The sequence below is a fragment of the Salinibacterium sp. GXW1014 genome (assembly GCF_044769865.1).
Classification (GTDB): Bacteria; Actinomycetota; Actinomycetes; order Actinomycetales; family Microbacteriaceae; genus Homoserinimonas.
The window spans coordinates 109173-567158 of sequence record NZ_JBIZWA010000002.1 but is presented as its reverse complement, the minus strand read 5'-3'; the positions used below and the strand labels follow the sequence as shown (position 1 = coordinate 567158).

Genomic DNA, 457986 nt, shown 5'->3' with positions numbered 1-457986 from the left:
CGACGTCTTTGTGGTCGAGGCGGATGAATCCGACGGTTCCTTCCTCCTCTACGACACCGCCGTCGCGCTCATCACGAACGTTGATCCCGACCACCTCGACCACTTCGGTTCGCGGGAGGCCTTCGAGCAGGCGTTCGTACGGTTCGCCGAGACCGCGAGCGAACTCGTCGTCATCTCGGCCGATGACCCCGGTGCGCGCGCGATCACCTCGCGTCTCTCAGCCCGCCGGGTGCTCACCTTCGGTATGTCGGAGAACGCGGACGTGCGCATCCATGCCGTCGACACGGGCCCGCAGGTGGCATTCACGCTGTCCTGGGCAGGGGAGGAGCACCGCGTCACGCTGGCGGTCGCCGGACTCCACAACGCGCTCAATGCGGCCGGCGCATTCGCCGTTCTGGTCGGCCTCGGTTTCGACGCTGCAGCGTCGGTCGAGGCGCTGTCTCACTTCGCGGGTGCCGAGCGCCGATTCGAGTTCCGAGGCGAGGTCGGGGGAGTGCGAGTCTTCGACGACTTCGCCCACCACCCGACCGAGGTGGAGGCGGCACTGTCGGGTGCCCGCGGTGTCGTCGGCACAGGTCGACTCATCCCTGTCTTCCAGCCCCACCTCTTCACGCGCACGCAAGACATGGCGCAGGAGTTCGCCGACACGCTCGAACGGCTCGCCGACGTCACGATCGTCGTGCCGATCTACCCTGCGCGGCAGGAACCGATCCCCGGTGTCACGGGTAGGCTTATCACGGAGCGATTCTCGGATGCCTCGGCCGCGCAGTACATCGAGGACTGGACCGAGGCGGCTGAGTACGCCGCGAGCATTGCACGGCCCGGCGACATCCTCATCCCCATGGGCGGGGGAGACATCCACCTGATCATCCCGCAGCTCCTTGCTGCCCTCGAACGGAACCAGCCGGTGGATGAAACGGCCTGACGGTTTCGATCCGCGCCCGTCCGCTCCTCCCGTGGAGGAGGACACGGAACCCCGGCACGCAGTGAGGGCGCGGGTCGGAAAGCTGCCGAGTCTCCCGAAGCGCCAAGAGCGAGCCCCGCGCGAGCCGCGTCCTACCAAGCAGAAGCGACAGCGCCGTGAGCCGAGTGAGGCAGAAATCGCCGCGAAGGAGGCGAAGGCCAGCGCGCGTGCGGCTCGCCGCGACGCACGGAAGGCCGCGGCCGAACGGCGGCGATTCGAGCGTTCGGAAGTGCGGCGTTTCACGCGCCGCGCTCGAAACCGGCGCATGGCATGGATCACGGCAAGCGGTGTCGTCACGGTGTTCGCCACGCTCATCGCCGTCGCCGTGTATTCGCCGCTGCTCGCGCTGCAGGAGATCAGGGTGACCGGCACGGCCCGCCTTGATGCCGAGCAGCTGACTGAAGCGGTCGATTCCCAACTCGGCACGCCCCTCGCGCTCCTCGACTTCGACAAGCTCACGGACGACCTGTCCGAGTTTCCGCTCATCCGCAGTTACGTGACCGAGGCGGTCCCGCCACACACCCTCGTGATCCATGTCGTCGAACGTCAGCCCGTGGCATCCGTCATGACATCGGATGGCTACGTGCTGGTCGACCCTGCAGGCGTGGAGATCGAGCGCACCGAGGCTCGACCGGCCGGTGTGCCGCTCGTGGAGGTGGAGGAGGGGGAGATCGGTGATGACGTCTTCGACGCCATCATCGAGGTGCTCCTCGCCTTGCCCGACCCACTGCTGCCGCAGGTCGACCAGGTATCGGCGACGACGATGGACGATGTGACCCTCAAGCTTTCGGGCGTGGGCCAGCGCATTGTTTGGGGGAGTGCCGACCGTTCGGAGCTGAAGGCGCGCGTCCTGGAGCGACTCATGGCGGCGCACGACCCCGGCGCCTCGGTCGAGTTCGATGTGACGGCACCCCTCAGCGCCGTCGTGCGCCCGCTCTGACGACCCGGTTCCTGCAAGTTTCACCCTTCTTTTCGCGACACGCCCCGCGAGTGAGGGAAAGCGGCACGCGACGCGCATAGCGTCACAGTCAGGAAATACATACTGAGCATAACTTTAAGCTTCTAGTAGAGGTTGAAAGTTCCCAGCGGAGGCCGGACGTGTCAACAAACCAGAACTACCTCGCCGTGATCAAGGTCGTCGGCATCGGCGGCGGCGGCGTGAATGCGGTGAACCGCATGATCGAGCTTGGGCTCCGCGGAGTCGAATTCATCGCCATCAACACCGACGCGCAGGCTCTCCTCATGAGCGACGCCGACGTCAAGCTCGACGTCGGCCGCGAACTGACTCGCGGCCTCGGCGCGGGTGCCGACCCTGAGGTGGGTCGCCGCGCAGCGGAGGACCACGCCGACGAGATCGAGGAGGCCCTCGCGGGCGCCGACATGGTCTTCGTCACGGCGGGTGAGGGTGGCGGCACTGGCACGGGTGGCGCGCCCGTCGTCGCACGCATCGCCAAGTCGATCGGTGCGCTGACCATCGGTGTCGTGACCCGCCCCTTCGGCTTCGAGGGCAAGCGCCGCGCGGCCCAGGCCGAGCTCGGCATCGCCGCGCTCAAGAGCGAGGTCGACACGCTCATCGTCGTGCCCAACGACCGCCTGCTCGAGATCAGCGACCGCGGCATCAGCTTCCTCGAGGCATTCGCGACGGCAGACCAGGTGCTCCTCGCGGGTGTCCAGGGCATCACCGACCTCATCACGACCCCCGGCCTCATCAACCTCGACTTCGCCGACGTCAAGTCGGTCATGCAGGGTGCCGGGTCGGCGCTCATGGGCATCGGCTCCTCTCGGGGTGCCGATCGGGCCATCAAGGCCGCCGAGCTCGCAGTCGCGTCCCCGCTGCTCGAGGCGAGCATCGATGGTGCCCACGGTGTGCTGCTCTCTGTGCAGGGTGGTTCCAACCTCGGCATCTTCGAGATCAACGACGCCGCGAAGCTCGTGCAGGAGGCCGTGCACCCCGAGGCCAACATCATCTTCGGTGCCGTCATCGACGACACGCTCGGTGACGAGGTTCGCGTCACGGTCATCGCGGCCGGCTTCGACGGGGGAGAGCCCGTCATCAAGCGGCAGGGCCACCGCTCGAACTTCGTCGACCCGTCCTCCGATGATTCGGCCCCTGCTGCCGATTCGTCTTCGTCCTCGTCTTCATCCGAGCGGGAGGGCTCCTCGTCTTCGAACTGGTCCGCTGAGCCGGAACTCCCCAAGGCGCCCAGCGACCCGGTGTTCGACGACAACAACGACAGTCTCGACATTCCCGACTTCCTGAAGTGACGGCTTCCGACCCACTGTCATCGACTCCAGACCCTCGGCTCGCCGAGCGTCTCGAGGCGGTGCGGTCTGGAATCGCGGATGCCGCGGCATCCGCCGGTCGCAGCGCCGATGACATCACGCTCATCGTCGTCACGAAGTTCCACCCCGTCTCGCTCATGCGGCAGCTCTCGCAGCTCGGTGTGCGCGACGTGGGGGAGAACCGGCACCAGGAGGCGCAGGAGAAGTTCGCCGAACTCGGCGACGCGGGCCTTCGCTGGCATTTCGTCGGGCAGCTGCAGGGCAAGAAGGCAAAAGCAGTGCGCCAGTACGCGGATGTCATTCACTCCGTCGATCGCGAGTCGCTGGTCGATGCGCTCTCGCGCGACGATGGCCGTGTCGTGGAGTGTTTCGTGCAGCTCAACCTGACCGACGACCCCGGCCGCGGTGGCGTCGCGGAACCCGAGCTCGAGGCCCTGGTCGAGAGGGTCCTCGAGAGCAAGGCCTTGCGCCTGCGCGGTGTCATGGCAGTGGCTCCCCTCGATGAGGATCCCGCCTCGGCATTCGCGCGGGTGCGTGAGGCCTCGGAGCGGGTGCGGCGGCTCGCGCCCCACGCCGATGCGATCTCTGCGGGCATGTCGCACGACCATGCCGCCGCCATTCGCGAGGGCGCGACACACCTCAGGATCGGCACGGCAATCACGGGAAACCGGCCGACGCCGGGTTAATGTCAAGACGAGACACGCAACGACCAGGAGGCTCAGAACCAATGGCTAATCCACTTCGCAAGACGATGGTGTACCTCGGCCTTGCCGATGAGGAATTCGACTACGAAGAGCAGCCGGCCAACGCTGCGCCTGCCCCGGTCCAGCAGCACGCCGCCCCGGCGCCCGCTCCTGTTCCTGCCCAGAATTCAGCCCAGCGTGCGCCCGTGACGCCTCTTCGTCGCGCAGCGCCCGCTCGAGTGGTGGGACCCACTGAAATGAACGAGATCCTCACTGTCCACCCCCGCCAGTACAAGGACGCCCAGGTCATCGCAGAGAGCTTCCGCGAGGGCATCCCGGTCATCATCAACCTGTCTCAGATGAGCGAGCCGGATGCCCGTCGTCTCGTCGACTTCGCCAGCGGCCTCTCGCAGGGCCTCTACGGCAAGATCGAGCGCGTGACCTCGAAGGTCTTCCTGCTGTCGCCCGCCCACGTCGCCGTCAGTGGTGACCAGGGGCACAGTGACGACGCAGAGGCGCTGTACGGCCAGCAGTAGGCGCTCGCTACGGCAATAGAATTGCCGCGCGACGTTCCGCCCGTCGGGCTTCGCGCCCCGTCGCATCCTGACTCCCGGGCCGCCCTTGCGCGGTGATGGAGCGGGGCGGGCCCTTCCTTTGCATCCCCAGGTGGTCCATGATCCTCGTCGTTCTGCTCACAATCGCCTATGTGGCGCTCTTCGTCTATTTCCTCGTGATGTGGGCGCGGTTCGTGCTCGAGCTCGTGACCGTGTTCTCCCCTCGGTGGCGGCCATCCGGCGCGCTACTCGTGGTCGCCGAGGGCGTCTACACGCTGACGGATCCACCGGTGCTCTTCACTCGGCGGCTCGTGCCTCCCGTGCGCTTCGGCGGCATCTCGCTTGATTTCGCCTGGAGCATCGTGATGCTCGTGGTGTTGGTGTTGCTCTATGTCGTCTCATGGGGTCGCCAATTGGCGGCTTACCTGTAATCTAGTGAGCGTCCGCTGCGCCCTTCGGTCAGCCCAGTGGGTGGACAGCAGGCACTGATAGCGTTCACGCTCGACGGCACTGTCGATCGACAAGAGAATTTTCAGAGGTGACGAGAATGGCCCTTACGCCTGAAGACGTAGTCAACAAGCGGTTCCAGCCGACCAAGTTCCGCGAGGGCTACGACCAGGACGAGGTGGATGACTTCCTCGACGAGGTCGTCGTCGAGCTTCGTCGCCTCAATCAGGAGAACGAGGAGCTGCGCCAGCGCCTCGTCGCAAGCGAGTCGCGCATCTCTGAGCTTCAGCGCAGCGGTGGTGGCGAGCAGCAGGCTGCTGCGGCTGCGCCGAGCTACACGGAGCCGGTCGCTGCGCCTGCTCCCGAGCCCGTCGCACCCGTCGCGGCTGCACCTGCGGCCCCCGCGGCCGAGGCTGCCCCCGCGTTCGATGAGACCGGCAGCACCAACAACCTCCTCCAGCTGGCTCGCCGCCTGCACGAGGAGCACGTCCGAGAGGGCATCGAGAAGCGGGATGCGCTCATCGCCGAGGGCCAGTCGACCGCAGCGCGCCTCATCTCCGAGGCCGAAGCTGAGCACGGCCGCAAGGTCACCGAGCTCGAGCAGCAGCGCACGGCGCTCGAGTCGCAGATCGAGGAGCTCCGTTCCTTCGAGCGTGACTACCGCAGCAACCTCAAGGGCTACATCGAGGGCCAGCTGCGTGAGCTCGAGTCCGTCGACGCCGTGAACACGGGAGCAAACGCTTCGCAGGCATCGGGCGACTTCGGCGGCGACTATGGCGTGCCGGCCAACCAGCCGCCCGCCAGCTACCAGGGCTTTGTCGGCAACTGAGTCGGCCGCTCCCTCTCGTCAGTCCCGCCTGAGCCTCAAGGCCATCGCCGCGCTGGTCTGCACCGCTCTTCTCGTCTACGGTGCAGACCAGCTCAGCAAGGCATGGGTCGTTTCGACCCTGACCGAGCGTGCGAGCGTGCCCGTGCTCGGCGACCTGTTGCATTTCACCTTCGTTCGCAATCCCGGCGCTGCCTTCTCGCTGGCGAGCGGGTCGACCTGGATCTTCTCGATCGCCGCCGCGGTCGTCACGGTCGTGATCGTGGTCTTCGCCCGGCGCATCCGGGCCCTCAGCTGGGCCCTCGTGTTCGGGATGCTTCTCGGGGGAGTGCTCGGCAACCTCACTGACCGGCTCTTCAGGGAGCCATCCTTCGGCATGGGCCACGTGATCGACTTCATCGAGGTCTGGGGCTTCCCCGCCATCTTCAACATCGCCGACATCTTCATCGTGTCGAGCATGGGGCTCTTCGTGATCCTGACGCTGCGTGGCATCCGGCTCGATGGCACGCGCGAGATTGCCGAATCGAAGCCGGGCAATGACATTGACGCCGCCGCGGAAGGCGAGCGCGACTGATCATGGAGAGTCGTAGCCTTCCGGTACCTGACGGGCTCGCGGGGGAGCGTGTCGACGCTGCCCTGTCGAAGCTCATGGGCTTCTCGCGCACCTTTGCGGTCGAGGTGGTCGAGGCCGGAGGAGTGCGGGTCGACGGCGTGCCCGTCGCAAAATCCGATCGGCTTCGTGCGGATGCCTGGCTCGAGGTCGAATGGACGCCCCGCTCCGCCCCGACGATCGAACCGACCCTCGTGCCGGATTTCGGCATCGTGCATGATGACGACGACGTCGTCGTGATCGACAAGCCCGTCGGTGTTGCCGCACATCCCTCCGTTGGGTGGACGGGACCGACCGTGCTCGGTGCCCTCGCGGGTGCTGGCTACCGCATCTCCACCTCGGGGGCGGCCGAGCGCGCGGGCATCGTCCACCGGCTGGATGCCGGCACGAGCGGCCTCATGGTCGTCGCCAAATCGGAGCGGGCGTATTCGGAGCTCAAGCGCGCGTTCCACGACCGCGAGGTCGACAAGGTCTATCACGCGGTCGTGCAGGGGCATCCTGACCCTTTGAGGGGAACGATCGATGCGCCCATCGGGCGGCACCCCTCCTCCGCGTGGAAGTTCGCGGTCGTAGCAGGTGGCAAGGATTCCGTCACGCACTATGAGACGCTTGAGGCCTTCCCGTCGGCGTCGCTGCTCGAGGTGCACCTTGAGACCGGGCGCACACACCAGATCCGAGTGCACATGGCGGCGCAGCGGCATCCTTGTGTCGGTGATGCCATGTATGGCGCTGACCCCACGCTGTCGGCGCGACTCGAGCTCTCCCGCCAGTGGCTCCACGCCATGCGCCTTGGCTTCCGTCACCCGGCGACCGGCGAGCCGGTGGAGTTCGAATCCACGTATCCGGCCGACCTGCAACACGCTCTCGACGTGCTGCGTTCCGCGTGATCGGAGCGGCTGGGCCGCGGCGTCAGTGCTCGGCCGTAGACTGGGAGACCACCCGAGCAGACGCCTGAACCAGACGGAGAAGCAGTGCCCGCGAGCAGCGATTCCTTCGTGCACCTGCACGTGCACAGCGAGTATTCGATGCTGGATGGAGCGGCCCGTGTGAAGCCCCTCGTCGAGGCGGCGGTCGAACAGGGGATGCCCGCTGTCGCGGTGACCGACCATGGCAACGTCTTCGGCGCCTACGACTTCTGGAAGACTGCGACCGCGGCGGGAATCAAGCCCATCATCGGCACCGAGGCCTACCTCACGCCCGGCACCCACCGCAGCGACAAGACCCGAATCAAGTGGGGCGACGGCGGTGGCGACGACGTCTCTGGTGCGGGCGCCTACACGCACATGACACTCCTCAGCGAGACGAATGAGGGGCTGCACAACCTCTTCCGCCTCTCGTCGAAGGCCTCGCTCGAGGGGTACTACTTCAAGCCCCGGATGGACCGCGAACTGCTCTCGCAGTACGGCAAGGGGCTCATCGCCACGACGGGATGCCCGAGTGGCGAGGTGCAGACACGGCTTCGACTTGGGCAGTACGACGAGGCGGTGAAGGCCGCTGCAGATTTCCGGGACATCTTTGGCCGCGAGAACTACTTCGCCGAGATCATGGACCACGGCCTCGGCATCGAGCGGCGCATCATGAGTGACCTCCTTCGCCTCGCCAAAGACCTGGGTCTGCCGCTCCTCGCGACGAATGACCTCCACTACACCCACGCGCACGACGCGACGAGCCACGCGGCGCTCCTGTGCGTGCAGTCGGGCACGACGCTCGACGACCCGAAGCGCTTCAAGTTCGACGCCGACGAGTTTTACCTCAAGTCGGCGAGTCAGATGCGTACGCTCTTCCGTGACCACCCCGAGGCCTGCGACAACACGCTCCTGATCGCGGAGCGCTGCGACGTCGCGTTCGACGAGTCGGCGAACTACATGCCGCGCTTCCCTGTGCCCGAGGGTGAGACGGAAGACACGTGGTTCGCCAAGGAGGTCGAGAAGGGGCTCCATTACCGCTATCCGGGTGGGATTCCCGACGATGTCCGGCGCCAGGCGGAGTACGAGAAGCAGGTCATCATCCAGATGGGCTTCCCCGGCTACTTCCTCGTCGTTGCAGACTTCATCAACTGGTCAAAGGAGAACGGCATCCGTGTCGGTCCCGGGCGTGGCTCCGGTGCGGGCTCGATGGTCGCCTACGCAATGCGCATCACAGACCTCGACCCCCTCAAGCACGGCCTCATCTTCGAGCGCTTCCTGAACCCCGACCGTGTGTCGATGCCCGACTTCGACGTCGACTTCGACGACCGTCGCCGCGGCGAGGTCATCAAGTATGTGACTGAGAAGTATGGCGACGAGCGCGTCGCGCAGATCGTCACCTACGGCACCATCAAGGCCAAGCAGGCGCTCAAGGACTCCTCGCGCGTGCTGGGCTTCCCCTTCGGCATGGGGGAGAAGCTGACGAAGGCGATGCCGCCGCCCATCATGGGCAAGGACATCCCCCTCACCGGCATCTTCGACAAGGCGCACCCTCGCTACAAGGAGGCCGCAGACATCCGTGCGGTCGTCGAGACCGACCCCGAGGCCAAGACCGTCTTCGACACGGCGCTCGGCCTAGAGAACCTCAAGCGCCAGTGGGGCGTGCACGCCGCCGGCGTCATCATGTCGAGCGATCCGCTGATCGACATCATCCCGCTCATGAAGCGGGAGCAGGACGGCCAGATCGTCACGCAGTTCGACTATCCCGCCTGCGAGTCCCTCGGCCTCATCAAGATGGACTTCCTCGGGCTGCGGAACCTCACGATCATCTCCGACGCGCTTGAGAACATCGAGACCAACCGCGGCGAGACGCTCGACCTCGAGACACTCACGCTCGACGACCCGGCCTCCTACGAGCTGCTCGCGAGGGGTGACACGCTCGGTGTCTTCCAGCTCGACGGCGGCCCCATGCGTGGGCTGCTGCGGCTCATGAAGCCCGACAATTTCGAAGACGTCTCGGCCGTCATCGCGCTCTACCGCCCCGGCCCCATGGGCGCCGACTCGCACACGAACTACGCGCTTCGCAAGAACGGGCTGCAAGACATCACTCCGATCCATCCGGAGCTCGAGGAGCCGCTGCGCGAGATCCTCGATGGCACCTACGGGCTCATCATCTACCAGGAGCAGGTGATGGCGATCGCCCAGAAGGTCGCCGGCTTCTCGCTCGGCCAGGCCGACATCCTGCGGCGAGCGATGGGCAAGAAGAAGAAGTCCGAGCTCGACAAGCAGTACGAGGGCTTCAGCAACGGCATGAAGGAGCGCGGCTTCTCCGAGCCCGCGATCAAGGCGCTCTGGGACATCCTGCTGCCCTTCTCCGACTACGCCTTCAACAAGGCGCACTCGGCTGCCTACGGTGTGATCTCCTACTGGACCGCCTACCTCAAGGCGCACTATCCAGCCGAGTACATGGCGGCGCTCCTCACGAGTGTCGGCGACTCCAAGGACAAGCTGGCGATCTACCTCAACGAGTGCCGCCGCATGGGCATCAAGGTGCTTCCGCCCGACGTGAACGAATCGATCGGCTTCTTCGCCGCCGTCGGTGACGACATCCGCTTCGGCCTTGGCGCTGTTCGCAACGTGGGCTTCTCCGTCGTGGAACTCATCCGGGGCGCGCGTGAGGAGAAGGGCCGCTTCACCTCCTTCGACGACTTCCTCAAGAAGGTTCCCATCGGCGTTGCCAACAAGCGCACGATCGAGTCGCTCATCAAGGCGGGCGCCTTCGATTCGCTCGGCCACACGCGCAGGGCACTCTTCGAGATCCATGAGGATGCCACGGAGGCCGCTGTGCGCGAGAAGCGTGCAGAGGCCAACGGCCAGGTGGGCTTCGACTTCGACAACCTCTGGGATGAGCCGCAGGCGGCCAACACGGTGCCGGATCGACCCGAGTGGTCGAAGGGCGACAAGCTCGCCTTCGAGCGCGAGATGTTGGGGCTCTACGTCTCCGACCACCCGCTGGCGGGCTTGGAACTACAACTCGCAAAGCACGCAAGCGTGACGATTGCGGAGATCCTCGCGGGTGAGACCGTGCACGACGGCGAGACCGTGACGATCGCCGGGCTCATGACGAGCGTGCAGCATCGCACCGCCCGCAATTCGGGAAACCAATATGGTCTCGTGACGGTCGAGGACTTCGGCGGCGAGATCACCGTCATGTTCCTCGGCAAGACCTACCAGGAGTTCTCGCCGGGGCTCACCCCTGACTCGATCGTCGTCATCCGCGCCAGGGTGAGCCAGCGCGACGACGGAGTGAACCTCCACGCGAACAGCATGTTTGTGCCCGACACGGGGGCGAGTCTCGGTTCCGGCCCTCTCATGATCTCGGTCCCCGAGATGCGGGCGACGACGGAGGTGGTCTCGGCGCTGGGCGACGTGCTCATCCGGCACGCGGGTGAGACGGAGGTGCGCCTCAAGCTCATCAAGGGCAGCACGGCGCGGATGTTCGAGGTTCCCTATCCCGTCTCGGTTACAGCAGATCTCTATGGCGAGCTGAAGTCGCTGCTGGGGCCGGCCTGTCTCAGCTGAACCTGCGGCAACGGGGGAGAGTCACCGACGGCGACTAGAATGGTGTGGCCATGATCCAGACCATCGACCTGCGGAATCAGCGACCAGATACCGCGACGCTCCTCGCTCTCATTCCCCGCGCCGTCACCGATGTCTCGGCCGCCTCATCGATCGCGCAGGAACTGATCGAAGACGTACGCGGCCGGGGGAGTGCGGCCCTCCTCGACCAGGCTGAGCGGCTCGACAGGGTGCGGCCACAGCAGGTGCGGGTTCCGGCATCCGAGATCGCGGCGGCCGTCGACTCACTGTCAGCGGATGTGCACGACGCTCTCGAGTCGGCGATCGAGCGCGTGCGGGCAGCAAGCGAGGCGCAGGTGCCCGCTCCCGTCACGACGACGCTCGGTGAAGGCGCATCCGTCGTCCAGCGCTGGGCGCCCGTGCGCCGCGTCGGTCTCTACGTTCCCGGGGGCAAGGCGGTCTACCCGTCGAGCGTCGTCATGAACGTGGTGCCCGCGCAGGTTGCGGGTGTCTCCTCCGTGGCCCTCGCGTCCCCGCCGCAGCAGCAGTTCGGCGGTTCCGTGCACCCCACGATCCTTGGCGCAGCCGGGCTCCTCGGGGTCGACGAGGTCTATGCCATGGGCGGGGCTGGCGCGATCGGTGCGTTCGCCTACGGTGTTGCGGATGCGGGCCTCGAGCCCGTCCAGCTCATCACCGGGCCCGGCAACGTGTTTGTCGCGGCGGCCAAGCGGCTCGTCCGCGGGCAGGCCGGCATCGATTCCGAGGCAGGCCCCACAGAGATCCTGATCATCGCGGATGACTCGGCGGATGCGTCGATCGTCGCGGTTGACCTCATCAGCCAGGCCGAGCACGATGAGCTTGCGGCAGCCGTGCTTGTCACGGACTCGCCGGCCCTCGCGTCGAAGGTCGAAGAGGAACTGGCGCGTCTCGTGCCCCAGACGGCTCACCGGGAGCGTGTCGCTGAGGCGCTCCGTGGCCGTCAGTCCTCCATCGTCCTCGTGGATGACCTTGCGGTCGCCGCCGACTTCAGCAATGCCTACGGTCCCGAGCACCTCGAGCTGCAGGTGGCCGACGTTGACACCCTGCTCGAGTCGATCGAAAGTGCGGGAGCGATCTTTGTCGGCCGCTATTCGCCCGTCAGCCTCGGTGACTATCTCGCGGGTTCGAACCACGTGCTGCCCACGGGCGGCCAGGCTCGTTTCGCCGCGGGCCTCGGCGCCTACACCTTCCTGCGCCCGCAGCAGGTCGTGCGCTACGACGAAGCGGGTCTGCGCGATGTCGAGCGGCGAATCGTGGCCCTTGCGACGGCCGAGGACCTGCCCGCCCACGCCGCGGCCGTCACGGCCCGCTTCGCCGGGGGCGAGCCTCCGCAGGGCTGACGCTTTCCCCATTCCAGCGGCTCGTTGCGACGCATCCGAGTCGCCGGGGCCTATCCTTGGGGCACCATGTTCTGCCCTTTCTGTCGCCACCCCGATTCCCGAGTCATCGATTCCCGCACGAGCGACGACGGCCTCTCGATCCGTCGCCGTCGGCAGTGCCCCGAGTGCGGGCGCCGCTTCAGCACGACTGAGACGGCGAGCCTGAGCGTGGTCAAGCGCAACGGGGTGCTCGAGCCCTTCAGCCGCGAGAAGGTCGTCGCGGGTGTTCGCAAGGCATGCCAGGGCCGCCCCGTGACCGACACCGATCTCGCGCTCCTGGCGCAGCGCGTCGAAGAGGCGATCCGAGCGACGGGCGCGTCCCAGATCGAGGCCAACGACATCGGGCTCGCGATCCTTCCTCCGCTCCGGGAGCTCGACGAGGTTGCGTACCTGCGTTTCGCCAGCGTCTACCAGGCGTTCGAGTCGCTCGACGACTTCGAGTCCGCGATCGGCCAGCTCCGCTCCGAACACGAGTCCGAGTAGGGCCGAGCGAGACGGCGGTGGTTCCTGCCGCTAGTGTTGCCGTGGCATGTATCGCTTCCTCTTCACCGTATTCCTGAGACGCCTCGATCCCGAGACCGCACACGGTCTCGCCTTCCGCGTCATCCGCCTGCTTCCCTACGTGGGGCTCGGTGCGCTCGCCCGTGCCTACTCGCGCCCGGATCCCGTGCTCTCAGTCGAGGCTCTCGGCCTCCAGTTCGCCTCACCCTTCGGGCTCGCCGCCGGCTTCGACAAGGAGGCTCTCGCCATCCGTGGACTGGGTCAACTCGGTTTCGGCCACGTCGAGGTGGGCACCCTCACGGCGCAGCCGCAACCGGGAAATGAGAAGCCCCGCATGTTCCGCCTCGTTGGCGACCGAGCACTCGTCAACCGCATGGGCTTCAACAACCATGGGGCCGCGGATGCCGCTCCTCGCCTCGCCCGCGAACGCCGCCGTCGCGGCCGCCCCGTGATCGGCGTGAACATCGGCAAGAGCCGCGTGGTCGACGTCGACGATGCGATCGATGACTACCTGACGAGCACGCGCCTGCTTGCCCCCGTGAGCGACTACCTCGTGGTGAACGTCAGTTCCCCCAACACTCCAGGGCTCCGCGGCCTGCAGGAGCTCGATCGGCTCGAGCCGCTCCTGGCGGCCGTGCGGGACGAGGCATCCGGCACTCCCGTCCTGGTGAAGATCGCCCCGGATCTCTCCGACGACGAGATCGATCGCATCGCGTCCCTCGTGACGAGGCTCGGCCTGCCGGGCGTCATCGCGACCAACACGACGATCGCCCGCACAGGCCTCAAGGCGAGTGCTTCGGAGATCGAGAGCATCGGGGCAGGCGGCCTGTCGGGTGCACCACTCAAGGCGCGCTCGCTCGAGGTGCTCGCGCGGCTGCGTGCAGTGTTGCCCGCTGATGCCTGCATCATCTCGGTCGGGGGCGTCGAGTCGGCGAGGGATGTCGCGGCACGCCTGCGCGCCGGAGCAACCCTCGTGCAGGGCTATACGGCGTTCATCTATGAGGGCCCGCTGTGGGCCGCCCACATCAACCGCGTGCTCGCTCGCATGGCGAACGACGGCACGCTCAGGCGGGGTACTGCCCCCGCTTGACCTGCGGCTTCGGCAGACGCATGGGGCGCATCTGCAGGCAGCGCATGGCGGTGTACCAGCGCACCTTCTCGACCTTGTCCTCGCCGAACTTCGCCTTCAGGCGTTTGGTGACGACGAGTCCCGCGATGACGCAGTCGAGGACGGCGAGGATGAAGAATCCCCACAGCACGGCCATGCTGACGATTGCGATCATGGGGTCGGGGATGATCGTGAGCACGATCACGAGGAGCATGACGGGGATCATGAGCTCGCCGACGCTGAAGCGCGCGTCCACGTAGTCACGCACGTAGCGGCGCTGCGGGCCCTTGTCGCGCTGCGGAAGGTATCGCTCCTCGCCGTTGGCCATGCCGATGCGCGCACGTTCCCGCGCTTCGTTGTACTTCGCCCGCGCCTCGCGGTTCGCCGCCTTGCGGTCGTTCGAGACGAGGGGCCGCAGGTTCGCTGCCTCTCGCTCCTTGCGCGTGGGGGTGGGGCGCCCCTTGCCCGTGGTCGTGCCCTGCTCGTCTGCTTCGACGGCGGGCTGTGATTCTGGTGCGGGCTTGGCCATGGGAGTTCCTTGCGTTGGGGACTGCTTAAGATTACCTGCATGACCTCGGACTCCAATCAGAACGTCCCGACGCGGCAGCAGTTGAGGGAGGCGCTCGGCACTGCAGTGCAGTCGGGCTTCCCGGCGGCGGTCGCTGACCTGTCGCGCCTTGTGCGCATCCCCTCCGTGTCGTGGTCGGCCTTCGACCCGCAGCACGTCGAGGAGAGCGCGAGCGCGGTGGCGGCACTACTGGAGGGGCTCGGCGTCTTCGACTCGGTCGTCGTCTCCCGCGCTCCGGTCGGCGAGGGTGGTGCCGACGGGATGCCCGCGGTGCTCGCCACCCGTGCGGCACGCAACGGGCGTCCGACCGTCCTTCTTTACGCTCACCATGACGTGCAGCCTCCAGGGGATGAGGGGGAGTGGGACTCACCTCCCTTCGAGCCGACCCTTCGCGGTGAACGTCTCTACGGCCGGGGTTCCGCGGATGACAAGGCTGGCGTCATGGCCCACGTCGCCGCGATCCGTGCACTGCAGGAGACGCTGGGCGACGACTTCGATCTTGGCATCAGCGTCTTCATCGAGGGGGAGGAGGAGGCGGGCTCGCCGTCCTTCGCCTCATTCCTGCGCCAGCACCGTGAGGAGCTTGCCTCGGACGTCATCGTCGTCGCCGACTCCGACAACTGGGACACGGAGACCCCGTCGCTCACCGTCTCGCTTCGCGGCAATGTCGCGTTCGCGCTCGAGGTGCGAACGCTCGCCCACGCATCCCACTCTGGCTTGTTCGGCGGCGCCGTGCCCGACGCGATGATGGCGCTCGTGCGCATCCTTGCCTCCTTCCATGACGAAGACGGCTCGGTCGCGATCGACGGCCTGCGGTCGGCCTCCTTCGAGACCCCCGCGGATGACGAACAGCGACTCCGAGACGAGGCTGGGCTCCTCGACGGAGTGACGCCGGTGGGTCGCGGCAGCATCTACTCGCGGGTCTGGGCGCAGCCGGCCATCACGGTCACGGGCATCGACGCGCCTTCCGTCGGGCGCGCATCGAACACGCTCCTGCCCACCGCGAGGGCGAAGGTCAGCGTCAGGGTGGCCCCGGGGCAAGACGCGGAGGAGGCATACGCCCTCATCCGCCGACACATCGAGGCGCACACCCCCTTCGGTGCCCACGTCTCGTTTGCCAATCCCGAGCTCGGCGACCCCTTCCTCGTCGACACGGAGGGCTGGGCCGTGCAGGAGGCGCGGGATGCGATGGCGTCCGCCTGGGGCAAGGATGCCGTCCTTGCCGGCATCGGTGGCTCGATCCCCTTCATCGCAGACCTCGTGGGCGAGTTCCCGCAGGCGCAGATCCTCGTGACGGGCGTCGAGGACCCGCACACGCGCGCGCACAGCCCCAATGAGTCGCTCCACCTCGGCGTGTTCCGCAAGGCGATCCTGACGGAAGCCGTGCTCCTCACGCAGCTCAACGAACGTGAGGGCTTCGATGCGTCGTGACGTCGCCCGCTGGGAATGATTTCCCATCACGCACGCTTACACTGGAAATGCCCCTCATGGGGCCATGAATGTGAGGAGACGGCATGACTGACACCGCGATGAGCGTGGGAACGCTCAATGACCAGCAGGCCGCTGACGCCCCGGAGCACGGTGTGCTCCTGACCGACGCGGCGGCCGCGAAGGTTCGTTCGCTCTATGAGCAGGAGGGGCGCGACGACCTTCGTCTTCGCGTCGCCGTACAGCCGGGCGGATGCTCTGGGCTCATCTACCAGCTCTACTTCGACGAGCGCCTCCTCGATGGCGACGCCACGGTCGACTTCGACGGCGTCGAGGTCGTGGTCGACAAGATGAGCGTGCCCTATCTCGAGGGCGCAACGATCGATTTTGAGGACACGATCCAGAAGCAGGGCTTCACGATCGACAACCCCAACGCTGGCAGCAGCTGCGCGTGCGGGGATTCCTTCAGCTGAGTTTTTGTGGCGGTTGCCAAAGAAGGGGAAGTCGCGACGCGACTTCCCCTTCTTTCGTCTCGCGGACGGCCATTCGGGTTCGGCAGCGCGTCTCAGGAGCGATAGGCTGGTTGCTGTCAATAGACTGAGTTCCATCCAGTCCCGTGTCATCCGAGAGGTCACAGGTGCGCTCTAACCGCCGTCTTCGATGGGCTGCCGTCCCCCTGGCAGCATCACTTGTCGTCGTCCTAGCCGGATGTACGCAGGCCCAGCTCCGTGGCTACCTGCCGGGTGATCCCGGCATCACCAACCACACCGACCGCATCGCGGGACTGTGGACCACCTCGTGGATGGTGCTGCTTGTCGTCGGCGTCATCACGTGGGGTCTCGTGCTCTGGGTCGCGACGGTCTACCGCCGCCGCAAGGGCCAGACCGGCCTGCCCGTGCAGCTTCGATACAACATGCCGATCGAGATCCTCTACACGGTCGTGCCGCTCATCCTCGTCATGGGCTTCTTCGCCTTCACCGCGCGCGACCAAGCAGCGATCGAAGAGCCGATCGAAGACCCCGACGTGCAGATCGAGGTCTATGCCAAGCGCTGGGCCTGGGACTTCAACTACCTCAACGAGGGCCCCGGCGGCGAGGGCGTGCACTACCAGGGCATCCAGGCGCAGGAGACCGAAGAGTCGCCCTACATCGACTACGACCAGCTTCCCGTGCTCTACCTCCCCGTCGACAAGACGGTTGAGATCGCGCTTGAGAGCCGCGACGTCATCCACTCTTTCTGGGTCGTCGACTTCCTCTACAAGAAGGACACGGTCCCCGGCAAGAGCAACTACATGTACTTCACCCCGCAGGAAGAGGGCGAATACATCGGCAAGTGCGCCGAGCTCTGTGGCGAGTACCACGCACTCATGCTCTTCAAGGTGAAGGTCGTCTCCGAGGCGGAGTACGACGCATACATCCAGAGCCTCGTCGACGCTGGCAACACCGGCACCCGCGGCCCCGAGTACAACACGAACAGCAACCTGCCGGGCACCGAGCCCGTGCGCTCAAAGTAAGGCGAGATCATGAGCACCACTACTGAGAGTCGTCCGGAGGCCGCCCCCACGGCCGGCACCGCGACCATCGGTCACACGATGTCGCCGAGTGCCCGTCGCAAGGGCAACGTTCTCGTCAACTGGATCACCTCGACGGACCACAAGACGATCGGGTACATGTACCTCATCAGCTCGTTCGTCTACTTCTGCATCGGCGGCGTGATGGCACTCATCATCCGCGCGCAGCTGTTCGCCCCCGGTCTGGACCTGCTCCAGACCAAGGAGCAGTACAACCAGCTGTTCACGATGCACGGCACGATCATGCTGCTCATGTTTGCGACGCCGCTCTTCGCAGGCTTCGCGAACGTGCTGATGCCCCTCCAGATCGGTGCACCGGATGTCGCGTTCCCGCGTCTCAACGCCTTCGCCTACTGGGCCTACAGCTTCGGTAGCCTCATGGCGGTCGCCGGTTTCCTCACGCCGCAGGGCGCCGCGTCCTTCGGATGGTTCGCCTACACGCCGCTGTCGACCACGACATTCACCCCGGGCGTCGGCGGTCACCTCTGGGTTGTCGGCCTCGCAATCTCCGGTTTCGGAACCATCCTCGGTGCCGTCAACTTCATCACGACCATCATCACGATGCGTGCCCCCGGCATGACGATGTGGCGCATGCCCATCTTCACGTGGAACACGCTCGTCACCTCGATCCTCGTGCTGATGGCCTTCCCCGTGCTCGCGGCGGCCATGTTCGGCCTCGCGATCGACCGCATCTTCGGCGGCCACGTCTACAACGTCGACGCCGGGGGAGCGATCCTGTGGCAGCACCTCTTCTGGTTCTTCGGCCACCCCGAGGTCTACATCATCGCGCTGCCGTTCTTCGGCATCGTGTCCGAGGTCTTCCCGGTGTTCAGCCGCAAGCCGATCTTCGGCTACAAGACCCTTGTATACGCGACGATCGCGATCGCGGCCCTTTCTGTCACGGTGTGGGCGCACCACATGTATGTGACAGGATCCGTGCTGCTCCCATTCTTCGCCCTCATGACGATGTTGATCGCGGTGCCCACCGGTGTGAAGATCTTCAACTGGATCGGCACGATGTGGCGGGGTTCCGTCACCTTCGAGACGCCCATGCTCTGGGCCATCGGCTTCATCGTCACGTTCACCTTCGGTGGCCTGACGGGCGTCATCCTGGCGTCGCCGCCGCTCGACTTCCACGTCTCCGACACGTACTTCGTGGTCGCCCACTTCCACTACGTGGTCTTCGGCACGGTCGTGTTCGCGATGTTCAGTGGCTTCTACTTCTGGTGGCCCAAGTGGACCGGCAAGATGCTCAACGAGAAGCTCGGCAAGATCCACTTCTGGCTCCTCTTCATCGGCTTCCACATGACCTTCCTCATCCAGCACTGGCTGGGCGTCGTCGGCATGCCGCGTCGATACGCGGTCTATCAGCCTGAAGACGGCTACACCTGGATGAACCAGTTGTCCACGGTGGGTGCCATGGTCCTCGGCATCTCGATGATCCCCTTCCTGTTCAACGTGTACATCACGGCGCGCAAGGCACCGAAGGTGACGGTGGACGACCCGTGGGGCTACGGACGTTCGCTCGAGTGGGCCACCTCGTGCCCGCCGCCGCGCCACAACTTCACCTCGATCCCTCGGATTCGTTCCGAGTCTCCGGCGTTCGACCTCCACCACCCGGAGGCCGGCATCCCAGTGGGCATCGGCCCTGCCAAGGACGCTCCGGATGCTCCCGTGTATGACAGCGCTGACGAGAAGGTGAAGTAGACAGAACATGAAGGTCAACGCAGTAATCTTCTGGGTCCTCGCGGTCTTCTTCGCGCTTGTCGCGGCGCTCTACACCGGTTGGTCGTGGATGGTCTCGAACCAGCAGCTCGAGCAGTACGCGCAGCGTGTGGGGCCGGGTGGCATCACCGCTGGGCACCCTGAGTGGGCCGGCACGGTGGCGCTCTGGCTCTGCGCCGTGCTCGCGGGCTTCCTCGCCTTCTATGTCGGCAAGTCGTACAAGTCGCAGGGCGGTGAGCTGCCCGAGGATCGCCTCGACGCAAACATCGACGACGGTGACCCTGAACTCGGACACTTCAGCCCCTGGAGCTGGTGGCCCATCGTTCTTGCCGGTTCGGCCTCGCTGCTGCTGCTCGGCTTCGCCGTGGGTATCTGGATCACCTTCATCGGTGCGGCGCTTACGGTCATCGCAGTTGTCGGTTGGACGTATGAGTACTACCGCGGCAACTTCAAGCACTGACATGGAGATACGCAAAGCGTCGTCGGCGGATGTCGACGGCGTTTTTGCGTTGGTTGAGCAGCTCTCCGATACCTATGAAGTCGATCGGGCATCGTTCGACGCAGCATACGCCGACGCCTTGAAGGACCCGGACCACAGCGTGCTTCTTGTCGCTGAGGTCGACGGGCGCGTGGCGGGATATGCGCTCATGATCGTTTCAAGGTTGCTCTATACGCGGGTGGACTCGGCACAAATCCAGGAACTCATCGTGGACGAGGCGCTCCGCGGCCAGGGGATCGGTAGCCGACTTGTGGCAGCCGTGGAGGACATCTGCATCCAGCGCGGTCTGAACCAGCTGACGGTCGCCAGCAGTCGTACGCCCGCGTTCTACGATCGGCTCGACTACCGGTCCACCGCAGACTTCCTGAAGAAGGTCTTCTTCTCACACAGGGACTGATCGCGCGGTGCTCGCTGCGCCTCGCATCCTGAGTGTCGCTACGCCACGCGCAGGGGCCTCGTGAGGGCCGGGTCGCACGCAGGCGAGCTGCTGGGTGAGCGACCCCGACCCATGCAGGGCTGCTGTCCCGCGCACGTGCGCTGGTCGCTCAAAGGCAGCTGTGCGTCGTCGCGACGCACGTAACGCCTCGTCTCGACCCCCACTGCGCGTGCGATGGCGGCGCGATCCGCCGGCGAGGCCGAGGGGACAGGGCCGCTGACGTTCCCGCCTCCCTTTGCGATCTGTTCCAGTGTCCACGGGGGAGCGCAGCGGTCGGCGGCTCATGGCCTGGCCCGACGTGCGCCCTGCAGATCCGATGTTCAGAAGGCGTCATAGGCGCCCGCTGTAGCCACACTGCCGGCCGCTCTCTGCCGGCACGACTACGAAAGTCAATGCAATGCGGAAGGGCCCCGCAGCCGAAGCTGCGGGGCCCTTCCGATCAAGCGCCTTGTGGAGGACTAGTGGTGCCCACCCTGCTCGAGTTCACCCTTGGTCGCGGGCGAGACGCGGTCCTCGAAGAACCAGCGCGACATGCTCGCGCGGAGGCGCATGCCGGCCGTGATCCTACCCTTGTCGTTGGGGCGCAGCATGAGGGGCTTGTAGTCCTCGTAGCTGACCAGACGCCACCGCTCGTACTCGGAGAGGGGCTGGTGAACCTCGACGTACTCGCCACCAGGGAGGCGGACGATGCGGCCCGACTCGTAACCGTGCAGCGCGATCTCGCGGTCCTTCTTCTGCAGCGCGAGGCAGACGCGCTTGGTGACGAAGTAGGCGATGATCGGCCCCAGGATGAGGAGCGCCTGCAGCGCATGGATCACGCCCTCGATCGTGAGGCGGAAGTGCGTCGCCATGAGGTCGGAGCTCGCGGCAGCCCACATCACGGCGTAGAACGTGACTCCGGCGGCACCGATGGCCGTGCGGGTGGGCGCGTTGCGCGGACGCTCAGCGATGTGGTGCTCGCGCTTGTCACCCGTGACCCACGCTTCGATGAAGGGGTAGATCGCGACGATCACGATGAAGAGACCGAGCACCGCGACGGGCACGAGGATGTTCAGCGAGAACGTCCAACCCCACAGTACGAACTCCCAGCCCGGCGGCACGAGACGGAGCGCGCCATCCGCGAAACCGATGTACCAGTCAGGCTGCGTACCAGCCGAGACGGGGGAGGGGTCGTACGGTCCGTAGTTCCAGATCGGGTTGATCTGGAAGAGCGAGGCGATCAGCACCAGGATGCCGAAGACGACGAAGAAGAAGCCGCCGGCCTTGGCAGCGAACACCGGCATGACCGGGACACCGACGACGTTGTCGTTGGTGCGGCCAGGGCCAGCGAACTGCGTGTGCTTGTTGATGATCATGAGCAAGAGGTGCACGCCGAGCGCCGCGATCAGGATGGCGGGCAGCAGCATGATGTGCAGCACGAAGAGCCTCGGCACGATCTCGACGCCGGGGAACTCGCCTCCGAAGAGGAGGTACGAGATCCACGTGCCGACGATCGGGAAGCCCTTGAGCATTCCGTCGATGATGCGGAGTCCGTTGCCCGAGAGCAGGTCGTCGGGGAGCGAGTAGCCCGTGAAGCCCTCGGCCATCGCGAGGATGAACAGCGCGAAGCCGATCACCCAGTTGATCTCGCGCGGCTTGCGGAATGCACCCGTGAAGAACACGCGCAGCATGTGTAGGCCGATCGATGCGACGAAGAGGAGCGCGGCCCAGTGGTGGACCTGGCGCATGAGCAGGCCACCGCGGATGTCGAAGGAGATGTCGAGCGTCGAGGCCATCGCCGCCGACATCTCGATGCCCTTGAGCGGCGCATACGAGCCGTTGTAGGTGACGTGCGACATCGACGGGTCGAAGAAGAACGTCAGGAAGGTACCCGAGAGGAGGATGACGACGAAGCTGTACATCGCCACTTCGCCGAGCATGAACGACCAGTGGTCGGGGAAGATCTTGCGACCCAGCTCCTTGACGAGACCAGAGATACTGGTGCGCTCATCGATGTAGTTGGCTGCCGCGTTCGTGAAGCGCATGCCCTTGCCGACGGGCTTCTCGGTCACCGTCGTCGAGGCGGCTGCGGGTGTGGTGGTGGTTGTCATGCGGAACGCTCCCAGAAGCTAGGACCAACGGGCTCATGGAAGTCGCTCTGGGCCACCAGGTAGCCCTCTGCGTCCACGGCGATCGGAAGCTGGGGGAGCGGCCTCTTCGCCGGTCCGAAGATGACCTCACAGTGGTTGGCCACGTCGAACTCCGACTGGTGGCAGGGGCACAGAAGGTGGTGTGTGTGCTGCTCGTAGAGGGCCACGGGGCATCCGACGTGCGTGCAGATCTTGGAATACGCGACGATGCCGTCGTACGACCAGCCCTTGCGGTCATCCGCCTCGTTGAGTGCTGACGGGTCGAGGCGCATCAGCAGGACTGCGGCCTTGGCCTTCTCGTCGAGCGGGTGGTCTGCCTCTTCAAGCCCCTCAGGGATGACGTGGAAGACGGAGCCGATCGTGACATCCGAGGCCTTGATGGGGGCGCCGGAGGGGTCGAGGGCGAGACGAGTGCCCTTGTCCCACATCGTCTGCTTGAACAGCGCGACCGGGTCTTTGGCGGGAGCGAGGTCGCGGAACATGACGATCGCGGGCAGCGGGAACACTGCGAGGGCCCCGATGAGGCTGTTGCGGATCAGCTTGCGACGCGTGAAGCCGGACTCTTCGTTGCCGAGCGTGAAGATTCGTGCCGCAGCGGCGCGGGTCTGCTCAGTGCCGCGCGTGGGGTGGCGCATCTCCACGTGCTCGTGGCTGCTCATGAGGTGCTTGGCCCAGTAGATCGCACCGATGCCGAGGGGGATCAGTGCGAGCGTGATGCCGAGGCCCAGGAAGAGCGTGTTGAGTCGGACGGACAGCATGTCGCCCGGGACGATCGGGAACACGATGTACGCGACGATCGCGAAGATGCTGCCGATGATCGAGAGGATGAAGAGCATGCCGACCGTGCGTGACGCGCGGCGCTCCTTCGCGGGGTCGAGGTCAGTGACGCGCGGCTCGTGCGGAGGAAGCCCCGGGTTGCTGAACGCGTCTGAGGCGACGACGGCCGTGCCTGACGAAACCGGAACGGCTCCGTGATTCTCGACAGCCGAGCCGGCAGCGGCGGATGACTCGCCGTTGTCCTGCTTTGCCATTCTCTTCCCTTCGATTGGCACGCTGTGTGGTGCGGTGTGACTGTGACGGTGGGTTCGGTGCTTAGTGGGCGCGTGCGGCGATCCACACGGTCACGCCGACTACGGCTCCGAGACCGAAGATCCAGATGAAGAGGCCCTCAGAAACAGGGCCGAGGTTCCCGAGGCCGATTCCGCCGACGCTCGGGCTCTCCTCCATGAACTTGAGGTAGGCGACGATGTCTGACTTGTCTTCGGGGGAGAGGTTCAGGTCGTTGAACACGGGCATGTTCTGCGGACCCGTGACCATCGCCTCGTAGATGTGCTTCGCCTCGACGCCCATGAGGCTTGGAGCCCACTTGCCCTCGGTCAGGGCTCCACCCGAGCCAGCGACGTTGTGGCACATGGCGCAGTTGATGCGGAACAGTTCGCCACCGTTGGCGAGGTCGGCCTCGCCCTCGAAGAGCGACTCGTCGGGCACCTCCGGCCCAGGCGCGAGCGATGCGACGTACGCCGCAAGCGCTTCAATCTGCTCGTCGGTGAACTGCACGGGCTTCTGCTCCGCCTGCGGTCCCTGGGCTGCCATGGGCATGCGGCCCGTGCCGACCTGGAAGTCGACGGCGGCTGCGCCGACACCGTGGAGGCTCACACCTTCAGCGGTTCCCTCAGCGTTGAAGCCGTGGCAGCTCGCGCAGTTGGCGTCGAAGAGGGCCTTGCCCTCGTCGACCAGCTGCTGGTGCACGATCGCGGTGTTGGCCGTCTCGGCGGTCGCAGTCGACGTGAAGAGCGCGTAGGCGCCACCGGTCGTGACGAGGCCCGCGAGGATCAGTGCGACGCTCGCGAGAGGGTGGCGACGTCCTGCTCGCTTGCCACGACGATCCGTTGTGGTCGAGTCAATTCCCATGGTGCTGTGGTCTTCCCGTTCTTCGAGTTGCGGTTGCGATGACGAGGCGGCCGTGACGTGGCGCCGTCGCGACTATTGGAGGACGTAGATGACCAGGAAGAGCCCGATCCACACCACGTCGACGAAGTGCCAGTAGTACGAGACGACGATGGCGCTCGTCGCCTCCTTGTGGCCGAACCGAGTGACGCTGTAGGCGCGGCCGATGATGAGGAGGAATGCGATGAGGCCACCCAAGACGTGAAGGCCGTGGAAGCCGGTCGTGATGTAGAAGGCGGAGCCGTAGGCGTGGGATCCGATGCCGATGAACTCGCTGACGAGCATGGCGTACTCGAAGACCTGGCCCGTCACGAACATCGCACCCATGATGAAGGTGGCCCAGAACCACTCGATCATGCCCCATTTGCCGATCTGCAGGAGGCTGCCGGTGCGTCTCGGCTGCAGTCGCTCGGCTGCGAAGACGCCGAACTGCGCCGTGAACGAGGATGCCACGAGGATGATCGTGATCGTCAGCGCGAAGGGAACGTTCAGGATGGCGGTCTCTGACGCCCACAGTTCGGGCGACGTGCCGCGAAGCGTGAAGTAGATGGCGAAGAGCCCAGCGAAGAACATCACCTCGCTGCCGAGCCACACGATCGTGCCGACCGCGACGACGTTGGGCCTGTTGACGACAGGCGCTCCAGGGCTGGGGGAGATTGAGGTGCTGGTCACGCCTCCCATTATGGCCGAAATTCTGGAGGAGGGTTGTCATCGGCCCGAGTGTGCCGCATACCCGTCGTTAGGATTTGACCATGTTCTCGACAACGACTTGGCCAGATCTGCTCACAACGCTGCTGGAAGGCGAGGATCTCAGCATCAGTCAGGCGTCGTGGGCCATGCGTCAGGTCATGGACGGCGAAGCGAGTCCAGCTCAACTCGCCGCATTTCTCGTGGCGCTTCGGGCCAAGGGGGAGTCCGTCGCCGAGATCGTCGGCTTCCGCGACGCCGTGCTCGAGAACGCGCTCGAACTTTCCGTCGATCCGATGGTGCTCGACATCGTCGGCACCGGGGGAGACCGCTACGGAACCGTCAACGTGTCGACGATGGCGAGCGTCGTGTGTGCGGCATCCGGAGCTCGCGTTCTGAAGCACGGAAACCGGGCGGTGAGCTCCAAGTCGGGGGCGTCGGATGTGCTCACCGAGTTGGGGATCGATCTCGACTTGTCGCCCGAGCGCGTTGCCGGGGTGCTGGAGGAGACGGGGATCGCGTTCGCGTTCGCGTCGAAGTTCCATCCCGGGTTCGGGCACGCGTCGCTCGTGCGCAAGGAACTCGGTGTGCCGACCGTCTTCAATTTCTTGGGGCCGCTGTGCAATCCCGCCCGGCCTGAGGCATCCGCTGTCGGCGTCGCGAACCTGGATGTCGTGCCGCTCTTCGTGGGCGTGTTCCGCACGAGGGGAGCGACCGCACTCGTGTTCCGCGGCGACGACGGTCTCGATGAGCTGACGACGACCGGTCACAGCCACATCTGGGAGGTCTCCCGCGGTGACGTGCACGAGCATGACCTCGATCCGCGTGACCTTGGCATTCCCACCGCGAACATCGCGGATCTCATCGGCGGTGATGGGGCGCAGAATGCGGCCATCGCGCGTGCGATGCTCGCGGGGGAGGAGGGGCCCGTCCGCGACATCGTGCTGCTCAATGCAGCGGCGGGGCTCGTCGCCTGGGACCTCGCGCAGGATGCCTCGCAGTCACAGGTGCCGATCCTTGAGCGCTTCCGCAGCCGGATGGTGAGTGCCGCCGAGGCAGTCGATTCCGGCGCGGCCATCGCGAAGCTCGACCAGTGGGTCGGGGCTACGCGGGCCTGAGCTTCGGCGCCAAGGGAACCGCTCGGACTTGGATGTCTAGCGAAACACCGTGCCCGGGCGTACCGTGGCGCCATGGACCAGAACAGGGCTGGTGCAGGCCAGCAACACGGACGGACGACGCTTGCCGACTGGTTGGGGCGGCACGAGCCCGGCCCGGGGGATGACCGGCCGGTCGAGGAGCGCGATCTCACGGACCGACGCTTCGGAGCGTGGCGCTGCTCGGTGTGTGGGCGCCAGCTTGCGGAGCACATCGTGGATCACACTGGTGAACACACTGTGTTCGAATGTCCCGTCTCAATGGATGACGGCGAGCCTTTGGTCGGGGAGGACCGGCTCAACGAGACGGGACAGACACGACGCTAGGTTCTGCGGGCGAGATTCTCTCTTCTTGACATAATGTGCATTATCGGCGCTCAACCTCGCCGACGTACTTGGCCAGGTGCTCCGCCGTCAGCGTTGAGCCGTCTGCGATGAGCTGCTCTGGCGTTCCCTGGAAGATGACCGCGCCGCCGTCGTGGCCGGCACCCGGTCCGATGTCGATGATCCAATCCGCGTGCGCCATGACCGCCTGGTGATGCTCGATGACGATGACGGACTTTCCTGAGTCGACCAGACGGTCCAGAAGGCGCAGCAGGTTTTCGACGTCGGCTAGGTGCAGGCCGGAGGTCGGCTCGTCCAGGATGTAGACGTCGGCTTTCTCGCCCATCTGGATCGCGAGCTTGATGCGCTGGCGTTCGCCGCCTGACAGCGTCGACAGTGGCTGGCCGAGCTTCAGATAGCCGAGCCCGACGTCATCCAGGCGGCTCAGGATTGTCGCAGCGGCTGGAATCTTCGCCTCGCCCGATGAGAAGAACTCACGTGCTGCTGCGACGGACAGGTCGTAGACCTCAGTGATGTCGAGTCCACCGAGCTTGTATTCGAGCACGGCGGCCTGGAACCGACGCCCGCCACAGTCCTCACAGGGAGTCTCGACAGTGTCCATGAAGCCGAGCTCGGTGATGATGACGCCGGCGCCCTTGCAGGTGGGGCACGCTCCCTCGGAGTTCGCGCTGAAGAGCGCAGGCTTGACCCCGTTTGCCTTCGCGAAGGCCTTGCGGATCGGCTCGAGCATGCCCGTGTAGGTCGCGGGATTGCTGCGGCGCGAGCCCTTGATCGCGCCCTGATCCATCGCCGCGACGCCGTCGCGTGGCGCGACGTAGCCGTGGATGAGCGAGCTCTTGCCCGACCCGGCGACACCGGTGACGACCGTGAGCACGCCCGTGGGGATGTCGACATCGACATCCTGCAGGTTGTTGCGCGTCGCGCCCCTGACCTGGATCGCTCCCGAGGATGCGCGCACCTCAGGCTTGAGCTGGGCCCGGTATCCGAGGTGGCGACCGGTCAGGGTGTCACTTTGCTTGAGCTCGTCGACGGTGCCCTCGAAGCAGATCGCGCCACCCTCTCCCCCGGCGCGCGGCCCCAGGTCGACGACGTGGTCGGCGATCGTGATCGTCTCGGGCTTGTGCTCGACGACGAGCACCGTGTTGCCCTTGTCGCGCAGTCGCAGCAGGAGCGAGTTCATTCGCTCGATGTCGTGTGGGTGCAGGCCGATTGTCGGCTCATCGAAGACATAGGTGATGTCGGTCAGCGATGAGCCCAGGTGCCGGAGCATCTTGATGCGCTGCGCCTCTCCCCCGCTCAGCGTGCCGGAGGGCCGGTCGAGGCTGAGGTATCCGAGACCCAGGGTGACGAACGCCTCGAGGTTCGCTCGCAGCGCGTCGAGGAGCGGCCCGGCACCCGGCTTGTCGAGACTTTGGACCCACGTGTTGAGGTCCGTCACCTGCATGCGGCAGGCATCCGCGATGCTGATCCCGTCGATCTTGGATGACCGCGCACCCTCCGTGAGGCGCGATCCCTCACACTCGGGGCACGTCGTGAAGGTCGCAACCCGCTCGACGAACGCGCGGATGTGCGGCTGGAGCGCATCGAGGTCTTTCGACAGCATCGACTTCGTGATCTTGGGGATGAGTCCCTCGTAGGTCATGTTGATGCCGGAGATCTTGACCTTGGTCACCTCGCCATAGAGGAAGGTGTGGCGCTGCTTCTCGGTGAAGTCCGCGATCGGCTTGTCTGCGGGATAGAGGCCGGACTCCGAGAAGCCCTTGACCATCCACCCGTCGGCCGTGTACCCCGGCACCATGATGGCACCCTCGTTGAGGGACTTCGATTCGTCGACGACCTGCGCCAAGTCGATGTCGGATACCGCGCCTCGCCCCTCGCAGCGCGGGCACATGCCGCCGAGGTAGATCGCATCCTTCACGATCTTCTTCTCGCCCTTGGGGCCGGTCATGACGCCGCTGGCCTTCTGGGTGGGGATGTTGAAGGAGAACGCCGTCGGCCCGCCGATGTACGGCTCCCCCAGCCGACTGAACAGGATGCGCAGCATCGCGTTCGCGTCGGTCACGGTGCCGACCGTCGAACGAGGGTTGGCTCCAAGCCGCTCCTGGTCGACGATGATGGCGGTCGTCAAGCCTTCGAGGACGTCGACATCCGGCCTCGGCACGGAGGGCATGAAGCCCTGCACGAATGCGCTGTAGGTCTCGTCGATCATCCGACGCGACTCTGCCGCGATCGTGTCGAAGACGAGAGAGCTCTTGCCGGAGCCGGAGACGCCCGTGAACACCGTGAGACGGCGCTTGGGGATCTCGACGCTGACGTCTTTGAGATTGTTCTCGCGTGCGCCGCGAACTCGAATCACATCATGGGTGTCGGCGACGTGCTCGGCGGCTGAGACCTCTGTGTCTTGGTTTTCCACGAATGCGATGCTGTCACGAACGACAGACATCGCACCAGAGCGAAGTCAGCCCGTGAAGTCGCTCAGGTCGCCGACATAGCGCGTGTTGTCGTCGGGCACGGGGTCGATCGCCGCCGACGCGACCTCAGCCGCGAACTCGTTGACGTTGTAGAGCTTGCCGGCCGCTTCCTTGCGAGCACTGATCGCGCCCGGGTTGGCACGCTCGAGCAGGGTCGCCGTGATGGTGCCCTCGATCATGTCGCCCGAGACGACGACGAAGCCGATGTTCCGCTCCTCCAGCTGCGGGATCATCGCGCGAAGGGCATCCTCACCCGCACGCTTGCTCAGTGCCACCTGCTCGTACTCCGGCATGGTGGGCACGGTCTTGATGAAGTGGGCCTGGTGGCTCGTGACGAAGACGACGCGTGCGCCCTCATCGAGCACCTCGAGGGCCGCCTCGAGCAGCTGCACCTGCGCGTCGCGGTTGAGGCGCATGGCGTAGTCCTCCGCCATGCCGGACTCCATGCCGCCGGAGGCGTTCATGACCAAGATGTCGAGGCCACCGAACTCCTCGCGGATGCGGTCGAACATGCCCGCGACGGAGGCAGGGTCGGTGAGGTCAGCGCCGATCGCGATGGCCTCTCCCCCGGCCGCCTGGATCTTGTCGACCAGCTGGAGGGCCCGCTTCTCTTTGTTGCGGAAGTTGACCACGACGCGCGCGCCGGCTTCGGCGAGCATCGTCACGGTGTCAGCTCCGATGCCACGGGACGAGCCCGTGACGAGGGCACGCTTGCCCGTGAGGGATCCGGCTGCAAGGGGGTTGGTCACGAGTGGCTCCTCGGTCGGCGGGGGTGGCGCGATCGCCCCCACGACAATAGCAACTGTCACGCTGGCAGCTCTCGGCGAGACCCCCGCTGTGGCATCCCGCGGGCGGCCATGCCGGGTGGTAGTTTCGGTACACCGACCCGACCCCGCGAGGAGCCGAAGCCCATGGACGTACTGTTCGTCGACCTGACCCAGTACATCTGGATTGTCTGGCTCGTGTTCATCCTGATCGCGGTCATCATCGAGCTCATCACGCTCGAGTTCACCTTCCTGATGATTGCCGCAGGCAGCCTCGGTGGCCTCGGCGCAAACCTCCTGGGCGCCCCCTGGTGGGTGCAGATTGCAGTCGCCGCCATCCTGTCGGTGCTCCTGATCCTGTTGATTCGCCCCGTGCTGCTTCGTCGACTCCGGCGTGGTGAGGACACGACCCCGAGCAACATCGATGCACTCATGGGCATGGACGGTCGTGTCGTGATCGCGATCGGCGATTCCCCCGGGCAGGTCAAGCTCGCCAACGGTGAGGTGTGGACCAGCCGCCTCTCCCCCCTGACCGAACACCGTGTCGTCGCGGAAGGCGAGCGGGTTGTCGTCACCGCTATCGAGGGGTCGACGGCCGTCGTCGTTCCCGTTGAGAGGAACCAAGGATGAACACCTTCACTGACTCCGTCGGGCAGCTCTTCGTCGCCGCCCTCCTCGTCGTACTGGGCGTCTTTGTCGTCGTCGTGTTGTTCCGGTCGATCCGGATCGTGCCGCAGGCGACGGCGGGCATCGTGGAGCGTCTCGGGCGCTACCACAAGACGCTGCAGCCGGGCCTGAACATCCTCGTGCCGTTCATCGACCGCATGCGGCCCTTGATCGACATGCGCGAGCAGGTCGTGTCGTTCCCGCCCCAGCCGGTCATCACGGAGGACAACCTCGTCGTCTCGATCGACACGGTCGTCTACTTCCAAGTGACGGATGCCCGTGCCGCGACCTACGAGATCGCGAACTACCTCGGCGCAGTCGAGCAGCTGACGACCACGACGCTCCGCAACGTGGTCGGTGGCCTCAACCTCGAGGAGGCGCTGACGAGCCGCGACAACATCAACGGCCAGCTTCGGATCGTGCTCGACGAGGCCACCGGCAAGTGGGGCATCCGCGTCGGACGTGTCGAGCTCAAGGCGATCGACCCGCCCCTCTCGATCCAGGACTCGATGGAGAAGCAGATGCGCGCCGAGCGCGACCGCCGCGCGCAGATCCTGACGGCTGAGGGAACCAAGCAGGCGGCGATCCTCGAGGCCGAGGGTGCGCGCCAGGCGGCGATCCTGACGGCTGAGGGTGAGGCCAAGGCGGCGGTGCTGCGCGCCCAGGGTGAATCGGAGGCGATCACGACGGTCTTCAAGGCGATCCATGAGGGGAACCCTGACGGGCCCCTCCTCGCCTACCAGTACCTGCAGACGCTGCCGAAGATCGCGGAGGGTGAGGCCAGCAAGCTGTGGATCATCCCGTCTGAGCTGACCGAGTCGCTCAAGGGCATCGCGGCCGGCTTCACGGGTGGTCGGGCCGCGAGTGGGTCGGGTGCCTGACGGCGCTCCGTCGTTCTTCGAGTCGCCCCTTCCACGGGTCATCGCCCACCGGGGCCTCGCGATCGACGCGCCGGAGAACACGCTCCTTGCATTCCTGAAGGCCCTCAGCGCGGGCGCAACGCACATCGAGACCGACGTGCACGCCTCCGCTGACGGCGTCGCGGTCATCAGCCACGACGCAGACCTCAAGCGCCTTGTTCAGCGTGACGTGCGCGTCGAGCAACTGACGATGGCCGAGCTGCGGCGCGTCGACCTGGGCGAGGGGCAGGCATTCTGCAGCCTCGCCGAGGCCCTCGATGCCTTCCCGACGGCATGCTTCAACGTCGACATCAAGGCTGCCGCCGCCGTCGATCCCGTCGTCGCGGCGGTGCGGGACGCCAGGGCCGAGCGCCGCGTGCTGGTGGCATCTTTCGACGAGGGGCGCCGTCTGGCGGCGACATCGCAACTGGAGGGGGTCGCGACATCCGCGTCATCGAAGTCGGTGGCAGCCGCACTCCTGGCGGTGCGCATGAGGAGCGGCCGGATGCTCGCCCGCGCGCTCTCGGGAGTGCATGCCGTGCAGGTGCCGGAGCGCTATGGAACCGTGCGGGTCGTCACGCGCCGCTTCGTGGAGATGGTGCACGCCGTCGGCGTCGAGGTGCACGTGTGGACCGTCAACGAGCCGGACGACATGGAGCGCCTCGTCGAGATGGGCGTCGACGGGATCGTGACCGACCGTGCAGACCTGGCAGTTGAGCGACTGAAGCCCGGAGATAAGGGAAGAGCCACCCGTAAGTAGCCTGTGAAGCCTGCCGACCTCGCCGCTCAGGGAATGAATCTCCCAGCTTGACGGTTTATAACTTGAGCAACGCGACGGTTTATAACTTGAGCAACGCGAGGAGGGACCACACAATGGCGGATCGCAGTTTGCGCGGCATGAGGCTCGGATCCCAGAGTCTTCAGAGTGAAGAGGGCGTTACGTTCTCCGCGCGCAAGAAGAGTACATATCGTTCGGCGGACGGCTCGACCTTTGAGGTCACGTTCGCGGCAGACGCCGAGGTTCCCGCAGTGTGGGAATCGCCGAAGACGGGCGTCGAGGGCCGATTGGTGGCCGAGGACGGCGAACTCGTCGAACAGGAGCGGGGCGATGAGAAGGTCGCTCGCACCCACTGGGACATGCTTCTGGAGCGGCGCACCCGTGCAGAGCTCGAAGAGCTGCTGCAGGAGCGCCTCAACTATCTGCGCGCCCGCAAGGGTCAGCAGAAGATCGGCGCTTAGACGCCGTCACACACGTCGAAGGCCCGCGGGGTTCCGCGGGCCTTCTGCATGTGCGCCCTCACCGTCGGCGTGCTCCCCGGCCGAGACGGTGCTGGAGCCCCCAGCCGGTGACCCGGATGAGCGCCTCGGCGACGATTCCGATGTGCATCTTGGAGCGTCCGACCGTGCGCTCCCGGAACAGGATCGGATGCTCGGTGACCGTGCATCCGGCGTGCTCGAGCCGCCACGCCATCTCGACCTGGAAGCAGTAGCCCTGCGACGAGACGCGTTCGAGGTCGAGCATCCGTAGCGCGTTCGCTCGGTAGACCCTGAAGCCGGCGGTCAGGTCGAAGATGGCGGAGCCGAGCGCGGCGCGCGCGTAACGATTGCCGAGCCTCGAGACCGCGAGTCGGTGGCGTGGCCAGTCGTGCACGCCTCCCCCGGCGACCCAGCGCGAGCCGATCACGAGGTCTGCCGTCTCAGCTGCGCGCAGCATGGCGGGAAGTTCGGCCGGGTCATGCGAGCCGTCGGCATCGATCTCGACAACCCGCTCATAGCCGTGATCGAGCGCATACTCGAAGCCTGCACGATAGGCCGCGCCGAGCCCCTGCTTCTCGGGACGGTGCAGCACTGCCACCCGCGCGTCCTCGGCAGCGATTGAGTCGACGATCGCGCCCGTGCCGTCGGGCGAGGCGTCATCGAGCACGAGCACGTGGGCATCCGGAACCGCCGCGTGGATGCGCTGGATGATGGCACGGATGCTCGCCGCCTCGTTGTAGGTCGGCACGAGTACGACGGTCTCAGGCATCGCGACCATCGTGGTCGCCGCCGCTCCCCGAGGTGCCGCCGCGCGCCCGTCGCAGCGCGACGAATCCCAGCATCGCGACGCCCAGTAGGCCGATACCTGAGACGGTCCACTCGATCACGCGCCCGATGCTCGCGGCCGGGGTCACGGTCGTGCTCAGCGGCACCTGTTCGACCATCGCACCGGGCTCGAAGGTGGGCAGGTCCGAGATCGTGCTGCCGTCGGGCGCGATGATTGCGCTCATGCCGACGGTGGAGATGTTGACGACCGACCGGCCGTACTCGATGGCCCGGAGCCTCGCGATTGCGAGCTGCTGCTCGCTCTCCGCGCTCTGGCCGAAGTCGGCGTTGTTCGTGGGGGCGAGGATGATCTCCGCTCCCCCGTCGATCATCTCGTGGAGCAGCTCGTCGTCAACGATGTCGAAACAGATGGCGACTCCCGCCGCGAGGGACTCGCCGTCGGAAAGCGCGATGTCGAGCACGTTGGGGCGCTCCCCGAAGGAGTAGTCGCGCGGGATCAGGTCGAAGAGATCGGGGGCGAGCGGGTACCAGAAGTCCCGGTCAGGCAGGTATTCCGCGAAGGGCACGGGGTGGATCTTGTCGTACTGGTCGACGAAGCCCTCCCCCGCCTGCCAGAGCAGCATGCTGTTGAAGGTCTCGTCTTCCGGGCCGTCGGTGATCGTGCCCGCGAGGAGGGGCGCATCCATCTCCTCGCTCACGAAGTCGAGGACGCCCGCCGCCTGGGGGTAGCGCAGCGGGTTGAGGTCGGCGGCGTTCTCGGGCCACACGACGAGGTCGACCTCTTCACCGAGGATCGGCACGGTCGCCTGCAGGTGATCGTCGAGGATCGCGCCGCGCTCGCGCTGCGACCAGAGGCCGGCATCCGCGTTTCCCTGCACCGCCGCGACCCGCACCTCGCCCGTGGTCTCGACCGGCCAGGCGGGCACCATGAGCGCGATGAGCGTGAGCGATATGGTCGGCGCGATGCGGATGACGCGAAGCAGGAGCCTTCCCCGCCCGAGCATGATGATCACCGCTTGGAGGAGCATCGCCGCGATCAGGGCGAGCACGAAGCTCAATCCCGCGGCGCCAACCCACGCGACGAGGTCACGGAACGGGCCCTCTGATTGCGAGAACGAGAGTCGACCCCACGAGAAACCGCCATAGGGCCACACGCTGACGATGCCCTCCCGCGCGGTCCACAGTCCTGCCAGGACGACGGGGAGGCCGAGGAGTTGCCACGCTGGCGTATTGGAGAAGCGGGCACCCCAGCGCCACGCAAGCGAGATGACGACGGCGGCGACGGCGAAGAACAGCGTCTCGACTCCCGCGAGGGCGAGCCACGGCACCGGGCCGAGGTAGGTCGTGAGCCAGATGATGTGCGTTCCGTAGAAGGAAAAGCCCCCAGCGAGCCCCACGACGAAGGCAGACCAGACACGGGCACCGCGAACCGACCAGAAGAGCAGTGCGGTTGCCGGGATCGCGAGGGGCCACCAGCCGAGCGGCGGGAAGGCGCCCGCGAGCATGAGGCCGCCCGCGATGGCCCCCAGGAGGTGCCACAGTGGCCGCAGGCGGAGTCGCGCGTTGGCACGGCCCACGGATGGTTCGGGGCCCGCCGGAACGGGCCGCTCTGTCACTGCCACCACGCGTCAGCCCACACTCGAGTAGGCGACGATGCCGCGCCGGATGGCATCGAGTGCCTTGCGGGCGGTTGGACCGACGGGTGCATCTGCGACGAGGGAGAGCTGGTCAAGCAGGTCGATCGTCTGCTTCGTCATGCGCACGAAGTCGCCCGCCGCGAGCTCGGCATCGCGCAGCACGCTGTCGAGCGATGCGCCCTGCGCCCAGCGGTACATGGGCGCGGAAAGCCCCGTCGCGACGGGGTTGGAGCCGGGCAAGCGGTGGGCGGTCTCGAGATCATCGAGCTGCGCCCACAGCGTCGTCGTGTTGTCGAGCGCCGCGCGGAACGGGCCCTTCGGAAGGTTCCAGTCGGCACCCTGCTCGTCACGCCGGGGTTCGTACACGAGCGCAGCCGCCATCGCAGCCATCCCGGGGGCGTCGAGCGAATCCCAGAGCCCGCGGCGGATGCACTCGGCGACGAGCAGGTCACGTTCACCGTAGATGCGACGCAGGATGCGACCGCCCTCCCCCACGACGACGGCACCGTGGTCGTTCCGCGTGAGGTACCCGAGTTCGAGCAGCACCTCGGTCACGCGGTCGAAGACCTTCGCGACGGCTCCCGTGCGGGTTGTGACCTGCCGGCGCAGGTCATCCGTCTGCTTCTTGAGCTTCGACCAACGCTCGGCCCAGCGCGCGTGCGCCTCGCGGTCGCTGCAGCTGTGGCACGGATGCTGCTTCATGCGTCGACGGAGCGCGTTCAGCTGCTTCTGCCGGCGTTCCTTCTCGCCACGGATGCCGTGGTCGCTTCGAATGACGCGCCGCTCGAGATCCGTGAGCTCGCGACGGATGTTCCAGTACTCGCCGAAGTCGCCGAGGTGGCACTCCATCGCCTTGGCATAGCCCTCGAGCGATTCCTCCTGCGTGCGAACCTTGCGTGCCATCGAGACGACGGAGCGGTCGGCCTGGAACTGCGCGAATGACGACTCAAGGATGTCGCGGGTGCGTTCGCGCCCGAACTGCTCGATGAGGTTGACGGCCATGTTGTAGGTCGGCGAGAAGCTCGAGTTCAGCGGGTACGTGCGGCGCGAGGCGAGGGATGCGACCGATTGCGGGTCGAGGCCGCCCTGCCACTGGATGACCGAGTGGCCTTCGACGTCGATGCCGCGTCGACCGGCACGGCCGGTCAGCTGCGTGTACTCGCCCGGCGTGATGGGCACGCGAGCCTCGCCATTGAACTTCTCGAGCTTCTCCAGCACGACGGTGCGGGCGGGCATATTGATGCCGAGTGCGAGCGTCTCGGTCGCGAAGACGGCCTTCACGAGTTTCTTCTGGAAGAGCTCCTCCACGACCTCCTTGAAGGCGGGCAGCATTCCGGCGTGGTGGGCGGCGACGCCCCGCTGGAGTCCGTCGAGCCACTGCCAGTAGCCGAGCACGGCGAGGTCGGCATCCGGGATCGCGCGGCAGCGCTCCTCTACAATCTCGCGGATCTCGTCGCGCTCCGTGGCATCCGTGAGTCGCACGCCCGCCCGCAGCACCTGCGTGACGGCCTGGTCGCATCCGTTGCGGCTGAAGATGAAGAAGATCGCGGGGAGGAGGTGCTTCGACCCCAGGAGGTCGACCACCTGTGCGCGGTCGAGCCTGCCCTCCTCGAAGTGGCGGGCGTGATAGCGGTTGCGGTCGCGGCCGCGCGCACGACCCCGCTCGGGCGGGCGGCTGCTGCCGCGGCCCCCGACCGAGGTGAGCTGGAGGAGCTCGGGGTTCACGCGGTTGGTGGCCGCCTGGCCCGAGGAGTCGAAGAGATCGAGCAGCTTGCCGCGCACGAGCACGTGCTGGTCGAGGGGCACGGGGCGCTCCTCCGAGACGATGACGGCGGTGTCGCCGCGCACGGTCTGCAGCCAGTCGCCGAACTCCTCGGCGTTGGAGACCGTCGCGCTCAGGGAGACCAGTCGCACCGCCTGCGGGAGGTGGATGATGACCTCCTCCCAGACGGCGCCGCGGAAGCGGTCGGCGAGGTAGTGGACCTCATCCATGACGACGAAGGACAGGTTGCGCAGGAGGTCGGAATCCGCGTAGAGCATGTTGCGGAGCACCTCGGTCGTCATGACGACGATGCGGGCACTCGAATTGATGTTGGTGTCACCCGTGAGGAGTCCCACCTCTGAGGCACCGTATTCGGCGACGAACTCCTGGAACTTCTGGTTGCTCAGCGCCTTCATGGGCGCCGTGTAGAAGACCTTGTCGTTGGCGCGCTTCATCGCGAGGTAGACGGCGAATTCAGCGACGATCGTCTTGCCCGCGCCCGTCGGCGCCGCGACGAGCACGCTGTCGTCAGACTCGAGGGCGGCGCAGGCCTCCATCTGGAAGGGATCGAGATCGAACGACAGTCCCGCCCGAAACTCCTCCAGGATGGGGGAACCCTGCCGGAGCCGGGACGCGGCATAGCGTTCAGCGGGAGACATGTTCTCGTCGATCACGTCATGGCCTCCTGGCCTGTCATGGCGTCGAGACGCCGGGCAGCGCGACGGTCGTGCAACCATGCGATCGCCGCAGCCGCGAAGTACAGCACGATCATGGCGCCCATCAGGATGAACATCGACACGACATCCGCTGCGGGCGTCGCGAGGGCGGCGAAGGTGGCGATCAGCACGATGGCGACGCGCCATCCGCCCAGGATCTGCTTTGCCGTGATGACACCCGCGACGTTGAGCAGCACGAGGAAGACGGGAAGCACGAACGCGATCCCGACGGCGATCAGGAGCTTGGCCGTGAAGTCGAGGTAGGTCTTGGCCTGCAGGAGGGATGGGGCATCCTCCGAGGCGAAACCGACGAGCAGCGTCACCATGTTGGGCAGCACCACCCAGCCGACGTAGCAACCGGCGAGGAACAACGGCACGGCCGTGAGGATGAAGCCCAGCGCGAGGCGCTTCTCATGTCGGTGCAGGGCCGGCATGAAGAAGGCCCAGATCTGGTAGAGCCAGACGGGACTCGCGATGATCAGCGCGACGATGAACGCGATCTGGAGCCGCGTGTCGAAGGCTTCCGTGACGTAGGTGTACGAGACATCCGCTGTGCGCCCCTGCTCCGCGGCGACGCGCTTGAGCGGTTCACGAAGCTGGCCCCAGACCCAGTCTGCGGTGAAGAAACCGCCCACCGCGCCGACCAGCACGGCCCCCGCGGAGATGAAGAGACGGCGTCGGAATTCGAGAAGGTGTTGGCCGAGGGACATGCGCCCCTCACGGTTCCGCGGCGCGCGCGAAGCCACGCGGCTCAGTTCTTCGGTTGCTTCTCGTCGGTCGACGCCTCGGCGTCGGCCGCGGAGGACTCGTTCTTGCTGGACTTGATCTCGCTCTTGAAGATGTTCATCGACTGGGCGACGCTCTTGGCCATCTGGGGCAGCTTCGGCGCGGCGAAGATCACGAGCACGATCAGGACGAGGATCAGTCCGGTCCAACCACCGAGGTTTGGCATGGGGCTCTTCTTTCGAGAGGGGTAACTGCAGTGCTTCGAGTCTACGTCACCGGGTCTGGGTTGCCCGTGTAGCGCGAGACGGCCGCGGAGGCCCATTCCGCGACGGCGGCGCGCGCATCCGAAGGGGCGACGACCCGTACCGTCGCAGACATCGCCGCTGCGAGCCGCTTGAGGCGATGGAAGTGGGGAACGCGGATGGTCGTGCGCACCCACTCGGGGTCGTCCGTCGGCTCGGCTGCGGCCGGGGAGAAGTCGGCGAGGAGCGGCAGGGCGGCTTTCGCGACCTCGAGCGTCACCTCGATGTCGTCGCGCGAACCCTCGAAGAGCGACTCCCCGAGCGTGATGTCCCGCGTGCGAAACGCGACCGGTTCGCCCGTCGAAGCGGGGTCGATCATGCGGTCGATGCGGAAGGTGCGCACCGACTCGCGCATGTGGCACCAGGCGCGCAGGTACCAGTCGTTGTCGAGCGACTCGACCCGGAGCGGGTCGACGATGCGGTGGCCCGCCTCGCCCTTCCAATCGATGTAGTCGAAGCCGAGCTGCGTGCCGTTGTCGACGGCGTCACGGATGACCGCCAGCACGGCGTTCGACTCGGTGCCCTCCACCGCGACGGGGCTCGGAGTCGCGGATGCCCCGCGCGAGAGCTTGGCCATGAGCGTCGAGATCGCGGTGCGGTCGGCATTCTCGGGAAGCCCCGAGAGGTACTGGAGGCCTGCGATGAGCGCGGCTGCCTCGCGCGCCGAGAATCTCGGTGAATCGTCGATCGCGACGAGGTTCGTGAGGAGGATCTCGTCGTTCTCCTCGAAGTCATCCCACGCGAGATCGAAGAGGTCCCCGTGCTGGTAGGTGCCGGTGTCGCCCGGGATTCCGGAGATCGCGATCAGTCGCACTGCATCGCGCACCTGCTCCTCGGGCACGCTGAAGTGGGTCGCGACATCCGTGACACTGACGCGACCGCGCTCCATGAGGTACGGCACGAGCACCAACAGGAAGGCGAGCTTGTCGCCGGCCTGCGGCGCCTTGGCGCGGGGCTTCTCTGCCATCAGGCTTCTCCCCCGCTCTTGGCGTGAGCTGCGACGACCCGCTCGAGTCGCTCCCGCACGGCCGTGGCCAAGGACTCGGGCTGCACGACGACCACCTCGGGGCCGAACTCGGCGAGTTCGTCGGCGAGGATCGACGCGTCGGCGAAGTGCAGCGTGATCTCATCGGCGGATGCGACGCTGCCGCGACGGCGAAGCAGCCGGGTCGCGGCATCCGAACCGGGCACGGCGCGCACGACCGCGGTGTTGGCGTTCCAGACCTTCGCGAGTTCGGCAAGGCCGATCGCCGCCTGGTCGCCGGCGGGTGGTGTGAAGCGGCGCGAGGTCACCGTGACGGGGCCGACGATGCGGCGGAGCAGGTAAGTGCGCACGTCATCCGTGCCTGGGATGCGCGAGTACAGGTGCCAGCGGCCTTCGTGCTGGAAGAGCGCGAGCGGCTCGACCGTGCGCGACGTGGGGGCGGTCATGCCCGGTCGCAGGTACGAGAAGGTCACCGCGGCACTCTTCTGGAGGGCACCCGAGAGCGGCTCGAAAGCGTCATCGCGGGCGCGCAGCCGCGGCGTGTACCCGAGCACGGGTTCCGCGGGCGTGAGGCCAAGCGAGCGCAACTTGAGCACGGCACGATCGGACTCCGCCGAGAGGCTGCCCTCGCGCCAGACCATCGACGCGAGGTGCAGGAGGGTCTCCTCCTCCGGCGTGAAGCGCACATCCGCCGGCAGTTCATAGCTGCCCTTGGGGATGCGGTAGCGAAGGTTCTGATTGTTGCCCGCCTCGCCGAGCGGTTCGACCGTCTCGAGCGGCACGCCGAGTTCGCGGATGTCGTCTTTGTCGCGCTCGAACTGGCGCTCGAGGTTCGCGTTGTCGCCGCCGGGGATGTATCGCTGGCGATACCCCTGCACGGTGGAGAGGATCTCCTGCTTGGTCAGCCCTGCCTCGGTCGCGAGCAGCGCGAGCACAAGGCTGAACAGCCTCTCCTCGACGGGAACACGACCTGACGCCATGGTGACTATTCGGCGATCCCGAGCACGTCGACGACGAAGATGAGTGTCGAATTTGCGGGGATCGAGGGGCTGGCCTGCTCGCCATAGCCGAGCTCCGGCGGGATCACAAGCAGCACCTGCGAGCCAACGTTCTGCCCGACAAGCCCGTCGAGGAAGCCCTCGATCAGCGCGCCCTCGCGAAGTTCGAAGATCGCGGGCTGCTTCTTCTCCCACGAGCTGTCGAAGACCTCTTCGTCGGCCCAGGTGACGCCCGTGTAGTGCACGACCGCCTTGTCGCCCTCCTCAAGGGCGGGGCCGTCGCCCTCCTTGAGCACCGAGATGACCGCACCTTCGGGCGCCTCGGCGTTGGGCACCGTGATGCCGGGTCGCCCGTTGGGCGCAAGGACCACGGCGGGGTCGCCGTTGTTGCCGGCACGCGTCGCGCCGTCGGCCTTGGGCAGGAAGGTGTCGAGCACGTCGACGATGAAGACGAGCGAATCCTCGGCCGCGACGCCGAGCTGCGGGATGGGCTGGCCCTGGTGCGTGTCTTCGGCAGTGCCGACGACCACGAGGCGTGAACCCTCACGGGCGCACTCGAGCGCCTCGGTCACGGGAGGCAGGGACTCGGATGCCGCGGCGAGCAGCACTCCCCCGTCGTAGCCGGTGTCCTGCAACACTTCACCCGTCGCACCGTTGACGATTGACACGTCGACGAGTGCGGGCTGCCCGGAGTCGAGTCGCTTGCCGTCGCCCTCGATGACCGTGCTGACCTCGGTCGCCTTCGCGATGACCGGGGTGGGCATGTCGACGCTCGGCGCCGTGCCGAGCGCGCCCTCGACCGTCACGACGGAGGAGGCGTCACCCGAGGGGAACTCGCAGTCGGCCGGCTGGGCGGAGCAGGCGGCCAGCGCCGGAATGGCGATGATGACGGTGAGCAGCGCGGGCAGTGTGCGCACGGATCCTCTTTTCATTGCGACGGGATTCTGGCAATTCTAGTTGGACGGGGCATGCGGGTCGGCATCCGAGGCGTCGCTCTCCGCAGCCGCCGCGGCGGCGAGCGCGTGCTCGGCGGCGGACTGTGCCTCCCGTGCCGTCTTGCGCAGCTTCTTGTCGCTGCCCCGGCGGTCACCGAGCGCGCCTGGCGTCCACAACTCGACGTCCTCGTCACTGAACTCGGTCTTCGAGACGCGGCGCTTGAGCTGCGGGAGCACCGTGCCGTCGGCGAGCTTGCGGGCGGTGAGCAGGAAACCCGTGTGGGCGACCATGCGGTGGTCGGGACGCACTGCGAGGCCCTCCACGTGCCATCCGCGCACCATCGTCTCCGAAGACTGGGGGTCGGTGAAGCGACCCGTCGCCCGAATCGCCTCGGCGACGCGCGAGAGCTGGGTGACGGTCGCGATGTAGCAGACGAGCACGCCGCCGGATTTGAGTGCGTCGGCGCAGGCGTCGAGGCACTCCCAGGGGGCGAGCATGTCGAGGATGATGCGGTCGACGGATGCCGACTCGGTGGTCTGCGGCAGCGCCTCAACGAGGTCGCCGACCGTGACGCTCCAGTTCTCGGGACGCCGCCCGAGGAAACTCGTGACGTTGCCCTGCGCGATCTCGGCGAACTCCTCGCGGCGCTCGTAGGACTTGAGGGTGCCGCTCTCGCCGATCCCCCGGAGGAGCCAGAGACTCAGGGCGCCCGAGCCGACGCCGGCCTCGACGACGGTCGCGCCGGGGAAGATGTCGCCGACCGCGAGGATCTGCGCGGCATCCTTCGGGTAGATGATGGCCGCACCGCGCGGCATCGACATGACGAAGTCGTTCAGCAGCGGGCGAAGCGCGAGGTATTCGTCACCGGAGGAGTTCGTGACGACGGAGCCGTCAGGCAGCCCGACGAGGGCATCGTGGTCGATCGTGCCGCGATGGGAGTGGAACACCTTGCCGCTCTCGAGGATGACCGTGTGCAGGCGAGCCTTGGGGCCCGTCAGCTGCACCTTGTCGCCGAGTCGGAAGGGGCCGCTGAAGCTCATCGGGGTGTCTCTTTCGTTCGTGTCGCCGCGAGTACCGCGGCCAGGTCGTCGGCACTGCGCCCGTCAAGCGTGGTCCAGAGGGTGTAGTCGTCGCTCTCCGAGAGGTGCACGTGGGCGGGTACCGCGATCGTCGCCATGCCGGAGGCGACCGCGGATGCCACACCCGTGGGCGAATCCTCGATGGCGATGCACTCGGCGGGGTCGAGCCCCAGCGTGCGCGCGGCGTGCAGGTAGGGCTCGGGATGCGGCTTGCCCTGGCTCACGAGGTCGCCCGTGATGACAGCGTCGAACGCCTGGAACCCGATCGACTCCGCCACGAGGTGTGCCATCTCGCCGTAGGACATCGTGACGAGGGCGGTCGGCACGTTGCGCTCCCGCAGCTCGAGCAGAAGCTCGCGTGCGCCGGGTCGCCAGGGCACAGCCACGCGGATCTGCTCGACGACACGGGCGTTGAGCCGGGAGACGATCTCCTCCGCGGGGAGGTCGACGCCGTGTCGCTGGAAGACCCGGGCTGCGTCGAGGAGGGCTGCGCCCACGATCTCGAGCGAGTCCTCGTGCGTCCACGGGATGCCGAACTCGGTGACGAGTTGCTCCTCGGCGGCCATCCAGTAGGGCTCCGTGTCGACGATCGTGCCGTCCATGTCCCAGAACACGCCGGAGGGAAGAGGTGAAGTCACCGATCGAGTCTATGCGGCGCGCGCTCGACTTCGGCCACTGCGCGTGAGTGTGGGCATCCGCCGTATCCTTGAACATTGACCACGACGGAATGGAGACGCATGCGAGACGACATCCTCGGCACGCGCGTGCTCATCGTCGCCTTCTCGGGGTGGAACGACGCGGGTGATGCGGCAAGCAACGCCGTCGCCGCCCTGAGGGACCTGCTCGAGGTCGATCCCGTCGCGGCGGTGGACCCCGAGGACTACTTCGACTACCAGTTCAATCGCCCCACCGTGCGCACGGATGAGGACGGCGCGCGCCGCATCGAGTGGCCGGGTGTGACGATCTTCGGCCCACGCGATCCGCTGGGCGATGTCTACCTCATGCTCGGCACGGAGCCCTCCCGCAACTGGAAGACCTTCGCCGCCGAGATCCTCGAGACGATTGAGGACCGCGAGATCGACACCGTGATCTTCCTCGGCGCCATGCTCGCCGACGTGCCGCACACGCGGCCCATCTCGGTGTTCGTCACGAGTGAGAACGCCGAGCTTCGCCAGGCGCTCGACCTGGAACGCAGCGCCTACGAGGGGCCGGTCGGCATCCTTGCGATCCTGGCGGATGCCTGCGAGCGGGCCGAGGTGCGCACCCTGTCGGTGTGGGCATCCGTGCCCCACTATGTGCACAGCGTGCCCTCCCCCAAGGCGACGCTCGCGCTGCTCGACAAGCTGCAGGAGCTCGCCGACATCATCGTGCCGCGCGAGGACCTCGAGGCCGAGGCCGCCGCGTGGGAGGACAACATCGACACACTCGCGGGCGAAGACGACGAGATGGCGTCGTACATCGCCCAGCTCGAGCAGGCGCGTGACACGGTCGACTCCCCCGAGGCAAGCGGCGAGGCGATCGCGGAGGAGTTCGAGAAGTACCTGCGCCACCGAGGTGATGGCGGCCGGGCCGATGGCCGCGGAGGCAACGGGCCCTGAGGTCGCTCCGCCGCTAGACCAGGCGGATGCCCAGCAGGGCGTCGATCGCGTCGACGAGCGCGCGCGTGGCAGGCTGTCCCGCCGCGACATGCGCATCGATCTGCTCGAGGGCGCGTGGCGTGTCGAGGTCGTGGCTGAGGGTCTCGCGCAACGTGGCGACCTTCGGGTCGGCGTCGACGGCGTCGCAGTCGGCTGCCCAGTCGCTCCAGCTGCTGAGGCGCACGTTGGCCCGGCGCACGTGCGCGTCGGTCCACTCCCAGTCGCTGCGATAGTGCTCCGAGAGGAGGGCGAGGCGGATGGCGCGCGGGTCGACTCCCGCCGCGACGAGCCGCGAGACGAGCACGAGGTTGCCGAGCGACTTGCTCATCTTCTCGCCCTGGTAGGCGACCATGCCCGTGTGGGAGTAGATCTCAGCGAGCGGCTCACCGGTGAGGGCGGCGACGTGGCCGGCGCTGAACTCGTGGTGCGGGAAGATCAGGTCGGAACCGCCGCCGTTGACCGTGATGGTCTCGTCGTGGCGGTCGAGCGCGATGACAGCGCATTCGATGTGCCAGCCGGGTCGGCCCCGGCCGAGCACCGAGTCCCACGCGGGCTCGCCTGCGCGTTCGGCACGCCACAGGAGCGGGTCGAGGGGGTCGCGCTTGCCGGCGCGTTCGGGGTCTCCCCCGCGCTCCGCTGAGAGCCGCATCATGGTCTCGCGGTCGAGTCCGCTCTCGCTGCCGAGCGACCAGGCGACGCTCGCCGCCGCAGCGCTGTCGAAGTAGAGGTCGTCGTCGGCATCCTCGCTCGGCACCCGGTAGGCGACGCCTGCCTGGAGAAGGCGCGCGACGGCATCCGCGACGTCATCGATGACTTCGGTCACACCGACGTAGTGCTGCGGCGGGATGACGCGAAGGTGCTGCATGTCGGAGCGGAAGAGGTCGACCTGGGAGGCGGCGAGCTCACGCCAGTCGACGCCCGTCGCGGCGGCGCGCTCGAGCAGCGGGTCGTCGACGTCGGTGATGTTCTGCACGTAGCGCACGTCTTTGCCGGCGTCGAGCCAGACGCGAACCAGGGTGTCGTAGGCGAGATAGGTGGCCGCGTGCCCCAGGTGCGTCGCGTCGTAGGGCGTGATGCCGCACACGTACAGCGAGGCGTGGGCGGTCGAGCATGCCCGCTTGAGGGTGCCCGTCGCCGTGTCGAAGAGTTCGGGGATCGGCCCTGTGCCGGCGAGGGACGGTACTGCGGGGTGGCTCCAGGACTTCACCCCTCCAGCCTAGATCGCTTCGATGACGCCCATTGACAGCAGCACGAGCAGCACGCCGCCGAGTGCGAGGCGGTAGATCACGAAGGGCAGGAAGGAGCGCTTGGAGATGTAGGCCATGAGGAACGCGATGACGGCCCAGCCGACACCGAAGGCGACGACGGTGGCGATGAGGGTCTCGAGCGGCCCGTAGACCTCGACGCAGGTCTCGACCGCGGGGTCGCAGGTGACGCCGTGGTAGAGCTCGTAGAAGCCGCTGCCGAAGACCGCGGGGATCGCGAGGAGGAAGGCGAAGCGGGCCGCGGCGGGTCGCGTGTAGCCGAGGGCGAGGCCGGCGCTCGTGGTGGCGCCCGAGCGTGAGACGCCGGGGATGAGCGCGAGCATCTGTGCGAGGCCGACGAGGATGCCGTCGCGGTAGGTCATCTCGCGCATCTCGCGCGTGCGGCGGCCCCACCAGTCGGCCGCCCACAGGAGGAGGCCGAAGACGATCAGCACGATCGCGACGAGCCAGAGCGAGCGGAAGACGGAGCGGATGTACTCCTGCGCGAAGAAGCCGAGGAGCACGATGGGGATGGTGCCGATGATGACGAGCCAGCCGAGGCGCACATCCGGGTCGTTCTTGGGGATGTTCTCGCTCGCGCGCCAGTGCCGGAACCAGCGCCCGATGATGCGGGTGATGTCTTTCCAGAAGTAGATGATGACGGCGGCTTCGGTGCCGATCTGCGTGATGGCGGTGAAGGTCGCGCCGGGGTCGGTCGCCGAGGGCAGGATCTCGCCGACGATGCGCAGGTGTGCGCTGGAGGAGATGGGGAGGAACTCCGTGAGGCCCTGGACCAGGCCGAGGATGATCGCCTCGATGAAACTCATGGAACTCCCTGTGATCCGGCGGCTGCGGGCGCAGCGACCGATCTAGTATTCCAGCAACAGATCCCTGAGTACGCGCCGCCCGAACACCAGCGAGTCGAGTGGCACTCGCTCGTCGACCCCGTGGAACATCCCCGGGAAATCCAGGTCGGCCGGCAGCTTGAGGGGCGCGAAGCCGAAGCCACGGATGCCGAGCTTGCTGAGTGCCTTGTTGTCGGTGCCGGCGGCCAGCAGGTAGGGCAGCACGGGCGCGCCGGGGTCGTGGCGTTCCAGCGTGGCCTTGACGGCGTCGACCAGGGAGCCGTCGAAGGTCGTTTCGGTGCCGACGTCGCGGAAGGACGTGACGACCTCGATGTCGGGGCCAACAGCATCCTGAATCGCGGCCAGCACCGCGTCTTCTTCTCCAGGGAAGGCTCGGATGTCGAGGGCCGCCTCGGCCGTGTCGGGGATGACGTTGTGCTTGTACCCGGCCGACAGCATGGTCGGGTTGGCGGTGTTGCGCAGGGAGGCCTGGATCCAGTTGGAGGCGGTGCCGGTCGCGAGGGCGAGCTCGTCGGGGCCGACGCGCTGCGGGTCGACGCCGAGGATGCGGGCGATCTCGCCCAGCAGCTGCTCGGTCGTGTCGGTGAGGCGAACGGGCCACTCGAGCTTGCCGACCTTGGCGACGGCTTCGGCGAGGCGGGTGATGGCGTTGTCGCGATGGATGCGCGAGCCGTGTCCGGCCGTGCCGCGGGCGACGAGCTTGGCCCAGATGAGCGCCTTCTCCCCCGTCTGCAGCAGGTAGGCACGCTTGTCGCCGACCGTGATGGAGTAGCCGCCGACCTCGCTGATCGCCTCGGTCGCACCCTCGAAGAGTTCCGGATGCTCGCGCACCAGGTAGCCCGAACCGAACACGCCACCCGCCTCCTCGTCGGCGAAGAAGGCGATGATGAGGTCACGGGCGGGTCGCTCCCCCGATTTCAGAATGTCGCCGAGCGCCGTGAGGATCATGGCGTCCATGTTCTTCATATCGACGGCCCCGCGGCCCCATAGCATCCCGTCTTTGATGACGCCCTCGAAGGGGTCGACACTCCAGTTGTCGGCTACCGCCGGCACAACGTCGAGGTGCCCGTGGACGACGAGCTTGCCCTTGCTCGCGTCGCGACCCTTCACATGGGCGATGACGCTCGTACGACCGGGTGCTCCTTCGAACATGAGCGGCTCGAGGTCGAGTTCGATGAGTTTCTGGCCGACGTACTCCGCGGCATCCGTCTCCCCATTGGAGCGACCTTCGCCGTAGTTGGTGGTGTCGAAACGGATCAGGTCGCGCGCGATGATGGCCGTCTCGTCGAGTTGCACCTCAGTCGTCATAGCTCCACGCTATCGCCCGCCGACGGTGGCGCGGCCGATGTGCAAAACGGGGTCTCGGATCGTGCTAAAGTCGTACCTCGTTGCGCAAGCAACAGACATCCGGTCCGGATGGCGGAATTGGTAGACGCGCTAGCTTGAGGTGCTAGTGCCCGTATAGGGCGTGGGGGTTCAAGTCCCCCTTCGGACACGAAACGAAATCCCCGAGTTTAGGCTCGGGGATTTTGTGTTTTCGGGGTCGTTTCGTGCCTGAGTTTCCGGTGCGGTGTGTGCGCTCTGTCACCGGTTACCGGCAGACTCGTGGTGTCGCGGTGTTCGGATCCGCGGCAATGGGGAGAGTCACGTCTTGAGTAACAACCACGCCACCTTCATCTGGTCGATCGCCGATCTGCTGCGAGGCAGCTTCAAAGCCCACCAGTACGGCGACATCATCCTGCCGTTCACCGTGCTTCGCCGTCTCGACGCCGTGCTCGCGCCGACGCAGAAGGCCGTGTTTGAAGCGGTCGAGCAAGCAAAGGCCGACGGCCTCCCGGTGCGGGCATCACTGCTGCGAAACAAGGCCGGTCACCAGTACTCGTTCTGGAACGAGTCGAGATTCGACCTGAAAACAGCGCTCGGTGACTCGGAGAACCTCGCAGCGAACCTGCTCGACTACGTCAACGGGTTCTCGGAGAATGTGAAGGACATCTTCGACAAGTACAAGATCTCCGACCGCATCGCCGAACTCGACGAGCACAACCTCCTCTTCCTCGTCACCCAGCGCTTCGCCGAGGTGGACCTGTCGCCGACGAAGGTGCCGAACGAGGAGATGGGTCACATCTTCGAGGAGCTGATCCGCAAGTTCGCGGAAGCCTCAAACGAGACCGCCGGAGAGCATTTCACCCCCAGGGATGTCATCGAGCTGATGGTCGACATCCTCCTCGCCCCCGAGTCGGACACCCTCGCGAAGGCGAATGTGGTGCGCTCCGTCTACGACCCGACGGCGGGCACCGGCGGGATGCTGTCGGTGGCGGAGGATCACATCCGCAGTGCCAACCCCTCGGCGACGTTGACGTTGGCTGGGCAGGAGATCAACCCGCAGTCCTACGCCATCTGTAAGGCGGACATGACGGTGAAGGGCCAGTCAGTGGACGCGATCGTCTTCGGCGACACCCTCCTCAACGACGGGCACGCCGGCCAGACGTTCTCCTACTGCCTCTCGAACCCGCCGTTCGGCGTCGACTGGAAGAAGCAACAGAAGGCCGTCACCGAGGAACACACCCTCCGCGGTTACGCGGGTCGTTTCGGCCCGGGTCTCCCCCGCGTCTCCGATGGCTCGATGCTGTTCCTTCTGCACCTGATCTCAAAGATGCGCCCCACCGCAGAGGGTGGCGGCCGCGCTGCGATCGTGTTAAACGGCAGCCCACTGTTCACGGGTGGCGCGGGGTCGGGCGAGTCGAACATCCGCAAGTGGGTGCTGGAGCGGGACCTGCTGGAGGCGATCATCGCCCTGCCGACGGACATGTTCTACAACACCGGCATCGCCACCTACATCTGGGTGCTCTCGACGAAGAAGAGCCCGGAACGTAAGGGCAAAGTGCAGCTCATCGACGGGTCCAAATTTTCCCGCAAGATGCGCAAAGGCCTCGGATCGAAGCGCAACGAACTGAGCGACGAAAACATCGCCGACATCGTGAAGCTCTACGAGCACTTCGGTGAGGCGGAGCAGTCGAAGACCTTTGCCGTCGAGGACTTCTTCTACCGCACGATCACGGTGGAGCGCCCGCTGCGCCTGAACTGGGCACTCACGCCGGAGCGGCTGGCGGTGGCGTGCGAGTCGAAGGCGCTCGCGAAGGTCGCCGCCGAGTGGACCCCGCTGGTCGAGCGTGTCGAGACCACTCCGATAGACCCAACAACGGATGCTGCAGCCTTTCGCCAGGCGGTCACTCAGGTGCTCACGGAGGCGGGTATAACGCTCAACACTCCCCAGCTCAAGGCCTTCATCGCAGCACTGTCGGAGCGCGACGAGAACGCCCCGATCGTCACTGGTGGGAAGGGCAAGCCGGACCCGGACCCGAGCCTGCGCGACACCGAGAACGTGCCATGGAACGAAGACATTCACGAATATTTCGAGCGCGAGGTAAAGCCCTTCGCGCCGGATGCCTGGATCGATGAGTCCAAGACAAAGGAAGGGTGCGAGATTCCCTTCACCCGCCACTTCTACAAATACGTACCCCCGCGTTCCCTCGAAGAGATCGACGCCGACCTCGACGCCGTCCTCGGACGCATCCGTGCACGACTCGAAGCGGTGAAGGCGTGAGCCTGCTTCTCTCGCCCGACCAGCTTCCAGGAGGGTGGGCGCTCGGCCGAATCAAGAATTCCATCGTCGACTCGCGCAACGGAATTTGGGGAGGCGACCCTGATGGTGAGAACGACATCCGATGTGTTCGGGTGGCCGATTTCGACCGTGCGATTCAACGGATACAAGACAGAGACGTCACCGTTCGCGCTGTGAGCGCTTCGGAGAGACGAGGGCGAGTCCTTCAGGCCGGGGACCTCTTGTTGGAGAAGTCCGGCGGCGGCGAGAAGTCACCGGTTGGGTTTGTCGTTCTATACGACAGGGCCGAACCGGCCGTCTGCTCGAACTTTGTGGCGCGTGTGGTTCTCAAAGAAGGCATGGACCCGCGTTACTGGACGTACGTGCATGGCGCGAACTATGCCTTGAGGGTAACCTCGCGTTCGGTGCGCCAGTCGACTGGCATCCAGAACTTGGACGAGACAAGTTACTTCAACGAAGTAGTCCCGTTCCCGCCTGCAGAAGCACAAATCGAGATCGCCAACTACCTGGACCGGGAGACGGCGGAGATCGACGCGTTCATTGCCGACCAGGAAGAACTCATCAGGCTGCTCACCGAGCGGCGTGCCGCGACGATCAGCCACGCCGTCACCAAGGGCCTCGACCCGACCGCCCCGATGAAAGACAGCGGAGTCGAATGGCTCGGCCAGGTTCCCCGCCATTGGAGTGTCACGCGGGTCTCGCGCTACTTCTCCGTAGTGCTCGGCAAGATGCTGGACGCGGGAAAGGTGGCCAGCGTGGACGCGACTGTTCTCCCCTATGTGCGAGCGGCGAATATTCAGGAGAGCGGCCTTGACCTGAAATCTGTAAACGAAATGCCCTTTACGCGAGCCGAGGTTCGGTCTCTAGACATTCGGCAGGAGGACCTCCTGGTGGTCGAGGGTGGTGCGGTTGGCGTGAACGTGCACCTCGCTGCGGGCATGCCCGGTTGGGGCTTCCAAAAGACGGTTAACCGAGTTCGGTCCAGCTCGCGCGCGGGGTCTACGAGGTTCCTTGGCTTCGCTTTGGATTCTCTTCGCTGGAACGGCGTCATCGACATGCTGTCGAACAAGTCCACTATCGCGCACCTGACGGCTGAGAAGCTGGAACGGATACTCTTGGCGTTCCCTCCCGCAGATGAACAAGCTCGCATCGTGCGTCATATTGAGAAGGCCATAGCCGAGGTGGATAGTGCCGCCGGCGACGCGCGGGAGGCCATCGCGTTGTCGCGGGAGCGGCGGGCCGCGCTGATCTCGGCGGCGGTGACCGGGAAGATTGACGTGCGCGAGTCCGCAGCGTTCCAGAATCGTCACAACCGTTCCAAAACTGACACATTCGAATCGGCGAGCTGAGGGGAAACCAGTGGCGATTCATCATGAGGACGCGTTCGAGACCGAGCTTTGTGAGCATTTGGCGGCGCACGGGTGGGAGTACTCCCCCGATGACCTCGGCTACGACCGCGAGCGAGGCCTGTTCGAGGACGACATCATCGGCTGGTTGCAGGATACGCAGCCGGAGCAGCTGGCGAAGATCGTCAAGCCCGAAGCATCCGAAGTCTCCCAAGCGCAGGGGCGCAAGCAGATCCTCGACCGGATCGTGCAGGTGCTCGCCACCGACACCATGAACGGCGGCGGCACCCTCGCCGCGCTCAAAACTCCAATCGGCGTGCTGAATGCGAAGTTCTCGCTGTTCCAGGCGCGGCCGGCGACGACGTTGAATGCGGTGACGGTGGAGCGGTTCCGGATGAACCGGGTGCGGGTGATGCGGCAGGTCGAGTACTCGACCAAGAACGGCAACCGGCTCGACCTGGCTCTGTTTGTCAACGGCATCCCTGTCGCCACGATCGAGCTGAAGACCGACCTCACCCAGAACCTGCAGGCCGGGCTCAAGCAGTACGCGACCGACCGTCGCCCCGACGGTGAACCTCTGCTCTCGTTTGGGCGTGGGGCGCTCGTGCACTTCGTGGTCACCAACGAAGAAGTGCACATGACCACGAAGCTCGACGGAGCGAACACGCGGTTCTTGCCGTTCAACCGGGGCAAGGGCAACGGTGCCGGCAACGCCCCGATCCCCGGCACGAGCCCGACGGCGTACTTCTGGCAGGAGATCCTGGAGCGGGAGACCTGGCTGGACATCATCGGCCGGTTCCTGCACTACCGGTTCGAGGAGAAGACCGACCCGATCGACGGGAAGAAGACCTACACGCGGTCGCTTCGGTTCCCCCGGTACCACCAGTGGCGGGCCGTTACCAAGCTGGAGAAGGCCGTCCTCGACGAGGGGCCCGGACACAATTACCTGATCCAGCACTCTGCCGGATCAGGCAAGACCGACTCAATTGCGTGGACCGCGCACCGGATGGCGCAGCTCCACAAACCCGACGGCACCAAGATGTTCGACGGCGTCATTGTCGTCTCCGACCGGCAAGTCCTCGATGGGCAACTGCAGCGCGCGGTCGAGCAGCTGGAGACCACCTCCGGTGTGTTCGAGCCGATCACGCGGGGTGGGGATGCGTCGAAGTCGAAGCAGCTCGCCGCCGCCCTGCTGGCAGGGCGGCAGATCATCGGTGTGACTCTGCAGACCTTCCCGCACGCGCTCATCGAGATCGAGAACAACGCTGGGCTGGCGGGGCGCAAGTATGCCGTCATCGCCGACGAGGCCCACTCATCCCAGACAGGTGAGGCTGCGGCATCCCTCAAGCAAGTTCTCACCGCCGGCACCTCAGACGGCGACGAGACGGTGGATGCCGAGGATGTGCTGGCCGACATGATGGCCCGCAAGGTCGGTGTCGGCACGGTGTCGTTCTTCGCCTTCACCGCCACTCCGAAGGGTAAGACGGTCGAGCTGTTCGGGCGCGAGAACGAGCAGGGGGTGAAGAAGGAGTTCGACCTGTACTCGATGAAGCAGGCCATCGAGGAGGGCTTCATCCTGGACGTGCTGAAGAACTACATCACCTACGACCTCGCCTTCAGCATCGCCCACACCGCCGGGGGCACCGACGTGGAAGTTGACACCACGAAGGCGAACACTGAGCTGATGCGGTGGGTGCGGCTGCACCCGACGAACATCGCGCAGAAGGTTGCGGTGATCGTGGAGCACTTCCGCGCGAACGTGCGCACCGAGCTCGGCGGCCGCGCCAAAGCCATGGTGGTCACCGGGTCTCGTAAGGAGGCTGTGCGGTACAAGGTCGCTATCGACAAGTACCTGAAAGACAACAAGCTCGACGGGCAGCTGGGCGCTCTCGTCGCGTTCTCTGGCACCGTCACTGACCCGGAATCCGGTGCGGAGGAGCACACCGAGACGAGCATGAACCCGGGACTGAAGGGACGCTCGCTGGAGGCGGCGTTCGGCGGGGATGAGTTCCAGGTGCTGATCGTCGCCAGCAAATTTCAGACGGGCTTCGACCAGCCGCTGCTGGTGGGCATGTATGTGGACAAGAAGCTCTCCGGCATCACCGCCGTGCAGACCCTCTCCCGCCTGAACCGGGTCATCCCCGGCAAGGAGAACACCTACATCCTCGACTTCGTCAACGACCCCGACGAGATCCTCACTGCCTTCCAGACCTACTACGAGGATGCGGACCTGACGAAGCCGTCCGACCCGAACATCATCCACACCATGCTGTCGAAGCTGCGCAGCATGAACATCATCGACAACCACGACGTCGACGGGGTCGTGGACGCGTGGCTGAATAAGACCAGCCACAACGCCCTCTACTCCCACATCAAGGCCTCCCGCGACGTGTTCTGGACGCGCTGGAACGACGCCGTCGAAGCATCCGACGACCTGGAGGTCGGGCGGCTGGAGGAGTTCCGCGGCACCGTCAACTCGTTCGTGAGGGCGTATGACTTCCTGTCGCAGATCCTCGACTACGGCGACACCGACATCGAGAAGTGGGCAATCTTCCTGCGCGTCTACCGCCGCGTCATCGAACGGCAGGATGCTGACTCGCGGGTGATCAACACGGACGAGGTGGTGCTCACCCACTACCGGCTGCGCAAGCTCGACGCCCGCAACCTCGGCCTCACCCCGGGCAAGTCCGGTGAGCTGACCGGCATCACCGAAGCCGGCTCGGGTCAGCCGCGCGAGGTGAAGTACGGGCTGCTGCAGGACGTGATCGACAAGATCAACGACCTCTTCTCCGGCACTGGCGTGAGCGAGACCGACGGCATCGCCGTCACGGAGACGATCATGCGGCACGTGGTGGAGAACGAGAAGATTCAGGCCGAGGCGATGGCCAACACCCCTGTGGACTTCGAAACCTCCCCCACCATCGAGAGCGAGCTCGAAGACGTCATCTACGCATCCGCTACCGGTCACAATGACGGCATCAAGGCGCTGCTGCAGATGGAGAATCTCGGGCCGCTGGTGAAGGTGCTCGTCGCGATGGGGCTGTACGAGAAGTCACGGGATGAGGCGGAGCGGAACGCGAGTTCCTAGGTACCCGGGCGATGCGTTCCACGTCACTAGCGTCCTGCCGGTGGTCTGCCGTGGGATCGTGTCGGCGGGTGTCCGTCCATGACAGTGGTAGTCCTACCCGGCAGAGAAGAAGTTCAAGGAGTTGAGGCGCTGGGTTGCCGTCGTTGGCCTCGGGTGTTTGCTCAATGGTGCGAGCGTCTAGATCGAGCATGTGGGTGCCCTCTGCCGTGGTCACGTGCCACCGGCCAGATTCGCGCCCCGTTAGGGACGTGACGGGGCGCTCTCGTCTTGTGAGGTATTCGAGGCTGAGGCCCTCGACGTCCATGATGGCGAACGAGACCGCATCTCCCCCGCGGTTCATGTCGAGAATCACCGTGCGGCACCGGGACCGGTCCTCGCCTGCGAGGAAGTCGACCGTTTGGTCGACGTGGAGATGGTAGTGACCGCCGAGGTATAGGTGGGGGCGCACCTGAGTGAACCCGCGGTGAAACACACGTCGTCCGGCGTCGGCGTAGACAAGACCACTCTCGGACCAGAGATGCTCGGTCGCGGCGAGGTGACGGTCAAGCGCAGGCAAGTCCAGCGGTGCATCATGACCGATCATCACGTCCGCAGGATCCGCCCCCAGGCTGGCGAGATCGTCGTCCGTGATCGATTCCTGGGGCCACCACGAACGGCCAGCGATGCGGCTGTCAGCGTCGATGGAATTCGCGCCTCCGAGGGCGGCCAGGGTGCGCCCGGAGGACAGCGTCATTCGGGTTCCTCTCGGGATGTGAATGACCTTCTGGCGGAGGGTCCTCAGGCCGTCGTCGCCGAGAGGGAACTTGTAAAGGGCATCGAAGTCTTCGTGGTTGCCGTCTATGAAGTACAGGGTCTGGCCTCGCACTGACAGTCTGCGGTTGATCTTGTCCAGCTCGGCTGACCAGTTCCGCCCGGGCCAAACCATGCCGAAGTCGCCGAGTACGACAAGCACCTGTACGCCGTGGTTCCACATGATGTTCATGGCGGCCAAGAGATGCTGCATGTCCCCGTGGACGTCGCCGATGAACCCGATCAGGCGCGCTCCACGGATCGCGGAATCGCTCATGCCCTCTCCGGTTGAAGTCACGACGAGTTCGCCTGTCGACGATGCTGCCGCGGAGCCGCGATTCGTAGATGAGCACATAGCCTGAGGTCCTTCGGAGCGCGATTCGGGTCGAGCGACCATATCCGCCGACGACGTCTCGAAGTTCTCGCTGTAGACGACAGTTTGCGGATGAGCGTCGCCGTTCGGGCCTCATCTGCTCGATAGGCTCCGGAGCATGCGCGACACGAAACAGTCCAAGACCATCGGAGAACATGCCAACCTAGTGCGAGGCCCGGCGCGCTCCGAGCGAATCGCTGCCAGACTGACTGCGGACAGGCGCATCGGGGGCTGCAAGCTCCTCGCCTGTTGACCCCTTGGACTGGAACGGAGACTACGCAATGGCGGTAGAGATGGGGCTGTGGCGGGCAGAGGGCGACAAGCTGGTCAGGATCGTGCCCACTGCGATTGGTTTGGAGTCGCAGCTGGAGAGCTACATCGAATCCGACTCTGCGATGCTCGGCACGACTCTTCTTATTGTCGGCAGGCAGGTGCCCACGGCCCACGGCGGCTACATTGATCTGCTCGCTCTTGACGAGACCGCAGCAGTACACGTTATAGAACTCAAGCGTGACAAGACGCCGCGGGAAGTGACGGCTCAGACGCTCGACTACGGATCGTGGGTCGCAACACTGGGCCGCGCCGAAATCCACGCGATCTACGATCTCTACAGTCCGGGTACTGCTCTTGAAGAGGCCTTCGCTGAACGGTTCAACGAAACCTTGCCGGAAGAAGTCAACGCTGCTCAGGTCTTCACGATCGTCGCCGCGAGCGTCGATCCCGCCACCGAGCGAATCGTTCGATTCCTGAACGAAGACTTCGGGGTGCCCATCAACGTCGTCTTCTTCCGTCATTTCATCGACAACGGAGCTTCTTATCTCGCTCGTACTTGGCTGGTCGAGAATGACGGCCAGACAGCGACAACGAACGCGATCTCATCCCGCAAGACAAAGACGCGCGAGCCATGGAACGGCTCTGATTGGTATGTGTCCTTTGGTGACAATCCCGGCGGCCGCCAGTGGGTCGATGCGATGAAGCACGGATTCGTTTCTGCCGGCGGTGGAGAGTGGTTCTCACGGACGCTGAAGAACCTCCAACCCGGTGCCCGAATCTTCGCGTGCATACCGAAGATCGGATACGTTGGGGTTGGAACGGTCACCGGAGGAGCCCAACGCTTCGATGAGACTGCCGTCACGATCGACGGCGCCGCAGCCCTTCTCAAGGATCTGAACCTTGTCGGCAACTATCGCCACGATGGCGATGAGGATGACAACTTGGCGGAATGGGCGGTCCCTGTCGAATGGACATACACCGTGCCGAAGGAGCAAGGGTTCTGGAAGACCGGAATGTTTGCCAACCAGAACACCGTGGCAAAGCTCCGTCAGCAGTTCACCATCGAGCAAGTCTCGGCAGCGTTCGGGCTCGACGACTAGGCGGTGCAACCGGGTGCCATTGGTGGTCCACAAGGACGCCGTGTGACAGGCTCGCGGAACAGAGGCCAACTATCCGGATATTCCGGGCAGTTGCTCGCGAAGACTCCGGTCTGCGGTGGGAACCCGCATGCGGGGCCGACAACCAACAAGTGATCCTTGTGGATTGCTGACGTGGCAGCGCAGGTGGGCAACGAGACGAACACGGTAGGAATCCTTCCGGGTTGGTGGTCGGTCTCGGCTCCCCCGCACTCAACAACCCGTCATTCCTGCGGGCTCGTCGTCATCCCAGGTCTCGCCGCAAGCGGCGAAACGTCGATATCGTCCTCCCATGCCTTTCATCGATTCCAGTAGTGCTGCCGAGGAGCATGTCTTCGCTGCGTATGGCAGGGCGATGCATGGTGCGCAGGCGCTCGAACACTGGCTCCGGATCCTGGTACAAGTGCATCGGGTGGCAACGAAGCACTTCGCCTCTCACGAGGAACTGGAGCCAGCCTTCGACGCACTGTCAACTTCGACGATGGGGACGGTGTTCGCTGCTCTTCGGTCGATTGAACGCAACCCGCCTCTTGAGGAGAAGCTCACGTTTGCAGTTGCGGAGCGCAATCGCCTCGCGCATCAGTTCTTCGGGCAGTGGGCGGATGTGTGGGTGGGTCTAGAGACTGAGATTCGCATGATCGAGGACGCCGATCGTGTCAGGAACCTATTCGAGGACACGGTGCAGGACCTTGTATCGATGATGAGCGACCACCTCAACACGATCGGGTCGAACCCGGACGAATACATCCCCGGCCTGGCCCAGCGGATCAGCGATGTGGCCGGCGACGGTCAGCTGCTGGTGTGAGCTCCGGAAGGCGCGTGACTGAGTCCACGCTGATAACAGCACATATGCCAGCAGCACCGAGAGGCCTGGTTCAACGGTGAGGGGACTTACTTCATCCAATTGGCGCTCGAACGGGCATTCGGTTAATTCACTGCTTACACCTCGGCCATCGACCTGCGACCTGCGACCTGCCGTCATGAAGCGGAGCCTGGTTTGCGCCCCGTGCCCCTATGCTTCGTATGCTTCGTATGCTTCGTATGCTTCGTATGCTTCGTATGCTCTAAAAGCCTAAAGAAATGGGGCCGTATCGTGGGCACGTCGTTCTACTCCGACCGTGTGAATGGCAGCGTTGCACGTGAGCATGAGACGCTCCCGAGTGCAACCGCTGAGGGGCTGAAGTCGCTTGTACAGCGACGCATCGACTCGAACTGGCTGGCGAAAGAGTTCCCCTCATTCTGCCCTGACGGCGCAGGCATCACGGGTACCAATCATCACGACATAGGGCCGGACCTCTCGGCGCTCGTGCCTGGTGTGGAATGGCCGCTGTGGGATGGTGTAGTCACAGACGAAACCTTGTTTGACGTGGTCGAGTATGTTGCTCAGCGAGTCGCCAAACCCACAGATGGTCCATATCACTCGTTCTTCAAGCATTACGAGCTCAACTTTGATGAGACGGCGGGACGAGCAGAGTTTCGCGAGGATGTCAACGTCCGTCTGAAGCGCGGGGGCACAGTTTTTGAGATGTCTGAGCAGATGCAGATTCAGCGTGTTGGAACACCTGAAGTGCAGGCCGCTCTTCGCCAACTGCGGCCGGCATCTGGCGATTCCACGCTCGACTCCCTAATCGAAACTGCGCGCGAACTTTACGTCTCCCGTAGCGTCGCGGACAGAGCGACAGCCATAGAGAAGCTCTGGGACGGCTTTGAGCGATTGAAGACCATTGACGATCCAACCGACAAGAAGCGCAGCGTCACCAGGTTGCTCGGCCACATTGCCGACGCGGCGTTCCGCGACGTGCTCGCAGAAGAAATGACTTTCCTGACCAAGGTGGGCAACAGCTTTCAGATTCGTCACCACGAAGTCGGAAAGCACCCCATTCCTTCAGGCTCGCAGGACTACTTCGCAGCGCGAATGTCGAACTTGATCGTTACTTTGCTCGCTCAGAGCGGCCGACTCGGCGTCGCTTGACCTTTTGGGTCGAACACCTCCCTCGAATCTGCCGCTTCGTCGCCTACGTGAGTGGAGACCTTGAAATCTGCATCTCGTCTGCGTCGTCCCAACGCCAGTGGACGACGAGAGTGGAAGTTGCCGGGTCAGCTGCCGACCGGGCGTAGTAAACATGCACTGAATCCCCCGGCTCAAATCTCGCAGGTACCGGATTGGGTTCAAAGTGCACCAGATACGGTTGTCGCTCGACCTCAATGGACACGTCCGCAACGGCACCCTCTCCGCCGTGCACCAACACGACCGCCGTCCCGGTTCGACGGGAGCCACCAGATCGAAGCTGCCAGGGATCCGGCCGCACCTTGGCCGCGGCCAGGTGGGCTGCTGCCTGCGCCTCCATCACCTCGGCAATGCGGCCGCTGTTTGTAGCGGAGGCCTTCTGCGCTTGCACCGCTGCGTCCCTGGCAGCGACAGCGGAGCTTTCAGCTGCCACCGCATCCCGTCGTGCGTCCGTTGCTGTCTTCGCCTGAACAAACGCGAAGGCCGCGGCCGCGATGGCGGAGGCAGTCGCCAAGAACGAGATCCATAGTTCTGCAGCTTCCATGTCTCAAACGTATCTACAGGCGGATGTTCGTACTTGCACGAGGACGCTTGGTGTGCCGGAGAAAGGAAACCTTGCGGGCCATCGAACCGTTGTCTGCGACCGACCGCTCGCAGTTCGCGACTTCGTGGAGTTCGCGGCTAAGTGGGATATGGCCACCTCCCGGGGCCTCGACCGCGCTCGTCAAGAAATGCGAGCGCGGCTGTTGACTCGATTGCCGTCCTCGAACGCGGCTGCCGCAGCAGAGGCGAGTGGCGTGGCGCGGTTGCGCTGCCGCGCGGACACTCAAAGCGTTGTTGGCATCGCACCGGCGTTCTGGAGACCGAAGCACCGATCGCCCGATTACTTCAAGTTTCAGTTGTGCGCACTTAGTGCCCCATCGAGCGTCCAGAGTTCTGCTGAGATTTGTGCCCGCGCTCTGTACTGTTCACGCTCGGTGAGGATGCAAAGGTCCCCAGCGCCGACCTTGTTTTGTGCGTGTTGTACATAGTCAGTGCCGGTACTGGCCCCGTCGAGAAGTTGTTCCAGGAACTCACGATTCCACGCGACATCATGGAGAACCCAAGGCGCCTGCCCGGCACAGATTAGTCGCAGGAGAGCGTCAAACTTGCTGGCGGTAGTTCGTCGTTCCGCACCGCTTGACAGCTGCCCGATGAAGTTACCAGTCTCGATCACTGCGGTTATGGGCAAGATAAACATCTCCCCCTCGGCCAGACGATGCTTCATCTGTTCTCGAACTTCATCTTCGTCCTGATTCCTGCCCGGAACTGGAACGAGGTTGCAAAGGATCGACGTGTCGATGAAGACGACGGAGGCCACTAGCGGAGCCCCAACAGGCGCTCGAACTCGGCGAAGTCCGTACCCTGCTCCGTAGCGTCCACGAGTTTGCCAGACGTGATTGCAGACCCGAGCGTGCCCTCTGCTAGCGCCGTTGCGTAGCCGGGGAGCTCGGTTAGAGGTGAAAGCCTGCTGCGACCGGTGTCGCTGTCGCGATGACAAACCATGACGTTCTCATTGAGTACCCCCTCGGCCGCGTCGAGCAGTGCAGGGCTGTGCGTGGTGAGCAGAACGCTCGTGCCACTCCTGTCGCTACTTGAGCGAACGAGATCGAGAACTCGCTTCGCTTGAGATGGATGCAACCCATTCTCCAGCTCCTCAAGCACTATGAGGACCGCACCCTCAGGGTCCCTAGCTGCGCTGGATGAAGAAACTAGGGCCTTGTCGATGTCCAATCCATGCTGCGACGACAACAGCGCCGTTGCGATTCCTAGGAAGCGGAGTAAACCGTCGCTCATCTGCCGTGCGGGCGTTCTCTCCAGGGCGTCTGTCGGAAGTCCGCGAGATTCATTCAGCGCCAGCATCACATCGCCCAAGTCCGACGACACGAAGCTGATCCCCTCTACGCGATCGTCCGCTATCTGTCGGACAAGAGTTGTGAGATGAGCGAAAGCTTCTTCATCAGTTCGCTGAAGATTCCGGAGGGCTGACGAGAGGTTCTCTCCGGTGCGCCGTAGCTCGACGTCGCGGCCGGGTACAAAATCCCGCATCAGGTGCGGGACGGGGTCGAAGTGGAATACGCCACGCAGTGCCAGTAGGACTGAGTCTGTGCCCTCCAGCACTGACAGTTCAGCGGCGTCTGCGCCGGCGAGAGCGAGCGGAACCTGACTGATGAGCAGACGACTGTCGCGGAACCTATGAACAGGGTTCACACCGCGTTTTCCGTTATGCACCTCCGCTTCGATTCCGGTGCCCGGGGCTCCTGGCGGGCGGCTCTCCAGAAGGGGTCCGTTCGTTACGTTTCCGCTGCTAACGGCGACGCCAGGCCCATATAAGGTCTCGGACACGATTCTGAGGTCCGGCCTCACTTCAACGACGACGTCATACCTGAAGACGTTGTCACCGTGCGCAACTGTGCAACCAAGGGAAAACTCGTTCGTCCCGTGCGGTGCGCACCCGTCCGATCCACCCCTGACCGCGCCGCCTTCTCTCCGACGCCCATCCAGTGCATCCGCCAGGTCTTCGCCTTCCGCCAGTCGAGCAAGTACTTCCAGGCCATCGAGCGCGTTGGATTTTCCGGAGCTGTTCCTTCCAGTCAAAATAGTCACGCCGCCGAGTGGCAGGACAGCTTTGTGGAATGACTTGAACGCGTTCAGGCGCAGTTCTACTATCCGCGAAGGCAACATAACTGGATGCTAGCTGATGCGGAGTGCGCGGCGGCAGACACGTTGTGGGCCGGAATCTCTAGCAAGGAAAACCAACCGAGTGCAATGACGTCGCTCCTCTGAGGCGCTGGTGTGCACACGTCATTCCCCCGAGGCCAGCCGACCCGTCCGCGATGCCGATGTGCTTCGGAAGCATCGGATCACGCGCGGGAACAGTCTGTGATTCTTTGTCCCTTCAGGCGAAGACGGTACTGCCTCGCGTTGCTTCAGTTGCTCCGCGCATTGCGTAGCGGCAGCCTTGCCCTGGAACTGCTTTCATTAGCGTATGGCCAACAAACAATCTGCTTCCGCGGAAAGGTTCCTCATTGAGCCGCTCAGCTACAGGCAGACCGCAGAAGCTGCCATCGCGCCCGCCGCTGCGCTCATCTTGGTAGGGATCGGTCTGCCTATCTTGGTCAAGTTGAATCTTGACCAGCAGAGTGCATTGGAAACGCTGGTTCAGGGTGGAGAAACCCTCGCGAACCAACTGGGCTGGATATTTCCGGTCATCATCGCTGCGTTGCTGGGCTTCCTCGCTGCCGCAGTGACTGGCAACAGCCACCACTCCGACCCTGCTGAAGCTGATCGACTCCGACGCGTTCTCGGGGGTACCGGTTTAATACTAGGTACTGCTGGCCTTTTGATCGCCGCATACGTGGCGATCTACGCAGCCACGTCAGAGGACTGGGCGCTGCTCATACCTCTGATTCCGGCAGTGGTCCTGATTGGCTTTCTCGCACTTTTCATAGGCCGGTACGTCGCCTTCAGTCATGATGAGCAGCTCCGCGCGCTGACTGCAGCAGTGACCCTCCGAGATGAGCGGATAAGAACTTTAGGAAAGCGTTCTAGACGGCCGTGGTGGTTCGCCATACTGACTAGTTCGGGAACGATCGCACTGGTAGCAGCGGGTGTCGCAGTGTTGCTGAGGGGCGAGAGTTCGCCAGCGCACTTCCTGATCACGTCCGTATTGGGCTTCATCGCCAATCTGTTCGTTCTCTCTTTCGGCTGGATGGTTCTTGTCGCCACCTACGTCGATGCGACAAAAACACGCGTGATGGCGTGGGCTCCTGCACTCGGGTTCTACTTGATCGTCGCGGGGTCCGCTGCCAGCGCATTGTTCTTGAGCCAAGGAATGTGGGCTGGACTTTGGGGCATCGGTTTGGTCGCCGGGTGCCTTCTGACGCTACTTCTTCCGCGCTCACTTCAGGGCCACTGGCTGCTCAATACGACCGTCAATGGCTCGGCTGCGGCAACAGCCCACAGAAGGCTTGCAGAGCAGCAGGTCATCGATCTTGATCGCCTCAGGAAGTTGCGTTTGAGCATGGAACAAGCGGACCCTGAAGACTGGCTCAGACGAAGCATGGTTGCGCTGGTCCATTGGTCTAAAAGGAAGGGATCTTCCAGTAGTCCAGTCTCCCCCACTCCTGGCCGCTCCACGGTTGCCAAAGTCACGGTGCGACCACGCCGACTTCGCGGGTCAAAGCTCACAAACCCTTAGCGTCGTTGACCGTTTCCGCCAGCGGCCGGGACAGTCTTTTACAAGCGAGGGCGGACCTCGGCGCTCACGCATGATGTCCGTTTTGAGCCCCATTCCCGCCCAGCGGCAAATCGGAATGGAAGCTCGCGAATGAACTACATCTTTGGCATCGGCGCTGCTCATGGAATTTGAACCGTTATTGCATGGAATGCTGCTCGACTCTCGCTTTGCACTCCCCTGCAGGCACAGGGCCGGATGAATTGTCCGAACCTCCCACGAAACGAAATCCCCGAGCTGAGGCTCGGGGATTTCGTGGTTATAGCGCCGTTCTGGCGCTTCTGTTAGTCGCAGAGCAGACGCTTCAGCTGGCGAGTCTTATGCGGCTTCGGCCTATGCTTCGCGGAGCCAGTTGAGAACTTCGTCATCGATATGTTCCACGGTGCGCAGTTCAAGGTGATGAGTGAACCTCCCCGGTCGGGGTTCGACCACCTCTTTCCAGCGGGGTGACTCGTCTCGACGATCCAAACTGATCGTGAGGACAAGCGGGGCAATCTCTCCGCGCAGGTATTGGGCGGGCATCCATACCGCGGCGAAGCCGCGACGGCGCCGGAACGCTACCTGGCTCTTCGACACTCGCACGTCGGCGGGGCCAGTCGACGCGATCGCCGACCGCACCGCTTCGAAGATCTGGCGCGAGCGCGGGTCACAGCCTGCGAAATACTGCTCGATCGGGCTCTGATCGCCACGCGCGTTCATTCCTGAACCCTAGGCGCAGGCACGCGGGAACAAAAGAACAGGCGCACCGCACTCATGGACCGGCCTATGGTGAAGCGATGGCTTCCTCTTCTCCGTCCGCAGCATCCGCTCGTTCCACTGCGTCACGGCTGCAGCACAACCGTGCGTTCCGGTTCGCTGCGCGCAGCGGGTTCGCGGTCAACGGGCTGCTCCACCTGCTCATCGGGGGAATCGCGATAAGTGTCGCCTTTGGCTCAGGCGGGGACGCCGACCAGGGTGGTGCGTTGAGCGGGCTCGCCTCGACCCCCGGTGGCGGCATCCTGCTCTGGGTCGTCGGGGTGGGGCTGTTCGCGCTGGGGCTGTTCCAAGTGCTCGAGGCGTTTCTCATTCGCGGCACCAACAAGGATGGCTGGGCCGACCGAGCCAAGGAAGGTGGCAAGGCAATCGCGTACCTCGCCATCGGGTTCTCCGCGGCCAGTGTTGCGATGGGCGGTGGAGGCGACAGCTCGAGCGACACGCGGAGCATCACGGCAACGCTGCTCTCGGCGCCCGGTGGTGTCTTCATCGTCGTGCTTCTCGGGCTCGGAGTGCTCGCCGTTGGCGTGTATTTCATCGTGAAGGGTGCGAAGACGAAGTTCCTGCAGGACATCTCCGCCCCCGACGGCAAGACCGGAAATACGCTCACAATGCTCGGTCGCATCGGTTACATCGCCAAGGGCGTCGCGATCTCCGTCGTCGGCATCCTCTTCGGCGTCGCAGCGACCACCTCCGACCCGAGCGAAGCCACCGGGCTCGACGGAGCGCTCAAGGCCCTCGTCGAACTCCCGCTGGGCCCGGCGATCCTGACGGTCGTCGCCCTCGGCCTCATGGCATATGGCGTGTACTGCTTCGCCCGTGCGAAGTACGCGCGGCTCTAGGCAGCGGAGAACCGGACGCGTGCATCCGACAAACGCCACCTGCCATTAGCCGTGTGGGGCCAGCTGCCTCATGAATGCCTCTGCCCCGTCGCCCCCGATCTCGTCTCTGCTGATAGGGCGTCCTGAGACGGCGAGCAGCAGGGTCAGTGTCGACGCCCTGACCTCGGGGCCCGTGCCCGCAATGACGTGCGAATCGGATGCCGCGAGTCGCCAACCGGCAGCTCGTTCCCTGCCGCCGCCGAAGGCTACCGGCGTCTTGAGCTGGTGTTCCAGCGCCGTGACGACGTGCTCGACCGGGTACTGGCGGTGCAGCCCGAGGGGGCGCCGGATGTCCTCACCATGCACTATTGCCTCGACGAGTCGGGTCGCCGGTGCTGCTGGGGGCGTCTTCGTCTCACGCGCCACCCGTCGAAACTCATCCAGCGTCTCGGCTGGCGTCGCGGCACGCTCGCGAGAAATTCCTCTCGCGTTGTCGCGGTCGAAGTCTCCCCGGGCCGCCAGCATGCCGAGAACGAAGCCCCACCGGCTCGTCTTTGCGGTGCTCACCAGGTGGGCCAGAACGTCATGGACATCCCAACCCGGGCACAGCGAGGGCGTGGACCAGTGCTCTGGCCGGCCGCCGGTCAGGTCGTCGATCAGCGCCAGGCGCTCGGCATGCACGGCAGGCCACACTTCGGTCCAGTCTTTGGAAGGCACGAAGCCACTAGACCATGAGCGCTGGCGGCGTCGCTAGACCGTGCGTCAGTCGCCCTGTTTCGTCGGCCGGTAGCCAGCGATGGCGGCGCGAACGTCGCCCTCCTCGTGGCCGCCCTTCTTCTTTCCGAACGGCAGCGCCTTCAGGAGCGGGTGCACGACCGCAAACACGGCAAGTCCCCACACGAGCCCGAGGATCGCTGAGCACAGGGTGTCCACGAGCCAGACCAGGAAGCCGCCGACCACTGGGATGCCGACGAAGGGTGTCTCGAGAAGATGCACCACGTCATAGGGCAGGTGCCAACCGAGGTCGTAGACGCCCTGGAGCATGATGTGACCGCCAACCCAGAGCATTGCTACCGTCCCGACGAGGGTGATTGCGCCCAGCACGGCGGGCATGCCCTTGACGAGCATCCGCCCGAAGCGCTGGGTGCCCTCCGACTCCTTCGTGGTGAGGTGCAGGCCGATGTCGTCCATCTTGACGATGAGCGCGACGGCGCCGTAGACGAGGACCGTGATCGCGATCGCGACGACAACCAGGATCGCCGCCCGAACCCATATGGACTCGTCGGCAACCTCGTTCATCGAGATCACCATGATCTCGCACGACAGGATGAAGTCGGTCGTGATAGCGCCCTTCGTCACCTTCGCTTCCGCCTCGGGACCCCGCTCGACCGCTGGCGCCTCCTTCGCCGCAGAGTGGCCTCGAAGCTTGTGCCACACCTTCTCGGCCCCCTCGTAACAGAGGTAGGTGCCGCCCAGCATGAGGATGAACGGGATTGCCCAAGGGAGGAAGGCGCTGACAAGGAGCAGCGCCGGCAGGATGATCAGCAGCTTGTTGCGGAGCGAGCCCCAGAAGATCTTCTTGATCATCGGCAGTTCACGGGACGGATGCGACCCAGACACGTACTGCGGCGTGACGGCGGCATCATCGATCACTACGCCTGCCGCTTTCGCCCCAGCCTTGGCCGCTCCGGCGGCGACATCGTCGAGAGAAGCGGCCGCAATGCGGGCCAGCGCCGCAATGTCGTCAAGGAGGGCGACGAGACCGCCGCTCACAGTGCAACTCTGCGAAGATCGGGGGCGGACGGCCGGGCGGGGGTGCCCCGAGTGATTGCCATATTCGCAGTATATGCAGACCGGCGACAGATCAGGATCGGCCCTAGTGTATGAACGTTGTCTGAATTGTCGGTGTTGTTCGACAGCAGATCGTTGTCCGAGTTGTCGGTGTTGTTCGACAGGAAATCGTTGTCCGAGTTGTCGTTGTGCGAATCGACGTCGGAGTAGTCGGCGTTGCTCGTATTGGTCTGAACCCCGAGAACGTTGAGGTTGTCGTCTGCGGCCATGATGATGTTTCCCTTGCTCGTCGGTGTGTGCCGTAAGTGGCGTTGCAACGAGTGTGGAACCTGGCCGGAGCGGAGACATCGGGGCACATCCCGACAAAACCCGATTTCTTGGCGGGGATGGGGACGGCACCGCCCCGGGGTGGTAGGGGGTCGCTCCTAGCGGCACGGCCGGGAAATCCTCGAACCGCGGGCGACGCGGAGAACTAGGTTGCAGGTGTCGGGCCGGCCCGCTCCACACGGTCGCGCCCCAGCGACTTTGCCGCGTAGAGCGCAGCATCGGCAGCCGCAATGGCGTGCTCGAAGTCGAAGCTTTGCTGGTTCAGCACGGCTACACCGCAGCTCACCGTGGGCCAGAGCTGCAGTTCGGCCGGTTTCGCGTCGCGGAGACGGCGGCTGATCTCGCTCGCCACGCGTTCGGCCTGGTCGAATGACGCGCCTGGAAGCAGGATGACGAACTCATCACCCCCGTACCGACCCACGAGGTCCGAGTCTCGAACGCTGGCGACGCAGGCCGCGGCGAAGGCTTGGAGCGCCCGGTCGCCCACCTGGTGACCATAGGTGTCGTTGATGGCCTTGTATCCGTCCAGGTCCGCGAGGATGAGCGCCGCGCCGCTTCCCCGAGATCGCCGGGTCTCTGCCTGTTCGAGGAAGCCGGCACGATTCAAGACGCCCGTGAGGCCATCACGGGACGCCTTCGTGCGCAGTCGGCTCGCTACCTGCTCATGGCTGAGCGTGGTGATAGAGAACGCACCGAAAATGAAGAACGCGGTGACGACGACCGTCGTGACCTCGCTTCCGAAGACGAACTGGAACACTGTGCCATCCGGTCCATCGATCATGAATGCGATACAGCGTGCCAGATAGAACAGGGAGAAGAGTCCGGCAGCGCCGGCGAGGGGACGCACGCCTTGCCAGCTCTGTCGCTCAAGGCGGAGGAACTCGACGGCCGCGAGTCCGCTGTAGAGGGCCACGAGGGCGAGGAACACTGCACCCCCTGGCCATACGTGCCTCCCAGGCGAGTCGAGCGCGGCAGCAGTGAGTGCCAACAAGGGACCTGGGATTGCGTGCCACGGCCCTACAGCGCGTTCGCCGAGTGAACGCGCACCGGCCCAGACGGCAACCGCGCCAGCGACGAGGAGGAAATTGCCCAGGGGATTCGCCCACAGCTGATGGTCCGTGCCGTTGAACAGGTACGCGGAAGAGCCGCTGAGGATGAAAAGCAGGGCAAGGCTCCACCGCAAGCTGTAGGGAGACCGAGTGGTCCTGTAGGTGACGAAGTAGATGTGTGTCAGCAGGACGAGTGCCACGACACCAAGGGCGATGCGCAGGGTCAGGATGTCCAACACTTCGGCGCCCCCAGCCTCCATTTACGACACGTAGGGCAAGAGTATTGGAGAGTCAGGTCCGATCCGCGCCCGTTCCGCTTGCTGTAGGCGGTTCGCTCACCCCGAGTTCTGGGGTAGACGGGTGGCGACGCCCTAGTCGACGGACGTCACCGCCGCCCGGTTGGTGCCCAGGGCCTGAGCCCGGTACACAGCCTCCCCCGCGCTGTCGAACAACGACTGCGCCGACGGGCGCGCCCCGACGCCGCGGTAGAGCGCGGCACCGATCGTGCTCGCAATCGCCGTGCTGCCATCTCCCGCACCGAGAGGCTGCTCGAGCGCTGCTCCGAGCGTGTCGACCAGCGACTCTATGCTTGCCGCGTCCGTACCCTTGCAGACCACCACGAACTCGTTCGTGTTCGTGCGCCCCACCAGGTCGGCATCAGGCACAGCGATGCTGATCCGTCCGCCAACCTCCGACAGCGCATCTTCCGCTGCGACGCGTCCGAAGGTGTTGCTGATCTCCTTGAACCCATCAACGACGACCGCCACGATGGCCATCGGCTTCGAGTTCGATTGCGCCTCGTCTATCGCCTCGTTCGTGCGAGCCACGACGACACGTCGGGTGGGAAGTCCCGTCACGTCGTCATACAGCGCGAGCCGCTCCAGCACTGCCTCGGCGCGGAGTCGCGCAAGCACCTCGGCCGCCTGCCGGGCCAGGGTGAGCCCCAGGTCTTCATCCTGTGACTCGAAGCGCCGGGCCCGGCGGAACGACAGCACGAGTGCGCCGAACCGCTTCTGGGGTTCCGCGATGGGAACGACGACGACCGTTTCGACTCTCGCGCTGCGCATCGACTCACGGAGGCTCGCCGGGTGGTTCGCGTCGGCATCCGTTTCGCTCACCGAGACGACGCACTCGCCCGCCATGGACGTCTCGATCGGCCCGCCTGCCTCAAGCAGCGTGGCCGCGAGCGGTGAATTGCCAGCGGCAAGCGCCAGCGTGCCCGACTCATCCGCCAAGTAGACACTGGCATCCGGTGCCGTGAACGCGTCACGGGCGCACTCGGCGAGCTCGCTCGCGAGCTGCTCCTCAGTGTCAGCGGAACTGAAGCGCTCGGATGCGCCGTACAGCACCTGCAGTCGCGACTCGGATGCCTCGGCCGCCCGTCGAGCCTCGAGGAGCTCCCGCTCGTACTCCTTGCGGCCGCTGTAAGGGAAAACGGCGGCGCGGATCGCCGTGGGACGCCCCTGCACACCATCGATCACGACACCGTTGACGAGCACAGGACGCTCCTCGCCCGACGCGGTCTGGAGTGTGAGGGCGACCTCCTGGGCCTCGCCCTGGAGATGCAGCACGGGGATGTAGCGCGACTCGTAGAAGAGCTGTCCTCCGGGTGTCAAGATCGACAGCACCTGCGCGCCGAGAAGCTGCTCGCGGCTGCGCCCACTCATCGAGACGAAGGTCTCATTGACCCGCACAATCACGCCATCGATGGTCGTGGAGAAGAACCCACACGGCGCATGCTCATAGAGGTCTTCGAGTGATGCTTCGATGTCGTTGCTCCTCGAGGCGGCCGGGGCGTCGCTCATCGCAGGAACCCCAGGATCGCTTCACTCAGCTCGGCAGGGTTTGACAGGTTGGGGATGTGGCCGGTGGCGCTCAGGTTCACGAAGGTGCTGTCACGGATGTGTTCGTGCACGTAGCGTCCCGCCGAGGCAGGGGCAATGAGGTCGTCGCTGCACTGCAGCACGAGGGTGGGTACGCTCACCTCGGCGAGGTCGCGCCGGTTGTCTGACAGGAACGTGACCCGCGCGAAGTGCCGCGCGATCTCCGGGTCCGTGCTGCAGAAGTTGCCGGTCAGTTCCTCCCCAAGCTCGGGTCGGTCAGGGTTGCCCATGATCGCGGGGGCCATCGCCGACGACCATCCCAGATAGTTCGCATCCAGGTCGTCGAGCAGCGCCATGATGTCGGCCTCCTCGAAGCCACCGACATAGCCGCCGTCGTTGATGTAGCGGGCCGACGGCCCCACCAGCACGAGGGTGCCGACACGGGACGGATCGCGGTTGGCCGCCAGCACGCCGATCATCGAGCTGACCGAGTGGCCGACGAAGATGGCGTCCTTCGCGTCCAGATCTTCGAGGATCTCGATCACGTCATCGGCATAGCCGTCAAGCGAGTCATACTTCGCTCGGTCGTATGCCGAGAGATCGGATGCGCCCGCCCCGGTCAGATCGAAGAGCACGACCCGGTAGTCCTCAAGGAATGCTGGCGCCACATGACGCCACACATCTTGATTGCAGCCGAAGCCGTGGGAGAAAAGGATGGTTCGCCCGTTCGGATTGCCGCTGATATTCACGTTGTTGCGCCGGGCCACCGTGGAAATCTGCGCTGATTGAGACGACACAATCCCCACGCTACGGTACAAGTGAGCAGAACGCTCCCACAGCTCGTCAGCTCGTTGCGGGCAGCCCCGAACTGTAGACGCTGAGCCCTCTTGGAACGATCGAGACAACCGCCCTCGCATCGTCATCCGCGTGAGGCCCCGCACTCGTCGACACCTCGCCGTCGTGCCCGAATTCGACATCCCCGTCCCCGCGCCGGTGGACGGCGATGGCCACGCGCTCGGCCGTGAAGGATTCGATCGTCGCGAGCTTGGCACGCAGCGGCACCGTGTCGAGAAGAGCGGATGCGCGCTGGCCAAACGCAAGCGCGACGAGGCCGCGAACCCGTGGCATGCGTCCGATGGCGTGCAGCACGCGCACGTCGAGGGTCGCATCGTCGAGGCTGCGCCGTTGCAGGGGCACCATCGACGCCGAGGAGTTCTCTCCCGCCGCGACCGCGACCGACCAGACGCGGGCCCGCCGGCCGTCGATGGTCACGTCGATCGTCTCGGCGCGAGCCAGCACCCTGAACGCCGCAATGACCGCCGCAACCGGTTTGTCGAGGCGTGACTGCATCGTCTCCCGCTCCGCGACGAAGGCCGGGTAGATACCGACGGATGCCACGTTGAGCACGGTGAAGGGAGGGTCGTCGTCGAGCACCAGCTCCGCGACATCCACTCGCCGTCCCGATCCCACGCGCAATGCATCGATGCCCGACTGGACGTCGGGGACACCCGCCGTGCGCGCGAAGTGGTTGAAGGTGCCGCCCGGAAACACGGCCAAGGGAAGCCCCGCGTGGCGCGCAACCTCGGCCGCGGCCGAGACGGAACCGTCGCCGCCACACACCCCGAGCACGCGCGGCGGCGCCGGTGACGAGAGGGCCTTTCGCACCAGTGCGGCGAGGTCATCGCCTTCTTCGAGGGCATGGATGACAGCTCCCGGCAGCGCCTCGCCGATCACCTCGAGCGGGTCGGGCCGGAGCGGGTCGATGCCCGACGAAGGATTCACAAGGATGAAGGCTCCCGTGCCGTCAGGGAGTGCCGGCAGGGGCACGGAGGGCGCGGACGGCTGCGGCTCCTCACGGGGGTGAGCTGGCACGAGCATCTGCCCGATGACAGCGACCGCCGCCCCCAGGGATGCACCGCCGATCACATCGGAGAACCAGTGGGCGCCCACATGGAGTCTCGAATAGGCGACCGCCGCCGCGAGGGGTGCGACGGCGGCCCCCGAGCGGCGCGATTCCAGCGCGACCCCGGTCGCGAATGCCGCCGCCGACGCCGAGTGTCCGGAAGGGAAGGACCCCGATGTCGGTGTCTTCTTGAGTCGACGCGGCAACGGCACATCCTTCAGCAGAGGGCGGTCGCCACCGAAGATGCGCTTGCCGACCAGGTTTGCAAGCGCGCTGCCCACGACGATGGATGCCCCGCCCCGCACTGCCGCTCGGCGCCGAGCGCCGCCCGAGACGTAGAGGACCAGGGCGATCACGAACCAGAGCCGGCTGCGGTGAGCGCTGCGTGACAGTCGCGCGAGGCCACGGTCGAGTTCGGGAAGGTGTCGGTGCCCGTTGATGGCACGCGAGACCCGGGCATCCATTCGCCGCACCCAGCGCGGCATGACCCGGAAGCGGCGAAGCGAGGCGAGCGGATGCAGGGGGCGGCTCATGCGCACAGGGTAGGCCTGAGCAGGCCAGCGCCACAGGTGCTGGCCTGCCAAGGTCCGAACCCGTCAGGGATGCAGGAGCACCTTCGTCCAGCCGTCCTCGCGACTGTCGAAGTTCTTATAGGCGCCAGGGGCTTCCTCAAGCGAGAGTTCGAGGGAGACGATCTGGGAGGGGGTGGCCCTGCCCTGGATGATGAGGTCGCGAAGATAGCGGTTGTACTTCTTCACGGGGCACTGGCCGCCGGCGATCGAGAGGCCCTTCGTGAACGCCTCTCCGTAGTTGAAGGCGATGCGACCCTCCTTGGCGTTCTCCGTCGCCGCCCCCGGGTCCTCTGGTACGTACACGCCGACCACGCCGAGGCTGCCGGTCGCCCGCACGACCTTCACGAGGTTGTCGAGCACCATCTCGGGGTGCTCCTCCCCCGTCGCGTCGTGCGCCTGGTAGCCGACCGCCTCGACACCGCAGTCGGCTCCCATGCCGTCCGTGGCATCCATGACCACTTCTTCGACATCGGTCTTCGAGAAGTCGATCGCGGTCGCACCGAACTGCTCGGCAAGAGCCAGTCGGTCGGGTTCCTTGTCGACGACGAAGATCTGGGAGGCGCCACGGATGGCGGCACTGTGGGCCGCCATCAGGCCGACGGGTCCGGCGCCGAAGACCACGACGGACTTGCCGGGTGTGACCTGCGCCAGCTCCGTCGCGTGATAGCCCGTCGGAAAGATGTCGGAGAGCATCGTGAAGTCCCGCTCCCACTCGTCGCCGGAGGGAAGCGTGAGCAGGTTGAAGTCCGCCCACGGCACGCGGAGGAGCTCCGCCTGTCCGCCCCAGTACGGACCCATCATGGGGTAGCCGTAACCGGCGCCGGGCATCCCCGACGGGTTTGCGCGAAGGCACGCGGAGGTGTAGCCGTCGTTGCAGTTTCGACATGTTCCGCAGGCGAGGTTGAAGGGCACCGACACACGATCGCCGACCTTGACGCGGTCTACGCCGGGGCCGACCTCCTCGACGATTCCCATGTTCTCGTGCCCGATGACCATGCCCGCATCCATCTCGGCCCTGCCCTCGTAGGGGTGCAGGTCGGAGCCGCAGATGTTCGCCGTCGTGATGCGGATGATCGCGTCGCTCGGCGCCTCGATCCTCGGATCATCGACCGTCTCGACGCTCACGTCATACGGTCCGTTGAAGACGACAGCCCTCATGGTTCGTGCCCTTTCGCGGTAGTCGATCGTGCGGTGCTCCACACGGTAGGTCTGGCGCGAGGGACGGGTCAGTGCTGTTCGGGGGGTTCACGGGCAACTCTCCGGAGTAGCCGAGGCGCGCGACGACCGCGCCGCGACGAGCCCGAGTGTCAGTCGATGGAGGAAGCGCCAGGGAACGTAGCCCGGAGGGGCTACTCCGCCGTCGCCAGTGCTGCCGCCCGAACCTCGTCGGCTTCAGCCCAATTCCTCGGGCCGTTAGCGAAGGCCCCGCGGAATGCCGCCGCAGGGTGCCGCTCATTGAGGTGGGGCGTGCCGAAGAGTTTCTCGCGCAGCGTGCCCGGCGCGTAGTCGGTCTGGGCGAGGCCCCGCTCGCGGAGCACGGGGAGCACCTTCTCGGCGAACTCGACGAACGACCCGGGCAGCACCCAGTTGATGACATTGATGCCGTCGGCGCCCGCATCCTGCCACTCCTGCAGGTGGTCGGCGATCTGCTCGGGGGTGCCCACAATGCGATTCACGTTCGCTCGCTGGCGCACCAGGTCGCCGAGGGTGGGCTCCCGGTCGGGGAATGCGATGCGGGCCCAATCGATGAAACCTTTGGCCGTGTTGGTGTCCATCTCGCTCAGCAGCGTGTTCTCGTCGTAGACGCGACCGGTCTTGTCGACGAACGCCGAGTGGGCGAGGAACCCCTCGATGCTCACGTACTCGTCGTACTCGGCCCTCTTGGCCTCGGCCTCCTCCTCGGTGTCGCCGATGATGAAGCTGAGCCCGGGGAAGAACTTGATGTCCTCGGGCCTGCGGCCGTACTTGGTCGCCAGCTCGCGAGTGGCCGCGATCTGCTGCCTCGCGACCTCCGGACTCGGCGCGATGATGAACACCGCTTCCGCGTTCCGGGCAGCGAAATCGGCCCCCGCCTTCGACGACCCGGCCTGGAACAGCAGCGGGGTGCGCTGGCGCGACGGGGACGGCAGGTGCGGACCCTCCACCCGGTAGCGCGCACCCTCGTGGTAGATCTTGTGCACCTTCGACGGGTCGGCGTAGATGCCGGAGTCCTTGTCTTTGAGCAGCGCCCCTTCATCCCAGGAGCCCTCCCAGAGCTTGTACACGACATCGACATACTCGTCGGCCCAGCGGTACCGCTCCGCATGATCGGTCAGCTGCGGCAGACCGTAGTTTCGTGCGCCGTTGTCTTGTGTGCCGGTGACGATGTTCCAGGCGATGCGGCCATTCGAGATGTGGTCGAGGGTCGAGATCTGGCGCGCGAAGTTGAACGGATGATTCTGCACCACGTTCGAGGTGAGGGCGAGTCCGATGTGCTCGGTGACGACCGCGAGGGCTCCGAGCAGCACGGTGGGGTCATTGCTGGGAATCTGGAGGCCGTGCCGCACGTAGGTGTCGATGTCAGCATCCGCGTCGCCGTAGTGTCCTGAGACGTCGGCGAAGAACATTGCGTCGAACTTGGCGGCCTCGAGGGTGCGCGCCAGGTTGATCCACGTGTTGACGTCGTTGAACTCCGTCTGCCCGGCATCCGGCCTGCGCCACTGCCCGTGCTGGATGTGCGAGTTGGTGTTCATGACGAAGGCATTGAAGTGGAGGGGGCGGCGTGCCGCCGTCGAGCGTGTGTCAGTCATGATGGCCTCGTCTCTGCTTCGGATGCGTCCGCTATCGGACACCCGGGAGCCTAGGAGCGAGGCAGCCCCACTGTCGTGGGGCGCCGACCCATTTCGTAACCGCCCGACATGCGGCGAAACATTCTGGAAGTCACGCCCTCACCGCGGCACCATGGGCGGCAGTAGCGTTGAAAAGTATGGGAACTGCGCGCACGGAGGACGAAGCGACGGGCAGCGACATCGAATGGCACACGCAGGCTGAGGCTGCTGTCTTCGACGCGACACGGTCGGCGCCCGCGGGCCTGACGAATGCCGAAGCCCGGGCACGCCTCGACGAGCACGGCTTCAACGAACTCGCCTTCACGGCGGCGACCCCCTGGTGGCGCGTGTTGGCGCGACAGTTCGCCAGTCCCATCATCGGCATCCTTGCCGTCGCGGCCCTCATCACTCTCCTGCAGCGGCACTGGGTCGACGCGATCGCCATCCTGCTGGTGCTCGCCATCAACGCGGCCCTCGGCTTCACGCAGGAACGCAAGGCAGAAAAGGATGTGCGTGCCCTCCAGTCGATGACGACATCCAACTGCCGCGTGCTGCGAGATGGGCACGAGACCGTGATCGACACGAAGGAGGTCGTGCCCGGCGACGTGGTGCTGCTCGAGAGCGGGGAACGGGTGCCCGCAGACCTGCGAATCGTCGTCGCCAACGCTCTGCAGATCGATGAGTCGATGCTGACAGGAGAGTCATACACGGTCGCCAAGAACAGTGGTGTGGCGCCCGCGGACACACCGCGTCAGGACGCCGCCAACCTCGCCTATGCGGGCACCTTCGTCTCCAGCGGGCGCGGCCGTGGCATCGCCATCGAGACCGGCACTCGCACGACCCTCGGCCGAATCAACGAACTTGTTCAGCGGCCCTCCACCGTCACTCCCCTACAGGAGCTCACCCACACGCTGGAGCGGCGCATCGGACTCATTGTGCTGGCGGGCGTGGTCTTTGTGTTCATCGCCGGCCTTGTGCTCGGCAACGACCTCTCCACAATGTTCCGGACCGCGGTGGGGCTCGCCGTCGCAACCATCCCCGAATCCCTCCCCATAGTGCTGACGGTGGCGATGAGCTTCGGGGTTTCGCGCATGGCTCGCCGAAACGCCATCATCCGCACCCTGCCCTCCGTCGAGACGCTCGGGTCGACCAATGTGATCGGCTCCGACAAGACGGGCACGCTCACCCAGAACCGCCTCACAGTCGAACGTGTGTGGACCGTCGCCGGCGAGGTCGACCTGACCGCTCCTGGCGCACATACCGGCAATCCCGGGGCACTCGCGACCGAAGTGCTCCGGGTGGGGGCGCTCACGAATGAGGCGACACCATCCTCGGATACAGACGGCGAATACACGGGAGACGCGGTTGATGCCGCCATGGCGCGCATCGCCGTGCTGTGCGCCGCCGTGACCGAGCAGGAACGATCGAACCCGCCAGTTGCTCATCAGCCCTATGAACCCGAACTGCGATGTTCGCAGACAGTGCACCTCGACGCCGAGGGGCGACGCATCCTCTATGTCAAGGGATCGCCAGAGACGGTGCTCGACGCATCCATCGCCATGGCGACCCCTGGCGGCAGCGCGCCCATCGACCGCGAGCTCGTGCATGCGGCCAATGAACAGCTCGGACGCGAGGGCCTGCGCGTGATCGCGACGGGCTCCCGCGTGCTGGGTGCCGACGAGCAGGTGGCGACGCTGGATGCTCCCTCTGGCCTGACCTTTGTGGGGCTCGAAGGGCTCACCGACCCGCCCCGCGAGGGAGTCGCCGATTCGATCGAGGCGTGCCGACGCGCGGGCCTCAAGGTCATGATGATCACGGGAGACCACCCGGTGACCGCGATGGCGATCGCCCAAAGACTCGGCATGGATACGCGCAAGGCTGCCCTGACCGGCGTAGAGATGGGCACGCTCGACGACGATCTCCTCACGGCGCGACTGCGGCAGACCAGCGTCGCCGCACGCGTCTCGCCGCAAGACAAGCTCCGCATCGTCGAATGCCTGATGCGCGACGGCAATGTTGTCGCCGTCACAGGGGACGGCGTCAACGACGCACCGGCGCTGAAGGCCGCCTCGATCGGCGTCGCGATGGGCCGCTCCGGCACTGATGTCGCGAGGGAGGCTTCGGATGTGGTGCTCACCGACGACAACTTCGTCACCATCGTGAGCGCAGTCAAGGAGGGCCGAGTGACCTTCTCGGCCATCCGCAAGGCCACCTACTTCCTCCTTTCGACGGGGGCTGCAGCGCTTGTGGCGGTCGCTCTCAGCGTCTTCGCGGGCACACCACTGCTGTTCCTTCCCGTGCAGTTGCTCTGGGTCAACGTCGTCACCAACGGAGTGCAGGACATCGCGCTCGCCTACGAGCCCGGTGAGGGTGATGAACTCAACCGTCCCCCTCGCGACCCTCGCGAGGGTCTCCTCTCGCGCACGCTCTGGTTCCGGGCCGGCATCACCGGCCTCTGGATGGCGTTGTGGGTGCTGCTGGCCTTCATCGTGGCCCTCCGGCTCGACTACGACCTCGATCGCGCCCGAAGCCTCGCCCTCACGATGTTCGTCATGTTCAACTTCTTTCAGGTCTTCAGCTCGCGGGCCGAATACAAGTCCGTCTTCCAACTCAAGCTCCTTAACAACAAGCCGCTGTTCTTCACCTCCCTCGGTGCGCTCGCGGTGCACTGGGGCGCGATGACGTGGCCCGTCAGTGCCGGCATCCTTGGCGTCACCGCCCTCGGTCCGCTCGAATGGCTCGTCTGCATCGCAGCGGGGTCGACCGTGCTCGTGATCGTCGAGGCAGAGAAGGCGGTGCGGCGCTTCGCGCACCGCCGCGATACCGCCCCTCCCCCGCTTACGGGGCAGCCGAGCGTGCACTGAGGGTCGCGGGAATCGCTACAGTGATCCCGTGACTTCGACGACAGCACCCTCAGGCAGCCGCATCGACAAGTTCTTCAAGATCACGGAGCGAGGGTCGAATGTCGGCCGCGAAATCCGTGGTGGGCTTGTCACCTTCATGACGATGGCCTACATCGTTATCCTCAACCCCCTCATCCTTGGGGGCACGGAGGATGTCGCGGGCAACATGCTCGACGGCCAGCAGCTCGCCGCCGTCACGGGGCTCACCGCGGGCGTCATGACGATCCTCTTCGGCCTCGTCGCGAATCTCCCCTTCGGCCTCGCGGCGGGCCTCGGCATCAACTCCTTCCTCGCCGTGAGCGTCGTCGGCCAGGTCACCTGGGCCGAGGCGATGGGCCTCGTCGTCATCAACGGCCTGATCATCGTGCTGCTCTCGGTGACCAAGTTGCGCGAGCTCATCTTCAACGCCGTGCCTGCGCCGCTCAAGACGGCGATCACGGTCGGCATCGGCCTCTTCATCGCCTTCATCGGTCTCGTCGACGCCGGCTTCGTGCGCTCGAGCGGCGCGGCATCCCCGCCCGTGCAGCTCGGGGAGGGCGGCTCGGTCACGAGCATCCCGACCGTCATCTTCGTGCTGGGACTCCTGATCATGGGCGTGCTCATGGCCCGTAAGGTCAAGGGCGCCCTCCTCATCGGAATCGTCGCAACCACGGTCATCGCCATCATCGTGGAGGCCATCTTCAAGATCGGCCCCTCGTTCACCGAGGACGGCCCGAACCCTGCCGGGTGGAACCTCAACGTGCCGACCCTCCCGGAGTCGATTGTCTCCGTCCCCGATCTCGGCCTCATCGGTGCCTTCAGCTTCGGCTCCTTCGAGCGCATCGGCTGGCTCGCCGCCATCATGCTCATCTTCACGCTCGTCTTCACCAACTTCTTCGACGCGGTCGGCACCCTGACGGGGCTCACGAAGGAGGCCGGGCTCCAGGACGAGACCGGCAACTTCCCCCGCCGCCGCAGCGCGCTCCTTGTCGAGGGCATCGGTGCCGTCGCCGGCGGTGCCACCTCCTCGTCGTCGAACACGATCTTCATCGACTCAGCAGCAGGCGTGGGAGAGGGTGCCCGCACGGGTCTCGCCAACGTCGTCACGGGCGTGCTCTTCCTCGCCGCGATGTTCTTCACTCCGCTGACGCAGGTCGTCCCACTCGAGGTCGCCGGTGCTGCCCTTGTCGTCGTCGGCGTGCTCATGGTCTCGCAGATCCGCTTCATCGACTGGACCGAGTTCTCGGTCGGCCTGCCCGTCTTCCTCACGGTCGTCGTCATGCCCCTGACCTACTCGATCGCCAACGGCATCGGTGTCGGCTTCATCAGCTGGGTCATTGTCCGTGCGCTCTCGGGCAAGGTGCGGGAGATCTCGCCATTGCTGTGGATCGTCGCCGCCGGCTTCCTCGTCTACTTCGCGCGAGGACCCATCGAAGCACTCATCGGCGCCTAGTCCCAAGACCCGGGCGCACTCTCAGCCCAGGTAGCGCCCGGGGCGGTGGTTCATCGCCAGGATGACGTTGAGCACAACGACGCCCGCCACCGAGGCGAGAACCGTCGCGACATCCGCCACCAGCAGCGCCAGGAGCACGATGCTCGCATCGAACGCGAGCTGCACGAGCCCCGCGCTCCAGCCGAAGCGATCCTGCAGGTACAGCACGAGGATGCCGAGCCCGCCCGCGCTCGCGCGATGGCGGAAGAGCACGAGCATGCCCATGCCCATGAGCACTCCCCCGAGCAGGCAGGCGTAGAGCGGCTCCATGCTGCCGATCTCGATGAAGAGCGGATGCACCTCGGCGAAGACAGAGATCAGCACGACGACCGCGGCCGTCTTGACGGTGAACGCGATGCCCATGCGCAACACCGAGAGCACGTAGAACGGCAAATTGACGAGGAAGAAGGCGACGCCGAAGGGCCAGCCGCTCGAATAGCTGATGAGGAAGGCCACCCCGGCGAGTCCGCCAGACACGGCGCCGACCTCCTGCAGGAGCAGCACGCCGAACGACATCAGCAGTGACCCGACGACGAGCGCCACTGCATCCTCGGTCGGTCGATGGGGCTTGATCGAGAGCGCGGTGCCGCCGACGAGGCCAGGGGAGGTGTCATCCGTCACCTGCGAAACCTAGCGCAGCCGGGCGCCTCCCGTCGGATGAGAAGGTTCTCACATACCCCCAAAGTGGGGGTGCGGCCGTTAGCGTCATCTTCACGATTCCGGACTGCCGGATGTCTCCTCACTGAAGGGATTCACATGAGAACCAGTCGAACGCTGCGCCGTGTTGCGATTATCGCCAGCGCAGGTCTTCTCGCGAGCGGAGGTCTCGTCGCAGGCACACTGCCCGCCTACGCGGGGCAGGGCCCCGGCTATGGACATGGCCAGGGCAAGGGGCCAGGCCACGGTCACTCCAAGGGCAATACGCTGCCCGAGGCCGTCAAAGTCAACAAGGTCGTCGACCACCTCGAAGCCCTCCAGGCGATCGCGGATGCCAATGGCGGCAACCGCCAGTCGGGCACACCCGGCTATGAGGCCGCGGCCGACTATGTCGAGTACAAGCTCCGCAAAGCCGGGTACGACCCGGTGCGCCAGCCCTTCACCTACGAGCAGTTCGTCGCGGGCAGCACCGCGTTCGAACAGGTGACCCCCACGGCGCTCCCCTACGTCGTCGGCACCGAGTTCGAAGTCGTCGAGTACTCCGGGGCGGGTGACGTGACGGCACCCATCGAGGCCGTCGACGTGAACCTTGAAGGAGACAGGGCATCGACGAGCGGATGCGAGGCGGAAGATTTCGCAGGCTTCACAGCCGGCTCGATCGCACTTGTGCAACGCGGCACATGTGACTTCAGGGTCAAGGTCGAGAACGCAGCTGCTGCGGGTGCTGTCGCCGCGGTCATCTTCAACCAGGGCAACGGCGAGGACCGCAGCGGCCTGCTGCTCGCAACCCTCGCCACGCCGCAGGTCTCGATTCCCACGGTGGGAACGACGTATGCGCTCGGTGAGACCCTCGCACTTGCGTCGGCGCAGGAGGAGGTCACCGTGCGGGTCGCGGTCGAGGCATCCACCCGCACGGTGGACACCTTCAACATCATCGCCGACACGCGCAAGGGCAACCCCGACAAGACCGTCGTCGTCGGCGGCCACCTCGACGGTGTCGCGGAAGGTCCCGGCATCAATGACAACGCGAGTGGCAGCGCGGCCATCCTTGAGACCGCCATCCAGCTGGCCAAGACGAAGGGAACGCCACAGAATCGGGTGCGATTTGCCTTCTGGGGCGGCGAGGAGGACGGGCTCATCGGCTCGACCCACTACGTGGAGCAGCTGACCGAGGCCGAGATCCAGCAACACAGCGCGAACCTCAACTTCGACATGGTCGGGTCGCCGAACTTCGTGCGCTTCGTCTACGACGGAGACGGAGACGCCTTCGGCACCGCAGGACCTGACGGCTCGGCGGAGATCGAAGCGCTCTTCACTGAGTGGTTCGCCTCGCAGGGCCTCGCATCGGCGCCAACCGAGTTCAGCGGACGCTCGGACTACAAGGCGTTCATTGACGCTGGCATCCCCGCCGGCGGGCTCTTCTCGGGCGCCGAAGGAATCAAGACGGAGGAGGAGGCCGCCTTGTTCGGCGGCACCGCCGGGGAGGCCTACGACCCCTGCTACCACTCCGAGTGCGACACGATCGAGAACGTCAGTGTGGAAGCACTCGACCAGTTCTCCGATGCGATCGCCCACGCGACGGCGACCTATGCCGACGTGAAGAAGCACCCCGGCAAGGGCAAGGGCTGGGGTCACGGCAAGGGCCACGGAAAGGGCAAGGGGCACCCGCACCCCTGGCACCACTCCTACGGCAAGCACGACGGGCGCTGAGTCGAGCTACTGGATACCCGCCGCGGGCCCCGGAGCGATCCGGGGCCCGTGGCGTCTCTCGGCTAGGAGTGTTCGGCGTCGCCCATGCGCTCGAAGCGAGACACTCGGCGACCGTCAACCTCGACCATCTCGAAGAACATTGACCTGGGGCGCACCCACAGCTCGCCCGACGCAGAGCGGTACACGACACACTCCTCGCTCGTCTCGCTGTGGCGGGCGATGTCGACGAGGTCATAGACGCCGCCCTTGAAGTGCCGGTAGCGCCCGCGCAGGTGCGCCGCGGCATCCGGGGCGAGTCCCGAGGGGTCGATGCCGCTCATGCCGTCACATCCGCAATGCCGACGAATCGGCTGCCGATGCCGTCGACCTCCTGGCGGTAGAGGGCTCCGGGGCTCGGCAATTCGTCGCGGGAGTGCTCCTCGCACGTGACGTAGGTGAACTCCGGCCACCACTTCTTGGGTCGCACCGACTCCGTGCGTCCGCACACATCGCAACGGAGCTCGACCCAGACGGGGCGTGCCCCCACCTTGCGGTTCGCGAGTGACTGGGCGAGCCACTGCGGCGGATTTGCGCGCATCCGTTCGACCTCGGCCTCCTCCATGCGCGCGGGAAGCCCGTGGCGCTTCGCCATCTCGAGGGGGATGTCGAGCCGCTGGGCGGCCTCACGTAGCGAGATCATCGGGCCAACGATACCGGGGCCGCTCGCACGGCGAAGCGTGCTAGTGAGCACCCGTGTCCCTCGGCATGTTCAGCTCATCGGGGTCGACGGCGACGTCGCCCTGGTCGTCCTGTCCGCCCGTGCCCGGCAGCACCGAGACATCCGAGTCGTCGATGTCGGGATCGTCGAGGGCCGGGCTCTCGCCGATCTGAGAGCGCTGGAGCTCCTGCACGTCGCGCTCGCTTCGGGGGCTGTCGACCGCGGCGCCCTCAAGCTCCGTCGACTCGTTGTCGTTCTTGATGTCGTCGTGCTTGGCGTTCTCGTGGCTGTCGCTCGTGCTCATGATGCCTCCTCCTGGCGAAACGGTTCGCTCCCCAGCGAAGCACCGCACCGCGGTCGGGACATGCGGCGGGCTCACAGGCTCGCGGGCACACCCCTGTGCTCGCGCCGACGTTCCCTACGGCCGCGAAGCAGGCCTCCCCGGATGAGTCCCTCCAGGAGCGTGTTGCAGCCCCACGCCATCCGCTTGACGATGGCCGCGGGTGAGGCGAAGGGCCGCGCGGAGATCGTGACCCGCATGGCGTCGTCATAGACGACGCGCACCTGCGCGGGCAGGCGGATGCTCAGGTACAGGTCGTCATGCACGGCGGGAGTCGAGACATCCACGCGTGGGCGCGCCGCGATCCACGCGCTGCGATGCATGGCCATGTTCGAGCCGAAGAGTGGAGGCTGCCCCAAGATCAGCCGCATGGCGCGGAAGTACCCGCCGAGGTAGACGCGGCGACCGAACCAGCGGATGACCCGGGTCGCTCCGACGAATTCCCCATCGGAGACGACGGCGGCGGGCGCGGGGGTCCGCTCAAGGCGAGACGCGACCCGCTCGACCCAGTCGGCCGCGGGAACCGAGTCGGCATCGAGGCGGGCGACGATGTCGCCCGTCGCGGCATCGAACCCCGCGCAGGTCGCGCGCAGGATGCCCCGCACCGGCTCCTCGACCACGCGGGCGCCGAAGCTGCGAGCGACACTCGCTGTCGCATCCGTGCTCGCGTTGTCGACGACGATGACCTCATCGGGCTGGAGCGTCTGTGCCGCCAGCGCCGTCAGGCATTCACGAAGGAGTTCGGCGTCGTTCCATGACGGAACGATGACGGAGACCGTGGGCATGGTGTGGATTCTAGGCGCGGCCACGACGCGGTGCGCCCAGGATGCCCGCGCACCGCGTATGGTCAGGAAGGAGCATCCCGCTCCCAAGGAGAGGCCAGGCCATGGCAGACAAATCCGTTCGGAAGTCCAGCGACAAGACTGCAGCGAGCAAGACGCTGAAGGAGAAGCGCCTCGACAAGAAAGACAAGGCCGCAAGCAAGCGCAAGGCGGAGTGACACCACGAGCCGACCCCGCGGGGTCGGCTCGCTTCGTCTTACTTGACCTTCTTCTCGCGGAGTCGCGCCTTCTCGTCGCGCACGGCGGCCTGCGTGGCCCGCTCGCGCACCAGCCACTCGGGTCGGTCCTGCAGCAGGGCGTCGATCTCCGCCGTCGTGAGCGCCTCGGTGACGCCGCCGCGGGCGAGCCCTGCGTTCGAGACGCCCAGCTTGGCTGCGACGACCGAGCGCGGGTGCGGGCCCGTGCGACGCAGCTCGACGAGCCACTCGGGCGGCGACTCCAGCAGCTCGTTCAGCTGGCTGCGGGTCACAGGTGCCGCCTGGAACTCGGCCGGGGTCGCGGGGAGGTATACGCCGAGCTTCTGGGCCGCGGTTGCTGGTTTCATGGTCTGCTCGGTCATCAACCCAGCGTAACCTGAGGGCATGCCTTCGCCCGCCGAGCCGTTCCGCGTCGGAATCGTCCCCGGCGTCACCGTGGCCAGGTGGACGCGAGCCTGGAAGGAACGCCGCCCTGGGGCCCCCATCGAGGTCATCCCGCTCGCCGAGGCGCAGCAACGTGCGGCGCTCGACGCCCGCGAGGTCGACGTCTGCTTCGTGCGCCTGCCGATCGAGCGCGACGACCTGAACGTCATCCGCCTCTACAGCGAGGTGCCCGTCGTGGTCGTGGCAAAGGAGCATCCGATCAGTCTCTTCGAGGCGGTCACGCAGCCCGACCTCGAGGGCGAGGCCGAGCGACACGAGTCAGCCGCGGATGCCGTCGAGATCGTCGCCGCTGGCGCCGGCTATGTGCGCCTGCCCCACTCCATCGCCCGGCTGCACGCCCGCAAGGATGTCGTGGCGGTGCCCCTCTCAGACGCTCCCGAGACGGAGGTCGCCATCGCGTGGCCCATCGACGCGACGAGCGACGACGTCGAGTACTTCGTCGGGATCGTTCGGGGTCGCAGCGCTGCGAGCTCGCGCGGCGCAGCGCCCGCGAAGGCCGAGTCCTCCGCGCCTGCCAAGCGCCGTGGCGCCACGCCGAAGTCCGGCACGCCTTCCAAGGCATCCGGCAAGTCCCGTGCCCCCCGCGGCGGCACCCGACGCGGACGGCGATGACCGTGCCGGCGCCACACGCGGAGAACGACGCAGCCGTCATCGGCCCCGTCGCGCCGCCCGCCGTGCACATCATGAGCTGGAACATCCGTCGCACGATCGCGGGAACGCGCAGGAACAGCCCCGACTTCTGGCCCGCCCGGCGTGCGCTCGTCGAGCGCCTGCTGCGGGCGGAGGCGCCGGCGATCATCGGCGTGCAAGAAGCCATGGTGCCGCAGGCGGACGAGCTTGCCGAGATGCTCGGCGCCGACTTCCGGCGCGTGGGTCGCGGACGCCGGGCCGACGGCGGCGGGGAGGGATGTCCCATCTTCTACGACACCACCCGTGTCGAGCTCACGGTCTGGTCACAGTTCGCCCTCTCCCCCACGCCGATGGTTGCGGGTTCGCGCGGCTGGGGCAACATGGTGCCCCGCATCGCCGTGCAGGCCGAGTTCCGCACCCCCACGGGCGCCCGCTTCAGCGTGCTCAACGTGCACCTCGACCACCTGTCACGACGCTCCCGCAGGCGTTCCGCCGACCTTCTGGTGAGCCTCGCGCAACGATCGCCGCGCCCGGCGATCGTCATGGGCGACTTCAACGACGTGCCGGGAACAGCGACCTACCGGGCGCTGCAGGGCGCGGGCCTCCTCGACACCTGGGAGCACGCCCGCGAGCGGCGCGGTCGTGACGTGGGCACCTACTCCGGCTACAGGGCGCCCAAGGCGAATGGCCGAAGGATCGACTGGATGTTCGCGACGCCCGAACTGCAGGTGCAGCTCGCCGCCATCAACACGAGCCGCTTCGAGGGGCGCGCACCCTCCGACCACGAGCCCATCCAGTCGGTCGTCGAGATCCCCTAGGGCGCGACCGCCTCGGCCGCCGCCTTCGCGGCCCCGGGCAGTGCCTCGACGATGCGCGACACGGCGGCATCGTCGTGAGCCGCCGTCACGAACCACGCCTCGAAGACCGAGGGCGGCAGGGAGACGCCCGCGTCGAGCATGGCGTGGAAGAACGGCGCATAGCGGAAGGCGTCTTGCTCCTTGACCTCCGCATAGTTTCGCGGAGCCGAGTCGCGGAAGGCGAAGGAGAAGAGGTTGCCGGCCCGCTGCACCACGTGCGTGACGCCCTCGGCCGCGAGGGCCCGGGAGACCGCGTCGGCGAGCACGTCGGCGGTGCGGTCGAGGTGCTCGTAGACCGCGGCATCCGCTGCCCGCATGGTGGCGATGCCGGCCGCGACCGCGAGCGGGTTGCCGCTCAGCGTTCCCGCCTGGTAGACGGGGCCGACGGGCGCGAGGTGATCCATGATCGCCGCAGACCCGCCAATCGCAGCGATGGGCATGCCGCCACCGATCACCTTGCCGAAGGTGAAGATGTCGGGCGTGTAGGGATGCGTGCCTCGGCCATCGATGCCCCACCAGCCGGCCTGCGAGACGCGGAAGCCCGTGAGTACCTCGTCGAGGATGACGAGCGCGCCGTGTTCGTGGGCGATGCGCACGAGCTCGGCATTGAACCCTTCGTCGGGCGCGACGACGCCCATGTTGGCGGCGGCGGCCTCCGTGATGACGGCCGCGATGTTCGGGCCATGCGTCGCGAAGACCTCGCGCAGCGCCTCGAGATCGTTGTAGGGAACGACGAGGGTCTGAGCGGCGATCGCCGCGGGCACGCCTGCCGAACCCGGCAGCGCGAGCGTCGCGATGCCGGAGCCGCCCTCGGCGAGCAGCCCGTCGGAATGCCCGTGGTAGTGCCCGGCGAACTTGATGAGCAGGTCGCGGCCAGTGACCCCGCGCGCGAGGCGGATCGCGGTCATGGTGGCCTCAGTGCCCGTCGACACGAGGCGAAGCTTCTCGACGGCGGGGCTGAGGCGCTTGATCACGAGCTCCGCAAGCTCGGTCTCGCCGGGCGTCGAGGCGCCGAAGGAGAGCCCGCGTGCGGCCGCCGCCTGCACGGCCTCGACGGTCGCCGGATGCGCGTGGCCCAGCAGCGCTGGACCCCAGGATGCGACGAGGTCGACGTACTCCCGACCCTCGACATCCGTCACCATCGCGCCCTTCGCGGAGACGAGGAAGCGGGGGGTGCCGCCGACGGAGCCGAAGGCCCGCACCGGGGAGTTGACGCCGCCGGGGATGAGCGCGCGGGCGCGATCGAAGGAGGAGGTGTTGGAGGTCATGGAGGATCCTTGGGTCTCGGCGGGGGTTGTCAGCGCAGGCTGCGGGCGAGTTCGACCGCCCAGTAGGTGAGCACGGTGTCGGCGCCGGCGCGCAGGATGCCCACGATCGACTCCTCGATGGCGCGTTCGCGGTCGATCCAACCGTTCGCGGCGGCTGCCTCGATCATGGAGTACTCCCCCGAGACCTGGTAGGCCCACACGGGAACGTCGCTCGCGTCGGCGACATCGGAGAGCACGTCGAGGTAACTCATGGCCGGCTTGACCATGACGATGTCGGCGCCCTCCGCGAGGTCGAGCAGCGCTTCGCGCAGCCCCTCGCGACGATTGGCGGGGTCCTGCTGGTAGGTCTTGCGATCCCCCTGCAGGCTCGAGTCGACGGCCTCACGGAAGGGGCCGTAGAAGGCGGAGGCATACTTGGCGCTGTAGGCGAGGATCGCGGTGTCGGAGTAGCCCTCGGCATCGAGGGCATCACGCACGGCGGCGACCTGGCCGTCCATCATTCCGCTGAGCCCCAGCAGCTGCGAGCCGCTCGCGGCCTGCGCGAGTGCCATCTCCCGGTAACGCTCGAGCGTCGTGTCGTTGTCGACCCTGCCGGCGCTGTCGAGCACGCCGCAGTGGCCGTGGTCGGTGAACTCGTCGAGGCAGAGGTCCGTCTGCACGACGAGTGCGTCGCCGGCCTCCTCGACCGCGACGCGTGTCGCCACGTTGAGGATGCCGTGCTCATCGCTCGCGCCGCATCCGATCGCATCCTTCGTCTCGGGCACGCCGAAGAGCATGACGCCGCCGAGCCCTGCCTCTGCCGCCTCGCCGATGACCCTGCGCAGGCCGTCGAGGTCGTGCTGCATGACCCCCGGCATCGACGCGATGGGCGCAGGCTCTGCGATGCCCTCGCGCACGAAGACGGGGAGCACGAGTTGGGCGGGGTGGATGCGCGTCTCCGCCACCAGACGGCGCATCGCGGGGGTGCTGCGAAGGCGGCGTGGACGGATTCCTGGGCCGGAAGTCATGCCCTCAATCCTACGAGGGCGCCGATGAGAGACTCCCCCTCGCTGCGCTCCGCGATGGCGTCGACCCGAAGCCCGGATGCCGTCGCCGCACGCGCTGTCGACTCACCGATGCAGACCACCCGGATGCCTCCGGGCAGCGGTGCGCATTGGGCAGCGAGGTGGCGTGCGGTGCTGCCGGAGGTGAGCAGGACCGCGCCGACCTCCCCCGAGCGCACGCCTTCGCGAACCGCCGGGTCGAGTTCGACGGCGACGGTGCGGTAGGCCGTCACGACATCCAGGGCCATGCCCCGCTCACGCAGCCCCGACTCGAGGGTCTCGGCGGCGATCTCGGACTGCGGCAGCAGCACCCGGCCGGAATCGTCGGGCCACGCGGCAAGCAGCCCGAGGGCAGAGTGGTCGTGGGCCGGCGTGAGATGCACCTCGGCGCCGCGCCCCTCGAGCGCGGCGGCGGTTGCGGGACCGACGGCCGCGACGCGGGTCGTTGGCGGCAGGGCCGCGAGTACGTCGCCGAGCGCCTCAACGGTCGTCGCGCTCGTCACCACGAGCCAGTCGTATGCTCCCGCGGCCAGCCGGGCGATCGCGTCCTCCAGCGGGCGACGGTCATCAGGCTCGACGAAGTCGATGAGCGGCGCGACGAGGGGCGAGCCCCCGAGGGCACGCACCCCCGCGGCCAGCCGGGCGCCGAACTCCCCGCCGCGGGGAATCAGCACCCGGCATCCGTCGAGGGGCGTGCGCGCCGCAGTCATGGCTCAGGAAAGCGGGGCGAGCTCGGCCGCACCGCGCTCGAGTAGTTCGTCCGCCGCACGCTCGCCGAGTTCGCGCGCCTGCTGCTCGCGCTCAGCGGCGGAACCCTCCAGCACTGCGCCGTGCGATGCCGTCAGGGACTGCGTGCCGTCGATGCTGTAGACGGTCGCCGTCAGCAGCAGGAGCTGGCTGTCGACGATCGCCGTCGCGCCGACGGGCGCCGCGCATCCGGCCTCGAGGCGTGCGAGCACGGAGCGTTCCGCGGTCGAGGTCTGGCGTGCCGTGCCGTGGTCGATCGCCTGCACCACGCGGTCGAGCGCCGAGTCGGGCGCGGCACGCATCTCGATCGCGAGCGCACCCTGCCCGGGAGCGGACGGGTGCTCGTCGAGGGCGAAGAAGTCGGTCACGACATCGAGCCGGTCGACACGGCCAAGCCCCGCCGCCGCGAGCACGACGGCGTCGAGCTCCCCGGAGGTCACGAAGCCGATGCGAGTGTCGATGTTGCCCCGGATGTCGCGCACGTCGAGGTCGGGTCGGCGGGCGTGCAACTGTGCCACGCGCCGCGGAGAGCCCGTGCCGACGGATGCGCCCTCGGGTAGCGTCTCGAGCGTCAGGCCATCGCGCGCGACGAGGGCATCGCGAGCATCCGCCCTCTTGGGCACGGCCCCGATGCGCAGTCCCGGCGCGAGGGCCGTCGGGAGGTCCTTGAGGGAGTGCACGACGAGGTCGCACTCACCCGCGAGGAGTGCCTCGCGGAGCGCGCTGGCAAAGACACCCGTGCCGCCGAGGCTCGAGAGCGATGCTCGGCTGGTGTCGCCCTCCGTCGTCACGCGCACGATCTCGACTTCGCGGCCGGAGACGGCACGAATCTTGTCGGCCATGTGACCCGTCTGGGCGAGTGCGAGCGCACTGCCCCTCGTGCCGATGCGGATCGGCTCGCGGGCGCTCACGGCGCGATCCCCGCGAGGGCGGGCTTGAAGCCCAGCCGCACGTTCTCGCAGCATCCGGGTCGGCACACGTCATACCAGGGGCCGAGGGATGTCACGGCGGGGCGCTCCTCGACGGGAACGCCGTCGCGCCGCTCAAGCACGAGGTCGACGAGCCCGGAGACGAAGGCGCGGTGCACGCCGGGCGTGGGCACGCGGATCGCCGCGACGCCGTGCTCCTCGGAGGTCTGCATGGCCTCGGTGTCGAGGTCCCACTTGACCTCCATGTGGTCGCTCACGAAGCCGAGCGGCACGATCACGACGGCCTTGATGCCCTTCGCGGCGAGCTGCTCGATCTCGTCATTGATGTCGGGTTCGAGCCAGGGCTGGCTGGGCGGGCCGCTGCGCGACTGGTAGACGAGTGTCCAGTCGACCTCGCGCCCAGCCATGACGGCCTCGGCGACCGCGAGGTGCTGGGCCGCGTAGGCGCCGCCCTCACCGAAGCCGCGCTCGGCTGGCCCGCTGCGCTCGGCATCCGTCGTCGGGATGGAGTGCGTCGAGAAGAGCACGTGCGTCTCTGCGGGCGCGAAGCCACGCCCTGCGAGCTCTTCGAGGGCCGAGGTGACACCCTCGACGAAGGGCTCGACGAAACCGGGGTGGTCGAAGAACTGCCGCACCTTGTCGATCGTGACGACGCCCTCGAGCCCGGTCTCGGCGAGAGCCCCGGCGAAGTCCTCGCGGTACTGGCGGCAGCTCGAGTAGGAGCTGTAGGCGCTCGTGCCGATCGCGATGAGGGTGCGGTGGCCGTCGTCGTGCGCCTGCTGCAGCGCCTCGGCTACATACGGTGCCCAGTTGCGGTTGCCCCAGTAGACGGGAAGGTCGATGCCGCGCCGCTCCAGTTCGGCCTCGATCGCGGCCTTGAGCTCGCGGTTCTGGTCGTTGATGGGGCTCACGCCACCGAAGGCGCGGTAGTGATGGGCCACCTCCTCGAGGCGTTCGTCGGGGATGCCGCGGCCGCGGGTGACGTTGCGCAGGAACGGGATCACGTCGTCCTGGCCCTCTGGCCCGCCGAAGGAGGCGAGCAGGATGGCGTCGTAGGCGACGGGCTCCGTCACATGTTCAGGGCCGGATGCCGCGGCGGCACTTGCTCCAGGGACGACACTCACGAGAGCACATCCACGAGCTCGCTCAGTTCGATGCGACGGCCCGTGTAGAACGGCACCTCCTCGCGCACGTGCATGCGAGCATCCGTCGCCCGCAGGTGCCGCATGAGGTCGACCAGTTCGAGCAGGTCGTCGGCCTCGAGCGCGAGGATCCACTCGTAGTCGCCGAGCGCGAAGGACGCCACGGTGTTCGCGAGCACGTTGGGGAACGCCCCACCCAGGCGCCCGTGCTTGCCCAGCATCGAGCGGCGCTCGGCCGGGTCCATGAGGTACCACTCGTAGCTGCGCACGAAGGGGTAGACGGTGAGCCAGTCGGCGGGCTCCTTGCCGCGCATGAAGGACGGGATGTGATCCGCCGAGAACTCAGCGTCGCGGTGCACGCCCATCGCGTTCCAGGTCGGGAGGAGCGGTCGCAGGATGCTCGTGCGCCGCAGGTCGCGCAGGGCCGCCTGGATCGCCTCGGGTGAGGTGCCGTGCAGCCAGAACATCACGTCGGCGTCGGCGCGGATCGACGAGACGTCGTAGATGCCCCGGAGCGTCGTGCCGTTCGCCTCGACCTGCTCGATCGTCGCGCTCAGCTCCGCCTGAGCGACCGGGTCGATCGCCGGAGTGCCCGCTGCGTGCGCCTGCGGGTCCTTGCGCAGCACCGCCCAGAGCGTGTACTCGGTCTCGCCAGAAACCGGGGTGACGATGGGGGCGACAGGCGGTGAGGGAGGGGTCGAGGTCATGCCTCAATCATCCTCTCGCGCCGCTGAGAATCGAAATCCTGCCGCACGCCGGTACTCAGGAAACGGCATCCTCACCGAGACGGGCCGCAAGCGCCCGTGTCTCGCGTTGCGCGTGGCCGACCACCGCCGCAAGGCCCGTGCCGGCGACCGTCTCGCCGAGCCTTGTGACGCCGTCATCCGTCGGCCTGCGATCCGGCGTGCCCGCGACCCAGTCCGTGCGCGCGAATCCGAGCACGTCGCCGCGGGAGAGTCGCGTGCCGAGCAGTTTCGTCGCGTCACTGATGGCCTGGTCGAGGAACGCGGTCTCGTCGTGCTTCTCCACACGGCGAGCATCGTAGGAGAGCCTCAGCACGTGCCGATGCTCCCCCGCCTTCTCGCCCAACCACGCCCACTTCGCGCTCGAATGCGTCAGGGCCTTCGCCGTGATCGTGGAACAGCCCTCGGCGACGAGCACGCCCGTGCCGCGGGGAGCGCGGTCGAGCTCCTGCGATCGCACAACGAGGGTCGCGAGCGCGATTCGCGACTCCTCCGCGTCTGGCCACGTGCCCTCACGCTGGGTCAGGCCCCGGTCGGGAGCGGCGACCACGACGGCGCGGGCCGTGAGACGGCTCCCATCAGCGAGCGTCACGCCCGCGGCATCCGCCCCCTGGACGGCAGTGCCGTACCTCACCTCGACGCCGAAGCGCTCAAGCGCAGACACGAGTGCAGTGACGAGCCGCGACACTCCCCCTCGGATGCCTGAGACGGCCGACCCGGCGGGGGCTGCCGCGCGCATGACCCGGACGGCAGACGCGAGCGACTCCTCGTTCTTGAGGCCCGCGCGAAGTCCCGGTGCCACGGCATCCACATCGAGCGAGTCGGGATGTCGCGAGTGCACGCCCATCGTCACGGGTGCCACCAGGCGCTCAACGACCCGCGCGCCCATCCTGCGGCGCACAAGCCCCCCGAGCGTTGTCTCCCGGGAACCGATCACGCCCGGCAGGAGAAGATCGAGTTGGGCGCGCAGGGCCGCGCCGAGGCCGATCACCCTGATGACATCGGCTGCGAGGGGCACCGAGGGGATGCCGAGCATTCCCGCCTTCGGCAGGGGCATGGCATCGGTGTCGCTCGCCTGCAGCCAGGCACCCGCGGCATCCGGTACCTCGATGTCGTCGCCGAGACCGAGCCGTTCCACCAGGTCGGCAACCGTGCCGCGTCGCGTGGCGAAGCTCTCGGCTCCCGCGTCGAGGGTGAGACCATCGACCACGTGCGAGCGCACCTTGCCGCCAGCGCGATCAGCTGCCTCGAGCACGATGACCGAGAGCCCGGCGAGCACCAACTCGCGCGCGGCCACAAGCCCAGCGACGCCGGCTCCGACGACGATGCAGTCGGCGACATGATCGAGCGACTCGGGCTCCCCCATCGGCGCCCCAGGCGTCACGTCGTCGTGGCCCTCGCCGGGCACCTCGTTCTCGGCAGACCCGGTCATCGTCTGACGGTCACTCCCCCGCTTCACCGATCGAATGCACGAGCTCGACGACGCGCGTCAGCACGGTCGGGTCGGTCTCCGGCGGCACGCCGTGTCCGAGGTTCACTACATGGGCGGGAGCCTCGCCGCCGCGCGTGATCACATCGCGCACGTGACTCTCGAGCACGGGCCACGGCGCGGCAAGCAGTGCTGGGTCAATGTTGCCCTGCAGGGGCACGGTCCCGCCGAGGCGACGGTTTGCCTCATCGAGCGGGATGCGGTGGTCGACGCCGACGACATCCGCACCGACATCGCGCATGGCCGCCAGAAGTTCCCCGGTGCCGACACCGAAGTGCACCTTGGGGACCGCGAGGTCATCGATGTGCGAGAAGGCACGACGGGAATGGGGCGCGACCCGAAGCTCGTAGTCGGTGAGCGAGAGCGAGCCCGCCCAGGAGTCGAAGAGCTGCGCCGCGCTCGCGCCCGCCATGAGCTGTGCGCGCAGGAAGGCACCCGTGACGTCGGCGGTCCAGTCAAGCAGCCGGGCCCAGACCTCGGGCTCGGAATGCATGAGGGCGCGAGTGCGCAACTGCTCGCGAGACGGCCCGCCCTCGACGAGATACGAGGCGAGCGTGAACGGCGCGCCCGCGAAGCCGATGAGGGGCGTATCGCCGAGTTGCTCGACGGTCATGCCGACCGCCTCAGTGATGGGCGCAAGGGAGTCGGGGTCGAGTTCTGGGAGCGCCGCGACATCCGCCGCCGACCTCACCGGCGTGTCGAGCACCGGGCCGCGACCCGCGACGATCTCAACCCCGACCCCCGCCAACCGCAGCGGAATGACGATGTCGCTGAAGAAGATCGCGGCGTCGACGCCGTGGCGACGCACTGGCTGCAGCGTGATCTCGCTCGCCATCGACGGAGTCAGGCACGAGTCGAGCATCGCGGTGCCCTCGCGCAGCTCGCGGTACTCGGGAAGCGAGCGGCCCGCCTGGCGCATGAACCAGACGGGAAGGGGCGACACGCGCTCGCCCCGGTAGCTGCGGACAAGGGCGGAGCCGGCCGTGCGGCCGGTCACGAGGGGATGCTGGTCAGGAAGGCTCACACGTCAAGTCTGTCATCGATGGGCGAGTACCATGGATGGGTGCTCGTCTGCCTTTCCGCCAACCACAGCAGTGCGAGTTTCGACGTACTCGAACGCCTGTCTGCTGGCGGCGCCGATATCGGCCCGCGCTTCGTGCGTGACAACGAATTCGTGCAGGGTGCCGTCGTGCTCGCCACATGCAACCGATTCGAGGCGTACCTCGATGTCGATGAGACCCGTGTGCACGACCGTGCGGAAGCGGCCGAGAAGATCCTCGGCGCGCTGGCTGAGTCGAGCGGCATCGACTGCCAGCAGCTCGTATCCTCGGTCGAGGCGATCGGCGGCGACGAGGTCGTGCACCACCTCTTCGCGGTGTCGTCGGGCCTCAAGTCCGTCGTCGTCGGCGAAGACGAGATCGCCGGCCAGGTGCGCCGATCGCTGGATGCCGCGCGCACGCTCGGCACCGCGACATCCAATCTCGAACGCCTCTTCCAGAAGGCGTCGACGGCGTCTCGGGGTGTGAAGACCCGCACCGCCATCGGTCACGCTGGGCGTTCCGTCGTGCGACTGGCCCTCCAGCTCGCCTCCAGCCGCATCTCCGACTGGTCGAAGACCCACGTGCTCCTGATCGGCACGGGTGCATACGCCGCCACCACGGTCGCTGCGCTCCGCGACCGCGGCGTCCAGCAGATCACCGTCTTCTCCCCCTCCGGCAGGGCCGCGAAGTTCGCCGCTCGACTGGGACTCGTCGCGACGGAAGACCTGTCGGCCTCCCTCGCCGCCGCGGGTGTCGTCATCACCTGCACGAGCCGGCCCGAGCCGGTCGTCACGCCCGAGGTCCTGCACGAGGGCGAACGTCGCCTCGTCGTCGACCTCGGCCTGCCACGCAACGTCGATCCCGCGGTCGCCCACATCTCGGGCATCGAACTGCTCGACCTTGAGACCATCCGCCTCCACGCACCCCTCGAGGAGCTGACGGCCACAAGTGACGCGCACGAACTCGTGCTCGACGCCGCTGCCGAGTTCCACGCGAGGGAGGCCGAACGTCGTGCCGGCCCCGCCATCACCGCCATGCGTGGACGGGCGTTCGAGATCCTCGACGCCGAAATCGAGCGCGCGAAGCGCCGCGGTACCTGGTCGGAGGAATCCGAGGCCGACATGCGCCACCTGCTGGGGGTGCTGTTGCATACTCCATCGGAACGTGCACGGCAGGCAGCTCGCGAGGGTGACGTCGAGTCGGTGTTCGCTGCAGTGGAGACCCTGATCGGCCCGGTCGACAACGTCAGCCTGGCGAGCCAGGGCGAAGACCGCGAGGACCAGCTCCCAGCCTGAGGCTCGTCGCCGTGACGGTGACGCCGGCCCCGCTTCAGGGGTTGTACCGCATCGCTCCCCGACGCAGCAGGTCGATCCTCGCCTGCAACTGCGCGACGCTCGCCTGCGGCACGGCCGGCCCACCGGCCATTCGACGGAGTTCGGCGTGGATGTGGGCGTGCTGTTCGCCTGTGCGCTTGGCCCGCATGCCCACGAGACTGTTGAGGAGCTTGCGCTGCTCCTTCAGCGTGCGGTGAAGAGCCGGTTCCTCATGCACGGCACCCTCGAAGGCCTCCGCGATGCGCTGGCGGCCCTCGGAGCGCCGCGATTGCTTCGCCTGGCGAGCCTGCAGCAGCTCCCTCACCTGTTCCGGTTCCAGGAGTCCGGGGAGACCGAGGAAGTCGAGTTCCTCCAGACTGCCGACCTCAGCCTGGAACCCGAACTCTCCCCCGTCGTAGAGCACCCGATCGAACTGGGCCTCTGAACCCAACGCCTTGAAGTCGAAGAGGTCGGCATCCGCTGACGCAGACTCCGTGCGGTTGGCGGCATCGAGCGCGTCGTCATCAAGCACGATCTCCTCGAGACCGTCCTCATTGACCTCCCTGTCGAGCGCGTGGTCGCGTTCGAGTTCCATCGTCTGCGCGAGCGCCATGAGCGCGGGAACGTTCGGCAGGAAGATGGATGCCGTCTCGCCGCGCCTGCGCGTGCGCACGAAACGGCCGATGGCCTGCGCGAAGAAGAGCGGCGTGGAGGCGGATGTCGCGTAGACGCCGACGCCCAGGCGCGGCACGTCGACCCCCTCCGACACCATGCGCACGGCGACCATCCACCGTGATGTTCCCGCCGAGAACTCGGCGATCCGATCGCTCGCGGCCTTTTCGTCCGAGAGCACGACGGTCGGTTCCTCGCCCGTGATCTGCTTGAGGATGTCGGCGTAGGCGCGCGCCGCGAAGTGGTCCGTCGCGATCACGAGGCCGCCAGCATCTGGCACGCCGTTTCGCACTTCAGTGAGGCGCCGATTCGCCGCCTTCAGCACGGAGGGGATCCAGTCTCCCTCTGGGTCGAGCGCCGTGCGCCAGGCCTGCGCCGTGACATCCTTCGTGTCGCCCTGCCCGAGGTGGGCTTCCATCTCGTCGCCCGTGCGCGTGCGCCAGCGCATTCTGCCCGCGTAGGAGAGGAAGATGACGGGGCGCACGACGCCGTCGGCGAGGGCGCGGCCATAGCCGTAGGTGTAGTCCGACTGGGAGGTGCGGATGCCGTTCTCGTCCGGGTGGTAGGTGACGAACGGGATGGGGGCGGTGTCGGAGCGGAACGGTGTACCCGTGAGGGAGAGGCGTCGCACGGCAGGTTCGAAGGCCTCACGGATCGCATCGCCCCAACTGAGCGCGTCGCCCCCGTGGTGCACCTCGTCGAGGATCACGAGCGATCTGCCCTGCTCAGTCATGTGGCGGTGGAGCGAGGCTCGCGTGGCGACCTGCGCATAGGTCACGGCGACGCCGTGGAAGTGTCGCCCGTGCGTGCCGTCGGCATTGCGGAACGAGGGGTCGAGCCGGATGCCCACGCGGTGGGCCGCTTCGGCCCACTGGGTCTTGAGGTGCTCGGTCGGGGCCACGACCGTGACACGGTTGATGACGCCGCTGGCCAGGAGTTCGGTCGCGATGCGAAGCGCGAAGGTCGTCTTGCCTGCGCCTGGTGTCGCGGCAGCGAGGAAGTCGCGCGGCTGGCGCTCGAGATAGAGGTCGAGCGCTTCCTGCTGCCACGCGCGCAGCTTGTTTGCTGTGCCCCTCGCAGCCCGCTCAGGGAAGGATGGAGAAAGGTGCTCGGCCGCGAATGTGCCGACTGGCCGACCGAAGTTCGCGGAGGTGTTCACTGGAGACAATGGTACCCGCCCCCGCTGACATGGACCCCCGGAACGCACGAGAGGCACCGCCCTCCCGAAGCGAGGAGCGGTGCCCCTTGTCAGACGCTGTACGTCAGGCGCGGCGGTTGCTGCCGCGCGTGATGAAGCCCCAGATCACGAGCACGAGGAGGGCACCCAGGATGGCGACGAGCCACGTCTGGATCGACCAGAACTCCTCGAGTCCGATGCCGAAAATTGCGCTGCCGATCCAACCGCCGAGCAGGGCGCCAACGACGCCGATGACGAGGGTTGCGATCCAGCCACCGCCCTGCCGACCGGGAAGGATGGCCTTCGCGATCGCGCCGGCGATGAGGCCAAGAACAATCCACGCGATGATTCCCATGGTCTTTCACACTCCAGAATGTCGGTGTACATGCCCCACAGCGGAGCACAACTCAATGATGGCTCCACCCCCGGATGAGGGACACCCTGCAATTTTCTGAGGATCGATAGTAAAGGGCCGTTTGCCGCGGCCCCCGGTCGTGCAGCAGCATTGAGGCATGGCATCCCAGCATCCGTGGTCGCGCTACGTCGCGCTCGGCGACTCGTTCACAGAGGGCATCGGTGATCCGGAACCACAGAGCCCGGGCGGCCACCGCGGCTGGGCCGACCGTGTGGCCGAGGTGCTCAGCATCGACCACCAGCCGTTCTCCTATGCCAACCTCGCGATCCGCGGCCGACTGCTGCAGCAGATCATCGACGAACAGGTGGAGCCCGCCCTCGCCCTGAAGCCGGACCTCGTCTCGATCTCGGCGGGCGGCAACGACATCATCCGACCGAACACGGATCCCGATGAGGTCGCCCATCGCCTCGAGGGCGCCGTCACTCGACTTCGTTCCGATGGGGCGACCCTCGTGCTCTTCAACGGTCCCGACATCGGCATGACCCCAGTCATGCGTCGACTGCGCGGCAAGGTCGCCATCTACAACGAGAACCTCCGTGGCATCGCCCACCGTCACGACGCGATCGTTGTCGACATGTGGTCGATGCGTGAGCTGCAGGATCCGCGGATGTGGGCGCCCGACCGCCTGCACTTCTCCCCCGTCGGCCACCACACGATCGCCCGCGCCGTGCTCGACGCCCTGAATGTGGAGCACGAACTCGAGCCCTACGCGCCGGAACCCCTGCCCGAGCGGCCCTGGCGGCAGGCGCGGGCCGACGATATGGTGTGGGCGCGGGAGCACTTCGTTCCCTGGGTCGTGCGGCGAATTCGAGGACGATCGTCGGGTGACTCCATAACGCCGAAACGGCCCGGCTTCTAGGCCGGACCGTTCCTTGACTCGCTGTCGTTGTCTATCGACCGAACTGGGCCGCAGCGGGGCAGTCGAAGGGGTCGCCGCCCGCGGCCAGGCCGACGCGATTGAGGTATTGCACGACGATGCCGTAGGAGGTCAGGAGACCCACCTCGGTGAACGGGATGTTGTGCGTGGCGCAGTACTCCTTGGCGATCTCGTTCGCCTTCCTGAGGTGCGGCCGCGGCATGTTGGGGAACAGGTGGTGCTCGATCTGGTAGTTGAGCCCGCCCATGAACGTGTCCATGAACCAGCCACCGCGGATGTTGCGCGAGGTGAGCACCTGTCGACGCAGGAAGTCGACCTTGCTGTCGTGCGGCAAGATCGGCATCCCCTTGTGGTTGGGCGCGAAGGACGCACCCATGTAGACGCCGAAGACTGCCATCTGCACGCCGATGAAGGCGAACGCCATGCCGATGGGCAGGGTGAGGAAGATCACTGCGAGGTATGCGCCCATGCGGGTCGTGAGCATCGTGATCTCGATCCAGCGTTCCTGCACCTTGCCCTTGCCGAAGGCCGTGCGGAAGCCGTGCATGTGCAGATTGAGGCCCTCGAGCATGAGGGCGGGGAAGAATAGGTAGCCCTGGCGCTTCAGGAGCCAGGCGTAGAGGCCCTTCGTCTTGGCGGCATCCTCTTCGCGGAATACGACGAAGTCGGGCTCGATGTCGGGGTCCTTGCCCACAATGTTGGGGTTGGCGTGGTGGCGGGAGTGCTTCGTCATCCACCACTGGTAGCTGATGCCCACGAAGAGGTTGGCGAGCGTGCGCCCGACCGCGTCGTTGAGCTTGCCTGAGGTGAAGATCTGGCGATGCGAGGCCTCATGCGCAAGGAATGCGTACTGCGTGAGGATCACGCCGAGTGCCGCTGCCATGAGCAGTTGGAACCAGCTGTCGCCCAACAGGATGAAGCCCGTGATGACGCCACCGAGCGCGAGGGTGATTCCGGCGAACATCGCGATATAGAAGCCGCGCGCCCTCCGGAGGAGTCCCGCATCCCTCACCGTGTTGAGCAGGGACGAGTACTCACTCGTCGGGCTCTTGCGGTCGCCACCCGGGCGTGTGCGCGTGAAGGTGACAGTCGGTTGAGGGTGTGCTGAGGCGGACATCCATCTCCTCTGGTCTGGCGACTTCCCAGCCGGGGTTGTAGATGAAGCGCGTGCGTTCAACGGATAGTTACTGACCCTACGCGGTTGGCGGAGCTCCACCAAGGACAGCGCGCCGAATAGTGCATATTCTCAGCCTTGTCTATGCCTCTGGCGGAATATGTCCTAGCCGAAGACGAGGCTGGGGTTACCCAGCCGCCACGCTGGGCCCGGATCATCAATGGCTTCGGCCAGCACGAGCGGCACCTCTAGGACGTCCTGGCCGACGGTGTAGGTGGCAGTGCCCACCTGCGTTCCCGCCGCCGCCGTGACCACGGGCTCCGTGTGCACGGCGACCGAAATCGGCGTATCAGCCCACACGAGCGCCTTCTTCGCTTCGCCCGCGACGACGGGTGCATTGTCGCCCCAGACAGTTGAGTAGCCGCCGAAGGACTGCCCCTCCTCCGTGAGCGCGATCTCCTGGAACCCGGCCTCGACCGTCTGGATGAGCGATTGGATCTGCGGATACTGGATCGCGTGGAGTTCTCCGCCCAGGGCGACGCCCACGAGGGTGACCGTCGAGGATCCGATCTCGAGGTCGGCGGAGAACAGCAGGCAGGCACCGGCCTCGGGCAGGGTGCCGGTCTTGATGCCGTCGACACCGTAGGTGCCGAGGATCTTGTTGGAGTTCTCCAGCACGCCCGCTCCGTCGAAGTACACCTGCGGCGTCGCGACGATCTCGGCGATGACCGGGTCCTCGAGCGCGATCTTGCCGAGCCGGATGAGATCGCTGACCGTGCTGCGATTCTGCGGCGAGAGTCCCGTCGGCTCGACGAGCGTCGTGTTGTCGAGGCCGTGGCTCGCGATCCAATCCTGCGCGGCTGCGACGAAGGTTGCCTCGTCGCCGAATGCCCATTCGACGAGTGAGAGCGTGTAGTTCGCGGCCGACGGCAGGAGCATGGCCTGCATTGCCTCATACTGCGTGAGCTGCATGCCCGCCTGCACCGGCTTGACGGTGGCACCGCGCGCCTGGTAGCTGCCGAAGTGAGCGAGGTCCTTCGAGGTGAACGTGATGACGGGCCCGTGGTCGTCGACCGTGATCGGATGCCGCTCCAGCACCGTGAGCGCGGTGATGACCTTCGTGATGCTCGCCATCGGGAGCGCTTCGGTGCTGCCCGTCGCCGCGAGTACGCCGTCGAACCCGACGGCGCCGATGCCCACCGCCGTGCTGCTCGGCCACGCGAGTTCCGCGGCAGCCGCCGTTGGCGCGGGAGCATCGACGAGGGTCGCGGCCGTCGGGTCGAGGGGCGCGAAGAGCGTCATGGGCAGGTAGGTCGCTGCGGCCAGGAAGACCGCCGCACCTCCGAACACGACGAGACGGCGACGTCGATAGACCTGGGCGCGCGATGCTGACACCGCGCAATCCTATTAGCTGCGGGGCCGCGCCCTCAGCGCACGCGCAGCTCCCACATGGCGACGGCACTCGCGGCGGCCACGTTGAGCGAATCGATGCCGCGCGACATGGGGATCGTCACGACCGTGTCGGCCGCGGCGATCGCAGCGCGGCTGAGCCCATCACCCTCCGTGCCCAGCACGAGGGCGATCCGCTCGGGAGCAGCCGCGGCGAATGTGTCGAGCGTCACCGCGCCGTCCTCCAGCGCGAGGGCTGCGATGTGGAACCCGGCGTCAGAGAGGATCTCCCGCGCCTCGGGCCATTCAGGGAGCCTCGTCCAGGGAACCTGCAACACGCTCCCCATGCTGACGCGCACGCTGCGTCGGTAGAAGGGGTCTGCGCAGCGCGGCGTGATGAGCACGGCATCCGCCCCGAGTCCTGCCGCCGCGCGGAAGATGGCGCCGACATTCGTGTGGTCGGCGAGATCCTCGAGGATCACGACCCGCCGAGCATCCGAGATGGTCTCGGCGACGGATGCCAACGGGGGCCGGTGCATCGACGCGAGCGCGCCCCGGTGCAGGCTGAACCCCGTGAGCGCCGTGAGCACGGCGTCGTCGCCGACGTAGACCGGCACGTCGAACCGTTCAGCGTGTTCAGCGACGTCGGGCAGCCACTTCTCGAGTACGAGGAATGACCGCGGGCGGTGGCCGGCATCGATTGCGCGGCCGATGACCTTGGAGGACTCGGCGATGTAGAGGCCGCCCGCCGGCTCCTGCAGTCTGCGCAGCACGACGTCGGTGAGACGTGCATAGTCGTCCAGTCCGGGCGCGGAGAGGTCCTCCACCCTGATCGTGCGCATGTGTGACTCTTCCAGCTCCGGGGACCCGATTCGGTGCCCCGAGGAAACATATCGGATGCCGCGAACGCTTAAGGTGTGAGAGGGCGTTTCCACTTCGCCCGCGACGAGGAACCGATGCCAGAAGACACCCCCGCGACGCTCCGCCACGCGACGTCGCCCTCCCCCGAGTCGCTCGATGCCGCCGCCGCGCTCATTCGGGGCAGGACGCTCGCCGTGCTGACGGGTGCCGGTCTCAGCACCGACTCGGGAATCCCCGACTACCGCGGCGAGGGTGCGCCCGCGCGTTCACCCATGACGTTCTCCCAGTTCCTCGAGAGCGAGCAGTACCGCAAGCGCTACTGGGCCGGCAGCCACCTCGGATGGCGGGCCTTCTCTCGCGCGCAGCCCAACGCGGGACACCTGGCCCTTGCCGCGCTTGAGACGGGCGGCGTTGCCAATGGCGTCGTGACGCAGAACGTCGATGGCCTCCACGTCGAGGCCGGGTCCGCCAAGGTCGTGGACCTGCACGGGTCGATGGCGCGGGTCAAGTGCCTCGACTGCGGGCAGTTCTTCGCCCGCTCGGCCGTGGCCGAGACGATCGTCGCTGCGAACCCCTGGCTCGAGGAACCCGGGGCGGTCGAACTGGGCCCGGATGGGGACGTGGCGCCTGGCAGGCTCGGCGACTTCACGATCCCGTCCTGTACGGTCTGCGGCGGGATGCTCAAGCCAGACGTCGTCTTCTTCGGCGAGTTCGTGCCGACCGAACGATTCGCCGAGGCACGGGCCCTCGTGCACAGCGCCGACGTCTTCCTGGTGGCTGGCTCCTCCCTCGTCGTGAACTCGGGCATCCGCCTGCTCGAGGTGGCCCTGCGCAGGCGCGCGCCCGTCATCATCGTCAACCGGGGCATGACCAAGGGCGACGGCCGCGCGGCGCTCAAGATCGATGCCGGGGCCAGCCCCACGCTCGAAGGTCTCGTGGAACGGCTGCTGCCGTGACCCGGCTCGTGTTGGTACGCCACGGCGAGACCGACTGGAACCGCGCGCGACGCGTGCAGGGTCGCACCGACATCCCGCTCAACGAGACGGGGCGGACCCAGGCGCGACGCACGGCCGCGGCACTCGCGGGCCAGCGCTGGGACGCCATCTACGCGAGCCCCCTCTCGCGTGCCTACGAGACGGCTCGCATCATGGCGGAGTCGCTGGGTCTCGCCGCGCCCGAGGTGCGCGACGCACTCATGGAACGCAACTACGGCGAGGCAGAGGGTTTGACTGGGCAGGAGGTCGAAGCACGCTTTCCTGGCTCCATCGACGTACCCGGCCGTGAGCGGCGCTCGCATGCCGTGGCCCGTGCCATCCCCGCGCTTGAGGACATCGCGGAGGAACACCCCGGTGGCCGTGTGCTCGTGGTGACGCATGGCGGCCTCATCCGCTCCCTCCTCATGCGCCTGGAGCCCGGGGAAGGCGACCACCACACGGAGGCCATCCCCAACGGCTCGGTGCACTCACTCGACTACGCGGAGGGCGCGCTCGCGCTCGTCGGCTTCAACGAGGAGCTCGTCGTGCCCGGCGAGGGCGATGAAGACATCACCGAGCAGAACCCCGTCGAGGGCCGCGAATCCGACCGCGAGTGAGCGGATGCTTCATGAGCTCCTGTGCGAGTTCATAGAGCGTGCGAGCCGAGCGTTCCCAGGTGAACTCCTGCACCTGCTGGCTAGCGAGCTCCGATCGCCGCTCCCACTCCCCCGGTGTTTCGAGTTCGCACACCCGCGCCGCGAGTTCGGCAGGGTCATCCGGATCGAAGTAACCGGCCGCGTCACCGCCGATCTCGTGGAAGACGGGGATGTCGCTCACGACGATCGGCGTGCCCTGCGCCATCGCCTCAACGAGCGGGATGCCGAAGCCCTCGTCGCGTGATGCGGAGACGAGGGCCGTCGCGCCCTTGAGCAGCTCGCGGTATTCCTCGTCGCTGACACCGTCCTTGAAGACGAGGGCGCCGACGGGGGCAAGCGCCTCGAGTCGTCGTCGCTCGTCCTCGCTCGCCCTGCTGAGGAGGAGCGCCGTGTATCCCGGGAGGTGGTGGAGTGCCCTGGCGATCAACTCGACGTTTTTGTAGGGCATGAAGGACCCCATGTAGACGAGTTCGCGACGCTGCGGGGCGCGCCGCGGTGCCACCGGCTCCTGTCTCACGGCACTGCGCACGACTGTGAGGGGTCGATCCGTGATGCCGGCAGCCCGGATCTCCCGACTCGTCGTGTAGGAGCCCGTCACAATGGCATCCGCTCTCCGCAGGAGCATGCGCACGGGCAGGTAGGTCCAGTGGTACACCCGCCAGCCAGCCCGAACGGCCCACGAGAACTCGCGCGGCGGGGTCGGGCTGCGGTAGTAGATCAGGTCGTGCAGTGTGAGGATGAAGCGATAGCGACGGCCGCAGGACCCCATCATCTGCATGGGCGTGAAGACGACGTCGGGCTTGGCACGGTTGACGATGAGCGAGACCCACGGCTCGCGAAGGCTCGTGGGGTCAGTCCCCATAATCCAGGGCAGGTCCGGCAGCATCGCGAGCTGTCGCTCATCGCTGATGAGCATCGTGACCGGCGTGAGTCGAGCGAGTTCGGTGACGAGCTCCGCCGTGTAGCGGCTGATGCCATCGTGACGCTCCAGCCGCGTGTACCGGCAGTCGAAGACGATCTTCACGAGGCGCGGTGGCGGGCCAGGAATGCTTCGATGGCGGATGCCGCGACTGCCGGCGTCTCGTAGTGGATGAGATGCCCGACCTCCGGGATCACGACGAGCTCAGAACCTGCGATAGCCCCGTTGAGCGCACGGATCGCGGAGAGCGGCGTGATGTCGTCGCGCTCTGCCGCCACGAGCAGGGTCGGCGGCGTGATCGCATGGGCGAACTCGCCGACCGATCGGGTGACGGATGCGTCGAAGCCCTCCAGGATCGTCTGCTTCGACGCGAAGCGGCTGAAATAGGTGTCGTGCTGGCCGTGGATCCACCGGCGCAGGCCCCTGTTCTTCGTCTTCGCCAGGGCGATGCTCATGCCCCGCACGATGACGGGCGAGCCGAGGAAGGCGCGGGCGGCGCGCTCCGGCAACAGGCGGGCGGAGCGGTAGAACCCGACGGTGAGCGCTGTCGCGACGGGCCGCGGGCCCTCGAGCCCCGGCACCGCGATGGGGTTCACGAGCACGATGGCGGGCGCAGTGAGGCCGCGGGCCACGGCGGCTGAGACGACGATCGAGCCGAAGGAGTGGCCCAGTACGGCCGCGTTCCCAGTCAGCCCGAGGGCCTCCATGAAGGCGATGAGCCAGGTGGCGTATCCGTCGATGTCGTGTGCGGCCTCCGTCATGGCGCCGGACTCACCGAAGCCGGGGAGGTCAGGCGCGATGAAGCGCATGCCCGGAAGGTGGGCCACGATCGGCTCGAGCCCGTGGTGCTCGCCGCGATAGCCGTGCACCAGAACGACCGTGGTCGTGGCATCCGCGTCGCCGTAGGTCCAGTACTTGGTCTCGTTGCCCAACAGCGTCACCGACTGTTGTGTGACCGGGATACGGGCGAGTTGCTGCGCGTAGGGCGATGCCGCATGCGGCGACTGGGCATTCATCGGCCCCAGTCTACGGTTCGGCTGGGCGTCAGCCGTTTCACACCCGGGATGGTCGCGGTCGACTTAGACTCGAGACGATGATCCGTCACCAGCCCAGAGGAGACTCGTGAGCTTCACCGCACCCATCCAGTTGCCCGGTCTCACCCTTGACCCCCTGTGGCACCGCAGGTCTGTCTTCTACCAGGTGATGGTGCGGTCATTCGTCGACAGCAACGGTGACGGCAATGGTGACCTGGCGGGCCTGATCTCGCGTCTCGACTACCTGCAGTGGCTTGGGGTCGACGCCCTCTGGATCCCGCCGTTCTTCACCTCGCCCCTGCGCGACGGTGGCTACGACGTCGCCGACTACAAGTCGATCCTGCCCGAGTTCGGCACGCTCGATGAGTTCCGTGACCTCGTGACGAAGGCGCACGAGCGCAACATGCGCGTCATCATCGATCTTCCGCTCAACCACACCTCCGACCAGCACGAGTGGTTCCAGCAGTCACGCACCGACCCGGATGGTCCCTACGGCGACTTCTATGTCTGGAGCGACAGCGACGAGAAGTACCCAAACATCCGCATCATCTTCACCGACTACGAGGAATCGAACTGGGCCTTCGACTCGGAGCGCCGCCAGTTCTACTTCCACCGCTTCTTCTCGCACCAGCCCGACCTCAACTTCGACAACCCGGCCGTGCACGACGCCGTCTTCGAGATCGTGCGCTTCTGGCTCGACCTGGGCGTCGACGGCTTCCGCCTCGATGCGATCCCCTACCTCTACGAGTCGGATGAGGGCAATGGCGAGGGCGAGCCCAAGACCCACGAGTTCCTCAAGAAGCTGCGAGCCATGGTCGACCGCGACTACCCGGGTCGCATCATGATCGCCGAGGCCAACCAGTGGCCCCGCGAGGTCGCCGCATTCCTCGGCACGGAGGAGGAGCCGGAGTGCCACATGGCATTCGACTTCCCCGTCATGCCCCGCATCTTCTACTCGCTCCGCTCGCAGAATGCCAAGGAGCTTGTGCAGGTGCTCAGTGAGACGACTGACATCCCTGAGGGTGCTGGCTGGGGGGTGTTCCTGCGCAATCACGACGAGCTGACCCTCGAGATGGTCTCCGAGGAGTATCGCCAGGCGATGTACGGCTGGTATGCCTACGACCCGCGGATGCGCGTCAACGTCGGTATTCGTCGGCGGCTCGCTCCCCTGCTCGACAACTCACGCGACGAGCTCGAACTCGCGCACGCACTCCTCTTCTCGCTGCCCGGCAGTCCATTCATCTACTACGGCGACGAGATCGGGATGGGCGACAACATCTGGCTCGACGACCGCGATGCATCCCGCACGCCCATGCAGTGGACGCCAGACCGCAACGCCGGGTTCTCGACGGCCGATCCGGGAAAGCTCTACCTGCCAGTCGTCCAGTCTCTCGTCTACAACTACACCCAGACGAATGTCGAGTCGCAGCTTGCGCAGTCACGGTCGCTCCTGCACTGGGTGCGCAACGTCATCCACGTGCGCAAGGCGCATCCCGTGTTCGGCCTCGGCAGCATCCGCGTGCTGGAGACGAGTCACGAGTCGGTGCTCGCCTTCGTGCGTTCCTATGAGGGCGCTGGTACGCAGTTCGGTGACCCGGCGGAAGACGTGCTGTGCGTCTTCAGCTTCGCGCACAACCCAATCTCGGTCACGATCAAGGCTGACGATCTCGCTGGCGCGCCCCTCGTCGACCTCTTCGGTGGCAGCGAGTTCCCCGCCTTCGATGACTCTGGGTCGCTGACACTGACGCTCGGCACGCAGAGCTTCTTCTGGCTGCACGTCGGTTTCCACTGACACCCCGCTGAGCTGCCCGAGCGGTGTCGGAGGTCGCCAATAGAGTGAGGGCGTGACTACTTCATGGGTTGATGTGCTGGGGGTCTTCGACCTGGAGACGACGGGGATCGACATCGAGACGAGCCGCATCGTCTCGGCGCATGTCGGCCTCATCGACGGCCTCGGCGCGAGCGTCGAGCAGCACCTCTGGCTCGCAGATCCCGGCGTCGAGATCCCGGCGCAGGCCGCCGCCGTGCACGGCATCACGACCGAGCGCGCCCGCACCCTCGGTCGCCCCGCGCGTGAGGTTGTCTCGGAGATCCTCGAGAGCCTCCGCCACCTCTTCGAGCGCGGCGTGCCCGTCACGGTCTTCAACGCGCCCTATGACCTGTCATTGCTGCAGCGGGAGGCGGTGCGCCACGGGCTCGAGCCGCTCGCCGAGCCGTTCCCCGTGATCGATCCGCTCGTGATCGACAAGGCGGTGGATCGCTACCGGCGCGGCAAGCGCACCCTCGAGGTCTCGGCGCAGCACTACGGGGTACCGCTCACCGACGCCCACGACGCGGGCGCCGATGCGATTGCGGCCGGACGTGTCGCCCAGGCGATCGTGCGGCGCTTCGCGGGTGACCTGCCGACGGATGCCGCGGGCCTTCACCACGCGCAGGTCGGGTGGTATGAGCAGCAGGCCGAGAGCTTCCAGGACTACATGCGGCGTACCAAGGACCCATCCTTCGTGACGTCGACGGCGTGGCCCCTGCGTTAGCAGTCGAACGGTCCGCCTCGTTCTTCGAGAACTCGCTCCCGGGCAAAGAAGAAGCGGGCGGCTGGCCGAAGCCAACCGCCCGCTGATTCGGGTGTGATCACCCGAGAAGACTGATCAGGAACCGAAGCCCTTGTAGCGGTTCTTGAACTTCTCGACGCGGCCAGCGGAGTCCATGATGCGCTGCTTGCCGGTGTAGAAGGGGTGCGACTCCGACGAGATCTCGACGTCGATGACGGGGTAGGTGTTGCCGTCTTCCCACTCGATGGTCTTGTCGCTGCCGACGGTGGACCGGGTCAGGAACGTGGCGCCCGACGCGAGGTCACGGAAGACGACGGGTGCGTACTCGGGGTGGATGCCAGACTTCATTGGTACTTCCTTGAGTGGGATGTCATGGGACAGGTGAGAAAAGACAGAAACTCGTGGCTCAACGGCCAACCATCTACGATACCAGAACTTAGGAGGCGCGCGCGGTGTAGCGGCCCTCGTCGTTGCGGATCTCGAGTCCGAGGCCGAATGTGTCGCTCAGCAGCTCGGAGGTCAGCACCTCATCGATCGGGCCGGCCGCCCGGATTCCGCCCTCTGCCATGAGCATCGCGTGGCTGAATCCGACGGGGATCTCCTCGACATGATGTGTGACCATGACGATGGCGGGAGCATCCTGCGAAGAGGCGTAGCCGCTCAGCAGCTGCAGCAGTTCCTCGCGCGAGCCGAGGTCGAGGCTTGCGGCCGGTTCGTCGAGGAGCAGGATCTCGGGATCGGTCATGACGGAGCGTGCGATCTGCACCCGCTTCTGCTCGCCGTCGCTCAGGTCACCGAAGCGGCGTTCGGCGAGGTGGCTGAGCTTCCATTCGGCAAGCACACGTTCGGCACGGCGGGTGTCGAGTTCCTCGTAGGACTCGGTCCAGCGCCCCGTGACGGAGTACGCCGCCGTCATGACGACGTCAATGACACGCTCGTTTCGGGGCAGGCGACGCGCCATGGCGGTGGATGCGAAACCGATGCGCGGGCGCAGCTCGAAGACGTCGACGCTTCCGAGCCGCGCGTCGAGCAGTTCTGCCTCACCCGATGTCGGGTGGATGAGCGCCGAGGCGAGCTGGAGGAGCGTCGTCTTGCCCGCTCCGTTCGGGCCCAGGATGACCCAGCGCTCTTCGCTGTCGACGTTCCAGTCGATCGAATCGAGAATGCGGTTCCCATCTCGCACAACGGACACATCAGAGAGCTTGAGAACGCTGGCCATGAACTAAACCCTACCCTCAGTGACTGCGTCTTTCAGGGTGACACAGCGGGCGCGGAAAGGAGGCTGCGATAGATCTCCTCCGTGCGGCGCGCGATGCGGGACCAGCCGAACTCCTGCTCGGCGCGACGTCGTCCCGCCTCGCCCATCCGAGCGGCCGCCTCTGGGTCGGAGACGACCTCGAGCAGTGCCTGCGCGAGGTCCTGCACGAAGCGCTCGGGATCGAGCGGGGTGCCGGATCCGTCGTCGACCTGCTCGATGGGCACGAGTCGCCCCGTGACACCGTCGTCGACGACCTCGGGGATTCCGCCCGTTGCGGTCCCCACGACGGCCGCACCACACGCCATGGCTTCGAGATTCACGATGCCGAGCGGTTCGTAGACGGAGGGGCACACGAAGGTCGTTGCCGCCGTGAGCACGGCCGAGAGCTCATGGCGCGGGAGCACGCGGTCGATCCAGATGACTCCACCCCGGGCATCCTGCAGCTTCTGCACGGCGTCCCGCACCTCGGCCATGAGGGCGGGTGTGTCGGGCGCCCCGGCGCACAGGACGAGCTGCACGTCGCGCGGCAACTGCGCAGCCGCCTTGAGCAGGTAGGTGAGCCCCTTCTGTCGTGTGATCCGCCCGACGAAGACCACGGATGGGCGCGCGGGGTCGATGCCGAGCGAGCGCAGGGTCTCGGGGTCCTCCGTCGGTTTCCAGGCGTCGAGGTCGATGCCGTTGTAGACGACGTGCACCCTGTCTGGGTCGAGGTTCGGGTAGGAACGTAGGATGTCTCGGCGCATGCCCTCGCTCACTGCGATGACGGCAGCCGCACCCGAGAATGCCTGCTGCTCGATCCAACTCGAGACCCGATACCCGCCGCCGAGCTGCTCGGCTTTCCACGGGCGCAGCGGCTCAAGGCTGTGGGCGGTGACGACGTGCGGGATGCCGTGGAGGAGGCTCGCGACGTGCCCCGCGCCATTCGCGTACCAGGTGTGGGAGTGCACGATATCGGCGCCCGCGACATCCTGTGCGATCTCGAGGTCAGTGCCGAGGGTCGTGAGCGCCGCGTTTGCCGATTGGAGGCCACCCGGCGTCGTGTATGCCGTCACTCCCGATTCGGCGCGTTCGGCGCCGAAACAGCGCACCTGCACGTCAAGCGTGTGCCTGAGCTCCTTGACCAGCTCGGCCACATGGACTCCGGCACCCCCGTAAACCTCGGGCGGGTACTCGCGGGTGACGACATCGACTCTCACAGCTTGAACGGTAGTACAGACGCATGTTCGCGCATACTGTGGAGCAATGGCCTCCCAGAAGATCTTCGGAATCGTCCTCGCCGGCGGCGAGGGCAAGCGCCTCATGCCCCTCACGGCAGACCGTGCGAAGCCCGCGGTGCCCTTCGCCGGCAACTATCGCCTCATCGACTTCGCCCTCTCCAACCTGATCAACTCGGGCCTCCGGCAGATCGTCGTGTTGACGCAGTACAAGTCGCACAGCCTCGACCGCCACGTCTCGCAGACCTGGCGGCTCTCCGGCCTGACGAACTCCTATGTGGCATCCGTGCCAGCGCAGCAGCGGCTCGGCAAGCGGTGGTTCGCGGGCTCCGCAGACGCGATCCTGCAGAGCCTCAACCTCCTCCGTGATGAGAAGCCCGACATCGTCGTCGTGGTCGGTGCCGATCACGTCTACCGCATGGACTTCAGCCAGATGATCGACGCTCACATCGAGTCCGGGGCTGGCGTCACGGTCGCCGCGATCCGCCAGCCGATCTCCCTCGCCAACCAATTCGGCGTCATCGAGGTGGAGAAGGACGATCCCACCCGCATCCACGCGTTCCACGAGAAGCCGCAGGAGCCAGTCGGCCTGCCCGACTCCCCCAACGAGGTGCTCGCGTCGATGGGCAACTACGTCTTCGACGCCGACGTACTGATGGATGCCGTGCTGCGTGACGGCGAGACGCCCTCGTCGAACCACGACATGGGCGGGGATATCGTGCCCGACTTCGTCTCGCGAGGCGACGCGGCCGTCTACGACCTGATCCGCAACGAGGTGCCGGGGGCTACGGACCGCGACCGCTACTACTGGCGCGACGTGGGAACGATCGACTCCTACTACGACGCACACCGGGATCTCATCTCGGCGTTGCCGGTCTTCAATCTCTACAACCGCACCTGGCCTATCTTCAACCAGCAGTTCAACGCTCCCCCGGCGAAGTTCGTGCGCGACGCCTCCGGCAACCTCGGCACGACGATCGACTCGATCGTCTCACTCGGGTCGCTCCTGTCGGGCGCACATGTCGAGCGCAGCGTGCTGGGACCGTGGGCGACGATCGAGTCCGGTGCCCGCGTCGTCGACTCGATCGTCTTCGACCACGTGCGCATCGGGCAGGGAGCGGTCGTGCAGCGGGCTATTCTGGACAAGGAAGTCGTTGTCGACCCGGGTGCGACAGTGGGGGTGGATGCCGCTGCTGACCGCTCGCGCGGCTATACCGTCACCGATTCGGGCATCACGGTCGTCGGCAAGGGAGTCCACGTCGTCACCTGATCCCGGCGCTGGTGCGCCGCCCGTCGTTTGGATGCGCCCATGCCCTTTCTCGTTGTGCTCGACGTCGACTCGACCCTCATCGAGAACGAGGTGATCGAGCTGCTCGCTGAGGAGGCGGGCAGCCTGGAACTCGTGGCGGATGTCACAGCGCGGGCGATGAACGGCGAGATCGACTTCGCGGAGAGCCTGCGCCTGCGCGTGGCGACCCTTGAGGGCCTCCCCGTCTCGGCCTTCGAGACCGTGCGCGGCCGTGTCGAGGTCACGAAGGGTGTGCCCGAGCTTGTGGCGGGTCTCCACGCCGCCGGAGCGAAGATCGGCGTGGTCTCGGGAGGCTTCCACGAGATCGTGGATCCCTTCGCCGCGAAACTCGACCTCGACTACTGCCGAGCCAACCGACTCGAGACGCGCGACGGGGTGTTGACGGGTCGAGTGTTGGGCGAGGTCATCCATGCGGAGGCCAAGGCGGATGCCATCGCGGAGTGGGCCCTGGATGCCGGAGTGCCCCTGCGTTGCACCGTCGCGGTCGGGGACGGTGCCAACGACCTGCGGATGATGGAACGCGCTGGGCTCTCGATCGCCTTTGATGCCAAGGCGCCCGTGCGCCAGGCGGCAGACCTCGTGCTCGACGAGCGGGACCTCTCCCTCGTGCTCGGCGCTCTGGGGCTCGGCGCCGACTGAGGGGTACTGAGCGGGCTAGTGCCCCATCCCGAGGCCGCCGTCGACAGGAATCACTGCTCCGCTGATGTAGGCGGCATCGTCGCTCGCGACCCAGGCGATGACGCGCGCGACCTCTTGGGGCGACGCGAAGCGGGCGGCCGGGATGCTCGCCTTGTACTGCGCCTGCGTGTCGGCCGGGAGTTCCGCCGTCATGTCGGTCTCGATGAAGCCGGGCGCCACGACGTTGGCGGTGATGCCCCTTGCGCCGAGTTCCCGCGTGACGGAGCGCGCAAGACCGACGAGGCCCGCCTTCGAGGCGGCGTAGTTGGCCTGCCCTGGGCCGCCGTAGAGACCCACGACGCTCGAGACGAGCACGATCCTGCCGTAGCGGGCCTTGAGCATGCCCTTCGAGGCGCGCTTCACGACCCGGAATGCACCCGTGAGGTTCGTGTCGACGACCGAGGTGAAGTCCTCGTCGCTCATCCGCATCAGGAGGGTGTCGCGAGTGATGCCGGCATTCGCGACGACGACCTCGACGGGGCCGAGCTCGGCCTCGATCTGGGTGAAGGCCGCATCGATCGACTCGGGATCAGTGACATCCGCGCGCACCGTCAGGCAACCCTCGGGGCCCTCGCCCGAACGTGCGGTCACGGCGACCCTGTGTCCCTGTGCCAGGAACTCCTCGGCGATCGCATACCCGATGCCCCGGTTGCCGCCCGTCACGAGCACAGTTCTCTTGGTCATCCTTGCCCTCATCACCTTGATCTCCGCGGTCGGAGATGTGCCGACGCACCCGTGCCGAGCCGTGTTCCGGTACCCGGCAAACTCATACGATCTTAGTCGTAGGCTAGAGCGAGACTCTCATGGCAAAGCCACAATCGATCACCTCCCTTCCGCCGTCGCCGGATGACGACCGCAGGAGCCGGATGCTGCGCTACACGATCGCGATGAGCATTCGCGTCGTGTGCCTCTTCGCGTGCTTCGTCGTGCCGGGTTGGTGGATCGTGATTCCCGCGATCGGCGCGATCGTACTGCCCTACATTGCGGTCGTCGTGGCAAATGTCTCGACGGGCGTGCGCGGCGGCGTCGAGGCGCCGGACCCGCGCAGTGTCGAGCGCTACCGCGGTGAAGGAGAGCAGTGATCACGCTGGACCAGGGCCCGCAGGCCCCGCAGTGCTCGCGTGCCGGCTGCCGTGCCGATGCCGGCTGGTCGGTCAACTGGCGCAACCCGCGCATCCATGACGAGTCCCGCACGAAGGTGTGGCTGGCGTGCGAGGAGCACGTCGACTACCTCCGCGACTACCTCGCGACACGGGACTTTCCCGTTGAGGCCGTTCCCTTCGGGGAGACTCGATGAGCGGCTGGCGCTTCGTGCTCTCGTGGCGCTGGGCGGGCTACACGGCACTCGTCATCGTCTTCGCGATCGCCAGCTGTGGTTTCGGCAACTGGCAGTTCGACCGGCGTGCTGAAGCACAGCATGCGATTGCCCTCGTCGAGGCGAACTATGAGCGCGAACCCGTGCCCGTCGCCTCAGCGCTTGACACGCTCGACGCCTACGACGAGAGCCAGAAGTGGACGCCGGTCACGCTCAGCGGCACCTACCTCAAGGATGAGGAGGTGCTCGTGCGCAATCGTCCCTATCGGGGCTCGCCGGGCTTCGAGGTGCTCACTCCCCTGCTGCTTGACGACGGAACCGTCTTCGTCGTCAACCGCGGATGGGTTCCGACCGGCAACCTTCAGGACGCGCCCGACTCGGTCGCCGAGGCGCCCGACGGCCGGGTGACGGTCGTCGCTCGTTTGAAGGAGGGAGAGCCGATCCTCCCGGGACGAAGCTCCCCCATCGGCACGAACCAGATCGCGACGATCCACCTGCCAGAGGTCGCGGAGCGCGTGGACCTGCCCACCTACACGGGCGCCTACGGTGCGGTGGAGTCGCAGGAACCTGCGCCGAGCGAGACCCTCGTGACTCCACCCAAACCGGAACCGGATGAGGGTCCTCACCTCTCCTACGCCCTGCAGTGGTACGTCTTCGCGCTGCTCGCGTTCATCGGTCTCGGCTGGGCACTGCGCCAGGAGTACCGCGTCGTCAACTCTGAGGACGAGCGAGTGCAGCGGGATGCCGAGCGCCGCGAGGCTCGAAGGTCACGGCGATCGCCGAGCGACGCTGAGATCGAGGATGCCCTGCTCGACGAAGCGGCGCATCGCTAGACCTGATCAGGCGAGCGTGATGAGGTCCGCGTAGTCGGGGCTCCAGTGGTCCTCGACGCCGTCGGGAAGGATGAGCACGCGCTCCGGGTTCAGGGCCTCCACCGCGCCCTCATCGTGGCTCACGAGCACAACCGCTCCCGCATAGTTGGCAAGGGCATCCAGGATCTCGATCCGGCTCGCGGGGTCGAGGTTGTTCGTGGGCTCGTCGAGCAGGAGCACATTGGCGCCAGAGACGACGATCATCGCGAGCGCAAGACGGGTCTTCTCACCGCCCGAGAGCACCCCGGCAGGCTTGTGCGAGTCGTCGCCCGTGAAGAGGAACGATCCAAGGACCCTTCGCGCCTCGGTCTCGGTCAGATTCGGTGAGGCAGAGACCATGTTCTCGAGCACTGAGCGCTTGACGTCGAGCGTCTCGTGTTCCTGGGCGTAGTAGCCGATGCGGAGGCCGTGGCCCGGTTCCACCTGGCCCGTGTCGGGCTTGTCGACGCCGGCGAGCATCCGGAGCAGCGTGGTCTTGCCCGCACCATTGAGCCCGAGCACGACGACCTTCGAGCCGCGATCGATCGCGAGGTCGACCGCCGTGAAGATCTCGAGTGAGCCGTAGCTCTTGCTGAGATTCTTGGCGGTGAGAGGAGTGCGGCCGCAGGGGGCCGGCTCGGGGAAGCGGAGCTTGGCCACGCGGTCGGCCGAACGCACCTCTTCCAGGCCGGAGAGCATCTTCTCCGCACGGCGCACCATCTGGTGGGCAGCGGCCGCCTTGCTCGCCTTCGCACCGAAGCGCGCCGCCTGCTGCTGCAGCACGGTCGCCTTCTTCTCGACGTTGGCGCGCTCCTTCTTGCGGCGCTCCTCGTCGGCCTCGCGCTGGCGCAGGTAGTGCTTCCAGCCCATGTTGTAGACGTCGATCACCTGGCGGTTCGCGTCGAGGTAGAAGACCTTGTTGACGGTCTCCCCCACGAGTTCGATGTCGTGGCTGATGACGATGAAGCCGCCGGAGTAGCCCTTGAGGAACTCCCGGAGCCACACGACGGAGTCGGCATCCAGGTGGTTGGTCGGCTCGTCGAGGATCATGGTCTCGGCATCGGAGAACAGGATGCGCGCGAGCTCGATACGACGCCGCTGGCCGCCCGAGAGCGTCCTGAGCGGCTGGTCGAGGATGCGATCGGGGAGGTTGAGGTTGCTTGCGATCGATGCGGCTTCCGCTTCCGCCGCATAGCCTCCGAGCGCATCGAAGCGGTCGGTGAGGCGCGAGTACTTCTTCATCGCCGCTTCGGCCACTTCGGGGTCGCCCGAGCCCATTTGCGCACTCGCCTCTTGCATCCCGAGCACCAGCTGCCCAAGCCCGCGGGCGTCAAGGATGCGCGTGCGGGCGAGGTCGTCCGGGTTGCCGGAGCGGGGATCCTGGGGAAGGTAGCCGACCTCGCCGGATCGGTCGATCCGGCCGCTCGTGGGCAGCGTCTCGCCGGCGAGCGTCTTGGTCAGGGTCGTCTTGCCCGCGCCGTTACGGCCGACGAGTCCGATCTTGTCTCCCCTGTCGACGCGGAATGTGACGCCCTCCATGAGCGTGCGAGCTCCGACGCGGATCTCGAGGTCTTGCACGCTCAGCACAGGCAGCATCCATTCAGGGGCTCCGGTAGCGGAGCAGAGGGGAAGGGGGAAACCCCTAGTATATTTGCGTTTAGATGTGTGGGGGCTCCAGCACGAAAGGGTGAGGATGCTCGACCCAAGGACGGTGGGCCTGCGAGGGGCGTTCAACTCGCTCAATCGTCGACGCCTGCACCTCGGCCCCGACACGCTCGCGGACCGCGTGTTCGCGCCGTCGCTCCTCATGGATTTCGTGCTCGTGCTGTGCGGGGCGGCCATCGTTTCGCTCGCCGCCCAGTTCGTCGTCGCGCTGTGGCCGGTGCCGTCGACGGGCCAGATCATCGGCGTACTCCTCGTCGGATACTGCCTGGGTGCCCTGAGGGCCGGGCTCGCGCTCGTGCTCTATCTCGTGCTCGGCGGCGTCGGCGTTCCCGTGTTCAACAACGGCGGAGCCGGGTGGCAACACCTCTCGGGAGACACCGGCGGCTACCTCGTCGGCTTCGTCGTGGCGGCGGTCCTGGCAGGGCTGTGCGCCGCGCGAGGATGGGATCGCCGGTTCATCCCGAACTTCGTGTGGTCGTGGGTGATCACGCTCCTGGTCTACGCCTTCGGCGTCGCGCGACTCATGAACGTCCGCGGCTACGACCTGGGCAGCGCACTCAACGACGGATTCCTGCCGCTCGTCTTCGCGGGGGTCGTGAAAGTGCTGGCTGTCGCCATTGCGGTCCCCTTGGCGTGGCGCCTCGACGCGGGTCTCCCCACGCCGAAGCCATCACTGTCGACGAACGTCTGAGATCGTCCCTACATCGCGAAGCCGAGGGCCCGCATCATCTCGCGGCCGTCGTCCGTGATCTTCTCGGGACCCCACGGCGGCATCCACACCCAGTTGATGCGGAACTGCTCGACGACGCCATCGAGTGCCTGGGCGGTCTCATCCTCGATCACGTCGGTGAGGGGGCACCCTGCGGAGGTCAGCGTCATGCTGATGATGAGCGCGTCGTTCTCCTCGTCCCACGTGAGGTCGTAGATGAGGCCGAGGTCGACGATGTTGACGCCGAGCTCGGGGTCCATGACCTCTTTGAGCGCCTCTTCGACCTGGTTGAACAGTTGGGGCTCGAGTGCAACAGCCATGGCTCTAGCCTACGTTCGAGCCTGTGAGATAGCGATCGTAGCCCTCGTTCTCGAGACGGTCAGCCAGCTCGGGGCCGCCCTGCTCGGCAACGCGGCCGTCGACGAAGACGTGCACGAAGTCCGGCTTGATGTAGCGGAGGATGCGCGTGTAGTGCGTGATGAGCAGGATGCCGAGGTCAGTGGTCTCCCTGGCGCGGTTGACGCCCTCGGAGACGACCTTCAGCGCGTCGACGTCAAGCCCGGAGTCCGTCTCATCGAGCACGGCGAAGCGCGGCTTCAGGAGTTCCATCTGGAGGATCTCGTGGCGCTTCTTCTCGCCACCCGAGAAGCCCTCGTTGACGTTGCGCTCGGCGAAGGTGCGGTCCATCCGAAGGTTGTCCATCGACGCCCGCACGTCTTTGATCCAGCTGCGGATGGCCGGAGCCTCCCCGTCGATCGCGGTCTTGGCAGTGCGGAGGAAGTTCGAGACCGTGACGCCGGGGATCTCGACGGGGTACTGCATCGCGAGGAAGAGGCCGGCACGAGCCCGCTCGTCGACGCTCATCTCGAGCACGTCTTCACCATCGAGGGTGATCGTGCCGCTCTCGACCTTGTACTTGGGGTGTCCTGCGAGGGTATAGGCCAGCGTCGATTTGCCGGAGCCGTTGGGGCCCATGATCGCGTGGGTCTGACCCGACGTGAGAGTGAGGTCGACGCCCTTCAGGATCTGCTTGTCGCCCTGTTCGGTCTCGACGCTGACGTGGAGATCGCGGATGATCAGTTCTGACATTGTGCGAATTCTTCTTTCTCTTCGGCCGCTCTGGGCCGGATGTTCTGGGCCGGATGCTTTGGGCCGGGTGCTCAGGAGGGGTAGGTCGGCGTGGGGTCGACGAAGACGTCGCCGTCGACGACCGAGACCGCGAAGACCGGGACCGGTTCGTAGGCGGGCAGCGTCAGCGGCTTTCCGGTCTTGAGGGAGAACTGGGAGCCGTGCGCCCAGCACTCGAGGGTGTCATCCTCGACGAAGCCCTCCGACAGGGAGATGTCGCCGTGCGTGCAGGTGTCGCCGATGGCGTGGACGTCGCCGGCGGAGTCGCGCACGACCGCGATGGGCGTGTCGCCGATCACGACACGCACCGCCGCATTGACGGTCAGTTCGTCGAGGGCGCAGATTCGGACACTCATGCGCTCACCGCCAGCTCCGCTTCGACCGCCGCATCGAGACGCTCCTCGATCGACGGCACGCCGATCTTCTGGATGACCTCGCCCAGGAAGCCGCGGACGACGAGGCGGCGTGCCTCGTCCTCGGGAATCCCGCGTGCCTGGAGGTAGAAGAGCTGCTCGTCGTCGAAGCGGCCGCTCGCGCTGGCGTGGCCCGCGCCGAGAATGTCGCCCGTCTCGATCTCGAGGTTCGGCACGGAATCGGCGCGTGCGCCGTCGGAGAGCAGCAGGTTGCGGTTCTGCTCGTAGCTCTCCGTGCCGTTGCCCTCGCGGCCGATCAGCACGTCGCCGATCCACACGGTGTGCGCGCCGTCGCCCTGGAGGGCGCCCTTGTAGGTAACGGTCGACTTGGTTTGCGGGCCGTCGTGGTGCACGAAGACCTGGTGCTCGATGTGCTGTCCGGCGTCGGCGAAGTAGAGGCCGTAGAGCTCGACCTCGCCACGCTCTGCGCCGAGGTGCGCCGTCGGGTTGACACGCACGACGTCGCCGCTGAGCGTCACCGTCACGTGCTTGAGCCGAGCACCGCGTCCGACGCTCGCGAAATGGCTCGCGAGGTAGACGGCGTCATCGGCCCACTCGTGCAGCACGACGACGCTGAGGTCGGCATTGTCGTCGACGATGATCTCGACGTTCTCCGCGAGCATCGCGTCGCCCGCGTTCTCGAGCACGACCAGGCCGCGGGAGTTCGCGGTCGCGTGGATGACGAGGTGTGCCGCGCGAGCATTCGCGCCGATCGCCGACCGGCTCACAGTCGCGCTCGCCTCGTCACCCTCGAGGGTCACGACGAGGGCCTGCTCGAAGGTGCTCCAGGCGTTGGCGGATGCCCGGTCCTCCGGCTTTCCCGCGCGGCCGATGCGTGCATCGTCCCGCCCGGTCCACGCCACGCTCGCTCCGCCCTCTGTCGCGGCGGAGTATTCGTAGGTCGAACCGTCGAGTGCGTCGCCCGTCAGGGGCGCGACCTTCGCGAGCGGGGTGTACTTCCACTCGGCGTGGTTGGGCACGACCGCCTCGAAGTCGTTCACGTCATAGGACGCGAAGCGCTCCGAGCGCGTCTGCACGGGGGTGAGACCGAGGCCGCCCACGCTGTGCTGGCGTGACGCGATCTTGGAATGGTCGGTGGGAACTGCGGTATTGGCGTTCGCAGAGACTACGGGCGCTGACATCTATCCGACAGATCCTTCCATGCCCATCTCGATGAGCTTGTTCAACTCCATGGCGTACTCCATGGGCAGTTCGCGAGCGATCGGCTCAATGAAGCCACGCACGATCATCGCCATCGCCTCGTCTTCGGGCAGCCCACGCGACATCAGGTAGAAGAGCTGCTCCTCGCTGACGCGGGAAACCGTGGCCTCGTGCCCCATGACGACGTCGTCCTCACGGATGTCGGTCACGGGATAGGTGTCGGAGCGTGAGATCGTGTCGACGAGCAGCGCGTCGCAACGCACTGTGTTGGCAGAGTGGTGCGCCCCAGCCGCGATGCGGATCTCGCCGCGGTAGCCAGTGCGTCCCCCGCCGCGAGCGATCGACTTGGAAACGATCGACGACTGCGTGTGCGGCGCCATGTGCACCATCTTGGCACCGGCGTCCTGGTGCTGGCCCGGGCCGGCGAAGGCGACGGAGAGGGTCTCACCCTTGGCGCGCTCCCCCACGAGGTACACAGAGGGGTACTTCATGGTGACCTTGGAGCCGATGTTGCCGTCGACCCACTCCATGGTCGCTCCCTCGTGCGCGATCGCGCGCTTGGTGACGAGGTTGTAGACGTTGTTCGACCAGTTCTGGATCGTCGTGTAGCGAACGCGAGCGTTCTTCTTCACGATGATTTCGACGACGGCCGAATGCAGCGAATCCGACTTGTAGATGGGCGCCGTGCAGCCTTCGATGTAGTGCACGTAGCTGCCCTCGTCGGCGATGATGAGCGTGCGCTCGAACTGGCCCATGTTCTCCGTGTTGATGCGGAAGTAGGCCTGGAGCGGGATCTCGACGTGCACGCCGGGCGGCACGTAGACGAAGGAACCGCCAGACCACACGGCCGTGTTGAGCGCGGCGAACTTGTTGTCACCGGCCGGGATGACCGTGCCGAAGTACTCCTGGAAGATTTCCGGGTGCTCCCGAAGCGCGGTGTCGGTGTCGAGGAAGAGCACGCCCTGCTCCTCCAAATCCTCACGGATCTGGTGGTAGACGACCTCGGACTCGTACTGGGCGGCGACACCAGCGACGAGGCGCTGGCGCTCAGCCTCGGGGATGCCGAGCTTCTCGTAGGTGTTCTTGATCTCCTCGGGAAGGTCTTCCCAAGTGGCCGCCTGCTTCTCGGTCGAGCGCACGAAGTACTTGATGTTCTCGAAGTCGATGCCCGAGAGGTCAGCACCCCACGAGGGCATCGGCTTCTTGTAGAAGAGGGAGAGCGCCTTGAGGCGGTTCTTCAGCATCCACTCGGGTTCGTCCTTGAGCTGGGAGATGTCGGCGACAACCTCCGGGGAGAGTCCCCTGCGGGCTGACGAGCCGGCAACATCCGAGTCGGCCCAGCCGAACTCGTAAATTCCCAGGCTCGAGAGTTCCGGGCGGTCGATCAGAACGTCTGACATGGCATACCTCTTCATTCCTCACTGGCCCCAACAGGTCGGTGTGGGCAAACATTCCCGACCCGAGTGCCGTGACGGCACACTCGTGCGTGCGTTTCAATGCGCGGGGTCAATCGCAGGATCGGATGCGCGAAGCATCGTGCCCGAGCTGCCTGCCTAGAATGAACAGGAGGAACGGGGATGCACCCCGTATGTCTGCGCTGACACCCCGGCATTGGCTGTGTTCATGAACCCGTCAATTCTATAGGGTGCCGCTGCCGAAACGAGAAAGTTGCCAGTGAACCGCCAGTCGTCTAGCGAAGTCCGTCACCCTGGGTTCATCGGCAGCGTCCCCGCCCCCCTGGGCCGCGGCATCCGCATCGCCGCGTGGGCCTCCTTCTGTGCTGAGGTGCTCATCATCGCGACCGGTGGTGCCGTGCGCCTCACGGGTTCGGGCCTCGGATGTTCGGAGTGGCCGCTCTGCACTCCGGAGTCCCTCGTGCCGACCGCGGAGCAGGGCTTCCACGGCGTCATCGAGTTCGGCAACCGCACCCTGACGGGCCTCGTCGGCATCCTCGCGATCGTCGTGCTCCTCCTGACGCTCCGCGCGTTGGGCGGGCGGCGGTCTCTCTCCTCGGCGCTCGTCTTCGCCGCGGGTGCTCTCGGCGCCGGTGGCGTGGCCTGGACCGTCGCCTCCCTCCTTGGGTTCGAGGGAGACAAGGGCTTCCCGTTCTTCACGGCCGCACTCCTTCTGGTGACGATCATCGGGGCCGTGCGTTCTGTGCGCATAACCCCGGATCGACGTGACCTCTCCGTCCTGGCCTGGATCGTGCTCATCGGCGTCGTCGCACAGGCCTTCGTAGGCGGCATCACGGTGCTCACGCAGCTCAACCCATTCATTGTTGGCTTCCACTACGTGGCATCCGTGCTTCTCGTGACGGTCACGGCCGCCTACCTCGTCCGGCTGACGACGGTCGCCGGCCCTCGGGAGCGCGCCGTGCCGACATGGTTCGCCATCGCCACCCACGTCACGGGGCTTGCCCTCGCCGCCACCATCTTCTTCGGCGTGCTGACGACTGGCTCGGGCCCGCACTCGGGTGATGCGAATGTCATCCGTGAAGGCTTCGACGCGACCGTGCTCGCCCACGTCCACTCGTGGCCCGGCTACGTGCTCGCCGCGCTCGTGCTGGTGCTCTCGGTCGCTGCATGGATCCAGCACCTTCAGCCGCGCCGCTGGCTCCTCGTACTCGCCGCGATCATCGTTCTGCAGGTCATCGTCGGCGTGATCCAGGCCCGCGAGGGACTCCCCGCCCTGCTCGTCGGCATCCACATGGTGCTTGCCGCGTTGTCGGCCGCGACCTATGTCGTCGTGGTGCTGAGGCTCAAGCGGCCCGCCTAGAGCAACGGCCCGCCGAGAAGGGCAGCAGCGGGTCTAGAAGGGCAGCAGCGGGTCGACGCCCACGGCGACGAAGACGAGCGTCAGGTAGGTGATCGACGCGTGGAAGAGCTTCATGGGCTTGGCCTCTTCACCGCGGATGGCCCGGTTGTAGAGACGGTGCGACTCGATGATGAACCAGGCACCCGAACCGAGCGCCACGAGCGTGTAGGTGAGTCCCATGGGGTGCACGGGAATCAGCAGGAGTGAGCATCCGACGGTCGCCCACGCGTAGAGGATCGTCTGTAGGCCCACCTGCGCACGACCGCGGATCACGGCGAGCATGGGCACCTGGGCGCTCGCATAGTCGGCGCGGTACTTCATGGAGAGCGGCCAGTAGTGGGGCGGCGTCCACAGGAAGACGACGAGGAAGAGGATCAGTGGCGACCAGCTGATCGACTCCGTCACGGCGGCCCACCCGATGAGCACGGGGAAGCAGCCCGCGATGCCGCCCCAGATGATGTTCTGCGAGGTGCGGCGCTTGAGGATGAGCGAGTAGACGACGACGTAGAAGAAGATCGCCGCGGCGGAGAGCGCGGCGGCGAGCCAGTTGGTCGCGAAGTAGAGCACGCCGATCGACAGGAAGGTCAGCACCCACGAGAAGATGAGCGCCTCGCGGTCGCTGAGTGCGCCGGTCACGAGCGGACGGTTGCTCGTGCGCGCCATCACCCGGTCGATGTCGCGGTCGATGTAGCAGTTGAATGCCCCGGCCGCTCCAGCGCTGAGTGCACCACCGACGAGCGTCCACAGCATGAGCCAGAGGTTCGGGATGCCGCCCTGCGCCAGGATCATGACGGGGGCGGTCGTGACGAGCAGCAGCTCGATCACGCGGGGTTTCGTGAGGGCGAGATAGGCGCGGGCCTTTGCGATCCCGCGGGCCCGTTCCTGTCGGATCGGGGTGTCTACGGTTGCGTTCATCGCTCCTCTAACGGCTCTGCTGTGTCCAATGAACCAGTCTAGTTCACCGCTGGCGCCCTGCGATCCCTCCGAGAGGCCCGGTTCCCATGTCGCGGCCGCACCTTTCCCTATACTTGGGAGCGCCTCCCCCCACGTTCGAGGCGACTCACCTGAATCGATCGCACCGTGGCGACGTCGCACGCGGGCCGGCCGGAGTCGCCAGGGCGGGTGCATTACGGATGCGCACCGCGTCGGTCGCGCACGCAAACCTGCGTCAGAAGGGTCAGAACAACGTGGCAGCTCTCCAGTGGGACCCCATCGACAACCTTGCCGTGGATACCGCGCGTATCCTTGCGGCTGATGCTGTCGAGAAGGTCGGCAACGGTCACCCGGGCACCGCGATGTCCCTCGCGCCGGCGGCATACCTCCTCTTCCAGAAGGTCATGCGGCGTGACCCGAGCGACACTGAGTGGATCGGGCGCGACCGCTTCATCCTCTCGGCGGGTCACTCCTCGCTCACGCAGTACGTCCAGCTCTACCTCGGTGGCTACGGCCTCGAGCTCGACGACCTGAAGGCGCTGCGCACCTGGGGCTCGAAGACCCCGGGACACCCGGAGTACGGCCACACAGACGGTGTCGAGATCACGACCGGCCCGCTCGGCCAGGGCCTTGCCTCGGCCGTCGGCTTCGCCTACGCATCCCGCTTCGAGCGTGGCCTCTTCGATCCCGAGGCGGCGCCGGGCACGAGCCCCTTCGACCACCACGTCTACGTCATCGCGAGCGACGGCGACCTGCAGGAAGGTGTCACGAGCGAAGCATCCTCCCTCGCCGGACATCAGGAGCTCGGCAACCTCGTCGTCATCTACGACAGCAACCAGATCTCGATCGAGGACGACACCGACATCGCCTTCACCGAGGACGTGCAGGCACGCTACGAGTCCTACGGCTGGCAGGTCGTGGTCGTCGATTGGAAGAAGAACGGCGACTACCACGAGGACATCGAGGAACTGCACGCCGCGATCGAGGCCGCGAAGGCCGAGACGACGAAGCCCTCGCTCATCGTGCTCAGGACGATCATCGGATGGCCCGCCCCCAACAAGAAGGACACGGGCAAGATCCATGGCTCGGCACTCGGCGCCGAGGAGCTCGCCGCCACCAAGCAGGTGCTCGGCTTCGACCCCGAGAAGACCTTCGAGGTCTCCGACGAGGTCATCGCGCACACCCGCCAGGCGGTCGAGCGCGGCCAGGCGCAGCACGCGGAGTGGCAGGAGCAGTTCGACGCCTGGGCGCAGGCGAATCCCGAGCGCAAGCAGCTGCTCGACCGCGTGCTCACGGGAGCACTGCCGGACGGTGTCGACGAGGCTCTCCCCTCCTTCGAGTCCGGCAAGGATGTCTCGACGCGCGCAGCATCGGGCAAGGTCCTCGGTGCCCTGGGCGCCGTCATCCCCGAACTGTGGGGCGGCTCCGCCGACCTCGCCGAGTCGAACCTGACGACCATCGCGGGCGCTGCCTCCTTCGTGCCCGCCCACCGCTCGACCGAGGAATGGAGCGGCAACCCCTACGGGCGCGTGCTGCACTTCGGCATCCGTGAACACGCCATGGCGGCGATCCTGAACGGCATCGTGCTGCACGGCAACACGCGCCCCTACGGCGGCACCTTCCTCATCTTCAGCGACTACATGCGTCCCGCGGTGCGCCTGGCTGCCCTCATGAAGGCGCCGTCGATCTTCGTCTGGACGCACGACTCCGTCGCGCTCGGCGAGGACGGGCCGACTCACCAGCCGATCGAGCAGCTCGCAACGCTGCGCGCGATCCCCGGACTCGACATCGTGCGTCCCGCGGATGCCAATGAGGTCGCGTGGGCCTGGAAGACGATCCTTGAGCGCCGCGAGGGCCCGGCTGGCATCGCGCTGACGCGCCAGAACGTGCCCGTGTTCGAGCGCGGTGAGGGCGATGCCGACGGCGACAGCCTCGCCTCCGCCCGCAACGTCTCGCGCGGCGCGTACGTGCTCGCTGAGGCCCCCGGCGGAACGCCCGACGTGATCTTCATCGCGACCGGCTCCGAGGTGCAGATCGCGGTCGACGCACGCGAGAAGCTGCGCGAAGAGGGCATCAACGCGCGGGTCGTCTCCGCCCCGTGCCTCGAATGGTTCGAGGAGCAGGACGAGGCCTACCGCGAGTCGGTGCTCCCCGCATCGATTCGCGCACGGGTGTCGATCGAGGCCGGCATCGACCTCACGTGGCGCCAGTACGTGGGTGACGCCGGTCGCTCCGTCTCGATCGAGCACTTCGGCGCCTCTGCCGACTACAAGACGCTCTACCGCGAGTTCGGTATGACGACCGAGCACGCCGTCGCGGCCGCACACGAGTCGCTCAAGGCTGCAGGCTGAGCATCACGCGAGTTCAAGCTCTCAACACCCCCACAGAAGTCGAGCGGAAGATGAAGTCATGACCACCAATCCCCTTGCAGAACTCTCCGCAGCCGGCGTCAGCATCTGGCTGGATGATCTTTCCCGGGAGCGCATCTCCTCCGGTGCGCTCCAGACGCTCCTCGACGAACGGCACGTCGTTGGCGTCACGACGAATCCCACGATCTTCGCGACGGCACTCGCAAAGGGCGACGCCTACGACGAACAGGTCGCCGCGTTGGCAGCCTCGGGCGTCGACGTGACGACCGCGGTGTTCGAGATCACGACGGATGACGTGGCTGCTGGCTGCGACATCCTTCGCCCCGTCTACGACGCGACAGACGGCATGGACGGTCGCGTCTCGATCGAGGTCGAGCCCGGCCTCGCCAACGACGCGGCCGGCACGATCGAGCAGGGGCGCCAGCTCTGGGAGAAGGTGAACCGGCCCAACGCGATGATCAAGGTTCCCGCGACCGTCGAGGGGCTCGAAGCGATCACCGCGCTCACGGCATCCGGCATCAGCGTGAACGTCACCCTCATCTTCAGCCTGGAGCGCTACCGCGACGTCATCAACGCCTACCTGACGGGGCTCGAGCAGGCGCGTGCCGAGGGCGTCGACCTGTCGACCATCCGCTCCGTTGCCTCCTTCTTCGTGTCGCGCGTCGACACCGAGATCGACCGTCGACTCGAGGAGAACGGCAGCGAGAAGGCCCTCGCCCTCAAGGGCAAGGCCGGGATCGCAAATGCACGGCTCGCCTACCAGGTGTTCGAGCAGTCCTTCGAGACCGAACGGGCCAAGGGACTCTTGGCGGCTGGCGCGAACATCCAGCGGCCCCTCTGGGCCTCGACCGGCGTGAAGGACCCGGCGCTGCCCGACACCGCATACGTCGTCGAGCTCGTCGCACCCAACGTCGTCAACACGATGCCGGAGAAGACCATGGAGGCGACCTTCGACCACGGCGTGATCCGCGGCGACACCATCACGAACTCCTACCCCGAGGCGAATGAGGTGCTCGACGAGATCGACGCACTCGGCATCTCCTACGAAGAGGTCACCAACGTGCTCGAATCGGAGGGCGTCGACAAGTTCATCGTGTCGTGGAACGAGCTGCTCGACACCGTCGGAGCTGCCCTCGAGGCCGCGCGATGAGTTTCGACATCGCGGTCAGCGGGGCCGCTGCGGCCGCGGTCGAGCGTGTCGTGCCGCAGCTCGTGGCCGACCTCGTGGCCTCCAGGATCACGGCGCAGGATGCAACGCTGTGGGGCCGCGAGGCCGAGGACGAGTCGTCGAAGCGGCTCGGCTGGACCGAGGCGGTCGTGGTCTCCGAGGGTCTTGTCGACGACATCCTCGCACTCCGCGACCACCTGCGCGAGAACGGGGTCGACCACATCGTGCTGTGCGGCATGGGCGGCTCCTCCCTGGCCCCCGAGGTCATCACACGCACGGCGGGTGCTCCCCTGACCGTGCTCGACGCGACCGAGCCGAGCCAGGTCGCTGCGGCACTCGGCGAGCGGCTCGAGGCGACGGCGGTCGTCGTCTCCTCGAAGTCCGGTTCGACCGTCGAGACCGACAGCCAGAAGCGTGCCTATGAGCAGGCCTTCCGTGACGCAGGCATCGACCCCGTCGACCGCATCATCATCGTCACGGATCCCGGCTCCCCCCTCGACGAGTCCGCTCGCGCGGCGGGGTACCGCGTATTCAATGCAGACCCCAACGTGGGCGGCCGTTACTCGGCGCTCACGGCCTTCGGGCTTGTGCCCTCGGGGCTCGCGGGCGTCGACATCGCGGCGCTGCTCGACGAAGCCTCCTCGGTCGCAGGTCGCCTCGCGGTCGACCACGAGGAGAATCCCGCGCTCATCCTCGGCGCCGTCATGGCGGGCACCCGTCCCCTTCGCGACAAGCTGGCGATCGTCGCCGACGGTACCTACATCGTGGGTTTCGCCGACTGGGCTGAGCAGCTCATCGCGGAGTCCACGGGCAAGGAGGGCAAGGGCATCCTGCCGATCGTGCTTGGCACAGACTCCCCCGAGCTCACGAGCCGCCCCGATGACGTGCAGGTCGTTCGCCTCGTCGAGAGTGCCAAGGAGACGCGGGATGTGATCGAGGGCGAGGTCGAAATCAGCGGCACGCTCGGTGCGCAAATCCTCGTTTGGGAGTATGCGACGGCAGTCGCGGGACGGCTGCTCGGTATCAACCCGTTCGACCAGCCGGACGTCGAATCGGCAAAGACCGCCACGCGGGGTCTCCTCGATGCCCAGCCTGAGGCACCGGAACCAGCCTTCGTTGATGCCGGGGTCGAGGTGCGCGGAACCTCCGCCGTCACGGCGGGCGAAACTACGCTCGACGCGGCTGTGACGCGCCTGCTCGAGGCAGTGCCGAGCGACGGCTACGTCGCCGTGCACGCCTACGCCAACCGTGCAGCGCACCCCGAACTCCTTGAGCTTCGCGATCGCATCGCGGCTCGGACGGGACGCCCCACGACCTTCGGCTGGGGACCACGGTTCCTGCACTCGACCGGCCAGTACCACAAGGGGGGGCCGGCCAACGGTGTCTTCCTGCAGATCGTGACCGAGGGCGAGCATGACCTCGAGATCCCCGACCGGCCGTTCACCTTCGGCATGCTGCTCCGTGCCCAGGCTGCGGGCGACGCGAGCGTGCTCGAAGATCACGGGCGCCCCGTGCTGACACTCACCGTGCGCGACATCGAGCGCGGCCTCACCGCCATCCGGGACGCGATTCGCTGATGCCGGTGGAGATCACCCCCGAGTTCAATCCACTGCGACTAGCGAGCGACCGGCGGCTCAGTCGAATCGCCGGACCGAGCGCCCTCATCATCTTCGGTGTCACGGGCGACCTCTCGCGCAAGAAGCTCATGCCAGCCGTCTACGACCTCGCCAACCGCGGACTGCTTCCTCCCGGCTTCGGCCTCGTCGGCTTCGCGCGGCGGGAATGGGAGGACGAGGACTTCGAACGCGAGGTGTACGAAGCAGTCAAGCAGCACGCGCGCACCCCGTTCGACGACGACGTGTGGGCGCAGTTGGCCCAGGGCATCCGCTTCGTGCAGGGAGACTTTGACGACGACGAAGCCTTCGCCGAACTGAAGAGAACCCTCGACGCGCTCGACCGCGAACGGGGCACGATGGGCAACCACGCCTTCTATCTGTCGATTCCTCCGAAATCGTTTCCCATCGTCACCGAGCAGCTTCGTCGCTCCGGCCTTGCCGAGCAGTCTGGTGAGGGATGGCGGAGGGTCGTCATCGAGAAGCCGTTCGGCAGTGACCTCACGACCGCCCGAGAACTCAACAGCGTCGTGGAGTCGGTGTTCCCGCCCGACTCGGTGTTCCGCATCGACCACTACCTCGGCAAGGAGACGGTGCAGAACCTCCTGGCACTGCGCTTCGCCAACCAGCTCTTCGAGCCGCTGTGGAACGGCCATTACGTCGACCACGTGCAGATCACGATGGCCGAGGACATCGGCGTCGGAGGGCGCGCCGGGTACTACGACGGCATCGGCGCGGCACGCGACGTCATCCAGAATCACCTCCTGCAGCTGCTCGCGCTCACGGCGATGGAAGAACCCATCTCCTTCAACGCCGCCGACCTTCGCGTCGAGAAGGAGAAGGTGCTCTCCGCGGTCTCCCTGCCCTCCGACCTCAGCACGGTCACCGCGCGCGGGCAGTACAGCGCCGGCTGGCAGGGCGGCGAGAAGGTCGTCGGCTTCCTCGAGGAGGATGGCATGAACCCGCAGTCGGAGACGGAGACCTACGCAGCAATCCGGCTCGACATCGGCACGAGGCGCTGGGCCGGGGTTCCCTTCTACCTGCGCGCCGGCAAGCGCCTCGGCAGGCGCGTGACCGAGATCGCGGTGGTCTTCAAGCGTGCGCCGCAGACGCTCTTCGCTGAGGACCAGACCACCTCGCTCGGCCAGAACGCCCTCGTCATCCGGGTGCAGCCCGACGAGGGGGTCACGATCCGCTTCGGCTCGAAGGTTCCCGGCACGAGCATGCGGGTGCGCGACGTGACGATGGACTTCGGCTACGGTCACGCCTTCACGGAGGCGAGCCCTGAGGCCTACGAGCGGCTCATCCTCGATGTGCTCCTGGGCGACCCGCCCCTCTTTCCCCGCCACGAGGAGGTCGAACTTTCCTGGAAGATCCTCGATCCCATCGAGGAGTACTGGGCCGAACAGGGACCGCCTGAGCAGTACCGGCCCGGCACCTGGGGTCCTGCCTCAGCGGATGAACTGCTCGCTCGCGACGGCCGACAGTGGAGGCGTCCATGATCGTCGATCTTCCAGACACCACGGGAAGCGCCATCTCGAAGGCCCTCGTCCGCATCCGGGAGGAGGGCGGGGCGGTGGCCCTCGGCAGGGTGCTCACGCTCGTCATCGCCACCGAGATCGGGCGAGAGGAAGAGGCGATCGAGGCAGCCAATGATGCCTCCCGCGAGCATCCAATGCGCGTCATCGTCGTCTCCACTCCCCCGGAGGGTGATGCCGATTCGAGCGCACGCATCGACGCGCAGATCCGGGTGGGCGGCGACGCGGGCGCGAGCGAGGTCATCGTGCTGCGGGCCTACGGCGACATCGCACGAAGCGAAGAGAGCCTTGTGATGGGCCTCCTCCTGCCTGACGCACCCGTCGTCGCATGGTGGCCGGGCCGCACGCCCGAGGTCGTCTCGGAATCTGCCATCGGGCGGATCGCGCAGCGACGGATCACGGATGCCGCGGCGCAGCCCGATCCCGCGGCCTTCCTCCGGTCGCGCAGTGCGAGCTATGCGCCCGGCGACACCGACTTCGCGTGGACGCGCCTCACCCTGTGGAGGGGCCAGCTCGCCGCAGTGCTGGACCAGCCGCCCTATGAGCCCGTAACGGCCGTGCACGTTCGCGGCTCATCCGAGTCCCCCTCCACGCTGCTGTTGGCTGCGTGGCTGCAGCGGCAGCTCGAGGTTCCTGTCACGGTTGAGATCACTCGACCGGGCGACGTGGGGATCCACGGCGTGACGCTCACTCGTGCTTCGGGCGACATCACGCTCGAGCGTATCGAGCCGCCCGTCGCGACCCTGACGCAGCCGGGTCAGCCCGTGCACGACATCTCGCTGCCGCGACGCGGACTTCGCGACTGCCTCGCGGAGGAGCTCCGTCGGTTGAGCCCCGACAAGCTCTTCGGCTCCGTCCTGCAGGAGGGGCTCAGCGCCCTCGCGACGCCGACCAGGAAGGAGTGAGCGTGCCCAACAAGGCTGTAGTCGTCCACGAATCGAAGGACCAGCTCATCCAAGCCGTGGCGGGCCGTTTCGTGTCCGTCGTGCGGGCAGTCCTCGAGGGTCGCCCGACCGTGCACGTCTGCCTCACGGGCGGGAGTGTCGGTATCGCGGTGCTCGGCGCCATCGCCGAACACGCCGAAGTAGGCGCCCTCGAATGGGAGCGAGTGCACGTGTGGTGGGGGGACGAGCGATGGCTCGAATCCGGGGATACAGAACGGAATGACCACCAGGCCGACGTGGCGCTGCTTACGCGCGTAGCGATTCCCGCCAGCAACGTACACCGCTTCCCGGCGGCGGATGCTGGGGTCGCGCTCGACGATGCCGCCCTCCTGTACCGGGGCGAGCTCGCACGCCACGCAAGTAATGGGGGCGCCGCACCGGCCTTCGACGTGACGTTCCTCGGCGTAGGTCCTGACGGCCACGTCGCTTCGCTGTTTCCGCATTTCGAGCAGGTCAATGCGCAGGACTCGGTCGTCGCGGTGCGAAATTCACCAAAGCCGCCACCCGAGCGACTCAGCCTGACCCTGCCCGTCATCAACTCCTCAGAGCGGATCTGGCTCGCACTGGCAGGCGCAGACAAGGCTTCACCAATCGGGCTGGCGCTTGCGGGAGCGAGTCGCGACCTGGTGCCGGTCGCGGGAGTCAAGGGCGTGCTCGAGACGGTGTTCTTCGTCGATGAGGACGCAGCAGCGGATGTGCCGCGTGAGTTGATCGTCGACTCGTACTGAGGAGGTTCGCGTTGCCGAGGCAACGCGAACCTCGTTCAGTGCTAGGAGTTGACGGTGCCCCGACGAGCACGGAGCTGCTGGAGTGCTTCCTCGAGGAGGGCCACGGCCTCTTCCTCAGTGCGGCGCTCCTTGACGTACGCGAGGTGCGTCTTGTACGGCTCGAGCTTCGCGACCTGCGGCGGGTTCTCCTTGTCACGACCAGCGGGCGCGCCGCAGTTCGGGCAGTCAAGCTGCTCGGGAATCTCCTCAGGCTCGATCGTCGCGAGGAAGTAGGGGCTCAGCTGGTGCCCGCTGCCACACCAGTAGTGCACCTGGATGCGCTCCGCGTGAAAACCCCGGTCCTGCTCCCCCATGGGGCCGGCTCCTACCCGGGAGCCCCTGATTGCACTGCCACCTGACGCCACGATTACTCCTTAGACTGCCGAGTCGAACTTGGTGATGAGGCCGAGGACCACGATGGACGTGAGCCAGACCAGACCAAGGATGACGGTGAAGCGGTTGAGATTTCGCTCAGCGACACCCGACGCTCCAAGGTTCGAAGTGACCCCGCCGCCGAACATGTCGGAAAGCCCACCGCCACGCCCCCTGTGCAGGAGGATGAGGAGCGTCAGGAGGACACTGGTGATTCCCAGCACCACCTGGAACAGTACCTGGAGGATTTGCACGTGAAGCCTTTCGGTGGATGCGCGCCGGCACGGTGAAGCGCTTTCGGGAGCGCGTAAGCCGTTGACCAGTATAACCCGCGACCCGATCAGTGTGGGTGTAGGACGTCAGGTGCCGACGTGAGCCTTGTAGCGGCAGATGCTCGCGAACTCTTCGACCTGGATGCTTGCGCCACCGACGAGAGCTCCGTCGACGTTCGGCTGCCGCATGAATGAGGCGATGTTCGCGGCCTTGACGGATCCACCGTAGAGCACCCTCGTCTTTGCTCCCGCCTCGTCGCCGAGGCGGGACCGCACGACATCGCGCAACGCGGCCGCAACCTGCTCAGCCTGTTCTGGTGTTGCAGCCTGTCCCGAGCCGATGGCCCAGACCGGCTCATAGGCGACGACGATGTCTGCGCCCTCGGCGACATTCTCGAGCGCGGCGGTGAGCTGTGCGACGGGAACCGCGCTTGGACCGTGTTCGGCAAGGTCATCGGCAGTTTCGCCGACGCAGATCACCGGAACGAGTCCGTGCTTGATCGCAGCCAGCGCCTTGGCGCCGACCTGCTCGTCAGTCTCGAGGTGCAGCGTACGGCGCTCCGAGTGGCCCACGATCACGTAGTTGCAGTCGAGTGCCGACAGGAACGCTCCTGAGACCTCGCCTGTATACGCGCCGGAGTCATGAGCCGAGACATCCTGTGCACCGAACTTGAGCAACAGCTTGTCGGCCGAAATAAGCGTCTGCACCGAGCGCAGATCTGTGAACGGCGGGAAGACGGCGACTTCGACGTCATCGAAGTCGAAGCGAGCGTCCTTGAGGCTCCATGCAAGTTTCTGCACGAAGGCGATCGCCTGGAGGTGGTCGAGATTCATCTTCCAGTTGCCGGCGATGAGCGGAGTACGACCGCCGCTCTTGCCCTGTGTCACTGCCATCCGAGTACCTCCAAGCCGGGCAGGGACTTGCCCTCGAGGAACTCGAGACTCGCACCCCCGCCAGTAGAAATGTGACCAAACTGTGCGTCGTCGAACCCGAGCGCACGAACCGCTGCTGCGGAGTCGCCACCCCCGACCACTGAGAGCCCATCGACCTCAGTGAGTGCCTGGGCAACCGTCTTCGTGCCTGCTGCGAAGGCGTCGATCTCGAAGACACCCATGGGGCCGTTCCAGAAGACCGTCTTCGACGAGGCGATGACCTCGGCGAAGCGGCGTGCAGTCTCCGGCCCGATGTCGAGGCCGATGCCCTTCTCGCCCCACTCGGTGCTCTCGAGCTGGTCGGCGGGCCTTACCTCGTGGCGCGCGTCCGCTCCGAAGTGCGACGCGACGACAGCGTCGCTGGGCACGACGATCTGCACCCCGCGTCGTTCCGCCTCCGCAATGTAGCCGCGCACGTTATCAAGCTGATCCTCCTCGAGGAGGCTCGAGCCCACGCTGTGCCCCTGTGCGGCGAGGAAGGTGAACATCATGCCGCCTCCCACGAGAAGAGTGTCGACCTTGGGGAGCAGGTGCCCGATGACGCCGAGTTTGTCGGAGACCTTCGAGCCCCCAAGCACGACCGTGTACGGGCGCGTCGGACGCTCGGTCAGCCGGTCGAGCACGTTGAGCTCCGCCTCGATCAGGAGCCCCGCCGCACTCGGTAGTGCCTTCGCGAGTTCATACACACTGGCCTGGCGTCGGTGCACGACGCCGAAGCCGTCGGAGACGAAGGCGTCACCGAAGGCGGCGAGACGCGCAGCGAATGCCGCACGCTCGCCGTCATCCTTCGATGTCTCCTCCGGCGAGAACCGCAGGTTCTCGAGCAGTACGATCCCCCCGGATTCGAGCCCCGCCACGGCGGCCTTGGCTGACTCCCCCACGGTGTCGTCCGCGAAGACGACGTCCTTGCCGAGCAGTTCACCGAGGCGCGCGGCCACGGGTGCGAGGCTGAAGGCCGGGTCGGGAGCGCCCTTGGGGCGACCGAGGTGGGAGACCACGACCACTTTCGCCCCCGCGTCGAGCAGGCGCTGCAGGGTGGAGAGCGAGGCACGGATGCGCCCATCGTCAGTGATTCGGCCTTCATCGAGCGGCACGTTCAGGTCGCACCGCACGATGACGGTCTTGCCTGCGAGCTCACCAAGGCTGTCGAGCGTTCGGAGGGTCATTTGGCGGATCTTCTCAATTCGTTCTAGAGGTGACGGAGCCGGAGACTGTGCTGACGCTGCGGGTCAGTTGAGGCGAGCCGCGACATACTCCGTCAGGTCGACGAGACGGTTCGAGTAGCCCCACTCGTTGTCGTACCAGGCGGACAGCTTCACCTGGTCGCCCATGACGCGCAGCAGGTCGGAGTCGAAGATCGACGAGTGCGGATCGGTGACGATGTCGCTCGAGACGATCAGGTCCTCCGTGTACTTGAGGATGCCCTTGAGCGGACCCTCTGCCGCCTCGCGGTAGACCGCCTTGATGTCATCGATGGATGCCGTGCGGCTCGCCGTGACCGTGAGATCGGTGATCGATCCGGTCGGCACGGGAACGCGCAGAGCGAAGCCGTCGAGCTTGCCCTTGAGCTCGGGCAGCACGAGGCCGATCGCCTTGGCGGCCCCCGTCGAGGTCGGGACGATGTTGACAGCGGCGGCGCGGGCACGACGCAGGTCCTTGTGCGGACCGTCCTGCAGATTCTGGTCAGCCGTGTAGGCGTGCACCGTCGTCATAAGGCCGCGCTCGATGCCGAAATTGTCGTTGAAGACCTTCGCGAGCGGCGCAAGGCAGTTGGTCGTGCACGAGGCGTTGGAGATGATGTGGTGGTTTGCCGGGTCGTAGGACTCGTGGTTGACACCCATGACGAAGGTAGCGTCCTCGCCGGAGGCCGGCGCGGAGATGAGCACCTTCTTGGCGCCTGCGTCCAGGTGCTTGCGGGCCGCCTCCGCCTTCGTGAAGAAGCCGGTGGACTCGATCACGATGTCGACACCGAGGTCGCCCCACGGGAGGTTTGCCGGGTCGCGCTCCTCCATCACGGCGATGGACTTGCCGCCGACGATGATCTTGTCGCCCTCGAGCGACACCTCTGCGTCGAGACGACCCGTGATCGAGTCGTACTTGAGGAGGTGAGCGAGGGTCGCGTTGTCCGTCAGGTCGTTGACCGCGACGATCTCAAGGTCGCTGCCCTGTGCGAGGGCGGCGCGGAAGTAGTTGCGGCCGATGCGGCCGAAGCCGTTGATGCCGATTTTGACGCTCATGGAGACTCCTGTCTGACTATGCCCCGATGACCAGGTCGTGGTCTTCGTGGCGGGAAGGTAGGGAACAGTGGTGCGGTGTCACAGTGTTGCCAGTTGTGCTGAGCACGGCCTTCGTGGCGCCGAGCGAGTCAAGCAATATGAGAGTAGGAGCGGCCGGGCCAGAAGGCCCGGCCGCGACAAGGTGCTAGGAGAGAACGATGAGGCCCGAGGTCGACGTGCGAGCCGTCTCGAAACGCTGCTGGACGTTCTGCCAGTTGACGATGTTCCAGAACGCCTTCACGTAGTCGGCACGGACGTTCTTGTAGTCGATGTAGTACGCGTGCTCCCAGACATCGAGCATGAGGACCGGCACGGTGCCGAGTGCTGCGTTGCTCTGCTGGTCGAAGAGCTGCTCGATGACGAGGCGCTGGCCGATCGAGTCCCAAGCGAGGACGGCCCAACCGGAGCCCTGCACGCCGAGCGCGGTCGCCGTGAAGTGCGCCTGGAACTTCTCGAAGGAGCCGAAGTTGTCGTCGATCGCGGCCGCAAGCTCGCCAGTGGGCTTGTCGCCGCCATCCGGGGACATGTTGGTCCAGAACACCGAGTGGTTGACGTGCCCGCCAAGGTTGAACGCCAGGTCCTTCTCAAGCTTGTTGACGTTGGCGAGGTCGCCCTTGTCGCGGGCCTCGGCCAGCTGCGCAAGCGCGGTGTTGGCACCCGTCACGTACGCCTGGTGGTGCTTGCTGTGGTGAAGCTCCATGATGGTGGCGCTGATGCTCGGCTCAAGCGCTGCGTAGTCGTACGGAAGTTCGGGAAGGGTGTATTCAGCCATTTACTTCTCCTTGGGGTGTTACCGCTGCGCACAGAATTCGTGCGCACAGGGGGATGTTCGCCAGTCTACGCGTCCTCGTACTCCGGCGGCAGGTTGGCGTCGGTGCCGGGAACGCCGAGCTCCTCGGCCTTCTTGTCGGCCATCGCGAGGAGCCGTCTGATCCGGCCGGCAACGGCATCCTTCGTCATGGGAGGCTCAGCCTGGTGGCCGAGCTCGTCGAGACTGGCTTCGCGGAAGCGCAGGCGGAGTTCGCCTGCGTAGCGCAGGTGCTCGGGGATGTCCTCGCCGAGGATCTCGAGGGCACGCTCGACCCGGGCGCACGCCGCGACGGCGGCCTGGGCCGAGCGGCGAAGGTTGGCGTCATCGAAGTTGACGAGTCGGTTCGCGGTTGCGCGCACCTCGCGGCGTTGGCGCAGCGCTTCCCATGCCGTCACCGTCTCGACGGCGCCCATCGTGATGAGCATCGCGCTGATCGCCTCGCCGTCCCGGATGACGACGCGGTGCACGCCGCGGACCTCGCGCGCCTTCGAAGCAATGCCGAGCCGAGATGCGGCACCAACCAGCGCCATGGCCGCCTCGTTGCCGGGGCAAACAACCTCGAGGGCCGCCGAGCGGCCCGGGTCGGTGAGGGTGCCCTGCGCGAGGAATGCCCCGCGCCAAATGGCGGCGAGATCCTCGCGGGAACCGGTCGTGAGCCGATTGGGCAGGCCGCGGATCGGGCGACGCCGCGCGTCGAGGAGGCCTGTCTGGCGAGCGAGCGTCTCGCCGTCGAGCACGCGCACGAGGTAGCTGCTCGCCTTGCGCATGCCGTTCGCTGGGATGACGGCCACGTCCCCGCGAACCCCGTAGAGCTCCGCGAGGTCCTTGCGGACGCGGCGGGCGAGCGCGGGACTATCGACCTCCGACTCGACCGCGATGCGCCCCGAGATCGTGTGGAGTCCACCCGAGAACCGGAGGATCGTCGACAGCTCCGCGGCGCGAACGCTGGTCTTGCTCACCTCGACTCCGGTGAGCTCCTCCTTGACATCGGCGGTGAGAGCCACGGGCGAATCCTTTCGTGCAGTCTGTGAAGAGAAATGAGATGCGTGAGGCGGGGCGATGCCCGTCTACTCACGACCGAGGTCGCGGTGCTTGACACTGGTGGCCACGTTCGGCAGCGAGGAGAGCCTGCGTGCCAGTTCCTCCGCCGCAGCGACCGAGCGGTGCTTTCCACCCGTGCAGCCGACCGCGATGGTGGCGTGCCGCTTGTTCTCGCGCTGGTAGCCCGCGAGCACGGGCTCGAGCGCCCGAACATAGGCGTCAAGGAACTCCTGTGCCCCTTCCTGCGCGAGCACGAAGGACCTGACCGAATCGTCTAATCCATTCTGGGATCGCAGTTCAGGAATCCAGAACGGGTTGGGCAGGAAGCGCATGTCCACGATGAGGTCGGCGTCGGTCGGCACGCCGTACTTGAAGCCGAAGCTCATGACGGTCGTCTTCACGCCGGGAGTGCCTCCCGGCGCGAAGGTCTCGGTGACCACCGTGGCCAACTGGTGGATGTTGAGATCCGAGGTGTCGATGACGAAGTCGCTCTTCTCGCGGATCTCGAGCATGCGGGACCGCTCCTCCGAGATTCCGTCGAGCAGCGTGCCATTGCCCTGCAGTGGGTGCGGGCGTCGCACCTGCTCGAAGCGGCGGACCAGCGCGGCATCCGTCGCGTCGAGGAACATGACACGCACGGTCGAGCTGGAGCTGAGCATATCGATAGTCTCAGCGAGGTCGGAGAACAGGCGCCCGCCGCGAACGTCGACGATTGCAGCGATGCGGGGCAGGTTGCTCCCCGCTCTTCCAGCAAGTTCGACCAGGGGGCGAAGCATCTGGGGCGGAAGGTTGTCGACGACGTACCACCCGAGATCCTCCAGCGCGTTCCCCGCCGTGGAGCGGCCTGCGCCGGACATGCCGGTGACGATCAGGACTTCCTGTCGTTCGGATCCCTCCGCCATTCCGGTCGCCCTCATCCCCTCGCCGTCTCGTGCGCTCCAAGCCTACCCACCCTGCGCACCTCCCGGGGACTCACGCAGGCGCGAATGGATCGCCGTCGCCACGACCAGCCCCACGCCTTTGACCTGCGAGATGTCGTCGACGGATGCCTCGCGCAGGCGCGCGACGGAGCCGAAGTGCCGCAGGAGCTCCTTGACGCGCGACGGACCGACGCCAGGGATCTCGCTGAGGACGGTCGTGATGTCACGCTTGCGTCGCTGGCGTTGGAAGGAGATCGCAAAACGGTGTGCTTCATCACGGATCCGCTGGATGAGGAAGAGGGCATCGCTGTTGCGCGGCAGGATGACTGGGAAGTCCGTGTCGGGCAGCCACACCTCCTCGAGCCGCTTCGCGATGCCGCAGAGCGCGATGTCGGTCACGCCGAGCTCTCGAAGCACGGCGGCTGCCGCCGCAACCTGAGGCTGGCCACCATCCACGATCAGGAGGTTGGGGCGGTATGCAAATCGTTTCGTCGCTCGAGCACCGTCAGTCGCCGGTTCGTCGTCCTCCTCATCGAGGTGCGAGAGGCGGCGACGCAGCACATCGGCGATCGCCTCGGTGTCGTCAGCTGCCTCTTTGATGCTGAACCGGCGGTACTGGTCCTTGCGAGGCAGGCCATCCTCGAAGACGACCATGGAGGCCACGATGTTGGTGCCCGAGAGGTGCGAGACGTCGAAGCACTCCATGCGGAGTGGCGCCTCCCCCATCCCGAGCGCCTCCTGAATGTCAGCAAGCGCCTGCGATCGAGACGTGAAGTCTGCGCTTCGGCGGGTCTTGTAGAGGATCAACGAGTTCTTGGCGTTGGTGTCGACCGTCTGGGCGAGGGCGGCCAGCTCACCGCGCCTCGCGACCGACAGCGCGATGCGTGCGCTGCGGCCACTGAGTTCCCACTTGCGTGTGGCGAGCCAGTGCTCAAGCTCCGTCGCGTCAGCGGGAAGCGCGGGCACGATGACCCTGCGGGGTGGCTCCGTGTCGTCGCCATACGCCTTCTGGATGACCGACTCGACCAGGTCGGGCAGTTCTACGTCGAGTTCCTTGTCGACAACCCAGCTACGCACGCCCCGGATGCGACCACCGCGCACTGAGAACTGCTGCACTGCCGCCGCGAGTTCGTCGTGGGCGATTCCGAAGATGTCGGCGTCGATCGAATCGGAGAGCACGATCGTGTTCTTGGAGAGCACCGTTTCGAGTGCGCTGCGCTGGTCGCGGTAGCGAGCGGCGGCCTCGTAGTCCTGCCGTTCGGCCGCCTCGGTCATCCGTTTGGTGAGCTCCGCCACATAGCGCTTGTCCTGCCCCGCCATGAACGACGCGAAGTCGAGCGCGATCGACTTGTGCTCCCCCTTCGACACGCGTCCGACGCAGGGCGCGGAACACTTGCCGATGTCGCCGAGGAGGCACGGCCGACCCGACTGCTCGGCGCGCCGATAGATCGTGTCCGTGCAGCTGCGCATCGGGAAGGCCTTGAGCATGAGGTCGACCGTCTCGCGGAGCGCGCCGACCTTCGTGTACGGGCCGAAGTACCTGGCACCCCGGATTCCCTTGTTGCGGGTCACGAGCACGCGGGGCACGTCGTCTTGGAGCGTGATCGCAAGGTAGGGGTAGGACTTGTCGTCCCGGAACTGCACGTTGAAGGGCGGGTCGAACTCCTTGATCCACGTGAACTCGAGTTGGAGTGCCTCGAACTCGCTCGCGACGACGGTCCACTCGACGGATGTCGCCGTCGTCACCATGCGCCGCGTCCGTTCGTGCAGGCTCGCGAGCGGTGCGAAATAGTTGCTCAGACGCGCACGAAGGTTCTTCGCCTTGCCCACGTAGAGCACCCGCTGCTGGGCATCCCTGAACCGGTACACGCCCGGTTGTGTGGGAATCTCCCCCGCCTTGGGCCTGTACGAGACCGTGTCACTCATGCATTCGACTCACGCGGCCCGCAGTCTCACCGAGCCGACCGTGCGGTTCGCGCCTTGGCGCCTGCTGCCGCTGTCTTCGTGGTGGAACCCGTCGCGCGGGCCGGCTTCTTGCGCGGCGTCTTGGCGCGGCCCGCGGCCACTGCCGCTTCGACGGATGCCGCAGGGAGGAGTTCCCGAAGGAAGCGGCCCGTGTGGCTCACCTCAGCACCGGCGACCTGTTCTGGCGTGCCGGTCGCGATGACCTGGCCGCCTCCCGCGCCGCCCTCTGGGCCCATGTCGATGATCCAGTCCGCCGACTTGATGACATCAAGGTTGTGCTCGATCACAACCACCGTGTTGCCCTTCTCGACGAGGCCGTCGAGCACGAGGAGGAGCTTGCGCACGTCTTCGAAGTGGAGTCCCGTCGTGGGCTCATCCAGCACATAGATGCTGCGGCCGCTTGAGCGCCGCTGCAACTCGGTGGCCAGCTTGACGCGCTGGGCCTCACCGCCCGAGAGCGTGGTCGCGCTCTGCCCGAGGCGCACGTATCCGAGCCCGACATCGACAAGGGTCATGAGGTAGCGGTGGATCGCACCGATCGCCTGGAAGAACTCCGCCGCCTCGCTGATCGGCATCTCGAGCACCTCGGCGATGTTCTTGCCCTTGTAGTGCACCGAGAGGGTCTCGCGGTTATAGCGAGCACCATTGCAGACCTCGCAGGTGACATACACGTCTGGCAGGAAGTTCATCTCGATCTTGATGGTGCCGTCGCCGGAACAGTTCTCGCATCGGCCACCCTTGACGTTGAAGCTGAAACGACCCGGCAGGTAACCGCGTGCCTTCGCCTCTGCCGTCTCCGCGAAGAGAGTGCGGATGCGGTCGAAGACGCCCGTGTAGGTCGCGGGGTTCGAGCGCGGCGTGCGCCCGATGGGCGCCTGGTCGACGTGGACCACCTTGTCGAGGCTCTCAAGCCCGCGAACGCGCGTGTGCTTGCCTGGGATCTGCCGAGCGCCATTGAGCTCGTTGGCCAGGACCTTGTAGAGGATGTCGTTGATCAACGTCGACTTCCCGGAGCCGCTGACACCCGTGATGGCAGTCAGGGTGCCGAGCGGAATCTCGGCCGTCACGTCCTTGAGGTTGTTCGCCCGTGCTCCCTCGATCCTCAGCAGGCGCTCGGGGTCGATAGGGCGTCGGGACTGCGGAACCGCGATGCTCCTGCGGCCGGAGAGGTAGTCCCCCGTCACCGACATGTCGTTCACCAGGAGGTCGTCGTACGAGCCGGAGTGCACGACCTTGCCGCCATGCTCGCCCGCTCCTGGGCCGATGTCGACCACCCAGTCGGCCGTGCGGATCGTGTCTTCGTCGTGCTCGACGACGATGAGCGTGTTGCCGAGGTTCTTGAGCTTGACGAGCGTCTCGATGAGACGACGGTTGTCGCGCTGGTGGAGGCCGATACTCGGCTCATCGAGCACGTACAGCACACCGGTCAACCCCGAGCCGATCTGGGTCGCCAGGCGGATGCGCTGCGCCTCGCCTCCCGAGAGCGAGCCGGCCGAACGTGCGAGGTTCAGGTAATTGAGCCCCACCTCGAGCAGGAACTCGAGACGCGCCCGGATCTCCCGCAGCACGGCGGCTGCGATGTGGGCCTCGCGCTCGGTCAGCGTGAGGTCGTGCATGAAGCCGTAGGCATCGGTGAGGCTGAGCTCCGCGACGTCGGCGATGCTCTGCCCCTGTACTGTGACGGCCAAGACCTCTGGCTTGAGACGCTTTCCGTTGCACACGGCGCACGGGATCTCGCGCAGGTAGCTGGCAAAGCGCTGCCGCGCCGAATCCGTCTCGGCCTCAAGGAACTTGCGCTCGATGTAGGGAATGACGCCCTCGAAGCCGGTCGTGTACTTCATCTCGCGACCGAAGCGGTTGCGCCACTTGACGCTCACCTGGAAGTCGTTCCCGCGGAGCACGGCCTCCTGTACTGAGGGGTCTAGCTCCTCCCATGGTGTCTTCAGCGAGAAATCGAGGTCGCGGGCGAGACCCTCCAACAGACGCTGGAAGTAGTTGTAGAGTCCCTTGCCGCTCTGGGTCCACGGCAGGATGACGCCGTCAGCGAGGCTCAGGGCGGGGTCGCCGAGCAGCAACTCGGAGTCCACTGCCATGCGTGTGCCCAAGCCCGAGCACTCGGGGCACGCGCCGAATGGCGCGTTGAACGAGAAGGTGCGAGGCTCGATCTCGGTCAGCTGGACCGGGTGGTTGTTGGGGCAGGAGAGCTTCTCGGAGAAGCTGCGCCACGCGGCATCCCCCTCTTCGTCGACGAAGTTCACGGCGACGAGCCCGTCGGTGAGGCGGAGCGCCGTCTCGAGGGAGTCGGTGAGCCGATTGAGGATGTCGTCTGCCGCGACCAACCTGTCGACCACGACCGAGATGTCGTGCTTGACCTGCTTCTTCAGCGTGGGAGGAGCACTGAGCTGGATGACCTCGCCGTCGACGATTGCCCTCGAGTAGCCGGATGCGGCCAGCTCGCGGAAGAGGTCGACGAACTCCCCCTTCTTCTGCGAGATGACGGGCGCCACGACCTGATAGCGCGTGCCTGACTCGAGCGCTATCAGTTGGTCAGCGATCTGCTGCACGGTCTGCTTCTGGATCGGCTCGCCGCACTGGGGGCAGTGCGGGATGCCGATGCGCGCCCAGAGAAGGCGCATGTAGTCATAGATCTCGGTGATCGTGCCGACGGTCGACCGCGGGTTGCGGTTGGTCGACTTCTGGTCGATCGACACGGCGGGGCTGAGGCCCTCGATGAAGTCGACATCCGGGCGGTCGACCTGGCCGAGAAACTGGCGCGCGTATGCCGAGAGCGACTCCACGTAGCGCCTCTGGCCCTCCGCGAAGATCGTGTCGAACGCGAGGGACGATTTGCCCGACCCCGAGAGGCCCGTGAACACCACGAGGGCGTCGCGAGGAATCTCCAGGTCGACGTTGTGCAGGTTGTGAACGCGCGCTCCGCGCACGCTCAGTCGCGACGACGATTCGACGGGTGTGATGGACACGTTTGTCAGCCTATGTTCTCTCAGTTGGGTCTCTCGATGGGATGCTGCGCACAGGTCACCCCGTTCGAATACCTGTTCTATTGTATCGCTCAGATATGGCCAGCAGCCTCCATGCGCCGCAACTCCTTCTTGAGGTCCGCGACCTCGTCGCGAAGCCTGCCGGCGAGCTCGAACTTGAGCTCGGCGGCCGCCTGGAGCATCTGGTCGTTGAGGTCGCGGATGAGGGCGTCGAGGTCACTGGCGCCAGATGCGGCGAGGCCTTCAAAGCGTCGGCTTTCCGCGCCGAGTGCCGGGGTGGGTGCCCTCCGTCGGTCTCCCCCGCGGCCAGCGAGGAATTCCGCCGTGTCGGCTTCTTCGCGAGCCAGCACATCGGTGATGTCGGCGATCTTCTTGCGCAGCGGCGTGGGATCGATGCCGTGCTCGAGGTTGTAGGCGACCTGCTTCTCCCGCCGCCGGTCGGTCTCCTCGATCGCGAGACGCATCGAGTCGGTGACGACGTCGGCATACATGTGCACTGCACCCGAGACGTTGCGGGCCGCACGACCGATCGTCTGGATGAGCGAGGTCGACGAGCGGAGGAAGCCCTCCTTGTCGGCGTCGAGGATGGCGACGAGCGACACCTCGGGCAGGTCGAGGCCCTCACGCAGCAGGTTGATGCCGACGAGCACGTCGTAGACGCCCTGGCGCAGTTCCGTGAGCAGTTCCACACGACGCAAGGTGTCGACGTCCGAGTGGAGGTAGCGAACGCGAACGCCTGCCTCTGTCAGGAAGTCGGTCAGCTCCTCGGCCATCTTCTTCGTCAGCGTCGTGACGAGCACGCGCTCATCGCGCTCCGTGCGGCGACGGATCTCCTCCAGCAGGTCGTCGATCTGCCCCTTGCTCGGCTTGACGACGATCTCCGGGTCCACGAGGCCCGTCGGTCGGATGATCTGCTCGACCACCCCGTCCGAGACCCCGAGCTCATACTTGCCGGGTGTCGCGGAGAGGTAGACCTTCTGGCCCACGCGGTCGAGGAACTCGCTGAACTTGAGCGGGCGGTTGTCGAGCGCGCTCGGGAGACGGAAGCCGTGCTCGACAAGCGTGCGCTTGCGGGACGCGTCTCCCTCGAACATCGCGCCGATCTGCGGCACGGTGACGTGTGACTCGTCGATCACGACGAGGAAGTCGTCGGGGAAGTAGTCGAGGAGGCAGTTCGGCGGGGCACCGGGCGCGCGGCCGTCGATGTGGCGCGAGTAGTTCTCGATGCCGCTGCAGAAGCCAATCTGCTCCATCATCTCGAGGTCAAAGGTCGTGCGCATGCGCAGACGCTGTGCCTCGAGCAGCTTGCCCTGGCGTTCCAGTTCCCCGAGGCGCTCCTCGAGTTCCTCGCGAATGCCGACGATTGCGCGCTGCATGGTCACCGGGCTGGCGGCGTAGTGCGTCGCGGGAAACACGGAGACGGCATCCATCTTCTTCAGCACCTCGCCGGTCAGCGGATGCAGGGCGTAGAGCGCCTCGATCTCGTCACCGAACATCTCGATGCGGATCGCGTTCTCCTCGTACATCGGGATGATCTCGATCGTGTCTCCACGCACGCGGAACTTGCCCCGCGAGAAGTCGACATCGTTGCGCTGGTACTGCATGTTGACGAACTGCCGGATGATCGCGTCACGTGCGATGCGCTGCCCGACCTGCAGGGGAATCATCGCCTCGAGGTACTCCTCGGCGGCGCCGAGGCCGTAGATGCACGACACTGTCGACACCACGATGACATCACGGCGGCTGAGGAGCGAGTTGGTCGTCGAGTGGCGAAGCCGCTCGACCTCAGCGTTGATCGAGCTGTCCTTCTCGATGAAGGTGTCGGTCTGCGGCACGTAGGCCTCGGGCTGGTAGTAGTCGTAGTACGAGACGAAATACTCGACGGCGTTATTGGGCATGAGGTCGCGGAACTCGTTCGCGAGTTGTGCCGCGAGCGTCTTGTTGTGCGCCATCACGAGCGTCGGCCGCTGCACCTGCTCGATGAGCCACGCGGTGGTCGCCGACTTTCCCGTTCCTGTCGCACCGAGGAGCACGACATCGGTCTCCCCCGCGTTGATGCGCCCCGCAAGCTCAGCGATGGCCGCCGGCTGGTCTCCGCTGGGGCTGTACTCGCTGATGACCTCAAAGGGCCGCACGGACCTGGTCGGCTGCATGCTCCAAGTCTAGGCAGGGCCACCGACACTCGGCTGGGAGGAGCCCGCACCCCGAGCGTCCAGTTCGCGCCAGTACTCGTCGACCCGCTCGATCACCTGCTCGACCGTGCCGTTGTTCTCGATCACGACGTCGGCGATCGCCAGGCGCTCCTCATCACTGGCCTGGGCGCCCACACGGCTCAGCGCGTCGTCGCGGGACATGCCCCGATACTCGACCATGCGCCGTACCCGCTCTGACTCATCGGCGTGGACGACGACGATCGAGTCGAACGGCACTGCGTGCTTGCCTCCCGCCTCCGCGAGGAGGGGGACGTCGTACACGATGATCGCGGCAGGATTGGCTGCGGCCGCTTCCTGGATGCGCGCCGTGGCGAGTTCCCGCACACGAGGGTGGGTGATCCGGTTGAGCACTGCGAGCTTCTCCGGGTGACCGAAGACACGGGCCCCCAACGCGGCGCGATCGAGCGCTCCATCGCTGTCGATCACGTCGGGACCGAACTCCCGCGCGATCTCGCGAAGCCCATCCGTTCCCGGCTCGACCACCTCCCGGGCAAGCTGGTCGGCGTCGATGTGAACGGCGCCGAGGTCTCGGAGGCGCGACGCGACGAGCGACTTGCCCGACGCGATCCCTCCCGTCAAAGCGATGAGATACACGGGGCAATGCTAGTGGGCTAGTCTCACCTCATCACCGCCCAATGGCCAGGTGCTGGCGTCAGCCAGCAGAGGGAGCGCGAATGATCGAGGTTCTCACCGGGGCGGGACTCGCCATGTCGGCGGGACTCAACGCATACGTCCCGCTCCTCGTGTTGGGTCTCGCAAGCCGATTCACGGAATTCGTGGCCCTGCCTGCTCAATGGGCGTGGCTCGAGAACGAGTGGGTGCTCGGCATCGTCGGGCTCCTCCTGCTCATCGAGGTCATTGCCGACAAGGTGCCGGTCGTCGACAGCATCAATGACTGGATCCAGACCATCGTGCGCCCGACCGCCGGCGGCCTTGCGTTCGGTTCGGGTGCATCGGCCGAGACTGTTGCTGTGACCGATCCCGCACAGTTCCTGGAGCAGAACCAGTGGGTGCCGATCGTCTCCGGCGTCGTCATCGCGCTCGTCGTGCATCTCGCGAAGCTCGCAGTTCGCCCGGTCGTCAATGCGGTCACGGCGGGTGTCGCCGCCCCCGTCGTTAGCACGCTCGAGGATGTGACGAGCGTAACGCTCACGGTGCTCGCGCTGGTGCTGCCCGTCCTCGTGATCGTCGCCGTGCCACTGCTCGTATGGTTTGCCATCGCGACCGTCAGACGGGCGCGTGCCCGCCGCGCCTGAGTCGCAGGGAAACACGGCTTCCGAAGGCAGCACGCGGAAACGCAAAACGGCCGGACCCTGGGGCCCGGCCGTTTCACATGCGTCTGGACGACGCGATCGTGCTAGTTGCTCGAGAGCTTCTCGCGAAGAGCGGCAAGCGCCTCGTCGTCGGCGAGCGTACCGACCGAGGACGACTCGCTCGAGAAGGACGATCCACCGGCCGAGGGGACATCGTCGATGTCCTTGGCGGCGGCAGCGGCGACCTGCTTCTTGTGAGCCTCCCAGCGAGCCTGAGCGGCCGCGTAGTCGGCCTCCCACTTGGCGCGCTGCTCCTCGAAGCCTTCCTTCCACTCGTTCGTCTCGGGGTCGAAGCCCTCCGGGTACTTGTAGTTGCCCTGCTCGTCGTACTCCGTGAGCATGCCGTACAGCGCCGGGTCGAACTCGGTGCCCTCGGGGTCGACACCCTCGTTGGCCTGCTTGAGGCTCAGCGAGATGCGGCGACGCTCGAGGTCGATGTCGATGACCTTGACGAAGACCTCTTCGCCGACGGACACGACCTGCTCGGCGAGCTCGACGTGCTTGCCGGAGAGCTCGGAGATGTGGACGAGGCCCTCGATGCCCTCTGCGACGCGAACGAACGCGCCGAAGGGGACGAGCTTCGTGACCTTGCCCGGTGCCACCTGGCCGATGGCGTGGGTGCGGGCGAAGACCTGCCACGGGTCTTCCTGCGTCGCCTTGAGCGACAGGGAGACGCGCTCGCGCTCGAGGTCGACCTCGAGGATCTCGACGGTGACCTCCTGGCCAACCTCGACAACCTCGCTGGCGTGCTCGATGTGCTTCCAGCTGAGCTCGGAGACGTGCACGAGGCCGTCGACGCCACCGAGGTCCACGAAGGCACCGAAGTTGACGATCGAGGAGACGACACCCTTGCGAACCTGGCCCTTGGCGAGGTTGTTGAGGAAGGTCGTGCGGCTCTCGGACTGCGTCTGCTCGAGGAGGGCGCGGCGCGACAGGACCACGTTGTTGCGGTTCTTGTCGAGCTCGAGGATCTTGGCCTCGATCTCCTGGCCGAGGTACGGCGTGAGGTCGCGCACGCGGCGAAGCTCGATGAGCGAGGCCGGGAGGAAGCCGCGGAGGCCGATGTCGACGATGAGGCCGCCCTTGACGACCTCGATGACCGTACCGGTGACAACTCCGTCGTCTTCCTTGATCTTCTCGACGTCGCCCCACGCACGCTCGTACTGAGCGCGCTTCTTGGACAGGATCAGACGGCCTTCCTTGTCCTCCTTCTGGAGAACGAGGGCCTCGACCGTGTCGCCGACCGTGACAACCTCGTCGGGGTTCACGTCGTGCTTGATGGAGAGTTCGCGGGAGGGGATGACACCCTCGGTCTTGTAACCGACGTCGAGGAGGACCTCGTCACGGTCGATCTTGACGACGGTGCCCTCGATGAGGTCTCCGTCGTTGAAGAACTTCAGCGTCTTTTCGACCGCGGCGAGAAAGTCTTCAGCAGATCCGATGTCGTTGATGGCGACCTGCTTGGGTGCCTTACCGGTCGTTGCGATTGTCATGTAGTAGTTGCTCCAGGATGGACATGCCCGGGAGGGCAGAAATCAGGCCACGAACGAGGTGCTGCTTGTATGTATCGTCGTGCTGGGTGAAGTCCAGACCGACGTCGCCGTGGCAGGCGGATAGGTATTCGCAGAAATTGCGACTCTCCAGCATACCCGGCTTGCCCGCGCGGGAGCAACAGCCCGGCGGGCTCCTAGCTGGACGGAACGCGGTACGCCGCGGTCTCGTATTTCCAGACTCGATCGTCGTAGCTGCGGATCACGTGATCCCGCTCAGATGCGCTCGCGGTGTAGAAGTGATGCCGCTTCGTGTCGCTCCAGAACCGGTACACAGGTGTTGTTGCCGAGACCGTGCTCGATGCCGGATAGACATAGTATGCGATCTTCTCGTACTTCCACACGTTGTCGGGATAGGCGGCGATGACATGGTTCTTCTCCGCCTCGCTCGCCGTATAAAAGTGACCGTTCATGGTGTCGCTCCAGAAACGGTAGAGCGGGATCGTGCCCGGTTGCTTGCTCGTGAAAGCCTGGTAGGCGACGGCCTCGTATTTCCAAATGTTGCTTGGGTAGCTTGCCTGAACATGCGCCTTCTCTGCGGAGCTGATCGTGTAGAAGTGCCCTTGGTAGGCGTCGCTCCAGAACCGGTAGACGGGGAAAGAGCCGTCGGGGCTCGCCGTAGACGCAGTCGATGATCCCAGCGTCACCTGCACCCGCATCGACGTCGTGGGTGACCCCGAGACGGCCGTGACCTTGATGCCCCCGGACGGGCTCGAGAGGGACTGGCCAGCGCGGATAGCAGGAAGGTGCGCTCCCCCTGGCTGCGCGGAGGTGACCGCGGCGGATCCGTTCTTCACGGCTTGCAGCATCCGCACTCCCGGTGTGAATGTCACCGTCGTACCGGAGAGACTGCGTTGAGCCGACGCGTAGTAGGGCGTCGGGGTGCCCTGGCCACTGCGGAGCTCAATGTGGAAGCGCTCCCCCGTCTGCGGGTCAGTCGCCGCGACGTGCCGGATGCCACCAGCGGAACGAAGCGGTGCCAGGTCGATCGTCCAGGTCTTCGTCGCAGTGCCGGCCGGCAGCGCGAGCGTAGTGGTCGCAGACGACGGAAGGAAACCCAGCCGCGACGCGGTTGACGTGTTGAGTGGTGTGAGGGTGTCATAGCCCTGGACGCCGAGCCCCATGACGTCGTAGATGTCCCAGTACTCGTGCTTCGAGCAGGAGCCGCTCGTGCAGACGTGCAGGTCTGAGTGCCCCAGGCCGAGGTTGTGCCCGAGCTCGTGTGTGAGTGTCGTCAGGTCGACGTGCTTGCCGATCGACTGTCGAACAGCGCCGCCGTAGTGCACACTGCTGCCGACGACTCCGACACCGGTCTCGGCGCACTCCGCCGGGTTCAGCACGACCAGATGACGAGTCGTGCCCGGCGTGCTCGTGCGGAACGCGGACCAACCCGAGTAGCCGAGCTTCTGAGCGGCGCGGTTCCAGGTCGAGAAGGGGTCTTCGCCGCAGCTCCCTCCGGTGAGTTGGGTGACAGAGGAGGCGACAGTGAAGCGGCTGATCTGCCCGTTGGAGGACGTACGCCAGTGTGCCGCCGCCTGTTCAGCGAGAGTCCTCAGCTGAGCGTCGGAGCGGTTCGGCCGGCTGAGGCCTGCGGGCGCATTCGCAACGATGACGATCTCGTGCGCCTGTCCGGGGGCGGCAGCCGCTGCCGCAGTGACCGTGACCTGCGCCTGCACGACGGGCAGCTCGGTGCCGCTCGCGTCTGCCGCGGTAATCGCCTCCTGGGTCGCCTCAGCCGCCTCGGGGAGGGCACCCGAACCTTGAGTGGATGATTCCAACTCGACCGCAGTCTCGGGTGCGAGCTGCTCGACGACGGCGTCGACGGCGACGGTCCCGGTGAACTGGTCACCAGTGGTGACCGAGTCCGGAAACTCGCCCGTGACCGGTACGACCTGCCCCGAAGCGGTCTCGACGGCGTAGCGGGTGTCGACGGTCGGCTCGCTGTTCGCGTCGACAGTGAGGGTCTCGGAGATCGAAACGACGATCTCCCCGCTCAGTTCGACCGCGGCATCCTGAACGAGCGCAGGGTCGTCAATCGCAATCTCAGTGCCCGGCACCGGCTCAGTGGCATCCGGCTGGGCCGCATCCGTTTCCAGGGCCTCGGAGACTTCATGGGATGCATGGATGCTGCTCGGTGCGACGGTGAAGGCGGCTGCAGGGCTCGGCGAGACAATGGATGCTCCCAGCATCAGACTCGTGAGAAATCCCCCAAGGACCACCAGCCCACCACGAATGGGGTTGGTCATGTCCGGAAGCCTAGACAGCGAAGATGAGAACCCGCGAGGAGAAATCTTCGAGAATGCTCCATCGCTTGACCCCAGTTCAGGGGTGAGAATGCCTCGCCTCAGTCGAGAAGAGCGGAGCGCAGGGTGTCGAGTCCGACCCCGCCGAGCGCGAGCGCGTCGCGGTGGAATGACCGCACGTCGAAGTTTGCCCCGCCCCGACGGCGAGCCTCATCGCGGAGTTCCATCCAGAGACGCTGGCCGACCTTGTACGAGGGTGCCTGGCCGGGCCAGCCGAAGTAGCGATTCACTTCGAAGAGGGTGCTCGGGTCTGACTCGTGGCAGTTCCCACGGAAGAAGGAGAGGGCGTAGTCGAAGTCCCAGCTCCCCTTGCCGTCGAGGCGAGGCTTGCCGAGGTGCACGCCGATGTCGAGCACGACCCGCGCGGCACGCATGCGCTGGGCATCGAGCATCCCGAAGCGGTCGCCTGGATCGTCGAGGTAGCCGAGCTCCTCCATGAGCCGCTCCGCGTAGAGCGCCCAGCCCTCCGCGTGGCCGGAGGTCCCTGCCAACTGGCGTCGCCACGTGTTCAGCTCGCCGCGATTGACGACCGCCTGGCCGATCTGCAGATGGTGGCCGGGAACGCCCTCGTGGTAGACGGTTGTCGTCTCGCGCCAAGTGGAGAACTTCGTGATGCCGACGGGAACCGACCACCACATCCTGCCTGGCCTCGTGAAGTCGTCAGACGGCCCTGTGTAGTAGATGCCGCCGTTCTGCGTGGGCGCAATCATGCACTCGAGGCGGCGAATCTCCTGGGGGATGTCGAATTGAGTCTGCCCAAGCTCAGCGACGGCGCGGTCGCTCAGGTCCTGCATCCAGGCCTGGAGCGCATCGGTGCCGTGCAGGATGCGCGACGGGTCTGAGTCGAGCACGGCGATCGCCTCTTCGACCGAGGCGCCGGGCGAAATCTCGTGGGCGAGGGCCTCCTGTTCGCTTCGCATCCGTGCGAGCTCCTCGATACCCCACTCGTAGGTCTCGTCGAGGTCGATCGTCGCACCGAGGAAGCGGCGCGAGTGCAGCGCATAACTCTCGCGTCCTACCGCGTCGATCTCGGTGGCGCTTGCCGCGAGCTCGACGCGCAGGAACTCGGTGAGCCGCGAATAGGCTTCGGTTGCCTGTCGGGCGTTCGTGCTGAGGGTCGCGCTGAGCGACTCGGGCACGTCTGATGCCTGCTGAGCGAACTCCGAGAAGAAGCCGCCCGAGGTGCCGACACGTCCCGTCAGCTCCGCGACCGCGAGCACCTGGCGGCGCGCGGGGGTGACCCCTTCCGCGATGCCGCGACGAAGCGTCTCGATGTAGCCGTCGACCGCGTCGGGGACTCCGCCCATCCTGCTGGCGATGTCGCTCCAGTCGCCCTCCGTCTCGGTGGGCATGAGGTCGAAGATCTCGCGGATGTCCGTGGCGGGCGAGGCGAGCACATTCAGGTCGCGCAGGTGGAGTCTCGCGTCGTGGGACTCGAGTTCCAGCTCGAGCGCCGCCCCGAGGTCCGCCGCCGTCACGCGGTCGACGTCGTCAGCTGGCGAGCATGCGCGAAGTTCCGCCAATGCGGCGCGCGCTGCCTCCGCCTTGGCCTCCGCACCCTCGGGCGAATAGTCGCCGTACTCGCCCAGTCTCCCGGGGACGCCGATGTAGGTGGCGATCGTGGGATCGAGATCGGTAAGCGTGTTCACCCACCGTTCTGCGACCTCGTCGATGGGGCTCGGGGTGCGTTGCGTCGTCATGCTTTCAGCGTACGGGAGGATCTCACTGGGCGCCGGGCGCGCTCAGTGCGCTGCCGCCTCCCAGTTCGCACCGATGCCGACCTGGACCTCAAGGGGAACAGCAAGCTCGGCCGCTCCGCCCATTCGTTCGCGCACGACCGCCGAGAGCGACTCCAGCTCGCCGTCGGCAACCTCGAAGACGAGTTCGTCGTGCACCTGCAGGAGCAATCGGGATGCCATGTCCTTCTCGCGCAGGTCGCTGGCGATATCGATCATCGCGATCTTCATGATGTCGGCTGCTGAGCCCTGGATGGGCGCATTGAGGGCCGCTCGCTCGGCGTTCTCGCGCAGCACCCGGTTCTTCGAGCGCAGGTCACCGAAGGGTCGGCGGCGGCCGAAGATCGTCTCGGTGTAGCCGTCTTCACGTGCCTTCTCGACGACGGAGCGGAGGTAGTCGCGCACGGCCCCGAAGCGGGCGAAGTAGTCGCCCATGAGCTGTTTGGCCTCGGCCGTGTCGATACGCAGTTGCTTGGACAGTCCGAAGGCGCTCAGGCCGTATGCGAGGCCGTAGGACATCGCCTTGACCTTTGTGCGCATGAGCGGCGTGACATCCGCAGGCTCGACGTGGAAGATGCGAGAACCGACGAAACGGTGAAGGTCCTCCCCCGCGTTGAAGGCCTCGATCAGTCCGGCGTCGCCGGAGAGGTGCGCCATGATGCGCATCTCGATCTGGGAGTAGTCGGCGGTCAGGAGCGTCGTGAACTGCTCGCCGTGCGTGAAGGCGGAGCGGATTTCCCGGCCCACCTCGGTCCTTATGGGGATGTTCTGGAGGTTGGGATCGTTGGAGGAGATGCGCCCCGTGCTCGTGCCGGTCTGCTCGTACGTCGTGTGGATTCGACCGTCTGGCCGAACGCTCTTCTCGAGGGTGTCGACGATCTGGCCGAGCTTCGTCACATCGCGGTGCTGTAGGAGCAGGCCAAGAAAGGGGTGCGGGCTCTTCTCCTGGAGGTCTGCGAGGGACGCCGCGTCAGTCGAGTAGCCCGTCTTGTTGGCCCTCGTCTTCGGCATTCCGAGTTCTTCGAACAGCACCTGCTGCAACTGCTTGGGCGAGCCCAGGTTCACCTCGCGGCCGATTTCGGCGTATGCCTTGGCTGCGAAATCTGCGGCCGACGCTGCGAGACGCGAGCGGAGTCCGCTGAGGATGTCTGCCGAGACCTGGATGCCTGTGCGCTCCATCTCTGCGAGGACCGGCACGATCGGCAACTCGATGTCGGTGAGCACGCGCTTCGTGCCAGCGTCGAGCCGCTCGGCGAGTGCCTCGGACAGTCGCAATACGAACCAGGCCTCGGTGGCGACGCTGAGTGACTCGACCTCCGGCAACAGCTGGTTCGGGTCGGACACGGTGACGGTCTCCCCGAGAACTGCGTAGACCTGCGAGGCGAGATCCTCCGAGCGCCCGCCGGGCCGCAGCAGCCACGAGGCGAGGCTCGTGTCGAAGGTCACGCCGCTGATCGACAGCCCGACAGCAGCCAGGGCCTTGTACTGCCGCTTGGCGTCGAGCATGACCTTGGGGGCATCACTCGCGAGCCAGGCCTCGAGGGCGGCATAGTCCTGCCGGCCTTCTGCCCATGGCACATAGACGGAGTCATCCTTGGCCGCAATACCGAAGCCCGTGATGCCTCCCGAGCCCGACTCGATCTGCAGGCCAAGCGGCGTCGCGTCGCTCCCCGAGTGGCGAGACAGCCACTGCGCGAGTTCTTCATCGACCATCGTGCGCACGACGGGTGCGAGCTGGGCCGCGCTCGCGTCGTCGACGGAGGCAGGTTCCGTGAGGGCCTCGGTCGAGCCCTCCGCCGCCGCGATCTTGAGGACTCGCTCAAGCAGCGTGCGGAACTGCAGCCGGTCGAAGACCTCGCGCACCGCTCCGACGTTGATCTGCCGGCGCTCAAGCTCGGTGAGTGCCAGCGGGAGCTCCACGTCTGTGACCAGGCGATTGAGGCGCCGGTTGAGGATGGCGTTCTCCTTCTGGTCTCGAAGGTTCTGCCCCACGACGCCCTTGATCTCGTCGGCGTGCGCGAGGATCTCATCGAGCGAGCCATACTGCTTGAGCCACTTGACGGCGGTCTTCTCGCCGACCTTGTCGATGCCGATGAGGTTGTCACTCGTTTCACCGACGAGCGCCGCGACATCCGGGTACTGTGCCGGCTCGATGCCGTAGCGCTCGACGACCGCGTCGTGGTCGTAGCGCTTGAGCTCGGAGACTCCGCGCGCGTTGGGGTAGAGCAGCGTCACGTCATCGTTGACGAGCTGGATCGTGTCGCGGTCGCCGCTCACGACGAGGACACGGTAGCCCTCAGCAGCGCCCCGGGTCGCCAGGGTCGCGAGGATGTCGTCGGCCTCGTAGTCCTCCTTCGAGATCGTCACGATGTTCATCGCGGCGAGTGCCTCTTCGAGAAGGGGCACCTGGCCGATGAACTCCGGCGGCGTCTCGCCGCGCGTGCCCTTGTACTCGGCGTACTCGCGCGTGCGGAAGGAATAGCGAGAGATGTCGAATGCGACCGCCAGGTGCGTCGGCTTCTCTTGGTTGAGAAGGCTCAACAGCATCGACAGGAAGCCGTGAATCGCATTCGTGTGCTGCCCCTCCCTGTTGACGAAACTGTCGACCGGGAGGGCGTAGAACGCCCGGAAGGCGAGGGAATGGCCGTCGATGACGAGGAGGGTAGGCTTTGCGGTATCCGACACGATGCCAGCCTAACGGGGGCCGCTGACACGCCACCGCGCGGTTGCGAAAGGCGCTCCTATGACGACACTTCCCGCTGACCTCGACCCCCGCCTGGTGGAGATCCTCGAGCAGACGGGAGGCGGTGAGCTGCCACGCCGGATGGGCATGGAGTTCCTCGAACTGTCGGCCGAGTATTCAGTGGCACGGATGCCTGTCGAAGGCAATCGACAGGTCACGGGACTCCTCCACGGGGGCGCCCACGTTGTGCTGGGCGAGTCGCTCGGGTCGATCTCATCCGCCATCCATGCGGGACCCGGCCGCTACGCGGTCGGCATTGAGATTAACGCCACCCACAGCCGCGCGATCACTGAGGGCTGGGTCACCGGCACGTGCCGGGCCATCTCTCTTGGTCGCACCCTTGCCACGCATGAGATCGTCATGACCGACGACGACGGCAACAGGCTCTCCACCGTGCGCATGACGAACATGCTGCGTGATCAGCGCTAGCCGCGCATCCGCCGACTCAGTGGCAGGCGTCGCCGAGCAGCCGCCTACTTCTTGGGTGCGAACTGGTCGATGATCGTCTTCGCGACATCATGCATCGTCAAGCGACGGTCCATCGAGGCCTTCTGAATCCAGCGGAACGCCTCCGGTTCCGTGAGCCCCATCTTCTCGTTGAGCAGGCCTTTGGCGCGGTCAACGAGCTTGCGGGTCTCGAAGCGCTCGACCAGGTCGGAGACCTCGGTCTCGAGCGCGATGATCTGCGCGTGCCGGGCCAGGGCGATCTCGATCGCAGGCAGCAGGTCGTTTGGCGTGAAAGGCTTCACGACATAGGCGAGAGCGCCGGCCTCGGTGGCCCGCTCGACCAGCTCCTTCTGACTGAATGCCGTGAGGAGCACGACGGGCGCGATGTGATTCTTGCTGAGCTTCTCGGCGGCGGAGATGCCGTCGAGAAGCGGCATCTTCACATCCATCACGACGAGATCAGGACGAAGCTCGGTTGCGAGGGCCACGGCGGCTTCGCCGTCTCCAGCCTCGCCGACGACATCGAAGCCGTTGTCTCGAAGAGTCTCGACAATGTCAAGACGGATGAGTGATTCGTCCTCCGCCACGACGACGCGACGGGGGGCCTGCGTTGTTTCCTGGTCTGCCACGAGGTAAAGCCTACGGTATTCTGATCCCGGTCAACGTGCGCCGGTGTGGCGGAATGGCAGACGCGGAGCACTCAAAATGCTTTGTCCGAGAGGACGTGTGGGTTCGACCCCCACCACCGGCACAGTACCTAGCCCTCCAATGGCGCTGCGATTCCCTTCGCTACTCTGACCCCATGCAGCGCGTCGTCATCGTCCTCCCGGTCGAGCCGCTCGATGTCGACGACAGCTTTCGTGTCGACCGGTGGCCGCTCCACATCACCGTGGTGCCGCCGTTCACAGCGCGCGTTTCATTGGCCGAGATCGTGCGGCTCGTGCACTCCGTGGCGCAGGGTGAGGAGCCGTTCACCGTCACGGTGGGCGTTGAGGCCCTCTTTGGGCGGGACCACGATGTGCCGGTCAACCTCATCGTCCATTAGGAGCGATTGTTCGACCTCCAGCACAGGCTCACGGACGCACTCGTCGAGGCGGGACCCGGCGTGCCGCGGCATCCGTTCTCGCCCCACATCACCATGAAGGATCACGCGCGGGCGTATGCCGGAGATTCGCACCGCATCGACAGGCTCGCCGTCGTCGACATGGCACCGCGTTCAGACCCGAAGGGGCGACGGGTGCTCGCGATCGCACCCTTCGGGTCTCGCCCGGCGTGACGCCGGTTTAAGACTCCGGAACCGCGTTGCCCGGGAGTTCGGTGGCCCAGGCCGGCGCGGCGGCGTTGCGCGCGTCACCCACGCGGTGCACCCGGAGGTCGTTCGTCGAGCCGGGAATTCCGGGAGGCGAACCCGAGATGACGATGACACGGTCACCGATCTCCGCGAGCCCCTTGCTCAGGAGCACCTCGTCGACCTGGCGGTACATCGCGTCGGTGTGGGTCACACGCGCGACTTTGAAGCTCTCGACACCCCAGCTCAGCGACATCCTGCGCTCGATGGATTCCTCGGGAGTGAAGCCAAGGATCGGAATCGGGTTGCGCAGGCGCGTCATGCGTCGCACGGAGTCGCCCGACTCGGTGAAGACGCAGAGGTACTTGGCCTGGACGAACTCGGCGACCTCTGCCGCCGCGAGCGTGATCGCGCCACCCTGCGTCCGCGGCTTCGTGCCGAGCGGAGGAACCCGCTCGAGGCCGTGGTCCTCGGTCGACGCGATGATTCGGGCCATCGTCTGGACGGTGACGACGGGGTACTCCCCCACGCTCGTCTCGCCACTCAGCATGACCGCGTCGGCGCCGTCGAGGACAGCGTTGGCGACATCCGAAGTCTCGGCGCGGGTGGGAATCGGGTTGGAGATCATCGACTCGAGCATCTGGGTCGCGACGATGACGGGCTTCGCCATGCGGCGGCAGAGCTCGACCGCACGTTTCTGCACGATCGGCACGGCCTCGAGCGGGAGTTCGACGCCGAGGTCACCGCGGGCGACCATGATGCCGTCGAAGGCGTCGATGATCGCCTCGAGGTTGTCAACCGCCTGGGGCTTTTCGATCTTCGCGATGACGGGCACGCGGATGCCCTCCTCGGCCATGATCTCGTGCACACGCGTGACGTCGTCGGCGTTGCGGACGAAGCTCAGCGCGATGTAGTCGGCGCCCAGCTTGAGGCCCCAGCGCAGGTCATCCTCGTCTTTCTCGGACAGGGCCGGCACATTGACCGCCACGCCCGGGAGGTTGATGCCCTTGTTGTTCGACACCGTGCCGGCGACGACCGTCTCCGCGACGACCTTGGTGTCGTCGGAGGAGATCGCCTTGAGCTTCACGCGGCCGTCGTCGATCAGCAGGACATCGCCCGGCTTCACGTCGGCAGGCAGGCCCTTGTATGTCGTGCCGCAGATCTCTGCGGTGCCCTCGATGTCCTCAGTCGTGATCGTGAAACGATCGCCGACTTCGAGGAAGTGTGGCCCATCGGCGAACTTGCCGAGACGGATCTTGGGACCCTGGAGGTCGACGAGCACGGCGATGGGCCGATTCGTCGCAGCCGCGGCGCGCCTCACGTTGCTGTAGACCTCTTCATGCACGGCATAACTGCCGTGGCTGAGGTTCATGCGAGCGACGTTGACACCCGCCTCGATCAGGGCCCGGATGTTCTCATAACTTGAGGTCGCAGGCCCGAGGGTAGCAACGATTTTGGCGCGTCTCATTCAGTTCTCTCCGTCGGGCACAGGTTGGGACGGTTCCCAAGCCTATTGCCAAACACCCGCCGACGTAAGCATCACAGGGCCAGCGACCGGTCACTCGGGCGGACAGGGGCCGGAAGCAGCGTGTCGCCCTCGAGGAAGCGATCCACCTCGGCCGCGGCTGCCCGGCCCTCGGCGATTGCCCACACGATGAGGGACTGGCCGCGACCAGCGTCGCCCGCGACGAAGACACCGGGGTGCTGCGTCTCGTAGTTGTCGCCACGCGTCGGCAGGGTGCCGTCGAACGGGACGGCGAGCTGTGCCTCGAGGTCCTGCTGCTCCGGTCCCGTGAACCCGAGCGCGAGCAGCACGAGGTCAGCGGGGATCTCGCGCTCAGTGCCCGACTTGGGCACGCGACGCCCGTCGATGTACTCGGTCTCGGCGACGCGGATCGCCCGGACCTCTCCCACGTCATTGGAGAGGAACTCGACAGTCGAGGCAAGGTAGACCCGCTCGCCGCCCTCCTCGTGCGCGGACTGGACCTCGAACAGGGTCGGAGTCGTCGGCCACGGCTGGTGGTCGGGGCGTTCGACCGGCGGCTGCTTGCCGATCGCGAGATTCGTGACCGAGAGCGCCTTCTGGCGGTGCGCCGTTCCGATGCAGTCAGCACCGGTGTCACCGCCGCCCAGGACCACGACGTGCTTGCCCTCGGCCGTGATCTGGTCGACGACCTGGTCGCCGGCCACAGCGCGGTTCTGCTCAACGAGGTACTCCATCGCGAAGTGCACGCCGGCGAGGTCACGGCCAGGGATGGAGAGGTCGCGCGGCACCGTCGCACCCGTCGCGACGACGACGGCGTCGTAGCGGGCACGAAGGTCAGACCAGGCGATGTCGACGCCGATGTTCACGCCAGCACGGAACCGGGTGCCCTCCGCCTGCATCTGCTTCAGGCGGAGTTCGAGAACCCGCTTCTCCATCTTGAAATCGGGGATGCCGTAGCGCAACAGCCCGCCGATGCGGTCGTCACGCTCGAACACCGCGACCGTGTGCCCGGCGCGGGTGAGCTGCTGTGCAGCAGCCAAGCCAGCGGGGCCTGAGCCCACCACGGCAACCGTCTTGCCGGTCAGTCGCTCCGGTGGGTGCGGCTGCACCCAGTCGTTGCCCCACGCCTGGTCGATGATCGACACCTCGACCTGCTTGATTGTCACAGGCGGCTGGTTGATGCCGAGGACGCAGGAGCTCTCGCACGGCGCGGGACAGAGGCGTCCCGTGAACTCGGGGAAGTTGTTCGTCGCGTGGAGACGCTCGATCGCCTCGCGACCCTCCCCCCGCCGCATGAGGTCGTTCCACTCCGGGATCAGGTTGCCGAGCGGGCAGCCCTGATGGCAGAAGGGGACGCCGCAATCCATGCAGCGACCAGCCTGACGACGCAGCGTTGCCGCATCGCCCTGCTCGTACACCTCTTTCCAGTCCATGAGGCGCAGGGCGACAGGCCGGCGGGCGGGCAGTTCACGTTCTCGGGTCTTCAGGAATCCCTTCGGATCAGCCACCCGTCACCTCCATGATGCGAGACCACACGACGTCGCCGTCGGGGTCGAGTCCTTCATTGATGGCCGCTTCGCGTGCTTCCAGCACGGCGGCGTAGTCGCGCGGTACGACCTTGACAAAACGTTCCATGGTCGCCTCGCCGCCCTCGAGCATCCGCTTGGCGAGTGTCGAACCCGTTTCAGCGATGTGGCGCTCGAGGAGGTCGGTCACGATGGCGACATCCCCGCTGCCGAGCGGCTCCAGGAGGAGTTCTCCCGACGCGAGGGACTCGCGGTTGACGCGCTCCTGAGTGAGCTCGTAGACGTACGCGGTGCCGCCCGACATGCCGGCACCGAGATTGCGGCCCGTCGAACCCAGGATGAGTGCCAGGCCGCCCGTCATGTATTCGAGCGCGTGGTCTCCCACGCCCTCGACCACGCCCGTCGCGCCGGAGTTGCGCACGAGGAAGCGCTCGCCCACGCGGCCGCGGATGAACATGCTTCCTCGCGTCGCGCCGTAGCCGATCACGTTGCCAGCGATGACATTGAGCTCGGCCGGGAAGACGGCGTCACGGTCGGGGCGAAGGACGATGCTTCCGCCCGAAAGGCCCTTGCCGACGTAGTCGTTGCTGTCTCCCTCGAGGCGGATCGTGATGCCCGAAGGGAGGAAGGCGCCGAGGGACTGCCCGGCAGAGCCGCGAAGTCGCACGTCAATCGTGCCGTCAGGCAGGCCGTGCTCACCATGGGCGAGCGTGACCCGGTTGCCGAGCATGGTGCCGACGGCACGTTCTGTATTGCGCACCGGGAGCTCAATCGTGACGGAAGCGCCGTTCTCGAGTGCTGGTGCCGCCTGCTGGATGAGCCCGACGTCGAAGTGATTCTCGAGCTCGTGATCCTGCACGGTCAGGTTGCGCTTCGGCTCGTCGGGAGCGAAGTCTGGGCCGACCAGGATCGGCGAAAGGTCGAGCCCCTCTGCCTTCCAGTGCTTCACAGCACGGTCGACCTCGAGCAGCTCGCGGTGGCCGATCGCCTCGTCGAGGGAGCGGAAGCCCAGTTCAGCCAGGTACTCACGGATCTCCTGCGCGATGAACTCGAAGAAGTTCACGACGTACTCGGCCTTGCCGGTGAAACGCTCGCGCAGCTCGGGGTTCTGCGTGGCGACGCCGACAGGACAGGTGTCAAGGTGACAGACGCGCATCATGATGCATCCGGAGACCACGAGAGGAGCGGTCGCGAAACCGAACTCCTCTGCACCGAGCAGGGCTGCGACGATGACGTCGCGACCCGTCTTCAATTGGCCATCGACCTGCACGACGACGCGGTCACGCATGCCGTTGAGCATGAGCGTCTGCTGCGTCTCGGCGAGCCCGAGCTCCCACGGCGTGCCGGCGTGCTTGAGCGAATTCAGCGGGCTCGCGCCCGTGCCGCCATCGTGGCCGGAGACCAGCACGACATCCGCCAGTGCCTTCGACACGCCGGCAGCTACAGCGCCGATGCCGTTCTGGCTCACCAGCTTGACGTGCACGCGTGCCGCAGGGTTCGCCCGCTTCACATCGAAGATGAGCTGCTTGAGGTCTTCGATCGAGTAGATGTCGTGGTGCGGCGGCGGCGAGATGAGGCCGACGCCGGCCGTGCCGTGCCTCGTGCGCGCGATCCACGGGTAGACCTTGCCAGCGGGCAGTTGACCGCCCTCGCCGGGCTTGGCTCCCTGCGCCATCTTGATCTGGATATCGGTGGCGTGCGTCAGGTACATGCTCGTGACGCCGAAACGACCGGATGCGACCTGCTTGATCGCGCTCCGACGCTCCGGGTCGAGAAGACGGTCGACATCCTCGCCGCCCTCACCCGTGTTGCTTCGCGCACCGAGGCGGTTCATCGCGATCGCGAGGGTCTCGTGGGCTTCCTTGCTGATCGAGCCGTAGCTCATGGCGCCCGTGTTGAAGCGCTTGACAATCTCAGAGACTGGCTCGACCTCGTCGATCGACACGGGCGTGCGCGCGCCGCTGCGGAGCTCGAAGAGCCCACGCAGGGTCATGAGATTTTTCGCCTGCTCGTCGACGAGCCTCGTGTAGTCCCTGAAGATGTCGTAGCGGCGCGTGCGAGTCGAGTGCTGCAGGCGGAAGACCGTGTCTGGGTTGAAAAGGTGCGGCGGCCCCTCGCGGCGCCACTGGTACTCGCCCCCGGTCGAGAGTCGCTCGTGTGCTCGCGAGGTGCCCTCCTCCGGGTAGGCGGAGAAGTGGCGCGCGAGGTTCTCGGCCGCGATGGCCTCGAGCCCGACGCCACCGAGCTTCGTCGTGGTGCCGGTGAAGTACTCATCGACGAACTCCTGCGAGAGCCCCACTGCCTCGAATGCCTGCGCACCGATGTAGGAACCGACGACCGAGATGCCCATCTTCGACATGATCTTGAGCACGCCCTTGCCGAGCGCCTTGATCAGGTTGTGGACCGCCTCATCCGGGGTCACGCCCGTGATCGTGCCGTTTCGCACCAGCTCCTCGGCGGTCTCCATTGCGAGGTACGGGTTGACGGCGGAGGCCCCGTAGCCGACGAGGAGGGCAACGTGGTGCACCTCGCGCACGTCTCCGGCTTCGACGATGAGCCCGACCTTGAGACGGTTCTCCTGCCTGATGAGGTGGTGGTGTACCGCCGAGAGGAGCAGGAGCGACGGGATCGGCGTCATGTCCTTGTTCGAGTCTCGGTCCGAGAGCACGATGAACTTCGCACCACGCTCGATCGCGTCGTCGACCTCGTCGCAGATCGCCTTCAGGCGGTTGCGCAGCGCATCCTTGCCCTCGTCGAAGTGGTAGAGACCCTTGATCGTCGTCGTCGTGCGGCTGCCAGGCGACGAGTCAATGCGCGTGATCTTTGCGAGCTCGTCGTTGTCGATCACGGGGAAGTCGAGCGTGATCTGGTACGCGTGCTCGGGTGTGGCGGCGAGCAGGTTGCGCTCCGGTCCGAGTCCGCAGCGCATGGACGTCACGACCTCTTCGCGGATCGAGTCGAGCGGCGGATTCGTGACCTGCGCGAACTGCTGCGTGAAGTAGTCGAACAGGAGACGCGGACGCTCGGAGAGCACCGCGATGGGGGTATCCGAGCCCATCGCGCCGATGGGTTCGGCGCCGGATGCGGCCATGGGACCGATCAGGACGCGGACCTCTTCCTCCGTGTAGCCGAAGGTGCGCTGGCGGCGGGTGACAGAGGCCGGCGTGTGCACGATGTGCTCACGCTCCGGGAGATCCCGCAGGTTGATGCGGCCGCTGTCGAGCCACTCCTGCCAGGGCTGCGCCGCAGCGAGCTGGCCCTTGATCTCATCGTCTTCAATGAGCCGGCCCGCCTCGGTGTCGACGAGGAACATGCGCCCGGGACGCAGGCGACCCTTGCGCACAACCCGGCTCGGTTCTACATCGAGCACGCCGATCTCGCTTGCGAGCACGACGAGGCCATCGTCGGTGATGAGGAAGCGACCGGGGCGGAGGCCGTTACGGTCGAGCGTCGCTCCGACGAGGCTCCCGTCAGTGAAGACGAGTGCAGCGGGACCGTCCCACGGCTCCATGAGCATCGAGTGGTACTCGTAGAACGCGCGCCGGGCGGGGTCGATGTCTGCCTGGTTCTCCCATGCCTCGGGCACCATCATCATCATGGCGTGCGGGAGCGAGCGACCCGAGAGCTGCAGCAACTCGACGACCTCATCGAAGGAGGCGGAGTCGCTTGCGCCCGGGCTCACGATCGGCATGAGTGGCGCGAGGTCGCCCAGCAGTTCGGACTCGAGCTGCGACTGGCGGGCGCGCATCCAGTTGCGGTTTCCCTGCACCGTGTTGATCTCGCCGTTGTGGGCGATCATTCGGAACGGCTGCGCGAGAGGCCAGGAGGGGAAGGTGTTGGTCGAGTAGCGCGAATGCACAAGCGCAAGCTTCGACGCGAAACGCTCATCGGCGAGATCGGGGTAGAAGGGCTGGAGCTGCAGCGTCGTGACCATGCCCTTGTAGACGAGGGTGCGCGAGCTCAGCGAGGGGAAATATGAGCCCAAGACGCGTTCGGCGCGCTTCCGCAAGCGGAAAGCGCGCCGATCGAGTTCGAGGCCGGAGAGAAGCTGGCCGTCTCCTCCCTGGTTGCTGGAGACGAACAGCTGCTCGAAGGCCGGCATGGCCTGGCGGGCAAGGTTGCCGAGCACGCCGGGCACAACCGGCACCTCTCGCCATCCGAGCACCGTGAGTCCTTCTTCGCGCGCGATGTCCTCGATCGCGCCTTTCTCTGTGGCGCGAACATCAGCCTCGAGGGGAAGGAACGCCGTTCCAACGGCGTAGTGGCCGGCGCGGGGCAGCTCGAAGTCGACGACCTCGCGAAGGAAGGCGTCAGGAACCTGCACCATGATGCCCGCGCCGTCACCGGTGCCAGCGTCGGAGCCGATGGCGCCGCGGTGCTCGAGGTTGCGGAGTGCCTCGAGCGCCGTCTCGACGATGTCGTGGCCAGGCGTGCCGCGAAGCGTGGCAACCATCGCGAGGCCACAGGCGTCGCGCTCCTGGTCGGGGCTGTAGAGCCCCGCTGCCTCTGGCAGCGCGGAGAACCGGGAAAAGGGGTTCGGAAGAGTCATGGGGACCGTCCTCAGGGTTGGAACAAGTGGGACGTCGCTGGCCCGCTGGAGAAACTCTTTCCGGCTCGCTGATTACCGACCGGAAGAGGGGGTGGTGCTCGACTCGCTTGTGGCAGTCTCGCTCGATGACACCTCGTCCGACGAGGCGTTTGCATTGACCACGGCCCTGTAGTCATCGTCGTTGTCGGAGTAAGTGTCGTCAGAGTGTACAACACCCTCCGGTTGCCAGGATCGCCCGGGCACGTACGGGCTCGGTTCGAGTCCTGGATGCCGGCGGGCCTGCACGAGCATGATGATGATGCCGACGACGACCGCGAAGATGGCGGCCCACACGTTCGTTCGGAGACCGAAGAACACCTCGCTCGGGTCGACACGGATCGACTCCCAGACGATGCGACCGGCCCCGTACCAGACGAGGTACAGGCCGAAGGTCCGCCCCCACTGGAGCGCCAGGCGACGCGAGACGGCGATGATGACGAGCGCGCCGAGCAGGTTCCAGATCACCTCGTAGAGGAAGGTGGGGTGGAAGAGGGTGTCATCGGGAAGTCCGACGGGGAACGCAGGGTTGTCGGGCTCGATCTCGAGGCCCCACGGCAGGTCGGTGGGGGTGCCGAACAGCTCGTGGTTGAACCAATTGCCGAAGCGGCCGAGCGCCTGGGCGGTGAGCAGGCCCGGCGCGAGGGCATCCGCGTAGGTCCAGAACCGCAGTCCGGTCATGCGGCAGCCGATGTATGCGCCGACCGCGCCGCCGAGGAGCGCGCCGAAGATCGCGATGCCGCCCTCCCAGACCCGGAACACCGCCATGGGGTCTGCGCCCGCGCCGAAATAGTCATCAGGATGGGTCACGACGTGGAAGATCCGAGCGCCGATGATGCCGAGGATGACCGCGAAGAGGCTCACGTCGATGACGATCCAGGGCTCGGCGCCGCGGGCGGTCAGGCGATGGTTCGTCAGCCACGCGGCCACCAGGATGCCGGTGAGGATGCACAGCGCATAGGCCGCGACGGTGATGTCGAGCGTGAACCACTCAAGGCCGAGATCGCGCAGCCAGGCGCCGATGTTGAACGCGCGCCACTCTTCGCTCGGGCTGGGAATGCTGGAAGGCACGAACACGCGACAACCTTTCGTCGGGATCGGGCTGCGACAGCAGGCAACCCGCGGGGAAAACTAGTTAAGCGTAGTACCGGCGGAGAGCGCCGCCGCCGTCTCGGCGAGCTTCGACACTCCCCCGTCGGCGAGAGCCTTCACCAGCGCGGTGCCCACGATCGCGCCGTCGGCGTACTCGAGGACCTGGTGCACCTGCTCGGGGTTCGAGATGCCGATGCCGACACACGCGGTGCTCGCGCCCGCGTCGCGGAGGCGTGCGATGAGCGTGCGCGCCGCGGCATCCAGGTCGGTGCGAAGCCCCGTGATGCCCATCGTCGAGACCGCGTAGACGAAGCCGCGGGTTGCCTGCACCGTGCGCTTGAGGCGTTCATCGCTCGAGTTCGGCGCAGCGAGGAACACGCGGTCGAGGCCGGTCCGGTCGCTCGTGGCGATCCAGTCGTCGGCGGCGTCGGGGGTGATGTCTGGCGTGATGAGGCCGGCGCCCCCTGCGGAGACGAGCTCGTCGGCGAAACGGTCGACCCCGTACTGGAGTACTGGGTTCCAGTAGGTCATGACCAGCACCGGCACGTCGACGCGGGCCCGGATCTGTTCGACGGCCGTGAAGACGTCACGCACGCGGAAGCCCTGCTTCAGGGCCTCCTGCGTGGCCCGCTGGATCACCAGGCCGTCCATCACGGGATCGGAGTACGGCACACCGAGTTCGAGGACATCGACGCCGTTCTCCGCGAGTGCCACGGCCGCGTCGACACTCGTCGCGAGATCGGGGAAGCCCACGGGTAGGTAGCCGACGAGCGCACCGCTGCCCGCGTCGCGTCGACGCTGGATGACGGACTCGACAGAGGTGGTGTTCAGTGATGCGTTCATGCCTGCCGTGCCCCCTCGTCGAACAGCCCGAACCATTCGCCGGCTGTCGCCACATCCTTGTCACCGCGGCCGCTGAGGTTCACGAGGATCGTGGACTCGGGGCCCAGCTCCTTGCCGAGCTTGAGCGCGCCGGCGAGGGCGTGCGCGGACTCGATGGCGGGGATGATGCCCTCCGTGCGGCTGAGGAGTCGCAAGGCATCCATCGCCTCGGTGTCTGTCGTCGGGCGATACTCGGCGCGCTTGATGTCCGCAAGCCAGGCATGCTCCGGCCCGACACCGGGATAGTCGAGTCCCGCCGAGATCGAGTGGGACTCGATCGTCTGGCCGTCTTCGTCTTGCAGAAGGTAGCTGCGCGCCCCGTGGAGGACTCCCGGCCGACCCTTACCGATCGAGGCCGCGTGGCGAGGCGTGTCAACGCCATCGCCCGCCGCCTCAAAGCCGAAGAGACGCACTTCGGGGTCGTCGAGGAAGGCGTGGAAGATACCGATGGCGTTCGAACCACCGCCCACGCAGGCGGCGACGGCGTCGGGAAGACGACCGGTCAGCTCCTGCACCTGCTCACGTGCTTCCTCACCGATGATCTTCTGGAAGTCGCGCACCATCAGGGGGAACGGATGCGGGCCAGCGGCCGTGCCGAAGACATAGTTGGTGGTTTCGACCGAGGTGACCCACTCGCGGTAGGCCTCGTTGATCGCATCCTTGAGGGTGCGCGATCCGGTCGTCACTGACACGACCTCGGCACCCAGCAGTCGCATACGCGCCACGTTGAGCGCCTGGCGCTGCGTGTCGACCTCGCCCATGTAGACGGTGCACTCGAGCCCGAAGAGCGCTGCCGCCGTCGCCGTGGCGACGCCGTGCTGACCGGCGCCAGTCTCCGCGATCACTCGAGTCTTGCCGAGTCGCTTCGTGAGGAGCGCCTGGCCCAGGACATTGTTGATCTTGTGTGAGCCCGTGTGGTTCAAGTCCTCGCGCTTGAGGATGATGCGCGCGCCACCGGCGTGCTCAGCGAAACGAGGCACCTCCGTGATGATTGAGGGCCTGCCTGTGTAGGAACGGTGCAACTCACGCAGCTCCGCCTGGAAGGACTCATCCGTGCGGCACGCCTCATAGGCCTCGGCGATCTCGTCGATGGCGGCGATGAGGGATTCCGGCATGAAGCGTCCGCCGTACTCACCGAAGAATGGGCCGGTGTTGTCACGCAGCGACATGGGCTTGGGGTTCCGTTCTTGGAGGCCGTCAGACGGCGAGGAAGTCCTGAAGGGTGCGCACGGGGTCGCCCTGGGTGACGAGTGCCTCGCCGACCAGCACGACGTCGGCCCCTGCGGCGCGGTAGTGGGCGACATCCGCTGCCGACTTCACCGCGGACTCGGCGACCCGGATGACGCCGGCTGGAATCTGCACCGCGAGTTCACCGAAGAGCTCCTGATCGAGCTCGAAGGTCGACAGGTTGCGTGCGTTGACGCCGACCAGTCCAGCGCCAATGTCGAGCGCACGGCTCAGTTCCTCGGCACTGTGGGTCTCGACGAGCGCTGTCATTCCCAGCTGGCGAATCAGCGAGTACAGCGAGGCGAGGCGGTGCTGGTCGAGCGCGGCGACGATGAGGAGCACGATGTCGGCTCCCGCTGCGCGTGCCTCGAAGACCTGGTACGGGTCGCCGATGAAGTCCTTGCGAAGCACGGGGAGCGACACGGCGCTGCGCACGGCCTCGAGGTCATCGAGCGAGCCACCGAACCTGCGCTGCTCGGTGAGCACGCTGATCGCGCTCGCCCCACCGGTCTCGTAGGAGACCGCGAGGGCGGCAGGGTCGGGGATCTCGGCCATCGTGCCGCGCGAGGGGCTCGCTCGCTTGACCTCGGCGATGATCTTCACTCTGTCTGCGGGAGAAAGCGCCTCGATCGCGTCGATTGCCGGAGGACGCGCGAGCGCGAGGGCCTCGACCTCGTGCAAGGGGCGCTCAGCACGACGCGCTTCGGCGTCTACGAGAGCCCCGGCTAACAGGTCATCTAGCACTGTGCGTCAGTGATCCTTCGGCGTGTAGCGGTGCCCGCCGACGCCGTAACCGACCTTCGCCATGATCCAACCCACGATCAGGCCGACGACGAGGAGCCCGGCGGATGCCCAGACCAGGGCAGGCATGTCGAACCAGAACGCCAGCGTGCCCGCGGCAAAGGCCACGAGCATGATCGTGACGGCGGTCCATGCTGCCGGAGAGTGGCCGTGGCCGGGATCGGTGTTGTGGTCGCTCACTGAAACTCCTTCTCGGTGCGATGTGGCAAGTCTATCGTGACCCCGGAGGGCTCGTCGGGTCGTCGCCGCCGCTGAGCGAGTCCCAGTCGGAGACCTTTGATGGAGCAGCGGCCTTCGTGTCGACCGTGCCGGCTGCGGTGTCGTAGCGCGCCGAGGCCGAGCCCCAGCCCCGCGAGGTCAGCGCCAGCACGATGCCCCACACGAAGACCAGCGCGCCGGCGATGAGGGCGACCACGGGCCACGGCGTGACCTCGAGCGCAACGACAGCGGAGGCGACGGCGGCTTCACCCTCGAGCCCGGTCGAGGAGACCACGGATGCCGTCGCCGCACGGAGCGGATCGATGAGCGTTCCGGAGGCGACCGCCACGACGACGCCGCCAAGCAGCATGAAGACGACCGAGAGCACGACGCGGACCAGGCGCGACGCGATCGCAAGGGCCGCGACGAGTGCCACCATCGCCAGGGCAAGGGGCGCCAGGGCCGGCGCTGCAGTGTCTCCCCCGACCGGGATGCGCTCCTCGAGTGAGATCCCCGGTGCGAGGGTGCCGATGATCCAGGTCTGTGACCACGCCAGCAGCACGGCGCCGCCCAGGAGGGCGCTGACTGCCAGCGCGACCGGCTTCGAGCGAAGGAGCCGCGTCATCCGTCGATCCGTCGCATGGCATTCGCGATTGCCACGGCGCGGAGAGGTGCTGCCGCCTTGTTCTTCGCCTCCTGGTGCTCCAGGGCAGGGTCGGAGTCGGCGACGAGGCCCGCGCCGGCCTGCACCCGGGCGACGCCGCCCGCGATCGTCGTGGTGCGGATCGCGATGGCGAGGTCGATGTCGCCCGCGAGGCCGAAGTAGCCCACCACTCCCCCGTAGAGACCGCGGCGTGAGACTTCGAGTTCGTCGATGATCTCGAGCGCCCGCGGCTTCGGCGCGCCCGAGAGCGTGCCCGCGGGGAAGGTCGCAGTGAAGACATTGAGCGGGGCTGCTTCACCCCGAAGGTCGCCCTCGACACTCGAGACGAGGTGCATGATGTGGCTGTATCGCTCGACCTGCATGAACTCGGTCACCTCGACCGAACCCGGCTCGCATACCTTCTGCAGGTCATTGCGGGCGAGGTCGACGAGCATGAGGTGCTCGGCCCGCTCCTTGGGGTCGCGCAGCAGGTCGTCCGCGAAGGCGACGTCCTCCTCCGGCGTGGCCCCGCGTGGGCGCGAGCCGGCGATCGGATGGCTGAAGACGCGGCCGTCCTGCACCTTGACGAGGGCCTCGGGCGACGAACCGACGACCCAGTATGGCTCCGCCTCGACCGACTCGAGCGAGAGGAGGTACATGTAGGGGCTCGGATTGAGCGTGCGAAGCACCCGGTAGACATCGATCGGCTCGGCTGTGATCTCATGGTCGAAACGCTGGGAGATCACGACCTGGAAGACGTCACCGTCGCGGATGAAGCGCTTGGATGCCTCGACCATGCCGGTGTAGTCCGACTCGGCGATGCGGGGTGTCGGCGCGGGGGCGAGCGACATGTCGACCTCGGCCAGCCACGCCTCGGCGGGTTGCGAGAGTCGTTCCTGCAGGGCATCAAGGCGAGCCGTGGCATCCGCCCAGAGCTCCTCGGGGGTGGACACCCCGTCGTTGAGTGCGGCGACGACGAGCAGCACCGATCCGGTGCGGTGGTCCTTGACGGCGAGCTCCGAGACGAAGCTCATCGCCTGACCGGGGAAGTCGTAGTCGGCCGGGGGCGCATCAGGGAGACGCTCTATCTGGCGCACCGCCTCCCAGCCGATGAACCCGACGAGCCCGCCGGTCAGAGGAGGATGACCCTCGACCTTCGGCGTCGCCCACCGGTGCTGCAGGTGATCGAGCGCGGCAAGAGGACCCTCGGGAATCGCCTCGCCGAACGCCCTCGACTCGTCGAGACCGTAGTCCATCCACCGAGCGCGGTCGTCGTGCTCCGTCAGCACCCCGAACGATGACACCCCGATGAAGGAGAAGCGGGACCAGATGCCACCCTGTTCCGCCGACTCGAGCAGGAACGAGCCCGGGCGGCCATCGGCAAGCTTGCGGTAGATGCCGACGGGTGTCTCCCCGTCGGCGAACACCTCCCTGATCACCGGGATGACGCGGTGTGTCGGAAGCAGGGCATCGAACTGTGCCCGTGTGGTCGAATCATTCATCGTCTGGACTTCCCAAGGCCGGCTCGAGCGGGTCGACATCGAAGCAGCGGCGCGCCCCAGTGTGGCAGGCGGGCCCCACCTGGTCGACGCTCACGAGGATCGTGTCAGCGTCGCAGTCGAGGGCGGCACCACGGACGAACTGCATGTTGCCCGAAGTGTCGCCCTTGCGCCAGTACTCCTGGCGAGAGCGAGACCAGAAGGTGACCCGACCCTCGGTGAGCGTTCGGCGAAGCGCCTCGGCGTCCATCCAACCGAGCATGAGCACCTCGAGGGTGTCGTGCTGTTGGATGATGGCCGGCAACAGCCCGTCGCTGTTGAACACCGCTCGCTCGATCACTGCGTTGACATCGGCTCCGGTCATGAGCGTCGCCTCCTAGCGCACGGTGAAGCCGGCGTCGCGCAGGCCCCCCTTGACGTCGGCCACCGTGAGCTGGCCGAGGTGAAATACGGATGCCGCGAGCACCGCGTCGGCCCCCGCCGCGATCGCGGGTGGGAAGTGCTCGACCGCGCCGGCTCCTCCACTCGCGATGACCGGCACCGAACTGATCTCGCGCATGGCGGTGATGAGCTCCAAGTCGAAGCCCGACTTCGTGCCATCGGCGTCGATCGAGTTCACAAGGAGCTCGCCCGCACCGCGCTCGATCGCCTCGCGGGCCCACTCGAGGCCATCGCGCTCGGTCTCCGTCCTGCCGCCGTGTGTCGTCACGACGAAGCCGGACGGGGTGCGCTCGGAGCGCTTGAGGTCGAGGGAGAGCACGAGCGCCTGCGAACCGAAGCGGTCGGCGATCTCGGAGAGCAGCTCGGGCCGAGCGATCGCCGCGCTGTTGACCCCGACCTTGTCTGCACCGTGCCCCTGCAGCCGGGCCACGTCATCCGTGCTCCGGACACCGCCGCCCACCGTGAGCGGAATGAAGACCTGCTCGGCCGTCGCCTGCACCACGTCGTACATGGTCGCCCGGTCGTCGACCGTTGCGGTCACGTCGAGGAAGGTGATCTCGTCTGCGCCCTGCTCGAAGTAGCGCCGTGCGAGCTCGACCGGGTCTCCAGCATCGCGAAGGTTGAGGAAGTTGACCCCCTTGACGACCCGTCCCGCCGCGACATCGAGGCATGGGATGACTCTCACGGAGACGGTCATGTCAGAGCCTCGCCGCGTGGATGGGGCTCACGAGGATTGCGCGAGCGCCGAGGTCATAGAGCTCGTCCATGATGCGGTTCATGCCGGCCCGGCGCACCATCACCCGGATGGCAACCCACGTCTCATCCCTCAGGGGAGACACGGTCGGCGACTCGAGGCCCGGCGTGATGGAGGATGCCTTCTCGAGGAGTTCGATGGGGAGGTCGTAATCCATCATGACGAACTGGCGTGCGACCAGCACGCCCTGCAGGCGGCGCTGCAGCGTTGCGATCCCGGGGATGCTCGCGTCGGCGCTGATGAGCACGGCGCTCGACTCGAGGATGACAGGCCCGAAGATCTCCAGGCCCTGGGCGCGAAGCGTGGAACCCGTCGAGACGACGTCGGCGACAGCATCCGCGACCCCGAGCTTGACGGCCGACTCGACGGCGCCATCGAGCTTGACCAGCTCGGCCGTCACTCCCCTCTCGGTGAGGAAGTCGCCCACGAGACCCGGGTAGCTCGTTGCCACCCGCACGCCCTGGAGGTCCTCCAGCTCCGAGAAACGACCGGCAGGTCCCGCGAAGCGGAACGTCGAGTCGCCGAAGGAGAGGTTGGTGATCTCCTTCGCATCGGAACCGGAGTCGAGGAGCAGGTCACGTCCCGTGATGCCGACATCGAGTGCACCTGACCCGACGTAGGTCGCGATGTCACGCGGGCGAAGGAAGAAGAACTCGACGTCGTTCTGGGGGTCGGCGACCGTCAGCGCCCTGGGGTCGCGGCGGCCCGCGTACCCGGCCTCGTGCAGCATCTCGGCTGCGGTCTCGGCAAGGGAGCCCTTGTTGGGCACTGCAATGCGAAGCATCATTCTCTCTCTGTGGGCCGGATGCCGGTGTCGAACGTGAGTGGAGGCGGTGGCTCAGAGATGTCGGTAGACGTCTGCCGTCGACAGACCCTTCGCGAGCATCAGCACCTGCAGGTGGTACAGCAGCTGGGAAATCTCCTCTGCCGTCTCCATGTCGGACTGGTACTCCGCGGCCATCCAGACCTCGGCGGCCTCCTCGACGATCTTCTTGCCGATCGCGTGCACGCCCGCATCGAGTTCAGCGACCGTGCGGGAGCCCTCGGGACGCTCGGCGGCCTTGGCCTCGAGCTCAGCGAACAGGTCATCGAACGTCTTCACGGTGTCAAGGGTACTAGCCCCGGAAGCGCCGGACGCCCACGCCCTCAGCTGACGCCGAGCAGGTCGATCACGAAGATGAGGGTGCGGCCAGAGAGCTGGTGTCCTCCACCGGCCGGTCCGTAGGCGAGGTGGGGCGGGCAGATGAGCTGGCGGCGGCCGCCGACCTTCATGCCGGGGATGCCCTGCTGCCATCCGGCGATCAGGCTGCCGAGCGGGAAGTTGATGGACTGGCCGCGGCTCCACGAGGAGTCGAACTCCTCGCCGCTCTCCAGGTCGACGCCGAGGTAGTGCACGTCGACGGTTGCGCCGGGCATGGCCTCAGCGCCCGTGCCGACCTCGATGTCGGTGATGACGAGCTCGGTCGGGGCCTCGCCCTCGTAGAAGTCGATCTCGGGCTTCGTGCGGTTCGTGTCAGTCATGTGACCATCCAAGCAGACGAGAGCGGATGCCCGGGCATCCGATCGGTCAATGGTGGTGCTGTGACGCGAGCGCAGCGGCCCGTAGCGCCTTGATCTGCTCCGCGGGGTCTCCCGCGTTGTAGACGCTCGAGCCGGCGACGAAGGTGTCGGCCCCTGCCTCAGAGGCGATCGCGATGGTCTCCTCCGTGACTCCCCCATCGACCTGGAGCCACACGTCGAGGCCAGTTCGGGAGACGGCCTCGCGCAGTGCCGTCAGCTTCGGCATGACCTCCCGCATGAACTTCTGGCCCCCGAACCCGGGCTCCACCGTCATGACGAGCACCTGGTCGAACTCGGCGAGCAGTTCAAGGTAGGGCTCGACGGGGGTGCCGGGTTTGAGCGCGACGCCAGCTCGCGCACCGATCTGCCTCAGCCGCCGCGCAAGCGACACCGCGTCGGCCGCGGCCTCGGCATGGAAGGTGACGGAGTAGGCGCCCAGTTCGGCGTAGCCGGGGGCCCAACGGTCGGGATCGTCGATCATGAGGTGCACATCGAGCGGCACGGGAGACACCGCCTGGATACGCTCGACCATCTGCGGCCCGAAGGTCAGGTTCGGCACGAAGTGGTTGTCCATGACATCGACGTGCACGAGGTCGGCCGTCGCGATGCGATCGAGCTCACTCTGCATGTTGACGAAGTCAGCCGACAGGATGCTGGGGTTGACGCGCACTGGCATGGGGCGAGCCTATCGAGGCACGCGGAGGAGCGAGATGAACATCGCGTCCGTGCCGTGCCGGTGCGGCCAGAGCTGCACCGTGCCATCCGATTCGCCGAGGTCGAGGGGGTGCGTCACGACATCAGCCAGGACGGCGCCCGCGTCGAGTCGTTCGACCTCCGGATGCCGCTTCAACACCGAGGCGAGCACGGCACGCGTCTCTGCGAGATGGGGCGAGCAGGTCACGTAGGCGACGACACCACCGGGGCGCGTGGCCTTCAGCCCGGATTCGAGCAGCTCCGCCTGCAGCGAGGCGAGCGCGGGAACATCCTTCGGCTGCTTGCGCCAGCGAGCCTCAGGACGGCGCCGCAGCGCGCCGAGTCCCGTGCAGGGGGCGTCGATCAGCACGCGGTCGTAGTGGCCAGGCGTCTCGGTGCCCGCAAGTCGTCCATCGTTCACGGTGACCTGGATCGCTGACGAGATAGGCGCGAGGGCGCGCCGAACGAGTTCAGCCCGCGCCGGCACGACCTCGTTCGCGACAAGCGTGGCACCGGATGCGACCGCCTCGGCCGCGAGCAGGGCCGCCTTGCCGCCGGGGCCGGCACACATGTCGAGCCAGCGCTCCCCCGGTCTCGGCTCGGCGACACGACTCAGCGCGAGCGCGGCGAGCTGCGAACCCTCGTCCTGCACGCGCGCCCGGCCGTCGGCGACGGCGGGGACGCGTGCCGGATCGCCGCCGGAGCTCGTCACGGCGAAAGGCGAATGGTGCCCGGGTTCGCCGCTCAACTCTTCAGGCTTCGAGAGTCCGGGCAGGGCCGCGAGGCTCACAGCCGGGGCGGAGTTGTCGGCCTCAAGAAGGCTCGCCAGCTCGTGCTCCCGCCCCTCGGCGGCAAGTGCCCGTCGCAGGGCGCGGACGACCCACACCGGGTGTGAATGCTCGAGTGCGAAGCGTTCGTCGTCCGAGCGCGGCGCCGCGAGCACCCGTTCGCGCCACTCTGCAGGAGTGCTGCGCGAGATGGTGCGGAGCACCCCGTTGACGAATCCGGTTGCGGAGCGAGAGCCGACCTGGCGCGCCTGCGACACCGCCTCGTCGACGGCAGCGTGCGAGGCCACACGCATCGAGAGCAGCTGGTGCGTGCCGAGACGCAGGACATCGAGGATCGCGGGATCGATCTTGTCGACGGAACGGCCTGCGGCGTGTTCGATGACGGCGTCGTAGTAGCCGCGCTGGCGGAGGGTGCCATAGGTCAGCTCGGTCGCGAGTGCTGCGTCACCCCCGTGCAATCCCGCCCGTTCGAGTTTCACGGGGAGGAGGAGGTTCGCGTAGGCATCCGTCTCCCGCACCGCCGCGATGACCTCGTAGGCGACTCGGCGTGCGGGCTGAACGTTGCCCGGCCGAGGTGCACCGGCTGCTGAACGGCTCATTCCGAGCCTCCAATCGCGTCGAAACGGGTGGGCCGACCCTGCCGTCCGCGCAGCCAGTCCCCCGCCGCCATCGCCTTCTTGCCTGCCGGCTGCACGAGCAACAGCTCGATCGCGGCACCGGCCGTGCCGACCAGGATGCGACCGTCCGTCTCGACCACCTCGCCGGCCTCGAGAGGATGCTCGTGCAGTCCGGGCGCGATCGCCAGGAGTTTGAGGCGCTGTCCTTCGACCTCCGCATAGGCGCCGGGTTCCGGCGTCACGCCGCGGATGTGGCCGGAGACGAGTGCCGGGTGGCGGTCGAAGTCGACGAGCCCATCAGCCTGGGTGAGCTTCGGCGCGAGGGTGACGTCGCCCTCCTGGGGTTCGGGCCGTGCATCGCCCCGCGCGATCGAGTCGACGACCCGCACCACGAGCTCTGCGCCAGAATCTGCCAAGGACCCGAGGAGGTCGCCGGCCGTGTCGCCCGGTGCGATCGACTGGGTGAGACGTCCGAAGACATCCCCCGCGTCGAGTTCCCTCACGAGCTGGAACACCGTCGCCCCCGTCACATCGTCGCCGGCCATCAGTGCACGCTGCACGGGGGCGGCGCCTCGCCAACGCGGCAGGAGGGAAAAGTGGAGGTTGATCCAACCGAAGGGAGGCCGCGACAGCAGCGGTTCCCGCACGAGTCCGCCGTAGGCCACGATGACGCCGAGGTCTGCTTCCAGCGCCGTGACGATTTTGTCGACGCGCTCATCGAGCCGATTGGCCTTGATGACGGGCACGCCATACTCCTGCGCCGCGAGGGCGACGGGCGTTGGCGTCATGACCCGCTTGCGCCCCTGGGGCGAATCTTCGCGAGTGATCACGCCCACGACGTCGTGGGACGATGCCGCAAGGGCGCGAAGGGTGGGGACGGCGGCATCGGGAGAGCCGGCGAAGACGAGACGCATAGCGTGGAAACCACTTCTCACTGGATGACGGGAACGATCGCCCGTCAGAGGAACGGCTCGGGATCGTCGAACCGCACTCTGAGTTTAGGCAGTGGCGCTCGCTCGTTCGATCCGGGTGAGAGGCGACGGCGCCGATTCGCCGCGGCCCGGATGACCTCGGAGCGCAGTGCCGACGCGACCTCTGCCCCTGCGCCATAGTCGAAGCGCACGACGGCGCGGAGGCCATCGTCCGTCAGGGTCGGGCCCAGAACGTCGACGCCCCGCAGGGTCGACACCGCGGCGACGGCATCGTCGACCGGCTCGCGCGACCCCGTGACCGTCGCGACGCGTACCGCCGGTGGAAAGCGGAGCGTGCGTCGCTCGGCCAGCTCGCGAGCGACAAAGTCACTCGTGCGCCAGGTCGCGAGCGCCTTGGCGAGGTCACCGCCGACACCCACGAGCACGGTCGGCGCCCCCGGTGCGGCGAGGGACACCGCGCTGGCCCACCAGCGGAGGCAATCCTCGGCGACCGTGAGGCTCTCCCGTGCCAGCATCCGCTCCCCGTCGAGCAGCAGTACAGCGCGGTAGCCGCCGGCAGCGACCGGCTCAGCGCCTCGAGTCGCGATCACGAGTGCGGGCTTGGCGGACACGGACTCGAGGGGGCGATCGCCGTCGGACACGACGACGCGCACCCCGGGGAAAGCCCTGCCCAGGTCGTCGGCCGTGCGCTGCGAGCCCTGCCCCACCGTGCGCATCCGGTCATGGCCACACTCCGAACACCGCCACGCGGTCGCGATGGCTCCGCAGAGCCGGCACGACGGAGCGGAGCCAGCCGTGCGCATCGCGAGAGGCCCGCCGCAGGTGGCGCAGCGGCACGCCACGCCACACGAGGCGCAGGCCAGCTTCGGCGCATACCCGGGCCGAGCCACCTGGACCAGCACGGGGCCGGCATTCAAAGCCTCCCTCGCCTCGCGCCAGGCGAGCGACGGGATGCGGGCGACGGCCGCGAAACCCTCGGCCGATTCCTGCGCAGCGGTCGCTATGACCCGCGGGAGCACGGCACGGGGAGGCTCCACCGCCGTCAACCACCCGAGCTCGACGAGCCGCTCGGTCTCCGCGCTGCGCACGTGCGAGGCGAATATGAGGGCGCACGACTGCTGTTCCTGCCGCACGAGCGCTGCATCCCTGGCGTGCACGTAGGGGGCCAGGGGCTCGGAATGAAGCGGGTCGCCATCATCCCAAAGCGCAATGAGACCCAGGCGGGCGGCGGGCGCGTAGACGGCGGAGCGATTGCCGACGACCACCTTCGGCACATCATCCAGGGCCGTGAGGTGTGAACGGTAGCGCTCCGGATTCGACTGACGCGCGTCGCAGCGCACGATTCGCTCGGCGGGAAGCACCGCGTGGAGCGCGGCCAGGAGCTGGTTCTGGTCACGATAGTCCGGCACGGCGAGGATTGCGCTCGTGCCCTCGGCAAGCGCGTGGCTCGCCGCCGCCGCGAGCGTGACCGCCCAATGCGCGATCCACTGGGGCTCGTCGCCGCCGTCCGCGGCCGGAAGCGCCACGACTCGCGGGATCGCCGAAAGGGCCACGCGTTGCCTGCCCGCAATGAGCTCGCGGAGGCGCCCCTCGCCATACTCGGGGACCTCTGCGGGCGAGACATGCGTCGTGCCCGACTCGTCCTTCGATTGACCCGCAGCCTGCAGCCAGGCCTTCTCAACGCGAACCTGGCGCCGGGGAACGGCAAGCCTCACGACATCGCTTGCCGTCCCTGCGGCGCGGTCGGCGACGCGCCGCGCCAAAGACCACACCTCGGGCGCAAGGACGGGCACGGTCGAGACGACCTCTTCGAGCGGGCTCAGCTTGCCGTCGTAGTCGGCGTCATCGCTGACCTCGACCACATAGCCGTCTGCGATGCGCCCGACGGAACGAAGCGGCACCCGCACTCGCACGCCGACGGCGCAGTCCCCCGCCATGTCGGCCGGGATCTCGTAGTCGAACAGTCGGTCCAGCTGCGGCAGGGGGGATTCGATCATGACTCGCGCGACGCGCGTCGAGCCCGCCGGCACTAGAGCCTCGCGGCGGAGCGGAGATCGTCGACGCGGTCGAGCCGCTCCCAGGTGAAGTCAGGAAGCTCGCGGCCGAAGTGACCGTAGGCGGCCGTCTGCGCATAGATGGGACGCAGCAGTTCGAGGTCACGGATGATCGCGGCCGGGCGCAGGTCGAAGACCTCCCGGATCGCGTCGATGATGACGCTGTCGGCCACCTTCCCCGTGCCGAAGGTCTCGACATAGAGCCCGACGGGAGCGGCGCGGCCGATCGCGTAGGCGACCTGCAGCTCGAGACGGTCTGCGAGTCCCGCGGCCACCGCGTTCTTTGCGACCCAGCGCATGGCATACGCGGCCGAGCGGTCGACCTTCGAGGGGTCCTTGCCGCTGAAGGCGCCGCCACCATGCCGCGCCGCGCCGCCGTAGGTGTCGACGATGACCTTGCGGCCCGTGAGACCCGCATCCCCCTTGGGCCCACCGATCTCAAACTTGCCCGTGGGGTTCACGAGTAGCTTGACATCCGAGTGATCGAGTCCGGCCTGCGCGAGCACGGGTTCGATCACGAATTCGCGCATCTCCGCCTCAAGGGCGGCCGCGCCCACGCCGGGAGCGTGCTGTGTCGAGAGCACGACCGTGTCGATCGTCTTCGGCACATGTCCCTCGTAGCCGACCGTGACCTGTGTCTTGCCGTCTGGGCGAAGGTAGTCGACGTGGCCGTCCTTGCGCATCTCCGCGAGACGCTCGGACAGGCGGTGCGCCAGCCAGATCGGCACGGGCATCAGCTGCGGTGTCTCGGTGGTCGCGAAACCGAACATGATGCCCTGGTCGCCGGCTCCCTGGCTGTTGAACGCGTCGCCCGTGTCGCCCAGGCGCTCTTCGAGGGCCACGTCCACGCCCTGCGCGATGTCGGGCGACTGCGCCCCGATCGAGACGGTGACACCGCAGTTGCTGCCGTCGAAGCCAACCTCGGAGGAGTTGTAGCCGATGCGCGTGATGACGTCGCGCACGATCCCCGGAATCTCGACATAGCCGTCGGTCGTGACCTCACCCGCGACGTGCACGAGGCCCGTCGTGACGAGCGTCTCGACCGCGACGCGGCTGCGGGGGTCCTGCTCGAGAAGGGCGTCGAGGATCGAGTCGGAGATCTGGTCACAGATCTTGTCCGGGTGACCCTCGGTGACCGACTCGGACGTGAAGAGGCGCAGGGAACTGGTCATGGAGCGGAACCTTCGGTCGTGAGGTCAGATGAGCAGGTCAAGGATATGGTCGGCCACCGACGCCTTCGACCCGGATGCCTCCCCGACGATGGCACCCGATGGGTCGAGCACCGTGATCCTGTTGCTTTCGACGCCGAAACCTTCGGCCCAACCGACGCGGTTGAGCACGAGGAAGTCACAGCCCTTGCGCTTGATCTTCTCGCGCCCGAGTCGGAGCATCTCCTCGTCGTTGCTCTCCGTCTCGGCGGCGAAGCCGATGATCGTCTGGCCCTCGCGGCGCCCCGACGACAGCTCAGCGAGGATGTCGGGATTGCGGACGAGCTCGATCGAGAGCGTGTCGCCCTGCGACTCCTTCTTGATCTTGGACTCCGATACCGAGCTGGGTCGGTAGTCGGCGATCGCCGCAGCCATGATCACGATGTCGTGCCGCGATGACGCCTCCGCCATCGCCTCCCTGAGGTCGGCCGTCGACGACACCCGCACGACGGACATTCCTCGCGGTGCCTCGACCTCGCCGTTGGCGAGCACGAGGGTGACCTCCGCCCCGCGCCGTGCAGCGGCGGTCGCGATCGCGATGCCCTGCCTTCCCGTCGAACGGTTGCCGACGAAGCGCACGGGGTCGATGGGCTCACGAGTGCCACCAGCGGATACGACGATCGAGCGGCCCGTGAGGTCTCGCGGAGCCGCCGCCGCGAGGGCAGCGTCAACGAGCACGTCAGGGTCGACGAGGCGGCCGGGGCCGGAGTCCGAGCCCGTCAGCTGCCCGGAGTCGGGGCCGACGATGGTTGCGCCGCGGTCACGAAGGGTCGCGACATTCGCGACGGTGGCCGGATGCTGCCACATCTCGGTGTGCATGGCGGGAGCGACGACGAGCGGGGCCGTGCTCGCCAGCACCGAGTTGCCGAGGAGGTCATCGGCCATTCCCGATGCCAGCTTGGCGATCGTGTTGGCGGTCGCAGGCGCGATGATGATGACATCCGCCCGCTGGCCGAGGGCGACATGGCGAACCTCAGCGACGCCCTCATAGAGGTCGGTATGCACCTGGTTGCGACTGATCGCCTCGAACGTCGGCTTGCCGACAAAGCGCAGGGCGGCCTCGGTGGCCACGACGTGGACGTCGTGACCCTCCAGCACGAGCCGTCGGATCGCCGCCACGGCCTTGTAGGCGGCAATGCCGCCAGTCACGCCGAAGAGGACGTTGAGCCGTTCAGTGTGCGCGGTCGTTGCTGCGTCGACTCCCATATGAGCGAGGCTACTCGGCGAGCGGCTTCGCTACGAGCTTGTCCTCGTTGATCTCGTGCAGGGCGACCGTGAGGGGCTTGTCGTCGATCGTCGAGTCGACGAGCGGGCCCACGTTGTCGAAGAGGCTGCCTTCGTGGAGGTCAGCGTAGTAGTCGTTGATCTGGCGGGCGCGCTTGGACGCGAAGATCACGAGCGCGTACTTGGAATCGACCTTCGAGAGCAGCTCGTCGATGGGCGGATCGATGATGCCCTGTGAACGGTTGACCATGGTCGGAACTCCTTGAATGCCCTCAGTGGGCCGTCGTGCGTCTGCGAGAGGTAGACATCAAGTCTACGACCTCTTGGGCTGCCTCGCTGACCTTGTGGTTGACGACGCGGTGATCGAACTCGTCCTGGGCGGCGAGTTCGACCTTGGCGGTCTCGAGTCGACGCGCCTGTTCCTCGGCGTCTTCCGTGCCTCGACCGATGAGCCGCCGCACGAGTTCCTCCCAGGTGGGCGGGAGCAGGAATACGAGCACGGCCTCCGGCATCGCGGCCTTCACCGAGCGCGCCCCCTGGATGTCGATCTCGAGGAGCACGCTGCGGCCGGATGCGAGTGCTTGATCGATCGGCCCGCGCGGCGTGCCATAGCGGTAGGCGTTGTGTACGGTCGCCGTCTCGAGCATCTTGCCGGATGCCTCGAGTTCGTCGAACTGCTCGTCGCTGACGAAGAAGTAGTTGACTCCCTCGACCTCACCCGGCCGAGGCGCGCGCGTCGTCGCAGAAACCGAGAGGTGGACATCCGGGAAGTTCTCGCGAATGTATGTGGAGACGGTGCCCTTGCCGACCGCCGTCGGGCCTGCCAGGACGACCAGGCGCCCCCCGCTCCCCTGGGACTCTTCGCGGCTCCGAAGCCACTCCTCGAACCGGAGCCGCTGTCGGCGACCGAGGCCGCCCACCTTCTTGGAATCCGCGATGCCGAGCTCTCGCATGACGGCGGCAACCCGCACGGGACCGAAGCCGGGGATGCTCCCGAGCAGTTCGCGCACCCTGAGGGTCGCCTCCGGGGCGCGCTGCTCGCCATCCCACGCGGCGAGGGCGACATCGAGCGGCGTGCGGGCACCTGTCGCCACGGCACGCTTCACCGCGGCGCGGGCACGCCGTGCCGCGACCGCCGCGACCGCCGCAGCACTCCGATCGACCTCGGGGGGCTTGGAGCTCACCATGACGCCATCCTAGAGAGCCGCCGCGATCTCTTCCGCGTGTCCGCGGATCGCCCGGGCGACGCCGTCGGGTCCCGCACTGAGGATGCTGCGCGAGGCGTTCACGAGCACCGAGGGCGCCACGGCACCGAAGATCGTCTGCAGTTCAGCGATCTTCGCCCCCTGATGCCCGAATCCGGGCGCCAGTACCGGCGTACCGGCGAGCTCGCTCGGATCGATGCCGTAGTCCCGAAGGGACACCGTCGCGCCCAGCACGAGGCCGACAGAGCCCCACGCGGCATCCGGGGTCGACACCGTGTTCCACCGAGCGACGTCGTCGGTGATCGTGGCCGCGACAGATCGGCCCTCCGCGGTCAGCGACTGCTGGATGACGCGGGACTCGGGGTTCGAGGTCGCTGCCAGCACGAAGAGCCCCTTGCCCTCCCTCGCCGCGAGGTCGAGCACGGATGCCAGTGAGGCGACGCCCTGGAAGGCGCTCACGGTGAGGGCATCCGCCTCAAGCGGTGAACCCGGGGTGAGCCATGCCTGCCCGTAGGCCTCCACGCTCGTGCCGACGTCGCCGCGCTTGGCGTCTGCGATCACGAGCAGTCCAGCCTCACGTGCCGTAGCGAGCACCTCCTCGAGCACGGCGTATCCGGCGGCCCCGTGGCGTTCGAAGAAGGCGACCTGCGGCTTGATGACCGCTGCGGCGTCGCCGATCGCGTCGATGACGCGAAGCGAGAGCTCGCGTACGCCCTCCGCCGTGTCGGCGAGGCCCCAGTCCTTCAGGAGGTACGCGTGGGGGTCGATCCCCACGCACAGTCGCCCCGACTCATCGACGGCGGTGCGAAGCCGTTCCCCGAAACTATTCGACAAGTGCCAGCCGTTCGCTTCGCGCCGCTGCGTAGTCCTGCAGGGACGTGACGGTGAAGCCGTCCCGCGTCGACTCGATCGAAGCGACGGCCGCGCCAACCTGCGCGATCGTCGTGTACAGCGGCAGGTCTGCCGCCACGGCAGCCGCGCGGATCTCGTAGCCGTCGGCTCGCGCGCTCCGTCCGCTCGGCGTATTGATGACGATGTCGACCTTGCGCTGGTCGATCAGCTCCACGATGGAAGGCTCGCCCTCGACGGATGCCTCGCCCTGGTCGTACTTGCGCACGACCTCCGCGTGGATTCCGTTGCGGCTGAGGATCTCTGCCGTGCCGAGGGTCGCGAGGATCGTGAACCCGAGCTGCTGGAGCCGCACGACGGGCAGCACGATTGCCCGCTTGTCGCGGTCGGCAACCGAGACAAAGACCGTGCCGCTGTGGGGCAGGCGCACGGATGCCGCCACCTGGCTCTTCGCGAAGGCCCGGGGGAAGTTGGAGTCAAAGCCCATGACTTCACCCGTCGAACGCATCTCCGGCCCGAGGATCGAGTCGACGATGCGGCCGTCTGCCGTTCGGAAGCGCTTGAACGGGAGGACCGCCTCCTTGACCGCGACCGGCGAGTCCATGGGGATGACCGATCCGTCGAGGGCGGGCAGCATCCCCTCCTCGATCAGTTGGGCGATGCTCGTGCCGACCATGATTCGGGCGGCTGCCTTGGCGATCTGGGTGCCCGTCGCCTTCGCCACGAAGGGTACCGTGCGCGATGCGCGAGGGTTTGCCTCGAGCACGTAGAGCACGCCAGCACCGATCGCGAACTGCACGTTGAGCAGGCCGCGCACGCCGAGTCCCGCCGCGATGGCGTGGGTCGCCTGGCGCACACGCTCGATCTGGTCGCGTCCCAGGGTCACGGGAGGCAGCGTGCAGCTCGAGTCACCCGAGTGGATGCCCGCCTCCTCGATGTGCTCCATGACGCCGCCCACGTAGAGCTGCTCACCGTCGTAGAGGGCGTCGATGTCGATCTCCACGGCGTCGTCGAGGAAGCGGTCGACGAGGAGCGGGTAGCCCTCCGCGATGACGACCTGGCCCTCCATGCGACGGAAGTAGTCCTCGAGGGAGGGCGTGTCGTACACGATCTCCATGCCGCGGCCCCCCAGGACGAAGGAGGGTCGCACAAGCACGGGGTACCCAATCGCCTCGGCGACCTTCACGGCGCCGGCCGGGTCGACCGCGGTGCCGTTGCGGGGTGCCACGAGACCGGCTTCGTCGAGGATGCCCTGGAAGAGGCCGCGCTCCTCCGCGAGGTCGATCGCTTCAGGCGAGGTGCCGAGGATCGGCACGCCCGCCTCCTTGAGGCCCTTGGCGAGGCCGAGCGCGGTCTGCCCGCCGAGCTGCACGATGACGCCGACGAGCTCGCCGCTCGCGCGCTCCGCGTCGATGATTTCAAGCACGTCCTCGAGCGTCAGCGGCTCGAAGTACAGGCGGTCGGACGTGTCGTAGTCCGTCGAAACAGTCTCGGGGTTGCAGTTGATCATGATCGTCTCGAAACCGGCATCCGAGAGTGCGAACGACGCGTGCACGCAGGAGTAGTCGAACTCGATCCCCTGGCCGATGCGGTTCGGGCCGGAGCCCAGGATGACGACCTTGCGACGGTCGCTCGGCGTCACCTCGGTCTCCTGCTCGTAACTCGAGTAGTGGTACGGCGTGAGTGCAGGGAACTCACCGGCACAGGTGTCAACCGTCTTGAAGACGGGGCGCACCCCGGCGTCGTGGCGGGCATCCCGCACCTGCTGCTCGGTGAGGCCCCGCAGCTCAGCGATCTGCTGGTCGCTGAAGCCGTGCTCCTTGGCGTGCCGCAGTACGGTGGCGTCGAGCGTGGCCGCAGCCGCGACATCCGCCGCCACCTCGTTGATGAGCACGATCTGGTCGATGAACCAGGGGTCGATTCCCGTGGCGTCGAAGACCTCCTCGACAGTTGCTCCGGCAACGAGAGCCTGCTGCACCGTCACGATGCGCCCATCGGTCGGAACGGATGCGACGGCAAGCAGTTCCTCCTTGCTGCGGGCATCTCCGTTCCAATGGAACGACGAGCCGCGCTTCTCGAGCGAGCGAAGCGCCTTCTGGAGTGCGGTCGAGTAGTTGCGACCGATTGCCATCGCCTCGCCGACCGACTTCATGGTCGTCGTGAGCGTCGTGTCGGCCGCGGGGAACTTCTCGAAGCCGAAGCGGGGAACCTTGACGACGATGTAGTCGAGCGTCGGCTCGAAACTCGCCGGGGTCACGCGGGTGATGTCGTTGGGGATCTCGTCGAGGCGGTACCCGATCGCAAGCTTCGCGGCGATCTTGGCGATCGGGAACCCCGTGGCCTTCGAGGCGAGCGCACTCGAGCGGGAGACGCGGGGGTTCATCTCGATCACGATGACGCGCCCCGTCTTGGGGTCGATCGCGAACTGGATGTTGCAGCCGCCCGTGTCGACACCCACCGCGCGGATGATCTCGATGCCGATGTTGCGCAGGTTCTGGAACTCGACATCCGTGAGCGTCAGAGCCGGCGCGACGGTGATCGAGTCGCCCGTGTGCACGCCGACGGGGTCGACGTTCTCGATCGAACAGACGACGACCGTGTTGTCGGACGTGTCACGCATGAGCTCGAGCTCGTATTCCTTCCACCCGAGGATCGACTCCTCGAGCAGCACCTCGGTCGTGGGGCTCTGGTGGAGCCCATCGGTCACCATGCGCACGAGGTCCTCGCGCGTGTAGGCGAATCCCGAGCCGAGGCCACCCATCGTGAAGGAGGGGCGGATGACGAGCGGGTAGCCGAGGTCCTCCGCGAACTCGATCGCCTCATCGAGCGTGTGCGCGATGTGCGAGCGCGCGACATCCGCCCCGCACTCCAACACGAGCTCCTTGAAGATCTGGCGGTCCTCACCCTTCTGGATCGCCTCGAAGTTGGCGCCGATCAGTTCGACGTCATACTTCTCGAGGATGCCGTGCTCGTGCAGGTCGATCGCGGCGTTGAGCGCGGTCTGGCCGCCGAGCGTCGGAAGGATCGCGTCTGGCTTCTCCTTCTGGATGATCGTCTCGATGACCTCCCACGTGATCGGCTCAACGTAGGTCGCGTCGGCGAAGTCGGGGTCGGTCATGATCGTCGCCGGGTTCGAGTTGACGAGGATGACGCGCACGCCCTCCTCTCGCAGCACCCGGCACGCCTGCGTGCCCGAGTAGTCGAACTCGGCCGCCTGGCCGATGACGATGGGGCCGGAGCCGATGACGAGGACGGACTTGATGTCGTCGCGCTTGGGCATTACTTGCTTTCCTTCTGCTTGTGCTCGAGCACCATGTCGCGGAACCGATCGAAGAGGTAGTTGGCGTCGTGCGGGCCAGCCGCCGCCTCGGGGTGGTACTGCACGGAGAATGCGGGGATGTCGAGCGCGCGGAGGCCCTCCACGACGTTGTCGTTGAGGTTGACGTGGCTCACCTCGACCCGGCCGAAGCCGGCGGGCGAATCGCTCGGGCCGTCGGTCGGTGCATCCACTGCGAAGCCATGGTTGTGCGAGGTGATCTCGACGCGCCCAGTGCCCTTGTCGACGACGGGCTGGTTGATGCCACGGTGCCCGAAGGGGAGCTTGTAGGTGCCATATCCGAGGGCGCGCCCCAGCAGCTGGTTGCCGAAGCAGATGCCGAAGAAGGGCAGCCCTTCGCGGAGCACATTCTGCAGCAACTCGACGTGCTGGTCGGATGCACCGGGGTCGCCCGGCCCGTTGGAGTAGAAGACAGCATCCGGTTCAACAGCGAGCACATCGTCGATCGACGCCGTCTGCGGCAGGACGTGCACGTCGAAGCCGCGAGCCGAGATGTAGTTGAGGGTCGAATCCTTGACACCGAGGTCGAGCACCGCGACGGTGCCGAGCCGATCACCCTCGGCCGGGATGACGTATGCGTCGGTCGTCGAGACGTTGCCGGAGAGGTTCTGCCCGACCATCCCCTCGGCCGCGCGCACCGCCGCGAGCTGCTCCTCGGGTGACAGTTCCGCGTCCGCGCCGGAGAACACGCCCGCCCGCATGGCCCCGGCATCGCGGATGCGACGGGTGACGGCACGGGTGTCGATGCCGCTGATGCCAACGACGTTCTCACGTTCGAGGCGCTCAGCGAGGTCACCCTCTGCGCGGTAGTTGGAGACGACTCGGGAGGGGTCGCGCACGACGAAGCCGTTGACCCAGATGCGCTTCGACTCGTTGTCCTCGCTGTTCACCCCCGTGTTGCCGATGTGGGGCGCCGTCATGATGACGATCTGGCCCGCGTAGGACGGATCGGTGATCGTCTCCTGGTATCCGGTCATGCCGGTCGCGAAGACCGCCTCGCCCAGGGTCGTGCCGCGGGCGCCGTAGGCACGTCCCGTGTATCTGCTGCCGTCCTCGAGTACGAGCACGGCGGGTTCTGCGATGGCCACTAGGCGGTTCCTCCCTGGGCGGATGACGGTGATGTCTGGTTGATGAGTTCGGTGACGGCGGCGATGAAGTCCGCCGCGAAGGTGGGTGCGTCGAATCGCAGATAGGAGTCGACGGGAGTGGACTCCCCCGAGTCGGCGACGAGGCGCCATGCGAGTAGGACGAGGCCGTCTGGCTCGACCACACGGTCGATCGCCCAGGTCGCCCGGTCGATGCCGACAATCTCCCCTGCGGGAATCCAGACGGGCGCCTGGCCCGGGATCGTCAACGCGACACCCGCGCCGTTCGTGGCGATCGAGGCGCGGGCGCGGAAGCCCAGCCCGCCCACCGCGATGCGCTCGAGCGGCTCCCCCGCGACCGTCGTGGCCACGTAGAAGACGTCAGAGGTGAAGCCCGCGTCCGCAAGGGCGCCATCGAGCCGGCGCGGCGCCGGAATCGACGATTGCCGACGACGGCGGTTGTACCAACCCAGCACCATGAGACCCAGCAGCACGACCATCAGCGCAAGCACGATTGCCATGAGCACGTTCTTATCCACGGTGGCCTCCTCCCGAGCGCAGGGCGTCGGCATCGACGAGGGCGCCGTCAAGCACGGTCGCGCGGCCCGCATGCACGGTCGCGACGACGCGGCCGGGGAGCGAGAGCGAGAGATACGGCGAGTTCGTGCTCTTGCCCCGAAGGTCGCCCTTCTCGATGACCCGCGATGCCGTTTCGTCGTAGAGGGTGAAGTTCGCTTCCGCACCCACCGCGATGCCGCGCTCGTAGCCGGAGAGTCGCCCGATCTCGGCGGGAACTCTCGAGAAGACGCGCGCGACATCCGCCCAGTCCAAGTGGCCCGAGTCGACGACGGATGCCTGCACGACCGACAGCGCGGTCTCGAGTCCCACCATCCCGAAGGCGGCGCCCGACCATTCGCAGTCCTTGTCCTCGGCCGGGTGCGGGGCATGGTCGGTCGCGACGATGTCGATCGTGCCGTCGGCGAGCCCGGCGCGGAGTGCCTGGACATCTTCCGCGCGGCGAAGCGGTGGATTGACCTTGTATCGCGCGTCGTAGCTGCGCACGAGCTCCTCATCGAGGAGGAGGTGGTGCGGAGTCACCTCGGCCGTCACCGCAATACCGCGGGACTTGGCCCAGCGCACGACCTCGACGGAGCCGGCCGTGGAGAGGTGGCAGATGTGGACTCGCGAGCCGACGTGTTCGGCGAGCAGCACGTCGCGCGCGATGATCGCCTCTTCCGCGACAGCGGGCCATCCTGCGAGTCCCAACTCGCTCGAGACGACGCCCTCATTCATCTGGGCACCCTCGGTGAGACGTGGTTCCTGCGCGTGCTGGGCGATGACTCCGTCGAAGGCTTTGACGTACTCAAGGGCCCGGCGCATGAGGAGGGGGTCTGAGACGCACTTGCCGTCGTCGCTGAAGACGCGCACCGCTGCGCGGCTGCGGGCCATGGCGCCGATCTCCGCGAGGGCCTCGCCATTCAGCCCGACCGTGACCGCGCCGACGGGACGAACCGTCACGTAGCCAGCGGCGTCCCCGAGGGAGGCGACCTGCTCGACGACTCCTGCCGTGTCGGCGACGGGCGAGGTGTTTGCCATCGCATGCACGGCCGTGAAGCCACCGGCTGCCGCTGCGCGAGATCCCGTCAGCACGGTCTCGCTCTGCTCGAACCCGGGCTCACGAAGGTGGGTGTGGAGGTCGACCAGGCCAGGCAGAGCGATGAGACCGGCGGCGTCGATGACCCGTGCTCCGCCCTCGCTGAGGCCAGAGCCCATCTCCGCGATGACTCCGTCGCGCACGAGCAGGTCGGTCGAATCGCCGCCCAGTAGCCGCGCGCCCTTCACAACGATCGACTCGCTCATGCCAGGTCCTCCCGTTCGCCAGAAAGCAAGAGGTACAGCACAGCCATCCTCACCGAAACCCCGTTCGAGACCTGCTCGAGAACCGTCGAGCGCGCTGAATCCGCTGCTCCAGAGGAGATCTCGAGCCCGCGGTTCATCGGTCCGGGGTGCATGACAATCGTACCCTCGTCAAGACGGGCCAACCGTTCGTCATCGAGCCCCCACAGCCGGGCGTACTCGCGTGCCGTCGGAAAGAACGCGGCGCTCATGCGCTCGGCCTGCACGCGGAGCATCATGACGACGTCGGCCGGCCTTGCAAGCGCGGAATCGAGTGAGTAGTCGACCGTCACCGGCCACGTCTCCACCCCGACGGGCAGGAGCGTCGGCGGGGCCACGAGCCGCACCTCTGCCCCGAGCGTCGTGAGGAGCCAGGCGTTCGATCGGGCAACTCGAGAGTGCAGGACGTCGCCCACGATCACGACCGACAGGCCGGCAAGGTCGCGGCCCCTGGCATCCCCACCGAAGAACCGGCGCCGGATTGTGAACGCATCGAGCAGGGCCTGCGTCGGATGCTCGTGCGTGCCGTCGCCCGCATTGACGACGCCTGCGTCGATCCAGCCGCTCGTGGCCAGCACTTGTGGAGCGCCGGATGCTCCGTGCCGCACGACGACCGCGTCGGCGCCGATCGCGGCGAGCGTCTGAGCCGTGTCCTTCAAGCTCTCGCCCTTCGAGACGCTCGAGCCCTTCGCGGCGAAGTTGATGACATCCGCGCTCAGGCGCTTGGCCGCGGCCTCGAAGGAGATCCGCGTGCGGGTCGAGTCCTCGAAGAAGAGGTTGACGACGGTCTTGCCGCGGAGTGCGGGAAGCTTCTTGATCTCGCGGGTCGAGACATCCGCCATGTCCTCCGCGACGTCGAGGATCGCAACCGCCTCGTCTCGACTCAGGTGCCGGGTGCTCAGGAGGTGCCTCACGCGGGGTCTCCCTCGGGTGAGACAATGCTCACGTACTCATCGCCGTCGACCTCCGTCAGCCGCACATTGATGCGCTCGTGCTGCGAGGAGGGAAGGTTCTTGCCGACGAAGTCCGGGCGGATGGGAAGTTCACGGTGCCCGCGGTCGACGAGTGCTGCGAGTCGCACCGCGCGGGGACGTCCGAGGTCACCGAGCGCGTCGAGTGCCGCCCTGATCGTGCGACCCGAGTACAGCACGTCATCGACGAGCACGACGACGGCCCCGTCGATGCCGCCGGACGGGATCTGAGTCGGCGAGGGGGTGCGGATGCGGCCCCGCGAGAGATCGTCGCGGTACATCGTGACGTCGAGGGAGCCGTGTGGCACGGGCACAGCGGCGATCTGGGACATCGTCTCGGCGATCCGTCGGCCGAGGAGCACTCCGCGCGTGGGGATCCCGAGGAGAACGATGCCGTCGGCTCCGCGATTGGATTCAAGGATCTCGTGCGAGATACGCGTGAGTGCGCGCGCAATATCAGCCTGCTGGAGAACGACTCGCTCCGGCATTCTGACCTCCTTTCCCGCCTCACAGGACGGTGGTTAAAGGATGTCGTGGTGTTTCGACCAGCATACAGTCCGGTCGAGACTCTCCAGCGTCAGGACCAGCGCTTGAGCAGGTACTTCTCGAGAAGACCGATCAGCGCATCCGTCGTCTTGCCAAGGATGCCGAGGAGGATGATCGTCAGGAACATGCGGTCGACCCTGCCGTTGTTCTGCGAATCGACAAGCAGGAAGCCCAGGCCCATTGACGAGGCGATGAGTTCTGCCGCCACGAGAAAGAGCCACGCCTGTGCGAGCGCGAGGCGCAGCCCGGAGACGATGCTTGGGACGACGGCCGGCAGTTGGACCTGCGTGAGGAGCTCCCAGCGACTCAGGCCGTAGGCGCGCCCGAGCTCGACGAGGTGTGCGTCGACGTGGCGGAGCGCACCCGCAACCGTCGTGTAGACGGGGAAGAGGGCGCCGATGGCAATGAGCGCGACCTTGGAGTCCTCATTGATGCCGACGTACAGCACGAGGAGAGGGACCCAGGCGAGTGAAGGAACGGCCCTGAAGGCGCCGACCGTTGGGGACAGGAAGGCGCTCCCCCACTTCGAGAGACCCACGAGGGCACCGAGTGCCAGACCGATAAGCGATCCTGCCGCGAAACCGATGAGCACGCGCTGTGTCGAGATCGCGATGTGGGTCAGCAGCGTACCGTTCGAGCCGAGTTCGACGGCGGCCTCGAGCACGGACGTCGGGGAAGGCAAGCGGTGTTCGGGCACGAGTGCCAGCGCTGAGATGGTCCACCATGCAGCGAACAGCAGGACTGGTAAGACCACACCGGCGGCGATCAGCCAAGCGCGCGTGCTCCGCCGGCTGCCAGCAGGCGCATCAACGGGAGGATTCGCCTCGGATCCGGCGGCGGAATAGCCGTAGGTCGACGAGTACTGGTGGAGGCTCGCGGGAGCCCCCGCGCCCGTCTCGGGCGCAGGGGCTTCAACGATTGTGTGGTTCGGCATCAGTCCCCGATCGCGGCCGGGTCGGCCTTGGCGAAGAAGCTGTCGTTGAAGAGCGAGTCGAGCGCCTCATCGATCTGCTCCTGCGTCTTGACGTCCTGCGACTCGACGAAGATCGGCCCGACGATCTCGAGCACATCCCGCTGCTTCTTACCGGGCTCGCCGATCCCCTCGAGGATGGTGCGCTCGTTGAGCACCTTGTCAGCGACCGCGATGTCGATACCCGCGACATCCGCGAGGATCTGCGCCGCCTCGTCAGGGTTCTCCTGCGTCCACTGCCGGGCCTTCTCGTAGGCGTTCACGACGACCTGGGCAACATCCGCGTGGTTCTCGATGAAGTCCTCGGTGGCGTTGAGGAAGCCGTAGGTGTTGAAGTCCACGTTGCGGTAGACCAGCTTCGTACCCGACTGGATCTCGGTCGTCGCCATGATCGGATCGAGCCCAGACCAGGCGTCGACCGCGCCCGAGGTGAGAGCGGCGCCGCCGTCGGCGTGCTGCAGGTTCTCGATCGTGACCTCGTCGAGACCGATGCCAGCCTCCTCGAGGGTCTGGAGCAGGAAGAAGTATGGGTCGGTGCCCTTGGTAGCGGCGATGCGCTTGCCGCGGAGGTCCTCGGCGCTCTCGATATCGGAGTCAGCGCCGACGACGATCGCCGCCCACTCCGGCTGCGAATAGATGTCGATGACCTGGATGGGCGAGCCGTTCGACCGGGCGAGCAGCGCGGCGGAGCCTGCGGTCGAGCCGACGTCAACGGCCCCCGCGCGGAGTGCCTCGTTGGCCTTATTGGAGCCGGCGGACTGCAGCCAGTTCACGGTGACGCCCTCGAGCTCGTCCTCGAGCCAACCCTGCTCCTTGATGACGAGGCTCAGCGGGTTGTAGGTCGCGAAGTCGATGTTGAGTGTGTCGGTGCTCCACTCCCCCGCGTTCACGGCGTCCTCCTGAAGTGCGCTGCCCTCACCGGCAGCGCAGCCGGTCATGAGTAGGGCGCCGGCGGCAACAAGGGCAATGGAGGAGGCGAGGGATTTGCGTCGCATGTGGTGGTCGTCCTAGTTCAAGAAGAGGTGCTGTGTCGGGAAGGTGGTCAGTGGTTGCTGTGGTGCGAGTGCACGCCAAGGCCCTCGAGGAGCTCGGCGCGCAAGTGAGCGAGAGTCGCGTCTCCGCGGTCGCGGGGGCGCACCCCCGGCACGGTCGTGATGCTCCGGATGCTCGCGCCGCGCTTCGGCGCTGCGGGATCGGTGCCGAGCAGCACGACGCGGTCCGCGAGATAGAGCGCCTCGTCGACGTCGTGGGTCACGAGGATGATCGTGGTCGGCTCGGCGGCGTGCACGTCCAGCAGCAGATCCTGCATCTGAAGGCGGGTCAGCGCGTCGAGGGCGCCGAACGGTTCATCGAGTACGAGGACGCCGGGTCGGCGGGCCAGTGCACGAGCGAGGGACGCGCGCTGTGCCATGCCACCGGAGACCTGGCGTGGGCGGAGGCTGCGGGCATCCGCGAGCCCGACCAGGCGAAGGAGTTCACGGACGCGCTCCTGGCCCTCCGACTTGGCGGTGCCACGGGGCAGCCCGAGCAGGGCGTTCTGCTCGAGCGTGCGCCACGGCAGCAGTCTCGGCTCCTGGAAACCGACCGAGCAGCGGAGATCGATGCCCGTGACGCGCTCGCCGTTGATCGCGATCGCGCCGGAGGACGGCAGGTCGAGCCCTGAGATCTGGCGCAGCAGCGTCGACTTGCCACAGCCCGATGCCCCGATGAGGGCGATGATCTCGCCGGGCGCGACCGTGAGGTCGACGTCCCGCAGAACGACCTTGGAGTCGAAGACGCGCGAGACGCCCGACAGGCTCACGCCGAGTGCGGCGGCCGTGCTGAGGACGGGGGATGCTATGGACACCCGTTGAGAGTACGGCCGCCGTCACGCTCGCCAAAGTCGGCGCGTAACGAAACGAAACGCAAACTCCGGATGCCGCCGAGCATCCCCCGTGGACGGTGCCTCAGGCCCCGTGGACGCTCGCGATTCGTGCCAGGAGGCCGTTCACGAAACCGGCCGAGTCATCGGTGCTGAGTTCGCCTGCCAGCTTGACCGCCTCGGAGATCGCGACAGCGTCCGGAACCTCATCGTTGAACATGATCTCCCAGATGCCGATGCGCACGAGCGCACGGTCGAGCACGGGCATCCGATCAATCGTCCAACCCTGCGCGTAGGTCTCGATCAGTTCGTCGATCTCGTCGCCGTGCTCGGCGATGCCGGTCACGATCTGGAGGGCGTAGCGCCACGACTCCTGCCGGGCGGGTTCGGTCGCGGCACGTTCCGATTCGACGGCGATCGCGTTGTTGAGGGAGATCTCGCGCAGGTCAGCGCCGTAGAGCAGGTCGAGGGCACGCTTGCGTGCCTTGGTGCGGGCGCTCACTAGTCGTTGACGCGGCCCAGGTAGTCGCCCGTGCGAGTGTCGACCTTGACCTTCGTGCCCGCCTCGAGGAACAGGGGAACCTGGATCTCGTAGCCGGTCTCGACCGTCGCGGGCTTCGTGCCGCCGGTCGAGCGGTCACCCTGGAGGCCGGGCTCGGTGTAGGTGACCTCGAGCACGACGGATGCCGGCAGGTCGATATAGAGCGGGTTGCCGTTATTGAGGGCAATCGTGACGGGCTGGTTCTCCAGCATGAAGTTCTTCGCGTCACCGACGATCGTGTCGGAGATCGTGATCTGGTCGTAGTCCGTCGAGTCCATGAAAACGAAGGAGTCGCCATCCGCGTAGAGGTAGGTGAAGTCGCGGCGGTCGACGTTCTCGATCTCGATCTTCGTGCCCGCGTTGTAGGTCTTGTCGACGGTCTTGCCGGTCACGACGTTCTTCATCTTCGTGCGGACGAACGCGCCACCCTTGCCGGGCTTGACGTGCTGGAAGTCGATGACCGTCCAGAGCTGGCCGTCAATCTTGATGACGACGCCGTTCTTGATGTCAGCGGTAGTGGCCATGAGGAGAGAATCCGTTCGATCGGGACATGGACCGGCGCGCAGGGCCGGAAGAGACGTGGCAGTTGTGCCGGTGGGAGAGTTTAGCGGTTCCAGCTGGTCGACAACGAATGACGGGGCTAGACCCCGATCTCCTGGTATGCGGCGAAGAGCAGGCTCTGGTCGGGACCCGCGAGCACCGTTGGGCGCCCGACGTCGTCGAGGATGATGAACCGCAGCAGGTCACCGCGGGCCTTCTTGTCGCGCTTCATGACTGCGAAGAGGCTGTTCCAGCGACCCACCGGATAAGTGGTCGGCAGCTGGAGGGACTCGAGAATGCGACGGTGCCGGTCGACGACGTCGTCCGAGAGCCTGCCGCTCAGGCGAGCGAGCTCGGCAGCGAACATCATGCCGACGGCGACGGCGGCCCCGTGGCGCCACTGGAAACGCTCGGCATACTCGACGGCGTGGCCGAGCGTGTGCCCGTAGTTGAGGATCTCGCGCTGGCCCTGCTCCGTGAAGTCGTCGCTCACGACCCGCGCCTTGATGCCGATCGACAGCTCCACGAGGCGACGGAATTCCTCGGTCGTCGGGTCGGTTGCGACATCCGCGTCCCGCTCGATGATGTCGAGGATCTCGGGCTCGGCGATGAAGCCGTACTTCACGACCTCGCCGAAGCCCGCGAGGATCTCCATCCTGCTCAGCTTGTCGAGCACCTCGAGGTCAACGAGCACGCCAGCGGGTGCGTAGAAGGAGCCGACGAGGTTCTTGCCCTCGTTCGTGTTGATGCCAGTCTTGCCGCCGATCGCGGCGTCGACCATGCCGAGGAGCGTCGTCGGAACCTGCACGAGCCGTACGCCGCGAAGCCAGGTCGCCGCAACGAAACCGGCGAGGTCTGTCACGGCGCCGCCGCCGAAACCGACGACCACGTCGGAACGGGTGAAGTCGGACTGCCCCAAGACCTGCCAGCAGAATGCCGCGACCTCGATGCGCTTGCCCGCCTCGGCATCCGGGATCTCGGCGAGGAGCACCTCATAGCGGTCGAGGAGCGACTCGCGAAGCGCGGCCGCACGGGCGCCCAGCGTCGGCGGATGCACGATGAGCACCTTGCGGGCATCAGCACCGATCAGCTCCGGCAGGGAGTCGAGGATGTCGCGGCCGACGAGCACATCGTAGGGCGAGGTTCCCGTGACCGGGATCGTGGTGATGCTCACAGGGAGCCTTTCTGCTCGGATACGCGTGCGAGGGGGATGCCGGTCTCGTGGGAAACCCACGAGGCGATCTCCTCGGCGATGAGGTCGATGGGACGGGCGGAGGTGTCCCAGGAACGGGTCGTCACTGCCTCGTAGAAGGGCTGGCGTGACTCGACGAGAGACTTCCACGCTTCGACGCCCGCGCCGAGGAGCGGACGTTTGCCACCCGTGATCCGAGTGGCGACGGCCTCGGCGCTCACGGTGAGCCTGACAACCCGGCGCGGCGCGAGGTCTGCCCTCGTGTCAGCGTCGATGATCGCTCCCCCACCCAAGGAGAGCACGGCACGCTCCCCCAGCGCCGCTTGCACGGCAGCGCGCTCGAGTCGACGGAAGTACGGCTCGCCGTGCTGTTCGAAGATGTCGGCGATCGGTCCGTGCTCCGCGACGATCCTCTTGTCGGTGTCGATGAAGGGGAGGCCGAGCATGCGCGCCACGCGCTTGCCCACCTTCGTCTTGCCCGAGCCGGGGGCGCCGACGAAGGTGACGATCGGTTCTGGCAGGAGTGCGTCGGTCACGACAGAGTCGGGTCCGATTCGTGCGCCGTGTGCAGGCTCTGCGGGATCGCGGCAAGGTAGGCGTCGCGATTGCGGCGCGTCTCAGCGACCGAGTCTCCGCCGAACTTCTCGAGCATGGCGTTCGCCAGCACGAGGGCGACCATGGCCTCCGCGACGACACCGGATGCGGGAACGGCACACACGTCGGAACGCTGGTGGTGGGCCCCGGCGGCATCCCCCGTCGCGACATCCACCGTGCGCAGGGCGTGCGGCACGGTGGCGATCGGCTTCATTCCCGCGCGGACGCGCAGCACGGTGCCGGTCGACATGCCGCCCTCCGTGCCGCCCGCACGGTCGCTCGCCCGCGTGATGCCGGCATCCGCCTGGAAAAGCTCGTCGTGGGCCTCGGAGCCGCGCCGCGTGCTCGTCGTGAAGCCGTCGCCGATCTCAACGCCCTTGATGGCCTGGATGCCCATGATCGCTGCAGCGAGCTGGGCGTCGAGGCGACGGTCCCAGTGCACGTACGATCCGAGTCCCGGCGGCAGCCCGTAGGCCAGCACCTCGACGACGCCGCCCAGCGTGTCGCCGTCGTCGTGCGCCCTGTCAACCTCCTCGACCATGCGAGCCGAGGTCGCCGGGTCGAAGCAGCGCAGCGGGTCTGCATCGAGAACATCGACGTCTGCCGCTGAAGGGAGGGGGGAACCATCGGGAACGCGCACCGTGCCGATCGCGAGCGTGTGGGCGACCAGTTCGACGCCCAGCTCGGCAAGGAACTTACGGGCAACCGCCCCGAGCGCGACACGAGCGGCGGTCTCCCGCGCGCTCGCGCGCTCAAGCACGTTGCGGGCCTCAGGGAAGTCGTACTTCTGCATGCCGACGAGGTCGGCGTGACCGGGGCGGGGCCGGGTGAGGGGCGCGCCGCGTCCCTTCGGCAGGCTTGCCGGGTCCACGGGCGAAGCGCTCATCACGTCGACCCAGCGGGGCCACTCCGTGTTGCCGATCCGGAGCGCGACAGGGCTTCCCATGGTGGCGCCGAAGCGAACACCACCGGAGATCGTCAGTTCGTCTTCCTCGAACTTCATGCGCGCGCCGCGGCCATAGCCCAGCTTGCGGCGGGCGAGATCGGCCCGGATGTCATCGAGCGAGACGGGCACCCCCGCCGGCATCCCCTCAAGGATTGCGAGCAGTTCGGGCCCATGGGATTCCCCAGCGGTCAACCAACGAAGCATGTACACGATCTTCCCACAGTGGCGGGGCCCGCCTCGCCGTTCGACTGGACTCAGGCGGCGCGCGCGACGGAACCGCGCATGAGGTCGACGATCGTGTCCTCGTCGGGCAGCGGCACGTCAGCGCCAGCGCCAGCAAAGATGCGCACCTGCATCACTGCCTGGTGGAGCAACATCTCGAAACCGGAGATCACACGGCCACCAGCGGCATCCCATGACGCCGCGAGCGTGCTCGGCCACGGGTCATAGGCGACATCGAACAGGACAGCCGAGCGCCTGAGTTGTTCGCTGAAGCCGTTGCTGTCGTCGAAGACCGTGCCATTCGGGAGCGTGCTGATGACCGCATCCGGGGCGCCTGGCACGCCATCCGTCAGCGCTTGGACATCGAGTTCCAGCTGGAGCGACGCAGCGAGCTCGGTGAGGTGCAGCGCACGACTCGGCGTGCGTACCGCGACGGTGACGCGCGTGGCGCCGAGCATCGATGCCGCCGCGATCGCGGAGGCGGCCGTGGCGCCACCACCGAGCACGTGCACGTGCTCGAGCGCGTGCACGCCGGCTTCCCGGAACGCTATGACGATGCCATGTACATCCGTGTTGAAGCCTGTCAGCCTTCCCTCCTCGAGCAGCGCTGTGTTGCAGGCGCCCGTGAGGTCGACGAGCGGATGCCGCTCATCGAGGAGCGGGATCACGTCGTGCTTGACCGGCATCGTCAACGAGAGGCCACGCCACTCGGGTCCGAGCCCCGCCACGAAGTCCCTGAGTCCCGCGCCGGTCATCTCGATGCGGTCGTAGCGCCAACGCAGCCCGAGGTGCTCGTAGGCGGCCGTGTGGAGCAACGGTGACAGGGAGTGGGCGATCGGACTCCCCAGCACCGCCAGTCGGCGGTCGTCAGTCACAGTTCGGGCTTCCCGTCGACCTGCACCAATCCTGCATCTTCTTCACAGAGGTCGAGTGCCCAGCGGATGTCTCGTTGAACTCAGTCTCACCCGTGTCGAGGTTGACGGCCACAAAGTAGACCCACGGCCCATCGACCGGGTGCATCGCCGCATCGATCGCAAGATCACCCGCGGCAGAGATCGGACCGGGCGGCAGGCCCGTGTGGAAGTAGGTGTTGTAGGGGTTGTCGTCCTCGAGCTCTTCGCGGGTGCTGAACACCCCGCCCTCCTGCCGCTCGCCGTGCGCCCAGGCGTAGCCGTAGTGGGAGGTCGAATCGAACTGGAGCTTCATGCCCTGATCGATGCGGTTCTGGATGACACGAGAGACCTTGTAGAAGTCCTCCTCGTTGCTCCCCGCCTCACGCTGGATGAGCGAGGCAATCGTGAGCACCCTGTGCCTGTCTTCGACGGGCACTCCCGCCTGATCGAGCGACTGGAAGGTGCGGTTCACGAGGGTCGAGATCACGGTCGTGGCGTCCACCCCCGGATCGAATGTGTAGCGAGCCGGGAACAGATATCCCTCGATGTTGATCGCCTCGGCCGGAACCCCGAAGGCCGTCGGGTCAGCGGTCACCGCCTCGAACTCCTCGACCGGGATGCCCGTGGCTGCCGCCAAGAGATCAAAGGCCTGATCGGCACTGAGCCCCTCGCGGATAAGGGCGGTGTTCTCGACACGGTTCGCGGGGTCGAGCAGGGCATCGAGCGCCGCACGGGAACTCATCTTCTCCGCGAGCATGTAGTTGCCCGGGTGGAACTGCGGTTCCTCCTTGAGCAGAAGCTCCCAGAAGGCCTCGTAGCTCGCGATCACGTCGGCCTCGAGGAGCGCGTTTGCGACATCGCCTCCTGTGTCGCCGGGCACGATCACAATCGTGGTCTCGCCCGTGCCCGCGCCCTCGTAGTCGGCGGGAGGGATCTCCCATCCCATGACCTTGCGCACCTGTTCCTCGAAGTTGAGCCACACGAATGCGACGGCGCCACCGCCGAGGCCCAGGACAACGAGCAGTGCCACCAGCCAGGCGATCCAGCGCTTGCCGCCCCGCGATGTGCCACCGGATGCGCGGCGAGACCTGCGACTTGGCGGCGGTGTTTCGCCTCCACTGGTCGTCCGCTCTCCGGTGCCCGTAGAGGGCTCCGGCTGCGAAGCGAACATCGCATCCCAATCCGGCTCATCGTTGCGGGCACGACCCGATTCGCGGGCGTCATCGTCCAGTGGCATCGTCGGGTCCTTCGAGGGGGTCGACCGCGGTTCCCGGGGCGTTTCCCCTGGACCTCTCGGCGTCGAGGGCATGCTGCAGGATTATAACGGCCGCGACCTGATCCACGACCTTGCGCGAGTTCTTCGTCGTGCGACCATTGGCCCGCAGCGCGTGCTGTGCCGACACGGTGGAGAGACGCTCGTCGACGAGTCGTACGCTGAGGCCAGCCGTAGCGAGTTGCACCGCGAACGCGCGTGCATCATCGGTGGATGCTGTGCTTGCCCCGGAAAGCGACAGGGGCAGTCCGACGACCACTTCAAGCGCGTCAAGTTCCTTCGCCAACGCGACGATCGCGGCCACGTCACCGACACCGCGAGGGAGGGTCTCGACGGGTGTGGCCAGCATGCCGTGAAGGTCACTCCGGGCGACGCCGATGCGCACCCGACCCACGTCGACGCCGATGCGAACGCCCGAACGCATGCTCAGTGGGGCAGACCCTGGACGACGGCCTCGAGCGCAGCACTGATCGCCGTGACATCCGTGCCACCGCCCTGCGCCAGGTCATCCTTGCCGCCGCCGCCGCCGCCGAGCACCGTCGCTGCGGACTTGGCCAGCGCGCCGGCCTTGACGCCCTGCTGCCGCGCTGCCTCATTCGCAGCGACGATGACGGCCGGCTTGTCCTTCACACGTGCTGCCAACGCGATGACCGCTGCCTCGCTTCCGAGACGCCCGCGGACCGAACCGACCAGACTGCGCAGATCGTCAGCGGAGTTCAGCGCGCCAATGTCCTCTGCCACGACCAGGAGGTTGCCGTGACGACGCGCAGTATCCGCCAAGGCGGGAACCCGCTGCGCGAGCGCCGCGGATTCGAACTCCGCGATGCGCTTCTCGGCAGCCTTGAGCGACGCGATGAGGTCGGCAACCTTCTCGGGAAGCTGCTCTCGGGGCGTCTTGAGGTTCGAGGTCAGCTGGGAGACGATTGCCCGCTCGGTCGCGAGCTCACGGAAGGCATCGATGCCCACGAGGGCTTCCACCCGGCGATTCGTCGAACCGACCGACGACTCGCTCACCAGGTTGATGAGACCGATCTGCGCCGAGCTCGAGACGTGGGTGCCGGCGCAGAGCTCGCGCGACCACGGTCCGCCGATGTCGACCACGCGTACAGTGTCGCCATACTTCTCGCCGAAGAGGGCCATCGCGCCGAGCGCCTTCGCCTCGTCGAGGGGCATGAGCCGAGTCTCGACCTCGAGATCCTTACGGATGGCGATGTTCGTGATCTCCTCGATCTCGCTCCGCGTCTCGGGCGAAAGGGCCTTGTTCCAGCCGAAGTCGAGCCGCATGTAGCCAGCCTTGTTGTAGGAGCCGGACTGGTGCGCATCCGGGCCCAGCACATCACGGAGTGCTGCGTGAACGAGGTGGGTCGCGGAGTGGGCCTGAGTCGCGCCGCGACGCCACTCGGCGTCAACGATCGTCGTGGCGGCATCATCGACAGCGACCTCGCCAGAGCGCACGACGACTCGGTGGCTCACAAGCCCCTTGACGGGTTTCTGCACGTCGGCGACGTCGAGCTCGAAGCCCGCGCCAACGATCGTGCCCGCATCCGCCTCCTGGCCCCCGGACTCCGCGTAGAGGGAGGTCTCAGCCAGGATGACCTCGGCCGTCTGGCCTGCCACAGCCTTAGAGACGGATTGTCCGTCGACAATGATGCCGAGCACGCGCGTCTCGGTCTCGAGGTAGTCATACCCCGTGAAGATCGTCTCGCCCATTGCACGGAAATCGCTGTACACCGACAGGTCGGCGAGAGCGGTCTTCTTCGCCTTCGCGTCGGCCTTCGCCTTCGTGCGCTGCTCGGTCATGAGGGTGTCGAAGGCGGCGCGATCCACGCTCAGGCCGGCTTCCTCCGCCATCTCGAGCGTGAGGTCGATGGGGAAGCCGAAGGTGTCGTGGAGGAGGAACGCCGTGTCACCCGGAATCTGGGCTGCGCCCTGCTCGCGCGTCTTGGTGACCGCGAGGTCGAGGATGCTCGTGCCGCTCGCGAGCGTACCGAGGAAGTTCTCCTCCTCCGCGTATGCGAGGCGTGAGATGCGGTCGTAGTTCGTCTCCACCTCCGGGTAGGCCGTGCGCATCGCGTCGCGCGAGCTCGTGAAGAGCTCGGGGAACGTCGCCGTGTCGACTCCAAGGAGGCGCATGGCTCGAACCGAGCGACGAAGCAGGCGGCGCAGGATGTACCCGCGACCCTCGTTCGACGGGGCCACGCCGTCGGCCATCAGCATGAGGGCAGAGCGCACGTGATCGGCAACCACGCGCATCCGCACATCGTCGTCGTGGGAGGCGCCGTAGCGGCGGCCGGAGAGTTCGGCCGCGCGATCGAGCACAGGACGCACCTGGTCGATCTCATACATGTTCTCGACGCCCTGCTTCAGGAAGGCGACGCGCTCAAGGCCGAGCCCCGTGTCGATGTTCTTCTTGGGCAGCTCGCGCACCACGCGGAAGTCCGTCTTCGACCTGACGTCGTCGAGCAGGTACTGCATGAACACGAGGTTCCAGATCTCGAGATACCGGGAGTCATCGACGGCAGGACCGCCTTCGGCGCCATACTTCGGCCCGCGGTCGAAGTAGATCTCAGAGCAAGGTCCACCCGGGCCGGGCTGCCCGGTGTGCCAGTAGTTGTCGGCCTTGCCGAGGCGCTGGATGCGCGACTCAGGAAGCCCGGCGATGCGCTTCCAGAGCTCGATGGCCTCGTCGTCGTCCTCGTACACCGTGACCCAGAGGTCGCGCTCCTCAAAGCCGTAACCGCCGTCGGACTCGCTCGTCGTGAGCAGGTCCCACGCGTAGGTGATGGCCTGCTCCTTGAAGTAGTCGCCAAAGGAGAAGTTGCCAGCCATCTGGAAGAAGGTGCCGTGCCGCGTAGTCTTTCCGACCTCCTCGATGTCGAGGGTGCGGATGCACTTCTGCACGCTCGTCGCGCGCGGATACGGCGCGGGGATGAGTCCCGACAGGTACGGGATGAACGGAACCATGCCCGCGACCGTGAACATGAGCGTCGGATCATCGCTGACAAGCGATGCCGAGGGCACGACCGTGTGGCCTCGTGTGCCGAAGTAGTCGAGCCAGCGTTGACGGAGTTCAGCGGTCTGCATTGGGTCCTGTTGCTTGAGAGTGGGTCAGATGGATGGCGTCAGGCCTGAGCGCGCTTCAGGTCGGCGATGGTTTCTTCCGCCTCGGCGACGGCGGCCCGAAGCTCGGCCTCGCGGGAACGGTAGCCATCGACGACAGCGCCGGTGAACTCCCCCACCCTGCTGTCGACCTCTTCGAAGAAGCGACGGCCCTCAGGCGTCTTGTTGATCTGGTGGGCGGCGACAAAACCAATGCCGACGCCGATGATGAGCATCGCGAGATTCTTCATGCCTGTCTCCTGGCTACGTTTCGTGGAGGATGGCGCCGAACGGGTGAGCGCGCCGGTCACATCCCCGCAAGCTTACCGGGACGACGAAAGCGGGCCGCCACAGGCGACCCGCTTCCGACAGATTCGAGGACTAGCGCGCGGCGTAGTACTCGACGACGAGCTGGACCTCACAAGTCACGGGAACCTCGGCGCGCTTGGGGCGACGCACGAGACGAACCTGAAGCTTGTCGAGCTCGACCTCAAGGTAGGCCGGGGTCTTCGGCAGCAGGTCGACGTGACCGCCGGCGGCCGCGACCTGGAAGGGCTCCATGCCCTCGCTGCGCTGGTGAACGCCGACGAGCTGGCCGGGCTTCACACGGAACGACGGGCGGTCGACGCGCTGGCCGTCGACGATGATGTGGCGGTGCACGATCATCTGGCGAGCCTGGGCCGTCGTGCGAGCGATGGCCGCGCGCACGAGGATCGCGTCGAGACGCATCTCGAGCAGCTCGACGAGGTTCTCACCCGTCAGACCCTCGGTGCGACGTGCCTCGTTGAAGGCGATGCGAAGCTGGGCCTCACGGATGCCGTACTGCGCGCGCAGGCGCTGCTTCTCGCGAAGACGCACGGCGTAGTCGCTGTCGGTCTTGCGCTTGGTGCGGCCGTGCTCCCCGGGCGGGTACGGACGCTTCTCGAAACCCTTGGCAGCCTTCGGGGTCAGCGGGATGCCGAGCGCACGAGAGAGCTTGGTCTTGCTACGAGTACGTGACTTGGTAGACACGATTTCCTTTCGATACAGAAGTCATCAGTCTTCAACAGTGAATCCGCAGGCACGCGCCTGCGAACGGTTCAGAAGAGGGATGTGTGCCGCGGGGCGTCCGGCTAAAGGACCAGCCCCTTCAGCGTTGGTATCGAGGCAGCCGTGCACGAATACCCACTGTAGGCACCAGACATCGTATCACCCGCCGCGGATGATACGCAGCAGCTTCTGCAGCCGGGCGCTCACGTCCCGCTCGTTGCCGTGCTCCGTGGGTTCGTAGTAGCGACGCTTGCGGAGCGTCGTGGGAAGGTACTGCTGCTCGACGACGCCGAGGGCGGAGTTGTGCGGGTAGACGTAGCCCTTGCCGTGCCCGAGCTTCTTCGCCCCCGCATAGTGGGCATCCCGCAGGTGCTTCGGCACCGGCCCCATCTTGCCGGCGCGCACATCCGAGATGGCCGCGTCGATACCGCGGATGACACTGGGAGACTTCGGCGCCGTTGCTAGGTAGATGACGGCCTCGGCCAGAGGGATGCGGCCCTCCGGCATGCCGATCAATTGAACAGCTGTCGCGGCCGAGGTGGCGACGACGAGGGCCTGCGGGTCCGCCATCCCGATGTCCTCCGCCGCGTGCACGATGATGCGGCGCGCGATGAAGCGCGGGTCCTCCCCCGCCTCGATCATTCGCGCGAGGTAGTGCAGCGCGGCATCCGGATCCGAACCTCGGATCGACTTGATGAACGCACTGATGACGTCGTAGTGCTCGTCACCCTTGCGGTCGTAGCGAAGCAGCGCCCGATCCACCGCGAGTGACACGGCCTCCGCTGTGATGACCGGAGGTTCGTCATGCTCCTCCCCTGGAGGCAGGGACGCCGCCACCGACATGGCCGCGGCCTCCAGTGCGGTCAGTGCTCGGCGGGCGTCGCCCGACGCAAGCCGCACGATGTCGTCACGCGCGTCATCCGCGAGGGCGAAGCGTCCCCCGAGGCCGCGCTCGTCGGAGATGGCACGGTTGATCAGCAGGCGCAGGTCGTCATCGCCGAGTGGCTGGAGCGTGAGGAGGAGCGAACGTGAGAGCAGCGGTGCGACGACAGAGAATGAGGGGTTCTCGGTCGTCGCTGCGATCAGGATGACCCAACCGTTCTCGACGCCGGGAAGCAGAGCATCCTGCTGGGACTTCGTGAAGCGGTGGATCTCGTCGAGGAAGAGCACCGTCGACTGGCCGTAGAGATCGCGCTGGGTGAGTGAGGATTCCATGACCTCCCGCACGTCCTTGACGCCCGCTGTGACCGCCGAGAGCTCCACGAAGCGGCGTCCGGAGCTGTGCGCGATCGCCTGGGCCAGCGTCGTCTTGCCTGTGCCGGGTGGCCCCCAGAGGATGAGAGACACGGCTCCCTGTTCGGCGGATGAGGAGGCGAGCGACACCAAAGGAGAGCCGGGCGTCAGGAGGTGGGACTGGCCTGCGACCTCATCGAGGCTTCGAGGGCGCATCCGTACGGCCAAGGGGGTCGACCCCGAGAACAGGCCCTGCGCGCCACTCATGCCTGCAATGCTATGCGGCGCCGCCGACACGAGATCCCAGGGCTGGTGTCGTCGGCTAGTGTTCTCGTGGCAATCTCGGCGAGTCGGAGGACCATTGGCAGGCAATAGGAGCAACCCGAAGCAGGACCGCGTCGAGCGTGAGCGCCTGCGCTTGTATCGGGCGCGGCAGGGCGTGCACGAACATCGAGTGGCGCGGCGACGCCGCGACAACATCATTGCGATGAGTGTCGCGCTCGCGGTCGTGATCGTCGCGGTGGTCGCCCAGGTCGCGTTCTTCACGGCGGGTCCTGGTGCTCCTGAGGCGGAGCCTGTCGCCTCGCCCTCCGCGAGCCCCGATTCGGCGGTGCCCTCCCCCGAGCTCGCGGAAGACCGCCTGTGGACGGGCACGCTCACGCTCAACGACGTCGAACTCGACATCGAACTCGACGGCCGAGCTGCACCGCAGGCGGTGGCAGCAGTCATCCAGGGCGCGCGCGACGGCTACTACCAGGGCAAGTCCTGCCACCGGCTCACGAACGACGGCTTCTTCGTACTCCAGTGCGGCTCAGTCGACGGCACCGGCGCCAGCGACCCGAGCTTCCGCTTCGGGCCGATCGAGAACGCTCCCTCCGACGACGTCTACCCCGAGGGAACGATCGCCATGGCGCGTGCCTCGGGCGACGCCGAGAGCAATGGCCGACAGTTCTTCATCGTCTATGACGACACGACCATCCCGTCGGACGCAGCGGGCGGCTACACGGTGCTCGGGCGCGTCACCGACGGCCTCGAGGCGCTTGCCTCCGAGATCACGGATGCGGGCGTCGTGCCTGGCAGTGCCGAGAACGACGGTGCCCCTGTCGTTCCCACGACGATTACCTCCCTCGACATCAACTGATTGCCCGGGCGCAGTCGTGCAATAGGCTTGTTGCCGGTCGGCCACAGGTGGTCGACCCCGGCGACAAGGTGAGGCTTTGACGAACAACAACGAGACACCATGGGGTCGCGTCGATGAGACGGGCACCGTCTTTGTCCGTGAGGGTGACGGCGAGCGAGCCGTGGGCCAGTACCCGGATGGAACGCCCGAGGAGGCGCTCGCATACTTCGAACGCAAGTTCAGTGACCTCGCGGGCCAAGTGACGTTGCTCGAGCAGCGCATCAAGCGCGGTTCACCCGGCGCCGATGTCGCGAAGACGGTCGACGCGCTGCTGCAGACCGTCGTGTCGGCGAACGCCGTGGGCGACCTCGCCGCCCTGCGGAGCAGACTCGAGGCGCTCGGTGGCGCAGTCGGGGAGCTTGCGGAGAAGCAGGAAGCCGAGGAGAAGGCTGCTCTGCAGGACGCGATTGCCTACCGTTCAGCCCTCGTTGAAGAGGCCGAGCGGCTCGCTGCCCAGGATCCCGCCAAGATCCAGTGGAAGCATACGAGTGCCGCTATTGACGATGTCTTCGCTCGCTGGAAGGCACACCAGCAGACCGGCCCGCGCTTGCCCAAGAACGAGGCCAACGAGCTCTGGAAGCGCTTCAGGACTGCGCGCTCGACCCTTGAGGCCGAGCGGAAGGCATTCTTCGCCGAGTTGGATGCCACCCACAAGCACGCCAAGGCGCGCAAGCAGGAACTCGTCGCTGCCGCGGAGAACCTTGTGGCCCACGGCGCAGACGGCATCCCCCAGTACCGCAGGCTCCTTGACGATTGGAAGGCCGCCGGTCGCGCCGGCAAGAAGCACGACGACGCGCTGTGGGCGAAGTTCAAGGCCGCCGGCGACGCGCTCTACGCCGCGAAGTCTGAGATCGACGCGCGTGACAACGAGGAGTTCGAGGAGAACCTGGTGCGCAAGGAGGCCCTCCTTGCGGAAGCAGAGCCCCTGCTGGCCGCCACCGACCGCGACGCGGCTCGCCAGACCCTGATCTCGATTCAGCGGCGCTGGGACGAGATCGGCAAGGTACCGCGCGCCAAGGTCAAGACCGTCGAGGACAGGCTCCGCAAGGTCGAGGCTGCCGTGCGCAAGCTCGACGAGGAGCACTGGCAACGCAACAACCCGGAACGCAAGGCTCGCGCGGAGGGCCTCGCTGCCCAGCTCGAGTCGGCGATCGCGGCCCTCGAGGCAGACCTGGACGATGCGAAGCGCAGCGGTGACGCCACACGCATCACGAAGGCTCAGGAGGCGCTGGATGCCCGGCGTGCCTGGCTGGGTGTCGTCTCCGGCTGACCGAGTCCCCAGGCTCTCTGGGGTGGGTTCTCCACAGTTCTCGGGTTGAGCGGCCTCCCGCGCCTCCCATAGGGGCACCATGTGGGAATGGCGCCACGACTAGCCCCTGTACTCACAGAACTCGACCTCCCACTCCAGGAGCTCCAGGCAGCGCGCCTGGACGGAGACCTCTACGCGATCGGTGACGGCTTCGCCTCGATCGATGAATTCGAGCAGGCCCACCACCGCGCGCTCTCGCTCGGCGCGATCGCTCGCCCGCGCTTCATTGCGGAACGGATGACCGCGGCATGGGTGCACGGCGCCGTGCCCGCACCGCCCGCGGTCTTCGAGTTCTGCGTCTCACACTCGGCGAGGGCTCGTGCGCAGGTGTCGCCGCGGGTGCAGGTGCGGGAGGTCGTGATCGCGCCGAGTGATGTCGTCCGCTTCGGCGGCATCGCAGTCACCTCTCCCCTGCGCACCGTCATCGACTTGTTGAGGGCTGAGGGGGACTTCGCGAATGAAAGGATGTCGCAATTACTCCGGCTCATGAGCGCGAACGCCATCGAGCTCGACGATTGTCGCCGTGAAGTCGAATCCCGCCACAAACTGGCAGGCAAACGACGCGCGCTCGATCGAATCGCCACGCTGGGGGAAGCGGCTAGGTCGTGACTCGGTAGACGTCGTAGACCGTATCGATGCGTCGCACGGCGTTGAGTACGCGGTCGAGATGCGTCGTATCGCCCATCTCGAACACGAAACGGCTGATCGCAAGCCGTTCTGTCGAGGTCGCCACCGTGGCAGACAGGATGTTGACGTGATGCTCGGAGAGCACGCGAGTGACGTCTGAAAGGAGGCCAGCTCTATCGAGCGCCTCCACCTGGATCTGGACGAGGAACACGCTCGTCGATGACGGTGCCCACTCGACCTCGACGACGCGCTCGGGTTCGTTCATCAGGGCCTTCACGTTCACGCAGGAGGACTGGTGCACCGAGACTCCGGAACCGCGCGTGACGAAGCCCATGATCTCGTCCCCAGGCACCGGAGTGCAGCATTTGGCAAGCTTGACGAGGATGTCGGGCGCACCCTTCACGAGCACTCCGGAGTTTCCGCTCGAGCGCCGCTTGCCCTTCGCGCGAGAAACGGTGAACTCTTCCTCCGCCTCGGTATCGACCTGCAGCGTCGCAACCAGCTTCTCCAACACGGATTGCGTTGACACGTGCCCTTCGCCAACGGCGGCGTAGAGCGCGGAGACGTCGTCATACCGCAGCTGCGCGGCGACCTCGCTCAACGCACCCTGGTTCATGAGTCGCTGAAGCGGCAGATTCTGCTTGCGCATTGCGCGAGCGATGGCGTCCTTGCCCTGCTCCATCGCCTCGTCGCGACGTTCCTTCGTGAACCACTGCCGGATCTTGTTTCGTGCCCGCGTCGACTTGACGAAGGTCAGCCAGCCCTGGCTCGGGCCAGCATCCGGGTTCTTCGATGTGAATACCTCTACGACATCACCGCTGGAGAGCTCGCTCTCGAGGGGAACGAGTCGGCCGTTCACCTTCGCACCCATCGTGCGGTGGCCCACCTCGGTGTGCACTGCGTAGGCGAAGTCGACGGGCGTCGCGCCGGCGGGCAGGCCGATGACCTTGCCCTGGGGAGTGAAGACGTAGACCTCCTTCGCCCCAATCTCGAAGCGCAGCGAATCGAGGAACTCTCCTGGGTCAGACGTCTCTGCCTGCCAGTCGGAGATGTGTGCGAGCCACGCCATGTCGGAATCACCGGCGGCCGCGTTGTCAGCGGAGCGGCCGCCATTGACGCGCTCCTTGTACTTCCAGTGCGCAGCCACACCGTACTCGGCGCGCTGATGCATGTCCTCGGTTCGGATCTGGATCTCGACGGGTCGACCCTTGGGCCCGATCACCGTTGTGTGCAGCGACTGGTACAGGTTGAACTTCGGCGTCGCGATGTAGTCCTTGAAGCGGCCAGGAATCGGAGTCCATCGTGCGTGGATGGAGCCAAGGACCGCGTAGCAGTCGCGAACAGTCGAGACCAGGACTCGGATGCCGACCAGGTCGTAGATCTCGTCGAACTCCCGACCGCGGAGGATCATCTTCTGGTAGATCGAGTAGTACTGCTTCGGACGGCCGACCACCTTGCCCTTGATGCGTGCGGCCTTCAGATCTTCCGTCACCGCCTCGATGACTTGGTGCACGAACTCCTCGCGCTGCGGTGTGCGCTGCTTGACGAGGCTCTCGATCTCGACGTACAACTTCGGGTGCAGCACCGCGAACGACAGGTCCTCCAGTTCCCACTTGATCGCCTGGATTCCGAGGCGATGTGCCAGTGGCGCATAAATCTCGAGCGTCTCCTGCGCCTTGCGCTTCGCAGACTCAGAGGAGACGAAACCCCACGTCCGCGCATTGTGGAGTCTGTCTGCGAGCTTGATCACGAGTACCCGGATGTCCTTGGACATCGCGACGACCATCTTGCGGACGGTTTCGGCCTGGGCGCTGTCGCCGTACTTGAGCTTGTCGAGCTTGGTGACGCCATCGACGAGCATGGCCACTTCGTCACCGAAGTCCTTGCGCACCATATCGAGGGTGTAGTCGGTGTCTTCTACCGTGTCGTGCAGCAGCGCGGCCGCAACGGTCTTCGCTCCAATACCGAGGTCAGCGAGGATCTGCGCGACCGCGACCGGGTGTGTGATGTATGGCTCGCCGCTCTTGCGGGTCTGTCCTCGGTGAGCGACCTCCGCGACCTTGTATGCCCGTTCGATCGTGTCGATGTCGGCACGCGGATGATGCGCACGCACTGTGCGGATCAGGTTCTCGATCGCGCCAGCATGCTGGGCACGGGAGAAGAGACGAGGGAGAAGCAGCCGCCTCGTAGCAGGACTGTTGGTGACTTCGGTCATCTCACCTCCCACCTTTCCCGTGCAGCAAAACTATCACTCCTGTTAGGGAGCGAATGCCGCGCGAGCAGCGACCGCCGTCATTCGACGGGAGCGGCCTCCGTGCGGCGGGCAGCGAGGATCCTGGCGTTCTGCTTCTTGATCTCCGGCTCGTTCTCGCGCAGGTGGTTGTAGACCGGCGAGGCGATGAAGATCGTGGAGTACGCGCCGACGATGATACCGATGAAGAGCGCAAGTGAGATGTCACGCAGCGTCTCTGCGCCCAGCGCGAAGGATCCGATGAAGAGGATCGCCGCGACGGGCAACACGGCCACGACCGAGGTGTTGATGGAACGAACGAGCGTCTGGTTGACCGCGAGGTTCACAGACTCCGCGAAGGTGCGAGGCGAGCCTTCGCCGTCCTCCGCCGTGTTCTCTCGAATCTTGTCGAAGACCACCACAGTGTCGTAGAGCGAGTAACCCAGGATCGTGAGGAAGCCGATGACCGCAGCAGGCGTCACCTCGAAGCCGAGGATGCCGTAGATGCCTGCCGTCAGGATGAGGTCGTGGAAGAGCGCGGCCATGGCCGCCAGTGACATCTTCCATGTGCGGAAGTAGAGCGCCATGACGACGCCCGCCAGGAGAAGGAAGACGATGAGTGCCCTGATCGACTGTGCCGTGATGTCGGCGCCCCAGGTCGGCCCGATGAAGGAGTAGCTCACCTGGTCGACTGGCACGTCATAGGAGGACGCGAGTGCTGTCCTGATCTCGAACGCCTCATCATCGGTGACAATGTCGGTCTGCACGCGAACGGAGTCCTGCCCGACCACCGTGACGCGGGGCGTGGCGTCGGCGACCGTCTCGCGCACTGCTTCCTCGCCGAGCACCTGCTCGAGCTCAGTCGTGCGCTCGACGATGAACTGCGAGCCACCGCGGAACTCGATGCCGAACTCGAAGCCACCACGAATGAAGGGACCGACGACGGATGCGACGATCAGCACGGCGGCGATGATGTACCAGACGCGACGGCGGCCGACGAAGTTGATGGATCGACGCCCCGTGTAGAGGTCGTTACCGAAGGTGGAGAAGCTGGCCATCAGGAATCCTTGCCCTTCGAAACCGACGCCGCGGCATCCGCAGCGGCCTTGCGCTCGGCGATCGTCTGCCGCTTCTGCGCCTCACGCCCGCTCGCAGCTCGCTTCGACGCGCTGACGCCCACTGGCTCGCGGAAGGTGGCACGCCCGCGGTAGACGGCGCCCAACGCGCGCGGGTTGAGTCCGCTCGCGGGGTGGCCTTCGCCGAAGAACTTCGTCTTTGCAAGCAACTGCATGATGGGGTGCGTGAACAGCGAGACGACGAGGAGGTCGATGAGGGTCGTGATGCCCAGGGTGAGTGCGAAGCCCCGGACGTTGCCGATCGCGAGGACGAAGAGCACCGCCGCGGCGAGGAAGTTGACCGCGTCGGACGCCAGCACGGTGCGGATCGCTCTCTTCCAGCCCGCCTCGACTGCCGAGCCGAGCATCCGCCCGTCTCGAAGCTCATCCTTGATGCGCTCGAAGTAGACGATGAAGGAGTCGGCGATGATGCCGATGGCGACGATGAGGCCGGCGACACCCGCGAGGGAGAGTCGATATCCCTCGCGCCACGACATCAGGTTGATGACGAGGTAGACGATCACTCCGGCCACTCCCAGTGAGGCGACCGTGACGAGTCCGAGGGTGCGGTACTGGAACAACGAGTACACGACGACCAGGGCGAGACCGATGACACCCGCGAGCAGACCGCTCCAGAGCTGGCTCTCACCGAGCGTCGCCGAGATGTTCTCGCTGCTCTGCACCTCGAAGCCGATTGGCAGCGCACCGAACTTCAGCTGGTCAGCCAGGGTCTTCGCAGTCTCCTGCGTGAAGTTGCCCGTGATCTGCGGCTTGCCGTTGGTGATGACGGTGTTGGTGGTCGGTGCAGAGATGACGGTGCCGTCGAGCACGATGGCGAACTGGTTCTGCACGCCGGTGAGCGAGAAGAGCCGGGTCGTGACGTTGCCGAACTGCTCGGAACCCTCGCCGTCAAAGACAATGTTCACAGCCCACTGGCCTGTGCTCACGCCCTGACTATTCGCGGCAAGACCGTGAGTCGCATCATCAATCCGTTCGCCGCTGACTTCGACCGGGCCGAGGATGTATTTCACCGTGCGCGTGTTGTCGCAGGTGATGAGCGGCTCCGCTGCAGGCGCGACATTGGTGCCCGCCTCGTCGAGCTCGGCGCAGTCGAAGTTCGTGAACTCGTCGAGCAGCTCCGGCGTGATCCACGCGAGGTCGCTGGCGTTGCTCGGCGTCGGAGCGGGCTCGCCCTCTTCAGGCTGGGCGGGGTCGGGCTCGGCAGAGGCCGACGGCGACGCAGACGGTGCGGGCGTCTCGGCTGTCGCTGGCGCGGCACCGCCTTGACCAACGCCGGCCGACGGGGAGACTGACGGCGACGGCTCCGCGTCTTCGCCTTCGCCCGTCTCGTCACCTTCGCCGGTCTCGGGGGCAGGCGTCTGAGCCGGGTCGACCGCCGGCGCGACCTGCAGCACGGGACGGAACTCAAGCTTCGCGGAGGACTCGATGCGAGCGAGGGTTTCCTCGTCCGGCGTGCCGGGGATGGAGACGACGATGTTTTGGGCGCCCTGCGTGTTGATCTCGGCCTCAGAGACACCGGCAGCGTCGACACGCGAACGGATGATCTCGACGGCCTGAGTGAGCTGCTCACCCGTCACCTGCTGACCGCTCTCGAGCTGCGGGGCCAGGATGATCTGGGTGCCGCCCTCGAGGTCGAGCGCGAGCTTCGGGGTCCAGCCGGAACCCTGCCAGATTGCTCCCGCAGCGTTGAGGCCGATGAGGCCGACGATGATTACCGCCAGCCAGGTCAGCGAACGCCAGGCCTTCTTGGCCGGGGTCGATCGTGGTGCTGCCACCTGGAACTCAGCTTTCTATTGCTCCGATGGCGCGGGTGCCATGGATCAGGGTCGGGTGGATCGGCTCAGGCTCGGCCGAACTCAGGAAAGACTAGTGCTTCAGTTGTCGTTCTTTGTCGTCGGCGCATCGCCGTCAGTGGTGCCTTCGGCGTCGTCTACGACCTCCTCGGAGATGGTCTCGTGCTCGACGACCTTGAGGATCGTCTGGCGGTGCAGCCGGATGACCGTGCCGGGCGTCGTCTCGAGGAGTGCCTCGTTCTTCTCCTCGTCGATCGAGAGCAACGTGCCGAAGACGCCGAACTGCGTCATCACCTCAGCGCCGGGCACCATCTTGGTGCTGAGCTCCTCCTGCTCGGCCTTCCTCTTCTTCGAGGCGCGGAACTGGAAGAAGATGAAGAGGGCCAGGACGGCCATCATGGCAAGAAGCAGCGGATCCATACGGGTGGGAAGACCTTCCGTGGTGATGTGGCGCAGAGTGCGCGGGGACGTCGCCGAAAGACAACCCTCAGATCCTACAGGCCATCCCCGAAAAGCGTCGCTTCAGCACGCTGCACTCCGAGGTGATCGAAGGCGCGTCGCGTGGCAGTCCGCCCCCGCGGCGTGCGCGAGAGAAGCCCCATTCGCACGAGGAAGGGCTCGACGACGGATTCGATCGTCTCCGCCTCCTCGCCGACGGATGCCGCGAGCGTGCTGAGTCCTACCGGCCCCCCGTCGAACTGGGTGACGATCGTGGCCAGCACCGCACGGTCGAGACGGTCGAGGCCGAGGTCATCGACGTCATACAGGCGAAGCGCCTCGCGCACCGCGTCGAGCCCGTCCTTCCTGTGCACGAGCGAATAGTCCCGCACGCGTCGGAGGAGGCGGTTCGCAATCCTGGGAGTGCCTCGACTTCGCCCCGCAATCTCGGCGAGGGAAAGGTCATCGACCTCGAGGTTGAGCAGTGACGCAGCTCGCGAGATGACCTGCGCGAGCTCGCCATCCGAATAGAACTCCAGATGGGCGGTGAAGCCGAAGCGGTCACGGAGCGGGTTGGGCAGGAGCCCGGAACGTGTGGTCGCTCCCACGAGCGTGAAGGGGGCCAGGTCGAGAGGAATCGAGGTCGCGCCGGCACCCTTGCCCACCATGATGTCGATGCGGAAGTCTTCCATCGCGAGGTAGAGCATCTCTTCAGCAGAACGCGCCATACGGTGGATCTCGTCGATGAAGAGCACTTCACCCGGGACGAGGGAGGAGAGCAGCGCAGCGAGGTCACCCGCGTGTTGGATTGCCGGACCACTCGACATGCGCAGCGGCCGCGATCCCTCCTCAGCGACGATCATCGCGAGCGTGGTCTTGCCGAGCCCTGGAGGCCCGGCCAACAGGATGTGGTCGGGTGTGCGGTGCTGGATCGTGGCGGCGTTGAGCAGTAGCTCCAGCTGCGCCCGCACCTTCGACTGTCCGACGAACTCAGAGAGTGAACGTGGTCGAAGCGCCCCTTCAAATGCAAGCTCGGCTTGGGATTCCGGCTGCGGGGTCGTGATTGATTCGGTGCTGCGCTCGAAGCTCCCGATGCGCCCGTCCTCGCCGAGGCTCATCGCGTGCCCTCACGAGCCATGGCCTGCGCCGGCCCGAGGCTGGCGAGGGCGATGCGGAGGAGCGCCTGCATGTCGCCCGTCTTGGCGGGATCGACGGCATCCCTCGCATCGTCCGCGGCCTTCGTAGCCGAACGCTCGTTCCAGCCGAGGCCAATGAGTGCTTCGACGACCTGCGCGCGGGCATCTCCCGCGACAGCCTGCGCGGCGGCTGGTGTGCCCGCTGGCGTGTGCACCATCTTGCCGGCGAGGGAAACGATGATGAGCTTTGCAGTCTTGGGCCCGATGCCTGAGACCTTGCGAAAGGCGCCGTCGTCTTCGAGGTTCACCGCTTGGGCGACCTCGGTCGGACTCATGGCCGATAGCACCCCCATGGCCGACTTTGGTCCGACGCCTGTGACACCGCGCAGCAGGTCGAAGACCTGCAGCTGTTCGGCGTCCGCGAAGCCGAAGAGGGCGAGGTCGTCCTCCTTCACGATGAGCACCGTGCGGATGCTCGCCTCGGTTCCGACACGGAGTGTCGCCGCGTGCGCCGGTGTGATGGTCATGAGCAGGCCGACGCCTCCCACCTCGACCACGACCGTCGTGACGCCGACGGAGAGCACGGGTCCGCGCACAGAGGAGATCATGCTCCAAGCCTATGAGGAGCCCCCGACGTCACCGTCGACGTTCTGCGGCGCGCCACGCCTGCTGTGCGGGAGTTCCGGCATCCGCCCGAGCCGGCGCGCTCGTCGCGCCGCCTCGCCACGCATGACAGAGGGCGAGCGCGAGGGCGTCGGCCGCGTCTGCCGGGGTCGGCGGGGCCGAGAGTTCGAGGATGCGGGCCACCATCTCGCCGACCTGCCGCTTGTCGGCAGCGCCGTAGCCGGTCACCGCCGCCTTGACTTCGGAGGGGGTGTGGAGTCCCACGGGAAGTGAGCGGCGTCCCGCAGCCAACAGCACGACGCCACTTACCTGTGCCGTGCCCATCACCGAGCGGAGGTTGTGCTGCGCGAAGACACGCTCCAGGGCGATCGCGCTCGGGCGGTGTTCGTCGAGCAGGCCGTCGAGCGCGTCGCCGATGAGTTGGAGACGTCGCTCAAGGGGCATGTCAGCGGGCGTCCTGATCACACCGACGTCGATGAGCCGGGCGCGCCTGCCCGCCATGACATCGATGACACCGATGCCGCAGCGGGTGAGCCCGGGATCAACGCCGAGGATGCGTGCAGGCGAGCCGGACAACTAGTCCTCGTCGAGTTCGGCCTGGGTCTCCGGCGACAGGGAGTAGTTGACGAAGACGTTCTGCACGTCGTCGCTGTCTTCGAGCGCGTCGATCAGCTTGAACACCTTGCGCGCTGTCTCGGCGTCGATCTCGACGCTGAGGTTCGGCACGAACTCCGCCTCCGCCGAGTCATAGTCGATGCCGGCATCCTGCAGCGCGGTGCGGACGGCGACGAGGTCGGAGGGGTCGGTGATGACCTCGAAGCCCGCTCCCCGGTCGACGACCTCTTCGGCTCCGGCATCGAGCACGGCGAGGAGGACGTCGTCCTCCGTCAGGCCCTCGGTCTTCGTGATCGACACGACGCCCTTGCGCGAGAAGTTGTAGGCCACGCTTCCCGGGTCGGCCATGTTGCCGCCGTTGCGCGTCATGGCGGTGCGAACCTCGGCCGCGGCGCGGTTCTTGTTGTCTGTGAGACATTCGATGAGGAGTGCGACACCGCCCTGCGCGTAGCCCTCGTACATGATCGTCATGTATTCGACGGACTCACCAGTGAGGCCCGCGCCACGCTTGATCGCGCGATCGATGTTGTCATTGGGCACCGAGGTCTTCTTGGCCTTCTGCACCGCGTCGACGAGGGTCGGATTGCCCGAGAGGTCAGCGCCACCGATCTTGGCTGCGACCTCGATGTTCTTGATCAGCTTCGCGAAGGACTTGGCCCTGCGCGCGTCGATGACCGCCTTCTTGTGCTTCGTGGTTGCCCATTTGGAATGCCCTGACATGGAGAACATCCTATAGAGGGCCTCTGCCTTGCCGTGCTCAGTCGCGGCCCGCCGCTTCGCGCGCGAGAGCGATGAGCCTGGCGTGGAATCGGTCTTCCCCCGAGATCTCCGGGTGGAAGGCAATGCCGAGCAGCCTCCCTTGCTGCACGGCGACGATCTTCCCGTCGTCGAGGCGTCCCAGCACGGTCACCGCCTGGCCGACCTCCTCAATGGCGGGAGCCCGGATGAAGACGGCGCGCAACGCCGGGCCACCAAGTTCTGGCACGGCGATTTCGGTTTCGAACGACTCGCCCTGGCTCCCGAAGGCGTTCCGCCGCACGGTCGCATCGAGTCCGCCGAAGGTCCTCTGGCCAGGGGCTCTCCCCTGGATGCGATCCGCGAGCATGATGAGGCCAGCACAGGTGCCCAGTACGGGCAGCCCTCGCGCTATCGCCTCCTTGATGGGCCCATCCAGCCCGAACGCGCGCGAGAGCTTGTCGATCACGGTCGACTCACCGCCCGGGATGACGAGCGCGTCAACGGTCGCGAGATCTGCCGGAGTGCGCACGGGCCGCGCCTCCGTGTTCAGGCGCCGCAGCACATCGAGGTGTTCGCGCACCGCCCCCTGCAGGGCCAGGACACCGACCGTGATCTGGGCTGGCGTGCTACCAGCCACGCTCAGCGAGCCGATGGGGAGCCGGAAGATCGCCGACGTTGATCCCCACCATCGCCTCGCCGAGGCCGCGGGAGGTCTCGGCGATGACCGCCGGGTCGTCGTGGAAGGTGGTTGCCTTGACGATGGCCGCGGCACGCTTCGCGGGATTGCCCGACTTGAAGATGCCGGAGCCAACGAAGACACCGTCGGCTCCGAGTTGCATCATGAGTGCGGCATCCGCGGGCGTCGCGACTCCCCCAGCCGTGAACAGCACGACGGGGAGCGTGCCCGTCTTCGCGACCTCGACCACGAGTTCATACGGCGCCTGCAGATCCTTGGCCGCGACGTACAACTCGTCATCACTCATGGATGTCAGACGGGCGACCTCTCCGCGGATCGTGCGGATGTGCTTGGTCGCCTCCGAGACGTCACCCGTGCCTGCTTCGCCCTTGGAGCGGATCATGGCGGCTCCCTCGTTGACGCGTCGCAGCGCCTCCCCGAGGTTGGTGGCGCCGCAGACGAAGGGCACCGTGAACTTCCACTTGTCGATGTGGTTGACGTAGTCGGCTGGGCTCAGCACCTCGGACTCGTCGATGTAGTCGACGCCGAGCGACTGCAGCACCTGGGCCTCGACGAAGTGGCCGATGCGCGCCTTCGCCATTACGGGGATGGAGACGGATGCGATGATCTCGTCGATGAGGTCGGGATCGCTCATCCTTGCGACGCCACCCTGCGAGCGGATGTCCGCGGGCACACGCTCGAGGGCCATGACCGCGACGGCTCCCGCGTCCTCGGCGATTCGTGCCTGTTCGGCCGTGACGACGTCCATGATGACGCCGCCCTTCAGCATCTCGGCGAGCCCGCGCTTGACGCGAGCGGTGCCTACTGTCGTGGACATGCGCACTCCCTTGTTTGGCTTAGGCCAAAACCTAGCATGGCATGACCCATAGACTTGCTCGTGTGACGATCGGAGACACGCGGCTGACCCTCGAGCCCATCGGCGGCGAGACGGCGGCCGAGATCGCTGAGAGCGTTCGCGCGCTGATCGACCGCGGGACACTGACGCCTGGCGACATCCTCCCTCCCGTCCGTTCACTTGCGGAGCAGCTTGGGGTCAATCGCAATACCGTCGTGGCCGCCTACCGGCTGCTCAACCAGGCCGGCGCGGTGGAGACACGCGGGCGGGGCGGCACGCGCGTCGCGATCCGGGCCGCAGTGCCCCTTGAGGGATACGCGCCCGACTCAGTGCTTCGCGATGTCGCGAACGGCAACCCCGACCCCGCTCTCATTCCCGACCTCTCCCCCGCACTCGCGACTCTCGCGGGGCGTCCGGTCCTCTATGGCGAGCCGACGATCGATCCCTCCCTCGAACGCTGGGCGCACGCGTGGATCACCCGGGACCTCGGCACGCGGGACGACCTGCGCCTCACCGTCACAGGTGGCGCGGTCGATGCGCTCGAGCGGCTCTTCGCGGATGCGCTGGCTCGCGACGACCTCGTCGGTCTCGAGGACCCGTGCTTCCTCTCCGCACTCCGCACGGTGCGTGTCGGCGGATACCGGCCGCATGCGATCCCGGTCGACGACGAGGGCATGACGGTCGTCGGCCTTCGTGCTGCCCTCGCGGCCGGCGTCCGCGCGATCGTCTGCACGCCCCGCGCCCACAACCCGACGGGGGCCAGCCTCACGCCCGAGCGCGCGGCGGCACTGCGAGAGGTCCTCGCCGAGCATCCGCATGTGCTCGTCATCGAAGACGACCACTTCTCGCTGCTGTCGCGCCGCCCCTATGTCTCGATCATCGGCCCGGAACACCGCCGCTGGGCGCTCATCCGCTCGGTCTCGAAGTTCCTGGGGCCCGACCTCTGCCTCGCGGTCACCGCGAGCGACGCCGAGACCGCGGCTCGGCTCGCCGAACGGCTGAGCCCGGGGTCGACCTGGGTGAGCCACCTGCTGCAGCGCCTCGTGGTCGCGCTCGTCGTCGATGATGACGTGATGGCGGCAGTCGAGCACGCCGCCGAACACTACCGAGAGCGGAACGCCGCGTTCGCGGAGCACGCTCGCGCCGTCGGCCTGCCGTGTCGTGCGGGCGACGGCTTGAGCCTGTGGCTGCCCCTGCCGGCCCCCGCCCGCGCTGTCACGGAGCAACTGATGCGCCGCGGCTGGCTTGCCCGTCCCGGTGATGACTTCCTGCTCGCCGGGGAGGCAGCGCCGCGCCACCTCCGACTTACCGTCCACGACCTGAGCGACGAGGATGCTGCCCGGCTGGCAGCGGACATCGCCGCCGCGGTCGACACCGTCCTCCGCACCACCTGAACCGTCCGCTATCCCGCAGGAGCCCTTGTGAAGATCCTCTCCATCCAGTCCGCCGTCGCCTACGGCCATGTCGGCAACTCCGCCGCCGTGTTCCCGCTGCAGCGCATCGGCGTCGAGGTGTACCCCGTCTACACCGTGAACTTCTCGAACCACACGGGCTACGGCGCCTGGCGCGGACCGCTCATCAGCCCGGACGAAGTTCTCGAGGTGATCACGGGCATCGAGGAGCGTGGCGCCTTCGCCGACATCGATGTCGTACTCTCCGGCTACCAGGGCAGCGAGGGCATCGCGGATGTCATCCTTGACGCGGTTGCGCGGGTCAAAGCCGCGAACCCAAGCGCTGTGTACTCCTGCGATCCGGTCATGGGCAATGCGAAGTCCGGATGCTTCGTGGCCCCCGCTATCCCGATCCTCCTGCGGGAGCGGGTTGCGCCCGCCGCCGACATCATCACGCCCAACCAGTTCGAGCTGGGCTTCCTCACGGAGACGGAGCCAGCCGACCTCGACTCGACGCTGGCATCGGTCGATGCCGCTCGCGCGATGGGGCCGAGCACGGTGCTCGTCACGAGCGTCGAGCGACCGGAGCGGCCGGAGGGAACGATCGAGATGCTCGCGGTGGATGACAAGGGCGCCTGGATCGTGCAGACCCCGCACATCCCGATGAAGGCGAACGGCTCTGGCGACGTCACCGCCGCGCTCTTCTCTGCCCACTACCGCGAGACGGGCGACGCCGCGACGGCCCTCGCTCGCACCACGTCCAGCGTCTACGACCTCCTACAGACGACCTACGATGCCGGTTCGCGGGAGCTGCTGCTCGTGGAGGCGCAGGAGGCCTACGCTCATCCGCGCCTGCAGTTCGAGGTCACGCAGGTGCGCTGACCGCACACCGGATGCCGCCTGGTCAGTCCTTGGGCCAGGCGGCGGCGATCTCGTCGCGAACCTCGCCCAGCAGGCGCGGCACGGCCTTCGTCTTGGCGACGATGGGAAAGAAGTTCGAGTCGAGCGCCCACCGCGGCACGATGTGCTGGTGCAGGTGCTCGGCGATGCCGGCGCCGGCGATGCGGCCCTGGTTCATGCCGAGGTTGAAGCCATCGCACGACGACGTTGCCTTGAGCACCCGCATGGCGGTCTGCGTGAGGCTCCCGATCTCGGCGACCTCCTCGGCGTTGGCCTCGTCGTAGGTCGCGATGTGGCGGTAGGGGCACACCAGCAGGTGGCCGGAGTTGTAGGGGTAGAGGTTCAAAAGCACGTAGGCGTGCTTGCCCCTCGCGACGATGAGGCCCTTCTCGTCCGGCATCGTGGGCGCGTTGCAGAAGGGGCAGTCGTGCGCGGGCGGCTGTTGCCCGTCTTCGATGTAGACGAGACGGTGCGGCGTCCAGAGGCGCTGGAACGCATCCGGGCTCGCGGCGAAACCGCTCGCGGCCTCCCGCTCAGTCCCTTCGAACTCGTCCGGCTCGTACGAGGCCATCAGACCTGGGCCTTGCTGGCGATCGTCTCCAGGATGCGCGCAATCGCCTCGTCGACCGGGACGCCATTCTCCTGGCTGCCGTCCCTGAAGCGGAAGCTCACCGCCCCATTCGCCCGATCCTCCTCGCCAGCGATGAGCTGGAAGGGAACCTTCGCCTTGGTGTGCGTACGAATCTTCTTGGGCATCCGGTCACTCGAGAGGTCGACCTCCGCACGCACGCCACGCGCCTTGAGCTTCGCGACGACCTCCGAGAGGTAGTCGTTGTACTCCTCCGCGACGGGGATGCCAACGACCTGCACGGGAGAGAGCCACACAGGGAAGGCGCCCGCGTAGTGCTCGAGGAGGATCGCGAAGAAGCGCTCGATCGATCCGAGCAGTGCCCGGTGGATCATGACGGGCTGCTGGCGCGTGCCATCTGCCGCCGTGTACTCGAGCTCGAAGAGTTCCGGCTGGTTGAAGTCCAGCTGCACGGTCGAGAGTTGCCACGTGCGACCGATGGCATCCCGCGCCTGCACCGAGATCTTGGGCCCGTAGAACGCGGCGCCGCCCGGGTCGTTGACCAGTTCGAGGCCGGACTCCTCGCCGACCTGGCGGAGCGTCTCGGTTGCCTCCTCCCACTGCTCGTCCGTGCCGACCGACTTCTCGGGGTCGCGGGTCGACAATTCGAGGTAGAAGTCGTCGAGCCCGTAACCGCGCAGCGTCTCGAACACGAACTCGAGCTGGCGCTTGATCTCGTCTTTCACCTGCTCGGGAGTCACATAGATGTGGGCGTCGTCCTGCGTCAGTCCGCGCACCCGGGTGAGGCCCGAGAGCGTGCCGCTCTTCTCGTAGCGGTAGACGGTGCCGAACTCGGCGAGCCTCAGGGGCAGTTCACGGTAGCTGCGGCCCCGCGCTCGGAAGATCAGATTGTGGAAGGGACAGTTCATGGGCTTCAGGTAGTAGTCCTGGCCCTGCTTCGTGACGTGCCCGTCGGCATCCCGCTCTTCGTCGAGGTGCATGGCGGGGAACATGCCGTCCTTGTACCAGTTCAGGTGCTGGCTCGTCTCGAAGAGGTGGCCCTTCGTGATGTGAGGCGTGTTGACGAGTTCGTAGTCGTGCGACAGCAACTGCTGCCGCATATAGTTCTCGATCTCGTTGCGGATGATGCCGCCCTTGGGATGGAAGACGGCGAGGCCCGAGCCGATCTCCTCGGGGAACGAGAAGAGGTCGAGTTCCGAGCCCAGCTTGCGATGATCGCGCTTCGCCGCCTCCTCGAGACGGGTCGTGTAGGCGCGCAGCTCGTCCTTGCTGGGCCAGGCGGTGCCGTAGACGCGCTGGAGCTGCTTGTTCTTTTCGGAACCCCGCCAGTAGGCGGCGGCCGTCCGCATGAGCTTCCAGCCATTGCCGATCATGCGGGTGTTCGGCAGGTGCGGACCGCGGCACAGGTCCTTCCACACCGTCTCCCCCGTCTTCGGGTCAACGTTGTCGTAGATCGTGAGCTCCCCTGCGCCGACCTCGACCGCCTCGTTGTCCCCGCCCTCGGCTGCGGAACCCTTGAGACCGATCAGTTCGAGCTTGTAGGGCTCCTCGGCGAGCTCAGCACGTGCCTCGTCGTCGCTCACGACCCGGCGCACGAAGCGCTGGCCCTGCTTGATGATCCGCTCCATGGCCTTCTCGATCGCCTTCAGGTCTTCGGGTGTGAAGGGCTGCTCGACATCGAAGTCGTAGTAGAAGCCGTCGGTGACGGGTGGGCCGATGCCGAGCTTCGCCTCCGGGTTGATCGACTGCACTGCCTGGGCCGCGACGTGCGCGGCGGAGTGGCGCAGGATGTTCAGCCCGTCCTCGGAGTCGATGCGTACGGGCTCGATCTCGTCAGCGTCGGTGACGGTTGCGGCCAGGTCCCTCAATTCCCCGTTGACGCGCATTGCGACGATGTCGCGGTCTGTGAAGAGGTCGAATCCTGACTGCTGGCTCATTCGGCCAAGTTTAGTGGGCGGATGCCCCCTGCTCTGCTCTGCCCTGCACGGAAACGCTGAAGGCCCCGGATCTCTCCGGGGCCTTCGATGTCTGGTGGGCGATACTGGGATCGAACCAGTGACCTCTTCCGTGTCAGGGAAGCGCGCTACCGCTGCGCCAATCGCCCATTGTGTTGTCTTACCGAGTGGAGGTGGCGACGGGATTCGAACCCGTGTGGACGGCTTTGCAGGCCGCTGCCTCGCCTCTCGGCCACGCCACCGTGGAGGGTTCCCACGTGCGTGAGACTTCACTCGAGCGGATGACGAGATTCGAACTCGCGACCCTCACCTTGGCAAGGTGATGCGCTACCACTGCGCCACATCCGCATTTGCTCGCATTTCTGCGTGCTCAGGAACTCTATCCGATGAATCTCTCCGACACCAAACCGACGCAGCCCGGGCGCGTCACACGTCAATCTGAGGGCATTCGAGGTGTGCACGGAGCCACCGAAACCTATGGCAAGATTGTCGTTGACGGGCGATTGGCGCAGTTGGTAGCGCGCTTCCTTCACACGGAAGAGGTCATCGGTTCGAGTCCGGTATCGCCCACCACACAGCACAGGTCCCCTGAAGCAGATCAACCGCGTCGGGTTGCTGTCTTTCGGGCAGCCCCCAGTGCCATGAGCCCTTTTACGCAGGCAGCCGCCGCGATGGACAGCACGACCGTCGCGAGTACCGCTGCGGCCTGCCCGAGCATGAGCGTGGGTTGGCCGGTGAAGAAGAAACCGGCACGGTCATCGACAACACCTATTGCAAGGAGCCCGAGAAGCGCGCCGACCCCGGTCGCACGCAGAGCCGAGCACCACGCTTCAGACTCACTTCGCGCTGGCTCATCCGCAAGCAAGGCGAGGCACGCAGCGACGAGACCGATGCCTGCGGCTGCGACGAGGGAGACGGATGCGGCACACGCGGACGCGGCGGCGAGCCCGGCCAGCGAGCCTGTGAGCATTCGCTGTGCTGCGTGCTCACGGACGCGCAGGGAGAGCGCTCCTGCTGCAACCCCGCCGAAGACGCCCGCGGCCACGCAGTTCAGCACGAGTGGGCCGGTGAAGCCGCTGAGTTCGCCCTCAAGGGCGACCAGCCACCCCGACCACGCGGCGATCACGACGACCGTGAACACGAGAGTTCGCGCAGTCGATGATTCGTGCGCTTTCTCGCCCTCCGCGCGCTGACCCTGCGTCGACAGGGTCATGAGCCAGAGGAAGGCTCCTGCGCTCAGGTGCAGCGGCGCTGCGCCGCCGAAGTCGTGCGCCATGATGGCGCGAAGTTGGATGACGCCCGCCTCCAGCAGGGCGAGCGGCACGAAGCAGAACAGATACCAGGCCGCTGCTGACCAGACCGCCGACGAACGACCGACTCTCCCCCGCAGCGCCTCGATGAGCGCTGCCATGACCGCGAGTCCCATCACGAGCAGGAGGGACAGGTGACCGATCACCATTGCATCCTGCACTGTCTGGACGGACGACGCCTGCAGCCGGGGGTTGGCGCGCCGCAGGCACAGCGAACGGGGGTGCAGCCGACGGCTGCACCCCCGTTATCCCGAAGTGTCACGCGTTCTCGAGCGCGTAGCCCTCCTCGCCGTGGACGATCGTGTCGATGCCGGCGATCTCGTCTTCGTTCTTGACGCGGAAGCCGAGCGTCTTCTCGATCGCGAAGCCGAGCACGAGAGCGACCACGAAGGAGTAGATGAGCACGCCGAGCGCCGCGATAACCTGCACGAGCAGCTGGCCAGCGTCGCCACCAGTGAAGAGGCCGGTCTCGATCGCGAAGAAGCCCAGGTAGATCGTGCCGATGAGGCCACCGACGAGGTGGATGCCGACGACGTCGAGCGAGTCATCGAAGCCGAGCTTGAACTTCAGCTCGATCGCGAGGGCGCAGACCGCGCCGGCGACGACACCGAGCACGAGTGCCCAGATCGGGTCGAGGTTGGCACACGCAGGGGTGATGGCGACGAGGCCGGAGACCGCACCAGAGGCTGCGCCGACGGCGGTGGCCTTGCCGTCCTTGAGCTTCTCGACGACGGCCCAACCGAGGATGGCGGCGGCCGTGGCGCCCAGCGTGTTGACCGCGATGAGGCCGACTCCCGCGAGCCCGTTGGCGAACTCAGCGCCCGCGTTGAAGCCGAACCAACCGAACCACAGCACGGAGGCGCCGAGGAGCACGAGCGGCACGTTGTGCGGCTTGTGGGCGCCCTTCTGGAACACGACGCGCTTACCGAGTACGAGCGCGAGCGCGAGCGCGGCAGCACCGGCGTTGATGTGCACTGCCGTGCCACCCGCGTAGTCGATCACGGCGGGGAGACCCTCCATGATGGACTCACCGATGCTGAGGATCCAGCCGCCGCCCCAGACCCACGCTGCGACGGGGAAGTAGACGACTGTGGCCCAGATGCCGGCGAAGAGCATCCACGAACCGAACTTCGCGCGGTCAGCGATCGCACCCGAGATGAGCGCGACCGTGATGATCGCGAAGGTCGAGCCAAAGACGGCACCGATGAGGCCGTCATTGTCGAGGCCCGCGAGGCCGAAGTTTTCGCCGAAGGGGTTGCCGGAGAACGCCCACGGCCCAGTCGTTGCAGACATGTTGAATCCGTAGAGGATCCACAGCACGCCGATGAGCGCCATCGAGCCGAAACTCATCATCATCATGCTGACGACACTCTTGGCCTTCACCAGACCGCCATAGAAGAGCGCGACGCCCGGGGTCATGAAGAGCACGAGCGCCGTGGCCACGAGGGCCCAGGTCAGTTCGCCGGTATCCATAGCTTTTGCCTCTCTCGAATCAGGATCGACCGAGCATCGGGTCCCGCTGTCGGCGGGTCTGCGTCGGTACCGGCCCAGTTTCGTGAGGCAAGGTTTCGGCGGGTGTGTCCGGATATTTCCGCTGTGTTACGCCAGAACGGCATTCGTAAACAGCTTGTTTCCGGCTGCCTCGCATCCGCTGCGAAGGCACACTGGGAAGCCTGCGAGAAGCGCTATTCGCGCTGGCCGGAGGTCAGTGCGATCAGGCGCGATACAGCGCGCAGGTACTTCTTGCGGTACCCGCCGGCAAGCATGTCTGCGGGAAAGACCTCATCGAGCGGGGTTCCGCTCGCGACGATCTGCACCTGTGCGTCGTAAAGACGGTCGACGAACGCGACGAAGCGAAGGGCGTCGGTCTGGCTCGAGAAGGCCTGCACATCGAGCAGGCCGATCGCTGCGACGTTTTCGACAATCTTGACGTAGCGGGACGGATGTACCCGCCCGAGCAGTCCCAGTACCGCGGCGAAATCATCGAGAGTCGTCTCCCCCTCGATCTCCGCGAGACGCTCCGCGACTTCCTCTCCGGGCACAGTCACGGCGTGCCCCGAGTTCTCGCGGTGGCGGTAGTCGACTCCGTCGACACGCACCGTATTGAACTGTCCCGCAAGCGCGTCGATCTCGCGAAGAAAGTCCTGGGCGGCGAACCGGCCCTCCCCCAGCGCATTCGGAGGCGTATTGGATGTCGCGGCGATGCGTGTGCCCGATGCGACGAGCTCCCCGAGCAACCGCGCCATCAGCCGCGTGTCGCCCGGGTCATCGAGTTCGAACTCATCAATGCAGATCAGCGACGCGCCCTTCAGCGCCTTGACCGTGTCGGCATAGCCGAGCGCACCCACGAGGGCGGTGTACTCGATGAATGTGCCGAAGTACTTGCGGCCGCGCGCACGGTGCCACAGCGACGCGAGGAGGTGAGTCTTGCCAACGCCGAAACCGCCGTCGAGGTAGATGCCGGGCCGCGAATCATCATTCTTCTTGCGTGAGAACAGCCCACCGCGCTTCGGAGCAGCGCCCGAGGCGAATGCGCCCACGGCCGCGACTGCCTCGGCCTGCGAGGGGAAGTCAGCGTCTGGGCGGTAGTTGTCGAGCGAAGCCTGCATGAACTGGCGAGGCGGCACCAGGTGTTCCACCATCTCCTTGCCCGAGAGGCGGTCATCACGCTGCAGGAGACTCGTGGGAGCAGTCGTGGCAGGAGAGTGCTGGTCAACGGTCAAGAGGAATGAGCCTGTCTATCAGTGGCGAAGAAGCCCGTGTCGAAGTCTTACGCTCTGCTGCATTGGGGCACGCCGAGCGCCTACAGTCTTCAAGGGGAGATTCCCATGTTAACCCGCGCATCGCTGGCAGGATGCCGCAGAGACGCACCACGGAGGCACCATGACCGTCGCACGAGACGAGAATCCGAAGTTCGCCGAGTACGCGCATCCTGAGCGCCTTGTGAGCACTGGATGGCTCGCCGACAACCTCGGTACACCGGGCCTTGTCGTCGTTGAATCAGACGAAGACGTGCTGCTCTACGAGACGGGCCACATCCCAGGCGCAGTCAAGATCGACTGGCACACCGAACTCAACGACCCCGTGCAACGCGACTACATCGACGGCGAGGGTTTCGCCCGTCTGATGTCGGAGAAGGGCATCTCACGGGATTCGACCGTCGTGATCTACGGAGACAAGAGCAACTGGTGGGCCGCGTATGCCCTCTGGGTCTTCACGCTCTTCGGCCACGAGGATGTTCGCCTCCTCGACGGCGGGCGCGCCAAGTGGGAAGCGGAGGGGCGCGAGTATACGACGGATGTGCCCACACCCGACCGCACCGAATACCCGGTGGTAGAGCGCGATGACTCTGGCATTCGCGCCTATCGCGACGACGTCATTGCCCACCTCGGCAAGCCTCTCATCGATGTGCGCTCGCCGGAGGAGTACTCGGGGCAGCGCACGACCGCGCCGGCATACCCAGAGGAGTCATCGCTGCGCGCGGGGCATATCCCCACGGCCGTCAGCATCCCATGGGGTAAGGCGGCCGCAGAGGACGGCACGTTCCGTTCCCGTGACGAACTTGAGCGCCTGTACTTCGACGAGGCCAACATCTCGAAGGACGACGACGTCATCGCCTATTGCCGCATCGGAGAGCGGTCGAGTCACACCTGGTTCGTGCTCGCCTTCCTCCTCGGCATCGAGAACGTGCGCAACTATGACGGTTCCTGGACGGAATGGGGCTCGGCGGTGCGGGTGCCCATCGTTATTGGTGACGAGCCGGGTGACGTTCCTCAGCGTTGACCTCAGTGTCGGATGCGATACTCGGATGCGTGACTGAACATGCGCTTCCCGAGGCATTGACTGACATCCGCGACGAGTTCCTCGCTGTCGGGGAGAAGGAGCGGCTGACCCTCCTGCTCGAGTTCGCGAACGAGCTTCCGGAGCTGCCCGCTCGCTACTCAGAGCATCCGGATCTCCTCGAACGCGTGGAGGAGTGCCAGGCTCCCGTCTACCTCTTCGTCGAGGTCGACGATGCCGCCGTGGTGCACCTCTTCCTCACTGCGCCGAGGGAATCGCCCACGACTCGCGGTTTCGCCTCCATCCTGTCGCAGGGTCTTGAGGGCCTGACGGCCGACGAGGTACTCGGCGTTCCCGGTGACTTCCCGCAGACGATCGGGCTGTCGAAGGCGATCAGCCCGCTTCGACTGCACGGCATGACCGGGATGCTCGCGCGGATCAAGCGCCAGGTGCGGGAGAAGACGGCTCGCTGACGCGCACGTCGAGCCACTCGCGGATCACGCGCGTCCATCGCTCGGGGTCGACATTCCACACCCGCGTGTGCCCTGCACCGGCGATCTTCGGGAACGTCACGATGTCGGGCCGGGCGTGGGCTAGCGCCCGCGACGCAGAATTCGGCACGAACCTGTCATCGTCACTGTGCAGGATTAACATGGGGAGTCGGAGCTCCATCGCTCGCGTCACGAAATCGAGTCGTCGCAGGTCGATCGGTGCGGCCTGCCCGGTCATGACCCGCCCCCACGGGCGAGTCAGCAGGCGGTAGACGGCCGCCGTGAGGACGCGAGGGATGCGTCGGGCGCCCGCTTGGTGGTCGAGGGCCGTCACCCAGTCGACGACGGGAGATTCGAGCACGATCCCGGAGACGAAATGTGCGAGTCGTGACCGCGAGACCGCCTGCAGCACGGATGCTCCACCCATCGACCAGCCCATGAGGATGACCTCCTTGGCGCCGTTGTCGACGGCGAAGCGGATTGCCGCCTCGACGTCGAGCCACTCGATATCGCCGAGGGCGTAGAGTCCGTCGTCGCTGCGCGGCGCGAGTCCGTCGTTGCGATAGGAGACGAGAAGGGATGTAAAGCCTGCGTCGCGGAATACGGGGACCGCGCGGATGACCTCGCGCCGGTCGACCGCTCGGCCATGGACCTGGATCACCCACCTCCCCGTGTCGTCGGGTGCCGGAACACGCCACGCGGGGGCAATGCCGATTGTCGTTGACACATCGACCTCGTCGAAAGGAACCCCGAGCTCGCTCGGATCGCGGTAGTACCAGCCCGACAGGCGGCATCTGGCGCCGCGCCGCGGCGTGCCCTCCTCGACGGCATGGAGCTCTCGGACAACGCTGTTGGCGCTCACCTCCATCACAGCTCCGACCTTGGCGTAGCCGGAGTCCCGGTCGAACCACAGTCCGTAACGGCCGTCGATGACGGAGTCGGCGGTTCGTGTCAGCGTGATGGTGCCGTGATCGGCGTCGTGATCGAGGATCCTCATGTCCTCCGTGGCGCGGCGGGGTGGCGTCACGACGAGGCGAGCGACGAAGGAAGCGACACCCATGAACGCGACCGCGGCCGCGCCGAGGCCGATGGCCGACAGCATGCCGACCGCGAGCCACCAGGGGCGAGCGGGAGCGGCGTGCCTGCGTGCAAGGTACACGCTTGAACTTTAGTCTTCACTTGTGCCGAACAATGAAGCGGGTCCCATCCCGGCTCCTTTCCGCGATGCCGTGGACTCAATTCGGCGGGCGAGGTTCCGATCTGAGCTCAGCGTCAGCGACATCCCTTCCCCTTCCTCGCTCTCGCCGTACTCGCTCGCCCTCTCGGCTGACGTGACCCCGGCGCGGCATGACGAGGACTCCGAACTCGGCACGGGACGCTTCGTGCTGCTGCACGACCCTGATGCGCCCGAGGCGTGGGGCGGGGTCTTCCGGGTGGTCTGCTTTGTGCAGGCGCCGCTCGAGACCGACATCGGTGTCGACCCGTTCCTGGCGGATGTCGCGTGGTCGTGGCTGATCGATGCGCTCGACACGCGCGACGCTCGATATTCGAAGCCGTCCGGCACCGCGACAAAGATTCTCTCGACGGGCTACGGCGAGCTCGCGGACCAAGGCGATGGAGCGCAGATCGAACTGCGTGCATCGTGGACGCCCGATGATTCTGACGTCTCGAGCCATGTCGAAGGCTGGGGCGAATTGCTGTGCATGCTCGCTGGCCTGCCGCCGGCCGAAGGTGTCGCGTCTCTTTCAGCGCGCCGGGCGGCGCGTGACGTATGACGGGAGAACCACAATGACGGATGCCACCCCCGAGGCGGCTGAACCGAAGACGTACTCGGTCATCGAGACGCGCGACGAGTTTCTCAAGGCGGTCGCCCTGATCGCGGCGGGTGAGGGTCCGGTCGCGGTCGACGCGGAGCGAGCATCCGGGTACCGCTATTCCCAGCGTGCGTACCTCATCCAAGTCTTCCGCCGGGGGGCGGGTACCTTCCTCTTCGACCCGCCGGCGATCGGTGTCATGACGGAGTTGAACGAGGCGATCCGGGAGCTCGAGTGGGTCTTCCATGCCGCGAGCCAGGACCTCGACTGCCTGAAGGAGGTCGGACTCGTCCCTCAGCGCATCTTCGATACGGAACTGGGCGCACGTCTCGCCGGGCTCCCGAGAGTCGGCCTTGGCACCGTGGTCGAGACGCTCCTCGGGATCCACCTCGCCAAGGAGCACTCGGCGGCGGACTGGTCGACGAGGCCCCTCCCCGCGTCCTGGCTGCTCTACGCCGCCCTCGATGTCGAGCTCCTTCCCGACCTTCGCGACGCCGTCGCCAGCCTTCTGGAGGAGCAGGGCAAGACCGAGATCGCAGCGCAGGAGTTCGCCGATGTGCTTACGCGTCCTGCCCGCCCGAGTTCACGCGGCGAGGGCTGGCGTCGCCTTTCCGGCGTGCACTCGGTCCGGGGCGGCCGCAATCTGGCGGTCGCGAAGGCGCTGTGGGAGGCGCGGGATGCCTACGCCCGCGAGATCGACACCGCCCCGGGCAGGCTCGTTCCCGACTCGAGCCTCGTCGCCGCTGCAAAGGCGCTTCCTTCCAGCAAGAAGGAACTCGCCGGTATCAAAGAGTTCGTGGGTCGCGCCAGTCGCACCGAACTGTCCCGCTGGTGGGCAGCGATCGAGACTGGCCTCGCGAGCGAGGAGTTGCCGACACTGCGCGTTCCCGGAGGAGACTCCGTCCCGCCCCCAAAGGCCTGGGCGGATCGCAACCCCGATGCTGACGAGCGGCTCAAGCTGGTGCGGCCCCGCATCGTCGACCTTGCGGAGGAACTGCAGCTCCCGGTGGAGAACCTCCTGACCCCCGACACACTTCGGCGCGTCTCATGGTCGCCCCCGGAGCCGCTGAGTGCGGAAGCTCTCGCCGATAGCCTTGCCTCCCATGGCGCCAGGCGGTGGCAGATTGAAGCTACTGTACAGATCATCCACCAAGCCTTTGTAGAGGCTGCACAGTCTGCCTCGGAGCGCGACAACGCCGCTTCGTAGGAAGGTGCAAACGATTGAGGGCCGAAAATCGCCGCGCCTAGGATCAACCCAGATCTGAAATCAAGGAGGCGTTGTGGCCGAAATGCAGGATGTCGTGTTCATCGACGGGGTGAGGACCCCGTTCGGACGAGCCGGCGAAAAGGGTATGTACTGGAACACCCGCGCGGACGATCTCGTCGTGAAGGCGATGATCGCCCTCCTCGAGCGGAACCCCGCGGTGCCGAAGGACCGCATTGACGAGGTGGCGATCGCTGCCACGACCCAGACCGGTGACCAGGGGCTGACGCTCGGTCGCAGCACCGCGATCCTCGCGGGTCTCCCCCAGACCGTGCCCGGGTACGCGATCGATCGTATGTGCGCGGGCGCAATGACCTCCGTCACGACCGTCGCGGGTGGAATCGCCTTCGGCGCGTACGACCTCGCGATCGCGGGCGGTGTCGAGCACATGGGGCACCACCCGATGGGCTCGGGGGTCGATCCCAACCCTCGCTTCGTCGCAGAGAAGCTCGTCAACGCCGAGGCGCTCAACATGGGCAACACGGCCGAGAAGATCCACGACCGCTTCCCTGAGATCACGAAGGAGCGCGCCGACCGCTTCGCCCTCGGCAGCCAGCAGAAGTTCGCCGCCGCAGTTGCGGCAGGCAAGATCGACCCGGACCTCGTTCCCATCGCTGTCAAGACGGCTGAAGGCTGGGGCCTCGCATCCCGTGATGAGGCACCGCGCCCCGAGACGACGATGGAGGGGCTCGCGAACCTCAAGACGCCCTTCCGCCCCCACGGGCGTGTCACGGCGGGCAACTCCTCAGGCCTCAATGACGGCGCAACCGTCAGCCTGATGGCCAGCGCTCGCGCAGCCAAGGAACTCGGTCTGACGCCCAAGATGCGACTCGTGAGCTACGCCTTCGCTGGCGTGGAGCCCGAGATCATGGGCATCGGCCCCATCCCCTCCACAGAGAAGGCCCTCAAGAAGGCCGGACTCACAATCGACGACATCGGCCTCTTCGAGCTCAACGAGGCATTCGCCGTGCAGGTGCTCTCCCTTCTCGACCACTACGGCATCGCCGACGACGACCCGCGCGTGAACAAGTGGGGCGGTGCCATCGCCGTTGGGCATCCGCTCGCATCGTCCGGCGTGCGACTCATGATCCAGCTCGCGCGACAGTTCGAGGAGCACCCCGAGGTCCGATATGGCCTGACCGCGATGTGTGTCGGCCTCGGACAGGGCGGATCGGTCATCTGGGAGAACCCGCACTTCACTGGGAGGAAGAAGTAATGGCATCACAGTTCGATGAACTCACGGAGCTCTCCGCTGACGAGGTCGTCACTCACTCCTATGTGACTGACGTCCCGATCTCCGGCGGCCGCGTCCTCGCCCTCATCACGCTCGACAACGGCAAAGACCACAACCGGCCGAACACCTTCGGCCCGCGCGGACTCCTCGAGCTCGACGGTGTCCTCGACGGGCTGCGCGCGAGGGCCTCTCGCGGCGAGATCGCGGGTGTCGCGATCACTGGCAAGCAGTACATCCTCGCGGCCGGCGCGGACCTCAGCAAGGTCAGCGAGATCCCGAGCAAGGACGCAGCCAAGAAGCTTGCCCAGCTCGGTCACCAGGCGCTCGGCAAGCTCCACGACATGGGTGTTCCGTCGTTCGCCTTCATCAACGGTCTCGCGCTTGGTGGCGGCCTCGAGGTCGCCCTCCATGCCGACTACCGCACGGTGGACCGTTCGGGTGCCGGAATCGCGCTGCCCGAGGTGTTCCTTGGGATCATCCCCGGTTGGGGCGGAGCTTGGCTCCTCCCGAACCTCATCGGCATCGAGAACGCGCTCAAGGTCGTGATCGAGAACCCGCTGAAGAACAACACCATGCTCAAGCCTCAGCAGGCCTTCGACATGGGCATCGCCGACGTCATCTTCGACCCCGCGAACTTCCTCGAGGAGTCGATCCGGTGGGCGGACGCCGTCATCTCGGGTTCTGTGAAGGTCAAGCGCTCCAACGAGCCGGGCAAGATCGAGCGCGCCGTCAAGTGGGATGTCGCGATCGGCATTGCGCAGAAGATGCTCGAGAGCCGCATCGGCAAGGTTGCGAAGTCGCCCTACGCAGCGCTCGAGCTGCTCAAGGCGGCGAAAAACACCGACCGCGCGACCGGGTTCGCTGCTGAGGACGAGAAGCTCGCTGAGCTCATCGCTGGCGACCAGTTTGCCGCGAGCATCTACTCCTTCAACCTCGTGCAGAAGCGTGGCAAGCGGCCGGCGGGCGCTCCAGACAAGTCGCTTGCCAAGCCCGTGACGAAGATCGGCGTGATTGGGGCCGGGCTCATGGCCCAGCAGTTCGCGCTGCTCTTCGTGCGCAGGCTGAAGGTGCCGGTCGTGATCACCGACATCTCACAGGAGCAGATCGACAAGGGTCTTGCCTACATCCACGGTGAGATCGAGAAGCTCGAGTCGAAGGGCAAGCTGAGTCGCGACGACTCGAACCGCCTGAAGGCGCTCGTGACGGGCACGACGAACAAGGCGGACTTCGCGGACGCCGACTGGGTCATCGAGGCGATCTTCGAGAACCTCGAGGCCAAGCAGGACGTCTTCGCTGAGATCGAGAAGCACGTCTCCGACACGGCCGTCCTCGCGACCAACACCTCCTCGCTCTCTGTCGAGCAGATCGGTGCCAAGCTGGCGCACCCTGAGCGCGTGGTCGGCTTCCACTTCTTCAACCCGGTTGCGGTCATGCCGCTCATCGAGGTAGTGAAGACCCCCCACACGGATGACGCGACCCTGAGCACGGCGATGGTCACCGCCGCGAAGCTCTACAAGACCGCAGTCATCACGGCGGACACTCCCGGGTTCGTCGTGAACCGCGTGCTCGCCAAGCTCCTCGGCGAGGCGATGCATGCGGTGGACACGGGCACACCCTTCGAGGTGGTCAACACGGCAGCGGCCCCGCTCGGTCTGCCGATGTCGCCCTTCGAGCTGCTCGAGCTGGTGGGGCTGAAGGTCGGCGCACACGTTCTGGACACTCACCACGCTGCCTTCCCCGAGCGCTTCTTCGAGAGCACGAACCTGCACCGACTTGCCGAGCACGGTCGCATCTTCGATCGTGACAACAAGGGCAAGATCAAGGGCTTCGACAAGCAGGCGGTCAAGATCGTGTCTGGCGGTTCCACGCCCATGACGCGCGAGGAGATCCTTCGCCGACTCGAAGACGGTCTGGCTGACGAGATCAAGCGGATGCTGGACGACGGCGTCGTGGCCGCGGCGGAGGACATCGACCTCTGCATGCTGCTCGGGGCCGGCTGGCCGTTCCAGATGGGTGGTGCGACGCCCTATCTCGACCGGGTTGGAGCGTCCGAGCGAGTCTTCGGAGGTACCTTCCACTCCCCCGCCATCAGGGGGATCGACTCAGCGCGCTGACGCGAGACAGACAGGCGAGGGCCCGGAGCATCTGCTCCGGGCCCTCAGTCGTTCACACTCCAGCGCAGGTCGTTCCGCTCCGAGTGGGTCGCTTACGCCTCTGCGTCGATGTCGACCTGGGACCGCCGGGCCTCCTGGCGCGCGACCGGGATCTTGCTGCCCAGCACCTGCGCGACGACGTCACGCGCGATCTGCTGGGGCGTGAGCCCGACCTGCTCGAGGATCTCGGCGCGCGTGGCGTGGTCGAGGAACTCATCGGGAAGTCCGAGTTCCGTCACCGCGGTGTCGACACCCGCGGCGCGCATGTCCTGCCGCAGCCGCGTGCCGACGCCCGCGACTCGCACGCCGTCCTCAATCGAGATGACGATGCGATGCGCAGCGGCCATATCGATGATGCTGCGTGGGATCGGCACGACCCAGCGCGGATCCACGACGGTCGCGCCGATGCCCTGGTGCTCCAGCCGAGCCGCCACATCGAGGCCAATCTCCGCCATGGGTCCGACCGTCATGATGAGCACGTCCTGCTGCGTTGCCTCAGCCAGCACGTCGACCCCGTCTGCGGTGCGCCTGACGGCCTCGACCTCAGCGCCCACGCTTCCCTTTGAGAAGCGGAGCACGGTGGGAGCGTCCTCGATCGCGACGGCCTCACGCAGCTGCTCACGCAGACGAGTCGCGTCGCGCGGAGCGCTCAGACGGATTCCGGGCACCACCTGGAGAATTGCGAGATCCCACATGCCGTGATGGCTCGGGCCATCGGGACCAGTGACGCCGGCACGATCGAGCACAAACGTCACCCCTGCCTTATGCAGGGCGACATCCATGAGCACTTGGTCGAATGCTCGATTGATGAAGGTCGCATAGACGGCCACGACGGGATGCAGCCCACCGAAGGCGAGGCCAGCTGCCGAGGTGACGGCGTGCTGTTCGGCGATTCCCACATCCAGCACGCGCTCGGGGAAGCGGGCGGCCATCTTGTGGAGTCCGACGGGTCGAAGCATCGCCGCCGTGATGCCGACGAGTCGAGGATTCTCCTCCGCGATCGCGACGACCTCATCGGCGAAGACCGATGTCCACGACGGGGAGCTGGCGGCGCCGACGGGTTCACCCGTCTCCGCATCGATCTGTCCCACCGCGTGGAACTGGTCTGCCTCGTCGGCGAGGGCGGGTTCGTATCCGCGCCCCTTCTGCGTGATGACGTGCACGATGACGGGCGCCTCATACTGCTTTGCCTGGCGAAGCGCCTGTTCGAGTGCCGGCAGGTCATGGCCGTCGATGGGCCCGAGGTATTTGATGTCGAGGTTCGAGTAGAGCGCCTCGTTGTTGGTGAAGCGGCTGAGGAATCCGTGCAACCCGCCGCGGACACCGCGGTAGAGAGCCCTGGCTGGAGAGCCGAGTCGATTGAACAGTTGCCGGCTGCCGCGATGGAGATTGCGGTAGGTGCGGCGCGTGCGAACGTCGTTGAGGAAGCGGGCCATGCCACCGATCGTCGGGGCGTAGGAGCGCCCATTGTCGTTGACGACGATGACAAGGTTGCGGGTGTTGTCGTCGCTGATGTTGTTCAGCGCTTCCCACGTCATGCCGCCCGTGAGCGCGCCGTCGCCGACGACGACCGCCACATGACGATCATCCTGGCCCGACATCTCGAACGCACGGGAGACCCCGTCGGCCCATGACAGCGAGCTCGAGGCATGGGAGCTCTCGACGACGTCGTGCACCGATTCTGAGCGCTGCGGGTAGCCCGCGAGCCCACCCTTCTGGCGCAGCATGCTGAAGTCCTGCCGCCCCGTGAGGAGCTTGTGGACATAGGACTGGTGACCGGTGTCGAAGATGATCGGGTCACGCGGGGACTCGAACACGCGGTGAAGAGCGATGGTCAGCTCAACCACGCCGAGGTTCGGTCCCAGGTGGCCCCCGGTCTTGGATACCTCGGTGACAAGGAATCGACGGACCTCTCCCGCCAGCTGCTGGAGCTGGGCGGGAGAGAGTCCGTCGAGATCACGAGGACCGTGAATGGTCTCGAGAAGGCTCATGTTGCGAGCCTAGACGAGGCTCCTGAGGACGTACTGCAGGATGCCCCCATTGCGGTAGTAGTCAGCCTCACCGGGGGTGTCGATACGGACGGTCGCGTCGAACTCGACCGTCTGCTTGCCCGCGGCCGAGAACTCGCTCGGCTCACACACGACCTTGACGGTCTTCGGCGTGACGCCCTCGTTGAGCTGCTCCAGGCCGATGATCGAGACCGTCTCGGTGCCGTCGAGTCCCAGCGACTTCCAGCTCTCGCCCTGCGGGAACTGCAGTGGAACAACGCCCATGCCGATGAGGTTCGAGCGGTGGATGCGCTCGAAGCTCTCGGTGATGACAGCCTTGACGCCGAGGAGGCTCGTGCCCTTCGCGGCCCAGTCACGCGAGGAGCCGGAACCGTACTCCTTGCCACCGAACACGACGAGCGGCGTGCCCTGCGACTGGTAGTTCATGCACGCGTCGTAGATGTACGACTGCGGGCCGCCCTCCTTGGTGAAGTCACGCGTGTATCCACCCTCGATGATCTGACCGTCGTTGACTGCCGCGACGAGCTCGTTCTTCAGGCGGATGTTCGCGAAGGTGCCGCGGATCATGACCTCGTGGTTTCCTCGGCGCGATCCGTAGGAGTTGTAGTCCTTGCGCTGCACGCCGTTGGCCTCGAGGTACTCGGCCGCCGGGGTGCCGGGCTTGATGTTGCCGGCAGGGCTGATGTGGTCGGTCGTGACCGAGTCACCAAGTGTCGCCATCACGCGCGCGCCACGGATGTCCGAGACGGGCGTGAGCTCCATCGACATCTCTTCGAAGTACGGAGGCTTGCGCACGTAGGTGGACTGCTCATCCCACTCGAAGGTCGGGCCGGTCGGCGTCGGCAGGTTCTGCCAGCGCTCGTCACCGTCGAAGACCGTTGCGTACTGCTTGATGAACTGCTCGCGCGAGATCGACGTGTCGATGACCTCCTGGACTTCCTCCGGCGAAGGCCAGATGTCCTTGAGGAACACGTCGTTGCCGTCCTGGTCCTTGCCGAGCGGGTCAGTGTCAAAGTTGAAGTTCATCGACCCGGCGAGGGCGTAGGCCACGACGAGGGGCGGCGACGCAAGGTAGTTCATCTTGACGTCCGGGCTGATGCGCCCCTCGAAGTTGCGGTTGCCCGAGAGCACTGCCGTCACGGCGAGGTCGTGCGAGTTGATTGCCTCGGAGACCTCTTCGATGAGCGGGCCGGAGTTGCCGATGCAGATGGTGCAGCCGTAGCCGACCGTGTAGAAGCCGACAGCCTCAAGCGACTTGTCGAGGCCCGACTTCTCGTAGTAGTCGGTCACGACCTTCGAGCCCGGGCCGAGCGTCGTCTTGACCCACGGCTTGCGAGTCAGACCGCGGTCGACCGCCTTCTTGGCAAGGAGGCCGGCGGCGAGCATGACCGAGGGGTTCGAGGTGTTGGTGCACGACGTGATTGCCGCGAGCGTGACCGCGCCGTTGTCGAGCACGTACTCCTGGCCGTCAGGCGTCGTGACGGGCACGGGCTTCGACCACTCCTGGGCGCTTCCGCTGTTGATGTGCACGTCGCGCGTGTCGTTGTCCTCCTCGCCGGGCACGGGGCCGGGGTCGGATGCCGGGAAGGAGTGCTTCGCCATCAGGTCGGCCATGTCCTGCGTCGTCGAGGGCGACGCGTAGGACAGGATGTCCTTGCCGAACTGCTCCTTCGCCTCGGAGAGCAGGATGCGGTCCTGCGGACGCTTCGGGCCGGCGATCGACGGCACCACGGTGCTGAGGTCGAGCTCGAGGTACTCCGAGAAGTTCGGCTCCACCTCGGCGTTGTGCCACAGGCCCTGCTCCTTGGCGTACGACTCGACGAGCGAGACCGTCTGCTCGTCGCGACCCGTCAGGCGGAGGTAGTCGAGGGTGACGTCGTCGATCGGGAAGATCGCGGCGGTCGAACCGAACTCGGGGCTCATGTTGCCGATCGTCGCGCGGTTCGCGAGCGGCACCGATGCGACGCCAGCGCCGTAGAACTCCACGAACTTGCCGACGACGCCGTGCTTGCGAAGCATGTCGGTGATGGTGAGCACGACATCCGTCGCCGTCACGCCCGCCGGAATCTCGCCCGTGAGCTTGAAGCCGACCACGCGCGGGATGAGCATCGACACGGGCTGGCCGAGCATGGCCGCCTCTGCCTCGATGCCGCCGACGCCCCAGCCGAGCACGCCGAGGCCGTTGACCATCGTCGTGTGCGAGTCGGTGCCGACGCAGGTGTCGGGGTAGGCGCGGAGGGTGCCGTCGACGTTGCGGTCGTAGATGACCTTGGCGAGGTGCTCGATGTTCACCTGGTGCACGATGCCGGTGCCGGGGGGCACGACCTTGAAGTCCTGGAAGGCCGTCTGGCCCCAGCGCAGGAACTGATAACGCTCGCCATTGCGCTCGTACTCGATCTCGACGTTGCGCTCGAGGGCGTTCTCGCTACCGAAGAGGTCTGCGATTACCGAGTGGTCGATCACGAGCTCTGCGGGTGAGAGCGGGTTGATCTTGTTCGGGTCACCGCCGAGTTCCGTCACGGCCTCGCGCATGGTGGCGAGGTCGACGATGCAGGGAACGCCGGTGAAGTCCTGCATGACGACACGGGCCGGGGTGAACTGGATCTCGGTGTCGGGCTCGGCCGCGGGGTCCCACGAGCCGAGTGCCTCGATCTGCTCCTTCGTGACGTTCGCACCGTCCTCGGTGCGAAGGAGGTTCTCGAGCAGCACCTTGAGGCTGAACGGAAGCTTCTCGTGCCCGGCGACCTTGTCGATCCGGAAGATCTCGTATTCGGTCGAACCGACCGCGAGGGTGTCCCGCGATCCAAAGCTGTTTACTGACGACATGGCGTCGACTCCCTTGCTGAGCTCTGTCGGCGTGCCGCATACGCCGCACTCTCGTAGCCAATCCTCGTGACGAAAAGTGATCGCCACCAGCAAGGCAAGCCTAAGTCGACTTACCGCTGAGCGAGGTTGGAACTCCGAAGAATTTATCTTGATATCGAGATAAATATACCATGCGTGACTCGCGCGGCCCCAGAGCGACGCGCGCTAATCGGCCTCGCCTGGGCGGTCGGGTGCCGGTGCGGTGGCGCCGTCGAACCGGCTGGCATCGGATGCGTAGACAGAGCGCACCAGCAGCCAGGTCACCCACAGCATGGCCGCGTAGAGGGGAAGGCCCATAATCAGCTTGGCGGCCGCGAGGAGCTCGGTCTGCCCCGTCATGTAGAGAGGCGCCTGCACAAGGAGCCTGCCCGCGAAGAGTCCGACCCAGAGCCATGTGGCCACGGTCAGCACACGCCGCTTCGCACAGTGCTCCCGCCACTCGGTGTGCTCGTTGCTCAGCAGACCGACGATGACCCCGATGAGCGGCCAGCGGACCGCCAACGAGACGAGCAGCACGACGGCCGAGACGACGTTGACGATGAGCCCTGGCAGGAAGTTGTCTTCCGCACGGCCCGTCAGCAGCGCAAGGGCCGCTGAGATGCCGATGCCCACAAGCCCGGCAAGTGCCGGGGTCACGGCCGAGCGAGTGATGGCACGGACGGCGACGAAGACGAGCGACACGGCCAAGGGAGCGAGCACCGAGGGAACCAGGTCTCCCGTGACGGTGTAGACGAAGAGGAAGCCGAGCCCGGGCAGGATCGCTTCGACCAGGCCGCGGATGCCGCCCACGGCACGAAGGAGCGAGGTGGCTGTCGGTACCTCCCCCGGTGCAACCGCCCCGATGCCTGCACGACGGGCCGCTTCCCCGAAGCTCGCCCGGAACAGTTCGCCCATCGACTCGCTGGATTCGAGCTGCGAAGGCTTCTCAGGCGAGGGACGCGCTTCACGCTCACCCGCGCCACCCTCGCGCGAATCCGACACCACTAGGTCGCCTGGGGTGAGACGGGCGCAGTCGCGGTTCCGGTGCGCGGCATCTGCAGCGGGATGAGGTCACGGGGAGGCATGGGGGCGTTGCCGCGCACGACCACGATGCTGCGGAACAGGTCCTCGACCTTCGCCGCGGCATCCGGGTCGACGACGCCTTCTCCGGCGATGACCCCGCGAAGGAACCATCGGGGGCCATCGACGCCAATGAAACGCGCGAGCCGCATCGTGCCCGGCTGGCCGGCGCCCGCAGCGGGAATCTCAGCGAGGAGTTCGGGGCCGAAGACTCCGGTCGTCAGCTTCGTCGACCCTCCCTGGCGTGAGATCTGCTCGGCGATCTGCTGGCGGATCTCATGCCAGAGTCCCGTCGATCGGGGCGCAGCGAAAGGCTGCACCTGGAGGCTCGAGCCCGCGTAGTCGAGGCCGATGGCGACGACGCGCTTGCTCCCCTCCTCGACCTCAAGGCGAAGCTGCAGACCTTCCCGGGGAAGGAGCTTGATGCCTCCGAGGTCGACATAGGGGCGAACGGCGTTGGCCTCACTGTCGTCCAGCGGTCCGGCAGTCGCTCGGTCGGCCGGAGCCGACTTGGCCTGCGCGAGTTCTTCTTCAGAACCTGGCGTGGTGTCGCTCACTCGGTACTTCCTTCTGTCGTGTCGCGGTGGCCGGTGGAACCAAACCCCGCCGTGCCCCGCTGTGTCTCGTCGAGTTCCTTCACGCTTGCGAACTCCGCTCTCGTGACCGGCATCACGATCAACTGGGCGATACGGTCGCCCACCTCGATCGAGAACGGCTCTTCAGCATCCGTATTGAGCAGGGTGACCCGCAGCTCTCCACGATAACCGGCATCCACCGTGCCCGGGCTGTTCACGATCGTGATGCCGTGTCGCGCGGCGAGCCCGCTGCGCGGAACCACGAACGCCGCATAGCCGAAGGGAAGCGCAATCGAGACGCCGGTTCCCACCGTCGCGCGACACCCCGGTGCCAGCACAAGGGACTCGGCCGCCCTCAGGTCCGCGCCAGCATCGCCGGGATGCGCATAGGCCGGGGTATAGGCGCCCACGATGGGGACTCTGACGGTATCGACCACGACACGAGAGTAGTCCAGTGAGGATGGACCGATGAAAAGTCTGGTCGAATAGAGGCATGTCCCGCTACAACGAGCGGCAGTGGCCGTCCTTCGCCCTGCTGTTCGCCCTCATCTTGCTGCTGCCCGCGACCCTCCTGGTCTTCGTGCCAATCGACACGCGAGTCGGCATCGTCGTCGCGGTGCTCCTCTATATGGCAGTCACGGCAGTGCTCGTGATGTCATCGCGGCGAATCACCGTGAACGACGAGGGCCTCACCGTGGGGCCCGCGCACCTTCCACACGATGCCATCGGCGAGGTCGCATCATTCGAGGGCGAAGAAGCGACCGCCGAAAGAGGTGTGCGCCTGGATGCGCGGGCCTGGCTCGCGATCAGGGGTGGCATCTCGCCGGTGGTCAGGGTCGAGGTGCTCGACCCTGCCGACCCGACACCCTACTGGCTCGTCTCGACGCGGAAGCCGCAGCAGTTGGAGCAGGCCCTCAACGCTGCGAGAGGCTCCTAGCGAGCTGCGATCAGGCAGCGCACTCGAGGCAGATCGCCCCGAGCTTCTCCTGGTGATCGATCTGCGAGCGGTGCTTCACGAGAAAGCAGCTGATGCAGGTGAATTCGTCGGCCTGCGGCGGCAGCACGACGACATCGAGATCCATGTCTGAAAGGTCGGCTCCGGGAAGCTCGAAACCGCCAGGATTGTCAGCGTCATCAGAGTCGACAACGCCGGACATCTTGTCCGGCACACGCTCCTTCAGTGCCTCGATGCTCTCAGAATCATCGTCGGTCTTACGAGGTGCGTCGTAGTCGGTTGCCATGCCCATCCAGTCTTGGTACTTGCCGATCAGTCTGAATCGGCGGCGACAGTTTGCCTTATTCGAATCTGAATAGCAAACGAACTCGGAAGCCCGGGTCCATGCCATGCCAACTCGCGGCGCGCCCGCCGTATTCCCGGTTATCCGCGGACGTCGTGAGACTCTATAGAGCAACCCGCGACAGTCTGAAGGGCGATCAGCATGCATGACCTGAGAGTCATCGGAGTCGAGAACGATGCGCTCCTCGCGAGCGCCGATGACGGCACCCGCTACCGGATCCAAATCGACGACGAGACTTACTCGATGTTGCGCCGCAAGGCAGCCACCCCGCTCGGCGAGCGGCGGATCGCGCCGCGTGACATCCAGTCCCACATCAGAGCGGGCATGTCGGCGCAGGACGTCGCTGAGATGACCGGTGCGCCCATCGAGTACGTGGAGAAGTTCGAAGGCCCCGTCCTCGCCGAGCGACAGTTCGTCGTCACGGCGGCGATGGCGGTACCCGTGAGCACCGCGAGCGATACCGGCCCCCTCGCCGGGGCGAACTTCGGCGCGGTCATGGAGGAACGGCTCGAGGAGATCGGCGCCGCGGACATCGAATGGGCGAGTTGGAAGGATCCCGACACGGGATGGATCGTCAAGCTCACCTTTAGCTCCGATGAGGTCGAGCACGATGCCCGGTGGCAGTTCGACCCGAAGAAGACGACCCTGGCTCCCCTCAACAGCGAGGCGACGCGGTTGAGCCAGCAGGGAGAGGTGGCAGGCACTCTCATCCCGCGACTGCGTGCTGTGCCCGCGGATCGCTCACCCGACACGACTCGCTTCGACAGCGGAGCCTTCACTGCGGCCGACCTCGAAGCGCGGGACACCGCGCCCTACGCGGATGCGATTCCATTCGGACGCGGTGCGCAGTCGGTTTCTCCCTCTGCAATCAACACCGACGAGCCACAGGGCGACAGCGGCAACACGGCCGACCTGCTTGAGGCGCTGCGCCGCCGTCGCGGTGAGCGGGAATCCTCGCCGAGCATCGATGCCGAGGAGCCTCGCTCTGCCCACCCGTCAACCGGGGGCATTCGCGTCATCGACATCCCGCTCGACGACTTCAATGACGACGAGGAGCACCCAGGCTCGGAGGCGCCGAACGGCGCAGCCCAGCCGCAGCTCTTCTCGAACTCACAGAACGACCAGCCGCGTGCTCCATCGAAGAACGAACCAGCGCAGCCGAAGTCGCAGCGCCGAGGCCGCGTCTCAATGCCGAGCTGGGATGACATCGTCTTCGGGGCGAAGGCCGACGACGACTGACGCGGACGGCGTCAGGCGAACGCGCCGAAGCGGATGAGGGGCACGGTGGTCTCCTCGGGCCCGAGCGAGCCGTGCTGCCCGACCATCGCGAGGGCTGACTGCGAGGCAGTGCGGCCGTCGTAGTAGGCGATCCTCTTGCGCGCGGCGACGAACACGTCGCCGAGACGCGGGGCCACCTCGTCATCTACGACCGCGCCGAACCATCCTGCGCCGATCGCGTCCTCGCGGGTCACGACCCATGAGCGCTGGGACTCGGATGCCTCCCAGCGGCGGACGATCTCGGCTCGTTCCGCCGGCGAAAGACCCGGCTCCAAGTGCAGTTGCAGGCATCGCGGCTCCCCCGCGACGGCGACGACACCGTCGAGGAGGCCGTCGATCTCGTCGAACATCACGTGGCCGGATGACGGTACGTCGACCATGCCGTGATCCGCCGTGACGAGGATGCCCTCACGGCCGCGTGGAGAAGCGACGAAGCTGCGGACCGCAGCGTCGAGCTCCTCGAGCGCCGCCAGCCACCGTTCGGACTCCCACCCGTAGCGATGCGCGACCTGGTCGAGCTCTGGCACGTAGACATATGCCAGTCCCCCGCCCGCGGCATCCAGCTGTGCTCGCGCGACGTGCAGGCGTTCTGAGAGCTCGGCAGCCACGGCGTAGTCGGCCCCACGGAGGATCGCTCTGGTGAAACCGGAGTCCTCGTAGCGTGCGGCGCCCACGGCGATCGACGTGACGCCATGATCACGAGCGATCTCAAACTGCGTCCTACACCGTTGCCAGCTGACGGGGTCAAGCGCGCCACCCCAGCCGTTCAGCTGATTCAGCACGGCGCCCGTTCCGGGATGGCGAACGGAGTAGCCGACCATGCCATGGGTGCCGGGGTGGGCACCCGTCGTCAGGGTGGTAAGGGCCGCCGCCGTCGTCGTCGGAAAGCCGGACTGCAGCTTGAAGGAAGGAGCACTCGCCAGAGTCCTGGCATGTCCCGCTCGCGAGGCGAGCATGTGGGAACCGAGTCCGTCGATAACCAGCAAAATCGCGTTGTCAACGGGAGGGAGACCAAGCCCATTCGTCTCTCCACGAACGGCTCCGAGCATGGCCGGCAACACGTCGGCGAGGCTAAACCGGTGAGAGAACGGCGCCGGTAGCATGGCAGCCATACTATGACTACTCCCGCACACAGCGCCGCTGACGAGCGTATTGACGACATCGATCTCGCGACAGAGATGGAGGGCTCGTTCCTCGAGTACGCCTACTCCGTCATCTATTCACGAGCCCTTCCGGATGCGCGAGACGGGCTCAAGCCGGTGCAGCGGCGCATCCTGTTCCAGATGACCGAGATGGGCCTGCGACCCGACCGCGGACATGTGAAGTCCGCCCGGGTTGTCGGCGACGTCATGGGAAAACTGCACCCCCACGGCGATGCGTCCATCTACGACGCGATGGTGCGCCTGAACCAACCGTTCATCATGCGGGTTCCGCTGATCGACGGTCATGGCAACTTCGGATCCCTCGACGACGGGCCCGCTGCCCCGCGCTACACGGAAGCACGCCTGACGGCGGCAGCGCTTGCCCTCACGGCAGACCTCGACGAAGACGTCGTCGATTTCGTGCCGAACTACGACAACCAGCTGATGCAGCCGGAGGTGCTGCCCTCCGCGTTCCCGAACCTGCTCGTCAACGGCGCTACCGGCATTGCCGTGGGCATGGCGACCAACATGGCTCCCCACAACCTCATCGAGGTCGTCGGTGCCGCACGCCACCTGCTCGAGCACCCGGACGCCACCCTCGAGGAACTGATGGCGTATGTTCCGGGTCCCGACCTGCCGAGCGGTGGCACCATCATGGGGCTGAGCGGAGTCCGCGATGCGTATGCCACGGGTCGCGGCAGCTTCAAGACGCGCGCGCGGGTCTCTATAGAGCCGGTGACCGCCCGAAAGATGGGCCTCGTCGTATCGGAGCTGCCCTACATGGTCGGCACCGAGAAGGTCATCGAGAAGATCAAGGACGGCGTGAGCTCCAAGAAGCTCAGCGGGATCTCGGATGTGGCGGACCTGACCGACCGCAAGCGCGGCCTGCGACTCGTCATCGGCATCAAGACGGGTTTCAACCCGCAGGCCGTGCTCGAGCAGCTCTACAAGTACACGCCGCTCGAGGAACAGTTCAACATCAACAACGTCGCCCTCGTCGACGGTGGGCCACAGACCCTCGGGCTCAAGCAGCTCCTGCAGGTATACCTCGACCACCGCATGAGCGTCACGACCCGCCGCAGCCGCTACCGTCTCGACCGCCGGCGCGAGCGCCTGCACCTCGTCGAGGGATTGCTCATCGCGATCCTCGACATCGACGAGGTCATCCAGGTCATCCGCTCTTCCGACGACTCCGAGCAGGCGCGCGCCCGCCTTCGGGACGTGTTCGACCTCAGTGAGGTGCAGGCGGAGTACATCCTCGAGCTGCGGCTGCGCCGGCTCACCAAGTTCTCTCGCATCGAGCTTGAGGCCGAGCGGGACTCGTTGGAGGCCGAGATCGCTGAGCTCGAGCGGCTCCTCGCCGACCCTGCGCTCCTCCGTGCTCTCGTCTCGAGCGAACTTGAGGATGTCGCCGAACGCTTCGGCACGCCACGTCGCACGATGCTGACTGAAGCGGCCCCGAGCCTTGCGACATCCGGGCGTTCCAAGACCGCACCCGTGCTCGAGATCGCCGACGTGCCCTGCCGGGTGCTGCTCTCCACGACCGGTCGCCTCGTGCGGGTCGACTACCCCGAAGGGCCCGTCGAGCCGATTCCGGCACCGGCGCGGAGGAGCAAGCACGACGCGATCCTCTCGGAGGTGGTGACGACGAGTCGCAGCGAGATCGGGGCTGTGACCAACCTGGGCAGGATCGTGCGCCTCTCCCCCGTCGACCTTCCGGTCGTCCCCGGGAACTCGGTGCAGCTGGCCGCCGGCCGCAAGATCGCCGAGTACATGGGCCTCGACCGGAAGGAACGCGTCCTGGCCCTCGTGCCCCTCGAGAGCGAGATTTCCCTGGCCCTCGGCACCCGCGGCGGAATTGTCAAGCGCGTGACGCCGGGCGATGTGCCCAACAAGCCCGAGTTTGAAGCGATCTCCCTCAAGCAGGGCGATGAGGTTGTCGGTGCTGGACTCGCGCCGGACGATGCGGAACTGGTGTTCATCACCTCGGACGCGCAGCTCCTGCGCTTCTCCGCTACCGCCGTGCGCCCGCAGGGGCGTTCGGCGGGAGGCATGGCCGGCATCCGGCTCTCGACGGGTGCTTCAGTGATCAGTTTCGCGGTGCTGACAGATCCCGACGCGACGGTCGTCGCCACGGTCTCGGGGTCTGCGGCGACCATCCCGGGCACGGACCCCGGACGCGCCAAGGTGTCTCGCATGAGTGAGTTCCCTGCGAAGGGTCGCGCGACGGGCGGTGTGCGAGCGCACTCCTTCCTCAAGGGTGAGGACAGCCTGACGCTCGCCTGGGCCGGTGCGGCGCCCGCGTGCGCCGTATCGTCAGACGGAGCCGCGCGCGTCCTCCCAGATGCCGGTGCCCGCCGCGACGCCTCCGGTGTGCCACTCGACGCCGTCGTGGCGTCGATAGGTTCCGCGCTCGGGCACTGAGCCATCCGTGGTGATGCGTGAGCCGCATCACCACGGGCAGCGGATGCGATCAGACGTCGATGCGGTCGCGGCTCAGGGCCTGTGATCCCTCGATGATGAATTCCTTGCGCGGGGCGACATCGTTGCCCATGAGCAGCTCGAAGACCTTCTCGGCGCCGGCAGCATCTGCGATGTTGACGCGGCGAAGCGTGCGCTGTGCCCTGTCCATCGTTGTCGTGGCCAGCTGGTCGGCATCCATCTCGCCGAGGCCCTTGTAGCGCTGGATCGGATCTTGGTAGCGCTTGCCTGACTTCTTCAGCTGCTTGAGCACGCCCTGGAGTTCCGCTTCAGAGTAGGTGTAGATCGTCTCGTTCGGCTTGGATCCCGGGTTCATGACGACCACGCGATGCAGGGGCGGCACCGCCGCGTAGATGCGTCCATCGCGGATCATCTCGGGCATGTACCGGAAGAAGAGCGTCAGCAGGAGGGTGCGGATGTGGGCACCGTCGACATCCGCGTCGCTCATGATGATGACCTTGCCGTAGCGGGCGGACGAGAGGTCGAAACTGCGGCCCGAACCCGCCCCGATCACCTGGATGATCGACGCGCATTCCGCGTTCGACAGCATGTCGGACACGGATGCCTTCTGCACGTTCAGTATCTTTCCCCTGATGGGGAGGAGAGCCTGGTACTCGCTGTCGCGGGCCAGCTTCGCGGTGCCGAGGGCGGAGTCACCCTCAACGATGAAGAGCTCGCTGTTGGCCACGTCGTTGCTGCGGCAGTCAACGAGCTTGGAGGGAAGCGTCGAGTTCTCGAGCGCGTTCTTGCGACGCTGGGTTTCCTTGTGCGCTCGTGCGGAGACCCGAGACTTCATCTCGGCGACGATCTTCTCCAGGACGAGGGCGCTCTGCGCCTTGTCGTCGCGCTTGCTGGAGCCGAAGCGCTCCTTCATCTCCTTCGCGATGACACTGGCGACGATCGAACGCACCGCAGGTGTGCCGAGGATCTCCTTCGTCTGGCCCTCGAACTGAGGCTCGGGCAGCCGAACCGTCAACACGGCCGTCAGGCCCGCCAGGATGTCGTCCTTCTCGAGCTTGTCGTTGCCGACCTTCAGCCGGCGCGCATTCTGCTCGACCTGGGCGCGCAGGAACTTCATCATCCCCTGTTCGAAACCGGACTGGTGCGTGCCGCCCTTGGGCGTCGCGATGATGTTCACGAAACTGCGGAAGACCGTGTCGTAGCCGGTGCCCCAGCGCAGCGCGACGTCGACCTCACAGCTGCGCTCGAGTTCCGTCGCCACCATGTGACCCTTGTCGTCGAGCACGGGCACCGTCTCGGTGAATCTGCCGGTGCCGGTCATGCGCCACGTGGAGGTCAGTGCGGTGTCCGGCGCGAGGTAGTCGACGAACTCCGAGATGCCGCCGTCGAAGCGGAACGAGTCGCTGAGTTCCTCGCTGCCGCGCTGGTCTGTGACAGTGAGCGTGAGGCCATCCACGAGAAATGCGGTCTGGCGTGCTCGCGCCATGAGCTCGTCGGTCTGGAATGTCGCGCCGCGCGTGAAGATCTGCGGGTCGGCCCAGTAGCGCACGCGGGTGCCCGTGACACCCTTGGCGACCTTGCCGACGACCCTGAGTTCGCTTCCCTTCTCGAAGGGCGTGAAGGGAGCATCCGGGCGGGGCTTGCCGTCATCCTTGAAGATGCCGGGTTCGCCGCGGTGGAAGGACATCGCCCAGGTCTTGCCTCCGCGATCCACCTCGACGTCGAGCCGCTCCGACAAGGCGTTGACGACGGATGCGCCCACGCCGTGCAGACCGCCGGAGGACGCGTACGAGCCACTGCCGAACTTGCCGCCGGCGTGCAGCTTGGTGAAGACGACCTCCACGCCCGAAAGGCCGGTCTTCGGCTCTGCGTCGACAGGGATTCCTCGGGCACGGTCGCGGACCTCGACGCTGCCGTCGCTGTGCAGCACGATGTCGATCGAGTCCCCGTGGCCAGCCAGGGCCTCGTCGACTGAGTTGTCGATGATCTCCCAGAGGCAATGCATGAGCCCGCGCGAATCCGTCGAACCGATGTACATGCCGGGCCGCTTGCGCACGGCTTCCAAGCCCTCGAGCACCGAGAGATGGCGGGCGGAATAGTCGGAACTCGACAAGAAGTGGACTCCTTCAGCTGGGAAAGCTTGAGCGCACGGAGGCCGGGAAGCGGCTCGGGTTGCGCCGTCGTCAAGCCTATCCAGCGCCAAGCGGGCAGGCCGGCATCGACACCCGCTCCCCGCCTGGCTACGCGGTGAGCGAAATGCGGCAGACGGATGCCCCCGAATCAGCCTTTGCGTGCTTGTATTGACCTACGGCGATCACTTCGTCGTATGTCGAAGACGGAGGAGGAACCCATGTCTCAGATCTCAGCCGAGACGACGGAGCGAGACTCCTACCAGTTGACCGCTGCCGACCGTTGCGACAGCTGCGGGGCCCAGGCCTATATCCGAGTCGCGATCGGTGACAGCGAACTTCTGTTCTGCGCCCACCACGGGCGCCGTCACCAGGAGAAGCTCGAGGCTGTTGCCACAGAGTGGCTCGATGAGTCGAGCCGCCTGCTCGAAGACAGCAGGGCATAGCTCCGCACGTCATTCCCCCGAGGCGCTGCCCACGTAGCGACGTGGCACGCCTCGGGCAATGCGCGTGACGATCTCGTCACCGAGCGTGTCCGTCAGGTCTCCCCATTCCCGCACGGTCTGCTCTCCGCCCGCACCGGTTCCGAAGAGTGTGGCGATGTCACCGGCGCGCACCGTTTCATCCACCGCCACAAGCATGAAGTCGGTTCCGACATGGCGCACCGGGGCGCGGCGTCCTGCGATCGCCACAGAGACCCGGCCTGCCGCCTTCGCGGGGATGCCCTGTGCGTGTCCCAGGGCCAGCACCGCCATGCGCTCGCCACGCTCCGTGAATGTGCTCGTGACCTCCGAGGTCAGCGTCATGACCGGGATGATCCCGATCTGAGACGGGGTGACGCCGTCGAAGGATGGGATGCCCCAGCAGTGCCCGCCCATCCGCACCATGTCGTACCTGATGTCGGAGCGCCGGAGGCCGGCGGAGCTGGCGGCGAGATGGCGCACCTCGAAGGCGACCCCGAGCTCGCCTGCGACCTCGATCGCTCGCTCGAAACGCCGCATGGACTCGGTGTCCTCGTCCTCTGATGCCTCCGCGATGTGCGACCACACGCCGGTGATCCGGATGCGCCCTGCATCGCGAAGCGAGCGCGCGAGGGATACGAGTGCTGGCCAGTCCTGCGGAGCAGCGCCATTGCGGTTCAAGCCGGTATCGATCTTCAGGTGTACGGATGCGGTGGCCGACCCCGCTGCATCCGCTATCGCCCGAAGTTCGTGCTGCTGGGAGACGCCAAGGTCGACCTGAGCGGCGACCGCCGCACAGAAGTCCTGGGAAGGGCCGTACTGCCAGGCCATGACCATGGTGTCGGTGCCGACGCCGGCCTCGCGGACGGCCAGGGCGGAATCCACGTCGAGCACGCCGATGCGCTGGGCGCCCGCCTCGACGGCTGCCCGAGCCATGGGCACGAGGCCGTGGCCGTAGGCGTCTGCCTTCAGCACGACCATGAGCTCGGCGGGCGCGACTACTGAGCGCAGGTGCCTGACGTTCTTGCCGAACGCCGTGAGGTCGACTATTGCCTGGCTCGTCATGTCCACCTCCGCATCACCCGCGCCGTGAGGCCGGCGACGACAGCAGCGCTCGAGACGCCGAGCAACTCGGCATAGTCCTGCGCCGAAGGCGCGCCCCCGGCGGGATCGCCGAAGAACTCGACCACGTCGCCGATGTCAGCGCCTCGAGCACCGACGTCGAGCACAGTCGCATCCATCGCGACCCTGCCCGCGATCGTCAGACGCTGCCCGCGCAGGAGTACCTGGGCTCGGTTTCCGAGCGAACGATCGACACCATCGCCGTAGCCGACCGGCACCAACGCGAGCGTTGTCGGCTGGCTGGTGCGGTAGGTGTAGCCGTAGGAGACGCCAACATCCCGGTCGACATCCTTGAGGGCGATGATCGGCGCTCTGAGACTCAGGGCGGGCCGCACGCTCACGGGCGCGGGCGCGAGGGTCTCGCTGAGGCCGAAGGCCTCGGCTCCGATGCGCACGAGGCCCGCGGAGCCTTCGATGGGTGCGCCGTCCCGCCCCGCGGGAGATACAAGCCCCCGCACCTCGATCCCCTTGGCGGTGAAGAATCCGGCCGCATCATGCAACAGCCTTGCGTCGCTGGCACAGAGAGTGACGCTCCCCTGGGCTGCCGCCGACAGCGCACGAGCGAATGCCTCGAGTTCGGGGCGGGCGGTCGCACCGGCGACGCCTTTGATGCCGAGATCGAGCCAAACGTGTGCTGCGCCACTTTGGACGGCGACACCGACCGCGTGCGGTGACGATGCGGCAGCGGAGAGACCGGATGCCGAAAGCTGGTAACGAGCGGCGGTGGCCGGGAGGTTCCACACGACGATCTCACCGTCGATGCCCTCACCCCGCAGGGCGATGCCATCTGCCACATTCGATACTGCGATCGTTGATGGCTCCACCGAGGTCACCGCGCGGGCGGCATCCACGAGCCCGTGCCCCCAGGCCTCCGAAGAGAGATCGATCAGAACACCGGCACCAAAAGCTTCGCGACGGAGAGCGCGGAGGTTGTCTTCGACGACCTGCTTCGAGACGAACGCGAGCCGCGTGCATCCCTTGGGGAAGACATAGGGCTCCCCCGCAGTGGCATCGCCGAGCGCGTCAGTCACCGGATGCTGTCAGGAGGCGGGGCGATCGACGGCGACGTTCGCGGAGCGCGCGAGGATGCGGCGGCACTCAAGCGCAAGCGAGTCGAGCTTGGCGTGGCCCTCGTTCCGCGAGTAGGAGATGCCCTTTCGTTCGCAGGCGAGCTCGATCAGGTGGTCAGCGAGCACGGGGTTCATCGCGAGCACCGGACCCTGGAGATGCGTGCCGATCACATTCGCAGCCCGCGCGCCCTCGTGCTTCGCGTGGCCGTTCCCACGCCCCGTGACCGCCGTGCCGAACGCTTCCGTCACCGGGCCGGTCAGTGCCATGGTCGAACCGTGGTTCTCGACGCCGATGAGGCGACCGAGTTCTGCGTGATCGATGACGAAGCAGTTCGTGACGACACGGTCGGCCGAAGCATCCGTCTCAATCGCCAGCACGCCGGCGCCTTCGAGCACGGCGCCGCCCGGCATGGTGACGCGCGAGCCGAGCAACTGCATGCCGGCGGTCACCGCGAGCATGGGCACGCCGTCGTCGCGCCAGCCACGGAGGCGGTCGCCGATCGCCTGCGCCGACGCTTCCAGGACACGGAGAGCGGATGCTGGCCCAGTGCCGACCGTGACGATGTCGACATCGTCAGGCAGGTCGTCGCCCGGATTGTGCTTCACGTGGGTGACGTCGATGCCGGCGAGGCGCAAGCGCTCACGCAGCACGATGACATTCCCCATGTCGCCGTTGACCGCCAAATGCTCGGGGAAGAGCTCGAGAATCGTCAGCTGGGTCATGATGCGCCTCGTTCCAGGTCGCTGTGTCCGAGGAGCTTGCGCGCGAGGATCATCTGGTCATAGTCGAGGATGAGCGTTCGCTTGCCGTCGGAGGGCAGCTCCGAGGCGAGCATCGTCTTGAGCGCCTTCTCGAGGTCGGGTTCGACAGTGCCGTAGTCGATGTTGTCGTAGGCGAGGCGAAGGGCCATGAAGGCGGCCTTCGGCCCCGAGACAACGTCGACGTGGGAGAACTTCGAGACATCCGCCGCGTAGAGCCAGGACAGGTCCTTGCTGCCCTCGTCGAGCGCGATCATGACTGATTCGGGAGCGCCGTCGAGGTAGTCGACGTTCATCTGGAAGCTCGCGAGGTTCTTGAGCAGAAGGATCTCAAGCTCTTGGCCGTTGTGCTGCACCGTCTCGCCGCGGCCGTAGACGGGCTTCGCCGACTCGAGGGCCGAGATCGCGGTGTCGAGCGAGAACCGCTCACCGAGCACCTTGCGGGCAAGCGTGATGGCGGCCGCCGCGTCGACCGCGTAGTGCAGTCCTCGCGCCGAGAGCCGCATGCTGCGTGCAACGCCATCGAACGCGATCGTCGCGGTCGCACCGTCGACGGCCTGCACCTCGGCGTAGACCTCGCGCACGGCGTCTGCGGCGATGGACTCGTTCTCGTAGTCCCGCGCGATGACCTGGCCGTGTGGCGCGGACGCCACGGCCTCATCGGTGAGCCCGAAGAAGCCGAGGTCGAGACGACCTTCTTCTTCGAGCCGGCCCGCGAGCGTGCGGAGGAAGTGGTCATCCCGGTTGAGTACGACGACGTCACTCACCTCGGCGACGATGTCCCGGAACATGCCAGCCACCCGCTCGGGCTCGTGGAAGCGGTAGATCTGGTCGATCTGCAGGTTGAGGATCACGGCCGCCGAGGGGGTCAGCGCTTCTGCGATGACCTTGCCGAACGCCTCATCGACCTCGATCACCCCGATGTCAGCCTTGAGGCGACCGGAGAGGCTGACCTGTCCGAGCAGGGACGACGCGATTCCCTGGGGAAGGTTGCCCCCAGAGGGATTCGTGAAGACGGTAAGGCCGTGCGCGCGCATGATCGACGTGAGCATGTGGGTCGTCGTGGACTTGCCGTTCGACCCGAGCACGAAGACGTTGCCGTGAGGGAACTGCCTCGTGATGTCATGCAGGAATCGCGGCGCGAGCTTGAGCGTCACGTATCCGGGGAACGCCGAGCCGCCTCCCCTCAGCCGCGCGAGCAGCCGAACGACCTTGCCTGCCAGGATCGGGATGAAGTACCTGGCGGCAGACGGCCGCGTTCCGAGAGGCTTCGGGGGCCTACTCAAGGTAGTCCCGGAGCGACTGCGACCGGGACGGATGGCGAAGCTTGGCCATGGTCTTCGACTCGATCTGGCGGATGCGTTCGCGAGTCACGCCGAAGGTGTCGCCGATCTGGTCCAGGGTCTTCGGCATGCCGTCCCCCAGCCCGAATCGCATGCGGATGACGCCAGCCTCACGCTCCGAGAGCGAGTCAAGAAGCGATTCGAGCTGCTTCTGCAGCATCGTGAACCCCACGGCGTCCGCCGGAACGACGGCCTCGGTGTCCTCGATGAGGTCACCGAACTCGCTGTCGCCATCCTCGCCGAGCGGCGTGTGGAGCGAGATCGGCTCGCGACCGTACTTCTGCACCTCGACGACCTTCTCGGGCGTCATGTCGAGTTCGCGGCTCAGCTCCTCCGGAGTGGGCTCTCGGCCCAGGTCCTGCAGCATCTGGCGCTGCACTCGCGCAAGCTTGTTGATGACCTCGACCATGTGGACCGGGATACGGATCGTGCGCGCCTGGTCAGCCATGGCGCGCGTGATGGCCTGACGGATCCACCAGGTCGCGTAGGTCGAGAACTTGAAGCCCTTCGTGTAGTCGAACTTCTCAACAGCACGAATAAGGCCCAGGTTTCCTTCCTGGATGAGGTCGAGGAACTGCATGCCTCGTCCCGTGTAGCGCTTGGCCAGCGAGACGACGAGGCGGAGGTTGGCACCGAGCAGGTGACTCTTGGCGCGCTGCCCGTCCTTTGCGACCCACTGCAGCTCGCGCTTCTGAGCGGGTGAAAGCTTGTCGCCCTCGTTTGCGAGCTTGTCCTCGGCGAACAGGCCCGCCTCAATACGCATGGCGAGCTCGACCTCCTCGGCGGCGTTGAGGAGAGCGACCTTACCGATCTGCTTCAGGTAGTCCTTGACAGGGTCAGCCGTCGCACCCGTGATCGTGGCCGAGTAGACGGGAACCTCATCGTCCTCGTCTGCCATCGAGAGCACGATCGCGCCCGTGGGCAGCTTCTCGTCGTTTGCGCTACTGTTTTCGCCCGAAGTCGCGCCGTCCTCATCCACGTCGTCGGCGACCACACCGTCTGCCTCGGGTACCTCGATGGGCTCCTCAGCAGCCTTCTTCTTCGCGCGTGACTTGGCTGGCGCCTTGGGCGCAGCATCCGTCGACTTCTTCGCGGCAGGCTTCTTCTTGGCGGGAGCCTTCTTGGCTGCCGCCGGCGTCTCCGACGGCTGCTGGTCGACCGGGTCGATCACAGTGTCGGACTCGGCGGCCGTGGCCTTCGTAGCCTTGGATGTGGTGCGGGTAGCCATGCGGTTACCTTTCTTTCGGGAGGATCGTGCCTTCCCTTCGGGCAGCACTAAGACCCATGTCAAGTCCGGGAGCCAGCGACATCATCGCAAATGGCAATCGGACCATCGAACGGGTCTCAAACAGCAATTATTGCACGCTTTGCCGGGAGGCCACTCCACGGGGTGCGGCTCAGCCTCGCTTGCGCCGAAGGGCTCTGTAGAGAGCAACCCACAGTGGCCCCACTTCTATTCCCTCGTCGTCCTTCAGGCGTCGCCGCGTGAGGCGACGAGTGTGCAGGATGAAACCCGTCCCGACCGCGAGCACGAGGAACTGCGTGGCGAAGGCGACCCTGAACGACTGCCAACTGTAAAGTCCCTCGCCAGCGTCTCCCGAGACGGCATCGAGCGTCATCCCGATCAGGAACATCATCGTCAGGCTCGCAACGAAACCACCCACGTTGACGATGCCCGTGGCGGAGCCATGGCTTCGCAGCGGGTTGAAGCTCCGAGCGAACTCGAAGCCGATGAGGGAACCGGGCCCCCCAGCTCCGAGCACGATGATGAGCATGCAGACGAGCCAGAAGGGCGGAGGCGAGGTCTGTGCAAGCACGACGAGCCACGCAACGACCGTGCAAGCGACGATCCCCAGCACGAGTGAGGAACGACGGAACGGGTAGCGCGCGGTCAGGATCCCCAGTATCGGTCCTGCGATCACGCCGGACAGCAGCAGCAGGCTGAGGAGTCCCGCGGCGGTTCCGGGCGAGTAGCCGAGCCCGCTCACGAGGAACGGGAACCCCCAGAGGAGGGCGAACATGGAACCGGGCGCCTGCGTCGTGAAGTGCGACCAGAAGCCGAGCTGCGTGCCGGGCCGCCGGAGGGCCTCTCGAGCCTCCCGGAATGCGTGACCCCACGATTCGACCTCGCCGGATGCCGCAGTGCCGGCGGGCGAGTCCCTCACGACGGCGAGCGTCAACAGCAGGGAGCACAGCGCCGCCGCACCCGCCAACCCGAAGGCGGGCGTCCATCCGAAGTCATGGAGCACCCATGCGAAGGGCACCGCGGAGAGCAATTGGCCCAGCTGGCCCACGTTGCCCGTCCACTGGGAGACCTGCGGCAGGATGCGCCCGGCGAACCAGAGCGGTAGTAGCCGGAGTACGGAGATGAAGGTCATGGCGTCGCCCGTGCCCACCAGGATGCGCCCGACGACGGCGAGCCAGAAGTGATCAGCGAATGCGACCGCGAGTTGCCCCGCAAGCATGAAGGCTGCTCCCCCGCTGATGAGCACTCGGGGGCCGACCCTGTCGAGCATCACCCCGACAGGAACCTGCAACCCGGCATAGACGATGAGCTGCACGACCGCGAGCGTCGACAGTACGGAGGCCGTGATCTCATATCGCTCAGTCGCCTCGACGGCAGCGACACCCAAGGAGGAGCGCTGCATCACGGCAACCACATAGGCAAACACCGCGCAACCCCAGATGACCCAGGACCGGCGCGAATTCACTCCACGATCCTAACGAGGCCGCAGCAGGGGCGGCGGCGTGGCTAGCCTGCGGGAAGGTCGTCGTCTCCCTTGCGGCGGGTTGCCAGGAACTTCTCGAGTTCTGCCGCGATCTCATCCGCCGTCGGCAGGGCGCCATCGACATCCGTCAGGGGCGAACGCACGGCGTTGCCCTCCATGTAGGTGTCGTGGCGCTCCTCGAGTGCTCCCACGAGCTTCGCTAGCTCACCGTTCTCCGCGACCTGGAGGTCGATCCGGGAGACGAAGTCGCGGCCGCCCTCGCGCAACCGATCGGTCGGGAAGATCAGGCCGGTCGCCGCCGTGATGCATTCGAGTGCCTTCACTGCGGCATCCGGGAACTCAGTGTCAGAGAGGTAGTGCGGAATCAGAAGCACGAACCCGGCGACCTCGTGCGCCGTCTGCTGGAGCGAGAACTCGAGGAGGTGGAGCGCGTTCGCTGGCACCTGGGTGTGTGGGCGCCAGACCGACATCGCGTCGATCAGCTCCGTGCGGTTGCCGCTCACAGTGACGCCGATAGGACGCGTGTGCGGGACTGGCATGGGGATCGAGTGCACCCAGGTGACCGAGCCGACCTCGAAGCGCTCGATGAGGGACAGCACTGCACGCGTGAAGCGGTCCCACTGGTAGTCGGGCTCGTAGCCGGAGAGCAGAAGGAATGGCCTGCCCAGCTCATCACTCAGGAGTTCCAACGACAGGCGGGCCGGAACATAGTTCGCGAGATGGTCGCGATCAAAGGAGATGAGTGGCCGCCTGGCCCTGTAGTCGAGCAGCTCGTCGTTGTCGAAGACGGCCACGGACTCACTGCCAAGGTCCTCGCGCACCGCCTCGGTGAACTGGGACACGGCGGATCCTGCATCGGCGAAGCCCGTCAGGGCAGCGACGAGCGGCACGCCCGGCGGGACTGCCCCGAAGGCGTCCCCAGCGCTGTAGAGCCCATCGACCTCTCGCATGCTCCAATCGTATCCACGGGTACTCGGCGGGCACGCCCGCAGGCCACCGACCCAGCACGCCGAGAGCGAACACGAATAGGCTTGCGGAATGCCAACACCGAGCCTCGCCATCGCCACCACTCCGCCAGAAGCAATCGCCGCCGACGTCCTCGTCGTCGGCGTCAGCAGCCGGGGAGACGAGGCGCCCCGCGTCCACAGCAACATCGCCGCCATCACCGCGCTAAGCGATCGTCTCTCTGCCCTGGGCGTCACGGGGGCACGCGACGAGCTCGTGCGAATTGCGGTGCCGGATGTCGCGGCGCGCGCCGTTGCGCTCGTCGGACTTGGAAAGGGCGAGCCGACAGAGGAAGCGCTCCGCGCGGCGGCGGGAAGTGCGACCCGCCAGCTCGTGGGAACAACCACCGTGGCCATCGCGCTCCCCCACAGCGCCGAGACGGAGCTCTCTGCAGTGCTCGAAGGCGCCGCCATCGGCGCGTACGCCTATACGGAGTCACGCGGTAAGTCGAAGGCCTCGACCAAGGTTCCCGCGTCTGAGGTTCTCGTCGCAGCCGAATCCGACTCCCCCGAGCTCGTCGAGCGGGCCGATGCGATAGCCGAGGCGATGACGGTCGTAAGAGATCTCGTCAATCTTCCCCCCGCCGTCCTGTACCCCGAAAGCTTCGCCGAGCGCGCCCGCGAGCTCTTCGCCGGTCGCACAGGAGTCGAGGTCACGGTGTTCGACGAGGCGCAGCTGGAGGAGGGCGGCTTCGGTGGCCTCCTCGGCGTCGGTCGCGGCTCCGAGCGCGGTCCCCGGCTCGTGCGTATCGATTACGTGCCCGCCGACGCGAGCAAGCACCTCGCCCTCGTGGGCAAGGGCATCACCTTCGACAGCGGCGGCCTGTCCCTGAAGCCAGCAGCCTCCATGGTCGGCATGAAGTACGACATGGCCGGTGCAGCCACCGCACTCGGTGTGGTGCTCGCGGCATCCCGGCTCGCGCTCCCCGTGCGTCTCACCGCATGGCTGTGCCTCGCGGAGAACATGCCCTCCGGCGAGGCCATGCGCCCCAACGATGTCATCACCGTGCGTGGAGGCACCACGATCGAGGTACTCAACACCGATGCCGAGGGACGCCTGGTCCTCGCCGACGGACTCGTTGCGGCGGGCGAGGAACAGCCCGACGCGATCATCGATATCGCGACGTTGACGGGCGCCGCCATCGTCGCACTGGGCACGCGCTACGCGGGCGTCATGGGTGACCGCGAGCTCGTCGACCAGCTTTGCGACGCCGCCGATCGGGTCGGCGAGAAGTTCTGGCCCATGCCGTTCGCAGAGGAACTCCGCGCTTCGCTCAATTCTGATGTCGCGGATATCGCCAATGCCAAGATCGGCAGCACGGCCGGCGGGATGCTCCTGGCAGCCACCTTCCTGAAGGAATTCGCGACGCCGCGCCCCGGCGGCGAGTCAACGATCCCGTGGGCCCACATCGACATCGCTGGCCCGGCCCACAACCAAGGTTCCGGCTACGGATTCACGGGCAAGGGCCCGACCGGTGTCGCCCTGCGGGCGCTGCTCGAACTGACGGACGAGTTCGGCCGGTCGTAGTAGGCTGGCAGAACGATTGATCTGCCGCTGGATGCGTGTCTCGGCTCCGGGATGCGGTCTTGCACAAAGCCTCATCCACAAGGAGTTGACGGGTGTCTGAAGAGACGTATGACGTAGTGATCCTCGGCGGCGGAAGCGGCGGCTACGCCGCAGCCCTCCGATCCGTGCAATTGGGATTTTCGGTGGTCCTCATCGAGAAGAACAAGCTGGGCGGCACCTGTCTCCACGTCGGATGCATCCCGACCAAGGCGCTCCTGCACTCGGCCGAGGTCGCAGACGTTGCCCGTGAATCTGCCAAGTACGGTGTCACGGCCTCCCTCGACGGGATCGACATCGCTGGTGTGACGGCGTACCGCCAGGAGGTCGTCTCGAGCAAGTTCAAGGGGCTCACGGGACTCATCAAGATGCGGGGCATCACGGTGGTCGAGGGTGAGGGTCGACTCGTCGCACCGAACACCGTCGAGGTCGCGGGAACCCGCTACACCGGCAAGAACGTCATCCTCGCGACCGGTTCGTACTCGCGCACACTCCCGGGCCTCGAGATCGGCGGACGAGTCATTACCTCTGAGCAGGCGCTCGAGCTCGACTTCGTGCCGAAGAAGGTTGCCGTGCTCGGTGGCGGTGTCATCGGTGTCGAGTTCTCAAGTGTCTGGAAGTCGTGGGGCGCCGACGTCACGATCATCGAGGCGCTCCCCCACCTCGTGCCCAACGAGGACGAGGCAATCAGCAAGCAGTTCGAGCGCGCGTTCCGCAAGCGCGGTATCAACTTCAAGCTGGGCGTTCGATTCCAGAGCGTCACCCAGAACGACGACGGCGTCGTCCTGACGCTTGAGAACGGCGAGACGGTCGAGGCCGAGTTGCTGCTCGTGGCGGTCGGTCGCGGCCCCGTGACCGAGGGCCTCGGATTCGACGAGGTCGGCGTCGAGATGGACCGTGGCTTCGTGCTCACGAACGAGCGCCTCGCCACGAACGTGCCCGGCGTCTACGCGGTTGGCGACATCGTCCCCGGCCTCCAGCTCGCCCACAGGGGCTTCCAGCAGGGCATCTTCGTCGCTGAGGAGATCGCCGGTCTGAACCCGGTCGTGGTGAGCGATGCCAACATCCCGAAGGTCACGTACTCCGACCCCGAGGTCGCCTCTGTCGGCCTATCGGAGGCGAAGGCCAAGGAGGTGCACGGTGCCGAGAACGTCACGAGCTACGACTACAACCTCGCCGGTAACGGCAAGAGCCACATCATCGGCACCTCGGGCCTCATCAAGGTGGTCCGCGTCAACGACGGCCCCGTGGTCGGCGTGCACATGATCGGTGGCCGTGTGGGAGAACTCATCGGCGAAGCACAGCTCGCCGTCAACTGGGACGCGTACCCCGAAGACATCGCGCCCCTGCTGCACGCGCATCCGACGCAGAACGAGGCGCTCGGCGAAGCCTTCCTCGCGCTTGCTGGCAAGCCGCTTCACGGCGTCTGACGCCCCCGGAACTATGCTGAATCAAGAGAATTCACCGAAGGAGCACCCCTGATGAGCCAATCCGTCAACCTCCCGGCGCTCGGCGAGAGCGTCACTGAGGGCACGGTAACGCGCTGGCTGAAGAACGTCGGAGACCGTGTGGAGGTCGACGAACCTCTGCTCGAAGTATCCACCGACAAGGTCGACACGGAGATCCCGTCCCCCATTGCCGGTGTGATCGAGGAGATCCTCGTCGCCGAGGATGAGACCGTCGAGGTCGGTGCGCCGCTCGTGCGCATCGGGGACGGCTCGTCCGACGGCGCAGAGCCGGCGGCGCCCGCAGAGTCCGCCCCGGCCGCCGAGGAAGCCGCGCCGGCTGAGGCAGCGGCCCCGAGCGAGGAAAGCGCCCAGGAGTCGCAGCAGCAGGCCGAACCGCAGCAGGAAGAGGCTCCGCAGGCTGAAGCCCAGCAGGAGGAGGCCCCGCAGGCAGAGGTACAGTCCGCGCCCGCAGCATCCGGCGGTCAGGCAGTCACGCTCCCCTCGCTCGGAGAAAGCGTCACCGAGGGCACCGTCACTCGCATCCTCAAGCAGGTGGGCGACTCCGTCGAGGTCGACGAGCCGCTCCTGGAGATCTCGACCGACAAGGTCGACACCGAGATCCCCTCGCCCATCGCGGGCATCGTCCAGGAGATCCTGGTTGCTGAGGACCAGACCATCGAGATCGGTGCGGAACTCCTGCGCATCGGTTCCGGCGCCGACGCTGGCGCAGCCGAGCAGCCCGCGCCAGCGCAGGAGCAGCCGCAGCAGGACGAGCAGCCGCAGCAGGACGAGCAGGCAGCCCCGCAGCAGGACGAGCAGGCAGCCCCGCAGCAGGAGTACCTGCCCTCCGAGCCGCCCGCAGCCGTGCCGTCCCCCGCGCAGGAGGAGCCTGCGAAGGCATCCGAGTCGCAGGCGGCCGAGGCCGACGCGCCTGACGGTGGCGCCCCCACCGAGTCCGTTCCGTCTGCGTCGGTGACGCACCAGCCGGCAGAGGAGCAGGGTGATGCCTCCGCGCCGGCCGCAGTGCCGGCAGCTAGCGCGTCCTCGGGCGGCAGCTCCGGCTACGTGACCCCGATCGTGCGCAAGCTCGCTGCGGAGAAGGGCGTCGACCTTTCGACGGTCTCCGGTACCGGGGTCGGCGGTCGCATCCGCAAGGAAGACGTGCTTGAAGCCGCAAAGTCGAGCAGCTCGGCGAGCGAGAAGCCCGCTGAAGCACCTGCTTCGACGCCTGCGCCGAAGCTCGAGACCTCGCCGCTCCGTGGAACAACAGTTCCCATGACGCGCCTCCGCAAGGTCGTCGCCGAGCGTGCTGTCATCTCGATGCAGTCTTCTGCGCAGCTGACGACCGTCGTCGAGGTCGACGTCACGAAGGTGGCCGCACTCCGTTCGCGGGTCAAGGACGCGTTCCTCGAGAAGACGGGCACCAAGCTCTCCTTCCTTCCCTTCTTCGCCCTTGCTGCGTCGGAGGCGCTCCAGGCCTACCCGATCATCAACGCGACGATCGATGGCGAGAACATCGTCTACCCGCCGCAGGAGAACCTGAGCATCGCGGTCGACACCGAGCGCGGGCTGCTCACTCCTGTGATCAGGGATGCAGGCTCGCTCGACATCGCCGGACTGGCGAAGGAGATCGCCGATCTGGCCGAGCGCACTCGCGAGAACAAGCTCAAGCCAGACGAGCTTGCTGGCGGCACGTTCACGCTCACGAACACGGGTTCGCGCGGCGCACTGTTCGACACGCCTGTGGTGTTCCTGCCGCAGTCGGCCATCCTCGGCACGGGCATCGTCACGAAGCGGCCCGTGGTTGTGCAGAGCGAAGGGGTCGAGGCTATCTCCATCCGTTCGATGGTCTACCTGGCACTCTCGTACGACCACCGGATCATCGATGGCGCGGATGCGTCGCGCTTCCTGGTCGCTGTCAAGTCGCGTCTCGAAGAGGGCAACTTCGAAGGATCGCTGGGTATCTAGCCCGGAAGCACGTCCCGGATCCTCCAACCGGCCTCGGTCCTGATGATCAGGACCGAGGCCGGTGCTCTTTCCGCGGTCGCGTCCGGGGTGCCGTCGGTCCCGACAGGCAGGGCCGGTCCGTCAACGCTGAGCAACACGACACCGCCCATGATGTCGATGACCGCGACCTCGTCGTGTTCTCGCAGGACCGGAACGTGCGTCCCGCCATCGGCACGTTCGCTGAGCCTGGCGGTGTCGGCCATCCAGGCGGCGGAATCCCGTTGGAGCACGTCGTCGAGGCACTCGGCAGATGCCGCGCTCAGACAGGCGTCACGCAGCGCGAGCAGGCGCCTGGCCGCGAGTACTGGGTCGTCCCCAGTCAGCGCCTCCTCGTCGGGGACCGTGACATTCATGGTGTCGCTCGACTCAGGCTCGCCATCCACGTCCATGCGGGACTCCGGCTCAGGAACGTCGTCACGATGCGACTCCACTGCCGGAGCCTCGGTCTCCCCCGGCCCCACAGCTTGCGTGCTGCCGGTGTCCATAGCGGTCGCAACAATGAGGACCACACCGATCATTACGAGACCAAGCAGGCCGAGAATCCTGAAACGGGGACGCACCACGGGGTAGGCCTCGCGCAATCGACGCAGCACCGAGCGGATCTTGCGGGTCGCCGGCTTCAGCGCCCGTGCCCATGCCGGCGTCGCCCGCTCCAGGGTGGGTTCCTCCGGTTCGCGTCGCGACCGCGACTGTCGTGTGTCGCGGCTGCTGTCGAGCATGGGTTCAAGTCCAAGCCACGGGATGGACAGTGGCGCCGGCGGGCCCGTCTCGAATGCCTTCTCCGACAGCTCTTCCTGAAAATTGGGGGCCATCCATGGATCCGTGCGCAACCATGCGCTGAGTCCTCCGACCTCTTCCGGGTGGGCGGCCCGCGCAAGGAGGTCGCTGGCAAGCAGCCAGAGGGCGTGACGGTCGTCGATGAACTCCCGTCCGTCCTTCAACACCGATCTCGACGGCGGATGCGCCGAATCGGTCATGCGCGCTCCACCGAGCAGGACTGGGGCGCCGGCGTCAGAGAACAGCACCTTTGAGGCACGGAGCGAGCCGTGCGTGACGCCGGCCGCGTGCATCGAATCGACCGCCCGGGCCAGTGGCACCAGAAGGGTGACCAACTCGCCGCGACCGAGCGTGGCACGACTGGCGAGCAGGCGGGTCAGACCTCCGGGGTCAAGAAGCCTGAGCACGACGCACTGTCGCGTGCCCTCAGCCGCAGCATCGACCACTCCGACGATGTGGGGCGAGGCCATGCGCGTGAGTGCTGTGAGTTCCCGATCGACCGTTTCTGACGCCGTGTCCTCCCGGTAGACCTTGATGGCCACGAGGCCTGTGTCTTCGCGCGCGTTCGCTATGGCAGATTCGCCCGTATCCCTCGGAGTTTCGGCTCGTCCGAGCCATACCTCGCTGCGCTCGCCTGCTCCGAGCCTTCTGACCACCCGATACCCACCGATGATTCCCACCTCGAAATCGTGCAGCCGCCAGCAGCGGGAGTCGGTGATCGGTGACTGGCCTGTGGAACGGCCACGCGAGCTGCGCTTCGGGAGGAGTCTGGAACCGCGCGGCAGGCCCTATCCTTGAACCATGGCACGACGCAGCGACAAGGCACCCAAGGCGCCCAAGGAACCAGGCCGCATCAAGCAGATGTACCAGGTCTTCACCATGACCAAGCGGCACGATCCGCGGTCGGTCTGGTGGATGCTGCTCGGCTTCGTCCTCCCGTTGGTTGCGGTGGTGACGGCAGGCATCCTGATCTCCGGCACCAACGTGTTCGGTCTCGTGCTGTGGAGCATATCGGGCCTGCTCGCGGGCACGCTCGTGTTCCTCATCGTCCTGAGTCGGCGCGCTGAGAAGGCCGCGTACTCGCAGATCGAGGGCCAGCCCGGTGCTGTCGGTGCCGTGCTGAAGAGTTCGCTCCGTCGCGGCTGGACCGCGAGCGAGATGCCGGTCGCGGTCAGCCCCCGCACGCAGGACGCCGTCTACCGTGCCGTGGGGCGCGGCGGGGTCGCCCTTATCGGTGAGGGGCCAAAGTCACGCACGACTCGGATGCTGGATGACGAGCGCCGCAAGGTCGCCCGTGTGCTGCCCAACGTGCCCATCAACATCATCCACGTGGGCCCGGATGAGGACTCGGTTCCGCTCCACCGCATCGCCCGCACGCTCGGTGGATACAAGAAGCAGCTGTCGAAGGCAGAGGTCTACGCCGTCAACAACCGCATCACGTCGCTGACGACCAAGACCGGCATGCCCATCCCGAAGGGCATCGACCCCATGCGCGTGCGCGCTCCGCGGCCGCGCTAGCAGACCCTGCGAAGGCGTCTCGAACGCTGGCTCCCAGCTGGCGTACGAAACGATCCCCGTTAGACCCGCACGAGTACAGTGCCGGCGACCTTGTCGTGGAGCCCGCGCTGGTCGGCGTCCCAGATGAGCGCTGGAACCAGCAGCGCGAGCAGCAGCGTGCGGATGATCGGACGCAGCACGCCGACCCACGTGCCGTTGAGGGTCACCACGCGAAGGCCGAGACACAGGTGCCCGACTCCCCCGGACAGCAACGGGATGAACAAGATTTGCATACCGACGAAGATGAGGGTCGAGGCCCACTGCTCGTTGGGAAAGAATGCGGCCCAGAGAATCGCGGCGATAGCGAAGTCGATTGCCAGCGCGGCGATGCGGCGTCCCGGGCGCGCGACCGAACGTGGACCATGTTCCGGAAGCCTGAGCCGCTGCCCCGGCCAGTCGTTGTTCCCGGTGTTCATGGTGCTCGGTTCAGGCATCCCACAAGCTTAGTTTCACGCGACGCGTAACATTGGCGAAACAATGGGGACACCGCGAAGAAATGCCTTCCCGTTAGCCTCCCCATGGCTGCGCACGCAGCGACCATCGCAAATCCCTCGCCATTGGAGTCCATCGCATGTTCAATGATTCTTCCGAGGTGCTCAAGTACATCAAGGAAAACGACGTCAAGTTCCTTGATATCCGCTTCACCGATCTCCCCGGTGTTCAGCAGCACTTCAACATCCCGGCATCGACCGTCGACGAGGACTTCTTCCGTGACGGCCAGCTCTTCGACGGCTCCTCGATCCGAGGCTTCGCGTCGATTCACGAATCAGACATGCAACTGATCCCCGACGTGAGCACGGCCTACCTGGACCCGTTCCGAGCCGAGAAGACGCTCATCATGGTCTTCGACATCTACAACCCGCGCAACGGCGAAGTGTATGGACGTGACCCGCGCCAGGTCGCCAAGAAGGCCGAGAAGTACCTCGCCTCAACAGGCATCGCCGACACCGCGTTCTTCGCCCCCGAGGCTGAGTTCTACATCTTCGACGACGTGCGCTACGAGACGAAGCAGAACGCAAGCTTCTTCAGCGTCGACTCGGAGGAGGGCGCCTGGAACACGGGTCGCGAGGAGGCCGGCGGCAACCTCGGTAACAAGACGCCGTACAAGGGCGGCTACTTCCCCGTGAGCCCCGTCGACAAGCAGGCTGACCTGCGCGATGACATCAGCCTCAAGCTCATTGATGCGGGTCTCATCCTCGAGCGTGCGCACCACGAGGTCGGCACCGGTGGCCAGGCGGAGATCAACTACCGTTTCGACACCATGGTGCACGCGGCAGACGACATCCTGAAGTTCAAGTACATCGTCAAGAACACGGCGAACGAGTGGGGCAAGACCGCGACCTTCATGCCCAAGCCGCTCTTCGGAGACAACGGCTCCGGCATGCACACCCACCAGTCGCTCTGGAACGAGGGCAAGCCGCTCTTCTACGATGAGGCCGGCTATGGCGGGCTCAGCGACACCGCACGCTGGTACATCGGTGGCCTGCTCAAGCACGCACCCGCGGTGCTCGCGTTCACGAACCCCACGCTGAACTCGTATCGCCGCCTCGTGCCCGGCTTCGAGGCACCCGTCAACCTCGTCTACTCGGCGGGCAACCGCTCGGCTGCCATCCGCATCCCGATCACGGGAACCAACCCCAAGGCGAAGCGCATCGAGTTCCGGGCACCGGATGCCTCGAGCAACCCGTACCTCGCCTTCGCGGCACAGCTGATGGCTGGCCTCGACGGAATCAAGAACCGCATCGAGCCGCTCGACCCGGTCGACAAGGACCTCTACGAGCTCCCGCCCGAGGAGGCCAAGAACATCCCGCAGGTGCCGGCGAACCTCGCTGAGGCGCTGGACGCGCTCGAGCAGGACCACGACTTCCTGACGCAGGGCAACGTCTTCACGAAGGACCTCATCGAGACCTGGATCGCGTACAAGCGGGAGAAGGAGATCCTCCCCGCCGCGATGCGCCCGACCCCGATCGAGTACGAGCTGTACTACGGAGTCTGATCGCAGGAGCGAATGAGAAGGGCCGCGGAACTCAGCTCCGCGGCCCTTTCTCATGCACCGGCAGCGTCAGCCGGTCGACGGCTGATAGGACTTCGACACACCATAGAAGCGCCGCTCAAACACCGTGCGCGCGTGCCTCGTCGAGCGCATGTAGTGCTCCTCGAGCAATGTCGCTGAGCCTGCCGGGTATCCGAGGAGGCGCGCGATGCCCTCAAGCTGCTCGCGGTCGGTGGGGATCACATCGGAGGTCTTGCCGGACCACAGCGTGATGGCCGAGCGGATGCGTGACGCGAGTATCCAGGCCTCACGAAGCGTTTCCGCCTCCCGCTCGGGCACGAATCCGAGTTCGGCTGCCGCGGAAAGGGCCCGAAGTGTCGACGAGGTGCGAAGTTCCGGGTGCTCGTGCGCATGCTGCAGCTGGATGAGCTGCACGAACCACTCGACATCGCTCAACGAACCACGACCGAGCTTGAGGTGCCGCGATGGGTCGGCCGCCTGGGGAAGGCGCTCGGACTCGACCCGGGCCTTGATGCGTTTCACCTCCCTGACATCGGTCTCGGCGATCGCCTCGGGATAGCGGACCGAGTCGGCCAGTTCCTCGAAGTCGGCGAGCAGTTGGGCGTCGCCCGCCACTCCGCGAGCCCGCAGGAGGGCCTGCGCCTCCCATGTGAGGGACCAACGCTCGTAGTAGGCGCGATAGGAGTCGAGTGAGCGCGCGATCGGGCCGTTGCGTCCCTCCGGTCTCAAGTTCGCGTCGAGGTCGAAGGGCAGCCGGAGATCCTCCGTCATGGCGACAATGTCGGAGACGATGCGCTCGGCCGTCCGCTGCGCGTGGTGAGGCTCTGCGGTCGTGGGTCGATAGACATACATGACGTCGGCGTCCGAACCGAAACCGAGCTCAGCGCCTCCATAGCGGCCCATGGCGATGATGGCGAACTCCAGCCCGTCATCGGCACGACGCACCGCCGCGAGCACCCCCCGCAGCAGGGCCGTGTTGATGTCGGAGAGCGCCGTGCCCAGCTCCTCGATGCCCACAACGCCCAGGATCGCTCCCAGGGCGACCCTCAGCACTTCCCGCCTTCGGATGGCACGGAGGGCGGCGACAGCCGTCTTCGGCTCGCTGTGGCGGCGCAGGATGGCCGTGGACTCCTCATCCAGTAGGGTTGCGGGCCTCGGTCGCAGGTCGTCGTCGCTCTCGAGCCACGCGGCCGACTCAGGCATCCGTTCAAGCAGGCCGCCGACGAAGCGGGAACCACTCAGGGCCGCCGTGAGTCGCTTGGCAGCGCCCGAGGAGTCCCGCAGCATCCGCAGGTACCAGTACGACTCCCCCAGCTCGTCGCTGAGCCGGCGGAACGCGAGCAGGCCGTAGTCGGGGTCTGTCCCTTCGGCGAACCACTGGAGCATCACCGGCAGCAGGTTCTTCTGGATCTGCGCACGCCGGGAGACGCCCGCCGTCATGGCGGCGATATGTGCGAGCGCTCCGCGGGTGTCGATGAAGCCAATCGCGGCGAGACGCGCCTCAGCCTGGCCACTCGTGAGCGCCAGCTCCTCTTCGGGAAGCGCCGCAACCGCAGACAGGAGAGGTCGGTAGAAGAGCTTCTCGTGAAGGGTGCGCACGGTCGACTTGCGCGCCGCCCATTGCTCCGTGATGCCCTCCGCCGTCGCTGCGAGGCCAGAGGCACGTGCCAGCACCCGGAGTGCGTCCCGGTCACGCGGCATGAGGTGGGTACGGGTCAGACGGCTGAGCTGGAGCCGGTGCTCGAGCACCCGCAGGAACTGGTAGTCGTGCGCAAACTCGGCCGCCTCGGCGCGACCGATGTAGCCCTGTTCGGCGAGGGCATCCAAAGCATCCAGGCTCGCGCGCTGGCGCACGAGCTCATCAGCGCTGCCGTGGACGAGCTGGAGCAGCTGCACCGTGAACTCGATGTCACGGATCCCGCCCGGCCCGAGCTTCAGCTGGATGTCGACCTCTTCAGCGGGGATGTGCTCGGTGACGCGCTCGCGCATCCGCTGCACACCCTGCACGAAACCGTCCCGCGAGGAGCTCCGCCAGACGAAGGGGCGGATTGCCTCCTCGTAGCGCTCACCAAGGTCTCGGTCGCCAGCGATATGGCGCGACTTGAGGAGCGCCTGGAACTCCCAGTTCTGCGCCCATCGCTCGTAGTAGGCAACGTGGGATTCCAGCGTGCGGACGAGCGCGCCGTCCTTGCCTTCCGGTCGCAGATTCGCATCGACCTCCCAGAGCGAAGGCTCGGTTGCGAGGTCGCTGATGCCCTTCATAGTTGCGATCGCGAGCCGCGTGCCGATGTCAATCGCGAGGCCCGTCGTGATCGACTCCGATCCCTCGACCACGAAGATCACGTCGACGTCACTGACGTAGTTGAGTTCGCGCGCTCCCGCCTTGCCCATGCCGATCACCGCGAGTCGCGTGCCTGCCACGTCATCTGCCGGGTACGGCACGTCGCGTCGCGCGACGGTGAGCGAGGCATCCAGGGCGGCCGAGGCGAGGTCGGCCAGCGCCGCCGTCACCTCCGAGACGCCGACGAGCGGATTCGGTAGCTCAAGGTCATAGGCGGCGAGGGCGGCGAGATGGCGCCGGTAACGCACGCGGAGGGCGTTCCACCCGGCCTCGCCGTTCAGCTCAGCGACCGCCTCCTGCAGGTCGGCACGATACTGCTCGGCGCTCCACGGCGATATGAGCGGATGCGACAAGGTCGCCAGCTCCGCTGGGTGCCGCCGGAAGAACTCGCCAAGGGCGGGCGACGCCCCGAGCAGGCGGATGAGGCGGCGTGCAGCACCCTCCTCCGCGAGGAGCGCATCGGTCTCGGCAGGAGCTCGGTCACGAAGTTCCAGGAGAAGACGGAGTGCTTCGTCGGGATCTGCTGCAAGCGAGAACGCGCCGAACAGCGCCGTCGCGCGATCCCGACCGAGCGCATCCAGGGACTCCCTCGCCTGGCCGAGACGCGCGAAACCGAGGCGCGCGAGCTCGGTCAGGGACGTCTGGTCGCGGGCCATGGGCGGGCCTAGAGCATCTCCAGGTTCCGGTTGAGCTCATAGGGCGTGACCTGGGAGCGGTACTCGCGCCACTCCTGCCGCTTGTTGCGCAGCACGAAGTTAAACACCTGCTCTCCGAGGGTCTCGGCGACGAGCTCGGAGTCCTCCATGAGCGACACGGCGTGGTCGAGGCTGGCCGGAAGTGCGTTGTAGCCGAGCGCCCGGCGCTCAGAGTCGGTCATCTGCCAGACGTTGTCCTCGGCCTCCGGCTGGAGCTCGTACTCCCCCTCGATGCCCTTGAGGCCCGCGGCCAGCATGAGCGAGAACGACAGGTACGGGTTCGACGCCGAGTCGATGCCGCGGTACTCGACGCGCGCGCTCTGGCCCTTGTTGGGCTTGTACAGGGGAACGCGCACGAGGGCGGAGCGGTTGTTGTGTCCCCACGTGATGAAGCTCGGTGCCTCGTCGCCGCCCCAGAGTCGCTTGTAGGAGTTGACGAACTGATTCGTGACCGCCGTGATCTCGGGGGCGTGCTTCAGAAGGCCGGCAATGAACTGACGGCCGGTCTTGGAGAGCTGGTACTGCGCGCCTGCCTCGTAGAAGGCGTTCGTGTCGCCCTCGAAAAGGGACATGTGGGTGTGCATTCCGGAACCGGGGTGCTCGGAGAAGGGCTTCGGCATGAAGGTCGCGTAGACGCCCTGCTCGATCGCGACCTCCTTGATCACGGTGCGGAAGGTCATGATGTTGTCCGCGGTCGTGAGGGCGTCGGCGTAGCGCAGGTCGATCTCGTTCTGCCCCGGACCGGCCTCGTGGTGACTGAACTCGACCGAGATACCGAGGTCTTCGAGCATCCGCACGGAACGGCGCCTGAAGTCGTGGGCCGTGCCACCCGGCACATTGTCGAAGTACCCGGCAGAGTCGACCGGCTGGGGCCCCTCGGTGCCGAACTTGGAACTCTTGAGCAGGTAGAACTCGATCTCAGGGTGCGTGTAGAAGGTGAAGCCGGCATCCGCGGCCTTCTCCAGCGTGCGCTTGAGCACGTTGCGGGGATCCGCGATGGCCGGCTGGCCGTCAGGCGTCATGATGTCGCAGAACATGCGCGCCGTCGGATCGATCTCGCCGCGCCACGGGAGGATCTGGAACGTCGCCGGGTCGGGATGAGCGAGCACGTCGGCCTCATAGGAGCGGGTCAGGCCTTCGATCGCGGAACCATCGAAGCCGAGGCCCTCCGCGAACGCACCCTCCACCTCAGCCGGTGCGATGGCAACGGACTTCAGCGTGCCAACGACGTCGGTGAACCAGAGGCGGATGAACTTGATGCCACGCTCTTCGATGGTACGAAGGACGAAGTCCCGCTGCTTGTCCATGTGCTCCTCGTGGTCTCGACCGATTCTCGCCCCTGACCGGGGCGAAGATGCGCTATTAGGCTACTGGCTATGGGACGAATCCGCTTGGCACTCGCGCAGACAAATCCGGTGCTGGGCGACCTCGAAGGCAACTGCACGCAGGTGCTCGAGGCCGCTCGACGAGCAGCAGCCCAAGGGGCCGAGCTGCTGATCACAGGCGAGATGGCACTCTCGGGCTACCCGATTGAGGACCTCGCGTCCCGTCCGAGCTTCCTCACCGCCGCCGTGGATGCGGTCAATGTGCTCGCGAAGCGCCTCCAGGATGAGGGCCTCGGCGAGCTCGTCGTCATTGTGGGACACCCGGATGGCCCTCACGAGCCGCGCCTCCTCGGCACGAGCAACGCGCCCACGGCAATCGCGAAGAACTCGGCCAGCGTGCTCCACCACGGACACGTCAAGGCCACCTACTCGAAGCACCACCTGCCCAACTACTCGGTCTTCGACGAGTACCGCATCTTCATCCCCGGAGATGAGTTGCTCGTCGTGCGTGTGAATGACGTCGACGTCGCTGTTGTGATCTGCGAGGACCTCTGGAGGGATGGCGGACCTGTCGCGCGGGTACTTGAGGCGGATGCCGGTGTGCTGGCGGTGCTCAACGGCTCGCCCTTCGAACGTGACAAGGACGAGGTGCGGCTGCCTCTCGTCACGCGCCGGGCCGTCGAGACCGACACGATCGTCGCCTACGTGAACCTCGTCGGCGGCCAGGACGACCTCGTGTTCGACGGCGACAGCGTCGTGGTCGACGGAAGCGGCACGATCCTGGCCCGGGCGCCCCAGTTCCAGGAGCACCTGCTGGTCGTCGATGTCGACGCCGCCAGCGCTACCGATACGCCCTTGCCTCCCGAGGTGCACCGGATCGAGCTCACGGCTTCCGCACGCGCAAAGCCCGAGCTCAGCCGGGATGTCGCGGAGCTTCCCGATGACCGCGAACAGCTGTGGAACGCCCTCGTCCTCGGGCTTCGCGACTACGTCAGGAAGAACGGTTTTCGCAGCGTTGTCCTGGGCCTCTCGGGAGGGATCGACTCGGCCGTGTGCGCGGCGCTCGCCGTCGATGCGATCGGTGCCGATTCCGTCTATGGGGTGTCAATGCCAAGCAGGTACTCCTCCGAGCATTCGCGTTCCGACGCCGACGACTTCGCCGAGCGCACGGGAGTGCACTTCGAAACGCAGCCAATTGCGGGACTCGTCGCACCGTTCGAGGAGCAGCTCGGCCTCACAGGGGTCGCGGCCGAGAACCTCCAGGCACGCGTGCGCGCCGTGATCCTCATGGGCCTCTCAAACATGCAGGGCCACCTGGTGCTCACGACGGGCAACAAGACCGAACTCGCAGTGGGCTACTCGACCATGTACGGAGACTCGGTCGGCGGCTTCGCGCCCATCAAGGATGTGCCGAAGCTGCTCGTCTGGGAGCTCGCCGCGTGGCGCAACGAATTTGCGGCATCACGGGGCGAGGTGCCGCCCATCCCCGAAAACTCAATCACCAAGCCGCCCTCCGCTGAGCTCAAGCCGGGTCAGGTGGACGAGGATTCCCTCCCGCCCTACGAGATCCTCGATCCGCTGATCGATGCCTATGTGACACGCAAGCTCGGCGCTGCCGACGTCGTTGCCCTCGGTTTCGACCCAGCTATCGTTGACGAGGTCACCACGCTCGTCGACCGTTCGGAGTGGAAGCGACGGCAGGGCGCGATCGGCCCGAAGATCTCGGGGATGGCCTTCGGTCGCGACCGACGTCTCCCCGTCACCTATCGCCCGAGTCGGGCGGAGTGACGGAGCGCCGTCATAGAGTGGCCCCATGAGTGAAACCAGCGATGCTTCCACCCCCGCTCCCGTCAAGCGCGTGCGCACCCGGCACTTCCAGCAGGCGAAGGAACGCGGCATCCGCATCACCGGCTTGACGAGCTATGACTATCTGACTGCACGGATCTTCGACGACGCCGGTGTTGACTTCCTCCTTGTGGGCGACTCAGCAGGCAACACGGTCTTCGGCCACGACACGACCCTGCCGGTCACGATCGACGAACTCCTCCCGCTCACGCGTGCCGTCGCCATCGCAGCCAAGCGAGCGTTCGTCGTCGCTGACCTGCCGTTCGGCTCCTACGAGACCGGGCCCGACGAGGCCTTGCACACCGCGTTCCGCTTCATGAAGGAGACGGGTGCACACGCGGTCAAGCTCGAGGGCGGTGTGCGAAGTGCAGAGCAGATCCGCCGCATCGTCTCGGCAGGCATCCCCGTCATGGCGCACATCGGCTTCACGCCGCAAAGCGAACACGGCCTCGGCGGGCACATGATTCAGGGGCGTGGCGACCAGGTGAAGCAGCTGCTGGAAGATGCTCGCGCGGTGCAGGATGCGGGGGCATTCGCTGTCGTGCTTGAGATGGTTCCCGCGGATTCTGCCGCTCTTGTCACACAAGAACTTCGGATTCCCACAATCGGCGTCGGTGCTGGCCCAGAAGTCGACGGCCAGCTGCTCGTATGGACCGACTGGGCGGGACTCACAAGCGGTCGAATCCCCCGCTTCGTTCGCAAGTATGCTGATCTTCACGGTATTCTCACCGAGGCTGTGACCGCATTCCGATCGGATGTCGAGTCTGGCACCTATCCCGGCCCCGAGCACTCCTACGAATAGTCCGGCGCGGGGAGCCACCGAACCGAGAAAGTTTTCATGCACTCTGCACTAGACCCTGCCCTTGTGGCCGTTTATGACCGCGCTGTCGCCCGCAGCGCCGGCGAGACCGAATTCCATCAGGCCATGCGCGAAGTACTCGAGTCCATCGCGCCGGTGGTTGCAAAGCACCCCGAGTACATCGAGAGCGGTGTCGTCGACCTGCTCGTCGAGCCCGAGCGCCAGATCCTCTTCCGCGTGCCGTGGGTCGCCGACGACGGTCGCGTCCATGTCAACCGCGGATACCGAGTGCAGTACAACTCCGCCCTCGGCCCGTACAAGGGCGGTCTTCGCTTCCACCCGAGCGTCAACCTGAGCATCATCAAGTTCCTCGGCTTCGAGCAGATCTTCAAGAACGCGCTGACCGGCCAGGGCATCGGTGGGGCCAAGGGCGGCGCCGACTTCGACCCGCACGGTCGCTCCGACGCGGAGATCATGCGCTTCTGCCAGAGCTTCATGAGCGAGCTTTATCGCCACCTCGGCGAACACACCGACGTGCCCGCGGGCGACATCGGTGTCGGCTCGCGCGAGATCGGCTACCTGTTCGGCCAGTACCGTCGCCTCACCAACCGGCATGAGTCGGGCATGTTCACCGGCAAGGGCGTGCTGTGGGGCGGCGCCCAGGTGCGTACCGAGGCCACCGGCTACGGCGCCGTCTTCTTCATGGAGGAGATGCTCGCGAAGAAGGGTGAGGCGATCGAGGGTAAGACGGCCCTCGTCTCAGGCTCGGGCAACGTCGCGATCTATGCGATCGAGAAGATCCACCAGCTCGGAGGCCGCGCGATCACCGCTTCGGACTCGAGCGGCTACATCGTCGACGAGCACGGCATCGACCTCGACCTGCTGAAGCAGATCAAGGAGGTCGAACGCGGACGCATCTCGGAGTATGTGGAGCGTAGGCCCGGCGCGCACTTCGTCGCCGATCGACGCGTCTGGGAGGTGCCAGCGGAACTCGCCTTCCCCTCCGCCACCCAGAACGAACTCAATGAGGACGACGCGAAGAACCTGCTCAAGAACGGCGTCATGGCCGTCTCCGAGGGGGCGAACATGCCGACCACTCCGGAGGCCATCGCGCTTCTGCAGGAAGCCGGCGTGCTGTTCGCGCCAGGCAAGGCTGCCAACGCGGGCGGTGTCGCCACCTCAGCCTTGGAGATGAGCCAGAACGCGGCGCGCCAGCGGTGGAACTTCGCCAAGAGCGAGGACCGGCTTCGCACCATCATGAGCGACGTTCACCGTGCCGCGTATGAGGCAGCCGATCGCTACGGCGCTCCTGGAAACTACGTCGTCGGCGCGAACGCGAGCGGCTTCCGCCGGGTCGCAGACGCGATGATCGCGCAGGGGCTCATCTAGAACACAGACAGAGCGGTGGAGGAGGGCTCAGCGCTCGTCGCGGCCCTCTTCCTCCGCCCACCGACGCGAACGTTCCGCGATGATGTCGGGCGCTCGAAGAGCCTCGTCGCGCGTTGAGAACGGCCCCGCGCGATCGATCGCCGGGGACTTCATGCCCTCCTCGACCTCACCGGTTCTCGTGTTGTACCACCACTCGGACATGGCACCTCCCACTGTCGACCTAAGATCGATCCTATGCCCAAGGACTCAAACGGACACCTGATCCCGGGGTCGGTCTCCCCCAGGCGAACTGTTCCCGCCTCAATCACCAAGCCCGAGTATGTCGGCCGTCCCGCGCCCGCGAAGTTCACGGGTGGCGACGTGTATGCCCCCGAGCAGGTTGAGTTGATCCGCGAATCCGGGCGCATCGCGGCATCCGCCATCGAGTACGTGGCCGCGCACATTCGCCCCGGCGTCACCACTGAAGAACTGGACCGCCTGGGCCACGAGTACGTCGTGGAACACGGCGCCTACCCGTCGTGCCTCGGCTACCGCGGCTTCCCGAAATCGGTGTGCACCTCCGTGAACGAGGTGGTGTGCCACGGCATCCCCGATGACACCGTGCTGGACGAGGGCGACATCGTCAATCTCGACATCACGGCGTTCAAGAACGGCTTCCACGGCGACACCAACCGAACCTTCATCGTTGGTAACGCCTCCCAGGAGGTGACGGACCTCGTGAGCCGCACTGAGGAGGCGCTCGCACGCGGCATCAAGGCGGTCGCGCCCGGCAGGCAGGTCAACGTCATCGGCAGGACCATCGAGTCCTATGCACGCCGCTTCGGCTATGGCGTCGTGCGCGACTTCACTGGCCACGGTGTGGGCGCCGCGTTCCACTCCGGACTGATCATCCCCCACTACGATTCCGCGCCAGAATTCGACACCGTCATGGAGGTCGGCATGGTGTTCACGATCGAGCCCATGCTCACGCTCGGCACACACGAGTGGGACATGTGGAGCGACGACTGGACGGTTACGACGAAGGACAAGAGCATCACCGCTCAGTTCGAACACACGATCGTCGTGACAGAGCGAGGCGCCGAGATCCTGACCCTCCCGGCCGAGGGTGCCTGATGTCGGCGGCGATCGGGATCGACATCGGAGGCACGGGAATCAAGGCCGCGCTCGTGGACCTCGACAAGGGTGCACTCATCGGTGACCGCCACAAGGTATCGACGCCCGACGGCGGGGAACCTGACGACGTCGTGCAGGCGGCCGTCGACCTCTTGACCGAGATCGAGGACATCGACGACTCGATGCCGGTCGGCGTCTGCTTCCCCGCTGTTGTGCAGGGCGGTCGCACCATGTCGGCCGCCAACGTCAGCGACGCGTGGATCGGACTCGAGGCTGAGCAGCTCTTCGAAGGGGCGCTCGGTCGCGACATCCACTTCGTCAATGATGCCGATGCCGCAGGGTTCGCTGAGGCGCGCTACGGTGCCGCCAAGGATGTCGCCGGGCTCGTGATCATGACGACACTCGGCACGGGAATCGGCACGGCCCTCATCAACGACGGAGCACTCGTGCCCAACGCCGAGCTGGGTCATCTCGAGATCGACGGAGTCGATTGGGAGACCGTGGCATCCAACTCCGCCCGCGAACGCGAAGAATTGAGCTGGAGTGAGTGGGCGGAGCGCCTGCAACGCTTCTACTCGCAACTGGAACGGTATTTCTCCCCCGAGCGCTTCGTCGTCGGAGGAGGCGTGTCCAAGCACCACGACGAGTTCCTGCCGCTCCTCGACCTGCAGACCGAGATCGTGCCGGCGGCGATGCGCAACAACGCGGGCATCATCGGTGCGGCGGCCCTGGCTGGGCTCCCGAAGGGACGGTGACGCCTCAGCCGCGGCTGCGCTGAGGCGAATGGGCCGGCTGATACGCCGGGTTCTGTTCACACCGTGAGGTGCTGGACGGCCATCTATCTCGGGGCTACGTTGCCGCAGCCCTCCAGCGGTCTACCCGGAAGCTGAGCGAGCAGCCCGTAGCGCTTCCTGTCTGACCTTGCTCCGGACGAGGTTTACCCAGCCAGCCCGATCACTCGGGCCGCTGGTGGTCTCTTACACCACCGTTTCACCCTTACCGCTGGCCGAAGCCAGTGGCGGTCTGCTTTCTGTTGCACTTTCTCGCGGGTTGCCCCGGGTGGGTGTTACCCACCGTCCTGCTCTGTGGAGCCCGGACGTTCCTCGGCGCCGGGCTGCCGAAGCAACCCTGGCGACGCGACCGTCTTGCCGACCCATTCGCTCGCCCAGTCTAACTACGAGCGCGCGCCACGGGCGCCCGCTCCGTCTGCGCTGGCTAGAGACCGGACTCGTCGGTGCGAACGAGGATGGCTTCGGAGTCAGGACACATGATGACGTCGTCCGGAGCCGCCGCCCTGATGCGCGCCATGTCACTCTCCGTGAGGCGCACACCGCTCGCGGACGACACTCCGCCACGAAGGTGCGATGCTCCTGCTCCATAGCGCTCACGCTGGCGCTCGTAGAGCGCGAGGAGTTCATCCGGAATCGTCGCGGCGATCTCCGTGCGGTTCGCCTGCGCATGCTTACGTTCGTTCTCAATGGAGGCGAAGGCGATATCGCGCTCCTCCTCGACCGTGCGGATCTCCTCGAGCACCGCGTCCCGCTGTCGCTTGCTCTCTTCGGCCTGCACCTCAAGACCCTCGAGTCGCTCCATCACGCCGAGTTGGATCTCCTCCAGGTCGTCGCGCCGCCGACGCAGCGATTCGATCTCGTGTTCGAGACCCGCGACATCCTTCGCCGAGGAGGAACCGGCGATCCGCTCCGCGTCGCGCGCCATGCGGGCCTCGACGACGGCAACATCGGACTCGACCCTTCCCAATTCCAGGCGCGCGTCTTCGACGGCGCCCATGTCGGCGAGGAGCTGTTGGCGCAGGCGCTCCGACTCGACCGTCAACTCCGCGAGCCGCGCCAGCTGAGGGATCGTCTTCGTCTGGTGCGCGAGCTGCTGCAGGCGCATGTCGCTGGCCTGCAGCGACAACAGCGCAGCCTGGGATTCGGGTGTCGCCTTGAGCGCCATAGTCACACTTTCTGTAGAGAGGTGGGTCGTGCTCACTGCACGATGCAGAAGTCCCAGGGGTCGGTGCGCAGTTCGCTGACGGTGACCGTCACGCCGGGAAGGGCGTCGCGCAACTGCTCGGCCGCGGTGTCGAGCCAGAGCCACTCCGACGCCCAGTGGGAGACATCGATGAGCGCAGGACCGTGCCCGAGACGCAGTGCCTCGCGCGCTTCCGACGCCGGGTGGTGTCGCAGGTCTGAGGTGATGTAGACATCCGCATCCGTCACCGAGGGATGCCCGAGAAGCGAGTCTCCCGCGCCCGCGCACAGTGCCACACGGGACACGGGGCGTTCATAGTCACCCGCGACGCGGATGCCGGAGGCAGTCGCGGGCAGGATGTCGCCGAGGCTGCGGGCGAGGCGCCCAAGGGTCGTGGGCTGCGGCAGCCGGCCAGTGCGGCCGAGACCACGCGACGCGATCGTCCCGGGGACGATCGGCGCCAGGTCTTCGAGCCCCAGCCGCGAGGCCAGGGCCGCCGAGGTGCCGGATTCGACGACATCCGCATTGGTGTGGGCGGCGATCAGGGCGCAACCACCACGGATGAGCCTCGCCACGACCGCGCCCTTGTAGCGGTCCTCTGCCACTGAGGTGACGCCCCTGAGCAGGAGCGGGTGATGCACGAGGAGCAGGTCGGCGTCGGCGGCAACCGCTTCCTCCGCCGTATCGAGCACGGCGTCAACGGCGAGGTGGATCCGCTCGACCGTGGCACCTGGATCACCTGCGAGGAGCCCCACCGCGTCCCATGACTCGGCGCCCGCTGCAGGCCACAGGGTCTCGACCGCGTGGGTCACCTGATTGACAGAAACTGGCATCCAGTAATTCTATCGACGAGAGCGTCGGTCAACGGCTCGCGCGCTCCTGTGCACGGATGCGAGGGACGCCAGCGACGAGGGGCGCGAGCAGGCCGAGCACAAGCGCGATGATGACGCCGATGTCGCTCACCGCCAGTGCGCTCTCTGCCGTGACGCCGAGGAGCGGCCAGAGGTATCCCTGCCAGTCGAGCCCGGAGACGGCCGCCGAGGTGAAGCCGAAACCGATAGCGGAGGCCAGCAGCAGCATCCCGAGATTGACCCAGTTGACGTCTCCATAGGTGCTGCGCCGACGCATGAGCGCAGCGCCATCGAAGCGCTCGTTGCGAATCATGAGGTCGCAGGCGAAGATTCCGACCCAGGCGGCGACGGGCACGGCAAGCGTGGTCACGGCGTCGACAAGGAGGTCCCGGATGCCGCTGCCTGCCGCGACAAGCGCGAGGCCGGCGGCGGCAGTGGCCGCAGCGATGACAAGCGTGCTCGCGCTCCGCGGCAGCGTCACACCCGCGGCCTGCAGCGAGAACCCGCCGGAGTACACCGTGAGCACGAGCGAACAGATGAGGCCGAGGGAGAGCGCAGCGAGCAGCGGCATGAGCGCCCAGGCCGGCAGCACAGAAGCGAGAGTGCCGAGCGGCTCAGAGGCAAGGTCGTCGAATTGGCCGCCTGATGCCGCAAGCAGCACGCCGTAGCCGAGGAGCAGGAGGGCAGGAATCGCCGCGCCAGCCATCGTGAACGCGATGGATGCTGCGCCGGAGCCACCGGGGCGCTGGTACCGCGCGACCTCCGAACCCGCGTTCGCCCACGCAAGGCCGAGCACGCTGAAGACGAGGACGGAGCCCGTGATGACCTGCGCCCACGACCCGTCGCCCACGAGCAGGGCGGCGCCGATGTCGATGCTCGACGCGGTCAGGGCCACCACGCCGACGATGAGCACGGCGCTGATGAGCCCCAACACGAGTGCGAAGCGCACGAGCAGCGCATAACCGAAGAGGGCAACTAGGGTCGCGATCACGACGGCGGCGCCGAGCGCTGCCAACCCGAGCCACGCGGGTGCGGACCCGCCGCTCGCGAGACGAGTCGTCTCCTGGGCAGCGACGGCGATCACCCAGAGGATGGCACCACCCCAGAAGACGCGGGTGATCACGGCGAGCAGCGCAGGCACAAGGTTGCCCACGACGCCGAATGCGGCCCGGGACACGACCATGGTGGGCTGGCCACTCCACTTGCCCGCGAGGGTCGCGAGGCCGAGCGGGAGGAGCGAGAGGGCGACACCGGCCAGGACGGCGACGAGCGCCTGCCGCACGCTCAGCCCCAAGCCGAAGATGACGGCGCCGACCCCGATGCTTGCGATGGAGGAGTTGACGGCGAACCACTGCCAGAACATCCGAGTCGCGCGGCCCGCACGATACTCCAGGAGCGTCGGCTCGCCATTGTTAGCTTCGAGCGAGAAGGCGCGCTGACGCACGACCGACTCGTCCGCGAGCACCGGAGCGTCGTCGTGGGGCGCCTGCGCTGGCTGTGGCAGGTCGCTCGGGAGCGGAATGGCTGCCGGTGCTTCGACCGCTGTGGGTGCCGGTTCCTGGCTCAGGATGCTCACCCAGTCCGTCTCGTCGACGTGCTGGGAATCTGCGAACTCGTCGTCGAGCAGCCGGCCTTCACCAGTCGACGGCAACGACGGCGCCGCAGCTGGGGCATCCGCGCGGCCCGGAACCATGGTTTCGGAGTCGCTGTCGGCGAAGGGATCATACGGGGCGGTGGGCACGTCTGCGGCGGAAGACGCGAAGGTCGGCTCCTGCATCGGAGGCGACGCGGGCTCGTCCGTGAGGAACGGGATCGTAAACCGGGCAGCGAAACGCTCTCGCGCGCTCTCAATTGCGCTCAGCGCCTCGTTCGTGCCGATAGCGCGGAGTGACCGCTCCCACGTCTCGAACTCCCGAGCGTCCTCGTCCCGGAGCTGCATCTGCACCTCGAGCTCGGCAAGCGCCCCTGCGACACCGATGTTCTCCGTCGTGCGGTTCAGGACTGAGGCGAGGGCGTCATCGTCGAGAGAACGCAGGCGGGGTGGCTCAGGCAGCTGAGAGCCTGGCGGGGGCACTGCCATGCTCCCGGGAGTCGGCGGAGGGGCCGTCTCGAGGAGCGACCCGAACGAACGGCCCGCTGCTTCGCCACCACTCGTTGGTGGCGCGAACGGTGCCGGCGGCTCCACGAGCGGCGGCGGCATGAGGTGCGCAGCCTCGAAGGAGTGCTCAGGTTCAGCGGAGTGCTCAGGCTCCGAGGAGTGCTCAGGCTCAGCGGAGTGCGCAGCCTCAGCGGAGTGCTCAGGCGCGAATGGCGCCGCGTCGATCAGCACAGGAGCCTCCGCACCCGGCTCCGGCTCCGGCTCCGGCTCCGGTTCCGGCTCAACGGCGAGTACTGGTTCAGGATCGGGTGAGGACGAGTCGATGGCCGAGGGGAACGGGTATAGGGCGAGGTCGCGCCACTCCCCCTGGCTCGGTGCATACTGCGGCGGCATTGACACGCGAGAGGACCCCGGCTCGTCAGAAGCGCCGACCGGTGGAACGGATGGCAGAAAGCCCTCGTCAAGGTCTACTGCCTCAGCAACGGCTGGCGGTCCGGTGGCAGTGGGCGTGGCGCTTTCGGTCTGCGCATCAGTGACGAACTCCCCGAGAGCACTCCCTCCAGCAGGCGATTCGACGACCGTCGGCTCCTCAACGGCCGGTTCCGGCCGTGTCTCGTGCATGAACGCCGCAAAGGGATACGGCTGCTGATCTGCGGCGACCTCCTGCGGCAGTTCGACACGCGATTGCGGCTGAGCGTCGTCCATGAGCGCTGCGAATAGGTCAGCCTCGGAGTACGACGCGGTGCGGGCACCGCCGTTGATCACCGGAATTGACGAGGTAACTGCGGCGACTTCCGCAGCGAGGGCGTCGGCCAGGGCATCGTCATCATGACGGTCGAGCTGTGAAGATGAGTCATCCGTGTGCTGCCACGTCGTGCGCCGACGGATCGGCTCTACGTCGGGGCCCCGGGCATCATCCATGGCCAAATACTAGCGATACGGAGCGCATTCGAAGAAGACTCACAGCACACAAGACTTGTATGTGGGCCCTGCCGGGATCGAACCGACGACATCCACGGTGTAAACGTGGCGCTCTACCAGCTGAGCTAAAGGCCCTCACGTCCCTGAGGGACGCGCTCCATAGTACAGGGCTGTGACCCTCAAGCCTTAGCTGACGGCGGCGATGGCCTCACGATAGGCGGTGAGGTCGCGCGCCTCGCCCGGGGCGTTGACGAACTTGGCGGCAATCACGCCATCACGGCCAATCACGAAGGTCGCCCGCGTGGCGATGCCCGGCCCTTCGAGGAACACGCCGTACTTCTGCGCGACCTCACCGTGGGGCCAGAAATCGCCGAGAAGCGTGAAGCTGTAGCCCTCCCGCTCCGCGAACTCGCGCAGTGTCGCCTTGTTGTTGACCGAGATCGCCACGAGCTCGACTCCCGCGTCGTCGAACATGGCCAGGTTGTCGCGCAGCTCGCAGAGCTCGCCCGTGCAGATCCCGGTGAACGCGAGGGGGAAGAAGACGAGCGCGACGGGCTTCGACTCGAGCAGGCGACTGAGTTCGATCGTCTGTCCGAACTGGTCCTCGAGGGAGAATTCCGGGGCGTTCTCGCCGATCTCTGCAGTCATCGATGCCATCCTTGCGTTGGTGCTGATTGGTGGGCGGATGCTCGAAACAGTATCGATCGCTGTTGGAATCATCCAAACCGGCGGCCTTGTCTGTAACTAGGATGGTGAAGCCCGCCCAACGTCGAGTCGAGACCCGGCCGCATGATGCGCGGGACCACAGTCCGCAGAGCTAAGTGAGGCAAGACCGTGACTATTCACGACCAGGACCCGTACTCGGTGAACCACATCGACGCGGACCCCGAAGAGACAGCCGAGTGGCAGGAATCCCTGGACGGGGTCGTCGCCGGACAGGGTCGCGGCCGCGGCCGCGAGATCATGCTGAGCCTGCTCAAGCGCTCGAAGGAACTGCAGCTCGGGGTGCCCATGGTGCCCACGACGGACTACATCAACACGATCGCTGCCGAGAATGAACCTGAGTTCCCGGGCGATGAGGACATCGAGCGCCGCTACCGCGCGTGGATCCGCTGGAATGCCGCCATCACCGTGCACCGCGCCCAGCGCCCCGACATCTCGGTCGGCGGGCACATTTCGACCTACGCATCCTCGGCATCCCTCTATGAGGTCGGCCACAACCACTTCTTCCGCGGACAGGACCACCCCGGCGGCGGAGACCAGATCTTCTACCAGGGTCACGCCTCCCCCGGTATGTATGCCCGCTCCTTCCTCGAGGGACGTCTCGGCGAGGAGCAGCTCGACAGCTTCCGGCAGGAGAAGTCCCGCGCACCCTACGGGCTCTCGTCCTATCCGCACCCGCGCCTCATGCCGAACTACTGGCAGTTCCCCACCGTCTCGATGGGTCTCGGCCCGATCAACGCGATCTACCAGGCGCAGACGAACCGTTACCTGACCAACCGCGGCATCAAGGATCTCTCGGACTCGCAGGTCTGGGCCTTCCTCGGCGATGGCGAGATGGACGAGGTGGAGTCACGCGGCGCACTGCAGCTCGCGGCGAACGACGGGCTCGACAACCTCAACTTCGTCATCAACTGCAACCTCCAGCGCCTGGACGGACCGGTACGCGGCAACGGCAAGATCATCCAGGAGCTTGAAAGCTTCTTCCGCGGTGCTGGCTGGAACGTCATCAAGGTCGTGTGGGGCCGCGAATGGGACGACCTCCTTGCCCGCGACCACGACGGCGCGCTCGTCAATCTCATGAACGTGACGCCGGATGGCGACTACCAGACCTACAAGGCGGAGGACGGCGCCTACGTGCGCGAGCACTTCTTCGGCCGCGACCCGCGCACCCTCGAGCTCGTCAAGGACTACACCGACGAGCAGGTCTGGGGCCTCAAGCGTGGTGGCCACGACTATCGCAAGGTCTACGCGGCCTTCAAGGCGGCATCCGAGCACAAGGGCCAGCCGACCGTCATCCTCGCCCACACCATCAAGGGCTACGGCCTCGGCAAGTCCTTCGAGGGTCGCAACGCGACGCACCAGATGAAGAAGCTCACGCTGGCCGACCTCAAGCAGTTCCGCGACGAGATGCGCGTGCCGATCTCGGATGCCCAGCTTGAGGAGGACCCGTACCGCCCGCCGTTCTACCACCCTGGGGAGCGCGACGAGGCAATCGAGTACATGCACGAGCGCCGGCGCACACTCGGCGGCTACCTGCCGGAGCGTCGTTCGCGCTACACGCAGGTGTCGGTGCCGGATGCCTCGACCTACGACGTCGTGCGCAAGGGTTCCGGCAAGCAGGAGATCGCCACCACCATGGCGTTCGCCCGCCTGCTGAAGGACCTCCTCCGCTCGAAGGACTTCGGTGCTCGAATCGTGCCGATCATCCCCGACGAGGCGCGCACCTTCGGTATGGATGCCTACTTCCCGACTGCGAAGATCTACAACCCCAACGGGATGCACTACACTTCGGTCGACCGGGAGCTGCTGCTCGCCTACAAGGAGAGCGTGCAGGGCCAGATCCTCCACACCGGCATCAACGAGGCCGGGGCCTTCGCCGCCTTCACGGGCGTCGGAACCTCCTATGCGACGCACGGCGAGCCGCTCATCCCTGTCTACGTCTTCTACTCGATGTTCGGATTCCAGCGCACAGGCGACGCGATGTGGGCGGCCGGCGACCAGATGGCACGCGGCTTCATCATCGGCGCGACTGCCGGTCGCACGACGCTGACGGGAGAGGGCCTCCAGCACGCTGACGGGCACTCGCCCCTGCTCGCATCGACGAACCCCGCTGTCATCACCTACGACCCCGCGTGGGGCTACGAGCTGGGGCACATCGTCAAGGCTGGCATCGAGCGGATGTACGGGGGCGAGCACCCGGACCCCAACGTCATGTACTACCTCACGGTGTACAACGAGCCGCTTCCCCAGCCCGCCGAGCCCGAGAACCTCGACGTCGATGGCCTGCTGAAGGGCATCTACCGCCTCAAGGCGAGCGAGGCATCCGGCCCCAAGGCACAACTGCTCGCCTCGGGCGTCTCGGTGCCGTGGGCACTCGAGGCGCAGGAGCTCCTCGCGAACGACTGGGGCGTCTCGGCCGATGTGTGGTCGGTCACCTCGTGGACCGAGCTTCGACGGGAGGGCCTCGAGGCCGACGAGCACAACTTCATGAACCCGGGCGGCGAGCAGCGGGTCCCCTATGTCACGCAGAAGCTGCAGGACAGCGAGGGGCCGTTCATCGCGGCGACGGACTTCATGCACGCCGTTCCCGACCAGATCCGCCAGTTCGTGCCGGGCGACTATGCAACGCTCGGTGCTGACGGATTCGGCTTCTCCGATACGCGTGCCGCGGCGCGTCGCTACTTCAAGATCGACGGACCGTCGATTGTCGTGCGCACACTGCAGTCGCTCGCGGCTCGCGGCGCCGTGGATGCCTCGCTGCCCGCACAGGCGATCGAGCGTTACAAGTTGCACGACGTCACGGCGGGCACGACCGGCAACGCCGGCGGAGAGAGCTAGGTGATCCGGTAACCGATGGCCGCACCCCGCACAAAGGCGCAGACACTCGCCTGGCTCAAGACCATGTCGGGCGAACTCGCGACAGCGACGCTCAAGCGACTCGAAGACACCCTCCCCTGGTACGGAGACATGCCCCCTGGGCGGCGCTCCGCCGTGGGAATGGTGGCGCAGAACGGCATCACATCGTTCATCCACTGGTATGACGACCCCACGTCGACACCATGGATCGCGGCCGATGTCTTCGGTGCCGCTCCTCGGGAACTGTTGCGCTCCGTCAGCCTCACGCAGACCCTGCAGCTCATCAAGGTGACCGTCGAGGTCGTCGAGGAGCGCATCAAGGGACGTGACGAATCACTCGCTGAGGCGATCCTCCTCTACTCGCGTGAGATCGCCTTCGCCGCCGCGGACGTCTATGCCAGGGCTGCCGAGGCTCGCGGCCTGTGGGATGCGCGCCTCGAGGCACTCGTCGTCGACTCGATCCTCAGTGGCGAGTATGACGACGAGCTGCCCAGCCGCATCGCGGCACTCGGGTGGCACGGTCACGGAGAGGTGTCGGTGCTCGTCGGCACCGCCCCCAAGATGCTCGATGTCGACATGCTGCGCCGCACGGCGCGTCACCTCGACGCCGACGTGCTCATCGGTGTGCAGGGCAGCCGTCTCGTGCTCGTCATCGGCCGGGCTACGCCGTCTTCCGAAGAGCCCGAGGAAGCGGCATCCGAGAACCGCATCTCCTTCCTCGACATTGCTCGTGCCCTCGAGCCAGGCTTCGGCGAGGGCTACCTCATCCTCGGCCACGAGGTGCCCTCGCTCGTCGAGGCGTCACGGAGCGCGAAGGCGGCGCTCGCCGGTTTCGCGGTCGCACGCTCGTGGCGGAATGCCCCGCGTCCCGCCCTGGCCGATGACCTGCTGCCCGAGCGCGCCCTCGCGGGCGACCCCCTCGCGCGATCGACCCTGATCAATCGCATCTACAAGCCGCTGCAGGCCCACTCGACCGAGCTGCTCGGCACGCTCTGGTGCTACCTCGACAACGGGCGTTCACTCGAGGCGACCGCCCGCGAGCTCTTCGTGCACCCGAACACCGTGCGATACCGGTTGAAGCGCGTCTCCGAGGTGATCGGATGGGATGCCACGGGTGCGCGCGAGTCCCTCATCCTGCAGGCGGCACTCATAGTCGGATCCATCGCGGAGACCGAGCACCTCCCCCGTCGACGCCCGCACCACTGACACGAGGACTGACGACACCTCCAAGGGTTTCGCGAAATCTTCGTCGGCTTCCCCACAGCAATCTCGACACGGATAGGGAGACTAGAGAAGTGATCGTCATCATCTGCCCAGGACAGGGCTCCCAGACACCCGGGTTCCTTGCCCCGTGGCTCGCTGAGCCCGCGATGGCGACGCGCCTCGACGAGCTCTCCGCGGCCGCAGGCGTGGACCTCGCCGCGCACGGCACCGTCTCAGACGCCGACACGATTCGCGACACGGCAATCGCCCAACCCCTCATCGTTGCCGCCGGCATCCTGACCCTTGAGGCCCTGCTCGACGGGCGGCGCGACCGCGTGGGCGGCATTGCGGGCCACTCGGTCGGCGAGTTCACCGCCGCTGCCGGCGCAGGCGTGCTGAGCGGCACGGATGCGGTTCGCCTCGTCGCCGCGCGCGGCGCGGCCATGGCTGAGGCGGCCGCCGCCGCACCCACCGGCATGAGCGCCGTTATCGGGGCCGACCAGGACGAGCTGCTCACACGCCTCGACGAGCTCGGACTCGAGCCCGCCAACTTCAATGGGGGCGGCCAGATCGTCGTCGCCGGGGAGCTCGACGCACTCGAACGCCTCAAGAGCGAACCTCCCGCTGGGGCCCGCGTCATTCCCCTCCAGGTCGCGGGAGCGTTCCACACCCGTCACATGGCCCCCGCCGTGGACCGCCTTCGCAACGCCGCCAGCAACGTCACCGCCAGCGACCCCTCGCTTGCGCTGTGGACCAACCGTGACGGCTCGCAGGTGAGCGACGGCGCCACATTCGTGGACCTCCTCGTCGGGCAGGTCTCCTCGCCCGTACGCTGGGATCTCACGATGGAATCATTCGCAGCGCAGGGCGTGACTGGCCTCATCGAGGTGGCCCCCGCGGGCGCCCTCGTCGGGCTCGCCAAGCGCGCGCTCCGCGGCGTGCCGACCGTCGCCATCAAGACCCCGGACGACCTCGCAGCAGCACACGATCTCATCGATGGGAAGTCATGACCGCCCCCACACTCACCCAGTCCACCGGCGCGCAGTACACGCGCATCTACAGCTATGGCGCCTCCCGCGGAGACCTGGTCGTTCCGAACCAGGACCTCGTCGGGCCGATCGACTCGAGCGATGAGTGGATCCAGCAGCGCACGGGCATCATCACTCGCACCCGCGCATCCGTCGGCATCCTGGCTGTCGACATGGCGACGGATGCCGCGCGCGAAGCGATCGAGAAGTCGGGCGTTGCCCCCGAACAGATCGACCTCGTCATCGTCGCGACGATCAGCAACGTGCAGCAGACGCCGTCGATCGCCGCGGTCGTCGCCGACAGGGTGGGCGCGAACCCCGCCGCCGCCTACGACGCCAATGCAGCCTGCGCCGGGTTCAGCTACGCCGTCACGCAGGCGGATGCGCTCATCCGCAGCGGTGGCGCCCACTACGCCCTCGTGATCGGTGCCGAGAAGCTCTCGGATGTCGTCGACCCCACCGACCGTTCCATTTCCTTCCTACTGGGCGATGGCGCCGGCGCCGTCGTGATCGGGCCGAGCGAGTTCCCTGGCATCGCCGCGCCGGTGTGGGGCTCGGATGGTTCCAAGGCCGCCGCGGTGGGCATGAACGCGACGCTCGTCGACTACCGCGATGGCGACGCCGCCTGGCCGACCCTGCGACAGGAGGGCCAGACGGTCTTCCGCTGGGCCGTCTGGGACATGGCGAAGGTCGCGAAGCGTGCCATCGAGGCCGCCGGCATCACTCCGGATGACCTCTCGGCGTTCATCCCCCACCAGGCCAACATGCGCATCATCGATGAGTTCGCGAAGCAGCTGAAGCTCCCCGAGACCGTCGTCATCGCGCGAGACATCGCGACGACCGGCAACACCTCTGCCGCCTCGATTCCGCTCGCGACCCACCGCCTCCTTCAGGAGCATCCCGAACTGAGCGGCGGACTCGCCCTCCAGATCGGCTTCGGCGCTGGGCTCGTCTTCGGCGCCCAGGTCATCGTTCTGCCCTAAACTTGCCCACGGTCATACGACACCCCCAAGGAGAAAACACATGGCACTGTCAACCGAAGAAGTTCTTGCCGGCCTCGCCGAGCTGATCAATGACGAGACCGGAATCGCAACCGACACGGTTGAGCTCGACAAGTCGTTCACCGACGACCTCGACATCGACTCCATCTCGATGATGACCATTGTCGTCAACGCAGAAGAGAAGTTCGACGTGAAGATCCCGGACGACGAGGTCAAGAACCTGAAGACGGTCGGCGACGCCGTCAACTTCATCGTCGCCGCTCAGGGCTAGAACAGCCACACGCTGCTCACTGTGCGGGGTCGATCCGGAACCTCGGGTCGACCCCGCTGAAGTGCTCGCACCGCAGCCATCGATCGCGCACGGTGCGCGGTCATCTGTTTTCGACAGAGAGATTCGATATGACCAAGAAGATCGTTGTCACCGGCCTAGGCACCACCTCCCCCCTCGGCGGGAACGTTGCCGACACCTGGCGGGCACTCCTCGCCGGTGAGTCCGGCGTGCGCCCCCTCGAGCAGGAGTGGGTCGCAAAGTACGAACTCCCCGTGACATTCGCGGGACAGGCAAAGGTGCCTGCCGCTGAAGTGCTCGAGCGCGTCGAGACCAAGCGTCTCGACCCCAGCAGCCAGTTCGCCCTCATCGCGGCACGCGAGGCATGGGCCGACGCGGGCGCTCCCGAGATCGACCCCGAGCGCATCCTCGTTGACTTCGCCACCGGCATCGGCGGCGTGTGGACGCTGCTCGACGCCTGGGACACGCTTCGCGAGAAGGGCCCGCGTCGCGTGCTGCCCATGACCGTGCCGATGCTCATGCCCAACAGTGCAGCGGCAGCGATCAGCATGGATCTTTCCGCGCGCGGCGGAGCCCGCACCGTGGTCTCGGCGTGCGCATCCGGCACCGAGTCGATCGTGAACGCCTACGAGCACCTGCAGCTCGGCATCGCCGACATCGTCATCGCGGGAGGCACGGAGGCAGCGACGCATCCGCTGCCCATCGCCGCGTTCGCGTCGATGCAGGCGCTCTCGAAGCGCAATGACGACCCCCAGGCAGCCTCGCGCCCCTACGACATTGCTCGCGATGGCTTCGTGCTCGGCGAGGGCGCCGGTGCGATCGTGCTGGAGACCGAGGAGCACGCCCTGGCGCGCGGCGCACGCATCTACGCGGAACTCGCGGGCGGTGCGGTCACGAGTGACTCCCACCACATCACGGCGCCAGACCCCATGGGCTCGGGCGCGGCCCGCGCCGTGGCCACCGCCCTCGAGCAGGCTGGTGCGACGCCCGACGACGTCGACCACATCAACGCGCATGCAACGAGCACGCCGGTCGGCGACGTCGCCGAGTACAACGCGCTGCTGCGCATCTTCGGCGACCGCACCGGGAGCATCCCGGTGTCGGCCACGAAGGCATCGACGGGCCACCTGCTGGGCGGCACCGGGGCGCTCGAGGCGATCTTCACGATCCTCGCCCTCCACGAGCGCACGGCGCCCCCGACCATCAATCTCACGGAGCAGGACCCCGAGATCCCTCTCGACGTCGTGACCTCGCCCCGCGACCTGGGTGAGAGGCCGCTGCTCGCGATCAGCAACTCCTTCGGCTTCGGCGGGCACAACGCCGTCGCCGCGTTCCGCAGCGCCTAGGCATCCGCGGGATGCGCATCGCGATCGTCAGCGACTATCTCCTCGACTACGTGGGCGGCGCCCAGACGTCGATGCTGCAACAGCGCAAGGCCTTGGAGGATGCGGGGCACGAGGTGCTGCTCGTCTCAGCCAAGCGGATGCGAGGGGCGCGCCTCCAGGCAGACGGTGACGAGCTGCATGTGCGCCCGGACTTCGTGCTGCCTGCGCTGCTGTTGCCCGTCGTGCCCAATACTGCGCGCCTGCGGTCGATGCTGCGCCAGGTGTTCGAGCGCCAGCGTGTCGAGGTCGTTCACGTGCAGACGGAATTCGCGCTCGCGCACGCCGCGGCAGACGTCGCACGCGAGATGGGCATCCCCCTCGTGCACACCGTGCACACCTTCTACTGGGCGAGCGAAGGTCGCTGGCACGTGCCGCTCGCGCCCCTCGTGCGCACGCTGCTCGAGCGCTTCACGGGCACGCGTATCCCCCGGCTCGCACTGAGCCAGCGGGGCGGCTTCGATGACCTGCTGCGCAACCTGACGCTTGCGATGGCGCTCCGGGCCGACACCGTCGTGTCGCCCTCGGCGCACCAGGCGCGCGACCTGCAGGATGCGGGGGTGGCGGCACCCGTCGAGGTGGTGCCGAACCCCATCGCCACCTCCGGCCGCCCGTCTGTGCCGCTGTCGGATGAGGCGGCAGCGCATCCGTCGTTCCTGTGGGTGGCTCGATGCGAGGCCGTCAAGCGCCCCCTTGTGTTTGCAGAGGCGGCCGTCGCCGCGCTGCAGGCCGCCCCTGGGGCGTTCTCGGTCGACTTTGTCGGCGACGGCAGCGAACTGGCGGCCCTGCGCAGGGTGGTGGCCGATCGCCCCGAAATCCGGGTGCACGGCAACCTGCCGCACGAGCGAGTACTCCAGATGATGGACGAGTCGGCGATGGTGGTGCTCACCTCGCTCGGCTTCGACAACCAGCCCATGACGATCGCCGAGGCCGTGAGTCGACGGCGGGGCGTGCTGTACTGCGATCCGAAGCTTCGCGAGGGACTCGAGAGTTCCGGCTATCTCTCCGAGACTCCGGATGCTGCGGGGCTGGCGGCCGCTCTCACCGCGCTGTCGCACGACCCTGAGCGCGTGCTTGCGCTCTCCCGCGGTGCCGTGCGGGACCGGGAGCTCTTCGACCCGGCCCGCTACGTGGCGCGAATGCTGCCCATCTACGCAGCCTGAGCGGCCAGCTCAGAGAGGGACTCAGCGGGTACGGTCAGCCGACCTTGTGCAGCCACACCACCTGGTTGGAGTCGCTCGCGTGGCGGAACGCCTCGAGCTCGTCATCCCACGCCTGGCCCAGTGCGAGTCGCAGTTCGCGGTGCAGCTCGAAGGCGTCGGAGCCAGCAACCTCCATTGCGTAGCGGATGCGGTCCTCGGGAATGACGACATTGCCAGCCGTGTCAGTCTGGGCGAAGAAGATCCCAAGGTCGGGAGTGTGGAGCCACCGTCCACCGTCGCTGCCGGGAGTCGGATCTTCGGTGACCTCGTAGCGGAGGTGCTCCCAGCCGCGGAGCGCGGATGCGAGGGCAGCGCCGGTGCCCTGCTCACCCTCCCAGTAGAACTCGGTGCGGAGCGAGCCCTTCAGGACGGGCTGTTCGGCCCAGTCGAAGCTGACGGCGCGATCAAGAGCGCGACCTGCGGCCCATTCGATATGCGGGGCAAGCGCGCGAGGAGCGGAGTGCACAAAAAGCACCCCGCGTGCAGTTGCTGCAGCCACAATCTCTCCATTCCCTTTGGTGCGACTTCCCCATCGACCACTGGAATGCAGGCTGCGTGCAGCGAAACTCTTCAATTATGGCGCGAACGCCTCCTTGAAGTATGCCGGAACATGGGGACTAATCACAAGCCTGTCATTCCCCATCCGTCATCGATTCAAAGACGCTTGTCAGCTGTCGTCATCGATCACTTGGCGTCGGCGTAACTCCTGACCGCCGCAATCGTGAGGGGAAAGCGGATGGGCAGCTCTCCGAAGAGCAGCCTCCCCGCCTCGGATGCCGCTTCTGCCACGGCCCTGGACACTTCATCTGCCAGTGCATTCGGGGCGTCGATGACGAGCTCGTCGTGGAGAAAGAACACGAGGCGGGGGCCATGGTCCGTGGCGTCGAGCGCGTGGAGGCGCTGGCGCAGCGCCGCCATCCAGCACAGCGCCCACTCCGCGGCGGTGCCCTGCACGACAAAGTTGCGGGTGAAGCGACCCCACGAGCGCGCGGCCGAGCGGGCACGCTCCTGCACACCGCTTGATACACCCTCGGCGCTCGCGAGCGACTGGAGCTCGCGCCACTCCGACCCGGGCAACGGCGAGCCGCGCCCCAGGAGTGTCGAGACCCGCTCGCCCCGCTCCCCCGCTCGTGCCGCCGCCTCCACGAGCGCTATCGCTCGGGGGTAGGCACGGGCGAGCGAGGGCATGAGCCGCCCGCTCTCACCCTGCGTCGCGCCGTACATGGCGCCAAGCATGGCGAGCTTCGCCTGTTGCCTTGTCGCGACCGCACCCCGCTCGACGATGCCCGCGTAAAGATCACCCTGCGCGCCGGCCTCGACCATGCCACGATCCCTCGCCATGGCGGCGAGGATGCGCGGCTCGAGTTGAGCAGCATCCGCCACGATCAGGATCCGACCTGGGTCAGCAAGGACAGCACTCCGTACCTGCTTCGGCAGCTGCAGGGCTCCCCCACCGCCGCGGCTGGCCCAGCGCCCCGTCACGACCCCGCCGGGAACATAGTCCGGGTGGAACCGACCGTCGCGCACGTTGCTGTCGAGCCACTGCCACCCGTTCGCGCTGTGAAGCCGCGCGAGCGACTTGTACTCGAGCAGGAGAGGCACCACCGGATGCTCGACGCGCTGCAACTCCCACTTGCTGGTCGACTCGACCTGCAGCCCGGCACGTCGCAACGCCTTCAGCATGGCCGCCGCGGAATCCGGATTCACCTCGGGTGCACCCAGCGCGGCACGGATGTCGCGGGCAAGCGCCTCCATGCGCGCCGGCCTCTCGCCCGCCCTGGGTCGCGGGCCGAGTTCGCGCACCAGCAGTTGCTCGTGCACGTCAGCGCGCCACGGCAGGCCGACATGCCGGATCTCGGCTGCGACGAGGGAACCCGCCGACTCCGCGGAGAGCAGGAGACCAAGTGCCTTGGGCGTGGCTCGACGCTGGCGCGAGAACTCCTCCACGGGATCGACGCCGGGGAGGCCGTGAACGGGCTCCAATTCGAAGAGCGCATCGGCGGCGGGCTGTGTGGGCCCGTCGCCGGGTGGCTCATCGAGCGCGTCGTGCGGGGCTGTCGCGACATCCGCTGTCTCCGTGTGCGGCGAACCACGGAGGATGGCGCGGCTCAGGCGCAGGTCGACGCAGCGCTCCACGCGCACACCGGCGTCGAGCAGGGACGGGTACCAGCGGTCGGTGTCGTCCCACACCCATCGCGGCCGCTCGCGCTCTCGCCGCGCCACCTCGGCCGCGAAGGCGCTCGTGGGCACGTCGTTCGACTCACGCGGCGTGCCCGCATCGTCCAGTGTCGTGAGCCGCACCCCCGAAGGGACGGAACTCGCGACGATGTGCACCAGCCAAGTCTGGCGGATGCCACCGACAGGCGGTCCCGAGACACTCCCGCGCTACACGCGAACCCACTAGTGGAGCAGAGACCCGTCCTTCGCGAGGACATTCTTCTCGCCCGCCTCGATCGGCACGGCGAACCGATTCTGCTTCGGCGGCATGGGGCAGTTGAAGGCGTAGGAGAAAGCACAGGGGGGCAGCACGGCGAGGTTGAAGTCGAGCGTGATCGTGCCATCGGGGTTGGGCGCGACGAAGAGGAAGCGTCCGACACTGTAGGTGCTGTCACCGTTCGTGGCGTCGGCGAAGACGAGTTGGAGCGCGCGCCCCGACTTGAATGCGGCCAGGTTGTATTCCGTGCCGTCCTTCTCGAAGGAGATCTCGCCCGGGATCACCATCTCGCGCGTCTTGCCGTCGTCCTTGAGGTGCTCGAAGCCGAGGGTCGTTCCCTCCGGGTTCTCGCGGAAGGTGCCCGTGATGACCCAGTCGGGGTTGAACGGGTACGCGTCGATTGTGCCGAAGTTCTGGATCGCCTCGGAATCGGCGTCCCACACGCGCAGCGCATAGCCGCCGTCGACCGCGATCACGAAGCCGCTCACGGTGTCGCTGAAGCTGATCGAGGACGGCGACTCGGAGTCCTTGCCGCGCACGGTGACCGAACCATCGACGAGTTCGCCATCGACGCGGATGCCATCGGCCGCAGCGGCCGTCAGCTGCACCCCCGATCCGCCCTCAGCGAGCGGCGCCCATGTTCCCGGCACGCCCCACACGGTCTGCTCGGAGTCGATGAGCTGCGTCGTCGTGAGCGCCAGGCTGCCCTGGGGCTGGTTGACCGACTCGTCGCGCCGGCGGCGGAAGGTGGCAAGACGGGCTTCGGGTGTCATGGTGTCGGTCATAGGGTCAATCCTCTCGGCTGTCACGGGATGCAACGCGGACGTGCGCCGCGTGTTCCGTCTGGACACAAAAAAGTCGGCCCCCGCCGAGTGGCGGGGGCCGACGAAGTCTCACGTGACGCATCGCACGATAGCGATGCGCTCAGTCAAACTCAGAGGGGGCGGATGTTCTCCGCCTGCGGGCCCTTGGGGCCCTGAGCGAGGTCGAACTCGACCCGCTGGTTCTCGTCGAGCGAGCGGTAGCCGCTCGTCGCGATCGCCGAGTAGTGTGCGAACACATCGGGGCTGCCGTCTTCGGGGGCGATGAAGCCGAATCCCTTTTCAGCGTTAAACCACTTAACGGTTCCTGTTGCCATTTTTTCTTCTCCTTCAGGAGCTCTTCGCGTGACTCCGACCTCCGGAGCCACTCGTCGCGGTGATCATCGTCCGCTCCCGAAAGAAACCCGTGCCAGCCTGTGAGGGCCAGAACGGTCAATCAAGATCTGCGAGGTACTGCAACTGCTATCTCCGACCCTAGTGCACAGGGCTCGGAACGCAATAGGTATTCGCATGCATTGACCTTGGGTTCACAGACTCGACATCTCGCGTGCAACCCGGGGAAGGGTCACTGGGAGGCGGTCGCGGGGCGTTCCTGCCGCGGCATCCGCAGTCCGAACAGTGACGCCGCGAGCAGCAGGACGGCGGCGGATGCGAAGGCGGCCGGGTAGGACACCGCGTCGAGCAATGCCCCGGCGACGAGCGGACCGACGATCGCGCCGGCATCCGAGAATGCGGAGAAGACGGCGACCGGACGCGCGTTGCGGGGCCCAGCCGCGTCACCGAGCGCAGCGGCAGGTGCGGTGCCCATGAAGGCGGCGACCACACCGTAGGCACACAGGAGCACGATCAGCAGCGGCAGGCTTCGCACGAACGGGATCGCCATCATGAGCACGGCTGCCGCTGCGAAGGCGCCGATGATCGCCGGGCGACGACCCACCCTGTCGACGAAGCGCCCGGCCGGCCCGAGGGCGATTGTCTGCACGACGGCTGCGATCGCGAAGGCAACGCCCGTCCACACGGCGGTCTCGTGGAGCAGTTCCACGACGAGGACCGGGATGAGGGCGCTCCGCACGCCCATCGAGCCCCAGCCCTGCGCGAAGTTCGCGAGGCACGCCGCGATGAAGCGGGAATCGCGCACAACCTGCCGCATCGGGATGCGCGCGGCAGCGTCGGCGGATGGCCGGGCATCCACTCGGCTCAGTAGCACCAGGCCCACGAGCCCGGCGATCACGAGGGTTGCCGAGTAGAAGAAGAACGGCGCGCGGAGGGAGATGACCGCGAGGATGCCGCCGATGCCGGGTCCCGCCATGCCACCAATGAGAAAGCCCGACTGGTAGAAGCCGACGGCGCGCCCGCGCCGTTCGGGGGCCGTCGTGGCGAGCAACAAAGTCATGGCCGAGACCGAGAACATCGCCGAGCCGATGCCGCCGGCACCCCGCAGCAGGAGGACCTGCGGATAGTTCGCCGCGAGACCCACGAGGCCGCTGGAGACCGCGACGATACCGATGCCGATCGCGAGGATCGTGCGCTCGCCGCCGCGGTCAACGAGGCGGCCCACGAAGGGAGTCGCGATGAGTCTCATGAGCGCGAACGCCGACACGACCGCGCCGACCTCGAGAAAGCCGACGTCAAAGCTCCGCACATAGACGGGAAGCACGGGGATCACGACGCCGAAGCCAAGCATCACGAAGAATGCGATGACGCCGAGGATGATCACGTCGCGTTCGAGTCGCTCCCCCTTCTGCGGAAAGAACCGGGAGCGCAGGGCGGTCATCACGCAACAAGCCTAGGACGGGAGCCGACACCCAATTGCACCACGCGAGGGGCGGGCTCGCGGAAGACGGGACAAGAGTAGGGCGGACGGGACTTGAACCCGTGACCGACGGATTATGAGTCCGCTGCTCTAACCAGCTGAGCTACCGCCCCGTGGCCACCCGCGGAGTCAGGGAGCTGGCTCGCCAAGGGTGACATCGGCCGCCGGATCTGCGACCGCTTCCCCACGATACAGGCTCTCAAAGGTGTTCAGCGTGCGCTCGATGTCGTGCGCCTCGATCAGCTTGAGACTGGCGCGCTTGAGCTGTAGCGCCTCGTCCCAGGGCATCCGGAGCACACGCGTGAGCTTGTCTGCCAGGTCATCAGCGTCACCGGGCTCGAAGAGGAAGCCGTTCTCGCCGTCGTGCACGAGATGCGGCAGCGCCATCGCGTCGGCGGCCACGACGGGCAGTCCCGAAGCCATGGCCTCCATCGTGGCAATGCTCTGCAGCTCCGCAATGGAGGGCATCGCGAAGACCGAGGCGCGCGTGAGCACGGCACGGAGGTCTTCGTCACTGACGTACCCCGTGAAGTTGACGTTCGAGCGGATGCCGAGCGAGACAGCGAGCTGCTTGAGCGCCGCGAGCTGGTCACCACCGCCGACGATGTCGACCTTGGTGTCGAGCGCGGGGTCGAGCTTCGCGACGGCACGCAGGAGCACGTCGATGTGCTTCTCCCCCGTCACACGCCCAACAAACACGATGCGGTGTTCCTTCGGCTGCTCGAAACTGGGCGTGTAGAGGCTCGCGTCGATACCGCAGGAGATCGCGTGCACGCCCTTGACCGTGGTCTCGTGCTCGAGGAACGCCGCGGCCTTCTTGGTGGGTGTCGTGACCGCCGCGCACAGCGCGAAGGTGCGCGACGCATCCGCCCATACCGCTCGAATAACGGGCTTCTGCAGAAACTTCGGCAGCAGCGCGTGCTCGATCATGTTCTCTGGCATGAAGTGGTTGGTGCCGATGACACGGATGCCGCGCTTGCTCGCCTGCCGAGCGAGTCCGCGGCCCACGACGATGTGCGACTGGATGTGCACGACGTCGGGCTTGACCTCGTCGAGGATGCGAGCCGCATGGGCCTGCGACCGCCAGGGCAGCACGAACCGCAGCCAGTCATGCGGATACCAGCGCCAGGAATAGACGCGGTGGACTGTGAACTTGGCGCCGTCGTGTTCCTCGGTGAAGCGACCGTGGCGTCGGCTGAATGCGGGCGCCTCCACGACCACCTCGTGGCCTCGCTGCGTGAGGCCAGCGGCGAGCCGTGCGGCAAAATTCGCAGCACCGTTCACATCGGGGGGAAAGGTGTCGCACCCGATCAGCACACGCAGCGGCGACTGCTGCGAGAGCGTCGAGTCGGGAGCAGCTTGATGTTCTTGCACGCGGATGGGTTCCTTTTTGTGGTGTACCGCCTGGCGGCAGGGCGCGGCCCGGGTGGGGCGGAAAGCTCGAACCAACCTACCGCAGGCGCGACTGATCCCCCGGTCAGGCGCGCGACTGTGGATGATGCCGCGCGAGCATGAATACTCCGCGCACTGCGAGGGCACCCGCGACAAGGAAGACAAGGAGCACCGACCAGTGAGCGTCGTTCGCCTCACCCAACACCGCAATGCCGATCGTCACGGCAATGATGGGATCAACGACCGTGAGTCCGGCGATCACGAGGTCAGGCGGGCCCGAGGAATAGGCATTCTGCACGAAGTAGCCACCCAGCACCGTGCCGATCAAGAGCGCGATGAGCGCGGCGAAGGTGAGCCACTCGAAGTCACCCGTCTTGATGCGATCGATGACGACCTTGGCGAGCGTCGCGACAAAGCCGTAGAGGATGCCTGCGCCAAGGATGTACATGAGCGCCTTGAGCCGACTGCGGTAGACCGCGAAGAGGAGGGCGAAGGCGATCGCGACGGCAGCCAGGATGCCGAGGATTACCAACACCTGCGTATCGCTCACGGGGTGGGAACGCGTCGTGAAGGCAGCGACACCGACGAAGAGGGCGACGCCGACGACACAGAACGCAATCGCCCGGATGCTGACGCCATCGAGCTTGACCTTGGACACCCGAGCGTTCAGCACGGCCGTGATGACGAGGGCGACGGCGCCGAGCGGCTGTACGAGCGTGATGGGTGCGAGATAAAGGCTCGTCAGCTGGAGCACGACTGCGAGTCCGAGCATGGCGGTGCCGATGAGCCACGAGGGGCGCCCCGCAAGGTGCGCGAGCTGTCGCAGGCTGAGTCCGGCCGTCTTCGCAAGCGGTTCGAGGGTTTCGACGCCTGCCGCCTGCACCTCGGCTATCGCGCGTGCCTCAACCTTCGCGACGCCTCTGTGCTGCAGTTGCGCGCCCACGGCGAGGAAGACGGCACCGAGCAGCGCGACGGGGATTCCGAGGTACTGCAAGGGGGTCAGGGACTCCACCGCGAGAGAGGTCAGGTCTGGCAGCACGTGACGACACTACCGGCTGGCACCACGATATTCTTGCCGAATGGCCGTGCTTCCGATCGTCATCACGGGTGACCCCGTACTCCACACCCCCGCAGGGCCTGTCAAGGACTTCGACGACGCGCTCCGCAGCCTCGTCGACGACATGTTCGAGACGATGGATGCCGCGCCCGGCGTCGGCCTCGCGGCACCGCAGGTCGGGGTGCCGCTGCGCGTCTTCGTCTACGGCTGGATCGACGATGACGACATCGAGTATCGCGGAGTCGCCATCAACCCGGAGCTGTGGCTCAGCCCGCTCTCAACCGCGCCACTGCACGACATGGCGGAGGCGGAGGGCTGCCTCTCGGTGCCCGGGGAACGCTACCCGCTCCGGAGAGCACACCGCATCATCCTCCGCGCCCTCGACCTCGAGGGCCAGCCCTACGAGATCACCGCCGATGGTTGGCTTGCCCGAATCTTCCAGCACGAGTATGACCACCTCGACGGCGTGCTCTACGTCGACCGGCTGGGCCATGCCAATGGCAAGGCTGCGGCGAAGGCGGTCAAGCGCGCAGGCTGGGGAACCCCAGGGCTGACCTGGATGCCAGGGGTCGACGACCTCGAGGGCTGATTCCCCGAGCACCCGCCCCGCTCATCCGCCGATTGTCGCGCGGATGATGGCCGCCGTGAGAGCCGCCGCCACGATCACAAGGATGAACGGCACCCGCAGGGCGAAGAGCACGGCAGCGACGAAGATCGCGGGCACGCGCGCGTCGACCTCGACCTCCTGGCCGCTGGCAAGCGTCTGCGTCGCGACGAGCGCTGCGAGCAAGGCAACCGTCAGGAGGCCCGCGACTCGAGATGGCTTCTCCCGCTCCATGAACTCGGCAGGCACGAGATAGCCGGAGATCTTGACGGCAAGCCCCGCGATCGACGCGATGATGACGATGGCCCAGAGCGTCAACGGGCACCCCAGTTCGTGAGACCGACGATGACCGCGACGAGGGCAGCGGCGATGACGGGCAGGCCCGGCGGAAGCCACGGTGTCAGCACGGTCGCGACGACCGCCGCGGCGACCGCGACGGCGACCGGCTGCAGGGCACTCAGGCGTGGCCACAGCAGGCCGAGGAACGCGGCAGCCGCAGCGGCATCGAGGCCGTAACGGCTGACGTCACCCATGACGTTGCCGAGAAGCGCCCCCGCGAGGGTCGCGATGTTCCACCCGACGAAGATCAGAATGCCCGTCAACCAGAACCCCTTGCGCTGTTCTGTCAACTCCTTCTGCGCGGTGGCGACGGCGGTGCTCTCATCGATCGTCAGGTGGGCGGCCACGAGCCTGCGGAGCCAACCCTTGCCGATGATCGGCCCCATCCGCATCGCATAGATCGCGTTGCGGCTTCCCAAGAGGGTGGCGCTCGCGATCGCGGCGGGCCCCGCGGCCGCCCCGCCCGCCGCGATGACCCCGACGAGTGCGAACTGCGAGCCGCCCGAGAACATGACGAGGCTCAGCACGCAGGCCTGCCACACGTCCAGACCGGCTGTGACTCCCAAGGCACCATAGGAGATGCCGTAGGCCGATACCGCCAGCGCGACGCTGACAGCGGTTCGGGCGACCGGCTCTCGACGCTCGGCCTGCTCGGCAGTGCTCACCTCAGCTCTGGAGGTTCGTGCCCGGCACGCCCTTGACGGTGCGAAGGTTGGGGAACGCCGCCGAGACGGAGAAGCCGACGCCTGGCACGACGTAGGCGTTGAACACGCCGCCGAAGAGTTCGGTGCGCTCGCGCATCTCGGTGATGCCAGGACCGCTCGGCGTCGAGGTGAGCGCCGCCGCGTCGTCATCGATCGAGTAGCCGCCGTCACGCGCGACCCGGTTGGGATCATCGCCGGCGCGCCGGGTGGCAGCGCGGATGCCGTCATCATCGACCAGCACGTTGAGGCCATCCTCCGACCAGCGGAAGGTCACCCGCACCTCGGTGCCCTCGCCGCCGTACTTGAGCGCGTTGGAGAGGGCCTCCTGCAGGATGCGGAAGACCGCGACCTCGGCGCCGTGTTTCAACTCGAAGCGGTCACCGATCTCTTCGAAACGGATGTCGAGGCCGGCTTCGCGCATGACGCGGAAGAGCTCGCGCGAGGTCTTGATGCCGGGCTGTCGCACGGCATCCGCCTCGCCCTGCCGCACGATCGCCATGACGCGCCTGAGTTCCGCCAGCGTGGAGCGGGCGGAGTCGCCGATCGCGACGGCAGCACGGCCGGCCGCGGCCGGGTCGGACTCGGCCTTGTACCTGGCGCCATCAGCCTGGGCGACGATCGCCGACACCGAATGGATCGCGACCTCGTGCAGTTCGCCGACCATGCGAAGCCGGGCACCCTGCTCTGCGAGGCTCAGTTCGAGGTCGAGGACGTCGCGATCGGCCTCAGCGAGGTCTCTGCGCACGCGCCGCCGTGATGCGGCAAGTACGAAGCTGGTGATGATCGCGGCGATCGCGACAAGGGCCACGAGACCCGCCGCGACAAGGGCGATGTTGGGGAAGGAGGTGTCTTCAGACAGCCACGCTTGCATCAACCCACCCCCGGAGACAGACAGTGCGCACGATCGGCGGAGAGAAACCGCCACGGGAGGATCATCCTAATCCCATCGTGCGCACTGAGTATTGCTCCCCGACTTGGACTCGAACCAAGAACCTGCCGGTTAACAGCCGGCTGCTCTGCCAATTGAGCTATCGAGGATTGCTGGAACAGCGTGCCTACTTTATCAAGGAATCGCGCTGCACCAAATCGACAAGACCTCACTCCTGATTCGGGGGCGCCAGCGTTCAGGAGACAGCCTTGTGCGTGCCGAGGTTGTTCCGCGCCGCAGCGAGTGAGCGCAGGTACGGATGCTGCGGCTCGGCTAGCAACTCATCCATGGCGCCGATGCCGATCAGCACGCCCCGATCGAGCACGGCAACTCGGTCGGTCAGGGCCGAGACGACATCGAGGTCGCTACTGACCACCATCGCCGCGAACCCGCGCTGTTCCTGCAGGTCCCGCAGCACGCCGATGACACCATCGCGCACCGTCGCATCCACGCCTCGCGTCGGCTCGTCGGCGACGAGGAACGTCGGTTCCAGGATCAGTGCACGAGCCAACGCGACACGCTGGCGCTGACCGCTACTGAGTTCGAAGGGATACCGCTCGAGCATGCTGAGCGGCAGCCGCACGGCATCCACGAGCGTCGCGACCGCCTCGGCCGCCTCACGCTGGCTGAAACGACGGTCACGTTGGAAGATCGGCTCGGCGACGTTCTCGCCCACCGTGAGCTGCGGGTTGAGTCGCACGGCGGCATCCTGGGCCAGGTACCCCGTCACGAGCGTCAGCCGGTCGCGACGCCGCCGCGTCAGGGACCGCATGTCGGTGCCGTAGACGTGGAGCGAGCCGCCGCAGATCTCGGGCGAATTCTCGTCGAGGGCATAGCGATCGCCCATCGCGGCGATCGTGAGCGCGAGCGTGGACTTGCCGGAGCCCGACTCCCCCACGACGCCCAGCACGTCACCGGGCAGGATGTCGAAGGAGACCCCATCGACGGCGAGGTGATACGACAGCGCATCCCGAGAGCGGTAGTGGATCGACAGATCCCTCGCCTCGACTACGACCGCGTCGTTCAATCGCTTCATCCCACGTCCCTCAACCTTCGCGCCCCATCGAGACTACTGCCGACGCGTCAGTCCTGCCGCAGTGAACGGCGTTCCTGCTCGACCTGCACGAGCGCCCGCTGGATCTGCCCATAGCGTTCCGGCTCCGCGGTGGAATCCGTGCGCTGCAGCCGGCCCAGCAGCTCAGCCTTCTGGCGCAGGAGGTCTCGATCGATCACGGAGGTCGCAATGCCCCGGCAGTAGACGCGCAGGTCGCGGCCGGACTGCTCGGGCAGGGGCGCAATGGCCAGCTCCGTCACGAGCCGTCGGAACGGGGCCGGCACCTCCTCGAGCACCCTCTCGAGCCAGGCGTGCTCGGTAAAGGAATCGCCCGCCGGGCCCTCGCCCAGCGCGGCCGCAATCCCGTCACGCACGACGGAGAGCGACGGATTCGCGAAGGCCGCCTGGCTCACACGGGAGGCGAGATCGCGCCCCACCTCGAGCGGTGCCTGCAGGAGTGCCATGAGGGCGTCGCGCTCGAGCCTGGTTGCCGGGTCGTTGGGGAGCTGTGAGATCGACGGGCCCGCATCCGTTGGTGTCTCTGCTTGCTGCTGCGTACCCGGGGCGCGCTCGGGGCCGTCGCTCCCCTTCTGCTCCGACTGAGAACGGCGCTGGGCGGCCGTGACCGCGCGACCGACCTCGTCGGGGTCCATGCCCAGCCAACCCGCGAGCGTGCGCACGTAGCCGATGCTCAGGGCACGGTCACGGATGCCCGCGACGATCGGCGCCGCGGCCCGAAGACCCGCGACCCGCCCCTCGACCGTGTCGAGATCGAATCGGGCCAGCGTGCGCCGCACCATGAACTCAAACATGGGCTTCTTGCCGGCGATGAGCAGGCGCACGGCATCGTCACCGCGCTTGAGGCGAAGGTCGCAGGGGTCGAGGCCCTCCGGCGCGACGGCGACATAGGTCTGGGCGGCGAAACGCTGCTCCTCGGCGAAGGCACGACTGGCGGCCTTCTGGCCCGCCTCGTCGGGGTCGAAGGTGAACACGACCTCACCGAGCGCCGTCGAATCAGCCGTGTCGAAATCGCCCAGCACGCGGCGCACCACCTTGATGTGGTCCACGCCGAACGCGGTGCCACAGGTGGCGACCGCCGTCGTGACGCCCGCGAGGTGGCAGGCCATGACATCCGTGTAGCCCTCCACCACCACGACCTGCTTGCCGCGGGAGATGTCGCGCTTCGCAAGGTCAAGCCCATAGAGCACCTGCGACTTGTGATAGATCGGCGTCTCTGGGGTGTTGAGGTACTTGGGTCCCTGGTCATCGTCGAGCAGCCGGCGGGCGCCGAAGCCGAGGGTCTGCCCCGTGACATCCCGGATCGGCCAGACCAACCTGCCGCGGAAGCGGTCGTAGGTGCTGCCTCGGTCGTTCTTGCTGACGAGGCCGGATGTCACGAGCTCGAGTTCCGTGAAGCCGAGACCCTTGAGATGCTTGCCGAGGGCATCGAAGCTCTTGGGGGCGAAGCCCACCCCGAAGCGGGCCGCGGCTGCGGCGTCGAAACCGCGCTCGCCGAGGAAACGCCTGGCCGGCTCGGCCTCCGGCGTGCCGAGCTGGGCGGTGAAGTGCTCGGCCGCCGCGGTGTTCGCAGCGATCAAGCGGGCACGGTTGCCGTGGTCCTTGGACGCCGTGCCGCCATCCTCGTAGTGCAGCTCGAAACCGATGCGCTGCGCCATGAGCTCGACCGCCTCGGAGAAGGAGACGTGGTCCATGCGCTGCAGGAAGGTGAAGATGTCACCGTCCTCACCGCAGCCGAAGCAGTGATATCGACCCACCTGCGGACGCACATGGAAGCTCGGGCTCCGCTCGTCGTGGAAGGGGCAGAGGCCCTTCAGCGAGCCAACACCGGCGCCCTTGAGCGTCACATAGTCACCCACGACATCCGCAATGTTGACCCTCGCCCGCACCTCATCGATGTCGCTACGACGAATGAGACCGGCCATGTCGCAATCCTACTGAGCGTGGCGGGAAGGGCCCGCGACCGCTCCCTCGTCGTGGAGGGACGACGGACATGGCGTCGGCGTGGGGCGGATGTGGAACCGCCGGGTTGCTAGGAGCCGACGAGTCGGTCGTGCCAGCTCATGGCCGACTGGTCGGTGAGGCTCGCCACCTGGTCGACGACGACCCGCTTGCGGGCCGCGTCATCGGCCGCCGTGGCCCAGTCGGCAGCGAAGCCCGGATCGAGCGCGCTCGGCCCCGAAGCGTAGAGCACATCGGCGACACTCGTCAGGATCTCCCGCTGCTGCGCGTAGATAGGTTGCCGCGTGTTCTTCGACATCACGAAGGCCGCCACGATGCCCTTCAACACAGCGATCTCCGCGCGGATCTCCCGCGGCACCACCACATCGGCACCGAAGCGGATGAGGCTCGCCTGCGGGTAGGCATCGTGGGTTGCCTGCACCGCACCGGCCGCGAACCGGCCGATCAGCTGGCTCGTCAGGTTCTTGAGCCGACCCTGGGCGAGGCGACTGCCATCCCAGGAATCGATCCAGACATCGAGGTTGTCGAGACGGTCGAAGGCATCGATGAGCTCATCGTGGCTCAGCTCCCCGCCGATCCACTCGAACATCGAATCGACGAGCTCATCGTGGTCGACCCTTGCGCCGAGCGCCCGCACATCGATGTACCCACCGAAGATCGCATCCTCGAAATCGTGCACCGAATACGCGATGTCGTCGGAGAGATCCATGACCTGCGCCTCGATGCAGAGTCGGCCATCGGGCGCGCCCTCCCGCAGCCATTCGAACGCCGCGACGTCATCCTTGTAGAAACCGAACTTGGCCCGCCCGCTCGGGTCGGCGACCGAACGCGTGTCTGGCCAGGGGTACTTGCAGCTCGCGTCGAGGCTCGCCCGCGTGAGGTTGAGGCCGTAGGCGCGCCCGTCATCCCCGAACACCTTCGGTTCGAGACGCGTCAGCAGGCGCAGCGTCTGCGCGTTGCCCTCGAAGCCCCCAATGTCGGACGCCCAGGCGTTGAGCGCACGCTCGCCATTGTGACCGAAGGGCGGATGCCCCAGGTCGTGGGCGAGGCAGGCGGTGTCGACAACATCCGGGTTCAAGCCGAGCGCCGTCGCGAGCTCGCGCCCCACCTGCGCGACCTCGAGCGAGTGCGTGAGGCGGTTGCGAGCGAAATCGGCTCCCTGCGTCGGACTCAGCACCTGCGTCTTGGCGGCGAGGCGACGAAGCGCACTCGAGTGGAGCAGCCTGGCGCGGTCGCGGGCGAAGTCGCTGCGGCGGGAGTAGTGCTCCTCGGGGAGGAAGCGTGCGATGTCGTGCTCGCCGTAACCCTGGGCAGCAAGGCCCGGCTCGACGGCACTCGTCTCAACCACCACTGGAATCCAGTTCGGCCCCGGCGACCTCGCAGGCCGCGGCCTCGTCGAGTTCGCGGCTGTCGAGCCAACCCTGCGGAAGCGCGGGACGCTTCGGGGTTCCGGCGCGACCGCGCGGACCCTCGGCACCCTCCCCCGGATACGGCGTGCTCCAGTCGAGCTCGCCGAGGATGTCGTCCATCTGGGTGAAACTCTCGACCGTGGCCAGGCGGGTGCGGATATCCCCGCCGACCGGGTACCCCTTGAAGTACCAGGACATGTGCTTGCGGATGTCGCGGCAGGCCCACTCCTCGCTGCCGAAGAACTCGCCCAACAACTCGGCATGGCGGCGCACCGTCTGCGCAACGACCCCCAGGCCGGGACGCGCAACATCGCGCTGGCCGTTGAACGCCGCCACGAGGTCGCCGAAGAGCCACGGGCGCCCGAGGCATCCGCGACCGACAACGACCCCGTCGCATCCGGTCTGCTCGACCATGCGCACCGCGTCGTCACCCGACCAGATGTCTCCGTTACCGAGCACCGGCACACTCGTCACGACCTGCTTGAGCTTCTCGATCGCCGCCCAGTCAGCGTGACCGCTGTAGAACTCGGCGGCCGTGCGGGCGTGCAGGGCGACAGCGGCAACCCCGGCGTCCTCGGCGATGCGGCCCGCCTCGAGATAGGTGAGGTGATCGGCATCGATGCCCTTGCGCATCTTGATCGTCAGAGGGACATCGCCCGCCGCCTTGACCGCGCCCGACACGATGTCGCGGAACAGGCCCGTCTTCCACGGGAGCGCGGAACCGCCGCCCTTGCGGGTCACCTTGGGCACGGGGCATCCGAAGTTCAGGTCGATGTGGTCTGCCCGGTCTTCAGCGACCAGCATCGTGACCGCCTCAGAGACCGTCTTCGGGTCGACGCCATAGAGCTGGATGCTGCGGGGCGTCTCAGATTCGTGATGAGTAATCAGCCGCATGCTCGCGGGCGTGCGCTCCACCAGGGCGCGGCTCGTGATCATCTCGCTCACATACAGGCCGGCGCCGAACTCGCGGCACAGCCGGCGGAACGCCGTGTTCGTGATACCCGCCATCGGCGCCAGCACGACAGGGACATCGAGCTCCAGCGGACCGATCCGCAGTGGCGCGCGACCGGCCGCAGCGGCGTCAGCCGGGCGGGAAACGGTAGCGTCGAGAACAGTCACCCCACGATTCTCCCAGAAAGCAGCGCGAGAGCATGACAGCACTCACAGGAAGGGCGCGCGTGGCCGCAGCCGCCGAACAGCTCGGCCTCGACGTGGAGTTCGTCGAGCGAGGGCCAGCGACGAGCCTGGCCGAAGCCGCGGCATCCCTCGGCGTCGAACCATCCGACGTCGTCAAGAGCCTCGTGGTGAAACGGAAAGACGGCACATTCGCCTTCGCGCTCGTGCCTGGCGACCGTCAGATCTCGTGGGCAAAACTCCGTGCCGTCGTCGGTGTCAACAAGCTCTCGCTCCCCGACGCGCAGCACGCCTACGAGGCGACCGGCTTCGAACGCGGCACCATCACGCCGCTCGGCAGCACCACCGCGTGGCCCGTCTACGCGGATGAGCGGATGCTCGGCAAGCGCGTCTCGCTCGGTGGCGGAGAGCACGGGGTCACGCTGTTCGTCGACGCCGACGCGCTCGTGGCCGCCCTTGGCGCGACCGTTGCCGATATTACTGACCCTGTTTGAGCTCGTTCCCTGCCTCTGGGACCGCACACGCATCCCCCTCGCAAGCGATCGCTGCCGGATCGCCGAGCGCTATGAGCTTCGGGGCATCCGTCATGCCGCCGCCTCCTCGCGCACCTGGTGAAGCACCTGTTCGAAGGTCGACGCCTCCTGAGCACCCGAGACGCCGTACTTACCACCGAAGACGAAGAACGGCACGCCCTGGATGCCATACGCGGCAGCCTGCGCGACATCCGCCTTCACGGCCGGCGTGAACTCGCCCGACTCCAGCACGCGAACAACCTCGTCGCGATCGAAACCGAGCTCGGCAGCGATATTCGCCAGCGACTCGACGCGGCCGACATGCTCACCCTTCACAAAGTAGGCATCGAGCAGCCGCTCCTTGAGCTCCGCCTGACGGCCCTTCGACTTGGCGTAGTGGAGCAACTCGTGCGCCTTCACCGTGTTGGTCTGGTGCACGCGATCGAAGTCGTAGGAGAGGCCAACGCTCTCCGCGACCGCCGTCACCTGCCGAAGCATGCCCTGCGTCTGCTCCATCGAGAGACCCTTGCGCTGCGACAGGTACTCGGCCGGGGTGCCGTCGTAGTCCACCGGGGTATCGGGAGACAGCTCGAAGGAGTGGTATTCGATCTCGACCTCGCCGTCGAACCGCTCAAGCGCCTGCTCGAAACGGCGCTTGCCGATGTAGCACCACGGGCACTGGATGTCGGACCACACGTCGACCTTGATTGCGTTGCTCATGCTGGGCGCAACCTGTGCCCCGGCATCCGTATTCCCCGTGCCGGCGGCCGCGGCATCCGTGTTCCCCATGCCGGCGGCCGCGCCAGCCCGCTCCCGCTTCCGCGGAGCCCCTTTCCCCAGTCACACCCCTTTCGGAAATTCAGGAACCTCGCGCCAATGCCAGCCGTTCGGCACGCGGAACCCGCGGAACTGGGGACCTTGCGCCACACGTCTCGCCGCAACTTCCTGAGTTTCCGAAGTTGGCGCGGAGGGCGAGAGCCGCTCGGATCGCAGCCACAGCGAGCGGCCAGTTGTAGAAGACGACTTTCGCGGGCAGACGGATCGGGATGAGTCCCTCACGGAGGATCTGGATGTCCTTGAGTCGATCGGCGAGGAAGCGATCCCAGTGGAACTCCTCGCCGTCGGTCTCGAGACCGACGGTGCCGTCGATGACGAGATCCACGCGTTCTGCGGTACTCAACTCGGCTTGCGAGGCAACGTGGTGACCGAGGAGGCGCAATCGGGTGCGGGACAGACTTTCGGGCAGGCTCTCGCAGGCCGGATCCACCCAATTGCGCAGGTATTGATAGCGCGTCGGCAGCCGTGCCAGTATGCGATCGAGGTCGCTCAGCTCTATTCGGGCGGTGTGAAGCGCCCAGTCGAGAGCCGCAACGGCCGTCTCGATGTCCTCGTCAGCGATGACGCGGAGGAGGGCGTCCTGGAGGCCGACCGCGGTGGCAGACCCTGCGTCGCGGATGTCGGCGTCGTCCCAGTGCACGATCACGCCATGTTTGTACCGCGCCGTCAGCGCGACGCGGCGATTCCGAGGGGACCGGAGCCGCGCCGCATTCCGGGGAACAGACACATGGAGTGGCCCGTTGCGCTCCAATACCCAGCCACCCGCAGCCCTCACCGCGGAGAGGCCGGTCAACCGTCCTCCAATGCGCACCGCCATGAACTCCGGCGCACGCTGATCAACGGTTGCGTACCAGCCGTTGCGGGCACGCAACACTGCACCTGAACGAACTGCTGCGGTCAGGGAGGCATCCGTCGCACCGAGACGCACGAGCTGCCGCTTCTGAGCGAATCCACCCAAGTCCGAAACCCACTTCGCGATGATCGACATCGCACGATCCTGCGGAACTCGCGTGCTACGGGACGATGACCGCTTGCGGTCCGTGGAGGCCGGCATCCGGAGCTGGCTGTGGAGGGCCATACCCACCGGATCACGCGGCCCCGTGTCGGCCCCGCGTCGAGAAATTCAGGAAGCGGGGCGTTTCCCTGCGAGTTCAACGGTGGCAGAGACCGTGGCGGCGCGGGAGTTCCTGAATTTCCGAAGGTGGGGGCTGGGGCTGACGCGCTGGCTGGTGCTCGTGGGTGACGCCAAGCGGCGGCGCGGAGACGCCGCTGGCGCTGAGCCAGGCGGCGGCGCGGAGACGCCGGGGAACTGAGCCGTGCTGGGGCGCCGAGGTGCCGAGGTGCCGAATGAGGCTAGGCGCCGAGGAGCCGCTCCGCGAGGTAGCCCTGGAGTCGGTCGAGCGAGATACGCTCCTGCTGCATGGTGTCGCGCTCGCGCACCGTGACCGCCTTGTCGTCGAGCGTGTCGAAGTCGACCGTGATGCAGAACGGCGTGCCGATCTCGTCCTGCCGGCGGTAGCGGCGGCCAATCGCCCCGGCGTCATCGAAGTCGATGTTCCAGTACTTGCGAAGGTCGGTCGCCAGCTCCCGGGCGACCGGGGAGAGCTGCTCGTTGCGCGAAAGCGGCAGGACGGCCGCCTTGACGGGTGCGAGGCGACGGTCGAGGCGCAGCACTGTGCGCTTGTCGACGCCGCCCTTGGTGTTGGGCGCCTCGTCCTCGGCGTAGGCATCAACGAGGAACGCCATGAGGGAGCGAGTCAGGCCGGCGGCGGGCTCGATGACGTAGGGAACCCAGCGCTCGTTCTTGGCCTGGTCGAAGTACGACAGGTCGGTGCCCGAGTGCTTGGAGTGTGTCGAGAGGTCGAAGTCGGTGCGGTTGGCGATGCCCTCGAGCTCGCCGAACTCGCTGCCCTGGAAGCCGAAGCGGTACTCGATGTCGACCGTGCGCTTCGAGTAGTGCGACAGCTTCTCCTTGGGGTGCTCGAAGAGGCGGAGGTTGTCGGGGTTGATGCCGAGGTCGACGTACCACTGCAGACGGGCGTCGATCCAGTACTGGTGCCACTCTTCGTCGGTGCCGGGCTCGACGAAGAACTCCATCTCCATCTGCTCGAACTCGCGCGTGCGGAAGATGAAGTTGCCTGGCGTGATCTCGTTGCGGAAGCTCTTGCCGATCTGGCCGATGCCGAACGGCGGCTTCTGTCGCGAGACGTTGAGCACGTTGGCGAAGTTCACGAAGATGCCCTGCGCCGTCTCGGGGCGGAGGTAGTGGAGTCCTGCCTCATCGTCGACGGGCCCGAGGTAGGTCTTGAGCAGGCCGGAGAACTCCTTGGGCTCGGTCCACTGGCCCCGCGTGCCGCAGTTGGCGCAGGCGATCTCGGCGAGGCCACCCTCCGGTGCGCGACCCTTCTTCTCCTCGAACTCCTCCTCGAGGTGGTCTGCACGGAAACGCTTGTGGCAGCTCAGGCACTCGACGAGCGGGTCACTGAAGACCTCAACGTGGCCGGAAGCCTCCCACACCTTGCGCGGAAGGATGACGGATGAATCGAGGCCGACAACATCGTCGCGGCCGTTGACCATGGTCTGCCACCACTGCTTCTTGATGTTCTCCTTGAGCGCGACGCCGAGGGGCCCGTAGTCCCATGCAGAACGCGAGCCGCCGTAGATGTCACCGGCCTGGAAGACGAAGCCGCGACGCTTCGCGAGGTTGATGACGGGATCGAGAGCAGAGGCGTTGGCCACGGTGTAACTCCAAGGGTCAGCCACGCTGGATGCGCGGTCGAAGGGGGTGCGATGCATGCGCGATGCGCGACACCCAGCCTACTTGCCGGAACGATCCGTGCGAGTCAGCGCCCCAGTGCGCGTGCCACCGCGTCAACGTCGCTCTCGTCGTTCCAGAGGTGGAACGCCGCCCTGAGGCGGCCAGCTCGCCCAGAAGCCTTGATTCCGGCGGCCGTGAGCCTGCCGAGTGCGTCGCCGCTGGCATCCGGCCAGGTCACGATCGCCTGGTGCTGCTGCGGGATGCCGAGCGCGTCGCAGAGCAGGTCGCCGAGTCCGGATGCGCGGGCCCACACCTCGGTCATGTCGAGGTCTGCGAACATCCCGATGGCCGGTTCCGCCCCTGGCCAGCACGGCCACGCTGGTGAGACGTCGAAGCGCCTGGCGTCTGCCGCGAGCGTCATGTCAGGCCCGTAGATCGACTGCCAGATCTGCTCGCCGGCGTACCATCCTGCGTGCACGGGTGTCAGCTGCTCCGCGAAGGCTTCGGAGACGGTGAGAAATGCCACCCCGCGCGGCGAGCACAGCCATTTGTAGGCGTGGCACACGGTCGCATCGTATGCCGAGGCATCGAATGGATGCACGCCTGCCGCCTGCGTCGCGTCACACAGCGTGCGGCATCCGTGGGCGGCCGCCGCCGCTCGCACCGCGGCGGCATCGGCAACTCGCCCGGTGGAGGACTGCACGAGCGAGAAGGCGACGAGCCATGTGGCATCCGTGATGCTGGTGGCCAGGTCATCGAGGGGCACGGAACGCACCGTGATGTCGGCGCGTTGGAGGAAGGGGAAGACGATCGAGGTGAAGTCACCTTCGACGCACAGAACCTCGGCGCCCGCGGGCACGGCGGCGGCGACCACACTGGTGATGACGGAGGTCTGGGAGCCGATCGCGACCCTCTCCACGCCGACGTTGACGAGCCGCGCGAAGTGGGCGCGAGTCGACTCGACGACCTCCTCATACCCCATTGGGTCGCGCTGGGCTGAACGCCACGCATCGAGATCGGCCCGAATCGCGGCGACCGTGGCGTCGGTCGGGAGTCCGATCGAGGCGGCGGCGAGGTAGCCCCTGGCGGCGGATGCATCGAAGCGGTCTATCGCGGCGCGGAGGGATGCACTGGGCGTGGGGAGGGATGCCATGGTTCCATCCTGCCGCGCGCCTGCAGCGCGAATCATGCGAAGTTTGCGAGACGATGCAAGGGTCTTGCGCGGAGCGGCTATCGTGAGGCGATCCCTTGCACGATGCGCACGGACTCGATGACAGACTCGGCAGCCGCGAGCAGCGGGGGGCGTGTCGTCGTCGCAGCAAACGTGAAGCGCACCGCCGTCTGTGCGACCGCGGGATCGACACCGAGCGCCAGCAGCACCGGCGAGGGCTCGTCGCTCCCTGCCGCGCAGGCGGAGCCGCTCGAGCAGACGATGCCGCGGCGCTCCAGCTCCAGGAGCACGGCCTCGCCGCTCGTTCCCTCGAAGCAGAACGACGCGTTGCCTGGCAGTCGCGACTCAGCGTGCCCCGTGAGGCGGGCGCCGGGAAGCGCCGACAGGATCGTCGCGATGAAGAGATCCCGCGACTCGCGTGCCTCCTCGGCCCGGGCCTGGCGCTCCGCCTCCGCGAGGGTGAGCGCGGTCGCGAAGCCGACCGCACCCGCGACGTTCTCCGTGCCGGAACGACGCCCGCCCTCCTGGCCTCCCCCGTGCACGAGCGGCTCGAGCGGGATGCGCCCGCTCACGAAGAGCGCGCCGACCCCCTTGGGAGCCCCCAGTTTGTGCCCGGCGAGCGTCAGCGCCTCCACGGGGAGGCCGTCCCCGTCGGCGCCCGCGAGCCGAAGCCCGAGCCAACCGGCGGCCTGGACGGCGTCCGAGTGCAGTGGAACGCCCGCCGCGCGCGTCGTGGCGCCGATCTCCTCGAGGTGCTGCACCGTTCCCACCTCGTTGTTGGCAAGCATGACGCTCACGAGCGTGGTGTCGGCACGCAGCATCCGCTCGAGCGCCAAGGGGTCGACGAGACCGCCGCCATCAACAGGAACGTACTCGACGGTGAAGCCATGGAACCGCTCGAGGTAGGCGCAGGACTCGAGCACGGAGGGATGCTCGATCGGTGTCGTCACGATGTGGCGCCCGCGGGGATTCGCGAGCGAGATGCCCTTGATCGCGAGGTTGTTCGATTCCGTGCCGCCGCTCGTGAACACGATCTCCCCGGGGCGGCAGCCGAGCACCTCGGCGACGCGGGTGCGGGCCCATTCGAGGGCGGATGCTGCGCGCTCGCCGAGCTCATGGTGGCTCGAAGGGTTGCCGAACTCCGTTGCCAGGAAGGGGGTCATCGCCTCCAGCACCTCACGGCGCACGGGGGCGGTCGCGGCGACGTCGAAGTATGGCATGGTGTCAGTTCAGCTCGATGTCGAGACCCAGGTCGAGCGCCCGCACGCTGTGGGTGATGGCCCCCACCGAGATCACGTCGACGCCCGTGCCGGCGATGTCGGCGACCGTCTCGAGGGTCACTCCCCCGCTGGCGTCGACGACCGCGCGGCCCGCGACGAGCCGCACGCCCTCGCGCAGCTGATCGAGCGTGAAGTTGTCGAGCAGGATCGCGTCGACGCCGGCCGCGAGCACCGGCTCGATCTGGTCGATGCGGTCGACCTCGACCTCGAAGTGCACCGTGTGGCCGAGCTTGGCGCGCGCGTCTCGGAGCGCCTCGGTGAGGTCGCGCCCACCGGCCGTGAGCACCGCGAGATGGTTGTCCTTCGCGAGCACCGCATCAGAGAGCGAGAAGCGGTGATTGCTGCCACCACCACACCGCACGGCGTGGCGTTCCAGGACGCGAAGGCCCGGGGTCGTCTTGCGCGTGTCCGCGATGCGGGCGGACGTTCCGGCGACCGCCCCGACATAGCGGGCCGTCTCAGTCGCGATGCCGCTCATCCGCTGCATGAGGTTGAGGGCCACCCGTTCGGCACGCAGGATGCCGCGGGCATCTCCCGTGACGCGAGCGAGCGGCATGCCAGCGTCGAAGCGCTCGCCGTCACCCAGCAGTTCATCGACCTGCGCATCCGGGTCGCACGCCAGCATCGCCGCCGTGAACACCGCCATCCCCGACAGCACCCCCGGCTCGCGGGCAGCGAGTACCGCGGTGGCCCTGCTGCCGATGGGCAGGATCGTCTCGCTCGTCACGTCACCCCACGGCGCGTCCTCTGCCAGGGCTGGTAGGACTACTGCATCGATTGCGGATCGCGTCAGCATGCGATGGAAACCTCTCGTTCGGGTTGGCGCGACGACAGGTCGGCGTCGCTCCGGTGGTGTGCCCCGATGGATTCGGTGCGGTCGGATGCTGCGGCCACGACTTCTCGCGCGAGCTGGAGCAGGTTTGCGGTCTCGAGGTCGGCGACCCGGTGCTCGTCGGAGACCGGCACACTCGCCTCAGCGAGGAGCGCCTGGGCGCTCGCGAGACCGGCCGTGTCGCGGTGCAGGCCGACCCACTGCCACATGACCTGCTGCAGTTCGCTGCGGCTGATGGCTCGGTGGCCGCCGGCGGGCCTTCCCTCCGCTCGCGGAAGCGTCGCGGCTGAGGGTTGTTCCAGCGCGAGTGCCGCGCGGTGGCCCGTGACGAGGGCCTCGAGGAGCGAGTTGGAGGCGAGCCGATTGGCGCCATGGGCACGCGTGCAGGCTGCCTCGCCGACGGCGGAGAGCCCCCGGAGGGCCGTGCGGCCGTCATCATCGACCTCGACGCCGCCCATCCAGTAGTGCGCGGCGGGCGTCACCGGCACGGGTACCTCGCTCGGGTTGAGGCCGTGTGCCGCCGCCAGCGCCACGAAGCCGGGGAAGCGCCTGCGGAGCACGGCGTCGCCGAGCGGGCGGGCGTCGAGCAGCACGGGGACATCGCCCTGCGATTGCATCTGGCGCGCGATCGCCCTCGCGACGACATCGCGCGGGGCGAGTTCGGCATCCGGGTGTTCACGCAGCATGAAGCGTTCGCCGCGGGCGTCGAGGAGCACCGCGCCCTCCCCGCGCACCGCCTCGGAGATGAGCGGGGTGCCGGGCACGGCGAGCGTCGTGGGGTGGAACTGCACGAATTCTGCGTCGATGAGTCGCACACCGGCGCGGAGCGCCAGCGCGACGCCGTCGCCGGTCGCGCCGAGCGGGTTGGTGCTGTGGCGGTAGAGCTGGCCGGCCCCACCACTCGCAATGATGACGGCGGACGCGGCAAGCGTGTGCTCGCGGCCGTCGCGCAGCACCCGGATGCCCGTGACCGAGTCGTCGCCGACGAGCAGGTCCCGGGCGAAGCAGTGCTCCCAGACGGCGATGCGGGACGCCCGCACGGCACGCACGAGCGCGGCGATGATGGCGCGCCCCGTCGCATCCCCGCCCGCGTGCACCACGCGGGGAACCGAGTGCGCCGCCTCCAGGCCCCGCGCGAGTCGACCATCGGGGCACCGATCGAACTCCGCGCCCAGCGCGATCAGCTCATGAATCCGCGCGGGGCCCGCCTGGCAGAGGACTCGCGCGGACACGGGGTCTGAGAGCCCGGCTCCCGCCGCGAGTGTGTCCGCGATGTGGGCCTCGACACTGTCGTCGTCGAACAGGGCCGCTGCGATGCCGCCCTGGGCGTAGAGGCTGTTGCTCTCACCGAGGGGACCCTTGGTCATGAGGATGACGTCGTGCCCGGCCTTCGAGGCGGTGAGTGCCGCCGTCAGCCCGGCGGCGCCGGACCCCACGACGACCACGCGTTCGGCCAACGTCAGCCCTTCGGCTTGGCCGCGAGCATCCGCTCGAGCGCGACCTTCGCGGTGGCGGCGACGTGCTCCGAGACCGTGATCTGGTTGAGCACCTCGCCACGCACGAGGGCCTCGAGTACCCAGGCAAGGTAGCCGGGGTGGATGCGGTACATGGTCGAGCAGGGGCAGATCACGGGATCGAGACAGAAGATCTCGTGCTGCGGATGCTCGGCCGCAAGGCGCGACACCATGTTGATCTCGGTGCCGATCGCGAAGGTCGTCGGCTGCGTCGCGGCCGCGACCGCCTTCTGGATGTAGTCGGTCGACCCGGCCTCGTCGGCTGCGTCGACGACCGGCATGGGGCATTCAGGGTGCACGATGACTCGCACCCCCGGGTGCTCGGCACGGGCCTTGTCGATCTGCGCCGTCGTGAAGCGCTTGTGCACGGAGCAGAAGCCGTGCCACAGCAGCACGCGGGCGTCGAGCAGGTCTGCCGAGGTGTTGCCACCGAGTGGCTTGCGCGGGTTCCACATGGGCATCTGCTCGAGCGGCACGCCCATCGCCTTGGCCGTGTTGCGGCCGAGGTGCTGGTCGGGGAAGAACAGCACCCTCTGCCCGCGTTCGAAGGCCCACTCGAGCACAGTCTCGGCATTGCTTGAGGTGCACACGATGCCGCCGTGCTCGCCGCAGAAGCCCTTGAGCGCGGCCGAGGAGTTCATGTAGGTGACCGGGATGACCGGCACCCGGCCGCTCGCATCCGGTTCCGTGCCGTAGAGGGCCTCGAGCTGCTCCCAGCATGCCTGGACGGAGTCGATGTCGGCCATGTCGGCCATCGAGCATCCGGCGGCGAGATTCGGGAGCACCACCGACTGTCCCGGCTGCGCGAGGATGTCGGCGGTCTCGGCCATGAAGTGAACGCCGCAGAAGACGATGTGCTCAGCCTCGGGTTTCGACTGCGCGGCATTCGCGAGCTGGAAGGAGTCGCCGACGAAGTCCGCGTACTCGATGATCTCGTCGCGCTGGTAGTGGTGGCCAAGGATGACGAGACGCTCGCCCAGGGCATCCTTGGCTGCGCGGATGCGGGCATCGAGCTCGTCTGCGCTTGCCGTGCGGTACTCCTCCGGGAGGGCACCCTGCCGTGGCGCCCCGGCGGGAATCACATCGGTCATTGACGAGCCCGGACCGTATCCCGGCACCGAGTCGAAGGTCCAGGGCGCCTCCGCCAGGTCTGGCGTGCAGACCGCGTCGGCCGAGAGCGCCGCGGCGGTGGGCGTGAGGCGGAAGCTCTGGATCGTCATGTCGACTGAGGTCACGGGATGCTCCTGGTGGCTGATGCGCTTGTCGGGGTGTCGGGAGACGGGTCAGGTGGCGCGCGGCCCGAGCGGGCCGTTGTCGGCCATGTCGATCGCGTCGTTGTAGCGGTAGAGGCGGGGCGGGCGGTGGCGGCCGCCGGTGACGACGGCGGTCGTCGCGACGAGCGCGCCCGTCGCCTCGATCTGTCGCCGGAAGTTGGCCGGGTCGAGGGGTTTGCGGAGGATGGCCTCGTGCACGCCCCTCAGTTGGCTGAGGGTGAAGGTCTCGCCGAGGAGTGCGTGCGCGATACGGCTGTATTCGACCTTGTTCCGGAGCCGCCAGAGCGCATAGTCGACAATGACGTTGTGGTCGAAGGCGAGCTCGGGCAGTTCGTCGGCCATGAACCAACGGACATTCTCGCCCTCGGTGACGCGGTCGGCCTGCTCGGCATGCACGAGTGCCCAGTAGACGATCGAGACGACACGATCGCCCGGGGAGCGCTCGGGATCGCCGAAGGCATACAGCTGCTCGAGATACTTGGGCTCGAGATCGATCGTGTCCTTCAGATGGCGGCGCGATGCCTCCGCGAGGGATTCGGCGGCCTGGAGGCGGCCACCCGGGAGGGCCCAGCGACCCACGTAGGGATCCCGGATGCGCCGCACGAGGGGAATCCAGAGCGTTGGGGCGCCCCCGTCGCGGCCCGGGCGCAGCGCGAAGATGACGGTCGAGACGGCGAGGTCGATCTCGCCGTGCGCCGGGCTGTCGGCCATCCTCGCCGCCGTTCCTGTCGGATCCAGTAAAGGTCAGTCTGACCAGAACCCATGATAGCGCTTAGGGTGGCGATGACCCAAACTCGCTCGCGGGATGTTACGCGCACACCTCAGGCGGTCGGAGAGTCGACCGCGCCCCCGAAGCGGCGGTTGCGCTGGGCATACAACTCGATCGCATGCCACAGGTCCGTTCGCGAGAAGTCCGGCCAGAGCGTATCGAGGAACACCATCTCGGCATACGCGCTCTGCCAGAGCAGGAAGTTGCTCGTGCGCTGCTCCCCCGACGAACGCACGAAGAGGTCGACATCCGGCATCTCGGGCGTGTAGAGGTGGCGCCGGATCGTCTTCTCGCTGATACCCGAAGGGCTGAGCCGACCGGCCGCGACCTCCGCAGCGATGTCTCGCACCGCATCCGTCAGCTCGTTGCGGCCGCCATAGTTGACGCACATCGTCAGCGTGAGGGTGCTGTTGCCCGCTGTCAGGCGTTCCGCGAACTGCAGCTCCTTGATGACGGATGCCCACAGCCGCGGGCGGCGCCCTGCCCACCGCACGCGCACGCCCCACTCGTTGAGCTGATCCCTGCGGCGGTGGAGCACCTCGCGGTTGAAGCCCATGAGGAAGCGCACCTCGTCGGGCGAACGCTTCCAGTTCTCGGTCGAGAAGGCATAAACGCTGAGGTGCTTGACACCGATCTGGATCGCCCCTGCGACGACGTCGAGGAGGGCGGCTTCGCCAGCCCTGTGACCCTCGACCCTGGTCAGGCCGCGCGAGTTCGCCCAGCGGCCGTTGCCGTCCATGACAACGGCGACATGCTCTGGAACGGCACCCCGCGGCAGTGTCGGCGGCGTCAAGCCGGTCCAGTCGAGCGGCTTGAAGTCGATCGCGTCGGGATGGGTCTTGCGCACGGGACTCACGGGGCTGACTCCTCCTTCTGCGCGGCACGCGCGCTGCGATCGACGTGTTCAAGGGAACGCAGCCTGCGCTCCATGTGGAACTGCGCATAGGCGGCCACGACACCGCTCGCCTGTGAGCGGATGCGCTCGTCGGCCTCCTCGGCCACCGCCCAGTCGCCCGACAGGAGCGCCCCGAGCAGTCGCAGGGTCGCGGCATCCAGTCTTGGCGCGCCGGGCGGGGCAACCTCATCGCTCACGACACCGCCCAACTGCACGACGAACGCAGAGTGAGGGCCCGGGGCACCCGTCATGGCGCAGTCATAGAAGCTCGGCGACCAGCCGGCGATGGCGAGGGAACGCAGCAGATAGGAGTCGAGGGTCAGGCTCGGGCCGTGCTCGCGCCGCGCGAGCGAACGAAGGGCACCCACAAGCAGCAGGTACTGCTGCAGGCTGCCCTCATCCTCCGTGAGCTTGTCCGCGGTCTCCACCATCGCGCTCGCCGCCGTGTAGGCACCGTAGTCCGCCGTGATGGCAGAGCCGTAGGCGCCGATCGACACCGCCTGCGTCACGACATCCAGCGTGCGGCCCTCGAAGAACTGGGCATCGGCCACCATGAACGGCTCGAGGCGCGCACCGAACTTCGACGCCGTGCGCCGCACACCCTTCGCGACCGCTCGAATCTTGCCGTGCTGGCGGCTCAACAACGTGACGATGCGGTCGGCCTCACCCAGCTTGTGGGTGCGGAGGACGACGACCTCATCGCGGTAGAGCGGCATCCGTCAAGTATCCCCGACCCCGCCCGGCCAGCTCACCTGCGGCGTGTCAGCCGGCCTGCGCCACTGCCGCGGGTGCCACCGAATCGAGGCGCACCGCACGGTTGACCGCCGAGACGACCGCCTTGAGGGATGCCGTTGAGATGTCTGCATCGATGCCGACGCCCCACAGCACTCGGCCATTGACGTTGAGCTCGACGTAGGCGGCCGCGTGGGCGTCACCGCCCGCACTCATCGCGTGCTCCTGGTAGTCGTAGAGCGAGACGTCGATGCCGCCGCGGTCGCGCAGGATGTTGAGGAACGCCGCGATAGGACCATTGCCCGTCGCGTGCACCTCACGATTCTCATCGTCGACCCGCAGGTTCACGTGAAGGTCAACCTGGCCGTCAAGGTTGCTCGCGGTGCGGGTCTGCCGGATCTCGAAGCGGCCCCACTTCTGCTCGCGATCCGCCGCCGGCAGGTACTCGTCGCTGAAGATCGCCCAGATCTCGTCGCTCGTGACCTCGCCACCCTCGGCATCCGTCTTCGCCTGCACGACGCCCGAGAACTCGATCTGCAGCTTGCGGGGCAGGTCGAGCGCGTGGTCGGACTTCAAAAGGTAGGCGACGCCGCCCTTGCCCGACTGCGAATTGACCCGGATGACCGCCTCGTAGTTGCGGCCAAGATCCTTCGGGTCGACAGGGAGATACGGAACAGCCCAGTCGAGCTCATCGACCGAGACACCCTGCGCGGCCGCCCGCGCCTCCATGGCCTCGAAGCCCTTCTTGATGGCGTCCTGGTGCGAGCCACTGAAGGCCGTGTAGACGAGGTCGCCGGCCCAGGGGCTGCGCTCCGGCACGGGCAGCTGATTGCAGTACTCGGCCGTGCGCTTGATCTCGTCGAGGTTGCTGAAGTCGATCTGCGGGTCGACGCCCTGCGTGAACATGTTGATGCCGAGCGCGACCAGGTCGACGTTGCCCGTGCGCTCGCCATTCCCGAAGAGGCATCCCTCGATGCGGTCTCCCCCGGCCATGTACCCGAGTTCGGCGGCCGCAACCGCGGTGCCGCGGTCGTTGTGCGGGTGGAGGCTGAGGATGACGTTCTCGCGGTGGTTCAGGTGCCGAGACATCCACTCGATCGAGTCGGCATAGACGTTGGGTGTGGCCATCTCGACCGTGGCGGGCAGGTTGATGATGACCTTGCGCTCGGGAGTCGGCTCGAGCACCTCGAGCACCTGGTTGCAGACGTCGACCGCGAACTCGAGCTCCGTGCCCGTGTAGCTCTCGGGCGAGTACTCGTAGTAGATCTCGGTGCCCTCGGCGATGGGCTCGGCCGCCTTGCACAGGCGCGCACCCTCGAGCGCGATGTCGATGATGCCCTGCTTGTCGGTGCGGAACACGACATCACGCTGCAGGATGCTCGTGGAGTTGTAGAGATGCACGATCGCGCGCTTCGCACCCTTGAGCGACTCGTAGGTGCGGTTGATGAGCGCTTCGCGCGCCTGCGTCAGGACCTGGATCGTGACGTCGTCAGGAATCAGGTCTTGCTCGATGAGCGAGCGCACGAAGTCGAAGTCCGTCTGGCTCGCCGAGGGGAAGCCGACCTCGATCTCCTTGTAGCCCATCTTGACGAGCAGCTCGAACATGATGCGCTTGCGCTCGGGACTCATGGGGTCGATGAGCGCCTGGTTGCCGTCACGGAGGTCAACCGCGCACCAGCGGGGCGCCTGCGTGATGCGCTTGGATGGCCACGTACGATCGGGCAGGTCGACGACGATCTGCTCATGGAAGGGGCGGTACCGGTGGATCGGCATCGCGGACGGCTTCTGCGTGTTCTTCATGGTCTTGGTTCTCTCTCGCTTCGGTTCGGATCAGCCGATGACAAACACCGCGACGAGGGAGGCCTGGAGACTAGGACTCGTCGCGGCAGCTAAGGAGAAGCAGACCGAACAGCACAACAACAGGGTAACACCACCTCGCGTGGCCCGAACCGCAGCGCTGACGATCAGGATGCGCAAAACGTTGGGTGGCGCCGAGTCCGCGCGACGCCGAGAATTTCAGCATGACGAAAACGACCCCGCGCGCTGGCATCGCGTTTCTCGCCGCGACCGCCTGCCTGCTCCTTGCCGCGTGCGCGGGCACTGGCGCTGACCCCGGAGACATCATGGACGTTCCCGCACCCGCGATCGGGGCCGAGGTGATCGGCCAGGGCACCGTCATCCAGAAGGACGACGGCCCGGTCGAGATCTGCCTCGGACCCATCACGATGATCTATCCCCCGGCATGCGGAGGCCCGGAGGTCGCCGGCTGGGACTGGGACTCCGTGGACGGCGCGGAGACCGAGGGTGGCACGACGTGGGGCACCTATGCGGTGCAGGGCACGTGGGATGGCACGCGCCTCACCGTGACGGAGCCGCCGATCATGCTCGCGCTCTACGACCCCATCGCGATCGAGGACCCCTACGCCGACCCCGCCAACGCCGGCACGACTCCCGAGGCGGAGCTCACGCGGGTTCAACAGGAACTCGGCGCACGAGATGGGGTGCTGGCCACCTATATCGACAACGGCTACGTCTTCGTCGAGGTCATCCACGATGACGGAACGCTTCAGCAGGAACTCGACGAGCTCTACGGTGCCGACGTCGCCGTCGTCAGGTCGCAGCTGCGGCCCGTCGACTGACGACGAGTCGACGGGCCGCGCGCCGCGCTCAATCGACCGCGAGGGCTGCCACGGGGCTCACACGGGTGGCCCGTCGAGCCGGGAACTGGGCCGTGACGAGGGTGACGAGCGCCGCACCGGCGATGACGACCACCACAAGCATCCATGGCACCGAGGGCCACACCAGACCCGGGCTGCCCTCGATGGCGCCCAAGAGGGATTGGGCCCCCGCCCAGCCGTAGACGACGCCGAGGAGCACTCCCAACCCGACCCCCGTCACGGTCAGCTGCAGGCTCTCCGCGATGATCATGGACCGCACCTGGCGTGCCGTGAAGCCGAGCGCTCGCAGGAGGCCGAGCTCGCGCGACCGCTGAAGGACGCTGAGTGAAAGCGTGTTGACCATGCCGAAGGCCGCGGTCACGGCAGAGAAGCCGATGAGAGCGCTGAAGATCCCGACCGTCACGAGCAGCAACTCGTCGACGCCTCCTCCGTAGGATTCGGGCGACTGCTGCTGCGAGTACTCGATCATGTCGAGGTAGCCCTGCGCCGCCACCGCGAAGGTCGTGATGAGCGTGACACCGATGACAAGGCCGATCGTCGTGCGCGCGCTGCGTCCCGGGTACCGCATGCCGTTCTCGGCCGCGAGCCTCGCCGCGGCGCTGCTCCCGAGCATCCGACCGGTAAGCCGCAGGAGCGGCGGGATCACGACGTGCGCACCCAGCACGATTCCACTGAACGATGCGATGCCCCCGAGGAAGGCGACAAGGAACCCGAGCGGGCTCACGAGCCCGAAGGCGACGCCGGCGCCCATCACCGCGAGCCCGCCGAAGAAGAAGATCGCAGCGAAGGCGTTGCGCAAGGGACGGCGAACGCTCTCCTCGCGCGAGGGCTCGATCGCAGCACCGGTCGCCTGCATGGGCGAGACCTCGAGCACGCCCCGAGAACCAAGCCACGATGCGGCCCAGGTCGACACGACAACCATCACGACCGGGAGCAGCACGAGTGGGTCGGCCAGCACGTAGTCGAGGTCGGGAACGGCGCCGGATGCTGCGGCAATCCGAATCCCGCCAGCCGTCAGCACCACGCCAACGACGGCACCGATCGCGGACCCCAGGAGCCCGACGATCAGGCCCTCCTTGGCGACTGCCCGCCGCTGTGCAGACGCGGAGGAGCCGATGAGGCGCATGAGCGCGATCGTGCGCGTACGCCCCGCGATGATCGTGGCGAAGGTGTTCGTCGTGACGATCGAGCCGACATAGACGGCGATGACGATGAACACGGCAGCGACCATCACGAGAGCCAGCTGTGCGGTTGAGCGAGAGCTGATGTCGTCGGCCGAGATGACGGTAGCGAGGATCGAGGTCGCCTGGATGAGGGCGACGCCGAACGCCGCGCTCAGCGCCGTCACGACGATGCTGGCGATCGTGTCGCGCCGTGGACCTCTCACGCTGCACGCTCCATTCCGAGCATGAACGAGCTGATCTCCTCCGGGGTCGAACGCTCGCGTTCTTCCACGACGCGGCCGTCGGCAAGGAACACGATGCGATCGGCGTGACTCGCAGCGATCGGATCGTGCGTCACCATCGCGATGCTCTGGCCATAGTCGCTGCTCGCGGCGGAGAGGAGCGCCAGCACCTCGCGGCCTGTGCGCGAGTCGAGGTTGCCGGTCGGTTCGTCGGCGAAGACGAGGTCGGGCTGGGTCGCGAGGGCGCGCGCGATCGCAGCCCGCTGCTGCTGCCCGCCCGACAGCTGGTGGGGCCGATGGGTGAGCCTCTCCCCCAGTCCGAGCGCATTCACGAGCTCCGTGATGCGCTCGCGCTCCTCTGCGTCGGGGCGACGTCCGTCGAGCTCGAACGGCAGCTCGATGTTGCCCGCGACATCGAGCGTCGGCACGAGATTGAAGGCCTGGAACACGAAGCCGACGCGACGGCGGCGCAGCACCGTGAGCTCCGAATCGCTCAGCGAGGTGATCTCGGTGTCGCCCAGCCAGACCCGGCCGGACGTCGGGGTGTCGAGCCCCGCCATGATGTGCATGAGGGTCGACTTGCCAGAGCCGCTCGGCCCCATGATCGCGGTGAACTCGCCCGAGCGGATCCCGAGTGACACCGCATCGACCGCGATGACGCGGTTCGACGAGGAACCATATGACTTGCTGACGGCGGAGACGCGGGCGACCAGGCCAGCGTCGGAGTTGATGAAGGACATGGCATCGACGCTACGAGCCCGGTCGCCCGTCGCGCGTCGCCCTCTCGTCGCCTGGCACTACATCGCGAGGATGATCTGGTCTAGGTCGCGAGGCCGTGTTCGTAGGCGAAGACGACGAGCTGCACCCGGTCTCGCAGCGCCAGCTTGGAGAGGATGCGGCTCACGTGCGTCTTGACGGTCGCCTCGCTCAGGAACTCCTGTCGTGCGATCTCCGCGTTGCTGAGCCCGCGTGCCGCGAGCTCGAAGATCTGGCGCTCGCGGTCCGTGAGCGTGCCGTAGGCCTCCGGCTCCTGGCGCACGGGCGCCGCTCCGAAGTGCTCGAAGAGTTCGCGCGTCGCGGATGCCGCGATCACGGCATTGCCGGAATGCACCGTCCGGATCGCCGCGAGGAGGAATTCGGGCTCGGCGTCCTTCAAGAGGAAGCCGCTCGCTCCGGCCCTGATCGCGCGGGTGGCAGCCTCATCGAGGTCGAAGGTGGTCAGGACGATAATCTTCGGCGCGACTCCACCCCGGCGCTCCGCGTCCGCCAGGATTTGGGCGGTCGCCTCGATGCCGTCCATGACGGGCATCCGGATGTCCATGAGCACGACGTCGGGCTGGCACGACGCGACGAGGGCCACGCCCTGCTGGCCGTCGCCGGCCTCCCCCGCGAACTCGAGGTCGGGTTGCGAAGCAACGAGCATGCGGATGCCCGCACGGAACAACGCCTGGTCGTCGACGAGGGCGACGGCGATGGGTTCAGCCAAGGGAGACTCCATGCTGTTGAGTGGATGGCGGACTCGAGACCTCGGGCGCGGGGATGCTCGCTTCGACGACGAAGCGGTCGCCGCGTGGACCAGCCGCGAATGTGCCGCCGATCAGGGTGGCGCGCTCCCTCATGCCGGCGAGGCCGTGGCCGACGAGCGCACGCTCGGGAGAAACCGCGCCGTGGGTCGCGCTGTCGATCACGATGCTGAGATCGGACTTCGTCCAGTCGAACACGACCGACACGGGCCTGCCCGCGTCGCCATGACGGAGCACGTTCGTGAGCGCCTCCTGCACGATGCGGTAGACGGCCATCTGGTGCGCCGGGCTGATCTCCCTGGGGATGCCGATCGTCGAATCCGAGACAGGGAGTCCGGATGCGCGCACCTGTTCGAGGAGCTGCCGCAGGTCGTCGAGGGTCGGCTGCGGGCCCTCGACCTGGCTGTGCCGAAGCTGCTCCAGCAGTACGCGCACATCACCAAGCGCCTCGCGGGCGACGGACGCGATCGTCGAGAGCGCCCCGGAGGCCGCATCCGGATCGGCGCGAAGGGCGAAGCGCGCGCCGTCGGCCTGGGCGATCACGACCGCAAGCGAGTGCGCGACGACGTCATGCATGTCGCGGGCGATGCGGTTGCGTTCCTGCTCCACGATGGCCTGCTGCCGGGCCTGGCGTTCCTCTTCCTCGGCACGCACCTGCGCCTCGCGGCTGGCCTTGGCGGCCGCCCGGGTGCGGGTGAGGAGCCCGAGCGTCCAGCTCAGGCCCAGCAGCGTGACCATGGCGCCCACGGTGAAGGCGAACACGAACAGGGTCACGGGGAGTGAGCCGATCGGGATCGACGCGGGCGACATCTCCCAGCCGGACATCATCGAGGGAAGGAGCACGAGGTAGGTCGCCGCGACGAGGGCCCCGACGCCGGCTGAGATGAGCCCCAGCCACTTGACCCGCGGGGAACCGTAGGCGGCCGTCGCATACAGGACCGCGAGTATCGCGAGGTTCGCGAGGTCGGGCGGGAACCCGCCGAACATCTGCACGACGGCACCCAGCCAGGCGATCGCCAACGCGATGGGCGGGCTGAGCCGCCGTGTTGCCAGCGCCGCCCCCATGCAGAGCACGAAGGTGATCTCTGCGAGGTTGAACCCCACGGTCATCGCCAGGCGTGCGAGCACGCAGAGCACCGACACCACCACGTCGAAGGTGAGTTGGCGAGCGGTCAGGCGACGAAGCATCATCCAACGCTACGCGGTGCTCGCCCGCGCTGGCAGCCAATCAGCACCGTGTGGGCGAAGATCATCCTAGGGATGTACGCGGTCAGAACCCCAGTCGACCGAGCTGCTTGGGGTCACGCTGCCACTCCTTGGCGACCTTGACCCGCAGCGACAGGTAGACGGGCGAGCCCACGAGTGGTTCGATCTGCGCACGCGCTGCTGCGCCGACCTCGCGCAGTCGCTCGCCCTTGTGCCCGATGATGATGCCCTTCTGGCTGTCGCGCTCCACGAAGAGGTTTGCGTAGATCTCGACGAGATCCTTGTCCTCGCGTTCGATCATGTCGTCGACCGTCACAGCGATCGAATGCGGCAGCTCGTCCTGCACGCCCTCGAGGGCCGCCTCGCGGATGAGTTCTGAGATTCGGTCTTCGAGCTGTTCCTCCGTGACCGACTCGGCCGGATAGAGCGGCGGTGACTCGGGCATGAGGGCGACGAGCTCATCGACGAGCACGTCCAACTGCACGTTCGTGAGGGCAGAGACGGGGATGATCGTGTCCCAGTCGCGGAGGCTCGACACGGCGAGGAGCTGCTCGGCAACGGCGGCCTTGGAGGCCTTGTCGACCTTCGTCACGAGGGCCACGCGACGTGCGCGCGGGAAGGCCTCAAGCTGCTCGTTGATGAAGCGGTCGCCCGGGCCGAGCTTCTCGTCGGCCGGCACGCAGAAGCAGATGACGTCGACCTCAGCAAGCGTGTCCTGCACGACTGAGTTGAGCCGCTCGCCCAGGAGGGTGCGCGGGCGGTGCATCCCGGGCGTGTCCACAAGCACGAGCTGCCCGTGCTCGCGGTGGACGATCCCCCGGATCGCCCGCCTCGTCGTCTGCGGCTTGCTGCTCGTGATCGCGACCTTCTCGCCGACGAGCGCATTCGTGAGCGTCGACTTGCCGACGTTCGGGCGGCCGACAAAGGTCACGAAGCCCGCCCGGTGGGCGGCCGACTCCTGCGCTGCATCATTCATGACTCGTCTTCTCTCTCATCATCGTCGTCGTCGGCGTCGGGTGCGAGGCTCTGGTCTCGTTCCACGATCACCGTGGCGAGGCGTCGACGCCTGCCCTCAGTGCGGTCGGCCGTGAGCAGCAGCCCCGAGACACTCGCGGTGTCGCCGCTCTCCGGGATGCGGCCGAGTCCCTTCGTGAGGAGGCCACCAACGGAGTCGACATCGTCATCGTCCAGGTCGAAGCCGAACAGCTCCCCGAGCTCATCGATCGCGAGGCGTGCCGAGACACGGTATCGCCCCTCGCCGAGGTCCTTGACCTCCTGCAGCGTGCGGTCGTACTCGTCGGAGATATCCCCCACCAGCTCCTCGATCAGGTCTTCGAGCGAGACGAGACCGGCGATCCCGCCGTACTCATCGACGACCATCGCGAGGTGGTTCGACTCCAACTGCATCTGGCGAAGGAGGTCGTCGACGTTCTTCGACTCCGGCACGAAGAGCGCGGGTCGGGCGACCTCCGCCACCGTCAGGCTCTCGTGGCCGCGCGGCTGTTCGTGGCTGAGCCGGGCCACGTCACGCAGGTAGAGCACACCGAGCACCTCGTCGATGTCCTCACCGGTCACGGGGATGCGCGAGATACCCTTGCCGAAGAACAGCGCAAGCGCCTCACTGATGCCTACTGTGCCGTCGATCGTCACCATGTCGGTGCGCGGCACCATGACCTCACGCACGACGGTCTGGTTGAACTCGAAGATCGAATGGATGAGTTCGCGGTCCTGCTCCTCGAGCACCTCGAGCTCGGTCGCCTCATCCACCATGCTGAGCAACTGCTGCTCGGAGCTGAAGGTCACCGTGCGCGGCCGGCCGGGGGTGACGCGATTGCCCACGGCCACGAGGGCCGCCGCGAGGGGGCCGAGCAGGACCCGCAGCGCGTGGACGAGTCCCGCGGTCGTCAGGACGATCGGGGCAGCATGCTCGCGCCCGACCGAGCGCGGGCTCGATCCGACGAGCACGAAGGACGCCACGATCATGACGAGCGCCGAGCACAGGAGGGCCCACCACCAGGCCTCGAAGAGCGTCGCGAAGCTCATGGTGACGAGCACCGCCGCCGTCGTCTCGGCCACGACTCGCATGAAGTTGACGACGTTGACGTGGGCACCGACATCCGCTGCAATCGCGAGGATCGCGTCGCGGCTGCGCGAGCGCTGGGCGAGCTCCTGCAGGTCGTTGCGCGAGAGCACGCCAAGCGCGGAGTCGATGGCGGCAAGCAGGCCGCCGAACGCGATCAGCAGGATCGCCGCGATGACGAACGCCGCGGTCACCTGCGCACTCCCCGCGTTGGCAGGGTGGTACTCGGGCCGTCGCTCACCGTCGTCGACGCTCCTGCATGGTGAAGCCCACCAGGATGTCGCGCTGCAGCCCGAACATCTCGCGCTCCTCCTCGGGCTCGGCGTGGTCGAAGCCGAGGAGGTGCAGGATGCCGTGCGTCGTCAGCATGAGGAGCTCGTCGCCGAGGCTGTGGCCGGCGGTCTCCGCCTGCGCCTGCGCCACCTGGGGGCACAGCACGACGTCGCCCAATAGGCCGGCTGGGGTGATCGCATCCTCAGTACCCGGCCGCAGTTCGTCCATGGGGAAGCTCAGCACGTCGGTCGGCCCCGGCTCGTCCATCCACTGCACATGGAGCTGTTCCATGGCCGCCTCGTCGACCAGCACGATCGAGAGTTCCGCATCTGGATGCACGTGAAGCTCGTCGAGCGCGTAGGTGGCGAGCCGCTGCAGCGCGGCCTCGTCGACCTCCACGACCGACTCGTTGTTGATCTCGATGCTCACCTGGAGCGCCCCCGTCTCTCGTAATCGTCGCGCTGCTTCTCGGCGTCATAGCGCGTGTAGGCGTCGACGATGCGGCCGACGAGGCTGTGACGCACGACATCGTCGCTCGTCAGTTCCGCGAAGTGGATCTCATCGATCGAATCGAGCACGCGAGTCACGAGCTTGAGACCGCTCGCGCCCGTCGGCAGGTCCATCTGCGTGATGTCGCCCGTGACCACCATCTTCGAACCGAAGCCAAGCCGTGTGAGGAACATCTTCATCTGCTCGGGCGTCGTGTTCTGCGCCTCGTCGAGAATGACGAAGGAGTTGTTCAGCGTGCGACCGCGCATGTAGGCGAGTGGCGCGACCTCGATCGTGCCGATCGCGAGAAGCTTGACGACGACCTCGGGGTCCATCATCTCGTTGAGCGCGTCGTAGAGCGGCCGCAGGTAGGGGTCGATCTTGTCGGTCAGGGTGCCGGGGAGGAACCCGAGGCGCTCCCCCGCCTCGACCGCCGGACGCGTCAGAATGATGCGCTCGACCTCCTTGCGCTGCAGCGCCTGCACGGCCTTGGCCATCGCGAGGTAGGTCTTGCCGGTTCCCGCGGGACCGATACCGAAGACGACCGTGTGCTCATCGATCGCATCGACGTAGGCGCGCTGGCCCATGGTCTTCGGGCGGATGCTCTTGCCGCGGCTCGTGAGGATGACCTGGCCGAGCACATCCGAGGCCCGTGCGCCCGAGTCATCCGCGATGATCCGAGCCGCCTCGGTGACGTCGCTCGCGCTCAGCTCGACGTCGTCGCGAATGAGCGACACGAGTTCGTCAACGAGCGAGCGCGCAGCCCTCACGTCGTCGTCGGGGCCCTCAAGGGTGACCTCGTTGCCCCTCACGTGCACCTCGACGAGCGGATGCTGCGCCTCGATCGTGCGCAGCAGACGGTCGTTGGGGCCCAGCAACCGCACCATGGCGACGCCGTCGACGTAGACGGTCTCCCGCTTCACGGGCGCTGGTGTTGCTCTCGGGTCGTCAGTCGCCAATGGTCTCTTCTGTCAGTCGGCCCCCGAGCACGTGGGCGTGGACGTGGAATACGGTCTGGCCTGCCGCCGCTCCCGTGTTGAACACGAGACGGAACTCGCCGCCGCAGTGTTCTTCGGCCAGCTGCTTCGCCGTCGCGACAACCTCTGTCAGGAGGACCGGGTCGGCAGCCGCGAGCTCGACGACGTCGCGGTACTTCGGCGTCTTGGGGATCACGAGGAGGTGCACGGGCGCCTGCGGCGCGATGTCACGGATGGCGATGACCGCGTCGCTCTCGAACAGGATCTCTGCGGGGATCTCCCTGTCGATGATTCGCGTGAAGATCGAGACTTCGTCTTGGCCTGGCATGAGTCCAGCTTAAGCGCTTCCGCTCTGAGCGGTGAGGCGCTACCAGCGTTCCGTGAGGGCGCTGAGCACGGCGAGTGCCGCGGGGCCGGCGGTGCTCGTGCGCAGCACGCTGCTGCCGAGCCTCACCGGCACGCACCCGGCCGCACCGAGCATCTCGAGTTCCTCTGGCGCGATGCCGCCCTCCGGGCCGACGACGAGCACGACGTCCCTCCCGCGCGCCTCGATCGAGGTCAGCGGGGTCTGCGCCGTCGGTTCCAGCACGAGCACGAGTGCCGATTCAGCGAGCCGGGCGAGCTCCTTCGTGGTCACGGGCTCCTGCACCTGCGGCAGGTACGGCCTCATCGACTGCTTCGTGGCCTCGCGCACGATCGCGCGCCAGCGTTCCGGCCCCTTGTCCCGCTTGTTTCCGTCCCACTTCACGACCGACCTGCGGGCCGCCCAGGGCACGACCGCATCGACGCCGAGCTCAGTCGACGCCTGCACGGCGGACTCATCGCGCCCGCCCTTCGCCAGCGCCTGCACGAGCGTGATCCGGGCGGACGGCGCCGGATGCTGCACGACCTCGTCGACCCGGATGCTCAGCCGGGTGGGCGCCGCCTCCTCGACGGGCCCAGTCGCGACGAGGCCCTCGCCGTTGCCGATCGACAGCACCTCGCCCACCCGCACTCGGCTGACCGAGACAGCATGCTTCGCCTCGGCACCCACGATCGTCACCAGCGACCCCGGCGCGGTGTCACTGAGGCCGTCCGCGAGATAGAAGTGCGCCATGCGCGCTAGATGTTGAGGAAGCGGTCGCGAAGCTTCTGGAAGAGCCCCTGCTGGAACTGCGAGAGGTGCGGCGGCACCGCATTCTGCACTCGCGCGAGCTCCTGGATGAGGTCTTTCGCCTTGCCGTTGAGCTTCGTCGGCGTGAGCACCTGCACCCCGACCTTGAGGTCGCCGCGGCCTGAACCACGAAGGTGCGTGATGCCGCGGTCCTTGACCGTGATGACCTCGGCGCTCTGGGTGCCGGGCTTGATCTCGACCTCGACCGGGCCATCCAGGGACTCGAAGACGGCGCGGGTGCCAAGGATCGCATCCGTCATCTGCACCTCGAGCGTTGCGAGGATGTCGTCGCCATTGCGGCTGAAGACGTCGTGGTGCCGCACCTTGATCTCGAGGTAGAGGTCACCGCTCGGCCCGCCGCCCTGGCCGACCTCACCCTGGCCGGGCATCTGCAGGCGCAGGCCCGTGTCGACCCCGGCCGGGATGTCGACGGGGATCTTGCGACGGGCGCGCACGCGACCCTGGCCCGAGCAGGTCTGGCAGGGGTGCGGGATGACCGTGCCGTAGCCGCGGCAGGTGCCACACGGGCTCGAGGTCATGACGTTGCCGAGCAGGCTGCGCACGGAGCGCTGGATGAGTCCCGAACCGCCACAGATGTCGCACGTCTGAAGGTCCGTCCCGGGCGCACAGCAGGAGCCGCCACACGTCTTGCACACGACGGCCGTGTCGACCTCGACTTCGCGGGACGTGCCGAAGATGACATCCGCGAGCTCGACCTCGACGCGCAGCAGGGCGTCCTGGCCACGTTCCGTGCGTGAGCGGGGCGGACGAGTGCCGCCCCCGCCGCCGAAGAAGGTCTCGAAGATGTCGCCGAAGCCGCCGCCGAATCCACCGCCGAAGCCGGCCTGGTCGCCCAGGTCGTACTCCTGCTTGCGCTTCGGGTCGGAAAGCACGTCGTAGGCGTGGGTCACATCCTTGAAGCGGTCGGCTGCATCGGCGCCCGGGTTCACATCGGGGTGCAGCTCGCGCGCGAGGCGACGGTACGCCTTCTTGATCTCTTCGGGCGTCGCGCTGCGGTCAACACCGAGCACCTCGTAATGGTCAGCCAATGCAGTTCCTCAATATTGTTCTCTCGGCTCCGTCAGCCTGCGGCGTGCGGATGTCGCGGGCTCACGCCCTCGACCGTCGATCTCTTCTCGTCAGTTTTCGCTGAGCAACCTGGAGAGGTAGCGCGCCACAGCACGCACCGCCGTCATGTTGCTCGAATAGTCCATGCGCGTCGGGCCGAGCACACCGAGTCGCGCGAGCTCGCCGCTCGCCCCCGCGTATCCGGAACTGAGCACCGATGCCTCGCCGAGCCCGAAGGACTCGTTCTCGCGGCCGATCCGCACCGCGATGCCACCCATCTCCTGTTCCATCTCGCTGAACAGGCGCAGCAGGGTGACCTGCTCCTCGATCGCCTCCAGCACAGGATAGATGCTGCCGCTGAAATCGTCCTCGGTGCGGGCGAGGTTTGCCGTTCCAGCCATCAGGAGCTTGTCATGCCGGCTCGCGATGACCTGCTCGCCGAGACTGCTCGCGACGACCTCGACGAGGGGTCGCCGATGCGGCTCGAACGATTCGGCCAGGGCTTCCAGTTGCTCCGCGGCATCCTTCAGCACGAGGCCTGCCAGTTCGCCGTTGATGCGGGTGCGGAGCTCGCCAAGGAACTCCTCGTCGATCCCCATGGGCACGTCGACCATGCGCTGCTCGACCCGGCCCGTGTCGGTGATCAACACCGTCATGAGGCGCACCTGGTTGAGCGGCACGAGCTCTACATGACGGATGCGTGACCGCCCGAGCGTCGGATATTGCACGAGGGCCACCTGGTGCGTCAGCTGGGAGAGCAGTCGCACGGTGCGCGCAAGCACGTCGTCAAGGTCGGTTGACTCACCCAGGAAGGCTTCGATTGCGTGGCGCTGCGCAGCAGACAGGGGCCGGAGATCGGCGAGCTGGTTGACGAAGAGGCGGTACCCCTTGTCGGTCGGCACCCGCCCAGACGACGTGTGCGGCGCCGTGATGAGGTCTTCCTCCTCCAACTGCGCCATGTCGCTGCGAATCGTGGCTGCTGACACTCCGAAGGAGTGGCGCTCGACGATCGACTTGGAGCCGACTGGCTCCCGCGAGGCAACATAGTCCTGCACGATGACACGAAGTACTTCAAGGCCCCGATCGGAAACCATCCGCATCACCTCCACAGTCTTGGCACTCGCATCAAGTGACTGCCAATTCTACAGCGACCCACCGTCGGCGAAATCATTGCCCCCCGGAGTGGGTGGGCGCTAGGTTATGCAGTGCCTGCGCTACCCTCAGCTTTTTCTCAGGCAGGCAGAAGACTCGATCCCCGTCTCGGGGCATCGCCCATGGAAAGGCATGACATGACCGACCAGACTCCTCCCGCAGCCGCGCAGCCCGCAGCGCCACTGAGCCAGGCCGAGGACCGCCAGTGGGCGTCGTTCGCCCACCTCGGCGGGATCCTCTGGATCCTCCCCCCGCTTATCATCTGGCTGGTCTTCAAGGACCGTGGCTCCTTCACCAACCAGGAGGGCAAGGAGTCCCTCAACTTCCAGATCACGATCACGATCGCCCACGTCGTCGTCATGATCATCAATGCAATCCTCACGGTCGTGACCTTCGGACTCTGGGGTCTGATCGGCGGACTCCTGACCTTCGCACTCTGGGTCGTCACGATCATCTTCTGCATCCAGGGCTTCATCAAGGCAAAGGACGGCATTGCCTACCGGTACCCCTTCGCCCTTCGTCTCATCAAGTAGCCACGGTCGAGGGTCGGGACTTCTGTCCCGGCCCTCTGCTTTCTCTCGGCTCATTGCTTTAATGGGCGCATGACCAACGCAGCCCCGCCCCCTCCCGGGCAGTACCAGCCGAACCAGCCCATGAGCCCCGCCGACGAGAAGCTCTGGGCGACGCTCGTGCACGTGGGCGGGATCTTCTTCAGCTTCATCCCGGCGCTCGTCGGCTACCTCGTGCTGAAGGATCGCGGCCCCTTCGTGCGCGAGCACACTCGTTCGGCGTTGAACTTCCAGATTTCCTACACGATCTACGCGGTCGCCGCGACCATCGTGCTCTTCGTGGTCGCAATCCCCATCGCGGTCTTTACCTTTGGCATCGGATTCGCGATCGTCTATCTGGCCATGATCATCCCGATCGCGATGGTCGTCTTCATGATCATCGCGGCGGTCAAGGCCAACCAGGGCTTCTACTACCGGTACCCGCTCACGATCGAGTTCATCAAGCAGTAGCGGATGACTCGGCGACCGCTACTCCAGCAGTCGCCGCACGACAGCATCCGCAAGCAGCCGCCCTCGCAGGGTCAGCACGACTGATCCGCGCAGGGCGGCTTTCGCGTCCACGAGGCCGTCAGCGATGAGACCAGCGATAGCGCGCCGTCCGCTCTGCGGGAGTTCGGCGATCGAGAGCCCGTCGCGGATGCGCACGCCAAGGAGCACCCGCTCGATGTCCTGCGTCTCGCTCGCAAGGGTCTCCCGCCCCGCCGCCGGCGAGTGGCCAGCGAGCACGCGGTCTGCATAGGCCGCGGGGTGCTTGACATTCCACCAGCGAACGCCGCCGACGTGGCTGTGCGCGCCAGGGCCGACGCCCCACCAGTCCTGCCCACGCCAATACGCGAGGTTGTGGCGGCTGCGATGATCGCCGGCGCTCGTCGGCCTGGCCCAGTTACTGACCTCGTACCAGTCGTAGCCGGCATCGGCGAGCAGGGCATCCGCAAGCTCGTACATGTCGGCCTCGAGGTCATCGTCGGGCTCCGCGACCTCGCCGCGACGGATCTGCCGCGCGAGCTTGGTGCCATCCTCCACGATGAGTGCGTAGGCGGAGAGGTGATCGGGTTGCTGCGCGATCGCGTGCTCGAGCGAGCGGCGCCAGTCATCGAGCGACTCCCCTGGCGTGCCGTAGATGAGGTCGAGGCTCACGTCGAGGCCAGCGTCCCGCGCCCACTGCACGACGAGCGGGATGCGCGCGGGGTCATGCGTACGCTCCAGCGTCGCGAGCACGTGGGGCACGGCCGACTGCATGCCGAAGGACACGCGCGTGAAGCCCGCCCGTGCGAGCTCCTGCAGGTAGGCGGCATCCACCGAATCTGGATTGGCCTCCGTCGTGATCTCGGCCCCGGATGCCAGCGTCCACTCGGCGCGAACAGCCTCGAGCATGTGCACGAGATCGGATGCTGGCAGCAGGGTTGGCGTGCCGCCTCCGAAGAAGATGGTCGACACGGGCCGCGGCGCTATCTCAGCCTCGCGCAGCACCCGCGCTCCCAGAGCGACCTCCATCGCTGCCTGCCCCGCATAATCGCGACGATGCACACCGCGCAGCTCTTCGGCCGTGTAGGTGTTGAAGTCGCAGTAGCCGCAGCGCACCCGGCAGAACGGCACGTGCAGGTAGACGCCGAAGTCACGTTCGGCAGCGCCGCCAGCGACGCTCGACGGTAGGAGGCCGTCAAGGGGCGCCGGGTCGGCGAGAGGGAGGGCGGAGGGCATCGTCAGTCGACAGGACCGGAGAGCGCCGCAAGGTACCGGCGGCGAAGCGCGCGCTGCGCGAGCGACAACAGGGGACTCACTGCCGTCCACTTGCCGGGCGCCGGACGGGAAAGCGACCTCAGCATCATCCAGACCGAGCCGTCGTCCTCAAGGTCGACCACGAAGAGTTCCTCACCGCTGAGAGGGTGGCCCGGCAGGGTGCCGTAGGCGAAACCCTTGCGATTCGGCTCGTCGATCACATAGATGACGCGCACGGGTTCGCGCAGTTTGAAGGGGCCAATCGAGAACACGAGCCAGACCGAGTCGCCGGGTGTCACAAATGGCAGGCCGTCGGGCCCGTAGGGCACCTCTTCACGTTCACCCGTGCCGGCCGCGGCAACGGGCGTTCCTGAGTCGTCGAAGGTCACGGGCGTATAGCTGCCCTCCCGAACCTCCAGGGGCGTCTCCGTGAGTTCGACGTCGAAGCCGCTGCGGATCATGATGCCCCACGACATGGTCGCCCGCCACGCGAACTCCCACCGTGCGGGCCCCGTGCCGATGCGGACGCGCTTCTCGAAGGGGCGGTATCCCTTCGGCGGGAACGCGATCGACTCCTGCGATTGCGTTGCCCCGACCGCCGCGTAGTTGACCGGGAGGTTCCAAAGCGCCTTCTTGGACACCTAGCTCGCTCCGAGGTGAAGAGATGCGGCAAGCGATTGCGCCCCACAGCGCAGGAAAGAACGGCACGACAGAGGCATCCGGCAAGGATACCGCGCGTGTCTGGGTGCCTTCCGCGCTACCAGATGCCGTGATCCTGAGCGTCGGCGCAGACTCGTGAGCCCTCGAGTAGGCCGCATGCACCGCTCAGGATGTCATCGGCGAGCTCATCCTCATTCGCGATGCCGACAACTGAGGGCTGCTGTAACACTCCAGCCAACCAGTCCGGGGCGTCTTCGCACGCTCGCAGGGTCTCCTGCACTGCCTTATTGAAGGTCTTGTCGGCGAGCCAATTCACCTCGCGCAAACGCTCGAGCTTCTCGTCCTTCCGAACCTCGTCGTTGTCGATCTCGGCCGTTGCCGCGCGCTTCGCCTCCCACGCGGCCTCCTGAGTGCCCACGGCCGCGCTGAATGCTTCACTGCACCCGCTCGTGGGCGCTCCCGCCGGCTCGACGGAGAGCGCGCGCTCGGGGCCGACTGTGGCCGAGCATCCGACCAGAACCATGGCAGAAGCGGCCAGGAGGCCGAGACAGCGGGGAATGGAGCGCATGGTGTCACCCTAGGGTTGGGCACTACCGAACATCTAGGACTTCTTGTCCTTCTTCTCGACGTCGCCGGACAGCGCGGCGATGAACGCCTCCTGCGGCACCTCGACGCGGCCCACCATCTTCATGCGCTTCTTGCCCTCCTTCTGCTTCTCGAGGAGCTTGCGCTTTCGCGTGATGTCACCGCCATAGCACTTGGCGAGCACGTCCTTGCGGATGGCGCGGATGCTCTCACGCGCGATGATGCGCGCCCCGATGGCCGCCTGGATGGGCACCTCGAACTGCTGACGCGGGATCAGCTCTCGCAAGCGGCCGGTCATGAGCACACCGTAGGCGTAGGCCTTGTCACGGTGCACGATCGCGCTGAACGCGTCGACCTGTTCGCCCTGCAGCAGGATGTCGACCTTGACGAGATCTGCCTCCTGCTCCCCCGAGGGTTCGTAGTCGAGGCTCGCGTAGCCGGCCGTCTTGCTCTTCAGCTGGTCAAAGAAGTCGAAGACGATCTCGCCGAGCGGGATCGTGTACTTGATCTCCACCCGCTCCTCCCCGAGGTAGTCCATGCCGAGGAGCGAACCGCGACGGCTCTGGCAGAGCTCCATGATGACGCCGACGTAGTCCTTGGGCGCAAGGATCGCCGCCTTCACGATCGGCTCGCGCACGCTCTGGATCTTGCCGACGGGGAACTCACTCGGGTTCGTGACCGTGACAGTCTTCTTGTCGTCGGTCGTGACCTCGTAGATCACGCTCGGTGCCGTCGTGATGATGTCGAGGTCGAACTCGCGGCGCAGCCGCTCCGTCACGATCTCGAGGTGCAGCAGCCCGAGGAATCCGCAGCGGAAACCGAAGCCAAGCGCGACGGATGTCTCTGGCTCGTAGTTGAGCGCAGCATCCGACAGCTTCAGCTTGTCGAGCGCCTCACGCAGCACCGGATAGTCGCTGCCGTCGATCGGGTAGAGCCCCGAGAAGACCATGGGCAGCGGCTCGGTGTAGCCAGGAAGCGCCTCGGTCGCGGACTTCGCCGCCGTCGTCACGGTGTCACCGACCTTGGACTGCCGCACGTCCTTCACTCCCGTGATGAGGTAGCCCACCTCACCCACGCCGAGACCCTCGCTGGGAATCGGCTCGGGGGAACTCACGCCGATCTCGAGCACCTCGTGGGTCGCACGGGTCGACATCATCTGAATCTTCTCGCGCGGGTGCAGCTTGCCGTCGATCATTCGCACGTAGGTGACGACACCGCGGTAGCTGTCGTAGACGGAGTCGAAGATCATCGCGCGAGCGGGAGCATCCTTGTCTCCCTTGGGCGCGGGGATGAGTTCCGTGACGCGGTCGAGCAGCTCGGGCACGCCAACACCGGTCTTGCCGGAAACGCGCAGCACGTCATCAGGCGAACCGCCGATGAGCCCCGCGAGTTCGTTGGCGTACTTCTCGGGGTCAGCTGCCGGCAGGTCGATCTTGTTGAGGACCGGGATGATCGTGAGGTCGTTCTCGAGTGCGAGATACAGGTTGGCGAGGGTCTGCGCCTCGATGCCCTGGGCGGCGTCGACCAGCAGGATGGCGCCCTCACACGCCGCGAGGCTGCGCGACACCTCGTAGGTGAAGTCGACGTGGCCAGGGGTGTCGATCATATTGAGCGCGTAGGACTGGCCGTCGAGCGCCCACGGCATCCGCACCGCCTGGCTCTTGATCGTGATGCCGCGCTCGCGCTCGATGTCCATGCGGTCGAGGTACTGGGCACGCATGTCACGGTCGGCGACGACGCCGGTCTCTTGCAGCATGCGGTCGGCCAGGGTCGACTTGCCGTGGTCGATGTGCGCGATGATGCAGAAGTTGCGAATGAAGGCGGGGTCGGTCGACGCCGGCTGGAGGGCCTTCTGGGCTTTGGGACTCACGCGTTCCTCTGTGACTGGGTCGGCGCCGCGGACGCGGCACGAAGATGGACGCCACGATTGTCCCATGACGAGCGCCGGCACTCGAATCCCGCCCCGCCCCGACACGGCAATCGAATTGTCGAATCGCCCCGCGCACTGGTAAAGTTGCCTGTTGGCTTGCGCACCGCGTTCATCCCCCACGATTCACCCGGTGCGAACTGCAGCCCCGCCACCGCTCGTTGCCCTCTACAACAGCGCTGGGAATGGCTGCCACACACCGTCCGGAACAACAGAAAGAACTACCTTGGCAAACATCAAGTCGCAGCTGAAGCGCATCCTCACCAACAAGAAGGCGACGGAGCGCAACAAGGCCGTCAAGAGCGAGCTCAAGACCGCCGTGCGTGCCACGCGCACCGCGATCGCCGCCGGCGACAAGGAAGCCGCCACCACCGCGCTCCAGCTCGCCAGCAAGAAGCTCGACAAGGCCGTGAGCAAGGGCGTCATCCACAAGAACCAGGCCGCCAACAAGAAGTCGGCGATCGCCAAGCAGGTTGCGGCGCTCTAAGCAGCAGAACCTCACACGCCCCGTCTCGCATCGCGAGGCGGGGCGTTTTGCATACGGCGCGCGCTCGACGTTCGGGCTTAAGCGCCGCGGGAGGCGATGACGCCGACCATGCGCTCGAGCGCGAAGACGGGGTCGCGCTCGGCACCCTTGACCGCGGCATCCGTCTCGGCAAGCACCTCGATGCAGCGGCCGAGACCGTCGCCGCTCCACCCCTGCAGGTCGCGCTTGGCACGGTCGACCTGCCACGGCGCCATGCCCAGTTGCTGCGCGAGCTGGCCCGAGCCTCCCCTCGCACCCGAGACCTTCGCCATCGTGCGGAGCTTCATTGCGAAGGCCGCGACGATCGGCACGGGGTCGGCACCGGATGCCAGCGCGTGGCGCAGCATGACGAGGGCTTCGCCGTGGCGGCCGGCGATCGCGACATCCGCGACCTTGAACGCGGTCGTCTCGACCCTGCCCGAGTAGTACTTCTCCACCGTGGCCTCAGTGATCTCGGCGCTCGAATCCGAGATGAGCTGCTGGCAGGCAGATGCCAGTTCCGCAATATCGTCGGCAAACGCGGCAACGAGCGCGCGGATGGCGCCAGCCGTGGCCCGGCGCCCCGCGACCTTGAACTCGGCGACCGCGAAGTCTGCCTTCTCTGACTCCTTCTTGAGTTCTGTGCAGACGACCTCGATCCCGCCGCCAGTGCCGCTACGGATGGCGTCAAGCAGCTTCTTGCCACGCACGCCGCCCGCGTGCCGCAGCACAAGGTAGGTGCCTTCGGCGGGGTGCTCCAGGTACGAGACGGCCTCCGCAATGAAGGCATCCGTGCACTTTTCGACGCCAGTCACACGGATCATGCGAGGCTCGCCGAAGAGCGACGGGCTTGCGACTGTGAGCAGCTGCCCCGGCGCATAGCCGGCCGCGTCGATATCGCTCACCTCGAGGCTCGGATCCTCGGTCTTGAGCGTGTCGCGAAGCATCCGGATGGCACGGTCAGCGAGGAAGCCCTCCGTGCCCGACACGAGCACGATCGGGGCCGGGCGCACCTTCGACCAGTCCAACTGCGGGATGGCGACCGACGATTTCGAGCTTCGCGCTGCAGGCCTTGCTGCCACGGTGCTCCTCCCCACTCAAGGTCGCCCGAGGCATGACGCTCGGTCTCACGACGACGAATAACAGCCTAGTGTCGGGCGGCGACATCCTCGTCTGGAGCCGACGCCGGTGCCACCTGCCCCGTCTCGCTCCACACGCCGATCCTGCCGTCATCCCGCGCCCACGCGAGCACGAGGCCGTGCTCATCGGTGCGCGCCACCGCCGTGCCGAGTCGGCCGAGGAGCGACAGGATGCTCGGCGTCGGGTGCCCGTAGGTGTTGTCGGTTCCGACGCCGATGACCCCGATGGTGGCGGGAACGGACTCGTAGAGGCGTTCGTACTGGTCTACCGAGCCGTGGTGTGAGACCTTGACAATGTCCACACCACCTAGAGCGCTCAACTGCGAACGGGCGCCCGCGAGCATCCGGAGCTGTGCCTCGCGGCCGAGGTCACCAAGGAGGAGGGTGCTCAGGCACTGGCACGCCCGCCCGTTGACGGCGAGCACGACGCTCGCATCGTTGCCGGGCGGCATGGCAGGCGTTCGCGCCGGCCACAGAACCGTCCACCGCAGTCGCCCGAGCTCGCCCGCGAGGCCGCGTGTTGCCGGGACAACCTGGGCGCCTGCGTCGGCGAGGTCTCGAAGCATCCGCTCGTCCTCCGCCGACGCTGGCGGTCCAGCAACGACGGTGCCGACCCTGCCGACGACGGCATCAACGCCGCCCACATGGTCGAGGTCGAAATGCGAGAGCACCAGGACGTCGATGTGTGAGATGCCAAGGTGTGAAAGGCAGTCGTCGAGCGCGGCGGCGTCGGGGCCCGCGTCGACGAGCATGACGGAGTCGCTGTCGCGGAGGAGCTGAGCATCGCCCTGCCCCACGTCGCACGCGGCGAACTGCCACTCTCCCGGAGTGTGGAGGGCCACGCGGATGCGGTCGCCGGCGACGATGCCGCCCGCAATGACGAGCACACCGCACAGCCCGAGGGTCCACCAACGCCTCCTCCGCGCGAGCGTCACACCAAGACCGAGCACCGTCAGCACGGCCGCGAGTCCGAAGCCGAATGCGCCCTCCGCCCACGGCAGTTGAGCGCCGGGGAGTCCGCTGAAAAAGGCGGCCACGGCTGCGATCCAGGCGGACGGAAGCCATGCGACCCAGGCGGTCGCCTCGGCGGCCCACGGGGCGAGCGGATTCACCACGCAGGCCACGAGCCCCAGCACCGTCGCTGCGGGCGCCGCCGGTCCCGCGAGGAGGTTGGCGAGCACGCCATAGCTGGGAATCGCAGGCGCGAGCAGGATGATGACCGGCTGGCAGGCGAGCTGCGCGGCAAGGGGAACGGCGATCACGGCGGCAAGCGGTGTTGGAAGCACGGTGGCCATGCGCGCCGCGAGGGGGCCGGCGAGCACGAGGAGCCCCGCCGTCGCGAGCACCGAGAGGATGAAGCCGTAGCTGCGCGCCAGCCAGGGGTCGATCGCGAGCAGCACAAGCACCGCGAGGGCCAGCACGGGCACCCCGGCCGCCCCTCTCCCCCATGCCTTGGTCACGAGCACGGCGACGGCCATGGCGGAGGCGCGCATGACGCTGGGTTCCGGGGTCACGATGAGCACAAAGAGGGCGAGGGCGCCGAGGGACGTGAGCACGCGCAGGCTCCGCGGAGCCCGCATGCCTGCCCCCAGCGCGAGCACCAGCCCGACCACGATGGCGCAGTTCGCGCCGGACACGGCGGTGAGGTGCGTCAGCGAGGAGGCCTTCATCTGCTCCTCCAGCGACTCGTTGACCGCGCTCGTGTCCCCGATCGCCAGGCCGGGGAGGAGGCCTGCCCCCGGCTGCGGCATATCTGCCACGAGCGTCCGGAACCCCTCGCGGAGTTCGCCAGCCCATGCGACCGGCCCGGACTGGAGCTGCTCGACGGATGCCTGACCCCTCGAGAAGAAGAGGAACGCCGACGCGTCGGCCGGGGAGGTCACGGCGAGTGTGCCCGAGACCGTGACGTGGTCCCCCACCTCGATCGGCTCCGTGACTGTCGCGAAGATCGTGACCGGCACGGCGGCATCCATCCGCAGCCCCGCTCCTTCGACGCGCTCGATCCGCGCACCGAACCTCGCGGTCGCGGCCGGCTGCACGACCGCCTGTGTCGCGGTCGCCTCGATCGTGAGGTGGCGGGACTCCTCGGCCGCGGCGACGAGGTCGCTCGGGCGTCGCCCGTCGACGGATGCCGCGGCGCACGCCAGCAGGAGCGCCGAGGCCGCCGAGGCCAACGCAATGGTCAGGAGCACCCCGCGCCGCCGACCCCCTGAAATCAGGATGAGGAGGACGGAAAGCAGCGCAGCGACTAGCGCCGCTGGCGCCGCGGCTCCCTCGACGCCGAGCAGGATGCCGACGACAAGCCAGGACACCGCGACGGGCAGCGCGAGCCGCAGGTCGAGGGGCGGGCGTCGATCGCTCATGTCGGGCGGGCGATCATACGGTCACGAGGTTCCGCATGCCTTCCAGCGTCTTCTCGCCGATTCCCGTGACGGCGAGCAGGTCGTCGACGCTGGAGAAGCGACCGTTGGCGTCGCGCCACGCGATGATGCGCGCCGCCATCGCCGGCCCCACCCGCGGCAGGGTCTCAAGCGTTGTCGCGTCAGCTGTGTTGACGTTGACTCTTCCATCACCCGCCGTACCCGCGGCCCCGACCGGGTCATTCATGGCGCCGAGCACGGGCACCGCGATCTGCTCTCCGTCGTCCACGAAGCGCGCGAGGTTGATGGCGCCACGATCGGCATCCGGCGCGAAGCCACCCGCCGCCGCAACGGCATCCACCGCCCGGGACCCCTCCGGGAGCTCGAACAGTCCCGGGGAGGCAACAGCCCCGAGGACGTGGACGTAGATGGTCGCCGCGGGCGCATCGATTGGTGGGACATCCTGTCCGAGCGTGCCGGTGTCGCCCTTCGACCCCAGTGCTGAGACAAGGACCGCGACGCCGAGCCCGAGAAGCAGCAGGATGACGGCCGCTCCCGCGCCGACACGCAGGCGCGCCGGCCCGGGTGCGGCCAGCATCGCTGCAGCCGCCGACGACATCCCTGAGGATCGCTGCGAGCCCATGTCGGCACGCTACGCACGCCGCCACCCACGGCGACGGCGCGCGGGACGCCCTGTGAAGGCAGACCGCGGCCGCGTGCCGTGGAGGACGCTACTTCTTGGTCGTGATGCTCACGATCTTCGGTGCGCGCACGATCACGCGGTCCACCTCGCGGTCGCCAAGGGCCCGCACCGCGCCAGCCGACGCGAGCGCGAGTGACTCGAGCTCGGCGGGATCGATCGTGGGGCTGACCTCAAGCTTGTCGCGCACCTTGCCGTCCACCTGCACGACCGCCGTCACCGACTGCTCGACGAGCAGCACGGGGTCGGGTTTGCGCCAGCCGCAGTGGGCCACCGAACCCGTGTAGCCGAGCCGCTCCCACATGTCCTCCGCCGTGTAGGGAGCGAAGAGGCTGAGTCCGAGGGCGACCGTCTCGGTCGCCTCGCGAACGGCGGGGTCGGCCCCGCCGGCGCCGCCGTCGATCGCCTTCCGCGTCGCATTGACCAGCTCCATGAGTCGCGCGACGAGGACATTGAACTTGAAGGACTCTGTCAGGCCGGGAGCGTCGGCGAGGAAGCGGTGCGTGACGCGCCGCAGCGACTCGTCGCCCGACTTCCACTCGACATCAGGGGAGCTCGTCACGTCACCTGCGAGGCGCCATGCTCGCGCCAGGAACTTCGCCGAGCCGGCGGGCGAGACATCCGCCCAGTCGATGTCGTCCTCGGGCGGACCGGCGAAGGCCATCGTGAGGCGCACCGCGTCGACGCCGTGCTCCTCGAGCTGCTCGCTCAGCTGCACGATGTTGCCCTTGGACTTGCTCATCGCCGAGCCGTCCATGAGCACCATGCCCTGGTTGAGCAGCGCCGAGAAGGGCTCCGTGAACGTGACGTAGCCGAGGTCGTAGAGCACCTTGGTGATGAAGCGTGCGTAGAGCAGGTGGAGGATCGCGTGGGTCACGCCACCGACGTACTGGTCGACGGGTGCCCACTTCTCGGCCTCGGCCGGGTCGAAGGCCTGGCCGTCGTCCTTCGGGTTGAGGAAGCGCAGGAAGTACCAGGAGCTGTCGACGAAGGTGTCCATCGTGTCGGCGTCGCGACGCGCTGGCGATCCATCGATCGGATGCGGCACGTTGACCCAGTCCTCGGCCGCACCGAGCGGTGACGAGCCCTTGGGCTTGAGGTCGAGACCCTCGGAGGGTGGAAGCACGACGGGCAACTGGTCCTCGGGAACCGGCACCATCGAGCCGTCTTCCCCGTGGATGATCGGGATCGGCGTTCCCCAGTAGCGCTGACGCGAGATCAACCAGTCGCGCAGGCGGTAGTTGCGAGCCGAGCGTCCCGTGCCGGCGGCCTCGAGCTGCTCGATGACGCGCTTGATGGCGTTGGCTTTGCTCAAGCCGTCGAGCGGACCGGAGTTGATCATCCGCCCCTCGCCGCCGAGTGCCTCTCCCGTGGCGACCGGGTCGACAGGTGCGACATCGGGAAGCACCGGGTCGCCATGCTCGTCAGTCTCGATGACGGGGATCGCACCGGTCACGGGGGCGTTCGTGTCGACGACAACACGCACGGGCAGCCCGAATTTGAGGGCGAAGTCGAGGTCGCGCTGGTCGTGTGCGGGAACAGCCATGATGGCGCCCGTGCCGTAGTCCGAGAGCACGTAGTCGGCCGCCCAGATCGGCAGTCGCTCGCCATTGACTGGATTGATCGCGAAACGGTCGAGGAAGACGCCCGTTTTCTCGCGAGCGGCATCCTGCCGGTCAATCTCCGACTTCTTCTGCACCTCGGAGAGGTAGCCGGCGAACTGCTGTTTGACCGTCTCGTTCGAGCCCGCGACGAGCTCCGCAGCGAGGTCGGAATCCGGGGCGACGACCATGAAGGTCGCGCCATAGAGCGTGTCGGGGCGAGTCGTGAAGACGGAGACCTTCTCGCTCCTGCCCTCGATCTCGAAGTCGACCTCGGCGCCGATCGAGCGGCCGATCCAGTTGCGCTGCATCGCGATGACCTTCGACGGCCAGTTGCCCTCGAGCTGGTTCAGGTCATCGAGCAGGCGGTCGGCGTAGTCGGTGATCTTGAAGTACCACTGCGTGAGCTTCTTCTTCTCCGCCGCGGCGCCACAGCGTTCGCACGTGCCGTCGACGACCTGCTCGTTTGCAAGCACGGTCTGGTCCTGGGGACACCAGTTGACCCACGACGCCTTGCGGTAGGCGAGGCCCTTCTCGTACATCTTGAGGAACAGCCACTGGTTCCACTTGTAGTACTCGGGGTCGCTCGTGTGGATGACGCGGTCCCAGTCGAAGGACGCCGCGTAGAGCTTCATGCTGCGCTTCTGCTGGTCGATGTTCTGGTAGGTCCAGTCGCGGGGGTCGATGCCACGCTTGATCGCGGCATTCTCGGCCGGCAGGCCGAAGGAATCCCAGCCGATCGGATGCAGCACGTTGAAGCCCTGCTGCCTCCAGTAGCGGGCGATTACATCGCCGAGGGCGTATGCCTCCGCGTGGCCCATGTGGAGGTCGCCGGAGGGGTACGGGAACATGTCGAGCACGTACTTGCGCGGCTTGCTGTCGTCGCTCGAGGTGCGGAAGGGCTTGGTCTCCTCCCACACGGCCTGCCACTTCGCCTGGATGGAGTGGAAGTCGTACTCGGTGCCGTCATCGTGCTGCTGGGCCACAGGTGCTCTCTATTCGTTGCGTGATTCGGTGCAGACCTCCCAGATTAGCGAACTGGGCGCGCCGCTGAGCTACCCCTCGTCTGGCGCGACCGGCCGAAGCTGCGGCCAGCGGGGTGCGAGCCCGTCGCCCGAGGAGCGCCCGGTGAGCCGGCGCCCGACCCACGGGCCGAGATACTCGCGTGCCCACGCGGCATCCGCGCGCGCCGCGTCCAGCCGGCTGCGCGTGGGGAGCGGCTCGAGTGATTCCGGCTCCAGCATGTGGTCCTCGCGAAGACGGGCCATGACACGCTTCGCCATGTTGATGTGGCCCCTTGTCGACATGTGAAGCCGGTCGACATCCCACATGCGCGGGTCGTTGTACTCGTCGAAGCGCCAGTAGTCGACGATGTGCGCACCGCGCTCGTCGGCGATCTCTCGGAGCAGTTCGTTGTAGATGGCCGTGCGCGGCCGGGTCTTGCGGAAGAACGCCGATTTCGCCGTGTCGAACCCCGTGAACAGCACAACCTCTGCGCCCGCGTCCCGGATGCGCGCCACCGCGTCGTCATACACGGCCATGAGCGCATCGATATCGACGGAGGGGCGCAGGATGTCGTTACCGCCCGCATAGATCGTGACCAGCGTCGGCGCCATCTCGATCGCAGGTTCAACCTGCTCCTCCACGACCTGGAGCAGCTTGCGCCCGCGGATCGCGAGGTTGGCATAGCTCGTGTCGGCATCCGTCGCCGCGAGGAGTGCGGCGAAGCAATCTGCCCAGCCCCTGACGCCGTTTGGCAGGGTCGGGTCGGGGTCGCCGACGCCCTCCGTGAATGAGTCGCCCAGTGCCACGTATCGAATTGTCACGCCAACACCCTACGGTGTCGCTCGCTGACCGAAGTCTCCGACTGCCCATCGCGTTCGAGCAGCACCCTCAGGAGCGCAGCCGCCTTGAGCTTGACCTCCGCGAGTTCCTCATGCGGGACGGAGAGCGCCGTGATGCCACCCCCCGCGCCGACCGTCGCCCCTGCCCCGTCGATCACGATCGTGCGGATGACCATCGCGAGGTCGAGACGGCCATCGAAACCGAGATACCCGAACGACCCCGCATAGATGCCACGCGGGCGGCCCTCGAGGCGGGCGAGGATGCGCACGGCCTCGAGCTTGGGGGCGCCAGTCATCGAGCCGGCGGGAAAGCATGCCTCGATGGCGTCGATCGCGGAGAGGCCGGCGCGAAGTCGGCCACGCACCGTGCTCACGAGCTGGTGCACATGAGGATAGCTCTCGACGCGAAGGAGCGAGGGCACCGCGACCGTTCCGAGCTCGCAGACACGAGCCAGGTCGTTGCGCATGAGGTCGACGATCATGAGGTTCTCGGCCTGCTCCTTGTCGCTCGCCCGGAGTTCGCGCGCGAGGTCGCGGTCGGCCTCGGGCGTGTAACCCCGCGGCCGCGTGCCCTTGATGGGCTGGGTCTCAACGGTTCCCTCGACGGGGTCCACCGCGAGGAACTGCTCGGGTGAGGCACTCAGCAGGGCGGTGTCGCCGAAGCGCAGGAGTCCACCATGGTGGGCGGGGCTCGACCGCCGGAGCGCGAGGTAGGCGGCCACCGCATCCGTCGCGCCCTCGACCCGCGCCGAGGTCGTGAGGCACAGTTGGTAGGCATCGCCCTGCCTGATGGCGTGCTGGCACTCCGCGATCATGCGGAGGTACTGCTCGTCGTCGTGCGCCCATACGACCGGCCCGTCGTACGGCGCTACCGGGGGGGCGGTCGGCGGATGCGCGGCGGCGCCACGGAGGGCCCGGCAGGTCGATTCCCGCCACGCCTCGAGCTCACCGCTCCACTCCTCGCCGAGGGCGAGCAGCGTCACCGTGCGGGCCGCGTGATCGAAGACGAGCGCTCGATCGACGCGCAGCATGGCCGCATCCGGATGCTGGCTCGCGGGCCCGAACGACTCCCCCATTGTGTGGGCGCTGTAGTCGTAGCCGATCCAGCCGACCCAGCCGAGACGGAAGCCACGGCAACTGGAAACCTCGACGTCGGCGTGCGCGGCGGACTCCCGCCGGAGGGCGTGCAGCAGCGGCTCACCTGGCCGAGGAGAGACCCGGGCGGATGCGCGCCCCATGGCACTCACACCGTCGCTCGCCGTCGGGCCGCAGTCGAGCCAGAAGGAGTGCTCATCCTGCGAATGCAGCGTGAGGTATGCGCTTTCAGGGTCCAGCCACAGCCCCAGTGGAGCTTCAAGAACCCGTCGACCCATACGCTAACAATATGAGTGCTCACGCGATCCTGCGGTGGACCGGAACCGGACTCGACGCTGCCATGCAGGGCGAGGCCGATGACGGAGACATCCTCGTCGCCGACTCGTGGCTCGTTACGGATGGCACCGCCCTCGCGATCGCCCTGCACCGGGACCGCTTCCTCGCGACCGCGAGCGGGCTTGCTCGGGATGCAGAGGCGTTCTGGGATGCGGCGATTGCGGCCATCCCCCGCACGGGCGAATGGTTCCCCCGGGTCGAGCTGCGTCGCGCGGGTGGTCGCATCGAGGCCTTCCTGCGCGTGCGCCCGGCCCCCGAACGACGCCTCAGCACGACGCTGTTGACGCACGAGGGCGAGGATCCCCGCGACCTCCCCCGCATCAAGGGTCCCTCGCTCGAGGTGCTCGAGGCCCTGCGAGCACGGGCTCGCAACAGGGGCGCGGATGACATCGTGATCGTCGACCCGCTCGGTCACGTCGCCGAGACGGCGTCGTCTGCGCTCGCCTGGTGGCGTGGCGACATCCTCTGTCTTCCCGCCCAGGAACTGGATCGTGTCGACAGCGTGACGGCGCGCGCCCTCCTCGCGCTCGCGACCGCCACGGGCACGCAGCTCTCGTGGGAGACGACGACACCCGAAGAGCTCGACGGCCTTGAGGTCTGGACCCTGAACGCCCTGCATGGAGCGCGCATCGTCACGGAGTGGGTGGATGGGCCCGCGACCGCGGAGAAGCCCGGAAGGCTCGGCGCATGGCGTGCCCGGCTCGAGACCCTGCGTCGCCCGCTTCCGGAAATGACGGTGGCCCCCGCGTGAACGAGGTACTCACCTGGCTCCTCGACCTCGTGCAGTCGGTCGATCCCGTGCTGCGCACGATCCTCGCGGGGGTGGGCATCCTTCTCGAGACCTCGGTGCTCGTAGGCCTGATCGTGCCGGGCGACTCGATCGTGATTGTCGCGTCGACCGCCATCGGCTCCATCGTCGAGTACGTCGCGATGCTCGTCGCGGTGGTGCTCGGAGCCCTCGGCGGCGAGAGCATCGGTTTCATGCTTGGCCGCTATTTCGGCCCGCGCATCCGTGCCAGCAGACTTGGTCGGCGCATCGGCGAGAAACAGTGGGTGCGCGCCGAGAACTACACCGACAGGCGCGCGGGCGTCGCGGTCTTCATCTCGCGCTTCCTGCCCGTGCTGCATTCCCTCGTACCGCTGACGGCGGGCATGAGCTCCATGCGCTACCGCACCTTCATGGCCTGGACCGTGCCGGCCTGCCTACTCTGGGCCGCAGGGTATGTGACGGTCGGATGGCTCGCGGCAGGGTCATACCGCGAACTGGCCGACCAACTGCACTACGCCGGATACATCTTCGTGGCCGTCATCGTCGCATTCCTGCTGCTCGTCGTGCTCGCCAAGTACCTGCTCGGACGGGCTGAGGCGCGCTACATGCAGCGTGCGGGTGACGGCAACGCGACGACGATCGACGACTGACGGACAACGACTGACGCGAGCGGCGATCAAGATGCGAAGGCGCTCGCCAGGTAGGAGTGCACGAGGGACCGTCCCTCAGCGATGATGCGCTCGTCGCCCGCCGAGTCGAAGGCGAAGGCACGCGCGAGCAGCGAGTCGACGAGCTGCACGGCCACCTCGACACGCAGCGAGAGATCGTCGCCCGTCACGTCGAAGCGGTCAGAGAACACCTCCGCGAGGACGGATGCGACGACCGCGTTGTGCGTGCGGTCCTCCTCGCGCGGGCGCACGTCGATCACGTCGCCGAAGCGGATCGAACGGAAGCCCGGCTTCGTCGCGAAGGAGCGCACTGCCGTGTCGATCACGGCGTCCACGGCCGACTGCCACGAGGTCACCGATTCCGCCTGGAGCGCGCTCGACACCTCCTCGATGAAGTCGTTGAGGAAACGCACGCTGAGGCTCTGCAGCACGGCGATGCGGTCGGGAAAGTAGCGGTAGACCGTGCCGATGGAGGCGCCCGCGCGCTCGGCAACCATGGCCGTCGTGAGGCGCTCGTATCCGATCTCGTCGATGACCTCGGCCGCGGAGTCCAGCAGACGCGTCAGTCGAGCGGCACTGCGGGCCTGGACAGGCTCATTTCGAAGGGCAGCCGCGGTGCCGTGCAGGGTCGCGTCCAGATCGGAATTGGGCAAGGCGGGGGCTCCTCTTTTAACGAATGTTCAGCTTGTAATCCTACGCCCCGCCCCCGTAGCGGGGGCGCGGGTCGGGCGCGGGCGCCAGCATGTCAAGGCAAACTTTCAGATTGCGTGGGGGGCGGCAACACCGGGCATCCGCTCATCGATGTGCCGCGCGCATGCCAGACTGGAGCAATGGCGAAGTCCCACAGCGCGTCGGATCGCGGCAGTGAGGTCTCGCCGATTCCACATTTCGCCTCACGGCTCGAAGACGCACTCCACGACTTCCGCGAACGCAGCGCCCGCCGCCGGGGACACCAGCCCACCGTGATCCCCTACGCCGGCTACGGGTCGACCGACTGGATCCGCGTGCTCGGCCGCGTGCTGCTCTCGAAGCCCGGCACCGCCACCAGGTACAAGAAGATCCGCGGATGGCGCAGCTTCACGAGCGTGCCCCTCAACGACGTCGGCGTCACGATCCGAATCGGTGACGAGGAGCATCCCGTCCACGCCGACCGCGGTGGCGTGATCGACGCCGTCGTGGCCGTCCAACTCGAGCCCGGCTGGAACACCGTGCACATCCGCACGGAGGGCTCCGAAGAGGTTGAGGCACCCATCTTCGTCGTCGATCCCGCGGTGCGCTTCGGGCTCATCTCCGATGTCGACGACACCGTCATGGTGACGGCACTGCCGCGGCCCTTCCTCGCAGCTTGGAACACCTTCGTACTCGATGAGCACGCCCGCCGGCCCGTGCCCGGTATGGCGGTGCTCTACGAGCGGCTGCTGCACGATCATCCGGGCGCCCCCTGCTTCTACCTCTCGACGGGGGCGTGGAACGTCGCGCCGACCCTGAGTCGATTCCTGCTTCGCCACCTGTACCCGAGCGGCCCGCTCCTGCTCACGGACTGGGGACCGACGCACGACCGCTGGTTCCGCAGCGGACGGTTGCACAAGGAGGAGACGCTGCGCCGCCTCGCGAAGGAGTTCCCCGACATGCGCTGGCTGCTTGTGGGAGACGACGGGCAGCACGACCCGGAGATCTACGGCAGCTTCGCCGAGGACCACCCTGAGCAGGTACAGGCAATCGCCATCCGCCAGCTCTCGACCGGCGAGGCTGTGCTCGCGGGTGGTCGCAAGTCGGATGACGAACGTGCCGAAGCAACCGTGACCCCCTGGTACTACGCGCCCGATGGGGCCGGGCTCTCCGAGCAGCTGATCGGGCCCGACCCCCTCTGACCAGCCCATGGGCTAGCGTGGGATGCCGTATGCCCACGACGCCTCGTCGGGGACCCTGAAGCATGGAGAGCAATGATCGAACACCCGCCCGTTGAACGCCACCCCATGGCGATTCGAACACTGACGGTTGATTCTGTTGCCCGGCTCGGAGCTTCCTTCGTGCGAGTAACCCTCACTGGCGACGACCTGCGTGGCTTCACGAGCACGGGACCCGCCGACCACGTCAAGGTGTTCTTCCCCGACCCCGTGACGGGCGAACTCGCCGTGCCCACGATGACCGCGGAGGGCATGAAGCGTCCGGAACACGGCAACGTCATCGCCCGCGACTACACCCCGCGCACCTTCAGGCCCGCGACCGAGGACTCCCCCGCACAGCTCGAACTCGACTTCGTCATCCACGGCACGGATGCCCCAGCGAGCACGTGGGCGAGCTCGGCCGCGCCAGGCGACACGCTCGTCGTTGGGGGCCCCCGCGGATCACATCCGGCCCCGACGGGGATGACGCGCGTCATCCTCGGCGCCGACCTCAGCGCACTCCCCGCTGTGGCCCGATGGATCGAGATGCTGCCGGACGATGTGGAGATCTGCGCGTTCGTCGAGCTCGAGCATCCGTCGGACGCCGGATACCTCGACCCCGAACTGGTGCACCGCGCGAACGTCATCTGGCTCGATGGCGGGTCCGGGTCGCTCGAGCGCGCCATCCGTCGCCTCGGTGACATCGGCGACGACACCTACCTCTGGCTTGCGGGCGAAGCGGATGCCCTCGTGCCCGTGCGCCGCTACCTCCGCCGCGAGCTCGGCCTGCCCGCCAAACAGGTGAAGGTCGACGGCTACTGGCGTCGCGGTGAGCAGGGACGTGACCACCACGCGCCCATCGACCCAAGTGACCCTGAGGACTGACCCACAAGCCAACGCCGCGCACGCGCGCCCGGGCATACGGTGGTGACATGCCCCCGATCGCCGCTGTGAGAGCCGCCTCCCGCAGTCCCCTGCTGCAGGTGGTGAAGACCTCACTCGCCTCCGTGATCGCGTGGGTCGCGGCATGGCTCCTGCTCGACCAACCGCTGCCGATCTTCGCGACGATCGCGGCCCTGCTGGTGGTGCAGCCAAGCCTCAACCAGTCGCTCGCGAAGGGGATCGAGCGTAGTCTCGGCGTGCTCGTCGGCGTGCTCCTCGCCTACGGCGCGAGCCACCTGTTCGGCGAGTCGAGCTGGGGCGTGCTCGCGATCATCGTCGTCGCGCTCCTCCTCGCGTGGGCGTTGCGTCTGACCCCCGGTTCAGCGAACCAGATTCCCATCAGCGCCATGCTCGTGCTCGCGATCGGCGCCGGCAACACCGCCGACTACGCGCTCGAACGAATCATCGAGACCGTCATCGGCGTGATCGTGGCCCTCATCGTCAACTTCGCCATCGTGCCGCCCGTGCTGCGCGAGCCCTCGCGACGCGCGGTGCGGGAACTCGCCAATCGCATCGCCGACACGCTCGACGAGCTCTCGCAGGTGCTCACGCGGGGCACCGAGCGCGCTGAACTCCGGGAGGTCCTCTCTCGCGCCCGTCAGCTGCGCGCCCTTCAACGGGATGCAGCCGAACAGGTCACTCGCGCTGAGGAGAGCCTCCTGCTCAATCCTCGCCGCGGCATCCACCGCGATGAGATCGCCTGGGACGCGGAATTGCTGCGCCGGCTCAACGTGCTCGTGACGCGCGTGCTCGGCATGACGAGGGCCGTGCACGACCACTACGACGAGACACTCAGGGCGGAGCCCATGGTGCGGGCGATCGGCTCGGAACTCGACCGTGCCGCGCACGACCTGCGACTGCTCGCCGCGCCGCGCCGCGAACCGGATGCCGAACCATTGACGGCCGACCTTCCGGCGCTCACCGCCCCGCTCGCAATCGCAGTCCCGCACCCCGAACACTGGATCCTCATCGGGGCCCTCATGGAGGACCTTCGACGCGTGCGTGAAGAGATCATGGGCGGGCGCGACGACGTGTGACAGGCGCATCCATGCGGCCGCACCCGCCGGGGAACGCCCGCAGTGATTGACCAGCTCGGGGCCCGCTGCTAGCGTTCGAGCACTGCAACCCGAACGCAGTCCCTACCCGAAGGCCTTACCCGCCATGTCCGTGCGCACCCTCGCGCTCGTCTTGATCGAGCCTGCACTCGTCACGCACGACGAGACGACATTCGATGTCACCGGCCTCGTCAGCGTGCCGGTGCTCCTCGTCGTCGCCGCGGCCTGCGGCATCCTCATCGTGCTGGTGGTCGACGTGCTGCGTCTTCGGCGCGAATCGCGACTCACGGCCGTGCACACGATCGCGAGCGTCATGCTCGCAGCGGCCGTCGTCTCGCTCGCGGCGGTCTTTGCCGCCGGCATCGCGACGGTGCCAGCGGCGCGGGCCGACACGGGTGGGAACGCAATCACCCACGTCTCCCCCGACGCCGTGAACGACCCTCTCCTCGGCGTGCAGCTGCCGACCCTGCCCGGGGAGTGAGAGCGCCGGTCAGTCGTTCCGCCGGATCCAGGTGAGCGAGGCGAAGTCCTCGGGTGAGAGCCCAAGCTCGGCAGCCGTTGATGCGACGATCGTGCGCAGTTCGCCCAGTTCTGCACCCTCCCGCACCAGGATGTCGATCCCGTTCGCGAAGGCACGCGTGCGCCGGTTGCGCATGACAAGAATCGAACCCGTCTCGTCGACGCCGGCAGCCGACCAGCGGCGGGTCACGAGGGCATCAGCGCCCGAACCCCTCCACACGAACTCGTCACGGACCCAACGCGTCTTCCCCGCGAGGATGCGGGGTCGGCCGTCGAGGTTCGCGAATTCGATCGTCTCGGTCAGGCGCAGCGACGACATGCCAGCGACCCTGAAGGTGAAACGCGGCTCGCCGTGCCTGCCGTCGAGCCAGAACAGTTGGCTCGTCGCTCCGAGACCCCACGCGCCCGGGAGCACCTCTGCGAGGTGTTGCGGCGTGAGCGAAGTGGCCATTCCCCCACACTAACGACGCAGTCTGGGAGGCTTTCACCCCAGTCCGGGAGGGTTGTGCAAGAACGACCGGATGCGGTCAGAGACGATCCACGGCGGTCACGACGATGATCGCCTCACCCGCCTCATCCGAAGTATCGAGGTCGACGACAGCACTGATCCCCCAGTCGTGGTGCCCCTCCGGGTCGTCGAGGATCTGCCGCACGCGCCACTCCCCCGGCGCTCGCTCGACGAGCAGGAGTGCGCTGCTGCGAGCATCCGCACCCGTCAGGATCTGGTCGTGCTCCTGCCAGTAGGAATCAAGGGCGTCCCGCCAGCGCTCGGCCGTGAAGCCCGCCTGCGCGTCGAGTTCGCCCAGGTCGTCGTAGCGTTCGAGCGCCGCGAGCTGCACTCGCCGGAACAGGGCGTTGCGCACGAGCACCATGAAGGCCCGCTCGTTCGACGTCACGCCGCGCGGCGCCGGTGGCGTCACGGGTGCGTCGGAATGCCGCTCCGGATCGGGATGGCTCAGTTCCTCCCACTCGTCGAGAAGGCTCGAATCGACCTGGCGCACGAGTTCACCCAGCCACTCGATGAGGTCGCGCAGCTGCTCGGTCTTGAGCTCGTCGGGAATCGTCTGTCTGGCCGCCCGGTAGGCATCCGAGAGATAGCGGAGCAGGAGGCCCTCGCTTCGCGCGAGCGAATAGAAGCCGACGTACTCGTTGAACGTCATCGCGCGCTCGTACAGGTCCCTGACGACGGACTTCGGCTTGAGCTCGAAGTCGCCGACCCAGGGCTGCGAGGAACGGTAGGTCTCGAAGGCCTGCTGCAGCAGTTCTTCGAGCGGCTTGGGGTAGCTCACCTGCTCGAGCAGCTCCATGCGCTGCTCGTACTCGATGCCCTCCGCCTTCATGGCGGCAACGGCCTCGCCTCGCGCGCGCGACTCCTGCGCGGAGAGAACGGGCCGCGGGTCTTCAAGGATCGACTCGAGTACAGAGATGATGTCGAGCGCGAGCGTGTCCGACGGCGGCGCCGAGCCATCCTCTGGCGGGCTGATGAGGTCGAAGACTGCCAGCGCGAACGGCGAGAGGGGCTGGTTGAGGGCGAAGTTCGGTTGCAGGTCGACCGTGAGGCGGATCTGCCCGTCGACCTCCTCAACGACCCCTGCCGTGCGCAGCGTTCGGAAGATGGCCAGCGCCTGCCGCAACAGCGCGCGCTGTCGTGGACGCGGCTCGTGGTTGTCCTCGAGCAGGCGTCGCACCTCACCGAAGGGATCCTGCCCGCGTGCGATCACATTGAGCACCATGGAGTGGCTCACCGACATGGTCGAGGTGAGACGTTCCGGCTCAGCCGAGATGAGGCGCTCGAAGCTCGGTTCACCCCAGGACACGAAGCCCTCCGGCGCGCGCTTGCGCACGATCTTCTTGAGCTTCTTGGGGTCGTCCCCCGCCTTGGCCACGGCCTTGGCGTTCTCAGACTCGTGCTCGGGTGATTGCACGACAACGGTTCCCGCCGTGTCGAAGCCCGCACGGCCGGCCCGACCTGCGACCTGGTGGAATTCACGCGCCGAGAGCTGCCGCATCCGTGTACCGTCGTATTTGGTGAGGCCCGTCAACAGCACGGTGCGGATGGGCACGTTGATGCCCACGCCGAGCGTGTCGGTTCCGCAGATGACCTTGAGCAGGCCCTGCTGGGCGAGTTGCTCGACGAGACGGCGGTACTTGGGCAGCATGCCCGCGTGGTGCACGCCGATGCCCGCACGCACAAGGCGCGACAGCGTGCGGCCGAAGCCCGTCGTGAATCGGAAATCGCCGATCGCGTCGGCGATGCGATCGCGCTGTTCGCGGGTTGCAACACGGATGCTCGTGAGCGCCTGTGCCCGCTCGAGCGCCGCTGCCTGGGAGAAGTGGACGATGTAGATGGGCGCACGGTGGGTCTCGAGAAGTTCCTCCACCGTCTCGTGCACGGGGGTCGTGACGTACTCGTAGGAGAGCGGGACGGGCCGTTCGACGCCCGTCACCGTCGCGGTGCTGCGACCGGTGCGCCGGGAGAGGTCGTCGGCGAGCCAGGCGACGTCGCCCAACGTTGCCGACATGAGCACGAACTGCGCGTGCGGGAGGGTGAGCAGCGGCACCTGCCAAGCCCAGCCGCGTTCCGGGTCGGCGTAGAAGTGGAACTCATCCATGACGACGAGCCCGACCTCGGCCTGCTCGCCGTGTCGCAGTGCGACGTTCGCGAGGATCTCTGCCGTGCAACAGACGATGGGGGCATCCGCATTGACACTCGAATCACCCGTGACCATGCCGACGTTCTTTGCCCCGAAGATCTCGACGAGCGCGAAGAACTTCTCCGACACGAGCGCCTTGATGGGCGCCGTGTAGTAGCTGCGTCGCCCCGAGGCGAGGGCGGCCGCGTGCGCGGCAACCGCGACGAGGGACTTGCCCGTGCCGGTCGGCGTGCTCAGCACGACATTGGCGCCCGTGACGATCTCGAGCACCGCCTCCTCCTGTGCCGGGTAGAGCGTCAAGCCCCGCCCCGACGCCCACGCTTCAAAGGCGGTGTAGACCCCGTCGGGGTTGCCCCCGAGTCCTTCGACGGCGGCGGCGAGGTCCACGGGATGTGTCGGCATGATCTCTCGATCCTGCCCTAGTCGCGGCGTGCCGGCTGACGCGGCAGCACACGTCGGGGTGGGGCGACGCGCGGCAGCCTGCCCACGTGCGGCGCCGCGAGCAGCACGACTGAGATGGCGCCCGCAAGCACGACGGTGGCCACGCCCGGCCAGGAGAGGGCCGCGGATGCCGTGAGCATCGCGAGCAGGATGGCCCTGTAGACGAGGCCACCGAGCCACAGGCGCGGCGGATGCGGCACCCGCCGCCACGCGATCCTGGCCGCGTGCTGTCGCCAGAGCGCCTCGTTGATCCACAGCCCCAACACGGCGACTGCGACGGCCGCGACGATCCAGGCCGCATTCTCCCCGAGCAGGTCGGTGAGGGCCGAGGGCGTCCATTCGACCGGGCCGAGAAGCAGCGGGCCGAGCAGCAGCACGGTCGCCGAGAGCGCGAGCACGAGCATCCGCTGCAGTCCCAACGCACGCACCCCGCGGGAGTGCCGGATGCGACGCAGCGACGCGTGCGCATCCGCGGCGGGCACCGGAAGGTCGAGCAGGAGGCGCGCGATCGGGTCGACGACCTGGGGGATGTTGCCCGCATAGGCGAGGTGTTCCGTGAACGGCCAGGCCGTGTTGTGCACGGGGCGCTCCTCCGGCCCGGGGGCAGGATTCCGTGGAGTCGTGCGCTCGAAGGATTCCCGCCAGCGGCGCAGGCGGTTGACGGCGGTCGTCGAGATCGACCCGGAGGGGAAGGGATCGAAGACGCCCCAGAAGTTGCTCCAGCGCACAGGCGGCTCACGCCGTGACCAGCCCACGACCGGGTTCTCCATCGCGGGGAGGTCCTGGGCTGGCCCCGACCATCGCGCGCGCCCGAGGAGCGTGACGGCCGCGCCGACCGTGATGAGCGCATCGACGCGGGGCGGCCTGTGACCGTCGGGCCGGTTGAAGAGCACGTCCGCCGCGATCGAGGCACCCTGGGAGTGCCCAAGCACCACGAGCCGGCCCTCGCCGCCATTGGCCGCGACCGCACGCTCGAGCCGACCCTCTGCCTCGCCCAGGGCCTCCTCCACGACGCGACGCATCGCGGCGGCCCGCACTGGTCGACGTGTCCACGCGGCCGCATCACCGATGAACTCCACGACAAGCTCCACGATGGGTCCGAGCACTCGGGCGACACCGGGGATGAGCAGCACGGGGCCGATGAGGATCAGCACGGCATACCCAGCGAGGAGGAGTGCGCCGAGCCCGAGCCCGAGGATGACGAGCGCTGCCACGGTGGTCGCCGCGGTGGCCACGATCAGCGGCAGCAGCAGGATCGCCCAGACGGCGCGCGGCACCGATGTTCGCGCGGCGGCCCAGCCCGGGAGCGCGACGACATCGAGCATCATCTGCACGAGGAGCCGTGCGATGAAGCCGCCGAGACGACCGATCGTGCGCCGGAGAAAGCTGAGGCCCCAGACGAAGGTCTCGCCCCTGCCGAGCCCGGGGAACGCCTCCGCCCAGCGGGCCTCCGTGATCGTCACCTCGACGAGACGCTCGGCGCCCGAGTCATCCGTCACCTGGGTCGCCACGACCACCCTCGGGTCCTGGTCGACATCGAGATCGACCGCGACGAGGCGAGCGGATGCTTCGTCTCCCGCGAGCCAATCGATACGCCGAACCAGCGGCTCCGCCCACCTCAGGAGCGTCTCTCGGGGCCGCTGCCGGCCCATGCCATGCACGAGCACGAGTTCAACGAAAGACACGTGCAGAGGCACGTGCTCCCCGTGGCCGACGTCGTTCATGCTGCCGAGGATACGAGCAGCGCATGACAATGTGGCAGGCGGCTCCATGCCTGCGCCGGGTAGAATCGGCCCAATGAGCGCCGCCCCAGAATCGTCGACCGACGTGTCGCCCGCGACAGGCCACGACGGGATAGACCCCGACGATCTCGCCACAGCCCTACGGGTGCTCGCGGAACTCGATCGCCTCGACGACGAACATCCCGACTTCGTGGCCGTGCGCCGCGCGACGGCACGGATGTTCAAGGCCGTCAAGCGCAACCGCAAGGTCGAGAAGCGCAGTGCCATCGCGGAGGCCGACCGTGCCGTCGTCGCGGCGACCGCGACGGGTGCGCCCGACCGCATCGACGACGAGACTCGCGGCGTGCCGCTCGCGCCGGGCACGACCGCCCCCATCGCCGGCCACCTCATCAAGTCGCGCGCCTGCTACATCTGCAAGCAGCACTACACGCAGGTCGACGCCTTCTACCACCAGCTCTGCCCCGACTGCGCCGCCTTCAGCCACGAGAAGCGCAACGCCCGCACCGACCTCACGGGCAAGCGTGCCCTGCTGACGGGTGGCCGCGCGAAGATCGGCATGCACATCGCCCTCCGACTGCTGCGCGACGGCGCCCACACGACCATCACGACGCGCTTCCCCCGCGACGCCGTGCGCCGCTTCTCCTCGCTCGAGGACTCAGAAGAGTGGCTCCACCGCCTGCGTGTCGTCGGCATCGACCTGCGCGATCCGGCCCAGGTCATCGGCCTTGCAGACTCCGTCGCCGAGCAGGGCCCGCTCGACATCCTCATCAACAACGCCGCCCAGACGGTGCGCCGCTCCCCCGGTGCCTACAGCGCACTCGTCGAGGCTGAGCGGGCTCCCCTGCCAGACGGCCCCCAGGTCGAACTCGTGACCTTCGGCCACACGAATGACCAGCATCCGCTCTCCATCGCGGCCTCGGTCACGGCGCATCCGCTGCTCGCTCGCACGGCTGTCGACGCCGACCGACGCACGGCGGCAGAAGCGCTCGCGGCCGAGGCGATGATGGCGGGGTCGTCGTCACTCGAGCGACTCGCCGCCGGCACCGCGATCGACGCCGGCGGGCTCATCCCCGACGAAGACCGCATCAACAGCTGGACGCAGCACGTGCAGCAGGTCGAGCCGCTCGAGATGCTCGAGGTGCAGCTCGCCAACGCGACCGCGCCCTTCCTGCTCATCAGCCGCCTCCGCGCAGCGATGGCCGCGTCACCGGCCCGTCGCAAATACGTCGTCAACGTCTCGGCGATGGAGGGCCAGTTCTCGCGGCGCTACAAGGGCCCGGGGCATCCGCACACCAACATGGCGAAGGCCGCCCTCAACATGCTCACCCGCACGAGCGCTGGCGAGATGCTCGAGACCGACGGCATCCTCATGAGTGCCGTCGACACCGGGTGGATCACCGACGAACGCCCGCACCACACGAAGGTGCGCCTCGCGGAGGAGGGCTTCCACGCTCCCCTCGATCTCGTCGACGGCGCGGCGCGGGTCTACGACCCGATCGTGATGGGCGAAGCGGGGACCGACCTGTTCGGCGTCTTCCTCAAGGACTACAAGCCCGCCGCCTGGTAATGCCGATGTGGACCCCCGCGCAGCCCGAGGACTACCTCGCACAGTGGGGGCTCACCGTGGCCGGTGAGACGCTGACAACCCCGTCGTCGACGCTCATCCCGGTATCGTTCGACGGCCGGGACGGGATGCTCAAGGTCGCCCGCATCGACGAGGAGGCGCGCGGCAACAGCGTGCTGGCATGGTGGAACGGTGCCGGTGCGGCGCCCGTCTGGCGCGTCGACGAGCACGCGGTGCTGCTGGCGCGAGCCACCGGCCGCTCACTCGCCACCATCGCCATCGACGGCGACGATCATGCCGCAACCCTCGAGCTCTGTTCCCTCGCCCAGACCCTGCACGGGGCATCCGCCGTCTCGTCGCCGCCCGTGGGGCTCGTGGCGCTGGCCGACTGGTTCCGTGAGCTGTTCGAGATGGCCGAGCACGATCCTCACGGAGCCGACGGTCTCTGGAGTCGCGCAGCAGGTCTCGCCGCGACACTCCTCGCGGATGCGAGCCAGGACGTCGTGCTGCACGGCGACCTGCACCACGACAATGTGCTCGATTTCGGCGACGGCGACTGGCGTGCCATCGATCCGAAGGGCGTGCATGGCAACCGACTCTTCGACTACACGGTGCTGCTTCGAAACCCGCGGAGAGATGTCGCCCTCGAGCGTTTCGAGAAACGGGTCGAGCTCATCGCCGAGTCAAGCGGTGCTGCCGTGAACACCGTGCTCGGGTGGGCCATCGCGTCGTGCGCACTGAGCGCGGCCTGGTCGACGCACGACGGCGACAGCGAAGCCGCATCCGCGAGCCTCGAACTCGCGAGGCTTGCCGAGCGGATGCTGCGCGACGCCTAATGCTGCGCGCTTGAGCGTGTGAGGCAACAGCACCCTACGCGTAGGGTCGGCGGTGCGACGGCACGCCGACGCCGGTGCGACGCCCTGCGCGCGTAAATTGCTAGACAGAATAGTTGACGACCGTTATCGTTGATGAGCACAAGTACTCGAATCAATGGAGATCTCGAATGCCGCTCAGCACCGCAGCGACCAACGCCCCGGCAACGCGCGCCAACGCGGCGACCATCCCGGCACCCGCCGTGCGCGTCACGGCACTCCGCAAGCGATTCCGCCGCGAGGACGGTAGCGAGGTGCTCGCCATAAACGACGTGAGCTTCGACGTCGACCCAGGCGAGTTCATCGTGCTGCTGGGCCCGAGCGGTTGCGGAAAGACGACGCTGCTCCGCACGATCGCAGGGTTGGAGACGCCGGATGAGGGCACGATCGAGATTGCGGGACGCACACTCTATGACTCCTCCCGAGGCATCGCGGCACCGCCGGAGCGCCGCGGCATCAGCATGATCTTCCAGTCCTATGCCCTCTGGCCGCACATGACCGTCTTCAAGAATGTGGCCTACCCGCTCGCGAGCCGCAAAGGTGTGCGCCTCAGCAAGGACGAGGTCGCCCAGCGGGTGCGCACGGCCCTGACGCAGGTCGGCATTCCGGAACTGGAGCGCCAGTACCCCGGGCAGATGAGCGGTGGCCAGCAGCAGCGCGTGGCACTCGCGCGCGCCCTCGTGAGCAACGACGAGGTCATTCTCTTCGACGAACCGCTCTCCAACGTCGATGCCAAGGTGCGCGAGCAACTGCGCCTCGAACTCGTCTCGATGCAGCGCAGGCTCGGCTTCTCGGCGCTCTTCGTCACGCACGACCAGACCGAGGCCATGGAACTCGCGACCCGAATCGCGGTCGTCGACTCGGGGCGGATCGCCCAGTTTGGCACCCCGCAGGAGATCTACTCGCGACCGGCCACGCGATATGTCGCACGCTTCATCGGCGCGATCAATGAGAGCGAGGGGGTCGTCGCGCAAGCGGATGCCTCAGGCCTCGTGATCGACACCCCGCACGGTCGCATCGCCTCGACCGACACCTCGGCCGGCCTCGAAGTGGGTGACGCGGCGGTCGCACTCTGGCGCCCGGAGCGCGGCGTGCTGACTGAGAGCGAACCCACGACGGTCAACCGCTGGGAGATGACGGTCGACGCGACCCTCTTCGTCGGCTCGCACACGGAGTACCTCGTGCGGCACGGCGAGATGACGGCAAGGCTGTGGAGCCCGCGCTTCGACGACGTCGCGGCAGGAGAATCAGCCTGGGTCTCGGTGCGCCCCGACGACGTGCGGGTGCTCCCCGCAAGCGATCCAGAGGGTGGGCCGCTCGTGACGGGCTCGGTCGCGACTCGGGCGACGCGATGACCCAGACCATGACGAAGCCGCCGAGCCGCCTCGGCCGCCTCCGCGAGAAGCGCACGACTCCCTTCGACGCCGTCACTGTCGCGATCGCACTCCTCCTGATCGCGATCGTCATCATTCCCCTCGGGCGCGTCGTCGTCGGGATGTTCTGGGTCGACGGGCAGTTCACGACGGGGCCGATCGCCCGCACGCTCGCGGTCCCCGACCTGCCGCAGCTCATCCTCAACACGCTCATCGTCGTCGCGGGCAGCAGCATCCTTGCCGTCGTCATCGGCGTGCTCCTTGCCTGGCTGAACGAGCGCACGACGGCACGGATGGGCGTCATCGGCGATGCCCTCCCCCTCCTGCCCTTCCTGCTGCCGCCCGTCGCGGGAGCGGTCGGCTGGACCATGCTGCTCTCGCCCCGCGCCGGGCTGCTCAACGCCTGGTTCCGTGACTTCATCGGCATCTTCGGCATCGAGATGGAGACCGGCCCCTTCAACATCAACAGTTGGTACGGGCTCGTCATGGTGTTCGCGTTCTACGCGGTGCCCTTCGTCTACATGAACGCGGCCGCGAGCCTGCGCAGCTTCGACACGAGCCTTGAGGAGGCATCGCGGCTGAGCGGCGCCAGCCCCCTCCGCACGCTCGTCAAGGTCACGCTCCCCGCGATCGCCCCCGGCATCGGTGCGGGCCTCCTCCTGAGCATCTGGTTCGGCTTCGGCATGTTCTCGATCCCCTCGATCATCGGAACACCCGCCGGCATCGACGTGCTCTCGGTGCGCATCGTGCAGCTGCTGACCTTCACCTATCCCCCGGAGACGGATGTCGCGGTCGGCCTCAGTGCCTTCATCGTGCTCTTCGTCGGCCTCGCCTACGCGCTGCAGGTGCGCATCCTGCGCAAGGGGCGCTACGCGACCCTCACGGGCAAGGGGGCCCGCTCGAACCCCACGAACCTCGGTGTGTGGAAGTGGCCGCTCCGCGGGCTCATGCTCCTCTACGTCGCCGGTTCGACGCTGCTGCCGATGTTCGCGCTCGTCATCGTCTCGCTCAACGGCTACTGGACGCCGAAGATCGGATGGGACAGCCTCTCCCTGCGGGCGCTCCAGGCGGCCGTGATCGACGACCGCATCACGCGGGAGGCACTCGCCAACAGTCTCGGACTCGGCGTCGTGGGCGGGCTCATCGGCATCATCGCGGCAGCGCTCGTCGCCCTCTACGTCGCGCGCAAGCGAACCGGGTTCGCGCAGGCGCTCGACCTCGGCATCAAGATGCCGGCCGCCGTCTCCAACATGGTCATCGCCGTCGGCATCCTGCTCCTGCTCGCTGGGCCACCGTTCGGCCTCGGGGGCACGCTGGCCATCCTCCTGATCGGCTACATCGCCCTCTACCTACCCCAGGCATCCATCGCGGCGGATGCGGCGGTCAGCAGTGTCGGCAAGGAACTGCCCGAGGCATCCGCTATCTCTGGCGCCTCGCCCCTTCGCACCTTCGTGAAGGTCTACCTGCCGCTCATGGTGCCGGGCCTCGTCGCGGGGTGGGCACTGCTCTTCATCCGGATGGTGGGTGACCTGACGGCGTCGGCGATCCTCGCCGGCACGGGCAACCCCGTCGTCGGGTTCAGGATCCTCGAGGTGTTCAACGGCGGCTCCTATGCGCTGCTCGCCGCTCTCTCGACCGTGCTCGTGCTCATCACCGCGACCGTGCTCGTTGTCGTGATGGTCTACGCACGCCGCAAGTCCCGCTTCGGCATCACGGCCAAGATCGGCTAGCCGTCCGTCTGTTCCACCCACCGCAGAAACACTCACCCGAGTAACACCGAGCAAGGAGGCAATCAATGAAGATTCGCAACGCAGCACTCGCGGCAGGGCTCGTGGCAGCCCTCGCCATGACAGGTTGTAGTGGCGGCGGCGGAGGGGGCGGCACCACGGCGCCCGACGTGACCGTCGACGATCCCGCACTCCAGGAACTCATCGACGCAGCGACGGAAGAGGGCGAGATGACCCTCTACAGCATCATCGATGAGGGGCCCATGCGGGCGGTCGCCCAGGCGTTCACCGACAAGTACGGCGTCGACGTCAGCGTGCAGCGACTCGTCTCGGCCGACCTGCAGCAGCGCTACTCGGCAGAGGCCGAGGCGGGCGCGACGGTCGCCGATGTCGTCATGCTGACGCACTCGCCGTTCTACTCTGACGGCTTCGACAAGGGATGGCTGACGCCCCTCGCGGATGCCGACATCCCCGGGTTCGACGAGTACCCGGCCGACTTCGTGCGCAACGACGGCGGTGCGGCGATCGTGAGCCTCGTGCCCACGCGCCTCGTCTACAACACCGACGCGGTCGAGGAGGAGCCGACGAGCTGGGAGGAGTACGCCGACCCCAAGTACAAGGGCAAGCTGCTCTTCGCCGCGCCAGACACCTCGCCCGCGAACCTGACGTTCTGGTCGCTCATGGTGGACGAGTTCGGCGAGGACTTCCTGCGCGACGTGGCCAAGAACGAGCCGACGTGGATGAACAGCGCCGTCGTGACGACGCAGGGTGTCGCTGCAGGCGAGGGCGACCTCGCCCACCCCGGCGTGCTCGCAATCGTCAACACCCTCAAGAAGGAGGGCGCTCCCGTCGAGGCAGCACTGCTCGGCCCCACGACGGGACCCGAGATCGGCATCGCCCTCTCGGCGGAGAGTCCGAGCCCCAACGCCGCGAAGCTCTTCGCGCACTTCCTTCTCTCGCAGGAGGGCAGCGAGGTGCTCGCCGAAGAGACCGGCGACGGCTCACCCTTCGGTCTCAACATGGTCGACGGCTGGGTCTCGCCCGGCCCCGTCAATGACGAGACCAAGGCGAAGATCAACGAACTGCTCGGCGCGAACTGATCGCATGACGGCGCCCGGGCCAGGCCGGGCGCCGTCATCCTCGCCCCGGCAGCAGCAGCACAAGGAGGACCCATGATCGACGCAAGCACGACCGACGAACGGCGCGGTGCCCACGACTTCGACCCGGTGCGTCCGGCCGAGACATTCACGAGTGCGCACGAGGAGTTCAATGAACTGCGGCCGAAGCATCCGGTCGCTCGCAGCCAGGAGTACGACGGCTTCTGGGCCGCCCTCAGCTACGACGCGGTGCTCAACGTCATCACCGACATCGAACACTTCACGACCTCCAAGCAGAACGCCGTGCCCAAGTTCGCCTTCACGGGCGTGCGCCCTCCCCTGCACCTCGACCCGCCGGAGCACACCGACTACCGCCGCATCATCAACAAGGCCTTCACGCCGCCGAAGATGCGTGCCCTCGAGCCGAAGGTGCGGGCATCCGCCGTGGCGCTCCTCGACCCGCTCATCGATGCCGGCTGGGCGGATGTCTGTGCCCAGTACGCCCACAAGTTCCCCGCCTACGTCTTCGCCGACTTCTTCAATCTCGACGTCGAGACCTCGCAGACCATCAAGTCGGTGACGGGCACCTACGTCGACGCGATCCAGGTGCTCAACCACGATGTGGTTAAGAGCCTGAGCGGAAGGCTCTACGAGATCGCCCAGGGCATCATCGACGAGCGCAAGGCCGGCGGCTACGACCCCGAAGTAGACCTCACCGCGGCGCTCCTGGCCGCCCGTCCCGACGGCGAGCCGCTGCCGGAGGCGATGGTGCTCGGCACCGTGCGCCAGCTCATCGTGACGGGCATGGTCGCCCCGAGCGTCTTCATCGGCAACATGTTCGTGCATCTCGCCCGCGACCCCGAACTGCAGGAGCAGCTTCGACGTGACCCCACGCTCATCCCCGCGGCGGTCGAGGAGTTCCTGCGCCTCTACTCGCCCTACCGCGGCATGGCCCGCACGGCCCGCGAAGACGTCGTGCTCGAGGGGCAGCTGATCCGCAAGGACGACCCCATCGCGCTCGTCTACACCTCGGCCAACCGCGACGAGAGCGTCTTTCCCGACGGGGAGAAGTTCGTGCTGAACCGGCCCAACATCGCCAAGCACATCTCCTTCGGCCGCGGCACGCACAGCTGCCCGGGCGCGCCCCTTGCCCGAATGATGATGGTCATCACGCTCGAGGAGGCCCTCGCTCGCAGCGCGAGCTTCACGGCGGCCGGGGATCCCGAGATGGCGATCTGGGCGGAGTGGGGCACACGGTCTGTGCCGCTCGACTTCGTGCGGGCGTAGGCCGCGCCGCTCCCTCTCGCCAGCAAAGGAACTCCATGAGCATCACGACTTCTCCCAACGGCAGCCCCATCCCGGACGACTTCGACGCTGGCGCGCCCGAGACCTTCGACAGTCCCCACGCGATGTATCGACAGCTCCGGGATGAACATCCCGTCGCCCGCTCGAATGCCTACGGTGGCTTCTGGGCCCTCACGCGCTTCGCTGACGTTGAGGCGGCGGCAAAGGATTCCGACCTCTACATCTCATCCGTGCGCGCGGTCGTGCCGAGCGATCCCCGAGGCATTCGCCGCCCGCCCCTCAACTTCGACGCACCGGCGCACTCCCCCTTTCGCCGTGCGCTCGACCGCACCCTGCACCACTCCCGCCTCGAACGGATCGAGGCCAAGTTGCAGGAACACGCCGCCCGCGAGATCACGCCGTTCATCGAGGCCGGCACGAGCGACATCTGCCAGGGCTTCGGCACGATCTACCCTGCCTTCACCGCAGCAGAGTGGCTCAATCTCGACCATGACGACGTCTACCGACTTGCATCGACGGCATCCGAGTGGGTGGATGCCTGGCGGCGACAGGACGGAGAACTCGTCACCGAACGCAGCAACGAGATGTACGACATGGCCCGCGCCCTCGTCGCCGATCGCAAGGCGAACCCACGGCCCGTCGAGACCGATCCCGCCAGCTCGCTGCTCTCTGAGGAATACGAGGGTGCCCCACTCAGCGAGGAGCTCGTGGTCGGCGCCCTGCGCCAGTCCCTCGTCGTCGGCATGGTGGCTCCGCCCATTCTTCTCGGCGGCATCTGCGTGCACCTGGCACGCGACCCCGAACTCCAGCAGCAGCTCCGCGAGAACCCCCAGCTGCTCCCCGCCGCGGTCGAAGAGTTCGTGCGTCTCTACACCCCCTACCGCGGCTTCGCGCGCACAGTGGCCGAACCGGTCACTCTCCATGGCCGCACGATCAATCCCGACGAACCTGTGACGCTCGTCTACGCATCCGCGAATCGCGACGAGCGAGTGTTCGAACGCCCCGACGAGTTCATCCTCGACCGGCCCAACATCATGAAGCACCTGGGATTTGGGCGCGGACGCCACCGCTGCGTCGGCATGTCCCTTGCGAGGCTCAGCCTGCGCATCGCCCTCGAGGAACTCCTCCGACGCACGAGCAGCATCGAGCTCGCGGGCGAGATCGAGACGACACGGATGCCCGAGGTCGGCGCCCAGGGTGTGCCCCTGCGCGTGACGGCCGCCTAGGCGTCGCGCGAGGTGTGGTGCGAGGCCAGCTGGGCGAGGTCGCGGTCGACATTGCCGATGATCTGCCGGAAGCGGCCCTCAGCCGTCGTGCCCAGCTCATCGTAGATGCGGTAGGCGACCTCGCGGGCGCGACGACGCGGCCAGTCCTCCGGCAGGAGCTCGGCGGGCAGGCTCGGGTCGACCTGTCGGAACTGCAGCCACTCGCTCATGACCTCGGTGCGCAGCACGAGCGCCTCGCTGGGGGCGATCCGGCCCGCGACGACGGCCTCGATCATGGGCTCGTGCCTTGCGATGAAGTCGCGGTAGTCCGCCTCGAGTTCGCGCAGGTCGAAGACATCGACGAACGAGAGATCGCGGCCGGGTCGCGGCAGGATCTCGCCCCGCATGACACTCGCATCCGCGACATCAAGTTGTTCCAGGAGCGCGAGCGCCTGCTCGGTCCTGTGATGTGGGGAGACCCAGATCGCATCGTTGAGCAGCCCGAACTTGAGGTCACGCAGGCCGTTGCGCAACAACCTGCGCACGTCCCTGGCCTTCTCGGGGATCGAGAATGACACGATGGTCCACTGCCCGTCCCAATCGGTGAACTCGAGGCCGAAGCGCAGCACGCGGCTGCGCCTCGCCGCGGTCGACTCCGTCATCTGCTCCGGGATGCCGTAATACGTGGTGCGTCCAGACTTCGACTGCTCGAGCATCCGGCGGTTCGTCAAGCGACGCATGGCCTGACGCGCGCTGCTCTCGGTGACGTCGAACTCGGCGAGGAGATCGACGAGTGCAGAGGACGGGATCTTCTCGCGCCGGCCAAACCAGTAGTCGCCGAGCAGCGTGACAATGAGGTACTGCGGCTCGCGGCCCGTCGTGGAACGGGGCAGGTGGGGCCCGCTTGGGAGGAAGTCCATCCTCGATTCGCCCCTCGTCGGCGTGGTCATGACTGCTCCACGTTATCCGAGGACAGCACCGATTTCGTGAGCCACGTCGCAACGCGACCCCTGAACTCGTCGACATCATAGGAACTGTCGTCAGCATTGTCGGCATGCACCTCGATCACGGGGATGCCCGCCGCCTCGAGGGCGCGGGTGGTCGCCCAGTTGCCGCGCGGGTCATCCGACACAAGATGCACGACGCCGTCGACGCCGTGTTGGCGCGCCTGGTGCACGTACCACTCGGCTGACATGGGCGGCACGTAGAGGTGCTCGTGGAAGCCGACGAAGCGGGCAGCAAGGGCACGGAGTGGGTCGTCTCCGTAGCGAAGATAGCCGTCGGCCGCGATCGCGAGGTACATCGACCACACGAACACCGCACCGTACTCCTGCTCGAAGTGCCGGTAGAAGCCGAGGTCGAACCAGAGCCCGCGGCCCACCCACATGAGCCTCGCACGCTCGGGGTTCGCGAGTGCGCTGCCGCTCTCTACCCGCGCCTCCACCTCCCGGTAGAGCTGTTCGGCGGCGTCCCGCCCCCACTCCGTGCCCCGATGCCACTGCGGCACCATGACTGAAGAGATGCTGTCGTTGACGCTCACGGGGCACGGCACGGCGCTCGCGAGGAGGTCACGCGTGCGGCGATTCCACTCCGCCTGCTCGTTGCCGAGCGCCATGATCTCCGCGAGCCGTGACGGGTCGAACCTCGTGCCGGTCTCCTCCTCGAGGAACACGATGAGCTCGCGGAGCTCGTCGACCATGAGGTCGATGCGATGTGAGCCGGTCAGGCGCTCCCAGTCGTGCGGGAGGGCATCCCACCATTCGCCGTCCATCTCCGGCTCCGCCGAGTTCTCGAGGGGAAAGAAGGTAATGCCCTCCTGCTCCCCCCACACATCGAACACCTTGCGCGTGACGTCACCCGTGATGTCGCCCAGCACGAGGAACGGTCGAGGAAGGCCACCCCAAGGCGCCGTTGCGGGGTCGCTGTCGAAGACCGAACCGAGGCCGATCGCGTTGTACTGCTCGGAGTCACGCGGCAGCCCGCGCTCAGCGACAAGGTCGAGGTAGCGCTGCGCGCCAGACCTCGAGGCGGCGATGGATGACCACCACTGGTTGACGACATAGGGGATGTCGAAGGCACGAAGGAGTTCGTGCGGGGTGTCGGCGTTCACGAGCGCGAAGCGCCCCCCGTTCGCCACGTGCTCCTGCAGCCCGCGGAACCACTCGCGCTGGTAGGCGACCGCATCCCCCGCCGCGGTCAGGCGGTCACCGCGGTGTCGGCTCATCGGTTGACTCCCGTCTGCTCTGGTGCCCGGAGGGCCACGTCGAGCTCCTCCGCGTCGATCGCCCCGTAGGGCTGTCGCACGACGACGGCCGAGGGCACGGATGCCGCGGCCCGCTGCGCAGCGAAGTCCCACAGCGGCGCCTCGTCCATGACCCGCACGTAGCTCAGCAGGAGTTCGGCCCCCGTGCATCCGATTCGCTTCGCCGTGTGTTCCGCCCTCGCCGTGATGGACGCCCGTTGCGCTGTCGGCCCGTTGTACTGGTACCGGTCGGCGATCGCGTCGAGGAGACTCTCCAGGTCGCGGGCGGGGGCAACGTCCCGTTCCGCGAGCAACTCGCCGCGGTCGTGGTCCTCCCCCACGATCGTCGCACCATGGGCCTCGATCGCCCGGTAGACGTCGGGGCTGTCGTGTGTGCTGCCGGTCACGAAGATGCGCGTACCGTCGCGCGGCGCAAGCTGGTCGCCGCCCGCGGCAAGCGACTCGAGGCATCCGGCGTATCGCTCCCCTGGCAGCCTGTCGGCCGCAGCGAAGACCGCAAGGGCGTCCACCCCGCTGAGCCTTGGATCGGGCGAACGGCGAAGCCCCATGACGGCCCGCTGCAGTTCGCGTCGCCGATTATGGGCAATCACGGCTCGCTCAAGCTCGGCGCCGGTGACCCGGTTGCCAGTCCATCGCTCGAGCACCTCGAGCAGCTGACGCACCCGCACGCGGTTGTAGCGCGCGGTCGATTCGCGCGGCAGGTGCAGGATGTCGACCAGATAGACGGGCGGCACGGCGATCTCGGGCGTGACCCGGCGCATCTCCCTCAGCACATAGAAGAGCCGCTGGGATGCGTCGCAGTCACTCGAGATCACGATCGCGTCGAGGCGCCCGAAAGCGCCGTCGAGGATGCCCTCCATGAGCGAGCGCATAGCGGGGTCAAGCCCCTTGCCGAGGTATCGGTCGGCGCCCTCCGTTGCCCAGCTCGGGTTCCCGCGAAGCCGAAGCGCGACGGCGCCGGCCGCATCGATGATCTCGAGCGGCACATCCTGGCCGACGGTCCCGACGATGAATGCCTCCGGTCGGTGCGAATCATCACGACGCGCCGCGCTGTTGATCTCGGCGAGGGCGGATGCTGCGGACATGGGTGGCACGAAAACTCCCTGGGTGGGCTGGGCGATGGGCGGCGGTGCGGCGTTGCTCTCAGCCATCGGCGACCACCTCCCTTTGCATTCGCTGTCGCCCAAGGGCGAGAAAGACCACGCCCGCGCACGCTGCCGTGACGACGGCGGCGACGCCGAGCGCCGTCTGGCCCGAGGTCAGGTCGATCAGCACGCCCACGAGGAGCGCACCGATGGGGGCGACCCCCTGCTGGCCCATCGTCACGAGCGACATGGTGCGGCCGAGGGCGTGTGGCGCCGACTCACCCTGCGCTGCGCCGCTCAGCACGCCCTGGTAGACGCCGATCCCGACGCCGAGCAGAGGCGCCGCCATGAGGAACAGCAGGAGGCTGGGAGCGGCGGCATTGACCGCGAGGGTCACGGAGAAGAGTAGGCACGCCGGCACGAGGGTGAGTGCCCCTAGTCGTGTGTAGCGGGCGAGCAGCAGCCCGCCGACGACCGCGCCGACAGCGTTGAGAGCGTGGGTCGCGCCGAGTTGCCCCGCGTCTCCCTCGAAGGAGAGCGAGACGATCGACGTGAGCACGACGTTCATGTTCATCGCCGCGACCGTGACGATGACGTTGACCGCGAGGATGACGAGGAGCGCCCGGTTCGAGCGCACCTCCCTCAGGTTCTCGCGCACGGTCGGGCGTGGCCCCTCCGCGCGCACGCGCGAATGAAGCTCGGTGGGCCTGATGAGCAGCACGGCGACAAGCACCGCGAGATAGGTTGCCGCGTTGATGAGCAGGCATGCCGTCGGGCCGACCGCGAGGAACGCCACCCCCGCAAGCCCCGGCCCGATTGACCGTGCCGCCGAGATGTACACGGTGCTCAGCACGACCGCGTTGCGCAGGAGCTCGGCGCCCACAAGCTCATAGATGAAGGCTTGAGCGGCGACCCGCTCGAAGGCGTGCACGCATCCCGAGACGACGATGAGGCCATAGAGCCAGCCGAGCGAGGGCTCCTCCTGGCCCACCGCGAACGCCAGCCCGCACGTCACGAGCACGGCGATGGCGGATGTCACGGCCAGGATGTTTCGCGGCGGCACCGAGTCGGCGAGCCTCCCGGCGGGCGCCCCCAACAGCAGGATCGGCCCGAACTGGGCCACCGTGACGAGCGCGAGCGCACTCGCACTGCCCGTGATCTGCACGACGATGAGCGAGATGGCGAGGTTCTGGAACCAGGTTCCCGTGTTTGAGACGAGCTGGCCCGTGAAGTAACGCGTGAAATTGGGCACACGGAAGGCCGCGAGCGATCCGTTCGCGCCCTCTGCAGCCTTCACGACCGACTCCGCTTTCGTCACTCGTCCAGGCCGCTCACAGCGCACCGGTGTCGCGAAGTCTCGCGATCTGCTCGTCGGCGTAGCCGAGGAGGGAGCGCAAGACAGTTTCCGTGTGTTCGCCGAGGCCGGGCGCGGGCTCGTTGAGGGAGGTGTCGCTCGCGGACAGTCGCATGGGCAGCCCCGCGCCGAACAGCTCCTCCTGCACCCCAAAGTTCGGGTGCGCGAGTTGCACGACCTCGCCCCTCTCGCGTACGAGTGGATCGCGCACGGCTTCCGCGGTGCTGCGCACGGGCGCGGCCGGCACGCCCGCCGCCTCGAGGCGGGCCGTCGCATCCGCCGTCGTGAGGTGCTGCGCCCACTGGGCGATCATGGCGTGGAGGGTGTCCGCGTTCGCCACCCTCCCGTCGCGACGTGCGAAGCGCTCGTCGTCGACAAGCTCGGGAGTGCCCAGCGCGGTCATGACGCCGCGCGCGAACTCGTCGGTCGGCGCGCACAGCGCGAACCAGCCGTCGCTCGTCGCGAAGGTGCCGAAGGGGGCGAGGCGCGGAACGTAGTCGCCCGTGCGGAGCGGCAGGCCGATCTTCTCGAAGGCATCGAAGGGCTCGCAGGCCACGAGCGAGGTGAGGGCACCGAGCATCGAGACGTCGACGTGTTGCCCCTCGCCCGTGCGTTCGGCCTGCAATACGGCCGCGAGCGTGCCGATCACGCCGAAGAGGGGCGCCACGAGGTCGCCGATCGGCAACCCGAAGCGCACGGGACCGTCGCCGGGCTTGCCTGCCGTCATCATGACGCCGCTCAACGCCTGGATGATCGTGTCCATGGCCTTGCCCGTGCCGGCGCCGCCCTGGGCGCCGAAGCCGCTGATCGACGTGTAGACGAGCGCGGGGTTCAGGTGCCGCACGCTCTCATAGTCGATGCCAAGGCGCGAGGTGACGCCGGCGCTGTAGTTCTCGACGACGATGTCGGCGTTGGCCACGAGATCGAGGAAGACCTGGCGAGCCTCGGGGTGCTTCATGTTGAGCGTCACGCTCTCCTTGTTTCGCCCCCGGAGCATCATCGAGACCGACATGTCCTCGTCGCTCGTCCGCAGCACGCTCAACCCCTCGCGCGTCACATAGGGAGAGTTGTTGCGCGAGCTGTCCCCTCCCCGCGTCGGGTTCTCGACCTTGATGACTCGCGCGCCGAGGCCCGCAAGCAGGAGCGTCGCGTAGGGGCCCGAGAGGGCGGTCGTGAGGTCGATGACGGTCTTGCCCTCGAGCGGGCGTGCGGTGGTGCTCATGTGGTGCTTGTCCTTCCAGGTCACGCGTCGGGCGCTGAGACGCGGACTTCGCGGCCCTGCCAGCTGAACCGTGTGTCGAGTTCGACCTCGCGCGTGATGTCTTCGATGTATGCGGCGACCTGCCGCCCCTTCTCGTCGTCCCCGAGCGGCACCGGTCGCGCATCGTCGTCGATCCAGCACGGGATGAATCCGCCCGAGACCGCGCCCTGCTCGTCGACCGAGATCACGGCGATCGCCGTGTTGCGACTCTCGGGGTGGAAGGCATAGGTGGGCATCGCGGGGTCGGGGCTGAAGCCGAACAGCTTCTTGCGCCGCTTCGCCCACGCCTGGCGCTCGGGTGAGTTCTCGTCGCCGCTCGAGAGGGCGGATGTCACGGTCACGAAATTGCCCAAGCCGTGGAAGATTGGCGCACCACGGTAGACCTCGATGCCCCGCATGATGTGCGCGTGATGGGCGATGACGGCGGATGCCCCGGCGTCGACGGCCGCGCGGGCGATTGCGAACTCATACGCCGCGATCTCAGCCGGCAGGTGCCCGATGCCCTTGTGCAGCGCCGCGATCACGATGTCGACCCGCCCTGCGAGCTCGCGCACGGCATCCGTGAAGGTGCGCAGCGAGGCGGGGTCGCAGAAGCTGTAGACGGTGGGCGGCCCGCCGGGGTTGGCGCTGTCGAGCTCGTAGTGCGTGATGACCTTGACGGATGCCGCACCCGGCTTGCGCGACGTCGCCCACGATTCCCGGGGGCCGACGCAGTTGACGTTGATGACGCCGATGCGGTGGCCACCCCGTTCCACGATGGCGGGCTCCCACGCCTCCGTGAGGTTCATTCCCGCGCCGGTCGGGGTCATGCCCGCCTCGCGGCACAGCCGCACGGTGTCGGCGATCCCCTGCGGGCCGCAGTCGTAGATGTGGTTGCCCGCCAGGGTCGCGACGGCGAAGCCAGCGCGTCCCGCCGCAGCGAGGTTCGCGGGGTCGGCCGGAGGGGCCGGCACGTCGACGCTCGCGCACTCAGTCGAGGTCGTGTGTGGCACCTCGACCTGGGCGATGGCCAGATCCGCCTGTTGCAACAGCGGCGTGCTCGCCTCGAAGTAGAAGTCGGGATTCGGCTCGTCGAGCACGAGGTCGCCGACCGCCATGATCGTCACCGGCTGCTTCATCATGAGACCGCCTGCCTTCCCTCGGAGTACCGCGTGAGGAACGACCTGAGACGGTCGGTGCGCGGCGAGGCGAAGAACTCCGCCGACGGGCCCTCCTCGACGACGCGACCCTCCGCCATGAAGACGCAGCGGTCGGCGACCTCGCGGGCGAAGTCCATCTCGTGGGTCACCACGACCATCGTCATGCCGGCACGCGCGAGGCTCTTCATGACCGCGAGCACCTCGTCGACGAGTTCCGGGTCGAGTGCGCTCGTCGGCTCATCGAAGAGGAGCACACGCGGATTCGGGGCGACGGCGCGGGCAATCGCGACCCGCTGCTGCTGGCCGCCGGAGAGCTGCCGCGGGTGCGCATCCGCCTTGTCCGACAGCCCGACCTTCTCGAGAAGTTCGAGCGCGCGGGCGCGAGCCTTCGCGGCGGGCACCCGATGCACCTTGGTGGGAGCCTCCGTGATGTTGCGCAGCACACTCCAGTGCGGGAACAGGTTGAACTGCTGGAAGACCATCCCCATCTGCCTGCGCTGCTGCTCCACCTGGCGCTCGCTGCGGGGACGGAGGCCCCCGCGATGCTCCTCAAAGCCGAGGAGTTCGCCGTCGAGGTACATTGCGCCGCCATCGATCGACTCGAGCTGGTGCAGGCAGCGCACGAGTGTCGACTTGCCGGAACCGGACGGTCCCAAGATCGCAACGACATCACCCTCGGCGACGCTCAGGTTCACTCCGTCCAGGGCCAGGGTGTCACCGAATCGCTTCACGACGCCCCGTGCCTCCAGCACGGTCTTGCGGGTGGTCTCGGCGTTCATGCGCCCTTCCCCTTCCTGCGCGCGCGCCCCGTGGCATCCGTCTCGCCGGCGGGTTCTGGGAGCGCAACGGCGCCAGTGAGCATCGTGCGCACCTGCCCCGTCTTCGGCATCGCCGTGGCGGCACGGTCGTAGCCGCGGCCGAAGTAGCGCTCGATGCGGCGCTGCCCCATCGTGAGCAGGGTCACGACGACGAGATACCAGATGACCGCGACGAGGAGCAGCGGCACGACCTGGTAGGTGCGGTTGTAGATGACCTGCACGGAGTGCAGCAGGTCACCCATGGCGATGACGGAGACGAGCGACGTGCCCTTGAGCAGCCCGATGAACTGACTGCCCGTGGGCGGGATGATGACGCGCATCGACTGTGGCAGCACGACCTTCATGAAGGTCTGCAGGCGGCTGAAGCCCATCGCCCTCGCGGCATCCTTCTGGCCCGTGTCGACCGCGAGGATGCCGGAGCGCACGATCTCCGCCATGTAGGCGGCCTCGTGCAGGCTCAGGCCGATGATGGCGGCCGTGAGCGGACTGATGAGGTCGTTCGACGACCAGGAGTAGAGCTCGGGGCCGAATGGCACGCCGATCGAGATGCGCGGCACGAGGTACGCGAGGTTGAACCAGAAGATCAGCTGCACGAGGGGCGGGATGCCGCGGAAGACCCCGACATAGAGCTGACAGATCCAGCGCACGGGGCCGAAGTCGCTCAGTTGCCCGGCCGCGATGAGCGTGCCGAGCACCGAGCCGATGACCATGCCGACGATCGTCAGGAAGATCGTCATCCACAGGCCCGTGAGCACGTTCGGATTGAAGAGATAGCTCGCGACGACGCCCCACTCGAGGCGTTCGTTCGTCACGAGGAAGATGACGACCTGCAGCATCACGATCGCGATCGCGGCGCCGCCGACGAGTCGCCACGGCCGGAACCGGGGTCGGGCGGATGCGACGTCATGCGTCGCGAGGGCTGGGGTGCTCATTCTTCTCCTGGTGCGAAGGCAGGCAAGGGGTGGGCGGGCCCGTCACCGGGCCCGCCGCTCGGCTGACTCGTCAGCCCGTGACGGGGTTGTAGAGGGGCTCGTCGACAGCGACGTTCTCGAGCCCCCACTTCTCCATGAACTCGATGTACTGGCCGCTCTCGAAGAGATTCTGCATGGCCTTGTGCAACACAGGGCCGAGCTCGTTGTCCTTCGGCGCGAACATTGCGAGGAGGTCAACGCCGGCCCCCTGCGCGTCGGACTGCGTGTGGTACGCGAAGGTGTCCGGCGTCTTGTCGAGGATGTCGATCGCGGCGGTCTCCGTCACGGCGAGGGCGTCGACTCGCTCGGACTGCACGGCGAGGATGGTCGAGTTGGTGTCGGCGAGCCCGACGAAGGTGTTTGCCTCCATGCCCTCCGAGACGCACCAGTCATTGAGCGCAGCGACCTGTGTCTCGGTGACGGAGCCCGTGACTCCCGAGATCTGGATGCCGCAGAGATCCTCCTCCGACTCGAAGTCGTCTTCGCGACTCTCGAGGAAGACGTAGGAGGTGCGGGTCGTGAGCCACACGACGGCGTCGAAGTCCGCCTCGCGTTCCTCGGTCGTGCGCACAGGACCGTTGAACGCGTCGTAGCGCCCCGAGAGCATGCCCGTGAGGATTGCGGGGAGCCCCGAGGCGATGTCGATCTCGATGTCAACGCCGAGCTGCTCCTCGAGCATGGCCTGGAACTCGGGGTCGATGCCTGTGACCGATCCGTCCTCTTCAACGGTGCGATAGGGCGGGTGACTGTCGCCTGCAAAGGTCAGGGTGCCTTTATCCTTCGCCCACTGGGGAAGCTCGTCGTAGAGGGGCGCCTCAGCGGTCCCGGTCGCGGGCTCCGTGGGGTCCGGCTCCTCGGCGGGCGTGGCGCATCCCGCCAGGAGCAGCCCGGCGGCGCCGAGAGTGAAGAGTGCCATGGGTCGGTGCAGGCGCATGTGAATTCTCCATTGGATTCAGCCGATGCCTCGGGGGTTCCCTCGGCATTCAGGGTCGACTCAGTACCCAGAAGAGTAACGACTCGCTGCACGAGCGTCAATAGATGTGTTGCCTATTCTGCTGATCTGTCTCGATTCCCTCCCCCAGGATGGCCGTGCTCCCCCACGAGCGGCACGAACGCCACGCCGAGGAGTGGCGTCTCGGTGACCCGGCCGTCGACATCCTTGCGCACGAGGAGCAGCTGCTGGTGGCCGTAGGAGCCCTCGACCGGCATCACGAGCCGGCCGCCGGGCGCGAGTTGCTCGAGGAGCGGCGGAGGAACCGAGGGCCCCGCCGCCGTCACAACGATCGCGTCGAAGGGCGCCCCCTCGGGCAGTCCCCACGTTCCATCCGCCGAATGCACGTGCACGTTGTTGTAGCCGAGTCGCGACATCCGCTCCGCCGCCTGCTCCGCCAAGCGGGAATGGCGCTCGACCGTGTCGACGCGGGCAGCCAGCTTTCCCAGCACGGCGGCACCGTAGCCCGAGCCTGCGCCGATCTCGAGCACCCTGTCGCCCTGCTCCACCCGCGCCGACTGCGCCATGAAGGCGACGATGTAGGGCTGGGAGATCGTCTGGCCCTCCTCGATCGGCAGCGGCCGGTCAGCATAGGCATACCTGCGCGCGTGCTCGGCAACGAACTCTTCGCGCGGCACCGCCGCCATCGCCGCGAGCACCCGCTCGTCTTCGACCCCCCTCGCACGCAGGTGGCGGGCGAGCATGACTTCCTTGTCCCTGGCGAGGCCGTCCATGCCGCAATCATGCCGCCGCCCTCCCCTCCCGCCAAGGCCCCGCAATACACTGTGAACGATGCCTTCCCACACCACACCGCCGTGGTTCGACCCGGCGCCCTATGACTCCGGACAGCGCCACGAACTTCAGAGCAGCGGCGTCCGCATCCGCTACCGGACGGGTGGCAGCGGCGACGGGCCCCGCATCCTCTTCGTGCACGGCGGGCGCGCCCACGCCGCCTGGTGGGCGCACCAGATAGCGCTCCTCGGCCCTGACACGCCCAAGTGGGCGGCGCTCGACCTCTCCGGGCATGGCGACAGCGAGTGGCGGGAGCACTATCGAGCCGAGTTGTGGCTGGGCGAGGTGCAGGATGTCGCGGCCGCCCTCGGCGCAGACGACGAGCTCATCCTGGTTGGCCATTCGCTCGGCGGCATGCTCTCGATCCTCACCGCGGCATCCGGCACTGTTCCTGCCATCCGCCACGTCGTCTCGGTCGACGCGGTTCCCCTCGTCCCAGGCGACGCCCCAGCTCGGGCGGAACAGCCGGCCAGCACGCCCTCCTATCGAGAACTCGGCGACGGCATCGCAGCATTCGCCGATCGCTCGGCGCGCAAGCACTGGCCGCGCTGGCTCGCGCGCTTCATCGGGGAACGGAGCCTGCGCCCGCACGACGGCGGCTGGACCTGGAGGCACGACACGGCGCCTCGCATCATCGAACGCCCCGTGATCGAAGACTTCGACGCCCTCGACCTGTCACGACTCACGCTCGTGTCGGGACGACGCTCCCCCTATCGCGACTCGCTCCTTGCATCCGGGTTCCTGCGCCGCGCGGGCGATGAGCTGCGCCACTTCTCGCTCGACGCGGGCCACGACGTCATGATGGAGCAGCCAGAGGAGTTCCACGCGCTCTTGGTCGAGGAGCTCGCGCTCGCGGAGGCACCCCGATGACGCTCCCGCTGGCAGCCCACGGCGACATCACGCAGCAGTCAGTCGATGCGATCGTCAACGCGGCCAACAATCGGATGCGCGGGGGCGGTGGTGTCGACGGCGCCATCCACCGGGCTGGTGGTCCCGAGATCCTGGACGACTGCATCGCACGTTTCCCCCACGGTCTCGCGACGGGCGACGCTGGCTGGACGACCGCGGGCAGGCTCCCCGCCCGCTGGGTGATCCACACGGTGGGCCCGAATCACGCCGCCGGTGAACGCGACCGCTCACTCCTCGTCTCCTGCTATCGCCGCTCCCTCGAGGTCGCGGAGGAACTCGGGGCACGCAGCATCGCCTTCCCGCTCATCAGCGCCGGCGTCTACGCGTGGCCGCGAGACGACGCCATCGCCGCCTCGGTCGCCACGCTCGCGACGACTCCCACCCGCGTCGAGGAGATCCGCATCGTGGCGTTCGACGAGGCAACACACGATCAGGTGCAGCGGGCGATCCGCGCCTACTCCCCCGAAATCCAGTAACAACACAAAACGGCTGAATCCCAATCGCTGGGACTCAGCCGTTCATGTTGCCTCAAGAGGACTTTGGTGGATCCAAGGGGATTTGAACCCCTGACCCCCTGCATGCCATGCAGGTGCGCTACCGGGCTGCGCCATGGACCCTCGTTGTTTGTCACTCCGTGAAGCAACTTCTCAAGATTACTACATTCCTGCCGAGCGCAAAATCGAGTGCGCCCGGAGTGTCTTCATTCCACGGATGGCGGAGCGGATCTCCTGCAGATGCTGTTGCGCACCGAAGTGCTGCGTGTGCTCTCCGAGGTCGTTCGACCGGGCATCCGCCCCCACCGTCTCGACAGCCATCCCCGCCTCAATGCCAAGTGTCTCCACCGCGACGGCCGCCTGATACGGCACGTAGATGGGCGTGGTCACGACGAGCACCGAGCTCGCGTCGCGCCCACTCAACTGCGCCCAGTGCCGGAACGTGTCGGCGGTGTCGGCGCGCCGCGCTTCGGGGGCACTGGACGGAGCCGCGACCACTTCGAAACGCACGCTCGGATGAGCGTCCCACGCGAGACGGGTCGCCCGCGCATTGCGCTCACCGCCATGGGTCACAGCGGGTGCGCCCAAGTCGAACGCCCGGCGCATCCCCTCGGCCATGGCATCCACCTCGTCGTCGCCACGAACGCCAAGCGCTGCCGCCAGCGCAGCCTCGTCGCCTTGGAACGCCCGGTGCGCCCCCACGAACACGACTTGCCGGGCAGCGATACCCGCGTCCAGGAGCGAGCGCACGAACCGCGGCTTCACGACACCAGCGCGCACCATCCCGCCCGTCATCACGATGGCGTCATAGCTTCGGGCCCGGGGCAATGATGAGACGAGGCCAAGTTCCGGCGCGACCTGCAGCACGGCGGCTGCCTGCTCCGGGCTCAGTACTGCGGATGCCGCGAGGTTGCGCTCTCTCCCCCGACGAAAGTCCCAGTGCTCGGCCGAGAAGGCGTCAAGCCACTCGAGGAGAAACTCCGTGTCGCCCTCAGCGGGGCGCTGCCCACCCCAGAGACGTACGAGTTGCCCGAGCGCGTCGGAACGAACCCATGCTGCGATGCCGTCAGCGGTCGCCTCGGCGGCTCCCGCACTGCCGCTCCACGAGGGCACCCACGCGGTCATGCCCGCGCGTCGGCTCCTGCACTGCCGGCACCGGGCGCTTCGGGCAGGTCGAGAGGAATCGCCGGGCAGTCCTTCCAGAGACGCTCGAGCGAGTAGTAGATTCGCTCCTCCTCGTGGAAGACGTGCACGACGAGGTCGCCGAAGTCAAGGAGCACCCAGCGGCCCTCGCTGCGGCCCTCGCGGCGCAGGGGCTTGCTTCCGGCTTCGATCAGCTTGTCCTCGATCTCGCTGGCAATGGCGAGCACGTTGCGCTCATTTCGACCGGAAGCGAGCAGGAATACGTCCGCGAACGGCAGCGGCTCCGAGACATCGAGGGCGACCAGGTCGGACGCCTGCTTCGAGTCGGCCGCCGTCGCGGCGATGGTGAGAAGTTCGAGGGCGTGCTGGGAGGCGGTCACAGATTCCTAAAGGGTGGGTACTGACATTCGTGGGGACGAGTCTAGAACGTGCCGAACACGAATCCCGCGACAACCAGCACGGTGACACTCACCATCATCGCTCCCGCGGTGATCGCGAGCACGACAGGAAGACGGTTGCCGCTGCCCGAGTTGCGCGACATCGCGATGACGTCGCGCGGAGAGGTGTGCGTGCTGACGGCACGGATCGCGCGGACGGGAGCGGACTCCCCCTCGATGTCATCACGGTCGGCAGCATCGATGATGGCGTCGAGTTCCGAGTGGTCGTAGCGCGCGGGGTGCGCTCCCGTCGTACCGAGCGTGGTCGGCAGCGTGATCGAGCCGGTGATGAGCACCTCGCCCGTCGCCGTCGCGAAGGGAACGGCCAGGTCGGAGCCTTCCGGCACCGCGGGAAGCACGAGGGCATTGCTCGTGATGGGACCGGTCGATGTCGAGATGTCGCGCGACGTCACCGAGTCGGCGGACTGGCTCGCGTCGTCGAGCGCCTCCTGGGTCGACCAGTGGCCGACGGGAGTGACCTGCTGCTGCGGTGCGAAGTCGATGCCTCGAGCGGACTCGGGTGAGCCGGGCAGCATGGTGGGCGGCGGGTACTGCGCAAGCGAGTACTGGGGAACGAACTCGCCCGTCGGTGCTGGGGGCGGGGAGAGCTGGGGTGCCGGCAAGTCCGCGAGCGTGGGGATCTCGGTCGGCGACGTGCCGAACGGCATCCCGGCAGGCGGCGCAAGCGCTGAGAGCGGCACGCCCGTGTCGGACGGTGTCTCGACTGCTTCTTCCGCAAGCGGCTCAAGGGGCGCGACGGGAGCCACGTCAAGCGAGGACGGGATGTACTGGGGGTCCGCAAGCGCCGCGTGCGGCGGCTCGACGAGGGGCGGTGGTTCCGTCACTGCCTGAGGCTGTGCTGGGGCCACCTGCGCCTCAGCCGGTTCTGCCTGCTCCGCCTCGCGGGCCCGGGCGGCCTCGAGCGCGCGAAGTTCACGCCGGGTGAGCGGGCGGCCGGCCGGCGCTGGCGAAACGTCGTCAACGGCTGGTGCCGGCGGCGGGGTGACCGCCGGGGCAGCGGGCTCGGCCGGACGGAAGTCGCGGAGCCGGTACGCGTGGGCGTCCGAATCGGGTTCGGCTGGGGGCGCGGCCGGAGCCTCGCGCGTGTCTGCTGCCGGCGCGAAGGCGGCAAGGTCGGCGAAGGAAAGTGCCCCGGTCTCGGCAAGGCGCTGCGCGCGACGCGATCCGGGCCGGATGGGGTTCGCGGAGGTCGAGGGCGCGCCGTCGAAGCGGGCGGGCGTCGCATCCGGGGCTGCGGGAGCTGCGGGCGGGAAGGTATCGAACGGAACAGAATCCTCGTGGCCGGAATCCCCCATGGTCGCCTCCGGGTTGTCGAGATCGATGCTGCCCGTCTGGGCCCGGGCGCTGGAGAACTCACTGCCACCCTCGTGGGTTCGCTCGTTCATCCTGACCTGCCTCCGCGAAAGCGGCGGCTGGTCACCCCAGGCTGTCATTACTCACTCCGATACAGATGATGTTTGGCGATGTACTGTACTACCCCGTCGGGTACGAGGTACCAGACGGGAAACCCCCTACCTACCCGGCTACGACAGTCCGTCGAAGAAATCGCCAAGGCAGGCACCTCTAGCAAGCTTACGTCGTGCTCCGGCAAACCGGAAACGTTCAGGATGTGACCTGGCCGTGAAACCGCTACGAAATGGGCGAGTTCGAAGAGTTGGTCGACGTTCTTCCAGTCGACGATCTGGGCGATGGCGTCCGCTCCCGTGATGAAGAAGAGCTCGGCCTCCGGCCGCAGGCGCTGCATGTCGTGCAGCGTGTCGATCGTGTATGTGGGCCGGTCTCGATCGATGTCGACTCGGCTCACCGTGAACGATGGGTTCGACGCCGTCGCGATCACCGTCATGAGGTAGCGGTGCTCGCTGCCCGTGGCATCCGGCTTCTGGTACGGCTGCCCCGTCGGAACGAAGACCACCTCGTCCAGGCCGAAGTGCTGGGCAACCTCGCTGGCGGCGACGAGGTGGCCGTTGTGGATGGGATCGAATGTCCCACCCATGATGCCGACGCGAGGACGACCTGAGTCGGGGTCCACCGCCGTCATCGACGCGCCGTTAGTCGTGCGTGCCCGCGCCGGGGCCCGCGTTCGTGGACTGACGCGTGTTGCGGTGCGCCACGTCGCGGAAGCTGTAGGTGACGAGGCCGATCGTCACGAAGACGGCCGCAGCAATGACCGCGAACCAGATGGGGTCCATGATCATTGGGGCGAGCTCGTGGTGGCCCTCTTCGGCAGCGATGACAGCAAGCAATGACATTAGTTCTCCGTTCGACGCGTCTCTAATCTACCGTGCGTGGCGGGTCAACCGCGCACCTGGCCGGAACCGCGCACAATCCACTTGGTGCTCGTCAGCTCAGGGAGCCCCATGGGGCCGCGCGCGTGCAGCTTCTGGGTCGAGATGCCCACTTCGGCACCGAAGCCGAACTCTCCCCCATCGGTGAATCGCGTCGAGGCGTTGACCATCACGACGGCCGAATCCACCTCGGCAAGGAAGCGTTCGCTGCTTGCGAGATCCGAGGTGACGATCGTCTCGGTGTGGTGGGTGGAGTACTGACGGATGTGGTCGAGCGCGCCATCGAGGTCGTCGACGACCCGCACGGCAAGGTCGAGGCTCAGGTACTCGGTCGCCCAGTCCTCCTCCGTCGCAGGCAGGACATCCGCGAAGATGGCCGCAGTGCGGTCGTCGGCGTGCAGGGTCACACCGCTCTCGCGGAGCGCGGTGAGCACGGCTGGCAGTAGTCGCTCGGCCGCATCGGCGTGCACGAGCAGTGTCTCGGCGGCGTTGCAGACGCTGGGGCGGTGGGTCTTCGCGTTGTGCACGATCTCGACCGCGGCGCTCACATCAGCCGAGGCGTCGAGGTAGACGTGTACAACGCCGGCGCCCGTCTCGATGACCGGCACCTGGGATTCGCGCACGACCGTCTGGATGAGGTCTGCACTGCCGCGCGGGATCAACACGTCGATGAGGCCACGGGAGCGCATGAGTTCGGTCGCACCATCGCGACCGAACTCGTCAATGCCCTGCACGAGCTCACCGGGGAGGCCGACCGAGGAGACAGCATCCTGGATGATCTGCACGAGGGCCGTGTTGGAGTGGATCGCCGCCGAGCCCCCACGAAGCACGACAGCGTTGCCGCTCTTGAGCGCCAGCGACGCGATGTCGATCGTGACATTGGGCCGGGCCTCATAGATGGCGCCGACCACGCCGAAGGGAACGCGAACCTGCGTGAGAGCCAAGCCGTTCGGCAGGCTCGAGCCCTGCACGACGCGACCCACGGGGTCGGCCAGGGCCGCAATGTCACGCACCGCGGCGGCGAGACCGTCAAGTCGCGCTGCGTCGAGCCGGAGGCGATCCTGCAGGCCTTCGCTCAGCCCGTTCTCGCGCCCATTGGCGAGGTCGAGTTCGTTCGCCGCGAGGATTCGATCGGCGTTCCCCAAGACGGCCGCGGCGATAGCCTCCAGCGCGTCGTTCTTGAGCTGCGTCGTCGCGGTGGCGAGAGCACGGGAGGCATGTCTCGACGCCACCAGCTTCTGCTGGAGAGTGGGGGTCGCAAGGGTCTGCTCGGGCATGGGCCCAGTCTACCGACCGCCCGAAGGCACCTGCCGGTCAGCCGAGCGAGTGCTCGACGAGGCCCGCCGCGAACCACGTGCCAACGGAGGCACCGCCCAGCGCCTCGCTCACCTGCGCGGTCGAGGTCAGCAGCACCGGGGTGCCGGCGCCGGCCGCGAGCCGAGCAGCATCCACCTTCGTGCGCGCTCCTCCCGTGCCGACCCCGGCCGCTCCGATGCCGCCGAACTCGACCGAGTCGAGCGACTCACCAAAGGCAACGTCGACGATGCGCTCCGAGCCCTCGACCCACGGTGGCTTCGTGTAGAGGCTGTCGACGTCGGAGAGCAGCACGAGCACATCGGCATTCAGGAGTTTTGCCACGCGAGCCGCCAACTCATCGTTGTCGCCGAAGCGGATCTCCGCGGTCGCGACCGTGTCGTTCTCGTTGACGATCGGCAGGATCCGCAGGTCGAGCAGCCGCTCCATGGCGCGCCGTGCGTTGGCACGATTGACCTTCGCCTCGAGGTCGCCTGCGGTCAGGAGTACCTGTGCGGCCACGATCTCGTAGCGGGCGAGGCTTTCCTGGTAGCGGTAGATGAGCACGTTCTGGCCCACGGCCGCAGCGGCCTGCTTCGTGGCGAGGTCTGCTGGGCGGTCCTGCAGGTTCAGGAACGGCAGCCCCGTCGCGATCGCACCGGACGACACGAGCACGATCTCCGCACCACGCGCGTGGGCGGCGGCGAGGGCGTCGATGAGAGGCGCGACCTGACCCGCGTTCTCGCCGCTGATCGATGATGAACCCACCTTGACGACGATCCTCCGGGCACGCGGGATGTCCGCTCGCGTCGTGACGGGGCTCAGCGTGGGAATCGTGCTTGTCGTGGGCTGCGCTGTCATCGGTCCTGTCAGTCGTCTGAAACGGATGCTTCGCCCGAGCTCTCCTCGGACGCTGCGGAGTCGCGGCGATCCACCGCGAAGCCCTCATCATCATTCCAGAGCCCGGCCTCGCGTTCGCGAATGAGCTCGGCGCGGGCAGCCGCCTTGGCGTCCATGCGCTCGAAGTACGCCTCGCGGCGCGCATTGCGGGTCGGCCTCGCGGACTCGCCGAGGCGTGCATCCGTGCCTCGCGGGCTCGTGATGAGTTCCGCGGCGGAGGTCAGCGTCGGCTCCCAGTCGAAGACGACACCCTCGCCGGCACCGATGATGACGGTCGATCCAGCGACGGCGCCCGCTTTGAAGAGCGAATCCTCGACGCCGAGCTTCGCAAGGCGATCCGCAAGGAAGCCGATCGCCTCGTCGTTCGTGAAGTCGGTCTGGGCAACCCAGCGCTCCGGCTTTGCGCCGATGATGCGGTAGATGTTGCCGTGGGTACCGCCCTCGACGCGCACGTCGAAGGCCGCCTCATTGACCGCCCGTGGCCGAAGCACGATGCGCTCGCGGGGAGGCTCCGCAGCCTTGGCGGCACGCTCCTCCTCGACGAGCTCGCCGAGGGCATAGGAGAGCTCCCTGAGCCCGGCGCGACTCACAGCCGAGACCTCGAAGACGCGGTATCCCTGCTGCTCGAGCTCAGGGCGCACGAACTCGGCGAGGTCGCGCCCATCCGGCACGTCGATCTTGTTCAGGACGACGACCTGGGGGCGCTCCAGTAGTGGAGCCTGCCCCTCCGGCACCTCATAGGACTCCAGTTCGTGACGGATGATCTCGAGGTCGCTGAGCGGGTCGCGGCCAGGCTCGAGGGTCGCGCAGTCGAGCACGTGCACGAGCGCGGAGCACCGCTCCACGTGACGAAGGAACTCGAGTCCGAGACCCCTGCCCTCGCTCGCGCCCTCAATGAGGCCGGGGACGTCAGCGACCGTGTAGCGACTCTCCCCCGCCTGCACGACGCCGAGGTTCGGGTGCAGCGTCGTGAAGGGGTAGTCGGCGATCTTGGGCTTCGCAGCCGACAGTGCCGCGATGAGGCTCGACTTGCCTGCCGAGGGGTACCCGACGAGAGCGACATCCGCGACGACCTTGAGCTCGAGGACGACGTCGCCCTCCCAGCCGGGGGTGCCCAGCAGGGCGAAGCCGGGAGCCTTGCGCTTGGTGTTGGCGAGGGCCGCGTTGCCGAGGCCGCCCTGGCCACCGGGCGCAACGACAATGCGCATACCCGGTTCCGTGAGATCGGCGAGGACGGTGCCGTCTGGGTCTTTCACGACCGTGCCGACGGGAACCGCCAGCTCGAGGTCGGATCCCGTCGTGCCCGCACGGTGGTCTCCCATGCCGGGCTGCCCATTCTCGGAGCTGCGGTGGGGTGAACGGTGGTACGACAGCAACGTCGTAACCTGCGGGTCGCTGACCAGCACAATGTCACCACCGTGGCCGCCGTTGCCCCCGTCAGGTCCGGCGAGAGGCTTGAACTTCTCGCGCTTGACTGACACGCAGCCATTGCCGCCGTGCCCCGAGCGCAGGTGCAGGGTCACGTGGTCCACGAAGGTTGCCATAACCGTGATCCTTGTCTCGAAACGGGCCGCTGGGCCGGGTGAAAAAACACCGAAGGGCGAGCCGAAGCCCGCCCCACGAGTGAAGTGATAGTGCCTAGGAGGCAGCCGCCACGATGTTGACGACCTTGCGGCCGCCCTTCTGGCCGAACTCGACCGCTCCCGCCTCGAGGGCGAACAGCGTGTCGTCGCCACCACGGCCGACGTTCACGCCGGGGTGGAAGTGCGTGCCGCGCTGGCGGACGAGGATCTCGCCTGCGTTGACGGTCTGGCCGCCGAAGCGCTTGACGCCGAGGCGCTGTGCGTTCGAGTCGCGGCCGTTACGGGTGGACGATGCGCCCTTTTTATGTGCCATTGGTCAGCCCCTAATGCTTTCGGATGTCTACTTGATGCTCGTGATCTTGACGCGCGTGAGCTCGGAACGGTGGCCCATACGGCGCTTGTATCCGGTCTTGTTGCGGTAGTTCTGGATGACGATCTTGGGGCCGCGGAGGTCGGCGAGGACCTCAGCTGTGACCGTGACCTTCGCAAGCGCCTGCGCGTCGTGCGTGATCTTGTCGCCGTCAACGAGCAGCACGGGGGCGAGCTCGATGTTGCCATCCTTGTTGGCCGCGATACGGTCAAGGACGACGACCGAGCCGACCTCGACCTTTTCCTGCCGACCGCCGGCGCGCACGATTGCGTAAACCACTTGGGAACCCTAACTACTTGAAGAAAAGCTTCATGATTTCGCCGCGGCTGGTGCCCGACGAAGAACTTGGCGTTGAATGCGGGCTTGGCCAGCGCACGCCAAGGGTCAATACTAGTCGACACCCGGGCTGGCGGTCAAACCTCATCAAGCATAGCCGCTCCGCGAACGCTGCCACGCCATGAGCCGGCCGCACGACGCTCGCGAGATTTCCAAGTCTAGACTCCACACATGGCGGTTTTGATCGACACGCCCATGTGGCCAGCGCACGGCACGCTCTGGGCTCACCTCGTGAGTGACGAGGCCATTGACGAGCTCCACGACTTCGCGCAGCGCGCGGGACTCCCTCGGCGGTCGTTCGACCTCGACCACTACGACGTGCCCGCTGAGCGGGTAGCGGCGCTCATCGAGATGGGGGCCACACCCGTGGGCAACCGCGAACTCGTGCGACGCCTCGCCGCAAGCGGCCTTCGGGTCAGCCAGCGTGAGCGGCGCGCTGGAGGCTCATCCCGCTGAGGCAGTCCACTGGGCCCCGAATCCGGGGAACTCAGCGACGACGTTGCCGTCGACAATCGAGATGATGCGGGTCACGATCGACACTGCCCGGGCGTGCGGGAAGTATGCGTCGGAGACCATGCCAGCGACATCCGGAACCACTTCGACCGCCAGGTGTCTACCATCCGGTGCGACCTCGAAGCCGTCGATGCCCTCCTGGTCGCTCGCGCGGTAGAGCACGCGCGGCGACTTGCCGTCGTCGACCACGATCGCGCTCGACACGCGCCCGCTCTCGTCCACGGGCAGCGCAAGCTTCTGCACGCGCTCGGGGCCATCGACGAGGAACACGACGTCACCGCCGAAGGGGATGGCACCGTCGACGGGCGTGGGGCCGAACGGCACGGCCGTGCCGTCGTTGAGGGTCAGCTCGACCGTGTCGTGGTGGTCGCGCACGATAGCGGTGCCGCCGTCTGCGGAGACGGCCTCGATACCCTCCCACTCCCCCAGGGCTTGAGCGTCATTCGGTGCCTCCGGAGCGAATCGCAGCAGCTCCTCCTGCGTGTCGATCGCGAGCATCTCGCCGCCTCCCGGAAGCCAGGACCATGCCGCCGCCGCGAATGGAGCGCCGTCGCGTTCGATGACCTCTGCGGCATTCTGGCCCGCCTCGATCCAGAGCAGCGCATTGGAGAACTCGCGCTCCTGCGGGTCTCCCGCACTCGTGAATCGGAACGCTGTGCGCTCACCCTCCGACGCGAGCGAATCGACAGAACCCTCCGCGGGGAGAGCGACCTCGCTCGCGGTTCCGTCCGCTCTATCGACTGTCGTCACGGAGTGAGCTTCGGGTGTGCCACTCACGACGACCAGGCTGCTCGCAGTGGCGGCGAATGTGACGATTCTCTCCGCCGAATAGGCGACGGATGTCTCGCCTGTCTCCAGATCAAAGCTGATGACGGCATCGGGGCCGCCCACAGCCGGGTCAGCACGATCGAGCACGTAGCCCGTGCGCACCTCAGGGAGCGGGGCCGAAGCGTCGCCCCCTCCTTCAGGACTGTCATCCCGCAGGAATACGAAGAACACGACAGCGACCACCCCGAGCGTGAGCACCGCGAGGCCGACCCAGAGGGCACGACCTCGCGTCGCCATGCTCATGTGTGGCCGATCGCGATCAGTCGTCGAGCGTGATCGACGTGCCCGATCCCGCCTGTACGACGCCGGCGCTCGATGCGCGGCGTGAACCGCGGGAGCGACCCTGCCCGGGCTGCTTCGGCTCCGGCAGGGCATCCAGCACAGTGCCGAGGATCTGTTCCGCGTCTTCCGAGCTGATCTTGCGTGCGGCACGGGGCGCCTTCACGACGGGGATGTCGAGGATCTCGACGACCTCTTCCTGCGATTCGGCAGCACCGTCTTCAGCAGTGCTGTCGCCCTTCGCGTCTGCCTGCGGGGTCGCGTCGGCCTTCGCCGCCGCGTCTCCAGCGTCTGCATCCTTCGACTCCGCCGTGCCCTTCGAACGCGAGCGCCGGGAACGGGACTTCGAGGGCTTCTCCTCGGCGGTGGTGCCGCCCGTCGTGGCATCGGCTGTGGCCTGCGCGGCCTGCGTGTCCGACTTCTCTGCACTGTCGGAGTCCGCCGGCTGGTTGGCGATCGTGCTCGCCGCAATCTGGGCGAGCGCGTTCTTCACGTCCTCCGTGATGGCATGGGTCGCGGCCGCCTTGGGTGCAGCGTTGGAACCGCCGCCGTTGTTGCCGTTGCCATTGCTGTTGCCGTTGCCATTGCCATTGCCGCCCTTGCCACCACGGCCGCGGCGAGATTCTGGCTGCGGGGTCTGGCGGTGCTTCGTGACAGGGTCGTGGTGCACGATGATGCCGCGGCCGGCGCAGGTCTCGCAGGGCTCACTGAACGACTCGAGCAGGCCGAGCCCGAGCTTCTTGCGGGTCATCTGCACGAGACCGAGCGAGGTGACCTCGGCGACCTGGTGCTTCGTGCGGTCACGGCTCAAGCACTCGACGAGGCGACGAAGCACGAGGTCGCGGTTCGACTCGAGCACCATGTCGATGAAGTCGACGACGATGATGCCGCCGATATCACGCAGGCGCAGCTGGCGCACGATCTCCTCGGCCGCCTCGAGGTTGTTCTTGGTGACCGTCTCCTCGAGGTTTCCGCCCGAGCCGACGAACTTGCCCGTGTTAACGTCGACGACGGTCATGGCCTCGGTGCGGTCAATCACGAGCGAACCACCCGAGGGCAGCCAGACCTTGCGGTCGAGCGCCTTCTCGATCTGTTCGCTGATGCGGTACTCGTCGAAGGAGTCCTTCTCTCCGAGGTGGGCCTCGACCCGGTCGACGAGGTCTGGTGCGACCTGGCGCAGGTAGCTCGTGATCGTCTCGCGGGCATCCGCCCCCTCAATGACGAGCTTGTGGAAGTCCTCGTTGAAGACATCGCGCACGATCTTGACGAGGAGGTCCGGCTCGCTGTGGAGCAGGGCCGGCGCGTTGACCGACTCCATCGCGGAGCTGATCGCCGACCACTGCGAGGTGAGGCGGTTGACGTCGAGCGTCAGCTGCTCCTCAGTTGCACCCTCGGCAGCCGTGCGCACGATGACGCCCGTGTTGTCGGGGAGCACCTCCTTGAGGATCTTCTTGAGACGTGCCCGCTCGGTGTCGGGCAGCTTCCGGCTGATGCCGTTCATCGATCCGTTCGGCACGTACACGAGGTAGCGGCCCGGGAGCGAGACCTGGCTCGTGAGCCGGGCGCCCTTGTGGCCGACCGGGTCCTTCGTCACCTGCACGAGCACCTTGTCGCCGGGCTTGAGCGCCAACTCGATGCGCCTGGCCTGGTTCTTGCCCTCGGCGGAGTTCTCAGCTGCAGCATCCCAGTCGACCTCGCCCGAGTACAGCACGGCGTTGCGGCCGCGACCGATGTCGACGAAGGCGGCCTCCATGCTGGGGAGCACGTTCTGCACGCGACCGAGGTACACGTTGCCGATGAGCGACGACTCCTGCGACTGGGCGACGTAGTGCTCGACCAGCACGCCGTCCTCCAGCACGCCGATCTGAATGCGGTTGTTCTTCTGGCGCACGACCATGACGCGGTCGACGCTCTCGCGGCGCGCGAGGAACTCCGCCTCCGTGACGACGGGACGACGACGGCCGGCGTCACGGCCGTCGCGACGGCGCTGCTTCTTGGCCTCGAGACGCGTCGAGCCGCGCACCTTCTGCGGTTCATTCGATGGCTCTGGCTGCTGCTTGGGCTGGCGAGCCTGGCGGCCGGAGGATCGCTCCTGCGGCGCCCGGTCCTGGGAGCGCTCGGATTCGGCCTGCTCGTCGTCACCGGAGCGTCGACGGGTGCGACGGCGGCTCGACGAGGACTCGTCTGCGACATCGTCGGATGGCGACGGCGGAACCATCGTCGGCAGGTCGGGGGCGCGGAAGAGCAGGGTCGTCGTCGATGTCGCGACGAGCGGCTCAGGCGCAGCGGAACTCTCCCGCGACTCGGTCGTGGCCGACGTCTCGGCCGCGGCATCCTCGGAGGTCTCCTTCGCGGCGGCCCCGGTGTCTTCGGCGTCGGGAGTCGCCACTGGTGTGGGCGAGTCAGCGGCAGCGGGCTCTGCGGGAGCCTCAACCTCGGCAGTCAAATCCGCTCCTTCCTCGGAAGGCGCGGCGACGGCACTCTGCGAGACCTCGGCTTCGCTGCCCTTCGCCCTGCGGCCCCCGAAGAGCCTCACACGCCTGCGCGAGCCTTCCTTCTGCGAACCACCGTCATTGTTTTCGTTTGTCTCCACCATCGCTGGTGCACTCCTAAGCCGGTATGGCAAACCGCGCTGCCATCCGGAACTCTCTCGCGGGGCCCGCAATCGGCGGTCCCGCTAATCCTCACGACGCGTTTCGCGCGGATACGTGCAGCTGTGCCCTGCGGCTCCTGCCCTTGACGGTTTCGTCCTCAGGCGAACTCACGGATGCTGCTGTAGCGGTATCGGCCCTGTCTCGCTCGTCTTCTGTCATTCGGTACTGCACGCCCGGCGTGCCATGCCTGTGACGACCTCGTCGTCACTGTCGCGAACGACTCGGCTGGCAGGCCGGAAAGCTTCTTCTTCGTCACCGAGAGCGCGGCTCGCGGTGAACACCTCACAAATTATCGCATGCATCCGCGAGAGTGCCGCATTGAGGGAGCAAGTCGCCTGCGATCGCCGGCCCCAGCGGATGACAGGATGGGCCTATGGTCGACGTCCTGCGTGCCCGCCGAGAGGCTTGGGCGCTTCTCGCAACCGCCGCTGTGGCACTGTCGGTCGCGGTCGCCTGCTTCGTGCTGACGTTGCATGCCTTCAGCGGCATGTCTCCTGAGACACCGTTCGAACCGCTTCTCCTGGGAGTGCCCGCGCCGACCGCCGCCCTTCCGCTCGCGACGCTGCTCATCGCCTTTGCGAGCATCCGCGCGGCGGCTCTCCGCTCGAGCGAGGGCACGCGAACGGCACCGCGGCGGCTGGCGGGAGCATTGCTCGTCGTCGCGGGCGGGGTCGGACTGCTCGCCGCATGGGCACTCACGGCCGACAAGGTCGTGACACTGACGCAGCCGGAGGCACCCCTCGAGTGCAATTTCAGTCTGCTCGTGCAGTGCGGCGCGAACCTTGAGTCGTGGCAGGGATCACTGCTCGGCTTTCCCAATCCGTTGCTCGGCCTCGTGGGTTGGTCGGCCGTGATCGCAGTGGGGGTCTGCCTGTTCTTCGGCATCCGCATCGCGGACTGGCTCTGGGTCGCCTTCGCCGTCGGCGTCGCCGCAGCGATGGCGTTCGTGCTGTGGCTCATCGGCCAGAGCATCTCCGTGCTCGGCACCCTGTGCCCGTGGTGCATGGTGACGTGGTCGGTCACGATTCCCGTGTTCTGGTGGGTCTCGGCGGAACTCGCGCGGCGGGTCGGAGGCCCCCGGCTCTCGGCCGGGGGCGCCCGCATCGCAGGGTGGTGGCCGACACTGACGGTGTTCAGCTACCTCCTCGTTGCCGTGCTCGCACAGCTACGGCTCGACGTGATCGCTCACCTCTGAGCTGGGTCTCAGGCGAACCAGAGCGCGAGTTCCCGCGCGGCCGACTCGGGCGAGTCGCTGCCGTGCACGAGGTTCTGCTGCACGCGTGCGCCCCAGTCGCGCCCGAGGTCGCCGCGAATGGTGCCCGGTGCCGCCGTCGTGGGGTCGGTCGTGCCCGCGAGGGAGCGGAAGCCCTCGATCACGCGGTTGCCCGCGAGGCGGATGGCGACGACCGGGCCGCTCTCCATGAACTCGACGAGGGGCTCGTAGAAGGGCTTGCCCTCGTGCTCGGCGTAGTGCTTCGCCAGCAGCTCACGGTCGGGCTGCACGAGACGCAGGTCGACGAGTTGATACCCCTTTGACTCGATGCGACGGAGGATCTCCCCCGTGAGTCCACGGGCAACGCCGTCGGGCTTGACCAGGACGAGTGTTTCTTCGATTTCCATTGACTTGGTGCTCCTTTTACTGGGGGACGAAGGTCAGGCGGGGGTGATACCCATAGCGGCATTGCGTCGGTCAAGCTTGCGACCGGTGACGAAGCAGTAGATCCAGATCGCCACGAAGATGGCGCCGGAGACGTAGAGGGCCGGCAGGAGCAGTCCCAGCGCGATGAGGCCGACCTGGAGCGCCCACCCCAGCCACTCGGCCCACGGGAAGCGCAGGTATGCCGCCGTGATCAGGAGCAGTGCGATGAGCAGCACTCCCCCGCCGAGCGCCACGAGGGGCGGCAGGATGTCGAGACCGAAGATCGTGAGCGCCACGAAGAACACGAGGGCCGCTTCGAGGCCGAGCACGATCGAGAGCAGGCTCTCGGTCACACTGCGGACGCGACGCTGCCGGGGCGCGCGAGCCATCATGCCTTCCACCCCTCACTCTTGGCCAGGTCCATCGCTTCGCCCACGAGCGTGATGGACCCCGTGACGATGACAGCGCGCTTGGGTGCTTCCGCGGCCCAGCGGCGCGCGGCATCCGTCGCCTCGGCGAGCACGTCGTACTCCCAGGTGGCGTCGGCTCCGACGAGGTTGCGCACGACATAGGCGAGGTCGTCGGATGCCACGGCGCGCTCAGATTCCGACTGCGTCACGTAGAAGCGGGTCGCCATCGGGGCGAGCCGCGCCACGATGCCGTCCAGGTCCTTGTCCTCGAGCACGCCCAACACGACGGCGATCTCATCGAAGTCGAAGTAGTCCCGCATGGCAGCGACGAGAGATTCGGCGCCCTGGGGGTTGTGGGCGGCGTCGACGATGACGGTGGGGTCGACGCCGATGAGTTCGAGACGCCCTGGCGAGGTCGACTCGGCGAGGCCCTGCTCGATGACGTCGCTGACGATCGCCTGGGCGCCGCCGCCGAGGAACGACTCGACGGCAGCCACCGCCAGTGCCGCGTTCTGCGCCTGGTGCGTTCCGTACAGCGGCAGGAAGACCTCGGAGTAGCTCGCCGCGCGCCCCCGCACGGAGACAAGCTGTCCCCCCACCGCGACGGTCGAGGAAGCCACATCGAAGGCCTCGCCCTGGAGCACGAGCTCGGCACCCACCTCGCGGGACTTCGCCTGCAGCTCCGCGAGGGCCGTCGCATCCTGCTCGGCCGAGACGACGATCGCGCCGGGCTTGATGATGCCGGCCTTCGTGCGGGCGATCTCCTGCACGGTCGAACCGAGCCGGTGCATGTGGTCGAGTGCGATGGGCGTGATCACGGCGACCGCACCGTCGGCGATGTTGGTCGAATCCCACTCTCCGCCCATGCCGGTCTCCAACAGGACGACGTCGACGGGCGCATCCGCGAAGCTCGCAAAGGCGAGCAGGGTGAAGGCTTCGAAGAAGGTCAGCGGCGCTTCACCCTCCCCCTCGAGCTGGGCATCCGTCATCTCGAGGTAGGGCTGGATGTCGCGCCAGTTGGCAATGAACGCCTCGTTGCTGATGGGTTCGCCATCGACGAGGATGCGCTCGTTGACGCGGCTGAGGTGCGGGCTCGTGAGGAGCCCCGTGCGCAGCCCGTGCGCCCTGAGGAGGCTGTCGATCATGCGGGCCGTGCTCGTCTTGCCGTTGGTGCCCGCGACGTGGATGACGGGCGCGGCCGCCTGCGGGTCGCCCAGGAGGGCCGCCGCCCGACGCGTCGGCTCGAGTCGCACCCGCGGTGTCGCCTCACCCACGCGCGCGAGCAGTTCCGCGTAGACGGCATCGGCGTCGCCCTGCAACAGGGCGTCGTCCGACAGCTCGGGATCATTCGTGAGTTCAGACATCGATTCCTTCTCCCCAGCGCGCCACATCGAGCACGATGCGGCCCGCATTCGAGTACTGCCCCGCGCGGACCTCGGCACGGTGCGCGCCTGCTTCGCCCCGCAGTTCCGCCCCTGCGCCGCGATGCACCCTCATCTGGCGCGACAGTGTCTCTCCCGACACGAGTTCCGTGAACGACTCGAGCGCGTCGGCATCCGCGTCCGCCTCGGCGAAGACGTCGAGACGGATGCGGTCGCTCACGTCGAACCCGGCGCCACGGCGAGCATCCTGCACGGCCCTCACGAGGTCACGTGCGAGTCCCTCCGCCTCAAGCTCGGGCGTCGTCGCGGTGTCGAGCAGCACGAAGCCGCCGCCCGGCAGGAAGCTGATGGCCTGCTCGGAGGACCCGGCCGTGAGCTGGAGCTCGAACTCGCCCGGCAGCAGTTCGACGCCGCCCGCGATCACATTGTCGCCAGCGGGGGCCCAGTCGCCGGACTTCGCCGCCGCGATGACCTGCTGCACGGCCTTGCCGATGCGGGGACCTGCCGCGCGGGCGTTGACCGTGAGCTTGCGCTCGATGCCGAAGGCACTGAGGCTGTCCTCCGCGAGCGGAACGAGGTCGACCGCCTTGACGTTGAGCTCGTCGCGCACGATCGAGCTGAACTCCTCGAGACGGGCGCCGTCGTCGCTCACGACCGTGAGGCTCGCGAGCGGCAACCGAACGCGGCGACCCGTCGCCTTGCGCAGGGCGAGCCCGGCGGAGGCGATCTCACGCACACGGTCCATCGTCGCCGCGAGAGTCGGGTCAGCCGGGAACTCCTCCGCGTCAGGCCAGTCGGTGAGGTGCACGCTGCGCCCGCCGGTGAGGCCCTGCCACACCTTCTCGCTCACGAGCGGTGCGAGCGGGGCGGCGAGCCGGGTCAGGGTCTCAAGCACGGTGTAGAGCGTGTCGAAGGCGTCCTTGTCGGTGCCCGCCCAGAAGCGGTCGCGGCTCCTGCGCACGTACCAGTTCGTGAGCACGTCGGCGAAGTCGCGGAGCGCATTGGCCGCGAGCGGGGAGTCGAGGGCGTCAAGATGCGCTGTGACATCCGTCACCAGCTGCCGGGTCTTCGCGAGCAGGTAGCGATCGAGCACGTGGCCCGAGTCGGTGCGCCGGCTCGCCTCGTAGCCGCCCTCCTGCGCCGCGTTCGCGTAGAGGGTGAAGAAGTAGTAGGTGCTCCAGAGCGGAAGGAGGAACTGCCGCACTCCCTCACGGATGCCCTCCTCCGTCACGATGAGGTTGCCACCGCGGATGACCGACGACGACATGAGGAACCAACGCATGGCATCCGCGCCGTCGCGCTCGAAGACCTCGTTGACATCCGGGTAGTTGCGCAGCGACTTCGACATCTTCTGCCCGTCATTGCCGAGCACGATGCCGTGGCTGATGACGTTCTTGAACGCCGGGCGATCGAAGAGTGCCGTCGACAGCACGTGCATCGTGTAGAACCAGCCGCGCGTCTGCCCGATGTACTCGACGATGAAGTCGGCCGGGTTGTGGGTGTCGAACCAGTCCTTGTTCTCGAAGGGGTAGTGCACCTGGGCGTAGGGCATCGAGCCGGAGTCGAACCAGACGTCGAGCACGTCCTCGATGCGGCGCATGGTCGACTGGCCCGTCGGGTCATCCGGGTTCGGGCGGGTCAGGTCGTCGATGAAGGGGCGGTGCAGGTCGGGTTCGCCCTCTGCGTTGCGTGGCAGCGTGCCGAAGTCACGCTCGAGCTCCTCGAGCGAGCCGTAGACGTCGACGCGGGGGTACTCGGGGTTGTCGCTCTTCCACACCGGGATCGGCGAACCCCAGTAGCGGTTGCGCGAGATCGACCAGTCGCGGGCGTTCCCCATCCACTTGCCGAACTGGCCGTGCTTGACGTTCTCCGGCACCCAGTTGATCTGCTCGTTGATCTCGACGGCGCGGTCGCGGAACTCCGGCACGCGGATGAACCAGCTCGAGACCGCCTTGTAGATGAGCGGCTGGCGGCAGCGCCAGCAGTGCGGGTAGCTGTGCTCGTAGCTCTTCTGCTGCAGGAGGCGACCGTCAGCCCTCAGCAGCTGGGTGAGCGGCTTGTTGGCGTCGAAGACCTGCAGGCCCGCGACCGGCTCGACGGCGGGCAGGAAGCGGCCACCGTCATCGACCGAGATCACGACGGGGATGCCCGCCTTGGCGCACGTCACCTGGTCGTCTTCACCGTAGGCGGGCGCCTGGTGCACGATGCCCGTGCCCTCACCCGTCGCGACGTACTCGGCGACGAGGATCTGCCACGCGTTCTCGTAGCCCTCCGCGTGGGCGTAGAAGTCCCAGAGCCGGTCGTACTTCACACCGCCCAGATCGGCACCCTTGAGGGTGCGGGTGACGGATGCCGCGGCATCCGCTGCGCTCTCGTAGCCCAGGTCCTTCGCGTAGGCCGCGACGGTGTCGGCGGCCAGGAGGTACTGGGAGACCGCCTCGGCCGAGCCGTCGCCCGCGCCCAGCGGACCGCTCGGGATCACGGCGTACTCGATCTCGGGGCCGACCGCGAGGGCGGCGTTGGTGGGGAGCGTCCAGGGGGTCGTCGTCCATGCGAGGGCGCGCACGCCCGTCAGCCCGAGCGCCTCGGCCTTCTCGCCCACGAGCGGGAAGGTGACCGTGACGGTCTGGTCCTGGCGCATTTTGTAGACGTCGTCATCCATGCGCAGCTCATGGTTGGAGAGCGGGGTCTCGTCGTTCCAGCAGTACGGCAGCACGCGGAAGCCCTCATAGGCGAGGCCCTTGTCGTAGAGGCGCTTGAAGGCCCAGATGACCGACTCCATGAAGGAGATGTCGAGGGTCTTGTAGTCGTTCTCGAAGTCGACCCAGCGGGCTTGCCGGGTGACGTAGTCCTGCCACTCGTTCGTGTATCGCAGCACCGACTCGCGCGCCGTCGCGTTGAAGGCCTCGACGCCCATCGACTCGATCTCGTCCTTGCGCGTGATGCCCAGCTGGCGCATCGCCTCCAGCTCGGCGGGTAGCCCGTGGGTGTCCCAGCCGAAGCGGCGGTGCACCTGCTTGCCGCGCATGGTCTGGTAGCGCGGGAACAGGTCCTTCGCGTAGCCAGTCAGGAGGTGGCCATAGTGCGGCAGACCGTTCGCGAAGGGCGGGCCGTCGTAGAAGACCCACTCGTCGCATCCCTCGCGGTTGTCGATCGACGCCTGGAAGGTGTCGTCGCCCTTCCAGAAGGCGAGGATGCCCCTCTCGATCGCCGGGAAGTCAGGGCTCGGCGTCACGGGTGCTGCGGGCGTGCCGTCGTGGGAGGGGCGCGGGTAGGTCAAGTCTTCTCCTGGCAGTGACGAATCTGCACGAGGACGACGGATGATCTGCTCACCCTCCGCGGTACCACCTCGCTTGTCGCATCCGGTTTCGTCGAGCTCAACCCGCGATGCGACCGCTTGTTCCTTGGCTGTGACGGGCCAGACCCGTTCGGTTCTACTGGGCGGGTGCCGGGGCATCCGCTGTTCTGCCGAAGACTCCCCGGTGATGGCCGGATCAGTGCCTGTGACTCAAGGATACCGTGGGAACGCGGACTGTGGACAACGAGCGCCACGCAGGAGCGACCCTCGTTACTGTCGGCGCATGCGTGCCGCCCGCAACACTCTCGCGTCCGTCATCACCGTGATGCTGTGTGCCCTGCTCGCGGCGGGCTGCTCCGCGGACACAGCACAGCCGCAGCCGGGCACCGACAGCCCGGCGCCCGCCTTCGAATCCGACGAGGCGGCGCTCGCTGCAGCCGAGGCGGCGCTCGCGGAGTTCTGGGAAATGAACAACCGGATACTTCAAGAGGGCGGAGCCGAGCCGGAACGGATTGCAGCGGTGGTGACTGCGGATGCCATTTCAGGGCACACGGACTCGCTGTCACGGTTCGCGGCAAGCGCCCGAAAACAAGAGGGGTCCATTGACTTTGATCGAGTTGCTCTGCAGCAGTGGTACGGCTCCGCAACGGCGGCGACAGTGATGGTCACCTTGTGTGTGGACAACTCTCAGCGACAGGTCTATGAGAACGGCGACCTACTCGACCTTACGCACGTTCCGGCTCGTCAGGCCTTTGAAGCTAAGTTGACGTCAGACGGGGAGGCCGGTCTTCGGCTGGACAGGATGGAACCGTGGCCGTCACTCGAGTGCTGACTGTTATCTGCATAGCGGCGTTTCTCACCGCGTTCGCAGCGGCGGCACGCGCCGCGGAGACCGAAACCGTCTGCACGACAGAGGACGTCCTCAATCAGCTTTGCGTCACCGCGACCGTCGATGATGATGTCGACACCGTCGAATTGGATGGCACAGCTTCTGGCGACAGTTCAGCCTCGGAGTCCGAGGGTGGGGACGGGGGACCCTCTTCCGCGCGAATCAACCCTGAGATCCTCACCGGCTCAAGCGACGGCATCACCTTCAACTGCGCCGACTTCGTGTCCGAGTTGTGCACGACCGTGCGGCGCGCGCCGCGTGTGTCCGATCTCGTCTCGTTTGGCGCGGCCGCGCCCATGCTGACGATGGAACCAGACGGATGGGCCGCGGTCGGCCTCCCCACCAACTTCATCGCAAGCGCCGCGGCCCACGAACGACACGGGCTCCTGCTGGGCGCACCGGCATCCGTGCAGTTCATCCCCGTCGGCTATCGCTTCGATTTCGGCGACGGTACGACGGTGTCGTCCTCGACCGGCGGGGACACATGGGGAGCATTGGGGGTGGACGAGTTCGAGCGCACGCCCACCAGCCATACCTACGCTGAACGGGGCACCTTCACGATCTCAGCGTCGGTGCTCTACCGCGCCCGCTTCGCGTACGACTCGACGGGTGATTGGTTCGACATTCCCGGCACACTTTCTGTCGACGCCACCACCACGGCGAGGGCCTACACGATCGACACCGTCCTCGTCAGCCGTACCTGCCAGGAGGACCCCAGCGGCGTAGGGTGCTGAGCCCGCGCGCGACGGTTCTGGCTACCCCGTGACCACAACGGGCGTGCCGAGCGGCAGCCCAGCCAAGTACTGGGCCGTCGCCGGGTCGACGCGAATGCATCCGTTGGAGATCGGGCCGGAGCGGGCGTCGTGATAGTGGAACGCCGTGACGGCGACGGATGCTCCCCCGAAGCCATCGAGCGTGGGCGACTGCACCGCCAGGGCCGTCGTCGGGTTGCCCCGTGTGTAGGTGGCTGCCGGGTCGGTGAACACCGTCATGACGAAGGTGCGGCCGAGCGGGGTGGGCGTCGCGGGGGTGCCGTATGCGAATCCGGAACTCTCATACACGGTCTGGCCAGACTCTGCGACGGCGATCGTGCCTGAGGAGATGCTCACCGTCACAACGTAGGGGTTGTCCGAGAGTGTGACATCGGAGGCACGGAGCCATCCCGTCGTCTGTCCCACGACCCCGCCCGACGGGAGGCCTGCGCGGGCGGGGAGCAAGACCTTCACCCAGTGCGTGTGCTGCTCGATCACGGGCACCGTGGTGCCATCGTGTGCCTGCGCCTGCGGAAGCTGGGCGACCGGTGGCGACCCCGGTTCCGGGAACACGGGCACGGAGGGTGCGGCTGCGGAGGCGGTCAACGGAAAAACCGGACCGCCGGGGTCGGGGTCCAGCGGGAGCCCGGGTATCACGGAGTACACCTGGGCCGCAGGGAGCGCGGCGACATCGTAGGCGGCGGAGTCTGCGGGGTAGCGCTCCGCCGGGCTGGGAGGCGGACTTGGCGCTGTGGGACTCGGCGAGATCGTCGGCGCTGTCTCCAGCGGCGGCGTCTCAGGGCGTGGCCACAGAAGCACGGCGCTCAGCACTCCCGCCGCGGTCACCGCAGCCGAGATTGCGACCAGGTTTCGCCTCCGCCTCTCCACGCCGTGCCTCCTTGCGATCCACCGCCGTAGGTGTGTCTCCACGTTCTCACACCATCGCGCGGTGCTTCCTGCCAATGCGGTGCATGCAGGAAGCTGGACGCATGACGGAATTGATCCCCTCGCTGACGGAGCTCCGCAGCCGCACGAGCGTCAAGTGGCGCACGCACCCCGACGACGTACTCCCCCTTTTCGTCGCCGAGCTCGACTTCACTCTCGCCGAGCCCATCGCGGAGGCGCTGCATGACAGCATCCGTCGCAGCGACACGGGCTACGCCTCGGGCGACGCCGAACTGCCCGAGGCGTTCAGCCGCTTCGCCGCCGAGCGCTGGGGCTGGAGCGTCGATGTGGAGCACGTGCGCTCGACGGCGGACGTCAGCATGGGGATCGTCGAGTGCCTGCGTCGCGTGACCGAAGCGGGTGACGGGGTCGTCATCACGCCGCCCGTCTATCCGCCCTTCTTCGAGCTCGTGCGCGAATCGGGCGCATCCGTCGTTGAGGTGCCACTCCGAGCATCGGATGCCTCGGACCACTCCGCCTGGAGTCTCGATCTCGATGCGATCGAGGCGGCGTTCCAAGACGGCGCGAAGGCGATGGTGCTGTGCAACCCGCACAACCCGCTCGGGCATCCGCACCTTCGGAGCGAGCTCGAGGAACTGGCACGCATCGCCGACCGCTACGGCGTCACGATCGTGAGCGACGAGATCCACGCTCCCCTCACGCACAGCGATGGCCAGTACGTGCCCTACCTCACGGTCAGCGAGGAGGCCCGCGACCATGGCATCGCGATCACCTCCGCGAGCAAGGCCTTCAACCTGGCCGGACTGAAGTGCGCCGTCATGGCGACGGCAAGCGCGCGCATGCGGTCCGTCATGTCCGGCATGTACCAGGAGGTCTTCTGGCGCACCTCGCACCTCGGCGCCATCGCGAGCGTCGCGGCGTTCCGCCACGGCAGTGCGTGGCTCGACGACGCCATCGCCACGCTCGAGGGCAACCGATCGCTGCTCACGCGCCTTCTCGCTGAGAAGCTCCCCGGCGTCGTCTACCGCGAGCCCGCTGCGAGCTACCTCGCGTGGCTCGACTTCAGGGCGCTCGGGCTCGGCGACAACCCCGCCGAGCGCCTGCTCTCGGATGCCCGCGTCGCGCTCAGTCCCGGCCCGGACTTTGGTGGGCAGGGCACAGGTTTCGCTCGCCTGAACTTCGGATGTTCGCCGGAAGTGCTAACGGAGGCGATCGAACGCATCGCCGCCGCTACCATCGGCTCCCATGACCGCCAATGACGACGCCAAGAACTCGACCGTACTGCTCAGTGTGACCGACGGCCTCGCCCGGGTCACCCTCAACCGCCCCGCCCGCCTGAACGCGATCGACGCCGACGCGGCGGACCGCTGGCGCGACGTCGCCCGCGAGGTCACGGAGCGCGACGATGTGCAGGCCGTGCTGCTGGATGCCGCGGGGCCGGCATTCTGCGCGGGTGGCGACGTGCAGGCCATGGCGACCGCCGACTACGACGCCGCATCCATCGCCGATCACGCGGACGTGATTCACGAGGGCCACGCCATCCTGCGCGCGGGCACCAAGCCGATCGTCGCTGCCGTCCAGGGTGCGGTGGCGGGCGGCGGTCTCGGTTTCATGCTCTGCGCCGACTACATCGTTGCCGCGGATACCTCGTTCTACGCGTCGCGTTACGCTGCAATCGGCCTCACGCCGGACTGCGGTGTGAGCACGCTTCTCACGGAGTCGGTCGGCATGCGCCGGGCACTCCAGCTGACCCTCAGCGACGTGCGCCTCACGGCGGACGAGGCAAAGGACTGGGGGCTCGTCACCGAGGTCGTGCCGGCAGAGCAGATCGCGACTCGCGCCGAGGAGATCGCGGCACACTGGCTGGCGGGGGCCGCCGGTGCTTACGGAGAAGCGCGACGCCTTCTCCGCGCCGCACCCCTCCGCCCGGTGCAGGAGTCCCTCGACGATGAGGCGCGCACGATTGCGCGGGCGTTCAGCACCCCGGATGCGCAGCGCCTCATCGCCGCCTTCACCGCTCCGCGGAAGCGCTAGCTCCTCGAAGCGGCACGTCGATCTCCCGTCAGGACATGGCGGGGACGTCGACCATGTTGACCCGCTCGTTGGGCACGCAGTGGGTCATCGTGAGCCCGTCGACATTACGCGGACCGTTCTTGCCGAGGTTCTGCATGCGCTGGATCTCCTCCGCGTTCAGTGTCTGGGTCGCGAGCGGACCGAGGTCGGCCACCTCATTGAGCGCGATGCCCAGGCCCTCACCGACCCGCGCGCCGAGCTCGTCATCGCACATGTAGAAGTGCCACAGCATCCGTTCCTGCACGGGCCGCGCGGCCTGCCCGATAAGGGTGACGAAGTTAAGAACGAGGTCGTCCTTCTCCCAGTCCTCTAAAAGCTGGTAGCGCTGGCCGGCCTGCATGTAGTCGTTCGTGCGCGGGATGCGGGCGCGCACGAGTCGCGCATTGATCTCGGGGCCGATCTCGGACTGGTACTCCCGCGGCGCTTCAGCGAGGCCGCCCGTGATCGACGGCTCGTAGTTGACGTGCGGGTTCTCTCCGCCGCCGTCCACGAAGTAGGTCATCTGGCCGTCACGCTGGTTCGTGGCGACCCTCGCGTTCTTCGCCTGGTTCACGGGCAGTTGCAGATAGTTCGGGCCGACGCGGTACCGCTGCGTGTCGCTGTAGGAGAAGGTGCGCCCGACGAGCATCTTGTCGTCGGAGAACTCGAGCCCGTCGACCAGCACGCCGGTGCCGAAGGCGATCTGCTCGTTCTCGGCGAAGAAGTTCTCGACATTGCGGTTGAGCACCATGGTGCCGACGTGGCGCGTGGGAAACTCGTTCTCTGGCCACACCTTGGTGTCGTCAAGCGGGTCGAAGTCCAGTTCGGGGTGCTCGTCATCGCTCATGAGCTGCACGTAGAGCTCCCACTCGGGGTAATCACCCGACTCGATCGCCTCGAACATGTCGTGCGAAGCGTGCCCGAGGTCGCCCGCCTGCACAGCCGCGGCATCCGCCTCTGTGAAGCTCTTGACGCCCGCCTTCGGGATCCAATGATACTTGACGAGGTGGCTGACGCCCTCTGCGTTCACCCAGCGGTATGTGTTGACACCGAAGCCCTGCATCGTGCGGTAGTTCGCCGGGATGCCACGTGGGCTGAAGAGGTTCACGAGCATGTGCATCGACTCTGGGGTCTGCGACATGAAGTCGAAGATGCGCGCGGGCTCCTGGCGAAAGGTCACGGGGTCGGGTTTGAGCGAGTGGATGACGTCAGGAAACTTGATGGCGTCGCGAATGAAGAAGACCGCGAGGTTGTTGCCCACGAGGTCCCAGTTGCCGTCCTCCGTGTAAAACTTGATCGCGAAGCCGCGCGGGTCGCGGGCTGCCTCCGATGAGTCGCGACCGCCGATGACGCTCGAGAAGCGGATTGCGACGTCGGTGCGTTTGCCCGGCGCGTTAAAGAGTTTCGCCCGCGTGTACTTCTCAATGGGCTCGTCGCCGACCTTGCCGGTCGCCTCGAAGTAGCCGTAGGCGACGAAGCCGCGGGCGTGCACGACGCGCTCCGGGATGCGCTCACGGTCGAAGTGGGCTGATCTTCTCGAGGAACTGGTAGTTCTCGAGCGTCGCCGGCCCTCGCGCGCCCACCGAGCGCGTGTTCTGGTTGTCGACAACCGGATGCCCCTGCCTGTTGGTCAGTGTGCCCCGCGCCGTCGATGTCGCCTGGTTGTCGGATGCCATGTTCCACTCCTCACGTCGAACCGCCGGTGTCTACAGACCCACTGTGCATCGCTTGTGCGGGTCGTGCATGGATGCTCGGGGAACGTGGAGGATGCTGGTCTGGCCCCCATAGGATGGCACCACTCGTCGAAAGGATGTCGCGTGTCGACTCTCACTCTCAGCCCCGGTCGCCCGACCCTCGCCGACCGTCTCGTCTCGCGAAGCCTCGCGATGGACGTCGTGCTCATCACGGCGGGCGCCGCCGTGGTTGCGGTTGCATCGCAGCTCTACATTCCGATCCAGCCCGTGCCGATCACGATGCAGACGCTCGCGGTGCTGCTCGTCGGCAGCACGCTCGGAGCGCTTCGCGGCACGCTCGCAATGGTGCTCTACATGGCGCTGGGCCTCGTGGGCCTTCCTGTCTTCAGCGAGGGTGCGTCGGGGGCGGCGGTGCTGTTCGGCGCGACCGGCGGGTACATCATCGGCTTCGCCTTCGCGGCCGCGCTCACCGGCTGGCTCGCCCAGCGCGAGTGGGACAAGAAGTTCCTGGGCGCCGCCCTCTCCTTCAGCGCCGGCACGGTCGTGATCTTCGCCTTCGGTCTCCTCGGCCTCGCGATCACCCTGGGCGGCACGCTCGAGCAGACGCTCGCGTGGGGCCTCTACCCCTTCATCATCGGCGGCATCATTAAGGCCGGCATCGCCGCGGCTGCTGTCCCTGCGACGTGGAAGCTCGCCGACCGCATTGCGAAAGCGCGCGACTAACAGCGCCCCACCGTCAGCGACGGCCCGACCGCAGTGCGGTCGGGCCGTCGTCGTCTGCGGGGCTATGCTTGTCGGTGGGATTTGTTGCACTCAGACCAACAATCCCGATCCCGACCGCACCCACCTCGAAGGACTCCATGCGTCGCGCCCCAAGAACCCTGACCGTCGTTGGCGGATCCGCTCTCACCCTCAGCCTGCTTGCGGGCTGTGCCGCCGCCGCTCCCACCTCTGAGGAACCTGTCGCTGGCGGCACGCTCATCTACGCGACGGGTGACGCCGAGCCCAGCTGCCTCGACCCGCACGTCGGCGGCAACTACCCGCAGGCGCTACTCGCCACGCAGTACATCGAGTCCCTCGTCTCCAAGAACACGGAAGGCGACATCCTGCCTTGGCTCGCGGAGTCATGGAAGGAGAGCGACGACGGCCTCAGCTGGGAGTTCACGCTCCGCGACGACGTGAGCTTCACTGACGGCACGCCGCTCACTGCCGACGCCGTCGCCGCAAACATCGCACACCTCAAGGATCCTGAGACCGCTTCGTCGACCGGCTACCTCGCGGTCGGCAAGATCGAGTCGATGACATCCATCGATGAGCACACGCTCCGCATCGACCTCTCGGCTCCCGACAGCGCGCTGCTCGATTCCTTCAGCATGCCGTGGGTCGGCATCCAGTCCCCCACTGCCCTCGAACGCGGCAAGGATGTGAACTGCGAGTCCCCCGTGGGCACGGGGCCCTTCATCGTCGAGGAGTGGACCAGGCAGCAGGGTGTGCGCCTGGTTCGCAACGAGGACTACACCTCATGGCCGGGTGACGCGGCGCACGAAGGTACCGCCTGGCTCGAGGCGATCGACTGGCGTTTCATCCCGGATGCCGCGACGCGCTATGCCGCTCTCCAGTCGGGTGAGGTCGACGTGATCGACAACCCCCAGCCCAACTCCCTCGCGGCGGCCTCCGAAGACGGGCCGATCTTCGCAATCGCCGCGCCGCGGCCGGGGGCCTCCAACCGCATCGAACTGAACGCGGGCAAGGCGCCCTTCGACGACGAGCGCGTTCGCGAGGCCTTCATCCGCGCCGCAGAGGTCAACGACGGCATCGAGAGCCTCTTTTTCGGCACCGTCGGCCGGTCGTACTCCGTGCTCTCAAGTGTCGAGGCCGAGTCTCTCTCCACGCCCGAGTACTTCGACGTCGATCTCGACGCTGCCAACGCGCTCCTCGATGCCGCAGGGTGGACGCAGCGCGACACCGATGGCTATCGGGTGAAGGATGGCCAGCGCCTCGTGCTGGAGTTCCCCGTGAGCACGAACCAGTCGGTGCCGGCCGAGCAGTCGCTCTTTGAGCAGATCCAGGCGACGACGAAGCAGGCGGGGTTCCAGGTGATCCTCGAACCGCTCGACCTGTCGAGCTGGTACGGCGCCCTCGCCGCGCACGAGTACAACCTCGTCAGCGCGCCGTACACCAAGGTCGGGCCCGACGTGCTGCGCATCCTGTACCACAGCGACTCGACCGTGCCGGCGCCGAGCGGCTACTTCGCCAACCTCGCCCAGCTGAAGGACCCCAAGCTCGACGCGCTCCTGACGCAGGCCAGCGAGACGACGGATGCCACGCTTCGCGCCCAGCTCTACGAGGAGGCGCAGGACATCGTGCTCTCCGGCTACCACGTGCTCCCGCTCTACGACCAGCAGAACCACTACCTGCATGGCGAGGATGTGGAGGGCATGCGCGCCCTCCCGACGGTGTCGACCCCGACGTTCTTCGACGCCTGGCTCGCGCGCTGACGCCGCGATGGGAGCGAGGGTGTTGCGGTGGGTCGCCGCGAAGGTTGCCGGTGGCGCCTTCGTGCTGTGGGCCATCGCGACGCTCATCTTCTTCGGCCTGCGACTGATCCCAGGCGACCCGGCCCAGGCACTCCTCGGCGGGCCCGGGTCGCAGGCCTCCGAGGAGGCCCTCGCCCTCGTCCGTCGCGAGCACGGTCTGGACCTGCCTCTGGCGGACCAGTACCTCCTTGCGATGGGGCGACTTGCGACGGGCGACCTCGGCACGTCCTATTCGCTCCGCCAGGACGTGCTCACGCTGATCGGTGAACAGTTCTGGAGCACCCTGCTGCTCACCGTGCTCTCGCTCGCGACGGCATGGGCAATCGCCCTGCTCCTGGCGACGTGGGCGACGCGAGGCAGCCGGGCGGGGCGTGCCGTGGCATCCGGACTCGAGGTCGTTGCCTCCGCCGTGCCGCACTTCTGGCTCGCGTCGATGCTCATCCTGCTCTTCAGCTCCCTCCTCGGGCTGTTACCGCCCGTGAGCGTGGAAGGGCCGAGCGGTCTCGTGCTGCCAGTGCTCACGCTTGCGCTTCCCCTCGCGGGGTTCCTCGCGCAGGTCATGCGCGAATCGCTCGCCGACGCACTCGAATCGCCCTTCGTGCTCTCGGCGCGCGCCCGCGGTGAGAGCGAGACTGGCGTCCGGTGGAGACACGCCATCCGGCACGCCTCACTGCCGGCCATCTCGCTCTCGGGCTGGGCCTTCGGCTCGCTCATCAGCGGCGCGGTCGTCGTCGAGACGGTGTTCGCGCGACCCGGCCTGGGCCGGAGCCTGCTCAACGCCGTCACGGCGCGCGACATCCCCATGGTCACGGGCATCGCGCTCGTCTCTGCCCTCGCGTTCGTGCTCGTGACGATCGCGACCGATGCGATCGACCGCGTCGCCGACCCGAGACTGAGGCGCGCATGACCGCCCCCGAGACTGCGGGCACGGGCTACGGAACGGCGCACGTCGCCGCCCAGCCCGGTGCAAAGCTGACAGTTGGGGAGGCCATCAGCCTCGCGGTCATCCTGCTCTTGGCCGCCGCCGCACTCCTGCCCCAGCTGCTCGCGCCCGGCGACCCCCTTGCGATCTCACCGACGGAGGCGTTCCAGGCACCGTCGTGGCAACATCCCTTCGGCACCGACGAATCGGGCCGGGATGTCTACACCCGGGTCGTCCACGGCGCGGGCCAGTCCCTCCTCATCGGGCTTGCGGCGACCGCGATTGGGATCGGCCTCGCGCTGGTGCTTGGCACGCTCGGCGCCGTCGGCGGACGCGCCCTCGACTTCGCCACGACCCGCATCAATGAGGTGCTGTTCGCACTCCCCGGCCTGCTGCTCGCGCTCGTGTTCATCGCGATCGTCGGCCCGGGGGTCACGACGACGACGATCGCCGTCGGTCTCTCGACCGCGCCCGGCTACGCGCGCATCATCCGGAGTCGCATCCTCGCCGTGCGGCGCTCCGACTATGTCGAAGCCGCGGTCGTTCTCGGGCACGGCCCGCTGACGATCCTGGGGCGGCACATCCTGCCCAACGCGGTGGCACCGGTCTTCGTGCTCGCGACGCTGGGGGTCGGCCAGGCGATCGTGTGGGCCTCGTCCCTCAGCTACCTCGGCCTCGGCGTCGTACCGCCTGCAGCGGAGTGGGGTGCGATGCTCTCAGCGGGCCGCCCCTACATCTCCGTCGCGTGGTGGCTCACGGTGTTCCCGGGGCTCGCGATCGTGGCGACCGCAGCATCCGCGACCGCGCTCGGCCGCAGCCTCCAGTCGCGCACGAGACAGGAGCAGTCATGACGGCGCCGCTGCTCACGGTCGACCGGCTCTCGGTCGCCTTCTCGGGTGTCACGGTCGTCCGCGAGGTGTCGTTCGAGGTCAGCCCCGGCGAATGCCTCGCGATCGTCGGCGAATCCGGGTCTGGCAAGAGCGTGACGGCGCGATCACTCCTGGGCCTCACGGGCGGCCACGTCTCGGCCGGGCGCCTGCGCTTGGGCGAGCACGACCTGATGGCTGCCGGGCCAAAGCAGTGGCGTTCCATCCGCGGCGGCGAGGTTGGCCTCGTGCTGCAGGATGCGCTCGTCTCGCTCGATCCGCTGAGGCCGGTGGGCCGGGAGATCGACGACACGCTGCGCCTGCACACCTCGCTCTCCCCCGCCGAACGTCGCGACAGGGTCATCGAGGTGCTCGAGTCCGTGGGCATGCCGGATGCCGCGTCCCGGGCGTTGCAGCGCGCGGGCGAACTCTCCGGCGGCCTCCGCCAACGGGCACTCATCGCGAGTGCGATCGCGGCAGCACCACGCCTCATCATCGCCGACGAGCCGACAACCGCGCTCGACGCGACCGTGCAGGCCCAGGTGCTGCGCCTGCTCGCGCAACTCCGGGCCGACGGCACCGCGCTCCTGCTCATCAGCCACGACCTCGCCGTCGTTCGGGAGGTGGCCGACCGGATCGTCGTCATGCGCGATGGTGAGATCGTCGAGGCCGGCAGCGTGGACGAGGTGCTGGACGCCCCACGCCACGACTACACGCGCGCACTCATCCGTTCGGTGCCGTCGGGCGTGCCGCGCGGCGTACCGCTCACGGCACCGGCGGATGCTGGCAGCACAAGGGATACCGCCGCGCAGGCACCCTCGACCGGGCCGATCGTGCTGGAGGCGCGGGGGCTCAGCAAGTCGTTCCCCCGTCGTCATCAGGCACCGCTCCTCGCGGTGGACGATGTCTCGATCTCCCTTCGGCGCGGCAGCACCCTCGGCCTCGTCGGCGAGTCCGGCTCTGGCAAGACGACCGTCGCGCGAATGCTCCTCGGCCTTGCGACGCCCGATGACGGCACCGTCGACCTCGAGGGCGCGCGGTTCAGCGGCATCCCGGAGCGCCAGCGACGGCCACGACGACGGATGCTCGGGGCCATCTATCAAGACCCGCTCAGCTCCTTCGACCCGCGTCACACGGTGCAGCGCATCCTTCGCGACGCGCTCGATCCGAGTGATGTCACCGCGCCCCGGCGGGTCACGGAACTGCTCGACTCGGTCGGCCTCCCGAGCTCCGTGCTGACGCGCCGACCACTGCATCTCTCGGGCGGGCAGCGCCAGCGGGTCGCGATCGCCCGCGCCCTCGCTCCCCGGCCGGAGGTGATCGTCTGTGACGAACCCGTCTCGGCGCTCGACGTCTCGGTGCAGGCGCAGGTGCTCGACCTGCTCGATGAGCTCCAGCGCGAGCACGGTCTCGCCTACCTGTTCATCTCGCACGACCTCGGCGTGGTACAGCACATGAGCGACCGCATCGCCGTCATGCGTGCGGGCACCATCGTGGAGGAGGGTGACGCGACAACGGTGTTCGCCTCGCCGCAGCACGAATACACGCGGCAGCTCGTGGCATCCACACCCCGTCTCGAGAGGAACCAGCGATCATGACGAACCCGCGCGGAACAGGCAAGGGGCGCCCGCCCGCAGCCTCGCGGGAGATGCTGCAGGATGCCGCATTCGAGCTCTTCCTCGAGCAGGGCTACGCCGGCACCACCGTCGAGCACATCACACGAAGGGCCGGCGTCAGCCGCAACACCTTCTTCAACTACTTCGACGCGAAGGGCGACGTGTTCTGGGTCGAGCTCGACGATGCACTCGCTCGCCTTGCGCAGGAACTCTCGGCGAATGACGCGAGCAGCGAACCGCTGCCCGCGCTGCGTGACGTGCTGCTCGCGCTGGGCGGGGACTACGGCGCAGACGCCGTGCCCTTCGCGCTGACGCAACGGGAACTGATCGGCGGCGTGCACGAGCTTCAGGCCTCTGCCGTCACCCGCTTCGTGGCTGCCGCCCGCAGCATCCGCACCTTCCTCGTCGAGCGCGGGATCCCGACCGACATGGCCCAGGCTGTCGCATACGCCGTCATGGCCGCCTGCGTCGCCGCGACCCAGTCGTGGGCCGCCGCGGGACCAACACGCGGCACGCTGGCCGCCTACCTCGACGCCACGGTCACACCGATTCTCGCGGGGTACCAGGCCGGTCGCTGAGGAGGGTGCCGCCCTCATCGAGAGAGGGCCTCCGATAGCATGGGATGACCTGACACTCAGGCACCTCAGCACAGACACGGTGCCGCACACATCGAACCGGAGCATCCCATGGCCGACGCCATCCCCGACAAGCCCGTCCTCGAAGGCCTCGAGCAGAAGTGGGGCCCGCGCTGGGAGGAGAAGGGCACCTACCGTTTCGATCGTGACTCGGCGACGCGCGAGAACATCTTCTCGATCGACACTCCCCCGCCCACGGCATCCGGTTCACTCCACATCGGGCACGTCTTCAGCTACACGCACACCGACGTCGTCGCGCGCTACCAGCGGATGCGCGGCCGCACCGTCTTCTACCCCATGGGCTGGGACGACAACGGCCTGCCGACCGAGCGCCGCGTGCAGAACTACTACGGCGTGCGCTGCGACCCCACGCTCCCCTACGACCCAGACTTCACGCCGCCCTTCGAGGGCGGGGACAACAAGAGCTCCAAGGCGGCCGATCAGCTGCCGATCAGCCGCCGCAACTTCGTGGAGCTGTGTGAGCGCCTGACGGTCGAAGACGAGAAGCAGTTCGAAGACCTGTGGCGCAAGCTGGGCCTCAGCGTCGACTGGAGCCAGACCTACCGCACGATCTCCCCCGAGGCGCAGGCCACGGCACAGCGCGCGTTCCTGCGCAACCTTGAGCGCGGCGAGGCCTACCAGGCGGATGCGCCGACCCTCTGGGACGTGACCTTCCGCACCGCGGTCGCCCAGGCTGAGCTCGAGGACAAGGAGCAGCCCGGCGCGTATCACCGGCTCGCGTTCCACGGCCCCGAGGGCGACATCCACATCGAGACGACCCGGCCGGAACTGCTGCCCGCCTGTGTCGCCCTCGTCGCGCATCCGGATGACGAGCGCTACCAGGCGCTCTTCGGCACGACCGTGCGCACGCCCCTCTTCGACGTCGAGGTTCCCGTCGTGGCCCACCACCTCGCGCAGAAGGACAAGGGGTCTGGCATCGCCATGATCTGCACCTTCGGCGACCTGACCGACGTCATCTGGTGGCGCGAACTCGACCTGCCGAACCGCGCCATCATCGGATTCGATGGCCGCGTCGTGAGCGAGGCACCCGACGCGATCACGAGCGAGGCTGGACGTGAAGCCTATGCCCAGCTTGCCGGTAAGACGGTCTTCAGCGCCAAGAAGACCATCGTGGAGCTGCTGCAGGCATCCGGCGAGATGATCGGCGAGGCCAAGGCCATCACGCACCCCGTCAAGTTCTTTGAGAAGGGCGACAAGCCCCTCGAGATCGTGTCGACGCGACAGTGGTACATCACGAACGGCGGGCGCGACGAGGCACTTCGCGACGCCCTCGTCGCCCTCGGCAAGGACATCGACTGGCATCCCGACTTCATGCGCGTGCGCTACGAGAACTGGGTCAACGGCCTCAACGGGGACTGGCTCATCAGCCGCCAGCGCTTCTTCGGTGTGCCGATCCCTGTCTGGTATCCGCTCGACGGCGACGGCAACCCCGTCTTTGACTCCCCCATCGTGCCGAGCGAGGCGCAGCTCCCCGTCGACCCCTCATCGGATGCCGCCCCCGGCTTCGAGGAGTCACAGCGTGGCGTGCCCGGCGGCTTCATCGGCGAGATCGATGTCATGGACACCTGGGCTACCTCCTCGCTGACCCCGCAGCTCGCGGGGGGTTGGGAGACCGACCCCGAGCTCTTCAACCTCGTGTTCCCCTACGACCTGCGCCCCCAGGGTCAGGACATCATTCGCACCTGGCTGTTCTCGACCGCGCTGCGCTCGCACCTCGAGCACGACGGCGTCGCGCCCTGGAAGCACGCCGCGATCTCCGGCTTCATCGTCGACCCCGACCGCAAGAAGATGTCGAAGTCGAAGGGCAACGTCGTCACGCCGGCGGGCATGCTCGACGACCACGGTTCCGACGCGGTGCGGTACTGGGCTGCCTCGAGCCGGCTCGGCACGGATGCCGCGTTCGACCCGCAGAACCCCAAGCAGATCAAGATCGGCCGCCGCCTCGCCATCAAGGTGCTCAACGCGTCCAAGTTCGCCTACTCCTACGAACTGCCGGGCGGGGAGCACGACATCACGAATCCGCTCGACCGGGACGTGCTGGCGGAACTCGACCGCGTGATCGCGACGGCGACGACTGCGTTCGACGAGTTCGACCACGCGCGTGCCCTCGAGACGACCGAGCAGTTCTTCTGGACCTTCTGCGACGACTACCTCGAGCTGGTCAAGGAACGCGCCTACGGTGCATCGACACCCGAGGGGCAAGCCAGCGCGGTGCTGACCCTCCGTGCGGCCGTCGACACGATGCTGCGCCTCCTCGCACCCTTCCTCCCCTTCGCGACGGAAGAGGTGTGGTCGTGGACGCACGAGTCCTCGATCCACGCCGCCGCGTGGCCCGCGCCGCGCAGCAGTGAGGCTCCCACCGGCATCCTGCCCACTGTGAGCGCAGCCCTGATCGGCATCCGGCGCGCCAAGACGGATGCCAAGGCATCGCAGAAGACCCCCGTCACCTCCGCGACGATCGTCGCTCCCGAGGGGCAGCTCTCGCTCCTGCGGCTCGCCGCGGACGACCTCAAGGCCGTCGGACGCATCGCCGAGCTGAGCTTCGTGGCCGGCGAGGAGCTCGCCGTCACCGACATCGTGCTCGAGGAGCAGGTGTCCTGATGCAGCTCGGCACACGCTGGTCGGTCGGGGCGGAAAGCCCCGACCGGCTGCCTGCCGCCGTGCGCGACGCCATCCGTGGCGTGGACGAGGAGCTCCTTGCCCTTGCCTCCGAGACCTTCGACCCCACGACGTGGCGTTGGACCCTCACCTGGCTCGAGGGCCGCCCCATCGCCGAGCTCGACGACGGCACGGTCGTGACGCTCGACACTGCGGGCGAGGTCCTCATCACGCCGGCCGGATAACTCCGTGCGCACTGGGCGTGGGTCTCGCGCTCTCCGCGCGCCAAGGACTTCCCGCCGACGCGGCAAGCGCCGCGGCGAGGCTGTCCGCTGGGCGGCCGGGACCATCGCTCTCGGAGCCCTCCTGCTCGTCTCAGCCCTGCGCATCCGCGACGGCCTGCCGTGGCTGCTCGTGCTCGGCCTGTATGCCATCGCGAGCGTGATCGCATACGCCGCCTACCGAAGCGACAAGGCGGCGGCGAACCGCGGCGCGTGGCGCGTCTCGGAGTCGAGCTTGCACATCGTCGCGCTGCTGGGCGGATGGCCGGGGGCATTCCTCGCCCAGGTCGCCCTGCGCCACAAGACCGTCAAGGCGAGCTTCCAGACCGGTTTCTGGGTGACCGTGGCGGCCAATGTCGCGCTGCTGGCAATCCTCCCCGTGTCACTGGCGCAGGATCTACTCACGTACGTGCTCCCCTAGCGGCGCGGGAGCTCAGCCGCGGCAGAGCACCTCGCCGTGCGGCATGCCCATCCACCCAGCGGGCTCGGCCGCCCAAGACTGCCAGGCGCGCGACACGTCCTCCAGCTCGGAGCGGGTCGCCAATCCCTTTGACATCGCGTCGCTCGCGAAGGCGGATTCGAGGGCACGATCGCGCCACATGCCGCCCCACCATTCGCGCTCCTCAGCGGATGCGAAGCACCAGATCGACGCCGTGCTGGCGACCTGGGTGAACCCGGCAGCCAGCGCCCATTCCTTGAGCTGGCGCCCCGCATTCGGCTCGCCGCCGTTGCTCCTGTGCACACGCTGGTACAGCACCGCCCACGCCTCCAGGCCGGCCGAGGATGGGTGGACCATGGTGCCCGCGTAGTCGACGTCGCGCGCGGCGACGACACCGTCGTCGCCGACGACACGTCGCATCTCCCGCAGTGCCGCAACAGGATCAGCCAGGTGCTGGAGCGTCTGGTGCGCATGGACGACGTCGAAGGATGCCTCGTCGTAGCGTGTGTCGTAGGCATCACCCACGACGAACTCGACATTGTCGAGGCCTTCCTCGAGCGCGAGCGCGCGCGCCTTCTCGATTACCTCGGGAGCCGCGTCAAGCCCGACGACCCGTCCGGGTGCCACCCGACGAGCGATGTCGACCGTGATGGTTCCCGGGCCGCACCCGATGTCGAGCACGCTCACGCCGGGCCGCAGGTGGGACTCAAGGTAGGCAGCGGAGTTCTCGACGGTTCGCCAGGTGTGCGACCTCAGCACGCTCTCATGGTGGCCGTGGGTGTACCGCTCAGGCTTTCGCTCATTCATGAGAATAGTTTAGCTACGAACGTCGCCAACCGAGCCACCCCATGATGACCGCGCCCACGAGCAGACCCCAGAATGCGGCACCGATCCCAAGGAACGTGACCCCGGAAGCTGTCACGAGGAATGTGGCGATGGCCGAGATGCGGTGCTTCGGATCTTCGAGCGCCGTGCCGACCGAACTCACGAGGGCGCCGAGCACCGCGAGACCCGCCACCGCGATGATCAGGATGGAGGGCGCCACAGCCACCACGGCCGTCGCGGCGCCTGCGCCCAACCCAAGAAGGATGAAGAAGGCGCCGCTGCTCGCGGCGGCGATCCAACGCTTGTGGGTATCTGGATGCGCCTCCGGGCTCGCGGAGATGGCGGCCGTGATTGCGGCGAGGTTGATTGCGTGGCCACTGAAGAAGGCTCCCGCCGCGGTGCCCAGGCCGGTGAGCGCAAACACGGAGCGGGGCGGCGGCGCGTAACCGAAGCTCTTCATGACGACGAACCCCGGCACATTCTGACCGGCCATCGTCACAATGAAGAGCGGGAGTCCGAGGCTGACAATCACAAGCGGGTCGAACTGCGGAAGCACTGGAACCAGCACCGGCGCGAGCGTCGTGGCCGAGAGCCACTGCGTCCCCGCCTGGACAAGGATCACGGTGACGGCAACCACCATCGCCGCCGGCACCGCCCAGCGCGGTGCCCAGCGCAGGAGCACGAGCCATGTCAGCACGATGGGCAGCGCGAGCAGCGGGTGCTCGATGACGGCGGTAACGGGAGCCAGGCAGATGGGAAGCAGGATCCCCGCGAGCATCGCGCTTGCAAGCGGTGTCGGGATGCGCGTAACGGCGCGGCCGAGAGCAGGCCACAGGCCGCACAGGAAGATGAGGACCCCGCACACGATGAACGCGCCGACGGCGGTCTCGATACTGACACCGCCCCCACCCGCCGCGATTAGCACGGCTGCCCCGGGCGTCGACCAGACGATCGAGATCGGTTGCCGGTATCGCCACGAGAGCAGCACGGTGAAGATGCCGGATGTCACGCACAGCGCGAGCAGTCCAGATGCCGCTTGCGAATCGCTCGCGCCGACCGCGAGCAAGCCGGCGATGACGAGCGGAAACGAGCTTGCAAAGCCGCTCAGCGAAGCGACGATTCCGGTCAATACCGGCTGAAGCGCGAGGAAGCCCTCCCGCCGACTACTAGGCAGACTTCTCCTGACGCCTCTGCGTGCGCGGCACGATCGTCGGAGCGGCACCGCTCAACACCGCATCGCGCGTGACGACGACGCGGGCGATGTCGTCATCGGAAGGCACGTCGAACATGATCGAGCCGAGCACCTCCTCCATGATCGAGCGCAACCCGCGGGCACCTGTCTGGCGCAGGACCGCGAGGTCGGCGATCGATTCGAGCGCGTCGGGCTCGAACTCGAGTTCGACACCATCGAGCTCGAACATGCGCTGGTACTGCTTGACGAGCGCATTCTTCGGCTGCGTGAGGATGTCCATGAGCGCGGCTTGGTCGAGAGGCGTGACCGTCGTCACGACTGGCAGGCGCCCGATGAACTCGGGGATGAGCCCGAACTTGTGCAGGTCTTCCGGCAGTACCTCGCTGAAGAGGTTGACCTCGTCGCCCTTGCTGTGCAGGGGGGCACCAAAGCCGATGCCCTTCTTGCCCGCGCGCTGGGAGATGATCTCCTCGAGGCCAGCGAACGCCCCTGCCACGATGAAGAGCACGTTGGTCGTGTCGACCTGGATGAACTCCTGATGCGGATGCTTGCGCCCGCCCTGCGGGGGAACCGATGCGACGGTGCCCTCGATGATCTTGAGCAGCGCCTGCTGCACGCCCTCACCAGAGACGTCTCGTGTGATCGAGGGGTTCTCAGCCTTGCGCGCGATCTTGTCGATCTCGTCGATGTAGATGATGCCCGTCTCGGCGCGCTTGACGTCGTAGTCGGCGGCCTGGATGAGCTTCAGCAGGATGTTCTCGACGTCTTCGCCGACGTAGCCCGCCTCGGTCAGTGCGGTGGCATCCGCGACCGCGAACGGCACGTTCAGGCGCTTGGCGAGCGTCTGCGCGAGGTAGGTCTTGCCACAGCCCGTGGGACCGATCAGCAGGATGTTTGACTTCGCGATCTCGACGTCGTCGACGGCGGCGTCGGCGGGCGCGATCGTGTTGCGTGCCCGCACACGCTTGTAGTGGTTGTAGACGGCAACGGAGAGTGCCTTCTTGGCCTTCTCCTGGCCGATCACATACTCCTCGAGGAAGCCGAAGATCTCGCGCGGCTTGGGCAGGTCGAACTCACTCGTGGCCACCTCGCCCGCTTCGGCAAGGCGCTCCTCAATGATCTCGTTGCACAGTTCGACACATTCGTCGCAGATGTATACGCCGGGGCCCGCAATGAGCTGCTGGACCTGCTTCTGGCTCTTTCCGCAGAAAGAACACTTGAGCAGGTCGGCACTCTCGCCAATTCGCGCCATGCGCCCCCTCCTCCATCGATCGGGATAGTGGATACGAGCCTAACCCGATCCAGTGACATCCGGTTGCAACCGTCGTCATCCGCGCGCCCTGCGACGCCGCGGGATGCGAAGGGCCCCGCCGCGATTGCGACGGGGCCCCTCACAGTGATACCTACTTGGTGATCGCCGGCATGTTCTTGCGCGACGTGAGCACCTGGTCGACGAGGCCGTACTCGAGCGCCTCGTGTCCGCTGAGGATCTTGTCGCGCTCGATGTCCTGGTTGACCTGCTCCTTGGTGCGGTTGGAGTGACTCGCGATCGTCTCCTCGAGCCACTCGCGCATGCGGAGGATCTCCCGAGCCTGGATCTCGATGTCGGAGGCCTGCCCGCGACCCGAGTCTCCTGCCGAGGGCTGGTGGATGAGCACACGAGCGTTCGGCAGCGCGAGACGCTTGCCGGGCGTGCCTGCCGCAAGGATGACGGCCGCAGCGGATGCCGCCTGCCCCAGCACGACCGTCTGGATCTGCGGGCGCACGTACTGCATGGTGTCGTAGATCGCCGTCATGGCCGTGAAGGAGCCACCGGGCGAGTTGATGTACATGACAATGTCGCGGTCGGGGTCCTGGCTCTCGAGCACGAGGAGCTGGGCCATGATGTCATCGGCCGAGGCGTCGTCGATCTGCACCCCGAGGAAGATGATGCGGTCCTCGAAGAGCTTGGCGTAGGGGTCCTGACGCTTGTAGCCGTAGGCGGTGCGCTCCTCGAAGGTGGGGAGGATGTAGCGCGACTCAGCCGGGCGAGCCATGCCGCCGGGTGCATTGAGCATTGATGCGTGTCCTGTCGGTGTCGTGAACTCCATGGTGTGCCCCCTATTCCTTCGACTCGGCGATGGACGCCTCGACATCCGTGCCGCCGCCGCCCGCGACATCCGAGGCGAACTCGCGCAGGTGGTCGACGAAGCCGTACTCGAGGGCCTCCTGGGCGGTGAACCAGTTGTCGCGGTCGCCGTCCTTGAGGATCTGCTCGATCGACTTGCCGGTCTGCTCGGCCGTCAGCTCTGCCATGCGCTTCTTCATGTCGAGGATGACCTTGGCCTGCGTCTGGATGTCGGCCGCCGTGCCGCCGAAACCGCCCGAGGGCTGGTGCAGCAGCACGCGGGCGTTGGGCGTGATGTACCGCTTGCCCTTCGTGCCGGAGGAGAGCAGGAACTGCCCCATCGAGGCGGCAAGGCCGATGCCCACCGTCACGATGTCGTTCGGCACGAACTTCATGGTGTCGTAGATCGCCATGCCGGCCGTGATCGAGCCGCCGGGCGAGTTGATGTAGAGGTAGATGTCGCGCTTCGGGTCCTCGGCCGCGAGGAGGAGGATCTTTGCGCAGATCTCATTCGCGTTGTCGTCGCGCACCTCTGACCCGAGCCAGACGATGCGGTCCTTGAGGAGTTGGTCGAAAACACTGCTGACCAGTGCCGGTTGGGCCATTGGCTACGCTCCATTCCAGTTATCGCGTATGTCGAATCTACCGTTAGGCACGCCGCCTCCCGGGCCGCGTTCGCTGTCGGCAGATCGCGCGTCAGAATGTCGCGTCGAGGGCGGAACGCAGGTCGTCGATGAGGTCATCGGCGTCCTCCAGTCCGATCGAAAGCCTGAGGTGCCCGTAGCGGCGGAACTCCTCCGGATAGTGGGCGACACGCGGGCCCGAGGTTCCGACGTGCACGATGAGCGATTCATCGTGCCCGAGTGACACCGCGGAGGTGATCACGCGGAGCTGTGAGACGAAGCGGTTCTGCGTGTCGGCGTCGCCCTCAACCGCGAAGGCCATAACACCGCCGAACCCGTGCGGCAGTACGCGCCGCGCGAGCTCGTGCTGCGGATGCGAGCTGAGGCCCGGGTAGTACATGTACGCCACGCGGGGGTCGGCTTCGAGGAACTCCGCGACGCGAAGAGCGGATGCCACGTGCTGCCGGATGCGCAGGGGCAGCGTCACCGAACCCCGCGTGATGAGCCAGGCGTTGAAGGGGCTGATGACTCCCCCGACGTCGACCATGGCGTCCGCCTTGATGCGGCCGATGAGTTCGGCCGAGCCCGCGACGGAACCGCCCATCGCGTCGCCGTGCCCGTTGATGTACTTCGTGAGGGAGTGCACGACGAGGTCCGCACCGTCGTCCAAGGGGTACGAGAGGGGCGGCGGCGTGAAAGTGGAGTCGACGCTGAGGAGGGCACCGGCGTCGTGTGCGATGTCGGCAAGGGCCGCGACATCCGCCAGCCGTGTCGTGGGGTTCGCGATCGTCTCCGTGTGGATCAGCCTGGTCGTCGGACGGAGCGCGGCCCGGACCGCCTCAAGGTCGGAGGTGTCGACGAAGCTCGCCTCGATGCCGTACTTCTCCGGCAGCAGTTCGTCGAAGAGCCGGAAGCTCGCCTCATAGGTTTGATCGGCGATGATCGCGTGGTCGCCCGTGCGCAAGAAGGTGAAGAACACCGCGTGAAGCGCGGCCACGCCACTCGCGAGCACGACGGAATCCTCCCCATGCTCAAGAAGGGCGAGTTTCTGCTGCAGCAACTTCTGATTCGCGGCACCGTTGCGGGTGTAGATGGTCGCCTCGGCTGAAGACCAGCTCATCGAACTGGGGTCCTCTGGTAACGCATACGAGTTCGCCATGACGATCGGCGTTCGGACGGCTCCCGTGCCCGCGTCGATCGTGTTGCCGGCGTGCACCGCCTGGCTGAGGTCGCGGAGGGTTGAAGGCTCGTGTTTGTCAGGGCGTCGCGTCATCCCAACAAACTACGGGGCGAAACGCGGAATCGCCCGGAATATGACGAGGGCCCGCGCGATCACTCGCGCGGGCCCTCGGCTCAAGTTACCGGTCAGGCGTGGTTGTGCCCGTAGTGCTCGTGACCCGGCTCGCGGCCGTGGCTGTCGGTGCCGCCCCCAGGCATCGCGGGGAACTCGACGTCGTCGCCCGCGTCATCGATGCCAGCGGTGAAGGCCGAGAGGTCGACCTCGGCACCGTTGCTGTCGACGACCTTCGCCTTCGCGAGGACCTTGGCAAGAGCCTTGCCGCGCGCGACCTCTCCGATCATGCCGGGGATCTGACCGTTCTGGTCAAGGATCTGGATGAACTCGCCCGGCTCCATGTTGTACTGGGCGGCGCCCTGGATGAGGTACTGCGTCAGCTCGTTCTGGCCGACCTTGACCTCTTCGGCCTCGACGACCGCGTCGAGCAGGATCTGGGTGCGGAACGTCTTCTCGCTCGACTCCTTGACCTCTGCGCGGTGCTCGTCGTCCTCCAAGCGGTTCTCGTTCTCGAGGTGACGGTGCACCTCGTCTTCGACGAGCTTCTCGGGGACGGGGATCTCGACCTGCTCGAGGAGCTTGTCGACGATCTGGTCGCGAGCCTGCGTGCCCTGGCCCATGGCCTTGCGCTTGCCGATCTGCTCGCGCAGGTCTGCCTTGAGCTCGTCGATCGTGTCGAACTGGCTTGCGATCTGCGCAAAGTCATCGTCAGCCGCGGGAAGCTCGCGCTCCTTGACAGCGTTGAGCGTCACGGTGATGAGCGCGTTCTGGCCGGCGTTGTCGCCGCCGAGCAGCGGGGCCTCGAAGGTCGTGGTCTCGCCAGCGGTGAGCGTGTCGAGGGCCTCATCGATGCCCTCGATCAGCTCGCCGGAGCCGACTTCGTAGGAGATGCCCTTGGCGGTGTCCACCTCGTTGCCATCGATCGTGGCCACGAGGTCGATCTGGGCGAAGTCACCCGTCTTGGCGGGGCGGTCAACCGTCACGAGCGTGCCGAAGCGAGCGAGCAGGCCGTTCAGCTCCTCCTCGACCTCCTCATCGGTGACCTCGACGGCGTCAACCGTGAGCTCGAGTCCCTCGAGGTTCGGCAGTGTGAACTCAGGGCGCACGTCAACCTCGACGGTGACCTCGAGGTCGCCGGAGAAGTCCTTCAGCTCGGGAAGCGTCGTGACATCCGCCTCGGGACGACCGAGCGGACGCAGCGAGTGCTCCTCGGCGGCGGTGCGGTAGAAACCGTCGAGACCCTCGTTGACCGCCTGGTTGAGCACCTCGGCACGGCCGACGCGCTGGTCGATGATCGCCGGGGGAACCTTGCCCTTGCGGAAGCCCGGGATGCTGATCTGCTCTGCGATGGCCTTGTACGCCTTGTCGATGCTGGGCTTGAGGTCTTCGGGGCTGATCGAGATGACGAGCTTCGCGCGCGTCGGGTTCAGCTTCTCCAGCGTGGTCTTCACGTTGCTGCTTTCTCCTGGGTGTTCATTGTCGACGAGTGGAAACTGGGAAATGTGTCGGGGCGACAGGATTTGAACCTGCGACCTCTCGGTCCCAAACCGAGCGCTCTACCAACCTGAGCTACGCCCCGGGATAATGCCGGCATCCCACAAAAGGGCCTCGGCAAGTCTAGCCGACGGTGTCCCTGCCGACGCACAGGGGCACAAATACGCCGACGCGGATGTATTAGTATTGCTGGGCGCACCCGGATTACCGGGGGCCGCGGGGATGTAGCTCAATGGTAGAGCCTCAGTCTTCCAAACTGATTACGCGGGTTCGATTCCCGTCATCCCCTCCAATAAAGCGATGGTTCGCCGGCGCGTCGACCTCCTTCGAAGTGGCTCGCCACCCCCTCCCGTCTCGTTCGACGAGCCCGAGACACTCGAAGCCTTCGAACCAGCCCTCCATGGGCCATTCCCCCCAGCGCTCGGCGTAGATCGCCCCGTTGCGGAGGATGTCCTCGAGGTGGCGCACGGGAGGGGATTCCACCGCGTGGTGCTGGTGATAGGCGCGCGCTGCGCCGAGCCACGCGATCTCGATGCCTCGCTCCGCGGCCACCTTCGCCGCACAGGAGGTCGTTGCGCGTCTCGCGGTTGAGGGCCGCCGTGAGATACGCCGACATGAGCTCGGGGCCAGGGATGCAGTCCACGTCGAGGAACACGACGACGTCGGCCCCACGGGCGATGGCGACCTCGGCGCCCAGGTTGCGCGCGGCCGCGAGGGGAAGCCCGAGCGGGTCGCGGGCGATGGGCACAACATGCGGTGCCGGTGCGCCACCAGGACTCCAGTGCAGCAGATCGGGATCGTCCATCGCGACGACGATGTGGTCATCGGGAAGGCGATCGCCCGCGGCGATGCCGCGGTGCTGCATCCGGAGGTGGTCGTGGCGCCCATGGGCGATCGTCACGACGGCCTGGCGCGTCACGTTCCCAGTCCGGCAGCTGAGCGGATGACCTCAGCCGCGCGAGACGCACCCGAACCGTCGTTCCATTCGCGCCAGAGTTCGCCGTCGAGCCGCTGGGTGGCCGCGAGGAGTTCCTTCCAGCCCCTGCTCGGGAACTCCCGGATGACGGTGGCGGGCCATTCATCGCGAGCGAGCACGCGCGCCGCGGCCGCCTGCTCGTCGTGGGGTCGCCGCTGCGGCAGGATCACGGCGGGCCGGCGGGCCGCCGCGACATCCGCCACCGAATTCTGGCCGGCGTGGGTCACGACGACGCTCGCGCGGCAGATCAGTTGCCACGGGTCATCGACCCACACTCCCCCCTCGCCGCCCACGACCCGCCAGCGCCAATCAGGCGTCTCACGTTGGGCCGCCTCAAGGGCGGACGCATCGACGGAGTCGCCGCCCCGACCGAGAAGCACGAGCACGCGCCTCTCATCTGGCTCTCCCGCGATCGGCCGGCCAGCGAACCTCGAGATTCCACCAACGGGCCTCACCTTCTTCACTGTTGCGGCTTCGGAGCTCAAGATGCCCTCCGCGCTCGCCGGCCAGGCGCCAATCAGGGCGGATGACGAGGCATACCCGAGCGAGTGCGGAAGGTCGCTGCGCTTCCCCGGCATCGCGACCGTCACGACCGGCACGCCATGCAAGCGACAGAGCAGCGCCACCTCGACCGAGACATCGACGACGACGGCCCGCGGATGCGACCGTCCGATCCATTCCGAGATGGCGGTCATGCGGCCCGCCAGGCCGGCGTCGTGCAGCGGCGCCCAGTGCAGCACGCCGCCGGCGGTCGTTTCGGCCGGATTGTCGCCTTCGTCGTCCCGCGCGAGCTGCACCCACTCGCCTCGCCACTCGTCAGGGCGCTCCAGCGATGACAGCCCCGTGACGGGCTCATCCATCTCGGCCGAGATCGCGAGGGCGCGGTGCAGATCGGGTCGCCGCGAGCATCGCGTGAGCGAGCGAATCGATGTCGCCCGGTCGGGCGAGGCATCCGCTCGACTCGTCGACGATTTCGGAGATCGCGCCACGGTCGAACGCGGCGACGGGGGTTCCACAGGCGAGCGCCTCTGCCACGACGAGACCCGTACGGCTCGTCCCACTCAGGCGTCGCAACCGCGACCGACGCGGCCCCGATGGCGGAGGCGAGTGCATCGTGCCGCAGGTGACCCACGTACCGGATGCGCCCGCCGAGCAGCGGCTCGATCTCGCCCGCGAAATAGTCGGGGTCCGACAGCGGCCCGACGATATCGAGAGCGAGCCCAGCCTTCTTCGCCGCCGCTGCCGCAAGGTGCGGCGCCTTCTCGGGCACGATCCGGCCGAACCAGATGGCGGCGCCCCCACCCGGTCCAGGAACCCAGCGCGTGAGGTCGACGCCGTTGTGCACGACGGTCGCATCCACCACGTGGGACCACTGCCGCGCGGTGTGGGCACTGACCGCAGTGAACGACGCGTCACCCCGCGCGAACGCAGCGGCCGACTCCAGCCACGGGGTGGGCGGCGTGTGGAGCGTCGTGACGATTGGGCATCCGGCGAACTCCGCAAGCGCGACCGGGAGGTGATGCAGGCTGTTGTTGTGCACGACGTCGAAGGGGCCGAACTCTCCCCGGCCGAGCCTGAGCATGAGCCCGAGGTAGGCGTGATGCTCCCTCATCCAGGCATCCGGCATGGCGTTCGCATCCCGGCGTGCCATTTCACTCGGCGTGAACGTCTCGACGTCGAGGAAGCGCACGTTGAGGGAATCGTCGGACCCGGGTGCCGCGAACATGCAGACCTCGTGGCCGCGGGCGATCAGTTCGCGCGCCAGGAGATGAGTGTGGGCTTCGAGGCCGCCCGCGAAGGGCTCCGCGACGGGATAGCGGCTCGATGCGACGAGGCACACCCGAAGGGCTGCGCTCATGAGAGGAGCTCCGAGTAAATGCGCGCATGCTCCCGCGCCAGCATGGTTCGCTGCTCCCGCCTCGCTTCCAGCGACGCGCTGAAGTCGGGGCGCTCCGCGTAGGCGAGGCGGATCGCCGCCGCCAGCGACTCGCGATCGAAGCCCGCGTGGTCATGCTCCGTCGTTGTGTCGTGATGGGGATTGCGAAGGTCGTGCACCGTGTAGACGAGCGGGATGCCTCTGCGGCGCAGTTCGGCGACAAGCTCGCGAAGCGCAGCGGGCGAGCGCGAGTCGAAGCCGAAGTGCACGTGGAAGATGTCAACGTCCTCGGCGTCACGCACCCAGGCCGGATCGAGCATGACGGGAGGCCACCAAGTCGAGACGGTCGATCGCCGGGGATCGGAGGGATCTGGATCGGGGAGGCGCGTCACGGTCGGCATCCTGACTCGCCCCCGGCGCGATGTGCCTGACATAGACGTGGTTCGCCGGAACCGAGGCAACCCGAATCCCGCGCTCGGACCACCCAGGGGTCGAGGCTGCGGTGGCGTCGAGCGTCGGCTGCATCAGGCGTTCCTTTCCGGCAGCCCGGCGGCGTGCCGGTCACAGGCGACCACAGCTTGCTCAAAGGCGGCTGCGAGTGGATGTCCCGAAATCGTGGCCCCCGTCCGCGGGGCAAAATGTACCCCGCCGTATATTGCAATGTCCCCCCTACTGGGGGCTAGCATCGAGCTACCCCACCCGAGCTTGGCAAGGCCCCGAACCTGCCGAGCAATGCACTCAGGAGTCACCCGATGTCTTCTACCGCAACATTCGACAGCGCCGTCACCTCGACCGCTCCCGCTGGCTGGTACCACGACCCGCTCGGCCTTCCCCAGGTCCGCTGGTGGAACGGCCTCATGTGGACCAATGAGGTGCAGCCTCCCCGCCCCGAGATCCAGGTCTCCTCGGCGTACCGCACCCCGCTCGTCGGGCGCCCCTAGTACCGCTGCTCCACCACAGGGGTTCCAGCACGTTCTCCACATTCGTGTCGAGATCACTGCCGTGGCCTTTCCCCGCCGCTAGGGTCAGACCAGTTGAGGCGGAAGGCATCAGGTGGAAGCAACAGAACAGCATCAGGGCGCGCTCGCGCAGGACTTGTCGGCAGCTTCGTCGTCCCTGAAGGACACAACGAAGTGCCCGTCCTGCTTCACTTCACTTCGATCCGCCACCTGTCAGCGTTGCGGCCTTGACCTCTCCCACGAGCGCGCAGCCGAGCTTGCTGAGCTCTCCTTCCGAGCCGCGGAACTGCTCGACGAGCGTGCCTCCCTCATCGCGACAATGCGCGCGACGGCGAGGGAGGCCGTTGCACCGACACCGTCTCCCCTGACTTCGGCGCCCCCGACGCACGTCCAGGCCAAGGCGCCTGTCCCCTCGGGGCCCGCACAGCCGAATGCTCCGTTGCCCCAGGCACCGTCGATGTTCCCCGACGGAAACCGCGGGCGTGACCGGGCCCCGAGCACCGGAGAAGCGGAAGCCCGTGGCCCACGCCGCTCAGGTGTGCAACTGGCCCTGCTGGTAACGGGCATCTCGCTCCTGTCGGTCTTCGCCATCTTCTTCATGGTGTACGCCTTCATCAACTATGGGCTGGTCTGGCGCTCGATCATCATTGCGAGCGTCACGGTGGCCGCCTTCGTGACCGCGGGCATCCTGCGACGCCGATCGCTCAGCGCAAGCAGCGAAGCCGTCGCCGTCTTCGCCCTCGTGCTCACCTACCTGGATGCCTTCGCCATCCGGGCGAACGACCTCTTCGGTGTTGCCTCGGTCGACGGCGCTCGGTACTGGGGAATCGTGCTCCTCGCGAGCGGGGTCGCGTTCATCACCTGGCATCGCCTCTCGAGTCTCCGCGCAGCGAGCCTCGTTGGGTACCTCGCAATTCCAGTCGGCACCGCCGTGCTGGCATCGAGTCTCGTTGCCTCCCTTGAGACCGGCGCGGACATCTTCGCGGTCGCGATCGCCACCGCGCTCTCGGGCATCGTGCAACACACGGCCTGGCTTCGAACGGCCAACGGCCGCCGCCCAGCGCAGCCTGAACGGCTCCTCGTCACCCTCGTAAGCGCTCCCGCGCTGCTCGCCGCTGTAGCCAGTTCCTTCCTCATGGCACCGCAGCTCGCGGCGGGCGCGAGCCTCGCACTCGTGGGCAGCGCGCTAGTGGCCGCGCTGCACACCGTCCTCCACGTGCGCTCCGCCAGCTCGTATGACCGGGTGGGAGCGGCCCTCTCTGGCGCTGTCGCGGGAGGAGCGCTCGCACTCGCGGGTGCCGCGTATGGCCTCCGCGTGTTGGAGACGAGCGATCTCCCCCTCCTCACCATCGCGGCTCCTACGCTCGCTGCGGCGCTGCTCGTGACGCTGCTCTTGAGGCTGGAATATGCCGCCTATCGCGTTCCGCTCCGTCTGGCTGCCGGGACGGCCGCGGTCGTCGCGCTTCTGGCGACAGCGCCGGCCGTGACCCTCGCCCTCGCGAATACGACGGCAGCCGTCGCCGAATCCCTCCTGGGCGCACGGGGCGATGCTTCCGAACTCCGAGTGTGGTTCCTCTCCGAACTCGATGCCGTGGCGGGGACGCTCGCGCTCGTGCTCGCAGCCGTAGCGGCGGCAGCTGTCCTCCGCTCCTTGGCCCGCGTAGCGCCCGTGCTGGGCGTGACCGCGAGCGTCGCTGCCCTCCTGCTTCCTTCCGTACTGCCCAGTCTCTGGCTCATGATCGCGGGCTGGATCGCCCTCGGAGCTGCAGGACTCGTGCTTCGACGACGCTGGCCTCACCTGCGCGCAAGCTTCACCACCGCCGCGATCGGTGGCCTCGGGCTCGCGTGGCTTGCAGGGTGGGGTTCCGACTCGACGTGGCCCGTCACAAGCGTCGTGGCGCTCGCCGCGATCATCCTGACGCTCCGCACGGCGCAATCCGAGCTGACGAGGGTGTCCCTCGCGACGACAGGGACGGGTGTTGTGGTGCTTGCCGCAGCCGCAGCGGCCGAACACTTCGCGGGCGGCACGGGGGCGGAAGCCGTGGGCGCCCTTGCCGGCGCGGCGGGGCTGTTCCTCCTCACAGCTGTGTTCCGCACGCCCGTCAGGTCCGCGGAGGCCCGCGGCGTGTTCTGGGCGGCCCTGGCATCCGCGGTCGTCGCTTCCGTAGCGGTGGCAGCGCAGTGGAGTTCCGACATGCCGTTGCCCGTGCTCACGGTGACCTCCTTCGCGCTGATCGCCGCCGGAGCGTGCGCGTGGCTGACGCTGAGAAAGGACTACCGCGCAGCAACGGAGCAGTACGCGGCCGCCCTCACGGTCGCGCCCACCCTCGCCTTCGGACTGTCGGTGGCAGCCACCGTCTGGTTGCCATCCGGGCCGATGCCGAGTTTCGCGCCCGCCCTCGTGGCGGCAGTCGTGACCGCCGTGGCACTCCTGCTCCACACCTCGCTCTACGACACCGGCGGCCGAGCGAACAGGCAGGCCCTCGAAGTCGGTGCCGCACTCGCCTTCGTCCCGCCGTTCCTGGCCACCCTGTCAGGGCGAATCGAGGACGGATGGATCGTGCTCGCCCTGGCTGCAATCACCATCGCCCTCGCAGCGACGAGTGCAGACGGACTTGTGGGGTCCCGGTCGCGACGTCGCCATCTCGGCTGGGTGGCGCTCGCGTTCGCGACGGCCGCCCTGTGGTGGGCACTCGACACCGGCAACGTAGTGCAGCCCGAACCCTACGTGTTGCCGCCCGCGCTCGGCCTTGTTGTCATCGCCCTGCTCATCCGGCGTCGCGAAGCACGTTCGACCGACGGTGGATCGGCGCGGGTCTCGCCCTGGGTGCTGCTCTTCGCCCTCGCGCTCGCCATCGTCCCGCTCGCGTTCAGCACCGCGGCCCCCACAGTGGCCGAGACGCTTCGCGCCGTGTTGACACTCACCGTCTCGGCGGCCTTGCTCCTCGGCGCAAGCCTCCTGGTATCGCGGAGGAGCGCCGTCGGCGCAACGGCTCGGTTGGCCGCGGCGGCCGCGTCCGTCGGCCTCATCGGGACGGTCATTGTGACGGTCATCCGTTCGGATACGGCGTTGACCGAAGGCGAGCCGTTGGAGGCCTGGCTGCTCCCCGGCGTCGCCGCTCTCGCCGTGGCCGGGAGCATCGTTGCACGGATTCGGAGCAACCTGGCCACCGGGCCAGCTCGTATCGCGAGCACGACGGGACACTGGGTATTCCGCGGAGCGATCGTGCTGGCCGTCGGCGCAGAAGTCGCGGCCGCGAATGAATCGGATGCCGGGCTCGCCCTGCTGCGCATCCTGGTCCTCGTGTTCGCGCTCTGCGCCCTCCACGTGATTGCCCTGCAATGGACCGCTCCCCCGCTCGGCGTCGTCACCGCGTGGACGAGCCTCGCGCTTGCAGCGCTCGTCGCGGTGCTCGGCAGCTGGACCGTCGACCACGTCGAACTGCTCAGCGCCCCGATTGCGCTCGCACTCATCGCGGGCGGCGCCATCACCCTGCGCCGGGTGCCGGAATCACGCAGTTGGCCCCACCTCGGACCGGGAATCGCGCTCCTGCTGCTTCCCACCCTCCTTGCCACCTTCTTCGAGCCGGAGGTGTGGCGACTCGTCGCGCTCGGTGTCGTCGCGGTGCTGACGATCGTCGCGGGCGTCGCGTTCCGCCTGCAGGCGCCCTTCGTGATCGGCACGGTCGTCGTCCTCGCGCACGCGCTGCGCACCTTCGCGCCGCAGATCCGAGCGGTCTACGAGGCGGCCGACTGGTACGTCTGGGCGGGAATCGGCGGCGCGATCCTCCTGGCCCTCGCGATCCGCTACGAGCAGAGAGTGCGGGACGTCGCGCGCATCGTCACGCGGATCGGCTCCCTGCGCTGAGGAAGGCCGGCCAAGGCTAGAGGCCGAGGAACGTCCAGCGACCGCCGAGCATGGTTGCCGCGACCGCCATCGTGCGCAGCGAGACCGCCTCCACCTCGAGCGGGTTCTCGTCCGTCACAACGAGATCTGCCGGTTCGCTACTGGCGACGGATGAGCGCACGGACGACGCGAGTGCCTCAGCCGTCGTGATCGCCTGCTCCGGATGCCACGGAAGCCGACCATCCCGCGAGCGACTGACGGCGGCAGACATCGTCACCCACGGGTCCAGGGGCGCAACCGGCGCATCGGAACCGAGCAGCAGCGTCGCGCCCGCATCGAGGAGCGAACGCAGCATGAAGGCGCGCTCCGTGCGGCCATGCCAGTGCCGCTCCGCGATGTCCCGATCGTCCATCGCGTGCTCGGGCTGCACGCTCGCCTCGATGCCCAGGCGCCCAAACCTCGCGATATCAGCCTCGGCGAGCAACTGCGCGTGCTCGACGCGTCCCCCGCGCACGCCAAGCTGCTCGAAGACATCGAGCACGTGGGAATTGGCGTGGTCGCCGATCGCATGCACGGTCGCGAGGATGCCGGCATCCGACGAACGGCGCAGCAGTGGCAGCAGTTCCTCCGGCGGCACCGTCAACAGTCCGTGCGGATGCTGGTCGGCGGGAACTCCGGGATAGGGGTCGAGGCAGTAGGCCGTGCGGGTGCCGAGCGAGCCGTCGGTGAGGATCTTGTGTCGCCCGACCGTCAGCAGCTCGCCGACGCGCTGCCCCGTACGGAGGCCCATGCCGATCGCACGGTCGATGTCTTGCGTGTAGATTCCGAACTCGACGCGGAGCGCGTCCACGCCGGCAGCCTGTCGACGCAGCCAGGCATCCATGCTCCAGCTCATCTCAAGGTCGACGACCCCGACGACCCCGCGGGCCGCGGCCGCGGCAGCGGCTTCCGAGACCCAGGCGTCGAGCACGGCGTCGGGAACCTCATTGACGCGTCGTTCGATCTCGAAGGCCGGATCCTCCCGCAGCAGTCCGCTCGGGTGTCCCGCGAGGCCGTAGCGCTCGAGCGCGGGGGTGTTGAGCCAGACCGCGTGGAGGTCGAAGCTCACCACCACGACGGGGATATTGGGGCTCGCCGCATCCAGGTCTGCGAGGTTCGGCGCATCCGGCCACACGCCGTCGCGGAAGCCATTGGCGACGAAGGTGAGCGGGCGCCCATCGTGGTCGAGGGCGGGTGGCGAACTCCGGAGCGCCTCGGCGACGAGGCCGGCTGCCTCGCGCGCCGACATCGCGGACGAGACATCGAGGCGGTGCGTTGCGAGCGCCCACTGGTTCATGTGGATGTGGTTGTCCCACAGCCCGGGTGCCACCCAGCGCCCGTCGAGATCCGTGACCTCGACGCCGGCATCCGGCACCTGCTCCCCCGCGGGCGACACCGCGGCAATGCGTCCATTGTTGATCGCGATATCGACCGCGTCGCCGTGATCGGATCCCACCACGCGCGCGTTCGTCAGCACACGCGCGCTAGTCATCCGCTGCCCCGTGCACTCGCCGCATCTCGTCCACGAGCTGCGGATCGGCGTAGTCTCCGCCGCCTTCCAGACCCTGCATGACCGACTCGACGACCTCGGCCGGCTTGTTCTGGCTCAGCTTCGCTCGCGCCTCGAAGCGCTCGACCCTGAGGCGGAACCCGACCGTGCCCGACATGATGCTGCGGCCGTACTCCTCGTTGTCTTCCAGCAGTTTCGGATGCGGCATCGCGTCTTCGAAGCGGTGCACGAGGTCGGTGAGCACCTGCCAGTTCTCTTCATCGCTGAGGATCTCGGGCGTTCCATAGAGGTGTGCGGTCACGTGGTTCCAGGTCGGCACGGCCGGGCCGTCGCCATACCAGCCGGGCGAGACGTAGCCGTGCGGCCCCTGGATGATGACCATGACCTCATGCTGGCCGAGCTCGAGCGAGCGATCGTCGGGACGGCCGACGTGGCTGACGATGCTGATCTCGTCGCGCCCCTCCTCGAGCACGACGGGATAGTGGGATGCGACAAGGCCCTTCGCGGTGTGGGAGACGATCGTCGCCCATGGATTGCGCCGGATCAGCCGTTTGACCTCATCAGGGTCGGTGATGATGAAGTGAGGTGTGTGCCGCATGGGGAAATCATGGCAGACGCCTCACTTCTGGCAGCGCGGACACCAGTAGAGCTTGCGGCCAGCGGCGATCTCCATCGCGATGTTGGTGCCGCACACCCGGCACGGCTCCCCAGCGCGGTGGTAGACCCAGTGGCGGTCGTCGCGGCTCGCGAGCGCGGCGCGATAGGCCTCGCCCTCCAGTCCGTCCATCGTCATCATCTGGCCGGTCTCGACGCCCACGCCGAGCAGGTACACCCAGTCACGCCAGAGCTCGCGCACGAGCTCCTCCGGCACCTGCTTGCCCGGCGTGTGCGGGTCGAGTCGGGCGCGGTACAGCAGCTCCGCACGGTAGACGTTGCCGATGCCGCTCACGACCTTCTGATCCATGAGCAGGAGGCCGATGGGCGTCGTCGTGCGGCGAACGGCGGCGACGAAACGCTCCTCGCCCTCGCCGGGGTCGCCCACGAGTGGGTCGGGACCGAGCTTCGCCATCGACGCGGCGACCTCGTCCGGTGTCTGCACCTCGCACGCGGTCGGGCCCCGCAGGTCGGCGACCGCGACGGCGGTGAGCAGGCGCACCCGCACCTGCCCCACGGGTTCCGGGGGAAACACCGCGATGTCGTCGCCGAGCTTCTCGTTCTCGGCCATGCGGAGGCGCGTGCGGCGCGGGGCGCCGATGCTGCGCAGGCTCGCCTCATTCTCACCGCGTGCGCCCGCGGCATCAGGAACCTTGCCCTCGAAGGCGTCGACGATCGTGCCGCGCATGTTGGTCTGGCCCATGCGGCCGTCGGCGGATGCGGTGGTCGCGTCAGCGGTGATGTCGCCCGCGAAGTCCCAGGCGCCGTAGAGGCCGAGGTGCACGCGCATCCAGAGCCCGTGGTCGAACTCGAGGAACATCTGCTTGCCGACCGCGACCGCGTCGACCATCCGGTGCCCGTCGAGCTGGGCCGCCCCCGACGCGAAGCGCCCCTGCGGGGACGACACGGCGACCGTGTGGCCGACGAAGTGCAGGGAGAACTGCCGCGCGATGCGGTGGACGGAGTGACCCTCAGGCATGGGAGTAGCCGGGCCTCAGACGATCTCGTGGCCCGCGATCAGGCCTGTCGTCTCGTACTCGCCGAGCTGCGCGATGCGACGGGCGTGCCGCTCCTCGCCGGGGAACGGCGTCGCGATGAAGGTGTCGATGAACGAGACGACATCTTCGACAGGGTGCTGGCGCGCACCGATCGAGATCACGTTGGCGTTGTTGTGCTCGCGCGCAAGTTCGGCCGTCGCGGTGCTCCACACGAGGGCGGCACGGATGCCCGTGACCTTGTTGGCCGCGATCTGCTCACCGTTGCCCGACCCTCCGAAGACGACCCCGAGCGCCTCGACACCTACTTCCTGGTCCCGTGCGACGGCCCGGGCCGCGTTGATGCAGAACGAGGGGTAGTCGTCGAGCGGGTCATAGTCACTCGGACCATGGTCGACGACCTCATGTCCCTGCTCGGCGAGGTGCTGCTGCAGGTGGCGACTGAAGTCGAGGCCGGCGTGATCGGTGGCGATGTGGATGCGCATCCGTCCAGTGTAGAAGCGGTGCGCACCCCCCATCGCTCAGTCGAACTGGGGGCCGCGAGTGCGGGAGCGCTTGAGCTCGAAGAAGCCGTCGTAGGCGGCGACTGCGACGACGCCGTCCCACAGCTTCGCGGCTTGCTCACCCTTGGGGGCGGGAGAGATGACTGGCCCGAAGAAGGCGGTGCCTTCGACCGCGATGACGGGAGTGCCGACATCCTGGCCCACACGGCCGATGCCCTCAGCGTGGCTCGCGCGGAGCTGCGGCTCATACTCCTCGGTGTCGGCGTGCGCGATGAGCTCGGCGGCGAGCCCCGCTTCGGCCAGCGCCTCGCGCATGACGGTGTCGGCGTCGGTCGACCCGCCAGGGTGGATGCGCGTTCCCAGCGCGTCATACAGCGGCTTGACCGCCTGCTCGCCCTCCACCTCGGTGACGGCCGCGACGAGGCGGGCGTAGCGCCGTGCGCGAGGGAGGAACTCACGGTAGTGGTCTGACAGGTCGTCGCGGTCCTCGTTGAGCACGGCGAGGCTCATGATGTGCCAGTGCACATCGAGGTCGCGAAGCGCCGCAACCTCATCGATCCAGCGGCTCGTCATCCAGGCCCACGGGCAGGAGGGATCGAACCAGAAATCGACTCGGGTGGGCGCGGTGGCGTTCATGTCAGTCATGGCTCCACGCTAGCCGTGCTTGGGCCTTGGCTCTGGTAATCCCCCGCCAAGGGGCGCACACTGTAAGGACACATGCGTCTCAACGTGGAGGTGTCTGATGGCTATCGGAGGACAGCGCGACCGGTTCTCGTGGGAGGTCCCGGGCGGCATGCCCGTGTTGTCGAGGGGACGCCACCGCCGTCCCCGGCAGGGTGCCTGCTTCATGGAGTTCGCCTCCTACCTCGCGGGCGAGACGTGGAGTGACCATCCGCAGTGCACACACCGTTTCCTCGCATTCCTTGCCCGCGGGGTCAACGACTTCACGAGCGACGAGGGACGCCAGCGTCTCGCGACCCACATCCCGAGCGTCGTCGGACTCACCGGCGATTCGCCGATCATCGAGCCCCTCGTGGGCCTCCGCGCCGCCGTCACCCCCATCGGAGTTGCTGCTGAATCCGCCCAGCGCAGCCTCGCCGCCGGTGTGCTCGCGTGCGAGGCCGCCCTCGACGAACTCGCATGCCCGAAGCCGGATGCCGCAGCGCAGCTCCTTGCGGAGGCATGGTCGAGCGCGCCGCTCGCCATGGCCTGGGCAAAGGACTTCGCGGCGAGCATCCCAGCGTCGCGCCGCCCCGTCTCGTTCTCGCGCCGAGGTCGCGCCATCGTGAGCACGGCGGTGCTCGCCGCTGCCGATGCGCTCGTCGACGACCCTGACGCACTGCTCCGAGCAATGCTGGTGGGTGCGATCTCAGACACGCGAGGGCTGCTGACCAAGGCCCCGCAGCCGACGGAGGCCGCGCAGGCGGTCCCCGTGCGGGATGGCGTGACAACGAGCATCCGCTGACCGTCTCGCGATTAGGCTTGCTGGCGACGGCTGCCGCACCGAACGTGCGCAGCGTCGCACGACAACCGACTCACAATGGAGGAGCATTCGCATGCCCGGAGACAATCTCACCCGCCTCGAGGCACAGGAGCGCAGCGCCCTCCTCTCGGTAGAGAGCTACGATGTGGCCCTCGACCTGACGACGGGTGACGAGACCTTCCGCAGCACGACGATGATCGCCTTCACAGCCGAGGCGGGAGCGTCGACCTTCATCGACGCGATCACGCGCACCGTGCACTCGATCACGCTCAACGGCGAGCAGGTCGATGTGTCTGCCGCCGACGGCATGCGCATCCAGCTCGAGTCGCTCGCTGAGCGGAACGAGCTCACGATCGTCGCCGACATGGAGTACACCAACACGGGCGAGGGCCTGCACCGCTTCGTCGACCCCGTCGACGGCGAGGTCTACCTCTACTCGCAGTTCGAGGTGCCCGACAGCCGCCGGGTCTTCCCCGTCTTCGAGCAGCCCGATCTGAAGGCAGAGTTCTCCTTCACCGTGACGGCACCCGCGCGCTGGCAGGTCGTCTCCAACTCCCCCACGCCCGAGCCCGAGATCGACGGGGAGGTCGGCACCTGGCGTTTCGCGCCCACGCCCCGCATCTCCTCCTACATCACCGCGATCGTCGCGGGACCCTACGACGTCGTGCGCAGCGAGCTCACGAGCCGCGATGGCCGCACGATCCCTCTCGGCGTCTTCTGCCGCAAGTCCCTCACCGAGTATCTCGATGCCGACTACATCTTCGACATCACCCGCAAGGGCTTCGAGTACTACGAGGAACAGTTCGACTACGCCTACCCCTTCGAGAAGTACGACCAGCTCTTCGTGCCCGAGTTCAACGCGGGTGCCATGGAGAACGCGGGCTGCGTCACCTTCACCGAGACCTACGTCTTCCGCAGCAAGGTGACGGATGCCATCAAGGAGCGTCGCGTCGTCACGATCCTTCACGAGCTCGCCCACATGTGGTTCGGCGACCTCGTGACCATGAAGTGGTGGAACGACCTGTGGCTCAACGAGTCCTTCGCGGAGTGGGCCTCGACCATCTCGACCGCTGAGGCGACCGAGTGGACCGAGGCGTGGACCACCTTCCAGGCGATGGAGAAGAGCTGGGCCTACCGGCAGGACCAGCTGCCCTCGACGCACCCCGTCGTCGCGACGATCAACGACCTCGAGGACGTGCAGGTCAACTTCGACGGCATCACCTATGCCAAGGGCGGCTCGGTGCTCAAGCAGCTCGTGGCCTGGGTCGGCCGTGAGGCGTTCTTCTCGGGCGTCGCGGCGTACTTCAAGAAGCACGCGTGGGGCAACACGGAACTCGTCGACCTCCTCACCGAGCTCGAGGCGACGAGCGGCCGCGACCTGTCGACGTGGTCGAAGCTGTGGCTCGAAACGGCGGGCGTCAATACGCTCCGCCCCGAGATCGAGACGGATGCCGAGGGCCGCATCACCTCCTTCGCGGTCGCGCAGACGGCGCCCGAGGACTACCCGACCATCCGTCCCCACCGCCTCGCGATCGGGTTCTACGACCACGATGCCGACGGCGCACTCACCCGCTCGCACCGCGTCGAGATCGACGTCGATGGCGAGCGAACGGATGTCGCGGAGCTCGTCGGCATGCAGCGTCCCGCCCTCGTGCTCATCAATGACGACGACCTCGCCTACGCAAAGATCCGCCTGGACGACGCCTCGCTCGAGACAGCGATCGAGAACCTCAGCCGCATCTCGGACCCGCTCGCCCGAGCACTCGTCTGGGGTTCGGCGTGGGACTCCACCCGCGACGGCGAGACGAAGGCGAGCGACTACGTGCGCCTCGTGCTCGGCAACATCGCGAGCGAGACCGAGTCGACCACGATCCGTACGACCCTGACCCAGCTCATGACGACGGCGCGCATGTACGTCGACCCGGCGACACGCGCGGAGACGATCGAGGAGGTCGGCACGGAACTGTGGGCGCTCGCCCAGCAGGCCGAGGCCGGCTCGGATGCCCAGTTCCAGTTCGTGAAGTTCTTCGCGGCGATCGCATCCACGCAGGACCACGCCGAGGCGCTGCGCGGCCTGCGCGATGGCGAGATCACGCTCGAGGGCCTCGAGATCGACACCGACCTCTCGTGGGAGCTGCTGGAGGGCCTCGTGCTCAACGGCGCTGCCGGCGAGGCCGAGATCGCGGCGGCGCTCGAGAAGGACAACACGGCGAACGGCCAGCAGGCGGCAGCGCGAGCCCGCGCGACGATCCCGACGGCCGAGGCCAAGCTCGCCGCGTTCTCGTCGATCGTCGACTCCGACACGGTGCCCAACATGATCGTGCGGCACACGGGCATGGGCGTGCAGCACGTCAATGACCCCTCGTCGCTCGAGCCGCTCGTCGAGCGTTACTTCTCCTCCCTCCTGACGCTGTGGGAGTCGCGCAGCTATGGCATCGCATCCGCCCTCATCGTGGGCCTCTACCCGGCCCCCCTTGCCTCGCAGGAGCTGGTGGATGCCACGCGCCGGTGGCTCAACGCCAACCAGGAGATCCCGGCCCTCCGCCGCCTCGTGGTCGAGAACCTCGACGGCGTCGAGCGTGCACTGCGCGTGCAGGAGCGCGACGCCCGTTAGGCGCTGGTGCCTGCGTGGCCCTTCGAAAGGGTCACGCAGGCACCCCGCTTAGACTTGGCGGCAAATGGACGAGACTCCCGCCGCCTTCGATTGGACCGCCTTCTGGGCGGATGTGCTGGCGTTCATCGACACCTGGCAGGTGCCACTCAAGGTGCTGCTGATCGTCGCGGGCTCCATCGTGGTGCGCTACGTGCTGCTGCGGATCATCGCCCGCGTCGTGGACCGCGTCGTGCGCGGCGTGAAGAAGCGGCAGAGGGTTGAGGACACCCAGGCACTCTCCGCTTCTCCTTTGGCTGCCGCTCGCGTCGTGCAGCGCACGCGGGCGCTGGGAACCGTGCTGAACAGCGCTGTGACCTCGGTCGTGGTTGTGCTCGCGCTCATCCTGCTCGTCGGGGTGGTGTTCCCCAACGCCTCAGGGGCATTCGCGATCATCAGCGCCGCCGTAGGGGCTGGCCTCGGCTTCGGTGCGCAGAACATCGTCAAGGATGTGCTCAACGGCATCTTCATGGTTGCGGAGGACCAGCTCGGCGTCGGTGACGTCGTCGATCTTGGGCCCGCAACGGGCGTCGTCGAGGTGGTCGGCATCCGGGTCACGCAGGTGCGCGACGTCAATGGGACCCTCTGGTTCGTGCGCAACGGCGAGATTCTGCGGGTGGGGAACCTCTCGCAGGGGTGGGCGCGCGCGATCATCGACCTCGCGGTGCCCTATGAGGCGGATGTCGAGCTGGTGCAGGAGCGGATGCTCGCAACCGCGGTCGACATGTACCAGAACTCCAAGTGGCGCAGCCGCATCCTCGAGAAACCGGAGATCTGGGGCATCGAGTCGATCTCCTCCGAGGCGGTCGTCGTGCGCCTCGTCGTCAAGACGAGGTCGTCGAGCAAGGACGATGTCGCCCGCGAGCTTCGCGCCCGGCTGAAGGCGACGCTCGATGAGATGGGCGTGCGCCTTCCCGCGCTCAATAGCGTTGTCTTGAAGGGCTACGACGGCGCCACGAATGTCACGGGCGCGCGACCGCCGAAGACGAGTCCGCTCGCGATCTCGGAGCCCGCCTCCCCCAAGCCTGCACGAACCCGCAAGGAGCCACGATGAGCCAGTCCCACCCGAACGATGTTCCCGCCGGCCCCGAGGGCGTGCGCAGCCCCGTGACGCTGCGATCGACCGAGAACGGCCCGGCCGCCGGCGGAAGCTTCTTTGAGCAGGTCGGCGGTCACGAGACCTTCGATCGCCTCGTGCGGGCGTTCTATGACGGCGTGCAGCAGGACCCGGTGCTGTGGCCCATGTATCCGGCAGACGACCTTGAGGGGGCCGTGCAGCGCCTCACGATGTTCCTCGAGCAGTATTGGGGCGGGCCCGGCACCTACAGCGAACAGCGCGGCCACCCGCGACTCCGGATGCGGCACGCCGCCTACAAGGTCGGCCCGAAGGCCCGCGATGCCTGGCTCGCGAACATGCGCCGAGCGCTCGACACGCTCGAACTCAGCCCGCTCGACGACGCGACCCTGTGGGCGTACCTCGACCGCGCGGCACACGGCCTCCTCAACACCTTCGAGGACTGAGAAAGGCCCCAGTCACTCCTGTTGGCGCGCGGCCATGGCCTCCGCGTAAGCGGATGCGAGGCCATCGGCGAGCGGAGTCGTCGGCCGCCCGATGAGGGTGCTGAGCGTGTCTGTCGCATCCGCCAGCGCCCCCTCCCTCGTGTTGGTGTCGAGCGTGACGACGAAGCCCGCGGTCCCCATGTCGAGACCCGCCTTCGTGAGGATCTTGCGGTGGTCCTTTGACGACACCCGCTTGTAGGCGACCTCGCGTTCAACGATCGTCGAGACGACGCGGGCCAGGTCGTCGTAGTCCCAGGCCACATCGCCTGAGAACTCGTAGGTCGCGCCCTCGTGTCCCTCGCTGAGCAGTACTACGGCGGCACCCTCCGCGTAGTCGCGGCGGCTCGCGCTCGCGATGCGACCGTCACCGAGGCTCGCGATGATGAGCCCCGTGTACTTCGCCTGCTCGGCAACCTGGAGGTAGCTCTCGGTGTACCAGTTGTTGCGCAGGAGGGCGAAGGGGATGCCCGAGTCGCGAATGATCTGCTCCGTCGCCTTGTGCTCCGGGGCGAGTGCGAGGCTCGTCGTGTCGGCGTGGGGCGCGCTCGTGTACGCGATGAACTGCACCCCCGCCCGCTTGGCGGCCTGCACGACGTTCGTGTGCTGGGCGACTCGACGACCCACCTCGCTGCCCGAGATGAGCAGTAGGCGGTCGACGCCGTCGAGGGCGGGGTCGAGGGATGCGGCATCCGAGTAGTCGGCAGCGCGCACGGTGACCCCCTGCTCGGCGAAATCGGCGATCTTCGAGACATCCCGGCCGATGGCGACGATGTCGCTCGGGGCGGCACCCCGCTCGATGAGGCTGGCGAGGACGAGTCGGCCGAGGTGACCGGTGGCACCGGCGACGGCAAGGGTGGTCATGCGGTGGTGGACCTTTCGACGGGGTGGTACGTACGGTGGAGCTAACGCGCGGAGCGCTCGTCTGTTCCCGCGCGGCGCAGCAGCGCCTCTGCGTGACGGATGACCGGCTCGTCGATCATCGCCCCGTCGACGCTGAACGCTCCCTGGGTCGCGGCGGCCCCGTCCACGACGCGCTGCGCCCAGTCGAGCTGCTCCGCCGAGGGGCGGTAGGCGGCACGGATCGTCTCGGCCTGGGCCGGATGGATGCAGGCGGTCGCGGAAAAACCGCTCGCCGCGGCATCCGCTGCTTCTGCTGCGAGGGAATCGAGATTCGTGAAGTCGACGTTGATCGCGTCGATGGCGGCCTTGCCGTTCGCGCGCGCCGCGAGGAGGATGTTCGAGCGAGCGACCCGGATCACGTCGCGGTAGCGCCCGTCCGGGCCGCGGCTGCTCGTGCCGCCGAGGGAGACCGTGAGGTCCTCGGCGCCCCAGAAGAGGCCGACGACGTGGGGCAGCGCGGCGATCTCGGGTGCGGCCAGGAGTCCCCGCGCGGACTCGATGAGGGCGACGACCCGGTATGGGGCGAGGAGCGCGAGCTCCTCCGGCGTCATGACCTTGGGCACCATGACGGTGCTGTAACCGCTCCTCGCGAGCGTGTCGAGATCTGCCTCGAAGTGCTCGCTGCGCGTGCTGTTGATGCGCAGGATCGTGCGCTCAGGGTCGAGCGAGGAGGCAATGACCCCCTCACGCGCTGCCGCCTTGTTGGCCTCACCCACCGCGTCTTCGAGGTCAAGGATGACGGCATCCGCTCGCTCAGCGGCCTTGGCGAAACGCTCGGGTCGGTCGGCCGGGCAGAAGAGGATCGCCGGGCCCATCGTGAAGGGGGTGCTCATCGATTCATGGTACCGAGCGCTGACTAGAAGTCGACCAGCTCGATCGCGAGGCGCACCTCGTCGCCGAGGTCTACGCCCTCCGCGGAACGCACTGCCTTCTTGATCGGCAGGGAGTAGGCACGATCGCTCGGAAAGATCGAGGTGCGCCACCGGCTCGCCCCAAGCGAGACATCGACGCGCACCGAGCCGAAGCCGTTCTCCATGCCCGCGACGACCTGCTGGATCTCGTCGGAGACCTCCTCCGGCACCGAGGCGAAGACCCAGGTCGAATCGACCCGGCCCTTCCACCGCCACAGCTCGCTCGTGAACTCATACCGCATGCGCGTCACCGGCCATCAGCGGGACGAGGTGCAGATGCAGGCCTCATTGCCCTCCGCATCCGCCACGACCCACCAGTCGGGCGCGAACTCATCGGTGACGAGCGTTCCTCCCGCCTCGAGCGTCGCCGCGACTCGTTCTTGCGCATGCTCGGCGGGCACATAGACGTCCAGGTGCAGGCGATTGCGCGCGGTGCGCGCGACATCCATTCCCTGGAACCAGACCCGAGGGCCACGCCGCCGTGGGTCTGCCAGCTCGATGCCGCCATCGCTCGAGGGCACCTCCTCGTAGTCGAGCACGGCCCGCCAGAAAGGGCGTATGGCGTCGGTATCGCTCGCATCGATCGCGAGTTCGTAGAGGCTCAGCACGGCCTCGACGGGCGTTGCACCGGCATCCGCCGCAGCAGCGTCGATGCGGGCGGCCAGGGCAAGATCGCGGTCCGTCACTCCCCCGGCGTCGTGCGAGGTCAGCTCGAACGCCACCCGGCCCCAACCGAGATGCACCTCCGGATGGTGGTTCAGCTCGTCGGCGATCTCCGCCACGGTCGCGACCAGCCGCGCGGCCGAGGCGAAGTCCCTCGTGCGGTAGGAGCCGCGGAGGGCACGGTGCAGGTGCGTGAAGGCGCTCTCGCGCAGGCGTTCGGCGGTCTGTTCAGGGAGCAGCGTGGCGGTGGAGTCGTTCTGCATGCGCCCACACTGGCCCGTGCGCGGGCTCGATGCAAGGCCCCATCACCGATAGGCCAACGCGCCCGATGGATCGCCCAAGATGTCGCCGACCGCCGTCAGGAACTCGGAGCCCTGCCTGCCGTCGACCAGTCGGTGATCGAAGGAGAGGGTGAGGCTCACGACAGAGCGAAGTGCCACCTCGCCCTCGTGCTCCCACGGTCGCCTCCGCACGGCGCCGAGCGCAAGGATCGCCGCCTCGCCCGGGGGCAGGATCGGCGTGCCAGCGTCGACCCCGAAGACTCCCACGTTCGTGATCGTGAAGGTGCCTACCGCCAACTGCGCGGGAGTCGTGGTCGCCTCGCGCGCGCTCGTGACGAGTTCCGCCATCTCGCGGGCGAGCACGGCGAAGGAGAGCCGATCGGCATCGTGGATGTGCGGCACGAGCAGCCCGCGGTCCGTCGCGACCGCGATGCCGAGGCCGACATTGGCGAACTCGATCACTTCGTCTCGCTCAGCATCCCATCGGCTGTTGATCGCGGGCGAGGTGCGAAGCGCGCTGAGGCAGGCGGCCGCCACGATCGTGAGGAAACTCACGCGCGTTCCTTCAAGGCGCGGGTGCCGCTTGAGTCTCTCGACGAGTGCGAGGCTCTCGGTCACGTCGACGTCGAGGCGGAGGCTCGCGTGTGGTGCCGTGAACGCGCTGTGCACCATGGCCTCGGCCATGCGTCGACGCACGCCCGCGATGGGCACGCGCGTGTCGCCTCCACGTTCGCCAGGGAGCGAGAGATTCGGATGCTGCGGCGCGGCATCCGAGGCAGGCTGCGACTCCTCGGCGGCGGCGCTGCGTGAGGCGAGCCACTCCTCCCGGCGGTGGCGGCGGCGCGGGCGCTCCTCCGATGCGACCTTTGGTCCGTAGCCGACCAGCACCGAGGTGCGCTCGGGTGCCGGCGGTGTCTCGGGAGGGGCGGGTGCCTGCGGGGCAGGCGGTGGCTCCGGCGCATCCGGGATGCTCTCGACTGCGGCGGGCGGTTTTGCCGGGATCGACGGGGTCTCCACCGTCGGCCCCGAGCCCGCAGCATCCGCTGTCTCGATCGTGATGATGGGCGTGCCGACCCGCACGGTCGTGCCAGGCTCGACCAGGAGCTCGGAGATCGTGCCCGCGAAGGGCGACGGCAACTCGACGAGCGCCTTGGCCGTCTCGACCTCGGCAAGCACCTGGTTGAGCTCGACGGCGTCACCGACGGCGACCTCCCACGAGACGATCTCCGACTCCGTCAACCCCTCGCCGAGATCAGGCAGGGCAAACTCCTGCACGCTCATGCGGTCCTCCCCGTGGGTGCCGACCAGCCGGTGAGCGAATTGACCCGGCCGAGGGCGCGGTCGATGCCATCGAGCAGCCGATCGAGGTCGGGGAGGAAGTGCTCCTCGAGTCGCGACGCGGGGTAGGGCACGTCGTGCCCTGTCACACGCACGGGCGCTGAACGCAAGTGCTCGAAACAGCGCTCCGTGACGCTCGTGGCGATCTCAGCACCGAGTCCCCCGAACTGTTGCGCTTCGTGAGTGACGACGAGTCGCCCCGTGCGGCGCACGGATGCCTCAACCGTCTCGAAGTCGACGGGCGACAGCGAACGGAGGTCGGCAACCTCGACCGAGACGCCCTCATCCGAAGCGGCCACGGCGGCATCGATCGCCGTCGCGACGAGCGGGCCGTAGGCGACGAGTGTGACATCCGTTCCCTCCATCACGACCCGTGCGCTGTCGAGTGGGGGCGCCGACTGCATCGACTCCTCCACCTCGCCCTTGACCCAATACCGGCGCTTGGGCTCGAAGAAGATCACGGGGTCGTCGCTCGCGATCGCCTGGCGCACCATCCAGTGGGCGTCCTGCGGATTTGAGCACGTGACGACGCGGAGCCCAGAGGTATGGGTGAAGTAGGCCTCGGGTGACTCCGAGTGGTGTTCGACCGCCCCGATGCCGCCGCCATACGGCACGCGCACCGTGATCGGCATGCGCACGACCCCGCGGGTGCGGTAGTGCAGCTTCGCCACCTGGGCCACGATCTGGTCGAAGGCCGGGTAGATGAAGCCATCGAACTGGATCTCGACCACGGGGCGATAGCCGCGGTAGGCGAGCCCCACCGCCGTGCCCAAGATCCCCGCCTCGGCGAGTGGCGTGTCCATGACACGATCGGCCCCGAAGTCGCGCTGCAGCCCGTCGGTCACGCGGAAGACACCACCGAGCTGGCCGATATCCTCGCCCATGATTACGACACGATCATCCTCGGCCAGGGCGTGGCGCAGTCCCGAGGTGATCGCGGAGGCGAGAGTGAGCTCGGTCATGCCTCCTCCCCACCCTCGAACATCGCGAGATACGCCTCGTACTGGCTCCTCTGCCGGCTCAACCACGCGGTCGGCTCGGTGTACACGTGGTCGAAGAGCTTGAGCGCTTCGGGGTCTGGCAGCGAGACGCAGGCGGCCCGCATGGCAGCGGCCGTCGCATCCGCCGTCTCCTTCACCGCGGCGCGATGCGCGTCCCCCAACACCCCGAGCTGCTCGAGGTGCCGCTCGAGCCTGTCGATCGGGTCCTTCGCCGCCCACTCCTCCCGCTCGAGGGGGTCGACATAGCGGCTCGGATCATCGGAGGTCGTGTGCGGCCCCATGCGGTACGTCACCGCCTCGATCCACGACGGGCCGTCGCCCGAGCGTGCACGCTCGAGCGCCCAGCGCGTCGCCGCCATGACCGCGATCACGTCGTTGCCATCGACGCGCATGCTCGGGATGCCGAAGCCCGGAGCACGATCCGCGAGCGGCCGGCGGGCCACGAGTCCGACAGGCTCCGAGATCGCCCAGTGGTTGTTCTGGCAGAAGAACACGACAGGCGCGGAGTAGGTCGCAGCGAAGACCATGGCCTCGTTGACGTCGCCCTGACTCGTCGCGCCGTCACCGAAGTAGGCGATCGCCGCCGAGTCGACCCCGTCCTTGGCGCAGCCCATCGCGTAACCGGTCGCGTGGAGCGTCTGCGCCCCGATGATGATCGCCGGTGGCGCCATCCCGAACTCGAAGGGGTTCCACCCGGATGCCGCTGTGCCGCGCCACATCGGCATGATCGTGTCGATCGGAATGCCCCGGCAGTACGCGACTGCGTGCTCGCGATAGCTCGTGAAGACGAAGTCATCGGAACGCAGTGCCCTCGCAGAGCCCACCTGCGCTGCCTCCTGCCCCAGCAGGGGCGGCCAGAGTCCGAGTTGGCCCTGCCGTTGCAAGGCGACGCCTTCCGTGTCAATACGGCGCACCGTCACCATGTCCTCGTGCAGGGCGAGCAGGCGCTCGGGCGTGAGATCGGCGACGAAGTGGTCGAGGGAGGGATTCGGATGCCGCGTGCCATCCGGGGCGAGCATCGTGACGAGCTGCTCCCCCGGCCGCTGGAGCCGCGCGGGCTCGGCGTGCGGGGACCCGGGACTTGCCTCGGCCTCGCGACGGGAACTGACAACGACGGAACTCATGCTGCCTCCTCGACCGGTGCCGACCGCAGCAGGTGAGCCATGGCGGGCACGATCCTCCCGGCCCGGGCTTGTGGCTCGAGCCGACCGGGCCACTCTGCCCGGTGAACGCGACGCTACGCATGAGCAGCCCAGAAATCAAGGACCGCACTCAAGCACCGCTTTCAAGCATCCGTGTCGTCACGCGACGCCGGAATGCACCGCACGCTATCGTGGGGCGCAATCGAGCGACTCATCGCCCCGGAGGGACCAACGGATGCCGCAGCCCCACGCACCTTCGCACCTCGCCGCAGACGCGATCGTGATCGGCGCGGGACTCGCCGGTCTCGTTGCCGCGGCCGAGCTCCTGGAGGCGGGGCGTTCCGTCATCGTGCTGGAGCAGGAGCCCGAGGCGAGCCTCGGCGGGCAGGCGTGGTGGGCGTTCGGCGGTCTCTTCCTCATCGACTCTCCGGAGCAGCGGCGCCTCGGGGTGCGCGACAGCCTCGAACTGGCGCGGCAGGACTGGTATGCGAGCGCGGGCTTCGATCGAGACGATGAAGACCTGTGGGCGCGGCGCTGGGCCGACGCCTACCTCGAGTTCGCGGCGGGTGAGAAGCGGGCGTGGCTGCACGGCATGGGCGTGCGCTGGTTTCCCGTCGTCGGCTGGGCGGAACGCGGTGGCGGCACCGCCATGACACACGGCAACTCGGTGCCGCGATTCCACATCACCTGGGGCACGGGTCCTGGTGTCGTCGCGCCGTTCATCGCCCGAGTCCGGGCGGCGCAGGCGACGGGTCGCGCGACACTCGCCTTCCGGCACAGGGTCGACGAGCTCGTCGTGGAGGACGGCGCCGTCGTGGGAGCTCGCGGCGCCGTGTTGACGCCCGACCCGGCGGCCCGGGGCGCCGCGAGCGGCCGCGGGGTCGCCGGCGAGTTCGAGGCGCGGGCGGCATCCGTCATCGTCGCTTCCGGCGGCATCGGCGGCAACCACGACATGGTGCGTGCGCAGTGGCCCGCACGACTCGGTTCTCCCCCCGAGCACATGCTCTCCGGTGTGCCAGCACACGTCGACGGCCGGATGCTCGCCATCAGTGAGCGCGCGGGCGGGCGCCTCGTGAACGGCGACCGCATGTGGCACTACGTGGAGGGCATCGAGAACTGGGATCCCATCTGGGCGAGGCACGGCATCCGCATCCTCCCCGGGCCGTCCAGCATCTGGCTGGATGCGACGGGCAAGCGCCTGCCGACGCCGCTCTTTCCCGGCTTCGACACCCTCGGCACCCTCGAGCACCTGAGGAAGACCGGTCACGACCACAGCTGGTTCGTACTCACGCAGAAGATCATCGAGAAGGAGTTCGCGCTCTCGGGCAGCGAGCAGAATCCCGACCTCACGGGCAAGGATGTGCCGCTGCTGCTCGAGCGCATCAAGAAGGGTGCCCCCGGGCCGGTCGAGGCCTTCAAACGCAACGGCGCCGACTTCATCGTCGCCGACGACCTCGACGAGCTGCTGCGCGGCATGGCCGAGCTCGAGCCGGAGGTTCCCTTCGATGCCGAGCGGGCCCGCGCTGAGATTGTCGCCCGCGACCGGGAGATGGCCAACGAGTTCACGAAGGACTCGCAGGTGGCCGCCCTGCGCCAGGCGCGCAACTACAAGGGCGACAAGCTCATCCGGGTCGCGAGCCCCCACCGCATCCTCGATCCTGCCGCGGGTCCGCTGATCGCCGTGAGGCTGCACGTGCTGACGCGCAAGAGCCTTGGCGGCCTGCAGACCGACCTCTCGGCGCGCGTGCTCGGCGCCGATGGGACGCCCGTGCCGGGGCTCTATGCGGCCGGGGAGGCAGCGGGCTTCGGCGGTGGTGGCATGCACGGCTACCGTTCGCTCGAAGGAACGTTCCTCGGCGGATGCCTGTTCAGCGGGCGCGTCGCGGGGCGCGCCGCAGCAGAGAACTGATCAGACGGCTCGCAGCGTCGGCGCCGCGCTCGGCAGCGCGTCGAAGACCGCGATCGGCCGGCCAGCCAGTTCGTGCACCTCGATGGGGGTGTCGAACACCTCGGTCAGGATGTCGTCGCGCATGATCTCGGCGGCCGTGCCGCTGTGGAGGATGCATCCGTCACGCATCGCGATGATGCGATCGGAGTAGGCCGCCGCGATGTTGATGTCGTGCACGATGATGACGATCGTCTTGCCGAGTTGGTCAGCCGCATCGCGAAGCCTGCGCATCATGAGCACGGCGTGCTTCATGTCGAGGTTGTTGAGCGGCTCGTCGAGCAGCACATACTCGGTGTCCTGCGCGAGCACCATGGCGACGAAGGCGCGCTGGCGCTGTCCGCCGGAGAGCTGGTCGAGGAAGCGGTCGGCGAGTGGCTCGAGCCCCAGGAACTCGAGTGCGGAGTCGACGTGCTCGCGGTCGGCGGCCGTCAGGCGACCCTGCGAGTGGGGGAAGCGCCCGTACCCGACGAGTTCACGCACGGTGAGCCTCGCCGTGACGTGATTCTCCTGCCGCAGGATCGACATCATCTTGGCGAGGTCACGCGACTTGGCCGCCTGCACGTCGAGTCCGCCGACCGCGACCTCCCCGGTGGTGGGCTCGAGGAGGCGCCCGATGACGGTCATGAGGGTCGACTTGCCTGCCCCGTTGGGACCGACGAGCGAGGTGATGCCGCCCTTCTCGATCTGTCCGGTGACAGGGCCGAGCACGGTGTCGTCGCCGTAGGACTTCGTGACGTCGGAGATCGTGATCACAGGGTTCCCTTTCGCAGGATCAGGATGAGGAAGAGGATGCCGCCGCCGAATTCGATGATGACGCTGAGCATCCCTGAGGCGTAGAAGATGTGCTGCAGCACGAACTGGCCAGCGACCAGGGTCGTGAGGCCAACGAGGAACGCCATCGGCATGACGTAGGCATGCTTGTGCGTGCCAGTGAACTGGTACGACAGGATCGCGACGACGAAGCCGAAGAAGGTCATCGGCCCGACGAGCGCCGTCGACAGCGCGACGAGGAGCGCGATGACGATGAGCATGAGGGTGAGCTCGCGCTTGTAGGAGATGCCGAGGCTCGTGGCGGTCTCCCGGCCCAGGAGCAGGGTGTCGAGGCGGTGACGACGCTGCCAGAGGAACAGCGCCACGAGCACGCAGATACCGGCCGCGATCGGCAGGTAACCCGCCTCGACGTTGCTCATGCGACCGAAGAGCCTCGTCGAGAGCAGGTCATAGTCGGTGGGATCGAGCAGGCGCTGCACGAAGGTGCTGAGGCTGTCGAAGGCCATGCCGAAGACGACACCGACGAGGAGGAGCAGGAAGAGGCTGCCGAAGCGCCCGGAGAAGAGCCAGCGGTAGAGGATCGTGGCGAAGACGACCATGAGTGCCGTCTGCGCGAGGAGCTTTGGGATGCCCTCCGTCTGCGCGAGCGCCGCTCCCCCGAAGAAGAAGACCATGAGGGTCTGCATGAGCGTGTAGAGGGAGTCGAAGCCCATGATCGAGGGCGACAGGATGCGGTTGCTGGTGACGGTGTGGAAGATCACGGTTCCCACGCCCTGCGTGAAGGCAGCGATCGTCATGGCGCCGAGCATCGTCAATCGGCGGTCGAAGCTGAAGGCGAAGGAGCCGCGGATGAAGAGCAGGAGGTAGCAGGCGATCGCAATCACGAGGATGCCCGCGGCGAGCAGCAGCCTCGCCTTCGGCGACAGGGAGGGCAGGCGACGACCGCCGCGACGCAGGCGCATTCCTCTGCTGACCTCGGCCGCTGCGGCGACCGCCTTAACGTCGGCGCTAGACATGCGCCACCTTCCTCTGGCGCAGCACGAGGCCGATGAAGAGGGCGGCTCCAACGGCCCCCATGATGACGGAGGCGGGAATCTCCATGGGTGCGACGACCGTGCGGCCGACCAGGTCGCAGGCCAGCAGCAGCCCCGTGCCGATCACGGCGACCCACGGCATGTTCTTGCGCAGGTCATCACCCATGAGCATCGAGACGAGGTTCGGCACCACGAGCCCGAGGAAGGGGATGAAGCCCACGACGACGGTCGTGACCCCGGTGGCGACGGCGACCATCATGACCCCGAGCAGCACGACGCGGTCGTAGTTCACGCCCGCGTTCGTCGCGAGGTCTTTGCCGAGCCCCGCGACCGTGAGCCGGTCCGCAACGAGGAACGCGAGCACCGCGATGATCGCGACGACCCAGAGTGGCTCGTAGAACCCGCGGACGACGTTGCTGAAGCCGCCCGAGCGCCACGCGGTGAGCGCCTGGAGCAGGTTGAAGCTGTTGGCGAGGTAGGTGGTTCCCGCCCCGACGACCGCACCGAGCATGATGCCGACGAGCGGCACGATGAGCGACGAGCGGGAGGCGAGGCGCCGCAGCACGCCCAAGAAGATCGCCGTGCCGATGAAGGCGAAGACGCAGGCGATGAGCATCTTCAGGAGCGGCGGCGCCGAGGGGAAGAGGATGAGCCCGACCAGCATCCCGAGTCCCGACCACTGTGCAGTGCCGGCGGTCGTGGGCTCGACGAACTTGTTCTGCGTGATCATCTGCATGATGACGCCGGAGATGCTCATCGCAACGGCGGCGAAGATGAGGGCGAGGGTGCGGGGCACCCTCGAGATGAGGAACATCTCCCACTGCGCGGGATCGGTCACGAGCCCGACCAGCGTGATGTCATAGCCTCCGATGAGAAGTGAGGCCACGACAAGGGCGCCCGTCCCCACCGCGGTCGCGGTGAGGAGGGCGCGCCTCGTCGTCAGGGAAGTCACCGGCCGTTGAACGCCGCGACGATCTGCTGGTACACCGTCGTGTAGGCCTGGATGCCCTCGGTCACGTAGAAGTCGGGCTCGAGGTAGATCACCTGGTCGTCGGTCATGAAGGTCGTCGACTTCCAGGCCTCCTGAGCCTCGACGACCTGCTTGGCGGGCGTGTACTCGCCCTCCGCCGCGATGGCGTCGCGGTCCATGACAATCATCCAGTCAGGGTTGGCGGCAGCGACGGTCTCGGGAGCGAGGCCTGAGTCGGCGTGGACGGAGTCGGCATCGAGGTCCTCCTTGGCGAAGGCGTCAACGAGGTCGACCTCGCCAAGGATGCGGGAGAGGCGGCCTGCGCCGTTGTCGATGCGACCACCGCTCGAATTGGCGAGGAAGACGGTCTCGCCGTCGGTCAGCTCAGCAGCCTCGGCCGCCGCGTCGTCGAGTTCGGCAATCAGTTCAGCCGCCTCGTCCTCACGGTCGAAGATCTGCCCGAGAATCTCGGTCTGCGCGCGAAGGCCCGCCACGTAGCCGTCCGTGGACTCATCGGACGGGGCGATGTCGATCACGGTCGCGATGGAGGAGAGTTCGTCGGTGAAGTCCTGGAAGCGCAGGCCTCCGATGATCAGGTCAGGCTCCGCCTCGCTGACAGCCTCGAGGTCGGGCTCGCGGTGGCTGCCCGCGTCGAAGATCTCCTCGTCGTCGCTCCAGGCGTCGAAGCCGTTCCGCGGAAGCAGGGGCTTCGGCACGGCGACCGGCTCGATGCCCCACGAGAGCAGGGTCTGGAAAGCGGTGTTGTCGAGCACGGCGACGCGCTCCGGGTTCACGGGAACCTCGACGGCGCCCGTGTTGGTCTCGATCGTGATCGTCTCGGCGGGGGCCGCGTCATCCGCCGCCTGGCTGTCGGAGGCGCACCCGCTCAGGAGTCCGACTGCGAGCACGGCAACGCCACTGAGGGCAACGACACTGGTGATTCTGGGCACGATTGAGCTCTCCAGGAAGTGGGGTATTTGACGCCCGATTTGGGCGCCGATCAGAAGGTTAGCATTGCCTAACCTAAGTTCCCAACCGGAGTGTTCCGCAGCGTGAAACGCGACTCAGCGCTGCAGGGTCCAACCCCGGCGCCGCACGAGGACGTGCCCGCGTGGAGAGCTCAACCGCGTCCACGGCCCGGTCTCGAACACGCCGACAGTGCCCTCAGCGGGCTCGCCCAGGAACCCCAGCGAGAGCGCACCGAATGCGGCACCAGCGGGCACGTATTCGAAGCCGGGGATGCCACGACCCCAGACCTCGGAGCGCACCCTGTGCACGAGCTGCTCCCCCGTGCCCGTGGGAATCGCCTCGGCGACCTCCGCGATGCCCGCACGCGCGGTCGCGTCCAGATGCGTCGCGTCGACCTCGGCGACCGAGCGCCAGCCCCCGCGGGGCGGAGAGATCGCGGCCCACGTCGCCGTGTTCACCTGGATGGGCACCCCGACCGTGACGGGAGCCTCACGGTCACGTTCGGCGCCCTGGAGGCGCACGAGCCGCTCCACGAGCGAGCGGATGGGAACGACGGCGTCGAAGCTCGCGTCGTCATTGAGCGCGAAGGTGCGCAGGCCGAGCACGGTCGGGCTCTCATCGAGCAGTCCGATGGGAAAGATGACGCCCGTGTACACGGCGAGCACGCCCGAGCCCGCGATGAGCCGGACCGCACCGTCCTCAATCCGACTCGCACGGCTCAAGTAGAGGTGCAAGTCGTCGAGGGAGAGGGAATCCGCAAGGGTGAAAGTGTTACTCATCGCGGTTCTAAACTACTTGACAGGCTGGGCACCGCATGGCCAGCACCGGCATGCCGGGCAGCAGCGAAAAGGGAAAACGCCACGCAATGACTGATTCACCGATCGAGGAACTCCTCGCGACGCTCGATCTCAGCGACACGGGAGCCCGCACCTCATACGACATCTACACGGGCAAGAGCCAGTGGATGCACGGCGGACGCGTCTTCGGTGGCCAGGTGCTGGCCCAATCGGCGGTCGCCGCCATGCGCACGATCCCCGAGGGCCGCGTCATCCACTCGCTCCACGGGTACTTCCTGCGGCCGGGCGACGCGAGCAAGCCCATCACCTTCTCCGTCGCGCGCATCCACGACGGCCGATCCTTCAGCGCCCGCAATGTGCAGAGCTACCAGGACGGTGTGCCGATCATGTCGCTCATCTGCTCCTTCCAGACGGAGGACACGGGTCTTGAGCACCAGGTGCCGATGCCGGAGGGGATCCCGGACCCCGAGAGCCTTCCGACGACGGCGGCCGTGCTCGAGGGCATCGACCACCCGGCCGCGCGCCAGTGGTCGGAGGACCGCGCCTTCGACATCCGCCACGTCCCCTCCCCCATCTACCTGCGGGTCGAGGGCGAACGGGTCGCCCACCAGGCCGTGTGGATGAAGGCCACCTCGCCCCTCCCCGACGACCCCGAGATCCATCGCGCCGCGCTCGCCTACGCGAGCGACTACTCGCTGCTGGAGCCCATCCTGCGACGCCACGGCGTCTCGTGGATGACCCCCGGCCTCAAGATGGCGAGCCTCGACCACGCGATGTGGTGGCACCGCTTCGGGCGGGTCGACGAGTGGATCCTCTACGCGCAGGAGGCGCCCAATGCGATCGGCGGTCGGGGGCTTGCCCTGGGCCGGTTCTTCCGGCGCGACGGCGCGCTCATGGCGAGCGTCGCGCAAGAGGGCATGGTGCGGGTGCCCACGGCAACCCTCGACTGAGTCTCAGCTGCGCCCACTGAACGACACGGGCTCGCCCAGGTAGGGCGCCCAGGCGGCGTTCTCCTCAGGGGTCATCCGGCGCGGCCGATAGCCGTCCTCCTCGACGAATACCATGGTGCTCGACGCCCGGGCGTACACGGTCGGGCTCGCCCCGTCGAAGAGCTCGTAGCCGATCGTTGCCCGTGCCCCGCTCAGCGAGGTGAACCACAACTGCACGTCGACGGGCGCGCGCTGGTATGCGAGCGGGCGGATGTACTCAATCCGATGCCCGGAGATTAGGCTCAGCGAGGAGCCGCCCGGCTCGAAGACTGCGGAGTCGAGTGCCTCGTCGCGGGAGTCATCCGATGCCCAGAATGCCCTCACGCGGGCCTCCTCGAGGATGCGGAACACCTCGACATTGTTGACGTGGTTGTAGGCGTCGAGGTCGCCCCAGCGAAGGTGAACGGGCACATGGATTCGCACTACTGGACCTCCTGGCAGCATCCCGGAAACTCGTGCACGCACTTGCGGCATGGCCTGACCGTGGTGCACGGGCGTCGGGCGACTCCACCTCGACCGCCTCAGGCTATTGCATCCGCTGTCGACAGAGTCAGGGTCCACTCCGGGGGATACCGGATGTCTGCGGCTCCCCCGGCCGCGAGGCTTGACTCATGGAGCAACTCACCGATGCCGCACTCACGCTCGTGGGATCCCCCTGGCTCTATCTGGTGGTGTTCGCGTTCGCGGCTCTCGATGGCCTGTTCCCGCCGGTGCCCAGCGAGACCGTCCTCGTGGCAGTCGCCGCCCTGGTCACCGCTGGTACAGCGGCGAACCTCGTGGCTGTCGCCGCGGCTGCCGCGATCGGTGCCCTGCTCGGCGACGCCACGACCCACGCCGTGGGGAACCGGATCGGCGTCGACAGGTTCCGCTGGATGCGAAGCCGCCGCGGGGCCGCTGCCGTCGGCTGGGCACGCCGAAGGCTGCAGACGAGCGCAGCCATGGCCATCGTCGTGGGCCGTTACATCCCCGGCGGCCGCGTCGCGGTCAACCTCACGGCCGGGGCCACCGGCATGCCGCGATCGCGCTTCCTCCCCATCGCTGCCCTGGCCGCGGCATCCTGGGCCACCTACAGCGTGGTCATAGGACTCGTGGCAGGGCACTGGGCACAGGATGCTCCGCTGCTCGGCGCCGCAGTCGGCGTGGCCATCGCCATCGTCATCGGCATTGCGATCGACCAGGTGCTCGCCCAACGCTCGAGGGCGGCCGCCCGGAGGCAGGCCGCCCTCGAATCGGACGCTGTGGCGTGTGGTGCCTAGTCGCGCGTGAGCTTGCGGTAGGTCGCCCGGCTCGGCTTCGCCGCGTCGGGGCCGAGACGCTCGATCTTGTTCTGCTCGTAGGACTCGAAGTTGCCCTCGAACCAGTGCCAGTAGCTCGGGTTCTCCTCCGTGCCCTCATAGGCCAGGATGTGCGTGGCGATGCGGTCGAGGAACCACCGGTCGTGGGTGATGACCACGGCGCAGCCGGGGAACTCGAGGAGCGCGTTCTCGAGGCTCGACAGCGTCTCGATGTCGAGGTCGTTG

The 457986-nt window shown here is 67.0% G+C and carries 416 protein-coding genes, 12 tRNA genes, 1 other RNA gene and 2 pseudogenes (2 of these 431 running past the window's edge); 143 read left to right on the top strand and 288 right to left on the bottom strand.

Annotation, left to right across the window (positions count from 1 at the left end):
- From murC to ACIQK7_RS12395, 13 genes are all read left to right on the top strand, one after another.
- Nucleotides 1-925 carry the 3' portion of a UDP-N-acetylmuramate--L-alanine ligase gene (murC, locus tag ACIQK7_RS12455; RefSeq protein ID WP_403025338.1) on the top strand. The gene continues 488 nt to the left of window position 1, outside the view, so the window shows 925 of its 1413 coding nt (coding positions 489-1413); the start codon falls outside the window, past its left edge; its stop codon occupies nt 923-925.
- 304 nt (nt 926-1229) lie between these two features.
- Entirely contained in the window at nt 1230-1904 is a 675-nt protein-coding gene (locus ACIQK7_RS12450; RefSeq protein ID WP_403025335.1) for an FtsQ-type POTRA domain-containing protein, read from the top strand.
- A gap of 158 nt (nt 1905-2062) precedes the next feature.
- Nucleotides 2063-3229, top strand: a complete 1167-nt coding sequence (gene ftsZ, locus ACIQK7_RS12445) for a cell division protein FtsZ (protein ID WP_403025332.1) — start codon at nt 2063-2065, stop codon at nt 3227-3229.
- Entirely contained in the window at nt 3226-3933 is a 708-nt protein-coding gene (locus tag ACIQK7_RS12440) for a YggS family pyridoxal phosphate-dependent enzyme (protein WP_403025330.1), read from the top strand. The genes ftsZ and ACIQK7_RS12440 overlap by 4 nt, the downstream gene beginning before the upstream one ends.
- Nucleotides 3934-3974: 41 nt before the next feature.
- The gene (locus ACIQK7_RS12435; RefSeq protein WP_403025327.1) at nt 3975-4466 is read left to right on the top strand and encodes a cell division protein SepF; all 492 of its coding nucleotides are present in this window, start codon (nt 3975-3977) and stop codon (nt 4464-4466) included.
- Between the two features lie 137 nt (nt 4467-4603).
- On the top strand, nt 4604-4915 hold the full coding sequence (locus tag ACIQK7_RS12430; RefSeq protein WP_403025324.1) for a YggT family protein: 312 nt from the start codon (nt 4604-4606) through the stop codon (nt 4913-4915).
- A gap of 116 nt (nt 4916-5031) precedes the next feature.
- On the top strand, nt 5032-5760 hold the full coding sequence (locus ACIQK7_RS12425) for a DivIVA domain-containing protein (protein WP_403025321.1): 729 nt from the start codon (nt 5032-5034) through the stop codon (nt 5758-5760).
- Nucleotides 5747-6331: a signal peptidase II gene (gene lspA, locus ACIQK7_RS12420; protein ID WP_403025318.1), complete on the top strand. Its 585-nt coding sequence runs from the start codon at nt 5747-5749 to the stop codon at nt 6329-6331. The genes ACIQK7_RS12425 and lspA overlap by 14 nt, the downstream gene beginning before the upstream one ends.
- Nucleotides 6332-6333: 2 nt before the next feature.
- Nucleotides 6334-7254 (top strand): RluA family pseudouridine synthase, encoded by a 921-nt coding sequence (locus tag ACIQK7_RS12415; RefSeq protein ID WP_403025311.1) that lies wholly within the window; start codon nt 6334-6336, stop codon nt 7252-7254.
- Between the two features lie 138 nt (nt 7255-7392).
- Entirely contained in the window at nt 7393-10854 is a 3462-nt protein-coding gene (dnaE, locus tag ACIQK7_RS12410; protein WP_403025707.1) for a DNA polymerase III subunit alpha, read from the top strand.
- Nucleotides 10855-10904: 50 nt separating this feature from the next.
- Entirely contained in the window at nt 10905-12230 is a 1326-nt protein-coding gene (hisD, locus tag ACIQK7_RS12405) for a histidinol dehydrogenase (RefSeq protein WP_403025309.1), read from the top strand.
- A gap of 66 nt (nt 12231-12296) precedes the next feature.
- Nucleotides 12297-12752: a transcriptional regulator NrdR gene (gene nrdR / locus ACIQK7_RS12400; protein ID WP_325208816.1), complete on the top strand. Its 456-nt coding sequence runs from the start codon at nt 12297-12299 to the stop codon at nt 12750-12752.
- A gap of 46 nt (nt 12753-12798) precedes the next feature.
- Nucleotides 12799-13860 (top strand): quinone-dependent dihydroorotate dehydrogenase, encoded by a 1062-nt coding sequence (locus ACIQK7_RS12395; RefSeq protein WP_403025306.1) that lies wholly within the window; start codon nt 12799-12801, stop codon nt 13858-13860.
- Here ACIQK7_RS12395 and ACIQK7_RS12390 read toward each other — a convergent pair.
- A complete protein-coding gene (locus ACIQK7_RS12390) occupies nt 13835-14407 on the bottom strand; it encodes a DUF3043 domain-containing protein (RefSeq protein WP_403025303.1) in 573 nt (190 codons plus the stop codon). The two genes, ACIQK7_RS12395 and ACIQK7_RS12390, sit on opposite strands and share 26 nt — an antisense overlap.
- A 39-nt stretch (nt 14408-14446) precedes the next feature.
- Here ACIQK7_RS12390 and ACIQK7_RS12385 point away from each other — a divergent pair, with 39 nt between their 5' ends.
- From ACIQK7_RS12385 to ACIQK7_RS12360, 6 genes are all read left to right on the top strand, one after another.
- Complete coding sequence (locus ACIQK7_RS12385; RefSeq protein WP_403025300.1) at nt 14447-15877, top strand: dipeptidase; 1431 nt, start codon at nt 14447-14449, stop codon at nt 15875-15877.
- A 98-nt stretch (nt 15878-15975) separates the two neighbouring features.
- A complete protein-coding gene (erpA, locus tag ACIQK7_RS12380; protein ID WP_370454529.1) occupies nt 15976-16347 on the top strand; it encodes an iron-sulfur cluster insertion protein ErpA in 372 nt (123 codons plus the stop codon).
- A 143-nt stretch (nt 16348-16490) separates the two neighbouring features.
- Nucleotides 16491-17387: a cytochrome c oxidase subunit II gene (gene coxB, locus ACIQK7_RS12375; RefSeq protein WP_403025297.1), complete on the top strand. Its 897-nt coding sequence runs from the start codon at nt 16491-16493 to the stop codon at nt 17385-17387.
- A 9-nt stretch (nt 17388-17396) separates the two neighbouring features.
- Complete coding sequence (gene ctaD / locus ACIQK7_RS12370) at nt 17397-19151, top strand: cytochrome c oxidase subunit I (RefSeq protein ID WP_403025295.1); 1755 nt, start codon at nt 17397-17399, stop codon at nt 19149-19151.
- Between the two features lie 7 nt (nt 19152-19158).
- Entirely contained in the window at nt 19159-19629 is a 471-nt protein-coding gene (locus ACIQK7_RS12365; protein WP_403025292.1) for a cytochrome c oxidase subunit 4, read from the top strand.
- Nucleotide 19630: 1 nt separating this feature from the next.
- Entirely contained in the window at nt 19631-20065 is a 435-nt protein-coding gene (locus ACIQK7_RS12360) for a GNAT family N-acetyltransferase (protein WP_403025289.1), read from the top strand.
- A gap of 497 nt (nt 20066-20562) precedes the next feature.
- Here ACIQK7_RS12360 and ACIQK7_RS12355 read toward each other — a convergent pair whose 3' ends face one another.
- The 4 genes from ACIQK7_RS12355 to ACIQK7_RS12340 form a co-directional block, all read right to left on the bottom strand.
- Complete coding sequence (locus tag ACIQK7_RS12355; RefSeq protein WP_403025286.1) at nt 20563-22194, bottom strand: cytochrome bc complex cytochrome b subunit; 1632 nt, start codon at nt 22192-22194, stop codon at nt 20563-20565.
- Complete coding sequence (locus ACIQK7_RS12350) at nt 22191-23264, bottom strand: Rieske 2Fe-2S domain-containing protein (RefSeq protein ID WP_403025283.1); 1074 nt, start codon at nt 23262-23264, stop codon at nt 22191-22193. The genes ACIQK7_RS12355 and ACIQK7_RS12350 overlap by 4 nt, the downstream gene beginning before the upstream one ends.
- Nucleotides 23265-23325: 61 nt before the next feature.
- Nucleotides 23326-24144: a c-type cytochrome gene (locus ACIQK7_RS12345; protein ID WP_403025281.1), complete on the bottom strand. Its 819-nt coding sequence runs from the start codon at nt 24142-24144 to the stop codon at nt 23326-23328.
- Nucleotides 24145-24216: 72 nt separating this feature from the next.
- Nucleotides 24217-24861, bottom strand: a complete 645-nt coding sequence (locus ACIQK7_RS12340) for a heme-copper oxidase subunit III (protein ID WP_403025278.1) — start codon at nt 24859-24861, stop codon at nt 24217-24219.
- Nucleotides 24862-24932: 71 nt separating this feature from the next.
- Between ACIQK7_RS12340 and trpD the strand changes: the two genes are divergently transcribed.
- A complete protein-coding gene (trpD, locus tag ACIQK7_RS12335; protein ID WP_403025275.1) occupies nt 24933-25985 on the top strand; it encodes an anthranilate phosphoribosyltransferase in 1053 nt (350 codons plus the stop codon).
- A gap of 403 nt (nt 25986-26388) precedes the next feature.
- On the opposite strand, the gene ACIQK7_RS12330 is transcribed toward trpD, so the two are convergent.
- Nucleotides 26389-28809, bottom strand: coding sequence for an ATP-binding cassette domain-containing protein (locus ACIQK7_RS12330; protein ID WP_403025272.1), 2421 nt, complete (start codon nt 28807-28809; stop codon nt 26389-26391).
- 15 nt (nt 28810-28824) lie between these two features.
- The gene (locus tag ACIQK7_RS12325) at nt 28825-29586 is read right to left on the bottom strand and encodes an SDR family oxidoreductase (RefSeq protein WP_403025269.1); all 762 of its coding nucleotides are present in this window, start codon (nt 29584-29586) and stop codon (nt 28825-28827) included.
- Between the two features lie 162 nt (nt 29587-29748).
- On the opposite strand from ACIQK7_RS12325, the gene ACIQK7_RS12320 reads away from it, so the two are divergent.
- The 4 genes from ACIQK7_RS12320 to ACIQK7_RS12305 all read left to right on the top strand — a co-directional run bounded on the left by ACIQK7_RS12320 (nt 29749) and on the right by ACIQK7_RS12305 (nt 32405).
- Nucleotides 29749-30231: an NfeD family protein gene (locus ACIQK7_RS12320; protein ID WP_403025266.1), complete on the top strand. Its 483-nt coding sequence runs from the start codon at nt 29749-29751 to the stop codon at nt 30229-30231.
- The gene (locus ACIQK7_RS12315; protein ID WP_403025263.1) at nt 30228-31148 is read left to right on the top strand and encodes an SPFH domain-containing protein; all 921 of its coding nucleotides are present in this window, start codon (nt 30228-30230) and stop codon (nt 31146-31148) included. The genes ACIQK7_RS12320 and ACIQK7_RS12315 overlap by 4 nt, the downstream gene beginning before the upstream one ends.
- Complete coding sequence (locus ACIQK7_RS12310; protein ID WP_403025260.1) at nt 31141-31926, top strand: glycerophosphodiester phosphodiesterase family protein; 786 nt, start codon at nt 31141-31143, stop codon at nt 31924-31926. The genes ACIQK7_RS12315 and ACIQK7_RS12310 overlap by 8 nt, the downstream gene beginning before the upstream one ends.
- Nucleotides 31927-32039: 113 nt before the next feature.
- On the top strand, nt 32040-32405 hold the full coding sequence (locus ACIQK7_RS12305; RefSeq protein ID WP_325208621.1) for an RNA polymerase-binding protein RbpA: 366 nt from the start codon (nt 32040-32042) through the stop codon (nt 32403-32405).
- Nucleotides 32406-32463: 58 nt separating this feature from the next.
- On the opposite strand, the gene ACIQK7_RS12300 is transcribed toward ACIQK7_RS12305, so the two are convergent.
- From ACIQK7_RS12300 to ACIQK7_RS12255, 10 genes are read right to left on the bottom strand one after another with little or no spacing between them, the layout of a single operon-like run.
- Nucleotides 32464-33192, bottom strand: coding sequence for a polyprenol monophosphomannose synthase (locus ACIQK7_RS12300; RefSeq protein WP_403025257.1), 729 nt, complete (start codon nt 33190-33192; stop codon nt 32464-32466).
- Nucleotides 33185-34834 carry an apolipoprotein N-acyltransferase gene (gene lnt, locus ACIQK7_RS12295; protein WP_403025254.1) on the bottom strand — a complete coding sequence of 550 codons (1650 nt, stop codon included), beginning with the start codon at nt 34832-34834 and terminating at the stop codon, nt 33185-33187. Before lnt ends, ACIQK7_RS12300 begins: the two co-directional genes overlap by 8 nt.
- Nucleotides 34835-34837: 3 nt before the next feature.
- On the bottom strand, nt 34838-37267 hold the full coding sequence (locus ACIQK7_RS12290; protein WP_403025705.1) for a DEAD/DEAH box helicase: 2430 nt from the start codon (nt 37265-37267) through the stop codon (nt 34838-34840).
- Nucleotides 37268-37278: 11 nt separating this feature from the next.
- Complete coding sequence (tatC, locus tag ACIQK7_RS12285; protein ID WP_325208618.1) at nt 37279-38034, bottom strand: twin-arginine translocase subunit TatC; 756 nt, start codon at nt 38032-38034, stop codon at nt 37279-37281.
- Nucleotides 38035-38075: 41 nt separating this feature from the next.
- Nucleotides 38076-38276, bottom strand: coding sequence for a twin-arginine translocase TatA/TatE family subunit (locus tag ACIQK7_RS12280; RefSeq protein ID WP_325208617.1), 201 nt, complete (start codon nt 38274-38276; stop codon nt 38076-38078).
- A 41-nt stretch (nt 38277-38317) separates the two neighbouring features.
- Nucleotides 38318-39319 carry a helix-turn-helix transcriptional regulator gene (locus ACIQK7_RS12275; protein ID WP_403025250.1) on the bottom strand — a complete coding sequence of 334 codons (1002 nt, stop codon included), beginning with the start codon at nt 39317-39319 and terminating at the stop codon, nt 38318-38320.
- On the bottom strand, nt 39319-40317 hold the full coding sequence (locus ACIQK7_RS12270) for a helix-turn-helix transcriptional regulator (RefSeq protein ID WP_403025247.1): 999 nt from the start codon (nt 40315-40317) through the stop codon (nt 39319-39321). Before ACIQK7_RS12270 ends, ACIQK7_RS12275 begins: the two co-directional genes overlap by 1 nt.
- A gap of 5 nt (nt 40318-40322) precedes the next feature.
- Nucleotides 40323-41252 (bottom strand): FKBP-type peptidyl-prolyl cis-trans isomerase, encoded by a 930-nt coding sequence (locus ACIQK7_RS12265; RefSeq protein WP_403025244.1) that lies wholly within the window; start codon nt 41250-41252, stop codon nt 40323-40325.
- A gap of 36 nt (nt 41253-41288) precedes the next feature.
- Nucleotides 41289-42311 (bottom strand): tRNA (adenine-N1)-methyltransferase, encoded by a 1023-nt coding sequence (locus tag ACIQK7_RS12260; protein WP_403025241.1) that lies wholly within the window; start codon nt 42309-42311, stop codon nt 41289-41291.
- On the bottom strand, nt 42308-42988 hold the full coding sequence (locus ACIQK7_RS12255) for an HAD family hydrolase (protein ID WP_403025239.1): 681 nt from the start codon (nt 42986-42988) through the stop codon (nt 42308-42310). The genes ACIQK7_RS12260 and ACIQK7_RS12255 overlap by 4 nt, the downstream gene beginning before the upstream one ends.
- Nucleotides 42989-43087: 99 nt before the next feature.
- Between ACIQK7_RS12255 and ACIQK7_RS12250 the strand changes: the two genes are divergently transcribed.
- A complete protein-coding gene (locus ACIQK7_RS12250; RefSeq protein WP_403025236.1) occupies nt 43088-43948 on the top strand; it encodes a PAC2 family protein in 861 nt (286 codons plus the stop codon).
- A gap of 13 nt (nt 43949-43961) precedes the next feature.
- On the opposite strand, the gene mshC is transcribed toward ACIQK7_RS12250, so the two are convergent.
- The 3 genes from mshC to ACIQK7_RS12235 are packed head-to-tail and all read right to left on the bottom strand — an operon-like array spanning nt 43962 to nt 47405.
- Nucleotides 43962-45194 (bottom strand): cysteine--1-D-myo-inosityl 2-amino-2-deoxy-alpha-D-glucopyranoside ligase, encoded by a 1233-nt coding sequence (gene mshC, locus ACIQK7_RS12245; protein ID WP_403025234.1) that lies wholly within the window; start codon nt 45192-45194, stop codon nt 43962-43964.
- A gap of 9 nt (nt 45195-45203) precedes the next feature.
- Nucleotides 45204-46058 (bottom strand): undecaprenyl-diphosphate phosphatase, encoded by an 855-nt coding sequence (locus ACIQK7_RS12240; RefSeq protein WP_403025231.1) that lies wholly within the window; start codon nt 46056-46058, stop codon nt 45204-45206.
- 42 nt (nt 46059-46100) lie between these two features.
- Complete coding sequence (locus tag ACIQK7_RS12235) at nt 46101-47405, bottom strand: M20/M25/M40 family metallo-hydrolase (protein ID WP_403025228.1); 1305 nt, start codon at nt 47403-47405, stop codon at nt 46101-46103.
- Nucleotides 47406-47507: 102 nt separating this feature from the next.
- Between ACIQK7_RS12235 and ACIQK7_RS12230 the strand changes: the two genes are divergently transcribed.
- From ACIQK7_RS12230 to ACIQK7_RS12215, 4 genes are all read left to right on the top strand, one after another.
- Nucleotides 47508-47592: transfer RNA gene (locus tag ACIQK7_RS12230), tRNA-Leu, on the top strand.
- A 156-nt stretch (nt 47593-47748) separates the two neighbouring features.
- A complete protein-coding gene (locus tag ACIQK7_RS12225; RefSeq protein ID WP_403025225.1) occupies nt 47749-49701 on the top strand; it encodes an N-6 DNA methylase in 1953 nt (650 codons plus the stop codon).
- Nucleotides 49698-51068 (top strand): hypothetical protein, encoded by a 1371-nt coding sequence (locus tag ACIQK7_RS12220; RefSeq protein ID WP_403025222.1) that lies wholly within the window; start codon nt 49698-49700, stop codon nt 51066-51068. Before ACIQK7_RS12225 ends, ACIQK7_RS12220 begins: the two co-directional genes overlap by 4 nt.
- A gap of 10 nt (nt 51069-51078) precedes the next feature.
- Nucleotides 51079-54153, top strand: a complete 3075-nt coding sequence (locus ACIQK7_RS12215; RefSeq protein ID WP_403025219.1) for a type I restriction endonuclease subunit R — start codon at nt 51079-51081, stop codon at nt 54151-54153.
- On the opposite strand, the gene ACIQK7_RS12210 is transcribed toward ACIQK7_RS12215, so the two are convergent.
- Nucleotides 54044-55219 (bottom strand): metallophosphoesterase, encoded by a 1176-nt coding sequence (locus ACIQK7_RS12210; RefSeq protein ID WP_403025216.1) that lies wholly within the window; start codon nt 55217-55219, stop codon nt 54044-54046. The genes ACIQK7_RS12215 and ACIQK7_RS12210 overlap by 110 nt on opposite strands.
- A gap of 377 nt (nt 55220-55596) precedes the next feature.
- Here ACIQK7_RS12210 and ACIQK7_RS12205 point away from each other — a divergent pair, with 377 nt between their 5' ends.
- The 3 genes from ACIQK7_RS12205 to ACIQK7_RS12195 all read left to right on the top strand — a co-directional run bounded on the left by ACIQK7_RS12205 (nt 55597) and on the right by ACIQK7_RS12195 (nt 58696).
- Complete coding sequence (locus ACIQK7_RS12205) at nt 55597-56688, top strand: hypothetical protein (protein WP_403025213.1); 1092 nt, start codon at nt 55597-55599, stop codon at nt 56686-56688.
- Between the two features lie 328 nt (nt 56689-57016).
- Nucleotides 57017-57529: a hypothetical protein gene (locus tag ACIQK7_RS12200; RefSeq protein ID WP_403025210.1), complete on the top strand. Its 513-nt coding sequence runs from the start codon at nt 57017-57019 to the stop codon at nt 57527-57529.
- A 288-nt stretch (nt 57530-57817) separates the two neighbouring features.
- Nucleotides 57818-58696, top strand: a complete 879-nt coding sequence (locus tag ACIQK7_RS12195) for a hypothetical protein (RefSeq protein WP_403025207.1) — start codon at nt 57818-57820, stop codon at nt 58694-58696.
- Nucleotides 58697-58739: 43 nt separating this feature from the next.
- Here ACIQK7_RS12195 and ACIQK7_RS12190 read toward each other — a convergent pair whose 3' ends face one another.
- The 3 genes from ACIQK7_RS12190 to ACIQK7_RS12180 form a co-directional block, all read right to left on the bottom strand.
- Nucleotides 58740-59276, bottom strand: coding sequence for a hypothetical protein (locus ACIQK7_RS12190; protein WP_403025204.1), 537 nt, complete (start codon nt 59274-59276; stop codon nt 58740-58742).
- A gap of 351 nt (nt 59277-59627) precedes the next feature.
- Entirely contained in the window at nt 59628-60092 is a 465-nt protein-coding gene (locus tag ACIQK7_RS12185) for a hypothetical protein (RefSeq protein ID WP_403025201.1), read from the bottom strand.
- The gene (locus ACIQK7_RS12180; RefSeq protein ID WP_403025198.1) at nt 60092-61456 is read right to left on the bottom strand and encodes an AAA family ATPase; all 1365 of its coding nucleotides are present in this window, start codon (nt 61454-61456) and stop codon (nt 60092-60094) included. The genes ACIQK7_RS12185 and ACIQK7_RS12180 overlap by 1 nt, the downstream gene beginning before the upstream one ends.
- A gap of 304 nt (nt 61457-61760) precedes the next feature.
- On the opposite strand from ACIQK7_RS12180, the gene ACIQK7_RS12175 reads away from it, so the two are divergent.
- A complete protein-coding gene (locus ACIQK7_RS12175) occupies nt 61761-62972 on the top strand; it encodes a hypothetical protein (protein WP_403025195.1) in 1212 nt (403 codons plus the stop codon).
- Nucleotides 62973-63341: 369 nt separating this feature from the next.
- On the opposite strand, the gene ACIQK7_RS12170 is transcribed toward ACIQK7_RS12175, so the two are convergent.
- The gene (locus ACIQK7_RS12170; RefSeq protein ID WP_403025192.1) at nt 63342-63707 is read right to left on the bottom strand and encodes a DUF5655 domain-containing protein; all 366 of its coding nucleotides are present in this window, start codon (nt 63705-63707) and stop codon (nt 63342-63344) included.
- Between the two features lie 77 nt (nt 63708-63784).
- Here ACIQK7_RS12170 and ACIQK7_RS12165 point away from each other — a divergent pair, with 77 nt between their 5' ends.
- A complete protein-coding gene (locus tag ACIQK7_RS12165; protein ID WP_403025190.1) occupies nt 63785-64603 on the top strand; it encodes a DUF1206 domain-containing protein in 819 nt (272 codons plus the stop codon).
- A gap of 45 nt (nt 64604-64648) precedes the next feature.
- On the opposite strand, the gene ACIQK7_RS12160 is transcribed toward ACIQK7_RS12165, so the two are convergent.
- The 9 genes from ACIQK7_RS12160 to ACIQK7_RS12120 all read right to left on the bottom strand — a co-directional run bounded on the left by ACIQK7_RS12160 (nt 64649) and on the right by ACIQK7_RS12120 (nt 74836).
- Nucleotides 64649-65299, bottom strand: a complete 651-nt coding sequence (locus ACIQK7_RS12160) for a maleylpyruvate isomerase family mycothiol-dependent enzyme (protein ID WP_403025187.1) — start codon at nt 65297-65299, stop codon at nt 64649-64651.
- Nucleotides 65300-65344: 45 nt separating this feature from the next.
- Nucleotides 65345-66355 (bottom strand): DUF808 domain-containing protein, encoded by a 1011-nt coding sequence (locus ACIQK7_RS12155; protein ID WP_403025184.1) that lies wholly within the window; start codon nt 66353-66355, stop codon nt 65345-65347.
- On the bottom strand, nt 66352-66642 hold the full coding sequence (locus ACIQK7_RS12150) for a hypothetical protein (protein WP_403025181.1): 291 nt from the start codon (nt 66640-66642) through the stop codon (nt 66352-66354). The genes ACIQK7_RS12155 and ACIQK7_RS12150 overlap by 4 nt, the downstream gene beginning before the upstream one ends.
- A 203-nt stretch (nt 66643-66845) precedes the next feature.
- Nucleotides 66846-67988 (bottom strand): GGDEF domain-containing protein, encoded by a 1143-nt coding sequence (locus ACIQK7_RS12145; protein ID WP_403025178.1) that lies wholly within the window; start codon nt 67986-67988, stop codon nt 66846-66848.
- A gap of 132 nt (nt 67989-68120) precedes the next feature.
- Nucleotides 68121-69554, bottom strand: coding sequence for a diguanylate cyclase domain-containing protein (locus ACIQK7_RS12140; RefSeq protein ID WP_403025175.1), 1434 nt, complete (start codon nt 69552-69554; stop codon nt 68121-68123).
- On the bottom strand, nt 69551-70348 hold the full coding sequence (locus ACIQK7_RS12135) for an alpha/beta fold hydrolase (RefSeq protein ID WP_403025703.1): 798 nt from the start codon (nt 70346-70348) through the stop codon (nt 69551-69553). The genes ACIQK7_RS12140 and ACIQK7_RS12135 overlap by 4 nt, the downstream gene beginning before the upstream one ends.
- Before the next feature lie 67 nt (nt 70349-70415).
- On the bottom strand, nt 70416-72008 hold the full coding sequence (locus tag ACIQK7_RS12130; protein WP_403025172.1) for a bifunctional phosphatase PAP2/diacylglycerol kinase family protein: 1593 nt from the start codon (nt 72006-72008) through the stop codon (nt 70416-70418).
- A 63-nt stretch (nt 72009-72071) separates the two neighbouring features.
- Entirely contained in the window at nt 72072-73205 is a 1134-nt protein-coding gene (locus tag ACIQK7_RS12125) for a glutathione-independent formaldehyde dehydrogenase (RefSeq protein ID WP_403025169.1), read from the bottom strand.
- A 191-nt stretch (nt 73206-73396) separates the two neighbouring features.
- Nucleotides 73397-74836 carry an LLM class flavin-dependent oxidoreductase gene (locus ACIQK7_RS12120; protein ID WP_403025166.1) on the bottom strand — a complete coding sequence of 480 codons (1440 nt, stop codon included), beginning with the start codon at nt 74834-74836 and terminating at the stop codon, nt 73397-73399.
- A gap of 176 nt (nt 74837-75012) precedes the next feature.
- On the opposite strand from ACIQK7_RS12120, the gene ACIQK7_RS12115 reads away from it, so the two are divergent.
- Both ACIQK7_RS12115 and ACIQK7_RS12110 read left to right on the top strand, forming a co-directional pair.
- Nucleotides 75013-77718, top strand: a complete 2706-nt coding sequence (locus ACIQK7_RS12115; protein WP_403025163.1) for a cation-translocating P-type ATPase — start codon at nt 75013-75015, stop codon at nt 77716-77718.
- 28 nt (nt 77719-77746) lie between these two features.
- On the top strand, nt 77747-79189 hold the full coding sequence (locus tag ACIQK7_RS12110; RefSeq protein WP_403025160.1) for an NCS2 family permease: 1443 nt from the start codon (nt 77747-77749) through the stop codon (nt 79187-79189).
- Nucleotides 79190-79210: 21 nt separating this feature from the next.
- Here the strand turns inward: ACIQK7_RS12110 and ACIQK7_RS12105 are convergent, their stop codons facing one another.
- Nucleotides 79211-79849 (bottom strand): YitT family protein, encoded by a 639-nt coding sequence (locus ACIQK7_RS12105; protein ID WP_403025157.1) that lies wholly within the window; start codon nt 79847-79849, stop codon nt 79211-79213.
- A 135-nt stretch (nt 79850-79984) separates the two neighbouring features.
- On the opposite strand from ACIQK7_RS12105, the gene ACIQK7_RS12100 reads away from it, so the two are divergent.
- The gene (locus ACIQK7_RS12100) at nt 79985-81595 is read left to right on the top strand and encodes a M28 family metallopeptidase (RefSeq protein ID WP_403025154.1); all 1611 of its coding nucleotides are present in this window, start codon (nt 79985-79987) and stop codon (nt 81593-81595) included.
- 62 nt (nt 81596-81657) lie between these two features.
- Here ACIQK7_RS12100 and ACIQK7_RS12095 read toward each other — a convergent pair whose 3' ends face one another.
- The 5 genes from ACIQK7_RS12095 to ACIQK7_RS12075 all read right to left on the bottom strand — a co-directional run bounded on the left by ACIQK7_RS12095 (nt 81658) and on the right by ACIQK7_RS12075 (nt 84033).
- Entirely contained in the window at nt 81658-81915 is a 258-nt protein-coding gene (locus ACIQK7_RS12095) for a DUF1653 domain-containing protein (RefSeq protein ID WP_403025151.1), read from the bottom strand.
- The gene (locus tag ACIQK7_RS12090) at nt 81912-82274 is read right to left on the bottom strand and encodes a hypothetical protein (protein WP_403025148.1); all 363 of its coding nucleotides are present in this window, start codon (nt 82272-82274) and stop codon (nt 81912-81914) included. Before ACIQK7_RS12090 ends, ACIQK7_RS12095 begins: the two co-directional genes overlap by 4 nt.
- A 40-nt stretch (nt 82275-82314) precedes the next feature.
- Complete coding sequence (locus tag ACIQK7_RS12085) at nt 82315-82596, bottom strand: hypothetical protein (protein ID WP_403025145.1); 282 nt, start codon at nt 82594-82596, stop codon at nt 82315-82317.
- 71 nt (nt 82597-82667) lie between these two features.
- Nucleotides 82668-83417: a glycosyltransferase family 2 protein gene (locus tag ACIQK7_RS12080; protein WP_403025143.1), complete on the bottom strand. Its 750-nt coding sequence runs from the start codon at nt 83415-83417 to the stop codon at nt 82668-82670.
- A 253-nt stretch (nt 83418-83670) separates the two neighbouring features.
- The gene (locus tag ACIQK7_RS12075) at nt 83671-84033 is read right to left on the bottom strand and encodes a DUF5997 family protein (protein ID WP_403025140.1); all 363 of its coding nucleotides are present in this window, start codon (nt 84031-84033) and stop codon (nt 83671-83673) included.
- A gap of 22 nt (nt 84034-84055) precedes the next feature.
- Here ACIQK7_RS12075 and ACIQK7_RS12070 point away from each other — a divergent pair, with 22 nt between their 5' ends.
- Both ACIQK7_RS12070 and ACIQK7_RS12065 read left to right on the top strand, forming a co-directional pair.
- On the top strand, nt 84056-84727 hold the full coding sequence (locus tag ACIQK7_RS12070; RefSeq protein ID WP_403025137.1) for a LysR family transcriptional regulator substrate-binding protein: 672 nt from the start codon (nt 84056-84058) through the stop codon (nt 84725-84727).
- On the top strand, nt 84724-85563 hold the full coding sequence (locus tag ACIQK7_RS12065) for an endonuclease/exonuclease/phosphatase family protein (RefSeq protein ID WP_403025134.1): 840 nt from the start codon (nt 84724-84726) through the stop codon (nt 85561-85563). Before ACIQK7_RS12070 ends, ACIQK7_RS12065 begins: the two co-directional genes overlap by 4 nt.
- Here ACIQK7_RS12065 and hemL read toward each other — a convergent pair.
- From hemL to hemE, 8 genes are read right to left on the bottom strand one after another with little or no spacing between them, the layout of a single operon-like run.
- Nucleotides 85560-86870, bottom strand: coding sequence for a glutamate-1-semialdehyde 2,1-aminomutase (gene hemL, locus ACIQK7_RS12060; protein ID WP_403025131.1), 1311 nt, complete (start codon nt 86868-86870; stop codon nt 85560-85562). The genes ACIQK7_RS12065 and hemL overlap by 4 nt on opposite strands.
- Nucleotides 86871-86899: 29 nt before the next feature.
- Nucleotides 86900-87877, bottom strand: a complete 978-nt coding sequence (hemB, locus tag ACIQK7_RS12055) for a porphobilinogen synthase (protein WP_403025128.1) — start codon at nt 87875-87877, stop codon at nt 86900-86902.
- Nucleotides 87874-88623, bottom strand: coding sequence for a uroporphyrinogen-III synthase (locus tag ACIQK7_RS12050; protein WP_403025126.1), 750 nt, complete (start codon nt 88621-88623; stop codon nt 87874-87876). Before ACIQK7_RS12050 ends, hemB begins: the two co-directional genes overlap by 4 nt.
- A 3-nt stretch (nt 88624-88626) precedes the next feature.
- Complete coding sequence (gene hemC, locus ACIQK7_RS12045; protein ID WP_403025123.1) at nt 88627-89571, bottom strand: hydroxymethylbilane synthase; 945 nt, start codon at nt 89569-89571, stop codon at nt 88627-88629.
- Nucleotides 89568-90713: a ferrochelatase gene (locus tag ACIQK7_RS12040; protein WP_403025121.1), complete on the bottom strand. Its 1146-nt coding sequence runs from the start codon at nt 90711-90713 to the stop codon at nt 89568-89570. The genes hemC and ACIQK7_RS12040 overlap by 4 nt, the downstream gene beginning before the upstream one ends.
- Nucleotides 90710-91438 (bottom strand): hydrogen peroxide-dependent heme synthase, encoded by a 729-nt coding sequence (gene hemQ / locus ACIQK7_RS12035; protein ID WP_403025118.1) that lies wholly within the window; start codon nt 91436-91438, stop codon nt 90710-90712. Before hemQ ends, ACIQK7_RS12040 begins: the two co-directional genes overlap by 4 nt.
- Nucleotides 91439-91493: 55 nt before the next feature.
- Entirely contained in the window at nt 91494-92906 is a 1413-nt protein-coding gene (locus ACIQK7_RS12030) for a protoporphyrinogen/coproporphyrinogen oxidase (protein ID WP_403025115.1), read from the bottom strand.
- 10 nt (nt 92907-92916) lie between these two features.
- Nucleotides 92917-93987, bottom strand: coding sequence for a uroporphyrinogen decarboxylase (gene hemE, locus ACIQK7_RS12025; protein ID WP_403025112.1), 1071 nt, complete (start codon nt 93985-93987; stop codon nt 92917-92919).
- Between the two features lie 18 nt (nt 93988-94005).
- Between hemE and ACIQK7_RS12020 the strand changes: the two genes are divergently transcribed.
- Complete coding sequence (locus tag ACIQK7_RS12020) at nt 94006-95298, top strand: glutamyl-tRNA reductase (protein ID WP_403025109.1); 1293 nt, start codon at nt 94006-94008, stop codon at nt 95296-95298.
- Between the two features lie 34 nt (nt 95299-95332).
- Here the strand turns inward: ACIQK7_RS12020 and ACIQK7_RS12015 are convergent, their stop codons facing one another.
- Nucleotides 95333-97147: a DEAD/DEAH box helicase gene (locus tag ACIQK7_RS12015; RefSeq protein ID WP_403025106.1), complete on the bottom strand. Its 1815-nt coding sequence runs from the start codon at nt 97145-97147 to the stop codon at nt 95333-95335.
- 103 nt (nt 97148-97250) lie between these two features.
- Complete coding sequence (locus ACIQK7_RS12010; protein ID WP_325208664.1) at nt 97251-97520, bottom strand: GlsB/YeaQ/YmgE family stress response membrane protein; 270 nt, start codon at nt 97518-97520, stop codon at nt 97251-97253.
- A gap of 157 nt (nt 97521-97677) precedes the next feature.
- Here ACIQK7_RS12010 and ACIQK7_RS12005 point away from each other — a divergent pair, with 157 nt between their 5' ends.
- Nucleotides 97678-98439, top strand: a complete 762-nt coding sequence (locus ACIQK7_RS12005) for an SGNH/GDSL hydrolase family protein (RefSeq protein ID WP_403025102.1) — start codon at nt 97678-97680, stop codon at nt 98437-98439.
- 31 nt (nt 98440-98470) lie between these two features.
- Here the strand turns inward: ACIQK7_RS12005 and ACIQK7_RS12000 are convergent, their stop codons facing one another.
- From ACIQK7_RS12000 to ACIQK7_RS11990, 3 genes are all read right to left on the bottom strand, one after another.
- Nucleotides 98471-99574, bottom strand: a complete 1104-nt coding sequence (locus ACIQK7_RS12000; RefSeq protein WP_403025099.1) for a fatty acid desaturase family protein — start codon at nt 99572-99574, stop codon at nt 98471-98473.
- A gap of 162 nt (nt 99575-99736) precedes the next feature.
- Nucleotides 99737-100966, bottom strand: coding sequence for a D-alanyl-D-alanine carboxypeptidase family protein (locus tag ACIQK7_RS11995; RefSeq protein ID WP_403025097.1), 1230 nt, complete (start codon nt 100964-100966; stop codon nt 99737-99739).
- 32 nt (nt 100967-100998) lie between these two features.
- Complete coding sequence (locus tag ACIQK7_RS11990) at nt 100999-101802, bottom strand: TrmH family RNA methyltransferase (protein ID WP_403025094.1); 804 nt, start codon at nt 101800-101802, stop codon at nt 100999-101001.
- A 114-nt stretch (nt 101803-101916) separates the two neighbouring features.
- On the opposite strand from ACIQK7_RS11990, the gene ACIQK7_RS11985 reads away from it, so the two are divergent.
- Nucleotides 101917-102777: a Sir2 family NAD-dependent protein deacetylase gene (locus ACIQK7_RS11985; RefSeq protein WP_403025091.1), complete on the top strand. Its 861-nt coding sequence runs from the start codon at nt 101917-101919 to the stop codon at nt 102775-102777.
- Nucleotides 102774-103412, top strand: a complete 639-nt coding sequence (locus ACIQK7_RS11980; RefSeq protein WP_403025088.1) for a histidine phosphatase family protein — start codon at nt 102774-102776, stop codon at nt 103410-103412. The genes ACIQK7_RS11985 and ACIQK7_RS11980 overlap by 4 nt, the downstream gene beginning before the upstream one ends.
- Here ACIQK7_RS11980 and ACIQK7_RS11975 read toward each other — a convergent pair.
- On the bottom strand, nt 103366-104475 hold the full coding sequence (locus ACIQK7_RS11975; protein WP_403025085.1) for a glycosyltransferase family 4 protein: 1110 nt from the start codon (nt 104473-104475) through the stop codon (nt 103366-103368). The two genes, ACIQK7_RS11980 and ACIQK7_RS11975, sit on opposite strands and share 47 nt — an antisense overlap.
- Complete coding sequence (locus tag ACIQK7_RS11970) at nt 104472-105386, bottom strand: alpha/beta fold hydrolase (protein ID WP_403025082.1); 915 nt, start codon at nt 105384-105386, stop codon at nt 104472-104474. The genes ACIQK7_RS11975 and ACIQK7_RS11970 overlap by 4 nt, the downstream gene beginning before the upstream one ends.
- A gap of 106 nt (nt 105387-105492) precedes the next feature.
- On the opposite strand from ACIQK7_RS11970, the gene treS reads away from it, so the two are divergent.
- Nucleotides 105493-107196: a maltose alpha-D-glucosyltransferase gene (treS, locus tag ACIQK7_RS11965; protein ID WP_403025079.1), complete on the top strand. Its 1704-nt coding sequence runs from the start codon at nt 105493-105495 to the stop codon at nt 107194-107196.
- A gap of 52 nt (nt 107197-107248) precedes the next feature.
- The gene (locus ACIQK7_RS11960) at nt 107249-107938 is read left to right on the top strand and encodes an exonuclease domain-containing protein (RefSeq protein ID WP_403025076.1); all 690 of its coding nucleotides are present in this window, start codon (nt 107249-107251) and stop codon (nt 107936-107938) included.
- Nucleotides 107939-108052: 114 nt separating this feature from the next.
- On the opposite strand, the gene ACIQK7_RS11955 is transcribed toward ACIQK7_RS11960, so the two are convergent.
- From ACIQK7_RS11955 to glgA, 3 genes are all read right to left on the bottom strand, one after another.
- Entirely contained in the window at nt 108053-108304 is a 252-nt protein-coding gene (locus tag ACIQK7_RS11955) for a type B 50S ribosomal protein L31 (RefSeq protein WP_403025073.1), read from the bottom strand.
- Nucleotides 108305-108392: 88 nt separating this feature from the next.
- The gene (locus ACIQK7_RS11950; RefSeq protein WP_403025070.1) at nt 108393-109175 is read right to left on the bottom strand and encodes an ABC transporter ATP-binding protein; all 783 of its coding nucleotides are present in this window, start codon (nt 109173-109175) and stop codon (nt 108393-108395) included.
- 32 nt (nt 109176-109207) lie between these two features.
- Entirely contained in the window at nt 109208-110410 is a 1203-nt protein-coding gene (gene glgA, locus ACIQK7_RS11945; RefSeq protein WP_403025067.1) for a glycogen synthase, read from the bottom strand.
- 46 nt (nt 110411-110456) lie between these two features.
- On the opposite strand from glgA, the gene glgC reads away from it, so the two are divergent.
- Together glgC and serB are read left to right on the top strand one after the other, a co-directional pair.
- On the top strand, nt 110457-111698 hold the full coding sequence (glgC, locus tag ACIQK7_RS11940) for a glucose-1-phosphate adenylyltransferase (protein WP_147721208.1): 1242 nt from the start codon (nt 110457-110459) through the stop codon (nt 111696-111698).
- 39 nt (nt 111699-111737) lie between these two features.
- Nucleotides 111738-112376, top strand: a complete 639-nt coding sequence (gene serB / locus ACIQK7_RS11935) for a phosphoserine phosphatase SerB (protein ID WP_403025064.1) — start codon at nt 111738-111740, stop codon at nt 112374-112376.
- A 15-nt stretch (nt 112377-112391) separates the two neighbouring features.
- Here the strand turns inward: serB and ACIQK7_RS11930 are convergent, their stop codons facing one another.
- On the bottom strand, nt 112392-113099 hold the full coding sequence (locus ACIQK7_RS11930) for a beta-ketoacyl-ACP reductase (protein WP_403025061.1): 708 nt from the start codon (nt 113097-113099) through the stop codon (nt 112392-112394).
- A 119-nt stretch (nt 113100-113218) separates the two neighbouring features.
- Here ACIQK7_RS11930 and ACIQK7_RS11925 point away from each other — a divergent pair, with 119 nt between their 5' ends.
- Genes ACIQK7_RS11925 through ACIQK7_RS11915 form a run of 3 tightly spaced genes read left to right on the top strand, consistent with a single transcriptional unit; the run spans nt 113219 to nt 114563 of the window.
- A complete protein-coding gene (locus ACIQK7_RS11925) occupies nt 113219-113497 on the top strand; it encodes a DUF3099 domain-containing protein (protein WP_403025059.1) in 279 nt (92 codons plus the stop codon).
- The gene (locus ACIQK7_RS11920; protein WP_403025056.1) at nt 113494-113712 is read left to right on the top strand and encodes a hypothetical protein; all 219 of its coding nucleotides are present in this window, start codon (nt 113494-113496) and stop codon (nt 113710-113712) included. The genes ACIQK7_RS11925 and ACIQK7_RS11920 overlap by 4 nt, the downstream gene beginning before the upstream one ends.
- Complete coding sequence (locus tag ACIQK7_RS11915; protein ID WP_403025054.1) at nt 113709-114563, top strand: SURF1 family protein; 855 nt, start codon at nt 113709-113711, stop codon at nt 114561-114563. The genes ACIQK7_RS11920 and ACIQK7_RS11915 overlap by 4 nt, the downstream gene beginning before the upstream one ends.
- A 6-nt stretch (nt 114564-114569) precedes the next feature.
- On the opposite strand, the gene ACIQK7_RS11910 is transcribed toward ACIQK7_RS11915, so the two are convergent.
- Complete coding sequence (locus ACIQK7_RS11910; RefSeq protein WP_403025051.1) at nt 114570-116168, bottom strand: ABC-F family ATP-binding cassette domain-containing protein; 1599 nt, start codon at nt 116166-116168, stop codon at nt 114570-114572.
- A gap of 106 nt (nt 116169-116274) precedes the next feature.
- On the opposite strand from ACIQK7_RS11910, the gene ACIQK7_RS11905 reads away from it, so the two are divergent.
- Complete coding sequence (locus ACIQK7_RS11905; RefSeq protein WP_403025048.1) at nt 116275-116937, top strand: biotin transporter BioY; 663 nt, start codon at nt 116275-116277, stop codon at nt 116935-116937.
- Between the two features lie 8 nt (nt 116938-116945).
- Here the strand turns inward: ACIQK7_RS11905 and ACIQK7_RS11900 are convergent, their stop codons facing one another.
- The 5 genes from ACIQK7_RS11900 to sufB all read right to left on the bottom strand — a co-directional run bounded on the left by ACIQK7_RS11900 (nt 116946) and on the right by sufB (nt 121057).
- Nucleotides 116946-117275 (bottom strand): metal-sulfur cluster assembly factor, encoded by a 330-nt coding sequence (locus ACIQK7_RS11900; RefSeq protein WP_147721214.1) that lies wholly within the window; start codon nt 117273-117275, stop codon nt 116946-116948.
- Nucleotides 117276-117279: 4 nt separating this feature from the next.
- The gene (gene sufC, locus ACIQK7_RS11895) at nt 117280-118044 is read right to left on the bottom strand and encodes a Fe-S cluster assembly ATPase SufC (protein ID WP_403025044.1); all 765 of its coding nucleotides are present in this window, start codon (nt 118042-118044) and stop codon (nt 117280-117282) included.
- A gap of 71 nt (nt 118045-118115) precedes the next feature.
- Nucleotides 118116-118439 (bottom strand): non-heme iron oxygenase ferredoxin subunit, encoded by a 324-nt coding sequence (locus tag ACIQK7_RS11890; RefSeq protein ID WP_403025041.1) that lies wholly within the window; start codon nt 118437-118439, stop codon nt 118116-118118.
- The gene (gene sufD, locus ACIQK7_RS11885) at nt 118436-119638 is read right to left on the bottom strand and encodes a Fe-S cluster assembly protein SufD (RefSeq protein WP_403025039.1); all 1203 of its coding nucleotides are present in this window, start codon (nt 119636-119638) and stop codon (nt 118436-118438) included. The genes ACIQK7_RS11890 and sufD overlap by 4 nt, the downstream gene beginning before the upstream one ends.
- Complete coding sequence (sufB, locus tag ACIQK7_RS11880) at nt 119639-121057, bottom strand: Fe-S cluster assembly protein SufB (RefSeq protein WP_403025036.1); 1419 nt, start codon at nt 121055-121057, stop codon at nt 119639-119641. It abuts the gene before it with no gap.
- Between the two features lie 316 nt (nt 121058-121373).
- Between sufB and ACIQK7_RS11875 the strand changes: the two genes are divergently transcribed.
- Nucleotides 121374-122432 (top strand): heme A synthase, encoded by a 1059-nt coding sequence (locus ACIQK7_RS11875; RefSeq protein WP_403025700.1) that lies wholly within the window; start codon nt 121374-121376, stop codon nt 122430-122432.
- 33 nt (nt 122433-122465) lie between these two features.
- On the opposite strand, the gene ACIQK7_RS11870 is transcribed toward ACIQK7_RS11875, so the two are convergent.
- The gene (locus ACIQK7_RS11870; protein WP_403025033.1) at nt 122466-123386 is read right to left on the bottom strand and encodes a heme o synthase; all 921 of its coding nucleotides are present in this window, start codon (nt 123384-123386) and stop codon (nt 122466-122468) included.
- A gap of 272 nt (nt 123387-123658) precedes the next feature.
- On the opposite strand from ACIQK7_RS11870, the gene tkt reads away from it, so the two are divergent.
- From tkt to pgl, 6 genes are read left to right on the top strand one after another with little or no spacing between them, the layout of a single operon-like run.
- On the top strand, nt 123659-125755 hold the full coding sequence (tkt, locus tag ACIQK7_RS11865; protein WP_403025031.1) for a transketolase: 2097 nt from the start codon (nt 123659-123661) through the stop codon (nt 125753-125755).
- A 58-nt stretch (nt 125756-125813) separates the two neighbouring features.
- Nucleotides 125814-126923 carry a transaldolase gene (gene tal / locus ACIQK7_RS11860; protein ID WP_403025028.1) on the top strand — a complete coding sequence of 370 codons (1110 nt, stop codon included), beginning with the start codon at nt 125814-125816 and terminating at the stop codon, nt 126921-126923.
- Nucleotides 126920-128518, top strand: coding sequence for a glucose-6-phosphate isomerase (locus ACIQK7_RS11855; protein ID WP_403025025.1), 1599 nt, complete (start codon nt 126920-126922; stop codon nt 128516-128518). Before tal ends, ACIQK7_RS11855 begins: the two co-directional genes overlap by 4 nt.
- Nucleotides 128518-130056, top strand: a complete 1539-nt coding sequence (zwf, locus tag ACIQK7_RS11850) for a glucose-6-phosphate dehydrogenase (protein ID WP_403025023.1) — start codon at nt 128518-128520, stop codon at nt 130054-130056. The genes ACIQK7_RS11855 and zwf overlap by 1 nt, the downstream gene beginning before the upstream one ends.
- The gene (locus tag ACIQK7_RS11845; protein ID WP_403025020.1) at nt 130053-130997 is read left to right on the top strand and encodes a glucose-6-phosphate dehydrogenase assembly protein OpcA; all 945 of its coding nucleotides are present in this window, start codon (nt 130053-130055) and stop codon (nt 130995-130997) included. The genes zwf and ACIQK7_RS11845 overlap by 4 nt, the downstream gene beginning before the upstream one ends.
- Before the next feature lie 2 nt (nt 130998-130999).
- Entirely contained in the window at nt 131000-131764 is a 765-nt protein-coding gene (gene pgl / locus ACIQK7_RS11840; protein WP_403025017.1) for a 6-phosphogluconolactonase, read from the top strand.
- 41 nt (nt 131765-131805) lie between these two features.
- On the opposite strand, the gene ACIQK7_RS11835 is transcribed toward pgl, so the two are convergent.
- The 12 genes from ACIQK7_RS11835 to coaE all read right to left on the bottom strand — a co-directional run bounded on the left by ACIQK7_RS11835 (nt 131806) and on the right by coaE (nt 146199).
- Nucleotides 131806-132168: an RNA polymerase-binding protein RbpA gene (locus ACIQK7_RS11835; protein WP_147905594.1), complete on the bottom strand. Its 363-nt coding sequence runs from the start codon at nt 132166-132168 to the stop codon at nt 131806-131808.
- A gap of 9 nt (nt 132169-132177) precedes the next feature.
- Nucleotides 132178-132429, bottom strand: coding sequence for a preprotein translocase subunit SecG (gene secG, locus ACIQK7_RS11830; RefSeq protein WP_147721226.1), 252 nt, complete (start codon nt 132427-132429; stop codon nt 132178-132180).
- A 105-nt stretch (nt 132430-132534) separates the two neighbouring features.
- A complete protein-coding gene (gene tpiA / locus ACIQK7_RS11825; protein ID WP_403025013.1) occupies nt 132535-133341 on the bottom strand; it encodes a triose-phosphate isomerase in 807 nt (268 codons plus the stop codon).
- Nucleotides 133332-134546, bottom strand: coding sequence for a phosphoglycerate kinase (locus tag ACIQK7_RS11820; protein ID WP_403025010.1), 1215 nt, complete (start codon nt 134544-134546; stop codon nt 133332-133334). Before ACIQK7_RS11820 ends, tpiA begins: the two co-directional genes overlap by 10 nt.
- A gap of 63 nt (nt 134547-134609) precedes the next feature.
- A complete protein-coding gene (gene gap, locus ACIQK7_RS11815) occupies nt 134610-135617 on the bottom strand; it encodes a type I glyceraldehyde-3-phosphate dehydrogenase (RefSeq protein ID WP_403025007.1) in 1008 nt (335 codons plus the stop codon).
- A 184-nt stretch (nt 135618-135801) separates the two neighbouring features.
- Complete coding sequence (locus tag ACIQK7_RS11810) at nt 135802-136428, bottom strand: superoxide dismutase (protein WP_403025004.1); 627 nt, start codon at nt 136426-136428, stop codon at nt 135802-135804.
- A 65-nt stretch (nt 136429-136493) separates the two neighbouring features.
- Nucleotides 136494-137471, bottom strand: coding sequence for a DNA-binding protein WhiA (gene whiA, locus ACIQK7_RS11805; RefSeq protein WP_325210581.1), 978 nt, complete (start codon nt 137469-137471; stop codon nt 136494-136496).
- A gap of 63 nt (nt 137472-137534) precedes the next feature.
- The gene (rapZ, locus tag ACIQK7_RS11800; RefSeq protein ID WP_403025001.1) at nt 137535-138410 is read right to left on the bottom strand and encodes an RNase adapter RapZ; all 876 of its coding nucleotides are present in this window, start codon (nt 138408-138410) and stop codon (nt 137535-137537) included.
- A gap of 42 nt (nt 138411-138452) precedes the next feature.
- Entirely contained in the window at nt 138453-140354 is a 1902-nt protein-coding gene (uvrC, locus tag ACIQK7_RS11795; RefSeq protein ID WP_403024999.1) for an excinuclease ABC subunit UvrC, read from the bottom strand.
- Nucleotides 140355-140380: 26 nt separating this feature from the next.
- Nucleotides 140381-143374, bottom strand: coding sequence for an excinuclease ABC subunit UvrA (gene uvrA, locus ACIQK7_RS11790; RefSeq protein WP_403024997.1), 2994 nt, complete (start codon nt 143372-143374; stop codon nt 140381-140383).
- 89 nt (nt 143375-143463) lie between these two features.
- A complete protein-coding gene (gene uvrB, locus ACIQK7_RS11785) occupies nt 143464-145545 on the bottom strand; it encodes an excinuclease ABC subunit UvrB (protein WP_403024996.1) in 2082 nt (693 codons plus the stop codon).
- Between the two features lie 9 nt (nt 145546-145554).
- Nucleotides 145555-146199 carry a dephospho-CoA kinase gene (gene coaE / locus ACIQK7_RS11780; RefSeq protein WP_403024993.1) on the bottom strand — a complete coding sequence of 215 codons (645 nt, stop codon included), beginning with the start codon at nt 146197-146199 and terminating at the stop codon, nt 145555-145557.
- A gap of 80 nt (nt 146200-146279) precedes the next feature.
- Here coaE and ACIQK7_RS11775 point away from each other — a divergent pair, with 80 nt between their 5' ends.
- Nucleotides 146280-146861, top strand: coding sequence for a DUF4126 domain-containing protein (locus ACIQK7_RS11775; RefSeq protein ID WP_403024991.1), 582 nt, complete (start codon nt 146280-146282; stop codon nt 146859-146861).
- 101 nt (nt 146862-146962) lie between these two features.
- On the opposite strand, the gene rpsA is transcribed toward ACIQK7_RS11775, so the two are convergent.
- From rpsA to polA, 4 genes are all read right to left on the bottom strand, one after another.
- Nucleotides 146963-148411, bottom strand: coding sequence for a 30S ribosomal protein S1 (gene rpsA, locus ACIQK7_RS11770; RefSeq protein WP_147721237.1), 1449 nt, complete (start codon nt 148409-148411; stop codon nt 146963-146965).
- Between the two features lie 194 nt (nt 148412-148605).
- Entirely contained in the window at nt 148606-150714 is a 2109-nt protein-coding gene (locus ACIQK7_RS11765; RefSeq protein ID WP_403024988.1) for a hypothetical protein, read from the bottom strand.
- A gap of 98 nt (nt 150715-150812) precedes the next feature.
- Nucleotides 150813-152471 (bottom strand): DUF885 domain-containing protein, encoded by a 1659-nt coding sequence (locus ACIQK7_RS11760; RefSeq protein ID WP_403024985.1) that lies wholly within the window; start codon nt 152469-152471, stop codon nt 150813-150815.
- Nucleotides 152472-152513: 42 nt separating this feature from the next.
- A complete protein-coding gene (polA, locus tag ACIQK7_RS11755; protein WP_403024982.1) occupies nt 152514-155192 on the bottom strand; it encodes a DNA polymerase I in 2679 nt (892 codons plus the stop codon).
- Nucleotides 155193-155250: 58 nt separating this feature from the next.
- Here polA and ACIQK7_RS11750 point away from each other — a divergent pair, with 58 nt between their 5' ends.
- Nucleotides 155251-155679, top strand: a complete 429-nt coding sequence (locus ACIQK7_RS11750; RefSeq protein WP_403024979.1) for a PaaI family thioesterase — start codon at nt 155251-155253, stop codon at nt 155677-155679.
- Nucleotides 155680-155723: 44 nt separating this feature from the next.
- Here the strand turns inward: ACIQK7_RS11750 and ACIQK7_RS11745 are convergent, their stop codons facing one another.
- A complete protein-coding gene (locus ACIQK7_RS11745) occupies nt 155724-156326 on the bottom strand; it encodes an ANTAR domain-containing response regulator (protein ID WP_147721242.1) in 603 nt (200 codons plus the stop codon).
- A 39-nt stretch (nt 156327-156365) separates the two neighbouring features.
- Here ACIQK7_RS11745 and ACIQK7_RS11740 point away from each other — a divergent pair.
- From ACIQK7_RS11740 to ACIQK7_RS11730, 3 genes are all read left to right on the top strand, one after another.
- A tRNA-Leu gene (locus tag ACIQK7_RS11740) sits at nt 156366-156448 on the top strand.
- A gap of 51 nt (nt 156449-156499) precedes the next feature.
- On the top strand, nt 156500-156742 hold the full coding sequence (locus ACIQK7_RS11735; protein ID WP_403024975.1) for a 2'-5' RNA ligase family protein: 243 nt from the start codon (nt 156500-156502) through the stop codon (nt 156740-156742).
- Nucleotides 156743-156748: 6 nt separating this feature from the next.
- Nucleotides 156749-156973 (top strand): hypothetical protein, encoded by a 225-nt coding sequence (locus tag ACIQK7_RS11730; protein ID WP_403024972.1) that lies wholly within the window; start codon nt 156749-156751, stop codon nt 156971-156973.
- Between the two features lie 7 nt (nt 156974-156980).
- Here ACIQK7_RS11730 and pyk read toward each other — a convergent pair whose 3' ends face one another.
- The 45 genes from pyk to ACIQK7_RS11505 form a co-directional block, all read right to left on the bottom strand.
- On the bottom strand, nt 156981-158453 hold the full coding sequence (gene pyk / locus ACIQK7_RS11725) for a pyruvate kinase (RefSeq protein WP_403024969.1): 1473 nt from the start codon (nt 158451-158453) through the stop codon (nt 156981-156983).
- Nucleotides 158454-158524: 71 nt separating this feature from the next.
- Complete coding sequence (locus ACIQK7_RS11720; protein WP_403024966.1) at nt 158525-159979, bottom strand: glutamate synthase subunit beta; 1455 nt, start codon at nt 159977-159979, stop codon at nt 158525-158527.
- Nucleotides 159972-164546, bottom strand: a complete 4575-nt coding sequence (gltB, locus tag ACIQK7_RS11715; RefSeq protein ID WP_403024964.1) for a glutamate synthase large subunit — start codon at nt 164544-164546, stop codon at nt 159972-159974. Before gltB ends, ACIQK7_RS11720 begins: the two co-directional genes overlap by 8 nt.
- Before the next feature lie 72 nt (nt 164547-164618).
- On the bottom strand, nt 164619-165659 hold the full coding sequence (gene lgt, locus ACIQK7_RS11710) for a prolipoprotein diacylglyceryl transferase (RefSeq protein WP_403024962.1): 1041 nt from the start codon (nt 165657-165659) through the stop codon (nt 164619-164621).
- 54 nt (nt 165660-165713) lie between these two features.
- Nucleotides 165714-166517: a tryptophan synthase subunit alpha gene (trpA, locus tag ACIQK7_RS11705; RefSeq protein ID WP_403024960.1), complete on the bottom strand. Its 804-nt coding sequence runs from the start codon at nt 166515-166517 to the stop codon at nt 165714-165716.
- Nucleotides 166514-167725, bottom strand: a complete 1212-nt coding sequence (trpB, locus tag ACIQK7_RS11700) for a tryptophan synthase subunit beta (protein WP_403024958.1) — start codon at nt 167723-167725, stop codon at nt 166514-166516. The genes trpA and trpB overlap by 4 nt, the downstream gene beginning before the upstream one ends.
- A gap of 28 nt (nt 167726-167753) precedes the next feature.
- Nucleotides 167754-168527 carry an indole-3-glycerol phosphate synthase TrpC gene (gene trpC / locus ACIQK7_RS11695; RefSeq protein WP_403024956.1) on the bottom strand — a complete coding sequence of 258 codons (774 nt, stop codon included), beginning with the start codon at nt 168525-168527 and terminating at the stop codon, nt 167754-167756.
- Between the two features lie 6 nt (nt 168528-168533).
- Nucleotides 168534-168764, bottom strand: a complete 231-nt coding sequence (locus ACIQK7_RS11690) for a DUF6704 family protein (protein ID WP_325210561.1) — start codon at nt 168762-168764, stop codon at nt 168534-168536.
- Nucleotides 168765-168795: 31 nt separating this feature from the next.
- A complete protein-coding gene (locus ACIQK7_RS11685; protein WP_403024954.1) occupies nt 168796-169407 on the bottom strand; it encodes a Trp biosynthesis-associated membrane protein in 612 nt (203 codons plus the stop codon).
- Nucleotides 169404-170927 carry an anthranilate synthase component I gene (locus ACIQK7_RS11680; protein WP_403024952.1) on the bottom strand — a complete coding sequence of 508 codons (1524 nt, stop codon included), beginning with the start codon at nt 170925-170927 and terminating at the stop codon, nt 169404-169406. The genes ACIQK7_RS11685 and ACIQK7_RS11680 overlap by 4 nt, the downstream gene beginning before the upstream one ends.
- A complete protein-coding gene (gene hisI / locus ACIQK7_RS11675) occupies nt 170920-171288 on the bottom strand; it encodes a phosphoribosyl-AMP cyclohydrolase (RefSeq protein ID WP_403024950.1) in 369 nt (122 codons plus the stop codon). Before hisI ends, ACIQK7_RS11680 begins: the two co-directional genes overlap by 8 nt.
- A 12-nt stretch (nt 171289-171300) precedes the next feature.
- The gene (gene hisF, locus ACIQK7_RS11670) at nt 171301-172062 is read right to left on the bottom strand and encodes an imidazole glycerol phosphate synthase subunit HisF (protein ID WP_325210557.1); all 762 of its coding nucleotides are present in this window, start codon (nt 172060-172062) and stop codon (nt 171301-171303) included.
- Nucleotide 172063: 1 nt separating this feature from the next.
- A complete protein-coding gene (gene hisG / locus ACIQK7_RS11665; RefSeq protein WP_403025697.1) occupies nt 172064-172903 on the bottom strand; it encodes an ATP phosphoribosyltransferase in 840 nt (279 codons plus the stop codon).
- 54 nt (nt 172904-172957) lie between these two features.
- Nucleotides 172958-173221 carry a phosphoribosyl-ATP diphosphatase gene (locus ACIQK7_RS11660; protein ID WP_403024948.1) on the bottom strand — a complete coding sequence of 88 codons (264 nt, stop codon included), beginning with the start codon at nt 173219-173221 and terminating at the stop codon, nt 172958-172960.
- Nucleotides 173222-173265: 44 nt separating this feature from the next.
- Nucleotides 173266-173640 carry an FKBP-type peptidyl-prolyl cis-trans isomerase gene (locus ACIQK7_RS11655; protein WP_403024946.1) on the bottom strand — a complete coding sequence of 125 codons (375 nt, stop codon included), beginning with the start codon at nt 173638-173640 and terminating at the stop codon, nt 173266-173268.
- Between the two features lie 46 nt (nt 173641-173686).
- Nucleotides 173687-174355 carry a ribulose-phosphate 3-epimerase gene (gene rpe / locus ACIQK7_RS11650; protein WP_403024944.1) on the bottom strand — a complete coding sequence of 223 codons (669 nt, stop codon included), beginning with the start codon at nt 174353-174355 and terminating at the stop codon, nt 173687-173689.
- A gap of 9 nt (nt 174356-174364) precedes the next feature.
- On the bottom strand, nt 174365-175759 hold the full coding sequence (locus ACIQK7_RS11645) for an RsmB/NOP family class I SAM-dependent RNA methyltransferase (protein WP_403024941.1): 1395 nt from the start codon (nt 175757-175759) through the stop codon (nt 174365-174367).
- On the bottom strand, nt 175756-176691 hold the full coding sequence (gene fmt / locus ACIQK7_RS11640) for a methionyl-tRNA formyltransferase (RefSeq protein ID WP_403024938.1): 936 nt from the start codon (nt 176689-176691) through the stop codon (nt 175756-175758). The genes ACIQK7_RS11645 and fmt overlap by 4 nt, the downstream gene beginning before the upstream one ends.
- 44 nt (nt 176692-176735) lie before the next feature.
- The gene (locus tag ACIQK7_RS11635; protein ID WP_403024935.1) at nt 176736-178739 is read right to left on the bottom strand and encodes a primosomal protein N'; all 2004 of its coding nucleotides are present in this window, start codon (nt 178737-178739) and stop codon (nt 176736-176738) included.
- Nucleotides 178739-179935: a methionine adenosyltransferase gene (metK, locus tag ACIQK7_RS11630; RefSeq protein WP_325210550.1), complete on the bottom strand. Its 1197-nt coding sequence runs from the start codon at nt 179933-179935 to the stop codon at nt 178739-178741. Before metK ends, ACIQK7_RS11635 begins: the two co-directional genes overlap by 1 nt.
- 24 nt (nt 179936-179959) lie before the next feature.
- Entirely contained in the window at nt 179960-181177 is a 1218-nt protein-coding gene (gene coaBC, locus ACIQK7_RS11625; RefSeq protein WP_403024932.1) for a bifunctional phosphopantothenoylcysteine decarboxylase/phosphopantothenate--cysteine ligase CoaBC, read from the bottom strand.
- Between the two features lie 10 nt (nt 181178-181187).
- Nucleotides 181188-181445 (bottom strand): DNA-directed RNA polymerase subunit omega, encoded by a 258-nt coding sequence (rpoZ, locus tag ACIQK7_RS11620; protein WP_147721265.1) that lies wholly within the window; start codon nt 181443-181445, stop codon nt 181188-181190.
- 22 nt (nt 181446-181467) lie between these two features.
- Entirely contained in the window at nt 181468-182382 is a 915-nt protein-coding gene (gmk, locus tag ACIQK7_RS11615; RefSeq protein WP_403024929.1) for a guanylate kinase, read from the bottom strand.
- 9 nt (nt 182383-182391) lie between these two features.
- Nucleotides 182392-183234: an orotidine-5'-phosphate decarboxylase gene (gene pyrF / locus ACIQK7_RS11610; RefSeq protein ID WP_403024926.1), complete on the bottom strand. Its 843-nt coding sequence runs from the start codon at nt 183232-183234 to the stop codon at nt 182392-182394.
- Nucleotides 183224-186529 (bottom strand): carbamoyl-phosphate synthase large subunit, encoded by a 3306-nt coding sequence (gene carB / locus ACIQK7_RS11605; protein ID WP_403024924.1) that lies wholly within the window; start codon nt 186527-186529, stop codon nt 183224-183226. Before carB ends, pyrF begins: the two co-directional genes overlap by 11 nt.
- The gene (gene carA, locus ACIQK7_RS11600; protein ID WP_403024921.1) at nt 186529-187674 is read right to left on the bottom strand and encodes a glutamine-hydrolyzing carbamoyl-phosphate synthase small subunit; all 1146 of its coding nucleotides are present in this window, start codon (nt 187672-187674) and stop codon (nt 186529-186531) included. Before carA ends, carB begins: the two co-directional genes overlap by 1 nt.
- Nucleotides 187674-188210, bottom strand: a complete 537-nt coding sequence (locus ACIQK7_RS11595; protein ID WP_403024918.1) for a hypothetical protein — start codon at nt 188208-188210, stop codon at nt 187674-187676. Before ACIQK7_RS11595 ends, carA begins: the two co-directional genes overlap by 1 nt.
- Complete coding sequence (locus tag ACIQK7_RS11590) at nt 188203-189531, bottom strand: dihydroorotase (protein WP_403024917.1); 1329 nt, start codon at nt 189529-189531, stop codon at nt 188203-188205. Before ACIQK7_RS11590 ends, ACIQK7_RS11595 begins: the two co-directional genes overlap by 8 nt.
- A complete protein-coding gene (locus ACIQK7_RS11585; protein ID WP_403024914.1) occupies nt 189528-190481 on the bottom strand; it encodes an aspartate carbamoyltransferase catalytic subunit in 954 nt (317 codons plus the stop codon). Before ACIQK7_RS11585 ends, ACIQK7_RS11590 begins: the two co-directional genes overlap by 4 nt.
- Entirely contained in the window at nt 190478-191026 is a 549-nt protein-coding gene (gene pyrR / locus ACIQK7_RS11580) for a bifunctional pyr operon transcriptional regulator/uracil phosphoribosyltransferase PyrR (protein ID WP_403024912.1), read from the bottom strand. The genes ACIQK7_RS11585 and pyrR overlap by 4 nt, the downstream gene beginning before the upstream one ends.
- A gap of 89 nt (nt 191027-191115) precedes the next feature.
- Nucleotides 191116-192018: an ABC transporter permease gene (locus tag ACIQK7_RS11575; protein ID WP_403024910.1), complete on the bottom strand. Its 903-nt coding sequence runs from the start codon at nt 192016-192018 to the stop codon at nt 191116-191118.
- Complete coding sequence (locus tag ACIQK7_RS11570) at nt 192018-193049, bottom strand: aliphatic sulfonate ABC transporter substrate-binding protein (protein WP_403024908.1); 1032 nt, start codon at nt 193047-193049, stop codon at nt 192018-192020. Before ACIQK7_RS11570 ends, ACIQK7_RS11575 begins: the two co-directional genes overlap by 1 nt.
- Before the next feature lie 47 nt (nt 193050-193096).
- Entirely contained in the window at nt 193097-193900 is an 804-nt protein-coding gene (locus ACIQK7_RS11565) for an ABC transporter ATP-binding protein (RefSeq protein WP_403024905.1), read from the bottom strand.
- A gap of 100 nt (nt 193901-194000) precedes the next feature.
- The gene (nusB, locus tag ACIQK7_RS11560; protein ID WP_325210537.1) at nt 194001-194417 is read right to left on the bottom strand and encodes a transcription antitermination factor NusB; all 417 of its coding nucleotides are present in this window, start codon (nt 194415-194417) and stop codon (nt 194001-194003) included.
- Entirely contained in the window at nt 194417-194980 is a 564-nt protein-coding gene (gene efp, locus ACIQK7_RS11555) for an elongation factor P (protein ID WP_403024902.1), read from the bottom strand. The genes nusB and efp overlap by 1 nt, the downstream gene beginning before the upstream one ends.
- Before the next feature lie 116 nt (nt 194981-195096).
- The gene (aroB, locus tag ACIQK7_RS11550) at nt 195097-196170 is read right to left on the bottom strand and encodes a 3-dehydroquinate synthase (protein ID WP_403024899.1); all 1074 of its coding nucleotides are present in this window, start codon (nt 196168-196170) and stop codon (nt 195097-195099) included.
- A complete protein-coding gene (locus ACIQK7_RS11545; RefSeq protein WP_403025694.1) occupies nt 196167-196634 on the bottom strand; it encodes a shikimate kinase in 468 nt (155 codons plus the stop codon). The genes aroB and ACIQK7_RS11545 overlap by 4 nt, the downstream gene beginning before the upstream one ends.
- An 86-nt stretch (nt 196635-196720) precedes the next feature.
- Nucleotides 196721-197932 (bottom strand): chorismate synthase, encoded by a 1212-nt coding sequence (gene aroC, locus ACIQK7_RS11540; protein WP_325210534.1) that lies wholly within the window; start codon nt 197930-197932, stop codon nt 196721-196723.
- Nucleotides 197933-197982: 50 nt separating this feature from the next.
- Nucleotides 197983-198825: a shikimate dehydrogenase gene (locus tag ACIQK7_RS11535; RefSeq protein ID WP_403024896.1), complete on the bottom strand. Its 843-nt coding sequence runs from the start codon at nt 198823-198825 to the stop codon at nt 197983-197985.
- Nucleotides 198818-199873, bottom strand: coding sequence for an endolytic transglycosylase MltG (gene mltG / locus ACIQK7_RS11530; protein WP_403024894.1), 1056 nt, complete (start codon nt 199871-199873; stop codon nt 198818-198820). Before mltG ends, ACIQK7_RS11535 begins: the two co-directional genes overlap by 8 nt.
- A 190-nt stretch (nt 199874-200063) precedes the next feature.
- On the bottom strand, nt 200064-200540 hold the full coding sequence (gene ruvX, locus ACIQK7_RS11525; protein WP_403024891.1) for a Holliday junction resolvase RuvX: 477 nt from the start codon (nt 200538-200540) through the stop codon (nt 200064-200066).
- Between the two features lie 2 nt (nt 200541-200542).
- Complete coding sequence (gene alaS, locus ACIQK7_RS11520; RefSeq protein ID WP_403024888.1) at nt 200543-203200, bottom strand: alanine--tRNA ligase; 2658 nt, start codon at nt 203198-203200, stop codon at nt 200543-200545.
- A 38-nt stretch (nt 203201-203238) separates the two neighbouring features.
- On the bottom strand, nt 203239-203466 hold the full coding sequence (locus ACIQK7_RS11515) for a M15 family metallopeptidase (protein ID WP_147721284.1): 228 nt from the start codon (nt 203464-203466) through the stop codon (nt 203239-203241).
- A gap of 130 nt (nt 203467-203596) precedes the next feature.
- Nucleotides 203597-204226, bottom strand: a complete 630-nt coding sequence (rpsD, locus tag ACIQK7_RS11510) for a 30S ribosomal protein S4 (protein WP_403024886.1) — start codon at nt 204224-204226, stop codon at nt 203597-203599.
- 177 nt (nt 204227-204403) lie between these two features.
- The gene (locus tag ACIQK7_RS11505; RefSeq protein ID WP_403024883.1) at nt 204404-205744 is read right to left on the bottom strand and encodes a replication-associated recombination protein A; all 1341 of its coding nucleotides are present in this window, start codon (nt 205742-205744) and stop codon (nt 204404-204406) included.
- A 94-nt stretch (nt 205745-205838) separates the two neighbouring features.
- Here ACIQK7_RS11505 and ACIQK7_RS11500 point away from each other — a divergent pair, with 94 nt between their 5' ends.
- The 3 genes from ACIQK7_RS11500 to ACIQK7_RS11490 all read left to right on the top strand — a co-directional run bounded on the left by ACIQK7_RS11500 (nt 205839) and on the right by ACIQK7_RS11490 (nt 208575).
- A complete protein-coding gene (locus tag ACIQK7_RS11500) occupies nt 205839-206618 on the top strand; it encodes a peptidylprolyl isomerase (protein ID WP_403024880.1) in 780 nt (259 codons plus the stop codon).
- Nucleotides 206619-206694: 76 nt separating this feature from the next.
- Nucleotides 206695-207927, top strand: a complete 1233-nt coding sequence (locus tag ACIQK7_RS11495; protein ID WP_403024877.1) for a DUF349 domain-containing protein — start codon at nt 206695-206697, stop codon at nt 207925-207927.
- Between the two features lie 87 nt (nt 207928-208014).
- A complete protein-coding gene (locus ACIQK7_RS11490) occupies nt 208015-208575 on the top strand; it encodes a hypothetical protein (RefSeq protein WP_403024874.1) in 561 nt (186 codons plus the stop codon).
- Here the strand turns inward: ACIQK7_RS11490 and ACIQK7_RS11485 are convergent.
- The 10 genes from ACIQK7_RS11485 to pdxS form a co-directional block, all read right to left on the bottom strand.
- The gene (locus ACIQK7_RS11485) at nt 208565-210808 is read right to left on the bottom strand and encodes a RelA/SpoT family protein (protein ID WP_403024871.1); all 2244 of its coding nucleotides are present in this window, start codon (nt 210806-210808) and stop codon (nt 208565-208567) included. The genes ACIQK7_RS11490 and ACIQK7_RS11485 overlap by 11 nt on opposite strands.
- A gap of 77 nt (nt 210809-210885) precedes the next feature.
- Nucleotides 210886-211881 (bottom strand): protein translocase subunit SecF, encoded by a 996-nt coding sequence (secF, locus tag ACIQK7_RS11480; RefSeq protein ID WP_403024868.1) that lies wholly within the window; start codon nt 211879-211881, stop codon nt 210886-210888.
- Complete coding sequence (secD, locus tag ACIQK7_RS11475) at nt 211881-213734, bottom strand: protein translocase subunit SecD (protein ID WP_403024866.1); 1854 nt, start codon at nt 213732-213734, stop codon at nt 211881-211883. The genes secF and secD overlap by 1 nt, the downstream gene beginning before the upstream one ends.
- Nucleotides 213735-213833: 99 nt before the next feature.
- Nucleotides 213834-214151, bottom strand: a complete 318-nt coding sequence (gene yajC, locus ACIQK7_RS11470) for a preprotein translocase subunit YajC (RefSeq protein ID WP_403024863.1) — start codon at nt 214149-214151, stop codon at nt 213834-213836.
- 95 nt (nt 214152-214246) lie between these two features.
- Nucleotides 214247-215308 carry a Holliday junction branch migration DNA helicase RuvB gene (gene ruvB / locus ACIQK7_RS11465; protein WP_403024860.1) on the bottom strand — a complete coding sequence of 354 codons (1062 nt, stop codon included), beginning with the start codon at nt 215306-215308 and terminating at the stop codon, nt 214247-214249.
- On the bottom strand, nt 215305-215934 hold the full coding sequence (gene ruvA / locus ACIQK7_RS11460; RefSeq protein ID WP_403024857.1) for a Holliday junction branch migration protein RuvA: 630 nt from the start codon (nt 215932-215934) through the stop codon (nt 215305-215307). Before ruvA ends, ruvB begins: the two co-directional genes overlap by 4 nt.
- A 28-nt stretch (nt 215935-215962) precedes the next feature.
- Entirely contained in the window at nt 215963-216526 is a 564-nt protein-coding gene (ruvC, locus tag ACIQK7_RS11455; RefSeq protein WP_403024854.1) for a crossover junction endodeoxyribonuclease RuvC, read from the bottom strand.
- Nucleotides 216527-217285 carry a YebC/PmpR family DNA-binding transcriptional regulator gene (locus ACIQK7_RS11450; protein WP_403024851.1) on the bottom strand — a complete coding sequence of 253 codons (759 nt, stop codon included), beginning with the start codon at nt 217283-217285 and terminating at the stop codon, nt 216527-216529. It lies immediately after the preceding gene.
- A gap of 37 nt (nt 217286-217322) precedes the next feature.
- Nucleotides 217323-217940, bottom strand: coding sequence for a pyridoxal 5'-phosphate synthase glutaminase subunit PdxT (pdxT, locus tag ACIQK7_RS11445; RefSeq protein ID WP_403024848.1), 618 nt, complete (start codon nt 217938-217940; stop codon nt 217323-217325).
- Nucleotides 217930-218817, bottom strand: coding sequence for a pyridoxal 5'-phosphate synthase lyase subunit PdxS (pdxS, locus tag ACIQK7_RS11440; protein ID WP_403024845.1), 888 nt, complete (start codon nt 218815-218817; stop codon nt 217930-217932). The genes pdxT and pdxS overlap by 11 nt, the downstream gene beginning before the upstream one ends.
- A gap of 62 nt (nt 218818-218879) precedes the next feature.
- On the opposite strand from pdxS, the gene ACIQK7_RS11435 reads away from it, so the two are divergent.
- Together ACIQK7_RS11435 and pdxY are read left to right on the top strand one after the other, a co-directional pair.
- The gene (locus ACIQK7_RS11435) at nt 218880-220229 is read left to right on the top strand and encodes an aminotransferase class I/II-fold pyridoxal phosphate-dependent enzyme (protein ID WP_403024843.1); all 1350 of its coding nucleotides are present in this window, start codon (nt 218880-218882) and stop codon (nt 220227-220229) included.
- A 27-nt stretch (nt 220230-220256) separates the two neighbouring features.
- The gene (gene pdxY, locus ACIQK7_RS11430) at nt 220257-221108 is read left to right on the top strand and encodes a pyridoxal kinase PdxY (protein WP_403024841.1); all 852 of its coding nucleotides are present in this window, start codon (nt 220257-220259) and stop codon (nt 221106-221108) included.
- A 22-nt stretch (nt 221109-221130) separates the two neighbouring features.
- Here pdxY and ACIQK7_RS11425 read toward each other — a convergent pair whose 3' ends face one another.
- The 5 genes from ACIQK7_RS11425 to ACIQK7_RS11405 all read right to left on the bottom strand — a co-directional run bounded on the left by ACIQK7_RS11425 (nt 221131) and on the right by ACIQK7_RS11405 (nt 224018).
- Nucleotides 221131-221697, bottom strand: a complete 567-nt coding sequence (locus ACIQK7_RS11425) for an HIT family protein (protein WP_403024839.1) — start codon at nt 221695-221697, stop codon at nt 221131-221133.
- Nucleotides 221697-223652, bottom strand: a complete 1956-nt coding sequence (gene thrS, locus ACIQK7_RS11420) for a threonine--tRNA ligase (protein ID WP_403024836.1) — start codon at nt 223650-223652, stop codon at nt 221697-221699. The genes ACIQK7_RS11425 and thrS overlap by 1 nt, the downstream gene beginning before the upstream one ends.
- A 92-nt stretch (nt 223653-223744) precedes the next feature.
- Nucleotides 223745-223819: transfer RNA gene (locus tag ACIQK7_RS11415), tRNA-Val, on the bottom strand.
- 19 nt (nt 223820-223838) lie between these two features.
- Nucleotides 223839-223912: transfer RNA gene (locus tag ACIQK7_RS11410), tRNA-Cys, on the bottom strand.
- A 34-nt stretch (nt 223913-223946) separates the two neighbouring features.
- Nucleotides 223947-224018: transfer RNA gene (locus tag ACIQK7_RS11405), tRNA-Gly, on the bottom strand.
- 149 nt (nt 224019-224167) lie between these two features.
- On the opposite strand from ACIQK7_RS11405, the gene ACIQK7_RS11400 reads away from it, so the two are divergent.
- A tRNA-Val gene (locus ACIQK7_RS11400) sits at nt 224168-224243 on the top strand.
- 25 nt (nt 224244-224268) lie between these two features.
- Here ACIQK7_RS11400 and ACIQK7_RS11395 read toward each other — a convergent pair.
- The 3 genes from ACIQK7_RS11395 to zapE form a co-directional block, all read right to left on the bottom strand.
- Nucleotides 224269-225126 (bottom strand): hypothetical protein, encoded by an 858-nt coding sequence (locus ACIQK7_RS11395; protein ID WP_403024834.1) that lies wholly within the window; start codon nt 225124-225126, stop codon nt 224269-224271.
- A gap of 112 nt (nt 225127-225238) precedes the next feature.
- Nucleotides 225239-226453 carry an ammonium transporter gene (locus ACIQK7_RS11390; protein WP_403024832.1) on the bottom strand — a complete coding sequence of 405 codons (1215 nt, stop codon included), beginning with the start codon at nt 226451-226453 and terminating at the stop codon, nt 225239-225241.
- A 212-nt stretch (nt 226454-226665) separates the two neighbouring features.
- Nucleotides 226666-227703, bottom strand: a complete 1038-nt coding sequence (zapE, locus tag ACIQK7_RS11385) for a cell division protein ZapE (protein ID WP_403024829.1) — start codon at nt 227701-227703, stop codon at nt 226666-226668.
- A gap of 160 nt (nt 227704-227863) precedes the next feature.
- On the opposite strand from zapE, the gene ACIQK7_RS11380 reads away from it, so the two are divergent.
- The gene (locus tag ACIQK7_RS11380; protein ID WP_403024827.1) at nt 227864-228763 is read left to right on the top strand and encodes a sulfurtransferase; all 900 of its coding nucleotides are present in this window, start codon (nt 227864-227866) and stop codon (nt 228761-228763) included.
- A 29-nt stretch (nt 228764-228792) separates the two neighbouring features.
- Nucleotides 228793-229233: a SufE family protein gene (locus ACIQK7_RS11375; RefSeq protein ID WP_403024824.1), complete on the top strand. Its 441-nt coding sequence runs from the start codon at nt 228793-228795 to the stop codon at nt 229231-229233.
- On the opposite strand, the gene ACIQK7_RS11370 is transcribed toward ACIQK7_RS11375, so the two are convergent.
- A complete protein-coding gene (locus ACIQK7_RS11370) occupies nt 229199-230410 on the bottom strand; it encodes an alpha/beta hydrolase family protein (RefSeq protein WP_403024821.1) in 1212 nt (403 codons plus the stop codon). The genes ACIQK7_RS11375 and ACIQK7_RS11370 overlap by 35 nt on opposite strands.
- A 22-nt stretch (nt 230411-230432) precedes the next feature.
- Between ACIQK7_RS11370 and ACIQK7_RS11365 the strand changes: the two genes are divergently transcribed.
- The 4 genes from ACIQK7_RS11365 to ACIQK7_RS11350 all read left to right on the top strand — a co-directional run bounded on the left by ACIQK7_RS11365 (nt 230433) and on the right by ACIQK7_RS11350 (nt 235677).
- Nucleotides 230433-231026, top strand: coding sequence for a DUF3000 domain-containing protein (locus ACIQK7_RS11365; protein ID WP_403024818.1), 594 nt, complete (start codon nt 230433-230435; stop codon nt 231024-231026).
- Nucleotides 231027-231039: 13 nt separating this feature from the next.
- Nucleotides 231040-232272: an HRDC domain-containing protein gene (locus ACIQK7_RS11360; RefSeq protein WP_403024815.1), complete on the top strand. Its 1233-nt coding sequence runs from the start codon at nt 231040-231042 to the stop codon at nt 232270-232272.
- Between the two features lie 82 nt (nt 232273-232354).
- A complete protein-coding gene (locus ACIQK7_RS11355; RefSeq protein ID WP_370454509.1) occupies nt 232355-233545 on the top strand; it encodes an acetyl-CoA C-acyltransferase in 1191 nt (396 codons plus the stop codon).
- Nucleotides 233545-235677 carry a 3-hydroxyacyl-CoA dehydrogenase NAD-binding domain-containing protein gene (locus tag ACIQK7_RS11350; protein ID WP_403024812.1) on the top strand — a complete coding sequence of 711 codons (2133 nt, stop codon included), beginning with the start codon at nt 233545-233547 and terminating at the stop codon, nt 235675-235677. Before ACIQK7_RS11355 ends, ACIQK7_RS11350 begins: the two co-directional genes overlap by 1 nt.
- A 92-nt stretch (nt 235678-235769) precedes the next feature.
- Here ACIQK7_RS11350 and dxs read toward each other — a convergent pair whose 3' ends face one another.
- From dxs to dut, 5 genes are all read right to left on the bottom strand, one after another.
- Entirely contained in the window at nt 235770-237707 is a 1938-nt protein-coding gene (dxs, locus tag ACIQK7_RS11345; protein WP_403024809.1) for a 1-deoxy-D-xylulose-5-phosphate synthase, read from the bottom strand.
- A 9-nt stretch (nt 237708-237716) separates the two neighbouring features.
- Nucleotides 237717-240551 carry an aconitate hydratase AcnA gene (acnA, locus tag ACIQK7_RS11340; protein ID WP_403024806.1) on the bottom strand — a complete coding sequence of 945 codons (2835 nt, stop codon included), beginning with the start codon at nt 240549-240551 and terminating at the stop codon, nt 237717-237719.
- 204 nt (nt 240552-240755) lie between these two features.
- Nucleotides 240756-241571 carry a DUF3159 domain-containing protein gene (locus ACIQK7_RS11335; protein ID WP_403024803.1) on the bottom strand — a complete coding sequence of 272 codons (816 nt, stop codon included), beginning with the start codon at nt 241569-241571 and terminating at the stop codon, nt 240756-240758.
- Nucleotides 241572-241573: 2 nt separating this feature from the next.
- Nucleotides 241574-242206, bottom strand: a complete 633-nt coding sequence (locus ACIQK7_RS11330) for a DUF3710 domain-containing protein (protein ID WP_325208750.1) — start codon at nt 242204-242206, stop codon at nt 241574-241576.
- The gene (dut, locus tag ACIQK7_RS11325; RefSeq protein ID WP_403024800.1) at nt 242203-242661 is read right to left on the bottom strand and encodes a dUTP diphosphatase; all 459 of its coding nucleotides are present in this window, start codon (nt 242659-242661) and stop codon (nt 242203-242205) included. The genes ACIQK7_RS11330 and dut overlap by 4 nt, the downstream gene beginning before the upstream one ends.
- A 56-nt stretch (nt 242662-242717) precedes the next feature.
- Between dut and ACIQK7_RS11320 the strand changes: the two genes are divergently transcribed.
- Entirely contained in the window at nt 242718-243161 is a 444-nt protein-coding gene (locus ACIQK7_RS11320) for a DUF3093 domain-containing protein (protein ID WP_403024797.1), read from the top strand.
- A gap of 10 nt (nt 243162-243171) precedes the next feature.
- On the opposite strand, the gene ACIQK7_RS11315 is transcribed toward ACIQK7_RS11320, so the two are convergent.
- Entirely contained in the window at nt 243172-243465 is a 294-nt protein-coding gene (locus ACIQK7_RS11315; protein ID WP_147723106.1) for a DUF4193 domain-containing protein, read from the bottom strand.
- Between the two features lie 198 nt (nt 243466-243663).
- On the opposite strand from ACIQK7_RS11315, the gene sepH reads away from it, so the two are divergent.
- Nucleotides 243664-244761 carry a septation protein SepH gene (gene sepH, locus ACIQK7_RS11310; protein ID WP_403024794.1) on the top strand — a complete coding sequence of 366 codons (1098 nt, stop codon included), beginning with the start codon at nt 243664-243666 and terminating at the stop codon, nt 244759-244761.
- An 11-nt stretch (nt 244762-244772) separates the two neighbouring features.
- On the opposite strand, the gene ACIQK7_RS11305 is transcribed toward sepH, so the two are convergent.
- Nucleotides 244773-245849, bottom strand: a complete 1077-nt coding sequence (locus ACIQK7_RS11305) for an alkaline phosphatase family protein (protein WP_403025690.1) — start codon at nt 245847-245849, stop codon at nt 244773-244775.
- Between the two features lie 66 nt (nt 245850-245915).
- On the opposite strand from ACIQK7_RS11305, the gene ACIQK7_RS11300 reads away from it, so the two are divergent.
- Nucleotides 245916-248366, top strand: a complete 2451-nt coding sequence (locus ACIQK7_RS11300) for a DNA topoisomerase (ATP-hydrolyzing) subunit A (RefSeq protein WP_403024792.1) — start codon at nt 245916-245918, stop codon at nt 248364-248366.
- Between the two features lie 49 nt (nt 248367-248415).
- On the opposite strand, the gene ACIQK7_RS11295 is transcribed toward ACIQK7_RS11300, so the two are convergent.
- Nucleotides 248416-250497 carry a type IIA DNA topoisomerase subunit B gene (locus ACIQK7_RS11295; RefSeq protein ID WP_403024789.1) on the bottom strand — a complete coding sequence of 694 codons (2082 nt, stop codon included), beginning with the start codon at nt 250495-250497 and terminating at the stop codon, nt 248416-248418.
- A gap of 237 nt (nt 250498-250734) precedes the next feature.
- Between ACIQK7_RS11295 and ACIQK7_RS11290 the strand changes: the two genes are divergently transcribed.
- The gene (locus tag ACIQK7_RS11290) at nt 250735-250959 is read left to right on the top strand and encodes a hypothetical protein (RefSeq protein WP_403024787.1); all 225 of its coding nucleotides are present in this window, start codon (nt 250735-250737) and stop codon (nt 250957-250959) included.
- Between the two features lie 9 nt (nt 250960-250968).
- On the opposite strand, the gene alr is transcribed toward ACIQK7_RS11290, so the two are convergent.
- The 7 genes from alr to ACIQK7_RS11255 all read right to left on the bottom strand — a co-directional run bounded on the left by alr (nt 250969) and on the right by ACIQK7_RS11255 (nt 258947).
- Entirely contained in the window at nt 250969-252039 is a 1071-nt protein-coding gene (gene alr / locus ACIQK7_RS11285) for an alanine racemase (RefSeq protein WP_403024784.1), read from the bottom strand.
- Nucleotides 252036-253127, bottom strand: a complete 1092-nt coding sequence (locus ACIQK7_RS11280) for an alanine racemase C-terminal domain-containing protein (protein WP_403024781.1) — start codon at nt 253125-253127, stop codon at nt 252036-252038. The genes alr and ACIQK7_RS11280 overlap by 4 nt, the downstream gene beginning before the upstream one ends.
- 9 nt (nt 253128-253136) lie before the next feature.
- The gene (locus ACIQK7_RS11275; RefSeq protein ID WP_403024779.1) at nt 253137-253889 is read right to left on the bottom strand and encodes a type 1 glutamine amidotransferase; all 753 of its coding nucleotides are present in this window, start codon (nt 253887-253889) and stop codon (nt 253137-253139) included.
- The gene (locus tag ACIQK7_RS11270; RefSeq protein ID WP_403024776.1) at nt 253886-255211 is read right to left on the bottom strand and encodes a MurT ligase domain-containing protein; all 1326 of its coding nucleotides are present in this window, start codon (nt 255209-255211) and stop codon (nt 253886-253888) included. The genes ACIQK7_RS11275 and ACIQK7_RS11270 overlap by 4 nt, the downstream gene beginning before the upstream one ends.
- On the bottom strand, nt 255204-256496 hold the full coding sequence (locus tag ACIQK7_RS11265) for an RNA polymerase sigma factor (RefSeq protein WP_403024773.1): 1293 nt from the start codon (nt 256494-256496) through the stop codon (nt 255204-255206). Before ACIQK7_RS11265 ends, ACIQK7_RS11270 begins: the two co-directional genes overlap by 8 nt.
- Nucleotides 256497-256665: 169 nt before the next feature.
- The gene (locus tag ACIQK7_RS11260) at nt 256666-257979 is read right to left on the bottom strand and encodes a nitrate/nitrite transporter (protein ID WP_403024770.1); all 1314 of its coding nucleotides are present in this window, start codon (nt 257977-257979) and stop codon (nt 256666-256668) included.
- Nucleotides 257980-258020: 41 nt separating this feature from the next.
- Nucleotides 258021-258947, bottom strand: a complete 927-nt coding sequence (locus ACIQK7_RS11255) for a proteasome assembly chaperone family protein (RefSeq protein WP_403024767.1) — start codon at nt 258945-258947, stop codon at nt 258021-258023.
- Nucleotides 258948-259035: 88 nt separating this feature from the next.
- Between ACIQK7_RS11255 and ACIQK7_RS11250 the strand changes: the two genes are divergently transcribed.
- From ACIQK7_RS11250 to sucB, 3 genes are all read left to right on the top strand, one after another.
- Complete coding sequence (locus ACIQK7_RS11250) at nt 259036-260529, top strand: leucyl aminopeptidase (protein ID WP_403024764.1); 1494 nt, start codon at nt 259036-259038, stop codon at nt 260527-260529.
- Nucleotides 260530-260621: 92 nt separating this feature from the next.
- Entirely contained in the window at nt 260622-261995 is a 1374-nt protein-coding gene (gene lpdA / locus ACIQK7_RS11245) for a dihydrolipoyl dehydrogenase (protein WP_403024761.1), read from the top strand.
- 51 nt (nt 261996-262046) lie between these two features.
- Entirely contained in the window at nt 262047-263981 is a 1935-nt protein-coding gene (gene sucB, locus ACIQK7_RS11240; RefSeq protein ID WP_403024758.1) for a 2-oxoglutarate dehydrogenase, E2 component, dihydrolipoamide succinyltransferase, read from the top strand.
- Here sucB and ACIQK7_RS11235 read toward each other — a convergent pair.
- Together ACIQK7_RS11235 and ACIQK7_RS11230 are read right to left on the bottom strand one after the other, a co-directional pair.
- Complete coding sequence (locus ACIQK7_RS11235; RefSeq protein WP_403025730.1) at nt 263978-264997, bottom strand: hypothetical protein; 1020 nt, start codon at nt 264995-264997, stop codon at nt 263978-263980. The two genes, sucB and ACIQK7_RS11235, sit on opposite strands and share 4 nt — an antisense overlap.
- Before the next feature lie 87 nt (nt 264998-265084).
- Nucleotides 265085-265453: pseudogene (locus ACIQK7_RS11230) on the bottom strand (protein kinase); the annotation flags it as partial.
- Between the two features lie 145 nt (nt 265454-265598).
- Between ACIQK7_RS11230 and ACIQK7_RS11225 the strand changes: the two are divergent.
- Nucleotides 265599-266315, top strand: coding sequence for a DUF4191 domain-containing protein (locus ACIQK7_RS11225; RefSeq protein ID WP_403024755.1), 717 nt, complete (start codon nt 265599-265601; stop codon nt 266313-266315).
- Nucleotides 266316-266374: 59 nt separating this feature from the next.
- Here ACIQK7_RS11225 and ACIQK7_RS11220 read toward each other — a convergent pair whose 3' ends face one another.
- A complete protein-coding gene (locus tag ACIQK7_RS11220) occupies nt 266375-266788 on the bottom strand; it encodes an RDD family protein (RefSeq protein WP_403024752.1) in 414 nt (137 codons plus the stop codon).
- A gap of 137 nt (nt 266789-266925) precedes the next feature.
- Here ACIQK7_RS11220 and glnA (ACIQK7_RS11215) point away from each other — a divergent pair, with 137 nt between their 5' ends.
- Nucleotides 266926-268350 carry a type I glutamate--ammonia ligase gene (glnA, locus tag ACIQK7_RS11215; protein WP_403024749.1) on the top strand — a complete coding sequence of 475 codons (1425 nt, stop codon included), beginning with the start codon at nt 266926-266928 and terminating at the stop codon, nt 268348-268350.
- 66 nt (nt 268351-268416) lie between these two features.
- On the opposite strand, the gene ACIQK7_RS11210 is transcribed toward glnA (ACIQK7_RS11215), so the two are convergent.
- Entirely contained in the window at nt 268417-271365 is a 2949-nt protein-coding gene (locus ACIQK7_RS11210; RefSeq protein WP_403024746.1) for a bifunctional [glutamine synthetase] adenylyltransferase/[glutamine synthetase]-adenylyl-L-tyrosine phosphorylase, read from the bottom strand.
- Between the two features lie 8 nt (nt 271366-271373).
- Nucleotides 271374-272711: a type I glutamate--ammonia ligase gene (gene glnA / locus ACIQK7_RS11205; RefSeq protein WP_325208773.1), complete on the bottom strand. Its 1338-nt coding sequence runs from the start codon at nt 272709-272711 to the stop codon at nt 271374-271376.
- 69 nt (nt 272712-272780) lie between these two features.
- Here glnA (ACIQK7_RS11205) and ACIQK7_RS11200 point away from each other — a divergent pair, with 69 nt between their 5' ends.
- From ACIQK7_RS11200 to gdhA, 3 genes are read left to right on the top strand one after another with little or no spacing between them, the layout of a single operon-like run.
- A complete protein-coding gene (locus tag ACIQK7_RS11200; protein WP_403024743.1) occupies nt 272781-274517 on the top strand; it encodes an NAD+ synthase in 1737 nt (578 codons plus the stop codon).
- A 25-nt stretch (nt 274518-274542) separates the two neighbouring features.
- On the top strand, nt 274543-275376 hold the full coding sequence (panB, locus tag ACIQK7_RS11195; RefSeq protein WP_403024740.1) for a 3-methyl-2-oxobutanoate hydroxymethyltransferase: 834 nt from the start codon (nt 274543-274545) through the stop codon (nt 275374-275376).
- Nucleotides 275377-275412: 36 nt separating this feature from the next.
- Nucleotides 275413-276762, top strand: coding sequence for an NADP-specific glutamate dehydrogenase (gene gdhA, locus ACIQK7_RS11190; RefSeq protein WP_403024738.1), 1350 nt, complete (start codon nt 275413-275415; stop codon nt 276760-276762).
- Between the two features lie 27 nt (nt 276763-276789).
- Here gdhA and ACIQK7_RS11185 read toward each other — a convergent pair whose 3' ends face one another.
- On the bottom strand, nt 276790-276963 hold the full coding sequence (locus ACIQK7_RS11185; RefSeq protein WP_403024735.1) for an SPOR domain-containing protein: 174 nt from the start codon (nt 276961-276963) through the stop codon (nt 276790-276792).
- Nucleotides 276964-276996: 33 nt separating this feature from the next.
- Here ACIQK7_RS11185 and map point away from each other — a divergent pair, with 33 nt between their 5' ends.
- Nucleotides 276997-277875, top strand: a complete 879-nt coding sequence (gene map, locus ACIQK7_RS11180) for a type I methionyl aminopeptidase (RefSeq protein WP_403024732.1) — start codon at nt 276997-276999, stop codon at nt 277873-277875.
- Nucleotides 277875-278630 carry a polyphosphate--glucose phosphotransferase gene (gene ppgK / locus ACIQK7_RS11175; protein WP_403024729.1) on the top strand — a complete coding sequence of 252 codons (756 nt, stop codon included), beginning with the start codon at nt 277875-277877 and terminating at the stop codon, nt 278628-278630. The genes map and ppgK overlap by 1 nt, the downstream gene beginning before the upstream one ends.
- Before the next feature lie 25 nt (nt 278631-278655).
- On the opposite strand, the gene rnpB is transcribed toward ppgK, so the two are convergent.
- The 6 genes from rnpB to ACIQK7_RS11145 all read right to left on the bottom strand — a co-directional run bounded on the left by rnpB (nt 278656) and on the right by ACIQK7_RS11145 (nt 284367).
- Nucleotides 278656-279031, bottom strand: an RNA gene (rnpB, locus tag ACIQK7_RS11170) — RNase P RNA component class A.
- Between the two features lie 59 nt (nt 279032-279090).
- On the bottom strand, nt 279091-279831 hold the full coding sequence (locus tag ACIQK7_RS11165) for a zinc ribbon domain-containing protein (RefSeq protein ID WP_403024726.1): 741 nt from the start codon (nt 279829-279831) through the stop codon (nt 279091-279093).
- A 32-nt stretch (nt 279832-279863) separates the two neighbouring features.
- The gene (locus ACIQK7_RS11160; RefSeq protein ID WP_403024723.1) at nt 279864-280682 is read right to left on the bottom strand and encodes a Nif3-like dinuclear metal center hexameric protein; all 819 of its coding nucleotides are present in this window, start codon (nt 280680-280682) and stop codon (nt 279864-279866) included.
- A 28-nt stretch (nt 280683-280710) separates the two neighbouring features.
- A complete protein-coding gene (locus ACIQK7_RS11155) occupies nt 280711-283719 on the bottom strand; it encodes a cytosine permease (protein WP_403024720.1) in 3009 nt (1002 codons plus the stop codon).
- A 62-nt stretch (nt 283720-283781) separates the two neighbouring features.
- Nucleotides 283782-283854, bottom strand: a tRNA-Val gene (locus ACIQK7_RS11150).
- Nucleotides 283855-283905: 51 nt separating this feature from the next.
- A complete protein-coding gene (locus ACIQK7_RS11145) occupies nt 283906-284367 on the bottom strand; it encodes a peroxiredoxin (protein ID WP_403024718.1) in 462 nt (153 codons plus the stop codon).
- 186 nt (nt 284368-284553) lie between these two features.
- Here ACIQK7_RS11145 and aceE point away from each other — a divergent pair, with 186 nt between their 5' ends.
- The 7 genes from aceE (at nt 284554) to ACIQK7_RS11110 (ending at nt 293364) form a co-directional block, all read left to right on the top strand.
- Nucleotides 284554-287280, top strand: coding sequence for a pyruvate dehydrogenase (acetyl-transferring), homodimeric type (gene aceE / locus ACIQK7_RS11140; protein WP_403024716.1), 2727 nt, complete (start codon nt 284554-284556; stop codon nt 287278-287280).
- A gap of 15 nt (nt 287281-287295) precedes the next feature.
- Nucleotides 287296-288504 carry a helix-turn-helix domain-containing protein gene (locus tag ACIQK7_RS11135; protein ID WP_325208785.1) on the top strand — a complete coding sequence of 403 codons (1209 nt, stop codon included), beginning with the start codon at nt 287296-287298 and terminating at the stop codon, nt 288502-288504.
- Between the two features lie 89 nt (nt 288505-288593).
- Complete coding sequence (locus ACIQK7_RS11130; RefSeq protein WP_403024714.1) at nt 288594-289511, top strand: ACP S-malonyltransferase; 918 nt, start codon at nt 288594-288596, stop codon at nt 289509-289511.
- Nucleotides 289508-290512, top strand: coding sequence for a beta-ketoacyl-ACP synthase III (locus tag ACIQK7_RS11125; RefSeq protein ID WP_403024712.1), 1005 nt, complete (start codon nt 289508-289510; stop codon nt 290510-290512). The genes ACIQK7_RS11130 and ACIQK7_RS11125 overlap by 4 nt, the downstream gene beginning before the upstream one ends.
- A 40-nt stretch (nt 290513-290552) precedes the next feature.
- Nucleotides 290553-290801: an acyl carrier protein gene (locus tag ACIQK7_RS11120; RefSeq protein ID WP_325208788.1), complete on the top strand. Its 249-nt coding sequence runs from the start codon at nt 290553-290555 to the stop codon at nt 290799-290801.
- A 128-nt stretch (nt 290802-290929) separates the two neighbouring features.
- Entirely contained in the window at nt 290930-292165 is a 1236-nt protein-coding gene (locus ACIQK7_RS11115; protein ID WP_403024708.1) for a beta-ketoacyl-[acyl-carrier-protein] synthase family protein, read from the top strand.
- Nucleotides 292166-292176: 11 nt separating this feature from the next.
- Nucleotides 292177-293364 carry a glycosyltransferase family 4 protein gene (locus tag ACIQK7_RS11110; RefSeq protein WP_325208790.1) on the top strand — a complete coding sequence of 396 codons (1188 nt, stop codon included), beginning with the start codon at nt 292177-292179 and terminating at the stop codon, nt 293362-293364.
- Nucleotides 293365-293398: 34 nt separating this feature from the next.
- Here the strand turns inward: ACIQK7_RS11110 and ACIQK7_RS11105 are convergent, their stop codons facing one another.
- From ACIQK7_RS11105 to ACIQK7_RS11070, 8 genes are all read right to left on the bottom strand, one after another.
- Entirely contained in the window at nt 293399-293902 is a 504-nt protein-coding gene (locus tag ACIQK7_RS11105; RefSeq protein WP_325208791.1) for a DUF3145 domain-containing protein, read from the bottom strand.
- A gap of 185 nt (nt 293903-294087) precedes the next feature.
- Nucleotides 294088-295737 (bottom strand): bifunctional 3'-5' exonuclease/DNA polymerase, encoded by a 1650-nt coding sequence (locus ACIQK7_RS11100; RefSeq protein ID WP_403024704.1) that lies wholly within the window; start codon nt 295735-295737, stop codon nt 294088-294090.
- Nucleotides 295738-295803: 66 nt separating this feature from the next.
- A complete protein-coding gene (locus tag ACIQK7_RS11095) occupies nt 295804-296622 on the bottom strand; it encodes a DUF1684 domain-containing protein (protein ID WP_403024702.1) in 819 nt (272 codons plus the stop codon).
- Nucleotides 296623-296771: 149 nt separating this feature from the next.
- Nucleotides 296772-296975 (bottom strand): cold-shock protein, encoded by a 204-nt coding sequence (locus tag ACIQK7_RS11090; RefSeq protein WP_325208794.1) that lies wholly within the window; start codon nt 296973-296975, stop codon nt 296772-296774.
- 248 nt (nt 296976-297223) lie between these two features.
- Nucleotides 297224-298432: an MFS transporter gene (locus ACIQK7_RS11085; RefSeq protein ID WP_403025687.1), complete on the bottom strand. Its 1209-nt coding sequence runs from the start codon at nt 298430-298432 to the stop codon at nt 297224-297226.
- A gap of 78 nt (nt 298433-298510) precedes the next feature.
- Nucleotides 298511-298584, bottom strand: a tRNA-Ile gene (locus ACIQK7_RS11080).
- 16 nt (nt 298585-298600) lie between these two features.
- On the bottom strand, nt 298601-299845 hold the full coding sequence (locus ACIQK7_RS11075; RefSeq protein WP_403024699.1) for a glycosyltransferase: 1245 nt from the start codon (nt 299843-299845) through the stop codon (nt 298601-298603).
- 103 nt (nt 299846-299948) lie between these two features.
- A complete protein-coding gene (locus tag ACIQK7_RS11070) occupies nt 299949-300902 on the bottom strand; it encodes a DMT family transporter (protein ID WP_403024696.1) in 954 nt (317 codons plus the stop codon).
- Between the two features lie 40 nt (nt 300903-300942).
- Between ACIQK7_RS11070 and def the strand changes: the two genes are divergently transcribed.
- Nucleotides 300943-301509 carry a peptide deformylase gene (gene def / locus ACIQK7_RS11065; RefSeq protein WP_403024694.1) on the top strand — a complete coding sequence of 189 codons (567 nt, stop codon included), beginning with the start codon at nt 300943-300945 and terminating at the stop codon, nt 301507-301509.
- A 21-nt stretch (nt 301510-301530) separates the two neighbouring features.
- Here the strand turns inward: def and ACIQK7_RS11060 are convergent, their stop codons facing one another.
- The 8 genes from ACIQK7_RS11060 to dusB all read right to left on the bottom strand — a co-directional run bounded on the left by ACIQK7_RS11060 (nt 301531) and on the right by dusB (nt 309057).
- A complete protein-coding gene (locus tag ACIQK7_RS11060) occupies nt 301531-301842 on the bottom strand; it encodes an AzlD domain-containing protein (RefSeq protein WP_403024691.1) in 312 nt (103 codons plus the stop codon).
- Nucleotides 301839-302528, bottom strand: a complete 690-nt coding sequence (locus tag ACIQK7_RS11055; RefSeq protein ID WP_403024688.1) for an AzlC family ABC transporter permease — start codon at nt 302526-302528, stop codon at nt 301839-301841. Before ACIQK7_RS11055 ends, ACIQK7_RS11060 begins: the two co-directional genes overlap by 4 nt.
- Nucleotide 302529: 1 nt before the next feature.
- Nucleotides 302530-303438, bottom strand: a complete 909-nt coding sequence (locus ACIQK7_RS11050) for a sensor histidine kinase (protein ID WP_403024685.1) — start codon at nt 303436-303438, stop codon at nt 302530-302532.
- A gap of 94 nt (nt 303439-303532) precedes the next feature.
- A tRNA-Asn gene (locus ACIQK7_RS11045) sits at nt 303533-303605 on the bottom strand.
- An 86-nt stretch (nt 303606-303691) separates the two neighbouring features.
- Entirely contained in the window at nt 303692-304531 is an 840-nt protein-coding gene (locus ACIQK7_RS11040) for an ATP-binding cassette domain-containing protein (RefSeq protein ID WP_403024683.1), read from the bottom strand.
- A gap of 47 nt (nt 304532-304578) precedes the next feature.
- A complete protein-coding gene (dnaG, locus tag ACIQK7_RS11035; RefSeq protein WP_403024681.1) occupies nt 304579-306492 on the bottom strand; it encodes a DNA primase in 1914 nt (637 codons plus the stop codon).
- A gap of 107 nt (nt 306493-306599) precedes the next feature.
- The gene (locus tag ACIQK7_RS11030) at nt 306600-307877 is read right to left on the bottom strand and encodes a deoxyguanosinetriphosphate triphosphohydrolase (RefSeq protein WP_325208813.1); all 1278 of its coding nucleotides are present in this window, start codon (nt 307875-307877) and stop codon (nt 306600-306602) included.
- Nucleotides 307870-309057, bottom strand: coding sequence for a tRNA dihydrouridine synthase DusB (gene dusB / locus ACIQK7_RS11025; RefSeq protein WP_403024677.1), 1188 nt, complete (start codon nt 309055-309057; stop codon nt 307870-307872). The genes ACIQK7_RS11030 and dusB overlap by 8 nt, the downstream gene beginning before the upstream one ends.
- Before the next feature lie 32 nt (nt 309058-309089).
- Here dusB and ACIQK7_RS11020 point away from each other — a divergent pair, with 32 nt between their 5' ends.
- Entirely contained in the window at nt 309090-309566 is a 477-nt protein-coding gene (locus ACIQK7_RS11020; RefSeq protein WP_403024674.1) for an aminoacyl-tRNA deacylase, read from the top strand.
- A gap of 90 nt (nt 309567-309656) precedes the next feature.
- Here ACIQK7_RS11020 and ACIQK7_RS11015 read toward each other — a convergent pair whose 3' ends face one another.
- Together ACIQK7_RS11015 and ACIQK7_RS11010 are read right to left on the bottom strand one after the other, a co-directional pair.
- Nucleotides 309657-310304, bottom strand: a complete 648-nt coding sequence (locus ACIQK7_RS11015; RefSeq protein WP_403024671.1) for a DsbA family protein — start codon at nt 310302-310304, stop codon at nt 309657-309659.
- 139 nt (nt 310305-310443) lie between these two features.
- Entirely contained in the window at nt 310444-311409 is a 966-nt protein-coding gene (locus ACIQK7_RS11010; RefSeq protein ID WP_403024668.1) for a hypothetical protein, read from the bottom strand.
- 169 nt (nt 311410-311578) lie between these two features.
- Here ACIQK7_RS11010 and ACIQK7_RS11005 point away from each other — a divergent pair, with 169 nt between their 5' ends.
- Nucleotides 311579-311734 (top strand): hypothetical protein, encoded by a 156-nt coding sequence (locus tag ACIQK7_RS11005; RefSeq protein ID WP_403024666.1) that lies wholly within the window; start codon nt 311579-311581, stop codon nt 311732-311734.
- Between the two features lie 40 nt (nt 311735-311774).
- On the opposite strand, the gene ACIQK7_RS11000 is transcribed toward ACIQK7_RS11005, so the two are convergent.
- The 10 genes from ACIQK7_RS11000 to leuA form a co-directional block, all read right to left on the bottom strand.
- On the bottom strand, nt 311775-313160 hold the full coding sequence (locus ACIQK7_RS11000; RefSeq protein ID WP_403024663.1) for a glycine--tRNA ligase: 1386 nt from the start codon (nt 313158-313160) through the stop codon (nt 311775-311777).
- A gap of 104 nt (nt 313161-313264) precedes the next feature.
- A complete protein-coding gene (locus ACIQK7_RS10995; RefSeq protein WP_403024660.1) occupies nt 313265-314332 on the bottom strand; it encodes an aminotransferase class V-fold PLP-dependent enzyme in 1068 nt (355 codons plus the stop codon).
- 77 nt (nt 314333-314409) lie between these two features.
- Nucleotides 314410-315570 carry a cysteine desulfurase family protein gene (locus ACIQK7_RS10990; protein WP_403024657.1) on the bottom strand — a complete coding sequence of 387 codons (1161 nt, stop codon included), beginning with the start codon at nt 315568-315570 and terminating at the stop codon, nt 314410-314412.
- Nucleotides 315571-315574: 4 nt separating this feature from the next.
- A complete protein-coding gene (gene nadC / locus ACIQK7_RS10985) occupies nt 315575-316426 on the bottom strand; it encodes a carboxylating nicotinate-nucleotide diphosphorylase (protein WP_403024654.1) in 852 nt (283 codons plus the stop codon).
- Entirely contained in the window at nt 316420-317919 is a 1500-nt protein-coding gene (nadB, locus tag ACIQK7_RS10980) for an L-aspartate oxidase (RefSeq protein WP_403024651.1), read from the bottom strand. The genes nadC and nadB overlap by 7 nt, the downstream gene beginning before the upstream one ends.
- Nucleotides 317920-317921: 2 nt before the next feature.
- Nucleotides 317922-319196 carry a quinolinate synthase NadA gene (gene nadA, locus ACIQK7_RS10975; protein WP_403025685.1) on the bottom strand — a complete coding sequence of 425 codons (1275 nt, stop codon included), beginning with the start codon at nt 319194-319196 and terminating at the stop codon, nt 317922-317924.
- 63 nt (nt 319197-319259) lie between these two features.
- Nucleotides 319260-319961 (bottom strand): NrtR DNA-binding winged helix domain-containing protein, encoded by a 702-nt coding sequence (locus ACIQK7_RS10970; protein ID WP_403024649.1) that lies wholly within the window; start codon nt 319959-319961, stop codon nt 319260-319262.
- A 110-nt stretch (nt 319962-320071) separates the two neighbouring features.
- Nucleotides 320072-320875 (bottom strand): isoprenyl transferase, encoded by an 804-nt coding sequence (locus tag ACIQK7_RS10965; RefSeq protein ID WP_403024646.1) that lies wholly within the window; start codon nt 320873-320875, stop codon nt 320072-320074.
- A complete protein-coding gene (gene recO / locus ACIQK7_RS10960; protein ID WP_403024643.1) occupies nt 320872-321630 on the bottom strand; it encodes a DNA repair protein RecO in 759 nt (252 codons plus the stop codon). The genes ACIQK7_RS10965 and recO overlap by 4 nt, the downstream gene beginning before the upstream one ends.
- A 46-nt stretch (nt 321631-321676) precedes the next feature.
- Nucleotides 321677-323446 carry a 2-isopropylmalate synthase gene (leuA, locus tag ACIQK7_RS10955; RefSeq protein WP_403024640.1) on the bottom strand — a complete coding sequence of 590 codons (1770 nt, stop codon included), beginning with the start codon at nt 323444-323446 and terminating at the stop codon, nt 321677-321679.
- A gap of 221 nt (nt 323447-323667) precedes the next feature.
- Between leuA and ACIQK7_RS10950 the strand changes: the two genes are divergently transcribed.
- Nucleotides 323668-324285 (top strand): hypothetical protein, encoded by a 618-nt coding sequence (locus ACIQK7_RS10950; RefSeq protein WP_403024638.1) that lies wholly within the window; start codon nt 323668-323670, stop codon nt 324283-324285.
- A gap of 28 nt (nt 324286-324313) precedes the next feature.
- Here ACIQK7_RS10950 and ACIQK7_RS10945 read toward each other — a convergent pair whose 3' ends face one another.
- The 12 genes from ACIQK7_RS10945 to hrcA form a co-directional block, all read right to left on the bottom strand.
- Complete coding sequence (locus tag ACIQK7_RS10945; RefSeq protein ID WP_403024635.1) at nt 324314-325711, bottom strand: FtsX-like permease family protein; 1398 nt, start codon at nt 325709-325711, stop codon at nt 324314-324316.
- Nucleotides 325708-326469: an ABC transporter ATP-binding protein gene (locus ACIQK7_RS10940; RefSeq protein ID WP_403024633.1), complete on the bottom strand. Its 762-nt coding sequence runs from the start codon at nt 326467-326469 to the stop codon at nt 325708-325710. Before ACIQK7_RS10940 ends, ACIQK7_RS10945 begins: the two co-directional genes overlap by 4 nt.
- An 80-nt stretch (nt 326470-326549) precedes the next feature.
- The gene (locus ACIQK7_RS10935) at nt 326550-327215 is read right to left on the bottom strand and encodes a response regulator (protein WP_403024631.1); all 666 of its coding nucleotides are present in this window, start codon (nt 327213-327215) and stop codon (nt 326550-326552) included.
- On the bottom strand, nt 327208-328440 hold the full coding sequence (locus tag ACIQK7_RS10930; protein ID WP_403024628.1) for a sensor histidine kinase: 1233 nt from the start codon (nt 328438-328440) through the stop codon (nt 327208-327210). Before ACIQK7_RS10930 ends, ACIQK7_RS10935 begins: the two co-directional genes overlap by 8 nt.
- Nucleotides 328441-328522: 82 nt before the next feature.
- Nucleotides 328523-329434, bottom strand: a complete 912-nt coding sequence (gene era / locus ACIQK7_RS10925; RefSeq protein WP_403024625.1) for a GTPase Era — start codon at nt 329432-329434, stop codon at nt 328523-328525.
- Nucleotides 329431-330732, bottom strand: a complete 1302-nt coding sequence (locus tag ACIQK7_RS10920; RefSeq protein ID WP_403024623.1) for a hemolysin family protein — start codon at nt 330730-330732, stop codon at nt 329431-329433. Before ACIQK7_RS10920 ends, era begins: the two co-directional genes overlap by 4 nt.
- Before the next feature lie 43 nt (nt 330733-330775).
- Nucleotides 330776-331240 (bottom strand): rRNA maturation RNase YbeY, encoded by a 465-nt coding sequence (gene ybeY, locus ACIQK7_RS10915; RefSeq protein WP_147721396.1) that lies wholly within the window; start codon nt 331238-331240, stop codon nt 330776-330778.
- Nucleotides 331237-332187, bottom strand: a complete 951-nt coding sequence (locus ACIQK7_RS10910) for a PhoH family protein (protein WP_403025683.1) — start codon at nt 332185-332187, stop codon at nt 331237-331239. The genes ybeY and ACIQK7_RS10910 overlap by 4 nt, the downstream gene beginning before the upstream one ends.
- A 61-nt stretch (nt 332188-332248) precedes the next feature.
- Nucleotides 332249-332605 carry an HIT domain-containing protein gene (locus ACIQK7_RS10905; RefSeq protein ID WP_403024620.1) on the bottom strand — a complete coding sequence of 119 codons (357 nt, stop codon included), beginning with the start codon at nt 332603-332605 and terminating at the stop codon, nt 332249-332251.
- A 39-nt stretch (nt 332606-332644) separates the two neighbouring features.
- A complete protein-coding gene (locus tag ACIQK7_RS10900) occupies nt 332645-333373 on the bottom strand; it encodes a 16S rRNA (uracil(1498)-N(3))-methyltransferase (RefSeq protein WP_403024617.1) in 729 nt (242 codons plus the stop codon).
- A 5-nt stretch (nt 333374-333378) separates the two neighbouring features.
- Entirely contained in the window at nt 333379-334479 is a 1101-nt protein-coding gene (gene dnaJ / locus ACIQK7_RS10895; RefSeq protein ID WP_403024614.1) for a molecular chaperone DnaJ, read from the bottom strand.
- Nucleotides 334480-334569: 90 nt separating this feature from the next.
- Complete coding sequence (gene hrcA / locus ACIQK7_RS10890) at nt 334570-335592, bottom strand: heat-inducible transcriptional repressor HrcA (protein ID WP_403024612.1); 1023 nt, start codon at nt 335590-335592, stop codon at nt 334570-334572.
- A gap of 195 nt (nt 335593-335787) precedes the next feature.
- On the opposite strand from hrcA, the gene ACIQK7_RS10885 reads away from it, so the two are divergent.
- Together ACIQK7_RS10885 and ACIQK7_RS10880 are read left to right on the top strand one after the other, a co-directional pair.
- Nucleotides 335788-336183, top strand: coding sequence for a DUF4870 domain-containing protein (locus ACIQK7_RS10885; protein ID WP_403024609.1), 396 nt, complete (start codon nt 335788-335790; stop codon nt 336181-336183).
- Between the two features lie 69 nt (nt 336184-336252).
- The gene (locus tag ACIQK7_RS10880) at nt 336253-336669 is read left to right on the top strand and encodes a DUF4870 domain-containing protein (RefSeq protein ID WP_325208557.1); all 417 of its coding nucleotides are present in this window, start codon (nt 336253-336255) and stop codon (nt 336667-336669) included.
- Between the two features lie 18 nt (nt 336670-336687).
- Here ACIQK7_RS10880 and hemW read toward each other — a convergent pair whose 3' ends face one another.
- The 4 genes from hemW to lepA all read right to left on the bottom strand — a co-directional run bounded on the left by hemW (nt 336688) and on the right by lepA (nt 341053).
- Nucleotides 336688-337920, bottom strand: a complete 1233-nt coding sequence (gene hemW / locus ACIQK7_RS10875; protein WP_403024606.1) for a radical SAM family heme chaperone HemW — start codon at nt 337918-337920, stop codon at nt 336688-336690.
- A gap of 2 nt (nt 337921-337922) precedes the next feature.
- Complete coding sequence (locus tag ACIQK7_RS10870) at nt 337923-338579, bottom strand: DUF1990 family protein (RefSeq protein ID WP_403024603.1); 657 nt, start codon at nt 338577-338579, stop codon at nt 337923-337925.
- A 116-nt stretch (nt 338580-338695) separates the two neighbouring features.
- The gene (locus ACIQK7_RS10865) at nt 338696-339166 is read right to left on the bottom strand and encodes a hypothetical protein (RefSeq protein ID WP_403024602.1); all 471 of its coding nucleotides are present in this window, start codon (nt 339164-339166) and stop codon (nt 338696-338698) included.
- 33 nt (nt 339167-339199) lie between these two features.
- Nucleotides 339200-341053 (bottom strand): translation elongation factor 4, encoded by a 1854-nt coding sequence (gene lepA, locus ACIQK7_RS10860; protein ID WP_403024599.1) that lies wholly within the window; start codon nt 341051-341053, stop codon nt 339200-339202.
- A 283-nt stretch (nt 341054-341336) separates the two neighbouring features.
- Here lepA and rpsT point away from each other — a divergent pair, with 283 nt between their 5' ends.
- Complete coding sequence (gene rpsT / locus ACIQK7_RS10855) at nt 341337-341597, top strand: 30S ribosomal protein S20 (RefSeq protein WP_147721404.1); 261 nt, start codon at nt 341337-341339, stop codon at nt 341595-341597.
- 77 nt (nt 341598-341674) lie between these two features.
- Here rpsT and holA read toward each other — a convergent pair whose 3' ends face one another.
- From holA to pabB, 6 genes are all read right to left on the bottom strand, one after another.
- Nucleotides 341675-342697, bottom strand: a complete 1023-nt coding sequence (gene holA / locus ACIQK7_RS10850; protein ID WP_403024596.1) for a DNA polymerase III subunit delta — start codon at nt 342695-342697, stop codon at nt 341675-341677.
- 65 nt (nt 342698-342762) lie between these two features.
- Nucleotides 342763-345117, bottom strand: a complete 2355-nt coding sequence (locus tag ACIQK7_RS10845; RefSeq protein ID WP_403024593.1) for a ComEC/Rec2 family competence protein — start codon at nt 345115-345117, stop codon at nt 342763-342765.
- A 13-nt stretch (nt 345118-345130) separates the two neighbouring features.
- Entirely contained in the window at nt 345131-345757 is a 627-nt protein-coding gene (locus ACIQK7_RS10840) for a ComEA family DNA-binding protein (RefSeq protein WP_403024590.1), read from the bottom strand.
- Between the two features lie 88 nt (nt 345758-345845).
- Complete coding sequence (gene leuS / locus ACIQK7_RS10835; protein WP_403024587.1) at nt 345846-348401, bottom strand: leucine--tRNA ligase; 2556 nt, start codon at nt 348399-348401, stop codon at nt 345846-345848.
- A 69-nt stretch (nt 348402-348470) separates the two neighbouring features.
- Complete coding sequence (locus ACIQK7_RS10830) at nt 348471-349241, bottom strand: SGNH/GDSL hydrolase family protein (protein ID WP_403024584.1); 771 nt, start codon at nt 349239-349241, stop codon at nt 348471-348473.
- The gene (pabB, locus tag ACIQK7_RS10825) at nt 349238-350632 is read right to left on the bottom strand and encodes an aminodeoxychorismate synthase component I (protein WP_403024581.1); all 1395 of its coding nucleotides are present in this window, start codon (nt 350630-350632) and stop codon (nt 349238-349240) included. The genes ACIQK7_RS10830 and pabB overlap by 4 nt, the downstream gene beginning before the upstream one ends.
- Nucleotides 350633-350643: 11 nt before the next feature.
- On the opposite strand from pabB, the gene ACIQK7_RS10820 reads away from it, so the two are divergent.
- Both ACIQK7_RS10820 and ACIQK7_RS10815 read left to right on the top strand, forming a co-directional pair.
- Nucleotides 350644-351441, top strand: coding sequence for an aminotransferase class IV (locus tag ACIQK7_RS10820; RefSeq protein WP_403024578.1), 798 nt, complete (start codon nt 350644-350646; stop codon nt 351439-351441).
- Nucleotides 351438-352109: a DedA family protein gene (locus ACIQK7_RS10815; RefSeq protein ID WP_403024575.1), complete on the top strand. Its 672-nt coding sequence runs from the start codon at nt 351438-351440 to the stop codon at nt 352107-352109. Before ACIQK7_RS10820 ends, ACIQK7_RS10815 begins: the two co-directional genes overlap by 4 nt.
- Before the next feature lie 26 nt (nt 352110-352135).
- Here the strand turns inward: ACIQK7_RS10815 and ACIQK7_RS10810 are convergent, their stop codons facing one another.
- Nucleotides 352136-352780, bottom strand: coding sequence for a TetR/AcrR family transcriptional regulator (locus ACIQK7_RS10810; RefSeq protein WP_403024572.1), 645 nt, complete (start codon nt 352778-352780; stop codon nt 352136-352138).
- 177 nt (nt 352781-352957) lie between these two features.
- On the opposite strand from ACIQK7_RS10810, the gene ACIQK7_RS10805 reads away from it, so the two are divergent.
- The 4 genes from ACIQK7_RS10805 to ACIQK7_RS10790 all read left to right on the top strand — a co-directional run bounded on the left by ACIQK7_RS10805 (nt 352958) and on the right by ACIQK7_RS10790 (nt 356491).
- On the top strand, nt 352958-353998 hold the full coding sequence (locus tag ACIQK7_RS10805) for an App1 family protein (protein ID WP_403024569.1): 1041 nt from the start codon (nt 352958-352960) through the stop codon (nt 353996-353998).
- Between the two features lie 105 nt (nt 353999-354103).
- Nucleotides 354104-354898 carry a siderophore-interacting protein gene (locus tag ACIQK7_RS10800; protein ID WP_403024567.1) on the top strand — a complete coding sequence of 265 codons (795 nt, stop codon included), beginning with the start codon at nt 354104-354106 and terminating at the stop codon, nt 354896-354898.
- 47 nt (nt 354899-354945) lie between these two features.
- Nucleotides 354946-355992, top strand: coding sequence for an aromatic acid exporter family protein (locus tag ACIQK7_RS10795; protein WP_403024564.1), 1047 nt, complete (start codon nt 354946-354948; stop codon nt 355990-355992).
- 124 nt (nt 355993-356116) lie between these two features.
- Nucleotides 356117-356491, top strand: a complete 375-nt coding sequence (locus ACIQK7_RS10790; RefSeq protein ID WP_403024563.1) for a hypothetical protein — start codon at nt 356117-356119, stop codon at nt 356489-356491.
- Between the two features lie 9 nt (nt 356492-356500).
- Here the strand turns inward: ACIQK7_RS10790 and ACIQK7_RS10785 are convergent, their stop codons facing one another.
- The 3 genes from ACIQK7_RS10785 to ACIQK7_RS10775 all read right to left on the bottom strand — a co-directional run bounded on the left by ACIQK7_RS10785 (nt 356501) and on the right by ACIQK7_RS10775 (nt 361348).
- Complete coding sequence (locus tag ACIQK7_RS10785; RefSeq protein WP_403024561.1) at nt 356501-356980, bottom strand: hypothetical protein; 480 nt, start codon at nt 356978-356980, stop codon at nt 356501-356503.
- A gap of 76 nt (nt 356981-357056) precedes the next feature.
- Complete coding sequence (locus ACIQK7_RS10780; RefSeq protein ID WP_403024559.1) at nt 357057-359585, bottom strand: DEAD/DEAH box helicase; 2529 nt, start codon at nt 359583-359585, stop codon at nt 357057-357059.
- A 17-nt stretch (nt 359586-359602) separates the two neighbouring features.
- Nucleotides 359603-361348, bottom strand: a complete 1746-nt coding sequence (locus ACIQK7_RS10775) for a hypothetical protein (RefSeq protein WP_403024557.1) — start codon at nt 361346-361348, stop codon at nt 359603-359605.
- Between the two features lie 73 nt (nt 361349-361421).
- Between ACIQK7_RS10775 and ACIQK7_RS10770 the strand changes: the two genes are divergently transcribed.
- From ACIQK7_RS10770 to ACIQK7_RS10740, 7 genes are all read left to right on the top strand, one after another.
- A complete protein-coding gene (locus ACIQK7_RS10770) occupies nt 361422-362933 on the top strand; it encodes an SDR family NAD(P)-dependent oxidoreductase (protein WP_403024555.1) in 1512 nt (503 codons plus the stop codon).
- The gene (locus tag ACIQK7_RS10765; RefSeq protein ID WP_403024552.1) at nt 362933-363766 is read left to right on the top strand and encodes an aminoglycoside phosphotransferase family protein; all 834 of its coding nucleotides are present in this window, start codon (nt 362933-362935) and stop codon (nt 363764-363766) included. Before ACIQK7_RS10770 ends, ACIQK7_RS10765 begins: the two co-directional genes overlap by 1 nt.
- Before the next feature lie 167 nt (nt 363767-363933).
- Nucleotides 363934-365157, top strand: coding sequence for an ABC transporter ATP-binding protein (locus ACIQK7_RS10760; RefSeq protein ID WP_403024549.1), 1224 nt, complete (start codon nt 363934-363936; stop codon nt 365155-365157).
- A complete protein-coding gene (locus ACIQK7_RS10755) occupies nt 365154-366905 on the top strand; it encodes an ABC transporter permease (protein WP_403024546.1) in 1752 nt (583 codons plus the stop codon). Before ACIQK7_RS10760 ends, ACIQK7_RS10755 begins: the two co-directional genes overlap by 4 nt.
- Nucleotides 366906-366970: 65 nt before the next feature.
- Nucleotides 366971-368002 carry an ABC transporter substrate-binding protein gene (locus tag ACIQK7_RS10750; RefSeq protein WP_403024543.1) on the top strand — a complete coding sequence of 344 codons (1032 nt, stop codon included), beginning with the start codon at nt 366971-366973 and terminating at the stop codon, nt 368000-368002.
- 72 nt (nt 368003-368074) lie between these two features.
- A complete protein-coding gene (locus tag ACIQK7_RS10745) occupies nt 368075-369286 on the top strand; it encodes a cytochrome P450 (RefSeq protein ID WP_403024540.1) in 1212 nt (403 codons plus the stop codon).
- A 35-nt stretch (nt 369287-369321) separates the two neighbouring features.
- Entirely contained in the window at nt 369322-370530 is a 1209-nt protein-coding gene (locus tag ACIQK7_RS10740; RefSeq protein WP_403024538.1) for a cytochrome P450, read from the top strand.
- Here the strand turns inward: ACIQK7_RS10740 and ACIQK7_RS10735 are convergent.
- From ACIQK7_RS10735 to ACIQK7_RS10690, 10 genes are all read right to left on the bottom strand, one after another.
- Nucleotides 370527-371459 (bottom strand): PaaX family transcriptional regulator C-terminal domain-containing protein, encoded by a 933-nt coding sequence (locus tag ACIQK7_RS10735; protein ID WP_325210648.1) that lies wholly within the window; start codon nt 371457-371459, stop codon nt 370527-370529. The genes ACIQK7_RS10740 and ACIQK7_RS10735 overlap by 4 nt on opposite strands.
- Nucleotides 371456-372733 carry a 2-hydroxyacyl-CoA dehydratase gene (locus ACIQK7_RS10730; RefSeq protein ID WP_403024534.1) on the bottom strand — a complete coding sequence of 426 codons (1278 nt, stop codon included), beginning with the start codon at nt 372731-372733 and terminating at the stop codon, nt 371456-371458. The genes ACIQK7_RS10735 and ACIQK7_RS10730 overlap by 4 nt, the downstream gene beginning before the upstream one ends.
- Nucleotides 372730-373923, bottom strand: coding sequence for a 2-hydroxyacyl-CoA dehydratase (locus tag ACIQK7_RS10725; RefSeq protein WP_403024532.1), 1194 nt, complete (start codon nt 373921-373923; stop codon nt 372730-372732). Before ACIQK7_RS10725 ends, ACIQK7_RS10730 begins: the two co-directional genes overlap by 4 nt.
- Entirely contained in the window at nt 373916-375154 is a 1239-nt protein-coding gene (locus ACIQK7_RS10720) for an MFS transporter (protein ID WP_403024529.1), read from the bottom strand. The genes ACIQK7_RS10725 and ACIQK7_RS10720 overlap by 8 nt, the downstream gene beginning before the upstream one ends.
- Before the next feature lie 34 nt (nt 375155-375188).
- Nucleotides 375189-376433, bottom strand: coding sequence for a CaiB/BaiF CoA transferase family protein (locus tag ACIQK7_RS10715; protein ID WP_403024527.1), 1245 nt, complete (start codon nt 376431-376433; stop codon nt 375189-375191).
- Nucleotides 376434-376453: 20 nt separating this feature from the next.
- Complete coding sequence (locus ACIQK7_RS10710; RefSeq protein ID WP_403024525.1) at nt 376454-377593, bottom strand: CapA family protein; 1140 nt, start codon at nt 377591-377593, stop codon at nt 376454-376456.
- Nucleotides 377590-378390 (bottom strand): amino acid ABC transporter ATP-binding protein, encoded by an 801-nt coding sequence (locus ACIQK7_RS10705; protein WP_403024522.1) that lies wholly within the window; start codon nt 378388-378390, stop codon nt 377590-377592. Before ACIQK7_RS10705 ends, ACIQK7_RS10710 begins: the two co-directional genes overlap by 4 nt.
- Nucleotides 378387-379361 (bottom strand): amino acid ABC transporter permease, encoded by a 975-nt coding sequence (locus ACIQK7_RS10700; RefSeq protein ID WP_325210655.1) that lies wholly within the window; start codon nt 379359-379361, stop codon nt 378387-378389. The genes ACIQK7_RS10705 and ACIQK7_RS10700 overlap by 4 nt, the downstream gene beginning before the upstream one ends.
- A gap of 70 nt (nt 379362-379431) precedes the next feature.
- A complete protein-coding gene (locus ACIQK7_RS10695) occupies nt 379432-380334 on the bottom strand; it encodes a transporter substrate-binding domain-containing protein (RefSeq protein ID WP_403024519.1) in 903 nt (300 codons plus the stop codon).
- Nucleotides 380335-380447: 113 nt separating this feature from the next.
- Nucleotides 380448-381125: a protein-L-isoaspartate(D-aspartate) O-methyltransferase gene (locus ACIQK7_RS10690; RefSeq protein WP_403024517.1), complete on the bottom strand. Its 678-nt coding sequence runs from the start codon at nt 381123-381125 to the stop codon at nt 380448-380450.
- A 58-nt stretch (nt 381126-381183) separates the two neighbouring features.
- On the opposite strand from ACIQK7_RS10690, the gene ACIQK7_RS10685 reads away from it, so the two are divergent.
- Both ACIQK7_RS10685 and ACIQK7_RS10680 read left to right on the top strand, forming a co-directional pair.
- The gene (locus ACIQK7_RS10685) at nt 381184-382053 is read left to right on the top strand and encodes an alpha/beta fold hydrolase (RefSeq protein WP_403024514.1); all 870 of its coding nucleotides are present in this window, start codon (nt 381184-381186) and stop codon (nt 382051-382053) included.
- The gene (locus ACIQK7_RS10680) at nt 382050-382568 is read left to right on the top strand and encodes an O-acetyl-ADP-ribose deacetylase (RefSeq protein ID WP_403024511.1); all 519 of its coding nucleotides are present in this window, start codon (nt 382050-382052) and stop codon (nt 382566-382568) included. Before ACIQK7_RS10685 ends, ACIQK7_RS10680 begins: the two co-directional genes overlap by 4 nt.
- A gap of 64 nt (nt 382569-382632) precedes the next feature.
- Here the strand turns inward: ACIQK7_RS10680 and ACIQK7_RS10675 are convergent.
- The 11 genes from ACIQK7_RS10675 to rplU form a co-directional block, all read right to left on the bottom strand.
- Nucleotides 382633-382709: transfer RNA gene (locus ACIQK7_RS10675), tRNA-Ala, on the bottom strand.
- A 39-nt stretch (nt 382710-382748) separates the two neighbouring features.
- Nucleotides 382749-383711 carry a hypothetical protein gene (locus ACIQK7_RS10670; RefSeq protein WP_403024509.1) on the bottom strand — a complete coding sequence of 321 codons (963 nt, stop codon included), beginning with the start codon at nt 383709-383711 and terminating at the stop codon, nt 382749-382751.
- Nucleotides 383708-384109 carry a ribosome silencing factor gene (gene rsfS / locus ACIQK7_RS10665; protein WP_325210660.1) on the bottom strand — a complete coding sequence of 134 codons (402 nt, stop codon included), beginning with the start codon at nt 384107-384109 and terminating at the stop codon, nt 383708-383710. Before rsfS ends, ACIQK7_RS10670 begins: the two co-directional genes overlap by 4 nt.
- 41 nt (nt 384110-384150) lie before the next feature.
- A complete protein-coding gene (locus tag ACIQK7_RS10660) occupies nt 384151-385572 on the bottom strand; it encodes a hypothetical protein (RefSeq protein ID WP_403024506.1) in 1422 nt (473 codons plus the stop codon).
- 47 nt (nt 385573-385619) lie between these two features.
- Nucleotides 385620-386225, bottom strand: a complete 606-nt coding sequence (gene nadD / locus ACIQK7_RS10655; protein WP_325210662.1) for a nicotinate-nucleotide adenylyltransferase — start codon at nt 386223-386225, stop codon at nt 385620-385622.
- Nucleotides 386226-386235: 10 nt separating this feature from the next.
- Complete coding sequence (locus ACIQK7_RS10650; RefSeq protein ID WP_403024503.1) at nt 386236-386436, bottom strand: hypothetical protein; 201 nt, start codon at nt 386434-386436, stop codon at nt 386236-386238.
- Nucleotides 386437-386480: 44 nt separating this feature from the next.
- Nucleotides 386481-387749, bottom strand: a complete 1269-nt coding sequence (locus ACIQK7_RS10645) for a glutamate-5-semialdehyde dehydrogenase (protein ID WP_403024500.1) — start codon at nt 387747-387749, stop codon at nt 386481-386483.
- Nucleotides 387750-387786: 37 nt separating this feature from the next.
- Nucleotides 387787-388626, bottom strand: coding sequence for a glutamate 5-kinase (gene proB, locus ACIQK7_RS10640; protein ID WP_403024497.1), 840 nt, complete (start codon nt 388624-388626; stop codon nt 387787-387789).
- A gap of 8 nt (nt 388627-388634) precedes the next feature.
- Complete coding sequence (gene obgE / locus ACIQK7_RS10635) at nt 388635-390209, bottom strand: GTPase ObgE (RefSeq protein WP_403024494.1); 1575 nt, start codon at nt 390207-390209, stop codon at nt 388635-388637.
- Nucleotides 390210-390303: 94 nt separating this feature from the next.
- A complete protein-coding gene (gene rpmA, locus ACIQK7_RS10630; protein ID WP_147721442.1) occupies nt 390304-390561 on the bottom strand; it encodes a 50S ribosomal protein L27 in 258 nt (85 codons plus the stop codon).
- Nucleotides 390562-390588: 27 nt separating this feature from the next.
- Nucleotides 390589-390897, bottom strand: a complete 309-nt coding sequence (rplU, locus tag ACIQK7_RS10625) for a 50S ribosomal protein L21 (RefSeq protein ID WP_403024490.1) — start codon at nt 390895-390897, stop codon at nt 390589-390591.
- A gap of 228 nt (nt 390898-391125) precedes the next feature.
- On the opposite strand from rplU, the gene ACIQK7_RS10620 reads away from it, so the two are divergent.
- Complete coding sequence (locus ACIQK7_RS10620; RefSeq protein ID WP_403024487.1) at nt 391126-391410, top strand: DUF4031 domain-containing protein; 285 nt, start codon at nt 391126-391128, stop codon at nt 391408-391410.
- On the opposite strand, the gene ACIQK7_RS10615 is transcribed toward ACIQK7_RS10620, so the two are convergent.
- Nucleotides 391399-392538, bottom strand: coding sequence for a hypothetical protein (locus ACIQK7_RS10615; protein WP_403024484.1), 1140 nt, complete (start codon nt 392536-392538; stop codon nt 391399-391401). The two genes, ACIQK7_RS10620 and ACIQK7_RS10615, sit on opposite strands and share 12 nt — an antisense overlap.
- A 16-nt stretch (nt 392539-392554) precedes the next feature.
- Nucleotides 392555-395170 carry an Rne/Rng family ribonuclease gene (locus tag ACIQK7_RS10610; RefSeq protein WP_403024482.1) on the bottom strand — a complete coding sequence of 872 codons (2616 nt, stop codon included), beginning with the start codon at nt 395168-395170 and terminating at the stop codon, nt 392555-392557.
- 431 nt (nt 395171-395601) lie between these two features.
- Between ACIQK7_RS10610 and ACIQK7_RS10605 the strand changes: the two genes are divergently transcribed.
- Nucleotides 395602-396423, top strand: coding sequence for a vitamin K epoxide reductase family protein (locus tag ACIQK7_RS10605; RefSeq protein WP_403024479.1), 822 nt, complete (start codon nt 395602-395604; stop codon nt 396421-396423).
- A gap of 8 nt (nt 396424-396431) precedes the next feature.
- On the opposite strand, the gene ndk is transcribed toward ACIQK7_RS10605, so the two are convergent.
- Genes ndk through ileS form a run of 4 tightly spaced genes read right to left on the bottom strand, consistent with a single transcriptional unit; the run spans nt 396432 to nt 401939 of the window.
- Complete coding sequence (ndk, locus tag ACIQK7_RS10600; RefSeq protein ID WP_325210691.1) at nt 396432-396848, bottom strand: nucleoside-diphosphate kinase; 417 nt, start codon at nt 396846-396848, stop codon at nt 396432-396434.
- A 33-nt stretch (nt 396849-396881) separates the two neighbouring features.
- Complete coding sequence (locus ACIQK7_RS10595; RefSeq protein ID WP_403024476.1) at nt 396882-397220, bottom strand: DUF4233 domain-containing protein; 339 nt, start codon at nt 397218-397220, stop codon at nt 396882-396884.
- Between the two features lie 35 nt (nt 397221-397255).
- Entirely contained in the window at nt 397256-398641 is a 1386-nt protein-coding gene (locus ACIQK7_RS10590; RefSeq protein ID WP_403024474.1) for a bifunctional folylpolyglutamate synthase/dihydrofolate synthase, read from the bottom strand.
- A complete protein-coding gene (ileS, locus tag ACIQK7_RS10585; protein WP_403024471.1) occupies nt 398634-401939 on the bottom strand; it encodes an isoleucine--tRNA ligase in 3306 nt (1101 codons plus the stop codon). Before ileS ends, ACIQK7_RS10590 begins: the two co-directional genes overlap by 8 nt.
- Before the next feature lie 301 nt (nt 401940-402240).
- On the opposite strand from ileS, the gene ACIQK7_RS10580 reads away from it, so the two are divergent.
- Together ACIQK7_RS10580 and ACIQK7_RS10575 are read left to right on the top strand one after the other, a co-directional pair.
- Nucleotides 402241-402789, top strand: a complete 549-nt coding sequence (locus ACIQK7_RS10580) for a hypothetical protein (RefSeq protein WP_403024468.1) — start codon at nt 402241-402243, stop codon at nt 402787-402789.
- The gene (locus ACIQK7_RS10575) at nt 402768-403580 is read left to right on the top strand and encodes a PKD domain-containing protein (protein WP_403024465.1); all 813 of its coding nucleotides are present in this window, start codon (nt 402768-402770) and stop codon (nt 403578-403580) included. The genes ACIQK7_RS10580 and ACIQK7_RS10575 overlap by 22 nt, the downstream gene beginning before the upstream one ends.
- 21 nt (nt 403581-403601) lie before the next feature.
- Here the strand turns inward: ACIQK7_RS10575 and ACIQK7_RS10570 are convergent, their stop codons facing one another.
- The gene (locus tag ACIQK7_RS10570) at nt 403602-404204 is read right to left on the bottom strand and encodes a L,D-transpeptidase (RefSeq protein ID WP_403024462.1); all 603 of its coding nucleotides are present in this window, start codon (nt 404202-404204) and stop codon (nt 403602-403604) included.
- 383 nt (nt 404205-404587) lie between these two features.
- Between ACIQK7_RS10570 and ACIQK7_RS10565 the strand changes: the two genes are divergently transcribed.
- Nucleotides 404588-405763, top strand: a complete 1176-nt coding sequence (locus tag ACIQK7_RS10565; RefSeq protein WP_403024459.1) for a MalY/PatB family protein — start codon at nt 404588-404590, stop codon at nt 405761-405763.
- Entirely contained in the window at nt 405750-406538 is a 789-nt protein-coding gene (locus ACIQK7_RS10560; protein WP_403024456.1) for an enoyl-CoA hydratase/isomerase family protein, read from the top strand. The genes ACIQK7_RS10565 and ACIQK7_RS10560 overlap by 14 nt, the downstream gene beginning before the upstream one ends.
- Before the next feature lie 28 nt (nt 406539-406566).
- On the opposite strand, the gene ACIQK7_RS10555 is transcribed toward ACIQK7_RS10560, so the two are convergent.
- Nucleotides 406567-408165 (bottom strand): catalase, encoded by a 1599-nt coding sequence (locus ACIQK7_RS10555; protein WP_403024453.1) that lies wholly within the window; start codon nt 408163-408165, stop codon nt 406567-406569.
- Between the two features lie 208 nt (nt 408166-408373).
- Between ACIQK7_RS10555 and ACIQK7_RS10550 the strand changes: the two genes are divergently transcribed.
- From ACIQK7_RS10550 to ACIQK7_RS10510, 9 genes are all read left to right on the top strand, one after another.
- Entirely contained in the window at nt 408374-408973 is a 600-nt protein-coding gene (locus ACIQK7_RS10550; RefSeq protein ID WP_403024450.1) for a biotin transporter BioY, read from the top strand.
- 137 nt (nt 408974-409110) lie between these two features.
- Nucleotides 409111-410748, top strand: a complete 1638-nt coding sequence (locus tag ACIQK7_RS10545) for an ABC transporter substrate-binding protein (RefSeq protein ID WP_403024447.1) — start codon at nt 409111-409113, stop codon at nt 410746-410748.
- Nucleotides 410749-410767: 19 nt separating this feature from the next.
- Nucleotides 410768-411694: an ABC transporter permease gene (locus tag ACIQK7_RS10540; protein ID WP_403024445.1), complete on the top strand. Its 927-nt coding sequence runs from the start codon at nt 410768-410770 to the stop codon at nt 411692-411694.
- Nucleotides 411691-412560, top strand: coding sequence for an ABC transporter permease (locus tag ACIQK7_RS10535; protein WP_403024442.1), 870 nt, complete (start codon nt 411691-411693; stop codon nt 412558-412560). Before ACIQK7_RS10540 ends, ACIQK7_RS10535 begins: the two co-directional genes overlap by 4 nt.
- Complete coding sequence (locus ACIQK7_RS10530; RefSeq protein WP_403024440.1) at nt 412557-414173, top strand: dipeptide ABC transporter ATP-binding protein; 1617 nt, start codon at nt 412557-412559, stop codon at nt 414171-414173. The genes ACIQK7_RS10535 and ACIQK7_RS10530 overlap by 4 nt, the downstream gene beginning before the upstream one ends.
- Complete coding sequence (locus tag ACIQK7_RS10525; protein ID WP_403024437.1) at nt 414170-414769, top strand: TetR/AcrR family transcriptional regulator; 600 nt, start codon at nt 414170-414172, stop codon at nt 414767-414769. Before ACIQK7_RS10530 ends, ACIQK7_RS10525 begins: the two co-directional genes overlap by 4 nt.
- 108 nt (nt 414770-414877) lie before the next feature.
- Nucleotides 414878-417448: a valine--tRNA ligase gene (gene valS, locus ACIQK7_RS10520; protein WP_403024434.1), complete on the top strand. Its 2571-nt coding sequence runs from the start codon at nt 414878-414880 to the stop codon at nt 417446-417448.
- Entirely contained in the window at nt 417448-417690 is a 243-nt protein-coding gene (locus ACIQK7_RS10515; protein ID WP_403024432.1) for a hypothetical protein, read from the top strand. Before valS ends, ACIQK7_RS10515 begins: the two co-directional genes overlap by 1 nt.
- Nucleotides 417691-417694: 4 nt before the next feature.
- Nucleotides 417695-418147, top strand: coding sequence for a DUF1294 domain-containing protein (locus ACIQK7_RS10510; protein WP_403024431.1), 453 nt, complete (start codon nt 417695-417697; stop codon nt 418145-418147).
- Between the two features lie 12 nt (nt 418148-418159).
- On the opposite strand, the gene ACIQK7_RS10505 is transcribed toward ACIQK7_RS10510, so the two are convergent.
- From ACIQK7_RS10505 to ACIQK7_RS10470, 8 genes are all read right to left on the bottom strand, one after another.
- A complete protein-coding gene (locus tag ACIQK7_RS10505) occupies nt 418160-418972 on the bottom strand; it encodes a class I SAM-dependent methyltransferase (protein WP_403024429.1) in 813 nt (270 codons plus the stop codon).
- 13 nt (nt 418973-418985) lie between these two features.
- Complete coding sequence (locus ACIQK7_RS10500) at nt 418986-420119, bottom strand: benzoate/H(+) symporter BenE family transporter (protein ID WP_403024427.1); 1134 nt, start codon at nt 420117-420119, stop codon at nt 418986-418988.
- Nucleotides 420120-420156: 37 nt separating this feature from the next.
- Complete coding sequence (gene clpX / locus ACIQK7_RS10495) at nt 420157-421434, bottom strand: ATP-dependent Clp protease ATP-binding subunit ClpX (RefSeq protein WP_325210689.1); 1278 nt, start codon at nt 421432-421434, stop codon at nt 420157-420159.
- Nucleotides 421435-421585: 151 nt separating this feature from the next.
- Complete coding sequence (locus tag ACIQK7_RS10490) at nt 421586-422239, bottom strand: ATP-dependent Clp protease proteolytic subunit (protein ID WP_403025680.1); 654 nt, start codon at nt 422237-422239, stop codon at nt 421586-421588.
- A 43-nt stretch (nt 422240-422282) separates the two neighbouring features.
- Complete coding sequence (locus ACIQK7_RS10485) at nt 422283-422894, bottom strand: ATP-dependent Clp protease proteolytic subunit (RefSeq protein ID WP_325210396.1); 612 nt, start codon at nt 422892-422894, stop codon at nt 422283-422285.
- A gap of 91 nt (nt 422895-422985) precedes the next feature.
- Complete coding sequence (locus tag ACIQK7_RS10480) at nt 422986-424185, bottom strand: trans-sulfuration enzyme family protein (protein ID WP_403024422.1); 1200 nt, start codon at nt 424183-424185, stop codon at nt 422986-422988.
- Nucleotides 424186-424277: 92 nt separating this feature from the next.
- On the bottom strand, nt 424278-425657 hold the full coding sequence (gene tig, locus ACIQK7_RS10475; RefSeq protein ID WP_403024419.1) for a trigger factor: 1380 nt from the start codon (nt 425655-425657) through the stop codon (nt 424278-424280).
- Between the two features lie 54 nt (nt 425658-425711).
- Nucleotides 425712-425785 (bottom strand) — tRNA-Pro (locus ACIQK7_RS10470).
- A gap of 133 nt (nt 425786-425918) precedes the next feature.
- Between ACIQK7_RS10470 and ACIQK7_RS10465 the strand changes: the two genes are divergently transcribed.
- A tRNA-Gly gene (locus ACIQK7_RS10465) sits at nt 425919-425992 on the top strand.
- A 623-nt stretch (nt 425993-426615) separates the two neighbouring features.
- On the opposite strand, the gene ACIQK7_RS10460 is transcribed toward ACIQK7_RS10465, so the two are convergent.
- From ACIQK7_RS10460 to ACIQK7_RS10445, 4 genes and pseudogenes are all read right to left on the bottom strand, one after another.
- Nucleotides 426616-427371 (bottom strand): glycosyltransferase, encoded by a 756-nt coding sequence (locus ACIQK7_RS10460; protein ID WP_403024416.1) that lies wholly within the window; start codon nt 427369-427371, stop codon nt 426616-426618.
- Between the two features lie 157 nt (nt 427372-427528).
- Nucleotides 427529-427789, bottom strand: coding sequence for a glycosyltransferase family 4 protein (locus tag ACIQK7_RS10455; RefSeq protein WP_403025678.1), 261 nt, complete (start codon nt 427787-427789; stop codon nt 427529-427531).
- Between the two features lie 217 nt (nt 427790-428006).
- Nucleotides 428007-428534, bottom strand: a pseudogene (locus tag ACIQK7_RS10450) (glycosyltransferase); the annotation flags it as partial.
- Nucleotides 428531-428944 (bottom strand): hypothetical protein, encoded by a 414-nt coding sequence (locus ACIQK7_RS10445; protein ID WP_403024413.1) that lies wholly within the window; start codon nt 428942-428944, stop codon nt 428531-428533. The pseudogene ACIQK7_RS10450 and the gene ACIQK7_RS10445, both read right to left, overlap by 4 nt.
- A gap of 360 nt (nt 428945-429304) precedes the next feature.
- Between ACIQK7_RS10445 and ACIQK7_RS10440 the strand changes: the two genes are divergently transcribed.
- Together ACIQK7_RS10440 and ACIQK7_RS10435 are read left to right on the top strand one after the other, a co-directional pair.
- Complete coding sequence (locus tag ACIQK7_RS10440; protein WP_325210402.1) at nt 429305-429493, top strand: DUF2510 domain-containing protein; 189 nt, start codon at nt 429305-429307, stop codon at nt 429491-429493.
- 475 nt (nt 429494-429968) lie between these two features.
- On the top strand, nt 429969-433379 hold the full coding sequence (locus ACIQK7_RS10435; RefSeq protein ID WP_403024409.1) for an SCO7613 C-terminal domain-containing membrane protein: 3411 nt from the start codon (nt 429969-429971) through the stop codon (nt 433377-433379).
- A 16-nt stretch (nt 433380-433395) separates the two neighbouring features.
- Here the strand turns inward: ACIQK7_RS10435 and ACIQK7_RS10430 are convergent, their stop codons facing one another.
- From ACIQK7_RS10430 to ACIQK7_RS10410, 5 genes are read right to left on the bottom strand one after another with little or no spacing between them, the layout of a single operon-like run.
- On the bottom strand, nt 433396-434889 hold the full coding sequence (locus ACIQK7_RS10430) for an amidohydrolase (RefSeq protein WP_403024407.1): 1494 nt from the start codon (nt 434887-434889) through the stop codon (nt 433396-433398).
- Nucleotides 434882-435505 (bottom strand): FMN-binding negative transcriptional regulator, encoded by a 624-nt coding sequence (locus ACIQK7_RS10425; RefSeq protein ID WP_403024404.1) that lies wholly within the window; start codon nt 435503-435505, stop codon nt 434882-434884. Before ACIQK7_RS10425 ends, ACIQK7_RS10430 begins: the two co-directional genes overlap by 8 nt.
- A 21-nt stretch (nt 435506-435526) precedes the next feature.
- Nucleotides 435527-436540, bottom strand: coding sequence for an Fpg/Nei family DNA glycosylase (locus ACIQK7_RS10420; protein ID WP_403024401.1), 1014 nt, complete (start codon nt 436538-436540; stop codon nt 435527-435529).
- A 15-nt stretch (nt 436541-436555) separates the two neighbouring features.
- Nucleotides 436556-437041, bottom strand: coding sequence for a ribose-5-phosphate isomerase (locus ACIQK7_RS10415; RefSeq protein ID WP_403024398.1), 486 nt, complete (start codon nt 437039-437041; stop codon nt 436556-436558).
- Between the two features lie 36 nt (nt 437042-437077).
- Nucleotides 437078-437704, bottom strand: a complete 627-nt coding sequence (locus ACIQK7_RS10410) for a DsbA family protein (protein ID WP_403024395.1) — start codon at nt 437702-437704, stop codon at nt 437078-437080.
- A 97-nt stretch (nt 437705-437801) separates the two neighbouring features.
- Here ACIQK7_RS10410 and ACIQK7_RS10405 point away from each other — a divergent pair, with 97 nt between their 5' ends.
- From ACIQK7_RS10405 to ACIQK7_RS10390, 4 genes are all read left to right on the top strand, one after another.
- The gene (locus ACIQK7_RS10405; protein WP_403024393.1) at nt 437802-438524 is read left to right on the top strand and encodes a hypothetical protein; all 723 of its coding nucleotides are present in this window, start codon (nt 437802-437804) and stop codon (nt 438522-438524) included.
- A gap of 91 nt (nt 438525-438615) precedes the next feature.
- Nucleotides 438616-441156: an aminopeptidase N gene (gene pepN / locus ACIQK7_RS10400; RefSeq protein WP_403024390.1), complete on the top strand. Its 2541-nt coding sequence runs from the start codon at nt 438616-438618 to the stop codon at nt 441154-441156.
- A gap of 64 nt (nt 441157-441220) precedes the next feature.
- A complete protein-coding gene (locus ACIQK7_RS10395; RefSeq protein ID WP_403024387.1) occupies nt 441221-442246 on the top strand; it encodes a mechanosensitive ion channel family protein in 1026 nt (341 codons plus the stop codon).
- Nucleotides 442243-442713: a globin gene (locus tag ACIQK7_RS10390; protein ID WP_403024384.1), complete on the top strand. Its 471-nt coding sequence runs from the start codon at nt 442243-442245 to the stop codon at nt 442711-442713. The genes ACIQK7_RS10395 and ACIQK7_RS10390 overlap by 4 nt, the downstream gene beginning before the upstream one ends.
- 12 nt (nt 442714-442725) lie before the next feature.
- Here the strand turns inward: ACIQK7_RS10390 and ACIQK7_RS10385 are convergent, their stop codons facing one another.
- Genes ACIQK7_RS10385 through pdhA form a run of 7 tightly spaced genes read right to left on the bottom strand, consistent with a single transcriptional unit; the run spans nt 442726 to nt 448970 of the window.
- Nucleotides 442726-443613, bottom strand: a complete 888-nt coding sequence (locus ACIQK7_RS10385; protein ID WP_403024381.1) for an SDR family oxidoreductase — start codon at nt 443611-443613, stop codon at nt 442726-442728.
- Between the two features lie 41 nt (nt 443614-443654).
- Nucleotides 443655-444485, bottom strand: a complete 831-nt coding sequence (locus tag ACIQK7_RS10380; RefSeq protein WP_403024378.1) for an HpcH/HpaI aldolase/citrate lyase family protein — start codon at nt 444483-444485, stop codon at nt 443655-443657.
- 23 nt (nt 444486-444508) lie between these two features.
- Nucleotides 444509-444805, bottom strand: a complete 297-nt coding sequence (locus ACIQK7_RS10375) for a DUF1905 domain-containing protein (RefSeq protein WP_403025676.1) — start codon at nt 444803-444805, stop codon at nt 444509-444511.
- Nucleotides 444806-444820: 15 nt separating this feature from the next.
- Nucleotides 444821-445489 carry a VOC family protein gene (locus ACIQK7_RS10370; protein ID WP_403024375.1) on the bottom strand — a complete coding sequence of 223 codons (669 nt, stop codon included), beginning with the start codon at nt 445487-445489 and terminating at the stop codon, nt 444821-444823.
- A gap of 42 nt (nt 445490-445531) precedes the next feature.
- Nucleotides 445532-446788, bottom strand: a complete 1257-nt coding sequence (locus ACIQK7_RS10365; RefSeq protein ID WP_403024373.1) for a dihydrolipoamide acetyltransferase family protein — start codon at nt 446786-446788, stop codon at nt 445532-445534.
- A complete protein-coding gene (locus ACIQK7_RS10360; protein ID WP_403024371.1) occupies nt 446785-447807 on the bottom strand; it encodes an alpha-ketoacid dehydrogenase subunit beta in 1023 nt (340 codons plus the stop codon). Before ACIQK7_RS10360 ends, ACIQK7_RS10365 begins: the two co-directional genes overlap by 4 nt.
- Nucleotides 447804-448970, bottom strand: a complete 1167-nt coding sequence (gene pdhA, locus ACIQK7_RS10355) for a pyruvate dehydrogenase (acetyl-transferring) E1 component subunit alpha (RefSeq protein WP_403024369.1) — start codon at nt 448968-448970, stop codon at nt 447804-447806. The genes ACIQK7_RS10360 and pdhA overlap by 4 nt, the downstream gene beginning before the upstream one ends.
- Nucleotides 448971-449223: 253 nt before the next feature.
- Between pdhA and ACIQK7_RS10350 the strand changes: the two genes are divergently transcribed.
- Entirely contained in the window at nt 449224-450897 is a 1674-nt protein-coding gene (locus tag ACIQK7_RS10350) for an FAD-binding dehydrogenase (RefSeq protein WP_403024366.1), read from the top strand.
- Here the strand turns inward: ACIQK7_RS10350 and ACIQK7_RS10345 are convergent, their stop codons facing one another.
- The 5 genes from ACIQK7_RS10345 to ACIQK7_RS10325 all read right to left on the bottom strand — a co-directional run bounded on the left by ACIQK7_RS10345 (nt 450898) and on the right by ACIQK7_RS10325 (nt 455459).
- Nucleotides 450898-451689, bottom strand: coding sequence for an ABC transporter ATP-binding protein (locus ACIQK7_RS10345; protein WP_403024364.1), 792 nt, complete (start codon nt 451687-451689; stop codon nt 450898-450900).
- A complete protein-coding gene (locus ACIQK7_RS10340) occupies nt 451686-452723 on the bottom strand; it encodes an iron chelate uptake ABC transporter family permease subunit (protein ID WP_403024362.1) in 1038 nt (345 codons plus the stop codon). Before ACIQK7_RS10340 ends, ACIQK7_RS10345 begins: the two co-directional genes overlap by 4 nt.
- Nucleotides 452716-453693, bottom strand: a complete 978-nt coding sequence (locus tag ACIQK7_RS10335) for an ABC transporter permease (protein WP_403024359.1) — start codon at nt 453691-453693, stop codon at nt 452716-452718. Before ACIQK7_RS10335 ends, ACIQK7_RS10340 begins: the two co-directional genes overlap by 8 nt.
- The gene (locus ACIQK7_RS10330; protein WP_403024356.1) at nt 453690-454661 is read right to left on the bottom strand and encodes a siderophore ABC transporter substrate-binding protein; all 972 of its coding nucleotides are present in this window, start codon (nt 454659-454661) and stop codon (nt 453690-453692) included. Before ACIQK7_RS10330 ends, ACIQK7_RS10335 begins: the two co-directional genes overlap by 4 nt.
- 114 nt (nt 454662-454775) lie before the next feature.
- A complete protein-coding gene (locus ACIQK7_RS10325) occupies nt 454776-455459 on the bottom strand; it encodes a hypothetical protein (RefSeq protein WP_403024353.1) in 684 nt (227 codons plus the stop codon).
- 86 nt (nt 455460-455545) lie between these two features.
- Between ACIQK7_RS10325 and ACIQK7_RS10320 the strand changes: the two genes are divergently transcribed.
- Nucleotides 455546-456427, top strand: coding sequence for an acyl-CoA thioesterase (locus ACIQK7_RS10320; RefSeq protein WP_403024351.1), 882 nt, complete (start codon nt 455546-455548; stop codon nt 456425-456427).
- 3 nt (nt 456428-456430) lie between these two features.
- Here ACIQK7_RS10320 and ACIQK7_RS10315 read toward each other — a convergent pair whose 3' ends face one another.
- Complete coding sequence (locus tag ACIQK7_RS10315; protein ID WP_403024350.1) at nt 456431-456877, bottom strand: acyl-CoA thioesterase; 447 nt, start codon at nt 456875-456877, stop codon at nt 456431-456433.
- A 200-nt stretch (nt 456878-457077) separates the two neighbouring features.
- Between ACIQK7_RS10315 and ACIQK7_RS10310 the strand changes: the two genes are divergently transcribed.
- Nucleotides 457078-457722, top strand: a complete 645-nt coding sequence (locus ACIQK7_RS10310; protein WP_403024347.1) for a DedA family protein — start codon at nt 457078-457080, stop codon at nt 457720-457722.
- Here ACIQK7_RS10310 and ettA read toward each other — a convergent pair.
- Nucleotides 457719-457986: the 3' end of an energy-dependent translational throttle protein EttA gene (gene ettA / locus ACIQK7_RS10305; RefSeq protein ID WP_403024345.1), read on the bottom strand. It continues 1415 nt past the right edge of the window; the window shows 268 of its 1683 coding nt (coding positions 1416-1683); its start codon lies beyond the right edge, outside the window — the gene reads right to left on this strand; it ends in the stop codon at nt 457719-457721. The genes ACIQK7_RS10310 and ettA overlap by 4 nt on opposite strands.

Excerpts from the sequence above, each read along its gene's own strand:
- ACIQK7_RS12450 (WP_403025335.1), top strand. The coding sequence starts at position 1,230 with ATGGCATGGATCACGGCAAGCGGTGTCGTCACGGTGTTCGCCACGCTC.
- ACIQK7_RS12435 (WP_403025327.1), top strand. The coding sequence starts at position 3,975 with ATGGCTAATCCACTTCGCAAGACGATGGTGTACCTCGGCCTTGCCGAT.
- ACIQK7_RS12430 (WP_403025324.1), top strand. The coding sequence starts at position 4,604 with ATGATCCTCGTCGTTCTGCTCACAATCGCCTATGTGGCGCTCTTCGTC.
- ACIQK7_RS12425 (WP_403025321.1), top strand. The coding sequence starts at position 5,032 with ATGGCCCTTACGCCTGAAGACGTAGTCAACAAGCGGTTCCAGCCGACC.
- ACIQK7_RS12415 (WP_403025311.1), top strand. The coding sequence starts at position 6,334 with ATGGAGAGTCGTAGCCTTCCGGTACCTGACGGGCTCGCGGGGGAGCGT.
- dnaE (WP_403025707.1), top strand. The coding sequence starts at position 7,393 with ATGCTGGATGGAGCGGCCCGTGTGAAGCCCCTCGTCGAGGCGGCGGTC.
- hisD (WP_403025309.1), top strand. The coding sequence starts at position 10,905 with ATGATCCAGACCATCGACCTGCGGAATCAGCGACCAGATACCGCGACG.
- nrdR (WP_325208816.1), top strand. The coding sequence starts at position 12,297 with ATGTTCTGCCCTTTCTGTCGCCACCCCGATTCCCGAGTCATCGATTCC.
- ACIQK7_RS12395 (WP_403025306.1), top strand. The coding sequence starts at position 12,799 with ATGTATCGCTTCCTCTTCACCGTATTCCTGAGACGCCTCGATCCCGAG.
- ACIQK7_RS12390 (WP_403025303.1), bottom strand. The coding sequence starts at position 14,407 with ATGGCCAAGCCCGCACCAGAATCACAGCCCGCCGTCGAAGCAGACGAG.
- ACIQK7_RS12385 (WP_403025300.1), top strand. The coding sequence starts at position 14,447 with ATGACCTCGGACTCCAATCAGAACGTCCCGACGCGGCAGCAGTTGAGG.
- erpA (WP_370454529.1), top strand. The coding sequence starts at position 15,976 with ATGAGCGTGGGAACGCTCAATGACCAGCAGGCCGCTGACGCCCCGGAG.
- ctaD (WP_403025295.1), top strand. The coding sequence starts at position 17,397 with ATGAGCACCACTACTGAGAGTCGTCCGGAGGCCGCCCCCACGGCCGGC.
- ACIQK7_RS12365 (WP_403025292.1), top strand. The coding sequence starts at position 19,159 with ATGAAGGTCAACGCAGTAATCTTCTGGGTCCTCGCGGTCTTCTTCGCG.
- ACIQK7_RS12360 (WP_403025289.1), top strand. The coding sequence starts at position 19,631 with ATGGAGATACGCAAAGCGTCGTCGGCGGATGTCGACGGCGTTTTTGCG.
- ACIQK7_RS12355 (WP_403025286.1), bottom strand. The coding sequence starts at position 22,194 with ATGACAACCACCACCACACCCGCAGCCGCCTCGACGACGGTGACCGAG.
- ACIQK7_RS12350 (WP_403025283.1), bottom strand. The coding sequence starts at position 23,264 with ATGGCAAAGCAGGACAACGGCGAGTCATCCGCCGCTGCCGGCTCGGCT.
- ACIQK7_RS12345 (WP_403025281.1), bottom strand. The coding sequence starts at position 24,144 with ATGGGAATTGACTCGACCACAACGGATCGTCGTGGCAAGCGAGCAGGA.
- ACIQK7_RS12340 (WP_403025278.1), bottom strand. The coding sequence starts at position 24,861 with ATGGGAGGCGTGACCAGCACCTCAATCTCCCCCAGCCCTGGAGCGCCT.
- trpD (WP_403025275.1), top strand. The coding sequence starts at position 24,933 with ATGTTCTCGACAACGACTTGGCCAGATCTGCTCACAACGCTGCTGGAA.
- ACIQK7_RS12330 (WP_403025272.1), bottom strand. The coding sequence starts at position 28,809 with ATGTCTGTCGTTCGTGACAGCATCGCATTCGTGGAAAACCAAGACACA.
- ACIQK7_RS12320 (WP_403025266.1), top strand. The coding sequence starts at position 29,749 with ATGGACGTACTGTTCGTCGACCTGACCCAGTACATCTGGATTGTCTGG.
- ACIQK7_RS12315 (WP_403025263.1), top strand. The coding sequence starts at position 30,228 with ATGAACACCTTCACTGACTCCGTCGGGCAGCTCTTCGTCGCCGCCCTC.
- ACIQK7_RS12305 (WP_325208621.1), top strand. The coding sequence starts at position 32,040 with ATGGCGGATCGCAGTTTGCGCGGCATGAGGCTCGGATCCCAGAGTCTT.
- ACIQK7_RS12300 (WP_403025257.1), bottom strand. The coding sequence starts at position 33,192 with ATGCCTGAGACCGTCGTACTCGTGCCGACCTACAACGAGGCGGCGAGC.
- ACIQK7_RS12290 (WP_403025705.1), bottom strand. The coding sequence starts at position 37,267 with ATGTCTCCCGCTGAACGCTATGCCGCGTCCCGGCTCCGGCAGGGTTCC.
- tatC (WP_325208618.1), bottom strand. The coding sequence starts at position 38,034 with ATGTCCCTCGGCCAACACCTTCTCGAATTCCGACGCCGTCTCTTCATC.
- ACIQK7_RS12280 (WP_325208617.1), bottom strand. The coding sequence starts at position 38,276 with ATGCCAAACCTCGGTGGTTGGACCGGACTGATCCTCGTCCTGATCGTG.
- ACIQK7_RS12275 (WP_403025250.1), bottom strand. The coding sequence starts at position 39,319 with ATGGCAGAGAAGCCCCGCGCCAAGGCGCCGCAGGCCGGCGACAAGCTC.
- ACIQK7_RS12270 (WP_403025247.1), bottom strand. The coding sequence starts at position 40,317 with ATGGCGTCAGGTCGTGTTCCCGTCGAGGAGAGGCTGTTCAGCCTTGTG.
- ACIQK7_RS12260 (WP_403025241.1), bottom strand. The coding sequence starts at position 42,311 with ATGAGCTTCAGCGGCCCCTTCCGACTCGGCGACAAGGTGCAGCTGACG.
- ACIQK7_RS12250 (WP_403025236.1), top strand. The coding sequence starts at position 43,088 with ATGCGAGACGACATCCTCGGCACGCGCGTGCTCATCGTCGCCTTCTCG.
- ACIQK7_RS12240 (WP_403025231.1), bottom strand. The coding sequence starts at position 46,058 with ATGAGTTTCATCGAGGCGATCATCCTCGGCCTGGTCCAGGGCCTCACG.
- ACIQK7_RS12235 (WP_403025228.1), bottom strand. The coding sequence starts at position 47,405 with ATGACGACTGAGGTGCAACTCGACGAGACGGCCATCATCGCGCGCGAC.
- ACIQK7_RS12210 (WP_403025216.1), bottom strand. The coding sequence starts at position 55,219 with ATGAGCGATTCCGCGATCCGTGGAGCGCGCCTGATCGGGTTCATCGGC.
- ACIQK7_RS12205 (WP_403025213.1), top strand. The coding sequence starts at position 55,597 with ATGGCGGTAGAGATGGGGCTGTGGCGGGCAGAGGGCGACAAGCTGGTC.
- ACIQK7_RS12200 (WP_403025210.1), top strand. The coding sequence starts at position 57,017 with ATGCCTTTCATCGATTCCAGTAGTGCTGCCGAGGAGCATGTCTTCGCT.
- ACIQK7_RS12190 (WP_403025204.1), bottom strand. The coding sequence starts at position 59,276 with ATGGAAGCTGCAGAACTATGGATCTCGTTCTTGGCGACTGCCTCCGCC.
- ACIQK7_RS12180 (WP_403025198.1), bottom strand. The coding sequence starts at position 61,456 with ATGTTGCCTTCGCGGATAGTAGAACTGCGCCTGAACGCGTTCAAGTCA.
- ACIQK7_RS12175 (WP_403025195.1), top strand. The coding sequence starts at position 61,761 with ATGGCCAACAAACAATCTGCTTCCGCGGAAAGGTTCCTCATTGAGCCG.
- ACIQK7_RS12170 (WP_403025192.1), bottom strand. The coding sequence starts at position 63,707 with ATGAACGCGCGTGGCGATCAGAGCCCGATCGAGCAGTATTTCGCAGGC.
- ACIQK7_RS12165 (WP_403025190.1), top strand. The coding sequence starts at position 63,785 with ATGGCTTCCTCTTCTCCGTCCGCAGCATCCGCTCGTTCCACTGCGTCA.
- ACIQK7_RS12150 (WP_403025181.1), bottom strand. The coding sequence starts at position 66,642 with ATGGCCGCAGACGACAACCTCAACGTTCTCGGGGTTCAGACCAATACG.
- ACIQK7_RS12140 (WP_403025175.1), bottom strand. The coding sequence starts at position 69,554 with ATGAGCGACGCCCCGGCCGCCTCGAGGAGCAACGACATCGAAGCATCA.
- ACIQK7_RS12130 (WP_403025172.1), bottom strand. The coding sequence starts at position 72,008 with ATGAGCCGCCCCCTGCATCCGCTCGCCTCGCTTCGCCGCTTCCGGGTC.
- ACIQK7_RS12125 (WP_403025169.1), bottom strand. The coding sequence starts at position 73,205 with ATGAGGGCTGTCGTCTTCAACGGACCGTATGACGTGAGCGTCGAGACG.
- ACIQK7_RS12120 (WP_403025166.1), bottom strand. The coding sequence starts at position 74,836 with ATGACTGACACACGCTCGACGGCGGCACGCCGCCCCCTCCACTTCAAT.
- ACIQK7_RS12115 (WP_403025163.1), top strand. The coding sequence starts at position 75,013 with ATGGGAACTGCGCGCACGGAGGACGAAGCGACGGGCAGCGACATCGAA.
- ACIQK7_RS12100 (WP_403025154.1), top strand. The coding sequence starts at position 79,985 with ATGAGAACCAGTCGAACGCTGCGCCGTGTTGCGATTATCGCCAGCGCA.
- ACIQK7_RS12095 (WP_403025151.1), bottom strand. The coding sequence starts at position 81,915 with ATGAGCGGCATCGACCCCTCGGGACTCGCCCCGGATGCCGCGGCGCAC.
- ACIQK7_RS12090 (WP_403025148.1), bottom strand. The coding sequence starts at position 82,274 with ATGATCTCGCTACGTGAGGCCGCCCAGCGGCTCGACATCCCCCTCGAG.
- ACIQK7_RS12085 (WP_403025145.1), bottom strand. The coding sequence starts at position 82,596 with ATGAGCACGAGCGACAGCCACGAGAACGCCAAGCACGACGACATCAAG.
- ACIQK7_RS12080 (WP_403025143.1), bottom strand. The coding sequence starts at position 83,417 with ATGCCCACGGTCTCCGTCATCGTTCCGTCATGGAACGACGCCGAACTC.
- ACIQK7_RS12075 (WP_403025140.1), bottom strand. The coding sequence starts at position 84,033 with ATGACCGAGCAGACCATGAAACCAGCAACCGCGGCCCAGAAGCTCGGC.
- ACIQK7_RS12070 (WP_403025137.1), top strand. The coding sequence starts at position 84,056 with ATGCCTTCGCCCGCCGAGCCGTTCCGCGTCGGAATCGTCCCCGGCGTC.
- ACIQK7_RS12065 (WP_403025134.1), top strand. The coding sequence starts at position 84,724 with ATGACCGTGCCGGCGCCACACGCGGAGAACGACGCAGCCGTCATCGGC.
- hemL (WP_403025131.1), bottom strand. The coding sequence starts at position 86,870 with ATGACCTCCAACACCTCCTCCTTCGATCGCGCCCGCGCGCTCATCCCC.
- hemB (WP_403025128.1), bottom strand. The coding sequence starts at position 87,877 with ATGACTTCCGGCCCAGGAATCCGTCCACGCCGCCTTCGCAGCACCCCC.
- ACIQK7_RS12050 (WP_403025126.1), bottom strand. The coding sequence starts at position 88,623 with ATGACTGCGGCGCGCACGCCCCTCGACGGATGCCGGGTGCTGATTCCC.
- hemQ (WP_403025118.1), bottom strand. The coding sequence starts at position 91,438 with ATGACCTCGACCCCTCCCTCACCGCCTGTCGCCCCCATCGTCACCCCG.
- ACIQK7_RS12030 (WP_403025115.1), bottom strand. The coding sequence starts at position 92,906 with ATGACCGGGTCTGCCGAGAACGAGGTGCCCGGCGAGGGCCACGACGAC.
- ACIQK7_RS12020 (WP_403025109.1), top strand. The coding sequence starts at position 94,006 with ATGGGCGAGTACCATGGATGGGTGCTCGTCTGCCTTTCCGCCAACCAC.
- ACIQK7_RS12010 (WP_325208664.1), bottom strand. The coding sequence starts at position 97,520 with ATGGGAATCATCGCGTGGATTGTTCTTGGCCTCATCGCCGGCGCGATC.
- ACIQK7_RS12005 (WP_403025102.1), top strand. The coding sequence starts at position 97,678 with ATGGCATCCCAGCATCCGTGGTCGCGCTACGTCGCGCTCGGCGACTCG.
- ACIQK7_RS12000 (WP_403025099.1), bottom strand. The coding sequence starts at position 99,574 with ATGTCCGCCTCAGCACACCCTCAACCGACTGTCACCTTCACGCGCACA.
- ACIQK7_RS11990 (WP_403025094.1), bottom strand. The coding sequence starts at position 101,802 with ATGCGCACGATCAGGGTGGAGGACCTCTCCGCGCCCGGACTGGACGAC.
- ACIQK7_RS11985 (WP_403025091.1), top strand. The coding sequence starts at position 101,917 with ATGCCAGAAGACACCCCCGCGACGCTCCGCCACGCGACGTCGCCCTCC.
- ACIQK7_RS11970 (WP_403025082.1), bottom strand. The coding sequence starts at position 105,386 with ATGAATGCCCAGTCGCCGCATGCGGCATCGCCCTACGCGCAGCAACTC.
- ACIQK7_RS11955 (WP_403025073.1), bottom strand. The coding sequence starts at position 108,304 with ATGAAGTCTGGCATCCACCCCGAGTACGCACCCGTCGTCTTCCGTGAC.
- ACIQK7_RS11950 (WP_403025070.1), bottom strand. The coding sequence starts at position 109,175 with ATGGCCAGCGTTCTCAAGCTCTCTGATGTGTCCGTTGTGCGAGATGGG.
- glgC (WP_147721208.1), top strand. The coding sequence starts at position 110,457 with ATGGCCTCCCAGAAGATCTTCGGAATCGTCCTCGCCGGCGGCGAGGGC.
- serB (WP_403025064.1), top strand. The coding sequence starts at position 111,738 with ATGCCCTTTCTCGTTGTGCTCGACGTCGACTCGACCCTCATCGAGAAC.
- ACIQK7_RS11930 (WP_403025061.1), bottom strand. The coding sequence starts at position 113,099 with ATGACCAAGAGAACTGTGCTCGTGACGGGCGGCAACCGGGGCATCGGG.
- ACIQK7_RS11925 (WP_403025059.1), top strand. The coding sequence starts at position 113,219 with ATGGCAAAGCCACAATCGATCACCTCCCTTCCGCCGTCGCCGGATGAC.
- ACIQK7_RS11915 (WP_403025054.1), top strand. The coding sequence starts at position 113,709 with ATGAGCGGCTGGCGCTTCGTGCTCTCGTGGCGCTGGGCGGGCTACACG.
- ACIQK7_RS11905 (WP_403025048.1), top strand. The coding sequence starts at position 116,275 with ATGCTCGACCCAAGGACGGTGGGCCTGCGAGGGGCGTTCAACTCGCTC.
- ACIQK7_RS11900 (WP_147721214.1), bottom strand. The coding sequence starts at position 117,275 with ATGGCTGTTGCACTCGAGCCCCAACTGTTCAACCAGGTCGAAGAGGCG.
- sufC (WP_403025044.1), bottom strand. The coding sequence starts at position 118,044 with ATGTCAGAACTGATCATCCGCGATCTCCACGTCAGCGTCGAGACCGAA.
- ACIQK7_RS11890 (WP_403025041.1), bottom strand. The coding sequence starts at position 118,439 with ATGAGTGTCCGAATCTGCGCCCTCGACGAACTGACCGTCAATGCGGCG.
- sufD (WP_403025039.1), bottom strand. The coding sequence starts at position 119,638 with ATGTCAGCGCCCGTAGTCTCTGCGAACGCCAATACCGCAGTTCCCACC.
- sufB (WP_403025036.1), bottom strand. The coding sequence starts at position 121,057 with ATGTCAGACGTTCTGATCGACCGCCCGGAACTCTCGAGCCTGGGAATT.
- ACIQK7_RS11870 (WP_403025033.1), bottom strand. The coding sequence starts at position 123,386 with ATGAACGCAACCGTAGACACCCCGATCCGACAGGAACGGGCCCGCGGG.
- tal (WP_403025028.1), top strand. The coding sequence starts at position 125,814 with ATGACCACCAATCCCCTTGCAGAACTCTCCGCAGCCGGCGTCAGCATC.
- ACIQK7_RS11855 (WP_403025025.1), top strand. The coding sequence starts at position 126,920 with ATGAGTTTCGACATCGCGGTCAGCGGGGCCGCTGCGGCCGCGGTCGAG.
- zwf (WP_403025023.1), top strand. The coding sequence starts at position 128,518 with ATGCCGGTGGAGATCACCCCCGAGTTCAATCCACTGCGACTAGCGAGC.
- ACIQK7_RS11845 (WP_403025020.1), top strand. The coding sequence starts at position 130,053 with ATGATCGTCGATCTTCCAGACACCACGGGAAGCGCCATCTCGAAGGCC.
- tpiA (WP_403025013.1), bottom strand. The coding sequence starts at position 133,341 with ATGGCAGTGACACAGGGCAAGAGCGGCGGTCGTACTCCGCTCATCGCC.
- ACIQK7_RS11820 (WP_403025010.1), bottom strand. The coding sequence starts at position 134,546 with ATGACCCTCCGAACGCTCGACAGCCTTGGTGAGCTCGCAGGCAAGACC.
- gap (WP_403025007.1), bottom strand. The coding sequence starts at position 135,617 with ATGAGCGTCAAAATCGGCATCAACGGCTTCGGCCGCATCGGCCGCAAC.
- ACIQK7_RS11810 (WP_403025004.1), bottom strand. The coding sequence starts at position 136,428 with ATGGCTGAATACACCCTTCCCGAACTTCCGTACGACTACGCAGCGCTT.
- rapZ (WP_403025001.1), bottom strand. The coding sequence starts at position 138,410 with ATGGCGGAGGGATCCGAACGACAGGAAGTCCTGATCGTCACCGGCATG.
- uvrC (WP_403024999.1), bottom strand. The coding sequence starts at position 140,354 with ATGAGTGACACGGTCTCGTACAGGCCCAAGGCGGGGGAGATTCCCACA.
- uvrB (WP_403024996.1), bottom strand. The coding sequence starts at position 145,545 with ATGCAGCCGACCAGGTCCGTGCGGCCCTTTGAGGTCATCAGCGAGTAC.
- ACIQK7_RS11775 (WP_403024991.1), top strand. The coding sequence starts at position 146,280 with ATGATCGAGGTTCTCACCGGGGCGGGACTCGCCATGTCGGCGGGACTC.
- rpsA (WP_147721237.1), bottom strand. The coding sequence starts at position 148,411 with ATGACAATCGCAACGACCGGTAAGGCACCCAAGCAGGTCGCCATCAAC.
- ACIQK7_RS11765 (WP_403024988.1), bottom strand. The coding sequence starts at position 150,714 with ATGACCAACCCCATTCGTGGTGGGCTGGTGGTCCTTGGGGGATTTCTC.
- ACIQK7_RS11760 (WP_403024985.1), bottom strand. The coding sequence starts at position 152,471 with ATGACGACGCAACGCACCCCGAGCCCCATCGACGAGGTCGCAGAACGG.
- ACIQK7_RS11750 (WP_403024979.1), top strand. The coding sequence starts at position 155,251 with ATGACGACACTTCCCGCTGACCTCGACCCCCGCCTGGTGGAGATCCTC.
- ACIQK7_RS11735 (WP_403024975.1), top strand. The coding sequence starts at position 156,500 with ATGCAGCGCGTCGTCATCGTCCTCCCGGTCGAGCCGCTCGATGTCGAC.
- pyk (WP_403024969.1), bottom strand. The coding sequence starts at position 158,453 with ATGAGACGCGCCAAAATCGTTGCTACCCTCGGGCCTGCGACCTCAAGT.
- gltB (WP_403024964.1), bottom strand. The coding sequence starts at position 164,546 with ATGACTCTTCCGAACCCCTTTTCCCGGTTCTCCGCGCTGCCAGAGGCA.
- trpA (WP_403024960.1), bottom strand. The coding sequence starts at position 166,517 with ATGAACGCATCACTGAACACCACCTCTGTCGAGTCCGTCATCCAGCGT.
- trpB (WP_403024958.1), bottom strand. The coding sequence starts at position 167,725 with ATGTCGCTGCGTGACAACACCGGCCCATTCTTCGGTGAGTACGGCGGA.
- ACIQK7_RS11685 (WP_403024954.1), bottom strand. The coding sequence starts at position 169,407 with ATGACGCGGCTCCTTCGCTCGAAGCCGGTCGCGCTGGCAGTCAGCGCC.
- ACIQK7_RS11680 (WP_403024952.1), bottom strand. The coding sequence starts at position 170,927 with ATGAATGATTCGACCACACGGGCACAGTTCGATGCCCTGCTTCCGACA.
- hisI (WP_403024950.1), bottom strand. The coding sequence starts at position 171,288 with ATGACCGGAGCCGATGTCAACGCAGTGATCGAGCGAGCGGTGTTCAAC.
- hisF (WP_325210557.1), bottom strand. The coding sequence starts at position 172,062 with ATGACCGTCTCCGTGAGAGTCATCCCATGCCTCGATGTCGCGGCGGGA.
- hisG (WP_403025697.1), bottom strand. The coding sequence starts at position 172,903 with ATGCTTCGCATTGCAGTGCCCAACAAGGGCTCCCTTGCCGAGACCGCA.
- ACIQK7_RS11655 (WP_403024946.1), bottom strand. The coding sequence starts at position 173,640 with ATGACTGACACGAACCGCACGAAGCCCGAGATCGACTTCTACGAGGGC.
- rpe (WP_403024944.1), bottom strand. The coding sequence starts at position 174,355 with ATGCCAGTGCGCGTCAACCCCAGCATCCTGTCGGCTGACTTCGTCAAC.
- ACIQK7_RS11645 (WP_403024941.1), bottom strand. The coding sequence starts at position 175,759 with ATGAGCCGTTCAGCAGCCGGTGCACCTCGGCCGGGCAACGTTCAGCCC.
- fmt (WP_403024938.1), bottom strand. The coding sequence starts at position 176,691 with ATGCGTCTCGTCTTCGCCGGCTCTCCCGATGCCGCCGTCCCCACCCTT.
- metK (WP_325210550.1), bottom strand. The coding sequence starts at position 179,935 with ATGACCAGTTCCCTGCGCCTCTTCACGTCCGAGTCGGTCACCGAGGGT.
- coaBC (WP_403024932.1), bottom strand. The coding sequence starts at position 181,177 with ATGGGAGTCGACGCAGCAACGACCGCGCACACTGAACGGCTCAACGTC.
- rpoZ (WP_147721265.1), bottom strand. The coding sequence starts at position 181,445 with ATGGTCAACCGTTCACAGGGCATCATCGATCCGCCCATCGACGAGCTG.
- gmk (WP_403024929.1), bottom strand. The coding sequence starts at position 182,382 with ATGGTGAGCTCCAAGCCCCCCGAGGTCGATCGGAGTGCTGCGGCGGTC.
- carB (WP_403024924.1), bottom strand. The coding sequence starts at position 186,529 with ATGCCCAAGCGCGACGACATCAAGTCCGTCCTCGTCATCGGCTCCGGC.
- ACIQK7_RS11590 (WP_403024917.1), bottom strand. The coding sequence starts at position 189,531 with ATGAGCGAGTCGATCGTTGTGAAGGGCGCGCGGCTACTGGGCGGCGAT.
- pyrR (WP_403024912.1), bottom strand. The coding sequence starts at position 191,026 with ATGCCGGAGCGAGTCGTTCTCCAGCAGGCTGATATTGCGCGCGCACTC.
- ACIQK7_RS11575 (WP_403024910.1), bottom strand. The coding sequence starts at position 192,018 with ATGCCGAACCACACAATCGTTGAAGCCCCTGCGCCCGAGACGGGCGCG.
- ACIQK7_RS11570 (WP_403024908.1), bottom strand. The coding sequence starts at position 193,049 with ATGCGACGCAAATCCCTCGCCTCCTCCATTGCCCTTGTTGCCGCCGGC.
- efp (WP_403024902.1), bottom strand. The coding sequence starts at position 194,980 with ATGGCCACTACCGCTGACATCAAGAACGGCGTCGTCATCAAGATTGAC.
- ACIQK7_RS11545 (WP_403025694.1), bottom strand. The coding sequence starts at position 196,634 with ATGCTCGGCCTCCCCTTCATCGACACCGACAAGAGGATCGTCGCGGAG.
- aroC (WP_325210534.1), bottom strand. The coding sequence starts at position 197,932 with ATGCTTCGTTGGTTGACCGCTGGGGAATCCCATGGGCCCGAACTGCTC.
- ruvX (WP_403024891.1), bottom strand. The coding sequence starts at position 200,540 with ATGCGTTCGGGCGTTCGCATCGGCGTCGACGTGGGTCGGGTGCGCATC.
- alaS (WP_403024888.1), bottom strand. The coding sequence starts at position 203,200 with ATGCAGACCGCTGAACTCCGTCAACGCTGGCTCGACTACTTCGGCACA.
- ACIQK7_RS11515 (WP_147721284.1), bottom strand. The coding sequence starts at position 203,466 with ATGAAGAATCTCGCGATGCTCATCATCGGCGTCGGCATTGGTTTTGTC.
- ACIQK7_RS11505 (WP_403024883.1), bottom strand. The coding sequence starts at position 205,744 with ATGAGTGGCGCGCAGGGCCTGTTCTCGGGGTCGACCCCCTTGGCCGTA.
- ACIQK7_RS11490 (WP_403024874.1), top strand. The coding sequence starts at position 208,015 with ATGGCGCCACGACTAGCCCCTGTACTCACAGAACTCGACCTCCCACTC.
- ACIQK7_RS11485 (WP_403024871.1), bottom strand. The coding sequence starts at position 210,808 with ATGACCGAAGTCACCAACAGTCCTGCTACGAGGCGGCTGCTTCTCCCT.
- secF (WP_403024868.1), bottom strand. The coding sequence starts at position 211,881 with ATGGCCAGCTTCTCCACCTTCGGTAACGACCTCTACACGGGGCGTCGA.
- yajC (WP_403024863.1), bottom strand. The coding sequence starts at position 214,151 with ATGATGGCCGTCCTGGCCCTCTTCATCTTCTTCCAGTTCCGCGCCTCG.
- ruvB (WP_403024860.1), bottom strand. The coding sequence starts at position 215,308 with ATGAGCCTCGGCGAGGACGGGCGCATCGGGAGCTTCGAGCGCAGCACC.
- ruvA (WP_403024857.1), bottom strand. The coding sequence starts at position 215,934 with ATGATCTCCTCTGTGCGCGGACCCGTGCTCTCCGTCGGCGTCACGACG.
- ACIQK7_RS11450 (WP_403024851.1), bottom strand. The coding sequence starts at position 217,285 with ATGTCAGGGCATTCCAAATGGGCAACCACGAAGCACAAGAAGGCGGTC.
- pdxS (WP_403024845.1), bottom strand. The coding sequence starts at position 218,817 with ATGTCCACGACAGTAGGCACCGCTCGCGTCAAGCGCGGGCTCGCCGAG.
- ACIQK7_RS11425 (WP_403024839.1), bottom strand. The coding sequence starts at position 221,697 with ATGGCCTCGTACGAGCCGGACGAGTTCGAAGGGACTGAGCGGGAGGCC.
- thrS (WP_403024836.1), bottom strand. The coding sequence starts at position 223,652 with ATGAGCCAGCAGTCAGGATTCGACCTCTTCACAGACCGCGACATCGTC.
- ACIQK7_RS11390 (WP_403024832.1), bottom strand. The coding sequence starts at position 226,453 with ATGGATACCGGCGAACTGACCTGGGCCCTCGTGGCCACGGCGCTCGTG.
- ACIQK7_RS11380 (WP_403024827.1), top strand. The coding sequence starts at position 227,864 with ATGACCGTCGCACGAGACGAGAATCCGAAGTTCGCCGAGTACGCGCAT.
- ACIQK7_RS11360 (WP_403024815.1), top strand. The coding sequence starts at position 231,040 with ATGACGGATGCCACCCCCGAGGCGGCTGAACCGAAGACGTACTCGGTC.
- ACIQK7_RS11355 (WP_370454509.1), top strand. The coding sequence starts at position 232,355 with ATGCAGGATGTCGTGTTCATCGACGGGGTGAGGACCCCGTTCGGACGA.
- ACIQK7_RS11350 (WP_403024812.1), top strand. The coding sequence starts at position 233,545 with ATGGCATCACAGTTCGATGAACTCACGGAGCTCTCCGCTGACGAGGTC.
- dxs (WP_403024809.1), bottom strand. The coding sequence starts at position 237,707 with ATGAGCCTTCTCGAGACCATTCACGGTCCTCGTGATCTCGACGGACTC.
- acnA (WP_403024806.1), bottom strand. The coding sequence starts at position 240,551 with ATGTCGTCAGTAAACAGCTTTGGATCGCGGGACACCCTCGCGGTCGGT.
- ACIQK7_RS11320 (WP_403024797.1), top strand. The coding sequence starts at position 242,718 with ATGTCCCGCTACAACGAGCGGCAGTGGCCGTCCTTCGCCCTGCTGTTC.
- ACIQK7_RS11315 (WP_147723106.1), bottom strand. The coding sequence starts at position 243,465 with ATGGCAACCGACTACGACGCACCTCGTAAGACCGACGATGATTCTGAG.
- sepH (WP_403024794.1), top strand. The coding sequence starts at position 243,664 with ATGCATGACCTGAGAGTCATCGGAGTCGAGAACGATGCGCTCCTCGCG.
- ACIQK7_RS11305 (WP_403025690.1), bottom strand. The coding sequence starts at position 245,849 with ATGCTCGGAGCCGTTCGTGGAGAGACGAATGGGCTTGGTCTCCCTCCC.
- ACIQK7_RS11300 (WP_403024792.1), top strand. The coding sequence starts at position 245,916 with ATGACTACTCCCGCACACAGCGCCGCTGACGAGCGTATTGACGACATC.
- ACIQK7_RS11290 (WP_403024787.1), top strand. The coding sequence starts at position 250,735 with ATGTCTCAGATCTCAGCCGAGACGACGGAGCGAGACTCCTACCAGTTG.
- alr (WP_403024784.1), bottom strand. The coding sequence starts at position 252,039 with ATGACGAGCCAGGCAATAGTCGACCTCACGGCGTTCGGCAAGAACGTC.
- ACIQK7_RS11275 (WP_403024779.1), bottom strand. The coding sequence starts at position 253,889 with ATGACCCAGCTGACGATTCTCGAGCTCTTCCCCGAGCATTTGGCGGTC.
- ACIQK7_RS11265 (WP_403024773.1), bottom strand. The coding sequence starts at position 256,496 with ATGGCTACCCGCACCACATCCAAGGCTACGAAGGCCACGGCCGCCGAG.
- ACIQK7_RS11255 (WP_403024767.1), bottom strand. The coding sequence starts at position 258,947 with ATGCGAGAGGTCGATGGGCTCTACAGCGCTGGGGACGCCTTCGGGGCA.
- ACIQK7_RS11250 (WP_403024764.1), top strand. The coding sequence starts at position 259,036 with ATGCCAACACCGAGCCTCGCCATCGCCACCACTCCGCCAGAAGCAATC.
- sucB (WP_403024758.1), top strand. The coding sequence starts at position 262,047 with ATGAGCCAATCCGTCAACCTCCCGGCGCTCGGCGAGAGCGTCACTGAG.
- ACIQK7_RS11235 (WP_403025730.1), bottom strand. The coding sequence starts at position 264,997 with ATGACCGATTCGGCGCATCCGCCGTCGAGATCGGTGTTGAAGGACGGA.
- ACIQK7_RS11225 (WP_403024755.1), top strand. The coding sequence starts at position 265,599 with ATGGCACGACGCAGCGACAAGGCACCCAAGGCGCCCAAGGAACCAGGC.
- ACIQK7_RS11220 (WP_403024752.1), bottom strand. The coding sequence starts at position 266,788 with ATGCCTGAACCGAGCACCATGAACACCGGGAACAACGACTGGCCGGGG.
- glnA (WP_403024749.1), top strand. The coding sequence starts at position 266,926 with ATGTTCAATGATTCTTCCGAGGTGCTCAAGTACATCAAGGAAAACGAC.
- ACIQK7_RS11210 (WP_403024746.1), bottom strand. The coding sequence starts at position 271,365 with ATGGCCCGCGACCAGACGTCCCTGACCGAGCTCGCGCGCCTCGGTTTC.
- glnA (WP_325208773.1), bottom strand. The coding sequence starts at position 272,711 with ATGGACAAGCAGCGGGACTTCGTCCTTCGTACCATCGAAGAGCGTGGC.
- ACIQK7_RS11200 (WP_403024743.1), top strand. The coding sequence starts at position 272,781 with ATGGGACGAATCCGCTTGGCACTCGCGCAGACAAATCCGGTGCTGGGC.
- panB (WP_403024740.1), top strand. The coding sequence starts at position 274,543 with ATGAGTGAAACCAGCGATGCTTCCACCCCCGCTCCCGTCAAGCGCGTG.
- gdhA (WP_403024738.1), top strand. The coding sequence starts at position 275,413 with ATGCACTCTGCACTAGACCCTGCCCTTGTGGCCGTTTATGACCGCGCT.
- ACIQK7_RS11185 (WP_403024735.1), bottom strand. The coding sequence starts at position 276,963 with ATGTCCGAGTGGTGGTACAACACGAGAACCGGTGAGGTCGAGGAGGGC.
- map (WP_403024732.1), top strand. The coding sequence starts at position 276,997 with ATGCCCAAGGACTCAAACGGACACCTGATCCCGGGGTCGGTCTCCCCC.
- ppgK (WP_403024729.1), top strand. The coding sequence starts at position 277,875 with ATGTCGGCGGCGATCGGGATCGACATCGGAGGCACGGGAATCAAGGCC.
- ACIQK7_RS11165 (WP_403024726.1), bottom strand. The coding sequence starts at position 279,831 with ATGGCGCTCAAGGCGACACCCGAATCCCAGGCTGCGCTGTTGTCGCTG.
- ACIQK7_RS11160 (WP_403024723.1), bottom strand. The coding sequence starts at position 280,682 with ATGCCAGTTTCTGTCAATCAGGTGACCCACGCGGTCGAGACCCTGTGG.
- ACIQK7_RS11155 (WP_403024720.1), bottom strand. The coding sequence starts at position 283,719 with ATGGATGATGCCCGGGGCCCCGACGTAGAGCCGATCCGTCGGCGCACG.
- ACIQK7_RS11145 (WP_403024718.1), bottom strand. The coding sequence starts at position 284,367 with ATGACTGCAGAGATCGGCGAGAACGCCCCGGAATTCTCCCTCGAGGAC.
- ACIQK7_RS11135 (WP_325208785.1), top strand. The coding sequence starts at position 287,296 with ATGGCCGCACCCCGCACAAAGGCGCAGACACTCGCCTGGCTCAAGACC.
- ACIQK7_RS11125 (WP_403024712.1), top strand. The coding sequence starts at position 289,508 with ATGACCGCCCCCACACTCACCCAGTCCACCGGCGCGCAGTACACGCGC.
- ACIQK7_RS11120 (WP_325208788.1), top strand. The coding sequence starts at position 290,553 with ATGGCACTGTCAACCGAAGAAGTTCTTGCCGGCCTCGCCGAGCTGATC.
- ACIQK7_RS11115 (WP_403024708.1), top strand. The coding sequence starts at position 290,930 with ATGACCAAGAAGATCGTTGTCACCGGCCTAGGCACCACCTCCCCCCTC.
- ACIQK7_RS11110 (WP_325208790.1), top strand. The coding sequence starts at position 292,177 with ATGCGCATCGCGATCGTCAGCGACTATCTCCTCGACTACGTGGGCGGC.
- ACIQK7_RS11095 (WP_403024702.1), bottom strand. The coding sequence starts at position 296,622 with ATGACCGACACCATGACACCCGAAGCCCGTCTTGCCACCTTCCGCCGC.
- ACIQK7_RS11090 (WP_325208794.1), bottom strand. The coding sequence starts at position 296,975 with ATGGCAACAGGAACCGTTAAGTGGTTTAACGCTGAAAAGGGATTCGGC.
- ACIQK7_RS11085 (WP_403025687.1), bottom strand. The coding sequence starts at position 298,432 with ATGACCGCCCTGCGCTCCCGGTTCTTTCCGCAGAAGGGGGAGCGACTC.
- def (WP_403024694.1), top strand. The coding sequence starts at position 300,943 with ATGGCCGTGCTTCCGATCGTCATCACGGGTGACCCCGTACTCCACACC.
- ACIQK7_RS11050 (WP_403024685.1), bottom strand. The coding sequence starts at position 303,438 with ATGCAAGCGTGGCTGTCTGAAGACACCTCCTTCCCCAACATCGCCCTT.
- ACIQK7_RS11040 (WP_403024683.1), bottom strand. The coding sequence starts at position 304,531 with ATGAAGCGATTGAACGACGCGGTCGTAGTCGAGGCGAGGGATCTGTCG.
- dnaG (WP_403024681.1), bottom strand. The coding sequence starts at position 306,492 with ATGGCCGGTCTCATTCGTCGTAGCGACATCGATGAGGTGCGGGCGAGG.
- ACIQK7_RS11020 (WP_403024674.1), top strand. The coding sequence starts at position 309,090 with ATGACAGCACTCACAGGAAGGGCGCGCGTGGCCGCAGCCGCCGAACAG.
- ACIQK7_RS11015 (WP_403024671.1), bottom strand. The coding sequence starts at position 310,304 with ATGAGCAACGCAATCAAGGTCGACGTGTGGTCCGACATCCAGTGCCCG.
- ACIQK7_RS11010 (WP_403024668.1), bottom strand. The coding sequence starts at position 311,409 with ATGTCGATCATCGCGAAGTGGGTTTCGGACTTGGGTGGATTCGCTCAG.
- ACIQK7_RS10995 (WP_403024660.1), bottom strand. The coding sequence starts at position 314,332 with ATGGCATCCCTCCCCACGCCCAGTGCATCCCTCCGCGCCGCGATAGAC.
- ACIQK7_RS10990 (WP_403024657.1), bottom strand. The coding sequence starts at position 315,570 with ATGCCATACTTCGACGTCGCCGCGACCGCCCCCGTGCGCCGTGAGGTG.
- nadC (WP_403024654.1), bottom strand. The coding sequence starts at position 316,426 with ATGCTGACGCGATCCGCAATCGATGCAGTAGTCCTACCAGCCCTGGCA.
- nadA (WP_403025685.1), bottom strand. The coding sequence starts at position 319,196 with ATGACGATCCAGAGCTTCCGCCTCACGCCCACCGCCGCGGCGCTCTCG.
- ACIQK7_RS10970 (WP_403024649.1), bottom strand. The coding sequence starts at position 319,961 with ATGGCCGACAGCCCGGCGCACGGCGAGATCGACCTCGCCGTCTCGACC.
- recO (WP_403024643.1), bottom strand. The coding sequence starts at position 321,630 with ATGCCGCTCTACCGCGATGAGGTCGTCGTCCTCCGCACCCACAAGCTG.
- leuA (WP_403024640.1), bottom strand. The coding sequence starts at position 323,446 with ATGAAGAACACGCAGAAGCCGTCCGCGATGCCGATCCACCGGTACCGC.
- ACIQK7_RS10950 (WP_403024638.1), top strand. The coding sequence starts at position 323,668 with ATGACGAAAACGACCCCGCGCGCTGGCATCGCGTTTCTCGCCGCGACC.
- ACIQK7_RS10940 (WP_403024633.1), bottom strand. The coding sequence starts at position 326,469 with ATGTCCTTCATCAACTCCGACGCTGGCCTGGTCGCCCGCGTCTCCGCC.
- ACIQK7_RS10930 (WP_403024628.1), bottom strand. The coding sequence starts at position 328,440 with ATGCTTCGTCGCCTGACCGCTCGCCAACTCACCTTCGACGTGGTGGTG.
- era (WP_403024625.1), bottom strand. The coding sequence starts at position 329,434 with ATGAATGATGCAGCGCAGGAGTCGGCCGCCCACCGGGCGGGCTTCGTG.
- ACIQK7_RS10910 (WP_403025683.1), bottom strand. The coding sequence starts at position 332,187 with ATGGTGCGGTTGCTGGGCCCCAACGACCGTCTGCTGCGCACGATCGAG.
- ACIQK7_RS10905 (WP_403024620.1), bottom strand. The coding sequence starts at position 332,605 with ATGCCAGGCCAAGACGAAGTCTCGATCTTCACGCGAATCATCGACAGG.
- ACIQK7_RS10900 (WP_403024617.1), bottom strand. The coding sequence starts at position 333,373 with ATGGCGCACTTCTATCTCGCGGACGGCCTCAGTGACACCGCGCCGGGG.
- hrcA (WP_403024612.1), bottom strand. The coding sequence starts at position 335,592 with ATGGTTTCCGATCGGGGCCTTGAAGTACTTCGTGTCATCGTGCAGGAC.
- ACIQK7_RS10885 (WP_403024609.1), top strand. The coding sequence starts at position 335,788 with ATGACCGACCAGACTCCTCCCGCAGCCGCGCAGCCCGCAGCGCCACTG.
- ACIQK7_RS10880 (WP_325208557.1), top strand. The coding sequence starts at position 336,253 with ATGACCAACGCAGCCCCGCCCCCTCCCGGGCAGTACCAGCCGAACCAG.
- hemW (WP_403024606.1), bottom strand. The coding sequence starts at position 337,920 with ATGCCCTCCGCCCTCCCTCTCGCCGACCCGGCGCCCCTTGACGGCCTC.
- ACIQK7_RS10865 (WP_403024602.1), bottom strand. The coding sequence starts at position 339,166 with ATGCGCTCCATTCCCCGCTGTCTCGGCCTCCTGGCCGCTTCTGCCATG.
- ACIQK7_RS10845 (WP_403024593.1), bottom strand. The coding sequence starts at position 345,117 with ATGAGCGATCGACGCCCGCCCCTCGACCTGCGGCTCGCGCTGCCCGTC.
- ACIQK7_RS10840 (WP_403024590.1), bottom strand. The coding sequence starts at position 345,757 with ATGGGCTCGCAGCGATCCTCAGGGATGTCGTCGGCGGCTGCAGCGATG.
- pabB (WP_403024581.1), bottom strand. The coding sequence starts at position 350,632 with ATGGGTCGACGGGTTCTTGAAGCTCCACTGGGGCTGTGGCTGGACCCT.
- ACIQK7_RS10820 (WP_403024578.1), top strand. The coding sequence starts at position 350,644 with ATGAGTGCTCACGCGATCCTGCGGTGGACCGGAACCGGACTCGACGCT.
- ACIQK7_RS10805 (WP_403024569.1), top strand. The coding sequence starts at position 352,958 with ATGGCGAAGTCCCACAGCGCGTCGGATCGCGGCAGTGAGGTCTCGCCG.
- ACIQK7_RS10800 (WP_403024567.1), top strand. The coding sequence starts at position 354,104 with ATGGCGATTCGAACACTGACGGTTGATTCTGTTGCCCGGCTCGGAGCT.
- ACIQK7_RS10795 (WP_403024564.1), top strand. The coding sequence starts at position 354,946 with ATGCCCCCGATCGCCGCTGTGAGAGCCGCCTCCCGCAGTCCCCTGCTG.
- ACIQK7_RS10790 (WP_403024563.1), top strand. The coding sequence starts at position 356,117 with ATGTCCGTGCGCACCCTCGCGCTCGTCTTGATCGAGCCTGCACTCGTC.
- ACIQK7_RS10785 (WP_403024561.1), bottom strand. The coding sequence starts at position 356,980 with ATGGCCACTTCGCTCACGCCGCAACACCTCGCAGAGGTGCTCCCGGGC.
- ACIQK7_RS10780 (WP_403024559.1), bottom strand. The coding sequence starts at position 359,585 with ATGCCGACACATCCCGTGGACCTCGCCGCCGCCGTCGAAGGACTCGGG.
- ACIQK7_RS10775 (WP_403024557.1), bottom strand. The coding sequence starts at position 361,348 with ATGAACGACGTCGGCCACGGGGAGCACGTGCCTCTGCACGTGTCTTTC.
- ACIQK7_RS10770 (WP_403024555.1), top strand. The coding sequence starts at position 361,422 with ATGAGCGCCGCCCCAGAATCGTCGACCGACGTGTCGCCCGCGACAGGC.
- ACIQK7_RS10765 (WP_403024552.1), top strand. The coding sequence starts at position 362,933 with ATGCCGATGTGGACCCCCGCGCAGCCCGAGGACTACCTCGCACAGTGG.
- ACIQK7_RS10760 (WP_403024549.1), top strand. The coding sequence starts at position 363,934 with ATGCCGCTCAGCACCGCAGCGACCAACGCCCCGGCAACGCGCGCCAAC.
- ACIQK7_RS10755 (WP_403024546.1), top strand. The coding sequence starts at position 365,154 with ATGACCCAGACCATGACGAAGCCGCCGAGCCGCCTCGGCCGCCTCCGC.
- ACIQK7_RS10750 (WP_403024543.1), top strand. The coding sequence starts at position 366,971 with ATGAAGATTCGCAACGCAGCACTCGCGGCAGGGCTCGTGGCAGCCCTC.
- ACIQK7_RS10745 (WP_403024540.1), top strand. The coding sequence starts at position 368,075 with ATGATCGACGCAAGCACGACCGACGAACGGCGCGGTGCCCACGACTTC.
- ACIQK7_RS10740 (WP_403024538.1), top strand. The coding sequence starts at position 369,322 with ATGAGCATCACGACTTCTCCCAACGGCAGCCCCATCCCGGACGACTTC.
- ACIQK7_RS10735 (WP_325210648.1), bottom strand. The coding sequence starts at position 371,459 with ATGACCACGCCGACGAGGGGCGAATCGAGGATGGACTTCCTCCCAAGC.
- ACIQK7_RS10730 (WP_403024534.1), bottom strand. The coding sequence starts at position 372,733 with ATGAGCCGACACCGCGGTGACCGCCTGACCGCGGCGGGGGATGCGGTC.
- ACIQK7_RS10725 (WP_403024532.1), bottom strand. The coding sequence starts at position 373,923 with ATGGCTGAGAGCAACGCCGCACCGCCGCCCATCGCCCAGCCCACCCAG.
- ACIQK7_RS10715 (WP_403024527.1), bottom strand. The coding sequence starts at position 376,433 with ATGAGCACCACCGCACGCCCGCTCGAGGGCAAGACCGTCATCGACCTC.
- ACIQK7_RS10710 (WP_403024525.1), bottom strand. The coding sequence starts at position 377,593 with ATGATGAAGCAGCCGGTGACGATCATGGCGGTCGGCGACCTCGTGCTC.
- ACIQK7_RS10705 (WP_403024522.1), bottom strand. The coding sequence starts at position 378,390 with ATGAACGCCGAGACCACCCGCAAGACCGTGCTGGAGGCACGGGGCGTC.
- ACIQK7_RS10700 (WP_325210655.1), bottom strand. The coding sequence starts at position 379,361 with ATGAGCACCCCAGCCCTCGCGACGCATGACGTCGCATCCGCCCGACCC.
- ACIQK7_RS10695 (WP_403024519.1), bottom strand. The coding sequence starts at position 380,334 with ATGCGCCTGCACCGACCCATGGCACTCTTCACTCTCGGCGCCGCCGGG.
- ACIQK7_RS10690 (WP_403024517.1), bottom strand. The coding sequence starts at position 381,125 with ATGGACGGCCTCGCCAGGGACAAGGAAGTCATGCTCGCCCGCCACCTG.
- ACIQK7_RS10685 (WP_403024514.1), top strand. The coding sequence starts at position 381,184 with ATGCCTTCCCACACCACACCGCCGTGGTTCGACCCGGCGCCCTATGAC.
- ACIQK7_RS10680 (WP_403024511.1), top strand. The coding sequence starts at position 382,050 with ATGACGCTCCCGCTGGCAGCCCACGGCGACATCACGCAGCAGTCAGTC.
- ACIQK7_RS10670 (WP_403024509.1), bottom strand. The coding sequence starts at position 383,711 with ATGACCGCGTGGGTGCCCTCGTGGAGCGGCAGTGCGGGAGCCGCCGAG.
- ACIQK7_RS10660 (WP_403024506.1), bottom strand. The coding sequence starts at position 385,572 with ATGAACGAGCGAACCCACGAGGGTGGCAGTGAGTTCTCCAGCGCCCGG.
- nadD (WP_325210662.1), bottom strand. The coding sequence starts at position 386,225 with ATGACGGCGGTGGACCCCGACTCAGGTCGTCCTCGCGTCGGCATCATG.
- ACIQK7_RS10650 (WP_403024503.1), bottom strand. The coding sequence starts at position 386,436 with ATGTCATTGCTTGCTGTCATCGCTGCCGAAGAGGGCCACCACGAGCTC.
- ACIQK7_RS10645 (WP_403024500.1), bottom strand. The coding sequence starts at position 387,749 with ATGCCCGAGCAGACCCTTGCGACCCCCACTCTCCAGCAGAAGCTGGTG.
- proB (WP_403024497.1), bottom strand. The coding sequence starts at position 388,626 with ATGACAGCGCAGCCCACGACAAGCACGATTCCCACGCTGAGCCCCGTC.
- obgE (WP_403024494.1), bottom strand. The coding sequence starts at position 390,209 with ATGGCAACCTTCGTGGACCACGTGACCCTGCACCTGCGCTCGGGGCAC.
- rpmA (WP_147721442.1), bottom strand. The coding sequence starts at position 390,561 with ATGGCACATAAAAAGGGCGCATCGTCCACCCGTAACGGCCGCGACTCG.
- ACIQK7_RS10620 (WP_403024487.1), top strand. The coding sequence starts at position 391,126 with ATGGCGGTTTTGATCGACACGCCCATGTGGCCAGCGCACGGCACGCTC.
- ACIQK7_RS10615 (WP_403024484.1), bottom strand. The coding sequence starts at position 392,538 with ATGAGCATGGCGACGCGAGGTCGTGCCCTCTGGGTCGGCCTCGCGGTG.
- ACIQK7_RS10610 (WP_403024482.1), bottom strand. The coding sequence starts at position 395,170 with ATGGTGGAGACAAACGAAAACAATGACGGTGGTTCGCAGAAGGAAGGC.
- ACIQK7_RS10605 (WP_403024479.1), top strand. The coding sequence starts at position 395,602 with ATGGTCGACGTCCTGCGTGCCCGCCGAGAGGCTTGGGCGCTTCTCGCA.
- ndk (WP_325210691.1), bottom strand. The coding sequence starts at position 396,848 with ATGGAAATCGAAGAAACACTCGTCCTGGTCAAGCCCGACGGCGTTGCC.
- ACIQK7_RS10590 (WP_403024474.1), bottom strand. The coding sequence starts at position 398,641 with ATGTCTGAACTCACGAATGATCCCGAGCTGTCGGACGACGCCCTGTTG.
- ACIQK7_RS10580 (WP_403024468.1), top strand. The coding sequence starts at position 402,241 with ATGCGTGCCGCCCGCAACACTCTCGCGTCCGTCATCACCGTGATGCTG.
- ACIQK7_RS10565 (WP_403024459.1), top strand. The coding sequence starts at position 404,588 with ATGACGGAATTGATCCCCTCGCTGACGGAGCTCCGCAGCCGCACGAGC.
- ACIQK7_RS10560 (WP_403024456.1), top strand. The coding sequence starts at position 405,750 with ATGACCGCCAATGACGACGCCAAGAACTCGACCGTACTGCTCAGTGTG.
- ACIQK7_RS10545 (WP_403024447.1), top strand. The coding sequence starts at position 409,111 with ATGCGTCGCGCCCCAAGAACCCTGACCGTCGTTGGCGGATCCGCTCTC.
- ACIQK7_RS10535 (WP_403024442.1), top strand. The coding sequence starts at position 411,691 with ATGACCGCCCCCGAGACTGCGGGCACGGGCTACGGAACGGCGCACGTC.
- ACIQK7_RS10530 (WP_403024440.1), top strand. The coding sequence starts at position 412,557 with ATGACGGCGCCGCTGCTCACGGTCGACCGGCTCTCGGTCGCCTTCTCG.
- ACIQK7_RS10525 (WP_403024437.1), top strand. The coding sequence starts at position 414,170 with ATGACGAACCCGCGCGGAACAGGCAAGGGGCGCCCGCCCGCAGCCTCG.
- valS (WP_403024434.1), top strand. The coding sequence starts at position 414,878 with ATGGCCGACGCCATCCCCGACAAGCCCGTCCTCGAAGGCCTCGAGCAG.
- ACIQK7_RS10515 (WP_403024432.1), top strand. The coding sequence starts at position 417,448 with ATGCAGCTCGGCACACGCTGGTCGGTCGGGGCGGAAAGCCCCGACCGG.
- ACIQK7_RS10505 (WP_403024429.1), bottom strand. The coding sequence starts at position 418,972 with ATGAATGAGCGAAAGCCTGAGCGGTACACCCACGGCCACCATGAGAGC.
- clpX (WP_325210689.1), bottom strand. The coding sequence starts at position 421,434 with ATGGCGCGAATTGGCGAGAGTGCCGACCTGCTCAAGTGTTCTTTCTGC.
- ACIQK7_RS10490 (WP_403025680.1), bottom strand. The coding sequence starts at position 422,239 with ATGCTCAATGCACCCGGCGGCATGGCTCGCCCGGCTGAGTCGCGCTAC.
- ACIQK7_RS10485 (WP_325210396.1), bottom strand. The coding sequence starts at position 422,894 with ATGGCCCAACCGGCACTGGTCAGCAGTGTTTTCGACCAACTCCTCAAG.
- ACIQK7_RS10480 (WP_403024422.1), bottom strand. The coding sequence starts at position 424,185 with ATGACGCGACGCCCTGACAAACACGAGCCTTCAACCCTCCGCGACCTC.
- ACIQK7_RS10460 (WP_403024416.1), bottom strand. The coding sequence starts at position 427,371 with ATGACCGCCATCTCGGAATGGATCGGACGGTCGCATCCGCGGGCCGTC.
- ACIQK7_RS10455 (WP_403025678.1), bottom strand. The coding sequence starts at position 427,789 with ATGCACTCGCCTCCGCCATCGGGGCCGCGTCGGTCGCGGTTGCGACGC.
- ACIQK7_RS10440 (WP_325210402.1), top strand. The coding sequence starts at position 429,305 with ATGTCTTCTACCGCAACATTCGACAGCGCCGTCACCTCGACCGCTCCC.
- ACIQK7_RS10435 (WP_403024409.1), top strand. The coding sequence starts at position 429,969 with ATGTTCCCCGACGGAAACCGCGGGCGTGACCGGGCCCCGAGCACCGGA.
- ACIQK7_RS10430 (WP_403024407.1), bottom strand. The coding sequence starts at position 434,889 with ATGACTAGCGCGCGTGTGCTGACGAACGCGCGCGTGGTGGGATCCGAT.
- ACIQK7_RS10425 (WP_403024404.1), bottom strand. The coding sequence starts at position 435,505 with ATGCGGCACACACCTCACTTCATCATCACCGACCCTGATGAGGTCAAA.
- ACIQK7_RS10420 (WP_403024401.1), bottom strand. The coding sequence starts at position 436,540 with ATGCCTGAGGGTCACTCCGTCCACCGCATCGCGCGGCAGTTCTCCCTG.
- ACIQK7_RS10415 (WP_403024398.1), bottom strand. The coding sequence starts at position 437,041 with ATGCGCATCCACATCGCCACCGATCACGCCGGCCTCGACTTCAGTCGC.
- ACIQK7_RS10410 (WP_403024395.1), bottom strand. The coding sequence starts at position 437,704 with ATGACTGACATGAACGCCACCGCGCCCACCCGAGTCGATTTCTGGTTC.
- ACIQK7_RS10405 (WP_403024393.1), top strand. The coding sequence starts at position 437,802 with ATGGCTATCGGAGGACAGCGCGACCGGTTCTCGTGGGAGGTCCCGGGC.
- pepN (WP_403024390.1), top strand. The coding sequence starts at position 438,616 with ATGCCCGGAGACAATCTCACCCGCCTCGAGGCACAGGAGCGCAGCGCC.
- ACIQK7_RS10395 (WP_403024387.1), top strand. The coding sequence starts at position 441,221 with ATGGACGAGACTCCCGCCGCCTTCGATTGGACCGCCTTCTGGGCGGAT.
- ACIQK7_RS10390 (WP_403024384.1), top strand. The coding sequence starts at position 442,243 with ATGAGCCAGTCCCACCCGAACGATGTTCCCGCCGGCCCCGAGGGCGTG.
- ACIQK7_RS10385 (WP_403024381.1), bottom strand. The coding sequence starts at position 443,613 with ATGACCACCCTTGCCGTCGCCGGTGCCACCGGTCACCTCGGCCGACTC.
- ACIQK7_RS10380 (WP_403024378.1), bottom strand. The coding sequence starts at position 444,485 with ATGAGCACCCCCTTCACGATGGGCCCGGCGATCCTCTTCTGCCCGGCC.
- ACIQK7_RS10375 (WP_403025676.1), bottom strand. The coding sequence starts at position 444,805 with ATGCGGTATGAGTTCACGAGCGAGCTGTGGCGGTGGAAGGGCCGGGTC.
- ACIQK7_RS10370 (WP_403024375.1), bottom strand. The coding sequence starts at position 445,489 with ATGCAGAACGACTCCACCGCCACGCTGCTCCCTGAACAGACCGCCGAA.
- ACIQK7_RS10365 (WP_403024373.1), bottom strand. The coding sequence starts at position 446,788 with ATGAGCGTGCAGGAGTTTGCCCTGCCTGATCTCGGCGAGGGGTTGACG.
- ACIQK7_RS10360 (WP_403024371.1), bottom strand. The coding sequence starts at position 447,807 with ATGACCGAGCTCACTCTCGCCTCCGCGATCACCTCGGGACTGCGCCAC.
- pdhA (WP_403024369.1), bottom strand. The coding sequence starts at position 448,970 with ATGAGTTCCGTCGTTGTCAGTTCCCGTCGCGAGGCCGAGGCAAGTCCC.
- ACIQK7_RS10350 (WP_403024366.1), top strand. The coding sequence starts at position 449,224 with ATGCCGCAGCCCCACGCACCTTCGCACCTCGCCGCAGACGCGATCGTG.
- ACIQK7_RS10340 (WP_403024362.1), bottom strand. The coding sequence starts at position 452,723 with ATGTCTAGCGCCGACGTTAAGGCGGTCGCCGCAGCGGCCGAGGTCAGC.
- ACIQK7_RS10325 (WP_403024353.1), bottom strand. The coding sequence starts at position 455,459 with ATGAGTAACACTTTCACCCTTGCGGATTCCCTCTCCCTCGACGACTTG.
- ACIQK7_RS10320 (WP_403024351.1), top strand. The coding sequence starts at position 455,546 with ATGACTGATTCACCGATCGAGGAACTCCTCGCGACGCTCGATCTCAGC.
- ACIQK7_RS10310 (WP_403024347.1), top strand. The coding sequence starts at position 457,078 with ATGGAGCAACTCACCGATGCCGCACTCACGCTCGTGGGATCCCCCTGG.